417 protein-coding genes, 11 tRNA genes, 3 rRNA genes and 18 pseudogenes (2 of these 449 cut by a window edge) are annotated in these 453,991 nt (G+C 59.3%); 252 read left to right on the plus strand and 197 right to left on the minus strand.

Going from position 1 to position 453,991, the window contains the following annotated elements; translation table 11 throughout:
• Window positions 1–831, minus strand: the 5' portion of a protein-coding gene (locus C4J92_RS07805) for an anthrax toxin-like adenylyl cyclase domain-containing protein (protein WP_124403451.1). It extends 372 nt beyond the left edge of the window; 831 of the gene's 1,203 nt are visible here — the first part of the coding sequence; it begins with the start codon at window positions 829–831; its stop codon lies beyond the left edge, outside the window.
• Between the two features lie 209 nt (window positions 832–1,040).
• Here C4J92_RS07805 and C4J92_RS07810 point away from each other — a divergent pair, with 209 nt between their 5' ends.
• The gene (locus C4J92_RS07810) at window positions 1,041–1,664 is read left to right on the plus strand and encodes an HAD family phosphatase (protein WP_124403452.1); all 624 of its coding nucleotides are present in this window, start codon (window positions 1,041–1,043) and stop codon (window positions 1,662–1,664) included.
• Here C4J92_RS07810 and C4J92_RS07815 read toward each other — a convergent pair.
• Window positions 1,661–2,566: a LysR family transcriptional regulator gene (locus tag C4J92_RS07815; protein ID WP_124372403.1), complete on the minus strand. Its 906-nt coding sequence runs from the start codon at window positions 2,564–2,566 to the stop codon at window positions 1,661–1,663. The two genes, C4J92_RS07810 and C4J92_RS07815, sit on opposite strands and share 4 nt — an antisense overlap.
• 103 nt (window positions 2,567–2,669) lie before the next feature.
• On the opposite strand from C4J92_RS07815, the gene C4J92_RS07820 reads away from it, so the two are divergent.
• Window positions 2,670–3,839 carry an aspartate aminotransferase family protein gene (locus tag C4J92_RS07820; RefSeq protein WP_124403453.1) on the plus strand — a complete coding sequence of 390 codons (1,170 nt, stop codon included), beginning with the start codon at window positions 2,670–2,672 and terminating at the stop codon, window positions 3,837–3,839.
• A 29-nt stretch (window positions 3,840–3,868) separates the two neighbouring features.
• Here C4J92_RS07820 and punR read toward each other — a convergent pair whose 3' ends face one another.
• Window positions 3,869–4,783 carry a DNA-binding transcriptional activator PunR gene (gene punR / locus C4J92_RS07825; protein WP_124403454.1) on the minus strand — a complete coding sequence of 305 codons (915 nt, stop codon included), beginning with the start codon at window positions 4,781–4,783 and terminating at the stop codon, window positions 3,869–3,871.
• A 122-nt stretch (window positions 4,784–4,905) separates the two neighbouring features.
• On the opposite strand from punR, the gene punC reads away from it, so the two are divergent.
• A complete protein-coding gene (gene punC / locus C4J92_RS07830; RefSeq protein WP_124403455.1) occupies window positions 4,906–6,084 on the plus strand; it encodes a purine nucleoside transporter PunC in 1,179 nt (392 codons plus the stop codon).
• Between the two features lie 128 nt (window positions 6,085–6,212).
• Here the strand turns inward: punC and C4J92_RS07835 are convergent, their stop codons facing one another.
• Window positions 6,213–7,046 (minus strand): nucleoside-binding protein, encoded by an 834-nt coding sequence (locus C4J92_RS07835; RefSeq protein WP_124403456.1) that lies wholly within the window; start codon window positions 7,044–7,046, stop codon window positions 6,213–6,215.
• 157 nt (window positions 7,047–7,203) lie between these two features.
• Here C4J92_RS07835 and C4J92_RS07840 point away from each other — a divergent pair, with 157 nt between their 5' ends.
• The gene (locus C4J92_RS07840) at window positions 7,204–8,706 is read left to right on the plus strand and encodes a nucleobase:cation symporter-2 family protein (protein ID WP_124403457.1); all 1,503 of its coding nucleotides are present in this window, start codon (window positions 7,204–7,206) and stop codon (window positions 8,704–8,706) included.
• Between the two features lie 36 nt (window positions 8,707–8,742).
• Here the strand turns inward: C4J92_RS07840 and C4J92_RS07845 are convergent, their stop codons facing one another.
• Together C4J92_RS07845 and C4J92_RS07850 are read right to left on the minus strand one after the other, a co-directional pair.
• Window positions 8,743–9,675: a proline iminopeptidase-family hydrolase gene (locus tag C4J92_RS07845; protein ID WP_124366314.1), complete on the minus strand. Its 933-nt coding sequence runs from the start codon at window positions 9,673–9,675 to the stop codon at window positions 8,743–8,745.
• Between the two features lie 92 nt (window positions 9,676–9,767).
• Window positions 9,768–10,532, minus strand: coding sequence for a LuxR family transcriptional regulator (locus C4J92_RS07850; protein ID WP_124366315.1), 765 nt, complete (start codon window positions 10,530–10,532; stop codon window positions 9,768–9,770).
• A 183-nt stretch (window positions 10,533–10,715) separates the two neighbouring features.
• Between C4J92_RS07850 and C4J92_RS07855 the strand changes: the two genes are divergently transcribed.
• Genes C4J92_RS07855 through C4J92_RS07880 form a run of 6 tightly spaced genes read left to right on the plus strand, consistent with a single transcriptional unit; the run spans window position 10,716 to window position 16,867 of the window.
• On the plus strand, window positions 10,716–11,603 hold the full coding sequence (locus C4J92_RS07855) for a proline iminopeptidase-family hydrolase (protein WP_124403458.1): 888 nt from the start codon (window positions 10,716–10,718) through the stop codon (window positions 11,601–11,603).
• 3 nt (window positions 11,604–11,606) lie between these two features.
• Window positions 11,607–12,554: an ABC transporter permease gene (locus C4J92_RS07860; RefSeq protein WP_124361846.1), complete on the plus strand. Its 948-nt coding sequence runs from the start codon at window positions 11,607–11,609 to the stop codon at window positions 12,552–12,554.
• Window positions 12,551–13,402 carry an ABC transporter permease gene (locus tag C4J92_RS07865; RefSeq protein ID WP_124403459.1) on the plus strand — a complete coding sequence of 284 codons (852 nt, stop codon included), beginning with the start codon at window positions 12,551–12,553 and terminating at the stop codon, window positions 13,400–13,402. Before C4J92_RS07860 ends, C4J92_RS07865 begins: the two co-directional genes overlap by 4 nt.
• Window positions 13,399–14,355 (plus strand): ABC transporter ATP-binding protein, encoded by a 957-nt coding sequence (locus C4J92_RS07870; protein ID WP_124403460.1) that lies wholly within the window; start codon window positions 13,399–13,401, stop codon window positions 14,353–14,355. The genes C4J92_RS07865 and C4J92_RS07870 overlap by 4 nt, the downstream gene beginning before the upstream one ends.
• Window positions 14,352–15,371, plus strand: coding sequence for an ABC transporter ATP-binding protein (locus C4J92_RS07875; RefSeq protein WP_124403461.1), 1,020 nt, complete (start codon window positions 14,352–14,354; stop codon window positions 15,369–15,371). Before C4J92_RS07870 ends, C4J92_RS07875 begins: the two co-directional genes overlap by 4 nt.
• Entirely contained in the window at window positions 15,353–16,867 is a 1,515-nt protein-coding gene (locus tag C4J92_RS07880; RefSeq protein ID WP_124403462.1) for an ABC transporter substrate-binding protein, read from the plus strand. Before C4J92_RS07875 ends, C4J92_RS07880 begins: the two co-directional genes overlap by 19 nt.
• 132 nt (window positions 16,868–16,999) lie before the next feature.
• On the opposite strand, the gene C4J92_RS07885 is transcribed toward C4J92_RS07880, so the two are convergent.
• From C4J92_RS07885 to C4J92_RS07900, 4 genes are all read right to left on the minus strand, one after another.
• Complete coding sequence (locus C4J92_RS07885) at window positions 17,000–17,740, minus strand: YciK family oxidoreductase (protein ID WP_124403463.1); 741 nt, start codon at window positions 17,738–17,740, stop codon at window positions 17,000–17,002.
• Window positions 17,741–17,925: 185 nt separating this feature from the next.
• The gene (gene mupP / locus C4J92_RS07890; protein WP_124361852.1) at window positions 17,926–18,597 is read right to left on the minus strand and encodes an N-acetylmuramic acid 6-phosphate phosphatase MupP; all 672 of its coding nucleotides are present in this window, start codon (window positions 18,595–18,597) and stop codon (window positions 17,926–17,928) included.
• A gap of 4 nt (window positions 18,598–18,601) precedes the next feature.
• Entirely contained in the window at window positions 18,602–19,300 is a 699-nt protein-coding gene (ubiG, locus tag C4J92_RS07895) for a bifunctional 2-polyprenyl-6-hydroxyphenol methylase/3-demethylubiquinol 3-O-methyltransferase UbiG (RefSeq protein ID WP_124361853.1), read from the minus strand.
• 29 nt (window positions 19,301–19,329) lie between these two features.
• Entirely contained in the window at window positions 19,330–20,661 is a 1,332-nt protein-coding gene (locus C4J92_RS07900; RefSeq protein ID WP_124403464.1) for a TRZ/ATZ family hydrolase, read from the minus strand.
• Window positions 20,662–20,770: 109 nt separating this feature from the next.
• Here C4J92_RS07900 and mtnA point away from each other — a divergent pair, with 109 nt between their 5' ends.
• From mtnA to C4J92_RS08035, 28 genes and pseudogenes are all read left to right on the plus strand, one after another.
• Complete coding sequence (gene mtnA / locus C4J92_RS07905) at window positions 20,771–21,841, plus strand: S-methyl-5-thioribose-1-phosphate isomerase (protein WP_124403465.1); 1,071 nt, start codon at window positions 20,771–20,773, stop codon at window positions 21,839–21,841.
• 424 nt (window positions 21,842–22,265) lie between these two features.
• Window positions 22,266–24,920, plus strand: a complete 2,655-nt coding sequence (gene gyrA / locus C4J92_RS07910; protein ID WP_124403466.1) for a DNA gyrase subunit A — start codon at window positions 22,266–22,268, stop codon at window positions 24,918–24,920.
• 231 nt (window positions 24,921–25,151) lie between these two features.
• Complete coding sequence (gene serC / locus C4J92_RS07915) at window positions 25,152–26,237, plus strand: 3-phosphoserine/phosphohydroxythreonine transaminase (protein WP_124403467.1); 1,086 nt, start codon at window positions 25,152–25,154, stop codon at window positions 26,235–26,237.
• Window positions 26,237–27,331 (plus strand): prephenate dehydratase, encoded by a 1,095-nt coding sequence (gene pheA / locus C4J92_RS07920; protein WP_043047445.1) that lies wholly within the window; start codon window positions 26,237–26,239, stop codon window positions 27,329–27,331. The genes serC and pheA overlap by 1 nt, the downstream gene beginning before the upstream one ends.
• Window positions 27,332–27,340: 9 nt before the next feature.
• Window positions 27,341–28,453 carry a histidinol-phosphate transaminase gene (gene hisC, locus C4J92_RS07925; protein ID WP_124403468.1) on the plus strand — a complete coding sequence of 371 codons (1,113 nt, stop codon included), beginning with the start codon at window positions 27,341–27,343 and terminating at the stop codon, window positions 28,451–28,453.
• A 28-nt stretch (window positions 28,454–28,481) separates the two neighbouring features.
• Complete coding sequence (locus tag C4J92_RS07930; protein WP_256657493.1) at window positions 28,482–30,692, plus strand: bifunctional prephenate dehydrogenase/3-phosphoshikimate 1-carboxyvinyltransferase; 2,211 nt, start codon at window positions 28,482–28,484, stop codon at window positions 30,690–30,692.
• Window positions 30,689–31,378 carry a (d)CMP kinase gene (cmk, locus tag C4J92_RS07935; protein WP_124403470.1) on the plus strand — a complete coding sequence of 230 codons (690 nt, stop codon included), beginning with the start codon at window positions 30,689–30,691 and terminating at the stop codon, window positions 31,376–31,378. The genes C4J92_RS07930 and cmk overlap by 4 nt, the downstream gene beginning before the upstream one ends.
• Window positions 31,379–31,497: 119 nt before the next feature.
• Window positions 31,498–33,183: a 30S ribosomal protein S1 gene (rpsA, locus tag C4J92_RS07940; protein WP_124361860.1), complete on the plus strand. Its 1,686-nt coding sequence runs from the start codon at window positions 31,498–31,500 to the stop codon at window positions 33,181–33,183.
• A 158-nt stretch (window positions 33,184–33,341) separates the two neighbouring features.
• Entirely contained in the window at window positions 33,342–33,626 is a 285-nt protein-coding gene (locus C4J92_RS07945; protein WP_124403471.1) for a hypothetical protein, read from the plus strand.
• A 132-nt stretch (window positions 33,627–33,758) separates the two neighbouring features.
• On the plus strand, window positions 33,759–34,055 hold the full coding sequence (gene ihfB, locus C4J92_RS07950) for an integration host factor subunit beta (RefSeq protein ID WP_003189779.1): 297 nt from the start codon (window positions 33,759–33,761) through the stop codon (window positions 34,053–34,055).
• Window positions 34,056–34,079: 24 nt separating this feature from the next.
• Window positions 34,080–34,316 (plus strand): LapA family protein, encoded by a 237-nt coding sequence (locus C4J92_RS07955; RefSeq protein ID WP_124403472.1) that lies wholly within the window; start codon window positions 34,080–34,082, stop codon window positions 34,314–34,316.
• 421 nt (window positions 34,317–34,737) lie between these two features.
• A complete protein-coding gene (locus C4J92_RS07960) occupies window positions 34,738–36,090 on the plus strand; it encodes a Wzz/FepE/Etk N-terminal domain-containing protein (protein WP_124403473.1) in 1,353 nt (450 codons plus the stop codon).
• Between the two features lie 594 nt (window positions 36,091–36,684).
• The gene (gene rfbA, locus C4J92_RS07965; protein ID WP_124403474.1) at window positions 36,685–37,575 is read left to right on the plus strand and encodes a glucose-1-phosphate thymidylyltransferase RfbA; all 891 of its coding nucleotides are present in this window, start codon (window positions 36,685–36,687) and stop codon (window positions 37,573–37,575) included.
• Window positions 37,575–38,132, plus strand: a pseudogene (gene rfbC, locus C4J92_RS27160) (dTDP-4-dehydrorhamnose 3,5-epimerase); the annotation flags it as partial. The gene rfbA and the pseudogene rfbC, both read left to right, overlap by 1 nt.
• A 21-nt stretch (window positions 38,133–38,153) precedes the next feature.
• Window positions 38,154–38,552, plus strand: coding sequence for an FdtA/QdtA family cupin domain-containing protein (locus C4J92_RS27165; protein WP_256657494.1), 399 nt, complete (start codon window positions 38,154–38,156; stop codon window positions 38,550–38,552).
• Between the two features lie 137 nt (window positions 38,553–38,689).
• Window positions 38,690–39,820, plus strand: a complete 1,131-nt coding sequence (locus C4J92_RS07975) for a DegT/DnrJ/EryC1/StrS aminotransferase family protein (protein ID WP_124403476.1) — start codon at window positions 38,690–38,692, stop codon at window positions 39,818–39,820.
• Between the two features lies 1 nt (window position 39,821).
• Window positions 39,822–41,081, plus strand: coding sequence for an O-antigen translocase (locus tag C4J92_RS07980; protein WP_124403477.1), 1,260 nt, complete (start codon window positions 39,822–39,824; stop codon window positions 41,079–41,081).
• A 12-nt stretch (window positions 41,082–41,093) separates the two neighbouring features.
• The gene (locus C4J92_RS07985) at window positions 41,094–41,591 is read left to right on the plus strand and encodes a hypothetical protein (protein WP_124403478.1); all 498 of its coding nucleotides are present in this window, start codon (window positions 41,094–41,096) and stop codon (window positions 41,589–41,591) included.
• Window positions 41,588–42,541, plus strand: coding sequence for a hypothetical protein (locus tag C4J92_RS07990; protein WP_124403479.1), 954 nt, complete (start codon window positions 41,588–41,590; stop codon window positions 42,539–42,541). Before C4J92_RS07985 ends, C4J92_RS07990 begins: the two co-directional genes overlap by 4 nt.
• The gene (locus tag C4J92_RS07995; protein WP_124403480.1) at window positions 42,538–43,773 is read left to right on the plus strand and encodes a hypothetical protein; all 1,236 of its coding nucleotides are present in this window, start codon (window positions 42,538–42,540) and stop codon (window positions 43,771–43,773) included. The genes C4J92_RS07990 and C4J92_RS07995 overlap by 4 nt, the downstream gene beginning before the upstream one ends.
• Window positions 43,748–44,629 carry a hypothetical protein gene (locus tag C4J92_RS08000; protein ID WP_124403481.1) on the plus strand — a complete coding sequence of 294 codons (882 nt, stop codon included), beginning with the start codon at window positions 43,748–43,750 and terminating at the stop codon, window positions 44,627–44,629. The genes C4J92_RS07995 and C4J92_RS08000 overlap by 26 nt, the downstream gene beginning before the upstream one ends.
• A complete protein-coding gene (locus C4J92_RS08005) occupies window positions 44,623–45,312 on the plus strand; it encodes a DapH/DapD/GlmU-related protein (RefSeq protein WP_124403482.1) in 690 nt (229 codons plus the stop codon). Before C4J92_RS08000 ends, C4J92_RS08005 begins: the two co-directional genes overlap by 7 nt.
• A gap of 11 nt (window positions 45,313–45,323) precedes the next feature.
• Window positions 45,324–46,418: a glycosyltransferase family 4 protein gene (locus C4J92_RS08010; RefSeq protein WP_124403483.1), complete on the plus strand. Its 1,095-nt coding sequence runs from the start codon at window positions 45,324–45,326 to the stop codon at window positions 46,416–46,418.
• Window positions 46,408–47,514, plus strand: a complete 1,107-nt coding sequence (locus C4J92_RS08015; protein ID WP_124403484.1) for a DUF1972 domain-containing protein — start codon at window positions 46,408–46,410, stop codon at window positions 47,512–47,514. The genes C4J92_RS08010 and C4J92_RS08015 overlap by 11 nt, the downstream gene beginning before the upstream one ends.
• A gap of 2 nt (window positions 47,515–47,516) precedes the next feature.
• Window positions 47,517–48,527, plus strand: a complete 1,011-nt coding sequence (locus tag C4J92_RS08020) for an NAD-dependent epimerase/dehydratase family protein (RefSeq protein WP_124403485.1) — start codon at window positions 47,517–47,519, stop codon at window positions 48,525–48,527.
• Window positions 48,508–49,626, plus strand: coding sequence for an acyltransferase (locus C4J92_RS08025; protein ID WP_218567083.1), 1,119 nt, complete (start codon window positions 48,508–48,510; stop codon window positions 49,624–49,626). Before C4J92_RS08020 ends, C4J92_RS08025 begins: the two co-directional genes overlap by 20 nt.
• A gap of 28 nt (window positions 49,627–49,654) precedes the next feature.
• Window positions 49,655–50,215 carry a sugar transferase gene (locus C4J92_RS08030; protein ID WP_124403487.1) on the plus strand — a complete coding sequence of 187 codons (561 nt, stop codon included), beginning with the start codon at window positions 49,655–49,657 and terminating at the stop codon, window positions 50,213–50,215.
• Between the two features lie 118 nt (window positions 50,216–50,333).
• Complete coding sequence (locus C4J92_RS08035) at window positions 50,334–52,331, plus strand: nucleoside-diphosphate sugar epimerase/dehydratase (RefSeq protein WP_164487520.1); 1,998 nt, start codon at window positions 50,334–50,336, stop codon at window positions 52,329–52,331.
• A gap of 112 nt (window positions 52,332–52,443) precedes the next feature.
• Here C4J92_RS08035 and C4J92_RS08040 read toward each other — a convergent pair whose 3' ends face one another.
• Window positions 52,444–52,932 carry an acyltransferase gene (locus tag C4J92_RS08040; protein ID WP_124405778.1) on the minus strand — a complete coding sequence of 163 codons (489 nt, stop codon included), beginning with the start codon at window positions 52,930–52,932 and terminating at the stop codon, window positions 52,444–52,446.
• Between the two features lie 363 nt (window positions 52,933–53,295).
• Here C4J92_RS08040 and C4J92_RS08045 point away from each other — a divergent pair, with 363 nt between their 5' ends.
• Both C4J92_RS08045 and C4J92_RS08050 read left to right on the plus strand, forming a co-directional pair.
• Window positions 53,296–53,628 carry a ComEA family DNA-binding protein gene (locus C4J92_RS08045; protein WP_124370098.1) on the plus strand — a complete coding sequence of 111 codons (333 nt, stop codon included), beginning with the start codon at window positions 53,296–53,298 and terminating at the stop codon, window positions 53,626–53,628.
• A gap of 129 nt (window positions 53,629–53,757) precedes the next feature.
• Window positions 53,758–54,606: a DUF1989 domain-containing protein gene (locus C4J92_RS08050; RefSeq protein WP_124403488.1), complete on the plus strand. Its 849-nt coding sequence runs from the start codon at window positions 53,758–53,760 to the stop codon at window positions 54,604–54,606.
• A gap of 36 nt (window positions 54,607–54,642) precedes the next feature.
• Here the strand turns inward: C4J92_RS08050 and C4J92_RS08055 are convergent, their stop codons facing one another.
• Window positions 54,643–54,810, minus strand: a complete 168-nt coding sequence (locus C4J92_RS08055; RefSeq protein ID WP_124403489.1) for a DUF2897 family protein — start codon at window positions 54,808–54,810, stop codon at window positions 54,643–54,645.
• A gap of 110 nt (window positions 54,811–54,920) precedes the next feature.
• On the minus strand, window positions 54,921–56,285 hold the full coding sequence (gene eat, locus C4J92_RS08060) for an ethanolamine permease (protein WP_124403490.1): 1,365 nt from the start codon (window positions 56,283–56,285) through the stop codon (window positions 54,921–54,923).
• A 383-nt stretch (window positions 56,286–56,668) separates the two neighbouring features.
• Here eat and kdpF point away from each other — a divergent pair, with 383 nt between their 5' ends.
• The 6 genes from kdpF (at window position 56,669) to C4J92_RS08090 (ending at window position 64,844) form a co-directional block, all read left to right on the plus strand.
• Entirely contained in the window at window positions 56,669–56,758 is a 90-nt protein-coding gene (gene kdpF, locus C4J92_RS08065; protein WP_003218754.1) for a K(+)-transporting ATPase subunit F, read from the plus strand.
• A gap of 9 nt (window positions 56,759–56,767) precedes the next feature.
• Complete coding sequence (gene kdpA / locus C4J92_RS08070) at window positions 56,768–58,462, plus strand: potassium-transporting ATPase subunit KdpA (protein ID WP_124403491.1); 1,695 nt, start codon at window positions 56,768–56,770, stop codon at window positions 58,460–58,462.
• A 9-nt stretch (window positions 58,463–58,471) separates the two neighbouring features.
• Complete coding sequence (gene kdpB, locus C4J92_RS08075) at window positions 58,472–60,535, plus strand: potassium-transporting ATPase subunit KdpB (protein WP_124403492.1); 2,064 nt, start codon at window positions 58,472–58,474, stop codon at window positions 60,533–60,535.
• 43 nt (window positions 60,536–60,578) lie between these two features.
• Window positions 60,579–61,124, plus strand: coding sequence for a potassium-transporting ATPase subunit KdpC (kdpC, locus tag C4J92_RS08080; protein WP_124403493.1), 546 nt, complete (start codon window positions 60,579–60,581; stop codon window positions 61,122–61,124).
• Between the two features lie 249 nt (window positions 61,125–61,373).
• Complete coding sequence (locus C4J92_RS08085; protein ID WP_124403494.1) at window positions 61,374–64,025, plus strand: sensor histidine kinase KdpD; 2,652 nt, start codon at window positions 61,374–61,376, stop codon at window positions 64,023–64,025.
• A 129-nt stretch (window positions 64,026–64,154) separates the two neighbouring features.
• On the plus strand, window positions 64,155–64,844 hold the full coding sequence (locus tag C4J92_RS08090) for a response regulator (protein ID WP_124405779.1): 690 nt from the start codon (window positions 64,155–64,157) through the stop codon (window positions 64,842–64,844).
• Between the two features lie 41 nt (window positions 64,845–64,885).
• Here C4J92_RS08090 and C4J92_RS08095 read toward each other — a convergent pair whose 3' ends face one another.
• A complete protein-coding gene (locus tag C4J92_RS08095) occupies window positions 64,886–65,923 on the minus strand; it encodes a patatin-like phospholipase family protein (RefSeq protein WP_124361881.1) in 1,038 nt (345 codons plus the stop codon).
• 217 nt (window positions 65,924–66,140) lie between these two features.
• Here C4J92_RS08095 and C4J92_RS08100 point away from each other — a divergent pair, with 217 nt between their 5' ends.
• The 3 genes from C4J92_RS08100 to C4J92_RS08110 all read left to right on the plus strand — a co-directional run bounded on the left by C4J92_RS08100 (window position 66,141) and on the right by C4J92_RS08110 (window position 68,114).
• The gene (locus tag C4J92_RS08100; RefSeq protein WP_003238638.1) at window positions 66,141–66,419 is read left to right on the plus strand and encodes a hypothetical protein; all 279 of its coding nucleotides are present in this window, start codon (window positions 66,141–66,143) and stop codon (window positions 66,417–66,419) included.
• 45 nt (window positions 66,420–66,464) lie between these two features.
• Window positions 66,465–67,226 (plus strand): CHAD domain-containing protein, encoded by a 762-nt coding sequence (locus C4J92_RS08105; RefSeq protein WP_124403495.1) that lies wholly within the window; start codon window positions 66,465–66,467, stop codon window positions 67,224–67,226.
• A 90-nt stretch (window positions 67,227–67,316) separates the two neighbouring features.
• On the plus strand, window positions 67,317–68,114 hold the full coding sequence (locus C4J92_RS08110) for an acyl-CoA thioesterase II (RefSeq protein WP_124403496.1): 798 nt from the start codon (window positions 67,317–67,319) through the stop codon (window positions 68,112–68,114).
• A gap of 3 nt (window positions 68,115–68,117) precedes the next feature.
• Here C4J92_RS08110 and C4J92_RS08115 read toward each other — a convergent pair whose 3' ends face one another.
• The 5 genes from C4J92_RS08115 to C4J92_RS08135 form a co-directional block, all read right to left on the minus strand.
• Window positions 68,118–68,480, minus strand: a complete 363-nt coding sequence (locus tag C4J92_RS08115) for an Mpo1-like protein (RefSeq protein ID WP_124403497.1) — start codon at window positions 68,478–68,480, stop codon at window positions 68,118–68,120.
• Window positions 68,481–68,662: 182 nt separating this feature from the next.
• Complete coding sequence (locus tag C4J92_RS08120; protein WP_124403498.1) at window positions 68,663–69,070, minus strand: Imm50 family immunity protein; 408 nt, start codon at window positions 69,068–69,070, stop codon at window positions 68,663–68,665.
• A 2-nt stretch (window positions 69,071–69,072) separates the two neighbouring features.
• Window positions 69,073–73,782, minus strand: coding sequence for an RHS repeat-associated core domain-containing protein (locus C4J92_RS08125; RefSeq protein ID WP_124403499.1), 4,710 nt, complete (start codon window positions 73,780–73,782; stop codon window positions 69,073–69,075).
• Between the two features lie 198 nt (window positions 73,783–73,980).
• Complete coding sequence (locus tag C4J92_RS08130; protein WP_124403500.1) at window positions 73,981–75,462, minus strand: methyl-accepting chemotaxis protein; 1,482 nt, start codon at window positions 75,460–75,462, stop codon at window positions 73,981–73,983.
• A gap of 96 nt (window positions 75,463–75,558) precedes the next feature.
• Window positions 75,559–76,365 carry a TatD family hydrolase gene (locus C4J92_RS08135; RefSeq protein ID WP_124403501.1) on the minus strand — a complete coding sequence of 269 codons (807 nt, stop codon included), beginning with the start codon at window positions 76,363–76,365 and terminating at the stop codon, window positions 75,559–75,561.
• A gap of 236 nt (window positions 76,366–76,601) precedes the next feature.
• Between C4J92_RS08135 and C4J92_RS08140 the strand changes: the two genes are divergently transcribed.
• Entirely contained in the window at window positions 76,602–78,023 is a 1,422-nt protein-coding gene (locus tag C4J92_RS08140) for a transglycosylase SLT domain-containing protein (protein WP_124403502.1), read from the plus strand.
• Between the two features lie 103 nt (window positions 78,024–78,126).
• On the plus strand, window positions 78,127–78,561 hold the full coding sequence (locus C4J92_RS08145; RefSeq protein WP_124357637.1) for a DoxX family protein: 435 nt from the start codon (window positions 78,127–78,129) through the stop codon (window positions 78,559–78,561).
• Window positions 78,562–78,606: 45 nt separating this feature from the next.
• Here C4J92_RS08145 and C4J92_RS08150 read toward each other — a convergent pair whose 3' ends face one another.
• A complete protein-coding gene (locus tag C4J92_RS08150) occupies window positions 78,607–79,938 on the minus strand; it encodes an IS4 family transposase (protein ID WP_372238380.1) in 1,332 nt (443 codons plus the stop codon).
• Window positions 79,939–80,253: 315 nt separating this feature from the next.
• Here C4J92_RS08150 and C4J92_RS08155 point away from each other — a divergent pair, with 315 nt between their 5' ends.
• Window positions 80,254–80,562: a class I SAM-dependent methyltransferase gene (locus C4J92_RS08155; RefSeq protein ID WP_124366363.1), complete on the plus strand. Its 309-nt coding sequence runs from the start codon at window positions 80,254–80,256 to the stop codon at window positions 80,560–80,562.
• A gap of 17 nt (window positions 80,563–80,579) precedes the next feature.
• Here C4J92_RS08155 and C4J92_RS08160 read toward each other — a convergent pair whose 3' ends face one another.
• From C4J92_RS08160 to C4J92_RS08170, 3 genes are read right to left on the minus strand one after another with little or no spacing between them, the layout of a single operon-like run.
• Complete coding sequence (locus C4J92_RS08160) at window positions 80,580–82,319, minus strand: Gldg family protein (protein WP_124403503.1); 1,740 nt, start codon at window positions 82,317–82,319, stop codon at window positions 80,580–80,582.
• 15 nt (window positions 82,320–82,334) lie between these two features.
• A complete protein-coding gene (locus C4J92_RS08165; RefSeq protein ID WP_124403504.1) occupies window positions 82,335–83,060 on the minus strand; it encodes an ABC transporter permease in 726 nt (241 codons plus the stop codon).
• Complete coding sequence (locus C4J92_RS08170) at window positions 83,057–83,983, minus strand: ABC transporter ATP-binding protein (protein ID WP_124403505.1); 927 nt, start codon at window positions 83,981–83,983, stop codon at window positions 83,057–83,059. Before C4J92_RS08170 ends, C4J92_RS08165 begins: the two co-directional genes overlap by 4 nt.
• Window positions 83,984–84,222: 239 nt before the next feature.
• Between C4J92_RS08170 and C4J92_RS08175 the strand changes: the two genes are divergently transcribed.
• Window positions 84,223–85,236 carry a hypothetical protein gene (locus C4J92_RS08175; protein ID WP_124403506.1) on the plus strand — a complete coding sequence of 338 codons (1,014 nt, stop codon included), beginning with the start codon at window positions 84,223–84,225 and terminating at the stop codon, window positions 85,234–85,236.
• A gap of 125 nt (window positions 85,237–85,361) precedes the next feature.
• Window positions 85,362–85,835 carry a transcription elongation factor GreB gene (gene greB, locus C4J92_RS08180; protein WP_065892558.1) on the plus strand — a complete coding sequence of 158 codons (474 nt, stop codon included), beginning with the start codon at window positions 85,362–85,364 and terminating at the stop codon, window positions 85,833–85,835.
• Between the two features lie 45 nt (window positions 85,836–85,880).
• On the opposite strand, the gene C4J92_RS08185 is transcribed toward greB, so the two are convergent.
• The gene (locus C4J92_RS08185; RefSeq protein ID WP_124403507.1) at window positions 85,881–88,391 is read right to left on the minus strand and encodes an ABC transporter permease; all 2,511 of its coding nucleotides are present in this window, start codon (window positions 88,389–88,391) and stop codon (window positions 85,881–85,883) included.
• Window positions 88,391–89,074, minus strand: coding sequence for an ABC transporter ATP-binding protein (locus tag C4J92_RS08190; protein WP_124403508.1), 684 nt, complete (start codon window positions 89,072–89,074; stop codon window positions 88,391–88,393). Before C4J92_RS08190 ends, C4J92_RS08185 begins: the two co-directional genes overlap by 1 nt.
• 10 nt (window positions 89,075–89,084) lie before the next feature.
• Between C4J92_RS08190 and C4J92_RS08195 the strand changes: the two genes are divergently transcribed.
• The 3 genes from C4J92_RS08195 to C4J92_RS08205 all read left to right on the plus strand — a co-directional run bounded on the left by C4J92_RS08195 (window position 89,085) and on the right by C4J92_RS08205 (window position 91,088).
• A complete protein-coding gene (locus tag C4J92_RS08195) occupies window positions 89,085–89,690 on the plus strand; it encodes an arylesterase (RefSeq protein WP_124366369.1) in 606 nt (201 codons plus the stop codon).
• Between the two features lie 58 nt (window positions 89,691–89,748).
• The gene (locus C4J92_RS08200) at window positions 89,749–90,042 is read left to right on the plus strand and encodes a hypothetical protein (protein ID WP_057722836.1); all 294 of its coding nucleotides are present in this window, start codon (window positions 89,749–89,751) and stop codon (window positions 90,040–90,042) included.
• Window positions 90,043–90,122: 80 nt separating this feature from the next.
• Entirely contained in the window at window positions 90,123–91,088 is a 966-nt protein-coding gene (locus tag C4J92_RS08205) for a L,D-transpeptidase family protein (RefSeq protein WP_124370118.1), read from the plus strand.
• Window positions 91,089–91,350: 262 nt separating this feature from the next.
• Here C4J92_RS08205 and oprI read toward each other — a convergent pair whose 3' ends face one another.
• Window positions 91,351–91,602 (minus strand): outer membrane lipoprotei OprI, encoded by a 252-nt coding sequence (oprI, locus tag C4J92_RS08210; protein WP_003172710.1) that lies wholly within the window; start codon window positions 91,600–91,602, stop codon window positions 91,351–91,353.
• Between the two features lie 612 nt (window positions 91,603–92,214).
• Between oprI and C4J92_RS08215 the strand changes: the two genes are divergently transcribed.
• On the plus strand, window positions 92,215–92,496 hold the full coding sequence (locus tag C4J92_RS08215; RefSeq protein WP_003233387.1) for a GNAT family N-acetyltransferase: 282 nt from the start codon (window positions 92,215–92,217) through the stop codon (window positions 92,494–92,496).
• A 62-nt stretch (window positions 92,497–92,558) separates the two neighbouring features.
• Here C4J92_RS08215 and C4J92_RS08220 read toward each other — a convergent pair whose 3' ends face one another.
• Together C4J92_RS08220 and C4J92_RS08225 are read right to left on the minus strand one after the other, a co-directional pair.
• Window positions 92,559–93,635, minus strand: coding sequence for a 3-deoxy-7-phosphoheptulonate synthase (locus tag C4J92_RS08220; protein ID WP_124361897.1), 1,077 nt, complete (start codon window positions 93,633–93,635; stop codon window positions 92,559–92,561).
• 131 nt (window positions 93,636–93,766) lie between these two features.
• Complete coding sequence (locus C4J92_RS08225) at window positions 93,767–94,201, minus strand: PilZ domain-containing protein (RefSeq protein WP_124403509.1); 435 nt, start codon at window positions 94,199–94,201, stop codon at window positions 93,767–93,769.
• Here C4J92_RS08225 and C4J92_RS08230 point away from each other — a divergent pair.
• The 5 genes from C4J92_RS08230 to cysB all read left to right on the plus strand — a co-directional run bounded on the left by C4J92_RS08230 (window position 94,200) and on the right by cysB (window position 98,123).
• Window positions 94,200–94,586 (plus strand): thioredoxin, encoded by a 387-nt coding sequence (locus C4J92_RS08230; protein ID WP_124403510.1) that lies wholly within the window; start codon window positions 94,200–94,202, stop codon window positions 94,584–94,586. The genes C4J92_RS08225 and C4J92_RS08230 overlap by 2 nt on opposite strands.
• Window positions 94,583–95,545 (plus strand): putative 2-dehydropantoate 2-reductase, encoded by a 963-nt coding sequence (locus C4J92_RS08235; protein ID WP_124403511.1) that lies wholly within the window; start codon window positions 94,583–94,585, stop codon window positions 95,543–95,545. Before C4J92_RS08230 ends, C4J92_RS08235 begins: the two co-directional genes overlap by 4 nt.
• Window positions 95,546–95,560: 15 nt before the next feature.
• Window positions 95,561–96,478: a 5'-nucleotidase gene (locus C4J92_RS08240; RefSeq protein WP_124361901.1), complete on the plus strand. Its 918-nt coding sequence runs from the start codon at window positions 95,561–95,563 to the stop codon at window positions 96,476–96,478.
• Between the two features lie 65 nt (window positions 96,479–96,543).
• A complete protein-coding gene (locus tag C4J92_RS08245; protein ID WP_124403512.1) occupies window positions 96,544–97,050 on the plus strand; it encodes a universal stress protein in 507 nt (168 codons plus the stop codon).
• Window positions 97,051–97,148: 98 nt separating this feature from the next.
• The gene (gene cysB / locus C4J92_RS08250) at window positions 97,149–98,123 is read left to right on the plus strand and encodes an HTH-type transcriptional regulator CysB (protein WP_124370121.1); all 975 of its coding nucleotides are present in this window, start codon (window positions 97,149–97,151) and stop codon (window positions 98,121–98,123) included.
• Window positions 98,124–98,162: 39 nt separating this feature from the next.
• Here cysB and C4J92_RS08255 read toward each other — a convergent pair whose 3' ends face one another.
• Together C4J92_RS08255 and C4J92_RS08260 are read right to left on the minus strand one after the other, a co-directional pair.
• Window positions 98,163–98,645 carry a GreA/GreB family elongation factor gene (locus C4J92_RS08255; protein ID WP_124403513.1) on the minus strand — a complete coding sequence of 161 codons (483 nt, stop codon included), beginning with the start codon at window positions 98,643–98,645 and terminating at the stop codon, window positions 98,163–98,165.
• Between the two features lie 5 nt (window positions 98,646–98,650).
• Window positions 98,651–99,019 (minus strand): hypothetical protein, encoded by a 369-nt coding sequence (locus tag C4J92_RS08260; RefSeq protein WP_124366375.1) that lies wholly within the window; start codon window positions 99,017–99,019, stop codon window positions 98,651–98,653.
• 132 nt (window positions 99,020–99,151) lie between these two features.
• On the opposite strand from C4J92_RS08260, the gene earP reads away from it, so the two are divergent.
• A complete protein-coding gene (gene earP, locus C4J92_RS08265; RefSeq protein WP_124403514.1) occupies window positions 99,152–100,285 on the plus strand; it encodes an elongation factor P maturation arginine rhamnosyltransferase EarP in 1,134 nt (377 codons plus the stop codon).
• 49 nt (window positions 100,286–100,334) lie between these two features.
• Window positions 100,335–100,907, plus strand: a complete 573-nt coding sequence (locus C4J92_RS08270) for an elongation factor P (RefSeq protein ID WP_003172723.1) — start codon at window positions 100,335–100,337, stop codon at window positions 100,905–100,907.
• A 65-nt stretch (window positions 100,908–100,972) separates the two neighbouring features.
• Here C4J92_RS08270 and C4J92_RS08275 read toward each other — a convergent pair whose 3' ends face one another.
• From C4J92_RS08275 to C4J92_RS08295, 4 genes are all read right to left on the minus strand, one after another.
• Window positions 100,973–101,989 (minus strand): alpha/beta hydrolase, encoded by a 1,017-nt coding sequence (locus C4J92_RS08275; RefSeq protein ID WP_124403515.1) that lies wholly within the window; start codon window positions 101,987–101,989, stop codon window positions 100,973–100,975.
• Window positions 101,990–102,014: 25 nt separating this feature from the next.
• Complete coding sequence (locus C4J92_RS08280; protein WP_010176159.1) at window positions 102,015–102,434, minus strand: organic hydroperoxide resistance protein; 420 nt, start codon at window positions 102,432–102,434, stop codon at window positions 102,015–102,017.
• A gap of 348 nt (window positions 102,435–102,782) precedes the next feature.
• Entirely contained in the window at window positions 102,783–103,235 is a 453-nt protein-coding gene (locus tag C4J92_RS08290; RefSeq protein WP_124403517.1) for a MarR family winged helix-turn-helix transcriptional regulator, read from the minus strand.
• 81 nt (window positions 103,236–103,316) lie between these two features.
• Window positions 103,317–104,267 (minus strand): LysR family transcriptional regulator, encoded by a 951-nt coding sequence (locus tag C4J92_RS08295; protein WP_124403518.1) that lies wholly within the window; start codon window positions 104,265–104,267, stop codon window positions 103,317–103,319.
• 108 nt (window positions 104,268–104,375) lie between these two features.
• Between C4J92_RS08295 and C4J92_RS08300 the strand changes: the two genes are divergently transcribed.
• Window positions 104,376–105,125 (plus strand): sulfite exporter TauE/SafE family protein, encoded by a 750-nt coding sequence (locus C4J92_RS08300; RefSeq protein WP_124403519.1) that lies wholly within the window; start codon window positions 104,376–104,378, stop codon window positions 105,123–105,125.
• Here the strand turns inward: C4J92_RS08300 and C4J92_RS08305 are convergent.
• The gene (locus C4J92_RS08305) at window positions 105,115–105,996 is read right to left on the minus strand and encodes a LysR family transcriptional regulator (RefSeq protein ID WP_124403520.1); all 882 of its coding nucleotides are present in this window, start codon (window positions 105,994–105,996) and stop codon (window positions 105,115–105,117) included. The genes C4J92_RS08300 and C4J92_RS08305 overlap by 11 nt on opposite strands.
• Before the next feature lie 70 nt (window positions 105,997–106,066).
• On the opposite strand from C4J92_RS08305, the gene C4J92_RS08310 reads away from it, so the two are divergent.
• Both C4J92_RS08310 and C4J92_RS08315 read left to right on the plus strand, forming a co-directional pair.
• Entirely contained in the window at window positions 106,067–106,273 is a 207-nt protein-coding gene (locus C4J92_RS08310; RefSeq protein ID WP_164487521.1) for a DUF1127 domain-containing protein, read from the plus strand.
• Window positions 106,274–106,318: 45 nt separating this feature from the next.
• Window positions 106,319–107,548, plus strand: a complete 1,230-nt coding sequence (locus tag C4J92_RS08315; protein WP_124403521.1) for a winged helix-turn-helix domain-containing protein — start codon at window positions 106,319–106,321, stop codon at window positions 107,546–107,548.
• A 94-nt stretch (window positions 107,549–107,642) separates the two neighbouring features.
• On the opposite strand, the gene C4J92_RS08320 is transcribed toward C4J92_RS08315, so the two are convergent.
• A complete protein-coding gene (locus tag C4J92_RS08320; RefSeq protein WP_124403522.1) occupies window positions 107,643–108,989 on the minus strand; it encodes a class II 3-deoxy-7-phosphoheptulonate synthase in 1,347 nt (448 codons plus the stop codon).
• A gap of 125 nt (window positions 108,990–109,114) precedes the next feature.
• Between C4J92_RS08320 and C4J92_RS08325 the strand changes: the two genes are divergently transcribed.
• Window positions 109,115–109,870 (plus strand): spermidine synthase, encoded by a 756-nt coding sequence (locus C4J92_RS08325; RefSeq protein ID WP_124366385.1) that lies wholly within the window; start codon window positions 109,115–109,117, stop codon window positions 109,868–109,870.
• A gap of 99 nt (window positions 109,871–109,969) precedes the next feature.
• On the opposite strand, the gene C4J92_RS08330 is transcribed toward C4J92_RS08325, so the two are convergent.
• Window positions 109,970–110,761: a crotonase/enoyl-CoA hydratase family protein gene (locus tag C4J92_RS08330; RefSeq protein ID WP_124403523.1), complete on the minus strand. Its 792-nt coding sequence runs from the start codon at window positions 110,759–110,761 to the stop codon at window positions 109,970–109,972.
• A 424-nt stretch (window positions 110,762–111,185) separates the two neighbouring features.
• Between C4J92_RS08330 and C4J92_RS08340 the strand changes: the two genes are divergently transcribed.
• A complete protein-coding gene (locus C4J92_RS08340; RefSeq protein WP_124366387.1) occupies window positions 111,186–112,859 on the plus strand; it encodes a DEAD/DEAH box helicase in 1,674 nt (557 codons plus the stop codon).
• 88 nt (window positions 112,860–112,947) lie between these two features.
• Here C4J92_RS08340 and C4J92_RS08345 read toward each other — a convergent pair whose 3' ends face one another.
• Complete coding sequence (locus tag C4J92_RS08345) at window positions 112,948–113,715, minus strand: class III extradiol ring-cleavage dioxygenase (protein ID WP_124403524.1); 768 nt, start codon at window positions 113,713–113,715, stop codon at window positions 112,948–112,950.
• Window positions 113,716–113,818: 103 nt separating this feature from the next.
• On the opposite strand from C4J92_RS08345, the gene C4J92_RS08350 reads away from it, so the two are divergent.
• Window positions 113,819–114,475: a thiopurine S-methyltransferase gene (locus tag C4J92_RS08350; protein ID WP_124403525.1), complete on the plus strand. Its 657-nt coding sequence runs from the start codon at window positions 113,819–113,821 to the stop codon at window positions 114,473–114,475.
• Between the two features lie 57 nt (window positions 114,476–114,532).
• Here the strand turns inward: C4J92_RS08350 and htpX are convergent, their stop codons facing one another.
• Both htpX and C4J92_RS08360 read right to left on the minus strand, forming a co-directional pair.
• Window positions 114,533–115,420: a protease HtpX gene (gene htpX, locus C4J92_RS08355; protein ID WP_124361920.1), complete on the minus strand. Its 888-nt coding sequence runs from the start codon at window positions 115,418–115,420 to the stop codon at window positions 114,533–114,535.
• Between the two features lie 304 nt (window positions 115,421–115,724).
• Window positions 115,725–116,936, minus strand: a complete 1,212-nt coding sequence (locus tag C4J92_RS08360) for a pyridoxal phosphate-dependent aminotransferase (protein WP_124403526.1) — start codon at window positions 116,934–116,936, stop codon at window positions 115,725–115,727.
• Window positions 116,937–117,138: 202 nt separating this feature from the next.
• Between C4J92_RS08360 and msrB the strand changes: the two genes are divergently transcribed.
• Window positions 117,139–117,531: a peptide-methionine (R)-S-oxide reductase MsrB gene (msrB, locus tag C4J92_RS08365; protein WP_124403527.1), complete on the plus strand. Its 393-nt coding sequence runs from the start codon at window positions 117,139–117,141 to the stop codon at window positions 117,529–117,531.
• 152 nt (window positions 117,532–117,683) lie between these two features.
• Window positions 117,684–118,169, plus strand: coding sequence for a glutathione peroxidase (locus C4J92_RS08370; protein WP_124403528.1), 486 nt, complete (start codon window positions 117,684–117,686; stop codon window positions 118,167–118,169).
• On the opposite strand, the gene C4J92_RS08375 is transcribed toward C4J92_RS08370, so the two are convergent.
• Complete coding sequence (locus C4J92_RS08375) at window positions 118,162–120,474, minus strand: response regulator (RefSeq protein WP_124403529.1); 2,313 nt, start codon at window positions 120,472–120,474, stop codon at window positions 118,162–118,164. The genes C4J92_RS08370 and C4J92_RS08375 overlap by 8 nt on opposite strands.
• A 167-nt stretch (window positions 120,475–120,641) precedes the next feature.
• On the opposite strand from C4J92_RS08375, the gene C4J92_RS08380 reads away from it, so the two are divergent.
• Window positions 120,642–121,532, plus strand: coding sequence for an ATP-binding protein (locus C4J92_RS08380; RefSeq protein WP_124370138.1), 891 nt, complete (start codon window positions 120,642–120,644; stop codon window positions 121,530–121,532).
• The gene (locus tag C4J92_RS08385) at window positions 121,529–122,011 is read left to right on the plus strand and encodes a GAF domain-containing protein (RefSeq protein WP_124361924.1); all 483 of its coding nucleotides are present in this window, start codon (window positions 121,529–121,531) and stop codon (window positions 122,009–122,011) included. Before C4J92_RS08380 ends, C4J92_RS08385 begins: the two co-directional genes overlap by 4 nt.
• Before the next feature lie 208 nt (window positions 122,012–122,219).
• On the opposite strand, the gene C4J92_RS08390 is transcribed toward C4J92_RS08385, so the two are convergent.
• From C4J92_RS08390 to C4J92_RS08420, 7 genes are all read right to left on the minus strand, one after another.
• On the minus strand, window positions 122,220–125,855 hold the full coding sequence (locus C4J92_RS08390; protein WP_124403530.1) for a transporter substrate-binding domain-containing protein: 3,636 nt from the start codon (window positions 125,853–125,855) through the stop codon (window positions 122,220–122,222).
• 8 nt (window positions 125,856–125,863) lie between these two features.
• Window positions 125,864–126,490 carry a response regulator transcription factor gene (locus C4J92_RS08395; protein WP_124366395.1) on the minus strand — a complete coding sequence of 209 codons (627 nt, stop codon included), beginning with the start codon at window positions 126,488–126,490 and terminating at the stop codon, window positions 125,864–125,866.
• Between the two features lie 255 nt (window positions 126,491–126,745).
• Window positions 126,746–127,141: a response regulator gene (locus C4J92_RS08400; RefSeq protein ID WP_124403531.1), complete on the minus strand. Its 396-nt coding sequence runs from the start codon at window positions 127,139–127,141 to the stop codon at window positions 126,746–126,748.
• A gap of 167 nt (window positions 127,142–127,308) precedes the next feature.
• A complete protein-coding gene (locus C4J92_RS08405; protein WP_124361928.1) occupies window positions 127,309–128,640 on the minus strand; it encodes a deoxyguanosinetriphosphate triphosphohydrolase in 1,332 nt (443 codons plus the stop codon).
• A gap of 162 nt (window positions 128,641–128,802) precedes the next feature.
• A complete protein-coding gene (locus C4J92_RS08410) occupies window positions 128,803–129,141 on the minus strand; it encodes a hypothetical protein (RefSeq protein WP_124403532.1) in 339 nt (112 codons plus the stop codon).
• Complete coding sequence (locus C4J92_RS08415; protein WP_124366397.1) at window positions 129,138–129,527, minus strand: phage holin family protein; 390 nt, start codon at window positions 129,525–129,527, stop codon at window positions 129,138–129,140. The genes C4J92_RS08410 and C4J92_RS08415 overlap by 4 nt, the downstream gene beginning before the upstream one ends.
• Before the next feature lie 4 nt (window positions 129,528–129,531).
• On the minus strand, window positions 129,532–129,846 hold the full coding sequence (locus C4J92_RS08420; protein ID WP_124361931.1) for a YqjD family protein: 315 nt from the start codon (window positions 129,844–129,846) through the stop codon (window positions 129,532–129,534).
• A gap of 345 nt (window positions 129,847–130,191) precedes the next feature.
• On the opposite strand from C4J92_RS08420, the gene C4J92_RS08425 reads away from it, so the two are divergent.
• From C4J92_RS08425 to C4J92_RS08440, 4 genes are all read left to right on the plus strand, one after another.
• A complete protein-coding gene (locus tag C4J92_RS08425; protein WP_124403533.1) occupies window positions 130,192–131,400 on the plus strand; it encodes an ammonium transporter in 1,209 nt (402 codons plus the stop codon).
• Between the two features lie 67 nt (window positions 131,401–131,467).
• Window positions 131,468–131,704: a glutaredoxin family protein gene (locus C4J92_RS08430; protein WP_124370142.1), complete on the plus strand. Its 237-nt coding sequence runs from the start codon at window positions 131,468–131,470 to the stop codon at window positions 131,702–131,704.
• 73 nt (window positions 131,705–131,777) lie between these two features.
• Window positions 131,778–132,113: a transcriptional regulator gene (locus C4J92_RS08435; RefSeq protein ID WP_124403534.1), complete on the plus strand. Its 336-nt coding sequence runs from the start codon at window positions 131,778–131,780 to the stop codon at window positions 132,111–132,113.
• A 73-nt stretch (window positions 132,114–132,186) separates the two neighbouring features.
• Window positions 132,187–133,077, plus strand: a complete 891-nt coding sequence (locus C4J92_RS08440) for a pseudouridine synthase (protein WP_124403535.1) — start codon at window positions 132,187–132,189, stop codon at window positions 133,075–133,077.
• A gap of 53 nt (window positions 133,078–133,130) precedes the next feature.
• Here the strand turns inward: C4J92_RS08440 and C4J92_RS08445 are convergent, their stop codons facing one another.
• Window positions 133,131–133,352, minus strand: coding sequence for a YgdI/YgdR family lipoprotein (locus C4J92_RS08445; RefSeq protein WP_124361936.1), 222 nt, complete (start codon window positions 133,350–133,352; stop codon window positions 133,131–133,133).
• A 79-nt stretch (window positions 133,353–133,431) separates the two neighbouring features.
• Complete coding sequence (gene mobA / locus C4J92_RS08450; protein ID WP_124403536.1) at window positions 133,432–134,034, minus strand: molybdenum cofactor guanylyltransferase MobA; 603 nt, start codon at window positions 134,032–134,034, stop codon at window positions 133,432–133,434.
• Between the two features lie 76 nt (window positions 134,035–134,110).
• On the opposite strand from mobA, the gene moaB reads away from it, so the two are divergent.
• The gene (gene moaB, locus C4J92_RS08455; RefSeq protein ID WP_048729884.1) at window positions 134,111–134,650 is read left to right on the plus strand and encodes a molybdenum cofactor biosynthesis protein B; all 540 of its coding nucleotides are present in this window, start codon (window positions 134,111–134,113) and stop codon (window positions 134,648–134,650) included.
• Window positions 134,634–135,860 carry a gephyrin-like molybdotransferase Glp gene (gene glp, locus C4J92_RS08460; RefSeq protein WP_124403537.1) on the plus strand — a complete coding sequence of 409 codons (1,227 nt, stop codon included), beginning with the start codon at window positions 134,634–134,636 and terminating at the stop codon, window positions 135,858–135,860. Before moaB ends, glp begins: the two co-directional genes overlap by 17 nt.
• A gap of 239 nt (window positions 135,861–136,099) precedes the next feature.
• On the opposite strand, the pseudogene C4J92_RS27170 reads toward glp, so the two are convergent.
• A pseudogene (locus tag C4J92_RS27170) lies at window positions 136,100–136,393 on the minus strand (short-chain dehydrogenase); the annotation flags it as partial.
• Between the two features lie 203 nt (window positions 136,394–136,596).
• Here C4J92_RS27170 and C4J92_RS08470 point away from each other — a divergent pair.
• Window positions 136,597–136,866, plus strand: a complete 270-nt coding sequence (locus C4J92_RS08470; protein WP_164487522.1) for a hypothetical protein — start codon at window positions 136,597–136,599, stop codon at window positions 136,864–136,866.
• Window positions 136,867–137,034: 168 nt separating this feature from the next.
• Window positions 137,035–137,283 (plus strand): CsbD family protein, encoded by a 249-nt coding sequence (locus tag C4J92_RS08475; protein ID WP_124366405.1) that lies wholly within the window; start codon window positions 137,035–137,037, stop codon window positions 137,281–137,283.
• A gap of 242 nt (window positions 137,284–137,525) precedes the next feature.
• Here the strand turns inward: C4J92_RS08475 and C4J92_RS08480 are convergent, their stop codons facing one another.
• Complete coding sequence (locus C4J92_RS08480) at window positions 137,526–137,855, minus strand: EscU/YscU/HrcU family type III secretion system export apparatus switch protein (RefSeq protein ID WP_124366406.1); 330 nt, start codon at window positions 137,853–137,855, stop codon at window positions 137,526–137,528.
• A complete protein-coding gene (locus C4J92_RS08485) occupies window positions 137,852–139,429 on the minus strand; it encodes a flagellar hook-length control protein FliK (RefSeq protein WP_124403540.1) in 1,578 nt (525 codons plus the stop codon). The genes C4J92_RS08480 and C4J92_RS08485 overlap by 4 nt, the downstream gene beginning before the upstream one ends.
• A gap of 200 nt (window positions 139,430–139,629) precedes the next feature.
• Between C4J92_RS08485 and ccmA the strand changes: the two genes are divergently transcribed.
• The 10 genes and pseudogenes from ccmA (at window position 139,630) to C4J92_RS08535 (ending at window position 146,986) form a co-directional block, all read left to right on the plus strand.
• The gene (gene ccmA, locus C4J92_RS08490; protein ID WP_124403541.1) at window positions 139,630–140,265 is read left to right on the plus strand and encodes a cytochrome c biogenesis heme-transporting ATPase CcmA; all 636 of its coding nucleotides are present in this window, start codon (window positions 139,630–139,632) and stop codon (window positions 140,263–140,265) included.
• Complete coding sequence (gene ccmB / locus C4J92_RS08495) at window positions 140,262–140,930, plus strand: heme exporter protein CcmB (protein ID WP_124361944.1); 669 nt, start codon at window positions 140,262–140,264, stop codon at window positions 140,928–140,930. Before ccmA ends, ccmB begins: the two co-directional genes overlap by 4 nt.
• A gap of 84 nt (window positions 140,931–141,014) precedes the next feature.
• The gene (locus tag C4J92_RS08500) at window positions 141,015–141,770 is read left to right on the plus strand and encodes a heme ABC transporter permease (RefSeq protein WP_124403542.1); all 756 of its coding nucleotides are present in this window, start codon (window positions 141,015–141,017) and stop codon (window positions 141,768–141,770) included.
• Window positions 141,767–141,943 carry a heme exporter protein CcmD gene (gene ccmD, locus C4J92_RS08505; protein ID WP_057722744.1) on the plus strand — a complete coding sequence of 59 codons (177 nt, stop codon included), beginning with the start codon at window positions 141,767–141,769 and terminating at the stop codon, window positions 141,941–141,943. Before C4J92_RS08500 ends, ccmD begins: the two co-directional genes overlap by 4 nt.
• On the plus strand, window positions 141,940–142,407 hold the full coding sequence (gene ccmE, locus C4J92_RS08510; RefSeq protein ID WP_124370152.1) for a cytochrome c maturation protein CcmE: 468 nt from the start codon (window positions 141,940–141,942) through the stop codon (window positions 142,405–142,407). The genes ccmD and ccmE overlap by 4 nt, the downstream gene beginning before the upstream one ends.
• A 3-nt stretch (window positions 142,408–142,410) precedes the next feature.
• Window positions 142,411–144,396 carry a heme lyase CcmF/NrfE family subunit gene (locus tag C4J92_RS08515; protein WP_124366411.1) on the plus strand — a complete coding sequence of 662 codons (1,986 nt, stop codon included), beginning with the start codon at window positions 142,411–142,413 and terminating at the stop codon, window positions 144,394–144,396.
• A complete protein-coding gene (locus C4J92_RS08520) occupies window positions 144,393–144,929 on the plus strand; it encodes a DsbE family thiol:disulfide interchange protein (RefSeq protein WP_124403543.1) in 537 nt (178 codons plus the stop codon). The genes C4J92_RS08515 and C4J92_RS08520 overlap by 4 nt, the downstream gene beginning before the upstream one ends.
• Window positions 144,926–145,399: a cytochrome c-type biogenesis protein gene (locus C4J92_RS08525; protein WP_124403544.1), complete on the plus strand. Its 474-nt coding sequence runs from the start codon at window positions 144,926–144,928 to the stop codon at window positions 145,397–145,399. Before C4J92_RS08520 ends, C4J92_RS08525 begins: the two co-directional genes overlap by 4 nt.
• A pseudogene (gene ccmI, locus C4J92_RS08530) lies at window positions 145,392–146,575 on the plus strand (c-type cytochrome biogenesis protein CcmI). The gene C4J92_RS08525 and the pseudogene ccmI overlap by 8 nt, the downstream one beginning before the upstream one ends.
• Window positions 146,576–146,590: 15 nt before the next feature.
• A complete protein-coding gene (locus tag C4J92_RS08535) occupies window positions 146,591–146,986 on the plus strand; it encodes a hypothetical protein (RefSeq protein WP_124403545.1) in 396 nt (131 codons plus the stop codon).
• A gap of 165 nt (window positions 146,987–147,151) precedes the next feature.
• On the opposite strand, the gene C4J92_RS08540 is transcribed toward C4J92_RS08535, so the two are convergent.
• Window positions 147,152–147,427 carry a DUF6124 family protein gene (locus tag C4J92_RS08540; RefSeq protein WP_124361953.1) on the minus strand — a complete coding sequence of 92 codons (276 nt, stop codon included), beginning with the start codon at window positions 147,425–147,427 and terminating at the stop codon, window positions 147,152–147,154.
• Window positions 147,428–147,904: 477 nt separating this feature from the next.
• On the opposite strand from C4J92_RS08540, the gene phnN reads away from it, so the two are divergent.
• From phnN to C4J92_RS08555, 3 genes are all read left to right on the plus strand, one after another.
• Window positions 147,905–148,471, plus strand: coding sequence for a phosphonate metabolism protein/1,5-bisphosphokinase (PRPP-forming) PhnN (gene phnN / locus C4J92_RS08545; RefSeq protein ID WP_124361954.1), 567 nt, complete (start codon window positions 147,905–147,907; stop codon window positions 148,469–148,471).
• 180 nt (window positions 148,472–148,651) lie between these two features.
• Window positions 148,652–148,840, plus strand: coding sequence for a type II toxin-antitoxin system HicA family toxin (locus C4J92_RS08550; protein ID WP_065901605.1), 189 nt, complete (start codon window positions 148,652–148,654; stop codon window positions 148,838–148,840).
• Window positions 148,841–148,851: 11 nt separating this feature from the next.
• On the plus strand, window positions 148,852–149,256 hold the full coding sequence (locus tag C4J92_RS08555; RefSeq protein WP_124403546.1) for a type II toxin-antitoxin system HicB family antitoxin: 405 nt from the start codon (window positions 148,852–148,854) through the stop codon (window positions 149,254–149,256).
• On the opposite strand, the gene C4J92_RS08560 is transcribed toward C4J92_RS08555, so the two are convergent.
• The 9 genes from C4J92_RS08560 to gcl form a co-directional block, all read right to left on the minus strand.
• Window positions 149,253–150,449, minus strand: a complete 1,197-nt coding sequence (locus tag C4J92_RS08560; protein ID WP_124403547.1) for an MFS transporter — start codon at window positions 150,447–150,449, stop codon at window positions 149,253–149,255. The genes C4J92_RS08555 and C4J92_RS08560 overlap by 4 nt on opposite strands.
• Before the next feature lie 240 nt (window positions 150,450–150,689).
• The gene (locus C4J92_RS08565) at window positions 150,690–151,694 is read right to left on the minus strand and encodes a sulfate ABC transporter substrate-binding protein (RefSeq protein WP_124403548.1); all 1,005 of its coding nucleotides are present in this window, start codon (window positions 151,692–151,694) and stop codon (window positions 150,690–150,692) included.
• Between the two features lie 96 nt (window positions 151,695–151,790).
• Entirely contained in the window at window positions 151,791–152,615 is an 825-nt protein-coding gene (locus C4J92_RS08570) for an ion transporter (protein ID WP_124361959.1), read from the minus strand.
• Between the two features lie 31 nt (window positions 152,616–152,646).
• The gene (locus C4J92_RS08575) at window positions 152,647–153,522 is read right to left on the minus strand and encodes an urea transporter (protein WP_124403549.1); all 876 of its coding nucleotides are present in this window, start codon (window positions 153,520–153,522) and stop codon (window positions 152,647–152,649) included.
• 105 nt (window positions 153,523–153,627) lie between these two features.
• A complete protein-coding gene (gene pyk, locus C4J92_RS08580) occupies window positions 153,628–155,043 on the minus strand; it encodes a pyruvate kinase (RefSeq protein WP_124366419.1) in 1,416 nt (471 codons plus the stop codon).
• On the minus strand, window positions 155,033–156,313 hold the full coding sequence (locus tag C4J92_RS08585) for a glycerate kinase (RefSeq protein WP_124403550.1): 1,281 nt from the start codon (window positions 156,311–156,313) through the stop codon (window positions 155,033–155,035). The genes pyk and C4J92_RS08585 overlap by 11 nt, the downstream gene beginning before the upstream one ends.
• A 114-nt stretch (window positions 156,314–156,427) precedes the next feature.
• Window positions 156,428–157,318, minus strand: coding sequence for a 2-hydroxy-3-oxopropionate reductase (locus C4J92_RS08590; RefSeq protein WP_124361963.1), 891 nt, complete (start codon window positions 157,316–157,318; stop codon window positions 156,428–156,430).
• Window positions 157,319–157,493: 175 nt separating this feature from the next.
• Window positions 157,494–158,276, minus strand: coding sequence for a hydroxypyruvate isomerase (hyi, locus tag C4J92_RS08595; protein ID WP_124403551.1), 783 nt, complete (start codon window positions 158,274–158,276; stop codon window positions 157,494–157,496).
• Between the two features lie 10 nt (window positions 158,277–158,286).
• Window positions 158,287–160,062, minus strand: coding sequence for a glyoxylate carboligase (gene gcl, locus C4J92_RS08600; protein WP_124403552.1), 1,776 nt, complete (start codon window positions 160,060–160,062; stop codon window positions 158,287–158,289).
• A 254-nt stretch (window positions 160,063–160,316) separates the two neighbouring features.
• Here gcl and C4J92_RS08605 point away from each other — a divergent pair, with 254 nt between their 5' ends.
• Window positions 160,317–160,757 (plus strand): heme-binding protein, encoded by a 441-nt coding sequence (locus C4J92_RS08605; RefSeq protein WP_124403553.1) that lies wholly within the window; start codon window positions 160,317–160,319, stop codon window positions 160,755–160,757.
• Between the two features lie 63 nt (window positions 160,758–160,820).
• On the opposite strand, the gene C4J92_RS08610 is transcribed toward C4J92_RS08605, so the two are convergent.
• The gene (locus tag C4J92_RS08610; protein WP_124366423.1) at window positions 160,821–161,426 is read right to left on the minus strand and encodes a TetR/AcrR family transcriptional regulator; all 606 of its coding nucleotides are present in this window, start codon (window positions 161,424–161,426) and stop codon (window positions 160,821–160,823) included.
• Window positions 161,427–161,561: 135 nt separating this feature from the next.
• Between C4J92_RS08610 and C4J92_RS08615 the strand changes: the two genes are divergently transcribed.
• Entirely contained in the window at window positions 161,562–162,476 is a 915-nt protein-coding gene (locus tag C4J92_RS08615) for a DUF808 domain-containing protein (protein WP_124403554.1), read from the plus strand.
• Window positions 162,477–162,682: 206 nt separating this feature from the next.
• On the opposite strand, the gene C4J92_RS08620 is transcribed toward C4J92_RS08615, so the two are convergent.
• Together C4J92_RS08620 and C4J92_RS08625 are read right to left on the minus strand one after the other, a co-directional pair.
• Complete coding sequence (locus C4J92_RS08620; protein WP_124366425.1) at window positions 162,683–163,471, minus strand: VacJ family lipoprotein; 789 nt, start codon at window positions 163,469–163,471, stop codon at window positions 162,683–162,685.
• Window positions 163,464–164,762, minus strand: coding sequence for a serine/threonine protein kinase (locus C4J92_RS08625; RefSeq protein WP_057722697.1), 1,299 nt, complete (start codon window positions 164,760–164,762; stop codon window positions 163,464–163,466). The genes C4J92_RS08620 and C4J92_RS08625 overlap by 8 nt, the downstream gene beginning before the upstream one ends.
• Window positions 164,763–164,997: 235 nt before the next feature.
• On the opposite strand from C4J92_RS08625, the gene C4J92_RS08630 reads away from it, so the two are divergent.
• Complete coding sequence (locus tag C4J92_RS08630; RefSeq protein WP_124403555.1) at window positions 164,998–165,366, plus strand: hypothetical protein; 369 nt, start codon at window positions 164,998–165,000, stop codon at window positions 165,364–165,366.
• A 105-nt stretch (window positions 165,367–165,471) separates the two neighbouring features.
• On the opposite strand, the gene C4J92_RS08635 is transcribed toward C4J92_RS08630, so the two are convergent.
• Entirely contained in the window at window positions 165,472–167,025 is a 1,554-nt protein-coding gene (locus C4J92_RS08635; RefSeq protein WP_124403556.1) for a glycosyl hydrolase family 17 protein, read from the minus strand.
• Window positions 167,026–167,358: 333 nt separating this feature from the next.
• On the opposite strand from C4J92_RS08635, the gene C4J92_RS08640 reads away from it, so the two are divergent.
• The 3 genes from C4J92_RS08640 to C4J92_RS08650 all read left to right on the plus strand — a co-directional run bounded on the left by C4J92_RS08640 (window position 167,359) and on the right by C4J92_RS08650 (window position 170,438).
• On the plus strand, window positions 167,359–168,210 hold the full coding sequence (locus C4J92_RS08640; protein ID WP_003233255.1) for a glycine betaine ABC transporter substrate-binding protein: 852 nt from the start codon (window positions 167,359–167,361) through the stop codon (window positions 168,208–168,210).
• 261 nt (window positions 168,211–168,471) lie between these two features.
• Window positions 168,472–168,783 carry a DUF485 domain-containing protein gene (locus C4J92_RS08645; RefSeq protein WP_124361973.1) on the plus strand — a complete coding sequence of 104 codons (312 nt, stop codon included), beginning with the start codon at window positions 168,472–168,474 and terminating at the stop codon, window positions 168,781–168,783.
• Window positions 168,780–170,438, plus strand: coding sequence for a cation acetate symporter (locus C4J92_RS08650; RefSeq protein ID WP_124403557.1), 1,659 nt, complete (start codon window positions 168,780–168,782; stop codon window positions 170,436–170,438). Before C4J92_RS08645 ends, C4J92_RS08650 begins: the two co-directional genes overlap by 4 nt.
• Window positions 170,439–170,677: 239 nt before the next feature.
• On the opposite strand, the gene gltA is transcribed toward C4J92_RS08650, so the two are convergent.
• On the minus strand, window positions 170,678–171,967 hold the full coding sequence (gene gltA, locus C4J92_RS08655; protein WP_124361975.1) for a citrate synthase: 1,290 nt from the start codon (window positions 171,965–171,967) through the stop codon (window positions 170,678–170,680).
• A gap of 365 nt (window positions 171,968–172,332) precedes the next feature.
• Here gltA and sdhC point away from each other — a divergent pair, with 365 nt between their 5' ends.
• The 11 genes from sdhC (at window position 172,333) to C4J92_RS08710 (ending at window position 186,345) form a co-directional block, all read left to right on the plus strand.
• Window positions 172,333–172,707, plus strand: a complete 375-nt coding sequence (sdhC, locus tag C4J92_RS08660) for a succinate dehydrogenase, cytochrome b556 subunit (RefSeq protein WP_124361976.1) — start codon at window positions 172,333–172,335, stop codon at window positions 172,705–172,707.
• Entirely contained in the window at window positions 172,701–173,069 is a 369-nt protein-coding gene (gene sdhD, locus C4J92_RS08665; RefSeq protein ID WP_003233245.1) for a succinate dehydrogenase, hydrophobic membrane anchor protein, read from the plus strand. The genes sdhC and sdhD overlap by 7 nt, the downstream gene beginning before the upstream one ends.
• A 3-nt stretch (window positions 173,070–173,072) precedes the next feature.
• Entirely contained in the window at window positions 173,073–174,845 is a 1,773-nt protein-coding gene (gene sdhA / locus C4J92_RS08670) for a succinate dehydrogenase flavoprotein subunit (protein WP_124370170.1), read from the plus strand.
• Window positions 174,846–174,856: 11 nt separating this feature from the next.
• Window positions 174,857–175,561 (plus strand): succinate dehydrogenase iron-sulfur subunit, encoded by a 705-nt coding sequence (locus tag C4J92_RS08675; protein ID WP_003172807.1) that lies wholly within the window; start codon window positions 174,857–174,859, stop codon window positions 175,559–175,561.
• 256 nt (window positions 175,562–175,817) lie between these two features.
• Window positions 175,818–178,649, plus strand: a complete 2,832-nt coding sequence (locus tag C4J92_RS08680) for a 2-oxoglutarate dehydrogenase E1 component (protein ID WP_124361978.1) — start codon at window positions 175,818–175,820, stop codon at window positions 178,647–178,649.
• Between the two features lie 44 nt (window positions 178,650–178,693).
• On the plus strand, window positions 178,694–179,920 hold the full coding sequence (odhB, locus tag C4J92_RS08685; RefSeq protein ID WP_124366429.1) for a 2-oxoglutarate dehydrogenase complex dihydrolipoyllysine-residue succinyltransferase: 1,227 nt from the start codon (window positions 178,694–178,696) through the stop codon (window positions 179,918–179,920).
• A gap of 108 nt (window positions 179,921–180,028) precedes the next feature.
• Window positions 180,029–181,465: a dihydrolipoyl dehydrogenase gene (lpdA, locus tag C4J92_RS08690; RefSeq protein ID WP_065949127.1), complete on the plus strand. Its 1,437-nt coding sequence runs from the start codon at window positions 180,029–180,031 to the stop codon at window positions 181,463–181,465.
• A 204-nt stretch (window positions 181,466–181,669) separates the two neighbouring features.
• Window positions 181,670–182,836: an ADP-forming succinate--CoA ligase subunit beta gene (gene sucC / locus C4J92_RS08695; RefSeq protein WP_003190011.1), complete on the plus strand. Its 1,167-nt coding sequence runs from the start codon at window positions 181,670–181,672 to the stop codon at window positions 182,834–182,836.
• Window positions 182,836–183,717 carry a succinate--CoA ligase subunit alpha gene (sucD, locus tag C4J92_RS08700; RefSeq protein ID WP_048729999.1) on the plus strand — a complete coding sequence of 294 codons (882 nt, stop codon included), beginning with the start codon at window positions 182,836–182,838 and terminating at the stop codon, window positions 183,715–183,717. Before sucC ends, sucD begins: the two co-directional genes overlap by 1 nt.
• A gap of 430 nt (window positions 183,718–184,147) precedes the next feature.
• The gene (brnQ, locus tag C4J92_RS08705; RefSeq protein ID WP_124403558.1) at window positions 184,148–185,461 is read left to right on the plus strand and encodes a branched-chain amino acid transport system II carrier protein; all 1,314 of its coding nucleotides are present in this window, start codon (window positions 184,148–184,150) and stop codon (window positions 185,459–185,461) included.
• 143 nt (window positions 185,462–185,604) lie between these two features.
• On the plus strand, window positions 185,605–186,345 hold the full coding sequence (locus tag C4J92_RS08710; RefSeq protein WP_124403559.1) for a DUF599 domain-containing protein: 741 nt from the start codon (window positions 185,605–185,607) through the stop codon (window positions 186,343–186,345).
• 83 nt (window positions 186,346–186,428) lie between these two features.
• Here C4J92_RS08710 and C4J92_RS08715 read toward each other — a convergent pair whose 3' ends face one another.
• On the minus strand, window positions 186,429–186,686 hold the full coding sequence (locus C4J92_RS08715) for a hypothetical protein (protein WP_124370173.1): 258 nt from the start codon (window positions 186,684–186,686) through the stop codon (window positions 186,429–186,431).
• A gap of 154 nt (window positions 186,687–186,840) precedes the next feature.
• Between C4J92_RS08715 and C4J92_RS08720 the strand changes: the two genes are divergently transcribed.
• From C4J92_RS08720 to C4J92_RS08735, 4 genes are all read left to right on the plus strand, one after another.
• The gene (locus C4J92_RS08720; protein ID WP_124403560.1) at window positions 186,841–187,287 is read left to right on the plus strand and encodes a PaaI family thioesterase; all 447 of its coding nucleotides are present in this window, start codon (window positions 186,841–186,843) and stop codon (window positions 187,285–187,287) included.
• A complete protein-coding gene (locus C4J92_RS08725) occupies window positions 187,284–187,736 on the plus strand; it encodes a PaaI family thioesterase (RefSeq protein WP_124370175.1) in 453 nt (150 codons plus the stop codon). The genes C4J92_RS08720 and C4J92_RS08725 overlap by 4 nt, the downstream gene beginning before the upstream one ends.
• An 89-nt stretch (window positions 187,737–187,825) precedes the next feature.
• A complete protein-coding gene (htpG, locus tag C4J92_RS08730) occupies window positions 187,826–189,730 on the plus strand; it encodes a molecular chaperone HtpG (RefSeq protein ID WP_124366434.1) in 1,905 nt (634 codons plus the stop codon).
• A 66-nt stretch (window positions 189,731–189,796) separates the two neighbouring features.
• On the plus strand, window positions 189,797–190,525 hold the full coding sequence (locus C4J92_RS08735) for a dienelactone hydrolase family protein (RefSeq protein ID WP_124403561.1): 729 nt from the start codon (window positions 189,797–189,799) through the stop codon (window positions 190,523–190,525).
• Window positions 190,526–190,623: 98 nt separating this feature from the next.
• Here C4J92_RS08735 and C4J92_RS08740 read toward each other — a convergent pair whose 3' ends face one another.
• Together C4J92_RS08740 and C4J92_RS08745 are read right to left on the minus strand one after the other, a co-directional pair.
• Complete coding sequence (locus tag C4J92_RS08740) at window positions 190,624–191,490, minus strand: pirin family protein (protein WP_124403562.1); 867 nt, start codon at window positions 191,488–191,490, stop codon at window positions 190,624–190,626.
• Between the two features lie 65 nt (window positions 191,491–191,555).
• The gene (locus tag C4J92_RS08745; RefSeq protein WP_124361989.1) at window positions 191,556–191,972 is read right to left on the minus strand and encodes an OsmC family protein; all 417 of its coding nucleotides are present in this window, start codon (window positions 191,970–191,972) and stop codon (window positions 191,556–191,558) included.
• Between the two features lie 170 nt (window positions 191,973–192,142).
• On the opposite strand from C4J92_RS08745, the gene C4J92_RS08750 reads away from it, so the two are divergent.
• Window positions 192,143–193,135, plus strand: coding sequence for an amidohydrolase family protein (locus tag C4J92_RS08750; RefSeq protein WP_372238388.1), 993 nt, complete (start codon window positions 192,143–192,145; stop codon window positions 193,133–193,135).
• Between the two features lie 554 nt (window positions 193,136–193,689).
• Here C4J92_RS08750 and fabB read toward each other — a convergent pair.
• The 5 genes from fabB to C4J92_RS08785 form a co-directional block, all read right to left on the minus strand.
• The gene (gene fabB / locus C4J92_RS08765) at window positions 193,690–194,910 is read right to left on the minus strand and encodes a beta-ketoacyl-ACP synthase I (RefSeq protein ID WP_124366438.1); all 1,221 of its coding nucleotides are present in this window, start codon (window positions 194,908–194,910) and stop codon (window positions 193,690–193,692) included.
• An 11-nt stretch (window positions 194,911–194,921) separates the two neighbouring features.
• On the minus strand, window positions 194,922–195,437 hold the full coding sequence (fabA, locus tag C4J92_RS08770) for a 3-hydroxyacyl-[acyl-carrier-protein] dehydratase FabA (RefSeq protein ID WP_003210552.1): 516 nt from the start codon (window positions 195,435–195,437) through the stop codon (window positions 194,922–194,924).
• 249 nt (window positions 195,438–195,686) lie between these two features.
• Complete coding sequence (locus C4J92_RS08775; RefSeq protein WP_124370179.1) at window positions 195,687–197,588, minus strand: ATP-binding protein; 1,902 nt, start codon at window positions 197,586–197,588, stop codon at window positions 195,687–195,689.
• The gene (locus tag C4J92_RS08780; protein WP_124403565.1) at window positions 197,585–198,514 is read right to left on the minus strand and encodes an ABC transporter substrate-binding protein; all 930 of its coding nucleotides are present in this window, start codon (window positions 198,512–198,514) and stop codon (window positions 197,585–197,587) included. The genes C4J92_RS08775 and C4J92_RS08780 overlap by 4 nt, the downstream gene beginning before the upstream one ends.
• 1 nt (window position 198,515) lies before the next feature.
• On the minus strand, window positions 198,516–200,648 hold the full coding sequence (locus C4J92_RS08785) for a TonB-dependent siderophore receptor (protein ID WP_124403566.1): 2,133 nt from the start codon (window positions 200,646–200,648) through the stop codon (window positions 198,516–198,518).
• Window positions 200,649–200,843: 195 nt separating this feature from the next.
• On the opposite strand from C4J92_RS08785, the gene C4J92_RS08790 reads away from it, so the two are divergent.
• The 8 genes from C4J92_RS08790 (at window position 200,844) to C4J92_RS08825 (ending at window position 206,996) form a co-directional block, all read left to right on the plus strand.
• Window positions 200,844–201,869: an NAD(P)H-dependent glycerol-3-phosphate dehydrogenase gene (locus C4J92_RS08790; RefSeq protein WP_124403567.1), complete on the plus strand. Its 1,026-nt coding sequence runs from the start codon at window positions 200,844–200,846 to the stop codon at window positions 201,867–201,869.
• Between the two features lie 10 nt (window positions 201,870–201,879).
• On the plus strand, window positions 201,880–202,227 hold the full coding sequence (locus C4J92_RS08795) for a DUF4389 domain-containing protein (RefSeq protein ID WP_124403568.1): 348 nt from the start codon (window positions 201,880–201,882) through the stop codon (window positions 202,225–202,227).
• Window positions 202,224–202,673, plus strand: a complete 450-nt coding sequence (gene sixA, locus C4J92_RS08800; protein WP_124403569.1) for a phosphohistidine phosphatase SixA — start codon at window positions 202,224–202,226, stop codon at window positions 202,671–202,673. Before C4J92_RS08795 ends, sixA begins: the two co-directional genes overlap by 4 nt.
• Window positions 202,674–202,745: 72 nt before the next feature.
• Window positions 202,746–203,189 carry a hotdog fold thioesterase gene (locus C4J92_RS08805; RefSeq protein WP_124403570.1) on the plus strand — a complete coding sequence of 148 codons (444 nt, stop codon included), beginning with the start codon at window positions 202,746–202,748 and terminating at the stop codon, window positions 203,187–203,189.
• Between the two features lie 97 nt (window positions 203,190–203,286).
• Window positions 203,287–204,090, plus strand: a complete 804-nt coding sequence (locus tag C4J92_RS08810) for an alpha/beta fold hydrolase (RefSeq protein WP_124403571.1) — start codon at window positions 203,287–203,289, stop codon at window positions 204,088–204,090.
• Window positions 204,087–204,941: an alpha/beta hydrolase gene (locus C4J92_RS08815; RefSeq protein ID WP_124362001.1), complete on the plus strand. Its 855-nt coding sequence runs from the start codon at window positions 204,087–204,089 to the stop codon at window positions 204,939–204,941. The genes C4J92_RS08810 and C4J92_RS08815 overlap by 4 nt, the downstream gene beginning before the upstream one ends.
• 102 nt (window positions 204,942–205,043) lie before the next feature.
• Window positions 205,044–205,862: a DUF4892 domain-containing protein gene (locus C4J92_RS08820; protein WP_124403572.1), complete on the plus strand. Its 819-nt coding sequence runs from the start codon at window positions 205,044–205,046 to the stop codon at window positions 205,860–205,862.
• 72 nt (window positions 205,863–205,934) lie between these two features.
• Window positions 205,935–206,996: an AI-2E family transporter gene (locus C4J92_RS08825; RefSeq protein ID WP_124362003.1), complete on the plus strand. Its 1,062-nt coding sequence runs from the start codon at window positions 205,935–205,937 to the stop codon at window positions 206,994–206,996.
• Here the strand turns inward: C4J92_RS08825 and C4J92_RS08830 are convergent.
• Both C4J92_RS08830 and C4J92_RS08835 read right to left on the minus strand, forming a co-directional pair.
• Entirely contained in the window at window positions 206,993–208,027 is a 1,035-nt protein-coding gene (locus tag C4J92_RS08830; protein WP_124403573.1) for a HAMP domain-containing sensor histidine kinase, read from the minus strand. The two genes, C4J92_RS08825 and C4J92_RS08830, sit on opposite strands and share 4 nt — an antisense overlap.
• Window positions 208,027–208,791, minus strand: a complete 765-nt coding sequence (locus C4J92_RS08835) for a response regulator (protein WP_124370186.1) — start codon at window positions 208,789–208,791, stop codon at window positions 208,027–208,029. Before C4J92_RS08835 ends, C4J92_RS08830 begins: the two co-directional genes overlap by 1 nt.
• A gap of 259 nt (window positions 208,792–209,050) precedes the next feature.
• On the opposite strand from C4J92_RS08835, the gene pyrF reads away from it, so the two are divergent.
• On the plus strand, window positions 209,051–209,749 hold the full coding sequence (pyrF, locus tag C4J92_RS08840) for an orotidine-5'-phosphate decarboxylase (protein WP_124366448.1): 699 nt from the start codon (window positions 209,051–209,053) through the stop codon (window positions 209,747–209,749).
• A 179-nt stretch (window positions 209,750–209,928) separates the two neighbouring features.
• Here the strand turns inward: pyrF and C4J92_RS08845 are convergent, their stop codons facing one another.
• Window positions 209,929–210,936, minus strand: a complete 1,008-nt coding sequence (locus C4J92_RS08845) for an NADP-dependent oxidoreductase (protein WP_124403574.1) — start codon at window positions 210,934–210,936, stop codon at window positions 209,929–209,931.
• Between the two features lie 228 nt (window positions 210,937–211,164).
• On the opposite strand from C4J92_RS08845, the gene C4J92_RS08850 reads away from it, so the two are divergent.
• The 4 genes and pseudogenes from C4J92_RS08850 to C4J92_RS27410 all read left to right on the plus strand — a co-directional run bounded on the left by C4J92_RS08850 (window position 211,165) and on the right by C4J92_RS27410 (window position 215,622).
• Window positions 211,165–211,926 (plus strand): SDR family oxidoreductase, encoded by a 762-nt coding sequence (locus tag C4J92_RS08850; RefSeq protein ID WP_124362008.1) that lies wholly within the window; start codon window positions 211,165–211,167, stop codon window positions 211,924–211,926.
• A 202-nt stretch (window positions 211,927–212,128) separates the two neighbouring features.
• The gene (locus C4J92_RS08855; protein WP_124403575.1) at window positions 212,129–213,541 is read left to right on the plus strand and encodes a PLP-dependent aminotransferase family protein; all 1,413 of its coding nucleotides are present in this window, start codon (window positions 212,129–212,131) and stop codon (window positions 213,539–213,541) included.
• A gap of 995 nt (window positions 213,542–214,536) precedes the next feature.
• Window positions 214,537–214,761, plus strand: a pseudogene (locus C4J92_RS27405) (HAMP domain-containing protein); the annotation flags it as partial.
• Between the two features lie 18 nt (window positions 214,762–214,779).
• Window positions 214,780–215,622: a methyl-accepting chemotaxis protein gene (locus tag C4J92_RS27410; RefSeq protein ID WP_372237493.1), complete on the plus strand. Its 843-nt coding sequence runs from the start codon at window positions 214,780–214,782 to the stop codon at window positions 215,620–215,622.
• 36 nt (window positions 215,623–215,658) lie between these two features.
• Here the strand turns inward: C4J92_RS27410 and C4J92_RS08865 are convergent, their stop codons facing one another.
• Entirely contained in the window at window positions 215,659–216,471 is an 813-nt protein-coding gene (locus tag C4J92_RS08865) for an alpha/beta fold hydrolase (RefSeq protein ID WP_124403577.1), read from the minus strand.
• Window positions 216,472–216,608: 137 nt separating this feature from the next.
• Window positions 216,609–217,379, minus strand: a complete 771-nt coding sequence (locus C4J92_RS08870) for a hypothetical protein (RefSeq protein ID WP_164487523.1) — start codon at window positions 217,377–217,379, stop codon at window positions 216,609–216,611.
• Between the two features lie 358 nt (window positions 217,380–217,737).
• Between C4J92_RS08870 and C4J92_RS08875 the strand changes: the two genes are divergently transcribed.
• The 4 genes from C4J92_RS08875 to C4J92_RS08890 all read left to right on the plus strand — a co-directional run bounded on the left by C4J92_RS08875 (window position 217,738) and on the right by C4J92_RS08890 (window position 218,152).
• Window positions 217,738–217,813: transfer RNA gene (locus C4J92_RS08875), tRNA-Glu, on the plus strand.
• A 3-nt stretch (window positions 217,814–217,816) separates the two neighbouring features.
• Window positions 217,817–217,892 (plus strand) — tRNA-Gly (locus C4J92_RS08880).
• A 105-nt stretch (window positions 217,893–217,997) separates the two neighbouring features.
• Window positions 217,998–218,073 (plus strand) — tRNA-Glu (locus tag C4J92_RS08885).
• A gap of 3 nt (window positions 218,074–218,076) precedes the next feature.
• Window positions 218,077–218,152: transfer RNA gene (locus tag C4J92_RS08890), tRNA-Gly, on the plus strand.
• A 331-nt stretch (window positions 218,153–218,483) separates the two neighbouring features.
• Here the strand turns inward: C4J92_RS08890 and C4J92_RS08895 are convergent.
• Window positions 218,484–220,223: a dipeptidase gene (locus C4J92_RS08895; RefSeq protein ID WP_124403579.1), complete on the minus strand. Its 1,740-nt coding sequence runs from the start codon at window positions 220,221–220,223 to the stop codon at window positions 218,484–218,486.
• Between the two features lie 765 nt (window positions 220,224–220,988).
• Between C4J92_RS08895 and C4J92_RS08900 the strand changes: the two genes are divergently transcribed.
• From C4J92_RS08900 to C4J92_RS08910, 3 genes and pseudogenes are all read left to right on the plus strand, one after another.
• Window positions 220,989–221,315, plus strand: coding sequence for a hypothetical protein (locus C4J92_RS08900; protein WP_164487524.1), 327 nt, complete (start codon window positions 220,989–220,991; stop codon window positions 221,313–221,315).
• Window positions 221,316–221,317: 2 nt separating this feature from the next.
• Window positions 221,318–221,743 (plus strand): hypothetical protein, encoded by a 426-nt coding sequence (locus C4J92_RS08905; protein WP_256657496.1) that lies wholly within the window; start codon window positions 221,318–221,320, stop codon window positions 221,741–221,743.
• A gap of 36 nt (window positions 221,744–221,779) precedes the next feature.
• Window positions 221,780–222,522: pseudogene (locus tag C4J92_RS08910) on the plus strand (sulfite exporter TauE/SafE family protein).
• Between the two features lie 238 nt (window positions 222,523–222,760).
• Here the strand turns inward: C4J92_RS08910 and C4J92_RS08920 are convergent.
• A complete protein-coding gene (locus C4J92_RS08920) occupies window positions 222,761–223,387 on the minus strand; it encodes an alanyl-tRNA editing protein (protein WP_124403582.1) in 627 nt (208 codons plus the stop codon).
• Between the two features lie 92 nt (window positions 223,388–223,479).
• Here C4J92_RS08920 and C4J92_RS08925 point away from each other — a divergent pair, with 92 nt between their 5' ends.
• On the plus strand, window positions 223,480–224,412 hold the full coding sequence (locus C4J92_RS08925) for a LysR family transcriptional regulator (protein WP_124403583.1): 933 nt from the start codon (window positions 223,480–223,482) through the stop codon (window positions 224,410–224,412).
• Between the two features lie 53 nt (window positions 224,413–224,465).
• On the opposite strand, the gene C4J92_RS08930 is transcribed toward C4J92_RS08925, so the two are convergent.
• Together C4J92_RS08930 and C4J92_RS08935 are read right to left on the minus strand one after the other, a co-directional pair.
• Window positions 224,466–224,873, minus strand: coding sequence for a PA2817 family protein (locus C4J92_RS08930; RefSeq protein ID WP_124362017.1), 408 nt, complete (start codon window positions 224,871–224,873; stop codon window positions 224,466–224,468).
• 75 nt (window positions 224,874–224,948) lie between these two features.
• Window positions 224,949–227,396, minus strand: a complete 2,448-nt coding sequence (locus C4J92_RS08935) for an acyl-CoA dehydrogenase (protein WP_124403584.1) — start codon at window positions 227,394–227,396, stop codon at window positions 224,949–224,951.
• An 85-nt stretch (window positions 227,397–227,481) separates the two neighbouring features.
• On the opposite strand from C4J92_RS08935, the pseudogene C4J92_RS27175 reads away from it, so the two are divergent.
• The 4 genes and pseudogenes from C4J92_RS27175 to C4J92_RS08955 form a co-directional block, all read left to right on the plus strand.
• Window positions 227,482–227,637 (plus strand): annotated as a pseudogene (locus tag C4J92_RS27175) (cysteine protease); the annotation flags it as partial.
• A 116-nt stretch (window positions 227,638–227,753) separates the two neighbouring features.
• Window positions 227,754–228,371, plus strand: coding sequence for a glutathione S-transferase family protein (locus C4J92_RS08945; RefSeq protein WP_124403585.1), 618 nt, complete (start codon window positions 227,754–227,756; stop codon window positions 228,369–228,371).
• Window positions 228,372–228,505: 134 nt separating this feature from the next.
• Window positions 228,506–229,438: an ABC transporter ATP-binding protein gene (locus C4J92_RS08950; RefSeq protein WP_124403586.1), complete on the plus strand. Its 933-nt coding sequence runs from the start codon at window positions 228,506–228,508 to the stop codon at window positions 229,436–229,438.
• Window positions 229,435–230,214 (plus strand): ABC transporter permease, encoded by a 780-nt coding sequence (locus C4J92_RS08955; RefSeq protein ID WP_124403587.1) that lies wholly within the window; start codon window positions 229,435–229,437, stop codon window positions 230,212–230,214. Before C4J92_RS08950 ends, C4J92_RS08955 begins: the two co-directional genes overlap by 4 nt.
• A gap of 132 nt (window positions 230,215–230,346) precedes the next feature.
• On the opposite strand, the gene C4J92_RS08960 is transcribed toward C4J92_RS08955, so the two are convergent.
• Window positions 230,347–230,886, minus strand: a complete 540-nt coding sequence (locus C4J92_RS08960) for a TetR/AcrR family transcriptional regulator (protein WP_124403588.1) — start codon at window positions 230,884–230,886, stop codon at window positions 230,347–230,349.
• Between the two features lie 91 nt (window positions 230,887–230,977).
• Here C4J92_RS08960 and C4J92_RS08965 point away from each other — a divergent pair, with 91 nt between their 5' ends.
• The 3 genes from C4J92_RS08965 (at window position 230,978) to C4J92_RS08975 (ending at window position 235,327) form a co-directional block, all read left to right on the plus strand.
• The gene (locus tag C4J92_RS08965) at window positions 230,978–232,162 is read left to right on the plus strand and encodes an MFS transporter (protein WP_124403589.1); all 1,185 of its coding nucleotides are present in this window, start codon (window positions 230,978–230,980) and stop codon (window positions 232,160–232,162) included.
• A gap of 84 nt (window positions 232,163–232,246) precedes the next feature.
• On the plus strand, window positions 232,247–233,395 hold the full coding sequence (locus C4J92_RS08970; RefSeq protein WP_124403590.1) for a TDT family transporter: 1,149 nt from the start codon (window positions 232,247–232,249) through the stop codon (window positions 233,393–233,395).
• A gap of 57 nt (window positions 233,396–233,452) precedes the next feature.
• Window positions 233,453–235,327, plus strand: a complete 1,875-nt coding sequence (locus C4J92_RS08975) for an MFS transporter (protein ID WP_124403591.1) — start codon at window positions 233,453–233,455, stop codon at window positions 235,325–235,327.
• A 107-nt stretch (window positions 235,328–235,434) separates the two neighbouring features.
• Here the strand turns inward: C4J92_RS08975 and sugE are convergent, their stop codons facing one another.
• From sugE to rdgC, 3 genes and pseudogenes are all read right to left on the minus strand, one after another.
• Complete coding sequence (sugE, locus tag C4J92_RS08980) at window positions 235,435–235,749, minus strand: quaternary ammonium compound efflux SMR transporter SugE (protein WP_124362026.1); 315 nt, start codon at window positions 235,747–235,749, stop codon at window positions 235,435–235,437.
• A 105-nt stretch (window positions 235,750–235,854) separates the two neighbouring features.
• Window positions 235,855–236,819: pseudogene (locus C4J92_RS08985) on the minus strand (bile acid:sodium symporter family protein).
• Window positions 236,820–236,966: 147 nt separating this feature from the next.
• The gene (gene rdgC, locus C4J92_RS08990) at window positions 236,967–237,887 is read right to left on the minus strand and encodes a recombination-associated protein RdgC (protein ID WP_124357762.1); all 921 of its coding nucleotides are present in this window, start codon (window positions 237,885–237,887) and stop codon (window positions 236,967–236,969) included.
• A gap of 159 nt (window positions 237,888–238,046) precedes the next feature.
• Between rdgC and C4J92_RS08995 the strand changes: the two genes are divergently transcribed.
• From C4J92_RS08995 to C4J92_RS09035, 9 genes are all read left to right on the plus strand, one after another.
• Window positions 238,047–238,122, plus strand: a tRNA-Val gene (locus C4J92_RS08995).
• Window positions 238,123–238,141: 19 nt separating this feature from the next.
• Window positions 238,142–238,218 (plus strand) — tRNA-Asp (locus C4J92_RS09000).
• A 177-nt stretch (window positions 238,219–238,395) separates the two neighbouring features.
• A tRNA-Val gene (locus C4J92_RS09005) sits at window positions 238,396–238,471 on the plus strand.
• Between the two features lie 19 nt (window positions 238,472–238,490).
• Window positions 238,491–238,567, plus strand: a tRNA-Asp gene (locus C4J92_RS09010).
• Window positions 238,568–238,726: 159 nt separating this feature from the next.
• Window positions 238,727–239,638, plus strand: a complete 912-nt coding sequence (locus tag C4J92_RS09015) for a LysR family transcriptional regulator (protein ID WP_124403592.1) — start codon at window positions 238,727–238,729, stop codon at window positions 239,636–239,638.
• Window positions 239,639–239,745: 107 nt separating this feature from the next.
• Window positions 239,746–240,675: a hydroxymethylglutaryl-CoA lyase gene (locus C4J92_RS09020; protein ID WP_124403593.1), complete on the plus strand. Its 930-nt coding sequence runs from the start codon at window positions 239,746–239,748 to the stop codon at window positions 240,673–240,675.
• Between the two features lie 25 nt (window positions 240,676–240,700).
• Window positions 240,701–241,891, plus strand: a complete 1,191-nt coding sequence (locus tag C4J92_RS09025) for a CaiB/BaiF CoA-transferase family protein (protein WP_124403594.1) — start codon at window positions 240,701–240,703, stop codon at window positions 241,889–241,891.
• Window positions 241,892–241,903: 12 nt separating this feature from the next.
• The gene (locus tag C4J92_RS09030) at window positions 241,904–242,428 is read left to right on the plus strand and encodes a gamma carbonic anhydrase family protein (protein ID WP_124370209.1); all 525 of its coding nucleotides are present in this window, start codon (window positions 241,904–241,906) and stop codon (window positions 242,426–242,428) included.
• Window positions 242,429–242,494: 66 nt separating this feature from the next.
• Window positions 242,495–243,811, plus strand: a complete 1,317-nt coding sequence (locus C4J92_RS09035) for an MFS transporter (protein WP_124403595.1) — start codon at window positions 242,495–242,497, stop codon at window positions 243,809–243,811.
• Window positions 243,812–243,870: 59 nt separating this feature from the next.
• Here the strand turns inward: C4J92_RS09035 and C4J92_RS09040 are convergent, their stop codons facing one another.
• From C4J92_RS09040 to C4J92_RS09050, 3 genes are all read right to left on the minus strand, one after another.
• Window positions 243,871–244,674: a GNAT family N-acetyltransferase gene (locus C4J92_RS09040; RefSeq protein ID WP_177413198.1), complete on the minus strand. Its 804-nt coding sequence runs from the start codon at window positions 244,672–244,674 to the stop codon at window positions 243,871–243,873.
• Window positions 244,675–244,750: 76 nt separating this feature from the next.
• Window positions 244,751–245,884, minus strand: coding sequence for a catalase family protein (locus tag C4J92_RS09045; protein ID WP_124403597.1), 1,134 nt, complete (start codon window positions 245,882–245,884; stop codon window positions 244,751–244,753).
• A 29-nt stretch (window positions 245,885–245,913) separates the two neighbouring features.
• A complete protein-coding gene (locus tag C4J92_RS09050; protein WP_124403598.1) occupies window positions 245,914–247,722 on the minus strand; it encodes a di-heme-cytochrome C peroxidase in 1,809 nt (602 codons plus the stop codon).
• Window positions 247,723–247,968: 246 nt separating this feature from the next.
• Between C4J92_RS09050 and C4J92_RS09055 the strand changes: the two genes are divergently transcribed.
• From C4J92_RS09055 to C4J92_RS09070, 4 genes are all read left to right on the plus strand, one after another.
• Complete coding sequence (locus tag C4J92_RS09055; RefSeq protein WP_124362036.1) at window positions 247,969–248,709, plus strand: FKBP-type peptidyl-prolyl cis-trans isomerase; 741 nt, start codon at window positions 247,969–247,971, stop codon at window positions 248,707–248,709.
• A gap of 346 nt (window positions 248,710–249,055) precedes the next feature.
• Window positions 249,056–249,511 (plus strand): YkvA family protein, encoded by a 456-nt coding sequence (locus tag C4J92_RS09060; protein WP_124362037.1) that lies wholly within the window; start codon window positions 249,056–249,058, stop codon window positions 249,509–249,511.
• A 97-nt stretch (window positions 249,512–249,608) separates the two neighbouring features.
• Window positions 249,609–249,947: a helix-turn-helix transcriptional regulator gene (locus tag C4J92_RS09065; protein WP_124403599.1), complete on the plus strand. Its 339-nt coding sequence runs from the start codon at window positions 249,609–249,611 to the stop codon at window positions 249,945–249,947.
• Window positions 249,944–250,315 (plus strand): hypothetical protein, encoded by a 372-nt coding sequence (locus C4J92_RS09070; protein WP_005786715.1) that lies wholly within the window; start codon window positions 249,944–249,946, stop codon window positions 250,313–250,315. Before C4J92_RS09065 ends, C4J92_RS09070 begins: the two co-directional genes overlap by 4 nt.
• Here the strand turns inward: C4J92_RS09070 and C4J92_RS09075 are convergent.
• From C4J92_RS09075 to C4J92_RS09110, 8 genes are all read right to left on the minus strand, one after another.
• Complete coding sequence (locus C4J92_RS09075; protein WP_124366473.1) at window positions 250,312–252,075, minus strand: bifunctional diguanylate cyclase/phosphodiesterase; 1,764 nt, start codon at window positions 252,073–252,075, stop codon at window positions 250,312–250,314. The genes C4J92_RS09070 and C4J92_RS09075 overlap by 4 nt on opposite strands.
• A gap of 118 nt (window positions 252,076–252,193) precedes the next feature.
• On the minus strand, window positions 252,194–254,275 hold the full coding sequence (locus tag C4J92_RS09080; RefSeq protein ID WP_177413180.1) for a carboxy terminal-processing peptidase: 2,082 nt from the start codon (window positions 254,273–254,275) through the stop codon (window positions 252,194–252,196).
• Window positions 254,276–254,640: 365 nt separating this feature from the next.
• Complete coding sequence (locus C4J92_RS09085) at window positions 254,641–255,294, minus strand: HAD family phosphatase (protein WP_124403601.1); 654 nt, start codon at window positions 255,292–255,294, stop codon at window positions 254,641–254,643.
• 30 nt (window positions 255,295–255,324) lie between these two features.
• Window positions 255,325–256,314: an ABC transporter ATP-binding protein gene (locus C4J92_RS09090; RefSeq protein WP_124403602.1), complete on the minus strand. Its 990-nt coding sequence runs from the start codon at window positions 256,312–256,314 to the stop codon at window positions 255,325–255,327.
• Window positions 256,311–257,111 carry an ABC transporter permease gene (locus C4J92_RS09095; RefSeq protein WP_124366477.1) on the minus strand — a complete coding sequence of 267 codons (801 nt, stop codon included), beginning with the start codon at window positions 257,109–257,111 and terminating at the stop codon, window positions 256,311–256,313. The genes C4J92_RS09090 and C4J92_RS09095 overlap by 4 nt, the downstream gene beginning before the upstream one ends.
• Window positions 257,098–257,934 carry an ABC transporter permease subunit gene (locus C4J92_RS09100; protein WP_164485241.1) on the minus strand — a complete coding sequence of 279 codons (837 nt, stop codon included), beginning with the start codon at window positions 257,932–257,934 and terminating at the stop codon, window positions 257,098–257,100. Before C4J92_RS09100 ends, C4J92_RS09095 begins: the two co-directional genes overlap by 14 nt.
• A 5-nt stretch (window positions 257,935–257,939) precedes the next feature.
• Window positions 257,940–258,746 (minus strand): alkaline phosphatase family protein, encoded by an 807-nt coding sequence (locus C4J92_RS09105; RefSeq protein ID WP_124403603.1) that lies wholly within the window; start codon window positions 258,744–258,746, stop codon window positions 257,940–257,942.
• A gap of 192 nt (window positions 258,747–258,938) precedes the next feature.
• Window positions 258,939–260,015 (minus strand): ABC transporter substrate-binding protein, encoded by a 1,077-nt coding sequence (locus tag C4J92_RS09110; protein WP_124366480.1) that lies wholly within the window; start codon window positions 260,013–260,015, stop codon window positions 258,939–258,941.
• Between the two features lie 347 nt (window positions 260,016–260,362).
• On the opposite strand from C4J92_RS09110, the gene C4J92_RS09115 reads away from it, so the two are divergent.
• Entirely contained in the window at window positions 260,363–261,076 is a 714-nt protein-coding gene (locus tag C4J92_RS09115) for a UTRA domain-containing protein (protein ID WP_124362047.1), read from the plus strand.
• 2 nt (window positions 261,077–261,078) lie between these two features.
• Here C4J92_RS09115 and C4J92_RS09120 read toward each other — a convergent pair whose 3' ends face one another.
• The 8 genes and pseudogenes from C4J92_RS09120 to C4J92_RS09155 form a co-directional block, all read right to left on the minus strand.
• Complete coding sequence (locus C4J92_RS09120; RefSeq protein WP_124403604.1) at window positions 261,079–262,047, minus strand: metal ABC transporter solute-binding protein, Zn/Mn family; 969 nt, start codon at window positions 262,045–262,047, stop codon at window positions 261,079–261,081.
• The gene (locus C4J92_RS09125; RefSeq protein ID WP_124362049.1) at window positions 262,047–262,946 is read right to left on the minus strand and encodes a metal ABC transporter permease; all 900 of its coding nucleotides are present in this window, start codon (window positions 262,944–262,946) and stop codon (window positions 262,047–262,049) included. The genes C4J92_RS09120 and C4J92_RS09125 overlap by 1 nt, the downstream gene beginning before the upstream one ends.
• Window positions 262,943–263,686: a metal ABC transporter ATP-binding protein gene (locus C4J92_RS09130; protein ID WP_124403605.1), complete on the minus strand. Its 744-nt coding sequence runs from the start codon at window positions 263,684–263,686 to the stop codon at window positions 262,943–262,945. Before C4J92_RS09130 ends, C4J92_RS09125 begins: the two co-directional genes overlap by 4 nt.
• Window positions 263,683–264,603, minus strand: coding sequence for a metal ABC transporter substrate-binding protein (locus tag C4J92_RS09135; RefSeq protein WP_124370224.1), 921 nt, complete (start codon window positions 264,601–264,603; stop codon window positions 263,683–263,685). The genes C4J92_RS09130 and C4J92_RS09135 overlap by 4 nt, the downstream gene beginning before the upstream one ends.
• Before the next feature lie 19 nt (window positions 264,604–264,622).
• Window positions 264,623–265,183, minus strand: coding sequence for a DUF6162 family protein (locus C4J92_RS09140; protein ID WP_124403606.1), 561 nt, complete (start codon window positions 265,181–265,183; stop codon window positions 264,623–264,625).
• A pseudogene (locus C4J92_RS09145) lies at window positions 265,180–265,508 on the minus strand (hypothetical protein). The gene C4J92_RS09140 and the pseudogene C4J92_RS09145 overlap by 4 nt, the downstream one beginning before the upstream one ends.
• Window positions 265,505–266,041, minus strand: a complete 537-nt coding sequence (locus tag C4J92_RS09150; protein ID WP_124403607.1) for a thiamine pyrophosphate-binding protein — start codon at window positions 266,039–266,041, stop codon at window positions 265,505–265,507. Before C4J92_RS09150 ends, C4J92_RS09145 begins: the two are co-directional and overlap by 4 nt.
• Entirely contained in the window at window positions 266,041–267,240 is a 1,200-nt protein-coding gene (locus C4J92_RS09155) for a PepSY domain-containing protein (protein ID WP_124403608.1), read from the minus strand. Before C4J92_RS09155 ends, C4J92_RS09150 begins: the two co-directional genes overlap by 1 nt.
• A 654-nt stretch (window positions 267,241–267,894) precedes the next feature.
• On the opposite strand from C4J92_RS09155, the gene C4J92_RS09160 reads away from it, so the two are divergent.
• From C4J92_RS09160 to C4J92_RS09175, 4 genes are read left to right on the plus strand one after another with little or no spacing between them, the layout of a single operon-like run.
• A complete protein-coding gene (locus C4J92_RS09160) occupies window positions 267,895–269,049 on the plus strand; it encodes a KamA family radical SAM protein (RefSeq protein WP_124403609.1) in 1,155 nt (384 codons plus the stop codon).
• 30 nt (window positions 269,050–269,079) lie between these two features.
• Window positions 269,080–270,447 (plus strand): acetyl-CoA carboxylase biotin carboxylase subunit family protein, encoded by a 1,368-nt coding sequence (locus tag C4J92_RS09165; protein WP_124403610.1) that lies wholly within the window; start codon window positions 269,080–269,082, stop codon window positions 270,445–270,447.
• Window positions 270,448–270,451: 4 nt separating this feature from the next.
• Complete coding sequence (locus C4J92_RS09170; protein WP_124403611.1) at window positions 270,452–271,177, plus strand: 2OG-Fe dioxygenase family protein; 726 nt, start codon at window positions 270,452–270,454, stop codon at window positions 271,175–271,177.
• A complete protein-coding gene (locus C4J92_RS09175) occupies window positions 271,174–272,421 on the plus strand; it encodes an MFS transporter (RefSeq protein ID WP_124403612.1) in 1,248 nt (415 codons plus the stop codon). Before C4J92_RS09170 ends, C4J92_RS09175 begins: the two co-directional genes overlap by 4 nt.
• A 47-nt stretch (window positions 272,422–272,468) precedes the next feature.
• Here C4J92_RS09175 and soxR read toward each other — a convergent pair whose 3' ends face one another.
• The gene (gene soxR / locus C4J92_RS09180) at window positions 272,469–272,909 is read right to left on the minus strand and encodes a redox-sensitive transcriptional activator SoxR (protein WP_124403613.1); all 441 of its coding nucleotides are present in this window, start codon (window positions 272,907–272,909) and stop codon (window positions 272,469–272,471) included.
• A gap of 99 nt (window positions 272,910–273,008) precedes the next feature.
• Between soxR and C4J92_RS09185 the strand changes: the two genes are divergently transcribed.
• On the plus strand, window positions 273,009–273,374 hold the full coding sequence (locus C4J92_RS09185) for an antibiotic biosynthesis monooxygenase (RefSeq protein WP_124403614.1): 366 nt from the start codon (window positions 273,009–273,011) through the stop codon (window positions 273,372–273,374).
• On the opposite strand, the gene C4J92_RS09190 is transcribed toward C4J92_RS09185, so the two are convergent.
• Window positions 273,363–274,466 (minus strand): sigma-54-dependent Fis family transcriptional regulator, encoded by a 1,104-nt coding sequence (locus C4J92_RS09190; RefSeq protein WP_124403615.1) that lies wholly within the window; start codon window positions 274,464–274,466, stop codon window positions 273,363–273,365. The two genes, C4J92_RS09185 and C4J92_RS09190, sit on opposite strands and share 12 nt — an antisense overlap.
• A 338-nt stretch (window positions 274,467–274,804) precedes the next feature.
• Between C4J92_RS09190 and C4J92_RS09195 the strand changes: the two genes are divergently transcribed.
• The 3 genes from C4J92_RS09195 to C4J92_RS09205 all read left to right on the plus strand — a co-directional run bounded on the left by C4J92_RS09195 (window position 274,805) and on the right by C4J92_RS09205 (window position 278,327).
• Window positions 274,805–275,074 (plus strand): hypothetical protein, encoded by a 270-nt coding sequence (locus C4J92_RS09195; protein WP_124403616.1) that lies wholly within the window; start codon window positions 274,805–274,807, stop codon window positions 275,072–275,074.
• Window positions 275,075–275,308: 234 nt separating this feature from the next.
• Entirely contained in the window at window positions 275,309–276,469 is a 1,161-nt protein-coding gene (locus C4J92_RS09200) for a cysteine desulfurase family protein (protein ID WP_124403617.1), read from the plus strand.
• Window positions 276,470–276,518: 49 nt separating this feature from the next.
• Window positions 276,519–278,327, plus strand: coding sequence for an aminopeptidase P family protein (locus C4J92_RS09205; RefSeq protein ID WP_124403618.1), 1,809 nt, complete (start codon window positions 276,519–276,521; stop codon window positions 278,325–278,327).
• Between the two features lie 69 nt (window positions 278,328–278,396).
• Here C4J92_RS09205 and C4J92_RS09210 read toward each other — a convergent pair whose 3' ends face one another.
• Window positions 278,397–278,678 carry a hypothetical protein gene (locus C4J92_RS09210; RefSeq protein ID WP_124366501.1) on the minus strand — a complete coding sequence of 94 codons (282 nt, stop codon included), beginning with the start codon at window positions 278,676–278,678 and terminating at the stop codon, window positions 278,397–278,399.
• Between the two features lie 167 nt (window positions 278,679–278,845).
• Window positions 278,846–279,733: a threonine/homoserine exporter RhtA gene (gene rhtA, locus C4J92_RS09215; protein ID WP_124403619.1), complete on the minus strand. Its 888-nt coding sequence runs from the start codon at window positions 279,731–279,733 to the stop codon at window positions 278,846–278,848.
• A 621-nt stretch (window positions 279,734–280,354) separates the two neighbouring features.
• Between rhtA and C4J92_RS09225 the strand changes: the two genes are divergently transcribed.
• The 6 genes from C4J92_RS09225 (at window position 280,355) to mrdA (ending at window position 287,730) form a co-directional block, all read left to right on the plus strand.
• A 16S ribosomal RNA gene (locus C4J92_RS09225) occupies window positions 280,355–281,891 on the plus strand.
• An 82-nt stretch (window positions 281,892–281,973) separates the two neighbouring features.
• A tRNA-Ile gene (locus tag C4J92_RS09230) sits at window positions 281,974–282,050 on the plus strand.
• Between the two features lie 30 nt (window positions 282,051–282,080).
• A tRNA-Ala gene (locus tag C4J92_RS09235) sits at window positions 282,081–282,156 on the plus strand.
• A gap of 249 nt (window positions 282,157–282,405) precedes the next feature.
• Window positions 282,406–285,297 (plus strand): 23S ribosomal RNA (locus C4J92_RS09240).
• A gap of 165 nt (window positions 285,298–285,462) precedes the next feature.
• Window positions 285,463–285,578: ribosomal RNA gene (gene rrf, locus C4J92_RS09245) — 5S ribosomal RNA — on the plus strand.
• The 16S, 23S and 5S rRNA genes sit together here with 2 tRNA genes alongside, the layout of an rRNA operon.
• A 259-nt stretch (window positions 285,579–285,837) precedes the next feature.
• Window positions 285,838–287,730: a penicillin-binding protein 2 gene (gene mrdA, locus C4J92_RS09250; protein WP_124362069.1), complete on the plus strand. Its 1,893-nt coding sequence runs from the start codon at window positions 285,838–285,840 to the stop codon at window positions 287,728–287,730.
• A gap of 1 nt (window position 287,731) precedes the next feature.
• Here the strand turns inward: mrdA and C4J92_RS09255 are convergent, their stop codons facing one another.
• Complete coding sequence (locus C4J92_RS09255; RefSeq protein WP_124403620.1) at window positions 287,732–288,133, minus strand: GFA family protein; 402 nt, start codon at window positions 288,131–288,133, stop codon at window positions 287,732–287,734.
• A 100-nt stretch (window positions 288,134–288,233) separates the two neighbouring features.
• On the opposite strand from C4J92_RS09255, the gene C4J92_RS09260 reads away from it, so the two are divergent.
• On the plus strand, window positions 288,234–288,701 hold the full coding sequence (locus C4J92_RS09260) for an SRPBCC family protein (RefSeq protein ID WP_124403621.1): 468 nt from the start codon (window positions 288,234–288,236) through the stop codon (window positions 288,699–288,701).
• Between the two features lie 43 nt (window positions 288,702–288,744).
• On the opposite strand, the gene C4J92_RS09265 is transcribed toward C4J92_RS09260, so the two are convergent.
• Entirely contained in the window at window positions 288,745–290,946 is a 2,202-nt protein-coding gene (locus C4J92_RS09265) for a TonB-dependent siderophore receptor (protein ID WP_124403622.1), read from the minus strand.
• Between the two features lie 207 nt (window positions 290,947–291,153).
• On the opposite strand from C4J92_RS09265, the gene C4J92_RS09270 reads away from it, so the two are divergent.
• The 3 genes from C4J92_RS09270 to C4J92_RS09280 all read left to right on the plus strand — a co-directional run bounded on the left by C4J92_RS09270 (window position 291,154) and on the right by C4J92_RS09280 (window position 294,917).
• Complete coding sequence (locus C4J92_RS09270; protein ID WP_124403623.1) at window positions 291,154–293,511, plus strand: DNA polymerase II; 2,358 nt, start codon at window positions 291,154–291,156, stop codon at window positions 293,509–293,511.
• Window positions 293,512–293,559: 48 nt separating this feature from the next.
• Window positions 293,560–294,192, plus strand: a complete 633-nt coding sequence (locus C4J92_RS09275) for a glutathione S-transferase N-terminal domain-containing protein (RefSeq protein WP_124403624.1) — start codon at window positions 293,560–293,562, stop codon at window positions 294,190–294,192.
• A 152-nt stretch (window positions 294,193–294,344) separates the two neighbouring features.
• Window positions 294,345–294,917 (plus strand): DUF4174 domain-containing protein, encoded by a 573-nt coding sequence (locus tag C4J92_RS09280; RefSeq protein WP_124366507.1) that lies wholly within the window; start codon window positions 294,345–294,347, stop codon window positions 294,915–294,917.
• Window positions 294,918–295,064: 147 nt separating this feature from the next.
• Here the strand turns inward: C4J92_RS09280 and C4J92_RS09285 are convergent, their stop codons facing one another.
• The 13 genes from C4J92_RS09285 to C4J92_RS09345 form a co-directional block, all read right to left on the minus strand.
• On the minus strand, window positions 295,065–296,108 hold the full coding sequence (locus C4J92_RS09285; RefSeq protein WP_124403625.1) for an acyltransferase family protein: 1,044 nt from the start codon (window positions 296,106–296,108) through the stop codon (window positions 295,065–295,067).
• Between the two features lie 22 nt (window positions 296,109–296,130).
• Window positions 296,131–297,540: a lipid II flippase MurJ gene (locus C4J92_RS09290; protein WP_124403626.1), complete on the minus strand. Its 1,410-nt coding sequence runs from the start codon at window positions 297,538–297,540 to the stop codon at window positions 296,131–296,133.
• Window positions 297,540–298,973, minus strand: a complete 1,434-nt coding sequence (locus C4J92_RS09295) for an O-antigen ligase (protein ID WP_124403627.1) — start codon at window positions 298,971–298,973, stop codon at window positions 297,540–297,542. The genes C4J92_RS09290 and C4J92_RS09295 overlap by 1 nt, the downstream gene beginning before the upstream one ends.
• Window positions 298,970–300,073, minus strand: coding sequence for a glycosyltransferase family 1 protein (locus C4J92_RS09300; protein WP_124403628.1), 1,104 nt, complete (start codon window positions 300,071–300,073; stop codon window positions 298,970–298,972). Before C4J92_RS09300 ends, C4J92_RS09295 begins: the two co-directional genes overlap by 4 nt.
• Window positions 300,064–301,281: a glycosyltransferase family 4 protein gene (locus C4J92_RS09305; RefSeq protein ID WP_124403629.1), complete on the minus strand. Its 1,218-nt coding sequence runs from the start codon at window positions 301,279–301,281 to the stop codon at window positions 300,064–300,066. Before C4J92_RS09305 ends, C4J92_RS09300 begins: the two co-directional genes overlap by 10 nt.
• 8 nt (window positions 301,282–301,289) lie before the next feature.
• Window positions 301,290–302,618, minus strand: coding sequence for a cellulase family glycosylhydrolase (locus C4J92_RS09310; RefSeq protein ID WP_124403630.1), 1,329 nt, complete (start codon window positions 302,616–302,618; stop codon window positions 301,290–301,292).
• Window positions 302,608–303,798, minus strand: a complete 1,191-nt coding sequence (locus C4J92_RS09315) for a glycosyltransferase (protein WP_124403631.1) — start codon at window positions 303,796–303,798, stop codon at window positions 302,608–302,610. The genes C4J92_RS09310 and C4J92_RS09315 overlap by 11 nt, the downstream gene beginning before the upstream one ends.
• Complete coding sequence (locus tag C4J92_RS09320) at window positions 303,798–305,789, minus strand: exopolysaccharide transport family protein (protein ID WP_124403632.1); 1,992 nt, start codon at window positions 305,787–305,789, stop codon at window positions 303,798–303,800. Before C4J92_RS09320 ends, C4J92_RS09315 begins: the two co-directional genes overlap by 1 nt.
• A gap of 14 nt (window positions 305,790–305,803) precedes the next feature.
• Window positions 305,804–306,580 carry a polysaccharide biosynthesis/export family protein gene (locus tag C4J92_RS09325; RefSeq protein ID WP_124403633.1) on the minus strand — a complete coding sequence of 259 codons (777 nt, stop codon included), beginning with the start codon at window positions 306,578–306,580 and terminating at the stop codon, window positions 305,804–305,806.
• 29 nt (window positions 306,581–306,609) lie between these two features.
• The gene (locus tag C4J92_RS09330; protein WP_124403634.1) at window positions 306,610–307,521 is read right to left on the minus strand and encodes a glycosyltransferase family 2 protein; all 912 of its coding nucleotides are present in this window, start codon (window positions 307,519–307,521) and stop codon (window positions 306,610–306,612) included.
• A gap of 1 nt (window position 307,522) precedes the next feature.
• Complete coding sequence (locus C4J92_RS09335) at window positions 307,523–308,983, minus strand: mannose-1-phosphate guanylyltransferase/mannose-6-phosphate isomerase (protein ID WP_124403635.1); 1,461 nt, start codon at window positions 308,981–308,983, stop codon at window positions 307,523–307,525.
• The gene (locus tag C4J92_RS09340; RefSeq protein WP_124403636.1) at window positions 308,983–310,422 is read right to left on the minus strand and encodes an undecaprenyl-phosphate glucose phosphotransferase; all 1,440 of its coding nucleotides are present in this window, start codon (window positions 310,420–310,422) and stop codon (window positions 308,983–308,985) included. Before C4J92_RS09340 ends, C4J92_RS09335 begins: the two co-directional genes overlap by 1 nt.
• 412 nt (window positions 310,423–310,834) lie before the next feature.
• A complete protein-coding gene (locus tag C4J92_RS09345) occupies window positions 310,835–311,515 on the minus strand; it encodes a DJ-1/PfpI family protein (RefSeq protein ID WP_124403637.1) in 681 nt (226 codons plus the stop codon).
• Between the two features lie 91 nt (window positions 311,516–311,606).
• Between C4J92_RS09345 and C4J92_RS09350 the strand changes: the two genes are divergently transcribed.
• The gene (locus tag C4J92_RS09350) at window positions 311,607–312,572 is read left to right on the plus strand and encodes a GlxA family transcriptional regulator (RefSeq protein WP_124403638.1); all 966 of its coding nucleotides are present in this window, start codon (window positions 311,607–311,609) and stop codon (window positions 312,570–312,572) included.
• Here C4J92_RS09350 and C4J92_RS09355 read toward each other — a convergent pair.
• The 3 genes from C4J92_RS09355 to C4J92_RS09365 are packed head-to-tail and all read right to left on the minus strand — an operon-like array spanning window position 312,561 to window position 316,079.
• Complete coding sequence (locus C4J92_RS09355; protein WP_124403639.1) at window positions 312,561–313,472, minus strand: alpha/beta fold hydrolase; 912 nt, start codon at window positions 313,470–313,472, stop codon at window positions 312,561–312,563. The two genes, C4J92_RS09350 and C4J92_RS09355, sit on opposite strands and share 12 nt — an antisense overlap.
• Window positions 313,460–315,286 carry a glycoside hydrolase family 15 protein gene (locus tag C4J92_RS09360; RefSeq protein ID WP_124403640.1) on the minus strand — a complete coding sequence of 609 codons (1,827 nt, stop codon included), beginning with the start codon at window positions 315,284–315,286 and terminating at the stop codon, window positions 313,460–313,462. Before C4J92_RS09360 ends, C4J92_RS09355 begins: the two co-directional genes overlap by 13 nt.
• Window positions 315,279–316,079, minus strand: coding sequence for a glucose 1-dehydrogenase (locus tag C4J92_RS09365; RefSeq protein ID WP_124403641.1), 801 nt, complete (start codon window positions 316,077–316,079; stop codon window positions 315,279–315,281). Before C4J92_RS09365 ends, C4J92_RS09360 begins: the two co-directional genes overlap by 8 nt.
• A 411-nt stretch (window positions 316,080–316,490) precedes the next feature.
• Between C4J92_RS09365 and C4J92_RS27180 the strand changes: the two genes are divergently transcribed.
• Complete coding sequence (locus tag C4J92_RS27180; protein WP_256657461.1) at window positions 316,491–317,288, plus strand: hypothetical protein; 798 nt, start codon at window positions 316,491–316,493, stop codon at window positions 317,286–317,288.
• A 609-nt stretch (window positions 317,289–317,897) separates the two neighbouring features.
• Window positions 317,898–318,842, plus strand: a complete 945-nt coding sequence (locus C4J92_RS09380; RefSeq protein ID WP_256657462.1) for a hypothetical protein — start codon at window positions 317,898–317,900, stop codon at window positions 318,840–318,842.
• Between the two features lie 55 nt (window positions 318,843–318,897).
• On the opposite strand, the gene C4J92_RS09385 is transcribed toward C4J92_RS09380, so the two are convergent.
• Window positions 318,898–320,049, minus strand: a complete 1,152-nt coding sequence (locus C4J92_RS09385; protein WP_124403642.1) for an MFS transporter — start codon at window positions 320,047–320,049, stop codon at window positions 318,898–318,900.
• Between the two features lie 228 nt (window positions 320,050–320,277).
• Between C4J92_RS09385 and C4J92_RS09390 the strand changes: the two genes are divergently transcribed.
• The 5 genes from C4J92_RS09390 to C4J92_RS09410 all read left to right on the plus strand — a co-directional run bounded on the left by C4J92_RS09390 (window position 320,278) and on the right by C4J92_RS09410 (window position 327,333).
• A complete protein-coding gene (locus tag C4J92_RS09390) occupies window positions 320,278–321,261 on the plus strand; it encodes a diaminopimelate epimerase (protein WP_124403643.1) in 984 nt (327 codons plus the stop codon).
• A gap of 291 nt (window positions 321,262–321,552) precedes the next feature.
• A complete protein-coding gene (gene tssI / locus C4J92_RS09395; RefSeq protein WP_124403644.1) occupies window positions 321,553–323,571 on the plus strand; it encodes a type VI secretion system tip protein TssI/VgrG in 2,019 nt (672 codons plus the stop codon).
• Window positions 323,571–324,407, plus strand: coding sequence for a DUF4123 domain-containing protein (locus C4J92_RS09400; protein WP_124405781.1), 837 nt, complete (start codon window positions 323,571–323,573; stop codon window positions 324,405–324,407). The genes tssI and C4J92_RS09400 overlap by 1 nt, the downstream gene beginning before the upstream one ends.
• Window positions 324,400–325,179: a hypothetical protein gene (locus tag C4J92_RS09405; RefSeq protein ID WP_124403645.1), complete on the plus strand. Its 780-nt coding sequence runs from the start codon at window positions 324,400–324,402 to the stop codon at window positions 325,177–325,179. The genes C4J92_RS09400 and C4J92_RS09405 overlap by 8 nt, the downstream gene beginning before the upstream one ends.
• Window positions 325,180–325,194: 15 nt before the next feature.
• Window positions 325,195–327,333, plus strand: coding sequence for a lipase family protein (locus tag C4J92_RS09410; RefSeq protein ID WP_124403646.1), 2,139 nt, complete (start codon window positions 325,195–325,197; stop codon window positions 327,331–327,333).
• 9 nt (window positions 327,334–327,342) lie between these two features.
• Here C4J92_RS09410 and codA read toward each other — a convergent pair whose 3' ends face one another.
• The 4 genes from codA to C4J92_RS09430 form a co-directional block, all read right to left on the minus strand.
• The gene (gene codA / locus C4J92_RS09415; RefSeq protein ID WP_124403647.1) at window positions 327,343–328,578 is read right to left on the minus strand and encodes a cytosine deaminase; all 1,236 of its coding nucleotides are present in this window, start codon (window positions 328,576–328,578) and stop codon (window positions 327,343–327,345) included.
• Window positions 328,579–328,643: 65 nt separating this feature from the next.
• Window positions 328,644–329,912 carry a cytosine permease gene (gene codB, locus C4J92_RS09420; RefSeq protein ID WP_124370262.1) on the minus strand — a complete coding sequence of 423 codons (1,269 nt, stop codon included), beginning with the start codon at window positions 329,910–329,912 and terminating at the stop codon, window positions 328,644–328,646.
• Window positions 329,913–330,150: 238 nt separating this feature from the next.
• Window positions 330,151–330,507: a 6-carboxytetrahydropterin synthase QueD gene (queD, locus tag C4J92_RS09425; protein WP_017736453.1), complete on the minus strand. Its 357-nt coding sequence runs from the start codon at window positions 330,505–330,507 to the stop codon at window positions 330,151–330,153.
• A gap of 76 nt (window positions 330,508–330,583) precedes the next feature.
• Window positions 330,584–331,663 (minus strand): patatin-like phospholipase family protein, encoded by a 1,080-nt coding sequence (locus C4J92_RS09430; protein WP_124403648.1) that lies wholly within the window; start codon window positions 331,661–331,663, stop codon window positions 330,584–330,586.
• A gap of 183 nt (window positions 331,664–331,846) precedes the next feature.
• On the opposite strand from C4J92_RS09430, the gene C4J92_RS09435 reads away from it, so the two are divergent.
• Genes C4J92_RS09435 through C4J92_RS09450 form a run of 4 tightly spaced genes read left to right on the plus strand, consistent with a single transcriptional unit; the run spans window position 331,847 to window position 334,438 of the window.
• A complete protein-coding gene (locus tag C4J92_RS09435; RefSeq protein ID WP_124403649.1) occupies window positions 331,847–332,149 on the plus strand; it encodes a PepSY domain-containing protein in 303 nt (100 codons plus the stop codon).
• Window positions 332,149–332,460 carry a PepSY domain-containing protein gene (locus tag C4J92_RS09440; RefSeq protein WP_124362103.1) on the plus strand — a complete coding sequence of 104 codons (312 nt, stop codon included), beginning with the start codon at window positions 332,149–332,151 and terminating at the stop codon, window positions 332,458–332,460. Before C4J92_RS09435 ends, C4J92_RS09440 begins: the two co-directional genes overlap by 1 nt.
• Window positions 332,460–333,128: a response regulator transcription factor gene (locus C4J92_RS09445; protein ID WP_124403650.1), complete on the plus strand. Its 669-nt coding sequence runs from the start codon at window positions 332,460–332,462 to the stop codon at window positions 333,126–333,128. Before C4J92_RS09440 ends, C4J92_RS09445 begins: the two co-directional genes overlap by 1 nt.
• A complete protein-coding gene (locus C4J92_RS09450) occupies window positions 333,125–334,438 on the plus strand; it encodes a sensor histidine kinase (RefSeq protein ID WP_124403651.1) in 1,314 nt (437 codons plus the stop codon). Before C4J92_RS09445 ends, C4J92_RS09450 begins: the two co-directional genes overlap by 4 nt.
• A 62-nt stretch (window positions 334,439–334,500) precedes the next feature.
• Here the strand turns inward: C4J92_RS09450 and C4J92_RS27415 are convergent.
• A pseudogene (locus C4J92_RS27415) lies at window positions 334,501–334,596 on the minus strand (N-acetyltransferase); the annotation flags it as partial.
• A gap of 751 nt (window positions 334,597–335,347) precedes the next feature.
• Here C4J92_RS27415 and C4J92_RS09455 point away from each other — a divergent pair.
• The 3 genes and pseudogenes from C4J92_RS09455 (at window position 335,348) to C4J92_RS27425 (ending at window position 338,524) form a co-directional block, all read left to right on the plus strand.
• On the plus strand, window positions 335,348–336,667 hold the full coding sequence (locus C4J92_RS09455; protein ID WP_164487561.1) for a Na+/H+ antiporter family protein: 1,320 nt from the start codon (window positions 335,348–335,350) through the stop codon (window positions 336,665–336,667).
• A gap of 177 nt (window positions 336,668–336,844) precedes the next feature.
• Window positions 336,845–337,666 (plus strand): annotated as a pseudogene (locus C4J92_RS27420) (cache domain-containing protein); the annotation flags it as partial.
• A 102-nt stretch (window positions 337,667–337,768) separates the two neighbouring features.
• On the plus strand, window positions 337,769–338,524 hold the full coding sequence (locus C4J92_RS27425; RefSeq protein ID WP_370004746.1) for a methyl-accepting chemotaxis protein: 756 nt from the start codon (window positions 337,769–337,771) through the stop codon (window positions 338,522–338,524).
• A 1-nt stretch (window position 338,525) separates the two neighbouring features.
• Here the strand turns inward: C4J92_RS27425 and yegQ are convergent.
• Window positions 338,526–339,838 (minus strand): annotated as a pseudogene (yegQ, locus tag C4J92_RS09465) (tRNA 5-hydroxyuridine modification protein YegQ).
• Between the two features lie 175 nt (window positions 339,839–340,013).
• On the opposite strand from yegQ, the pseudogene C4J92_RS09470 reads away from it, so the two are divergent.
• Window positions 340,014–341,080 (plus strand): annotated as a pseudogene (locus tag C4J92_RS09470) (AI-2E family transporter).
• Here C4J92_RS09470 and C4J92_RS26950 read toward each other — a convergent pair.
• From C4J92_RS26950 to C4J92_RS09480, 3 genes are all read right to left on the minus strand, one after another.
• Window positions 341,077–341,253 carry a hypothetical protein gene (locus C4J92_RS26950; protein ID WP_164487525.1) on the minus strand — a complete coding sequence of 59 codons (177 nt, stop codon included), beginning with the start codon at window positions 341,251–341,253 and terminating at the stop codon, window positions 341,077–341,079. The pseudogene C4J92_RS09470 and the gene C4J92_RS26950 overlap by 4 nt on opposite strands.
• 91 nt (window positions 341,254–341,344) lie before the next feature.
• The gene (locus tag C4J92_RS09475; RefSeq protein ID WP_033899765.1) at window positions 341,345–341,539 is read right to left on the minus strand and encodes a hypothetical protein; all 195 of its coding nucleotides are present in this window, start codon (window positions 341,537–341,539) and stop codon (window positions 341,345–341,347) included.
• 231 nt (window positions 341,540–341,770) lie between these two features.
• The gene (locus C4J92_RS09480; RefSeq protein ID WP_124362110.1) at window positions 341,771–342,130 is read right to left on the minus strand and encodes a hypothetical protein; all 360 of its coding nucleotides are present in this window, start codon (window positions 342,128–342,130) and stop codon (window positions 341,771–341,773) included.
• Between the two features lie 156 nt (window positions 342,131–342,286).
• Here C4J92_RS09480 and C4J92_RS09485 point away from each other — a divergent pair, with 156 nt between their 5' ends.
• Window positions 342,287–343,105 (plus strand): shikimate 5-dehydrogenase, encoded by an 819-nt coding sequence (locus C4J92_RS09485; protein ID WP_124403653.1) that lies wholly within the window; start codon window positions 342,287–342,289, stop codon window positions 343,103–343,105.
• 58 nt (window positions 343,106–343,163) lie between these two features.
• On the opposite strand, the gene C4J92_RS09490 is transcribed toward C4J92_RS09485, so the two are convergent.
• Window positions 343,164–343,814 (minus strand): YceH family protein, encoded by a 651-nt coding sequence (locus C4J92_RS09490; RefSeq protein ID WP_124366536.1) that lies wholly within the window; start codon window positions 343,812–343,814, stop codon window positions 343,164–343,166.
• A 115-nt stretch (window positions 343,815–343,929) separates the two neighbouring features.
• Between C4J92_RS09490 and C4J92_RS09495 the strand changes: the two genes are divergently transcribed.
• Window positions 343,930–344,439, plus strand: coding sequence for a DUF1993 family protein (locus C4J92_RS09495; protein WP_124362113.1), 510 nt, complete (start codon window positions 343,930–343,932; stop codon window positions 344,437–344,439).
• A gap of 64 nt (window positions 344,440–344,503) precedes the next feature.
• Here the strand turns inward: C4J92_RS09495 and sstT are convergent, their stop codons facing one another.
• Together sstT and nhaR are read right to left on the minus strand one after the other, a co-directional pair.
• Window positions 344,504–345,724, minus strand: a complete 1,221-nt coding sequence (gene sstT, locus C4J92_RS09500; RefSeq protein ID WP_124366537.1) for a serine/threonine transporter SstT — start codon at window positions 345,722–345,724, stop codon at window positions 344,504–344,506.
• Window positions 345,725–345,885: 161 nt separating this feature from the next.
• On the minus strand, window positions 345,886–346,788 hold the full coding sequence (gene nhaR, locus C4J92_RS09505; protein WP_124403654.1) for a transcriptional activator NhaR: 903 nt from the start codon (window positions 346,786–346,788) through the stop codon (window positions 345,886–345,888).
• A gap of 134 nt (window positions 346,789–346,922) precedes the next feature.
• Here nhaR and C4J92_RS09510 point away from each other — a divergent pair, with 134 nt between their 5' ends.
• From C4J92_RS09510 to mnmH, 4 genes are all read left to right on the plus strand, one after another.
• Window positions 346,923–347,174: a hypothetical protein gene (locus C4J92_RS09510; RefSeq protein WP_124366539.1), complete on the plus strand. Its 252-nt coding sequence runs from the start codon at window positions 346,923–346,925 to the stop codon at window positions 347,172–347,174.
• A 28-nt stretch (window positions 347,175–347,202) separates the two neighbouring features.
• Window positions 347,203–347,952: a TerC family protein gene (locus tag C4J92_RS09515; protein WP_124403655.1), complete on the plus strand. Its 750-nt coding sequence runs from the start codon at window positions 347,203–347,205 to the stop codon at window positions 347,950–347,952.
• Window positions 347,953–348,045: 93 nt separating this feature from the next.
• Entirely contained in the window at window positions 348,046–349,080 is a 1,035-nt protein-coding gene (selD, locus tag C4J92_RS09520; protein ID WP_124403656.1) for a selenide, water dikinase SelD, read from the plus strand.
• Window positions 349,080–350,183, plus strand: a complete 1,104-nt coding sequence (gene mnmH, locus C4J92_RS09525; RefSeq protein WP_124403657.1) for a tRNA 2-selenouridine(34) synthase MnmH — start codon at window positions 349,080–349,082, stop codon at window positions 350,181–350,183. The genes selD and mnmH overlap by 1 nt, the downstream gene beginning before the upstream one ends.
• Before the next feature lie 235 nt (window positions 350,184–350,418).
• Here mnmH and C4J92_RS09530 read toward each other — a convergent pair whose 3' ends face one another.
• Together C4J92_RS09530 and C4J92_RS09535 are read right to left on the minus strand one after the other, a co-directional pair.
• Window positions 350,419–351,474: a permease gene (locus tag C4J92_RS09530; RefSeq protein WP_124403658.1), complete on the minus strand. Its 1,056-nt coding sequence runs from the start codon at window positions 351,472–351,474 to the stop codon at window positions 350,419–350,421.
• Window positions 351,475–351,531: 57 nt separating this feature from the next.
• Window positions 351,532–352,233, minus strand: a complete 702-nt coding sequence (locus C4J92_RS09535) for a histidine phosphatase family protein (protein WP_124362121.1) — start codon at window positions 352,231–352,233, stop codon at window positions 351,532–351,534.
• A gap of 254 nt (window positions 352,234–352,487) precedes the next feature.
• Here C4J92_RS09535 and C4J92_RS09540 point away from each other — a divergent pair, with 254 nt between their 5' ends.
• From C4J92_RS09540 to hemB, 3 genes and pseudogenes are all read left to right on the plus strand, one after another.
• A complete protein-coding gene (locus C4J92_RS09540; RefSeq protein WP_124403659.1) occupies window positions 352,488–353,186 on the plus strand; it encodes a glutathione S-transferase N-terminal domain-containing protein in 699 nt (232 codons plus the stop codon).
• A 3-nt stretch (window positions 353,187–353,189) separates the two neighbouring features.
• Window positions 353,190–353,659: pseudogene (locus tag C4J92_RS09545) on the plus strand (PhzF family phenazine biosynthesis protein).
• Window positions 353,660–353,775: 116 nt separating this feature from the next.
• Complete coding sequence (hemB, locus tag C4J92_RS09550) at window positions 353,776–354,750, plus strand: porphobilinogen synthase (protein ID WP_124403660.1); 975 nt, start codon at window positions 353,776–353,778, stop codon at window positions 354,748–354,750.
• An 88-nt stretch (window positions 354,751–354,838) separates the two neighbouring features.
• Here the strand turns inward: hemB and C4J92_RS09555 are convergent, their stop codons facing one another.
• From C4J92_RS09555 to C4J92_RS09580, 6 genes are all read right to left on the minus strand, one after another.
• Window positions 354,839–355,192, minus strand: coding sequence for a contact-dependent growth inhibition system immunity protein (locus tag C4J92_RS09555; protein ID WP_124403661.1), 354 nt, complete (start codon window positions 355,190–355,192; stop codon window positions 354,839–354,841).
• Window positions 355,193–355,414: 222 nt separating this feature from the next.
• Window positions 355,415–355,723 (minus strand): contact-dependent growth inhibition system immunity protein, encoded by a 309-nt coding sequence (locus tag C4J92_RS09560; RefSeq protein WP_124403662.1) that lies wholly within the window; start codon window positions 355,721–355,723, stop codon window positions 355,415–355,417.
• A 144-nt stretch (window positions 355,724–355,867) separates the two neighbouring features.
• On the minus strand, window positions 355,868–356,254 hold the full coding sequence (locus tag C4J92_RS09565; protein ID WP_124403663.1) for a hypothetical protein: 387 nt from the start codon (window positions 356,252–356,254) through the stop codon (window positions 355,868–355,870).
• Window positions 356,255–356,579: 325 nt separating this feature from the next.
• Entirely contained in the window at window positions 356,580–357,092 is a 513-nt protein-coding gene (locus C4J92_RS09570; protein ID WP_305955737.1) for a hypothetical protein, read from the minus strand.
• A gap of 244 nt (window positions 357,093–357,336) precedes the next feature.
• On the minus strand, window positions 357,337–357,744 hold the full coding sequence (locus C4J92_RS09575; protein ID WP_124403664.1) for a hypothetical protein: 408 nt from the start codon (window positions 357,742–357,744) through the stop codon (window positions 357,337–357,339).
• Window positions 357,741–362,531 carry an RHS repeat-associated core domain-containing protein gene (locus C4J92_RS09580; protein WP_124403665.1) on the minus strand — a complete coding sequence of 1,597 codons (4,791 nt, stop codon included), beginning with the start codon at window positions 362,529–362,531 and terminating at the stop codon, window positions 357,741–357,743. The genes C4J92_RS09575 and C4J92_RS09580 overlap by 4 nt, the downstream gene beginning before the upstream one ends.
• A 235-nt stretch (window positions 362,532–362,766) precedes the next feature.
• Between C4J92_RS09580 and C4J92_RS09585 the strand changes: the two genes are divergently transcribed.
• Entirely contained in the window at window positions 362,767–363,852 is a 1,086-nt protein-coding gene (locus tag C4J92_RS09585) for a DUF1615 domain-containing protein (protein ID WP_124403666.1), read from the plus strand.
• A 738-nt stretch (window positions 363,853–364,590) separates the two neighbouring features.
• Here C4J92_RS09585 and C4J92_RS09590 read toward each other — a convergent pair.
• From C4J92_RS09590 to C4J92_RS09600, 3 genes are read right to left on the minus strand one after another with little or no spacing between them, the layout of a single operon-like run.
• Window positions 364,591–365,772 (minus strand): acetyl-CoA C-acetyltransferase, encoded by a 1,182-nt coding sequence (locus C4J92_RS09590; protein WP_124403667.1) that lies wholly within the window; start codon window positions 365,770–365,772, stop codon window positions 364,591–364,593.
• An 11-nt stretch (window positions 365,773–365,783) separates the two neighbouring features.
• Window positions 365,784–366,443, minus strand: a complete 660-nt coding sequence (locus tag C4J92_RS09595; RefSeq protein WP_003211625.1) for a CoA transferase subunit B — start codon at window positions 366,441–366,443, stop codon at window positions 365,784–365,786.
• A 33-nt stretch (window positions 366,444–366,476) separates the two neighbouring features.
• Window positions 366,477–367,175: a CoA transferase subunit A gene (locus C4J92_RS09600; protein WP_124362130.1), complete on the minus strand. Its 699-nt coding sequence runs from the start codon at window positions 367,173–367,175 to the stop codon at window positions 366,477–366,479.
• 132 nt (window positions 367,176–367,307) lie between these two features.
• Between C4J92_RS09600 and C4J92_RS09605 the strand changes: the two genes are divergently transcribed.
• Window positions 367,308–368,210, plus strand: coding sequence for a LysR family transcriptional regulator (locus C4J92_RS09605; RefSeq protein ID WP_124403668.1), 903 nt, complete (start codon window positions 367,308–367,310; stop codon window positions 368,208–368,210).
• A gap of 59 nt (window positions 368,211–368,269) precedes the next feature.
• Here C4J92_RS09605 and C4J92_RS09610 read toward each other — a convergent pair whose 3' ends face one another.
• The 6 genes from C4J92_RS09610 to C4J92_RS09635 form a co-directional block, all read right to left on the minus strand.
• Entirely contained in the window at window positions 368,270–368,599 is a 330-nt protein-coding gene (locus tag C4J92_RS09610) for a hypothetical protein (RefSeq protein WP_057725643.1), read from the minus strand.
• A 527-nt stretch (window positions 368,600–369,126) separates the two neighbouring features.
• Window positions 369,127–369,969, minus strand: coding sequence for an NAD-dependent protein deacetylase (locus C4J92_RS09615; RefSeq protein ID WP_124403669.1), 843 nt, complete (start codon window positions 369,967–369,969; stop codon window positions 369,127–369,129).
• An 8-nt stretch (window positions 369,970–369,977) separates the two neighbouring features.
• A complete protein-coding gene (locus tag C4J92_RS09620; protein ID WP_124403670.1) occupies window positions 369,978–370,418 on the minus strand; it encodes a CBS domain-containing protein in 441 nt (146 codons plus the stop codon).
• Window positions 370,419–370,550: 132 nt separating this feature from the next.
• Window positions 370,551–372,500: a DNA topoisomerase III gene (locus C4J92_RS09625; protein ID WP_124405783.1), complete on the minus strand. Its 1,950-nt coding sequence runs from the start codon at window positions 372,498–372,500 to the stop codon at window positions 370,551–370,553.
• A gap of 172 nt (window positions 372,501–372,672) precedes the next feature.
• Window positions 372,673–374,295, minus strand: coding sequence for an MFS transporter (locus C4J92_RS09630; protein WP_124403671.1), 1,623 nt, complete (start codon window positions 374,293–374,295; stop codon window positions 372,673–372,675).
• A 65-nt stretch (window positions 374,296–374,360) separates the two neighbouring features.
• The gene (locus C4J92_RS09635) at window positions 374,361–376,007 is read right to left on the minus strand and encodes a GMC family oxidoreductase (RefSeq protein ID WP_124403672.1); all 1,647 of its coding nucleotides are present in this window, start codon (window positions 376,005–376,007) and stop codon (window positions 374,361–374,363) included.
• A 129-nt stretch (window positions 376,008–376,136) separates the two neighbouring features.
• Between C4J92_RS09635 and C4J92_RS09640 the strand changes: the two genes are divergently transcribed.
• Complete coding sequence (locus C4J92_RS09640; protein WP_124403673.1) at window positions 376,137–377,030, plus strand: LysR family transcriptional regulator; 894 nt, start codon at window positions 376,137–376,139, stop codon at window positions 377,028–377,030.
• 137 nt (window positions 377,031–377,167) lie between these two features.
• Here the strand turns inward: C4J92_RS09640 and C4J92_RS09645 are convergent, their stop codons facing one another.
• The gene (locus C4J92_RS09645; protein WP_124403674.1) at window positions 377,168–378,514 is read right to left on the minus strand and encodes a glutamine synthetase family protein; all 1,347 of its coding nucleotides are present in this window, start codon (window positions 378,512–378,514) and stop codon (window positions 377,168–377,170) included.
• Window positions 378,515–378,525: 11 nt separating this feature from the next.
• Complete coding sequence (locus C4J92_RS09650; protein ID WP_124403675.1) at window positions 378,526–379,083, minus strand: helix-turn-helix domain-containing protein; 558 nt, start codon at window positions 379,081–379,083, stop codon at window positions 378,526–378,528.
• A 298-nt stretch (window positions 379,084–379,381) separates the two neighbouring features.
• On the opposite strand from C4J92_RS09650, the gene C4J92_RS09655 reads away from it, so the two are divergent.
• The 3 genes from C4J92_RS09655 to C4J92_RS09670 all read left to right on the plus strand — a co-directional run bounded on the left by C4J92_RS09655 (window position 379,382) and on the right by C4J92_RS09670 (window position 381,672).
• Complete coding sequence (locus C4J92_RS09655; protein ID WP_124405784.1) at window positions 379,382–379,840, plus strand: transposase; 459 nt, start codon at window positions 379,382–379,384, stop codon at window positions 379,838–379,840.
• 240 nt (window positions 379,841–380,080) lie between these two features.
• Window positions 380,081–380,389, plus strand: coding sequence for an RcnB family protein (locus C4J92_RS09665; RefSeq protein WP_124370291.1), 309 nt, complete (start codon window positions 380,081–380,083; stop codon window positions 380,387–380,389).
• An 89-nt stretch (window positions 380,390–380,478) separates the two neighbouring features.
• On the plus strand, window positions 380,479–381,672 hold the full coding sequence (locus tag C4J92_RS09670; RefSeq protein ID WP_124403677.1) for an MFS transporter: 1,194 nt from the start codon (window positions 380,479–380,481) through the stop codon (window positions 381,670–381,672).
• On the opposite strand, the gene C4J92_RS09675 is transcribed toward C4J92_RS09670, so the two are convergent.
• Together C4J92_RS09675 and C4J92_RS09680 are read right to left on the minus strand one after the other, a co-directional pair.
• Window positions 381,635–381,907 carry a DUF1652 domain-containing protein gene (locus C4J92_RS09675; RefSeq protein WP_124362141.1) on the minus strand — a complete coding sequence of 91 codons (273 nt, stop codon included), beginning with the start codon at window positions 381,905–381,907 and terminating at the stop codon, window positions 381,635–381,637. The genes C4J92_RS09670 and C4J92_RS09675 overlap by 38 nt on opposite strands.
• A gap of 102 nt (window positions 381,908–382,009) precedes the next feature.
• Entirely contained in the window at window positions 382,010–383,506 is a 1,497-nt protein-coding gene (locus C4J92_RS09680) for a helix-turn-helix transcriptional regulator (RefSeq protein WP_124403678.1), read from the minus strand.
• Between the two features lie 214 nt (window positions 383,507–383,720).
• On the opposite strand from C4J92_RS09680, the gene C4J92_RS09685 reads away from it, so the two are divergent.
• The 7 genes from C4J92_RS09685 to C4J92_RS09715 all read left to right on the plus strand — a co-directional run bounded on the left by C4J92_RS09685 (window position 383,721) and on the right by C4J92_RS09715 (window position 393,951).
• A complete protein-coding gene (locus C4J92_RS09685) occupies window positions 383,721–384,344 on the plus strand; it encodes a hypothetical protein (protein WP_124403679.1) in 624 nt (207 codons plus the stop codon).
• Window positions 384,345–384,546: 202 nt separating this feature from the next.
• Window positions 384,547–384,891 (plus strand): FKBP-type peptidyl-prolyl cis-trans isomerase, encoded by a 345-nt coding sequence (locus C4J92_RS09690; protein WP_124403680.1) that lies wholly within the window; start codon window positions 384,547–384,549, stop codon window positions 384,889–384,891.
• Window positions 384,892–385,394: 503 nt separating this feature from the next.
• Window positions 385,395–388,100, plus strand: a complete 2,706-nt coding sequence (gene mgtA / locus C4J92_RS09695) for a magnesium-translocating P-type ATPase (protein WP_124403681.1) — start codon at window positions 385,395–385,397, stop codon at window positions 388,098–388,100.
• A 28-nt stretch (window positions 388,101–388,128) separates the two neighbouring features.
• Window positions 388,129–388,845 carry an MgtC/SapB family protein gene (locus C4J92_RS09700; protein ID WP_124403682.1) on the plus strand — a complete coding sequence of 239 codons (717 nt, stop codon included), beginning with the start codon at window positions 388,129–388,131 and terminating at the stop codon, window positions 388,843–388,845.
• Window positions 388,846–389,147: 302 nt separating this feature from the next.
• On the plus strand, window positions 389,148–389,774 hold the full coding sequence (locus C4J92_RS09705; protein ID WP_124362148.1) for a response regulator transcription factor: 627 nt from the start codon (window positions 389,148–389,150) through the stop codon (window positions 389,772–389,774).
• A 6-nt stretch (window positions 389,775–389,780) separates the two neighbouring features.
• The gene (locus tag C4J92_RS09710; protein ID WP_124403683.1) at window positions 389,781–393,395 is read left to right on the plus strand and encodes a transporter substrate-binding domain-containing protein; all 3,615 of its coding nucleotides are present in this window, start codon (window positions 389,781–389,783) and stop codon (window positions 393,393–393,395) included.
• A 133-nt stretch (window positions 393,396–393,528) separates the two neighbouring features.
• Window positions 393,529–393,951 (plus strand): chemotaxis protein CheY, encoded by a 423-nt coding sequence (locus C4J92_RS09715; protein ID WP_124403684.1) that lies wholly within the window; start codon window positions 393,529–393,531, stop codon window positions 393,949–393,951.
• Between the two features lie 43 nt (window positions 393,952–393,994).
• Here the strand turns inward: C4J92_RS09715 and C4J92_RS09720 are convergent, their stop codons facing one another.
• Entirely contained in the window at window positions 393,995–395,074 is a 1,080-nt protein-coding gene (locus C4J92_RS09720; RefSeq protein ID WP_124403685.1) for a 3-deoxy-7-phosphoheptulonate synthase, read from the minus strand.
• A gap of 630 nt (window positions 395,075–395,704) precedes the next feature.
• Here C4J92_RS09720 and C4J92_RS09725 point away from each other — a divergent pair.
• The 8 genes from C4J92_RS09725 (at window position 395,705) to C4J92_RS09760 (ending at window position 402,816) form a co-directional block, all read left to right on the plus strand.
• Entirely contained in the window at window positions 395,705–396,454 is a 750-nt protein-coding gene (locus tag C4J92_RS09725) for a carbon-nitrogen hydrolase family protein (protein ID WP_124405785.1), read from the plus strand.
• A complete protein-coding gene (locus tag C4J92_RS09730) occupies window positions 396,455–396,892 on the plus strand; it encodes a GNAT family N-acetyltransferase (protein WP_124403686.1) in 438 nt (145 codons plus the stop codon).
• A 141-nt stretch (window positions 396,893–397,033) separates the two neighbouring features.
• Window positions 397,034–397,399 (plus strand): helix-turn-helix domain-containing protein, encoded by a 366-nt coding sequence (locus C4J92_RS09735; RefSeq protein WP_124366573.1) that lies wholly within the window; start codon window positions 397,034–397,036, stop codon window positions 397,397–397,399.
• A gap of 151 nt (window positions 397,400–397,550) precedes the next feature.
• Window positions 397,551–398,192, plus strand: a complete 642-nt coding sequence (uvrY, locus tag C4J92_RS09740) for a UvrY/SirA/GacA family response regulator transcription factor (protein ID WP_017530522.1) — start codon at window positions 397,551–397,553, stop codon at window positions 398,190–398,192.
• Window position 398,193: 1 nt separating this feature from the next.
• On the plus strand, window positions 398,194–400,017 hold the full coding sequence (uvrC, locus tag C4J92_RS09745) for an excinuclease ABC subunit UvrC (protein ID WP_124403687.1): 1,824 nt from the start codon (window positions 398,194–398,196) through the stop codon (window positions 400,015–400,017).
• A 32-nt stretch (window positions 400,018–400,049) separates the two neighbouring features.
• Window positions 400,050–400,610, plus strand: coding sequence for a CDP-diacylglycerol--glycerol-3-phosphate 3-phosphatidyltransferase (pgsA, locus tag C4J92_RS09750; protein ID WP_034119069.1), 561 nt, complete (start codon window positions 400,050–400,052; stop codon window positions 400,608–400,610).
• A 59-nt stretch (window positions 400,611–400,669) separates the two neighbouring features.
• Window positions 400,670–400,745: transfer RNA gene (locus C4J92_RS09755), tRNA-Gly, on the plus strand.
• A 235-nt stretch (window positions 400,746–400,980) separates the two neighbouring features.
• A complete protein-coding gene (locus C4J92_RS09760; RefSeq protein ID WP_124362156.1) occupies window positions 400,981–402,816 on the plus strand; it encodes an integrase arm-type DNA-binding domain-containing protein in 1,836 nt (611 codons plus the stop codon).
• An 82-nt stretch (window positions 402,817–402,898) separates the two neighbouring features.
• Here the strand turns inward: C4J92_RS09760 and C4J92_RS09765 are convergent, their stop codons facing one another.
• The 5 genes from C4J92_RS09765 to mobH form a co-directional block, all read right to left on the minus strand.
• Window positions 402,899–403,570 carry a hypothetical protein gene (locus C4J92_RS09765; protein ID WP_124403688.1) on the minus strand — a complete coding sequence of 224 codons (672 nt, stop codon included), beginning with the start codon at window positions 403,568–403,570 and terminating at the stop codon, window positions 402,899–402,901.
• Window positions 403,567–403,944 (minus strand): hypothetical protein, encoded by a 378-nt coding sequence (locus C4J92_RS09770; protein ID WP_124403689.1) that lies wholly within the window; start codon window positions 403,942–403,944, stop codon window positions 403,567–403,569. Before C4J92_RS09770 ends, C4J92_RS09765 begins: the two co-directional genes overlap by 4 nt.
• Window positions 403,945–404,132: 188 nt before the next feature.
• The gene (locus C4J92_RS09775) at window positions 404,133–404,702 is read right to left on the minus strand and encodes a hypothetical protein (protein ID WP_124403690.1); all 570 of its coding nucleotides are present in this window, start codon (window positions 404,700–404,702) and stop codon (window positions 404,133–404,135) included.
• Window positions 404,695–405,672: a hypothetical protein gene (locus tag C4J92_RS09780; protein ID WP_124362159.1), complete on the minus strand. Its 978-nt coding sequence runs from the start codon at window positions 405,670–405,672 to the stop codon at window positions 404,695–404,697. Before C4J92_RS09780 ends, C4J92_RS09775 begins: the two co-directional genes overlap by 8 nt.
• A gap of 223 nt (window positions 405,673–405,895) precedes the next feature.
• Window positions 405,896–407,623, minus strand: coding sequence for a MobH family relaxase (gene mobH / locus C4J92_RS09785; protein ID WP_124403691.1), 1,728 nt, complete (start codon window positions 407,621–407,623; stop codon window positions 405,896–405,898).
• Window positions 407,624–407,844: 221 nt separating this feature from the next.
• Between mobH and C4J92_RS09790 the strand changes: the two genes are divergently transcribed.
• Window positions 407,845–408,042, plus strand: coding sequence for a hypothetical protein (locus tag C4J92_RS09790; RefSeq protein WP_007901093.1), 198 nt, complete (start codon window positions 407,845–407,847; stop codon window positions 408,040–408,042).
• Between the two features lie 131 nt (window positions 408,043–408,173).
• Here C4J92_RS09790 and C4J92_RS09795 read toward each other — a convergent pair whose 3' ends face one another.
• Window positions 408,174–409,136: an ArdC family protein gene (locus C4J92_RS09795; RefSeq protein WP_124403692.1), complete on the minus strand. Its 963-nt coding sequence runs from the start codon at window positions 409,134–409,136 to the stop codon at window positions 408,174–408,176.
• A 132-nt stretch (window positions 409,137–409,268) separates the two neighbouring features.
• Window positions 409,269–409,597 (minus strand): annotated as a pseudogene (locus C4J92_RS09800) (hypothetical protein).
• A 437-nt stretch (window positions 409,598–410,034) separates the two neighbouring features.
• On the opposite strand from C4J92_RS09800, the gene C4J92_RS09805 reads away from it, so the two are divergent.
• The 3 genes from C4J92_RS09805 to C4J92_RS09815 all read left to right on the plus strand — a co-directional run bounded on the left by C4J92_RS09805 (window position 410,035) and on the right by C4J92_RS09815 (window position 411,922).
• Window positions 410,035–410,766, plus strand: a complete 732-nt coding sequence (locus C4J92_RS09805) for a hypothetical protein (RefSeq protein ID WP_011334428.1) — start codon at window positions 410,035–410,037, stop codon at window positions 410,764–410,766.
• Complete coding sequence (locus C4J92_RS09810) at window positions 410,766–411,359, plus strand: hypothetical protein (RefSeq protein WP_124403693.1); 594 nt, start codon at window positions 410,766–410,768, stop codon at window positions 411,357–411,359. The genes C4J92_RS09805 and C4J92_RS09810 overlap by 1 nt, the downstream gene beginning before the upstream one ends.
• A 179-nt stretch (window positions 411,360–411,538) precedes the next feature.
• Window positions 411,539–411,922: a DUF3742 family protein gene (locus C4J92_RS09815; protein WP_124403694.1), complete on the plus strand. Its 384-nt coding sequence runs from the start codon at window positions 411,539–411,541 to the stop codon at window positions 411,920–411,922.
• Between the two features lie 9 nt (window positions 411,923–411,931).
• Here C4J92_RS09815 and C4J92_RS09820 read toward each other — a convergent pair whose 3' ends face one another.
• The 5 genes from C4J92_RS09820 to C4J92_RS09840 all read right to left on the minus strand — a co-directional run bounded on the left by C4J92_RS09820 (window position 411,932) and on the right by C4J92_RS09840 (window position 416,494).
• The gene (locus tag C4J92_RS09820; protein ID WP_124403695.1) at window positions 411,932–413,476 is read right to left on the minus strand and encodes a conjugal transfer protein TraG N-terminal domain-containing protein; all 1,545 of its coding nucleotides are present in this window, start codon (window positions 413,474–413,476) and stop codon (window positions 411,932–411,934) included.
• A 10-nt stretch (window positions 413,477–413,486) separates the two neighbouring features.
• The gene (locus C4J92_RS09825) at window positions 413,487–413,795 is read right to left on the minus strand and encodes a hypothetical protein (protein ID WP_124403696.1); all 309 of its coding nucleotides are present in this window, start codon (window positions 413,793–413,795) and stop codon (window positions 413,487–413,489) included.
• 3 nt (window positions 413,796–413,798) lie between these two features.
• Window positions 413,799–415,181 carry an integrating conjugative element protein gene (locus C4J92_RS09830; RefSeq protein WP_124403697.1) on the minus strand — a complete coding sequence of 461 codons (1,383 nt, stop codon included), beginning with the start codon at window positions 415,179–415,181 and terminating at the stop codon, window positions 413,799–413,801.
• Entirely contained in the window at window positions 415,178–416,134 is a 957-nt protein-coding gene (locus C4J92_RS09835; RefSeq protein ID WP_124403698.1) for a TIGR03756 family integrating conjugative element protein, read from the minus strand. Before C4J92_RS09835 ends, C4J92_RS09830 begins: the two co-directional genes overlap by 4 nt.
• Window positions 416,135–416,239: 105 nt before the next feature.
• A complete protein-coding gene (locus C4J92_RS09840; RefSeq protein WP_093432220.1) occupies window positions 416,240–416,494 on the minus strand; it encodes a helix-turn-helix domain-containing protein in 255 nt (84 codons plus the stop codon).
• 169 nt (window positions 416,495–416,663) lie between these two features.
• On the opposite strand from C4J92_RS09840, the gene C4J92_RS09845 reads away from it, so the two are divergent.
• The 3 genes from C4J92_RS09845 (at window position 416,664) to C4J92_RS09855 (ending at window position 418,473) form a co-directional block, all read left to right on the plus strand.
• A complete protein-coding gene (locus tag C4J92_RS09845) occupies window positions 416,664–416,936 on the plus strand; it encodes a LasR-specific antiactivator QslA (protein ID WP_124403699.1) in 273 nt (90 codons plus the stop codon).
• Between the two features lie 248 nt (window positions 416,937–417,184).
• Window positions 417,185–417,754: a hypothetical protein gene (locus tag C4J92_RS09850; RefSeq protein ID WP_124403700.1), complete on the plus strand. Its 570-nt coding sequence runs from the start codon at window positions 417,185–417,187 to the stop codon at window positions 417,752–417,754.
• Entirely contained in the window at window positions 417,748–418,473 is a 726-nt protein-coding gene (locus C4J92_RS09855) for a hypothetical protein (protein ID WP_124403701.1), read from the plus strand. The genes C4J92_RS09850 and C4J92_RS09855 overlap by 7 nt, the downstream gene beginning before the upstream one ends.
• Window positions 418,474–418,673: 200 nt before the next feature.
• On the opposite strand, the gene C4J92_RS09860 is transcribed toward C4J92_RS09855, so the two are convergent.
• The 9 genes from C4J92_RS09860 to C4J92_RS09900 are packed head-to-tail and all read right to left on the minus strand — an operon-like array spanning window position 418,674 to window position 426,141.
• Entirely contained in the window at window positions 418,674–421,427 is a 2,754-nt protein-coding gene (locus C4J92_RS09860; protein ID WP_124403702.1) for a conjugative transfer ATPase, read from the minus strand.
• Window positions 421,427–421,843: a TIGR03751 family conjugal transfer lipoprotein gene (locus C4J92_RS09865; protein WP_124403703.1), complete on the minus strand. Its 417-nt coding sequence runs from the start codon at window positions 421,841–421,843 to the stop codon at window positions 421,427–421,429. The genes C4J92_RS09860 and C4J92_RS09865 overlap by 1 nt, the downstream gene beginning before the upstream one ends.
• Entirely contained in the window at window positions 421,806–423,323 is a 1,518-nt protein-coding gene (locus tag C4J92_RS09870) for a TIGR03752 family integrating conjugative element protein (protein ID WP_124403704.1), read from the minus strand. Before C4J92_RS09870 ends, C4J92_RS09865 begins: the two co-directional genes overlap by 38 nt.
• Window positions 423,313–424,125, minus strand: a complete 813-nt coding sequence (locus tag C4J92_RS09875) for a TIGR03749 family integrating conjugative element protein (RefSeq protein ID WP_124362172.1) — start codon at window positions 424,123–424,125, stop codon at window positions 423,313–423,315. Before C4J92_RS09875 ends, C4J92_RS09870 begins: the two co-directional genes overlap by 11 nt.
• Window positions 424,122–424,763 (minus strand): PFL_4703 family integrating conjugative element protein, encoded by a 642-nt coding sequence (locus tag C4J92_RS09880; RefSeq protein WP_124362173.1) that lies wholly within the window; start codon window positions 424,761–424,763, stop codon window positions 424,122–424,124. Before C4J92_RS09880 ends, C4J92_RS09875 begins: the two co-directional genes overlap by 4 nt.
• Complete coding sequence (locus tag C4J92_RS09885; RefSeq protein WP_124362174.1) at window positions 424,760–425,173, minus strand: TIGR03750 family conjugal transfer protein; 414 nt, start codon at window positions 425,171–425,173, stop codon at window positions 424,760–424,762. Before C4J92_RS09885 ends, C4J92_RS09880 begins: the two co-directional genes overlap by 4 nt.
• A gap of 7 nt (window positions 425,174–425,180) precedes the next feature.
• The gene (locus C4J92_RS09890; RefSeq protein WP_124362175.1) at window positions 425,181–425,552 is read right to left on the minus strand and encodes a TIGR03745 family integrating conjugative element membrane protein; all 372 of its coding nucleotides are present in this window, start codon (window positions 425,550–425,552) and stop codon (window positions 425,181–425,183) included.
• 17 nt (window positions 425,553–425,569) lie between these two features.
• The gene (locus C4J92_RS09895; protein WP_124362176.1) at window positions 425,570–425,809 is read right to left on the minus strand and encodes a TIGR03758 family integrating conjugative element protein; all 240 of its coding nucleotides are present in this window, start codon (window positions 425,807–425,809) and stop codon (window positions 425,570–425,572) included.
• A complete protein-coding gene (locus C4J92_RS09900; protein ID WP_124365133.1) occupies window positions 425,806–426,141 on the minus strand; it encodes an RAQPRD family integrative conjugative element protein in 336 nt (111 codons plus the stop codon). The genes C4J92_RS09895 and C4J92_RS09900 overlap by 4 nt, the downstream gene beginning before the upstream one ends.
• Window positions 426,142–426,470: 329 nt before the next feature.
• Here C4J92_RS09900 and C4J92_RS09905 point away from each other — a divergent pair, with 329 nt between their 5' ends.
• The 4 genes and pseudogenes from C4J92_RS09905 to C4J92_RS09920 all read left to right on the plus strand — a co-directional run bounded on the left by C4J92_RS09905 (window position 426,471) and on the right by C4J92_RS09920 (window position 428,970).
• Window positions 426,471–426,689, plus strand: coding sequence for a hypothetical protein (locus tag C4J92_RS09905; RefSeq protein WP_124403705.1), 219 nt, complete (start codon window positions 426,471–426,473; stop codon window positions 426,687–426,689).
• 244 nt (window positions 426,690–426,933) lie between these two features.
• Window positions 426,934–427,263, plus strand: a complete 330-nt coding sequence (locus C4J92_RS09910; protein ID WP_124362178.1) for a hypothetical protein — start codon at window positions 426,934–426,936, stop codon at window positions 427,261–427,263.
• 107 nt (window positions 427,264–427,370) lie between these two features.
• Window positions 427,371–428,011: pseudogene (locus C4J92_RS09915) on the plus strand (transposase); the annotation flags it as partial.
• Between the two features lie 62 nt (window positions 428,012–428,073).
• Window positions 428,074–428,970: an MFS transporter gene (locus C4J92_RS09920; protein ID WP_256681671.1), complete on the plus strand. Its 897-nt coding sequence runs from the start codon at window positions 428,074–428,076 to the stop codon at window positions 428,968–428,970.
• Here the strand turns inward: C4J92_RS09920 and C4J92_RS09925 are convergent.
• On the minus strand, window positions 428,883–429,794 hold the full coding sequence (locus tag C4J92_RS09925; RefSeq protein ID WP_124403706.1) for a LysR family transcriptional regulator: 912 nt from the start codon (window positions 429,792–429,794) through the stop codon (window positions 428,883–428,885). The genes C4J92_RS09920 and C4J92_RS09925 overlap by 88 nt on opposite strands.
• A 143-nt stretch (window positions 429,795–429,937) precedes the next feature.
• On the opposite strand from C4J92_RS09925, the gene C4J92_RS09930 reads away from it, so the two are divergent.
• Genes C4J92_RS09930 through C4J92_RS09940 form a run of 3 tightly spaced genes read left to right on the plus strand, consistent with a single transcriptional unit; the run spans window position 429,938 to window position 432,675 of the window.
• Window positions 429,938–431,335: an amidohydrolase family protein gene (locus C4J92_RS09930; protein WP_124403707.1), complete on the plus strand. Its 1,398-nt coding sequence runs from the start codon at window positions 429,938–429,940 to the stop codon at window positions 431,333–431,335.
• An 11-nt stretch (window positions 431,336–431,346) separates the two neighbouring features.
• Entirely contained in the window at window positions 431,347–431,820 is a 474-nt protein-coding gene (locus C4J92_RS09935) for a DMT family transporter (RefSeq protein ID WP_124362181.1), read from the plus strand.
• A gap of 39 nt (window positions 431,821–431,859) precedes the next feature.
• On the plus strand, window positions 431,860–432,675 hold the full coding sequence (locus C4J92_RS09940; protein ID WP_256657465.1) for an SMP-30/gluconolactonase/LRE family protein: 816 nt from the start codon (window positions 431,860–431,862) through the stop codon (window positions 432,673–432,675).
• A 413-nt stretch (window positions 432,676–433,088) separates the two neighbouring features.
• On the opposite strand, the gene C4J92_RS09945 is transcribed toward C4J92_RS09940, so the two are convergent.
• Window positions 433,089–433,277 carry a hypothetical protein gene (locus tag C4J92_RS09945; RefSeq protein WP_124403708.1) on the minus strand — a complete coding sequence of 63 codons (189 nt, stop codon included), beginning with the start codon at window positions 433,275–433,277 and terminating at the stop codon, window positions 433,089–433,091.
• Between C4J92_RS09945 and C4J92_RS26955 the strand changes: the two genes are divergently transcribed.
• Window positions 433,276–433,539, plus strand: coding sequence for a hypothetical protein (locus C4J92_RS26955; RefSeq protein ID WP_164484523.1), 264 nt, complete (start codon window positions 433,276–433,278; stop codon window positions 433,537–433,539). The genes C4J92_RS09945 and C4J92_RS26955 overlap by 2 nt on opposite strands.
• A 519-nt stretch (window positions 433,540–434,058) precedes the next feature.
• On the opposite strand, the gene pip is transcribed toward C4J92_RS26955, so the two are convergent.
• Both pip and C4J92_RS09960 read right to left on the minus strand, forming a co-directional pair.
• Window positions 434,059–435,039, minus strand: a complete 981-nt coding sequence (gene pip, locus C4J92_RS09955) for a prolyl aminopeptidase (RefSeq protein ID WP_124362182.1) — start codon at window positions 435,037–435,039, stop codon at window positions 434,059–434,061.
• A 120-nt stretch (window positions 435,040–435,159) separates the two neighbouring features.
• The gene (locus C4J92_RS09960; protein WP_124362183.1) at window positions 435,160–435,834 is read right to left on the minus strand and encodes an SOS response-associated peptidase family protein; all 675 of its coding nucleotides are present in this window, start codon (window positions 435,832–435,834) and stop codon (window positions 435,160–435,162) included.
• Window positions 435,835–436,108: 274 nt separating this feature from the next.
• Between C4J92_RS09960 and C4J92_RS09965 the strand changes: the two genes are divergently transcribed.
• On the plus strand, window positions 436,109–437,107 hold the full coding sequence (locus tag C4J92_RS09965; protein ID WP_124403709.1) for an NAD(P)/FAD-dependent oxidoreductase: 999 nt from the start codon (window positions 436,109–436,111) through the stop codon (window positions 437,105–437,107).
• A gap of 147 nt (window positions 437,108–437,254) precedes the next feature.
• Here the strand turns inward: C4J92_RS09965 and C4J92_RS27185 are convergent, their stop codons facing one another.
• Both C4J92_RS27185 and C4J92_RS27190 read right to left on the minus strand, forming a co-directional pair.
• Window positions 437,255–437,563, minus strand: coding sequence for a hypothetical protein (locus C4J92_RS27185; RefSeq protein WP_256657467.1), 309 nt, complete (start codon window positions 437,561–437,563; stop codon window positions 437,255–437,257).
• A gap of 157 nt (window positions 437,564–437,720) precedes the next feature.
• The gene (locus C4J92_RS27190; RefSeq protein WP_256657469.1) at window positions 437,721–438,026 is read right to left on the minus strand and encodes an alpha/beta fold hydrolase; all 306 of its coding nucleotides are present in this window, start codon (window positions 438,024–438,026) and stop codon (window positions 437,721–437,723) included.
• A gap of 294 nt (window positions 438,027–438,320) precedes the next feature.
• On the opposite strand from C4J92_RS27190, the gene C4J92_RS09975 reads away from it, so the two are divergent.
• Window positions 438,321–439,496, plus strand: a complete 1,176-nt coding sequence (locus C4J92_RS09975; protein ID WP_124403710.1) for a hypothetical protein — start codon at window positions 438,321–438,323, stop codon at window positions 439,494–439,496.
• Window positions 439,493–440,218 (plus strand): ferritin-like domain-containing protein, encoded by a 726-nt coding sequence (locus C4J92_RS09980; RefSeq protein WP_124362185.1) that lies wholly within the window; start codon window positions 439,493–439,495, stop codon window positions 440,216–440,218. Before C4J92_RS09975 ends, C4J92_RS09980 begins: the two co-directional genes overlap by 4 nt.
• Window positions 440,219–440,577: 359 nt before the next feature.
• On the opposite strand, the gene galE is transcribed toward C4J92_RS09980, so the two are convergent.
• Window positions 440,578–441,603 (minus strand): UDP-glucose 4-epimerase GalE, encoded by a 1,026-nt coding sequence (galE, locus tag C4J92_RS09985; protein ID WP_124362186.1) that lies wholly within the window; start codon window positions 441,601–441,603, stop codon window positions 440,578–440,580.
• 310 nt (window positions 441,604–441,913) lie between these two features.
• Here galE and C4J92_RS09990 point away from each other — a divergent pair, with 310 nt between their 5' ends.
• The 8 genes and pseudogenes from C4J92_RS09990 to C4J92_RS10025 all read left to right on the plus strand — a co-directional run.
• Entirely contained in the window at window positions 441,914–443,083 is a 1,170-nt protein-coding gene (locus C4J92_RS09990; protein WP_124362187.1) for a glycosyltransferase family 1 protein, read from the plus strand.
• Window positions 443,071–444,264, plus strand: a complete 1,194-nt coding sequence (gene glf / locus C4J92_RS09995; RefSeq protein WP_124362188.1) for a UDP-galactopyranose mutase — start codon at window positions 443,071–443,073, stop codon at window positions 444,262–444,264. Before C4J92_RS09990 ends, glf begins: the two co-directional genes overlap by 13 nt.
• Complete coding sequence (locus C4J92_RS10000; protein ID WP_124362189.1) at window positions 444,261–445,463, plus strand: beta-glucosidase; 1,203 nt, start codon at window positions 444,261–444,263, stop codon at window positions 445,461–445,463. The genes glf and C4J92_RS10000 overlap by 4 nt, the downstream gene beginning before the upstream one ends.
• Window positions 445,460–447,220 carry an ABC transporter ATP-binding protein gene (locus C4J92_RS10005; RefSeq protein WP_124362190.1) on the plus strand — a complete coding sequence of 587 codons (1,761 nt, stop codon included), beginning with the start codon at window positions 445,460–445,462 and terminating at the stop codon, window positions 447,218–447,220. The genes C4J92_RS10000 and C4J92_RS10005 overlap by 4 nt, the downstream gene beginning before the upstream one ends.
• A gap of 148 nt (window positions 447,221–447,368) precedes the next feature.
• Window positions 447,369–447,794 (plus strand): HPF/RaiA family ribosome-associated protein, encoded by a 426-nt coding sequence (locus C4J92_RS10010; RefSeq protein ID WP_124403711.1) that lies wholly within the window; start codon window positions 447,369–447,371, stop codon window positions 447,792–447,794.
• Between the two features lie 11 nt (window positions 447,795–447,805).
• Window positions 447,806–448,933, plus strand: a complete 1,128-nt coding sequence (locus C4J92_RS10015) for a hypothetical protein (protein WP_124403712.1) — start codon at window positions 447,806–447,808, stop codon at window positions 448,931–448,933.
• 35 nt (window positions 448,934–448,968) lie between these two features.
• Window positions 448,969–449,262 (plus strand): hypothetical protein, encoded by a 294-nt coding sequence (locus tag C4J92_RS10020; protein WP_124362193.1) that lies wholly within the window; start codon window positions 448,969–448,971, stop codon window positions 449,260–449,262.
• Window positions 449,263–449,289: 27 nt separating this feature from the next.
• Window positions 449,290–449,984 (plus strand): annotated as a pseudogene (locus C4J92_RS10025) (malate:quinone oxidoreductase); the annotation flags it as partial.
• A gap of 365 nt (window positions 449,985–450,349) precedes the next feature.
• Here C4J92_RS10025 and C4J92_RS10030 read toward each other — a convergent pair.
• Entirely contained in the window at window positions 450,350–450,652 is a 303-nt protein-coding gene (locus C4J92_RS10030; protein WP_124362194.1) for a DUF6555 family protein, read from the minus strand.
• 631 nt (window positions 450,653–451,283) lie between these two features.
• Here C4J92_RS10030 and C4J92_RS10035 point away from each other — a divergent pair.
• Entirely contained in the window at window positions 451,284–451,574 is a 291-nt protein-coding gene (locus C4J92_RS10035) for a hypothetical protein (RefSeq protein ID WP_124362195.1), read from the plus strand.
• A gap of 40 nt (window positions 451,575–451,614) precedes the next feature.
• Window positions 451,615–451,814: pseudogene (locus C4J92_RS10040) on the plus strand (hypothetical protein).
• On the opposite strand, the pseudogene C4J92_RS27195 reads toward C4J92_RS10040, so the two are convergent.
• From C4J92_RS27195 to traD, 3 genes and pseudogenes are all read right to left on the minus strand, one after another.
• Window positions 451,798–451,992, minus strand: a pseudogene (locus C4J92_RS27195) (site-specific integrase); the annotation flags it as partial. The pseudogenes C4J92_RS10040 and C4J92_RS27195 sit on opposite strands and share 17 nt — an antisense overlap.
• A gap of 232 nt (window positions 451,993–452,224) precedes the next feature.
• On the minus strand, window positions 452,225–452,956 hold the full coding sequence (locus tag C4J92_RS10050) for a TIGR03747 family integrating conjugative element membrane protein (RefSeq protein WP_124362196.1): 732 nt from the start codon (window positions 452,954–452,956) through the stop codon (window positions 452,225–452,227).
• A gap of 88 nt (window positions 452,957–453,044) precedes the next feature.
• Window positions 453,045–453,991 carry the end of a type IV conjugative transfer system coupling protein TraD gene (gene traD, locus C4J92_RS10055; RefSeq protein ID WP_124403713.1) on the minus strand. It continues 1,159 nt past the right edge of the window, so only the last 947 of its 2,106 coding nucleotides appear in the window; its start codon lies off the right edge, out of view; the stop codon is at window positions 453,045–453,047.

A 453,991-nucleotide genomic window follows, 5' to 3' on the forward strand; every position in this document is an offset into this window, starting at 1 on the left:
AGCGGCATTTTCAAAGTCCGCCGATAATTCCCGTGGAACTTGCTGGTAGTGGCTAACCCGATCCCTGAAGACACTGTGGGCGATGTCGGGTACCGGCAGCTTATCCTGAGCGCCAAAGTCACTTAGGTGAGGCGCGATCATGTGCAGGTCATAGTCGGCGGTCAAGGCCTTGCCCTCTGGCTGCTTGGCCAGCACGTGCAGCACCTTGCCGTTGTGCGTGATCAGATAGTTGTCGCCGCCAGGCGAGGCGGGATGGGCTTGGAATGCATAATGCTGCTGACTTGGCCCGCGAGCGCTCAATTGCAGAGTGCCATCACCTCCGCGAGCTGCCCGCCCAGTGATTTGGCCAAGTTTTACCAGCTCGTCAATGCGATGACGCGAGAGTTTCAAGGGGATCGAGACTGCATGGCCTTGCTCGATGCAGTCCAGGATCTGCGCGTTGGCGTTAGCCACCGTTTCCGGTGATTTGTGCGCGAACTGTTCGAGCTTGCTAAATGCCTGGTCCGTACAGATCAAGCCGGACTGTGGCCCCCAATTGGCACTTTTGCCTTTGATATGAAAGTCCTTGGTGGGGTGCCCAGCTTCTATCAGCCCTGTGGCCACGGATTCGACCGGGCGTATGCCGATGATGGAGTTGGTGGCTGCCGCTATCCGTTGCAAGGGGGCGAGGTGGCTCGACACTATTCCGGTTTGCGCTTTTACCTGGTCGATCAGTGCATGCGGCGCATCGACCTCCGGCGTAGTGCTGGCCTGCACAAGCGCCTGGTTGCGTTGCAGCACTTCCAGACTGAGCGCGGAAGGTGATGTTACAGCGGTAATCATGGCAATCATTGGAATACCTCTACGTCACGTTTTTTGCGACCGCATTGATGATTCCTTTCAGTCATGGATTTCCCTGAGAGCGAAGCTCACCTTAAACGATGCTTTCGGCGATGTGAGTGGGCGTTTCACTTTTCAGAACGGTCCTACCGTGGCTTACCTTTTGCTGTTTGCTCCGGCATGCAAGACTGCGTCATCCATGTGCTCAAACAGGAGGACCCATGACGATTCGTGCAGTCGTGTTTGATTTCGGCGGTGTGTTGTTTGACTGGAACCCGCAACATCTGTACCGCAAGCTCATTGCCGACGAGCAGGAGCGGCAATGGTTTCTCGACAATATCTGCACCCAGGCCTGGAACACTGAACAGGATGCTGGCCGCACCCTCGCCGAAGCCACCCGCCACCTGATTGAGGAACATCCCGAATATCAGAGCCTGATCCAGGCTTATTACGAGCGCTGGCACGAGATGTTGCGTGGCGAATTGCCAGAAGGTGTTGCAATTCTCACTGCATTGCATCAAGCGAATATGCCGTTGTTCGGGTTGACCAACTGGTCGGCGGAAACCTTTCCCTATGCCCGCGAGCACTATCCGTTCCTGCAGTTTTTCCGCGATATCGTCGTCTCGGGCCAGTTGAAACTGATCAAGCCTGACCCTGCGATCTACCATGCCAGCCTCGCTCAGGTGCGCGTTCATTTGCCGGATGTCCAGCCTGGCGAAGTGGTGTTTATCGATGACGTCGCGGGCAATGTCGAAGCGGCTGTGGCCCTTGGCTGGCAGGGTATTCACCATGTGTCGGCCGAGCGTACTGCCGCCCATTTGCGTAAGCTGGGGGTGGGCTTCTAGCGCGCCCACTTCTCCATGGCAAAGTCGACAAAGGCGCGCAGCTTGGGCAAGCGGTAACGGTCTTGACGATACAGCAGATGCATGGGGCGGCTGGATAGTTGATAGCGCGTCAGCAAGGCTACCAACTTGCCGCTCTCCAGGTCCTGCTGCACCAGGGCATCGGCCAGCATGCTGATGCCCATCCCATTGACGGCCGCCTGGCGCAAGCCCTGCGAGCTGTTGATGGTCAATGAGCCGGAGACCGGAACCTCTACCTCGCCGTCCTCGTCGGTCATGCGCCACAGCTTGTCGGTGTCGCGCCAGTTGTCGTTCGCCGGATAGGCGAACGCCAGGCAGTTGTGGTGCCGCAAGTCATCGGGCGTCGACGGCGTGCCGCGTCGCGCCAGGTAATCAGGCGACGCGCAGAGGGTCAGGGTGTAATCCTGCAGTGGCCGGGCGATCAGGCTGGAGGTTCCCAGGTCGCCGAGACGGATTGCCACGTCGAAGCCGCTGTCGACCAAGTCCATCCGCTCATTGCTCAGCACCACGTACAGGTCGATCTGCGGGTAGCGCTGGGAAAATTCGCTCAAGGCCGGCACCAGGCGTTCGCTGCCGAATACCGGTGGCACGGTAATACGCAGGCAGCCTTTGGGCGTTTCGCTGTGGATCTGCTCCGCCAGCAGTTCGGAGTCGGCCACCAGCCCGAGCACCTCCAGGCAGCGCTGGTAGTACTCCCCGCCGAATTCCGTGAGGCTTTGTTTGCGCGTGGTGCGCTTGAGCAGGCTGACCCCCAGGCGCTGCTCCAGCGCGCGCAGGTGATTGCCGACCATTGTGGTCGACATTCCGCATTCATGTGCGGCGGCGGTCATGCTGCCGGTCTCCACGACTTTCACGTACACCGACATTGCCTGGAACACATCCATTATCAAGCCCTGGTTCAAAGTCATTGCAGGAATGCGCAGTTTATCCAGCACGAGTGGCTAACGATACTGCACTCATCCTCACGATGCACTGGAGCTTGCCACCATGACCGCCGCCTGCCTGATGACCACGTATCAACCTTTGGCCCTGAGCTTCACCCGTGGCCTGGGTACGCGCCTGTGGGACCAGCAGGGCCGTGAATACCTCGACGCGGTGGCCGGTGTGGCGGTGACGAATGTGGGCCACTCCCACCCAAGGCTGGTGGCGGCGATCCGTGAGCAAGCGGGCCTGCTGCTGCATACCTCCAACCTCTACAGCATCGATTGGCAGCAGCAATTGGCGCGGCGCCTGACCCAGCTATCCGGCCTGGACTGCGCGTTCTTCAACAACTCCGGCGCCGAAGCCAACGAGACGGCGCTGAAGCTGGCACGCTTGTATGGCTGGAAAAAAGGCATTGAAGAGCCGTTGGTGGTGGTGATGGAGAACGCCTTCCACGGGCGTACCCTCGGCACCATGGCGGCCAGTGACGGGCCCTCGGTGCGCCTGGGTTTCCAGCGTTTGCCGGGGGATTTTCTCAAAGTCGGGTTTGGCGATCTGGCGGCCCTCGAGGCCATTACTGAACAATTCGGCACGCGCATAGCGGCCGTGCTGCTCGAACCGATCCAGGGCGAAAGTGGCGTGTTGCCCGCGCCCCCCGGCTACCTGAAAGCCCTGCGCGATCACTGCACTCGCCACGGCTGGCTGATGATGCTGGATGAAATCCAGACCGGCATCGGCCGCACCGGCGCTTGGTTCGCCTTCCAGCACGAAGGCATTACCCCGGACGTGATGACCCTGGCCAAAGGCCTCGGCAACGGCGTGCCCATCGGCGCCTGCCTGGCCCGGGCCGCCGTCGGCCAGTTGTTTACCCCCGGCAGTCACGGCAGCACCTTTGGCGGCAATCCGTTGGCCTGCCGGGTGGGCTGCACGGTGCTGGACATCATTGAAGAGCAAGGCTTGCTGCAGAACGCTGCGCAACAAGGTGCACGGCTGTTGGCGCGGTTGCGGGTGGAATTGAGCGAGCATCCGCAGGTAGTGGCGATTCGCGGGCAGGGCCTGATGATCGGCATCGAACTGGCGCGCCCGTATCGCGAGCTGGCCCAGCGTGCGGCGCAGGAGCATGGGCTGCTGATCAACGTGACGCGCGGCAAGATCATCCGCCTGCTGCCACCGCTGACGCTGGATGCCAAGGAAGTCGAGATGATCGTAAGGGCGATCACCCGCCTATTGGACTGAAACCTCCCACAGGGGATCTGCGTCATTCTTCAGAGATCATTGCCGTTCAGCCATTCCTGGTTCATGGTTTCGGTATCCCCCAGGTATTCCAACAACCACGTCATCGCCGGCGACAGTTTGTTCTGCGCCCAAGCCACGCATGAGGGGCTGGCAGGGAAGGGCCGGTGCAGTTGCAGCGCCACCAACTCACCGCGCTCGATCCACGGCAGCACCTGATGCGCCGGGGCCATGCCGACGCACAAGCCATCACGCAGACAATCGAGCGCCGAGGACCAGTTGGGCACCACCAGGCGCCGCTGGTTATCCAGGGTCCAGGTATCGCGCTTGGGCAGGTTGCGTGAGGTGTCGGTCATGCACAGGGAGGCATATGGGCGCAGTTGATCGTCACTGAGCAGGCCTTCTATCGCCGCCAAGGGATGCCTGGCGCTGACCACGCACAGCCAGTTCAACAGGCCCATGTCGCGGAATGTGAAGTGGCTGGCCACCGGCACCGCGCTGGTAGCGCCGATCACGATGTCGGTGCGCTCGTCCGCCAGGGCGTCCCACACGCCGTTGTACACCTCGTACTCCAGCAGCAATTCCACTTCGGGAAACTGCCGATAGAAATCCAGCACCAGTTGCCGACAGCGCTGCGGCTTGACTATGGAATCCACTGCCACCTTCAATTGCCCGCTCCAGCCATTGGCCACCTGCTGGCACAAGCGCCGTGTGCCGAGCATTTTTTTCATCACGCCCCGGGCTTCGTCTATAAACAGCCGGCCGGCGGGCGTCAGCTCCACGTCACGGTGGCGCCGTATGAACAGCGGCACCGCCAGCCATTCCTCAAGCTGACGCACCGTATAGCTGATGGCCGACGGTACGCGATGCAGTTCCTGAGCGGCGGCGCTGAAGCTGCCGTGGCGTGCGACGGCATCGACCACATCCAGGGAGTATTCGGACCACATGGCGGCTGCCTTCAAAATTATTGATAAGAGTGTCCAATTATTATCGCTTCACAGGAAAACTGTCAGCTTCATAATGGGCGCCAGTCAGCAAATAGTTTGATGGCAGGATCTACAAGGCTTCAATGAAAAATTCTTTTGGTTTCACTTGGTATCTGGCGGGGCTGAGCATGCTCGGTTATCTCGCCATGGACATGTATTTGCCGGCGTTTGGCGCCATGGGCGCGCAGTTGCAGATTGGCGCCGGGGCCGTGGGCGCCAGCTTGAGTATTTTCCTCGCCGGGTTTGCGCTAGGGCAGTTGCTGTGGGGGCCGTTGTCCGACCGGCTCGGGCGCAAGCCGGTGCTGCTTACCGGACTGAGCCTGTTTGTACTGGGGTGCCTGGGCATGTTCTGGGTGCAGACCGCGCCGCAGTTGTGGGCGCTGCGTTTTATCCAGGCGATCGGTGTGTGTTCCGCCGCCGTGAGTTGGCAGGCGCTGGTGATTGATCGCTACCCGGCCGACAAGGCGCACCGCGTGTTCGCCAGCATCATGCCGCTGATGTCGCTATCGCCGGCCCTGGCGCCGCTGTTGGGCGCGATGGTGTTGAATCACTTTGGCTGGCAGGCGATTTTCGGCGTGTTGCTGGGTGTATCGCTGCTCTTGCTGCTACCGACCGTGTTCCTGCGCAGCGCGCCGAAGCGCCAGACGGACGCACCGGTGCGCCTGGGCTATGCACAGCTGCTCACTTCACGGGTATTTACCGGCAACGTCATGATATTTGCCGCCTGCTCCGCCAGTTTCTTTGCCTGGTTGACTGCTTCGCCATTTATCCTCGGCGGCATGGGTTACAGCCCGAATGACATCGGCCTCAGCTACGTGTTGCCGACCCTGGCGTTTCTGGTCGGCGGCTACAGTTGCCGCAGCGCCTTGCAACGTTTGCCGGGCAAGACCCTGCTGCCGTGGCTGCTCGCGTTCTACTGCCTGAGCATGGTGGCGCTGTATCTGGTTGCAACCCTGACCGTGCCGACCCTTACTACCTTGCTGATTCCGTTCTGCCTGATGGCGCTGTGCAACGGTGCCAGCTACCCGATCGTGGTAGCGAATGCACTGATGCCCTTTGCGGAAAATTCCGGCAAGGCGGCGGCACTGCAAAATACCCTGCAGTTGGGCTTGTGCTTTCTCGCCAGCCTGTTGGTGTCATCGATGATCGAGCAGCCGCTGCTGATTACAGTGATTGTGATGCTGGCGACCGCGCCGCTGGCGGTGCTGGGGTATTGGTTGGCGCGGCCGAAGGCTGGCAGTCCAGAACTGGCAAGCGCTTGAACTGACAATACGGTCAAAATGTGGGAGGGGGCTTGCTCCCGATAGCTGTATATCAGCCACAACAGCAGTGACTGACACACCGCTATCGGGAGCAAGCCCCCTCCCACATTTGTATTGTGTTTCTTCAGTTAGAACGTCACTTCCATATTCACTGTCGGCGTTGAGGTGCGGCTACCTCGGCCACCGTCCACGCCGAACTTGTTATGCCAGTACTCGTAGCCAACGCCCAGGTACAGGTTCGGCTTGACGCTCTTGCCCGGCCGCAGCGCCACCATCAGCGCGGTGCGCATCAGGGCTTCCGGCGCAGTGTCGCGGCCATGATAATCCTCGCCTTTCTCCCCCACGTAATTGATGAAGCCCTGGAATTTCGCCGCGTGGTTGGCGATCTCGAACGGGCGCATCCATGTCAGGTTGAGCATGTAAGTGTCGTCAAAGGTGTGGTTCGATTCCTGCGCGCCGGGAATGCCTGTGTGGTTCTTTTCCTTGTAGTACATCAGGCTCAGGTCCAGCACACCGACGGTATTGAATTTCAAGGTGGGGCCGATGACCAGGGCGCGTTTTTTGGCGGAAGCGACGTTATTGTTGCGGTTGGCATCAAAACCCAGCGTCAGCGCGTAGTCCTTGACCAGCCCGGTGCCCAGCGGCGTGTCGAACACCCGTGAGGCATACAGTTGGTGCCGGTACACCGCGTACACCTCGCTGCCACCGTGGTCGGCGCCCTTGCGCGGGTCCTTGCTGTCGGAAAGGAATACATCGAGATTCAGAAAATTGCTGCCGTACTGGTAGCCGCTGGCGTGGGTGAAACTGTAGATGCGCTTGCTGAAGTCGTCGGGGTTGTTCGGGTTGGTGAAGTGCTGACCGTAGCGAAACCCCAGGCTGTTGTTCATCCATTCCACTGCGACAGCCTCGCCACCGCCGAGGAGGGTCAATGCGACGGTTGCGCCCTGCAATGCCTTTTTCATTCTGTTGGATCCTTTGGCGTTCTGGCTCATGACGGCCGAATTGTTTTTGTAACGCCGCGGCAGGGTATCTTGTGTGAACGATTGTATACAACTCTATGGACATACAGTCTGAACATTGCATACAGTGAGCGCACAACAAAAACAGAGACCCCTCACCATGACTATCCCGAAGGCGTCACCGCAGCGGCCCGAAGATGAAAATCTAGGCATCGCCGCCAACATGGCTTACGGCCTGCAGCATGTGCTCACCATGTACGGCGGCATCGTTGCTGTACCGTTGATCGTCGGCCAGGCGGCCGGGTTGTCACCTGCGGACATTGGCCTGTTGATCGCCGCGTCACTGTTCGCCGGTGGCCTGGCCACGCTGTTGCAAACCCTTGGCCTGCCGTTCTTCGGTTGTCAGCTGCCGCTGGTGCAGGGCGTGTCGTTCGCGGGTGTGGCGACGATGGTGGCGATCGTCGGCAGCGACGGGGCAGGGGGCGTGCCGGCGATTCTCGGCGCGGTGATGGCCGCGTCGTTCATTGGTTTGTTGATCACTCCGGTGTTCTCACGCATCACCCAGTTTTTCCCGCCGCTGGTGACCGGTATCGTGATTACCACCATCGGCCTGACCCTGATGCCCGTGGCGGCGCGCTGGGCCATGGGCGGCAACAGCCGCGCGGCGGATTTCGGCAGCATGTCGAATATCGGCCTGGCTGCACTGACGTTGGTGCTGGTGTTGCTGTTGAGCAAAATCGGCAGCGCAGCCATCTCGCGCTTGTCGATTTTGCTCGCGATGGTGATCGGCACAGTGATCGCGGTGTTGTTGGGTATGGCCGACTTCTCCGCCGTCACCCAGGGGCCGATGTTCGGTTTCCCCACGCCCTTCCATTTCGGCATGCCGACCTTTCATGTGGCGGCGATTATTTCCATGTGCATCGTGGTGATGGTCACGCTGGTGGAAACCTCGGCGGACATCCTGGCGGTGGGCGAGATCATCGACACTAAAGTCGACTCCAAACGCCTCGGCAATGGCCTGCGCGCCGACATGCTGTCGAGCATGTTCGCGCCGATCTTCGGTTCCTTCACGCAAAGCGCATTCGCCCAGAACGTCGGCCTGGTGGCGGTCACCGGGGTGAAGAGTCGGTTCGTGGTGGCAACGGGCGGGGTGTTCCTGGTGGTGCTGGGCCTGCTGCCGTTCATGGGCCGGGTGATTGCCGCCGTGCCCACATCGGTACTTGGCGGGGCCGGCATTGTGCTGTTCGGCACGGTGGCGGCCAGCGGTATTCGCACGCTGTCCAAGGTGGATTATCGCAACAACATGAACCTGATAATCGTGGCCACCAGTATCGGTTTCGGCATGATCCCCATCGCTGCCCCCAGCTTTTATGACCAGTTTCCCAGCTGGTTCGCGACCATTTTCCATTCGGGCATCAGTTCGTCGGCGATCATGGCGATCTTGCTGAACCTGACGTTCAACCATTTCACCGCCGGTAACTCGGACCAGCAATCGGTATTCGTGGCGGGCACTGAGCGCAGTTTGTGCTTTCGCGACGTGGCGGCGCTGCGCGATGGGGATTACTACCGGGGTGGGAAGTTGTTCGATGCCGAGGGTAAGGAGATTCCGCTGGTGGCGGATGCTCCCAGGAAGGCAGTGAAGCCTGAAGCCAGCAAGGTCTGAATGTGGGAGGGGGCAAGCCCCCTCCCACATTGGAATTCAGCCAGCTTTGAGCGCCGTGTGCTGCATTGAGCACACCTCATCCAGAAACTTCACCACAGTCCCCATGCACGCCTGGCGTTCTTCCACATGGGGCATATGGCTGGAGTCTTCGAACAGCGCCCAGCGTACGTCCGGGATTTCATCCAGGAACGGCTTGACCACCAACGGCGTGGCTTCGTCATGGCGACCGGAGATCACCAGGGTCGGCACCTTGATGGCCGACAGTCGGCCAATTACATTCCAATCCTTCAAGCTGCCAATCACATGGAACTCAGTCGGGCCGCTCATGGCGTGGTACACCGTCGGGTCGGCATCGACCTGGGCGAAGGTGCGCGCCACCTCTTCCGGCCATGGGTTGACGCGGCACACGTGCTGGTCGTAGAAAATCCGCGAAGCCGCTTGGTATTCCGGGTCCTGGTAGTTACCGGCGGCCTCATGCTTGAGCAGGGTTTCATGCACACCTTCGGGCAACAATTTGCGCAGCCGATTGGCCTCGCTGACCCAGGTGCGCATGCATGTCGGTGAGTTGGCCGGGATAAAGGCACGCAGGCCCTTGGGTTGCAAAATGGCATGTTCGCTGCCAAGCATGCCGCCCCAGGATTGCCCGAGGATCGCGTAGTTGTCGCTGATTTGCAGGTGGTCGAGCAGGTTGTTCAACTCGTCGAGGAACAAACCGATGGTCCAGAACGAAGAAGGCTTGTCAGGTAAATGCGTCGAGCGGCCGTTGCCCAACTGGTCGTAGTGAATCACCGCATGGCCGCTGGCGGCGACATCCTTGAATGCGTCGACGTAATCGTGGGTGCAGCCGGGGCCGCCATGGATGATCACCAGCGGTGTGCGGCCTGTCGCCAGTTCACCGGTGATGCGATACCACGTCTGATAGGCGCCGAAGGGTGCGTAGCCTTCGCGGACTTTCTCGATGAATTCCATTTCGTACCCTGCTCTGAAAAAAGGATCAGGGCTACGATAGTCTGCACGCAACGTTTAGGTAACTAGCAAAACAGCTAGGTTTTGCCTAAGGATCAATCGTCCAGCAACCGGTAGTGCGTGGCTCGCACCACCGCCTGCACGCGGTTCTTGGCGCCCAATTTGTGCATGGCCGACGCCAGGTGCAGGGTGACCACCGCGAGCGAACGGCTCAATTGCGCGGCGATCTCGGCCGCAGTCAAGCCCTCGGCGGCCCATTTCAGGCACTCGCGCTCGCGTTTGGTCAGATGGATATGCGGGTAGGTGCGCAACGCTTTGTTGAATAAAGGATAAGCCGCCTCCTGCAACGCATGGCTGATCACGCTGAAGTCCGACAAGGTTTGCTGCGCATCCTTCAATACCGTGCTCGCCGTACCGGTGCGCAGGCCGGTCAATGAGGCGAAGCCACCGCGGGGCAGGTGGATCGGTACGCTGACGCCGCAGGTCAACTGCTGTTCGTGCAGGTAGGACGAAACGGGTGCATGGCAGGGGTCGATGATCGTTTGCAGGGCAGTCTCGGCTTTTGCCTCATAAGACCAGACAAAGGGCGACACACTGTTCAAGGCCAGGTGTTGCACCGGGTCGATCTGATAGAACCCTTCGCTGCACCACAAGGCGTGCCAGTCGGTCGGCGTGTTGCGCAGTTGCAGCACCGAGGGCGTGATCAGCGCACCGTTGAGGTCGATAGGCACTGGCGTGTAATCGTACACCAGCGCATCGAAGCCCAACTGTTGGGCGAGGATAAACGTATTGTCCATCTGCTCGTCCAGGCTCCTGCCCGGCATCAGACGACTATTGAAGGCAGTTAGCTTGGCCAGCATCCGTTCTGCTCCCGAATTCATTTGAATCTCGACTTGCTGCAAGTAGAATGCCACGCCCCGGCGAAGGACTGCCAGGCCAAACCTATAAGAAACGCTAGGTTATGGACGCGCGGCATCCTCGGTAGTGTTGACGTGATAAACGGCCACTACCTGCCAGGCCGATACAACACAAGGAATGTATGCATGTGGCGTGAAATAGCCCCCGACCAGCGGTACAACGTGCAAGTCGACGGCCATAATCTCGTGGTCTACAGCTTTGGCGACGGCGATGAGGTGCTGCTGTGCCTCAACGGCGGCCCGGGCCTGCCGTGTGACTATTTGCGCGACGCCCATGGCTGGCTCAAAGAACATAACCTGCGAGTGGTTGCATTCGACCAGCTTGGCACCGGCGCATCAGCCAGACCGAACGACGTTTCCCTGTGGGAAATCCGCCGTTATGTCGAAGAAGTTGAAACCATCCGCCAGGCCCTGGACCTGGGCCGTGTGCACTTGCTCGGGCATTCCTGGGGCGGTTGGCTGGGCATCGAGTACGCCATTCATTATCCCGATGCGCTGAAAAGCCTGATCCTTGAAAACACCGTCGGCGATATTCCGCACCTGTCCCAGGAGCTTGAGCGCCTGCGCGGCGCCCTCGGCAGCGAAACCGTGGCCATGATGCAACGTCATGAAGCCATGGGCACCCTCGACCACCCGCAGTATCAAGCCGCCATCACCTTGCTCAACTATCGCCACGTCTGCCGCCTGGATGAATGGCCGGAGCCGGTCAAACGCTCCCTCGGCGATTGGAACATGGGACCCTACGAAACCATGCAAGGCCCCAACGAATTCCTGTATATCGGCAACCTCAAGGACTGGAACCGCCTTGCCGAAATGGCCGACTTCAGCATGCCGATGCTGATCACCACCGGCCAGCACGACGAACTCACCCCGGCCTGTGCCATGCGTATGAAAATGGCGGCCCGGCACGCCGAATTGCACGTATTTCCCAACAGCAGCCATATGCCGTTCTACGAAGAACCCCAGGCGTATTTTCCGGTGCTGCTGGACTTTCTCGCCCGCCACCGAGGCTGACGGATGAACCTGGCCCGCTACCGTTTCGTGTTGTCCCGGCCCCTGCAGTTGTTGCCGGTGCTGTTGGGCATCAGTTTGATCACCTTTGTGCTGGTGCGCTCGATCCCGGGCGATCCTGCGCGCGCGCTGCTGGGCTCGCGCAGCACGCCGGACGCATTGCTGAAAATCCGCGCCCAGTACGGCCTCGATGAGCCGTTGTGGCTGCAATACTTCTATTTCCTGAAGAACCTGCTCAAGGGCGACCTCGGCCAATCGCTGCTGTACAAGGTCGACGCCCTCAAGCTGATCGTCACCCGCATCGAGCCGACCCTGGTGCTGGTGCTCGGCAGCGTGGTGCTGGCGCTGTTGATCGCGGTGCCGCTGGCGACACTGGCGGCGCGCAATAAAGGCGGCTGGCCCGACACCCTGATTCGCGTGTTCACCACGGTCGGCCTGGGCATGCCGGCATTCTGGCTGGGCCTGATGCTGATCCTGTTGCTGAGTGTGCAATGGGGCCTGTTTCCGGTGTCCGGTTATGGCCGCACCTGGCTGGACAAGGCCCACCATATGCTGCTGCCGTGTCTGACCATTGCGCTGGCGCTGTCGGCGGTGCTGGTGCGTAATCTGCGCGCGAGCATGCTGGTGGAACTGCAGGCCGACCATGTTACCGCGGCACGGGCGCGGGGGCTGTCTGAAGCCGCCGTGTTCCGCCGCCATGTGGTGCCCAACTCGCTGGTGCCGGCGGTCAACCTGCTGGCAGTGAATATCGGCTGGCTGATCAGCGGCACGGTGGTCATCGAAAGCCTGTTCGCCATTCCCGGCATCGGCCAGTTGCTGGTGCGCGGTATTTTTACCCGCGATTACATGGTGGTGCAGGGCGTGGCGATGGTGCTGGCCTGTGCGACGGTGGTGGTCAACTTCGTCGCCGACGTGGTGACGGTGGCCCTCGACCCACGGGTGAAGATGCAATGAACAGCCGCCCATTGGTCGCCCCCTGGCGCCTGCGCCTGGGTTTTGGCAACGGTCGCCTGACTGCCGCGTGGGGCCTGTTGATACTGCTCGCATGGTTGACCCTGGCGCTGTTCGCGCCGTGGATCGCCCCCTACGACCCCATCGCGCAGAACACCGAGATGAGTCTGCTCGCGCCCGGCATTGCGCACCCGTTCGGCACCGACAACTACGGCCGCGACATCCTTTCACGGGTGATCTGGGGCGCGCGCATCGACCTGCAACTGGCGATTGTCGGGGTGATCTTTCCGTTCATGATCGGCACCTTCGTCGGCGCGGTGTCCGGCTATATCGGCGGGCGCTTCGACAGTGTGTGCATGCGCGTGATCGATGTGGTGCTGGCGTTTCCGTTCCTGGTGCTGATGCTGGCGATCATGGCCATTCTCGGGCCTGGGCTGCAGAGCTTTTACATCGCCATGGCGCTGGTGGGCTGGGTGTCGTATGCGCGGTTGATCCGCTCGCAGATTCTGGTGCTCAAGGAAAGCGAGTTCGCCCTGGCCGCCAAGAGCCTGGGGTTTGGCCATGGGCGCATCCTGTTCCGGCATTTGCTGCCCAATGCGCTGTTCGGCTCGATTGTGTTTTCCATGTCCGATGCGGTGCTGGTGCTGCTCAACGGTGCGGCCGTGAGCTACCTGGGCCTGGGCGTGCAACCGCCCACCGCCGAATGGGGGACGATGGTCGCCGAGGGCCAGGCCTTTATCACCACCGCTTGGTGGATCTGCACCTTTCCAGGGGTGGCCATCGTGACCCTGGCCATGGGCTTCAGCCTGCTGGCCGATGGTGTGGCGCAAGTGTTGGGGGATCGTTCATGAGCCTGCTGCAGGTGCGCGACCTCAGCGTGATCGCCAATAACGCCGGGCGCGAGCTGTGCCTGGTCGACCGCGTGTCCTTTGACCTGGCCGAAGGCGAGATCCTGGGCTTGGTCGGTGAAAGCGGTTCGGGCAAGACCCTGGCCTGTCGCGCGATGATGCGCCTGTTGCCGTCGCCCAACCTGCGCGTACAAGGCGGCGCGGTGCAGTTGGCCGGCCAGGACCTGTTGCGCCTGGATGAAGCCGGCATGCGCACCATCCGGGGCGGGCAGTTGGGCATGATTTTCCAGAACCCCAGCAGTCACCTGGACCCGTTGATGCGTATCGGCGAGCAGATCGCCGAGGGCATCCGCCTGCATCAGGGCGCCTCGAAAAAAGACGCGCGGCTGCAGGCTATCGACGTGCTGCGCCAAGTCGGCATTCCCGACCCGCAAGCGCGGGTCGACAACTATCCCCATGAATTTTCCGGCGGCATGCGCCAGCGCGCGATGATTGCGGTAGCCCTGGGGTGCAACCCGAAGGTGCTGATCGCGGACGAACCCACCACCGCCCTCGATGTGACGGTGCAGGCGCAAATCCTGCGGCTGTTGCTCGACCTTCGCGACAAGCGTGGCCTGTCGATCATCATGATTACCCATGACCTCGGCGTGGTAGCGCAAAGCTGCGACTCCATCGCGGTGATGTACGCCGGGCGCCTGTGCGAACACGGCAGCAAATACGAACTGCTCGCCCAGCCCCGGCATCCTTACACCGCCGGGCTGATCGACTGCCAGCCGGCCCACAGCAGCGGTCATGCATTGCTGCGCACTATCCCTGGCCAGCCGCCACTGCTTGACGCATTGCCTGAAGGTTGCCGCTTCAACCCCCGTTGCCCGCAGGTCGGCGCGCTGTGTACCGAGCTGTTACCGGAAGGCGCACAGGTGGCGTGTCACTATCCCCTCGGAGAACGCCCATGAGTCTGCTGCAGATCAAGGACCTGGAGGTGCGCTTTGCCACGTCCGGCACTGGCCTGTTCGGGTTGAACAAGCAGTGGGTGAGGGCGGTGAACGGGGTTTCACTGAACCTGGCGGCCGGTGAAACCCTCGGGCTGGTGGGCGAGTCCGGCAGCGGTAAAAGCACGTTGGGACGGGCGATCTTGCACCTGAACCCGATCAGCGCCGGGCAGGTGCTGTTTGACGGTGTCGACATGGCCCAGGGCAGCGCCATCGATATTGCGCGGTTGCGCCAGGAAACCGCGATGATTTTCCAGGACCCTTACGCCGCCCTGAACCCGCGCCACACCCTCGGCGAAACCCTCGCCGAAGTGTTGCGGGTGCAGCGCAAGGTCGCCCCGGAAAACATCCGCGCCCGGGTCGATGAGCTGCTCGAGCTGGTCGGCCTGCGGCCCGAATTGGCGTCGCGCAAGCCAGGCTCCCTCAGCGGCGGCCAGTGCCAGCGCGTGGGGATCGCACGGGCGCTGGCGGTGGAGCCGCGCTTGATCATCGCCGACGAATGCGTGGCGGCGCTGGACGTGTCGATCCAGGGCCAGATCATCAACTTGCTGCTGCAATTGCAACAGCGCATGAACCTGGCGATCCTGTTCATCGCCCATGACCTGGCCATCGTGCGGCGCCTGTGCGACCGCGTGGCGGTGATGTACCTGGGCAAGATCGTCGAGGAAGGGCCGGTGGAAGCGGTGTTCACTGCTCCGCGTCACCCGTATACGGCGGCGTTGATCGAGGCGATTCCGCAGATTGACCCGTATCGCCCGTTACCGGCGCAGCCGCTGCCCGGCGAACCACCCAGCCCACTGAACCTGCCCACCGGTTGCGCGTTTCACCCGCGTTGCCGGTATGCCCGCGCCATGTGTTCCGTGATGTTGCCGCCCACCCACTCGCTGCATGAGCATCGATACAGTTGCGTGCTTGAACACCCTTTGATCCTTCCTGCCCATCATGAACAAGGAGTTATGACATGCAATCGCGCCATTTGAAATTGCTCGCCGCCGCCACGCTGACCGCCTGGTCCCTCACTGCCGGCCTGGCCCAGGCCGCCGGCGTCCTGACCATCGGCTGCCGTGAAGACAGCACCACTTTTGACCCGATCAAAAGCGCGCAGAACCGCGATACCTGGGTGTTCGCGAACGTCTACGACACCCTGGTGCGCGTGGATAACCTGGGCACCAAAATGGAACCGGGCCTGGCGCAAAGCTGGGAGATTTCCAAGGACGGCCTGACCTACACCTTTAAACTGCGCGAGGCGAAGTTTTCCGACGGTTCGCCGATCACCGCCAGCGATGCGGCGTTCAGCCTGTTGCGCATCCGCGATAACAAGGCGTCGCTGTGGAGTGACCCCTTCAGCCTGATCGACACCGCCAAGGCCAGCGATCCGAAGACGCTGGTGGTCACCCTGAAAACCCCGGCGGTGGCGTTTCTCTCGCAATTGGCCTCGCCAACGGTGTCGATCCTGTCGGAAAAAGCCATGACGGCAATGGGCGAAGACGCCTACTCGGAAAACCCGGTGACCTCCGGCGCGTTCACCGTGGACGAATGGCGCAAGGGCGACCGCGTGGTCCTGAAGAAGAACCCGAACTTCTGGCAGGCCAGTAAGGTCAGCCTGGACGGCGTGGAATGGGTGTCGGTCACCGACGACAACACACGCATGCGCATGGTGCAGAACAACGAGCTGGACACGGCGATCTTCGTACCCTTCTCCCGCGTTGAGGAGCTGAAGAAAGACCCGAACGTGGTAATCCACGCCGATCCGTCCACCCGCGAAGATCACCTGCTGATCAACCACGCGCACGGCCTGCTGGCCAAGCCCCAGGTGCGTGAAGCGCTGGACATGGCCATCGACAAACAATCGTTGGTAAAGACCGCCACTTACGGTCAAGGCACCGTGGCGTATTCCTACATCCCCAAAGGCTCGCTGTATCACTACGCCAATAACCTGCAGCGCCCGTATGACCCGACTGCGGCCAAAAAGCTGCTGGCGGACGCAGGCGCCACGGACTTGAAGTTGAACTATGTGGTCAATGCCGGCAATGAAGCTGACGAGCAGATTGCGGTGATCATCAAGGACCAACTGGCCAAGGTCGGCGTCACCGCCAACCTGCAGAAAGTCGACCCGACCCAAAGCTGGCAGATGCTGGTGGACGGTGAGTACGATATTTCGGTGATGTACTGGACCAACGACATTCTCGACCCGGACCAGAAGACCACCTTCGTACTGGGCCACGACACCAACCAGAACTACATGACCCGCTACCAGAACGACAAGGTCAAGGCGCTGGTGGCACAAGCGCGCATCGAGGCCGACCCGGCCAAGCGTGAGCAGATGTATGTGGAATTGCAGAAACTGGCGAAGCAGGATGTGAACTGGATCGATCTGTATTACAGCCCGTATATCAACATCTCACGCAAGAATGTGAGCAACTTTTTGCAGAACCCGTTGGGGCGCTTCACTCTTGAGGAAGTGGTGAAAAACTGACAAGCGCTGCAATACCAATGTGGGAGGGGGCTTGCTCCCGATAGCGGTGGATCAGCCAATTAATCTGTTGGCTGGCACTCCGCTATCGGGAGCAAGCCCCCTCCCACATTTTGATTTAGGTTGTGTCAGGGGTTATTGCGCATCAAACGCCTGTCCATTGATCTCCGCACTGTCCGGCCCCATCAAATACAGGTACACCGGCATGATCTCTTCCGGCGCCGGCCTTTCCATCGGGTTTTCCCCTGGGTACGCCTGGGCCCGCATACTGGTGCGCGTACCGCCCGGGTTGATGCTGTTGGCGCGCACGGCCGCGACATCCTCCAGCTCATCGGCCAGGGTTTGCATCAAGCCTTCAGTGGCAAACTTCGACACACCGTAGGCGCCCCAATACGCCCGGCCCTTGCGCCCGACGCTGCTGGAGGTGAACACCACCGACGCATCCTGGGACAGTTTGAGCAGCGGCAGCAAGGTGCTGGTCAGCATGAACATCGCGTTGACGTTCACGTGCATCACCCGCATGAAATTCTCGCCGGACAACTGTTCGATCGGTGTGCGCGGGCCGATGATCGAGGCGTTGTGCAGCAGGCCGTCGAGGCGGCCAAATTCCCTTTCGATCATCGCCGCCAGCTCATCGTATTGATGGGGCAGGGCAGTCTCCAGGTTGAACGGGATCACCACCGGCTGCGGCTGGCCCGCCGCTTCGATCTCGTCATACACCTGAGCCAGGTTGGCTTCGGTCTTGCCCAGCAGCAGCACGGTGGCGCCGTGGGCAGCGTAGGTTTTCGCCGCAGCGGCGCCGATCCCACGGCCGGCACCGGTAACCAGGATGATGCGGCCTTTGAGCAGTTCCGGAGGTGCAGCGTAATCAAACATAAATAGCCTCGACAAAATTCAACAGGTTCAGCACAGACTTCAGATCACCGCCGATCCCCTGTGGGAGGGGGCTTGCCCCCGATAGCGGTGTGTCAGTCAACACATGCAGAAACTGACCCACCGCAATCGGGGGCAAGCCCCCTCCCACATTTGGATCTTCATCGGTCAGTAAGAGCGGTGAGTTATCAGCAACTGCAAAGCGCGTTATCCAACACCTTGCGCAGCTCCAGCGGGTGGTCCACCACCACATCCGCGCCCCAGTGACGCGGGTTGTCGTCCGGGTGGATATAGCCGTAGGTCACCGCCGCCGTACGCGTACCGGCATCGCGGCCGGATTCGATATCACGCAAATCATCGCCCACGAACAACACGCTGGCCGGGTCCAGGTTCAGCAGCTTGCACGCCAGAAGCATCGGCTCCGGGTCCGGCTTGCTGTTTTTCACGTGGTCCGGGCAGATCAGCACGGCCGAGCGTTCGGCCAGGCCCAGTCGCTGCATGATCGGCTCGGCAAAGCGCACCGGCTTGTTAGTGACCACGCCCCAGATCAGCTTGGCCTTCTCGATGTCTTCCAGCAGTTCGGCCATACCGTCGAACAGTTTGCTGTGCACCGCGCAGTCCTTGAGGTAGCGCTCGAGGAATTCCTGGCGCAGTGCTTCAAAGCCTGGCGACTCCGGGTCCATCGAGAAGGTCACGGCGACCATGGCCCGCGCGCCACCGGAAATTTCATCGCGAATATGCTGCGGGTTGACCGGTGCCAGGCCACGCTCGGCGCGCATGGCCTGGCAGATGGCGATAAAGTCTGGCGCGGTGTCCAGCAGGGTACCGTCCATGTCGAAGAGAACCGCTCGCAACTTCACAGGCTTACTCCTCGCGCAGGGTCTGGATCATGTAGTTGACGTCAACGTCGCTGGCCAGCTTGTAGTGCTTGGTCAGTGGGTTGTAGGTCAGGCCGATGATGTCTTTTACGCTGAGGCCGGCCTGACGGCTCCAGGCCCCCAGCTCGGACGGACGGATGAATTTCTTGAAGTCATGGGTGCCGCGCGGCAGCAGCTTCATGATGTATTCGGCGCCGATGATCGCGAACAGATAAGCTTTGGGATTGCGGTTGATGGTGGAAAAAAACACCTGGCCGCCGGGCTTGACCATGCGGAAACAGGCGCGGATCACCGAAGACGGGTCGGGCACGTGCTCCAGCATTTCCAGGCAGGTGACCACGTCGAACTGCTCGGGCATTTCCTCGGCCAGGGCTTCGGCGGTGATCTGGCGGTATTCCACGCTCACGCCGGATTCCAGCTGATGCAACTGGGCCACGGCCAGCGGCGCTTCGCCCATGTCGATGCCCATGACGGTAGCGCCGCGCTGGGCCATGGCTTCACTGAGGATGCCACCGCCACAACCCACATCCAGCACCTTCTTGCCGGCCAGGTTGACGCGTTCGTCAATCCAGTTGACCCGCAGCGGATTGATGTCATGCAGCGGCTTGAACTCGCTCTCACGGTCCCACCAGCGGTGGGCCAGGGCTTCGAATTTGGCGATTTCGGCGTGGTCGACGTTGCTCATGGTGAATCCTCTGAATCTGATAAATCGGTTTATTCGCTGTGCCCGCTGATGCGCTGGCCCCAGGCAATGGCCATGGCGGTCAACTGTGCTTCATCCATGCGGGTCAATCGTCGGTCGTCGAGCAACTGCTTGCCGGCGACCCAAAGGTGTTTCACGCAATCGCGACCGGTAGCGTAAATAAGCTGTGAGACCGGATCGTAGATCGGTTGTTGCGCCAGCCCCGAAAGGTCGAAGGCGACGATATCTGCGGCCTTGCCGACTTCCAGCGAGCCGATCTGGCTGTCCAGGCCCATCGCCCGCGCGCCATTGAGGGTCGCCATGCGCAGCGCGCGATGGGCGTCCAGCGCGGTCGCCGAACCGGCGACCGCCTTGGCCAGCATGGCGGCGGTGCGGGTTTCGCCCAGCAGGTCGAGGTCGTTGTTGCTGGCGGCGCCGTCAGTGCCTATAGCCACATTGACGCCAGCCTGCCACAGGCGTTCAACCGGACAGAAGCCGCTGGCCAGTTTCAGGTTCGATTCCGGGCAATGAATGACGCTGGTGTTGCTTTCTACCAGCAAAGCCAGGTCATCCTCGCTGATTTGGGTCATGTGAACGGCCTGGAAGCGCGGGCCCAGCAAGCCGAGGCGACCCAGGCGGGCCAATGGCCGCTCGCCGGTCTGTTCCACGGCCTGCTGCACTTCGAAGGCGGTTTCGTGCACATGCATATGAATTGCGGCGTCCAGCTCTTCGGCGATCACCCGGATTTTCTCCAGGTTGTCATCATTGACGGTGTAAGGCGCGTGGGGGCCGAACGTGATCTTGATGCGGGGATGGTGCTTGAGGTCGCCGAACAGCTCGATACCCTGGCGCATTGCCTCATCGGCGCTGCTGGCGCCGGGAATCGGGAAATCCAGGATCGGAATGGCGATCTGTGCGCGCATGCCGCTGTTGTGCACGCAGTCGCTGGCGACCTTGGGGTAGAAGTACATATCCGAGAAGCAGGTGATGCCGCCCTTGAGCTGCTCGGCGATGGCCAGGTTGGTGCCATCGCGGACGAAGGCTTCATCGACCCACTTGGCCTCGGCGGGCCAGATGTGTTTTTCCAGCCAGGTCATCAACGGCAGGTCATCGGCCAAGCCGCGAAATAGGCTCATGGCCGCATGCCCGTGGGCGTTGATCAGGCCCGGGCTGAGCAGCATGCCGGGCAGCTCGCGCACCTCGCTGGCCTCAAGCTTGAGCGCCGCCGCCCGTGGCCCGATAAACACGATGCAGCCGTCGCGGATCCCCAGGCCATGCTCCTTGAGCACCACGCCAGCGGGTTCGACGGGGACCAGCCAGGTCGGCAGGAGCAATAAGTCGAGCGGGGCGGCAGTGGGCGTCATCGCAGGCTTCTTCCTGGGCAGCTATAAAAGAAGGGCGAAGTATACCCGAGCGTCCTGGCTGGCGGATCGCTATAATCGGCGGCTTTTGTTCATGAGTACGGGGAAAGGGATGCGCGACCGACTGTTGGCTGCAGAGAAGGTGAAGGCCATCGATTGGCGTGATGGCGTGCTGCACCTGCTCGATCAGCGTGCGCTGCCGGCCCGGGAAAGCTGGGTGGCGTGCTCGACCGCCAGCGAAGTGGCCGCCGCCATCCGCTCGATGGTGGTGCGCGGCGCCTCGGCCATCGGCATCAGCGCGGCCTACGGCCTGGTGCTGGCTGCTCGCGAGCGCATGGCCGGAGGCGGCGACTGGCAGGCGGCCTGGGAAGAAGACTACGCACTGCTGGCCGATACCCGACCCACTGCATCGAACCTGTTCTGGGCGCTGAAGTGCATGCGCGACCGCCTCGACCGTCTCAAGCAGCACGCCGACCCATTGGCTGTGCTGGAAGCCGAAGCCATCGCCATCCATGAAAGTGACCGCGAGGCCAATGTCGTCATGGCCCAATTGGGTATGGAGCGGATTCGCAAGCACCAGGGCAACGCCCAGGCGATCCTCACTCATGGCAATGCCGGCGCATTGGCTTCGGGCGGTGTCGGCACGGCCCTCGGGGTGATTCGCGCGGCGTTCCTGGAGGGGCTGGTCGAGCAGGTCTATGCCAACGAAACCCGTCCCTGGCTGCAAGGCTCGCGCCTGACGGCGTGGGAGTTGGCGGGCGCGGGTATCCCGGTGACGGTCAATGCCGACTCCGCCGGGGCGCATATCCTCAAAACCAAAGGCGTGACCTGGGTGGTGGTCGGCGCTGACTGCATCGCGGCCAATGGCGATGTGATCAGTAAGATCGGCACCTATCAGTTGGCCGTGTGCGCCATGCACCACGGCGTGCGCTTTATGGTGGTGGCGTCGAGCTCGACCCTCGACCTGATGATGGCCACTGGCGACGATGTGGCCCTGGAAGAGCGTGATGTGGCTGAGCTGCTGGAGGTGAATGGCCAGCGGTTGGAGGTGCAGGCCTTCAACCCGGTTTTCGATGTCACCCCGGCCGACCTGATTGATGTGATCGTCACCGAGAAAGGGGTGGTGGAGCGGCCGGATGCGGCCAAGCTGGCCAGGTTGATGTGCCGTAAGCGGCTGCATTGAGGGTGGTGGTGTTTGTGAAATTGCTATCGGGGGCAAGCCCCCTCCCACAGTTTGACTGTGTTCACAATTCAAGTGTGGGAGGGGGCTTGCCCCCGATTGGCTCTCAAAGTCAATAAAACCCTCGGATCCGCCCCCAAAAAACAGCACCATCCCACCTCTGAGCCCCTCTCGTCCTCCTCAAGCCTGTCATTCAACAAATTACTAGCCTCCATGCGCATCAGGGGGATAGGTGCGTGGCGGCGATTGTGATAACATCCGGCGGTTTCCAGGGCCGCCCCGAGGGGTTGCCCATAACGTGCAGATCCGTGTCATAACTCGTTGATTTGTCGTAAGTCGTTGTCAGGCACCGTGCCGGCAGCGGCGAGCTTCGTTCGTCCCATCTGGACGTGACGAAGTTTCACCCGAAAAAGGAATCAGGCTTCTCATGGGCGAACTGGCCAAAGAAATCCTCCCGGTCAATATCGAAGACGAGCTGAAACAGTCCTACCTCGACTACGCGATGAGCGTAATTGTCGGTCGGGCACTGCCTGATGCGCGCGATGGCTTGAAGCCCGTGCACCGGCGTGTGCTGTTCGCGATGAGCGAGCTGGGTAACGACTGGAACAAGCCGTACAAGAAATCTGCCCGTGTTGTCGGTGACGTGATCGGTAAGTATCACCCTCACGGCGACACTGCGGTGTACGACACCATCGTTCGGATGGCCCAGCCGTTTTCCCTGCGCTACCTGCTGGTAGACGGCCAGGGCAACTTCGGTTCGGTCGACGGCGACAACGCCGCAGCCATGCGATACACCGAAGTGCGCATGACCAAGCTGGCGCACGAGCTGCTGGCCGACCTGCATAAAGAAACCGTGGACTGGGTGCCGAACTACGACGGCACCGAAATGATCCCGGCCGTGATGCCCACCCGTATTCCCAACCTGCTGGTCAACGGTTCCAGCGGTATCGCCGTGGGCATGGCGACCAACATCCCGCCGCACAACCTCGGTGAAGTGATCGACGGTTGCCTGGCCCTCATCGACAACCCCGAGCTGACCATCGATGAGCTGATGCAATACATCCCCGGCCCGGATTTCCCGACCGCCGCAATCATCAACGGTCGCGCCGGCATCATCGAAGCCTACCGCACCGGCCGTGGCCGCATTTACATGCGCGCCCGCTCGATGATCGAAGACATCGACAAGGTCGGTGGCCGCCAGCAGATCGTCATCACCGAACTTCCGTACCAGCTGAACAAGGCGCGCCTGATCGAAAAGATCGCCGAGCTGGTTAAAGAGAAGAAACTCGAAGGCATCACCGAGCTGCGCGACGAGTCCGACAAAGACGGTATGCGCGTGGTGATCGAGCTGCGTCGTGGCGAAGTGCCTGAGGTGATCCTCAACAACCTCTACGCCCAGACCCAGCTGCAAAGCGTGTTTGGTATCAACGTTGTTGCGCTGATCGATGGCCGCCCGCGCATCCTGAACCTCAAGGACCTGCTGGAAGCCTTCGTGCGTCACCGTCGCGAAGTCGTCACCCGCCGTACCGTGTTCGAACTGCGCAAGGCCCGCGAGCGCGGCCACATCCTGGAAGGCCAGGCAGTTGCGCTGTCGAACATCGACCCGGTGATCGCCCTGATCAAGGCCTCGCCAACCCCGTCGGAAGCCAAGGAAGCGCTGATCAGCACGCCGTGGGAATCCAGCGCTGTGGTCGCGATGGTTGAACGCGCCGGCGCCGACTCGTGCCGTCCGGAAACCCTGGATCCGCAATACGGCCTGCGCGAAGGCAAGTACTTCCTGTCGCCCGAACAGGCCCAGGCCATCCTGGAACTGCGCTTGCACCGCCTGACCGGTCTGGAGCACGAGAAGCTGCTGGCCGAGTACCAGGAAATCCTCAACCAGATCGGCGAGTTGATCCGCATCCTCAACAGCGCCGTGCGCCTGATGGAAGTGATCCGCGAAGAACTCGAAGTGATCCGCGCCGAATACGGCGACGTGCGCCGTACCGAAATCCTCGACGCGCGCCTCGACCTGACCCTGGGTGACATGATCCCGGAAGAAGAGCGCGTGGTGACCATCTCCCACGGCGGCTATGCCAAGACCCAGCCATTGGCGGCCTACCAGGCCCAGCGTCGTGGCGGTAAAGGTAAATCGGCTACCGGCGTTAAGGATGAGGACTACATCGCTCACCTGCTGGTTGCCAACAGCCACACTACGCTGCTGCTGTTCTCCAGCAAGGGCAAGGTGTACTGGTTGAAAACCTACGAAATCCCTGAAGCCTCCCGCGCTGCCCGTGGTCGCCCACTGGTCAACCTGCTGCCGCTGGACAGTGATGAATACATCACCACCATGCTGCCGGTCGATGAATACACCGAGGGTCACTTCATCTTCATGGCCACCGCCAAAGGCACCGTGAAGAAGACCCCGCTGGAATCCTTCAGCCGTCAACGCAGCGTGGGCCTGATCGCCCTGGAACTGGATGAAGGCGACGTGCTGATTTCGGCGGCCATTACCGATGGCGAGCGCGAAGTCATGCTGTTCTCCGACGGCGGCAAGGTCACGCGCTTCAAGGAATCCGACGTTCGCGCCATGGGCCGTACTGCCCGTGGTGTGCGCGGCATGCGCCTGCCGGAAGGGCAGAAGCTGATTTCCATGCTGATCCCGGAAGAAGGCAGCCAGATCCTCACCGCGTCCGAGCGTGGCTACGGCAAGCGCACCGCCATCAGCGAGTTCCCGGAGTACAAGCGTGGCGGCCAGGGCGTGATCGCCATGGTCAGCAACGACCGCAACGGTCGTCTGGTCGGCGCGGTGCAGGTGCTCGATGGCGAGGAAATCATGCTGATTTCCGACCAGGGCACCCTGGTACGTACCCGCGTGGCAGAAGTCTCGAGCCTGGGCCGTAACACTCAGGGCGTGACTTTGATCAAGCTGGCCAAGGACGAAAAACTGGTCGGCCTGGAACGTGTGCAGGAGCCTTCGGAAGTTGAAGATGACGAGCTCGAAGGTGAAGGTTTTGAGGGCGAGGTGATCGCAACCGGCGATGACAGCGTCGACGAGCCGACCCTCGATGCAGCCGCAGACGAAGAAGAACCGCAGGAATAAGCGGACACACAGGGGGCGGATGAAGATTCGCCCCCTTGTTGTTTGTCCGGATGGAAATATCGACAGCGATGAAAATCCAACTGTGGGAGGGGGCTTGCTCCCGATTGCGGAGTATCAGCGGCACATAAGCTGACTGACCCACCGCTTTCGCGAGCAAGCCCGCTCCCACACGGGATCCGGTGTCGGCTGATATGTTTGCGTGACTACCACCAGACCAGAGTGAGATTGGATGTGAGCAAGAGAGCCTATAACTTCTGTGCCGGTCCCGCGGCGCTTCCTGAAGCAGTCCTGCAGCGCGCGCAGGCTGAACTCCTCGACTGGCATGGAAAAGGCCTCTCCGTGATGGAAATGAGCCATCGCAGCGATGAGTTCGTGTCCATCGCCACCAAGGCCGAGCAGGATCTGCGCGACTTGCTGGACATCCCCTCCCACTACAAAGTGCTGTTCCTGCAAGGCGGCGCGAGCCAGCAGTTCGCCCAGATTCCGCTGAACCTGCTACCGGAAGACGGCACGGCGGACTATATCGACACCGGTATCTGGGGGCAGAAGGCCATTGAAGAGGCCTCCCGCTACGGTCACGTCAACGTGGCAGGCACCGCCAAGCCTTATGACTACTTCGCCATTCCGGGTCAGAACGAATGGAAACTGTCGAAGGACGCGGCCTACGTGCACTACGTCGCCAACGAAACCATCGGTGGCCTGGAATTCGATTGGGTGCCGCAGGTGGGCGACGTGCCGCTGGTGTGCGACATGTCTTCGGACATCCTCTCGCGCCCGATCGATGTGTCCAAATACGGCATGATCTACGCCGGCGCGCAGAAAAACATCGGCCCGAGCGGCATCCTGGTCAACATCATCCGTGAAGACCTGCTGGGTCGCGCCCGCTCGCTGTGCCCGACCATGCTCAACTACAAGGTCGCGGCCGATAACGGCTCGATGTACAACACTCCGCCGGCGTTCGCCTGGTACCTGTCCGGCCTGGTCTTCGAATGGCTCAAGGAGCAGGGCGGCGTGGCGGCCATGGGTAAGCTCAACGAAGTGAAGAAGCGCACCCTGTACGACTTCATCGACGCCAGCGGCCTGTACAGCAACCCGATCAACCTCAGCGACCGCTCGTGGATGAACGTGCCGTTCCGCCTGGCTGACGACCGCCTGGACAAGCCCTTCCTGGCCGGCGCCGAAGAACGTGGCCTGTTGAACCTCAAGGGCCACCGTTCGGTCGGCGGCATGCGCGCCTCCATCTATAACGCTGTCGACATCCACGCGATCAACGCGCTGGTTGCCTACATGGCAGAGTTTGAAAAGGAACACGGCTAATGTCTGAGCAAGAACTCAAGGCCCTGCGTGTACGCATCGACAGCCTGGACGAGAAAGTCCTCGAGCTGATCAGTGAGCGCGCACGCTGCGCCCAGGAAGTGGCGCGGGTGAAAATGGCGTCCCTGGCAGAAGGCGAAGTCCCGGTGTTCTACCGGCCCGAGCGAGAAGCCCAGGTGCTCAAACGCGTGATGGAACGCAACAGAGGCCCGCTGGGCAACGAAGAAATGGCGCGGTTGTTCCGTGAAATCATGTCCTCGTGCCTGGCCCTGGAGCAGCCGCTGAAAGTGGCGTACCTCGGTCCGGAAGGCACCTTCACCCAGGCGGCGGCCATGAAGCATTTCGGCCATGCCGTGATCAGCAAGCCGATGGCGGCGATCGACGAAGTGTTCCGCGAAGTGGCAGCCGGTGCGGTGAATTTTGGCGTGGTGCCGGTGGAAAACTCCACCGAAGGCGCGGTCAACCACACGCTGGACAGCTTCCTGGAACACGACATGGTGATCTGTGGTGAGGTCGAGCTGCGTATCCACCATCACCTGTTGGTGGGCGAGAACACCAAGACCGACAGCATCAGCCGGATCTATTCCCACGCCCAGTCCCTGGCCCAGTGCCGCAAGTGGCTGGATGCGCATTACCCGAATGTCGAGCGCGTGGCGGTCTCCAGCAATGCCGAGGCGGCCAAGCGGGTCAAGGGCGAGTGGAACTCGGCGGCGATTGCCGGCGATATGGCGGCGGGCCTGTATGGCTTGACGCGCCTGGCCGAAAAAATCGAGGACCGCCCGGACAACTCCACGCGTTTCCTGATGATCGGTAGCCAGGAAGTGCCGCCCACGGGCGATGACAAGACGTCGATCATCGTCTCCATGAGCAACAAGCCGGGCGCGCTGCATGAGCTGCTGGTGCCGTTCCATGACAACGGTATCGACCTGACGCGCATCGAGACGCGTCCTTCGCGCAGCGGTAAATGGACCTACGTGTTCTTCATCGACTTCATCGGGCATCACCGCGACCCACTGGTCAAAGGCGTGCTGGAGAAAATCAGCCAGGAGGCCGTGGCACTCAAGGTGCTGGGCTCTTACCCGAAAGCGGTTTTGTGAGGCTTTAACATGAGTGGCAACTTCCTCGCCCTGGCGCAGCCGGGCGTGCAACAACTGTCGCCTTACGTTCCGGGCAAGCCTGTGGACGAGCTGGCGCGTGAGTTGAATCTGGACCCGTCCAAGATCGTCAAGCTGGCGAGTAACGAAAACCCGCTGGGCCCGAGCCCCAAGGTGCTGGCGGCGATTCGTGAAGAGCTGGCTGAGCTGACCCGTTACCCCGACGGCAACGGCTTTGCCCTCAAGTCGCTGCTGGCGCAAAAGTGCCGGGTCGAGCTGAATCAGGTGACTTTGGGCAACGGTTCCAACGACATCCTCGAGCTGGTCGGTCGCGCCTATCTGGCGCCGGGCCTGAATGCGGTGTTCAGTGAGCATGCCTTTGCGGTCTACCCGATCGTGACCCAGGCCGTAGGCGCGGATGCCCGCGTTATACCGGCAAAAGACTGGGGCCATGACCTGCCGGCGATGCTGGCGGCCATCGACGTCCAGACCCGCGTGGTGTTCATCGCCAACCCGAACAACCCCACCGGTACCTGGTTCGACACACAGGCGCTGGAGCACTTCCTGCAAGGCGTGCCCGAGCACGTGCTGGTGGTGCTGGACGAGGCTTACATCGAGTACGCCGAAGGCAGCGACCTGCCGGATGGCCTGGACTTCCTGGCGGCCTACCCGAACCTGCTGGTGTCGCGCACGTTCTCCAAAGCCTATGGCTTGGCCTCGCTGCGGGTCGGCTACGGCTTGTCCACGGCGGTGGTTGCCGATGTGCTGAACCGCGTGCGCCAGCCGTTCAACGTCAACAGTCTCGCCCTGGCGGCGGCCTGTGCGGCGATCAAGGATGCCGACTATCTGGCAGAAAGCCGTCGCCTCAACGAAAGCGGGATGCAGCAATTGCAGGCAGGTTTCCGTGAGCTGGGCCTGGGCTGGATTGCGTCCAAGGGCAACTTCATCTGTGTCGACCTCGGCCAGGTAGCCGCCCCGGTCTTCCAGGGGTTGCTGCGCGAAGGCGTGATCGTGCGCCCGGTGGCCAATTACGGCATGCCGAATCACCTGCGTGTCACCATCGGGTTACCGGCTGAGAACAGCCGCTTCCTGGAGGCGTTGGCCAAGGTTCTGGCCCGTGGTTGATGTCACTGCATTGCAACCTGCTGTGCCTATGATCGGTCGCCTGGTGGTGGTCGGTCTTGGGTTGATCGGGGGTTCCTTCGCCAAAGGCCTGCGTGAGAGCGGCCTGTGCGGCGAAGTGGTCGGCGTGGACCTGGACCCGCAATCGCGCCAGTTGGCGGTAGAACTGGGGGTGGTAGACCGTTGTGAGGCGGACCTGGCCATCGCGTGCCAGGGCGCCGACGTGATCCAGCTGGCGGTACCGATCCTGGCCATGGAAAAGCTCTTGGCTATTTTGGCCGGCCTGGACCTGGGCAGCGCGATTCTCACAGATGTCGGCAGTGCCAAGGGCAATGTGGTGCGCGCGGCGCAACTGGCGTTTGGTGAAATGCCGCCGCGCTTCGTGCCGGGCCATCCGATTGCCGGTTCCGAGCAGAGTGGGGTGGAAGCGTCCAATGCGCAGCTGTTTCGACGGCACAAAGTGATCCTGACCCCGCTTGCGCAGACCGACCCAGCGGCGTTGGCCGTGGTGGATCGTCTGTGGCGCGAGCTGGGGGCGGACGTGGAGCATATGCAGGTCGAACGCCACGACGAAGTGCTCGCTGCTACCAGTCATCTGCCCCATCTGCTGGCGTTTGGCCTGGTGGATTCGTTGGCCAAGCGCAACGAAAATCTGGAGATTTTCCGCTATGCCGCCGGAGGCTTTCGCGACTTCACGCGGATTGCCGGCAGCGATCCGGTGATGTGGCACGACATCTTCCTCGCCAATCGCGAAGCGGTGTTGCGCACCCTGGACACCTTCCGCAGCGACCTGGATGCTTTGCGCAATGCGGTGGATGCGGGCGATGGTCACCAATTACTGGGCGTGTTCACCCGTGCGCGGGTGGCGCGTGAGCACTTCAGCAAGATCCTGGCGCGCCGGGCTTACATGGAAACCGCCGTGGACGCCGACGAGCTGACGTTCATCGCCAGCCCCGGTGGCCGCTTGAGCGGGCGCATCCGAGTGCCGGGTGACAAGTCGATTTCCCATCGGTCGATCATGCTGGGCTCATTGGCCGACGGCGTGACCGAAGTTGAAGGTTTCCTGGAGGGCGAGGATGCCCTGGCGACGTTGCAGGCGTTTCGCGACATGGGCGTGGTGATTGAAGGGCCGCACCATGGGCGGGTGACGATTCATGGCGTGGGTTTGCACGGCTTGAAACCGGCGCCAGGGCCGATTTACCTGGGTAACTCCGGAACATCCATGCGCCTGTTGTCCGGGTTGCTGGCGGCGCAGAGCTTCGACAGCGTGCTGACGGGCGATGCATCGCTGTCCAGGCGCCCGATGAGTCGGGTGGCTGAGCCATTGCGGGAAATGGGCGCAGTGATCGAGACCGGGCCGCAAGGGCGTCCGCCGCTGACCATTCGCGGCGGTCAGGCGCTGAAAGGCTTGAACTATGTACTACCGATGGCCAGCGCCCAGGTGAAATCCTGCCTGTTGTTGGCCGGGCTGTATGCCGAAGGTAAAACCTGCGTGACCGAGCCTGCGCCGACCCGCGACCACACCGAGCGCATGTTGCGCGGTTTTGGCTATCCGGTGGGCGTGGAGGGCTCGACGGCGTCGGTTGAATCCGGGCATGCGTTGACCGCTACCCATATAGAAGTGCCGGGGGACATTTCCTCTTCGGCATTTTTCCTGGTTGCGGCCACGATTGCCGAGGGTTCCGAGTTGTTGCTGGAGCATGTCGGTATCAACCCGACTCGCACCGGGGTGATCGATATCCTGCGCCTGATGGGCGCGGACATCACCCTGGAAAACCCGCGTGAAGTGGGCGGTGAGCCGGTCGCCGACCTGCGTGTACGCGCGGCTGTGCTCAAGGGTATCGAGATTCCCGAAGCGCTGGTGCCGCTGGCGATCGACGAGTTTCCCGTGCTGTTCGTTGCCGCCGCCTGCGCGCAGGGGCGAACCGTACTGCGTGGCGCCGAGGAGTTGCGGGTGAAGGAGTCCGACCGTATCCAGGTCATGGCCGACGGTCTGTTGGCGCTGGGTGTGAAGTGTGAACCGACGCCTGATGGGATTATCATCGACGGCGGCCCGATAGACGGTGGGGAAGTGCATGCCCATGGCGATCATCGGATTGCCATGGCGTTCAGCGTGGCGTCCTTACGAGCGGCGGCGCCGATTCGTATCCGTGACTGCGCCAACGTCGCTACATCTTTTCCGAATTTTCTTACACTGTGTGCCCACGTCGGCATGCGTGTTGCCCAAGAGGCTCAATTGTGAATATCAAAGCACCGGTGATTACCATCGACGGGCCAAGTGGCTCGGGCAAAGGCACGATCGCCGGCATCCTGGCCAAGCGCCTGGGCTGGTGCCTGCTGGATTCCGGCGCGCTGTATCGCCTGCTGGCGTTCGCTGCGCGCAACCATGGTGTCGACCTGACCAACGAAGAGTTGCTGACGAAAATCGCCGCCCATCTGGACGTGCAGTTCATCGCGGCGACCGACGGTCAATTGCAGCGCATCATCCTCGAAGGTGATGAAGTCAGTGACGTGATTCGCACCGAGAGTATCGGCGCCGGCGCGTCCCAGGTGGCGGCTCTGCCGGCGGTTCGCGAGGCTTTGCTGCAGCGCCAGCGCGCGTTTCAGGAGCCGCCGGGCCTGGTGGCCGACGGCCGCGACATGGGCACCGTGGTGTTTCCCGAGGCGCCTTTGAAGATTTTCCTGACCGCCAGCGCCGAGGAGCGTGCCCGCCGCCGCTACTTGCAGTTGAAGGGCAAAGTCGATGGTGTTAGTCTGTCGAGTCTGCTAGATGAGATCCGTGCACGCGATGAGCGTGATACCCAGCGTGCGGTAGCCCCGCTCAAGCCGGCGGCTGACGCCATACAGCTGGATTCCACGGAGTTGTCCATCGAGCAGGTGCTGGAACGCATCATGAGCGAGATCGCCATTCGCGATATCGTCGGGTGACCAAGAAGGTTGCAGGGGACCAGTCATAGTCCTGCGGCGCTTCTTTTAATTGAAACTGACCCACACCGTCTGGGGTGTGGAGATGGGCGTATTCTTCGCCCTTATCAACAGGAATTAAAATGAGCGAAAGCTTTGCGGAACTCTTTGAAGAAAGCCTAAAAACCCTGAACCTTCAGGCAGGCTCCATCATCACCGGTGTTATCGTTGATATCGATTACCAAGCTCGCTGGGTAACCGTTCACGCTGGTCTGAAGTCTGAAGCTCTGATCCCGCTGGAACAGTTCTACAACGATGCTGGTGATCTGACAATCAATGTCGGTGACGAAGTTCACGTTGCTCTGGACTCGGTTGAAGACGGTTTCGGTGAAACCAAGCTGTCCCGTGAAAAAGCCAAGCGCGCTGAATGCTGGATTGTTCTCGAAGCAGCCTTCGCAGCTGAAGAAGTGGTCAAGGGCGTTATCAACGGTAAGGTTAAAGGCGGCTTCACTGTCGACGTTAACGGCATCCGTGCGTTCCTGCCAGGTTCTTTGGTCGACGTTCGTCCAGTGCGCGACACCACGCACCTGGAAGGCAAAGAACTCGAATTCAAGGTCATCAAACTCGACCAGAAGCGCAACAACGTTGTCGTTTCCCGTCGCAGCGTGCTGGAAGCAGAGAACTCCGCCGAGCGTGAAGCTCTGCTGGAATCCCTGCAGGAAGGCCAACAAGTCAAAGGTATCGTCAAGAACCTCACCGATTACGGCGCATTCGTCGATCTGGGTGGCGTCGATGGCCTGCTGCACATTACCGACATGGCTTGGAAGCGTATCAAGCATCCATCGGAAATCGTCAACGTTGGCGACGAGATCGATGTCAAGGTTCTGAAATACGATCGCGAACGCAACCGTGTTTCCCTGGGCCTGAAGCAACTGGGTGAAGATCCATGGGTCGCTATCAAAGCCCGTTACCCAGAAGGCACCCGCGTGACCGCGCGCGTTACCAACCTGACCGACTACGGCTGCTTCGCTGAGCTGGAAGAGGGCGTTGAAGGCCTGGTACACGTTTCCGAAATGGACTGGACCAACAAGAACATCCACCCTTCGAAAGTCGTACAAGTCGGCGACGAAGTGGAAGTTATGGTTCTGGACATCGACGAAGAGCGTCGTCGTATCTCCCTGGGCATCAAGCAGTGCAAATCTAACCCATGGGAAGATTTCTCTGGCCAGTTCAACAAGGGCGATAAAATCTCCGGCACCATCAAGTCGATCACCGATTTCGGTATCTTCATTGGTCTGGACGGCGGCATCGACGGCCTGGTTCACCTGTCCGACATCTCCTGGAACGAAGTTGGCGAAGAAGCTGTTCGTCGTTTCAAGAAGGGCGACGAGCTGGACACCGTTATCCTGTCGGTTGACCCAGAGCGCGAGCGCATCTCCCTGGGTATCAAGCAACTGGAAAGCGATCCGTTCTCCGAGTACGTTCAAGAGAACGACAAAGGCGCCATCGTTAAAGGTACAGTGAAAGAAGTTGACGCCAAAGGCGCCATCATCACTCTGGCCGACGATATCGAAGCGACTCTGAAAGCCTCCGAAATCAGCCGTGACCGCGTTGAAGACGCGCGCAACGTTCTGAAAGAAGGCCAGGAAGTAGAAGCCAAGATCATCAGCGTTGACCGCAAGAGCCGCGTAATCCAACTCTCCATCAAGTCCAAAGACGAAGTGGAAGAGAAAGAAGCTATCCAGAGCCTCAAAGAAGCTCCGGCAGCTGCAACTGGCGAGACCACCATGGCCTCCCTGCTGCGCGAAGCAATGGCTAAGCAGAACTAAGTTCTGTAAAGCTGTAGGAAAAGGGCGACTTCGGTCGCCCTTTTTTGTGCCTGAAATTTGATGAATCAACACCGCCGAACCAAGGCATTCAGCCTGCGGTCAGAACTGGCTATAGTCTTTTAAAGATATTCCGTGTTACTGATTCGATAAGGGTTTGAATGAACAGGATTCTCGTAGTGCTTGCGTTAGTCATACTGGCCGGCTGCTCCAGCACCAGCGCCAGGACCCATGCCAAGAGCGGCGTCAGCGGCATCGAGATCGACTGCTCTGGTCTGGGCAACAAATGGGAGAAGTGCGAAAAACGCGCTGCTCGTGAATGCAAAATGCAGGGCTACAAAGTCCTCACCCGTTCCAGTGATGCGGCGGATGAAGAGGGCGACTATCCGTTTGGTTGGAATCCCGCTGGCGCAGTGACGCGCACGATGTTGGTAATCTGCAACTGAGGTTTCGATGTGCTCATTGCGGGCGTTTATTTAAGCGGCAGATAAGTTGATATACGGGCTGTTCAAATTCATCAAGTCATGCTAAAACCTTCGAAGCGCTTTTCCTAGCTGCTTGAAAAAGAAGGGAAAAATATGACGAAGTCGGAGTTGATCGAACGAATTGTCACCCATCAAGGGCTGCTCTCATCCAAGGATGTGGAGCTGGCTATCAAGACCATGCTTGAACAAATGTCCCAATGCCTGGCCACCGGAGATCGCATCGAAATCCGCGGCTTCGGCAGCTTCTCCCTTCACTACCGCGCCCCGCGCGTAGGCCGCAACCCAAAGACCGGCCAATCCGTCAGCCTCGACGGCAAATTCGTACCCCACTTCAAACCGGGCAAGGAATTGCGCGATCGGGTGAACGAAGAAGAGGAAGAGGGCGTCTGAGTGTTTTTGGAGTAGGAGATAGTTATGCGTGGGGTTAAGCGCGTTGTTTCAGTGTTAGCGGTGCTGGTTGCTGCGCTGGTGGTATTGGCGTTTGTGCTCGAGAATCAGCAGGGTGTTGCGCTGTCGTTCCTGGGGTGGAGTACTGCGCAGATGCCGGTGGCGGTGTTTGTAGTGGTGGGGTTGATTGTGGGGATGTTGATTGGGCCGCTGTTGGGGGTTTTTGTGCGCGGCCGGCGTGTTAGGACTGCGACGAGAGAGTAGGAGATCGGGTGCATTTCCACAGCTTCAGAGAGTATTTTATGCGACCGTCTGTCAGATAAAATTTACTCTGTAGCGCCTTTTTTACATTGCTGGATCACATCGATTAGCCACCCTGTTAAGGCTAGGCCCAGCATTTCCGACTGAGTGCTGTCTTACCTATTCAAATCTGCTGCCGTCTGACTCCTGTGGCGCCGAAAAGTGAGCCATTTCCTTGGCTGAATAGGACTTTTCTTACAGACGTGTCAAGTCTTGTAATATGCCAAAGAGATGGCAAAATGGAATCTGTTCTCGATAACGGTCATTTTGTGCGCTCAAAATCTGGCAGAGACGCTGGGTTTTGGCGGTCATCTAATTAGAATAAAAACACGCAAATTGTCTGCATAACGAGCCCGCAGTTTCTCTTTGAAGGCAGGTTTTTGTTGTGAGTAGTAGCTTCCGCGCCCCCTCTACGCCCCCGTACGGTGAAATTGGCATTACCGCAGTTTTTCAGGCCGTGTGGCAGCAGAAAGCCCTTGTTTTATTTGTTACCGTCGGGGTGGCATTGGCTGCGGCGGCCTATGCTTTCACTGCAACTCCTGAATACCAAGTAAGTAGTGTTTTACGTCCGGCTGCTATTAATGAGCTGGATGCATTGAATCGTTCTGAAGTCTATCAATTATCACCAGCGGATGCGCTCGTCAAAGTAGGTGCATCCTTAGAGTCCTATGAAACTCGACTCAATTTTTTCAGGGCTAATCAGGCATTGTTTAAGCCTTTCGAGCGTCCTGGACGTACGCTTGAACAAAGCTTTGACGCCTTTAATCGTGACTCTCTCAAGTTGGTCCTTCCCGATCCGAAAAAATCAGACTCTCTGAGCGCGTACATAGGCTTAGGGCTCAATTATCCAAAGGGTATTGATGGCGTCAGCGTGCTTAATAAATTCGTTGAGTACGCAATTGATGCTGAGCGTGAACAGATTGCTGCTGATCTCAGAGTAATTGTTAAAAATCGTCTAACAGAGCTGGAAGGCAAAATTGAAGCTGCTCGGTCAAGCTACCAGACTAACAAGGACGCGCGAATCGCGACGCTTCTGGAGACTGATAATCTCAAGCGAGCGCAGCTGCAGGACGAGCTAAAAGCGCTGCGTCAGCAAATCAAAACTGCTCGCCAAGACCGCATTGCGCAATTGGGCGAGGCAATCGCGATTGCAAAATCTCTCGGAATTGAGAAACCAACGACACCTTCCGCACTGGGTGAAAAAAGTGCCGGTTCCCGTGAAAATAGCAGCGTGATGCGAACAGAGGTTAACAATCAGCAGATACCGCTTTATTTTATGGGCGTAGAAGCGTTATCGGCTGAACGTACGGCACTGTTGCAGCGCAAGTCTGATGATTTTACTGAAGGCCGAATTGCCCAAATCGCTCGTGAATTGCAGTTGTTGCAGAGTAACCGTGAGATTGAGGTATTGAAACAGCGCCAGAATGAAGATCTTTTTCTTTCAGGGGTTGAGCCCCTGAGAGCCGAGGTTGTGCGCCTGAAAAACCTAGGTAATCTCGACATCAGCAACATGAAGCTGGTAACGATAGATCGCAAAGCGCTTGAGCCATTAAGCCCCGTAAATCCTAAAAAAATCTTGATATTGGCCGTCGGCGTTTTAGCGGGAGGGATGCTGGGCGTTCTAGCTGCATTGATCAGGCATCTTGTCCTCCTAGGTCGACGCGCCAAGGAGCAAGAGGTTACTGCGCTGCTTTCTAACGCCGCAGGCAAGTCGTTGCACGAGAAGGCGACGCTGTAATCCTGTTCTCCAGCGCATCCAGCAGGCCGTGATCGTGCATGGATCATGGCTCATTATTGATCCCGGGTTTTGAGGTTGCCGGGCATCTCTTCAAATATCAACTTGAAGCTCTAAACCCTGGGTGGAGTGGGGCGCCGGTTTTCTTCGTTATGTCGCTATGCGCGGCGCTTGTCGCCCTTGATGTGATTTTTGAGTTCACGGCATTTTGAGGTGAAATTTCGCCACGAAATGGCTTATTGATATCGCTGTGTGCAGCCTCGAATCCGTTGAAGTCTTTTCACGGTTCGTTTTTGAATTGGAGGGTGAGGGCTGTATCATCATCTCCTTTGTAGCTCCCTGGAATGCTGGGTCAGTGCAGAGAGGCAAGGCTTTTATCCAAAGGGCTGCCCGGACAGGAAATAGACACTCGCCTTGGCTAGGTATCAGGCTCAACCGAAGCCGCCACTGCGACGAATATGGGAGACCTGCAGTGGTCCAACGCCCTCTCGAGATGTCAGCGACAGGTTTTGGATGAGTAGGCGTTTTGCCGGTATTAATCAAGTAAACCTCTGTCCGAATGGTGGGGGATGTGAACGTTAAGGACGTGTTTTAGATATGACAATGTTGAAGCGTAAGGGGATCATTCTTGCCGGGGGCACGGGTACCCGCCTCTACCCATTGACGCTGGGGGTGTCTAAACAAATGCTCCCCATCTACGACAAGCCGATGATCTTCTACCCGCTATCGGTGCTGATGCTGGCAGGTATTCGTGAAATTTTGATTATCTCTACCCCTGATGACTTGCCAGGATTTAAGAAATTACTGGGTAGCGGCAGCCAATACGGCGTGCAATTGAGCTATGCGGAACAGCCGACCCCCGATGGCTTGGCGCAGGCATTCATCATCGGTGAGGAGTTTATTGGCAAAGACCCTGTATGCCTGATCCTGGGCGACAACATTTTCTATGGTCAGCACTTTTCCGACAATCTACGATCTGCCATGTCGCAGGCGTCCGGTGCAACTGTGTTTGGTTATCACGTGTCGGATCCAGAACGCTTTGGTGTGGTTGAGTTTGACCATACTGGGCGTGTGCTCAGTATCGAAGAGAAACCCGTCAAACCAAAGTCAAACTATGCCGTCACCGGGCTGTACTTTTATGACAACCAAGTCGTGGAAATTGCAAAAAGCATCCGCCCTTCTTCACGTGGTGAGCTTGAAATTACCGATGTAAACCGTGCTTATCTTGAGCAGCAAAGCTTGAGTGTCGAAATGTTGGGCCGAGGCTTTGCCTGGTTGGACACAGGAACCCATGAGTCGCTGCTAGAGGCGAGCCAGTTTGTACATACCATTGAGCATCGGCAGGGCTTGAAAGTGGCTTGCCTCGAAGAAATCGCTTTTCATGCAGGCTGGATTACACCCGAACAGCTGGCCGTACAAGTGCAGCACTTGAGTAAAACAGGCTATGGGCAATACCTGCGCAATATTTTGATAGAGCATAAGAGCTAATGAAGTTTATAGAGACCCAGTTGGCCGGCGTGGTCATTATTGAACCCAGAGTGTTCACGGATGAGCGTGGATGGTTTATGGAAAGTTTCAATGAGCCGTTGTTTCATGAGCAACTCGCTGCGTTAGGTCACCCGATTCCGCGCCCGTTTGTGCAGGACAATCATTCCTACTCAAAAAAGCATGTGTTGAGGGGGCTTCATTTTCAGGAAGATCCCCATGCCCAGGGCAAGCTTGTGCGAGTTACCGCAGGCAGCGCCTATGATGTGGCGGTTGATATAAGGAAGGGCTCGGAAACATTTGGTCAATGGGTGGGCGTCGAGCTGTCAGCAAGCAATGGCCGGATGCTTTGGATTCCAGAAGGCTTTGCTCATGGTTTCTTAGCCTTGGAAGACAACACTGAGTTCCTCTACAAGACCACGGATACCTACTCCAAGGCCTGCGAGCAATCGATTAACTGGAGCGATCCCGACATTGGTATCCAATGGCCAGTAACAGAAGGGTTGATTATCAGCCAGAAAGATAACGACGCTCCGTTACTCTCTGATGTGATTTCCTTTGTTTCAGCGCTGACAGGCAATGTGACGTCGAGTGAGCTGCAAGTAATTGGAGATGATCGTGGCAGCCTGATTGCCTTGGAGCAAGGGCGTGATATCCCTTTCGATGTCAGGCGAGCCTATTATATTTTCAACACCAAGGCAGGCGTCAGCAGGGGCTCGCATGCACATTTCAGATTGGAACAGTACATTATCTGTTTATCGGGTAAGTGCCGAATCTTGATCGACGATGGTCTGAAGCAGGAATCAATATGGCTGGACGCCCCGAACAAGGCCATTCACATTAAGAAGCTAATTTGGCGCGAGATGCACGATTTTAGCGAAGATTGCGTCCTTCTGGTATTCGCAAGCAATCATTATGATGAGGGCGACTACCTGCGAAACTACGATGATTTCATCCGTGCGGTTAAACGATACACTTGATTTAGCAGCGCGTGCTGCGATCCAGCGAGCGGGCATTTCAGCGCGGTCTGATCGCGGCCCACAGCTTTGCATCGAGTGCAGCAATGGCTGTGCCTGTAAGCACCTAATAACGAAGCACCGACGTCAGGTATTTTTTGATGATTCCATTTCTCGATTTAAAATCATTGAACAAAGCTCATCGTGAAGAGCTCATAGAAGCTGCGACACATGTCATTGATTCAGGTTGGTATATTCAGGGCGAATGCCTTAAACGCTTTGAGGAGGAGTTCTCAGCCTACACAGGCGCGCTTCACACCGTGGGCGTGGCGAACGGTCTGGATGCATTGACCTTGACCATACGCGCCTGGAAAGAGCTGGGAAAGCTCAAGGATCACGATGAAGTAATAGTTCCAGCCAATACTTACATCGCGACGTTACTGGCCGTTACCGAAAATGACCTGACACCGGTTTTGGTTGAGCCTGACCCAGACACCTATAATTTGTGCCCTAAGAACATCGAGCGTGCGTTGACTGACAAGACTCGGTTGATCATGCCTGTTCACCTCTATGGGCAGATGGCTGATATGCCTGCAATTCATGCAATCGCAAAGCGCGAACATTTGCTCGTCCTGGAAGACTCTGCTCAAGCTCACGGCGCACAGGCGGCGGGTAAGAGTGCGGGTAATTGGGGAGATGCATCCGGCTTCAGTTTTTACCCAGGCAAGAACCTCGGGGCGCTTGGAGATGCAGGTGCGATTACCTCCAGTGATGCCGAATTGGTCAATATGATTCAGGCTTTACGAAACTATGGATCCCATGAGAAGTACAAGAACCTCGTGCAGGGCGTGAACAGCCGACTGGACGAAATTCAGGCCGCTATGTTGAGCGTAAAGCTGAAATATCTGCAGGCGCAGACCGATGCTCGTCGACGCGTGGCCGCTATTTACATGGCAGGAATAAAGAATCCTTTAATTAAGTTGCCATTGGATTCCAGCGTTGATGTGATGAATTATACCTCCCACGTGTGGCATCTTTTTGTCGTACGATCCGAGATGCGGGAGGCGCTACAGCGCCACCTAGCGGAATGCGGTGTTCAAACGCTAATTCATTACCCCATCCCGCCTCATCAACAACAAGCTTATTCACAGTCCGACTTTTACAATAAGTCGTTCCCTATTACCGAATGTATCCACCGGGAAGTCTTGAGCTTGCCAATCAGTCCAGTGATGAGCGACGTAGAGGCTCGGCGTGTCGTTGAAGCTTGCAATAGCTTTTCTGTAGACGCCTGACATGACGCTGCTTCGAACAAGCTTCCTTAACGGCATTGCGGTCATTATCAAGATGCTCACTTTGTTGGGTATCAACAAAATGCTGGCCATTTATGTGGGCCCGTCTGGTTATGCCGCGTTAGGCCAGTTTCAGAACGCTGTACAAATGGTTACGACGTTTTCGACAGGCGCCATTAGCAATGGGGTGACCAAATACACTGCTGAATATAAAGACGACGAGGAGGCCCAGCGCCGGGTGTGGCGCACCGCGGGCACGATTGCATTTGTAGGGTCAGTCGTAACATCTGTCTTGATTGTTTGCTTCAGCAAACCATTGGCCATGTGGTGTTTTAATGACGAGTCTTTTTACAGCGTATTTATCTGGTGCGCTGCTACGGTAGTATTTTTCTCGTTTAACACCTTGCTACTCGCGATTCTCAATGGCAGAAAAGAAATCAACCGATATATCTTGGCCAATATCGGGGGGAGCGTCCTCTCCCTGTTGGTCACTATTGTCATGGTTGTGCAGTACGGGCTGTACGGAGCACTGATTTCCTTGGTGCTCTACCAGTCCATTGCCTTTTTCGTGACGTGCCTGCTTTGCTATAGAACGCCGTGGTTTCGGTTTTCTAACTTTCTGGGGCGGTTGGACAAGCAAATTGCCATAAACCTGACAAAATTTACCGCCATGGCGCTTACCACAGCCGCCTGTGTGCCGGTCAGCCATATTTTAGTTCGGAACTATCTTGGTTCGGAATTTGGCTGGGAGACGGCCGGTTATTGGGAGGCTATGTGGCGTTTAAGTACGGCGTATTTGCTGCTCGTGACAACGACGCTGGGTTTGTACTTTTTGCCGAAGTTATCAGAATTGGTCGATCCGCAAGATATCAGGAAGGAGATCGTACAAGGGTATAAGTTAATCCTACCTGTTGCGATGTTCTGTGGTTTGATGATCTATCTCTTGAGAGATTTTATCATCGGGCTGCTATTCACAAACGCATTCAGCCCAATGAGAGACTTTTTCGCGTGGCAGATGTTGGGTGATACGCTGAAAATTGCGAGCTGGATACTCGCCTATCTGATGCTGGGCAAGGCGATGGTTAAGATGTATATCGTCACAGAAGTAGTTTTTGCGTTCAGCTTTTATGTGTTGACGATAGTATTGACGAAGGTCGGTGGGCCAATTGGTGTGACGTGGGCTCATGCCGTAAATTACGGTTTTTATTTGGTTGTCATGTACTTTCTTATTTATAGAAAGCTAAATCAAAATAATGCAGTCTGAGGTTTTTTGCCCATGAGCCGCTTGTTATCCTCGATTCGCGATTTAATTTTAACGCAACAAGATATCAGTAAGAGTATCGAGTTGGCTGAAATCTACGGGGCTATACTCTGGGCGGCTGATAAGGGCGTTTACGATGATCCCGAGTTGGAGGATATATTAACTGAGCGGTGCATGACCGAGGTCCAACAGGGCGAAGCCCCTGTAGCTTTGAAGGACTGCATTCATCTGGTATCTGAGCCCTTTTTGATCGGAGGTCATACCCGGTTGATGGAGCAGCTCTCTACAATGCATTCGGAAAAGCCGGACCTCCTGGTGATCCGCCAAAGTGATGAGAGGGCGGTCGAGCGTACGCGTAGTTATTTTAATGAGTGCACGGTCGTACAACCCGGGACAGCGCTGCAAAAAATAGTTGAAATTATAGAGTGTTTGAAATCATATAAGAGGGTGGTTTTACATATCCATCCTGACGACATGGTCACCATCATTGCCTGCCGTATTATAAAAAAATGACAGGTGCTAAGATTTTCTTTGTAAACCACGCTGATCATGTATTCACCTATGGCAGCACGGTGGCGGATGTGTACTTCGAAATCAGTACATTTGGCATGCATCGGGATAAGAAGAAGAGCATATCAGGGGAAAAATCCTTTCTGGGTATTCCGCTGAGTACACAGCTAGTCCCGAAAAAGCATCGTCTGCCTGGAAAGAATGATGCACTGCATTTCTTCAGTGCAGCGTCGCCGTTTAAGTTTAAACCCGTAAAAGGGTATGATCCACGGCCCACAATTCACAGGATTTTGTCGGAGTTTAAAAACTCTACATTCTGGATAGTTGGAGCTAATCCTTATACAAATATTTGGTGGTGGCCACTAAAACTCAAGTATTGGCGTCGTTTTAAGATTTTGTCGTCCGTGCCGTATGCAAGTTATTTAAAGCTTTTGGAGAAAGCTGACTTTTACGTCGATAGCTATCCGACACCCGGGGGGACTGCATTTGCCGAACAACTTGTCAGTGGTCGTCGCTGTGTGGGGCTCCGTGCGCCGGTACAAGGCTATTCGCCTGCAGATAATCTTAAAAGTAAGAGTGTAGATGATTTAATTGAGAGCATTCTTCAATCTGATAACAATGAATTAGTAATCGAATCAGTTTACGCAGTAAATGGCTATGACGCGGTAAAGTCGCGCTACCTGGCATGCCTGTATGACAATATATTATGTGCGAATGAAATGGAACAGCATGTAGCGTGGACAGGCGATATCGCCGTTTATGAGCAAGCAGGGAAAATAACGTCAGCTGTTCCACCTGCGGTGATCGCTAAGTTGATCGGCTACGATAAACGTTTTCTATTTGCTGTATTGCGAGAGTTGAGCGCCATGCAGAGGACGAAGATGCTAATTAAGCTAGCGCTTTTGAGGCTCAAAAGTTTAGCAGGAAAAGGCGCAGGGTCGGATAAGGTATGAGAGCGCTAGGGCTGCGTTTCTTTATTATTCTGCTCATGCTCTCGGATTACATTATCTTAACGTTCCACGCGCCGTCTGTTTTTGGGGCTTGGCGTGAAGGGATAGTATTGCTCTATATCCTGCTGACAGTGTTGCTCGTGGTGTTTGAGGCCGGAACGCTCCGTTCGATACCGCGGAAGTATAACGAGCAGTTACTGGTGTTCGCATTTTTTATCGCTTTTTATTTGATGTGCGGAGAGCTTTCTGATAGCTCATTTCGGATGTTTCGCTCTTTTGCGATGCCTGTTCTTTTCGCATTGATGGTAAATGCGGTATGCCGGGAGTTAAAACTTGAAGTAAAGCTTCGTGTAATATTTTCCACCTTAGTGATGATGACTTTTATTTCTGGTTGTTACGCCATTTATCAATATCTCACCATCAGTGATGCAGAACAATTTTGGTATTGGCCTTTACTGGCAGAAAAAGGTTTTGAATTAGAGGCGTACAACTCCATGAGGGAAGGCAACGCCCGGATGTCAGGATTCTTTACCGGTACCCTCGAATTCAACGCATTTGTTTTAAATACTGCGCTATTCGCAGTTTGTCTGCTCGTGCAGGCTGTCAGGAAGCGGAAATATAATTTGAGCTTCCTAGCTTATCTTCTGGCGACTTTGTTTTCGGCGGTGCTGATTTGTTATGGTTCCGTCCGTACGGCTGTTATCGGAATGATATCTGCCGTGTTCTTTCTAGCGGTGTTGCAACTGTTCAAGCGCAGAATATTCATTAGCGTGTTGGGCTATAGCTATTTTCTGTTTTTTACCTGCTCGATATTTCTCTATCTTGCGTTAGGATACACCGAAGATTTGTCCGCACTTGATCGGATAAGGCAATGGTATGTGGTACTCGAATCGCTTAGCTCCATGCCTTTGGGTCTGGGGTTTGGTGCTATCGGGCCGGGCCAGGCGCATTGGTATGATTCCTTCTGGTTGAATCTCCTCGCGTCCGCTGGCTATCTAGGGCTCGCCGTCATGATCGGGCTGATCGCGTTTTACGGAAAAATCGTCACGGTCACCCAACAGTTACGTATGGGACGAAGCGCCTTTATGGCAGGCGTTGCCGACTATCTGGTTATCAGCTACCCGTTTTTCCTGAGCAGTTTCTTCTTTCAGTCCTATACCAATAGTGTTGTTTTGTATCTTTTTACGCTGGTTATAGTAGTGGTGATGTATGACTCAAAATATCGCACAAATTAAGCTCTCGGTTTTGGTTGTTCTTTATAAGCGTCATTATGAGGATTCGATCGCTATAAAAACTTTGCTAGCGTGTGTTAAGAGTTTTCAAGAAAAAGGGATTAAGGTTGATGTGTTTGTGTGGAATAACACTCCACAGTGTTCGCCCTCTTTAGTTAGAGAAAACTTAACGTGGTTGGAAGGAAATAACGACGGGCTGCCTCATATTTATAATCGTGTTGCTGCGCAGGCCTTTGAAGCAGGAGCCACGCATTTTGTGATTTCGGATGATGATACTGATTACTCAGCGCCCAATTATGTTGGCGCGATTGTCAGTGCCGTTGAGTTTGAAGCAAAATCGTCGCCTGATGTATTTGGTGTAATGCTGCCGAAAATTTACTCAGGAGAGAAACTGGTCAGTCCAGGCAAGCGTTTCTGGTTTTTTGGCCGCCTGTCAACGACGGTCGACAGTGGTATGAACACCTCGCTTGATAAGTTGGCCATTAACAGTGGGGTCATATTCACAAAAGCTTGTTATGCGCGGATGGCGCCGCTTTTTGATGAGCGGCTTAAATTTTATGCCACGGATACAGCGTTCTTCGTGAGGTATGAGTCTTATTATTCGCACTTCTATGTGCTTGATACTGCACTGCAACATGACCTGTCTGAACACACATCGGACAGTCCCGAGCGGGCGGTCTTTCGTTTTCAGGAAATGATTCGTGGTTTTCGAGTGATTTTCGAACGGAAAAGTTATTTTTTTCGCGGTGTGATGGAAGGCTATTTGATAATTTCCGCATTGCGCAAGAGTATTTCGTACAAGGATTCTGGTTTTTTTCGTTCCTATATTTCGTCTTTTACAGAGAAAAAATCATGTTAATAGGGCTCGTTGAATTTCTTTCTTTAAAAATCAGAAAGCGCGGTATAAAAATTGATAAGCGTATACCTGACGGTTATCTCTTTGACTTCGTTTTGTCTAGAGCTTTCATGATGGTCAATGGTTTCTTAACCTTCAGGCGGCTCTCGGTCATCTTGGTAGGCAAGCGCGTTACCGTGAAGGCTCGATCATTGATCTTTGGGGGGAAGGGACTTGTAGTCGATGATGGATGCTTTATTGATGCCTTGGCGGTCAAAGGCATTACCTTTGGGCAAGGGGTTTCTTTGAAGAAAAATGTTACTATTGAGTGCACGGGCAGCCTGAACAAATTGGGCGAAGGGCTCTCGATTGGTAATAATGTCGGTATCGGCAGTGGCAGCTTTCTGGGCTGTGCTGGCGGTATTACCATAGGCGATGACACGATTATTGGTAACTATGTATCGTTTCATTCGGAGAATCATAATTTTTCTGACCCTGCAACGCCTATTCGTCTGCAAGGAGTAAATAGTTCGGGAATCCAGATTGGTAGTAACTGCTGGATAGGCGCTAAGGTGACCATACTGGATGGTGTCTTCGTTGAGGATGGTTGTGTAATCGCGGCTGGCGCCGTTTTGAAGGCTGGGCGATATGCCGCTAAATCTATTTATGCGGGCGTCCCTGCAAAACGAATAAAAGAACGTTGCTAAAAGGATGTGTAGTGAAAAAAATTATATTTTTTCATTTGCTCAATGACTACAGTGGGAGCCCAAAGGTTCTTTCCCAAGTGATTGATGCTGTATCGAAGAAAGGATTTGACGCTGAGTTGTTTTTGGGAGGAAAAGGCAGTTCCGGCTTTCTTTCGTCTGTGCCTTGTGTTCAACGACGCTATTTTTACAAGCGTTTTGATAATAAGTTTCTGACGTTAATCAGTTATACTTTATCGCAGGTTTTGTTGTTTTTTAAGTTGCTGAAGTATCGAAAATCCTCTGTAATTTTTTACGTTAATACCTTGTTGCCTTTCGGTGCGGCTCTGGCAGGCAAGTTTTTGGGGATTAAGGTTTTTTATCATATTCACGAAACGTCCATTCGCCCGCGGCCTTTGAAGGCCTTTTTGCGTTGGGTAGTTGAGAAATGTTCAAGCAGTAATATATTTGTATCGCATTTTCTTGCGCGGACCGAAGGCTTTTCCAAGGTTGAGAGCCAAGTTGTTTATAATGCTATTCCGCAAGCAATGAGCCGAATCGCTGCCCGTCATATTTATCATCCATTCACGGATGGACAGTTTTGTGTGCTGATGATTTGCTCATTGAAAACCTACAAAGGCGTCAATGAGTTTTTACATATTGCTCGCTCGTTGAATTTGAATCCTAGCTTCAAGTTTAATTTGGTTCTTGGTGCAACGGAGGCTGAAGCTTCTGAATTTTTTTTGGGCACTCCGATTCCCGACAATCTGACTGTTATTTTTAGCTGTGCTGATGTTGTGCCTTATTATCAGCGAGCGAGTGTTTTACTGAGTCTTTCAAAACCGGATGAATGGGTGGAGACGTTTGGTTTGACGATTCTTGAGGGGCTTTCATTTGGAATCCCGTGCATTGTGCCCCCGGTAGGTGGGCCCGTTGAGCTCGTGTCCGACGACTGCGAGGGGTATTTAATGACCTCTAGTAGGGTCGAAGAAATTTCTGCAAGACTGGTAGATCTACAAAAAGACTCGGATACCTGTTATCGCCTGTCTGCAGCAGCAAAGATAAAGTCACTTAGTTTCTCAAGTGAAAAATTTGAAAGTGGTGTGCTTGGGGTGTTTGATGGGATTTAAATTTGCAGTCATAGGTACAGTCGGTCTTCCAGCTCAGTATGGTGGGTGGGAAACGCTGTCAGAGCAACTGGTTACATATCTGAATCGTGATTACGGGATTTCGGTATATTGCAGTTCTAAATCCTATGCGTCTCAACCCAAAAAATATGGCAATGCCGATCTGATTTACATTCCGTTAAAAGCGAACGGCGTGCAAAGTATTCCTTATGACATTGTCAGCATGCTGCATGCCTATCGCAAGAATGATGTGCTCCTGATTCTTGGGGTCTCCGGCTGCATTGCACTTCCATTCATAAAAATGCTTACAAAGAAGAAAATCGTCGTGAATATTGACGGTTATGAATGGAAGCGTGCGAAATGGTCACCTTTGGCCAAGAAGTTCTTGAAATTTTCAGAGGCTGTGGCAGTCAAGTATTCTGACGCAGTGGTGACTGATAACCAGGTTCTTCAGGATTATGTCCGCAGCGAATACGGCCGAGAAAGTACTCTTATTGCCTATGGCGGTGATCAGGCGAAGACGCGCGCACTCGTTGAGTCCGATCGAGGACGCTATCCGTTTTTACGTAGCCCTTACGCGTTTTCTGTCTGTAGGATTGAGCCTGAAAATAATATTCATATTATTGTCGAAGCGTTTCACGCCAGTGAACTCGCTTTGGTCATCGTTGGGAACTGGAAGCAGAGTGATTATGGAAGGGCGCTCCAAGATAAGTACTCAGGTGCGGAAAACCTCCATCTGCTCGATCCTATTTACGACGGCGATGAACTAAGCCCATTACGCAGCAATGCCACTATTTATATTCATGGCCACAGTGCTGGTGGAACCAATCCCTCTCTTGTGGAGGCGATGTGGTTGAGCTTGCCTATCATCGCGTTCGATGTTTCATTCAATCGTGCCTCTACCGAAGACAGTGCCAGATTCTTCGATTCCAGTGAGTCACTTATAGCCCATGCGTCCATGCTTTTTGCCGACGAGGCTGCGCGCGCTGCCTTGAGTGAAAAAATGCATGAAGTCGCGGTGCGTCGATATCGTTGGGAAGGTGTGTCTTCTCAGTACGATAAGCTATTCAAACAACTGCTGTCGTCTGATAGGGCTTGATTATGTCCGATGGTTTGAGTAGCTCGCCCATTTCACCACTACCGAAGATTCTTCTTACCGGTGGTACTGGTTTTGTTGGGCGCCCACTGCTTGAGGCCCTGGTTGCTGCTAGGTATCCGGTTGTCAACGTGACACGCAAGAGCGCTGCAATTGCGCTGCCTGGCGTTCAGAGCTGCGTGATCTCGTCGTTGTCTGGGGACAACAACTGGAGTGGCTCACTACACGGAGTAGAGGTAATAATCTACTCTGCTGGGCGTGCCCACATAATGAACGAGACCCACAGCAATCCGCTGCAGGCCTTTCGGGAGGTGAATGTGGACGCTACGCTTAACCTTGCCCGGCAAGCTGCGGAAGCCGGCGTGAAGCGTTTTATATTTGTCAGCTCTGTTAAGGTCAATGGCGAGGAGACCGAGAGAGATCGTGCGTTCAAGCCTTCGGATGCTCCAGCACCGCTGGATGATTATGGCGTATCTAAGCTGGAAGCGGAGCAGGCGTTGATGGAGCTGGCAAAGCAAACCGCGATGAACGTGGTAATCATCAGACCTGTCTTGGTATACGGCCCCGGTGTAAAAGCAAACTTTGAAAAGATGTTAGCTACTGTTGACAAAGGCCTGCCTCTGCCATTCCGTACGATTGATAACCGCAGGAGCTTGGTGTTCATAGACAACTTGATCGATTTGATCCGCGTGTGCATTCATCACCCCGAGGCAGCAAATCGTGTATTTTTGGTTAGTGACGGGGAAGACTTGTCCATCGGGCAGATTCTAGAAAAGCTGGCTGTGGCAATGAACAAACAGCCCCGTATATTTTCATTTCCGCAATCCCTTTTGGGGCTGTTTGCATCGATAGTAGGGAAGAAAGAATTCTTCCAACGTCTGTGTGGATCGCTTCAAGTCGATATTGCAGATACGAGAGAGCTTTTAGGCTGGACACCTCCTGTCAGCACTGATGAAGCTTTTGCTATTACAGCGCGCTCTTATCAGAAAAAACGAAGTGACACCTCTCATGGTTAATTTGGCGGAGATGCTCAACACTAGGGATAATAATTTTAATTTTATCCGCATGGTGGCAGCCCTTTTCGTTCTGATTTCTCATGCGTATCCGATTTCGCGTGGTGCGATTGAAGTCGAGCCGCTAGTGGCGCAGCTCGGTATCTCGCTTGGCGGCCTAGGTGTATTTACCTTTTTTTGCATTTCTGGATTTTTTATATCGCTGAGTTACCAGCGGTCAAAGAGCAAGGTTGACTTCGTCGTCGCGAGATTTTTAAGACTATACCCGGCCCTGTTGGTCGTTTTGGTGTTAAGTGCATTTGTTGTGGGCCCATTGTTTGCGGCTCTGAGCCTAGACGACTACTTTTCTTCGAGTGAGGTCTATAGTTATGTGACCACTAATTTGAAATTGAAAAATATTCAATTTCAATTACCGGGCTTATTTCAAGATAATCCTTACCCAGGAATCAACGGGTCATTGTGGACGCTATATTATGAGGTTTTACTGTACGCTTTGGTTTTGGCGTTAGGTGTCGTAGGCTTTTTGAAAAGTTTGCCTCGGGTGTCGATTTTTTTTGTAAGCTATTTTTTGTTTTATTTTGCGTTTAGATTTTTGATGGAGGGGGAGCGCATTCATCCCGGATTTCAGACGCGTATGTGGGTGCAGTGGAGTTTCGCTTTTGTTGTCGGCATGTTGCTTTACGCGTACAGGTTCAATATTCGGCTGGACTATCGTATTTTAACGGCGTGTTGGCTGGTTACGTTTATCTTGTACAAGTCACCGGTTTTTGTTGAGGCTTTTGTGGGGGCCTGGAGTTACTCGGTGTTCTGGATTGCGTTCAATACGCAATGGTTTGCTCGTCAGTTTAATAGGTTGGGCGACTATTCTTACGGCCTGTATATCTATGCATTTCCAACGCAAGAGATTTTGGCGCACCTCTGGAAGGGCATATCGCCGGTTACTCTTATTTTGGTGGCTTTACCAATAGCGCTTATTCCCGCTGTACTTTCCTGGCACTTTATTGAAAATCCTTTTATTTTGCGTAAAAAAGCGATTGCCGGGAGACTCTCTCAATTACTCGCTAAGCTTTCGGAAATGTTTACTAAATTCTCAACTAGATAATTATGAATTTTAAGGTTGGTGCTGAAAAATGAAACGTTTTTTTGATCTTTTGTTGAGCCTCTTTGCACTGCTCATACTATTAATCCCGATTGTGCTTGTTACCATTGCGGTAAAATTGACGTCAAAAGGTCCGGCCCTGTATTGGTCTGACCGTGTGGGCGTGAATAATACCGTGTTCAAAATGCCAAAGTTCCGCTCAATGCGCACGGGTACCCCCGCAGTGGCCACGCATCTGCTTCAGGACCCGGCTAAATATCTTACGCCGATTGGAAATTTCCTAAGAAAGTCCAGTCTGGATGAGTTGCCTCAGTTGTGGAGCATCATTGCTGGAGACATGAGCTTCGTCGGGCCCAGGCCAGCGCTTTTTAACCAGGCAGACCTTATTGCATTGCGTACTGAGCAAGGCGTGCACCTTATACGGCCAGGCCTTACAGGCTGGGCGCAGGTAAATGGGCGAGACGAGTTGCCGATACCCGTTAAGGTTGGCTATGATGCCTATTACGCGAAAAATATGAGTTTATTGTTTGATCTGAAAATCCTGTTTTTGACAGCTTTGAAGGTACTCAAACGAGATGGCGTGTCCCATTGACGCGGTGGAGACGTCAATGAATAGCTTGTTCCGGCAGGCGGCATACAGTGTTTTTTGTTCTGCGTTTATTGCGCGGTCGACAAGAATTTTGATCTAACGCAAGGACCGTAGGTGAATCATGATTAACCGGTTGCGCACTTGGCTATTGAAATTGCCTCGTCACCAAAAACGACTGATACAGGTAGTTGCGGACGTTGTTTTGGTATTCTTGGCGCTGTGGATGGCGTTTGTTGTTCGCCTCGGCATCGACGAGATGATAAACCCTGTCAAAATGCATCTGTGGTTGTTTTTAGCCGCGCCGGTGGTCGCTATTCCGCTTTTCATTCGCTTTGGTATGTACCGTGCTGTCATGCGCTATTTTGGCAATGACGCGCTTGTAGCGATTATCAAAGCGGTGAGTCTTTCATCATTGATTCTGGGTGTAGTCGTATATTGGTATAGCAACCATCAAAACGTCGTGCCTCGGTCAATTATCTTCAACTATTGGTGGTTGAGCTTGATCATGGTGGGCGGTTTACGCTTGACTATGCGCCAATATTTTTTGGGTGACTGGTTTGCCGCTGCTCAGCATGTGCCCTTTACCAGCCGTGAAGATGGTCTTCCGCGGGTGGCAATTTATGGTGCCGGCGCTGCTGGTAATCAATTGGTTGCAGCGCTGCGAATGGGGCGCGTCATGCGCCCAGTGGCGTTTATTGATGACGACACCACGATCTCGGATCGTGTCATTTCCGGGCTTCAAGTCTATAAGCCCAAACATATTCAGCGGATGATCGATGAAACGGGAGCTCAGGAAATTCTCTTGGCCATTCCGTCCTCGAGCCGTGGGCGGCGTCGTGAGATTCTCGGCTTTCTGGAAGGCTTCCCACTCCATGTTCGCAGCGTTCCCGGTTTCATGGACCTCGCCAGTGGCCGGGTCAAGGTTGATGATATTCAAGAGGTCGATATTGCCGACTTGCTGGGTCGTGATTCGGTGCCTGCACAAGATGAGCTACTCGAGCACTGTATTAAGGGGCAGAGCGTTCTTGTGACGGGAGCGGGCGGGTCAATCGGTTCTGAATTGTGTCGTCAGATCTTGGAGCTCAGACCTACGACCCTGCTGTTGTTCGAGCACGGTGAGTTCAATCTTTACAGCATTTTTTCCGAACTGGAGCAGCACATTACTCGTAATTCGTTGCCGGTCAAGTTGCTGCCGATATTGGGGTCGGTGCGTGATCAAGCCAAGCTGCTTGATATAATGAAAACCTGGCGTATCGATACGGTTTACCATGCCGCAGCTTATAAACACGTACCCATTGTTGAACACAATATCGCAGAAGGCGTGTTGAATAATGTTATTGGCACGCTGAATACCGCCCAGGCTGCACTTCAGGCAGGCGTGTCGAATTTTGTTCTGATCTCGACAGATAAGGCTGTGCGACCAACTAATGTAATGGGCAGTACCAAGCGCCTTGCTGAGTTGACGCTTCAAGCCTTGAGCCGTGAGCTTGCACCCGTGCTGTTTGGTGATAAGTCGAATGTCTCCCGAGTGAACAAAACTCGCTTCACCATGGTGAGGTTCGGTAATGTATTGGGCTCTTCCGGCTCAGTGATTCCGTTGTTTCACAAACAGATTAAGTCGGGTGGGCCCATAACGGTTACGCACCCGAAAATTACCCGCTATTTCATGACCATTCCCGAAGCGGCTCAACTGGTCATACAAGCTGGTTCCATGGGGCTTGGTGGCGATGTGTTCGTATTGGATATGGGCGAACCTGTCAAGATCGTTGAGTTGGCTGAAAAGATGATTCACCTATCCGGCTTGAGCGTTCGCTCAGACAAAAATCCTCACGGAGACATCGCCATCGAGTTCTCCGGTTTAAGACCGGGAGAAAAACTGTATGAAGAGTTGTTGATTGGTGACAACGTCGTTGCGACACAACATCCGATGATCATGAGTGCTAATGAGGATCATCTGCCGTGGGAGGCGCTCAAGGTTAAATTGTCTGAGTTGCTCACGGCTGTCGAACAGGATGACTATAATCGGGTGCGCCAATTATTGCGTGACACCGTTAGCGGCTATACACCGGACGGTGAAATTGTCGATTGGATTTATCAGCAACGTCGTCTTGAACCCTGAATCAAAAACGATACATAACAGCGCTTATGCAAGAGCTCTTCTAAGGTGTTTTTTTGAAGCTAAATAATTAGCCGGTCTTTGACCGGCTTTTTTTGCATAGCTAAGTAAGTCTCTATACGTTTTTTTTGGTTTGAATGCGCACGATTTTGGCAGGGTTACCTACGACGGTTGCGTTCGCTGGTACTGACCGAGTGACTACCGCCCCTGCGCCTACCATTGCATTTTCGCCAATCTCTAACCCAGGCAAAATAGTGCAGTTGGCACCTAACGATGCGCCTCTGCCTACAACAGTACGGTCGAAGCTTTCAGGATAGACTTTGCTTCTGGGATAAATATCATTGGTGAAGGTAACATTTGGTCCAATAAACACGTCGTCAGAAATAGTGATGCCGTCCCAGATTTGCACACCGCATTTGATCGTGACGCGGTCCCCAATGGTCACATCATTTTCGATGAACACATGGTCGCAGACATTGCAGTCCGCTCCAATTTTTGCGTTAGGCAAAATATGTGTGAATGCCCAGATTCTGGAGCCTTTGCCAACGTCTGTTGATTCGCACAATGCATGAGAGTGCACGAAGTAGTCTTTAGGATCGCTCATTTTTTCTCCACCTGCTTTTGACTCAAAGCGTAATAGTCTCTTGGAAAGGAAATCGATTTCCATTTTTTTCGATGTCTTTTTGTTTGGTGCACCGCTAGTGCTTACGCAGCACCGAGATTGCCCACATGCTGATCCATGAGATTTTCGGCGAGGTTACGCTGCCGATAGGTCACCTCTGAAGCGGTCCTTTTCTGCGAAAGGCCTTGCTGAGGCTCGGCAGTAAATGGTTTCTTGGCATCTTAGAAAACAGTCAAACACACGCTGTTACTCACCCATTTTTGACACCCTCCAATCATCGCCTAAGTTAGAAAAGCAGCTTCGGAAAAGCTGCTTTTCTCTTACCGATGTCATGGAGCGTCACCAATGCATAACACCTACCTTTCCTCCCTCATCTTCGCCTTCCTCACCAGCCTCTCCGTCGCCGCCACCGCGGCCCCATCCGCCAAACCTGAAGCGCCAACCCCCATCTCCGCACAAATGACCAAAACCGAGCAGTCGGCCAAGGTCAACCTCAATGCCGCCGACGCTGAAACCCTGCGACGCGATTTGTTCGGTATTGGGGCCTCCAAGGCGAAAGCGATCGTCGCCTTTCGCGAAAGCAATGGGCCCTTCACCTCGGTGGATGAGTTGTTGGAAGTAAAGGGCATCGGCAAGGCTTTGCTGGAGAAGAATCGCGACAGGCTGGTTATCAACTAAACGACGTCACCCAGGGGCCGATCAATGATCGGCCTTTTATCATGTGTTTTTAGCCCAGCCCTGGCATGAAATGTGGTTACCTCAAGATCATCGATTGTTCAACAGTCACCCTTAATGGAGGTTCGCCCCATGTACAAAGACTATCCAGCCGCTTACCAGGTCAGCAAAGGCTCGGCGTTACAGGTGGATGCGACCTTCTATGAACGTATCCGTGATCGCAAGGATCAGCGCACTCTGATCGAACAGTTCGAGGTGCCGATCCGCACGGGCAGGGCGTGGAAAGTGCCGGCCGGGCATGTGTTCCGGGTGACCACGCCTGTAGGCCCCCAGGTGGGCGACTTCAATGTGTGGAATGCCAACGACCCGCGCGAACGCTTGTGGGCGGCGCGCACTCGGCAACTTCAAGGCGCCCACGTCAGCACTCACGACCGCTTGTGGTCGAACCTTCCATTTCTACGACCGCTAGTCACTATTACGGATGACAGTCTCGCAAGCTACGGCATCGATGAGCACGGCGGGCGCCTGCACGACTTGCTCGGCACACGCTGCGATCCCTATGTAAACCGTATGCTCACTGGCGAGGATTTTCATCACCACTGCCACTCAAATCTGACTCGCGCGGTATTGCCTCACGGGCTGACGGAATTCGATGTGCACGACGTGCTGAATATTTTCCAGTGCACCGGTCTTAATCACGACGACATGTATTTCATGAAAGCCTGCCCGGCGCAGAAGGGCGATTACCTGGAGTTTTTCGCGGAGATTGATTTGCTGTGTGCGCTATCGACATGCCCAGGTGGGGATTTGTCGTTGCCGATGTGGGGGCCGGACGCGCAGGACCCGCTGACGGTGTGTCGCCCGTTGGGGGTTGAAATCTATAGGCTGGAGGACGAATTGCTGAGTGGCTGGAGTCAGCCGGAGCGTGCCGCGTATAAGGGGCAGCACGGGTTACATATTGCCAAGGCGGAATGGGAGTAGGGGGCTGCTTCGCAGCCCGGCGGGAGCTACCACCATCTAGCGATCCTGCGCATCCTTGGCGTCCGCCTGCGCATTGCGCTCGGCCACGCGTTTGCGTTGTTCGTCGGTGAGGTCCACTTTGTTGGCGCTGTCACGCAGCATCATCAACCCACCGACGATCGACCCGATCGCAATTACCATAATCAACCACGCGTACCACGGCATAAGGCTCTCCTTGAGGCAGATAGCCGGGGGAGAATTTCCCACGGTAATAACTGCTTTGAGTTACGGGCTTTCTGAGTAGTTCATTGTAGGCCCGTTCTGCCTCGTAAACCCTATAGCCCGGTCAACATCGCATCTGCCGGCGCATCGGCGCGGTCTTGGGCGGTCAGTTGGAAGTAGATGAAGCCCACGGCCATGAAACCTAGGAAGATCAGCCCGATCAGTGTGTTGAACCAGGCCATCGCTACCAGGCACACCACTGCCAGAGCCAGCGCGATGCCCGGCACGACGGGGTAACCGGGTGCACGGAAGGTGCGTTCCAGCAGCGGTTCGGTTTGGCGCAGTTTGAACAGGCTGAGCATGCTCATGATGTACATGACGATGGCGCCGAATACGGCCATGGTGATCATCGCGGCGGTCAGGGTCATGCCGCCCAGATTGATCAGGCCATCACTGTAGATGGCCGCAATGCCGACCACGCCACCGGCGAGAATGGCTCGGTGGGGCGTCTGAAAACGTGACAGTTTGGCTAGGAAAGACGGCAGGTAACCGGCGCGGGCCAGGGCGAAGAATTGGCGCGAGTAGCCGAGAATGATGCCGTGAAAGCTTGCCACCAGGCCGAACAGGCCAATCCAGACCAGCATGTGCAACCAGCCGGAGCTTTCGCCTACGACGGTTTTCATCGCCTGGGGCAGTGGGTCGTTGATGTTCGACAGGGTGCGCCAGTCGCCGACGCCGCCCGCGAAGAACATCACGCCCATGGCCAGGATTACCAGGGTCAGGATGCCGCTGATGTAGGCCTTTGGAATGGTGCGCTTGGGATCTTTCGCTTCTTCGGCCGCCATGGCTGCGCCCTCGATGGCGAGGAAGAACCAGATGGCGAAGGGGATCGCGGCGAACATGCCGGCAATCGCCGGGGCACCGAAGGTGTCGGAGCCGGCCCAACCGTTCAGGGCGAAGTTGCTGAAGCTGAATGCCGGGGCAACGACGCCCATGAACACCAGCAATTCGGCGACGGCGAGTACGCACACCACCAGTTCGAAGGTAGCAGCGAGTTTCACGCCGAGGATATTCAGGCCCATGAACACGAAGTAGGCGCCGACGGCGGCGTGTTTCGGGTCCAGCGCTGGAAACTGCACGTTGAGGTAGGCACCGATGGCCAAGGCGATGGCGGGTGGGGCGAAGACGAATTCGATCAGGGTCGCCAGGCCGGCAATCAAGCCACCTTTTTCGCCGAAGGCGCGGCGGCTGTAGGCAAAGGGGCCGCCAGCGTGGGGAATCGCGGTGGTCAGCTCGGTGAAGCTGAAAATGAAGCAGGTGTACATCGCGGCGACCATCAGTGAGGTCACCAGGAAACCCAGCGTGCCGGCCACGCCCCAGCCATAGCTCCAGCCGAAGTACTCGCCGGAAATCACCAGCCCGACGGCGATGCCCCAGAGATGGAGGGTGCCCAAGGTGGGTTTGAGGTGTGTGTTCATTGTGTGGTGCTCCCTGAACGGTTTGGAATGATTCAAGGTGTTGCAGTGGACATGCCACTTCCCAAAGTGGTGTCGTAAAGCGCTTCCACTGTCGCCTGGGAGATGGTTTGGCGTTTGAATAGTGGCGACGTCGCACCAGATAAGTGCGAGGGGGTCTTGATTGGCGCCATCGGGAGCAAGCCCCCTCACACAGGTTGATCGGCGCTCGGCATGACAACTCGACAGCACCCGCCCAGGCGCCGAAATTCCCGTGTAAACCCCGCATAAAGCCACTCTTTACGCCATCTTTACGCCCCACGCCCCGCCTCGCTCTCGTTCCTTTACACCGCTCCTGCGGACAATTGCCCCACACGCGGCACTTGCCGTTAAACGGAGAAACTTCCATGAGCGTTCTGGACGGGGTGTCACTGCTATTGGCTGTGGCGCTGTTCATTTATCTGCTGGTTGCGCTGTTACGCGCGGATCGGAACTAGGAGCAGGCTATGCACAGTTATGACTATTGGCTGATCATCGCCTTCTTCGCCGTGGTACTGGTGCCGGCACCGTTTCTGGGGCGGTTCTATTACAAGGTGATGGAAGGCCAACGCACGTGGCTGACGCCGGTGCTGGGGCCTGTGGAAAAAGCCTGTTATCGCCTTTCGGGTGTGGACGATCATCAGGAGCAAAGCTGGCAGAAATACATGCTGGCCTTGCTCGCGTTCAACCTCGCGGGTTTTTTGCTGCTGTTCGCAATCCTGTTGTTTCAGAACTATCTCCCACTCAACCCGCAGAAATTGCCGGGCCAGGAATGGACGCTGGCCTTCAACACCGCGGTCAGTTTCATGACCAACACCAACTGGCAGAACTACAGCGGTGAAGCGTCCCTGAGCTACCTCAGCCAGATGGTCGGCCTCACTGTGCAGAACTTCGTCAGTGCCGCCACCGGCCTGGCAGTCCTGGTCGCGCTTTGCCGTGGGATCGGTCGCAAATCCTCCAAGACATTGGGTAACTTCTGGGTCGACATGACCCGCGCCACCCTCTACGGCTTGCTGCCGTTATGCCTGGTGCTGGCGTTGTTCCTGGTCTGGCAGGGCGTACCGCAAACCTTCGCCCATTACGTTGATGCCGTGACGATGCAAGGCGTGGATCAGGTGATCCCTCTCGGCCCGGCGGCCAGCCAGATTGCGATCAAGCAATTGGGCACCAATGGCGGCGGTTTCTTTGGAGTGAACTCGGCGCATCCGTTCGAAGACCCGACAGCCTGGGCCAACCTCTTCGAAGTGGCCTCGATCATTCTGATCCCGGTGGCCTTGGTGTTTACCTTCGGCCATTACGTCAAAGACCTGCGTCAGAGCCGCGCCATTCTTGCGTGCATGCTGGCCTTATTCCTGATCGGCGGCGCGACCTCGCTGTGGGCCGAATACCAGCCCAACCCAACCTTGAACAACCCGGCCGTTGAGCAAACCGCTCCGTTGGAAGGCAAGGAAACACGTTTCGGCACCACCGGCACGGTGCTCTGGTCGGTGACCACCACCGCAGCGTCCAACGGCTCGGTCAATGGCATGCAGGACAGCCTCAGCCCCCTGAGCGGGATGGTGGCGCTGGTTAACATGATGGTCGGCGAAGTGATCTTCGGCGGGGTCGGTGCCGGTATGTACGGCATGTTGCTCAACGTGTTGATCGCGGTGTTCCTCGCCGGCCTGATGATCGGCCGCACCCCGGAATACCTGGGCAAGAAACTCCAGGCCAAGGAAGTGCAACTGCTGGTGGTGACCCTGCTGGTGATGCCGGTGGGTGTGCTCGTACTGGGTGCCATTGCCGCCAGCCTGCCAGGCCCGGCCGGCGCCATCAGCAACCCTGGCCCCCACGGCTTCAGCCAGTTGCTCTACGCCTACACCTCGGCCAGTGCCAATAACGGCTCGGCGTTCGGTGGGTTCAGCGGCAACACCGCGTTTCACAACCTGATGCTTGGCCTGGGCATGTTGATCGGCCGTTTCGGCTACATCCTCCCGGTACTGGCCCTGGCCGGTAGCCTGGCGATGAAGAAGACCGCACCGATTGGCCAGAACAGTTTCCCGACCCACGGCCCGTTGTTCGTGACCTTGTTGACCGTGACCATCTTGCTGGTGGGCGGCCTGACTTTCCTGCCGACGCTGGCGCTGGGCCCTATTGCTGAACACCTGAGCATGGGCTTCTAACCAAGGGATATGAAAATGAATATGCCTGTAAAAAATGCGGCCTCGGTCAAACCCCAGGAACCTGCCAAAACTGCGATTTCGGCCCTGTGGCGCGCGGCGCTGGTCCAGGCGTTCGTCAAGCTGGATCCACGCCAACTGCAACGCTCGCCGGTCATGTTGGTGGTCGAGCTGACCGCCATCCTCACCACCGTGCTGTGCTTTGTGCCCGACACCGCCGTGCCGACCTTCGTGGCCGTGCAAATCGCGGTGTGGCTGTGGTTCACCGTGTTGTTCGCCAATTTCGCAGAAGCCTTGGCCGAAGGCCGTGGCAAGGCCCGCGCCGACAGCCTCAAGGCCGGCAGTGAAGGCTTGAGCGCTCGTCGCAAGGAGTCCGACGGTAGTTTCAAGGTGGTACCGGCCACCAGCCTGCGCAAAGGTGATGTGGTGCGCGTCGCCGCAGGTGAAATGATTCCTGGCGACGGTGAGGTGATCGAAGGTATCGCCGCCGTCAACGAAGCGGCGATTACCGGCGAATCCGCTCCGGTGATCCGCGAGTCCGGCGGCGACCGCTCGGCTGTCACCGGCAACACCCGCCTGGTGTCGGACTGGCTGCTGATCCGCATCACCGCCAACCCCGGTGAGTCCACCCTGGACCGCATGATCGCCCTGGTGGAAGGCGCCAAACGCCAGAAAACGCCCAACGAAGTCGCGCTGGATATCCTGCTGATCGGCCTCACCCTGATCTTCCTGCTAGTGGTGGTGACCCTGCAGCCGTTCGCTCACTTCGCCAATGGCAGCCTGCCCTTGGTGTTCCTGGTCGCACTGCTGGTGACGCTGATTCCTACGACCATTGGCGGCTTGTTGTCGGCCATCGGCATCGCCGGCATGGACCGCCTTGTGCGGCTCAACGTGATCGCCAAGTCTGGCCGCGCGGTGGAGGCGGCAGGGGATGTGCATGTGTTGCTGCTGGACAAGACCGGCACCATCACCTTCGGTAACCGTCGTTGCTCGGCAGTGGTTGCGGCGCCCGGTGTCAGTGGTCGGGAAGTGGCGGAAGGTGCGCTGTTCGCCTCCTTGGCGGATGACACGGCGGAAGGCAAGTCCATCGTCGAATACCTGCGCGCCTTGCACCCCCAGGCAGAGCCGACGCCGGACGAACTGACTGCGGTCCCCTTCAGCGCCGAAACCCGTTTGTCCGGTGTCGACTATCAGGGCCGCGTATTCCGCAAGGGTGCGGTGGATTCGCTGCTGGCGTTTATCGGCCAGCAACGCAGCGACCTGCAGCCGGCCTTATCACGGGAAATCGACAAGATCGCCCAAAGCGGCGGCACGCCGTTGCTGGTGTGCGCCGATGGCAAATTGCTCGGTGCTATCCATCTGAAAGACGTGGTCAAGCCTGGCATCCGTGAGCGTTTCGCCGAGCTGCGCAAGCTGGGGATTCGTACCGTGATGGTCACTGGCGACAACCCGCTGACTGCCGCCGCGATTGCCGCTGAGGCCGGTGTGGATGACGTGCTGGCTGAAGCTACGCCTGAGAAAAAACTCGCCCGTATTCGCCATGAGCAGAACGACGGCCGTCTGGTCGCCATGTGCGGCGACGGTGCCAACGACGCGCCAGCGCTGGCCCAGGCCGACGTCGGCATGGCGATGAACGATGGCACCCAGGCCGCACGCGAAGCCGCCAACATGGTCGACCTCGACAGCGATCCGACCAAGCTGCTGGACGTGGTGCAGATCGGCAAGGAGTTGCTGGTGACCCGGGGCGCGCTGACCACCTTTTCCATCGCCAACGACGTGGCCAAGTACTTCGCGATCCTGCCGGCGCTGTTCGCCTCGATCTACCCGCAATTGGGCGTGCTGAACGTCATGCACCTGCAGAGCCCGCAGAGCGCAATTCTGTCGGCAATTGTGTTCAACGCGCTGATCATCGTGGTGCTGATCCCGCTGGCCCTGCGCGGTGTGCGCGTGCAGGCGGCGAGTGCGGCAGCCTTGTTGCGACGCAACCTGCTGATCTACGGCCTGGGTGGGCTGCTGGTGCCGTTTGTGGGCATCAAGGCGATCGACATGCTGCTGACGGCGCTGCACCTGGTGTAACCCTGCGGTCTTTTTTGTGGCCCGATTTATTGAGGATTTGACGATGACTAATACAATCCGCCCGGCCCTGAGCCTGCTGGTACTCATGACCCTGATCACCGGCGTCTCCTATCCGCTGGTGGTGACTGGCGTCGCTCAGGTTGCCTTCCCGGATCAGGCCAATGGCAGCCTGGTGCGCGATGCCGGCGGCAAGGTGCGCGGTTCCAGCCTGATCGCCCAGGAATTCAGCGGTGACGGCTGGTTCCATCCACGCCCCTCGGCCGGGGCGTTCGCGACGGTCTCCAGCAGTGCCAGCAACCTTGGTCCGAGCAATCCTGCGCTGGCCACGCGCATCTTCGATGACGCGGATAAACAACAGGTGCCCGGCCAGGGGCCCGTACCGTTGGCCTCGCTGACGACCTCCGGCAGCGGACTTGATCCACACTTGCCACCCGCGGCAATTGCCTATCAACTGGCGCGAGTGGCGGCAGCACGGAATGTGCCGGTGTCGACCTTGCAGCGGATGTTGGATGAACACACCGAAAGCCCGTTGGTGGGACCGCCGGTCGTCAATGTACTGGCACTGAACATGGCCCTGGAAAAACTCTGAACCCCTGTGGGAGAGGGCTTTCCCTAATGCCAGTCAGTTAAGCGGCTTCACTGTAGGAGCGAGCTTGCTCGCGAAAAACGCCCAGACAACGCGTTCATTCTGGATGAACGAGAGGGCCCTGAGTTCTTCGCGAGCAAGCTCGCTCCTACAGGGAACCACTTTTGCTTAACTGACTGCATTAGGACTTGCCCCCTCCCACAGTTGATCGTCATTGAGCCTGATTACCTGAACACCTAAGGAAGCCCTTGCATGAGCGACTCCGGCCGCGCCGATGCCTTGTTAGCCGATCTACCCCGTAACGGCCGTGGCCGGCTCAAGGTCTTCCTCGGCGCCGCGCCCGGCGTGGGCAAGACCTACGCCATGCTCCAGGCGGCCCACACTCAACTGCGCCAGGGCGTCCCGTTGATTGCCGGGGTGGTCGAGACCCACGGCCGCGCCGAGACGGAAGCCTTGCTCAGCGGCCTGCCGCAACAACCGCTGTTGCGCAGCGAATACCGTGGCGTGATGCTCGAAGAAATGGACCTCGACGGCCTGCTCGCGGCCAAGCCCAAGTTGGTGCTGGTCGACGAACTGGCCCATAGCAACGCCCCAGGCAGCCGGCATGAAAAGCGCTGGCAGGACATTCAGGAATTGCTCGCTGCCGGCATCAACGTATTCACCACCGTCAACGTCCAGCACCTGGAAAGCCTCAATGACCAGGTGCGGGGCATTACCGGTGTGCAGGTGCGTGAAACCCTGCCGGACTGGGTGCTGCAAGAGGCCGACGAGTTGCTGCTGATCGACTTGCCGTCCCGCGAATTGCTGGAGCGCCTGCGCGACGGCAAGGTGTATGTGCCGGAACAGGCGCGAGCGGCCATCGATGCGTTTTTCACCCAGACCAACTTGATGGCCCTGCGCGAACTGGCCATGCAGACCGCGGCCGCCCACGTCGACGACGACCTGGCCCAGGGTTACCGCCAACTCGGGCAAGCTGCGCCGGCGGTACGTGGCCGTTTGCTGGTGGGGGTCGATGGCGACGCACAGGCCGAACGCCTGGTGCGCCATGCCAGCCGGGTCGCCCAGCGGCGGCATTTACCCTGGAGCCTGGTGCATATCGACAACGGGCACGCGCGGGATGAACAGTCACGGCTACGCCTGCAAAATGCCCAGCAACTGGCGGAGCGTTTGGGCGGCGAGGTGGTGTTGCTGCGGGCGGGCGAGGTGGCCAGGACGCTGATCCAGCATGCCGCCGAGCGCCGCGCCAGCTTGGTACTGGTCGGGCAGTCGCGCATGCGCTGGCGTCGACGGCTGTTCGGCGGAGGCCTCGCCGCACGCTTGTTGCGCAATGCGCGGGGCCTGGAGATCAACGTGCTCGACAGCGACGACATGCCTGCACCGCCGCGCTTGCCGGATACGCGTGGGCTGCGCTGGTTCGACTATGCCTTGGCCGTGGTGGCGACCGTGGTTGCGGCCGGCTTGGCCTGGGGCGTGTCCAGCGTGTTGCCGTTGCCGAATATCTCGCTGGTGTTTCTCGCGGCGGTGCTGCTGGTGGCGGTGCGCAGCAGTTTGGGGCCTTCGCTGGTGTGTGCGGCGTTGTCGTTCATGACCTATGACTTTCTGTTTATTCCGCCGAATTTCTCCTTTGCCATCCAGCGTGAAGAGGATGTGCTGACCCTGTTGTTCTTCCTGTTGATGGCAGCGCTCACCGGCAACCTGGCTGCGCGCCAGCGTCGCCAGTTGCAGGCGCTGCGCGATACTCAGGAAGAAACCAGTGAGCTGCTCGACCTGTCGCGCAAGCTCACTGCAGCAACGGATCGCCAGGCCGTTATCAGTGCGGCGGCTCACCACCTGCAAGGTTGGAATGACTTGGATGTATGCCTGGTCAATCGCGACGGCGAGGGCGGCTGGACAATCGAGACCGGTGGCCCGTTGACCCTTACCGAAGCCGAACGCGCTGCCGCCGATTGGGCCTGGCAGCACGATCAGCCGGCGGGTGTGGGCACCGGCACCTTGCCGTTTGGACGTTGGTGGTGGTGGCCGTTGTCGGGCGAAGAGGGGCCCTTGGGTTTGCTCGGTGTCAGTGCCAAGCCGGGCTTGGAGTTGAGCGGGCAACGCCGCCGGCTGCTCACCGCCTTGAGCCAGCCGCTGGCCCAGGCGCTGGCGCGGGCGCAGTTGGGACAGGAGTTGGAGTCGGCGCGTTTGCACGGCGAAACCGAACAACTGCGCAGCGCCTTGCTCGCCTCTGTATCCCACGATCTGCGCACGCCGCTGACCTCCATGCGCGGCAGTATCGATAGCCTACTGGCGCTGGGCGAGGCGATCCCTTTGGAGGATCGTCGCGAATTGCTCGAAGGCACCCGCGATGAAGCCGAGCGCCTTGACCGCTATATCCAGAACCTGTTGGATATGACTCGCCTGGGCCACGGCGCGCTGAAGCTGGCGCGCGATTGGGTTTCGCCCGGCGATATCGTCGGCAGCGCCCTTGGGCGTTTGCGCGCGGTGCTGGCGCCGTTGCAAGTGAGCACCCATGTGCCGCCGGAGCTGCCGTTGCTCTACGTGCACGCTGCGTTGATCGAGCAGGCGTTGGTCAATGTCATGGAAAACGCCGCACGTTTTTCACCGCCCCAGGGTCGTTTGCAGTTGAGCGCTGGTGTCGCGGACAACCAGTTGTTTTTCGCCGTGGCCGATGAAGGGCCGGGGATTCCCGAGGATGAGCGTGCGAAGATCTTCGACATGTTCTACACCGCTGCCCGTGGTGATCGGGGCGGGCAAGGCACCGGCCTTGGCTTGGCGATCTGCCAGGGGATGGTTGGCGCACATGGGGGGCATATCAGCGTGGCGGATGGCATTGAGGGGCGCGGCACCTGCATCACCTTGTTTCTGCCATTGCCGACACAACCTGCTTTGGAGCAAAACCTGTAGGAGCGAGCTTGCTCGCGAAGATCGTTAATGAGGATGATGGCATCCTGAATACACGCGGCGTCTATACGTTTTTCGCGAGCAAGCTCGCTCCTACAATGGTTTGTTTTTAATGGATTTTAATTGGACACCATGAGCCAGACCGCGACGATTCTAGTCATTGATGACGAACCGCAGATCCGCAAATTCCTGCGCATCAGCCTGGCCTCCCAAGGCTATAAGGTGATTGAGGCTGGCACGGGTAATGAAGGCCTTGCCCAAGCGGCATTGAGCAAGCCGGACCTGCTGGTGCTGGACCTGGGCTTGCCCGACATGGACGGCCAGCAAGTGCTGCGCGAGTTCCGCGAGTGGTCGACGGTGCCGGTGCTGGTGCTGTCGGTGCGGGCCAGCGAGAGCCAAAAGGTCGATGCCCTCGACGGCGGCGCCAATGACTACGTAACCAAGCCCTTCGGCATCCAGGAATTTCTCGCCCGTGTGCGTGCGTTGTTGCGCCAGGCACCGACGGGCGAGTCTCAGGAAGCCGCCCTGAGTTTCGGCCCGCTGACGGTAGACCTGGCCTACCGCCGCGTTCTGCTGGACGGTGCCGAGGTGGCGTTGACCCGCAAGGAATACGCGGTGCTGGCGCAACTGGCGCGGCATCCCGGGCGGGTGATTACCCAGCAGCAATTGCTCAAGGATATCTGGGGGCCGACCCACACCGAAGACAGCCACTACCTGCGCATTGTGGTGGGGCATTTGCGGCAGAAGCTGGCGGATGACCCGACGCAGCCGAGGTTTATCGTGACTGAGGCGGGGGTGGGTTACAGGTTGCTAGGGGCCTAGATCGTTGGCGCCTGCCCTGGCGTCATCGCAGGCAAGCTCGCTCAAGACTGCTCACTCTCATACCGATCCAACGTATCGCTGGCAATTTCCCGCCCCAACGCGATCAACTCCGGCGCCTTGTAGAATTCGAAAAAACGGCACACCCGCTTGGGCACGTTGATCAGCACATCCGGCGGGTAGCCGGCGATTTTGTACTGTGCCAATGACGTTTGCATTACCTCGAAACTCTGGTTGATCAGGTCCAGCAGCGACGCAGGCCCGACGTTATCGATAATGAACGAGCCTGTGGCCGACTTCGGCGTGCCGGGTTTTTCCGGCGCGGCGGCGGGTTGCTGGGATTCGGGCTCGGCCGACTCCAGCCATGGGTTGATCTCGGCGGCCTGGGCCTGCAACGCTTCCTGCTCAAGCTTCATCAACTGCTCGGCCTGTTTGCGTCGAAACGGCAGGTGCGAACCCAATGATTTTGCCAGGCTGTTAAAGCGGCTCTTGAATGCCGGCGGGCGCTGGATCACCGGCAAATGGTAGTGCTTCTGGTTGGTGGCGTTGAGGTTGACCGCGATGATCAAGTCGCAATGGCTCGACACCACCGGCACGATGGGCAACGGGTTGAGCAAGCCGCCATCCACCAGCATGCGGTTGCCCTGCATCACCGGCGTGAACAGGCTGGGGATCGCGGCCGACGCGCGCATGGCCTGGTGCAGGCAGCCTTCCTGGAACCAGATTTCCTGCTGGTTGGTGAGGTCGGTAGCCACGGCGGTGTAGGGGATGCGCAGCTCTTCGATATTGATCTCGCCGACGATCTTGCGGATCTGCCCGAACACCTTTTCACCGCGAATTGCGCCCAGGCGAAAACTCACATCCACCAGGCGCAACACGTCTAGGTAATCGAGACTTTCGATCCAGTTTCGGTACTCGTCCAGCTTGCCGGCGGCATAGATCCCGCCGACCACGGCACCCATCGAGCAGCCGGCAATACAGGCGATGTCATAGCCGCGTCGTTCGATCTCTTCGATCACCCCGATATGGGCGTAGCCCCTGGCTCCGCCGGAGCCCAGCACTAAGGCAACACGTTTCTTCATGACCAGATCCTTCGTGAAACAGGTGCCCACAATGCACCCATCAAGGGGGCCGCTACAATCCTCGGTAAGCCTTGGCAATATTTTTCCAGAATCGCGTCTAGGCTCGGGTATGCTCTGGCAATGGGTACTACTGATTTCAGGCTAAGGACAAGGCACTTTTCCCTGTAGGCAACGTCTACAGGCTACGACAGATTTTGTATATTTTGAGGTGTCATCGATGAAAGCCTGGATGTGTGTTCCCGTGATCCTGTTGGCCTTGGCTGGCTGTGCCGGGAAAACCGCGTATCGCGACAGCTGCGGGTCGCAGTTGGATGCCGCCTGGAAAGAACTGGACCTGGCCAAGGCCGAGGGCTTCGCGGGCACCGTCAGCTACTCCAAGGCGTTGTCGTTGTTGACCGGGGCCAAGACCCAACAGCAATTCGAAGCGTTCGAAGGGTGCTCCAATAAGGCCGAGAAAGCGCGCTTCTATATCCGTGAGTCACGCGCCGGGCGTTGATTCGCTAGCCTCGAGTAGGCTGTTTCATCACACAGGGAGGGCAGGATGTCAGCGCTGGTCAATCAGTTGGTCGCTCAGGTCATTGGCCTGGAAGTAGGGTTACTGAGCTGTCAGGCGCGTCTTGCCGCCGTCACCGATGATGAAGCCTTGCATGATCTGCGCACTACTGTGCGCCGCTTGCGCAGCCTGCTGCGCCCCTTGCGCGGGTTACCGGGTGTCGAACAGCTTGAATCGGCCGCCCGCGCGGTCGGCCATTTGACCACACCGTTGCGTGATCGTGAGGTGCTGGCGGCGTACTTGCAGCAGCAAGGTCATTATGAGGCGGCTGAGCGGCGTCTGCGCCTGCAGTCTGAGGCCTATCGCCAGGTGGCGCAGAGCTCGCAGGTCGCACACCTGTTGCAGATCCTCGATGCGTTTCCACGGTTTATCCGCGCTTCCCAACGCCAGAAATTGCTCAAGGGCCTGCGCTCGCGCATCCAGAAACGCCTGACCAAGCAATGGAAGGTTCTCGATCATGCGCTGAATGACCCCGAGCATGATCGCCACCGTTTGCGCCTGTTGATCAAACGCGTGCGCTACGCCGCCGAGGCGTATCCCGAACTGGATAAATTGCCCGCCAAGGCCCTGTCCGGTCTGAAAAAAGCCCAGGGCGCCCTGGGTGACTGGCACGACTGCTGGCAGTGGTTGATGCTGGCCGAGCATCAGGCCGATCTTGAGCCCTTCGTCGCCACCTGGCGTCAAACCATGGCCAAGGCCGAGCGGCAGGCGGACCGGGTTCTGGATAAGCTCAGCGCCGATTGTTTCTGAACCGGTCCGGCTTTTGGCCGGAATAGGTGCTGTATCTGGCGGGCTTGGTGGTTAAGATCCCCTCATCGATTTTCTTGATGTGAGGTCGCCATGCGCTTTAGTGATTTGCTCGACGCTGCCCGTCAAAACCCACAGGATGTCACCATCCCTGCCGAATGGGCCCAAGGCCGCGCGACCTTTGGTGGCCTGGTCGCCGCGTTACAATACGAAGCCTTGCGTGCCAAAGTGCCGGCAGACCGGCCGCTGCGCTCACTGGCGATCACCTTCGTTGGCCCGGTAGCAGCGGATGTAGCCGCCAGCTATCAGGTTGAAGTGCTGCGCGAAGGCAAGGCTGTCAGCCAATTGCTGGGCCGTGTGGTGCAGAACGGTGAAGTGGCGACCTTGGTCCAGGCCAGTTTCGGTGCGTCCCGCGCCTCGGAAATTGACGTCGCGAGCGAGCCGCCACCCGTATTCAAACATTGGGACGAATGCCAGGAGCTGCCCTATATCAAGGGCGTCACCCCTGAATTCATGCGGCACCTGGCGATGCGCTGGAGCGTCGGCGGCCTGCCGTTTACCGGCAATAAATCCCGCGACATGGGCGGTTGGGTACGGTTGCGCGGGGACGTGAAAGAAGAGCCCCTGACCGAGGCGCACATCCTCGCACTGGTCGACGCCTGGCCGCCGGCGTTACTTCCGCATTTGAAGAAACCGGCGCCGGGCAGCACCCTGACCTGGACCATCGAATTCATCCAGCCCCTGCAGCACTTGACCACCCTCGACTGGTGCCAATACCACGTCAATATCGAACACGCCCGCGACGGCTACGGCCATGCCGCCGCCGCGCTCTGGAGCCCGACCGGCGAGTTGATCGCCCTCAGTCGCCAGACCGTGGTTGTCTTCGCCTGACCCTCAATGCCGGTGACGCTGGCGCCACGCCCGCCACCAGCCGCCGCTGAGCACAAAGCGCGGAAACGTCACGAACTGCTCGACCACCAGGCGCTGCACCGCGTCGTTACGACCACTGAACGGCTCGCTCGCCTGGGCTTCCAGGCTGTGACCATGACGCTGCAGCGCCAGGCCCGCCAAAATGCCGATCACGCCTACGGCAAAACTGACCAGGCTCAGGCTGAACACACCGGAAAAAATCAACAGAAAGCCGATGATGAACAGCGGCACGGCAATCAGGTGCAAAGCCAGATTGGTCGGGTGTTGATGGTTTTGTGGGTAATTACGCCATTGCCAGGCGGGGAGATTGGGGTGACGTTTGCCCATGGTGGTGAATCCTCTGTCCGTTTAAACAACTTAGAGGGAGTTTAGGTGGGAGAGGATAGGGCGGCGAATTAGGGTTGGCTATGGAGTCCATAGAGCCACCTTTATGTAAAAATAACTTTTCAGGTGACTCAACGGGGTGCCGCGATTTGAGATTGTTTTCAATTTGGGATGGTTATGTTGGGTTATTTGAAGTAGTAGTCGTCCGGTCCGTTGATGTAAACACTAGGGCCTTTAAGTGAAATAAATTTTGCGTTGAATGTTATGGAGGCGCTGTCGCTGATGGCTTCAAATGTAAAATGATTGTTGGCTCTTTTGATGCGTGCAGTAAATACCTCATGGGCAGGAATATTTAAGATTTTCAGGTTGTCAATGTCATTGCAAGTTAGGCCAACTCTACACATGTTATATCCTTTATTTCTCCATTTTTCTGGCAGGTCGTCTGGGAATTCAGGTATGTCAAAACCCATGTCTATTGATGGTTGATCATTTTCTATAGTTATAGAAAACAGAGCTATTTTTCCAATTTCAACTGGAGAGCTGAAAAGTTTACTAAAAAATATGCTTCCATCTAATTCGTTCCAGTGCTTCATGCTTATTTCCTGAATGAATAATGTTTTTTTGCGCCTTCAAGATAGCCTTTTCGAGGCTTTTCGATCGGGCGTAAGTTGAAGTGTGACGAATGGTCCCCAACACCATCTACTCTGCCGAATTTATGTCCTGCTGAGTGGTCTTGGATAAGAACCTTAGAGCCATTTGATCTTGTAAATTGATAAACCTTTGTTTCGATGGATCTCCCTGCATCATCCAGAACTGTTTTTCCGTTTTTGTCCGTCATTTTTTCAGTGACGTATTGTTTAGTTTTCCCTGTGTCTAGATCTACTACCATGTCTGGGTTTTGAACCATCGGTATCCCGGCGTCTCTCTTCGCTTGTCTGAAGGCACCTTTGCGTGAAACATCGGGTGCGTCGGGTTCATTTGGAGTTTTACAGGCTGAATGATGCCTGCCTTTAGGCGGGCAGTTAGCGCTCAGCCCTAACGGGTCCACCCATCCAGTAGGATTGGGCACGTACTGGTATGCGTTGATCCCACCCGCCAGCTTCACCGGATCAGGCGTCAGGTAACGACCAATATCTGGATTGTAGTAGCGATGGCGGTTGTAGTGCAGGCCGCTTTCTTGGTCGAAGTATTGGCCTTGGAAACGCAGCGGGTTGTCGATTTTGCCTACGTCGAGGCGGCTGATTTCGCCGTAGGCGCGGTAGTGGGCGGACCAGACGATTTCGCCTTCAGGCGTGGTGAGTTCCTGCGGGGTGCCGAGATGGTCGAGTTGGTAGTGGTAGGGCTTGGTTTCTTCGGGGCCGAAGCCTGCCAGCAGTGCCAATGGGCGGAAGCTGTCGGGTTCGTAGATGTAACTGCGATGACGATCCGCGTGGTGCTCAGCGACGATTTTGTCGCCTTGCCAGAAGAACTCCGTGGTAATGCCGTCGACGGTTTTGCTGATACGCCGACCGAACGGGTCGTAGCGATAACTGGCGGTTTGGCCGTTGGGCTTGGTGATGCCGATTAGCCGGTGCTGGCAGTCGTAGCGGTATTCGGTAACGAGTTGATGACCCTTGCCACGTCGCTCGCGTATCAGGTTGCCGAAGGCGTCATAGTCGTAGTGGTGATCGCCTTGGATCACCAACCGATTACCCGCAACGATGTCCGGCCCTGGCCTGTCTTGCATAAGCAGGTTGCCGGCCGGGTTGTGGCCGAAGCGTTCCTGGACGTCTTGCGAATGATCGGCGCGGGTCAGGCGGTGGAGCGGGTCGTAGCGGTAAAGGTGTTCGCCTTTGCGGGTGTCGTGCAGGCGGGTGAGGTTGCCGGTTTTGTCGTAGTCGTAGTGGCGTTGGTAGAGGTGGTTTTGCTGTTGGGTGACGGCGTGGGTATGTAGCCGGTTTTGCTCGTCGTAGTGGTAGTGGCTGAGGAGTTGGCCTTGTTGGCGTTGGTGTTCGCGACCGGCTTTGAACAGGTGGGAAGTCAGCAATGCACCGTTCAGCTCGACGGTGGCGAGATGCCCGCCTTTGTCGTGGTTGAAGGTGAGGCGGTTGTTGTCCGGTAGGCGCAGGTTTTTTAACTGACCGCAGGCGTCATAGCCGTAGCGCAGCGTGCCCCAGCCTTGGTGCTCGGCGGTGAGGCGGTTTTGGCGGTCGTATTCGTAGGCCAGGAACCAGAGGCCGTCGTCGACGCTGAGGAGGTTGCCTTGGCGGTCGTAGGTGTATTCAACCGTATTGCCGTCGGGCAGGGTTTTTCCTACGAGGCGACCGGCATGGTCGCGCTGGTATTGAGTGACGAGCTGACTGCCATCGTCGCCGTATTCGGTTTTCTCCAGCAGGTTGCCGTTGAGGTCGTAGGCGTAGGCGGTGCGCTGGCCGTCGAAGCCGGTTTCCTGTTGGATCAGGCCGTTGGGGTGGTAGTCGAGTTGGTAGGTTTCGCCGACTTCGTTTTCGATGGCGGTCAGCAGTAAGCGGGCGTTGTCGTAGCGGTAGTTGACTTGGGTACCGTCGGCATTGATGCGGCGGCTGATCAGGTGCAGGCCGTCGGCGTATTCGTATTGGGTGACGTGGCCGAGTTCATCGCGCTCGGCGATGATTTTTCCGTAGGGGTTGTAGCTGAATTCTCGTGTGGCACCGTCCGGCAATACCAAGCGAGTTAACCGGCTTACGGCGTCCCATTGATACTGGGTCAGCGCGCCCTGTTCATCCTCACGCGCAACCTGCCGGCCCAGGTCGTCATAGCGGTAGCGCTTGATCCCGCCATTAGGCAATTGCTCTTCAACGAGCTGCCCGCGTTCATTCCACACCAAGCGATGGCAGCTGTTGTCGGGATACCAAACCCCGGTCAGTTGTCCCTGCTGGTCGTAGCTGTAGTCGGTCGCGTTGCCATCGGGATCGATCTCGCGAATGACATCGCCCTGGTCATTGCGCTCGTATTTCCAGACCGCTTGGCCACGGCGCATAACCCGTACGAAACCGTTGTCATGCTCGTAGGCCGTTGGTTCGTCGTCCCCCGGAAACAGCGCGACCAAGCGTCCGGCGGCGTCGTACTGATAGGCCGTCACCGCACCCAGCGGGTCCTGCTCGACGGTCAGGCGGCCCTTGTCATCGTAGGATTTGAAATGCTGGGCGCCGTCGGGATCGATGCGCTGTATCAGCCGCGCCCGCTGGTCATGTACGTAAACTTCCTGGCTGCCGTCGGCGTTGTGCACGGTGACGCGACCGTCATCGCCCCAGGCATACCGCGTGTCCATCTGCGAAAAACTGGCCCAATGCCGGACACAGCGCGCTGCCTTGCCAGCGCGTTCCCATTCCCAAAAGAAACTCGCCCCGCCGGCCAGCTGGCGCTCAAGAATGACGTGCTGCTCGTCGTACCGATAAACCTCGCTTTCACCGACAGCGTTGGTCGCTGAAACCAGTCGTCCAGCGTCGTCATAGGCGTAGGAAACGACGTTCTGCTCGGTCACCCAGACGAAGGGTTCATGCCCTGTGGCGCGATGAACCTGGTAGTCCACCGCGACAATGCGATCCAGCTCATAGCGCAAGAGCAAAGAGCGGCCCACGCCGTTATCCAGCCGCTCAATCCGCCCCAACCGATCCCGGACAACCAACAACCGGTTGTCATACGCATCGCTGATTGTCGTCAGTACACCGTCGCGAAAGTGGTAGAAACGCGAACTCTGGGCCAGCACCAACTCGTCAGGAACCGACCCCAAATAAATCGCCGCTTCCGCCAGGCTGTTGGTAATCGCCGGCCGAGCCACCGTCGGCAAGGGCAGGGTGGTCGAGCGATTTTCGTGGTCCGTCCACACCACCGAATCACCTGACACCACAAGCCGCTGCGCCAGCGCATGACTCCAGCCAAACCCCAACCCACAATCCACTTCCACCGCACTGGTGCGATACAAGCGCGTCCACTCGAACGGCAAGACCCCATCCAGCGCGCCATCGGTAAGTGTCAGCAGTTCCTCGCCAGTGACCATCGACACCGGGCAACCGTTCGTAACGGTTTTATCCGCAGAGGCCGCCGCATCACCCTTCGGGTTCGAAGCCACGGCAGGCACATCATCCACCGCTTCCTGCCGCACCAAGGCGGTACGCTGGGTCTCGCTGCGCACCGCCGGCACCGCGTTCGAAACCAGCGTGTCACCCGCCTTCAACGGCGCTACCGGCACCGCCTTGATCGCCGTCGCCGCACTGTTCAGCAGCAACGGCTTGGCCGCCTCCACATGCGCTTCCAGCCCAGGCCCCACAACCTGCTTGGCCAGCAGTTCCAACAACGCCCGCGCCCGCCCGGATTTGACCTGGCTGAGTACCTGAGCCCCCAACCGAAGCTGTACCCCAATCCCCCGCGTCGCCCATATCAGCAGCAGATTGATCAACACTTCGCCGGTAATCTCACCCAGCAGTTCATACATCTCGGGCGGTGGCAGCATGCGCATCCAGGCCACCGCCGCCGAGAGATAAATGAACAACAGCGGCTCATCACTGAGCACCAGCAAACCCTGGGCGAGGGTGTCTTTACCCAGCTTGAGCAACTGATCGAGTTCGGCTTGAGAAAGGTACTGCAGCAACTTCTCGCTGTTGGACTTAAGGTTCGCCAGCAGGTCGTACAGCTCGGTAATGTTGTCCCACAGGTTGTAAAAGGCTTTGCCAATCCCGGTTGCAAAGGCCGCTCCCTGTTTCGCGCTGCGCGTGAAGGGCGGGGCGTTTGCAAAGTCGGTCCACTGAGGCTTGAAGCGCTCGTTCCATTGCTGGCGCAGGTCAGCTTCCAGCCCGGCGATCACCGACTGGTAGGACGCATACAGCGCCTTGACGTGATCCTTGGAAACGTTGGGGTAAAAGGTGACTTGGTACCGCTGGTCACGAGTGCATTCTGGGACTTCAAGAATGCCGCCGGGGCCGATGGTTCGATGCAGCGGCGCGCCAATGGGAGTGCCGTCCTTGGCGATGGCTTGCAGCGTGACCGGCGTGTTGCCGATCGGCACGAACCGCGTGCTTTCGAACAGGTGCACCAGGGTCAGCCCACCCTGGGCTTTGCACATGGCGACGGTGCGACTGGGCATGTCGGAAGAAATCGGCGCAACCAGTGCGACGTCTTCCCCGACCTTGAACACCTGCTCCACTTCCAGTGCCGAGCCACTTAAAAAGCTTTCGGCCCAGTCGTCGAACGTATTCAGGCAGTCGCGGAAATTTCGGAGAACGCTTTCAATATCCGGCGCTTCGGGGTCCATGGGAGCCAGCACAAAGCTGGCAATCACCGGAATCAAAAGACGGCCCCGGCGACCTGGGCCCTAACGAAAAAAACCATCTGCACTCCCTCGCACTGTTTGATCAGGCGAGGGACTTTGCAGAGGTTCGTCGGTAAAAGAAGTCGGCGTTATTCGCGGGAGTGGCGAGGAAGTTTCGTCTTAATCTCAGGTAGGCTGTGGCTTGGTCGTAGGAATCGGATTACGGTCTGAACGGCCCTACAGCTTCAACTGCCCAATCGCTGTGCTCAATTCTCCCGCCAACGCCGCCAGTGCATGGCTGGTGGTCGCCGAATCTACGGTCTGCCGCACGGTGTTCTCGGTTACATCGCGAATACTCACCACTGCGCGGTTCATCTCTTCGGCGACATGGCTTTGCTGTTCAGCGGCCACCGCGATCTGGGTGTTGCTCTCGCGCATCTGCGCCACGGCGCCGGTGATGTCGGCGAGTGCGGCACCGGCTTCCTGGGCCTGTTTTACGCAGTCGTCAGCCTTGAACGAGCTTTCCTGCATGAAGTCCACCGCGTCGCGGGTGCCGGCTTGCAGCGCCGAGACCATGCGGGTGATTTCGTCGGTGGAGCTTTGTACGCGCTTGGCCAGGTTGCGCACTTCGTCGGCGACCACCGCAAAGCCACGGCCCATTTCTCCGGCGCGGGCAGCTTCGATGGCGGCATTGAGGGCGAGCAGGTTGGTTTGTTCAGCGATGCTGTGGATCACCCCGACCACGCTGTTGATTTTCTGGCTGTCTTCGGCGAGTTTCTGGATCATTTCAGCGGTCTGTTGCACGCCGCTGGACAGCCCGGCAATCGAACGCTGCACGCGGATGACCACTTCCTGGCCGCTGCCGGCGAGGGTGTCGGCGGTTTGCGAGAGGTCGCGGGTGGCACCGGCGTGCTGGGCAATGTGGTAGACGGTGGCGGTCATTTCGTTGATCGCCGTGGCGGCCTGGTCGGTCTCGCTTTGCTGGCCGAGCATGCCGCGCTGCACCTCGTTCATGCTGCTGGCCAGCCGCGCGGCGCCCTCGTCCAATTGTTTGGCAGTATGGGCCACGGTGTTGACCACCCGCTGGTAGCCGGCCTGCATGGCGTTGAAGGCGCTGGCCATCTGCCCGACTTCATCCTTGCAGGCCAGGGGCACGCGGGCGGACAAATCGCCGGTCTTCTCCACATGCAGCATCACGTCCTTGAGGGTGTTGAGCTGGCTGAGCAGGAAGCGGATCAGCAGTTGTGAGGCGCCAAGCATCGCGAGCATCAGGATCGCCACCGCCAGCGCATAGTTGACGAAACGTTCGCCGAACACCTGGCGCAGGCTTGGCGCGTAGGCGAGTACGGCGACCTGCTGTCCGTCGGCACGGCGGATGACCTCGGCGCCCACCAGCGGATTGACGCCGAACAATGGCAGGTGACTGAGCTCGATCCAGCCGCTCGCGTCTTGCAAGGCTGAGAGATCCTCGTCTGCACGTTGTGGGATTTGGCCACGGGTGAAGGTCAGCCAGTTCTCGCCGGTGGGCAGTGGCTTGTCAGCCGGCCAGGCACTAAGCAACTGCGCCTGGGCCTGGGCCGACACCTGGGACGCATGGCTGCGCGCCTGTTGTTCGAGCTGGACGGCATACAGTACCAGCAGCAGGGTAGTGATGAAGGCCACCGCGTTGACGGCCCAGAATTTGTATTTAAGCGAGATATTGCTAAGCCAGGCACCCATGGAAGGTTTTCTCTGATAGCGGAAACAGCATTGGCAAGGTGCCATTATTGTGCCGCTACTCAGGAAAGCGTTTTTGACATGGGTCAATGCGCCGCATCACTCCACGGCAGGCAGGCCGAAAAAGGCGCGGGCACAGGCGGTGCTGTGCATCGCCAGCTCTTGCATCGTTTCATTGCGATGCAGGGCAACTTCGCGTAGCACTTCGGTCAGGAAGGCGGGCTCGTTGCGGCCGTTCTTCGGCTTGGGGCGCAGCGTGCGGGGCAGCAGGTAGGGCGCGTCACTTTCCAGCATCAGACGACCACGAGGAATTTCCCTGACCAACGGGTGCAGATGCGTCCCACGGCGCTCGTCGCAGATCCAACCAGTGATGCCAATGTGCAGGTCAAGGTCGAGATAGCTGAAGAGCGCCGCTTGCTCGCCAGTGAAGCAATGCACCACGGCAGCGGGCAGGTGGTCACGGTAGTCCTTGAGAATCTCCAGCAGGCGTTGGTTGGCATCACGCTCGTGGAGGAACACGGGAAGTTTCAGCTCGACGGCCAGGGCCAGGTGTTCCTCGAGGACTTTTTCCTGCTGTGGGCGCGGCGAAAAATCACGGTTGAAATCCAGTCCGCACTCGCCGACGGCGCGCACGCGTGTTTCGCTGAGCAGACCGCGCAAACGTTGGGCGCTGTCGCGGTTCCAAGCGCTGGCGGAGTGGGGATGGATACCGGCGGTGCTGAACAGGCGTTGTGCGCTTTCATCGAGTTTTAAGCACAGTTCCAGGGCCTGTTCGCTGCCTTCGACGCTCGTACCGGTGAGCACCAATTGCTGCACGCCAGCGGCGTAGGCACGCTCGAGAACGGCCGAGTGCCTCTCGTCGAAACTGGGGTTGGTCAGGTTGACGCCGATATCAATGAGTTGCATGGTGCTATCTCCGCCTGCGGCCGGAAAGCATATCAGAGCTGTAGATTTATAAGAAAAACGAAGAACTACAACGCGTTATCGCTGTCTTTGAACGTCGCAAGCGACATTGTGCCGGGCCCGCTGCCTCTCACTGTGTCGCCGTTGCGCGCCTTGCCAGCGCTTAAAGCGCTCTGTTTCTGACGCCCAACACCTCGCTTTTCACGAAGGCGTTGGCCAGTATTCTTTCCGGAGAGCGGATGATCCGACCCTCGGCTTTGCTTGTAGTGTGCGTGACGTTGCTGCTGCCCATGGCGGCGGTCGCGCGTCTGGATGGGCCGCTGGAAGTGACAAAGCCCGGCAAGGTGCGTGACCTGGCAGACATTCGTTCCAGCCGCACCCTGCGTGTACTGGTCAATCAGAGCCGTAACAGCTCCGGTGAAGTGCAGGGCCAGGCCATCGGTGTCGAATACCATCGCCTGCGTGCGTTCGAGCAATACCTCAATGGCCATGCCCGTGATGGCCAGCAAATCAACCTCAAGATCATCCCCAAGGCCAAGGAGCAGTTGCTTGGCGCACTGGCCCGTGGCGAAGGCGACCTGGTTGCCCCTGGCGAATTGCTGGACGTGAAGGCCGCGCACAAGATCAGCGCCAGTGCCCCTATCGCCAGCGATGTGCCGTTGTGGCTGGTCGGCGTCAAGGGGGAACGTCGGTTTACCAGGTTGGAGCAGTTGTCGGGCCGCACCCTGACGCTGACCACCGGCAGCGCGGCGGCGGATGCGATCAGCCAGGTCAACCAGAAGCTGGCCCTGCACAAGCAGCCGCCGATCAAGGTGGAATGGGTCGACCCAAGCCTGGCGGTGGAAGACGTGCTGGAGATGGTGCAGGCCGGGATCTTTCACCTGACCATCGTTGAAAAGCCGATTGCCGAACGCTGGTCGAAAATCCTGCCTAAGTTGCGCTTTGACAAGCAGGTGGCCATCAGTGAGCCGGGTGACGAGTACTGGTTCGTGCGCCAGGATGCGTCGATGCTGCGGGCGAGCATCAATCGCTTCCTCAAGACCTATCACACCCCATCCGACCAGGATGTGGCGTTCCAGCGTATCTATCGACGTCTCTATCAAGTGCGCAACCCGTTGGCCCGCGCCGATCGTCAACGCCTGGAGAAACTGCGCCCGATCCTGCAAAAGCATGCGCGCGAGCAAGGCATGGACTGGTTGAACCTGGCTGCGCTGGCCTTCAAGGAGTCTGCGCTGGACCCTGGCGCACGCAACAGCGGTGGTCCTACCGGGCTGATGCAGATCACGCCTTCGGCGGCGCAGCGGGTGGGCGTCAACAATATCGAGAGTCTGGACAGTAATGTGCAGGCGGGTGCGCGCTACCTGGCGATGATCCGCCGCAAGTTTTTCGCCAGCCCCAAGCTCAATGAGCGTGAACGCATGGCCTTTGTGCTGGCGGCGTATAACATGGGGCCGGAGCGGGTGCAGGGCATGCGCACCGAAGCCAGGCGCCGGGGGCTCAACCCCAATCAGTGGTTTTTTCAGGTTGAACGCATTGCCATGGAGCAGGTGGGGATGGGCGGCGTCAGCTATGTTAATAGTGTCAACAAATACTACCTGGCGTTCGATAGGGAGCGGGAGTCCCTGGAGCCGCAAGCGGCGAAAGTTGCGTCTCGCAAATAATCGATTTTATCGATGTTGATAAGGCAATTTTTCGGCTTTTATCATTGTTTAAACTGATTAATATAGCGGCCAACCAACCCCTACCTGAAAAAGGATTTACCCCATGAGCCCACTGATTACCCGCGTCCTGTCCACCCGTGCCGGCTACGGTCTGACTGTTCTGCGCATCTTCGTCGGCATTATCTTCGCTGCCCACGGCTCGCAAAAACTCTTCGGTTGGTTTGGCGGCGGTGGTCTGGCGGGAACCGCCCAGTGGATGGAAAGCATCGGCCTGGCGCCGGGCACGCTGATGGCCGTGCTGTCGGGTGGCACCGAGTTCTTTGCCGGCCTGGCGCTGATCATCGGCCTGCTTGCACGCCCAGCAGCTTTGGGCCTGACCTTTCTGACCCTGGTGGCGATCTTTTCGGTGCACATTCATAACGGGCTGTTCATGGCAAACAATGGGTATGAATTCGCCCTGGCCCTGCTTGGCGGCTCGCTGGCGGTGCTGTTCGAAGGTGCCGGCAAACTGTCGGCCGACCGCGCCATCGCCAACTGAGCGTTTCGCACCTCATGAGAGGCCCGCCCTGTGCGGTAATGCTGTTCACTTAAGCGGAGCAGCCTTACGGTCCACTGGGTACCGGGTTTTGGAAATCTTCACCGTCCTTGGCCTTCCCGGCCTTGGGCGGTGATCCAGAAACATTCCTCCTACTCCTCCCCTCAGCTCGCTTAGCCTCCTTCCTGTTGCAGATACCGGATTAGCGGCTGCCATCACTATCAACTGCACCGCTATGTACTGGCAGGCAGGCTTGAACCGTATATCCGAAGGTGCGCGGCCGAACGCTACAGCGGCTTGGCTGGCCTCTCGACGAATAATGTTATAAGCCAGCAAAAGCCCCCAGACCTCCTGATAAATCAGCTCGACTTTCTTACTGCGTAGCGTTACCGCGTTCTGTTGCATCGAGCTTTTGATATCCCTGAAGCCCAGCTCAATCTCCCATCGTTCCAGGTACAGCTCAGCCACAGCTGCGGTGTCGTAGTCCTCGACAGGCAAAGAGGTAAGCAGCGATCTGACTTTTCCATGGCTTTCATAGCTAACTTCACGCACTTCCCAACTCAGGGGCAACTCAGGATTTCGTTTACGTGCCTGAGGAGAAACCTTCATCCGGACGAGACGGTCGTGCTCGCCGTAGCGCTCTACTTCCTCCATGACCAAATTCTTGCGAGCAGGTGTCAGCCAGTGTCGGTTCGCGCCGCCGCCCACCACGCTTAGCAGTAGATCCGCGCCCCAGAAGCCTTTGTCGAACAAGGTGATCGAATTGTCCGGAATTTGCCCCAGAAACGTTTCGGCCAACCGCATTTCACTGCCCCGATAAGGGCTGAGCTGCGCATCGAGGATGACATGCGAACGGACATTCATCAGCGCAACGAGCCGCAGCATCGGAAACGGGGTCTGGCGGTCGGTGCCGGTATTACCGGAGCCGAAATGCTCTCTGAGCTCAGGTGAGTCAGCAGTTCGCAGTAGTGCACCGTCCACCGCGAAGACCTGTAGACCGTTCCAGTCATCTCCCTCGTAGCGCTCGTTGCCCCAATGTTTACCGGTCTGACGGAACAGCGATTCAACTGGGTCAGCGCCCAGCCTTTTGCGAGCTTCAGTTACCCCGCTTCGGGCCAGCAACTGATCAGAAGCCAAGCCTTGCGCGCAGATATTCAAACGCCTGGCGACCTCATGAACAGGCTCATCGCGGAACAGAGCCATGCCCAAAACTAGCCAAAGAACTTGATCGCTCGGCAAACGGCGCCGTCGTATCGTGGCTTGCGCCGAGAGGTTCAGCGCACTCGCTACCCACTCGATAGGGATGTTCTGAGTGAAGGTGCTCAGGTCAGAAAAATTGAAGAGATCGCCGAGGTCGAGCAACTGCTGCTGAATGGGCATAAAAAAATCCGATGCCAGGGGTCTGACATCGGATTCTCTAGAAAGCCCGGCTTGGACTCAAATGCTTAAGTGAACAGCATTACGCCCTGTGCGGGCCTTTTTCGTTGCTCGGGATTCTTGACACTGCCCCGCCAGCTTCTCTAGGATGCTGCTCATGCGCCGATTTAAACAGCTAATTGCGGGGCGCCACTGGACTCGATGCAGTCCGACAGAACCATGCACTCGTCAGGAGGCACGGGTCGAAATACCGCTAAAGCGCTGGTTCGGTGTTGCCTCTCACCTGCCCGCAGACTTTTGAGGCAGAGACACGACACGATGAATGCACTACGCCCCCTGATACGCCTGGCCCCGATCACTGCGGACCTGACTCAACGCAACCCGAAAATCCTCCTGGGCGGCAAGCACCAGCCGACGCTGCTGCGTTACCTGGACGGCTGGCCACGTCGCACCGGGCGGCCTTCGGCGTTCTTGATCCAGTTCGTGGAAGATGGCGACTCCCTGGCCCGTTTTGCCAGTAACAGCTTTGACCTCGCGGTGATCCAGGCGCCGAGTGCGGACAACGCCGAAGAAGTGATCCGCCAACTGACGCGGATTGCCCGGCAAGGGCTGATTGCCCGTCGCTGATTACCAATCCCAAATGTTCAGCTGAAGCCCGCGGGCGGCCATCGGCGTCGACACAGCCAGCGATAACGTACCCAGGCGATCAGGCATAAAACCAGCGGTACCGTTACGATCAGCAGCAGCTTTAGGTTCCGCTCGAAGCGGTGCAGCGGCGCGTACGCCTGAGTCTTGAGGGCATGGAGTTCCATGGGCAGGCGCAGGCGCTCTTTGTTGAGCGCTTGCAATTGGGTATTGGTGTCCACGGCCTGGGTGCCCAAGTGTGTGGGCTGTGGATTCAACCGCTGCCACGCTTGCTCGGTGCGCTCAAGGCGACGTTCCAGTTCTGCGGCCGTTTCCCGATAGGTCTGTGCGGCGGCTTCGCGCATGGGTTCCAGGGTACTGAGTGAATGCGAAGTGAGGCGCGGACGAATATTCGCCAGTTCTGCGGGAGCCGCCAGATTATCCAGGGTATTCAATACGAACTGCACGTTGCTGTTGGCCGTTGTCTGGCTGACAGCGTCCGCGAGTAAATCGGTATCGGCAACTACCACCACCTCGATTCGGGCAGCCTTTTGTAAGCCTGGCGGTTGCCCCCTGAGACCGTCAGGAAATGCCGAGTAGGCCGGCCCCTCCAGGCGAGCGGCGATCACATGGCGCTGACCCGAGGTGGAAGCTTCGTCGATGAGTGAATCGAACGCCGTCGCTGAAGCGAAACGCCCGGCGTCCAGCAGCGCAGACTGCCGGGAGCTTTGCAGCAGCGGGGTGAACGTCATCCGGCTTTTTCGAGTGCGCAAGAGTGCGCCACTGCTTGATACGCTCAGCCTGTCGAGTTTCCAGGTGCTGACGTCGTGCGCGGTCATTGCCAGGCGTGGCAGTTTCAACCTGGCTGGGTGCAATACGGTAGGCAAGCCTGGCCCGAGCGAGGCCGAGGAGGCGTAAAGACTGTCAACCAACAGCTTGTTCGCGGGCATCCGTATGCCCCATGTGGTCAACAGGCCATCCAGCTCGGAGTCTACCGCTAAGGTTTCAGCCCCCATCTCGCTCACCGGGTCGATGAAAACCATCAGCTTGCCGCCGCTTAAGGCAAATTGTTCGATGGCGTAAAGCGTTTGTTCGGCTAACGCCCTTGGCTGCACCACCATCAAGCTACCTATTGATGGAGGTACCTGAGTGATGTTCGCTGCCAACTCCACCAAGTTGAAATGCTCGCGCATTTGCTCCAAAAGGTGCCCGGCGGACTCATCCAACGGCAACCCGGACAGGAGGCCGACGCTGGGACGCTGGGGGTGCATCAATTTATGGATCAGCTGGCTGATTTGATACTCGAGCAACGGCTCGTCGTCGGGGTTGAACGCTTCGATACGTTGCGTGCCCTGGCCGGCACGCGTGCCTATAAGGCCGAGGTATCCCTGTGTGTCATCCAGGCCGAATAAGCTGGCTTTGTAGGCGTCTTCTGAAAAAGGAGTGGGGTCAATAACGTGCAAATTGATCATGCCCTCGGCGGCTGCTTCGAATTCCTGAAGCACGTCTTCTACTCGTTGGCCGAAGCGTTTCATAATGCGGCTTTTCTTCGGTGCAGTAAGCGAGTTGAAATAATACAAGTCCAGCGGGCTATCAAGTGTTGCGAGCAGTTGCCGCGTGGATGGCGATAAGGTGTGAATTTTCTGTTGTGAAAAGTCCCAGCGAATATCGGGTAGTTTGTTTATCCAGACCAGATTGAATGCCAGGAACAGTAACGATATGACGATCAATGTCATACCCGTACGAAGAGCGGATCGCATCAGCGACTTTCCTTCTCAGCTGTTTTTATAGTTGAGTGTGACAATGGATGCAGAGAGAAAAGCAAGGATCATGCTGACAAAATATAAACAGTCATGAAGTGTTATTTTGCCGTTGTCCATTGAGCTGAAGCGGGAAATCGGGTCAAGCCTCATCACGCTATCAACTATCCAGATCGGTGCCTGATGTTCAAGTGCATCCAGGATTGAAGAAAGCCCGCTGATGGTCAGCAGCAAGCCCGTCGTCAATAGGAAAATTACAAGGCGCTGGTGCGTGAGTACACAGATAAAACAACCGGCAGCTAGATAACTTCCTGCCAGCAGCCAGCTTGCCAGAAATTGTGATGCGATTACCCCGTTATCAGGCGTTCCAAGATAATGGGCGGCGATCACTATAGGAAAATTCAACAACAGCGCAGCACTGCATACAGCCCAGGCTGCCAGAAATTTTCCGATCACCCGTTCTGCTGAGGTGACGGGCAGGGTTTTGATCATGTTGGAAAATCCGGCGCTGTGTTCATCAGACCACATGTGCATGGATAAGGTGGGTATCAGTAGCAGATAGAGCCAGGGGTGCAGCTCGAAAAAAGCCTGCAAGTCGCTGCTGTCTCGCTCCATCCAGCGGTAGGTGTGCAATCCCAGCGCCGCACATAGCACCAGGAAAAACGCCACGCTCAGGTAAGTGATGGGGGTGCTGGCATAACTGGCGAGTTGGCGTTTGAAAATGAGGGGCAGCAGTTTCAAGGCGATACCTCGTGGCTCAGAGGGTGAACGACATCGTTCAAGCGACCTGGCTCCAGATGCAGTGACGTTATGTTCCAGCCGCGATGGGTAATGAGTGAATTGATGGCGGGGAAGATGGCGTGCCCGGGCATGGCCAGAACCGTCACTTTGCCTGGGTTCAGACGGTCTTCTTCGATGCCTGCAACCCCTGGTAATACCGCAAGCGCGAGTAAATCCAGGGGCGGATCCGCTGCGAGTGTCACCGCCTGGAAGTGCCGGGAACTGCGCTGCAAATCCTCCAGCGAGGCGTCGATAATCAATCGCCCGTTTGCGATGACCAGGGCGCGGGTGCAGATGTCGGACAGCCAGTCGTAATGGCGGGAGGCAATGATGACGCTCATTTCCTCGTTAAGGGACTGAACAAGCGCCCTGAATTTGAGCCGTTGCTCGGCGTTCATCCCTTCCATGGGCTCGTCCAGCAGGAGCACGCTGGGGGAATGCATAATGGCTTGCGCAATCGCGACTCTGCGCTTCAAGTCCTGGCTGAGCACATCGATGGGGCAGTTGAGTACAGGAAGTAGCTCCAGTCGTGTGGCGACCCGGTCCACGTGCCTGCGTTTTTCGGCACCGCTGAACCCTCGAGCGGCGGCAACGAAGTTGAGGATGCTTTTGACCGACAGCGTGTGATGGGTGATTCCCCCTTGAGGCTGGTAGCCAACGGCTTGCCTGGCGAGAACTGAATCGGTCTGGGTACTGAAACCCTGAATACTGATATGCCCACTGGTGGGCTTGATCATGCCGGAAAGCAAATTCAGCAATGTTGTTTTACCGGCGCCATGCTCGCCCAGCAAACCCACGCATTCCTTGCGTTGGGCACAGAACGAAAAGTCGCTGATCACGCTTTTTTTGCCCAGGTGCTTTGTCAGGTTGCTGACCTCGATCATAGGATTACCGAATCTATTGGGCGGTGCCTGAAGAAAGTTTTGTTAGTGTGTGGCGGTGCCTTAAAAAGACTACGTTCAATACCCGTGCTTGGGAACGCTGGGTGCACTTAATAAGTAAAGTCCTACGTTTGAGTTGATTACGTACTGAAACAATTGTTGTGTGTTGAGTACTTAATAATGGTCGGATATTTGTCTGATATTTATATAAGGTTTTCTTTTTATAATGAGGCCTGACTGCCATGATGCTTCTACGTACCCTTGTTCTTGAGCGCAGCGGCGAGAATGCCCCGGTCAACGGCGCACTGCTGTGTGGGTTCGCTGTCGAACAGACTGCTTCCAACTTCCTGGTGTATAGCCTTGATGAAGAAGCCGAGCCTGGTCATTCCAGGGTGTATATCGCGGCCTTGCGCAAAAAACTCGAGCGGTATTTCCTTGGCGGCGTCGAGTCCAAAGAGGATTTGCAAGTAGCGATGCAAGTCTTCAAGCAAATCCTGATGATGGCGGCGGCATCGGGCAATAAGGACAGCGCCCTCAGCGAATCTCAGGTTCCGTTTCATTTCATTGACCTGAAAGGCTGCAGGTTGCCGCCTGCCAGGCCCGAGGACCATCACTCGGTGATCGTCAAGAAAGCGCTGGTGATGAAGGTGATTACATTGGGCATGTCCGCCCCTGCTGCGCCTGCGATCGAAAGCAGCGCAGTCATCGTGCCTTCCATTCGCTTTTCATCGCAAATGGTTGCACCGCCCCGAGGCAAGAGCCAGCCCAAGTCCGCCCCGCCGCCTGTGGAAGAAGCCCTCGTTGAAGAGCCACCTCATTCACAGGTCACGGAACCCGAGGTGCCGGAGGTGCCGCAGGTGCCAGCCGAACCCCGAGCGCAGTCCGTTCAGGCAGAACACCTCGAAACCCCGTCGTCCTCCCTCTCTCCTAGAGAACATACCTCCATGCTCGAGATAGACAGTACGCTGAGCAATCTCGCAAGGGTTGCCCAGGAATTGACGCAGAAAAAACAGGCCGTTACCGAACGCGAAGAGATGCTTGAACAGTGGCAGACTCGACTGCAACAACAGCAGACCCAGCAGGATGAAAAAAGTCAGGCGTTGGACCAACGCCATTCGCGACTGCAGGAGCAAGAACTGGAGGTGAGTCAAAAGACCGAAAAAATGGTGCTGATGATGTCGCAGCTATCGCTGATGCGACAGCGCCTGCAAGGCACGCTCGTTGAACTGGACCAGGTACTCGATGGGCAGGGCTGAGTCGATGAGCCTGTCGATCTGGAAACTTTGCGCCGTTGATTTATCATCGCTCCCCGCCAGCCGACGCCAGGGTATGATGCCGTGGCCTGTCGACACTAATGGACATTGCCTGGGGATGTGCGCGTTTGAGTACCAAGCTGATTACCAAAGAAGGCCATGAAGCGCTGAAAAAGGAGCTGGACTACCTTTGGCGTGAGAAGCGCCCGGACACGACGCGCAAGGTGACGTGGGCGGCTTCTCTGGGAGATCGCAGCGAAAACGCGGATTACCAGTACAACAAGAAGCTGTTGCGTGAGATCGATCGGCGGGTGCGCTACCTGCGCAAACGCCTCGAAGATATGCGCGTGGTGGAATACATGCCCGAGCAGGAGGGCAAGGTGTTTTTTGGGGCGTGGGTCGATGTCGAGAACGAGCAGGGCGAGACCAAGCGTTTTCGCATTGTGGGGTATGACGAGATCTACGACCGAATGGATTACATCTCTATCGACTCTCCCATGGCGCGTGCGCTGCTGCGCAAGGAGGTGGACGATGAAGCCATCGTGCAGACCCCCGGCGGTGAGGTGTGCTGGTGGATTACCCGGATTGAATATGTGAAATAGCAACGAATGGCGCTTGCTCCGAGTGGAGCAATCGCCATTCGTGTTTCAGCCCTCGCGCAGCACCGTCAGCGGGCTGGCGTTCAACGCACGGCGTGTACCGAACACCCCGGCGCCACCGATCAGCACCGCACCGATCACCGGCAGCAGCAACAGCCAGGGGTGAGGGTGCCAGGCCAGATCGAAGGCATAGCGGTACAGCACCCAGGTCACCAGTTCCGTGCCCAGTGCCGCCAGCAAACCACTGACCGCCCCCAGCAGGCCGAACTCGATGCGCCGGGCCTTGATCAGCAGCCTGCGCTCGGCCCCCAGTGCACGCAACAGCGCACCCTGGCGGATTCGCTCGTCCAGGGTGGCCTGCAAACCGGAAAACAGCACGGCCATGCCCGCGGCGAGCACGAACAGCAGCACGTATTCCACCGCCAGGGTCACCTGGGCGAGGATGCTGCGCAGCTGTTCCAGCAGGGCCTCGACCTGCAGGATAGTGACGGCCGGAAAGGCTCGGGACAGGTCGACGATCTGTTGGTCATGCCCAGGCGCCAGGTAGAAGCTGGTCAGGTAGGTGGTCGGCAAATCCTTCAAGGTGCCCGGTTGGAAGATCATGAAGAAGTTGGGCTGGAAGTTGTCCCAGTTGATGGTTCGCAGGCTGGTGACCCGGGCCTCGCGATTCTCCCCGCCGATGGTGAATACCAGATGGTCGTTGAGCTTGAGTTTCAGGCTTTCAGCCACCTTGGCTTCCACCGACACCCCGGGAATGTCATCGCCCGGTTGCGCGGTCCACCAGGCACCCGCCGTCAGTACGTTACCTGGGGGCAAGTCGGCCGCCCAGGTCAGGCTCAGGTCCCGTTGCACAGCGCGATCACCGCTGGAATCCTTGCTGACAATCTCTTGTACGGGTTCGCCGTTGATGCTGATCAGCCGACCGGGCACGACGGGATAGAGCGGTGCCGATTGCGCCTGGACTTCCAGAAGGCGGGCGCCAAAGGCGTCTTTGTCGGCTGGCAGGATATTGAGCGCGAAGTAGTTGGGCGCATCCTTGGGCAATTGGTTCTGCCAGGTGTCGAGCAGTTCACCGCGTAGCAGGGCGATCAACCCCATGGACAACAGGATCAAGCCAAACGCCAGGGACTGGCCGGCGGCGGCCAGTGGATGGCGCAGCAATTGGCCCAGGCCCAGTCGCCACGGCAAGGAGGCGCGCGCAAGTAACCGGCGCAGGCTTTGCAATAACAGCAGCAACAACCCGACGAGGATCAGTGCGGCTACCACGCCGCCGCCCAATAACGCGAAGGTCAACACCAGGTCGAGGCTCAGGCGCCACATGATCAGGCCCAGGGCGAAGAGCGCCGCCCCATAAACCATCCAGGTGCTCGAGGGGATAGGCAGCAGGTCGCGACGCAGTACCCGCAGTGGCGGCACCCGGCCCAGTGCGGCCAGGGGCGGCAGGGCGAAGCCGGCGAGGGCGACCAGCCCGGTGCCGATCCCTGCAACGGCCGGTAGCAGCCCGCCGGGTGGCACGTCTGCGGGCAACAGGTCGTGCAGGAAGTAGAACAGACCAAATTGCGCGAGCCAGCCGAGGAGGGCGCCGGCCAGGCTCGCCAACAGGCCCAGTACGCTCAGTTGCAGGCTGAACAGCAGCATGGTTTCGCGTCGTGACAAGCCCAGGCAGCGCAGCAGGGCGCTGGCGTCGAAGCGGCGGCTGGCAAAGCGGTTGGCCGACAGCGCCACGGCCACGCCGGCCAGTAACACCGCCACCAGGCTGGCCATATTCAGGTAACGCTCGGCCTTGCCCAGGGCACCGCCGATCTGCTGGTTACCATCGCGCGAGTCCTGCAGGCGCTGGTTGGCCGCGAGGCCCGGCTTGACCAGGTCGCGATAGGTTTGCAGCGCCGTGCTGCCGGGCGGTGCGCGCCACAGTTCGCGATAGCTCACGCGGCTGCCAGGCTGGACTACGCCGGTGGCGTCCAGGTCCGCCAGGTTGATCATTACCCTGGGCGTGAGGCTGTAGAAATTGCCGGCGCGGTCGGGCTCGTACGTCAGTATGCGTGCCAGGCGCAGGGTCTTCATGCCCACGTCGATGCTGTCGCCGACCTTCAGGTCCAGCGCTGTCAGCAGCCGCGCCTCCACCCAGGCTTCACCGGGTTTGGGGCCGCCGCCTGGGGTTTCGGCGCCAAAGGGCTCACCCGTACTTTTGAGTTCGCCACGTAGCGGATACTGCTCGTTGACCGCCTTGATACTGGAGAGCTGGATGCCGTTGTCCGCAGCGATAACGCTGGAAAATTCGACGATGCGCGCATGATCCAGGCCCAGTTCGGTGCCGGACCTGACCTGCTCGGGGCGGGCCGGCGAGCTGCCTTCGAGTATCAGGTCCGCGCCCAGGAACTCGGTGGCGCGCAACAGCATGGCGCCGTTGAGACGTGCGCCGAAATAGCCGATAGCGGTGCTGGCGGACACGGCCACCAGCAGGGCGAAGAACAATACACGCAGTTCACCGGCGCGGGCATCGCGCAGTAATTGGCGCATGGCAAGGCTGAACAGACGTAACAACGGCAGGCGTGCCATCAAGGCTCCAGGGGCGCGACCATCAGGCCGGCTTCAAGGCGGATCAGGCGTCGGCAACGATGGGCCAGGCGCTCGTCATGGGTGACCAGTACCAAGGTCGTGCCGCTCTCTTTATTGAGTTCGAACAGCAGGTCGCTGATGCGCTCGCCGGTGTGGCTGTCGAGGTTGCCGGTGGGCTCGTCGGCAAACAGTACGTCCGGCTCGGCGGCAAACGCGCGAGCAATCGCCACACGTTGCTGCTCGCCGCCGGACAGCTGGCGCGGCGAATGGGTCAGGCGCTTGCCAAGGCCGACGCGCTCCAGCAGGTGCGTGGCGCGCTCGCGGGCATCTTTGCGGCCGTCGAGCTCCAGTGGCAGCATGACGTTTTCCAGTGCATTGAGGCTGTCGAGCAACTGAAAGGACTGGAACACGAAGCCCACGTGTTCGGCACGGATCCGCGCGCGCTGGTCTTCGTCCAGGCTGCTCAACGCTTGGCCCGCCAGGGTGACTTCACCCCTGCTGGGCAGGTCAAGGCCGGCCAGCAGGCCGAGGAGGGTGGATTTGCCGGAACCGGAGCTGCCGACGATAGCCAGGCTATCGCCCTTGTTCAGTTCCAGGCTCAGTTCGTGCAGGATAGTCAGTTCACCTTCCGCGCTGGGAACCACTTTGCTGAGGTTTCGCGCGGTGAGAATGCTTGCGCCCATGGAGAATCCGATGCGAATGTGGTTTTTGAGTGCTGGCCTGGCCTTGATGTGCATGGCCCAGAACGCAGCGGCGGGTACAGTCCTGATCGTTGGCGATAGTATCAGTGCCGGTTTCGGCCTGGATACCCGCAAAGGGTGGGTTGCCCTGCTGGAGCAACGGCTCAAGCAGGAGGGTTTTGACGATAAAGTGGTGAATGCTTCGATCAGTGGCGACACCAGTGCCGGAGGCCTCGCGCGGTTGCCTGCGGCGCTTGCAGCGCATAAACCGGATGTGGTGGTGATCGAATTGGGCGGCAACGATGGGCTGCGTGGTCAGCCACCGGCGCAATTGAAACAAAATCTTGCTTCGATGATTCAGGCGTCCCAGGACAGCGGTGCCAAGGTGCTGCTGCTGGGCATGCAGATTCCTCCCAACTATGGCAAGCGTTACGTCGAAGCGTTCGCCAAGGTATTCGGCGAGGTAGCAGAGGAAAAAAAGGTGCCGCTGGTACCGTTTTTCCTGGAGGGGGTGGGCGGTCATCCCGACCTGATGCAAGCGGACGGCCTGCACCCGGCAGTCCCGGCCCAGGGCAAGTTGCTGGAAAATGTCTGGCCAACGCTAAAACCGCTGTTATGACGCTTTTCTACCGGCAGGCTTTCGGCTAAGGTGGCGCCCCCCCGATTTGGAGCCCCTGATGTCGCGTCCTGCCTGGTCCCTGTTTAATTACCAACTGATCGAGCCGGACGAACAGCTGGATCTGTTCGCCTGCCAGGAAGTCCGGGTGCATCTGGTGGCGCGTCAACTGGAGTTGGGCGGCTCGATTGATCGCACGCTCTGCGGCACCTTATTGCCGGCGCAACCGCTCTGGTCCTCGGTGGATCGTTCGATCTTCCAGGACCAGCGGCTGTGCCCGTTGTGCAGGGCGATTCTCGAGTCGCAAAAGCGCGGTACACCGCCGATCTGGCCAGAGCTGCGCTTCGAGCTCTAGCGCGGTCGGCTTGATGCCAGGCGCTCGCTTCACGTATACAATCAGTTTTTTCCTACCGTCGTCTGCGAAGGATTTTCCGGATGTTGTCGCGCCTCTCCGTCGTTACCTGCTGCCTGTCTCTTGCTGCGCTCTGTGCGGCCGGCGCGGCGCAAGCCTTGCAGTTGCCGTTGCCGCCCCCTGGTGAGGACATCGTCGGCCAGGTCCAGGTGATCAAGGCCAAATACGAAGATACGTTTGCCGACCTGGGCACCACGTATGACCTGGGGTATTCGGAAATGGTCGCGGCCAACCCGGGCGTCGATGCCTGGCTGCCAGGCGCGGGAACGGACATCGTGCTGCCGACGCGTTTCATCCTGCCGCCGGGCCCGCGCGAAGGCATTGTGATCAACCTTGCGGAGTATCGGCTCTACTACTACCCCAAGGGCCAGAACGTGGTCTACACCTTTCCGTTGGGGATTGGTCGTGAAGGCTGGGGCTCGCCCATTGCCCATACCAGCATCATCGCGAAGACGCCGAACCCCACCTGGACACCGCCTGCCTCGATCAAGGCCGAACACGCCGCCAACGGTGACCCGCTGCCCAACGTGGTGCCTGCCGGCCCCGACAACCCGTTGGGCCCGTTCAAGTTCACCCTGGGCACGCCGGGTTATCTGATTCATGGCTCCAACATGAAATTTGGTATCGGCACGCGTACCAGCCACGGTTGCTTCCGTATGTTCAACAACAACGTGTTGGAAATGGCCAGCATGGTGCCGGTCGGCACCTCGGTACGCATCATCAACGACGCCTATAAGTTCGGCAGCGCCGGCGGCAAGGTCTACCTGGAAGCCCATACGCCGTTGAACGACGATGGCACGCCGTCAGTGGTCGACAAGCACACGGCGGTGATCAATGCCTTGCTCAAGCGTGAAGACCTGGCCAATAGCCTGCGGGTGAATTGGGATCAGGTGCGTGATGTGGTGGCGGCGGAGGATGGTTTGCCGACAGAAATCGGTGTGCCTGGCGTCGCGCCTGTCGCGTCCAGCGCGCCAGTTGATTTTCAATAGACGCCCCAAGCCCTAATGCCAGTCAGTTAAGGCTTTTGTAGGAGCGAGCTTGCTCGCGAAGAACTCAGGGCCACCGCGTTTATCCAGAATGAACGTGTTGCCTAGACGTTTTTCGCGAGCAAGCTCGCTCCTACAGTGACCCTCTTTCGCTTTACTGACCGGCATTACCCCAAGCCCGCTCCTGCTGCCTGGCGCAGCGGATTTCAGGCAAAAAAAAGCCGACCCATAAATGGATCGGCTTGATAACAACCCCGAGGGATTATTACTTGCGGCTTGCTTTTTCAAGCATGCGCAGAGCGCGCTCGTTAGCTTCGTCAGCAGTCTGTTGTGCTTTTTGAGCAGCAGCCAGCGCTTCATCAGCTTTACGGTAGGCTTCGTCTGCACGAGCCTGGGAGCGAGCTGCTGCGTCTTCCGTTGCAGTCAGACGAGCTTCGGTTTCTTTGGAGACGCTGCTGCAACCGGTAGCCAGAACTGCGGCCAGAGCCAGAGCAGAGAATTTCAGAACGTTGTTCATCGTGTTCCCCTTCAAGGACTTTCTATTAGATGGCTACTGTCTCAGAGTGAGCTAATAGCCGGCGTACATACTACCCATTACTTGTAGTAAGTAAACTGACGTAGCGCAAGAAGCAAAAAAAATTCTTGCACCGAATCTATTTTGGCTAATCTTTTGAAGGTTTGTATAAAAACCCGCCAGATTTTTTCATTCTGCCGAAGATTGGATCCAGGCTGAAAGGGCCGGCCCGCATGCGTCGAGCGGTGTAAATAGATGAAATTTTATATATCCAAGCCGGCACTTTCGTTGCGGTGGGTTGTCTCGCACCGGGCATCTTTCGCTCATCTAGAGGTGACTTTAACGACGCCAGTTCGTCTCACGCTTCAACTGCCGGCAATGTTCAGGCGTTCGATCACCGGGTGATCGAGGCCCTTTCTAATATTGCACCTGTGGCAGGGGATGACGAGTGTGCCTTGAGCAATTGCTGGATTGGTGCCTACTATTCCCTACGTGCAGGTGTGAGCGCTCAGGGTTTTCTCGTTGTCGAAACCGGCACGGGGTGGCGTAGATGTTCCTTCGCCGGAAAAACATCGGTAAGGTAGGGTCAATATTCAAGACCCGCGAGGAGTAGTGATGAGCGAGGCGTTGTCCATCCACCATGACCAGGCTGGTCATCAGTTCGAGACCAATGTGGACGGTCATCGTGCCTATCTGACCTACATGGACCTCGGGAAACAGACCCTGGATATCTATCGTACGTTTGTGCCCAACGCGTTGCGTGGGCGTGGCATTGCGGCCGCGTTGACTGAAGAAGCGTTGAAGTTCGCCGAAGAGTCAGGCTACACGGTCATCCCGTCCTGCTCTTATGTGGAACGCTACATGGAGCGCCACCAGCGCCATGCCGCTAAGCTCTGAACGGGCAGCCATAAAAAAACGCCGGGTTTAGCCCGGCGTTTTTGTGTGTGCCTGATTCAGCTTCAGGTGCGTTTGCGATTGGGCAATACGTCCTTGAGCTTGGCGTGCATGCTGCGCAGGGTGTTCTCGGTTGCGGCCCAGTCGATGCACGCATCGGTGATCGACACGCCGTACTGCAAGTCGGCCAGGTCTTTAGGAATGGCCTGGCAACCCCAGTTCAGGTGGCTCTCGACCATCAAGCCGATGATCGACTGGTTGCCTTCGAGGATCTGGTTGGCGACGTTTTCCATCACCAGCGGCTGCAGGGCCGGGTCCTTGTTGGAGTTGGCGTGGCTGCAATCAACCATGATGTTGGGCTTGATCCCGGCCTTGTTCAGCGCCTGTTCGCACAGTGCGACGCTGACCGAGTCATAGTTGGGCTTGCCATTGCCGCCGCGCAGTACCACGTGACCGTAGGCGTTGCCCTTGGTCGTGACGATGGACACGCCGCCTTCCTGGTTGATGCCCAGGAAGCGGTGAGGGCTGGAGACCGATTGCAGCGCGTTGATCGCCACCGTCAGGCCGCCGTCGGTGCCGTTCTTGAAGCCCACGGCCGAGGACAGGCCGGACGCCATTTCGCGGTGCGTCTGGGACTCGGTGGTGCGAGCGCCGATGGCCGACCAGCTGATCAGGTCCTGCAGGTACTGCGGGGAAATCGGGTCCAGCGCTTCGGTAGCGGTGGGCAGGCCCATTTCCGCCAGGTCCAGCAGCAGTTGACGACCGATGTGCAAGCCGTCCTGGATCTTGAACGAGTCGTCCAGGTACGGGTCGTTGATCAAGCCTTTCCAGCCAACCGTTGTACGCGGCTTCTCGAAATACACGCGCATCACCAGGTACAAGGTGTCGGACACTTCCGCTGCCAGCACCTTGAGGCGTTCGGCGTATTCGTGGGCCGCCTTGAGGTCGTGGATCGAGCAAGGCCCGATCACGACGAAGAGGCGGTGGTCGGTGCCGTCGAGAATGTCACGGATGACTTCGCGGCCCTTGGTGACGGTCTGCAGGGCAGCGTCGCTCAGGGGGATTTCGCGCTTGAGCTGATCGGGCGTGATCAGGGTCTCGTTGGATTCAACGTTAAGGTCATTGATCGGTAAATCAGCCATCGTGTTACTCGTCAGGGTCACGGGTGCCGGCCGCCAGCCATCCCCGTGCGGCGGAGCACAGCATGATTTGGATGCAGGGGGGAGGAACCTTAGCGCGTAACACGGGCCCGCGACAATGGGCAAAGCCCGCTTTAATCCAGCACTGGCTGCACAACCGTCTCATGGGAGAACTCATTGGCGTGGCGCGATACCCAGTCGCGAGCCAGGGCTTCGAGTTGCTGGGGCGTGGCCTCGGCGGCGTCGTGCAGGCGGCAGTAGCGTTCGATCTGGCACACTTGCTCACCCATTCGTGCGCCGAACAGTGCATGTTCGTCGGCAAAACAGATGCCGATGCGATAGCCGGCCTCCGCTTTGCGGCACCACGCGACGTAGCCTGGATAGCGGGCGCTGGCGCCCAGGGAGGGGATATGCAGGTCGACCGCCGTGCCAGGGCGCCAGGCACGCGGCCAGTTGCAGGCAATGCCACCACGGCCGATAGTGCGCAGGCGTTGGGAGGGCAGGGCAGGAGAGGGACGTTGGATCAACTCGACAGCGACATCATCAGGGTGAGGTAGAAAACGACCCATGTACACGGACTCCGAACACCGTCCAATGGACGGCAGTGGCAGCAGTATAGTGAAACAACTGGAATTGACCGACCTGGATATCGACCAGCAATTGCTGGGGTTGCCAGGGTGTTCGCTGGTCGTGTTTACCAGTGTCGGTTGTTCCAGTTGCCGCTGGGCGCGCCAGCAGTTGCCGGGCTGGCGCTTGCCGGTGGGCCGGCTGTGCTGGGTGGACGCCGGGCACAACGGCGGCGCGGTCGAACGTTACCAGATCTTTCATTTGCCCGCGTTGTTCCTCGTGTGCGAGGGTCAATTTCTTGGGCAATTACAGACGCGTCTTACACCGCCCGACCTTGTCGACGCGATAAACCAGGCGCTCACCCGCACACCAGAGGATTTGCCATGACCGCACTTGCACACCCTTCGCCACGCATCGGCATCATTGGCACCGGTGCCATTGGCGGTTTCTACGGCCTGATGCTGGCGCGTGCCGGGTTCGATGTGCATTTCCTGCTGCGCAGCGAATACGCGGCGGTCCGCGAGCATGGCCTGCGCGTCAACAGTAGCGTGCATGGCAACCTGCACCTGCACCCGGTGCAAGCGTATGCCAGCCCTGCCGATATGCCGCCGTGCGATTGGCTGCTGGTGGGTACCAAATCCACCGGCAACCCCGAGCTGGCCCCGACCATCGCCCAGGTTGCGGCGCCGGACGCCAAGGTGGTGCTGCTGCAAAACGGACTGGATGTGGAAGACAGCCTGCGCGAGCACCTGCCGTCGTCGCTGCATTTGCTGGGTGGCCTGTGCTACATCGGCGTGCATCGCGCCGCGCCGGGCGTGGTCGAGCATCAAGCGCTGGGGCGGGTCAATCTGGGCTATCACAGTGGCATGGCAGCCAACGATCAAGCGCGCCAGCAAGCGATTGTCGAAGAAGGAGCCGCTCTGTTTCATCAAGCAGGCATCGAGTCGCAGGCCATGGCCAGCGTGCATCAGGCGCGCTGGCACAAGCTGGTGTGGAATGTGCCGTTCAACGGCCTCTCCGTTTTGCTGGGCACAGGGACCCGCGCAATGATGGCGGATGAGTCCAGCCGCGCGCTGATTCAAGCGCTGATGGCCGAAGTGGTACAGGGCGCTGGCGCCTGCGGCCATGACATTGCGGCAAGTTACGCCGAGCAGATGTTCGCCATGACCGAAACCATGGATGACTACCTGCCCAGCATGTACCACGACCACGCGCACAAGCGCCCGTTGGAACTGGAGGCCATCTACGCCCGACCGCTGGCTGCCGCCAAAGCGGCCGGCTGCGAATTACCGCGCATACAGGCGCTTTACCAGGCCTTGAGTTTTATTGATCGGCACACTCGCTGATTCGGGGGCAAGCACATGGCGACAGGATTGAGCGACAAACTGGTGCTGGCGATTTCATCGCGGGCCTTGTTCGATTTGAGCGAGAGCCACACGGTGTACCTCGCCGAAGGGGTTGAGCCCTATCGCAAATACCAGATCGAGCACGAGGAGGAAATCCTCGAACCCGGCGATGCCTTTCCGCTGGTCAAGAAACTGCTGAGCCTCAATGCCAGCCTCGGGCGTGCCCGTGTCGAGGTGGTCTTGGTGTCACGCAACAGCGCCGATACCGGCTTGCGAGTGTTCAACTCAATCCAGCATTACGGTCTGGATATTTCCCGCGCCGCTTTCGTCGGAGGGCGTAGTCCCTATCCGTATCTGGCCGCCTTTGGTTGCCATTTGTTTCTGTCGACCCATGCCGAGGATGTGCGCAGTGCTCTCGACGCCGGTTTTGCCGCGGCGACTATTTTGTCCGGTGGTGCGCGTCGGGCGTCGAGCGAGGAATTGCGCATCGCCTTCGATGGTGATGCGGTGCTGTTTTCCGACGAGTCCGAGCGCGTCTACCAGGCTGGCGGGTTGGAAGCATTCCAGGCCAGCGAGCGCGAGTCGGCGCGCCAGCCCTTGCATGGTGGACCGTTCAAGGGTTTCCTCGCGGCACTCAATCTGTTGCAGCGTGAGTTCGCCGATGAGGCCTGCCCGATTCGAACGGCGCTGGTCACCGCGCGCTCGGCGCCGTCCCACGAGCGGGTCATTCGGACATTGCGCGAATGGGATATCCGCCTGGATGAATCGCTGTTCCTGGGTGGCCTGGATAAATCCGCGTTCCTGGAAGCCTTCGCCGCCGATGTGTTCTTCGATGACCAGGCCGGCCATTGCGAAAGAGCCAGGCAGGTCGTGGCCACCGGGCATGTGCCGCACGGCATCAGTAATGAGTTGAAAATCCAGGGCGAGCGCTGAGTCGTACCCCCTGGGCGCTGCTAAGCTGATTTAATCTCCGCCATCCTGGCAGTCCAGGGGGTTCTATGATTCGTTCGATACTGTACGCCACGGATCTTGGCCTGTATGCGCCGTACGTCATGCAACATGCCCTGGCGTTGGCGCGAACGTTCAAGGCAGATTTGTATGTGATTCATGTGGTGGAGCCCATCGGGCTGTTCGCAGAGTCGGTGTTGCAGAGCTACCTTGATGAAAAGGCGCTCAGCGAATGGCAGAGCCAGGGGCTGAGCACGGTCATGGCAACGATCGAGCAGCGGGTGCTCGACAGCTTTCGCGAAGAGTTGGGGGACGGGGAGCAGGACCTGGAGTTGATTCGTTCGGTGCGGGTGATCCAGGGCGATCCTTGCGAGGTGATTCTCGACCAACTGCATAAACTTTCCGTGGACCTGTTGATCGTAGGGAGTCATAGCCAAGCCAGCGCGGCGGCGACACCGCTTGGGCGTACCGCCGCACGGTTGCTGCAGTTGGCGAGCGTGCCGGTTTACCTGGTGCCGTCGCTGCAACGTCGACGCAGCGATGATATGGATCGGTAAAAAAACGATAAAAAGTTCTAGATTTATATATCTTACCTTTAATATAGTTATATACCGTCGCTGATACCCGTGGCGTCTATCTGCTTTGAGGGATTCATATGAAGCTTCAACAACTGCGCTACATCTGGGAAGTGGCGCACCACGACCTCAACGTTTCCGCTACCGCTCAAAGCCTTTACACGTCGCAACCTGGTATCAGCAAGCAGATCCGCCTGCTCGAAGACGAGCTTGGCGTTGAAGTGTTCGCGCGCAGCGGCAAGCATCTGACCCGCGTCACCCCGGCCGGTGAGCGCATCATCACCACCGCCGGTGAGATCCTGCGCAAAGTCGAAAGCATCAAGCAGATCGCCCAGGAATTCTCCAACGAGAAGAAGGGCACCCTGTCGATTGCCACCACCCACACCCAGGCACGCTACGCCTTGCCGCCGGTGATCCGTGATTTCATCAAGCAATACCCGGACGTGGCGTTGCACATGCACCAGGGCTCGCCGATGCAGATCGCCGAGATGGCCGCTGATGGCACCGTCGATTTCGCGATCGCCACCGAAGCCCTGGAGCTGTTCGGTGATTTGGTGATGATGCCGTGCTACCGCTGGAATCGTTGCGTGGTCGTGCCCCAGGGCCACCCACTGGCCAAGTTGTCGAAGCTGACCCTGGAAGCCTTGGCGGAATACCCCATCGTCACCTACGTGTTTGGTTTCACTGGTCGTTCGAAGCTCGACGAAGCCTTCAGCCACCGTGGCCTCACGCCGAAAGTGGTGTTCACCGCAGCCGACGCCGACGTGATCAAGACTTACGTGCGCCTGGGCCTGGGCGTGGGCATCGTCGCCAAGATGGCGGTCGACACCCAGCTCGATAAAGACCTGGTGGTGCTCGACGCCAGCGAGCTGTTCGAGTCCAGCGTGACCAAGATCGGCTTCCGTCGTGGCACCTTCCTGCGCGGTTTCATGTGCGATTTCATCGAGAAATTCGCCCCGCACCTGACCCGCGAAGTGATGGCCAAGGCGATCCAGTGCCACAACAAGCAGGAACTCGAAGAGTTGTTCGACGGCGTTGAACTGCCGGTTCACTGATCCCTATGGCGAGGGCGCCAGCGCCCTCGCCACCGCGCTTTATCTGGCCTCGGTAACCGTGAAATGTTGCCGGGTGCCCGCCACCAGAATATCTACTTCATCCTCGACACGCTTGCCCAGCAGGCTTTTGCCCAAAGGCGAGCGCGGGGTGATGACGGTTACCGGCTGGCCGACCACTTCAACCTTCAACCCCGCAGCATCCGGCGCCAGGAACAGCCATTGCTGGCGACCGTGCTCGTCTTCCAGGCCCAGCAGCGTACCGACTTCAATCCCGCGTTGGTCATCGTACGCACGCACCTGCAGGTTCTGGCACAGCGCCAGCGACTGCTTGATCTCTTCGACCCGCTTGGCCTGGCCGGCCGCCAGATACGAAGCCTCCAGCCCCAAGGTGTCGTACTTGTTTTCTGCGATGTTCTCCTCGTGTGTCGCCGTCTCGTAGGCGGTCTGCGCGGCGCGCTGGGCGATGTCGAGGTCGGCGCAGAGTTTTTCCAGGATCAGTTGGAGGACGGCGTGTTTATTCATGATCTCTAATCGCAGAATTGCAGGACATTGGCTTTGGATTTTTCATTTGGAGCGTTCTGATCCTGTTGCAGCCAGAACTGGCATTTGGGGTTGGCCAGGTTGCGCGCATTGCTTCGGGCCTGGTCCAGGGCTTGTTGCTGCTCCTGCTTTTGCAGGTTCTGCTGGTACTGCTCGAACATACGGTTCGGCGGCTCCGGCGCGACCACGGTCGGCTTACCCAGTTGCTGCACCGCCTGGGCCACGGGTGCGAGGCTTTGCGGGAACAGGTAGCGCGATGCCAGCCAGCTGGTCAGTGCGATGGCGATAAACCCCAGCCACACGCCTGCGGCAATGGCGATACACAGCTTGAACAGCGACAGCGGACGGTCAGACATGATGGCCTCCTGGCAGGCATTGACGGCGTGGCAGCGATTGTCGCACAGCCACTGCGCAGAATAATCGCGATCAAGCCTTCTGCATCGGCGCATTTATGCGGACAATCGAGCCTTTGAGTCGTGGAGCCCGGAATGAAAGCCCGCTGGGATATTTTTTGCAGCGTCGTCGATAACTACGGCGACATCGGCGTGACCTGGCGCCTGGCCCGCCAATTGGTCGCGGAGCACGCGTGCGATGTGCGCCTGTGGGTCGATGACCTGCGCGCCTTCGAGCGCATGTGCCCACAGATCGATGTAAACCTGGCGCAGCAATGGCAAGCGGGTGTGGATGTGCGTCACTGGCCGTTTGACTGGTCGACGACGCCTGCGGCCGATGTGGTGATTGCCGCGTTCGCTTGCCAGCTGCCGCCTGACTACATGGAAGCCATGGCTGCACGCGAACGCACGCCGTTGTGGATGAACCTGGATTACCTCAGCGCCGAGGACTGGGTGGTGGGCTGTCACCGCCTGCCGTCGGTGAAGTTCAAGGGGGTGCAGAAGTACTTCTTTTTCCCGGGCTTTCGTCCGGGCACCGGCGGGCTGTTGCGCGAGGCGGGGCTGCTGCAACAGCGTCAGGCTTTTCAGCAAGATGCCGATGCGCAGCGACAATTCCTGCAAAGCCTGGGCGTATTTCCGCTAGCCGATGCGCGCCTGATCTCGCTGTTCGCCTACGAAAACGCCGGGCTCGGCAGTTGGCTGGACGTGTTGTCGACAGACGGGCATGCCACTCATCTGTTGGTGCCGGAAGGGCGCATCCTGGGTGACGTGCAGCGCTGGCTGGGCGAGGAGGGGTTGACAGCAGGGGCTGTTCACCAGCGCGGGGCCTTGACTGTGCAAGTGCTGCCGTTCGTGCGCCAGGCCCAGTACGACCTATTGCTGTGGTGCTGTGACATCAATGCCGTGCGTGGCGAAGATTCGTTCGTGCGCGCCCAGTGGGCCGGGCGCCCGTTGCTGTGGCACATCTATCGTCAGGACGAAGACATCCATCTGGACAAGCTCGATGCGTTCCTCGAGCTGTACACCGCCGCATTGTCGCCGGCGGCCAAGGCGGCGCTGGTTGCACTCTGGCAAGCCTGGAATACCGAGGGCGATATGGCCCAAACCTGGAAAATGCTGCTGGAGCACTGGCCGGAACTCAGCCAGCATGCGCAAGACTGGTGTCTGGAACAGGGCTTGCAGGCCGATCTTGCGACGGCGCTGGTACAGTTTTATGAAAGTTGGATATGATACGCCACCTTGATTTTTGTAAATCCCATCCAAATTTCGGATATATGCAATGAAAACTGGTAAAGAACTGAAACCCGGTACAGTGATCCGTCTCGAAAACGACCCTTGGCTGGTTCAGAAAGCTGAGTTCACCAAGTCTGGTCGTAACAGCGCCATCATGAAGACCAAGCTGAAGAACCTGCTGACCGGTTACAAGACCGAGATCGTCTACAGCGCCGATGACAAACTGGACGACGTGATCCTCGACCGCAAGGAAGCGACCCTGTCCTTCATCAGCGGCGACACCTACACGTTCATGGACACCACCGACTACACCATGTACGAGCTGAACGCTGAAGATATCGAAGCCGTTCTGCCGTTCATCGAAGAAGGCATGGAAGACGTCTGCGAAGCGATCTTCTTCGAAGAGCGCCTGGTTTCCGTAGAGCTGCCGACCACCATCGTGCGTAAAGTGGCCTACACCGAAGGTTCCGCTCGCGGTGACACTTCCGGCAAGGTGATGAAGCCTGCCAAGCTGAGTAACGGTACCGAGCTGCAAGTAGCCGATTTCATCGAAATCGACGACCTGATCGAGATCGACACCCGCGAAGGTGGTTCGTACAAAGGTCGCGCCAAGAAGTAATTCTGGCCCTGCCTTACGAACGGAAAAGCCCGACCATGCGTCGGGCTTTTTTGTGCCTGCGGGGTTTACTTCAGGTGTTGCTTGAGTTCGTCCGACGCTTGCAGCAATGCCGAGCGCACCGCCGGTACCTGGCTGACCACGTTCAGCAAACCGTAGTCGTGGATCATGCCGTTGTAGCGTACGGCAGTCACCGGCACGCCGGCCTGATCCAGCTTGCGGGCGTAGGCTTCACCCTCGTCACGCAGTACATCGGCGCCAGCGGTTTGCACCATCGCAGGTGGCAACCCCTTGAGTTGATCAGGGGTGGCTCGTAGTGGCGATGCGTAGATCTCGGCGCGCTGGTTGGCGTCGGTGGTGTAATTGTCCCAGAACCATTTCATCATGTTCCGGGTCAGGAAGTGTCCTTCGGCGTACTGGTTGTAGGAGCCCGTGTCGAAGTTGGCATCGGTCACCGGCCACAGCAGCAGTTGAAACTTGATCGCCGGCGTACCCTTGTCCTTGGCCATCAGGCTGACCACCGCTGCCATGTTGCCGCCGACGCTGTTGCCCGCGACTGCCAGGCGCTTGCCATCGACGTTGATCTCTTTTCCGTGCTCGGCCACCCATTTTGTTGCGCCATATGCTTGGTTGATCGCCACGGGATAATGCGCTTCCGGTGACGGCGTGTAGTTGACGAACACCGCCACTGCCCCCGAACCCGCCACCAGGTCCCGCACCAGGCGTTCATGGGTGGGGTAATCCCCCAGCACCCAACCACCGCCGTGGAAGAACATGAACACCGGCAAAGTGCCCTTTGCCCCGGCTGGACGCACAATGGTCAGGTCCAGCGGCTGGCCGTCGACCTGAATGGTCTTCTGGCTCACGTCTGCCTTGGGCAGGCTCAACTTCACCCCGGCCTGGGCACCTGTCAGCACCGCACGGGCCTGTTGGGGCGTCAATTGCTCGATGGGCTTGCCGGTGCCGGCGTTCAGCGCATCCAGGAAACCCTGGGTACTGTGCTCCACATCACCGCTAGCGGCGAAGGCGGTGCTGATGGACAGGGCAAGCAGGCTGCCGGTGAGCGCTTTAGCAAAGGTGTTCATGGTTTTCTCCGATCAGGGCGCGTGGTTAAACGGTTACGTGAAGGCGCACATCAACGTTGCCGCGAGTGGCGTTGGAGTACGGGCAGACTTGGTGGGCGGCGTCGACCAGGCTTTGCGCATCGTCTTGCGCCAGTCCTGGCAGGCTGATGTGCAGGTCGATGTCCAAGCCGAAGCCACCAGGGATCTGGCCGATGCCCACATGGGCGGTGATCGAAGCGTCATCCGGGATCTTGCGTTTGGTTTGGCTGGCGACGAATTTCAGCGCGCCGATAAAGCAGGCCGAGTAGCCGGCAGCGAACAGCTGTTCAGGGTTGGTGGCTTGGCCGCCAGCGCCGCCCAATTCCTTGGGGGTGGAGAGTTTGACGTCGAGGATGTTGTCGCTGGAGACAGCGCGACCATCACGGCCGCCGGTGGCGGTGGCTACTGCGGTATAGAGCGTTTGCATGGTGTCGTCCTCTGTGTTGTTAGCGCTAAATGTTTGCGCGCTAAGTAGTTGGTGAGATGAATGTATAGCGCTAATGTTTAGCGCGCAAGATAAATTTATAAATATTTCTCGGGCGATGGGAAAACGCTGTGGGAAGGGCTCGCCCTCATGCCAGTCAGTTAAGAAGTAGGAAGGGTAAAAAATAACCTGTGGCGAGGGAGCTTGCTCCCGCTGGACTGCGCAGCAGTCCCATTGTGGGGGCCGCTTCGCGGCCCAGCGGGAGCAAGCTCCCTCGCCACAGGTACAGTGTTCGCCCTTGACTGACTGGCATTGGGGCTTGCCCCTCCCGCGTTCAGTATTTTTGCTTCTTCAGATTGCGTTCTGCAGGTTGCTGCGCAGGGCAATCAAATCCGCCTGCAGCTTGCGTAACTGCGCCAGTTCCAGTCCGCTGGCCCCCAGGATGCACTGGGGAATGTCCATCGCCCGGTCCTGCAGCGCCCGCCCGGCGTCGGTCAACTCCACTACCACCACGCGTTCGTCTTCGCGGCTGCGGGTGCGGCTCAACAGGCCTTCGGCTTCAAGGCGCTTGAGCAGTGGGGTCAGGGAGCCGGGGTCGGTGAGCAGGCGATTGCTGATTTCACCGACGGTCAAACCATCTTCTTCCCACAGCACCATCATGGCCAGGTACTGCGGATAAGTCAGGCCGAGCGCCTGGAGGAGAGGCTTGTAGACCTTGGTCATCAGCAGCGAGGTGGAATGCAACGCGAAACATAGCTGGTTATCCAGCATCAAGGATTCGCAGGGTGTGGGATTCTTGCTCATGGCTGTGCCTCGAAAAAAGCCTGTATGGGCTGGAATCTAGCGGGCAAATCTTTAATGCACCAGATAATTCTATCCGGACGGTCAGACCATGGTGCTTCGCAGCGCCAGATCCCAGGGTGGCACCGGGCTGAAACGGGACTTCAGGTATTCCAGCAGCAATCGGCTGCGCGCATTGGGTTGTTGTTCCAGGCGTAGCGCGTAAATGCCAGTGGTTTCCGGGCTGGGCAAGCCGTTTTCACAAAACAGGGGCAAGAGTTCACCGCGCACCAGGTATTCGCTGGCCAGCCATGTCGGCAGGTGCGCAATACCCAACCCCGCCAGGGCGCCGCTGAGCAGAGCTTCGGCATTGTTGGCACTCATACGGATACGGCGAGGGCGGTAGATGGCACGGCGCCCGTCCAGTTCGAAGCGCCAGGCGAACATCGGCGCCAACCCGTCCCAATCCAGGCCGTCATGTTCGCTCAGTTCCTGCGGGTGCGTCGGCGTACCGCGGCTTTTCAGGTAGCCCGGACTGGCGCAGGCGATGCGCACGATACTGGCGAGCGGCGTGGCGATCAGCCGGGTGTCGGCAATATGCCCGGCGCGCAGTACCAGGTCGACCTTGCCCAAATGCGCACCCTGCATATCAACAAAGCTGTCGATCAAATGCAGGTGCACATCCAGCCCAGGGTACACCTTCAAAAAATCTGCAATCACCGGCGCCAGGTGTCGTCGCCCGAAAGCCGCCGGTGCATCCATGCGGATCAGGCCTTCCGGCGCATGGCTCAACGACACTGCTTCGGCGCGCGCCAATTGCAATTCACTCACAATCCGTCGCGCCCGCTCGGCAAACGCCAGGCCGGCGGGGGTGGGCACCACGGCATGGGTGCTGCGCTGGAACAGGCGGCTGCCGACTGAGTTTTCCAGGCTGTCGATACGCCGCGCCACGGCCGAAGGGGTCAGCGGATGGCGGCGTGCAGCGGCGGAAAAGCTGCCGGTTTCGAGTACATCGAGAAACAGGCCCAGTTGGTCGGTGAGGGTATTGGGATTCATCGGCTCATGCTTATGCGAGGTTGGCACAACCATTGTGCGTTGCTGTGCGTTTCCGTGCCAGGGCCGACTGCGTAGCATGCAAGGCTTGGGATGACGGAGTAGCGAGCGGTGTTGGATTTAGCGATGTACCTGGTATTGGGCGCAGCCCTTGGCACAGTGGGCGGCTTGTTTGGCATTGGAGGCGGGCTGATTGCCATCCCCGTGCTGGGGGTGCTGTTCGGCCTGGACCAGCAGATCGCCCAAGGCACTGCGCTGGTCATGGTAGTACCCAACGTGATGCTGGCCCTGTGGCGCTATCACCAGCGCAACCGCATCGAGCTGCGCCACGCCTTGCCGCTGGGTGTGATGGGCTTCAGCTTTGCCTGGCTTGGATCGATCTGGGCGGTAGGCCTGGATGCCGGGGCGATGCGGATTGGGTTTATCGTGTTTTTGGTGGTGCTGGCGGCCTACAACCTGTTGCGCATGTTCACCCGTAACGCACCGCCGACCGCGCACATGCGCTATTCCTGGCCCTGGTTGGGGGTACTCGGCGCAGCGTCGGGCGCCATGGGCGGGCTGTTTGGCGTGGGTGGCGCGGTGGTTGCCACGCCGGTGCTGACCAGCGTTTTCGGCACCACCCAAGTCGTCGCCCAAGGCTTGTCCCTTGCGTTGGCGCTGCCCAGCACCGGAGTGACGCTGGTCACCTACGCCTGGCACCACCAGGTGGACTGGCTGATCGGCGTGCCGTTGGCGGTGGGCGGACTGCTCAGTATCAGCTGGGGCGTGAAAGTTGCTCATGCGCTGCCCGAGCGCGTATTGCGTGGCCTGTTCTGCGGCTTCCTGGTGGTATGCGCGGTGATGCTGACCTTTAAAGTCTGAAGCCTTCGAGGATGTAGTCGGCCAGGCATTCGGTGATGGGCGACGTCATCTGCGGATTGCGCAACAAGCGCAGGTGCATCGACGGCAAGGGTGGGAAGCCTTCGTCGCTGCCGAGTACGCGCAGGTCCGGGGGCACCAGGCTTTCCATGCTGATCATCGCCGCCAGGCCGGCACTGACGACTGCCAGGATCGCCGCGCCGTTAGAGCTGTGATAGGCCAGGCGATAATCCCTTCCGGCCGCATCCAGCGCCGCCCGCGCCCACTGCGTGTAAACGCAGTCGTCGCCGGAAACCGCCAGCGGCATGGCGTCATGCTCGTCCACGCAGAAACACGGCGAGGCGGCCCACACCATGCGCTCAGTGCGCAGGAATTCACCGAGATCATTGCCGGGCTCGCGGCTGATCACGGTCAGTGCCAGGTCCCGGCGCTGCATCAGCACCATTGACGACTCGCAGTGCAGTTCGATCTGGATCAGCGGGTAAGCCTTGGAAAACTGCTTGAGGATGCCCGGCAGGAAGCGCATCACGTAATCGTCCGGCGTGCCGATGCGCACCAGGCCCACCATATGCGGCTCGCGCAGGGTGTTGAAAACTTCGCTGTGCAATTTCAGGATGCGCCGCGCATAACCCAGCAACACTTGGCCCTCCGGGGTCAGCCGCACCTGACGGCCATCGCGTTCGAACAGCTTGCGCTGCAGCACGTCTTCTTCCAGGCGTTTCATCTGCATGCTCACCGCCGACTGGGTGCGGTTGACCAGCTCGCCTGCCCGGGTAAAACCGCCCTGATCGGCGATGGCGACGAAGGTGCGCAGCACTTCGGTGTCGATGCTGGGGTACGTGGACAATTGATCAATCTCCGAGATGTGTTTCATAAGAAACATTCGTTGGATTGATCATATGCCCAGGCACACACTGGCGTCATCCCCACTGGAGGGCGAGAAGATGAAAGGTCAAACAGATGTTGTATTGATGGCAAAGTGGCCGCTTTCCGGGCTTCTTCATACGATTTCGCGTTGGCAGGCGCTGCATCGTGAACGCCAGATGCTGGCGGGCATGAGCGACGACGCGCTCAAGGATATCGGTCTTAACCGTATCGATGTCGAGCAGGAAATCCATCGACATTTCTGGGAAGACCCGCTGCGAAAGTAACCGGGAATACAGTAGGGTAGGACGCGCGTATTCAAGGAGCTACCCATGCCCGCCGTCCTGTCCTTTTCCCTCAAGCAAGCACGACGCATGGCGCTGGCAGCCCAGGGGTTTTCCGGGCGCCAGCCGCCAGCACAGATAAAAGCCGCGCACCTCAACCGTGTGATCGAGCGCCTCGGTGTGCTGCAGATCGATTCGGTCAATGCCGTGGTGCGCTCCCATTACCTGCCGCTGTTTTCCCGGTTGGGTCGTTATTCTCCCTTGATGCTCGAACAGGCTGCCTGGAGCCAGGGGCGGCAGCGCTCGCTGTTCGAATATTGGGGGCACGAAGCCTCGTTGCTGCCCATGGCGCTGTACCCAATGATGCGCTGGCGCATGGAGCGGGCCAAACAAGGGCAGGGGATCTACGCGCAAATGGCGCGATTCGGGCGTGAGCAGCAGGGCACTGTCCAGCGCGTACTGCGCGCCGTCGAAGAGCAGGGCGCCTTGGGCGCGGGCAGTTTGTCGACCCGCGAGGTGCGTGCCGGGTCATGGTGGGATTGGAGCGACGAGAAGCACGCGTTGGAATGGCTGTTCGCGGCCGGTCTAGTCACCGTTGCCGGGCGGCGTGGCTTTGAGCGCCTCTATGATTTGCCCGAACGGGTACTCCCCGCCGAAATCCTTCAAGCCAACCTGAGCGAAGCCGAGGCCCAGCGGGGCTTGTTGTTGCACAGCGCAACCGCCCTCGGAGTGGCCACTGAAAAAGACCTGCGCGATTACTTTCGCCTCGACCCCGTCGACAGCCGCCAGCGCCTGGCCGAGCTGATCGAGGATGTGCAGCTGCTGAACTGTCAGGTGCAAGGCTGGAAGCAGCCGGCGTATTGCTTGCCGGCACCCAAAGTGCCACGCAACGTGCCGGCCAGCGCCTTGCTGTCGCCCTTTGATTCGTTGATCTGGGAGCGTGCCCGTACCGAGCGCCTGTTCGATTTCCGTTACCGGCTGGAAATTTACACCCCGCAACACAAGCGGGTGTACGGCTACTACGTACTGCCGTTTTTGCACAACGAGCGGATCGCTGCGCGCGTCGACGTGCGCGCCGAACGAGCCAACGGGTGCCTGGCGGTGCATGCGGTGCACGAGGAAGATCGGGGGCTGGATGAGCAGGGGATGTTGGCGTTGGCGCTGAACCTGCGGCAGATGGCCGATTGGTTGGGGCTGCAACAGGTCGTGCTCAATTGCCAGCGGCCGAGCGCCGCGCGGTTACGGGTGGCAATGCTCGGTCTGGAGGCTGGTCTTTAGGGCGCCATCGGGGGCAAGCCCCTCCCACAGGGAATGCATTTCACATGTGGGAGGGGGCTTGCCCCCGATTGGCGTCAGTCCAGTCGACAACAATCTAACGCTTGACCTGTTTCAAGGTTTCGGCAATCAAAAACGCCAGTTCCAGCGACTGATCAGCATTCATCCGCGGGTCGCAGTGGGTGTGATAGCGGTCCGACAAACCGTCCTCGGTGATCGGCCGTGCGCCGCCAATGCACTCGGTGACGTTCTGCCCGGTCATCTCGATATGAATGCCGCCGGCATAGCTGCCTTCAGCCTGGTGTACCTGGAAGAACTCTTTCACTTCGCCGAGGATCTGCGCAAAGTCGCGGGTCTTGTAGCCGCTGCTGGCCTTGATGGTGTTGCCATGCATCGGGTCGCAGCTCCACAGCACGTGCTTGCCTTCGCGCTGCACCGCGCGAATCAGGTCAGGCAGGTGGTTGCCGACCTTATTGGCGCCCATGCGTGCGATCAGGTTCAAGCGGCCAGGGTCGTTGTCCGGGTTGAGGATGTCGATCAGGCGGATCAGGTCGTCCGGGTTCATGCTCGGGCCGACCTTGACCCCGATCGGGTTGTTCACCCCGCGCAGGAACTCGACGTGGGCGCCATCCAGCTGACGAGTACGGTCGCCGATCCAGAGCATATGGGCAGAGCAGTCGTAGTAGTCGTTGGTCAGGCTGTCACGGCGCACGAAGGCTTCTTCATAGTTGAGCAGCAACGCTTCGTGAGCGGTGAAGAAGCTGGTCTCGCGCAGTTGCGGCGAATCGTCCATGCCGCAGGCGCGCATGAAGGCCAGGGTCTCGTCGATGCGGTCGGCCAGTTGGCTGTACTTTTCGGCCAGCGCGGAGTTGGCAATGAAGTCCAGGTTCCACTTGTGTACCTGGTGCAGGTCAGCGAAGCCACCCTGGGCAAACGCGCGCAGCAGGTTGAGGGTGGCGGTGGACTGGTGGTAGCTCTGCAACAGGCGGTCCGGGTCCGGGACGCGGCTCTTTTCGTCGAAGCCGATACCATTGACGATATCGCCGCGGTAGGCGGGCAGGGTAACGCCGTCGATGGTTTCATCGTTGGACGAGCGCGGCTTGGCGAACTGGCCGGCCATGCGCCCGACCTTCACCACCGGGCAGCCGGCGGCGAAGGTCATGACGATCGCCATCTGCAGCAGCACCTTGAAGGTGTCGCGGATTTTTGCGGCGGAAAACTCGGCAAAGCTCTCGGCGCAGTCACCGCCTTGCAGCAGGAAGGCGCGACCCTGGGTGACTTCGGCAAACTGACGACGCAATTCGCGGGCTTCCCCGGCAAACACCAGCGGCGGGTAACTGGCCAGGCTCTGCTCCACTTGCAGCAGGTGCGCGGCATCCGGGTACCGGGGTTGTTGCTGGATCGGCAGGGCACGCCAGCTGTCGGGGCTCCAGGGTTGGCTCATCATGCACTCGTTGGGTAGGTTGACGTTCGGGCATCAATGTTAGCAGCAATTAGTGCGTGACCTGCTGCCGTCGCTTGGCCGACAATCGCGCACTTTGCCCCGCAGCCAACCCGTTAGGAGTAGTGATGAGCGAGGAGCGTGTCGAGCGCCTGCTGGCCGAAGTCCATGATGATTTCGGCATGATCCGTGTGTTGGAAGTGGCCGATTACCGTTTTCTCGAATTTGGCGATGCCATCGAGCAAAGCTGCGTGTTCACCGCCGACCCGAGCTGGCTGGAGTATGACTACACCCGCGCCATGTTGGTCGGTGCGTTGTGCCATGAGCAGCCGGAGAGCGCGCTGTTCCTTGGCCTTGGCGCCGGCACGCTGACCCAGGCCTGCCTCAAGTTCCTGGCGCTTGAGGACGTCGAAGCCATCGAGCTGCGCCCCGACGTACCGCGCCTGGCGATTGAATATCTGGGCCTGGACGATGATCCACGCCTGTATATCCGTATCGGCGATGCCCTGGAGTTGCTCGACAGCGCCGAATCGGCCGACCTGATCTTCGTCGACCTGTATACCGACGTGGGGCCTGGCGTCGGTCACCTGGCCTGGACGTTCCTGGAGAACTGTCAGAAAAAGCTCAATCCCGGCGGTTGGCTGGTGATCAACCAGTGGGCCACCGATGATGGCAAGCCGCTGGGTGCGGCGTTGTTGCGCGGGTTGTATCACCGGCATTACTGGGAACTGCCGGTGAAGGAGGGCAACGTGATCCTGCTGGTGCCTTCGGAGCTGGATCAGGAGCTGGACCTGGATGCGCTGTCCGCTCGCGCCGAGGCCTTGGCGCCGCGACTGGGGTATTCGTTGCAGGCGTTGATCAAGGTGATTCGGCCGGCGACCTAGGCGTCTGTTCTGGCGCTATCGGGGGCAACCCCCTCCCATAGTTGAAACGCGTTCCAATGTGGGAGGGGGCTTGCTCCCGATGAGGCCGGCACTGCCCACTCAAATACCCTTGAACACCCCAGGCCGCTTCTCGATCATCGCCCGCACACCTTCCTTGGCATCTTCGCTGTTCAGCAGTTTGTTCACCATCGGTGGCAACGCGGCGGCCGCCACGGTCTCGCCTTCCTTGTGCGCCAATCGCGCCGACATCAACGTTGCCTGCACCCCAAGCGGCGCCTGGCGCGCGATGCGATTGGCCAGCTCGATGGCGCGGGGCAGCAGGTCTTCGCTGGCCATCACTTCCTGCACCAGGCCCAGGCGCAGGGCTTCATGGGCGTCGAACTCGTCGCCGGTCAGCAGCCAGCGCATCGCATTGCCCCAGCCGGCGATCTGATGAAAGCGTAATGTCGCACCGCCAAACGGAAAGATCCCACGCTGCACTTCCATCTGCGCAAAGCGCGTGTTGCTCGCGCAAAGATTGATATCCGCCGCCAGCATCAGCTCGATGCCGATGGTCAGGCAGTAGCCATGGGCGGCCACGATCACCGGTTTATTGACCCTGGGGCCTGCGAACACGCCCCAGGGGTCGCAGCCGCCCAGGGGCGGTTGCCAGCCTCCCGCCATGACGCCGCTGACATTGGCCAGGTCGAGCCCGGCGGTGAAGTGGTCGCCATGGGCAAACACCACGGCAACCCGCGCGTCATCGTTTCGATCAAAATCGCCATAGGCCATGCTCAGTTCGTTGAGCAGGTCGAGGTCGAAAGCATTGCGCTTTGCCACTCGGTCCAGCCCCAGCAACAGGACATGGCCCTGGAGTTCACGGGTAACGCGGCTGGTGCTGGCTTGATTCATCGGGGGTGCCCTCGGGGCGCGGATTGAGGTTTCAGACCAAGGGGCAGGCCTGGACAGGTGAACCGTTTAAGCGTGATGACCAACTGGGCCGGGCCTTTGCAAAATAGACCCTGGCGCAGTTATCTGCAAAGGCTGTAACGCAGCACGGTTTATCGGTGCTTTGCGATAAAAAAAGCTCCCTTTTTCAGCTATTTCCGGTATAGTGCGCGCCGGCCTTTAACCGGGCCGCGTTTAGGTAGCGCAATTCCCCGAAGTCAGCTTCGGCTGCACGTCCGCACAGCGGACTCTTCCTTGACGAATCTTTTTCATTCATTCGTTTTCGCAAATCCCCGCCGACAAAGCAGCCAGGGCGACTCTTGAGTCTCAACACGGCATGCGCAGCTTTGGAGCATGGGTCTTTGCGGATGCACTTAGAGGCAGACCCATGACCCAGGAAACCGGCGGCTTCGCCGCTTTTAATCTTAATCCGAACATTCTCGCCGCCGTCATCGCGACTGGCTACGAAGAACCTTCGGCTATTCAGCAGCAATCGATCCCGATCATCATGGCCGGCCAGGACATGATTGGCCAGGCGCAGACCGGTACCGGTAAAACCGCCGCGTTCGCCCTGCCTATCCTGCACTGCATCGATCCTGCCAAGCGCGAACCGCAAGCCCTGATCCTGGCGCCAACCCGTGAGTTGGCGCTGCAAGTAGCAACCGCTTTCGAAACCTACGCCAAGCAAATGCCAGGTGTAACCGTTGTGGCCGTTTACGGCGGCGCGCCTATGGGCCCACAACTGAAAGCCATCCGTAACGGCGCACAGATCGTTGTCGCCACCCCGGGCCGTCTGTGCGACCACTTGCGTCGCGACGAGAAAGTCCTGTCGACCGTGAACCACCTGGTTCTCGACGAAGCCGACGAAATGTTGAAGCTGGGCTTCATGGATGACCTGGAAGTCATCTTCAAGGCCTTGCCACCAACCCGTCAGACCGTACTGTTCTCGGCCACCCTGCCGCAGTCGATCCGTGCCATTGCCGAACGCCACCTGCGCGATCCGCAACACGTGAAGATCCAGACCAAGACCCAGACCGTTACCGCGATCGAACAGGCTCACCTGTTGGTTCACGCTGACCAGAAGACCTCGGCTGTATTGAGCCTGCTGGAAGTCGAAGACTTCGACGCCTTGATCATGTTCGTGCGCACCAAGCAAGCGACCCTGGACCTGGCCAGTGCCCTGGAAGCCAAAGGCTACAAGGCCGCTGCGCTGAACGGTGACATCGCCCAGAACCAGCGTGAGCGCGTGATCGACTCCCTCAAGGATGGCCGCCTGGACATCGTTGTGGCGACCGACGTTGCCGCCCGTGGCCTCGACGTTCCACGCATCACCCACGTGTTCAACGTTGATATGCCGTACGACCCAGAGTCCTATGTTCACCGTATCGGCCGTACCGGCCGTGCCGGTCGCGAAGGTCGTGCCCTGCTGCTGGTAACGCCGCGTGAGCGCCGCATGCTGCAGGTCATCGAGCGTGTCACCGGCCAGAAAGTGGCCGAGGTTCGCCTTCCGGATGCCCAGGCCGTTCTCGATGCCCGCATCAAGAAACTGACCAACAGCCTGGCGCCACTGGTGGCTGACGCTGAATCGACCCACGGCGAACTGCTGGACCGCCTGACCGCCGATATCGGTTGCACCCCGCGTGCCCTGGCTGCAGCGTTGCTGCGCAAGGCTACCAACGGTCAGGCACTGACCCTGGCAGCGATCGAGAAAGAACGCCCGCTGGTACCGAACAACGCGCCACGCGGTGATCGTCCAGAACGTACCGGCGACCGTCCGGACCGTGGTGATCGTGAGCGTCGTGCTCCGGTTCCATTGGCTGAAGGCCGTGCTCGTTGCCGTACTGCGCTGGGCGCGCGTGACGGTATCGCTGCCAAGAACCTGCTGGGCGCTATCCTCAACGAGGGTGGCCTGGCACGTGAAGCCATCGGTCGTATCCAGGTCCGTGACAGCTTCTCCCTGGTGGAGCTGCCGGAAGACGGTCTGGAAAAACTGCTGGCCAAGCTCAAAGACACACGCGTTGCCGGCAAGCAGTTGAAGCTGCGTCGCTACCGCGAAGATTGATCCGCCCTTGGGCTGATTGATCGCACATAAAAAATCCCCGACTGGTTCGGGGATTTTTTTTGCCTGGGATTCAGGCAGTGCACCTGTGTTAGCCAAAGCGATAGATGTCCATGCCCAAGGCGCCGAGGGTGAAGCCCTGATGCGCCACGCTGAAATCACCGCCCGCACCTCGCGCAAAGTAAAGCGGCAACAAATGCTCGTCGCTGGGGTGGCTGCGCACTGCATGGGGCGCCAGGAGGCGATAGTCATGCAAGGCTGTTTCGTCACCGGCAGCGAGTTTTTCGACTACCCAGTCGCGAAAGGCTTGCGCCCATGGCGTGATGGTTTCCGGCCCGGCGCGCCAGTCCAGCTCACCGAGATTATGGGTGATGCTGCCGGAGCCGATCAGTAGCACACCTTGATCGCGCAGACTGCAGAGGGCATTTCCAACCCGGGTTTGAAAAGCCGGACCCATGCGGCTTGGCAGGGAAACTTGCACCACCGGGATATCCGCCGCCGGGTACATCAGCGACAGGGGCACCCAGGTGCCATGGTCGAAGGGCCGTTGGTTGTCGACTTGTGCAGTCAGGCCGTCAGCCTGCAATAACTCGGCAATTTCATTCGCCAGCCGTGGATCACCCGGCGCAGGGTATTGCACCGCAAACAGTTCGCGAGGGAAGCCGCCGAAGTCGTGCCAGGTTTCGGGCGCGGCGCTGCCACTGACCAGCAGTCCGTGGCTTTCCCAATGCGCCGATACCACCACAATCGCCTTTGGCCGTGGCAGCGCGGCAGCCAGAGCCTGCAGCGCCGGGCCGCTGGCGCCGGGTTGCAGAGCCAGCATCGGGGAGCCATGGGAGATAAACAGGCTGGGGAGCATAAGAAGAGTCCTGAAGATTAATATCGGGCTATCTTCATTCAGATCATTAATCGAGATCTAATATAAGATTTAGTGTCTTTTAATCGATTTTTCGGGGTGATGCATGGACGCCAAAATTTGGCAGGAACGCTGGGCAACCAATCAGATCGGTTTTCATCAGACCGACGTTAATCCTTACTTGCAGCGGCATTGGTCAACGTTGGCCCTGGTCGATGGTGCCAGGGTTTTCGTGCCTTTGTGTGGCAAGAGCCTGGACATGAAGTGGTTGGCGGATCGCGGGCATCGCGTGATGGGTGTGGAGGTATCGGATAAAGCCGTTGAGGCATTCTTCAGCGAACAGGGACTTACGCCGCAGATCGATCAGAGAGGCGTGTTCAAGGTGTATCAGGCGGGCCTGATCGAAGTGTGGTGCGGTGACTTCTTCGCCCTTGACGCAAGTGCTGTGGCTGATTGCGTGGCGTTGTATGACCGTGCGGCACTGATCGCCTTGCCGCAGCCAATGCGCTCGCGATACACCAAGCATCTCGATACCCTGCTGACTCCCGTCTGTGAGGGGCTGTTGATCACTGTCGATTACGACCAGGCGCAAAGGGCTGGCCCGCCCTTCGCTGTCCCGGATGAGGAGGTGCAGTCGCTGCTGGGCCCGCACTGGAATGTGGTCACGCTGCAAGAGCGGGACATTTTGAGTGAAAGCAGCAAATTCAGGGCGGATGGCGTTACTCGGCTTGATGAGCGTGTTTATCGCCTGACCAGGCGGTAAATCACGCCCACGAAAAAGGGGCGATCCAATCGCCCCTTTCTGTGTTGCCCTGCGCTATCAGCCGCGACGACGCAATGCGTCAATCCGCTCTTCCAGCGGTGGGTGGCTCATGAACAGGCGAGCCAGGCCCTGCTTGACGCCGCCGTTGATGCCGAAGGCGGTCAGGCTGTCCGGCATATGCACCGGCAGGCCTTGTTCGGAGCGCAGGCGTTGCAGTGCGCCGATCATCGCGCTGGTGCCCGCCAGGCGCGCGCCGGCTTCGTCTGCGCGGAACTCACGTTTACGCGAGAACCACATTACGATGGCGCTTGCCAGGAAGCCCAGGACCAGCTCGGCGAAGATGGTTGCCACGAAGTAGGCGATACCGCGGCCTTCTTCGTTCTTGAAGATCACCTTGTCGACGAAGTTGCCGATGATTCGCGCAAAGAACATCACGAAGGTGTTCACCACGCCCTGGACCAGCGCCAGGGTGACCATGTCGCCGTTGGCCACGTGGCCGATCTCGTGGGCCAGCACCGCCTTGACTTCGTCGGGCGAAAAACGCTCCAGGAGCCCCTGGCTGACAGCGACCAGCGCGTCGTTCTTGTTCCAGCCGGTGGCGAAGGCGTTGGCCTCATAAGCAGGGAAAATCCCCACCTCGGGCATTTTGATGCCTGCTTCTTGAGACAACTGCTCCACGGTTTGCATCAGCCATTGTTCATGGCGAGTGCGTGGTTGAGTGATGATCTGGGTGCTGGTGCTCATTTTCGCCATCCACTTGGAGATGAACAGCGAGAACAGCGAACCGGCAAAACCGAAGACCGCACAGAAAATCAGCAGCTGATTGAGGTTCAGATCAACCCCGTTGGCCGCCATGAACCCGTCGAAGCCAAAAAGGCTCAGGGTGACGCTGGCAATCAGTACGACCGCCAGGTTAGTGGCCAAGAACAGCAGGATGCGCATCATGGTTGTAGAATTCTCCTCATGCTTAATATGTCGCTTACTGCGGGGTATATAAGGTGCGGCATGGGGTGATTCAACCGAGCGACTATTTCAAACTGTGTCCTACAGCGAAAATGTAGCGCCTTGAAGGGATTTTCCCACAACAATTAGCCTTGCCGGTTCGCCGCCAAGCGTGTCGCACCCCCGTTAACGCTAGGGTAGGGCACCTGGCGCGGTGCTATCACCCCGTTCGAGGTCGCCCGCGCCAGAGAAGTGTTGCCAGATAATCGCTGTACGACCAAATGCAGGTCGTACGGCATCATTTGCGTTACTGGCGATAGGACTTCAGGAAGTTGCCGATGCGACCGATCGCCATATCCAGTTCATCCACGCGCGGCAACGTCACCACGCGGAAGTGATCCGGCCACGGCCAGTTGAAGGCGGTGCCTTGCACCACCAGCAGCTTTTCCGACAACAGCAGGTCGAGCACGAACTTTTCGTCGTTGAGGATCGGGCAGACTTTCGGATCGATCCGCGGGAACGCGTACAACGCACCCATGGGCTTTACGCAACTGACGCCCGGGATCGCGTTGAGCAACTCCCAGGTGCGGTTACGTTGCTCCAGCAAACGACCTTGGGGCAGTACCAGGTCGTTGATGCTCTGGTAGCCGCCGAGGGCGGTCTGGATCGCGTGCTGGCTCGGCACGTTGGCGCACAGGCGCATGTTGGCCAGCATGTCGATGCCCTCGATATAGCTCTGGGCGTTGTGCTTGGGCCCGGAAATGGCGATCCAGCCGGAGCGGAATCCCGCCACGCGGTAGGACTTGGACAGGCCGTTGAAGGTCAGGCACAGCAGGTCTGGCGCGAGGGAGGCGGTGCACACGTGGACGGCGTCATCGTAGAGGATCTTGTCGTAGATCTCGTCGGAGAACACCACAAGGTTGTGTTGGCGCGCCAGTTCGAGCATGCCCAGCAGCACTTCCCTGGAGTACACGGCACCGGTGGGGTTGTTCGGGTTGATGATCACCAGGGCTTTGGTGTTGGGGGTGATCTTGGCCTTGATATCGGCCAGGTCCGGGAACCAGTCGGCCCCTTCGTCGCACAGGTAGTGCACCGGGTGGCCACCGGCCAGGGTCACGGCGGCGGTCCACAACGGATAATCCGGCGCCGGCACCAGCACTTCGTCGCCGTTGTTGAGCAAGGCCTGCAGCGACATCACAATCAGCTCGGACACGCCATTGCCCAGGTAGATGTCTTCAATCCCGACACCTTCCACCTGTTTTTGCTGGTAATACTGCATCACCGCCTTGCGCGCGCTGAACAGGCCCTTGGAGTCACTGTAGCCTTGGGCCATGGGCAGGTTGCGGATCACGTCCTGGAGGATTTCGTCTGGCGCTTCGAAACCAAAGGGCGCCGGGTTGCCGATGTTCAGCTTGAGGATGCGATGGCCTTCCTCTTCCAGGCGTTTGGCGTGCTTGAGCACCGGGCCGCGAATGTCATAGCAGACGTTGGCGAGCTTGTTCGATTTGCTGACCTGCATGGTGATGTGATCCTGAAAATGAACGATCCAGACGGCACAGGCACTACCGTACTGTGAATCCCGTGCGGCTCGCACCCATAAATACGTTTGAATGGTGATGGCGCGGGTGCCAGACTGGCGTTTTGAAGAGGCGCAATCATACGTGCCGCCTGATCCACGGAAAAGACACAGATCAGGGTTTTTCAGTTGCCGAGGTGTACCGATGGAAAAGCTGCAGAAAACCATTGAAGAATGGAAAGCGATGCTCGACCCGGAGCAATACAACGTGTGTCGGCTCAAAGGCACCGAGCGGCCGTTCTCCGGCAAGTACAACGAGACCAAGACCGACGGCGTGTACCATTGCATTTGCTGCAATGAACCGTTGTTCGATTCCAAGGCCAAGTTTGACTCGGGCTGCGGCTGGCCCAGCTTCTACGAGCCGATTGCCGATAGCGCGATGGTCGAGATCCGTGACGTCAGCCACGGCATGATCCGCACCGAAGTCACCTGCGCCAAGTGCGACGCGCACCTGGGACATGTGTTCCCGGACGGTCCGCCACCGACCGGGCTGCGCTACTGCATCAACTCGGTGTGCCTGGACCTGGTGCCGCGCTAGGCGAGTACCCGCTCGGTCAAAATGTGGGCGGGGGCTCGCTCCCCCCACGTGCGGCCCTGGGTTGATTGCACATCATCATCGCCGTCAATTGAGTTGACGCTATCGAATGGCGAGCTACCTTTCTGCTTCTTCCCTTAATCAGAGGCACTGCCATGAGCGACAACTTGCTGAGCATTCCTTGCACCACCATCAAGGGTGAGCAAAAGACCTTGGCCGATTTCGCCGGCAAGGCCATTCTGGTGGTCAACACCGCCAGCAAGTGTGGTTTCACCCCGCAATATAAGGGCCTGGAGCAGCTTTGGCAGCAATACAAGGACCAGGGCCTGGTGGTGCTGGGCTTTCCGTGCAATCAGTTCGGCAAGCAGGAGCCGGGCAATGAAGGCGCGATAGCCGAGTTCTGCGAATTGAACTTCGGCGTCAGTTTTCCCTTGTTCAAGAAAATCGACGTCAATGGCAGCGATGCCCACCCGCTGTTTGTGCAGCTCAAAAAGGCTGCGCCCGGGCTGCTGGGCTCGAAGAACATCAAGTGGAACTTCACCAAATTCCTCATCGGGCGTGACGGCAAACAGGTCAAGCGTTTCGCCCCGACCACCAAGCCCCAGGACCTGAGCCAAGAGATCGAAGCCCTGCTCAAATGAGACTTGTCGTCTCAGGCACCCACAGGTCCAGCAGGGCCTTGAGTTCTTCGCGGCGAAACGGCTTGGCCAGGTAATCATTCATCCCCGCGGCACGGCAACGCTCACGTTCTTCGGACAGGGCGTTGGCGGTCAGGGCGACAATCGGCAGGTCCGGCCAGCGACCGCTCTGGCGAATCTGCCGGCTGGCCTCGTAGCCGTCCATCACGGGCATGTTGCAGTCCATCAACACCAGATCGAAACGCTGGTCCTCAAGGAACTTGAGCGCTTCGCCACCATGGGCGGCCACGATGACCTCGCAGCCGAGCTTGCCGAGCATGCCCTTGGCCACCAGTTGGTTGACCGGGTTGTCCTCCACCAGCAGGATGCGCGCGCGATGGCTGAGGGGCGCGGCGTCGATTTGGACCGGGTCCAGAATCGGCTGCGTGTCGCTGCGCAAATTACGCTGCAGGATTTGGTACAGCGCGTTACGGCTCAGCGGGCGGGCTTGTTGCTGCAGTGGCGCCAGGGCCGCGACTTCTTCACTGGGCATGAAATTGCCATAGGCGGTCACCACCAGGATCGGCGCGCTGATGCCCGGCCTCAGGCGGAACAGGCACTCCGGGCAGTCGGTGATCAACAGGTCGGGAGACTGTCCGCTCAGGTCGTCTTCCATGGAGTAGCAACGCGGCGCCAACCCCCAATGGGGCAACAGGGTCGTGAGCAACTCCCCCAGGCCGCTGCTGTGGTGGGTGATGACGATCACATCCCCCGCCAATGGCACTCGGGCTGCCGCCGGCAGGTGGGTGGGCAACGGCAGGTCGGCGCAGAACTGGCTGCCGAAGCCGACCTCCGAACTGATGCTCAAGCGGCCCTGCATGGCTTCGCAGAGGTTATGGGTCAATGCGAGCCCCAGGCCGGTGCCGCCGAATTGGCGCGTAATACCAGCGCCGGCCTGGGTGAACGGCTGGAAAATCTTGACCTGTGCATCCTGGGCAATCCCGATACCGGTATCACAGACTTCAATGCGCACTCCGTCGCCGTGGTGGCTCAGGCGCACATCCACCCGGCCGAAGCGGGTGAACTTCAAGGCATTGGACAGCAGGTTACTGACGATTTGCCGCACCCGCGTCGGGTCGCCAATGACTTGGGCAGCAAACAGCGGGTCGATCAGGCAGGTCAGTTCCACGCTGGGCGCGGCGTTTTGCGACAACAGGTTGGCGGTGTCTTCCACCAGTGAGCCGAGGTCGAACGGGATTCGCTCAAGCTCCAGTTGACCCGCGTCGAACTTGGACAGGTCGAGGATATCGTTGAGCAACTCTACCAGTACCTTGCCGGAGTCATGGGCAATGGACAGTTGCTGGCGCTGCTCGGCGTTGAGCGGGCTGTCCAGCGACAGGGCAATCATGCCCAGCAGGCCATTGAGCGGAGTGCGGATTTCATGGCTCATATTGGCCAGGAACGCCGCCCGAGCCTGGGCCATGCCCAGGGCGGTCATCCGCGCTGCTTCCAATTCGTCGTTGATCTGGCTCAAGCGTTGATTGCTGGTCTTGAGCTCAAGGGTGCGCGCAGAAACAATGTCTTCCAGTTGGCCCAGGTATTCGGTGAGACGATCTTCGGCATGGCGACGCTGCTGAATCTCGGTTTCCATGTTTTCGAATTGCTGGTTGGCAACGTTGACCAGCACGCCGATTTCGTCGTGCTCATGCCCTGGCGGGCAGTCCAGGCGCGCCTGTTTGCGCGTGCTCAACGCGCGAATAATGCGCACCAGCGGCTGGGTGAGCATGACGTAGAACAAGCCCAGCAAGATCCCGGTCAGCAGCAGGCTGCGCACAAAACCATTGAGCAACGTGACCTCGGCGCGGCGCAGGAAACGGCTGCCAAACGCGTAGGTATCGACATCCAGACGCAGCACGCCCAGGGATTCGTTGGGCATATGGCTGAGGTACAAGCGGTCTTCGAATTGACGGTTGGCACCGAACAGAAAATCGCTGACAGGCCGATAATGGCTTTCCTTGCGCGGCCGCTCGACGTCGGCCAGCACCATGCCGTTGTTGTCGACCAGCTGTGCGTGGGCAATGGCAGGAGAGTGCAGCAGGCCCAGGGTCAGTTCCTGGGCAAGTTCGGCATCGATGTTGTAGGCGATACGCGAGGCAGGATTATGGCTGATTTCGATCAGCGAGCGTATTTCACGGTTGATGGATGCGTCTTCACTGGCATAATCAATGCCGATTTGGATAAAACTGAGCAAGGTTCCCAAGACGAAACCGACCAGCACAGTCAATCTGGCTTGTTTATAAGACAAGCGGTGGGCGAACTTGATATCCATCGAGTGTTGAACCACTTCACGTTTCCCTTCGCCCGGCAAGCATAGCTGAACATCCCACCAGCGCTGACTTGCCCGGCATAAATCGATTTTCTTGACGCAGCCTTGTGCGGTCTGCCACAGGGTTGCCAATACGCCATCTTTTACAAGAACTTGCCAGAGGAATAGATGTGGATTCTCGATTGAATGCCTTTCTTGAGCGGGCTGACGCCGTGCTGGCGCGCCTGGAGCCCCTGTTACCCGCACCGCGCCAAGCCATCGACTGGAACCAGTGCCTGGCCGCCCGCTGGCAGCGCGAAGGCCGTACAGGCTTTCTGTTGCCGCTGGAAGTCAGCCTGGACATGCGCCTGTCGGACCTGATCGGCGTCGACAAGCAGCGTGAACAGCTGGCGCGTAACACCCAACAGTTTCTCGACGGCTTGCCTGCCAACCATGCGCTGCTGTGGGGTTCGCGTGGCACCGGGAAATCATCCATGGTACGCGCCTTGCTCGCCCAGCACGCCGAAGCCGGCCTGCGCTTGATCGAAATCGAGCGTGACCACCTGGCCGACCTGCCGCGTGTGGTCGAGCAACTGCTCAAGCTGCCGCAGCGTTTCATCCTGTTCTGCGATGACCTGTCGTTCGATGCCGGGGAAGGTGACTATCGCGTGCTCAAGAGCGTGCTGGATGGCTCCCTGGAGCAGGCGCCGGAAAACGTGTTGCTGTATGCCACCTCCAATCGTCGTCACCTGGTGCCGGAGAACCAGAGCGACAACGACAATTGGAAGCGCGTAGATGGCGAACTGCACCCGAGCGAGGCGGTAGAAGACAAGATTGCCTTGTCCGACCGTTTTGGCTTGTGGCTGTCGTTCTACCCGTTTACCCAGGAGCACTTCCTGAATGTGGTGGAGCACTGGATCGGCGAATTGGCCGGCAAGACCGGCCTGCAGTGGCAGCGTGATGAACAACTCGACATTCTCGCCGTGCGCTGGGCGACCGGGCGCGGCAACCGCAATGGCCGCTGCGCCTATCAGTTCGCTCGTTACTGGGTGGGTCTCAAATTGCTGGAGCGTCAACCATGATCGATTTACAACAGGCCGGCACCGGCCTCGAGGGCTATGCGCTGCTGTGTGCGCAACTGGAGTCGCTGCTGGCGGATGAGCGGGATTTCATCGCCAACAGCGCGCAATTTTCCGCGTTCCTGTTCAATCAGTTGGACGACCTGAACTGGGCGGGTTTCTACCTTAATCGTAATGATGAGCTGGTTCTCGGCCCCTTCCAGGGCCAGATCGCCTGCGTGCGCATCCCTTTTGGGCGTGGCGTGTGTGGTGCCGCCGCGGCGTCCCGGCAAACCCAGCGAGTGGAAGACGTGCATGCGTTTGCCGGGCACATTGCCTGTGACAGCGCCTCCAACAGTGAGTTGGTGGTGCCGCTGGTCAAGAACGGCCAATTGATTGGCGTCCTTGACCTCGACAGCCCGTCGCTGGCGCGTTTTACGCCTCAGGACCAGGCAGGTATCGAACAACTCGCGGCTATTTTCCTGCGCTTGACCGATTGCTGAGCGAGCGAGGCGGGGGGCAAGCCCTAATGCCAGTGAGTTAAGAAGTAGAAAGGGTAAAAAGTAACCTGTGGCGAGGGAGCTTGCTCCCGCTGGACTGCGCAGCAGTCCCATCTTTGGGGCCGCTTCGCGGCCCAGCGGGAGCAAGCTCCCTCGCCACAGGTACAGTGTTCACCCTCAACTGACTGGCATTGGGGCAAGCCCCTGCCTCCTATTGGCCGTCCAGGTCATGCAGTTGAACCTGCAGTGCCCGTTCCAGCTCGAGCATGAGCTTTTCCAGGGATTTGACCCCCGTCTCGATCACTCGCCGATCATCATTGCGCGAGCAGGCCTGCTCCAGTATTTCGCACTGCCCGGCCAAGGCATTGGCTTGGACGATGCGTGCGGCCCCCTTGATCTTGTGGGCCTGTTCGATGATGTCGGTGGATGAAGCCTTGCGATCCAGCAGCGCAATGAGTGCCTGACGATCATCAACGCTGCTGGTCAGCAGTTCTTCGAGCAGGCGTCGACTCAATTGCGAATCCCCTCCGGTCAGCGCGTCCAGGCATCCCAGGTCCAGCTGCGGGCTCGTGGGTTGGGGGATGATCTGTGCCAACTGCCGTTCCAGCACGGTGAGGCTGATAGGTTTGAACAGGCAGTCGTCCATGCCCGCTTCCATGCAGCGTTGTCTTTCCTCCGGTTGTGCATTGGCGGTAAACCCCAGTACCACGCAGTGCGCCAGCTGTTCGCGTTGCTCGTATTCACGGATGGAACGGCTCAACTCGTAGCCATTCATGATGGGCATGTTGCAGTCGGCGATCACCAGGTCGAACTGTTCCTGGCGCCAGGCCTGGAACCCGGCGGCACCATGCTCGGCGGCAGTGAATTGATGGCCCAGGTAGCCCAGTTGCTGGCACATCAGCAGGCGGTTCGCCGGATGGTCGTCTACTACCAGCACATTGAGCACCGGGGTAGAGACCGGCTTCGCAGGCGCGTGCTCACCCTGGGGGGTGATCGGATGCAGGCGCGGCATTTTCAGGTTGACGTGCACTTGGGTGCCGACCATGGGCACGCTGCTCAGGCTCAGCTGGCCGCCCATCATCGCGCAAAGGCTGCGGCAGATCACCAGGCCCAGGCCGGCACCGCTTCTGGCCAGGTGCCCGGAATTGTCGGCCTGGGCGAACGGCTCGAACAGGCGCAGTTGGTCGTCCCGGTTGATGCCGATACCGGTGTCTTCCACGACCAGCTTCACGTCGACCTGTTCCTGGGTCTGGCTCGGTTGCACCTCCACCTTGATTTTCACCTGGCCGTGTTCGGTGAACTTGATGGCGTTGCTCACAAGATTGGACAGCACTTGCTTGAAGCGCAGCGGGTCTATGAGGACTTCGATGTCGTTCAGGTCGGGCTTGAACTCCAGTAGCAGGCTGAGGGTTTTCTGGCGCGCGAGACCGTCAAACACGCGTACCACGGACTCGATCACCTCGCGCAGATTGACGCGTTCCGGCGCCAGGCTGAGACGGCCGGACTCAATGCGCGCGATGTCGAGAATGTCGCCTATCAGCTCCAGGAGATCCTTGGCCGAGTTGTAGGCTACTTCTATCGCCGGACGGTCGAGATGCCCTTGGTCGGCCCGCTTGAGCGTCAGTTCGAGCATGCCGATCACGGCGTTCATGGGGGTGCGGATCTCGTGGCTCATGGTGGCAAGGAACGTGCTTTTGGCGCGGTTGGCCTCGTCGGCGCGCTCTTTGGCGGCGCGCAGTTCATCGAACAACTGACGCCGTTCACTGATGTCGATCCAGCCGCCGATGATGCCCTGGACTTCGCCGGTGGAATCGCGGTAGGGCAGGATCCAGTGGTAGATCGTCAGCTTCCTCTCCTCGATATGCAGGGTGCGGTCCAGAATCAATGGATTGCCCTCAGCCACCACCCGCAGGTAGTCGGCATGGTACTGCGCTGCTTCGGGCGCCAGGGCCATGCTCATCTGGGTCACGCTTTTGCCGATTACATCCTCCCGCTTGACGTCGAAGGCCTGCAGATAACTGTCGTTGCAGGTTTGCAGCAAGCCATTACGGTCGCGTACATAGATGGGGTGCGGTGTTTCATTGACCAGCGCGCGCATGAATTCGAACTGATCGTTGAGGGCGCGCTCGGCCATTTTTCGTTGCCTGATCTGGCGCCGCATGTAGGCATTCCAGGTCAGGGAAATCAGGAGCAGCAAACCGGTACCGATGACGATTTTGGCAATCAGTTGGTTGTAATTGCGCCAGTAGCTATCGGATTCGACTGTGTAGCCACGCCAGCGACTGTTGATCACCCCCATTTCATCCGGGGCGATACTGAGCAGCGCTTTATCGAGGATCGAGCCCAACTCGGTGGCATGGCGAGAGGTGGCCAGGGCGAACGTCGCCGGCGTGGTGCCAATACTCGTGGTGATCTGCAGCTTGTCCCGGAAAACCTTCGAGGACAGGAAATAGTTAGCGATCAACAGTGTGTTCACAGCGCCATCCACTTGCCCTTGTGCAAGCAACTCGGAGGCCCTGAAGGTATCGCCGGTTTCCACCAGATGAATCTGGGGAAAGTCCTTGCGCAGGATTTCGGCCAGCGGAGTGCCCAGGGTCACCGCCAGGCGCTTGCCCGCCATCTGCTCCAGGTTCAGCGGTGCTCCGGGTTCTTTTCGGGTCAATAGCACGTACGAGTTTTCCAGGTAGGGACGGCTGAAATTCAGCTGCGCCTCCCGTTGGTTACTCGGCACGATCGCCCCGATCATATCGACTTTCTGCGTGGCGACCTGCTCGATCATATCGTCGACTTTACGTCCGCGCTGCACCGCAAAACGCAAGCCGGTCCGCAAGCGAATGAGTTCAAGAAGGTCGGCGGTGATGCCGCGAAAATTGCCCTCCGCATCGAAGAAGGTGAGCGGGGCAAAGGTTTCATTCACGATGACCGTTACCACCGGGTGCGCCTTCAACCAGCGTTCTTCGCGCGGGGTCAGTTGCAGTTTCTCGTCGGTCAGCAAGATATCGCTGCCGGCGCTCCAACGCTTGGCGATGCTATCCCGCTCATTGATGGGCACAGCCGCCAGCACCGTGTCGACAATGCTCAGGAGAACGAGGTTGTCGTGGCGCAGGGCAAAGCTGAAGCCATAGGCCTCATGCTTGCCGAAGTTGGCCATGCGAACGTTTTTGAGGTAGCCCTTGTTAATCATGAAGTGGGTGGAAATCGTATCGCCAAGAAACACATCCGCCTGGTCAAACGCCACTGCATTCAGGGCATTTTGATAAGAGGGATAGGTGCGGATATCCGCCTTGGGGTACAGCTTCTCCACTTCATCGAACGGCAGGTAATGATAGACGAGGCTCAAGCGCAGCCCTTCAAGGCCATCGCTGAGGCTGCGGGTTTCCCCCTCGCGAGTGACCAGTACAGGCTGGTCCACGGCGTAAGGTGCCGACAATGTGAGATTGGGGTTCGCGGCCTCAAAGCCGTTGGAGGAACCCAGCAAATCGATGTCGCCAGCTTCGAGGGCTTGAATGGCGGCCACCCGGGTAGGGTAGCGCAGGACCTTCACCGGTATGGCCAGTGCCTTGGCCAGCAGGCCTGCATAATCTGCGGTAAGGCCTTCGTAATCGCGACCACTGGAGGTGAGGTCGAACGGCGGGTAGTCAGGCGCGGCAGTACCCAGCACCAGTTCGCGCTTGTATTGCAGCCACTGGCGCTGGGTCCTGTCCAGTTGAGTGTTCAGTTGAACGATTCCGGCGCGGCTCAATAACGTGAAGTGTTGCGGGTCGGTGGAGTCGTCCGCAAGCACGGTAGTGCTGAAGTACAAACCGGCACTCAATATGATCAAATAGTCCTTGATACGGCTGGGCATCCGTTTTCTCACACTAGCGCGTTTCGTTTTGCCATCTCGATGAGCTCGACTAAAGACTGGGCTTTTAGTTTTTGCATTAGTCGCTTTTTATACGTGCTGACGGTTTTATTACTCAGGAACATGCCCTTGGCTATTTCTTTGTTGGTGCGGCCTTGTGCAAAAAGTTGCAAGACCATGAGTTCCCGGTCGTTAACAGCCCTGAACAAGTCCAGCTCCTGCGTGTCCATGCCTTCCGTTCCATTTGCATTCAATGCCTGGCTGGGGAAGTAGTTGTACCCGGATAGTACGGCGCGGATAGCACTCAGTAGTTCACTCAGGTCGCCTTCCTTGCAGACGTAACCGTCCGCGCCCGAACGCATGCAGCGCGTGGCAAACAGCGTCGGGCATTGGGCGGTAAGCACCAGGGTTTTCATCGAAGTGTTCATGGCGTTGAATCGGCAGAGAACTTCGAGGCCGTCAAGTTTCGGAATGCTGATGTCCAGGATTACCAAGTCCGGCAGGCATTCGCGGACCATTTGTATGGCGTCGCACCCGTTATCCGTTTCTCCAACGACTTTGTAACCTTCATGTTCCAGTAACATTCTGATGGCGAGTCGTATAACGGGGTGGTCGTCGATAATAAAAACGGTGTTCATAATTACATTCCATGCAGGTGCAAATAAAGCGTTCACATTAGCTCAGAAGACGAGGCAGCAGCATGAAGCGTGGGGGTGACAAGCGCAAAACAGGAAGTTTCCTACACAAAGAAAGGCATAGGCCTACGAGTTGCTAGGTAATTGTGACACTAAGTGTGTGTGTTTTCAGGGCGGTTGGCGTAGCTAACGGTCACGGGTATTTTGCGACAGCTCTCTCGTTGTTTTTCGCAATTACTAAGGTATAAATTCCTACACTTATAATGGGTGAGTTGAACTAATTAAACGCTCAAGTTCATCTTTATTTAACGGTTTTGATAAACAACCCAGAAGTGGCAGATTACGCTGCGCAGCTTGTGCGGTCAGTTTGAGTAATTCCGTCGTTGGTAACCCGCTCAATAGAATCGCTCGGGTAATAAACTGACCACGGCTGGCGATTTCTACCAACTCAAGTCCGGGCAGGTCGGGCAGGCATTGGTCGCATAACATCAAGTCGAAGGGGAATTCAGACTGGGTCATGGTGCGTATGGCCTGTTCGGCATTTTCGACGGGGGTGAGCTGGTGGAAGCCGAAGCTTCTAAGCAAGCATTGGGTGGCGAGGAGTTGAAAAGGGTGATCCTCCACCAAAAGAATACGAAGGGGATAGTTGGGCATAGAGAGTACACAGTGAGTCAAGCGTCGATGGGAGCGTAGGAACTGCTCGTCTTGTCTGCGATGGCGTGCGTGATTATTCCTCGGGAATATGTACGAATTCGATCAGGCCGCTCTGTTCCCATCGTAGGGCGATTCGTTTCAGGCAACAGAGCGAGTCGATCGAGTCGTTATTGAGGGCTGGAGCGGCCGGTCATCTCTCGAGCCATCTCGGTGGCATAGCTGTCGGTCATGCCGGCGATGAAGTCGATCATGCGCAGGAACGAGGCGTGCAACGGCCAGGCAGGGTCCGGCGCGCTGTTGCCCAGCAAGTCAAGAATGCGCCGGTGCTTGAACGACGGCGTACGCCCGCCGTGTTGCTCCAACGCCGCACCGCAAAAAGCGTTCAGCAGAATTTCCAGGGTGGTGTAGGCGCCGATTTCATGCAGGGTCTTGCGTTTGTCCTGGAAGATTTTCTTGCGCGCCATGTCTTTGGCATCCAGTACGCAACGCTTTGCCGGACCGTGCATATGCTCAACCAGGTCGCCAGGCAGGGTGCCGGCAAGCAGGGCGTCCTGTTGTTCGACGAATGCGCGCGCCGCTGCGTTGGTCAGGTGCTCGATGGCCTTGCCGCGCAGGATCGCCAGCTTGCGCCGACGGGAATCCTGCGGGCCCAATTGTCGATACGTCTGCGGCAGGTCATCACCCACCAGGTCGAGCAGCAGTGACTCGACTTCGGCGTACTCCAGCAAGTCCATCTCCAGGCCATCTTCCAGGTCAATCAGCGCATAGCAGATGTCGTCGGCGGCCTCCATCAAGTACACCAATGGGTGGCGGGCCCAGCGTTGCTCCTCCAGTTGAGGCAGGCCGAGTTTATGCGCGATCTGTTCCAGAATCGGCAGCTCGCTCTGGTAGCAGCCGAACTTGTGTTTCTTATAGCCCAGCGAGTCCGCGTGGCGGGCAGTCCAGGGGTACTTGAGGTAAGTGCCCAAGGTGGCATAGGTCAGCCGCGTGCCGCCGTCGAATTGATGATATTCAAGCTGGGTCAATACGCGGAAACCCTGGGCGTTGCCTTCAAAGTTGAGGAAGTCATTGCGCTCGGCGTTGCTCATGTCATCCAGCCAGCCGCGCCCGGCGGCCTGTTGGAACCAGTGGCGAATGGCGTCTTCGCCGGAGTGTCCGAAGGGTGGATTACCGATGTCATGGGCCAGGCAGGCCGATTGCACCACCATGCCCAGATCGCTTGGATCGCACCAGTCGGGCAAGGCGCCGCGCAACGTTTCACCGACGCGCATGCCAAGGGAGCGGCCCACACAGCTGACTTCCAGCGAGTGGGTCAGGCGCGTGTGGATGTGGTCATTGCTCGACACCGGGTGCACTTGGGTCTTGCGGCCCAGGCGACGGAACGCGCCGGAAAATATAATGCGGTCATGGTCTTTGTGGAACGGGCTGCGGCCCAGTTCTTCAGGGCTGTGCAGGGGCTTGCCAAGACGTTCGCGGGTCAGCAGGGTAGGCCAATCCAAGGCGGGTACTCTCCGTAGGGTGAATAACACCCGCAGCTTCCCGTTTCCGCGCGGGCGGGGCAAGCGGAAATCTTCAGGTCGACAGCGGCTGATAACAGGCGCTGACCGCCGTGGCGCAATTGTCCGGCGGTCAGGTTGTAGCGTGGGGCCAGCGAGCGGGGCTTATTTTCTGCGCGAGCCTTGCATGGCCAGTTTGATCAGCGGGATCAACCCGGCCCCCAGCCGTACCAGGCGCGTTACGCTGCTGATGCTGCCGCCCTTGGCGCCCTTGCCGGTAAAGAACCCCATCAGTGTCACCGCCGCCACGCCCCACAGCGGCGCGTGCTTGATGCCCAGGCTGTCTTGCCAGTTGTGACGCAGGTCGCGCACTTTGTGCAGCGGCGCCATCAGTTGCTGGGACTCGTGACGGATTTCCTGACGGTGCATTTCCATGCGCAGGCGGATCAACGCCTTGCGCATTTCCCGACGGGACGAATTTTGCGGGATTTCAGGCAGGCTCATGGCAACAGGCGCTCCCGGTCATTGGCCAATTCTTCGAGGGTGGCGTGGAAGGGCGTGGACTCATCGAACACGGCCGCCTTCAAGCGTACCCCGCAGAATGCTGCGGCCAGGCTGTAAAACACGCACAGACAAATGATCCCGGTCAGGCGGTAGCCGGTATCCCATACCAGGATCATCACCAATGTCGATAAGCCCACCAACAACAGCAGGGCAAACACCAAGGCCAAGCCGGCAAACAGCAGCAGGCTGACCGTGCGTGCCTTCTGTTCCTGTAACTCGATGCCAAACAGTTCGACATGGCTGTGCAGTAAGCCGAGCACGGCAGCGCCCAGGCGGCGGGAGGTGGTACCTGCGCCCTTGGACGAGCTGGATTCGTCGATAGCCATGATATTAACGCCTGGTAGCCAACAGACCGATCAAAAAGCCCACGCCCGCCGCGATACCGACAGACTGCCAGGGGTTGGCCTGCACGTAATCTTCTGTCGCAGTAATGGCCGCCTGGCCGCGCTCGCGCAGGGAGTCTTCGGTCAATTGCAGGGTTTCGCGGGCCTTGAGCAGACTTTCGTGGATCTTGGTACGCAGCTCATCGGCCTGGTCACCGGCCAGGATGGCGGTATCGTCCAGCAACCTTTCGGTATCGCTGACGAGAGTCTGAAAATCCGCCATCAGTATTTCTTGAGCAGTCTTTGCTGTTTTGCCGGCCATGGTTATCTCCGTGTGTGGCTGTTCTATACGTGTGGTTTCGAGTCGCGGGGTTTGCCGAAGGTTCACTGCAATTGTCTGGTACAGCTTTTGCTTTGCCTTGGTGCGCATGCCCTGGGGCCTGCGCTGAATCCGGGCGGTCGAGGTGAAAACCTTGAAAAACCTTACCCTAATTAACTGAAACTAGCGCAAATACCCCGTCGGGGAGCGCCGGTTGTGTTGATCGCTGCGCTAAAGCGGTTCACGTCCTCTGAAGAAGGGCGGCGGCCTTGGTGCTAATTTGGTGCGAGCAACCCCGGCCTGAACCGCTTTGGTGCTGTTTGCCTTACCGCAGGCCTGCCAACCTCCATGGAAAATCTGCAAAGTGCGGTGGACACCCTTGTCCATAGCTCCAATACCCTGTTCATCCTGATTGGCGCGGTCATGGTCCTGGCCATGCACGCCGGTTTTGCCTTTCTGGAAGTCGGTACGGTGCGCCAGAAGAATCAGGTCAACGCGTTGTCGAAAATCCTCAGCGACTTCGCGATCTCCACCCTGGCTTATTTCTTTATAGGCTATTGGATCTCCTATGGGGTCAGCTTCATGCAACCGGCGGCGGTGATCAGCGCGGATCATGGCTACGGCCTGGTGAAGTTTTTCTTCCTGCTGACCTTTGCCGCCGCGATCCCGGCGATCATATCCGGGGGAATTGCCGAGCGCGCGAAATTCGCGCCGCAGTTGTGCGCGACGGCATTGCTCGTGGCGTTCATCTACCCGTTCTTCGAAGGCATGATGTGGAATGGCAACTTCGGCCTGCAAGCCTGGCTGCTCGCGACCTTTGGCGCCAGCTTCCATGACTTCGCCGGGTCCGTGGTGGTGCATGCCATGGGCGGCTGGCTGGCGTTGGCGGCGGTGCTGTTGCTCGGCCCGCGCAACGGACGTTACCGCGACGGGCGCCTGGTGGCGTTTGCTCCCTCAAGCATTCCGTTCCTGGCGCTGGGCTCGTGGATCCTGATCGTGGGCTGGTTCGGTTTTAACGTGATGAGCGCGCAAACCCTCAATGGCGTCAGCGGCCTGGTGGCGGTCAACTCGTTGATGGCAATGGTCGGCGGCACCGTCGCTGCGCTGGTGATCGGCCGCAATGACCCCGGCTTCCTGCACAACGGTCCGCTGGCCGGGCTGGTGGCGATCTGTGCCGGTTCCGACCTGATGCATCCGGTGGGCGCATTGGTTACCGGTGTGGTTGCGGGGGGCTTATTCGTGTGGTGCTTCATGGCGGCCCAGGACCGTTGGAAAATCGATGACGTACTGGGCGTATGGCCACTGCATGGCCTGTGTGGGGTATGGGGCGGCATTGCCTGCGGCATCTTCGGGCAGACGGCGCTGGGTGGGTTGGGCGGTGTGAGCCTGGTCAGTCAGTTGATCGGCACCGCCCTCGGCGTCGCCGTGGCGCTGGGCGGCGGTCTGCTGGTGTACGGTGTGATCAAGCGCGTGTGCGGGCTGCGCCTGAGCCAGGAAGAGGAGTATTACGGGGCGGACTTGTCGATCCACAAGATCGGCGCTGTCAGCCAGGACTGATCGGCGCGCCGGTTGCCCAATGTTGGGTTTAGAATGGTGGCGTGTTTTCCATTCGAGTTGATTTGCCATGCTTCCTGAATGCCAGCTGTTCGGCACCCTGGGTTGCCATCTGTGTGAAATTGCCGAAGCCGAAATCATGCCGCTCGTCGAACACGGGTTACTCGTGGAGCTGGTGGATATCACTGATCCCGACGACTTGACCGAGGTGTACGGCCTGCGGATTCCGGTGCTTAGACGGGTGGACACGGGGGCTGAACTGGATTGGCCGTTCGACGCCGAGCAGGTGGTCGCTTTCCTGCGCTGATGTTTAGGCCATGGCGGGGTTTCCAATATTACGTTACTGTATGTTTGTACAGCGATGAATAGAGGGAACGCCCGTGGTGAATGTCGAACAACTGAAAAGCAGCGTCAATCGCATGTCCGCCGACGTCGTGCGCGATGCGGTGAGCGAGCTGCGCCTCGATGGCCTGGTCACGGAAGGCAAGACGCCCTTCAACAAAGTGCATTTCAATACCTGCTTTGCAGAAATCGAGGCGCTGTTCCAGCGTGCCGGTTATCACAAGCAGTTGGATGTGGTGGGTTACCAGGGCTTGCTCTACGCCCTGTACGATCCGGGCCGTTGGGAAGCCGTAGACGTGCTGCGCTGGCTCAAGGAGTTTACCGAGGCGGCGAGCGCTTCGAAGGTTTTGCGCGCGCAATTGGTCAAGGCCTGAGATCTCTCCTAGGCTCAATCCCGCGCCATGCGGGATAATGCCCGCCTGTTTATTCCAGGCTTTGAGCATCTGCATGTCCACTTCCGGTTTTTCCCCGTCACAGCACCAAGCCAGCACCTTATACCTGCCGCCTGGCCCGTGGGCGACGGTGCTCGATTGCCTGTGCGATCATTTCCCGGCAATCGCCCGTGAACACTGGCTGGACCGCATTGCCCGTGGCCGGGTGCTGGATATCAATGGTCGCCCCATCCGCCTGGACCTGGCCTACAAGGAAGGCCTGTGCATTTATTACTTTCGCGAAGTGCCCAACGAGAAAGTGATCCCGGTACAGGAAACCGTCCTGTACGCCGATGAACACTTGGTGGTGGCCGACAAACCGCATTTTCTGCCGGTGACCCCCGCCGGCGAATACGTCGAACAAACGCTGCTGCGCCGTTTGATCCGGCGTCTGGACAATCCCGCCCTGGTGCCCCTGCACCGCATCGACCGGCATACCGCAGGGCTGGTGCTGTTCTCGGCCAATCCCGACAGCCGCGCGGCCTATCAGCAGCTGTTTCCCACGCGGCGCATCGATAAATTCTACGAAGCCATTGCTCCGGCGTTACCTGGCCTGACCTTCCCGCTGGTGCACAAGAGCCGGCTGATGGACGGCGAACCGTTCTTCCGCATGCAGGAAGGCCCCGGTGCCAGCAATACCGAAACGGCAGTGGAAGTGCGCGAGAAGCACGGCGATTTATGGCGCTATGGCCTGTTCCCGGTCACCGGCAAGAAGCACCAGTTGCGCGTCCACATGACTGCGCTCGGGGCGAGCATCTGCAATGACCCGTTCTATCCCAACGTAATCAAGGACGCGGTGGACGACTACGCCAACCCGCTCAAGTTGCTGGCCCAGGGCGTACGTTTCATCGACCCGGTCAGCGGCCAGCAACGCACCTTTCGCAGCGAAATCACCCTGGACTGGTAAACGCCAGAAACAACAAGGCCCGCGCGAGGCGGGCCTTGTGTGCAAGCGATGGCTTACAGGTCTTTAACGGTACGAACCTGATCTTTGTTGATACGGGTGTGTTTGCCGTCCAACTGTTCGAATTCGTAGAAGCCCGAATCTTCATCGAATTTCGGGGTGTCGACGGCCTGGATTTCGCGACCGTCATTCAGGGTGATCACTGTTGGCGAAGCGCAACCGGCGAGGGTGGCGAGGCCCAGTGCAAGCATGAGAGCGGCGATGGTCCGTTGAGTCATGAGTGTGTCTCCGAGAGAATACTTTTGAAATGCTGACCTTGTGACGTGTGCAACGCCGGCAAAGTTCCTGATGCAAGGCTCATTCTGACATGCCAGCCTGTGGGTGCAACAGCTCGGGGGTATTAAGATTGGCCAGGCGCGGGTCATCGGTGGCGCATTCGAGCGCCACGCCACCCAGTTGCAGGAAAATTTTCCGCGGGCTGCGTTCGCCCGCTTGCCAGGCTCGTTCCACTTGTTCTTTCAGGGCGGTGGGGAGGATGCAGAGCAAGGGTTCCCAGAACTCGCCGTGGCGAATCATCACCGGAACCTGCGGGTTGCAGTGCGCTGTGGCACGCAAGTCGGCCAGCAGTCGCGCATCGATGCGCGGCACATCGCAGGGCAGGATCAGCAGATGCCCATGGCGTGCGGCAAACAGTCCCCCGCGGATGCCGGCAAGTGGCCCGGGAAAGTCCGGGCTGTCATCGCTCACCAGTTGGTCGGCATAGGGCGCATACCGCGCGTGGTTGCGATTGCACGAGATGATCAAGTCGTTCGTCAGCGGCCGCGCCAGGCGTTGCAGGTGCGCAATCAAGGGCTCGCCGCGCCATTCCAGCAGCCCCTTGTCCTGGCCGCCCATGCGTTGGCCACGCCCACCGGCCAACAATAAAATCGAGCAAGGCAGGGGTGAAGATTCAACAGACATGGCGGTTCCGCTGCGGCATGGAAATAGGGGCCTGTGATATAACATCGGGCTGTTCCTTCGACAACCGGACCGTGCCATGAACGCCAAGGCCGATGCGCCCTTCGTACCCCTGAATATCGCTGTATTGACCGTCAGCGACACCCGTACCCTGGACACCGACACGTCGGGCCAGGTCTTCGTCGACCGCCTGACCGCCGCCGGCCACACCCTGGCCGAACGGGTGCTGCTCAAGGACGACCTTTACAAAATTCGCGCCCAGGTTGCCCATTGGATCGCCGAGGACGTGGTGCAGGTCGTGCTGATCACCGGCGGCACCGGCTTCACTGGCCGCGACAGCACGCCCGAAGCGGTGAGCTGCCTGTTGGACAAGCAGGTCGATGGTTTCGGCGAGCTGTTTCGCCAGATATCCGTAGCCGACATCGGCACGTCCACGGTGCAGTCCCGCGCCCTGGCCGGCCTGGCCAATGGCACCCTGGTGTGCTGCCTGCCAGGCTCCACCAATGCGGTGCGCACCGGTTGGGACGGCATCCTGGCGGAACAGCTGGATAACCGTCATCGGCCGTGCAACTTCGTCCCCCATCTGAAACAGGCCGAGCCTTGTGAATCGCGTGGATAAGCCCGGCAAGTCCGGTGCCTTGATGCCAGTGGAAGTGGCCTTGCAGCGTTTGTTGGACATGGCCGACGCGTCGCCGATCCGCGAGCACGAAAGCCTGCGCCTGGCCGAGTGCGATGGCCGCGTATTAGCGCAAGATCTGGTCTCCACCCTCGACCTGCCGCCCTGGCCCAACAGCGCCATGGACGGCTACGCGCTGCGCGTGGCGGATTGGGCCGGCGAACCCTTGCCGATCAGCCAACGCATTTTCGCCGGCAATGCGCCAGAGCCTCTGGCGGCCGGCACCTGCGCGCGCATCTTTACCGGCGCGCCGGTGCCCCAGGGTGCGGACTGCGTAGAAATGCAGGAAAACGCCACCCTTCACGGCGATGAGCGCGTGAGTTTCAGCGAGCCGCTGCACGCGGGCCAGAACATCCGACCACAAGGCCAGGAAACCACGGTCGGCGAGTTGGTGTTGCACGCGGGTACGCGCCTGGGCCCGATCGAGTTGGGCCTGGCCGCTTCGCTTGGGCGCGATCACCTGAACGTGGTGCGCCGGGTGCGGGTGGCCGTGCTGTCGACCGGCGATGAGCTGATCGAGCCCGGTTTGCCGCTGGGGCCAGGCCAGATCTACAACAGCAACCGCCGCGTGCTGTGCAGTTGGCTGACGCGAATGGGCTGTGAAGTGATCGATGCCGGCATCTTGCCGGACGATCTGCAACAGACGCGTACGCGATTGGCCGGCTTGGGCAGCGTCGACTTGATCCTGTCCACCGGCGGTGTATCCGTGGGCGAGGCGGATTTCCTCGGTATTGCCTTGCGTGAAGAGGGCGAGCTGGCGCTATGGAAATTGGCGATCAAACCGGGCAAGCCGCTGACCTTTGGGCACTTTCGTGGCGTGCCAGTGATCGGCCTGCCGGGTAACCCCGCGTCGACCCTGGTGACGTTCGCCCTGTTGGCACGGCCTTACCTGCTGCGCCGCCAAGGTGTGCAAGACGTTGCGCCGCTACGTTTCAATGTGCCGGTGGGGTTCGTATGGCCCAAACCAGGCAACCGCCGCGAGTATCTGCGCGGGCGTATCGAGCAGGGCCAGGCGGTCATCTACGGCAACCAGAGCTCCGGCGTGTTGCGCAGTGCAGCGTGGGCGCAAGGGCTGGTGGAGGTGCTGGAAGGGACGACCTTGGCGGTGGGCGATCAGGTCAATTTCATTCCGCTGAGTGAAGTCCTGGATTGATTCCGCCTACTCAATGTGGGCCATCGTAAAAGCCCGGGGTTCCATCTACCTGCAGATGGAACCCAGGCAACCACCCGAAATTATCTGCGCAGTCCACGTGTTTCGCGTTTCTGTCGAGCGAGTGCAAACGCAATAACGCCGAATGCCAAAGCGGTGACGCCTGCGATGAGCAGCGGACGATTTTTCTTGGCGTCTCTCCAGACGCCTTCGATCTTGCTCGTCGATTCAGGGTCGGGCTGTTCCAGCGGTGCGTGAAAGCGAACTTCCTTCAACTTGAGGCGCGCGCCGTCATTGAGCGTCAACGTCAGGTCTTCGATAACGCCAGCGACCCGCTCAGGGAACACCGGGTCTCCCAGCGCGTCGAGTTCGTCGTACAGGAATTTCTGACCTTCAAGCCATCCCACGGCAGTCATAAGTTCGGGGCCCAAGTAGTATTTTCCATCGAGGAAAAACCCCGGGAAATGATGAGTTCGCTCCTGGCTCTCGATTAAATACCGTTCCCCTGGCTTCATGCCGGTTGCTGAGTCGATCATGGTTACATCCTCCATTCACTGGTTATGCGATAGAGGGAGCGTCCAATTGATCGTTCAATCGAAGTGACCGGGCGCCCGACAACTCAATTGGTCAGCCTGTTTCGACGCAGCAAAAATTTGAACCGCCCGTGAACGCGCTTACCTAACGAATAGCTTGTGACGAATCGCACAGGCAATTTGCCAATATCGGCATATTCCGAGAGGTGGGCAACGTGGCTAAAGACGAGAAGAAAAGCAAAGGTGAAGGTTCGAAAGCCAGCAAGGAATTGAAAGACAAAAAGTCTTCACCCGCAAAAAAATCCGCGGCGGCATCGACTCTTTCAAAATCTTCGGAAAAGAAAGACAAGAAAAAAGATGCCGAACCCAAGAAGTCCGTGAAAAAAGCCGACAGCAAGCCAGAAAAGGCGAAGAAGTCAGAGAAGACAGAGAAGAAGTCAGAGAAAGCAGACAAGCCGGCGAAAAAGAAAAAGTGATACCTGCTAGGGCCTCGCGCCCTAGCTTTTTCAAGCTCGGGGCCTTCGAATCCTGAGGTTCATCAACTTTGAACTAATTGTGACGCCTATTCCCCTAACGCTGTGCAGATAACCCCTGGCTTGGGTCGATCCTGAGCTGCTCAATGACACGCAAAGGTGTGGTGAATCATGAAGAGTGAACAAGCAGAAGGTGTTGCACAAAAACTCGCCGGCAAGGCACAAAGTGCGGTCGGGAAGTTGTTGGGTGATTCGAAGATCGAAGCAGAAGGTGTTGGACGACAAGCTGCCGGTCAGCTGACCCAGACCTATGGCGACGCGCTGGACAGCGTATCTACGTTCGTTAAAGAAAAACCAGTCGCCGCGCTCGCGATTGGTGCGGTGGCCCTGCTGGTGCTGGACCGTCTCCTGCGCCGCTGAGGTTTATCGGCTTGGTCCGATAGCGGAGGTTCAGGTGGCTGATACACCGCTATCGGGGCAAGCCTCAACGCCGATCAGTTAAGCGAAAGGGGCTCATTGTAGGAGCGAGCTTGCTCGCGAAAAACGTCCAGGCAACGTGTTCATTCTGGATAAACGCGGGGGCTCTGAGTCTTTCGCGAGCAAGCTCGCTCCTACATAGCAAGCCCCCTCCCACATTTGAATCGGTGTTGGCCTGGCTTTATTCAGTAGTCGTCGCCACGCTCCGTCACATCCCGCTCAACCGGCCCCGCGTCGGGGTCATAGCCCACTGGGAACTTGCCCTTCAAGGTCCAGGCAAACGCGATGATTTCGGCGATCGTGCGGTACAACTCTTCCGGAATGCTGTCCCCCAGTTCCATGCGCGCCAGCAGTTTCACCAATTCGGCGTTTTCATAGATAGGCACTTCATTTTCCCGCGCCAGCTTGAGGATCGCTTCAGCCAGGGCCTCATCGCCCTTGGCGGTCAGGGTGGGGGCTTGCTGGCCATCGTACTTGAGGGCGATCGCCTGACGGGGCGGTGAGGGGTTCTTCATGCGGTCTCATCCACCCAGCGTTGTTCCAGTCCGGTTTTGGGCCCGCGCGGCGGGGTGCCGAGGTGGCAATCCAGGTCGCCAACGTTAAGCCCGGACGCCACCAGGCGTTCGCGCAGGCTGCCCAGGTGGTTTTCGATCAGGCTGGCGGTAAAGGGCCGTGTCGCCCATAACTGGCTTGAGAGTTTGCCCTGAGTCAGTTGCGCCTGCACCTGCAACGGCCCCAATGGCTCCATATCGAACGCCAGTTCCACGCGCCAGAGCATCTGCTTGGGGTCTTTGCGCTCTTTGCGGTCGGGCTGCTCTTTATCCGCGGGCGGCTCCTCGCGCTGGAATTTCACCTGCAGCGGTACGATGTCCTGCAGGTTGCGCATGGGGATTTCCAGTTGCCAGGTGGTTTGCAGGCGGCCATCGGCGGTGGTGCCGGTCTGTTCCAGGCTCGACAATTGATGGCTCTGTAAGCGGGCGATCGCCCCGGCGGCCAGGCGCAGCAGGTTTTCCAGGTCGCCTTCGCCTTCCAGTTTTGCCATCAGCCGCTCGGGCAGCGGGAAACTCGCGGGCGTCTGACGCGCACTGACCTGACCGAGGGTGCCCAACGGGCTGCGCACAAAATTGGGCAATACCTGGGCCAGGGTATTGGCGGCGAGGATGGCATTCAGATTGGTGCTGGCGGGCAGGGCAGGCAGTAGATCCGCGACCAGGCGCAGCAGCGCGCCCTTCATGTCCAGCGGTGGTATTTGCGGGTTCTGCCCGGCAAGCAGCTTGGCCTCCAGAAAGGCTCCGCTGTTCTGCACCAGTTGCGCCAATACCTTGGGGTTACTGACTTGCGCCAGGTCGGGCAATGCCGCCAGTAAACGCTCGGCCGCCCCACGCAGGTCGGCGGAGGTGCTGTCGCCACGGGGCAGGTTTTGCAGGGCGGTAAACACCGCATCCAGCGAGCCTTGGCGACTTTGCTGGGTCGAGAGCTGCTGCGCGACAGCCAGTTGATCCTTCATGCCGCTCAAGGGCACGAAGCTCAGGGTCTGCGCGTCCTGCACGACCGCGCTGAGCAGGCTGCCAACCCTTAACGGCTGCGGGCTTTCCACGGTGAGCGTGGCAGTGGTCATGGCGCTATTGAGCACGCTCACCAGCGAGCGATAGACCGCTGGCTGCGAGCTGCCCTGGGGCAGCAGCTGGGTGGTCAGCACCTTGGCTTGCAGCAGCGTGCCTACCGGCATTTGGGCGGTGTCGATGCGGGTGAGGGCGGCGACATTGGCGCTCAACGCCTGCTGCAGCGAGAGGGTCAGGTTGCCCGCTTGCGTCTGGCCCACGGCCACGTTACTGCCCAACGGTAACGGCTGGGTGCTGCTGGCTTGCACCAGGGTCTGGCGACCGCCATCAAGCGTCAACTTCAACAGCAGCTGAAAGGCTTCGCCGCCTTGTTTAAGCGCGATCACCTCGGCGTTGACGGTTTTTCCAGGTGCGATCAAGCCGGTCTGCGGCTCCAGCAGCTTGAGCAGTTCGCCGGCCGCAGGCAGCGGGGCGGGGCCTGAAGTCGCGGTTGGCGGCAGGCTAGGAAGGTTGATCTCACCGGTCATCGTGCGCATCGTCTCTGGGGAAATTGCCCTCTTTAGAGTAGGGCATCGCATGTATAATGCCGCCCGTCTGCAACGAGAGCGGTAAAAACCTCACAACTATTTGATCCAGCTCTCTAAAATCGGTCGCCAAAGCCGTTATTGTGCATTTCTCTATAACGGCCGCTGCACCGCCGACTTGAACCGTAAAGGCCCGCGATCTCTTGACCAGCCCTCTTCTTGAAGCCGTAGCGCTTGCCTGTGAACGCGACCTGCGCCTGCTGTTCGAACACCTCGAATTGCGCCTGGCGGGTGGCGACATGGTGCAAATCAGCGGCCCCAACGGCAGTGGCAAGACCAGCCTGCTGCGCTTGCTGGCCGGGTTGATGCAGCCGACGGCAGGCGAGGTTCGGCTTAACGGCAAGCCCCTGCATGAACAGCGCACCGAGTTGGCCCGCAACCTGATCTGGATCGGCCACGCCGCCGGGATCAAGGACGTACTCACCGCAGAAGAAAACCTCAGTTGGCTCAGCGCGTTGCATCATCCCGCTGGCCGCGATGCAATCTGGCAGGCGCTGGCCGCTGTCGGTCTCAAGGGCTTCGAAGACGTGCCCTGTCACACCCTCTCCGCCGGCCAGCAGCGTCGTGTCGCGCTGGCGCGCCTGTACTTGCCGGGCCCGCCGCTGTGGATTCTCGACGAGCCGTTCACCGCCCTCGACAAACAAGGCGTGGCCCAATTGGAAGAACACCTGGCCCGCCATTGCGAGCAGGGCGGGTTGGTGGTGCTCACCACCCACCACACCCTGGCGCGCAGGCCCGCCGGTTACCGTGAACTGGATCTGGGGCGGTGGTCGGCATGAGCGTCTTTGCGCTGCTGGTCGCCCGCGAAGCCCGCCTGTTGTGCCGTCGCCCGGCAGAACTGGCCAACCCGCTGGTGTTCTTCGCCATCGTGGTTGCCTTGTTCCCCTTGGCGGTCGGTCCCGAGACTAAACTGTTGCAAACCTTGTCCCCGGGACTGGTATGGGTCGCGGCGCTTTTATCCGTGCTGCTCTCGCTGGACGGGCTGTTTCGCAGTGATTTCGAAGACGGTTCCCTGGAGCAATGGGTCCTTTCGTCGCACCCTTTGCCCCTTCTGGTATTGGCCAAGGTACTGGCACACTGGGCCTTTTCCGGCCTCGCGCTGGTCTTGCTTTCGCCGCTGCTGGCGCTGATGCTGGGTTTGCCGGTTGAATGCTTGCCGGTGTTGCTCCTGTCCTTGTTACTCGGTACGCCAGTGCTCAGCCTGTTGGGGGCGGTGGGCGCAGCGTTGACCGTCGGGTTGAAGCGCGGTGGCCTGTTACTGGCCCTGCTGATTCTGCCGTTGTACATCCCGGTTCTGATCCTCGGCAGCGGTGCTTTGCAGGCTGCGCTGATGGGCATGCCGGCGACCGGTTACCTCCTGTGGCTTGGCAGCCTGGCCGCCCTGGCGGTAACCCTGACACCCTTTGCCATAGCGGCCGGCCTGAAGATCAGCGTCGGCGAATAATGAGGTCTGGTCAGGCGTTACACGCTTGGCCAGTAAAGACCCTAAGCTGCTTGCCACGACAAGCAGCAACCGTGAGAAACAGCAATGAACTGGACCTGGTTTCACAAGCTCGGCTCGCCCAAATGGTTTTATGGTATCAGCGGCAAGCTGCTGCCGTGGTTGAGCGTTGCCGCCGTGCTGCTGATCGGCACCGGCCTGGTCTGGGGCCTGGCCTTCGCGCCGCCGGACTACCAGCAAGGCAACAGCTTTCGCATCATCTATATCCACGTGCCCGCCGCCATGCTGGCGCAGTCCTGCTACGTGATGCTGGCGGTGTGCGGCATCGTCGGCCTGGTCTGGAAGATGAAGCTTGCCGACGTCGCCCTGCAATGCGCCGCGCCGATCGGTGCGTCGATGACCGCCGTGGCGCTGGTCACCGGCGCGATCTGGGGCAAACCCACCTGGGGTTCGTGGTGGGTGTGGGATGCGCGGCTCACGTCCATGTTGATCCTGCTGTTCCTGTACTTCGGCCTGATTGCCCTGGGCAACGCGATCAGCAACCGTGACAGCGCCGCCAAGGCCTGCGCGGTGCTGGCGATTGTCGGCGTGATCAACATCCCGATCATCAAATACTCGGTAGAGTGGTGGAACACCCTGCACCAGGGCGCCACCTTCACCCTCACCGAAAAGCCGGCAATGCCGGTGGAAATGTGGGCGCCGTTGCTACTGATGGTGCTGGGTTTCTACTGTTTCTTCGGCGCGGTGCTGCTGCTGCGCATGCGCCTGGAAGTGCTCAAGCGTGAGGCCCGCACCAGCTGGGTCAAGGCCGAAGTTCAAGCCAGCCTGGGAGCGCCTGCATGAGTTTTGCTTCATTCAGCGATTTTCTCGCCATGGGCCATCACGGCCTGTATGTCTGGACGGCCTATGGCATCTGCCTGGCGGTGCTGGCCCTCAACGTCGCCGCGCCGCTCCTGGCGCGCAAGCGTTACCTGCAACAAGAGGCGCGTCGTCTGCGCCGGGAGACCGATAAGTGAATCCGTTGCGCCGAAAGCGTCTGTTGATCATCCTTGCCATCCTGGCCGGCGTCGCCATTGCCGTGGGCCTGGCCCTGAGTGCCCTGCAGCAGAACATCAACCTGTTCTACACCCCGACCCAGATCGCCAATGGCGAAGCGCCGGTGGACACGCGCATCCGCGCCGGCGGCATGGTGGAGAAGGGTTCGCTGAAACGCTCCGGCGATTCCCTGGACGTGACCTTCGTCGTCACCGACTTCAACAAAGCCGTGACCATCACCTATCGCGGCATCCTCCCGGACCTGTTCCGCGAAGGCCAGGGCATCGTCGCCCTGGGCAAGCTCAACGCCAACGGCGTGGTGGTGGCCGATGAAGTGCTGGCCAAGCACGATGAAAAATACATGCCGCCGGAAGTCACCAAAGCGTTGAAAGACAGCGGCCAGTCCGCGCCTGGCTCAATGCCAACACCTGCCAAGGAGGGCTAAGCGATGACGTCCGCACTGTTTATTCCTGAGCTGGGCCAGTTGGCGATGATCCTCGCCCTGTGCTTCGCCGTCGTCCAGGCCGTGGTGCCGCTGCTCGGTGCCTGGCGCGGCGACCGCCTGTGGATGAGCCTGGCGCAGCCGGCCGCCTGGGGCCAGTTCGCGTTCCTGCTGTTCGCCTTCGGCTGCCTGACCTACGCCTTCATGACCGACGATTTTTCCGTCGCCTATGTGGCCAATAACTCCAACAGCGCGCTGCCCTGGTACTACAAGTTCAGCGCCGTGTGGGGCGCCCACGAAGGGTCGCTGCTGCTGTGGGCGTTGATCCTCGGCGGCTGGACCTTCGCCGTATCGGTGTTCTCGCGCCAATTGCCGCAAGTCATGCTGGCGCGGGTGCTGGCGGTGATGGGCATGATCAGCATCGGGTTCCTGCTGTTCCTGATCATGACGTCCAACCCGTTCAGCCGCATCCTGCCGCAGGTTCCGATGGACGGGCATGACCTCAACCCACTGCTGCAAGACATCGGGCTGATCGTGCACCCACCGATGCTTTACATGGGGTATGTCGGCTTCTCCGTGGCCTTTGCCTTCGCCATCGCCGCGTTGCTCGGCGGGCGCCTGGATGCGGCCTGGGCGCGCTGGTCGCGTCCCTGGACCATCGTCGCCTGGGCCTTCCTGGGTATCGGCATCACCCTGGGGTCGTGGTGGGCTTACTACGAACTCGGCTGGGGCGGCTGGTGGTTCTGGGACCCGGTGGAAAATGCGTCCTTCATGCCCTGGCTGGTCGGCACCGCGCTGATTCACTCCCTGGCCGTCACCGAAAAACGTGGCGTGTTCAAGAGCTGGACCGTGCTGCTGGCCATCGCGGCATTTTCCCTCAGCCTGCTCGGCACCTTCCTCGTGCGTTCGGGCGTGCTGACGTCAGTGCACGCGTTTGCGTCGGACCCTGCGCGCGGCGTGTTCATCCTGATCTTCCTGCTGTTTGTCGTCGGCGGTTCGCTGACGCTGTTCGCCCTGCGTGCACCGGTGGTCAAGAGCCAGGTCGGCTTTAACCTGTGGTCGCGGGAAACCTTGCTGCTCGGTAACAACCTGGTGCTGGTGGTGGCCGCGTCGATGATCCTGCTCGGCACGCTGTACCCGTTGGTGCTGGATGCCTTGAGCGGTGCCAAGCTGTCCGTCGGCCCGCCGTACTTCAACGCCTTGTTCATTCCGTTGATGGGCCTGTTGATGGTGGTGATGGCGGTCGGCATGCTGGTGCGCTGGAAAGATACACCAGTGAAATGGCTGGCCGGCATGCTGATGCCGGTGCTGCTGGGCAGTGTGGCCCTGGCCGTGATCGCTGGGGTGGCCTACGGCGATTTCAACTGGGCGGTGCTTGCCACGTTCCTGCTCGCGGCCTGGGTATTGCTGGCCGGTGTGCGCGACATTGCCGACAAGACCCGCCACAAGGGGCTGATCAAAGGCCTACCGACGTTGACCCGCAGCTACTGGGGCATGCAGATCGCCCACCTCGGCATCGCCGTGTGTGCCCTGGGTGTGGTGCTGTCGAGCCAGAACAGCGCCGAGCGCGACCTGCGTCTGGCGCCGGGTGAGTCCATGGACCTGGCCGGTTATCACTTCATCTTTGAAGGCGCCAAGCATTTCGAAGGGCCGAACTTCACGTCAGACAAAGGCACTGTGCGCGTCGTGCGCAACGGCAAGGAAATCGCCGTGCTGCATCCGGAAAAACGCCTGTACACGGTGCAGAGCTCAATGATGACCGAAGCGGGCATCGATGCGGGTTTCACCCGTGACCTTTATGTGGCGCTCGGTGAACCGCTGGGCGACGGCGCCTGGGCGGTGCGCGTGCATGTGAAACCGTTCGTGCGCTGGATCTGGTTTGGCGGTTTGTTGACCGGTTTCGGTGGCTTGCTTGCCGCGCTGGACCGGCGCTATCGGGTCAAGGTCAAGAGCCGGGTGCGTGAAGCCCTCGGTATGGGAGCAGCGGTATGAAGCGTTGGTTGATGGTGTTGCCGCTGGCAGCGTTCCTGGTGGTGGCGGTGTTCCTTTATCGCGGCCTGTACCTGGACCCGGCCGAGTTGCCGTCGGCAATGATCGGCAAGCCGTTCCCGGAGTTTTCACTGCCCAATGTGCAGGGCGACAAGCACCTGACCCGCGCCGACCTGCTGGGCAAACCGGCGCTGGTCAACGTGTGGGGCACCTGGTGCATCTCCTGCCGCGTCGAACACCCGGTGCTGAATAAACTGGCCGAGCAAGGCGTGGTCATCTACGGCATCAACTACAAGGACGACAATGCCGCGGCCTTGAAGTGGTTGGCCGAATTCCACAACCCCTACCAGCTGGATATTCGCGATGAGGACGGCAACCTCGGCCTGAACCTGGGCGTGTACGGCGCGCCGGAAACCTTCTTTATCGATGCCAGGGGCGTGATCCGCGACAAGTACGTCGGCGTGATCGACGAAGTGGTCTGGCGCGAACAACTGGCCGCCAAATACCAGGCCCTGGTCGATGAGGCAAAACCATGAAGCGCCTGTTGGCTGCCGCTGTCCTGGCGCTGGGGCTGATCGGTGTGGCCCACGCCGCCATCGACACCTATGAATTTGCCAACGACGCCGAGCGTGAGCGTTTTCGCGAGCTGACCAAGGAACTGCGCTGCCCCAAGTGCCAGAACCAGGACATCGCTGACTCCAACGCGCCCATCGCTGCCGACCTGCGCAAAGAGATCTTCCGCATGCTGGGGGAGGGCAAGGACAACCAGCAGATCATCGACTTCATGGTCGACCGCTACGGTGATTTCGTGCGCTATAAACCGGCCCTGACCGGCAAGACCGCGCTGCTCTGGTTCGGCCCTGCCGGGCTGTTGCTGGCCGGCGTGGTGGTGATGGCCATGATCGTGCGCCGCCGCCGGGCCGCGCCTGCCGATGGCTCCGATGCGCTGTCCCCTGAAGAGCGTAAACGTCTCGACCACTTGCTGGACACCAAGACTGATGATTGATTTCTGGCTCGCAGCCGGCCTGCTGCTGTTGATTGCCCTGAGTTTCCTGTTGATCCCTGTTTTGCGCGGCCGCCGCGCCCAGCGTGAAGAGGACCGCACCGCGCTGAACGTGGCGCTGTATCAAGAACGCGTCGCCGAGCTGCAAGTGCAGCAGGACGAAGGCGTATTGAATGCCGCGCAACTCGATACCGGCCGCGCCGAAGCGGCGCGTGAGTTGCTGGCCGACACCGAGGGCCTGGAAAAGCCTCGCGAATCCCGCCTGGGCAAACCGCTGCCATTACTGGCGGCGGTATTGGTACCGGTGCTGGGCTTGGGCATGTATCTGCATTTTGGCGCGAGTGACAAAGTCGAACTGGCCCGTGAGTTCTCCCAGCCGCCAGTGTCCATGGCCGACATGACCCGACGTCTGGAACGCGCCGCCGCCGCGCAACCGGATTCAGCAGAAGGGTTGTACTTCCTGGGGCGCGCCTACATGGCCCAGGATCGTCCCGCCGATGCCGCCAACGTCTTCGAGCGCACCGTGGCCCTGGCCGGGCGCCAGCCCGAACTGCTCGGGCAGTGGGCTCAGGCGCAATATTTTGCTGACAACAAACAGTGGTCACCCAAGGTCCAGGCGCTGACCGACGAAGCCTTGAAGCTCGATCCAAAGGAAGTCACCAGTCTTGGCCTGCTTGGTATCGCCGCCTTCGAAGGCCAGCGCTATCAGGAGGCTATCGATTACTGGAAGCGTCTGCTGGCGCAACTGCCCCCGAAGACAATTCCCGCGTTGCGCTGCAAGGCGGTATCGATCGCGCGGCGCAAAAGCTCAGGGAGAGTGGCGGCACTGTCGCGCAAAAAGCCGTGCTGAAAGTACGCGTGGACCTGTCCGCCGAGGTGAAAGCCAAGGCCCTGCCCGGCGACAGCGTGTTCATCTTTGCCCGCGCCGTCAGCGGCCCGCCGGCGCCCTTGGCGGCCAAGCGTGTCAGCGTTGCCGAACTGCCCGTCACCGTGGAACTGGGCGATGCCGACGCGATGATGCCGCAGTTGAAACTGTCCAACTTCCCTGAAGTCCAACTGGTTGCGCGCATATCCCGGGCAGGTGTTCCAACCGCTGGCGAGTGGATCGGCCGCAGCCAACCCCTGGCCAGCAACACCACTGCACTGCAGCAGCTGACCATCGACAGTCCGGATAAGTAATTCGAGGAAACGCCCATGACCGCATTTGCACGTATCACCCTGCTCAGCCTTGTGCTGGGCCTGAGCGCCTGTGCGGTCCACCGGCCACCTCCCGGGCCCACTGGGCCGACCATTCCACCGTCCGGCCCGTCGACGCAACCGACGACCAAACCCTCCGGCCCGGTCACTCCGCCGCCGAAACCACTGCCAACCAAATCGCCGACCTTCGCCCCACCTCCCGGCGCCGCCAGCCACTGGGACGGCAAGATGCAGGTCTACGTACTCGACGACCAGCCCGACACCTTCTACCGCCAGCGCACCTACTACCGCTGGAGCAACGGCTGGAGCCGCTCCATCAGCCCGAACGGGCCGTGGGAAGAAACCAACGTGCAAGGCGTGCCACCAGGGTTGAGCAAGCAGTACGCGCAATGACGACAGGCGACCTGAGGGTCGCCTTTTTCATGACTGTAAAATGATCGTTCCCTCGCTCCGCGTGGGAATGCATCCCGTGACGCTCCGCGTCACCAGTGCGCAAAAAGCAGGACGCGGAGCGTCCAGGGTGGCATTCCCACGCAGAGCGTGGGAACGATCCTGTTATCAAGCGACAGGACACTCCCGGTTCAACGCTTCATCCACCAATAACTGCGCAATTTCCATCATCTGCACGACCGCCAGCACTTGCTTGCGGCCTGAGCCATCCAAATGCTCGGCGCAGTCGTACGCACATACAGTCGCCGACCCCAGCATCTCGCTGGCATTGCTTAACGCCGCTTCGGTGCTAAGGCCGGGTCGTACGGTGAAGATGAGGTTGGGCGGGGTTTGAGGGATGTCATCCGGACGGGATGGTGGGGGATTTGGCGTAACCTTTTTCATGCAGTCAGTCTCCATTCAGTTGGAGCTCACCACATCCGCGACCAAGCAGAAGGGTGGCGAGCTGTACGCAGGTTGGTCGACCAGGGAATGGAAACCCGGCAGGGCCCTAAGCCCTCCCGCGCACAGCTCGCCATAACGCGAGCAAAAGAATGCCGCTTGCGCGGCACTGTGCGCCATTCTAACCCAGGCGACCAAGCCTGATCGCTGATGAGCAGCGATTGCGAGAGGCTAACGGCGCCTTATAGCAACTGCAAGCCACGCAGATCGTAGGAAAATTCCTGTCTGGATCAAGCGTTGCGCCGTCTGAGTTGTGCCCAGTAAGCACCGCAGCTATCACAGCTGTCATGGCTCACCCTTTCCCGGTAAGGTGACCACCGCTGGCCTGGCTGCCTAGCAACCGCTGGATATACTCTGCTGTACCGGGCAAACCGGTACAGTGGGCCAATCAGTGGGAAAACAAGCAAAGAGGGTGTGGTGATGGCAGGCAGGTTGATCTATCTCATCGGGCCATCGGGTTCGGGCAAGGACAGCCTGCTCGAGGCCGCACGCCCGCGTTTGGCCGAGCGCGGTTGCCGTATTGTGCGCCGCGTCATCACCCGATCTGCGGAAGCGGTGGGTGAAGCGGCGTTGGGCGTGAGCCCGGCGCAGTTTGCGGCGATGCAGGCGCAAGGCGAATTTGCCCTCAGTTGGCAGGCCAATGGGTTGTCCTACGGCATTCCCAAGCAGATCGATGAATGGCTGGCGGCCGGGGAGGACGTGCTGGTCAATGGTTCGCGCGCGCACCTGGCGCAAACCCGTGAGCGTTATCCGACGTTGCTGGTGTTGTTGCTGACGGTCGATCAGGTGGTGTTGCGCCAGCGTTTGATCGCACGCGCACGTGAGTCGTTGGCCGATATTGAGGAACGCCTGGCACGCAACGTGCGGTTCACCGAGGAACTGATCACCGCCAATGGCGAAGGGTTATTCGTGTTGGATAATTCCGGCCCGCTGGAACATACGGTCGAGCGCTTGCTCTGCTGCCTGGCCCACGGGCACTCGGCCTGAGCTCGATACCGCGTCGAAACGCCTACCCTAGATCTCTTTGATATCACCCACCGCGCCACCAGGCGCGCCTTCCGTTGCGCATATTCAGTAAAACAACCGCCAGTCAGTCCAGCCAATTCTGTGCTTGAGTAAAGATAACTCTAGGGTTATTTTTATTCAGTCCAAGCCAAGGAGGCAGGGGTGCAAAGCAGGCTATTGATCAAAGAGCTGCAAGAGGCGGGTTGGGTGCTGGATCGTGTCACCGGCAGCCATCATATTTTCACCCACCGCTATAACCCGTACACGATTCCGGTGCCTCATCCGAAGAAAGATCTTCCCTTGGGCACCGTCAGAAGCATCAGGAAACGCGCCGGGCTGTTTCAGTTTTAAGGAGAGCATGCATGCAATACCCAATCTGTATCGAATGGGGCGATGACTTCACCGCCACCGGTATCCAGATCCCCGATATTCCGGGTGCTGTCACCGCCGGGGACAGTTTCGAAGAGGCGTACAACGCGGCCGTGGAGGTTGCACACATCATGCTGCAGGAGATCGCCGCCGAGGGCGTAGCGATTCCGATGCCAACCTCAGTCGCCAATCATCACGCCCATGAAGACTACGCCGGCATGGGCTGGGGCATGTTGGAGCTGGATATCTCGCCCTATCTGGGCAAGACCGAGAAGGTCAATGTGACCTTGCCCGGCTATGTCATCCAACGCATCGACCGTTACGTGCGCGAGCATAAAGTCAAAAGCCGCTCGTCATTTCTGGCGGACGCGGCTTTGGAGAAGTTGGTGCGGTCTTAAGCGGTTGCGACCGTCACCTGCCGCGACGCACTGAGGAACCGCAACAACGCCACCAGCGGGAACGCACTGCCCACCAGCATCACCCCCAGCCAACCGCCGTGTTCATACACGCTGCTGGCAATCGCCGAGCCGAAGGCGCCGCCAATGAAGATGCTGGTCATGTACAGCGCGTTCAGGCGGCTGCGGCTTTGAGCGTCGAGGGCGTAGACGGCGCGCTGGCCGAGGACCATGTTCATCTGCACGCAGAAGTCCAGCACCACGCCGGTCACCGCCAGGCCGATCACACTGTACAGCGGGTGCACGAAGGCCGGCAGGAAGCTCAACGCGGCAAACAGCATCGCCAGCAGCGACGCACGGTGGGTGTGGCCGGCATCGGCCAGGCGCCCGGCGATGGGCGCCGCGATGGCACCCAGGGCACCGACCAGGGCGAACAGCGCGATTTCGCTCTGGGTCAGGCCATGGTTGCGTGCCAGTTCCAGTGGGGCAGCGGTCCAGAACAGGCTGAAGGTGGCGAACATGCAACCCTGATAAAACGCGCGCTGGCGCAGCACCGGCTGGTGGCGCAACAGGCTGCCCAGCGAGCCCAGCAATTGGCCGTAGCTGGCGCTGTGGTCCGGCTGGCGCTTGGGAATGGTCAGCATCAACACCACGCTGATGAACACCATCAATGCTGCCGCCGCCATGAACATCGCGCGCCAGCCGAAGTGGTCCGCCACCACGCTGGACACCGGCCGCGCCAGCAGAATGCCAAGCAGCAGGCCACCCATGATGCTGCCGACCACCCGGCCACGGGACTCGGCAGGCGCCAGATGCGCGGCCAACGGGATCAGGATCTGCACCGACACCGAGCTGAAGCCGATCAGCAGCGACACCAGCAGGAACAGGTTGGGCTGCTCGGTGAACGCGGCGCCCAGCAGGCTGGCGATGGCCACCACGGTGGTGATGATCATCAGCCTGCGGTTTTCCAGCAGGTCGCCCAGCGGCACCAGGAAGAACAGGCCCAGGGCATAGCCGATCTGCGTCAGCGACACAATCAGGCTGGCCATGGCCGGCGTGAGCCCGATGTCCGGGGCGATCAATTCGATGATCGGTTGCGCGTAATAGATGTTGGCGACGATAGCGCCGCAGCAAAACGCGAACAGCATGACCATGCCGCGGGTCATGGTGCCTGTCGCCTGGGAGGTAGCGTTCATGGTGTTCTCATAAAAGCGAAGGAAGATGGCGTGAGAGGGTAAAGACAATGGCCGGCAGTGAGTAGGTCGCTTGCGGTGATAACTGTCATGCCGCGAAATAATGACGCTACACAAAACCAATGTGGGAGGGGGCTTGCCCCCGATGGCGGTGCATCAGTCAATGCCTGTGCTGACTGACCCACCGCTATCGGGGGCAAGCCCCCTCCCACAGTTTTTAGCGCGTATATCCGACCGAAACGCTTACTGGCCGGAGTAAATCTGGTCAAATACGCCGCCATCATTGAAGTGGGTTTTCTGCACGGTGCGCCAGTCACCAAAGGTTTTCTCTACCGACAGGAATTCGACTTTCGGGAAACGGTCGGTGTACTTGGCCAGCACTGTCGGGTCACGCGGACGCAGGTAGTTGTTGGCGGCGATTTCCTGGCCTTCGGGCGACCACAGGTACTTCAGGTAGTCTTCAGCGGCCTGGCGGGTGCCTTTCTTCTCGACCACTTTGTCCACCACCGACACCGGCGGCTCAGCTTCGGCGGAGACGCTTGGGTAGATCACTTCGAACTGATCACGCCCGAATTCACGGGCGATCATTTCCGCTTCGTTTTCAAAGGTGACCAGCACGTCGCCGATCTGATTGGTCATGAAGGTGGTGGTGGCGGCACGGCCACCGGTGTCGAGTACCGGCGCCTGTTTGAACAGCTTGCCGACGAAGGCCTTGGCTTTTTCTTCATCACCGCCGTTCTTCAGCACATAGCCCCAGGCCGACAGGTAGGTGTAGCGGCCGTTACCCGAGGTCTTTGGGTTGGGCACGATCACCTGTACGCCGTCCTTGAGCAGGTCGGGCCAATCTTTCAGGGCTTTGGGGTTGCCCTTGCGCACGATGAACACCGTGGCCGAGGTGAACGGCGCGCTGTTGTTCGGCAGGCGGGTGACCCAGTTGTCCGGTACCAGTTTGCCGTTGTCGGCCAGGGCGTTGATGTCGGTGGCCATGTTCATGGTGATCACGTCCGCCGGCAGGCCGTCGATCACCGAGCGCGCTTGTTTGCTGGAGCCGCCGAAGGACATCTGCAGGGTCAGTTTGTCATTCGGGTGTTCGGCATCCCAATGTTTCTGGAAGGCGGCGTTGTAGTCCTTGTAGAAATCACGCATCACGTCGTAGGAGACGTTGAGCAGGGTAACCGGTGCCGCCTGGACGGCGCCAGCCAGGGCCAGGCCGGCGGCCAGGAGAGAGGCGCTGAGAATGTTTTTCACTGCTCATTCCTTGTTGTTCGAGAGAAGGGGTGAGGCACAATGCCAGCGACTATAGCCGGGGCCGCATAGTCGCTTAAAGATTAAAAAGAACTTTGCTTATTCCACTTTCTTAAAGAGATTGCTGCCACAGCGTGAGCAAAACGCCGCATTCGGCTCGTGGCTGTTCTTCTTGCACACCGGGCAGTCGGTTTGCAGCTGCTCACCGCGCATGGCGCTCGCCAGCTCTGCGGTGAATATCCCAGTGGGCACGGCAATGATCGAGTAACCGGTGATCATCACCAACGAGGAAATCACCTGGCCCAGCGGTGTCTTGGGCACGATGTCGCCAAAGCCCACGGTGGTGAGCGTCACGATCGCCCAATAGATGCCCTTGGGAATGCTGGTAAACCCGTGTTCCGGGCCCTCGATCACGTACATCAAGGTGCCGAACACCGTCACCAGGGTGCACACGCTCACCAGGAACACCACGATCTTCTGCTTGCTGCCGCGCAGCGCCGCCATCAGGTAGTTGGCCTGCTTGAGGTAGGGGCTGAGCTTGAGTACGCGGAAGATCCGCAGCATGCGGATGATGCGGATAATCAGCAGGTACTGCGCGTCGCTGTAGTACAACGCGAGGATGCCGGGAACGATCGCGAGCAGATCCACCAGCCCATAAAAGCTGAACGCATAGCGCAATGGCTTGGGCGAGCAGTAAAGCCGCAGGCCGTACTCGATCAGGAAGATGAGGGTGAAGCCCCACTCGATATACGCCAGCACGTCGGCGTAGTTCTGGTGGATCTGGTCGATGCTGTCGAGCATCACGATCACCAGGCTGGCGAGGATGATCAACAACAGGATGCCGTCAAAGCGCCGCCCGGCGACGGTGTCGCTTTGAAAAACCATGACGTAGAGCCGTTGGCGCCAGTCGTTGTTGCTGTCCATAAGTCCCGCCTGAAGTGAATATCGGCAAAGCCTAGGGGGATTCGAACGGCCTGTCCATGCGCGGTGTGCGCAGCATTCGCTGGCTGGCGCGCACCAGCCAGCAGCTGAGAATGAACGGCGCGGTCAGCGCCGGCAGGTGCAGCGTGGCAAAACCTGGGGTGAGCAGAATGGCCAGCCCGATGCCGAGCAGCGGCAGCCAGGGTTGGCGCCGTGCCTGGCTCAGCGCCAGGGCGGCGAGCGCCGGGTTGTAGCTGTGCAGGCCGAGCAGGGCACCGCTGGTTTCGCCCAGCAGCGAGGCGACCAGTACGCCGGCGATGGCGCCGAGCAGTGCCCACGAGGCGGCGCGGCGGTCAGCCAGTAGCAGGCCGACGGCGATCAAGGCCCCGGCCAGGGGTTGGTCCAATAGCATCACTTGCGCCAGGCCGGTGAACGGCGCAGCGAGTACCGTCAGGGTATCGGACTCGATCAGGGCCAAGGTAGCGGGCGCCATGCTGCCCAGCAACAACCAGCCCAGGCCGACAAAGGGTGCGGTGTAGGCGGGCAGATCCTGGGGGTGGGCGGCGTATTTCAACCACTGCCGCAGCAGCATCGCGCTCAAGCCGCCACAGGCCAGGATCAGTGGCGGCACCAGGGCCGACCAGGCGAAGTGCTGGCTGATCAACAAGCCCAGCAAGACGCCGTTGTAGCTATACAGCCCGGCCTGGCGTTCGGCCTTGGGGTAACCCCGGCGCTGGGCCGTGAGCAAACCCGCGACGCCGCCCAGCAAGGCGCCGCCGAGCAACGCCGGGGCGCCGATCAAGATCGCCAGCAGGCACAACAGGCCACACAGCGGATGGCGCTGGAGAAAAATCTGGCTGAAGCCGTTGAGCAGGGCTTCGGCCCAGTCGGGGCAGGTGGGGTTGTGCATGGCAGCTCCCTGTAGGAGCGAGCTTGCTCGCGAAAAACCCAAGGGCGCCGCGTGCATTCAGGACGCCTGCGTCATCGTTGACGTTCTTCGCGAGCAAGCTCGCTCCTACAGTAGGGTTTCGATACGCAGCGAGTTGGTCGACCCCAACTGCCCGAACGGCACCCCGGCGGTAATCACCAGCGTATCCCCGCGCTGAGCCATCCCCTGGGCCTGGGCGATCTCCAATGCGGTGGAACACACCTCATCCACCTGGCGCAGCCGATCGTTGACCACCGAGTGCACCCCCCATGCCACGCTCAAACGCCGCGCCGTGGACAGGTTCGGCGTGAGGTTGAGGATCGGCGCCACCGGCCGCTCCCTGGCCGCGCGCAGGCTGGAGGCGCCCGACTCGCTGTAGTTCACCAGCACCGCCACCGGCAGGATGCTGCTGATACGCCGGATCGCACAGCTGATGGCGTCCGACACCGTGGCGTCCGCCCTGGGCCGGCTGACATCCAGCTGGGCCTGATAGTCCGGGCCGTTTTCAACTTGGCGGATAATCTTGCTCATCATCTGCACGGCTTCCAGCGGGTACTCGCCCGACGCGGTTTCCGCCGACAGCATCACCGCGTCCGCGCCTTCTGCCACAGCATTGGCCACGTCGGTGACTTCGGCGCGGGTCGGTGCCGGGGAAAAGCGCATGGACTCAAGCATCTGTGTTGCCACGACCACCGGCTTACCCAGTTGGCGGCAGGTTTTAATGATGTCCTTCTGGATTTGCGGCACGCTTTCGGCCGGCACCTCCACGCCCAGGTCGCCTCGGGCCACCATGATCGCATCGCTCAGTTCGGCGATTTCCCGCAGCCGTTGCACCGCCGAGGGCTTCTCGATCTTGGCCATCAGGAACGCCCTGTCGCCGATCAGCTCGCGGGCTTCGCGGATATCTTCCGGGCGCTGCACGAACGACAGCGCCACCCAGTCCACGCCCAATTCCAGGCCGAACGCCAAGTCGCGACGGTCCTTGGCGGTGAGCGGGCTGAGTTCCAACAGCGCCTGTGGCACGTTCACGCCTTTACGATCGGACAACTCGCCGCCATTGAGCACCGTGGTGTCGATGGCGTCGGCATGCTTGGTGAGCACGCGCAGGCGCAGCTTGCCGTCGTCCAGCAACAGCTCCATGCCCGGCTCCAGTGCCGCGATGATTTCCGGGTGGGGCAGGTTGACCCGACGCTGATCGCCCGGTGTTTCATCCAGGTCCAGGCGCAGCGCCTGGCCGCGCACCAGTTGCACCTTGCCCTCGGCAAAGCGCCCGACGCGCAGCTTGGGCCCTTGCAGGTCCATGAGGATGCCCAGCGGGTAGTTCAACTGGCGCTCCACCTGGCGAATCCACTGGTAACGCTGCGCGTGATCGGCGTGGTCGCCATGGCTGAAGTTGAGGCGAAAGATATTCACCCCGGCTTCCACCAGCTCGCGGATGTCATCGATCCCATCAGTGGCCGGGCCCAGGGTGGCGAGGATTTTGACCTTCTTGTCAGGCGTCATGTTTGGCAGTCTCGAGGATCAGGATGGCGCGGAAGTCGTTGACGTTGGTGCGGGTCGGCTCGGTGACGATCAGCCCGTCGAGCGCGGCGAAATAACCGTAGCCGTTGTTGTTATCCAGCTCGTCGCTGGCGCTCAGGCCCAGGGCTTCGGCGCGGCGGTAGCTGCACGGGGTCATGATCGCGCCGGCGTTGTCTTCCGAGCCGTCGATGCCATCGGTATCGCCGGCCAGGGCATAGACGCCGGGCAGGCCCTTGAGGCTGTCGGTGAGGCTGAGCAGAAACTCCGCGTTGCGCCCGCCACGGCCATTGCCGCGCACGGTGACGGTGGTTTCGCCGCCGGAGAGAATCACGCAGGGTGCCGCCAATGGCTGGCCGTGCTGCACGATTTGCCGGGCGATGCCGGCGTGCACCTTGGCTACATCGCGCGCTTCACCTTCGAGGTCGCCGAGGATCAGCGGGCTGAACCCGGCCTGGCGTACTTTTACCGCCACCGCTTCCAGGGATTGCTGCGGCCGGGCGATCAACTGGAAGTGGCTGCGGGCGAGTAGCGGGTCGCCAGGCTTGACGGTCTCCGACGCGGGGTTCTGCAACCAGTTGCGCACCGAGGCGGGCACGTCGATGCCGTAGCGCTTGAGAATCGCCAGGGCCTGTTGCGAGGTGCTCGGGTCGCCGACCGTGGGGCCGGAGGCGATCACCGTAGCCTGGTCGCCCGGCACATCGGAAATCGCGTAGGTATAGACCGTGGCCGGCCACGCGGCCTTGGCCAACCGCCCGCCCTTGATCGCCGAGAGGTGCTTGCGCACGCAATTCATCTCGCCAATGGTGGCGCCGGACTTGAGCAGGGCTTTGTTGATGCTTTGCTTGTCGGCCAGGGTGATGCCTTCGGCGGGCAGGGCGAGCAACGCGGAACCGCCGCCGGAGAGCAGGAAAATCACGCGGTCGTCTTCGCTCAGATGGCTGATCAGCTCCAGCACGCGCTTGGCCACGGCGAGGCCGGCAGCGTCGGGCACGGGATGGGCGGCCTCGACCACTTCGATTTTCTGGCACGGCGCACCATGGCCGTAGCGGGTGACGACCAGGCCGCGAACCTCGCCCTGCCAGCAGTCCTCCACAACCAGGGCCATGGCGGCGGCGGCCTTGCCGGCGCCGATCACGATCACCCGGCCGCTGCGGTCGGCGGGCAGGTAAGGTTCAAGGACTTGCCGGGGGTGGGCGGCGTCGATGGCTGTGGCAAACAGCTCGCGAAGCAGGTGTTGCGGATCGACCGACATAAGCGGGCTCCGGGGGTTCTTGTTATTAGAGATGCATCAATTTCAGGCTTGAAATGGGGCTAAATGTGGGAGGGGGCTTGCCCCCTCCCATATTTGATTGCAGTTGATCAGCGGTTATTTGTCGCGAATCGAGAAATTCGCCATATGCTCCAGCCCCTTGATCAGTGCCGAATGGTCCCAGTTACCGCCGCCAAGCGCCGCGCAGGTGCTGAACACTTGCTGGGTGCCGGCGGTGTTCGGCAAGTTGATCCCCAACTCTTTCGCCCCGGCCAGGGCCAGGTTCAAGTCCTTCTGGTGCAGGTTGATACGAAAGCCTGGGTCAAAGGTGCCCTTGATCATGCGTTCGCCATGCACTTCCAGGATCTTCGACGAGGCAAAGCCGCCCATCAGCGCTTCACGCACCTTGGCCGGGTCGGCGCCGTTTTTCGAGGCGAACAGCAGCGCTTCGGCCACCGCCTGGATATTCAGGGCCACGATGATCTGGTTGGCGACCTTGGCGGTCTGGCCATCCCCGTTACCGCCCACCAGGGTGATGTTCTTGCCCATTGCCTGGAACAGCGGCAGCGCGCGCTCGAAGGTCTGCGGTTCGCCACCGACCATGATGCTCAGGGTGCCGGCCTTGGCGCCGACTTCACCACCGGACACTGGGGCATCCAGGTACTGCGCGCCGGTCGCATTGATCTTCGCAGCGAACGCCTTGGTGGCGGTGGGGGAGATCGAGCTCATGTCGATCACCACCTTGTTCGGCGACAGGCCGGCGGCCACGCCGTCGGCGCGCAACAGCACGTCCTCGACCTGTGGAGTGTCGGGCACCATGACGATGATGAACTCGGCTTCCTGGGCGACTTGCTGCGGGTTGGCCAAGGCCACCGCGCCGGCGCTGATCAGTTCAGCCGGGGCCTTGCCATGATGTTCGGAGAGGAACAGTTGGTGACCTGCTTTCTGCAGGTTCGCGGCCATGGGTTGGCCCATGATACCGGTGCCGATAAATCCGATTTTAGCCATGATGAAGTCCTCTTTTTTATTCGATAGGCAGACTTGATGAGGTCTGCCAAACACAGCGGGTCCAAATGTGGGAGGGGGCTTGCTCCCGATAGCGGTGCATCAGTCGACACACCTTTCGAATGAAACATTGCTATCGGGAGCAAGCCCCCTCCCACAGTGTTTTGGGTTGTGTCTGTCAGATGGCGTTGTGGCTTTTGAGCCAGCCAAGCCCCGCTTCGGTGGTGGTCAGCGGTTTGTACTCACAGCCGACCCACCCGGTGTAACCGATGCGGTCCAAGTGCTCGAACAGGAAGCGGTAGTTGATCTCACCGGTGCCCGGCTCGTTGCGCCCTGGGTTGTCGGCCAGTTGAATGTGGTTGATCACACCCAGGTGCGTGGCCAGGGTGCGGGCCAGGTCGCCCTCCATGATTTGCATGTGATAGAGGTCGTATTGCAGGAACAGATTGTCACTGCCCACCTGCTCGCGGATCGACAGGGCCTGCGCGGTGGTGTTGAGGTAGAAACCCGGAATATCGCGGGTGTTGATCATCTCCATCACCAGCTTGATGCCCGCTGCCTGCAATTTGTCGGCGGCGTACTTGAGGTTGGCGACGAAGGTTTTCTCAACGGTTTCGTCATCCACGCCGTGCGGCCGGATGCCCGCCAGGCAGTTGACCTGGGTATTGCCCAGCACCTGGGCGTAGGCGATAGCCAGCTTGACCCCGGCGCGGAATTCTTCGACCCGGTCGGGGTGGCAGGCCAGGCCGCGTTCGCCTTTGGCCCAGTCGCCGGCCGGCAGGTTGAACAGCACCTGGGTCAGGCCGTTGGCGTCGAGCTGCGCCTTGATCTCAGCTGAGCTGAATTCGTACGGGAACAGGTACTCCACCCCTTCGAAGCCGGCATCGGCGGCCGCTTTGAAGCGGGCAAGGAACTCCTGCTCGGTAAACAGCATGGACAGGTTGGCGGCAAAGCGCGGCATAGGGTTCTCCTTAATCGAGCAGGGAAATGGCGGTCGGTGCGTCATTGCCGACCAGGGCCAGGTCTTCGAATTCGTTGACGGCGTTGATCTCGGTGCCCATGGAAATATTGGTCACGCGCTCCAGAATAATCTCAACGATCACCGGCACCCTGAATTCTTCGAGCATTTCCTGGGCGCGGCGCAGTGCCGGCTGAATCTGGCTCGGCTCGAACACGCGCAACGCCTTGCAACCCAGGCCTTCGGCAACCGCGACGTGGTCCACGCCATAGCCGTTGAGTTCGGGAGCGTTGAGGTTGTCGAAAGACAGCTGCACGCAGTAGTCCATTTCAAAGCCGCGTTGCGCCTGGCGGATCAAACCCAGGTAGGAATTGTTCACCACCACGTGGATATACGGCAGCTTGAATTGCGCGCCCACGGCCAGCTCTTCGATCATGAACTGGAAGTCGTAGTCGCCCGACAGGGCTACCACTTTGCGGCTCGGGTCGGCCTTGACCACGCCGAGCGCCGCCGGAATCGTCCAGCCCAGGGGCCCGGCCTGGCCGCAATTGATCCAGTGGCGTGGCTTGTATACATGCAGGAACTGCGCGCCGGCGATCTGCGACAGGCCGATAGTGCTCACGTAGCAGGTGTCTTTGTCGAACACCTGGTTCATCTCTTCGTACACCCGTTGCGGCTTGACCGGCACGTTGTCGAAGTGGGTCTTGCGGTGCAGCGTGGCCTTGCGCTGCTGGCAATCATGCAGCCAGGCGCTGCGGTCCTTGAGCTTGCCGGCGGCTTTCCACTCGCGGGCGACTTCAATGAACATCGTCAGCGCGGCGCCGGCGTCGGACACGATGCCCAGGTCTGGGGTGAATACGCGGCCAATCTGGGTCGGCTCGATGTCGACGTGGATGAATTTGCGGCCTTCGGTATACACCTCCACCGAACCGGTGTGGCGGTTGGCCCAGCGGTTGCCGATGCCCAGCACCACGTCGGACTTGAGCATCGTCGCGTTGCCATAGCGGTGGGAGGTTTGCAGGCCGACCATGCCCACCATCAGCGGGTGGTCGTCGGGAATGGTGCCCCAGCCCATCAGGGTCGGGATCACCGGGATGCCGGTCAACTCGGCGAACTCCACCAGCAACTCGCTGGCGTCAGCGTTGATCACGCCGCCACCGCTCACCAGCAATGGGCGCTCGGCCTGATCGAGCAGGGCCAGGGCCTTTTCCACCTGGATGCGTGTCGCCAATGGCTTGGCCAGGGGCAGCGGCTGGTAGGCGTCGATGTCGAATTCGATTTCGGCCATCTGCACGTCGAACGGCAGGTCGATCAGCACCGGGCCAGGACGGCCGGAGCGCATTTCATAGAAGGCTTTCTGAAACGCGTAGGGCACCTGGCCGGGTTCGAGCACGGTGGTCGCCCACTTGGTCACCGGTTTGACGATGCTGGTGATGTCCACGGCCTGGAAATCTTCCTTGTGCATCCGTGCGCGGGGCGCTTGCCCGGTGATGCACAGGATCGGGATCGAGTCGGCCGAGGCGCTGTACAGGCCGGTGACCATATCGGTGCCCGCCGGGCCCGAGGTGCCGATGCACACGCCGATATTACCGGCCTTGGTGCGGGTGTAGCCCTCGGCCATGTGTGAGGCGCCTTCAACGTGGCGAGCAAGGACGTGATCGATGCCACCCACCTTCTGCAAGGCCGAATACAACGGGTTGATCGCGGCGCCTGGGATACCGAAGGCGGTGTCCACCCCTTCACGGCGCATCACCAGGACGGCGGCTTCGATTGCTCTCATTTTGCTCATGGTTTTGGTGCCTCTTGCGTTTTGTAATTGTATACAAGTGGTGTCTGGACAAAGTGTATTCACGGCGAGCTGCGCAGGTCAATGCATTTTATAAACTGACCTTTGCATTCATCGGAACGGCTTTTTTCGACGTATGGACGGTTTGTTTGGAAATATTGTATACAAAAACAAATTCTATTGTGTTCTATTTGTTCGATCAGGTATCTCACCAGACAGACCTCCATCGCATTCCCAATAAAAAGAAGGACGGCACCATGAGCGCTTTAACCTTGAAACTTGCCACCCAACTGGCCAGCCAGGCCCTGGCCGCAGGCCGCACCATTGCCGCCGCGCCACTGACCATCGCGGTGCTCGACAGTGGCGGCCACTTGGTCACCCTGCAACGCGAAGACGGGGCGAGCCTGCTGCGCCCGCAGATCGCCATCGGCAAAGCCTGGGGCGCGATTGCCCTGGGCAAAGGCTCGCGGCTGCTGGCGCTGGATGCGCAGCAGCGTCCGGCATTCATCGCGGCGCTGAACAGCCTGGGGCAGGGCAGCGTAGTGCCGGCGCCGGGTGGGGTATTGATTCGGAATCAGGACGGCGTGGTGCTGGGGGCGATCGGGATCAGCGGGGATACGTCGGATATTGATGAGCAGTGCGCGATCACGGCGATCGAGGGGGTGGGGTTGATGGCGGATGCGGGAGTGTCTGCTTGATTTTTGGGTGATGTTGAAAAGCATCGGGGGCAAGCCCCCGATTAGCCCAGGCACTGCGGTCTTTCAGTCCGGCTCACACCCCTTGAGCACCAACCGAATAATCGTCTGCGCCGCCGCCTCATAATCCGCCTCATCCAGCTTGGCCTTACCCGTCACCGCCGAAATCTGCCAGTCGAAATCGGCATAGGTCTGGGTCGCGGCCCAGATGCTGAACATCAGGTGATTAGGCTCGATCTTCGCGATCAAACCACGGTCCACCCAGTTCTGGATGCAGTCGATATTGTGCTTGGCCTGGGCATTGAGTTGTTCGACCTGCTCGGCACTGAGATGGGGAGCGCCGTGCATGATTTCGCTGGCGAACACCTTGGAGGCGAACGGCAAGTCGCGGGAGATGCGGATTTTCGAGCGGATATAGTTGCTCAACACTTCCTTGGGCTCGCCCTCGGGGTTGAACGGCGTGGAAGCGGCCAGAATCGGCTCGATAATGCTCTCGAGCACCTCGCGGTAGAGGTTGTCCTTGGACTTGAAGTAGTAATAGACGTTGGGCTTGGGCAGCCCCGCCTTGGCGGCGATGTCGCTGGTTTTGGTCGCGGCGAAGCCCTTGTCGGCGAACTCCTCGCTTGCCGCCCGCAGGATCTTTTCTTTGTTGCGCTCGCGAATGGTGCTCATAAACCAGGAACTTCCTTGCCAGGACAGGCGGTTGCGCATGGTAGCACCGGCCATCCGCGAGCCTCAACAATGTGCCCGCAAAGCGTTGCGCCGCGCTATGCTCGCGCCATCTCTCACTTTACGGATACCCGATTCATGGCAGGAAGCAGCTTGTTGGTTTTGCTCGACGATATCGCCGCGGTACTCGATGACGTTGCACTGATGACAAAAATGGCGGCGAAGAAAACCTCGGGTGTGCTCGGTGATGACCTGGCGCTGAATGCCCAGCAAGTTTCCGGAGTGCGCGCCGAGCGGGAAATTCCCGTGGTGTGGGCGGTGGCCAAGGGCTCTTTCGTCAACAAGTTGATCCTGGTGCCGACGGCGCTGCTGATCAGCGCCTTCGCCCCCTGGGCTGTGACCCCGTTATTGATGCTGGGCGGCGCTTACCTGTGCTTCGAAGGTTTTGAAAAACTCGCGCACAAGTTCCTGCACAGCAAGGCAGAAGACCAGGCCGATCACGCGCAGTTAAGCGAAGCGGTGGCCGACCCGGCGACGGACCTGGTGGCCTTCGAAAAGGACAAGATCAAAGGCGCGATCCGCACTGACTTCATCCTGTCGGCCGAAATCATCGCCATCACCCTGGGCATCGTCGCTGACGCCCAGCTTACCCAGCAGGTGATCGTGCTGTCGGGCATCGCCATTGTCATGACCGCAGGCGTCTACGGGTTGGTCGCGGGTATCGTCAAGCTCGACGACCTTGGGCTGTGGCTGACACAGAAACCGGGCCAAGTGGCGCGCAGTATTGGCGGCGCCATTTTGAGTGCTGCGCCGTACATGATGAAAAGCCTATCGGTGATCGGCACGGCGGCGATGTTCATGGTCGGCGGCGGGATCCTGACTCATGGCGTGCCGGTGGTGCATCACTGGATCGAAACCGTGAGCCAGAACACCGGGGCGCTGGCGTGGTTGATGCCGACGCTGCTGAATGCGGTGGCGGGGATTATTGCCGGGGCTTTGGTGCTGGTAGTGGTCAGCGTGGTCGGCAAAGGCTGGAAGGCGCTCAGGGCATGAACTAACAGGCATAAAAAAGGCCATTCAATCGAATGGCCTTTTTTGTGGGCGAGATGATCGTTCCCTCGCTCCGCGTGGGAATGCATCCCGTGACGCTCCGCGTCACTCTTACGCAGGTGCTGGATTTTGCGCTGAAAGCGGGACGCGGAGCGTCCTGGGTGGCATTCCCACGCGGAGCGTGGGAACGATCTTGTAAGGGGCGCTGTTTACTCGGCAATCTGCAATTTGCGCGATTCCGTGTAGATATACCGCACCTTCTCATACTCGAACGGCGAGTTCATCTGGCCGTAGCGGAAGCTGGTCTGGTAGCGCTTGTCGACGGCGCGCAGAGCCCAGATTTCCGGGTGGTTGGAGCTGACCTCGGACACGTTGAGGAAGTTGATCTGCGACTCGGCGGTGTAGTCCACCAGCAAGCCTGCGGTATCGCGCAGGTTCGACGGGCCGAAGATCGGCAGAACGACGTAGGCGCCGCCCGGCACACCGTAGAAACCCAGGGTCTGGCCGAAGTCTTCGCTCTGGCGCGGCAGGCCCATGGCGGTGGCCGGGTCCCACAGGCCGGCGATGCCGATGGTGGTGTTGACCAGCAGGCGTCCGGTGGTCTCCAGGGAGCGATGGCCCTTGAGTTGCAGCAGGCTGTTCAACAGGTTGGGCACGTCGCCCAGGTTGTTGAAGAAATTGCTCACGCCGGTGCGCAGGAAGCTCGGTGTGACGTAGCGGTAACCGTCCACCACAGGCAGGAACACCCATTGGTCGAAGCGATAGTTGAAGTGGTACACGCGGCGGTTCCACGACTCCAGTGGATCGTAGACGTTGAGCGCGGTCAGCGACGAGCGCTCGAATTCACGCTGGTCCAGGCCGGCGTTGAACTTGAGTTTGGTCAACGGTTCCTTGAAACCGTCGGCATCGACCTTGACCGGTTCATGGGCCTTGCTGTTGTCGGCATTGGCCACGCCCGCGCACATCAGTGCGGCAAGCAGCAGAAGATATTTAGCCACGGAAGAACTCCAGCATGGCGTCGGCGTTGACGCGGTAATTGAGGTTGCCGCAGTGGCCGCCCAGCGGGTAGACGGTCAAGCGATCGCCGAAGGTTTTACGCAGGAAACCCAGGTCGCCCGGGCCGAGGATCACGTCGTCGGCGTTGTGCATCACGGCGATCTTCGGGCTGGCGTGCAGGTAGTCCTTGAGCGCGTACAGGCTGACCTGGTCAACCAGTTGCAGCAGGCTGCCGCCGTCGGAGCGGGCGCGCCACATCGGGATCACCTGTTCGGTGAGGTAGCAGTCGAAGTCGCACTGCAGGGCACGCTTGAGGAACGGCGTGAGGCTGGTGCCTTCGGTGATCGGGTATTTCGGCGGGATGATCAGGCCGCGACGGTTGATCAAGTCCGAGGTGAAGGCGATGTCGGCAGCGGAGAAACGAAACGAGGTGCCGATCAGCATGGCCATCTGTTCGTTGGTCAGGTGCTGCTTGGATTGCTGGAAGTCGTAGAGCAGGGCGTCGTTGAGGTCGATGTAGCCCTTTTGCTGGAAGTAGCGGGTCAGCTTGCTCAGCACCAGCTCATAGAAGGTGGTGGTGTTGTTGATGCCCTTGACCTCGGTCTGTACCAGCTTGTCGAGGTTGGTGATCGAGGTGTAGAGGTTGACCGGTGGGTTGAGCAGCAGCACTTTCTTGAAGTTGAAGCTGCGACGGGTTTCGTCGAGCTTGCTGACAAACGCCGCGTCCAGCGCGCCCAGGCTGTAGCCGGTCAGGTAAAAGTCAGTGACTGGCAGCGAGGCGTTCTGCGCGCGCACGGCTTGCATCACGCGGTACATGTCTTCGGCGTCTTCCTGGGTGATGCCCGGGGTGGCGAAGCGCGACGCCGCGCTGATGAAGTCGAAGCTGGTTGGCGACGACAGCTGCACCACGTGGTAGCCGGCCTGGTAATACAGTTTCTTCAGGTATTCATTGATGCTGCTGTCAAACCGCGCACCGGTGCCGGCGATCAGGAAGATCAGCGGCGCGGCGCGGTCCTGCTTGGCAATGCGGTAGGTGAGTTTCTTCACCGCCCAGAAGTTGTCCGGCAGGCTGAACTCGCGCTCGGGGCGCATGTTCAAGGTGTAGTCGGATTGATTGATCTCGTCGTCAGTCGGCAGGGTTGGCCGAAGATCGGGCGGCGTGGTGGCGATGGTCGCTTCGAACGGGTTCGTCAAAGGGTAGCCATAGCTGGCCTGGTCGATATCGACGGCCAGTGCTGACGCACTCAAAAAAAGGCTGCCCAGCAAGGCAGCACAGCGCAAGGAACGGAGCATGACTTAATCCCTAGGAGGAAAGGTGCTGAATGAAATTCGCAGGCTATGACCACCGCGTTGCCACCGAAGTGCCAGCCCTCGGCACGAAAAGTCGGAAAAAAACGTCGGAATCGGAGTAATAGCTGGCAGAAGATACACTTTGCCACGCATTGATGAACAGATATCTGCGCAGACACCTTGCTAACGGCCGCCGTGGGATTAAGCTGAGCGCCGTTTTTGCCTATCGGAGTGCCCCATGTCCCGTCGTTTGCCGTTGATCCTGCTGCTTATCGCCCTGCCGTTATGGTTGGCGGCCAGTTACGCCGCGCGTTATGGCTTTATGGAGGACGGGCAGTGGGTCGGCATCTGTGCGGATGAGGCCAGCCGTTGGGAATGCCAGGTGCGTTCGAACCTGGGCTTGATGATTCATTTCAAGGTACTGGGCTGGGCCGCGCTGGTGACCTCGGTACTGGCGTTTTTCGTGCCGGGCCGGGCGGGATGGGGCCTGGCGGTGCTGGGGCTGGTGTTTGGGTTGCCGGCCCTGGCCTTGTATAACACCACGTTTGCGGTGTTTGCGGTGGTGATTGCGGGGTTGCGGTTGGTCAGGAAGCCTCGCGTCGCCTGATAGGGCCAATCGGGGGCAAGCCCCCTCCCACATTTGACCGCATTCACAAATGGAAATGTGTGAACCCAATCAAGTGTGGGAGGGGGCTTGCCCCCGATGGCATTCTTAAGCCTTGCGCACACGCAAGCAACGCCACAAAGCTGCAACCATGAGCACGCTCACCAGCGCCCAACCCCAGGCCTGCTGGTTCAACAAACCTTCCCGGAACAGCTGCGGCGCAATGCCGGCGCCGATGATGAAGGCCAGCAACGCAATCTCTCGACGCGGCCCGCTCACCGGGCGCACCAGGTACACCAGGGCCGGCAGCACCAGTGCCGCGCTGGGGAAGCTGCGATAACGCGGGTCAAACACCAGCGCCAGCATCATCACCGCACCGGCAAAGCCGGCAATCGCCACCAGCCAGCCCGCACGTTGCTGCAGCCAGTTGAATGCGCGTTCACGCCAGCCGTCCCTGGCGCTGAGTGCCAGGGCGGCGTGGGCCAGTACCAGCAGGTTCAACACCACCAGCAAGCCTGCCCACACCCATTCATCATTAAAGCGCGCGGTGACGCGAGTCAGTTCGGCCCAGGTGCCGATGGAGCATGCGGCAATCGCACCCAGCAGCGGCAGTGCGAGGGCCGCGCGGGTTGTGCGCACGCGCCCGCCTAAAACCAATGTGCCCAGCAGAATCATCCCACCAAAGCCCAACCACAGCGGCCAGTACGGTACGTTGCTGACTGGCCCGGCGAGGGTGCCCTTGTCCTGGCGATCAGCATCGAACAGGCCCCAATAACCGCCTACTGCGCCTTCACTGGCGCGCTTCCAGGGCTGGTCAAAGGCTTCGATCAGGTTGTAACGCCAGCCATTGGCTTCGGCCATGGCGACAAAACCACGCATGAACTTGGCTTCGTTGACCCGGCTCGGCAAGGCGGTTTCGCGCTGGCGGCCTTCACTGGGCCAACCGGTTTCGCCGATCAGGATGTCCTTGGGCGCGAACTTGTGGCCAAAGGTCTGGCGCACATCGCCTACGTGTTTGAGCGCCTGGTCGATGCCGGACGGCTCATCTTCCCAATACGGCAGCAGGTGAATGGTCAGGAAATCCACCGCCGGGGCAATTTCCGGGTGTTGCAGCCAGAACTCCCACACATCGGCGTAGGTGACCGGTTGCTTGATCTGGCGCTTGACCGTTTGGATCAGCGTCACCAGTTGTTTGGCGGTGACTTCCTTGCGCAACAGTGCTTCGTTGCCGACGATCACCGAGGTCACTACGTCCGGGTTGGCATTGGCCGCCGTGATCAACTCGTCGATTTCCTTTTGAGTGGCCACCGGGTCACTGCTGACCCAGGCGCCGGCCATCACCTTCAAGCCATGCTTGCGCGCCATGCCCGGCAAGGCTTCCAGGCCGGTCATGGAATAGGTGCGGATACATTCAAAGCGTGTGGCCAGCAGGCCCAGGTCGGCGTCCATGCGCTCGGGGCGCAGCTGGAATGGCTGGTCGAACGGCGACTGGTCCTTGTCGAACGGCGTATAGGACGCACATTGCAGCTTGTGGCTGGCGCTCGCCACATCCGGCAGCACCACCGGCCGGCCGAGGCCATACCAGTAGCCGACGAGGGCAAGCAAGCCAATGAACAAGGCGAAAACATAGGGCAGGGCAGGGAGGCGGGCAGTCGCGGGCATGGTCGGCTTATCTGGAGGAGCAAAGGCGCGCATCTTACCCGTAATTGTCGCGTTCCAGTGGGGCCGCATACTTTTGACATGCAAAGTTCGGGCGGGAACAGGTGGGCAAGTCCTGCAAAGTGGTCTGCTGGCGATGTGATGTCGTTTCTTGCTCAACCAAGGTCGCTGACAGAGCAGGGCAAAGGCCTACGCAGGTTGATGATAAAACTGTCAGTACTCCACTGATGCCTCAGCAACCGGATCGATGCGCGTGAAGGGGGCGCGGTGCACCGTATAACAACAGGTTGACGTCGCTCGGCATTCGTCGGGCGCAGCACTTTCGGGGAAGTACATATGAAGATGCGACGACTCTTGGGCGCAGCTGCCACTCTGGTAGTTGCGATGGGCTCCACACTGGCCAGCGCCGACAGCAAAACCCTGAGCATCGGTTACGTGGACGGCTGGTCCGACAGCGTTGCCACCACCCATGTGGCGGCAGAAGTGATCAAGCAGAAGCTCGGCTATGACGTGAAACTGCAAGCGGTCGCCACCGGGATCATGTGGCAGGGCGTTGCCACCGGCAAGCTCGACGCCATGCTGTCTGCCTGGTTGCCGGTGACTCACGGTGAATACTGGACCAAGAACAAGGATAAAGTGGTCGACTACGGCCCCAACTTCAAGGATGCGAAAATTGGCTTGATCGTGCCGGAGTACGTCAAGGCCAAGTCCATCGAAGACCTCAAGACCGACACCACGTTTAAAAACAAGATCGTCGGCATCGACGCCGGTTCAGGCGTGATGCTCAAGACCGACGAAGCCATCAAGCAATACGGCCTCGACTACAAACTGCAAGCCAGCTCGGGCGCCGCAATGATCGCCGAACTGACCCGCGCCGAAGACAAGCAGGAATCCATCGCCGTCACCGGTTGGGTGCCGCACTGGATGTTCGCTAAGTGGAAACTGCGTTTCCTGGATGACCCAAAAGGAATTTATGGTGCTGCTGAAACCGTCAACAGCATTGGCAGCAAGGGCCTGGAGAAGAAAGCGCCGGAAGTCGCGGCCTTCCTGAAGAAGTTCCAGTGGGCCTCCAAGGATGAAATCGGTGAAGTCATGCTCGCTATCCAAGAGGGCGCCAAGCCTGATGCGGCGGCCAAGGATTGGGTGGCCAAGCACCCTGAGCGTGTCGCTGAGTGGACCGCTAAATAACCCTGCATCTTGATGCAATCCCTTGTGGGAGGGGGCTTGCTCCCGATAGCGGTGTGTCAGCCAGCCAGTTTTCAGCTGACACACCGCCATCGGGAGCAAGCCCCCTCCCACATTAGTTTTGCACCACCTCAAATTTTTCTGTGCTCCAGCAATCCCTCGCTACACTCGATCTACTACTAAGGTCGTCTGGAACCCTTTCCACAGCCGCATACAGTGGATACGTTCCAATAATAAAAAAGCTGTGCTGCGAGGATAAAAACAATGAACGACAGCATTTACCTCTCGATTCAAAACAGCCCGCGTTTCAAGGAGCTGGTCAGAAAAAGAGAAAAGTTCGCCTGGATTCTCTCGGCGATCATGCTAGGGCTTTACTCCGGTTTCATCCTGTTGATTGCCTACGGGCCACACGTGCTGGGGGCCAAGATCAGCCCCGGTTCGTCGATTACCTGGGGCATTCCCCTGGGCGTCGGACTGATTGTGTCCGCCTTCATCCTGACCGGCATCTACGTACGCCGGGCCAATGGCGAATTTGACGACCTGAACAATGCGATTCTCAAGGAGGCTGCGCAATGATCCGGCGTCTATTGGCGGTACTCGGCGCTTCGCTGTTTGCTCCGGCCCTCTGGGCGGCCGACGCATTGACCGGCGAAGTGCAAAAGCAACCTCTGAATGTCTCGGCCATCGTGATGTTTGTCGCGTTCGTCGGCGCTACCCTTTGCATCACCTACTGGGCGTCCAAGCGCAACAAATCGGCGGCCGACTACTATGCGGCCGGCGGCAAGATCACCGGTTTCCAGAACGGCCTGGCGATTGCCGGCGACTACATGTCGGCGGCGTCCTTCCTGGGGATTTCCGCGCTGGTGTTCACCTCCGGCTACGACGGCCTGATCTACTCGATCGGCTTCCTGGTGGGCTGGCCGATCATTCTGTTCCTGATCGCCGAGCGCCTGCGTAACCTGGGCAAGTACACCTTTGCTGACGTGGCGTCCTATCGCCTCGGGCAAACCCAGATCCGCAGCCTGTCGGCCTGTGGCTCGCTGGTGGTGGTAGCGTTCTACCTGATCGCGCAGATGGTCGGCGCGGGCAAGCTGATCCAGCTGTTGTTCGGCCTCGATTACCACGTTGCGGTGATCCTGGTGGGTATCCTGATGTGCATGTACGTGCTGTTCGGCGGCATGCTGGCGACCACCTGGGTGCAGATCATCAAGGCGGTGCTGCTGCTGTCCGGTGCCTCGTTCATGGCGCTGATGGTGATGAAGCACGTCAACTTCGATTTCAACATGCTGTTTGCCGAGGCGATCAAGGTTCACCCTAAAGGTGAGGCGATCATGAGCCCGGGCGGCCTGGTGAAAGATCCGATCTCGGCGTTCTCCCTGGGCCTGGCGCTGATGTTCGGTACTGCGGGCCTGCCGCACATCCTGATGCGCTTCTTCACCGTGAGTGATGCGAAAGAAGCCCGCAAGAGCGTGCTGTATGCCACCGGCTTTATCGGCTACTTCTATATCCTGACGTTCATCATCGGCTTTGGCGCGATCCTGCTGGTCAGCACCAACCCGGCGTTCAAGGATGCAGCAGGCGCCTTGCTGGGCGGCAACAACATGGCGGCGGTGCACCTGGCCAACGCGGTGGGCGGCAGTATCTTCCTGGGCTTCATCTCGGCCGTGGCCTTCGCCACCATCCTCGCGGTGGTGGCCGGCCTGACTCTGGCCGGTGCCTCGGCGGTGTCCCATGACCTGTATGCCAGCGTGATCAAGAAAGGCAAGGCCAACGACAAAGATGAGATTCGCGTGTCGAAGATCACCACGGTCGCCCTGGCAGTGCTGGCTATCGGTCTGGGTATCCTGTTCGAAAGCCAGAACATCGCGTTCATGGTCGGCCTGGCGTTCTCGATTGCGGCCAGCTGTAACTTCCCTGTGCTGCTGCTTTCCATGTACTGGAAAAACCTCACCACCCGTGGCGCCATGATCGGCGGCTGGCTGGGCTTGATCAGCGCGGTGGGCCTGATGATCCTGGGCCCGACCATCTGGGTGTCGATCCTGCACCACGAGAAGGCGATCTTCCCGTATGAATACCCGGCGTTGTTCTCGATGATCATCGCGTTCGTGGGTATCTGGTTCTTCTCCATCACCGACAAGTCGGCGGCGGCAGAGAAAGAGCGTGCGCTGTACTTCCCGCAGTTCGTGCGTTCGCAGACTGGCCTGGGGGCGAGTGGGGCGGTTAACCACTAAGCCTGTAACTGGATGAGAAATGCCCCGGTCGAAAGGCTGGGGTATTTTTTTGCCTTGGATTTAGTGGTGTCTGGGTGATGGTCATCGGGAGCAAGTCCCCTCCCACAGTTGACCGAGTTCCAACATGAGAATGCGGTCAACTGTGGGAGGGGGCTTGCTCCCGATAGCGGTATGTCAGGCGACCCAAACAAAAACGGCCTCCACTAAGGGAGGCCGTTTTCAATGCAGCTCAGCAATGCTTACTTGCGATCTTCCAGCTTGGTAATGTCACGCGACTCGTAGCCGGTGTACAGCTGGCGCGGGCGGCCAATCTTGTACGGGCTCGAGAGCATTTCCTTCCAGTGGGAGATCCAGCCCACGGTCCGCGCCAGGGCGAAGATCACGGTGAACATGCTGGTTGGAATGCCGATCGCCTTGAGGATGATCCCCGAGTAGAAGTCGACGTTCGGGTACAGCGAGCGTTCGATGAAGTATGGGTCGGTCAGGGCGATCTCTTCCAGGCGCATGGCCAGTTCGAGTTGCGGATCGTTCTTGATGCCCAGTTCCTTCAACACTTCGTCGCAGGTCTGCTTCATTACGGTGGCGCGCGGGTCGCGATTCTTGTAGACCCGGTGACCGAAGCCCATCAACTTGAACGGATCGTTCTTGTCCTTGGCCTTGGCGATGAAGGTGTCGATGTTGGAGACGTCGCCGATTTCATCGAGCATGGTCAAGACGGCTTCGTTCGCACCGCCGTGGGCAGGGCCCCAGAGTGCGGCGATACCGGCGGCGATACAGGCGAACGGGTTGGCACCCGACGAACCTGCCAGGCGCACGGTAGAGGTGGAGGCGTTCTGCTCGTGGTCGGCGTGGAGGATGAAGATCCGGTCCATTGCCTTGGCCAGCACCGGGCTGATCGGTTTGATCTCGCACGGAGTGTTGAACATCATGTGCAGGAAGTTTTCCGCGTACGTCAGGTCGTTGCGCGGGTACATCATGGGTTGGCCCATGGAGTACTTGTAAACCATCGCGGCCAGGGTTGGCATCTTGGCGACCAGGCGGATCGCGGAAATTTCGCGATGCTCGGCGTTATTGATGTCCAGGGAGTCGTGATAGAAGGCCGACAGGGCGCCGACCACGCCGCACATGACGGCCATCGGGTGGGCGTCGCGACGGAAGCCGTTGAAGAAGGTCTTCAACTGCTCGTGAACCATGGTGTGGTTCTTCACGGTGCTGACGAACTGGGCCTTTTGCTCGGCTGTTGGCAGTTCGCCATTTAGCAGCAGGTAGCAGGTTTCCAGGTAGTCCGACTGTTCAGCCAGTTGTTCGATCGGGTAGCCGCGGTGCAGCAGGATGCCATTGTCGCCGTCGATATAGGTGATCTTCGACTCGCAAGAAGCGGTCGACATGAAGCCTGGGTCGAAAGTGAAACGGCCCGTGGCCGTCAGGCCCCGTACGTCGATAACATCGGGACCAACGGTGCCGGTTAAAATGGGCAGCTCGACGGGGGCTGCGCCCTCGATGATCAACTGCGCTTTTTTGTCAGCCATGTGGCCTCCTATTTATGCTTCAAATCATCAGACAGACCCCCCACGCAGGGCCCGCACCACTATAGTGAGATAAATTCAGATGTCAATTTGCCTAAAGTCTTGCTCCAGAAGGCTTTAACCGTACTTTTTCGTCGAAATTGCCTGCCATTTACGCCTTTTATCGCGTCAGCGCAATCAGCTATTAGGGTGAGGTGTGCGCGTTGTCATTAGTAACCTAACTGTCTATACTCGGCCACCGACCGCCAAGGGCTTTTGGGCTTGCTTTCATTGGGGGTCGCACTCCCTGGGTGGTGCTTACCTGACCAGTCGCACTCCCCAACAACTTTGCCCTGATTGTTAGGGGCTCTTCAGTGTGAAAAAAAGCCGTGAATAGCCAACGACCTGTAAACCTAGACCTAAGGACCATCAAACTCCCCATCACCGGCGTTACGTCGTTCCTGCACCGTGTTTCCGGCATCATCCTGTTCCTGGGCCTGGGCATCATGCTTTACGCATTGAGCAAATCCCTGGGTTCCGCGGAAGGTTACGCCGAGGTGAAGGCAACCTTGACCAGCCCACTGGCCAAGTTCGTAGCGTGGGGCCTGCTGTCCGCTCTGCTGTATCACCTGGTAGCCGGTGTGCGCCACTTGATCATGGATGCGGGTATCGGTGAGACGCTGGAAGGCGGCCGCCTGGGCTCGAAAATCATCATCGCCATTTCCGTGGTGCTGATCGTTCTGGCAGGAGTTTGGATATGGTAACCAGCGTAACGAATCTGTCGCGTTCGGGCCTCTATGACTGGATGGCACAGCGTGTGTCTGCGGTCGTTCTCGCGGCTTATTTCATTTTCCTGATCGGATACCTCGTCGCAAACCCGGGCATCGGCTATGAGCAATGGCACGGCCTGTTCGCCCACAATGCGATGCGAATCTTCAGTCTGCTGGCCCTTGTGGCCCTGGGCGCTCACGCCTGGGTCGGCATGTGGACCATCGCGACCGACTACCTGACGCCAATGGCGCTGGGCAAGTCCGCGACCGCAGTCCGTTTCCTCTTCCAGGCAGTATGCGGCATCGCGATGTTCGCTTACTTCGTCTGGGGTGTGCAGATTCTTTGGGGTATCTGATTCATGGCTAACATTCCTACTATTTCATTCGACGCCATCATTATTGGTGGCGGCGGTGCCGGCATGCGCGCTGCGCTGCAGCTGGCCCAGGGTGGGCACAAGACCGCCGTGATCACCAAGGTGTTCCCGACGCGTTCGCACACCGTATCGGCCCAGGGTGGCATTACCTGCGCCATCGCTTCCGCCGACCCGAACGATGACTGGCGCTGGCACATGTACGATACCGTCAAGGGTTCCGACTACATCGGTGACCAGGACGCTATCGAGTACATGTGTCAGGAAGGCCCGGCTGCGGTGTTCGAGCTGGACCACATGGGTCTGCCGTTCTCCCGTACCGAGCAAGGCCGTATCTATCAGCGTCCGTTCGGCGGCCAGTCCAAGGACTACGGTAAAGGTGGCCAGGCTGCCCGTACCTGCGCCGCGTCCGACCGTACCGGTCACGCGCTGCTGCATACCCTTTATCAGGGCAACCTGAAAGCCGGTACCACGTTCCTGAACGAGTACTACGCTGTCGATCTGGTGAAGAACGGCAAGGGCGAGTTCGTCGGCGTGATCGCCATCTGCATCGAAACCGGTGAAACCACCTACATCCGCGCCAAGGCTACCGTGCTGGCGACCGGCGGTGCAGGGCGTATCTACGCGTCGACCACCAATGCCCTGATCAACACCGGTGACGGCGTCGGCATGGCACTGCGTGCAGGCGTACCGGTGCAAGACATCGAAATGTGGCAGTTCCACCCGACCGGCATCGCCGGCGCCGGTGTACTGGTGACCGAAGGTTGCCGTGGTGAAGGTGGCTACCTGATCAACAAGCACGGCGAGCGTTTCATGGAGCGTTATGCGCCGAACGCGAAAGACCTTGCTGGTCGTGACGTCGTGGCCCGTTCGATGGTCAAGGAAATCATCGCTGGCAACGGCTGTGGCCCGAACGGCGACCACGTACTGCTCAAGCTCGATCACCTCGGCGAAGAAGTGCTGCACAGCCGTCTGCCAGGTATCTGCGAGCTGTCCAAGACCTTTGCTCACGTTGACCCGGTGGTTGCGCCGGTGCCAGTGGTTCCGACTTGCCACTATATGATGGGCGGCGTGCCGACCAACATTCATGGCCAGGCGATCACCCAGAACGCCGATGGTGTGGACGAGATCATCCATGGTCTGTTCGCGGTAGGCGAAGTGGCCTGCGTATCGGTTCACGGTGCCAACCGCCTGGGTGGCAACTCGCTGCTCGACCTGGTGGTATTCGGCCGCGCTGCCGGCCTGCACCTGGAAAAAGCCCTGACCGACGGCATCGAATACGATGACGCCACCGACGCCAACATCGAAACCGCCCTGGCGCGCCTGAACGCTCTGAACGAGCGCACTGACGGCGAAGACGTGGCAACCCTGCGTCGCGAGCTGCAAAGCTGCATGCAGAACTACTTCGGTGTGTTCCGTACCGGCGAATACATGCAGAAGGGCATCGCCCAGCTGGCCGACCTGCGCACGCGCATCGCCAACGTCAAGATCAACGATAAGAGCCAGGCGTTCAACACCGCTCGTATCGAAGCCCTTGAGCTGCAGAACCTGCTGGAAGTGGCAGAAGCGACTGCGATCGCCGCCGAGGTTCGTAAGGAATCCCGTGGCGCCCACGCTCGTGAAGACTTTGAAGACCGCGACGACGAGAACTGGTTGTGCCACACCCTGTACTTCCCGGGTGACAAGCGCGTAACCAAGCGTGCCGTGAACTTCTCGCCGAAGACGGTGCCGACGTTTGAACCGAAGATTCGGACTTACTAAGGGTGGCTGCCATGTTGAAAGTCAGTGTTTACCGCTACAACCCTGATCAGGACGCCGCGCCGTTCATGCAGGAGTTCCAGGTCGATACCGGTGGTAAAGACCTGATGGTGCTGGATGTACTGGCACTGATCAAAGAGCAGGACGAAGGTTTCTCCTATCGTCGCTCTTGCCGTGAAGGTGTGTGCGGTTCCGACGGCATGAACATCAACGGCAAAAACGGCCTGGCGTGCATCACGCCGCTGTCCGCCGTGGTCAAGGGCAACAAGCTGATCGTTCGTCCACTGCCAGGTTTGCCGGTTATCCGTGACCTGGTTGTCGATATGAGCATCTTCTACAAGCAATACGAGAAAGTTAAGCCATTCCTGCAGAACGACACGCCGGCTCCGGCCATCGAGCGTCTGCAGTCCCCGGAAGAGCGTGAAAAACTCGACGGCCTGTACGAGTGCATCCTGTGCGCTTGCTGCTCGACGTCCTGCCCGTCCTTCTGGTGGAACCCGGACAAGTTCCTGGGCCCGGCTGCACTGCTGCAAGCCTACCGCTTCCTGGCAGACAGCCGCGACACCAAGACGTCCGAGCGTCTGGCTTCACTGGATGACCCGTTCAGCGTATTCCGCTGCCGCGGGATCATGAACTGCGTCAACGTATGTCCCAAAGGCCTGAACCCGACTAAGGCCATTGGTCACATCCGTAACATGCTGCTGCAAAGCGGCGTGTAACTGACGTAAAAGCAGGACCGTTGTGCCCGTAAATGCTGCGGCGCAGGCTTCAACCGGCGCCGTAGTTTTAACTTGAGCAGCGACTTACAAAGCCGCGGCTCTTATTTTGAAGAAATGAGACAAGCAGGGGCATTCGGGTTGGTACCCGAACTATCAGCGTGATCCTAAGTGGCTTGTTTTGGTCGCTGCACTTGGCCTTTTGCAAGCAAACTCGGTGTTTTCGCCGGTGGTGTCCCCAAATCGAGGGTGACCAAGCATGCAAGAAAGCGTGATGCAGCGCATGTGGAACAGCGGCTATCTTTCAGGTGGTAACGCTGCCTATGTGGAAGAGCTTTATGAGCTCTACCTGCACGACCCTAACGCTGTGCCAGAAGAATGGCGCACCAAATTTCAGACGTTGTCTTCAGACGGCAACGCTGCCACCGATGTATCGCATGCTGCGATTCGCGATCATTTCGTGCTGCTGGCAAAGAACCAGCGCCGCGCCCAACCGGTTTCCGCCGGCAGCGTGAGCAGTGAGCACGAGAAGAAGCAAGTTGAAGTACTGCGACTGATCCAGGCTTACCGTATGCGTGGCCACCAGGCGGCCCAGCTTGACCCGCTGGGGCTCTGGCAGCGTCCTGCACCTGCTGACCTGTCGATCAATCATTACGGCTTGACCAATGCCGATCTTGATACGACCTTCCGTGCCGGCGACCTGTTCATCGGCAAAGAGGAAGCGAGCCTACGCGAAATTCACGAAGCGTTGCAGCAGACATATTGCCGCACCATCGGCGCTGAGTTCACGCACATCACCGATTCCGAGCAACGCCAGTGGTTCCAGCACCGCCTGGAAGGCGTGCGTGGCCGTCCGGTATTGTCCGCCGATGTGCGCAGCCACCTGCTCGAGCGCGTGACTGCCGCTGAAGGTCTCGAAAAATACCTGGGTACCAAATACCCGGGCACCAAGCGTTTCGGCCTGGAAGGCGGCGAAAGCCTGATTCCGATGCTCGACGAGCTGATCCAGCGTTCCGGTTCCTATGGCACCAAGGAAGTCGTGATCGGCATGGCCCACCGTGGTCGCCTGAACGTGTTGGTCAACACCTTCGGCAAGAACCCGCGCGAGCTGTTCGACGAGTTCGAAGGCAAGAAGAAGGTCGAACTGGGTTCCGGTGACGTTAAATACCACCAGGGCTTCTCGTCCAACGTCATGACCACCGGCGGTGAAGTTCACCTGGCCATGGCCTTCAACCCCTCCCACCTGGAAATCGTTTCTCCAGTGGTCGAGGGTTCGGTGCGGGCTCGCCAGGATCGTCGTAACGACACCACCGGTGAAAAGGTGCTGCCGATTTCCATCCACGGTGACGCGGCATTCGCCGGTCAAGGCGTGGTCCTGGAAACGTTCCAGATGTCGCAGACCCGCGGCTTCAAGACCGGCGGTACGGTTCACATCGTCATCAACAACCAGGTTGGCTTCACCATCAGCAACCCGCTGGATGCGCGCTCCACCGAGTACGCCACCGACGTTGCCAAGATGATCCAGGCGCCGATTCTCCATGTGAATGGCGATGATCCGGAAGCCGTACTGTTCGTGACCCAGTTGGCCGTTGACTACCGCATGCAATTCAAGCGTGACGTGGTGATCGACCTGGTTTGCTACCGCCGTCGCGGTCACAACGAAGCGGACGAACCAAGCGGCACCCAGCCGTTGATGTACCAGCAGATCACCAAGCAGCGCACCACCCGTGAGCTGTACGCCGAAAGCCTGACCAAGGCCGGCGTGCTGGATGATGCGCGTGTTCAGGCGAAAATCGATGAATACCGCAACGCGCTGGATAACGGCCTGCATGTAGTGAAGAGTCTGGTCAAAGAGCCGAACAAAGAGCTGTTCGTTGACTGGCGTCCGTACCTGGGGCACACCTGGACCGCGCGCCACGACACCAGCTTCGACTTGAAGACCTTGCAGGAGTTGTCTGCCAAGTTGCTGGAAATCCCTGAAGGCTTCGTGGTTCAGCGCCAGGTTGCGAAGATCTACGAAGACCGTCAGAAGATGCAAGCCGGCGGCCTGCCGATCAACTGGGGTTACGCCGAAACCATGGCGTACGCGACCCTGGCGTTCGAAGGTCACCCGATCCGCATGACCGGCCAGGACATCGGCCGCGGTACGTTCTCGCACCGTCATGCCGTGTTGCACAACCAGAAAGACGCGGGCACCTATATCCCGTTGCAGAACCTGTACGAAGGCCAGCCACGTTTCGACCTGTACGATTCGTTCCTGTCCGAAGAAGCCGTACTGGCGTTCGAATACGGCTACTCCACCACCACGCCGCAGGCGTTGGTGATCTGGGAAGCCCAGTTCGGCGACTTCGCCAACGGTGCCCAGGTGGTTATCGACCAGTTCATCACCAGCGGCGAGCACAAGTGGGGCCGTCTGTGCGGTCTGACCATGCTGTTGCCCCATGGTTATGAAGGGCAGGGTCCGGAGCACTCCTCGGCCCGTCTGGAACGTTACCTGCAGTTGTGCGCCGAGCACAACATCCAGGTGTGCGTGCCGACGACCCCGGCGCAGATCTACCACTTGCTGCGTCGCCAGGTAATCCGCCCGCTGCGCAAGCCGCTGGTCGTGTTGACCCCCAAATCGCTGTTGCGTCACAAATTGGCCGTTTCGACCCTGGAAGACCTGGCCGAAGGTTCGTTCCAGACCGTTATTCCAGAAATCGATACGCTGGACGCCGCCAAGGTCACTCGCCTGATCCTGTGCAGCGGCAAGGTCTACTACGATCTGCTGGAAAAACGCCGTGCCGAAGGCCGCGAAGACATCGCCATCGTGCGTATCGAGCAGCTTTACCCGTTCCCGGAAGATGACCTCATGGAGATCATCGCGCCTTACACCAACCTCACGAATGTCGTGTGGTGTCAGGAAGAACCGATGAACCAGGGCGCCTGGTACAGCAGCCAGCATCACCTGCGTCGCAGCATCGGCAACCACAACAAGGCTTTGGGCCTGGAGTACGCCGGTCGTGATGCATCTGCTGCACCTGCTTGTGGCTATGCGTCGATGCACGCCGAGCAGCAGGAAAAACTGCTGCAAGATGCTTTCACTGTTTAACGCCTTCGCGCTGACTGAAACCGAATTTTAAGGACCTACAGATAATGGCTATCGAAATCAAAGCCCCGTCATTCCCGGAATCGGTTGCCGATGGCACCGTTGCCACCTGGCACAAGAAACCAGGCGAGGCCGTCAAGCGTGACGACCTGATCGTCGACATCGAGACCGACAAGGTTGTGCTGGAAGTGCTGGCCGAAGCCGACGGCGTGCTGGGCGCGATCGTTGCAGAAGAAGGCGCTACCGTTCTGTCGAACCAGGTACTGGGCTCGATCGAAGAGGGCAGTGCTGCTGCCGCGCCTGCTGCTGCCGCACCGGCTGCCGCTGCCTCTGCTGCCCCGGCCGCCGCTCCGGCTGCAGGTGGCGAAGACCCAATCGCTGCACCGGCTGCGCGTCAACTGGCTGAAGAGAACGGTATCAACCTGGCTTCCATCAAAGGCACCGGCAAAGACGGCCGTGTTACCAAGGAAGACGTGGTTGCTGCTATTGAAGCCAAGAAAAACGCTCCGGCTGCCGCACCTGCCAAGGCCGCTGCTCCAGCTGCCGCCGCGCCTGTATTCGCCGCCGGCGACCGCACCGAGAAGCGCGTACCGATGACCCGTGTACGTGCCACCGTGGCCAAGCGCCTGGTTGAAGCTCAGTCGAACATGGCGATGCTGACCACGTTCAACGAAGTCGACATGACTGAAGTCATGGCCCTGCGTTCGAAGTACAAGGATCTGTTCGAGAAGTCCCACAACGGCGTGCGCCTGGGCTTCATGTCGTTCTTCGTGAAAGCGGCCACCGAAGCGCTCAAGCGCTTCCCGGCAGTCAACGCTTCCATCGACGGCGCCGACATCGTTTACCATGGCTATGCAGACATCGGCGTTGCCGTGTCCAGCGACCGTGGCCTGGTGGTTCCGGTTCTGCGTAACGCCGAGCTGATGAGCCTGGCCGAAATCGAAGGCGGCATCGCCGGCTTCGGCAAGAAAGCCCGTGACGGCAAGCTGACCATCGACGAGATGACCGGCGGTACCTTCACCATCACCAACGGTGGTACCTTCGGTTCGATGATGTCGACGCCGATCGTCAACCCACCGCAAGCTGCGATCCTGGGCATGCACAACATCATCCAGCGTCCGATGGCCATCAACGGCCAGGTCGTGATCCGCCCAATGATGTACCTGGCGCTGTCTTACGATCACCGCCTGATCGATGGTAAAGAAGCCGTGACGTTCCTGGTGACCATCAAGAACCTGCTGGAAGACCCGGCTCGCCTGCTTCTGGATATCTAAAAAGCAGCTGCAGGTCGCAAGCTGCAAGCGCCAAGCCCAAAGCGGCGAGCGGTGCTTTCAACTTGCGGCGTGCGGCTTGTAGCTTGCAGCTAAAAAGGGAACCTTTTTATGACACAGAAATTTGACGTTGTAGTGATTGGTGCAGGCCCTGGCGGCTATGTTGCCGCCATCAAGGCCGCACAACTGGGCCTCTCGACTGCATGCATCGAAAAGTACACCGACAAGGAAGGCAAACTGGCGCTGGGCGGTACCTGCCTGAACGTGGGTTGCATTCCGTCCAAGGCGCTGCTGGACAGCTCCTGGAAATTCCACGAAGCCCAGGATGGCTTCGCGATCCACGGTATCAACCATGCTGGCGTGACCATGGACGTGCCAGCGATGGTCGGCCGTAAAGCCAACATCGTCAAAGGCCTGACTTCCGGCGTTGCCACCTTGTTCAAGGCCAACGGCGTTACTTCCCTGCAAGGCCACGGCAAACTGCTGGCCGGCAAGAAAGTTGAAATCACCAAGCCGGACGGCTCGGTTGAAGTCATCGAAGCCGAGAACGTGATCCTGGCACCGGGTTCGCGTCCAATCGACATTCCACCGGCTCCAGTCGATCAGAACGTGATCGTTGATTCGACCGGCGCCCTGGAATTCCAGGCCGTACCTAAGCGCCTGGGCGTGATCGGCGCCGGCGTGATCGGCCTGGAGCTGGGTTCGGTATGGTCGCGCCTGGGTTCCGAAGTGACCGTGCTCGAAGCCCTGGACACGTTCCTGCTGGCTGCCGACACCGCCGTGTCCAAGGAAGCCTACAAGACCCTGACCAAGCAAGGTCTGGACATCAAGCTGGGCGCCCGTGTTACCGGTTCTAAAGTCAACGGCGAAGAAGTGGTCGTGACCTACACCGACAAGGAAGGCGAGCAGACCATCACCTTCGACAAGCTGATCGTAGCCGTTGGTCGCCGTCCAGTGACCACCGACCTGCTGGCCTCCGACAGCGGCGTGAGCATCGATGAGCGTGGTTTCATCCACGTTGACGATCACTGCGCAACCACCGTACCGGGCGTTTACGCGATCGGCGACGTGGTTCGTGGCATGATGCTGGCCCACAAGGCTTCCGAAGAAGGCATCATGGTTGTCGAGCGCATCAAGGGTCACAAGACCCAGATGAACTACGACCTGATTCCATCGGTTATCTACACCCACCCGGAAATTGCATGGGTCGGCAAGAACGAACAGCAGTTGAAAGCTGAAGGCGTTGAAGTTAACGTCGGCACCTTCCCGTTTGCCGCTTCTGGCCGTGCCATGGCAGCCAACGACACCGGTGGTTTTGTCAAAGTCATCGCTGATGCCAAGACTGACCGCGTATTGGGCGTCCACGTGATTGGCCCAAGCGCTGCAGAACTGGTTCAGCAAGGCGCTATCGGTATGGAATTCGGCACCAGCGCCGAAGACCTGGGCATGATGGTCTTCTCCCATCCGACCCTGTCCGAAGCGTTGCATGAAGCAGCGTTGGCTGTGAATGGCGGCGCCATCCACATCGCCAACCGCAAGAAGCGCTAAGCGAGATAATAAGAAACCACGGCGGAGTTGCCCGTCGTGAGCCTTGCGCGCAAGACTCACCGCGGAATATCCGCTGGACGCAGCCTTGCGCAGCTTTACGGGCCTTAAGCCCTGCAAGTTGCGCAAGCAGCAGTCACAGGTGGCGCGGCACTCATAATGAGCGCAGCGCCGAATGCGCAGTACCTAACGAAGACGGTAAAAAGCATGAATCTTCACGAGTATCAGGGTAAGCAGCTGTTCGCTGAATACGGCCTGCCAGTTTCCAAGGGCTACGCAGTAGACACCCCGGAAGCAGCAGCAGAAGCTTGCGACAAAATCGGCGGCAGCGAGTGGGTTGTCAAAGCCCAGGTCCACGCCGGTGGTCGCGGTAAAGCGGGCGGCGTTAAGCTGGTTCGCAGCAAAGAAGACGCCAAGGCCTTCGCACAGCAGTGGCTGGGCAAGCGTCTGGTGACTTACCAGACTGATGCCAATGGCCAGCCAGTCACCAAGATCCTGGTTGAATCGTGCACTGATATCGCTAAAGAGCTGTACCTGGGCGCTGTCGTTGACCGTTCGAGCCGTCGCATCGTGTTCATGGCTTCCACCGAAGGTGGCGTGGATATCGAGAAGATCGCTCACGAAACCCCAGAAAAAATTCTGAAAGCCACTATCGATCCACTGGTTGGCGCTCAGCCATTCCAGGGTCGCGAGCTGGCTTTCCAGCTGGGCCTGGAAGGCAAGCAAGTTGCCCAGTTCGCCAAGATCTTCGTCGGTCTGGCCAAACTGTTCCAGGATCACGATCTGGCCCTGCTGGAAGTGAACCCGCTGGTGATCAAGGCTGACGGCGATCTGCACTGCCTCGACGCCAAGATCAACATCGACGCCAACGCCATGTACCGTCAGCCTAAGCTGAAGACTTTCCATGATCCGTCCCAGGACGATCCGCGCGAAGCGCACGCTGCCAAGTTCGAACTGAACTACGTAGCCCTGGAAGGTAACATCGGCTGCATGGTCAACGGTGCCGGCCTGGCCATGGGTACCATGGACATCGTCAACCTGCATGGCGGCAAACCAGCCAACTTCCTCGACGTAGGTGGTGGCGCTACCAAGGAACGCGTTACCGAAGCGTTCAAGATCATCCTGTCCGACTCCAACGTCGCTGCAGTATTGGTCAACATCTTCGGCGGCATCGTTCGTTGCGACATGATTGCCGAAGGCATCATCGGTGCAGTGAAAGAAGTTGGCGTTAAAATCCCGGTTGTTGTTCGCCTTGAAGGTAACAACGCTGAACTGGGCGCTAAAGTACTGGCAGAAAGCGGTTTGAACATCATCGCGGCTACCAGCCTGACCGACGCTGCTCAACAAGTTGTCAAAGCTGCGGAGGGCAAATAATGAGCGTCCTGATCAATAAAGACACCAAAGTTATCTGCCAGGGTATTACCGGTTCGCAAGGTAGTTTCCACACCCAGCAAGCCATCGAATACGGCACCAAGATGGTTGGCGGCGTAACTCCGGGCAAAGGCGGCACCGAGCACCTGGGCCTGCCAGTGTTCAACACCGTGAAAGAAGCTGTAGAAACCACTGGCGCTACCGCCAGCGTGATCTACGTTCCAGCACCTTTCTGCAAAGATTCCATCCTGGAAGCGGCATTCGGCGGCATCAAGCTGATCGTGTGCATCACCGAAGGCATTCCTACCCTGGACATGCTGGACGCTAAAGTTAAGTGCGACGAGCTGGGCGTTGTCCTGATCGGCCCTAACTGCCCAGGCGTTATCACTCCAGGCGAATGCAAGATCGGCATCATGCCAGGTCACATTCACTTGCCAGGCAAAGTCGGTATCGTTTCCCGTTCCGGCACCCTGACCTACGAAGCTGTGAAGCAGACCACTGACGCCGGTTTCGGTCAGTCGACTTGCGTCGGCATCGGCGGTGACCCGATCCCAGGCTCCAACTTCATCGACATCCTGAAGCTGTTCCAGGAAGACCCGAAGACCGAAGCGATCGTCATGATCGGTGAGATCGGCGGTTCGGCTGAAGAAGAAGCCGCTGCCTACATCAAGGCACACGTGACCAAGCCGGTTGTTTCCTACATCGCTGGTGTGACTGCCCCTGCGGGCAAGCGCATGGGCCATGCTGGCGCAATCATCTCTGGCGGCAAGGGCACTGCAGACGAGAAGTTTGCTGCCCTGGAAGACGCAGGCGTGAAAACCGTGCGTTCGCTGGCAGACATCGGCAAGGCTTTGTCCGAGCTGACCGGTTGGGCTGTCAAGTAAGCCTCGCGCTTAGCTGACGCTTTACCAGCAAAGGCCACCTTCGGGTGGCCTTTGTGCATTTGGGCCCGCCCATTTATTGAAATGTACTCGGTCCCATGTGGGAGGGGGCTTGCTCCCGATGACGGTAAATCAGTCACTGATATATTGACTGGCACACTGCCATCGGGAGCAAGCCCCCTCCCACATTTTTATCTGCATTGCTAAATTAAATATGAAAACACGACATTGAAATGTCGCTTATCGGACAGTTCGCCCTGCAACAGTGCGTTTGTCAGGCTAATTCTGTACCCTAGCCGCCTCTTTATGCGTGCGCCTCCCAAAAGGAAGCCCCGCGCTGGACCGGTCGGTCCCGATCAGGACCGGCAGCCTTTCCCTCATCCATAGGGAAGCCCTCTCTAAATTCCGATTCAGTAGTGTGGTATTTCCTCAAATGAAAGTGTTGAAAAGCCAGGATATCCTGGCGTTGGGCTTTATGACCTTTGCCCTGTTCGTGGGCGCCGGCAACATCATCTTCCCGCCTATCGTGGGCTTGCAGTCCGGGCCACACGTCTGGATGGCCGCCTTGGGGTTCCTGATTACCGCAGTTGGCCTGCCGGTAGTCACTGTGATCGCACTGGCCAAGGTCGGCGGCGGTATGGATGCGCTGAGCAGCCCGATCGGCAAGATCGCCGGCGGCCTGCTCGCGGCGGCGGCGTACCTGGCGGTTGGGCCGCTGTTCGCCACGCCGCGTACCGCCACCGTCTCGTTCGAAGTGGGCCTGGCGCCGCTGACCGGCGAAAGCCCGTTGGCGCTGTTCCTCTACAGCGCGGTGTATTTCCTGGTGGTGTTTTTCGTGTCGCTGTACCCAGGGCGCCTGCTGGACACCGTGGGGCGTTTCCTCGCGCCGTTGAAGATCATCGCACTGGCCATCCTCGGCATCGCCGCGTTTGCCTTGCCGGCCGGTGAAGTCGGTGTCGCCACGCCGGAATACGTCGCCGCGCCATTCTCCCAGGGCTTTATCAATGGCTACCTGACCATGGATACCCTGGGTGCGCTGGTATTTGGCATTGTCATCGTCAATGCGATTCGCTCCCGTGGCGTGGAATCGCCCAAGCTGATCACGCGTTACGCAATCATTGCCGGGCTGATTGCCGGCGTGGGCCTGGCGCTGGTGTACATCAGCCTGTTCCGCCTGGGTTCGGGCAGCCATGCCGTGGCCGCAGGTGCCAGTAACGGCGCTGCGGTGCTGCACGCCTATGTACAACATACCTTCGGCTCACTGGGCAGCGGTTTCCTGGCGGTGCTGATTTCCCTGGCGTGCCTGGTCACCGCCGTGGGCCTGACCTGCGCCTGCGCCGAGTACTTCAGCCGTGTGCTGCCGCTGTCCTACAAGACCCTGGTGGTGATCCTCGCGCTGTTCTCGCTGTTCGTGTCCAACCTGGGCCTGACCAAGCTGATCGCGTTCTCCATCCCGGTGCTCACCGCGATCTACCCGCCGTGCATCGTGTTGGTGGCCCTGAGCTTCTGTAAGGATTTCTGGCAGGAGCAGGGCCGTATCGTTGGCCCGGTCATGCTGGTGTCGTTTATCTTTGGCTGCATCGATGCGCTCAAGGGCGCGGGCCTGGCGGATTGGATGCCGTCGCAACTGATGCACCTGCCGTTGAGCGAGCAGGGCCTGGCGTGGTTGGTGCCATCGGTGATGATCCTGGTGGTGGCGGTGGTGGTGGATCGCATGCTGGGCAAACGCAGCGAAGCCATCGCGTAGTACCGGTTGCAACGCATTGCTGAAATGCCCCGTATCAATCGATACGGGGCATTTTTTATGGGCGTCATGCAGTGTCTTTTTGCTTGAGCTAGCGTCGAACAGGTGACTCATTTCTCAAATGGAAACTGTGAACAAGGGCCCACATGTCGTTTGTCGAAACCAATCAAGTCCACCTGCTTGCTGCCCTATGGTTCATCCTGTGTTGGGGCGGTTATACCCGTTACGCCACCTGGAAGGCCCGCGACACGGCCTGCCTGGCCAGCGTGTTGCATCTGTATCGCGAAGACTGGATGCGCCGCATGTTGCTGCGCGATAACCGCATCGCCGACGCCAGCGTGATCGGTAACCTGGAGCGGAACGCCTCGTTCTTCGCCTCCAGCACCTTGATCATCCTCGCCGGCATCCTCACCGTGCTGGGCGCCTCCGAGCGGGCGGTATCGCTGCTGGCGGATATCCCCATGGTGCAGCAAGCCTCCCAGGGTATGTCGGAGATCAAGTTGCTGTGCCTGGCGCTGGTGTTCGTCTACGCCTTCTTCACCTTCAGCTGGTGCATGCGTCAGTACAACTTTGCCGCAGTGCTGGTGGGCTCGGCGCCGATGATCGGTGAGCGGCATGTGTCGGAGCAGGAGCGCAATGCGTTTGCCTTGCGGGCGGCGCGGGTGATTTCGATGGCGGCCAACCAGTTCAACTTTGGCCTGCGCGCTTATTACTTCGGCATGACCATGCTGGCCTGGTTTGTCAGCCCGTGGTTGTTCATGTTGATGAGCAGCGGGGTGGTATTAGTGCTTTACCGCCGTGAGTTCCATTCCGACGTTTTACAGGTGATGGTGTATACCCCGACGGAGATGCACGTCCCGGATCCGGCAAAAGACAACGTGTCTTGAACGCCGGATAAAACAACAGGCAAAGAAAAGCCCGCTTTATAAGCGGGCTATCTTTTGCAGCACTACAGCTTTACACCGTGCGATTACTGCTTGGCAGGCTCTGCAGGTGCGGCAGGTGCAGCTTCTTTCGCGGCGGCAGCGTTCGATTCGGCCTGAGCTTTGGCAGCATCGGCGTTTTCTTTCGCAGCGTCGTTCACTTTATCCTGTGCTTTCGCCATGTCTTGCTGAGCTTGCTCAGAATGTGCAGCGGCGTCTTGGGCTTTGTCTTCGGATTTCTTGTCGCAGGCAGCCAGGCCGAGGGTAGCGGCCAGCATCATGGAAATAGCTAATGTGTTGCGCATGGTGTTTCTCCTTATTGAAGATATCTACTGGCCTTTCGAACTCAAGGGGCCAGCATTAGTTCCTTTTGTTCCACAGATATATAAAGCTTTTCGCCAGGAACTTTCCAAATTATTACCTATCCGGCCCACCCACACTAATAAGAATTTAAAAACAATGACCGAAACCCCCTTGTTAGACCGCGCCACTCGCTTTGCTTCGGCGCTTCGCCATTGCCAGGTACTGGGGATTACGGTCCACGCTGCGACGGAGGAGGGCATGACGCTGGTGTTGCCCTACGGCGCGCATATCGTCGGTGATCCCCGCACCGGCGTCATCCACGGTGGCGCGCTGACTTCGTTGATGGACACCGCCTGCGGCATGGCCACCCTGTGCGTGCTGCCCGAGTTCGAGGTATGCCCGACCCTGGATTTGCGCATCGACTACATGCATCCCGCCGAGCCGCATAAACCGGTGTATGGCTTCGCCCAATGCTACCGGGTAACCACCGATGTGATCTTCACCCGCGGCGTGGCCTATCAGGACGATCCGCAGCAGCCCATTGCCCATGTAGTAGGCACCTTCATGCGCATGGGCAAGCACCTCAAGGGGCTGCCAGCATGAGTCATCGATTCAAGACCGGCCTGGAGCAAGCGCTTGGGCGCGGCGATTACGCGGCACTGCTCGATCTGGTTCCCTACGCAAAGCTGATTGGCGTCCAATGCTCGCGCTCAGGGGACGAATTGCTGTTTCGCCTGCCAGCCAACAAGGACAACATTGGTAACCCTATATTGCCGGCGCTGCATGGCGGGGTGATCGCCGGCTTCATGGAACTGTCAGCGGCGTTGCACTTGCTCGTATTTACCGGCGCCCCGGGCCTGCCGAAAATCATCGACTTCTCGCTGGATTACCTGCGCGCCGGCCATTTTCGCGACACCTACGCCACCTGTCAGGTGTGGCGCCAGGGCCGGCGTGTCGCCAACGTGGCGATCACCGCCTGGCAAACCACGTCAGCCGAACCAATTGCCACCGCTCGTGCACATTTCAAGATCGAGGAACCGCCGCGCCCTTGAAATCCAGGTTGGAGCCCCCAACTTTGATGACAACCCGCCGCCAACCCTTTCGGGCGCGGCCATTGCCATCCAATTGGAGTTTGATGACCATGAGTGTGGAAACTCAAAAGGAAACCCTGGGCTTCCAGACCGAGGTGAAGCAGCTGCTGCACCTCATGATCCATTCGCTGTATTCCAACAAGGAAATTTTCCTTCGCGAATTGATCTCGAACGCCTCTGACGCTGTCGACAAATTACGTTTCGAAGCCCTGTCCAAGCCTGAGTTGCTGGAAGGTGGCGCCGAACTGAAAATCCGTGTGAGCTACGACAAAGACGCCAAAACCGTCACCCTCGAAGACAACGGTATCGGCATGAGCCGTGACGATGCGATCACGCACCTGGGGACCATCGCCAAATCCGGCACCGCAGACTTCATGAAGAACCTGTCGGGCGACCAGAAAAAAGATTCTCACCTGATCGGCCAATTCGGCGTGGGTTTCTATTCGGCTTTCATCGTTGCCGACAAGGTAGAAGTGTTCAGCCGCCGCGCCGGTCTTGACGCCAGCGAAGGTGTGCACTGGGCTTCCAAAGGTGAGGGCGAGTTTGAAATCGCCACCCTCGACAAGCCTGACCGTGGCACCCGTATCGTGCTGCACCTGAAAGATGGCGAAGACGAATTCGCCGATGGCTGGCGCCTGCGCAACATCATCAAGAAATACTCCGACCACATCGCCCTGCCGATCGAGCTGCCGAAAGAACAGACGGCTGCCGAAGGCGAAGAAACACCTGCCGTCGAATGGGAAACCGTCAACCGCGCCAGCGCGCTGTGGACCCGTCCGCGTACCGAGATCAAGGACGAGGAATACCAGGAGTTCTACAAGCACATCGGCCACGATTACGAGAACCCGCTGAGCTGGAGCCACAACAAGGTCGAAGGCAAGCTGGAATACAGCTCGCTGCTCTACGTGCCGGCCCGTGCGCCGTTCGACCTGTACCAGCGCGAAGCGCCGAAAGGCCTGAAGCTTTACGTCCAGCGTGTGTTCGTGATGGACCAGGCGGAATCGTTCCTGCCGCTGTACCTGCGCTTCATCAAGGGCGTGGTCGACTCCAACGACCTGTCGCTGAACGTGTCGCGTGAGATCCTGCAAAAAGACCCGATCATCGACTCCATGAAGTCGGCGTTGACCAAGCGCGTACTCGACATGCTGGAAAAACTGGCGAAGAACGAGCCTGAGAAATACAAGGGCTTCTGGAAAAACTTCGGCCAGGTCATGAAAGAAGGTCCGGCAGAAGATTTCGCCAACAAGGAAAAAATCGCCGGCCTGCTGCGTTTTGCCTCGACTCAAGGTGAAGACGGTGAACAGGTTGTGTCGCTGGCCGACTACCTGGCACGCGCCAAGGAAGGTCAGGACAAGATCTACTACCTCACCGGTGAAACCTACGCTCAGGTTAAAAACAGCCCGCACCTGGAAGTCTTCCGCAAGAAAGGCATCGAAGTGCTGCTGCTGACCGACCGTATCGATGAGTGGCTGATGAGCTACCTCACCGAATTCGACGGCAAGTCGTTTGTGGACGTGGCGCGTGGCGACCTGGACCTGGGCAACCTGGATTCCGAGGAAGACAAGAAAGCCGCTGAAGAAGTCGCCAAGTCCAAAGAAGGCCTGGTTGAGCGCATCAAGGCGTCCCTGGGTGAAGCCGTCAGCGAAGTGCGGGTTTCCCATCGTCTGACCGATTCGCCGGCGATCCTGGCCATCGGCGAGCAGGACCTGGGCATGCAGATGCGTCAGATCCTCGAAGCCAGCGGTCAGAAGGTTCCGGATTCCAAGCCGATCTTCGAATTCAACCCGGCGCACCCGCTGATCGAGAAGCTCGACGGTGAGCAGAGCGAAGAGCGTTTTGGCGACTTGTCGCACATCCTCTTTGACCAGGCGGCCCTGGCCGCTGGCGACAGCCTGAAAGACCCGGCCGCTTATGTGCGCCGACTGAACAAGCTGTTGGTTGAACTGTCGGTTTAACACCGTTGTAGAAAAACCCGCTTCGGCGGGTTTTTTCGTTTTAGCGCACCTCAACTGGAGTGAATCATGAGCCAAGTCACACTACGTTCCGTGGTCTATCAGATTGATGGCCAGACTTATGAAAGCCGCTTGGCGTTCGATGCCAGCCACAAAGGCCCGCTGCCGGGGCTGTTGATGGCGCCGAACTGGATGGGCGTGAGCGCAGGGGCCGAAGAGATCGCCAAGAGCGTGGCCGGCCAAGGCTATGTGGTGTTGATCGCCGACCTCTATGGGCAAACCGTGCGCCCTTCGAACGGTGATGAGGCGGGTGCGGCGATGATGCCGCTGAAGAACGACCGTGCCTTGCTGAACAAGCGTATGCAAGCCGCCTTCGAACACCTGCAAAGCCAGACTGAAGCGGCTGTGGATACGTCGAAACTGGCGACCTTCGGCTTCTGCTTCGGTGGCTGCTGCTCCCTGGAGCTGGCCCGTACCGGTGCGCCGTTGAAAGCGGCGGTATCGTTCCATGGCACCCTCGACACACCGAACCCCGCAGATGCGAAGAACATCAAGGGTTCAGTGCTGGTGCTGCACGGCGCCTCGGACCCGCTGGTACCGAAAGAACAACTGCCGGCGTTCGAAGATGAAATGAACGCGGCGGGTGTGGATTGGCAATTGCTCAGCTACGGTGGCGCGGTGCATTCCTTTACCGACCCCGATGCCAATGTGCCCGGCAAGATGATGTATGACGCCAAGACAGCAGCGCGGGCGTTCCGGTCGATGCATAACTTGCTGGATGAGGTGTTCAAGGGCTGATTTTTTAGTGTCTGTTCGGACGCTATCGGGAGCAAGCCCCCTCCCACACTTGGATTGTGAATACATTGCAAATGTGGGAGGGGGCTTGCCCCCGATGACTATCTATCAGGCAACTCAATCCTTTCAGACTCCCCCGGCACCGTCGGCCAATCCCCAGCCGCCCAGCGCTGCCGTGCCTGTTCAATCACTGCCGGGTCGCTCGCCACGAAGTTCCAGTTGATCCGCCGTGGCCCATCCAGCGGCGCGCCGCCGAGTATCACCAGGTGGCAGGCACTCTCGGCAGACAGGGTCATCTCCTGCCCAGTCGGTAAGACCACCAGGCTGCGTACCTCCAGAACCTCACCGTCCAACTGCGCGTCACCCTCCAGCACATACACCGCGCGCTCCTCGTGCTCATCCGGAATCAGCAGGGTAGTGGCCGTCTGCATCCGCACGTCGGCGTACAGCGTGGGCGACAGCACCGGTACTGGCGACTTGAGACAGAACCCGCTGCCGGCGATCAGGCGCACCTGCACGCCCAGGTTATCGCTGACCGGCAAACTCGGCGCCGGATGATGGCTGTAGTGGCCAGGCCCGGTTTCGTGGTGCTTGGGCGATGCCAGCCACACTTGTAGCCCATGCAGCGTAAAACCACTGGCCTTGACCGCCTCGGGGGTGCGCTCGACGTGGGCAATCGCGCTGCCGGCAGTCATCCAGCTGACCTCGCCGGCCTGCACCACCTGGTCCGAGCCCAGGCTGTCTTTGTGCAGCAAGGTGCCTTCGAACAGATAGGTGAGGGTCGACAGCCCGATATGTGGATGCTGGCGGATATTCATCCCGCTGCCCGGCGCGTAACGGGTCGGCAGCATATGGTCGAAAAACACGAAAGGCCCGACGCTGCGGCATTCACGCGAGGGCAGTGGGCGCAGGATAGGCTGGCCCTCGACATCTTCGGGGCGAGGGCGGATCACGGTGAGCGTGGTCATGGGGGGCATCCCTGTCTGAGCGGGTTGGATGACGCTGAGCATAACCCGCTCGGACAGAGTTGGCGTTATTGGCTGAAGGCGCCTTCCGAAAGTGTGGTCTCGATGCTGACTTCGGCGGTGGTCATCAGTTTGTGCACCGGGCACTTGTCGGCGACACGGTGCAACTCATCGCGCTGAGCGTCGGTGAGTACGCCCTTGAGGGTCAGCTTGACGTTGAGCCTGTACTTACCTTTTTGCTCTTCGGCGGCGTCGTGGGTAACTTCTACCGTCACGCCGGTGAGCGGAATATCTTTCTTCTGCGCATAGAGCCTGACGGTCAAGGCCTTGCACGATGCCAGCGCAGCATCGAAGTAATCATGGGGAGAGGGCGCTGAATCGTCACCTCCCAGGCTCTTGGGCAGGTCGGTAAACAGCTCGTGGTTGTTGATAGCGACGCTGTGACGGAAATTCTCAGCGTTCAACGTATTGACGGTAACAGGCATGGCGAACCTCACAAGGCTGTGGATGACGGTCATGCAGTAATAGAACATGCCGACGCCGGGGCGTTCCAGGTTTTTGTCCGTGCTGAACCCTGATGTGTGGCGTAGGGTCTACCCGTATCAGCCCCTATCGAGGTATCACCGTGCTCTGGACCCGTGTGAGTTTTGCCCTGATGCTCGCCGCCAGCAGCCTTGCCGCGCAGGCCCGCGAGTATGCCTACAGCGATGCGCACCTGCATTACGTGGATTTTTTCCAGGAAACCGCAGGCATGGACAAGCTGCTCAAGGCCATGGCGGAGAATCGCATCGAACATGTAATGATTTCCGGCATTCCCGTGGCCAAGAAATGGCATGAGGACGAACCCAAGCGCCCGCGCTATTACGCAGGCGATGACGCCGATGCCTATTGGTACAGCGCCACCGATGTCATCGTCGCCGCCGCGGTCAATAAGCTGACCCCTGAACAGCGCCAGCACTTTCATCCGTTCCTGGCCGGTTTCAATCCAAACGACAAGAACTCCGCTGCCCACATCCAGCGCATGCTCGACCTCAACCCGGGGCTGTGGCAGGGCATAGGCGAGGTGTTTACCCGCCACGACGACCTCACCGCGCTGACCTCGGGTGACACACCACGCGCCAACAACGAAGCCATGACGCGCATTTATCACTTGGCGGCGGAGAACGACCTGCCGGTGATGGTGCACTCCAACATCACCTCCAAGCGCGAGCGCAACCCGTTGTACCTGGCCGAAATCGAGCAGCCGCTGCGCAACCATCCGCACACGCGCTTTATCTGGGCCCACGCCGGCACCAGCAAGGAAATCCATCGCCATCAGGTGCAAATGGAGTTCTTGCTGCCCACCTTGAATCGCCTGCTGGAAACCTACCCCAATCTGTATATCGACCTATCGTGGAGCATGCTCACCCCGTATTTGCTGGATGATGTCGGAAAGCCCCGGCCGGAGTGGGTCAAGCTGGTAGAGCGTTTCCCGGATCGCTTTATGCTGGGCTCTGACGTGGTAGGACGCTTCAACAAGCTGGGTAAGGAAATGCGCCGCTTTGATCCCTTCCTTGATGCATTGCCTGAAGACGTTGCCCACAAGGTCGCGCGGGATAACTTTTTGGCCATCCTGCCCAAGTCGCCTCGCGATGAGGGAGCGCATTGATAGCGGGTTTGGTTTTGTGTAATGACGTAAGGCGCCGTTAACGTACAGCGGTGGCGCGGTTTTTGTGTAGGGCTGGGGCTGAGGTGGCCCTATCGGTGCATAGGTATCTACACAACTTTGTAGCAGCAGCCTACGCTAACCACGATGCGAAGCGAGCCGCTCTTGATCTTGCTCTTGATCTAGGCGCCCCGTTAAACCACGCTGGCCGAACGCAGGTTTGAATCCGTGGGTAACCCGGCAGGACGCCGGGTTAGCCGCCCTGCGCCATGGATGGCGCATGGCGGCGGCCCACGGATTCAAGCCTGCGTTCGGGCACACCGAGCCGAAGCGAGGTGCCGAGTGGTGGGGCAAGAGCGTTTTGCTTACTTTTGCGCTTTTCAAAAGTGAGCCGCCGTTGGGCGGAACCCATAGCAGCCGTTACCGCAGCAACGGATATGTACTCGCTCTGATCCAGCATCCTGGTCGGCCCCGATGCAGGTGATCCGGTCTCATTCAATGGCCCATAAAAAAGCCCCGAACCAGTCGGGGCTTTTCATTGGATCAAGCTACAGGCCTTACTTGCCCTGCCAGCGTTTCAGCACCAGGGTGGCGTTGGTGCCACCAAAGCCGAAGCTGTTGCTCATCACGGTGTCGATTTTTACATCTTCAACGGTCTTGGTCAGGATCGGCATATCGGCGACGACCGGGTCGATCTCGTCGATGTTGGCCGAACCGGCCATGAAGTTGCCTTCCATCATCAGCAGGCAGTAGATCGCTTCGTGAACGCCAGCGGCGCCCAGAGAGTGACCCGACAGGCTCTTGGTGGAGCTGATTTTCGGCGCCTTGTCCCCGAATACCGCACGTACGCCTTCCATTTCCTTGGCGTCGCCGACCGGAGTCGAAGTGCCGTGGGTGTTCAGGTAGTCGATCGGGGTGTCCACGGTGGACATCGCCATCTGCATGCAACGGATGGCGCCTTCACCGCTTGGCGCAACCATGTCGTAGCCGTCGGACGTCGCACCGTAGCCGACGATTTCCGCGTAGATCTTGGCGCCACGGGCCAGGGCGTGTTCCAGTTCCTCGACCACGACCATGCCGCCACCGCCGGCGATGACGAAACCGTCACGCTTGGCGTCGTAGGCGCGGGAGGCCTTTTCCGGGGTTTCGTTGTACTGGGTGGATAGCGCACCCATGGCGTCGAACAGGAACGACTGGCTCCAATGTTCTTCTTCACCGCCGCCGGCGAATACGATGTCCTGCTTGCCCAGTTGAATCTGCTCAACGGCAGTGCCGATGCAGTGGGCGCTGGTGGCGCAGGCCGAGGAGATCGAGTAGTTGACACCCTTGATCTGGAACGGTGTGGCCAGGCAAGCCGAAACGGTGCTGCCCATGGTCCGCGTGACGCGGTACGGGCCAACGCGTTTCACGCCTTTTTCGCGCAGGATGTCCAGCGCTTCCATCTGGTTCAGGGTGGATGCGCCGCCGGAGCCGGCGATCAGGCCGGTACGTACGTTCGACACCTGGTCTTCGCTCAGGCCGGAGTCGGCGATCGCGTCTTTCATGGCCAGGTAGGCGTAGGCGGCAGCGTGGCCGACGAAGCGATAGATCTTGCGATCGATCAGTTCTTCGAGGGGCAGGTCGATGGAGCCGGAAACCTGGCTACGCAGACCCATTTCGGCATATTCCGGGTTGAAGCGGATGCCAGGGCGACTTGCACGCAGGTTAGCGGTGACGGTCTCTTTGTCATTGCCCAGGCAAGAAACGATGCCCAGACCAGTGATAACGACGCGGCGCATGCGGATAACCCTTAAAAGTTGTCAGTGGAAGTGAATACGCCGACCCGAAGGCCTTCGGCAGTATAGATCTCGCGACCGTCGACAGTCACCGAACCGTCAGCGATGGCCAGGTTCAGCTTGCCCTTGAGGACGCGCTTGATTTGAATGTTGTAGGTGACTTTCTTGGCGGTCGGCAAGACCTGGCCAAAGAACTTCACCTCGCCCGAACCCAGGGCGCGACCGCGACCCGGCAGGCCCTGCCAGCCAAGGTAAAAGCCGACCAGTTGCCACATGGCATCGAGGCCCAGGCAGCCCGGCATCACCGGGTCTCCTTCGAAGTGGCAGGCGAAGAACCACAGGTCAGGGGTGATATCCAGCTCGGCGACCAATTCACCTTTGCCGTACTTGCCGCCTTCTTCGCTGATATGGGTGATGCGATCCACCATCAGCATGTTCGGGGCGGGCAGTTGCGCGTTACCTGGGCCGAACAGCTCACCGCGACTGCAGCGCAGCAGGTCTTCCCGAGTAAAGGCGTTTTGTTTGGTCATGCGAGCTCCTCAATAATCCCATGCGGCAGGGTAGGGCAAATCTTCCCGAACCGAATGAAGCGTTCATGCCTCATAGCGGTAGCCTACACATAGACTATTGCGTTGTAGTGAAAGTCACAGCGTCAAGGTACTCAATGTACACTTGTTCACTGAAATGTTAAACCGGACCTGTTTATCGGCCCGTTCGGGTGCCTAAGACTGCCGCACTTTCGTCTTCCACGCCAGTCGGACTTGGCTTGAACGCCACAGCTAGTTCACCCAGCGCTGAAGGATTTGCTGCAAATCCGTGCGTTTGAACGGTTTGGCCAGGTAATCGTTCATTCCGGCTGCCAGACAGGCTTCGCGGTCGCCCTGCAAGGCGTTGGCGGTCAGGGCGATAATCGGCAGATCGGCGCAGCCCGGCAGCTGGCGGATGCGCCGGGTGGCCTCATAGCCGTCGATCAATGGCAGGCGGCAATCCATCAGGATGGCCGTGAAAATCAGGCTTTCGGCGCTGCGGATCGCCTCGGCGCCATCGGTGGCCAGGCTGACTTCGAAGCCCAGGCTGCGCAGCATGGCTTCGACCACGGTACGATTAACCGGGTTGTCTTCCACCAGCAGTATATGCCGCCCGTCGCCTGCACTGGTTTTACCCACGGCGTCCGGGGCGATGGCGGGCAGGCTCTGTTGATCGATAGCCAGCGGAATTTCCAGGGTGAACACCGAACCCCGGCCTTCTTCGCTCTGGGCGCGCAGGGTGCCACCCATGCGTTCGGCCAGCGTACGGGCAATCGGCAGGCCGAGGCCGGTGCCGCCGTAACGTCTTGAAATGGAACTGTCGGCTTGCTGGAACGCGTCGAACATTAATTCCAGGCGCTCGGCGGAAATGCCGATACCACTGTCGCGCACGGTGCAGGTGAACCACACCAGTTCATGGTCCAGGGTTTGCCAGTGGGGCTGCACGTGTACCGTGCCGTGCTCGGTGAACTTCAAGGCATTGCCGATCAGGTTCACCAGAATCTGCCGGATACGCGTCGGATCACCGCGCACCCGCAGGGCTTCCATGCCCGATGGAATCGGCAGCTCCAGGGCCAGCCCGCGTTGCTGCGCACTGTGCTGGAACGCCTGGGCGCAACTGCTGATCAGCTCGGCCAGGTTGAAGGAAATATGTTCCAGTTCCAACGCGGCCCGCTCGATACGTGAAAAGTCGAGGATGTCGTTGATCACCTTGAGCAGGTGCTCGGTGGACTCGGAGGCCAGCGCCGCGTACTCGGCCTGCTCTTCGGTCATCTCGGTGGTTTCCAGCAGTTGCAACATGCCCAGCACGCCATTCATGGGCGTGCGCAGCTCATGGCTCATCATCGCCAGGAAGTCCGACTTGGCATTGTTTGCGCGCTCGGCTTCTTCGCGGGTCTGGATCAACTGGGCCATGGCCTGCTGTTGTTCACGGCTGGCCTGGTTGAGGCCGGCGGCCAGGTTGTTGATGTGCCGCGCCAGATCGCCCAGTTCGGAGTCATCGACAATCGGCAGCGGTGTCTTGTAGTCGCCCTGCTGGATGGCCTTCACCGCATTCCCCATGGCGCTGATCGGCTGCGACAGGCTGGCGGCCAGGCGTCGCGCCAGCAGGCAGGTGAACAACAGCGCGAACAGCGCCAGGATGCCGGCCTTGAACAGGATTTCCTGCTGGCGCTGGCTGAACGCATCGTTGGACATCCCGACGATCACTCGGCCCAGGTAATCCGCGCGCGGCGCCGTGGGTTCGTTGAGATTGTCCTGAAAAAAGTCATTGCCCAACTGGATATGTTGCAAGCGGATCGGTGCCTGGAACACCTTCACCGACAGTGAGCGGTCGTGTTTCTCCGACGGCTGCTCGACGTACACCAGAATGTTCTCGGCGCTGTCCTGAATCTCCAGGAAGCGCACGTGGGGGGTGGCCAGCGTCGCGCGCAGCAGGGTGTCGAGCACCTCGTTGTTGCCGGAAATAACGCCGTACTCGGTGGCCGGCGCCAGTTGGTTGGCGATCAACTGGCCGGTGTGGTCCAGTTCCTGGCGCAAGTCCTGGATGCGCACGAAGGTGAAGAAGCTGATCAACAGCAAGGTCAGCAACAGCGCGGGCCCCAGGGTAATGAGCTGGGTGCGGGTGTTGATGTCCCAGCGACGGCGCAAGGTCATGGGCGTCTGTCTCCTTCGGCCAAGCGGGCGGCGACGGCAGCTTCGTCGACCTGTTCGATGCCCAGTGAGCGCGCGACTTGCGGGTTGCCCACCACTTTGAAATGTTCCGGGTAGAGCGTGCGCGGCCAGTTGGCAGGCGGGTGGTCCAGCAGCCGGTCGAGTACCGCGAGCCAGTCAGGCTGGTCGCTGTAAGTGCTGGCCAGGCTCCCAGCGCGGACAAACCCGGCATTGGGCCCCACCAACGGCAATTGCTGGGCATAGCTGCTCAATAACAGGTTCTTGGCGGTTTTAGGGTTGTACAGTTGCGGATCGTCCAGGCCCAGCAGCACGTCACTGTTCTTGAACAGGGCTTGCAGGGGGCGGCTGTCATTGGTGTTGTCCCAGCGTTGCGGCACGATTTCCAGGCCCAGCGGTGCCGCGTACCGGTGTAGCTCGGGCAGCAGGAATTCGCTGTCGGCACCGTAAAGCACACCGATGCGCCGGGCCTGGGGCAAGATGCTGGCGATCAGGCGCAACTGGCGCGTCAGCGGCGGATCGCTCCACAACAGGCTGATTTTTGCCGGGTGAGCGCCGCCCAGGCGTTGCTGGGCTTGCAGACGACTGATGCGCAGCACCAGGGTCGGCGGGCCCTGGCTGTCCTGCAAGCGCCAGTCGAGGCCGGGCAGGTCGAGCAGGATCAGGCGGGTAGTGGCGGGCAACTGGCTCGGCGCCGGCAGGTTTTGCAGCAGGGTGAAGGAGACATGGTCCTCGGGGCGCTGCTGCGCGAGGGCCTGGGTAAAGGCTTGGACGCCGGCACCGTCCTCGGCGGCGGTCAGCAGGATTTCCGCGCTCCACACGGGCCTCGTGAACAGCAGGCACGCCAGCAGCAAGCCTTTGCGCCACAGCCTTGAAACGACAGGGAGGGTCATCCGTGACGGGTCGCCCATGTCAGAACTCTAACTGCGCGCTGAAGTAGAGCACATGGCGATGGTCGTAATGGTTGTCGGGCCAGGTGGTCGGCTGGTTATCGAGGCGTTGTTGCAGCATGCCAGCCAGCTCCACGTTGGTTTTGCCCAGGGCAAGGCGCTTGGCCACCCGCAGGTCGACCCGTTCGAAGCGATACTCGTTGAGTGCGTCGTCACCATAGTAGAACAAGGCGCTGGACCAGCCGTGGCCCCATTCGCGCAACCAGCCGGCCGAGCCGCTGTTACGTGCGGTCTGCGCCTTGTCGAGTGGGTTGCTGGTGCTCGCGTCGACATAAGCGTAGGTCAGGCGCAGGCGGTCGGCGTTGCTCACGCGCCAGTCGAATTGGGATTCGGCACCGGTAAAGCGCGAGCTGTTGGCGTTGCTGGCGATGTATTGGTTGTTGCGCAACGGCGAGCTGATCATGTCGGTGATTTCGTCATAGAACAGCTTCACGTCGACATTCAACCCGAGGTCGGCAAAGAAGCCGTTGTAGCCCAGTTCGCGCGAGCGCATCAACTCTTTATCGAGATTGCCCGGGCCGCGTGTTACCACAAAATATTGCCCGGAATTCTGCCCATACACCGGCGAACTGAGGTTGGTGACGCGGTAGCTCCAGTTGACGTTGTTCTCGAACATGTCCGGTGAACGGATCGCCTCGGAGTACACCGCCCGCAGGCCGTGGCGCGGGTTGATCAGGTAGTTGACCGCCACGCGGGGTGTCAGCGAGTTACCGCTCAAGTGGGTGTCTTCGTACATCGCGCCGCCTTGCAGCAGCCAGTGTTCGCTGGCGCGCCATTCCAGGTGGCCGAACAGTCGCCAGGTGGTGTCGTCCAGCGTTCCGTTGAAGTAGGTGTCGGAGTCGGCGCGGTCGTAGCGGTAATTCATTCCGCTGACCAGGCGCAGGCTGTCGGAGAGGCTGAGGGTGTCTTGCAGCTCCAGGTCGTAGCGGCTTTCCTGGGTGCTTTGGTCGATATCGCCGCACACGCTTTGGCTGGCGCCGTTGCGCCATTGGTCCAGTACCTGGTTGCCCAACGCCTGCTCGGCGGCGCTGCCGGGCGGGGCGCTACCCTGGCTGAACTGATCCATGTGCCGCGCCAGCTTTTCGGCGTAGTTGGGGTTGAGCTGCCACAGCTGGGTCAGTTCGGGGCTGAACGAGACCTTGGCGTCACAGGCTTTCCAGATCTGCCGACGATTCCATTGCTGGGCCGACCCCTGGATATACAGGCTGTGGTCGGGGTTGAAGTCGAAATTCCAGCGCATTGAGCCCGCGTAGTCCTTGGCGGTGACGTCGGAATTGGTGCCGCCCTCGGTAATCCCGGCGAACACCGGAGTGTAGGTATAGGGACGCTGATTGGTGCCTTCCTTGGCATCCAGCTGCCAGTCGATGCTCTGTTGCGTATTCAACGTCTGGCTGACGGCCAGGCTGAAGCGGCTGAGGCGGCGGCTGTCTCGGCGGTCGGCACCGGCGGCATCGCTGTCAAAACCATCGTCCTGTTGCCCTGACAGCGACAGGCGCAGGTCGCCGGTTTCCCAGCCCACGCCCTGGCTGGCATAGACATCGTTGATCCCGCCCTCACCGCGGATGACCTTCACCCGCGTGCCCTGGCTGTTGGCCGGTGAACGGGTGAGGATATTGACCACCGCCATCAGCGCATTGGCGCCGTAGCTGACGGTATTGGGGCCACGAAACACCTCGATGCGCTCGATGTCTTCCATGGCCACTGGAATATCGCTCCAGTCCACCGTGGCCAGGCCGGCGCGGTACACCGAGCGCCCATCGATCAAGACCTGCATGCGCCGTGCATCGCTGGCGCTGGTGCCGTGGTAATTCACCGCCGCCTGGTTGCCGGTGGTGTAGCCGACCATCATCCCGGGCACCAGGCGCAACAGCTCGGCAATGTCACGCGCGCCGCTGGCCTTGATCAACTCGCTGTCGATCACGGTCATGCTGCCGGGTACGGCCGCGGCCGATTGCTTGAGACGGGTGGCGGTCAATACCTGCGGCAGCGGTTGGCTGTTGAGGAACAGATCGTCGGCCGACGCACTGGCGCTGCACGCCAGGGTCAGCGGCAGCATCAACAGCAGGGATGAGCGGGGAGGAGGGCCCAAGTACACGGCGCGGCCTTGATAATTGCGGATAGCCGCCCATGTTAACTGAGGTGAGGCCTTTTGCCAGTCGTGAGACCTGCAATAACTTCATTCAAGTGTGGCATTTTCCGACAAGCGCACGAATTCACACGGGGGCTGGCCGCAAGCAGGTCGCCCCGTATAATGCCGCCATCGCCACTGGTATGGATTAACGGATTGCATATGACTGAACAGCGCCCTATCGCGGTCCTGGGAGGCGGAAGTTTTGGTACCGCCGTGGCTAACCTGCTGGCCGAGAACGGCCACGCCGTGCGCCAGTGGATGCGTGATCCCGAGCAGGCCGAGGCCATTCGCGTGCATCGGGAAAACCCGCGTTACCTTAAAGGCATCAAGATTCATCCGGCGGTCGAACCCGTTACCGATCTGTTGGCAACCCTCGCCGCCTGCGACCTGTGCTTTGTCGCGCTGCCTTCCAGCGCCTTGCGCTCGGTGCTGGCGCCCCACGCCGAACGCCTGGCCGGCAAGCTGCTGGTCAGCCTGACCAAGGGTATCGAGGCGCAGACATTCAAGCTGATGAGCGAAATCCTCCAGGAGATCGCCCCCCAGGCGCGCATTGGTGTGCTGTCCGGGCCGAACCTGGCGCGGGAAGTGGCCGAGCATGCGCTGACCGCCACGGTGGTCGCCAGTGAAGACGAGCAACTGTGCGAGCGCGTCCAGGCGGTGCTGCATGGTCGCACCTTCCGCGTCTACGCCAGTGCCGACCGGTTCGGCGTCGAGCTGGGCGGTGCGCTGAAGAACGTCTACGCCATCATCGCCGGCATGGCCGTGGCCTTGGGGATGGGCGAAAACACCAAGAGCATGCTGATTACCCGTGCTCTGGCGGAGATGACCCGTTTCGCCGTGAATCAGGGCGCCAACCCGATGACGTTCCTGGGCCTGGCGGGCGTCGGCGACCTGATCGTCACCTGCTCGTCGCCGAAAAGCCGTAACTATCAGGTCGGGTTCGCGCTGGGCCAGGGGTTGAGCCTGGAAGAGGCCGTGACCCGTCTTGGCGAAGTGGCCGAAGGGGTCAACACCCTCAAGGTACTCAAGGCCAAGGCTCAGGAAGTCGGAGTGTACATGCCGCTGGTTGCCGGGCTGCACGCGATCCTGTTTGAAGGGCGCACCTTGGACCAGGTGATCGAGCTGCTGATGCGCGCCGAGCCGAAAACCGATGTCGACTTTATTTCCACCAGCGGTTTCAACTGAGGAACGCGGCATGAACGATTCGAAAGCAGCCCCCAAGTATGAGTCCATTGTGCTGCGCATCCTGTGGATGCTGGTATTTGCCCTGGTGTGGCAGGTGGCGCAGTTCCTGCTCGGCGCCTTGGTGGTGGTGCAACTGATTTACCGGTTGATCTACGGCGCGCCGAACCTGAGCCTGATGAACGTTGGCGACAGCCTCAGCCAGTTCCTTGCGCAGATCGGTCGCTTCGGCAGCTTCCACACCGAGCAAAAACCCTGGCCGTTCGCTGATTGGCCAACCCCGCGTGCACCGGAAGGTGAAGCAGCGCATAGCGTGCCGCCAGCACCGCACCCGGTGCGTGATGAAGAGCCCAAGCTATGAAATTGTGGATCCTGCGCCACGGGCAAGCCCAAGCTCATGCGCGCACTGACGCCGAGCGCAACCTGACCGAGCATGGCCGGGCCGAAGTATTGCGCAGTGCCGCGCACCTGATCGGCCAGCCGCTCAGTGCCATCATCGCCAGCCCTTATGCGAGGGCGCAGCAGACGGCGCAGTTGGTTCGCGAGGCGTTGGGGTTCGAGCCGCCGGTCTGCACGGTGCCGTGGCTGACGCCAGAGGACAGCCCGGCGCAGGTGCTGGAAAAACTCGATACCGATGACAACGTGCTGCTGGTCAGCCATCAGCCGCTGGTGGGCAACCTGATCAGCTTTTTGCAGCACGGTCACTCGCGTCAGCCGCAGCCGATGCATACAGCCAGCCTCGCGCTGTTGGAGGGTGACTTCCCATTGGCGGGGTTGATGAGCCTGGTCAGCGTTGAAAATCCATAAGCTATAGCGCTTATCTGGAATGCCGTTGTGTGTCAGGATTAGGATCGTAATAAAACCAATAAGGACAGTCCCATGAGCCTGTGGCGCACGCAACCGAATATCGAACAGCTCAACGCGAGCCAGAAAAACACCATCGGTGAATTGCTGGATATTCGCTTTGAAAGCTTCGACGACGAATCCATCACCGCCAGCATGGTGGTCGATCACCGCACCCATCAGCCCTACGGCCTGTTGCATGGCGGCGCCTCCGTGGTACTGGCCGAAAGCCTGGGCTCCGTGGCGGCCTACCTGTGCGTCGATGCGAGCAAGTTCTATTGCGTGGGCCTGGAGGTCAACGCCAATCACTTGCGCGGTGTGCGCAGCGGGCGCGTAACGGCGGTGGCCAGGGCCATTCATATCGGCCGCACGACCCATGTGTGGGACATCCGCTTGACCAACGACGAGGGCAAGGCCAGTTGCGTATCGCGCCTGACCGTGGCCGTGGTGCCCCTGGGCGAACAGCCTCCGGCGCGATAGACATGGCGTGAGTGTCATCATTCCTGGCGGTTACGGTCATTGCCGTGAACGCCAGGCATGGTGACAATCAACCTCTGTTCCTGGAGAGCGCGCCGCTATGTCGCAGCATGTGTTTTTCGCCCACGCCAATGGCTTCCCGTCGGCCACCTACGGCAAGTTGTTCGCGGCCCTGGCTCCCGAATATACGGTGGGGCATCTGCCGCAGCACGGCCACGACCCCAGATTCCCGGTGGACGATAACTGGCAGAACCTGGTCGATGAACTGATCCATCATCTGCAGCAGCAACCGGAGCCGGTGTGGGGCGTCGGCCATTCCCTGGGCGGGGTCTTGCATTTGCACGCCGCCATGCGCTGCCCGCAGTTGTACCGTGGCGTGGTGATGCTGGACTCGCCAGTGTTGACCCGCGCGGATCGCTGGGTGATTCGCGCCGCCAAACGCTTTGGTTTGATTGATCGCCTGACCCCGGCCGGACGCACCCTGGGCCGCCGTGAAGAATTCACCGACCTGGACGCCGCGCGCGCTTACTTCGCCGGCAAGACCCTGTTTCGCGGTTTCGACCCCGAGTGCTTCGAGGCGTACCTGCAACATGGTCTGCTGCCAGTGGGCGACCGTCTGCGCCTGCGTTTCGACCCCGCGACGGAAATCAGCATCTACCGGGGCGTGCCTCACACCAGCCCCGGCCAGGTGCGCCAGTTGAAAGTGCCGCTGGCGGTGGTGCGCGGCCAGCAGAGCCGTGTGGTAATGCGCCATCATGTCAGCGGCGTAGGTCGCCTGCCTATGGGTGAGATGCTCACCATGCCCGGCGGCCATATGTTTCCCCTTGAGCGACCCGAGGACACCGCGACCTTGATCAAGCACCTGTTTGCCCGCTGGCAGGCCCGTGAGCGCAGCTGCGCATGAGCGCGCCCGTGGAAGAAGTACGCCTGAGCCTGCCGCATATCGAGCTGGCGGCGCATCTGTTCGGGCCTGAAGACGGCTTGCCGGTCATCGCCCTGCATGGTTGGCTGGACAACGCCAACAGCTTTGCGCGCCTGGCGCCGAAGCTGCAGGGGTTGCGCATCGTCGCGCTGGATATGGCCGGGCACGGGCACTCGGCACATCGTCCGGCCGGGGCCGGTTACGCCGTGTGGGATTACGTCCACGATGTGTTGCAAGTGGCCGAGCAACTGGGCTGGCAACGTTTTGCATTACTTGGCCATTCCCTCGGCGCCATCGTTTCCCTGGTGCTGGCCGGAGCGTTACCGGAGCGCGTGACGCACCTGGGGCTGATCGACGGGGTGATCCCGCCGACCGCCCGCGGCGAGAACGCGGCCGAGCGGTTGGGCATGGCATTGCAGGCGCAATTGAGCCTGCAGGGCAAGCGCAAGCCGGTCTATGCGAGCCTGGATCGGGCGGTCGAGGCGCGCATGCACGGCCTCGTCGCGGTCAGCCGCGAAGCCGCCGAACTGCTGGCCCAGCGCGGTTTGATGCCGGTTCCGGGTGGCTATACCTGGCGCAGCGACAGCCGCCTGACCCTGGCATCACCGATGCGTCTGACCGATGAACAAGCCATGGCGTTCGTACGCCGCGTGAGTTGCCCTACGCAGCTGGTGGTCGCGGCTGACGGCCTGTTGGCGAAACATTCCGAATTGCTTTCACAGCTGCCCTTTACCGTGACGACGCTGCCGGGTGGCCATCATTTGCACCTGAATGACGAGCCCGGTGCGGTTCTTGTTGCAGACTGTTTCAATCGGTTCTTCTCCGCGCCTTGACTTGGCGCGGTCAACTGCCGAGGCTGGGCGGATTGAAAGGGAGTCAACCATGAACCATCTTGAAACCGCTGCGACCCTCCATGGCCACGGCTTATTGATCCGATGAGCCTGGGTAAAGGCTGTATCCGTGCCTTTGGGCTGTGCTGTTTCAGCCCGCTGGTGTTCGCCGCCGATGTACCGGGGAGCCAGGACTTACCGGGCATTGCCCGCCAGGTGGACGCGCAGATCGTCGACTATCGCCCTGCTGAAGAAAAGGAACGCATCTACCCCATGGGTGCGATCCGCAAGATCAGCGGTCAATTGCGCTCCGAAGCCCAGGCCACCGCACGCGGTCCAACCACTGCGATCACCTACGAGCTGCCCGCCGAGCACAGCTCCAGCGCCGCTTTTACCGCCACCCGCGAAGCCTTGCAGGCTCAGGGCGCGCAGCTGTTGTTCTGGTGCCAGGCCCGCGATTGTGGCGAAAGCAGCCTGTGGGCCAATGAAGTTTTCGGCAACGCCAAGCTGGTGGGCGCCGATGGCCAGCAGGAATACCTGCTTTTGCGCCTGGCGGCCCCCCAGGACAACTCGCTGGTGGCGCTGTACGGCATCACCCGTGGCAATCGACGCGCCTATCTGCATGTCGAGCAACTGGATGCCAGTACGCCGCTGGGCACTCTTCTGCCCACGTCGGCAACGCTGTTGCGTGAGCTGAAAAGCACCGGCGAGCTGGACTTTCCTGCATTGGGCGCCGAGCCCGACGCCACCTGGTTGACCTTGATTTCCCGTGGGCTGAACCTCGACACCAACCTGCGCGTCAGCCTGACCGGGCCCAGCGCCGAAGCCTGGCGCCAGGGCCTGATCGACAGTGGCGTGCGCGCCGCGCGCCTGGAAACCGGCACAGGCAAGGCTGAAGGCCTGCATGTGCATCTGATACGCTAAGCGCCACAGGGCGAACGGACCCGCGCCGTTCGCCTAAGCTGTCTTCCTACATGACTCTTTTCGAGATACCCGATGCTCAATAACGATCGCCTGCTGGTGCAAATCCTGCTGCTGGTGCTGTTCGGTGCCAGCTTCTGGGTCATGGCGCCGTTCTGGTCGGCGCTGTTCTGGGGCGCGGTGCTGGCGTTTGCCAGTTGGCCGCTGATGGTACTGCTGACCCGTGGGCTGGGCGGTCGCGAATCACTGGCGGCCGGGATCCTGACATTGGGCTGGATGTTGCTGGTCGCGCTGCCGCTGGTGTGGCTGGGGTTCAACCTGGCGGATCATGTGCGCGATGCCGTCGTATTGATCAAGGATATCCAGGTCGACGGCTTGCCCAATGCGCCCACCTGGCTAGGCTCGATCCCGCTTATCGGCGAGCGGCTGGTGGCGACATGGGACAGCATCGACCAACAGGGCGCGGCGCTGATGCTGAGCATCAAGCCTTACCTGGGCCAGGTCGGCAATTGGTTGCTGGCGCGCAGTGCGCAAATCGGCGGCGGCATTCTCGAGCTGACCTTGAGCCTGGTCTTCGTGTTCTTTTTCTACCGCGACGGGCCGCGCCTGGCGATGTTTGTGCACCGTCTGCTGGAGCGCCTGATCGGCGACCGCGCCAGCTATTACATCGAACTGGTGGCCGGTACGGTGCAACGGGTGGTCAATGGCGTGATCGGCACGGCCGCCGCCCAGGCCGTGTTGGCGCTGATCGGCTTCCTGATCGCCGGAGTGCCTGGCGCGCTGCTGCTGGGCGGCGTCACCTTCCTGCTCAGCCTGATCCCGATGGGCCCGCCGCTGGTGTGGATCCCGGCCACGGCCTGGTTGGCGTGGAAGGGTGACTACACCTACGCGGTGTTCCTTGGCGTGTGGGGCACCTTCATCATCAGCGGCGTCGACAACGTGCTCAAGCCTTACCTGATCAGCCGTGGCGGCAACCTGCCGTTGGTGATCGTGCTGCTGGGCGTATTCGGCGGCTTGATCGCGTTCGGCTTTATCGGCCTGTTTATCGGCCCGACCTTGCTCGCGGTTGCCTACAGCTTGTTGACCGACTGGAGCGCCACCCAGGCCCAGGCGCGGCGCGAAGACAAGCCGCTTTAAGCCCTCGGCAGCCACACTACGGCGGTCAAACCGCCGCCTGGCGTATCGTCCAGGCTCAGGTGGCCGCCGAGGCGCTCGACCGCTTCCTTGGCAATCGTCATGCCCAGGCCGACGCCGCCGGAATTTCGGTTGCGCGAGCCCTCCAGGCGAAAGAACGGTTCGAACACCGCTTCGCGCTTATCGGCCGCGATGCCGGGGCCGTGATCGATCACCCGAATCACCAGCGCCCCGCGGCTGTCGGCCAGTTCCACGCGCGCCGAGCCGGCATAGCGCAGGGCATTGTCGATCAGGTTGTTGAGGCACGAACGCAACGCCATCGGCTGCACCTGCAAGGGCGCGCAGGTGCCGCACACCTGCACATCGCTGCCCTGGTCCTGGGCGTTTTCGCTGAGCGATTCCACCAGCGCCTGCACGTCGAGCCAGTGGCGGGTCTCGCTGGTGCGCTGTTCGTGCAGGTAGCTCAAGGTGGCGTCGAGCATGCCGATCATGTCGTTGAGGTCCTGGCGCATCTGGCCTTGCAGCTTGGTGTCTTCGATCTGTTCCAGGCGCAGTTTCAGCCGGGAGAGCGGCGTGCGCAGGTCATGGGAGACTGCCCCGAGCATGCGTGCGCGCTGGCTGACTTGTTCGCGGATGCGCCTTTGCATCAGGTTAAAGGTTGACGCGGCCTGGCGCGCCTCGCGAGGCCCGGATTCGTCCAGCGGCGGGCTGTCGAGGTCGAGGCTCAAACGCTCGGCCGCCGCGCTCAGGCGCTGGATCGGCCGGCTCAACAGCTTGGCGCCGTACCAGGCGGCGATGATCAGCGAGATGAATTGAAACGTCAGCGGCACCAGCGGGCCACCGAACCAGGGGCGCTGATGCTTGACCAGCGGCTTCATCGAGCCATCCGGCTGCTCGACGAAGGTTTCCGGTGGCGGCGGCGGCGGAGGGCCGTAATGATGGAACCAGAAGAACGCCAGCGCATGCGCCAGCACGATGGCCACCAGCAGCACGCCGAACAGCCGCCCGAACAACGTATTGAAGGTGGCGCGCATCAACCGATATCCCGCGCGTCGAACAGATAGCCTTCGCCGCGCACGGTCTTGATCAAGTGAGGGGCCTTGGGGTCGTCGCCGAGTTTCTGGCGCAGGCGCGACACCAGCAGGTCGATGCTGCGATCGAAGGCTTCGATGGAGCGACCGCGTGCGGCATCCAGCAATTGTTCGCGGCTCAACACGCGGCGCGGCCGTTCGATAAACACCCACAGCAGGCGGAACTCGGCGTTGGACAGCGGCACCACCAGGCCATTGTCGGCCACCAATTGGCGCAACACGCTGTTGAGGCGCCAGTTGTCGAAGCGGATGTTGGCGCGCTGCTCGGTACGGTCATCGCGCACCCGGCGCAGGATGGTCTGGATACGCGCCACCAGTTCGCGCGGTTCGAAAGGCTTCGACATATAGTCGTCGGCGCCCAGTTCCAGGCCGATGATACGGTCGGTGGGCTCACAGCGGGCGGTGAGCATCAGGATCGGAATGTCCGATTCAGCCCGCAGCCAGCGGCACAAGGTGAGGCCGTCTTCGCCCGGCAGCATCAGGTCGAGCACCACCACATCGAAGGTCTCGGCTTGCATGGCCAGGCGCATCGCCGCGCCGTCGGTCACGCCCGTGGCGAGAATATTGAAGCGCGCCAGGTAATCGATCAGCAATTCACGAATCGGCGCATCGTCATCGACGATCAGCGCACGGGTGTTCCAGCGCTTGTCGTCGGCGATCACCGCGCCCGGGTGCTCGTCGTTTACCGGGACGGAAGGAGTCTGCATAGTGCGATCATCTACCTGATTGTTACGGCCAGCATAGGCGCCCAGCCCCATGGCTGGAAGTGCTGGACGGTCGGTCATGCGGCGAGGCTAACGGTGGGGCGTGTTGGGCGCATGTCGTGAATGTATCGGCGTTGAAATAATTGCCGTAAACCGGTGCCTTTCAACGCCGAAATCGGTATTTACCGATCATCGGATCCCGCAATGGCGCCGCTTGCGCTACAATCCGCGCCGATTTCGACTTGCCTGAGAGCCCATTCCAATGTCCGTCTGCCAGACTCCTATCATCGTCGCCCTGGATTACCCCACCCGTGACGCCGCACTGAAGCTGGCTGACCAGTTGGACCCCACGCTTTGCCGGGTCAAGGTCGGCAAGGAACTGTTCACCAGTTGCGCGGCGGAAATCGTCGGCACCCTGCGTGACAAGGGCTTCGAAGTGTTTCTTGACCTTAAATTCCACGATATCCCCAATACCACCGCCATGGCGGTCAAGGCAGCGGCCGAGATGGGCGTGTGGATGGTCAACGTGCATTGCTCCGGCGGCCTGCGCATGATGAGCGCCTGCCGGGAAGTGCTGGAACAGCGCAGCGGGCCCAAACCGCTGCTGATCGGCGTGACTGTGCTGACCAGCATGGAGCGCGAGGACCTGGCCGGCATCGGCCTGGACATCGAGCCGCAGGAGCAGGTATTGCGCCTGGCCGCCCTGGCGCAAAAAGCCGGCCTCGACGGCCTGGTCTGCTCGGCCCTCGAGGCCCAGGCGCTCAAGAGCGCTCACCCGACGCTGCAACTGGTGACCCCGGGGATCCGCCCGGCGGGCAGCGCCCAGGATGACCAGCGCCGTATTCTGACGCCGCGCCAGGCGCTCGATGCCGGTTCCGACTACCTGGTGATCGGCCGTCCGATCAGCCAGGCGGCCGATCCGGCGAAAGCGTTGGCAGCCGTCGTTGCCGAAATCGCCTGATACTGGATGTGAAAGTGGTCCACTGTAGGAGCGAGCTTGCTCGCGAAAAACGTCCAGGCAACGCGTTCATTCTGAATAAACGCGGGAGCCCTGAGTTCTTCGCGAGCAAGGGCTAGCCGCCCGCCTCGCTCCTACAAAAAGCCTTAAGGCATGCCCCTCCCACATTTGTCTATCAGGTATCAGCTGACCTTCAGCACCAGCTTGCCGAAGTTCTCTCCGTTGAACAGCTTCATCAACGTCTCGGGGAACGTCTCCAGCCCTTCAACGATATCTTCCTTGCTTTTGAGCTTGCCCTGCGCCATCCAGCCGGCCATTTCCTGCCCGGCAGCGGCAAAGTTCGCTGCGTGATCCATCACCACAAAGCCTTCCATCCGTGCGCGGTTGACCAGCAATGACAGATAGTTGGCCGGGCCTTTCACGGCTTCCTTGTTGTTGTACTGGCTGATGGCCCCACAAATCACCACCCGCGCCTTCAGCGCCAGGCGGCTGAGCACCGCGTCGAGAATGTCGCCGCCAACGTTATCGAAGTACACATCCACGCCTTTGGGACACTCACGCTTGAGGGCGGCGGGTACGTCTTCGTGTTTGTAGTCGATGGCGGCATCGAAGCCCAGTTCGTCCACCAGGAACCTGCACTTGTCGGCGCCCCCGGCGATGCCCACCACGCGGCAGCCTTTGAGTTTGGCAATTTGCCCGGCAATGCTGCCGACCGCACCGGCCGCGCCGGAGATCACCACGGTCTCGCCGGGCTTGGGTGCGCCTGTGTCCAGCAGCGCGAAGTAAGCGGTCATGCCGGTCATGCCCAGCGCAGACAGGTAGCGCGGCAGGGGCGCGAGCGTTGGGTCGACCTTGTAGAAACCGCGCGGCTCGCCCAGGAAGTAATCCTGCACGCCCAAGGCGCCGTTGACGTAGTCGCCCACCGCAAAGTTCGGGTGCTTGGAGGCGATCACCTTGCCTACGCCCAATGCACGCATCACTTCGCCGAGGCCGACAGGTGGAATGTAGGACTTGCCCTCATTCATCCAGCCGCGCATGGCGGGGTCGAGGGACAGGTACTCGTTGTGCACCAGCACTTGCCCGTCCTGCGGCGTGCCTACCGGGACTTCCTGGAAGGTGAAAGTGTCCCGCGTGGCGGCGCCGACCGGGCGTTTGGCAAGCAGGAACTGGCGGTTGGTCTGGGCAGTCATGGCGGCAACTCTTTAGAAGGGGAGTATGAGTGATAGACAAGGAACGGCCCGTGAGCAAGGTTGTTCGAGCCACGCGAATGCTTGCCGATAGACGGGGTTGATAGTCAGCCCGGTGGCCTTATCACCCAGACGCATGCAGCGCCAACCGGCCTTTTGATAGTGCTGACGCGTCGCGCCCCGGATTGACTAGACTCGCTCGACGGCTATCAATCCCAAAGGACATTCCCCATGAGTATGACGTTTTCCGGCCAGGTTGCCCTGGTGACCGGCGCCGCCGCCGGTATTGGCCGCGCGACCGCATTGGCGTTCGCCGCCGAAGGCTTGAAAGTGGTGGTGGCCGACCTCGATGTGGCGGGCGGCGAGGGCACGGTTGCGTTGATTCAGCAAGCGGGTGGCGAAGCGTTGTTTGTGCGCTGCAACGTCACCCTGGAGGCGGATGTGCAGCAATTGATGGCGCAGACCGTCGCCGCCTACGGCCGCCTGGACTATGCCTTCAACAACGCCGGGATCGAGATCGAGAAGGGCAAGCTGGCTGACGGCAGCCTGGATGAGTTCGATGCCATCATGGGGGTCAACGTCAAGGGTGTGTGGTTGTGCATGAAGTATCAACTGCCGCTGTTGCTGGCCCAGGGCGGTGGCGCCATCGTCAACACGGCGTCGGTGGCGGGGCTGGGCGCGGCGCCGAAAATGAGCATCTATGCAGCGTCCAAGCACGCGGTGATCGGCCTGACGAAGTCGGCAGCCATCGAGTACGCGAAAAAGAAAATCCGCGTCAATGCGGTCTGCCCGGCGGTGATCGATACCGACATGTTCCGCCGCGCCTATGAAGCTGACCCGCGCAAGGCCGAATTTGCCGCAGCGATGCACCCGGTCGGGCGCATTGGCAAGGTCGAGGAAATTGCCAGCGCGGTGTTGTACCTGTGCAGTGATGGTGCGGCCTTCACCACCGGTCAGGCCCTGGCGGTGGACGGCGGTGCCACGGCGATTTAAGACTTCACACTGCAACCTGTTCGAAAAGGACTGGGGGTGTTGTGGGGTGTTTCCATAGCTGGCACAAAGCCGCGATCGAATGTGTATCACTAGGTAAAAAACTCAATAAAATCAATACTTTAAAAAAGTTGAGAACAGGTTTTATTGGGCTTCTGTGCTTAACTGTTTGGGTTGAATAACAAACAGTTGAAGTGAGTGGCTCATGGATTTAGGGATTGATCGACAAGCCCCGGTACCGGTGGTGCAGCAAATCATCAGCGCAGTCGCGGGATGGATTCGCAAGCATGGGGTGAGCCCCGGCACACGCTTACCGTCTGTGCGGCAATTGGCCCTCGACAACCTGCTCAGCCAGTCCAGCGTGATCGAGGCATTCGAACGGATGGAGGCCCAAGGCATGCTGGCCTCGAAAAAAGGCTCGGGGTTCGTCGTGGCGCAACCGGCGAGCGTTCAGGAGAACCAGTGGTACGAAGGCGCCGAACAGGGCTGGGGCAGGTTTACCGACAGCCCTTTAGGCGAGCTCAAGCTCAGCTGTGGCTGGCTGCCGGACGCCTGGCGCGAGAGCGATGACATCAGCTATGCGATCCGCGAAGTCAGCCGCACCGACACCGCAGGCCTGTTCAATTACAGCACGCCTCTGGGCCTGCCGGCCCTGCGTGAACAACTGCTCAAGCGCCTGACCCAGATTCATGTGCCCAGCAGTCTCGACTGCATTCTCACCACCCATGGCGCCAGCCATGCCCTGGACCTGCTCATCCGCACGCTGCTCAGGGCCGGCGATACGGTGGTGGTCGAGACCCCCGGGTATGGCAACCTCTACCGGCAACTGGCGTTTCACGGGGTAACGTTGCTGGAAGTGCCCCGCACGCGCAGCGGCCCGGATATCGAGGTGCTGGAGGCGCACCTGCAATGCCATCGGCCCAAATGCCTGTTCATCAACAGCCTCTATCACAACCCTACCGGCACCAGCCTGTGCCGTGCGGTGGCCGAGCGTTTGCTGGCGCTGGCATGCAGCCGGGATTTCCTGATCATCGAGGAAGACGTCTACGGCGATCTGCAGCATGCCAGTTGCACGCGGTTGTCGGCGTTGCCCCATGATGACCGTGTCATCTACGTCTCCAGTTTTTCCAAGACGCTGAGCAGCGCCTTGCGCGTGGGCTACCTGAGCGCCAGTGCGGCGATCATCGCGCAACTGGCGCAACTCAAGACCCTGACGGGCATCGGCACCTCACGCTTTGCCGAAGCGATAGTGGCCACCTTGCTGGTCAACGGCGCCTACCGCAAGTGGGTGCAGCGCCTGCGCAAGCGCCTGAATACGCAGATGGCCGCCACCTTGCAGGTGCTGGAGGATGAAGAATGGCAAGTGTTTGCAGTACCCGCCGGCGGCATGTTCCTGTGGGCGCGGCCTGGCGCGCAAAACCCTTCGCGCGTGCAGGCGTGTGCCCGCAAGCTCGGTGTGCTGCTGGCGCCGGGCATGCTGTTCAACCCGGCGGGTGAGTGCTGCGAGTGGCTGCGCATCAACGTGGCCTACGCAGCTGATCCGCGAGCGCTGGCGCTGTTTCGTGCCCTGGGGCCCGCCAGATCGACCTCGACCATTCTGAAAACGACGGGTGTGTAGCTTTTTGCCATTATTGTGGCGCCCACGACTTGTGTTCAGTGCCCCGTGATTGCGACTCTCGCTGCTGGTAAGCGGGTTTATGGCATCTGCCATTGCAAGAGGACTCAAGTGCAATGATTTCGGGCGCGCAACGACGTTTCGCCAACCTTGGTATGGCGAAAAAACTGGGCTTGGGTTTTACCCTGGTGCTGCTGCTGACGGCAGTGATAGCGGCCATTGGCGTATGGTCGCTGCAAACCGTTGGCCAGCGCTTCGAAGGCCTCAAGCACATGTCTTCGCTCAACAGTGGACTGCAGAAGGTGCGCCTGATCGAACAGGATTACGCCTTGCACGCCGACCCCAAGGCTGTTGACGCCCTGCATGAAAGTGTCGACGCGCTGGCCGCGCTGGCGGCCAGTCTCAAGGCCCAGTCCGCTGCCAACGTGCCGGTCATGACCGATGTCGAGCAAGCCCTGGCGGCCTACCGCAAGGCGTTCGACGAGTTCGTCGAACTGACCCAGGCCAAGGACCTGGCCCTGGAAATGGCCAGTTGGTCGGTGTCCAGCGTGGCCAATAACCTCGATGTGTTGCAGGCCGGCCTGGCGGACGATGGCGCCTATGGCCTGAAGGAAAGCCAGGGCAAGGCGGGTGCCGAGTTTATCGAGCAGGCAGGGCAGGTGAGCCAAGTGTCGCGGTTGATGCTGCAGGCGATGAACGAAGCGCGGCTACGCCTGGATCAGAGCCGCAGGGCCGATGCGGAGGAGTCCGAGCAGGGCAAGATCGAACAGGCCGACCAGGCGCTGGCCCAGGCCGAACAACTGAAGACCTCGGTCAAGGACCCCGGCTACCAGACCGTGCTTAATGAAGTGTCCGGGCATATCGCGGCGTTCAGCGAAAAGCTCGGCGAGTACACCGGTCTGTTGGCCCAGGAAAAACTGGTTTACAAACAACTGCATGATCGCGCCGATCAGGTGGTCAGCCGAGTCAACCTGGCCTATGACGCTGAAGACCAGTCGATGCAGGCGCAGTTGGGCAAAAGCACGCTGCTGATCATCGGTTCATCCGCCCTGGCGCTGCTGGTGGGGCTGATCGCGGCCTGGGTGATTACCCGCTTGATCGTGGCGCCGCTGCGCAGTGTGATCGCAGTGGCGCAGCAGATTGCCTCCGGTGACCTGAGTGGGCGCATGGAAGTCAGCCGCCGCGACGAAATCGGCCAACTGATGCAGGCAATGCAGCAGATGGGCAACGGCCTGAGCCATATGGTCAGCGGGTTGCAGGCCGGTATCGAGCAGCTGGCCAGCTCGGCGCAGACGCTGTCCAGCGTTACCGAGCAGACCAACGTCGAAGTCAGTAGCCAGAAGGAAGAAACCGAACAGGTAGCCACGGCGATGAATCAGATGACCGCCACGGTGCACGATGTGGCGCGCAACGCCGAAGAGGCCGCGCAAGCCGCACAGACGGCGGATGACAAGGTCGACAGCGGCCAACGGGTGGTGCGCCAGAGTTTGCAGCGTATTGAATTGCTGGCCACGTCCAGCAACAGTGCCAGCGCCAGCATCGAAAGCCTCAGCGCAGAGATCCAGAACATCGGCACGGTCCTGGGCGTGATCAAGAGCGTCGCCGAGCAAACCAACTTGCTCGCCCTGAACGCCGCGATCGAAGCGGCCCGCGCAGGGGAGCAAGGGCGCGGCTTTGCGGTGGTCGCCGATGAGGTGCGGGCCCTGGCCAAGCGCACTCAGCAATCGACCGAAGAAATCGAACGCCTGGTCAGCACCTTGCGCAGCGCGGCGCAGTCGTCGGTGCAGCAGATTCAACAAAGCGGCGAACTGGTGAAGCTGGCGGTCAGCGATGCGTTGGAAACCGAGAGCGCCCTGGGCAGCATTGCAGCGGCGGTATCATTGATTCAGCAGATGAACCAGCAGATTGCCGCAGCGGCTGAAGAGCAAAGCTCGGTGGCCGAAGAGATCAACCGCAGCGTCACCAGCATCCGGGCCAGTGCCGATCAATCGGCGTTGAGCATGCAAGGCAATGCCGCCTCGAGCATCCAGCTGGCGCAGCTGGGCGCGGAACTCAAGGGCATGGTGGGGCACTTTCGCCTCTGATCGCGGCCGGGGCGCCGCGATCAGAGGGGAAGGCGATCAGGCGTTGTTGGCGAGGAACGTCAGCAGCGCCTCATTGACGAAGTCCGGATTCTCCCGGCTGGAGATATGCCCGGCGTCGGGAATCAACGTCAAGGCACAGCCGATCAGCTCGGCCATTTCCCGGGCTTCCGCAGGTGGCCGCGGCTTGTCCTGCTCGCCGCACATGACCAGGGTGGTATCGCAATCCAGGCGCGCAAGCTGATCGAGAATGTCTGCGCGGCTGAAAATCAAGCGGCCCAGGGGCACCACGCTGTCCAGCAGGCGTTCCCGGGGGAAATCCTGCAGCGACTGACGAAAGTCCTGATACAGCGCTGATTCGCGGTCGATTTCCGGCCTGAAGAAAATCGGCGCGATCACATCCAATAGCGGCGGCGGGATGGCGCCGGCGTCTTCGATCATCTTGAACAGCGAGAAGTAATACTCGCGCGTGGCGTCCGGCTCGGCGCCGAGGTAGGTGTCCATCAGCACCAGGCTGTTGACGCGTTCAGGTGCCAGCAAGGCGAGGCGGGCGCCCCACATGCCGCCGACCGACAGGCCCACCAGGTTGACCTGTGAGATGTCCAGCTGGTCGAGCAAAGCCAGGTTGTGACGTGCCAGGTCATCAAGGGACAGGGTTTGCGCAGGCAGCGTGCCCGACTCGCCATGGCCCCAAAGTTCTGGGACGATCACACGGTATTGCTGCGACAGCGCTTCGATCTGCGGTGCCCACATGTCGCGGTCCCACAGGTAGCTCGAACCCAACAAGACGACCGGGCCGGTGCCCTGGTCGATATAGTGCAGCGGTTGTCCATCAATCACGGCGACAGGCATAGCAGGCCTCTAACTTCACGGAGTGAGGGGCACTTTTTTACGCTAGTCGGGGCGGGGGGATAGATGCAAACTGATGGCACCGTCATGTGCGGCGCAGGCAGGAGCGAGCAAGCTCGCTCCTGGAGGGCCAGCGGCACTCAATCGTAAATGGCTTTCTTTTTCCACTCGGCATCGGCGTCGACGACTTTCAGGCCTTCGGTCAGTTCGTTGACTTCGTCTTCGGCCGGCGCGCTGTTGGTCAACACCGTGGAGTTGGCGCGGGCCAACTGTGATTCCAGCAATTGCAGCTGTGCGCTGTACAGCACGGGCTCCGGTTGTTTGCGCAGGTACTGCACGCCACGCTCGAACGCCAGGCGCGCCTGCCCCGGCTGACCTTGCTGCAGGGCATGCTGGCCCAGGTTGTTGAAAAACTCGATGTGCAGCAGCACCAGGATATGGCGGATTTCCTTGATCCAGTGCTTGGCCTCGTTGGTCGGCAGAAAGCCGTCCTGGGCTGCCCGGGTGACCTGGCCATGCAGTGCTTCGAGCAGGAAGCGCACATCCTTGGCCTTGGCTTCGGTCTGGATCGGCGCGGGCGGGTTGGCCACCGGAATCGATTCGCCCTGGGCGATCATTGCATTCAGCTCGGCGATCCGCGCCTTGAGCGCGGCGCTGGACTTGTTGAGGTTCAGCAGGCGTTGGTTGACGTTGAGTTCCAGGCGGGTCAGCAACAGCTTGAGCGCCGGCGTCATCAACTGGCCGGGAAAGGTCTCGGTGATTTCACCACAGCGACGCAGCCGATCATTGAGCTCGATCTCGGTACGCTTCTTTTCCAGCTTATTGTTTTCCACCACATGGTTCATGTAGCCAATGGCGATCAGTATTACGATCCCGGCTATTACCAGCAGGGTGATCATGAGTGGTGTCACCGGTGTGACCTCTTTATAGGGTTTGCTGTGGAGTGTAGTGACTGCGCTAACCGGCGGATAGGACTGTTCGACCAGTTGCCCAGGTAGTTTCTTCTATATAGGTAAAGTGATCCTGCGTGGATGCACATTGCCATCATTTGCCTGTGGCAACTATAGCGCCTTGTGGCGCGCCAGAATATAGGCGCCAGGGCTTGGGCGGAGCAGAATGCCCGCGCAGGCCGCGCAACGGGGCGAAGTCATTGATTTAAATAAATTTATCCTTGGGGGTTGACGACCTTTCAATCCATCCATAGAATGCGCGCCACTTACAGCGTAAAGCACACAGCGAAACGCGGTAGGGAGTGAATGTTGTACGTGTGTCCCCTTCGTCTAGTGGCCTAGGACACCGCCCTTTCACGGCGGTAACAGGGGTTCGAGTCCCCTAGGGGACGCCATATGCGGGAATAGCTCAGTTGGTAGAGCACGACCTTGCCAAGGTCGGGGTCGCGAGTTCGAGTCTCGTTTCCCGCTCCAATTTACAAGCAGTGTGGCCCTCGGGCGGCATTGAGTGAAACCAGGACCACGTCTTCGGACGAGGCCTCTGGGCACTGAAATACACACCATGTGTTTCAGTAGCGTGTCCCCTTCGTCTAGTGGCCTAGGACACCGCCCTTTCACGGCGGTAACAGGGGTTCGAGTCCCCTAGGGGACGCCATTTGCGGGAATAGCTCAGTTGGTAGAGCACGACCTTGCCAAGGTCGGGGTCGCGAGTTCGAGTCTCGTTTCCCGCTCCAATTCAAAGAAAAAGCCACTCAAACGAGTGGCTTTTTTTTGTCTGCGAAAAACAGCGCCCACCTCTTGAAGTCATTGGCGCTGAAGGCTGTTGGCCGGCTGAGCCAACCGCAACGCATTTTCCGGCTGGCCCAGCGGCGAGAACTGCTGGCCGCTGCGCACCACTAGTCTGTGGTCCCGAGAGCAAGCAACTGGCCGACCTGGAGATTGCACTGAGTGAAATGGCCTGGGTGCTGGTGATCCAGCTGTGCCATCCCACTCAGCGGTCGGTGGGGTCTTTGAAGATATGCTGATGGTGCAAGCCCTGGGCAAGCCCCCTCCCACATTAGAGACTCAGAGTTTAGGCAACTGGCCGACACGCCCCATCATTTCCGTAACGATCTGCAAATCCAGCAGGAACTGCTCGACGGTCTTGAACTCACCGTCAGTGTGCCCGGTGTATTTCTCTTCCGGGCGGGCCAGGCCGAATTGCACGCCGTTGGGCAGGTCGTGCACGGAGGTGGCGCCGGCGGAGGTGCCAAACGTGTGCGGCATGCCCAGGTTTTCAGTGGCCACCGCCAGCAACGCTTTTACCCATTCGCCCTCGGGGTTGCGGTACATCGGTTTATCCAGCGAATAGGTGAAGTTCACGTTGACCTTGGCGTGCGCGTTCCAGGCGTTCAGTTTCTGCTCGAGCTGCGCCTTGAGTGCCTCCGGGGTTTTACCCTTCGGCGCGCGCAGGTTCACCGCCAGCTTGAAGGCTTTGTCATCCAGGCCGACAAAGGTCGGCGAGGTGGTCAGCGGTCCCATGAAGTCATCGGCAAAGCCCACGCCCAATTTGCCGCCCAGGTAATCCAGGCCCCAGTTGTCCGCCGCATACTTCGCAGCATCGGTGATGTGGTTGTGCTTGAGGGCAATCTTGCCATCGACGCTGTGGATCAACTCCAGCATACGTGCCACCGGGTTGACCCCGGATTCGGGCTCGGAGGAGTGGGCCGACACGCCGGTGACGGTGAGTTTGACGTTCTTGCCGTCGACCTTGGCGGTCACCTGGAAATTGCCGCCATTGCGCTTGGCATAGTCATCCCCGGCCTGCTGCAAGTTGGCCGCCAATTCAGCAGGGTTATCGCTCACCAGCGTGGCGACCGATACCGATGGAATCTGGTTGGTGGCCTTGCCGCCGGTCATTGCGATGATCTCCGCGCCCGTGCCTTCACCCTTGCGCACCGGGAAGGTGGCCATGACGGTGCCCGAGCCTTTCTCGGCAATCACCACCGGATAACCGCCATCCAGCGCGAGGTTGTATTGCGGCACGGGGTTGCGTTCAAAGTAGTAAGGAATGGCGTCACCGGAGGTTTCTTCAGTGGTGTCCACCAGCAGCTTGAACGTGCGTGCCAGCGGCAGTTTTTCCTCCTTGATTACCTTCATGGCATACATCGCCACGACGATCGCGTTCTTGTCATCCTCGGTGCCACGGCCATACATGCGGTCGCCGATCAGCGTGACCTTGAACGGGTCGAGCTTGGTGCCATCCGGCAGCACCCAGTTTTCCGGCGTCACCGGTACCACATCGGCGTGGGCATGCACGCCGACCACTTCTTTACTGCTGCCTTCCAGGGAAATTTCATACACGCGGTTATCGACGTTACGGAAGTTCAGGTTGAAAGACTTGGCCAGGGCCTGGATTTTGTCGGCGATCTTGAGGAATTCCGGGTTTTTATACTGCGGTAGCCCATCTACGTTGAACGTCGGGATTTCCACCAGCTCGCGCAGGGTCTCGAGCGCGGCTTTGCCGTACTTCACGCGGGTGTAAACGCCCAGCAGGCGGTTGATCTCGTTCTGCTGGTCGGCACTCAGGGTTTTGTTATCGAGAAAGGCGCTGATGGCCGGGGCGATGTCACCGGTCTTGCCCAGGTCGCCTTTGGCCAGGGCGCCGAGGAAACTGCGGAAATCGCTGACCGATGTGTCGCTGAAACTCTTCAGAATTGCGGTGTTCTGTCCAGGCGTGATGTTGGCAAGCGCAGCTGGGGTGACGGCTGCAAGGCTGGCAGCGAACAGGGTGGCGGCCGCGAGCTTTTTCAGTGGAAAGTGCATGGTTAGAGGCATTCCTTTGCAGGGCGTGAATAGGGGTGTTTCTGACCGATAAGGCAGAAACATTTCTACACACTACCATTACCCAGATGCCCCAGGTCAATGCTGGCCAGGATGAGGCGCGGGGGACTCATCCGTCACGTTCAAGGCTCTAGCGTAGGGGCTGTCCCGCTGGTGCCTACCCACGCCGGGCGGGTTGTAGCGTTGCGGGCTGGCCACCAGGTAGACCGGATAGCAGACTGTTATTGCGGCTCAAAAACGCAGCATACGATTTTTACCCATCCTTCAGGCTCAGTCACATGCATCCGCAAGAGTAAAAAAGCCAGTTGACCAGACAATTGCTCTCGCTCTTTGCATCCAGATAGCGACCACCGAACTCCATCCAAACTTTTGCTGCTGCCGAAGATTGATCCAGTAAAATTAAAGTGGAGTGAGGGGGGCAGCCTTTAATCAGCGCCAACCTATCTCGGATTTTTAGATTAAATATCTATAATTTAGCGGGTGCGGAGGCGGTAGTGATTATAAAGAGCGGGAAGGACGGATAACAAACCGCCTGGTGTGAAAAAGTGTCATAAATAAAATTGCTTTGAATTCAATAGGGGAAAAAACCAATCAGTGGTTTGAAAAAAATCGATACGCGAAAACATGAAATTTTATTCATGTTGGTGGCCGGCGATACCCGAGCCGCGATGCTTGATATTGCTCCGATCAACCAAGTACATTTCACTTAAGTTCCAGCATCAATGGTCGCCAACAGGAAGTTACTCTATGCTCGTTGCTAAAGCTGAAGTGTTCTTGACAGAAGTGCCCTATAAAAATCCTTATCAAACCGCAACCAATATAACCGCCAAAGGCCGGCATGTAGTGTTAAAGCTTACGACAGACACAGGACTCATTGGGTGGGGAGAATCGGGGATTATATCGAGAGGGTATCCTGCCCAAGGGGATACTCCCGAAACAATGCTTGCAGTATTGAAAGCCTATTTGTGCCCTGCAATAATTGGTAAAAATCCATGTCTGTTTGAAGTGATAATGAGTGATCTGGATCTGTTCAAGCTGCCGGAGCGGACCGAATTTGCTATGCAGACTCATTAGGGATTTGCGAACCTTTCAAGGTTCAGGCGACTATTAAACTAATCAGGACATCATTACCTGACATTGACCTCGAAGTTCACTTCCATGACGATAGAGGTTTGGCGATGGCAAATACCTTGGCCTCCATTGAGGCGGGTGCTACTTTTATTTCCTGCACGGTCAATGGCATTGGCGAACGATGCGGCATCACCGAAACATGCCTCCTGATTACTAATTTGCACTTCAACTCGATAGCTTGCAGCGGCAAAGCCTCAAAAATTCTTAAGCTCAGCAACATCGTTTCGAAAGAGCTGGGCGACGCCTTTGATCGACGGCGCCCGATCATTGGCGAGTACAGCTTCGTACATACCGCAAAGCTTCATGTGACCGCCAATTCCCGAAGCAGAAATTGCTATCACTGGATAGACCCTGCTTACTTGAGCGAGTAAACGGCGCCTTGAATCTTATGCGAGCACCTCAACATGATGAGTCATGAGTGGTTGACAGGCGTCGGTCTGGTTTTTCTCGGAATAATAACGGGATTCGTCGGGACCAATACCGGTGGGAGTGTGTTTTTAACCGTTCCGGTGATGATCTGGCTGGGGATTCCGCCTCAGTCGTCGATCGCCACAGCGCGCTTGGCCTCGGTAGGCACTATGGTTGCAGGACTGCGACACTTTCATAATCAGGGAAAGGTCGATTATGCACTGGCCTTTCCAGCTGCGGCACTGGGGTTGGTTGGGGCTCTGGGAGGAACGAGCGTTCTTCTTCAAATAGATCCTGCGCTGTTGCACAAAGTAATTGGCGGGCTGACATTGCTGCTCGTCGCGTTGTCCCTTATAAAAAAACCTCGTAGCGGCGAAACACCTCCCTCAGCAATCAGGCGTCTGTTTGGTTATATCCTCTTCATCCCAGTAGGCATGATCGGCGGGTTATTCGGTGGACAAGCTAAACTTTCGACGTATTTATTCATTATCTTTTTAGGAAAACCATCAGCGAATCGGTGGGGACCCGCAAAGTCGGCGGGTTAGTACTCTCCGTGGGCTCACTAATCATTTTCGGCGTCAGCGGCATCATTAACTGGCAGTACGGATGTTGTCTGGTTATTGGCACGTTATTGGGTGCAAATGCCGGCGCGAAGTTTGCGATAAAGAAGGGCGACCAGTGGATGGAGTCAGTTTTCAATATAGTCGTGGTTATGTTGGCATTGAGGATGCTGTTCTGGTGAGCGGAAATCACGCAGCCCATTCAGACCTGAAATAGCCATGTCCTGCCTTTCCTAGATTCGACGGTTTCTAGGTAACATCCTATTGACGCTTTGCTTTCCACAGCCTGAGCTCGTGCACCGGCTTTTGGCAGGTTGAAGCGGCTCGCTTCGCTTCGTGGTTAACGTAGGCTGCTACAAAGTTGTGTAGATACTTATGGCCATCGGGGGCAAGCCTCCTTCACATTTTGAGCTCGACATGTCAGTTGATTTCGTAGCGCACCGACAATGCGCCTTTCTTCTCCGAAACGGCCAGGATCGTCACTTGGCCCACTTCCCCCAACGCCTGCACATGGGTGCCGCCACAGGCGTAGGCCGGCAGTTCGCCGAAGCCGACTTCGCGTGTGCCTTCATCCAACCACATCTGCCGTGAGTAGTCAGCGGCGATCCACTGATTGACTTGCTGTTGGATTGCCTCGGCGTCCATGGTTTGTGCGGCTTCGCCGCGGATAAAAGTAATCTTTCCTTCCCCCGGCCAATGGTGAGCCTTGATCGGCATCCAGCCCAGGCGTTCGCCTGCATTGCCAATCAAATGCCCAGCTGAGTGAAGGCGGCTGTGCAGCGCGCGGCGTTGTGCATCGACCCGTGCAGTGATCGGGCCGGGTTCCACAGGTTGATTGACGTAGTGCACCACATGCTCGGCTTCCTGCATGACGCGCAGCACCTGGCTGTCGCCGAGCCACCCGGTGTCGAATGGCTGGCCGCCGCCCTGGGTATGGAAAATCGTCGACTGCACAACAACGGCGAATTGCTCAGCGTGCGGGGTGCAACTGAGCACTTCCAGTTCGGCAGTCAGGTGATCGTGGGTGAAAAACAGGCGCTGGGTCATGGTCGTCTACATCCGCATTCAGGTTCTGCGTGCAGTATAAATACTGCACTGATAGGTGATAATCCATGCAAACATCAATGGACCTGTGCGTCATGAGCATTAATCTTCCTTTGCCGCTGCTGGGTGAAATGGCGATTTTCGTCAAAGTGGTGGAAACCGGCAGCTTCTCCGAGGCGGCGCGGCAGCTGAGCGTTTCACCTTCGGCGGTGAGCCGCAGCATTTCGCGCCTGGAACAGGCCTTGGCAACCCGGTTGTTGCAGCGCACCACGCGCAAGCTGCGCCTTAGCGAGGGCGGCGAAGAGGTGTTCAAGCGGTGCCAGGAGATGGTCAACGCGGCGCGCTCGGTGATGGAAATCAGCGGGCAATTTACCCATGAAGCCGAAGGCTTGGTGCGAGTCAGCGTGCCCAAGGCGGTGGGGCGGTTTGTGGTGCATCCGCATATGCCGGAATTTCTGCGGCGCTATCCCAAGGTGGATGTGCAACTGATCCTTGAGGATCGGCATGTGGATTTGATCGACGACAATGTCGACCTGAGCATCCGCATCACCGACAGCCCGCCACCCGGTCTGATCGGGCGGCAGCTATTGCCGATTGAACATTTGCTGTGTGCAACGCCGCAGTACCTGGCCCAGCATGGCACGCCCAGTCACCCCCATGATCTACTGGAGCACAGCTGTATCTACCTGGGTGAAACCCCAGGGGACTCACGCTGGAAGTTCCGCCAGGCCGGCAAGGCGGTGACGGTCGGTGTACGCGGGCGATATGCGGCGAACCACACGGGCGTGCGGCTGGATGCGGTGTTGCAGCATGTGGGGATTGGCAGCTTGCCGTATTTCACGGCGCGACATGCCTTGGAGGCGGGGCAGTTGGTGCAGGTATTGCCGGGGTGGGATTTTATTGCGTCGTATCATGGCGAAGCGTGGTTGCTGCACTCACCGACGCGATACTTGCCGCCGAAGTTGCGGGTGTTTATTGATTATCTGGTGGAGTGCATGGCGAAGGAACCGAGACTGCGCCGCCGTTAAAAATGTGGGAGGGGGCTTGCCCCCTCCCACATTTGGATTGGGTGTTCTGCAAGTCAGTGCTTGCTCTGGTCGTCCGGCATGGCCAGCAGCTGCTTTTCCTGATTCCAGTCGAACGGTTCGTCGTTCAACTCGGCTTCATGGCGACGTTCTTCCAGGGCCTGGTACAGGTCCAGTTCTTCGTCGGGCATGAAGTGCAGGCAATCGCCGCCAAAGAACCACAGCAGATCGCGCGGTACCAGGTGGGCGATTTGCGGATAGCGCAGGATGACCTGGCTCATCATGTCCTGGCCAAGGTATTGGCTTTCGATCGGATCGATCGGCAGCAGGGCGCGCAGTTCGTCGAAACGTTCCAGAAACAACAAATGGCTTTCCTCGGGTACCTGTTCGGCTTCGCCGACGGCAACCAGGATGCTACGCAGGTGGTCGAGCAAGACGAGATGATCGGCAACGACGTTGGACACGAGATAAGTCCTCTAAAGCAAAAACGGGCGCGAGAGTATAGGCCTCTCGCGCCCGTTTTTATATGACCGCTGGTATCAGCGGACTTTACCTTCAGCCTGCAGCAGCTCTTCCTTGCTGAAATCATCCACATCAATCACCTTGCGGCGAGCCGCTTCGGCGTCACGCAGGGTTTGCGCTTCGGCGGGTTGCAGCACGCCAGCGTGCAGCGCGGCGTCGATGGCATGCTCGCCGGCAGTCGGTTTGACTTGCCCGCTCTTGAGCGCGGCGTGCAGTTTTTTCTGCAGCGGATGGCTGGCACCGAGCAGGTCATAGGCATGTTGCAGTGCGCCCACCGGGTCTTGCGCCGACTGTGGGCGATAGCAGCCAGCCAGCAGCTCTTCCAGGGTCGGGTCGCCCTTGGCACGGCCGATCACGGCGGCAACCTCGGCATCCAGGGCATCGGACGGCCCGGTATGCCGACGCCCGAACGGGAACACGATCACCCGCAGCAGGCAGCCGAGGATTTTATTCGGGAAGTTGCTCAGCAATTCATCCAGTGCACGCTCGGACTGGCCAAGGCTTTCTTCCATGGCCCAAGCGAACAGCGGTTCCAGGTGATCCGGCGAGTCCAGGTCGTGGTAGCGTTTTAGCGCCGCCGACGCCAGGTACATATGGCTCAGCACATCACCCAGGCGCGCCGACAGCCGTTCACGGCGTTTCAATTCGCCGCCCAGCAGCATCATGCTCAGGTCTGCGAGCAGGGCGAACGCGGCGGCCTGACGGTTGAGTGCACGGAAATAACCCTGGCTCAAACGGTTGCCCGGGGCTTTTTCGAAGTGACCGATGCCCAGGTTCAATACCAAGGTACTGGCGGCGTTGCTCACGGCGAATCCGATGTGTTGCATCAACAGTCCATCGAACTCCTTCAATGCCTGGTCATGGTCTTCACGACCGGCCAGGGCCATTTCCTTGAGCACGAACGGATGGCAGCGAATCGCACCCTGGCCGAAGATCATCAGGTTACGCGAAAGGATATTCGCGCCTTCCACGGTGATGAAGATCGGCGCCCCTTGCCAGCTACGGCCCAGGTAGTTGTTCGGGCCCATGATGATGCCCTTGCCGCCATGCACATCCATGGCGTGGCTGATGCACTCGCGGCCGCGTTCGGTGAGGTGGTACTTGAGGATCGCCGACAGCACCGAGGGCTTTTCGCCCATGTCCACGGCATTGGCGGTGAGCATGCGGGCGCTGTCCATCAGCCAGGCGTTGCCGCCGATGCGCGCCAGGGCTTCCTGGATACCTTCGAAGGCCGACAGCGGCACGTTGAACTGTTCACGCACTTGGGCGTATTGGCCGGTCACCAGGCTGGTGAACTTGGCGGCGCCGGTGCCCACCGCAGGCAGAGAGATGGAACGGCCCACGGACAGGCAGTTCATCAGCATCATCCAGCCCTTGCCGAGCATCTCCTGGCCGCCGATGAGGAATTCGAGCGGAATGAAGACGTCCTTGCCCGAGTTGGGGCCATTCATGAACGCGGCGCCCAGGGGCAGGTGGCGGCGGCCGATTTCGACACCGGGGGTGTCGGTGGGAATCAACGCGAGACTGATGCCCAGGTCCTCCTCCTCGCCCAGCAGATGGTCCGGGTCATAGGCCTTGAACGCCAGGCCGAGCAAGGTCGCGACCGGGCCGAGGGTGATGTAGCGCTTTTCCCAGTTCAGGCGCAGGCCGAGGGTTTCCTTGCCTTGCCACTCGCCTTTGCAGATGACGCCGGTGTCGGGCATGGCGCCGGCATCGGAGCCGGCCAGCGGGCCGGTCAGGGCGAAACACGGAATATCGTCGCCTCGCGCCAGGCGCGGCAGGTAGTGGTTGCGTTGCTCGTCGGTGCCGTAGTGCAACAGCAATTCGGCAGGGCCCAGGGAGTTGGGCACCATGACGGTGGAAGCCAGGTCGCCGCTGCGGGTTGCCAGTTTCATCGCGACCTGGGAGTGGGCATAGGCTGAGAAGCCCTTGCCGCCATATTCCTTGGGGATGATCAGGGCGAAGAAACCATGGGTCTTGATGTGCTCCCAGGCAGCGGGGGGCAGGTCCATGGCCTGGCCGATTTCCCAATCACTGACCATGGCGCAGAGTTCTTCGGTGGGGCCGTCGATGAAGGCCTGTTCTTCCTCGGTCAATTGCACCTTGGGGTAGGCCAGCAATTTGTCCCAGTCAGGGCGCCCGCTGAACAGTTCGCCATCCCACCACACAGTGCCCGCGTCGATGGCATCGCGCTCGGTTTCGGACATCGGCGGCAGGACTTTCTGGAACCAGCTGAACAACGGCTTGGTAAAGTATTGGCGGCGCAGGTCGGGCAGCAGCAGGGGCACGGCCACGATCGCGATCAGCACCCAGAAAATCAGCAGCAGCCAACCCGGTGCATGGCTCCAGGCGCCCATCGCCAACAGGTAAACGGCGACCACACCCAGGGCGGGCAGGGGCGCGGTGCGGCGGTGTGCCAGGTAGGCAATGCCGACCACCAGAACCAGTATCCACAACAACAGCATATTCAATCCTCCGTGAAACCAGGGGCGAAACCACCAGGGAGCTTAGACGGCGTCCGGCCAAGCGGGGTGATCAGGGTGTTACAAGTTGTACTGGGGATACCTGAGTCCCAGCCGCTTCTTCGATAGTGACCACCCTGCCGGGGTGGAGTTCGCCGGGAAACATCGCGGAACCCGCGCGGATTTATATGACCAGGCAGTCAATCTCGACGGCGCCGTGCATGAGACGGTGCGTTGCGCCCCCCTGCACCTTGAAGCCCTAGGCCTGCCGGGCGACGGGTAGAGTGATTCAAGGCGCGCGTGAACCGGCGTATGCTGCAACGTTCATCAAGCCATGTTCACCAACGATAAGGCGCGGTCATGCTGAAAATCTGGGGTCGTAAAAACTCATCAAATGTCAGGAAGGCACTCTGGTGCGCCGAGGAACTCGGCCTGGACTATGAGGCGATTGATGCGGGCGGCGCTTTTGGTGTGGTCGACACGCCGCAATACCGAGCCTTGAACCCCAATGGCCGGGTGCCGATGATCGAAGACGGCGACTTCGTGCTGTGGGAATCCAACACCATCGTGCGTTACTTGTGCGCCAAGCACGCGTCAGACTTTTACCCAAGTGACCTGCAAATCCGCGCCAGCGCCGAAAAGTGGATGGACTGGACCACGTCCACGCTCGCCGATCCCTTCAAGGCCGTGTTCTGGGGCATCGTGCGCACACCGCCGGAAAAACAGAACTGGGACAGCATCAATGCCGGGCGCCAAGCCTGCATCGATGCACTCAAAACGGTCGACCAGGCCCTTGCCGAGCAACCTTACCTTTCCGGCAAAGCCTTCGGCATCGGGGATATTCCCCTGGGCTGCTTTATCTATGCCTGGTTCGAGATGCCCATCGAACGCCCGGCAATGCCCAACCTAGAGGCGTGGTACCAGCGCCTGAAGCTACGTCCGGCCTACCGCAAGGCAGTGATGACCGCGTTGACCTGATACACACTATTAACAAGGGTGACTGTACTTGTGCGGCCCGGGCACGCACCATGCTGGAACACATCGCAGGTTGAACTACCTGCGCTGTGCCCTCATCTATTGTTTCTATTCTTTTCCTTGGTGCGTAATCCGATATGAGTTCCGCTCTGTCCATCCGGCAGCTAACCAAAACCTACGGCAACGGTTTCCAGGCCCTGAGTGGTATCGATCTGGACGTCGCCGAAGGTGATTTCTTCGCCTTGCTCGGCCCCAACGGTGCCGGCAAATCCACCACCATCGGTATCCTCTCGACCCTGGTCAACAAGACCAGCGGCACGGTGAATATCTTTGGCCATGACCTGGACAAATCCCCGGCGGCGCTCAAGCGTTCCATCGGCGTGGTGCCTCAGGAATTCAACTTCAACCAGTTCGAAAAGACCTTCGACATTGTCGTGACCCAGGCCGGTTACTACGGCATCCCGCCGAAAATCGCCAAGGAACGCGCCGAGCAGTACCTGACCCAACTGGGCCTGTGGGACAAGCGCGATGTGCCTTCGCGCTCGTTGTCCGGCGGCATGAAACGGCGCCTGATGATTGCCCGCGCACTGGTGCATGAACCGCGCCTGCTGATCCTCGACGAGCCCACCGCTGGCGTGGACATCGAGTTGCGTCGTTCGATGTGGACCTTTCTCACCGAGCTGAACGAGAAGGGCATCACCATCATTCTTACGACCCACTATCTGGAAGAGGCCGAGCAGTTGTGCCGCAACATCGGCATCATCGACCACGGCACCATTGTCGAGAACACCAGCATGCGTAACCTGCTGGGCCAGCTCCACGTGGAAACCTTCCTGCTCGACCTGAAAAACAACCTGTCGGCACCGCCGCAATTGTTGGGCTACCCAAGCAGCCTGGTGGACAGCCACACGCTGGAAGTGCAGGTGGACAAAGCCATGGGCATCACCGCGCTGTTCAGCCAACTGGCGACCCAGAACATCGAAGTGCTGAGCCTGCGTAACAAAACCAATCGCCTTGAGGAGTTGTTCGTGTCCCTGGTGGAGAAAAATCTGGCGAAGGTGGCGGTATGAGTTCCGAACTGCAACCCAACCTCGTCGCGCTGCAGACCATCGTCTACCGCGAAGTGAAGCGCTTTACCCGGATCTGGCCGCAGACCTTGCTGCCGCCGGCGATCACCATGGTCCTGTACTTCGTGATCTTCGGTAACCTGATCGGCCGGCAGATCGGTGACATGGGTGGCTTCACCTATATGGAGTACATCGTGCCGGGCCTGATCATGATGTCGGTGATCACCAACTCCTACGGCAACGTGGTGTCGAGTTTCTTTGGCAGCAAGTTTCAACGCTCCATCGAAGAGTTGATGGTGTCACCGGTGTCGCCGCACACCATCCTGATCGGCTACACCTTGGGCGGCGTGCTGCGTGGCTTGATGGTGGGGGTGATCGTGACCCTGCTGTCGTTGTTCTTCACCCACCTGCAAGTGCATCACCTGGGGGTCACCATTCTGGTCGTGGTGCTCACGGCGACGATCTTCTCGCTGCTGGGGTTTATCAACGCAGTGTTTGCGCGCAACTTCGATGATATTTCGATCATTCCGACGTTCGTGCTGACGCCGCTGACCTACCTGGGCGGGGTGTTCTACTCCATCACGTTGCTGCCGCCGTTCTGGCAGACCGTGTCCCTGGCCAACCCGGTGCTGCACATGGTCAACGCCTTCCGCTACGGTATTCTGGGCGTATCGGATATCAGGATCAGCGTGGCGATCACGTTCATGGTTGTCGCCACCATCGTCTTGTATATCGGTTGTGCGCGGTTGCTGGTAAGCGGGCGTGGGATGCGTACGTAAATACAGCTTCTACTCGGTCAAAATGTGGGAGGGGGCTTGCCCCCGATAGTGGTGTGTCAGCCAGCTCATCTGCAGCTGACACACCGTCATCGGGGGCAAGCCCCCTCCCACATTTGGTTTTGTGTAAGGCCTTCAGACTTGCAGTGCCATGTCGATCAGGGCATGCAGCTCTTCGACGCTCAGGGGCTCTGTCGAGAACAGAATACGAAACACCGTGGGTGCCGCGAGCAGATTGATCAAACGCTCCACGCTGGGGGCTGGCTGGTCCGGATAACGATCAACGATCACCTGCAACTGCCCGCTCAGAATGCTCACGCAATACCCCGGCGTCACGCTGCACTGCACGTCGCGCATCATGTGGCGTCCAGGCTCCGAACTCATTTCATCCAGATATTGTTCCGCCCAGGCTTGCAGGTCGCCGCGCAGGCTGCCGGTAATGGCCGGCTCGCTGTCCGGGCGCATGCGCGCCAGGGCCACGTCGGCCAGCAGCGCAGAGAGGTCACCCCAGCGCCGGTAGATGGTCGAGGGCGTGACGCCTGCGCGTGTCGCAATCATCGGCACGGTGACGCTGGCGCGCTCATGGGTTTCCAGCAGTTCGCGGACGGCCGAATGCACGGATTCTTGTACCCGGGCACTACGGCCCCCCGGGCGAAGGCCTTCTTTGATCGCCATGGGTAAAACCTTAACACAAAGAATTTGCTTTAAGCGCCGACGGGTAGCACACTCCACAAAAGCAAAATATTAGCTTTAGCGGAGCGTGCCTATGCCCAGCAATCTGTCTCAACGGTCCAGCCTGACATTTCTGGTGATCACGGTACTGACCTTTCTCGCCGCCTCCAGCGCGCCGACGCCGTTGTACCAGGTGTACCAGGACAATCTGCATTTCTCCGCAGCGATGCTGACGCTGATCTTTGGCGTGTATGCCGTGAGTCTGCTGGCGGCGCTGCTGACGGTGGGATCGCTGTCGGATTACATCGGGCGCAAGCCGGTGATTTTCGTCGCGCTGCTCCTGAATATCGTGGCGATGCTGTTGTTTATCAACGCCGACAGCACCGCCTGCCTGATTGCCGCGCGGGGGCTGCAAGGCTTCGCCACGGGGACGGCGACGGCGGTGTTAAGTGCGACGCTGCTCGACACCGACCGCCTGCGCGGGCCGATGCTCAATAGCCTCGCGCCGATGCTGGGCATGGCCAGCGGCGGCTTGGGCAGCGGTTTACTGGTGGAATACGCGCCCTGGCCGACCCAGTTGATCTACTTCGCCCTGCTCGGATTGATGGTGCTTCAGGCGCTGTATGTCTGGCGCTTGTCGGAAACCGTCAGCCGCATACCGGGTGCCTTGAAATCCCTGACGCCGACCCTGCATGTGCCGAAGCAGGCGCGCCGGGCCCTGGGCTTGGCGATGCCGTTGAATGTGGCGGTATGGGCGCTGGGTGGTTTCTATTCATCCCTGGCGCCGTCGCTGGTGCGGGCAGCAACGGGTTCGACTTCGCACCTGATCGGCGGCGGACTGGTGGCCGTGATTACCTTGAGTGGCGCAGTGATGATCTACAGCCTGCGCGAGCACCCGGCAGATAAGGTTATGCGCCTGTCTGCGATGTTGCTGGCGGCGGGCGTGGCACTGTTGCTGACGGCTGTGCAAAGCGCCAGCCTGTGGTTGTTCTTTGTCGCCAGTGTGGTGGCCGGCCTGGGTTTTGGCGGCGGGTTCATGGGCAGTGTGCGCAGTATCGTGGGGATGGCATTGCCCCATGAGCGCGCGGGGTTGATGTCGGCGTTCTACGTGTTGAGTTATCTGGCGTTCTGCTTGCCGGCGCTGCTGGCCGGTAACTTGAGCCGGGAGTTTGGTTTGATCGCCACCACCGATGCGTACGGCGCGCTCCTGATTCTGCTGGCCTTGGGGGCTTTGGCCGGAATGCTCTGGCAGCGCCCGCTATATCTGCATAACAGATAATATATAGAGATATTACCCGTTATATAGATATTCGCTCCGCTTCTATGATGGCCTCAACCTCATGCGAGGAAGAGGATTGCCATCATGACCTGCTTGACCCCCATCAGCTATAAACCCTTCAGTCACCTGGCCCGTCCCCGGGAAGTGATTCGCCAGTTCACCCCGAACTGGTTCGCCGCGACCATGGGCACCGGCGTGCTGGCGCTGGCCCTGGCGCAACTGCCGGGGGCACTGCCGGGCATGCTCGCCGTCGCCGAGGGGCTGTGGATGTTTACCATCGGGCTGTTCATCCTGTTCAGCGCGCTGTATGCCGCACGCTGGGTGATGTTTTTCCACGAGGCGCGGCGGATTTTCGGGCACTCCACGGTCTCGATGTTTTTCGGCACCATCCCCATGGGCCTGGCGACTCTGCTGAATGGTTTGCTGCTGTTCGGCCTGCCACGCTGGGGCGATGCTGTGATCCCCCTGGCCGAAGCCCTGTGGTGGCTGGACGTGGCCATGGCGGTGGCCTGCGGCGTGTTGATCCCGTTCATGATGTTCACCCGCCAGGAGCACAGCATCGACCAGATGACCGCAGTGTGGCTGCTCCCGGTGGTGGCCGCCGAAGTCGCCGCCGCCAGCGGGGGCCTGCTGGCGCCGCACCTGGTGGATGCCCATGGGCAACTGGTGATGCTGGTGACCAGCTACGTACTCTGGGCGTTCTCCCTGCCGGTGGCCTTCAGCATCCTGACCATCCTGATGCTGCGCATGGCTTTGCACAAACTGCCCCACGCCAACATGGCGGCCTCGAGCTGGCTGGCGCTGGGGCCCATCGGCACCGGTGCCCTGGGCATGTTGCTGCTCGGCGGCGATGCGCCCGCGATCTTTACAGCCAACGGCCTGCCGGGTGTCGGCGAGATAGCCAACGGGCTCGGCCTGGTGGCGGGCATCACCTTGTGGGGGTTTGGCTTGTGGTGGATGTTGCTGGCGGTGTTGATCACCCTGCGTTACCTGCGCGCCGGTATCCCGTTCAACCTCGGCTGGTGGGGCTTTACCTTTCCGCTGGGGGTGTACGCGCTGTCCACGCTCAAGCTTGCAAGCCTGCTGCACCTGGGGTTCTTCAGCGTATTGGGCAGTGGGCTGGTGGTGGCGCTGGCGCTGATGTGGCTGATCGTGGCAACGCGCACGGTGCAGGGTGCCTATAAAGGCGAGCTTTTTGTTTCACCTTGCATTGCAGGGCTAGCGAATAAGTAAGCCGGATTAGGTAAAGTCGTGGCCTGATCAATAACAGGCCACGCAGGAACACGGACGATGAGCCACCCCTCACAATTCACCTTGCTGCGCACGCGGCGTTTCCTGCCGTTTTTCATCACCCAGCTCCTGGGCGCGTTCAACGACAACATCTTCAAGCAATCGCTGATCCTGGCGATTCTCTACAAGCTCACCCTCGACGGTGACCGTTCCATCTGGGTCAACCTGTGCGCCTTGCTGTTCATCCTGCCGTTCTTCCTGTTCTCGGCGCTGGCCGGGCAGTTTGGCGAGAAATTCAACAAGGACGCGTTGATCCGCGCGATCAAGCTTGGTGAGATCGTGATCATGGCGGTGGGGGCCACCGGCTTTCTGTTCGATCACCTGGAATTGATGCTACTGGCGCTGTTCGCCATGGGCACCCACTCGGCGCTGTTCGGCCCGGTAAAGTACTCGATCATGCCCCAGGCGCTGCACGACGATGAGCTGGTCGGCGGCAACGGCCTGGTGGAAATGGGCACGTTCCTGGCGATCCTCGCCGGCACCATCGGCGCGGGCATCATGATGTCATCCACCCATTACGCGCCGGTGGTGGCCGTGGCGATTGTCGGCGTGGCGCTGCTGGGGTACCTCGCCAGCCGCAGCATTCCACGGGCGGCAGCTTCTACGCCGCAATTGCGCCTGGACTGGAACATCTTCACCCAGTCCTGGGCCACGCTGCGCATGGGCCTGGGACAGACCCCGGCGGTGTCGCGCTCGATCGTCGGCAATTCATGGTTCTGGTTCGTCGGCGCGATCTACCTGACGCAGATTCCGGCCTACGCCAAGGAATGGTTGTATGGCGACGAAACCGTGGTCACCCTGATCCTCACCGTGTTCTCGGTGGGGATCGCGCTTGGTTCGATGCTCTGCGAAAAGCTGTCCGGGCGTAAGGTGGAAATCGGCCTGGTACCGTTCGGCTCGTTCGGCCTGACGGTGTTCGGCCTGCTGCTGTGGTGGCATTCCGGCGGCTTCGCGCAGAATGTCCAGCCCAACGACTGGCTTGCGGTGCTCGGCTACGGGCAAGCCTGGTGGGTGTTGTTCGATATCCTCGGGCTGGGCGTGTTTGGTGGCTTTTACATCGTGCCGCTGTACGCGCTGATCCAGTCGCGCACCGACGAGAACCAGCGTGCGCGCGTGATCGCGGCCAACAACATCCTCAATGCGCTGTTCATGGTGGTGTCGGCAATTGTGTCGATCCTGCTGCTGAGCGTGGCCAAGCTGTCGATCCCCGAGTTGTTCCTGGTGGTGTCGCTGCTCAACATCGCGGTCAATACCTACATCTTCAGGATCGTGCCCGAGTTCACCATGCGCTTCATGATCTGGCTGCTCAGCCATTCCATGTACCGCGTCGAGCACCGCAACCTGGAGCAGATTCCGGATGAAGGCGCGGCCTTGCTGGTTTGCAACCATGTGTCGTTTGTCGATGCGCTGCTGATTGGCGGCGCAGTGCGTCGGCCGATTCGGTTTGTCATGTACTACAAGATCTACCGCTTGCCGGTGCTCAACTTCATCTTCCGCACCGCCGGGGCGATTCCGATTGCCGGGCGTCACGAAGACATCCAGATCTACGAAAAGGCCTTCACGCGGATCGCCGAGTACTTGAAGGACGGTGAGTTGGTGTGCATCTTCCCGGAAGGCAAGTTGACCGGCGATGGCGAGATGAATGAGTTTCGCGGTGGCGTGACGCGGATTCTGGAAGAGACGCCGGTGCCGGTGATTCCGATGGCGTTGCAGGGGCTGTGGGGGAGTTTTTTCAGTCGCGATCCGAACAAGGGGTTGTTCCATCGGATCTGGTCGCGCGTGGTGTTGGCGGCGGGTGCGCCTGTTCCTGTAGAGGAGGCGACACCTGCGCAGTTGCAGGCTGTGGTCGGTGTTCTGCGTGGGAGTGTCAGGTAGTTCTGTGCTGGATGTACTGGCCTCATCGGGGGCAAGCCCCCTCTCACATTTGAATGCGTTCACAAATCAAAAGTGGGAGGGGGCTTGCCCCCGATGGCAGTAGTGGCCTAGGTGGAGATTTTGAGGCCAATAAGCCCGCAGATGATCAACGCCACGCTGGCCAACCGGAACAGCGCCATGGATTCTCCAAACAGGATAATCCCGGCGATCACCGTGCCCACGGCGCCCACCCCGGTCCATACGGCGTAGGCGGTGCCCAGCGGCAGCTCCTTTACCGCCATCCCCAGCAGGCCAAGGCTGATGGCCATGGCGGCAATGGTCAGTGCGGTGGGCAGGGGCTTGCTGAAACCGTCGGTGTACTTCAGGCCGACAGCCCAGCCGACTTCGAACAACCCGGCAAAAAACAGAATGATCCAGGACATGATGACCTCGCTTCTTCAGGCGGGGTCGTCCCCGGATTCAACGCTCGTTGGCGTCGCGGGGTCGTCCCCGCGAAGCGCTTAGAGTGCCGAACATGCACCCCACGATCAAGTTTGCGGGGTGTTCTCCAGCGCGCGGCGGTCTTCCTTCTCGCTCATGCGGCGAAAATAGGTCGAGAGCAACGCCCCGGAAATATTGTGCCAGACGCTGAACAGCGCACTGGGCACCGCCGCCAGCGGCGAGAAGTGCGCGCTGGCCAGCGCGGCGCCGAGCCCGGAGTTCTGCATACCCACTTCCAGCGCCAGTGACTTGCGTTGGGCCAAGGGCAGCTTGAACAGCCGCCCGGTGAAGTAACCGAGCAAGTAGCCGAAGCTGTTGTGCAGCATCACCACGGCCATGATCAACAGGCCCGACTCGGCAATCTTCGCCTGGCTGGCGGCAACCACCGCTGCGACGATGATCACGATGCTGACCACCGAGACCAGCGGCAGCACCTCGACCGCATGCCGTACCCGACTCCCCAGCAGCCGCTGCGCGACCACCCGAGCACGATAGGCAGCAGCACCACTTGCAGGATCGACCAGAACAACTCCATGAACGACACCGGCAGCCAGGCCGAGGCCAGCAACCAGATCAACGCCGGCGTGAGCAGCGGGGCGAGGAGGGTGGTGACGGCGGCGATGGCCACCGACAGCGCCAGATCGCCACGGGCCAGCCAGGTCATCACGTTGGATGAAGTGCCGCTCGGGCAGCAGCCGACCAGAATCACCCCGACGGCAATTTCCGGCGGCAGGTGAAAGACCTGGCACAACAGCCACGCCACGCCCGGCATGATCACAAAGTGCGCGACCACGCCGAGGGCGACGCGCCACGGATGGCGGGCCACCTCAGCGAAGTCTTCAAGTTTCAAGGTCAGGCCCATGCCGAACATCACCAGGCCCAGCAACGGCACAATGGCGCTTTTCAGACCGATGAACCACGCGGGTTCGAGGAAGGCGAGCACCGCGAACATCAGCACCCAGTAGGCGAAGGTATTGCCGACAAAGCGGCTCAGGGCGGCGAGTGCGCGCATGGGGTAGTCCTTGTTATAGAGATTTGTAAATGCGGTCGAATGTGGAAGGGGGCTTGCTCCCGATGGCGGTGGTTCAGTCAAAGATACGTTGGCTGACACTCTGCCATCGGGAGCAAGCCCCCTCCCACATTTCGCTCTTCACCCGGCTTAGATGCCTTGCGGCGTCTCTTCACCGCCGAGTGCTTCGATCAGCGCGGGCAGGAACTCGCCAAAGGTCAGCATCATCAGGGTAAAGCTGGCATCCAGCTGGCCCAGGGCTTCGTCGCCGCCGTCCTGTTCGGCCTGGTCCTGCAGCAGGTCTTCGAACTTCAGGCGCTTGACGGTCATTTTGTCGTCGAGCATGAAGGACAGCTTGTCCTGCCAGGCCAGGGACAATTGGGTCACGACTTTGCCAGTGGTCAGGTGCAGCTGGATTTCTTCGCCGGTCAGATCCTGGCGCTTGCAGCGCACGATGCCGCCGTCTTCGTGGGTGTCGCGCAGTTCGCATTCGTCGAGCACGAAGAAGTCGTCGGCAGGCTTCTGGGTGGTGACCCAGTCGGTCATGATCGCCGTCGGTGCGGTTTTCACGGTCAGTGGGCGAACGGGCAGGGTGCCGATCACTTCGCGCAAGGTAGAAAGCAAGTCTTCGGCGCGTTTCGGGCTGGCCGAGTTCACCAGGATCAGGCCCTGTTTCGGCGCGATGGCGGCGAAGGTCGACGAGCGACGAATAAAGGCGCGCGGCAGGAACGCCTGGATGATTTCATCCTTGATCTGGTCGCGTTCCTTTTTATAGACCTTGCGCATTTGCTCGGCCTCGATTTCCTCGACCTTCTCTTTAACCGCATCGCGCACCACGCTGCCCGGCAGGATGCGTTCTTCCTTGCGTGCGGCGATCAGCAGGAAGTCGCCGCTGACGTGCACCAGGGGCGCGTCTTCACCTTTACCGAAAGGCGCGACGAAACCGTAAGTCGTCAACTCCTGGCTCGCGCACGGGCGCGCCAGTTTGGTGGCCATGGCCGCTTCCAACGCCTCGGCATCAACGGGCAGATCTTGGGTCAGGCGATAGATAAGCAGGTTCTTGAACCACATGGGGTGAGTCTCTCCTCTATACAAAGGGGGGCATTATTCTCTTGATCACGCCCCAGGCCAACCCTGCGTAAGCCATTGGAAGGGCTGAAAAAAAAGATTTAAGAAAGTGCTTGCCAGACCTTAGGTCGCTCCGTAGAATGCGCGCCACACCGAAACGAAGGGTGATTAGCTCAGCTGGGAGAGCATCTGCCTTACAAGCAGAGGGTCGGCGGTTCGATCCCGTCATCACCCACCATTCGCTTCAAGTGTTACGCGCAGCGGTAGTTCAGTCGGTTAGAATACCGGCCTGTCACGCCGGGGGTCGCGGGTTCGAGTCCCGTCCGCTGCGCCATATTCGGTAACCTGGAACGCTGAACACCAGGTCGCCACAAGAAGCCCGCTCACTGAGCGGGCTTTTTATTGTGCGAAATATGGCAAAAAGTCGTTCGGTAAACTTTTTTTAAATAAACTGCATTTAAATCAAGACATTACGATTTTTTGATGTATGATGCGCCCACACCGAAACGAAGGGTGATTAGCTCAGCTGGGAGAGCATCTGCCTTACAAGCAGAGGGTCGGCGGTTCGATCCCGTCATCACCCACCATTCGCTTCATGTGTTACGCGCAGCGGTAGTTCAGTCGGTTAGAATACCGGCCTGTCACGCCGGGGGTCGCGGGTTCGAGTCCCGTCCGCTGCGCCATATTCGGTAACCTGGAACACTGAACGCCAGGTCGCCACAAGAAGCCCGCTCATTGAGCGGGCTTTTTTTCGTCTGCACAATTTCGCTGCAATTGCATCCCCAACCACGGTTTTTAATAAGACGGTTAAGCTGCGTCGTTAGAACAACGGGAGGGGCGTCATGCAGCACCTGGATCACTTATCTTTGCACTTGTTCATTCTGGTCTGTGAAGAGGGCACGATTGCACGCGCCAGCGAGCGGGCATTCATTGCGCCGTCGGCGGTCAGTAAACGTATTTCCGATATTGAGGCGCGGTTTGGTACGCCGCTGCTCAACCGCAGCAAGCGCGGGGTCGAACCGACGCCGGCGGGGTTAGCGCTACTTCGGCACGCTCGGTCCCTGACGCGGGCCATGGAGCGGCTCGATAGCGAGCTTAGCGAATACGCTGAAGGCGCCCGAGGACATGTCCGGGTATTGGCAAACATCTCATCAATCATGGAGTTCCTGCCCGAGGAACTGTCGGACTTCATGATCGAGCACCCAAGAATCCAGGCAGACATCGAAGAGCGTTTCAGTCCCGACGTGGTGCGCGGGGTAGCCGAAGGCAATGCCGATTTAGGTATTTGTCGACGATCAATGGCCGTGGGCGATCTGGAATTTCTGCCCTATCGCCGGGATCACCTGGCGGTTGTCGTAGGGGCGAACCATGCCCTGACCGGTCGTACCCATATTGCGTTCGCAGAGACCCTGGCCTTTGATCACTTGGGGCTGTCGGCTTTCGCCACGTTGAATAACTTCATGCGCAGTGAAGCGACGAAGGAGGGCCATGAGCTGCGGTTTCGCTCCTATGTGTCGTCATTTGATGCAGCTTTTCGGCTGGTGCAATTCGGCTTGGGACTTGCCGTATTCCCCCTGGAAGCAGTGGAGCGGTATGCGCGGTTGTTTGACTTGCGGATTATCCCGCTGACCGACGATTGGGCATTGGGTGAGTTTGTTATCTGTGTCCGTGACCGGGATGCACTTTCGCTGTCGGCCCGGCGATTGCTGGATCATCTGCTTTTGCGCGCGACATCGCTTGCGCCCCGCACCTGACTGTATCCGTCGCCGTTGGCGATGGATCACCGCGTAAATGACGTCTTTTTGCTGACTCCCTGGCTCTCTAATCTGAAGGTGCGCTTCAGCCTGTGAGAGCTTTTTTCATGACAAAAATAACAATCAACGAAGTCGGCATGCGTGATGGTTTGCAAAGCCTTCAAGCCACTATGCCGACATCCGCCAAACGACAATGGATTGATGCCGCCTATGCCGCAGGTGTGCGGTACATGGAGGTCGCGTCCTTTGTTCCCGCCAACCTGTTGCCGCAGATGGCCGATGCCAAAGAAGTCGTCGCCCATGCCTTGAGTTTTCCGGATCTGGTTGTCACGGTCCTGGCGCCTAACCTGCGCGGCTGTCGCGATGCGCTGGAATCCGGCGCGCACCGTATCATTGCGCCCGTGTCCGTCAGCGCAGCCCACAGCCTGGCCAATGTGCGCCGTACTCCGCTGGAAATGGTCGAAGAGCTGGCGCGAATGTGCCAGCTGCGTACTGAATCCGGCTTGCACAACGTTCAAGTGATCGCCGGCATGTCCGTGGCCTTCGGCTGTACCCGGCAAGGTGATGTGCCATTGAGCGATCTCTGCGCGTTGACCGGGCATGTACTGCAAGCCGGCTGCGATCTGGTGTCCCTGGGAGACACCACGGGCTACGCCAATCCCGGCCAGGTGGCGACCACCTTGCAGGCGGTTCGCGCCATCGCAGGTGACAAGCTCAGGGCCGCGCACTTCCACGACACTCGAGGCCTGGCGCTTGCCAATAGCCTGGTCGCCGTTCAGCAAGGTATCACCGAGCTCGACTCGTCACTGGCCGGGTTGGGCGGTTGTCCGTTTGCACCAGGTGCATCCGGCAATACGGTCACAGAAGACTTGGTGTTCATGCTGCAGAGCATGGGCTACGAGACGGGCATCGACCTGGCAGCCCTGATCGCTTCCCGCCATGTGCTCAGCGAAGCACTGCCGCACGAGACGCTCTACGGCTGCATTGCACGAGCTGGCCTGCCACTCAATTACGCATCAGTCGCCGGTCGCGTCTGAACCTGCCCGATCAAGGAGAACCCTAATGTCCAGGCTTCCATTGGACGGCATTCGTGTCGTTGAAATTTCTCACATGGTGATGGGCCCGACCTGCGGAATGATCCTGGGTGACCTCGGTGCCGAGGTGATCAAGATTGAACCGATCCGTGGCGACGGTACACGCCGTCTGCTGGGCGCCGGTGCCGGTTTTTTTCGCACGTTCAACCGTAACAAACAGTGCATCGCCATCGACGTCAATACTCAACAAGGACGAGATGCGGTACTGGAGCTGATCGATACCGCTGATGTATTCATCGAGAACTTCAAGCCCGGCCGCATGAGCGAGCTCGGCTTTGGTTACGCGGCGATTCGAGCGCGTAACCCGCGCATTATCTACGCCTCGCACAAAGGCTTTCTCAACGGCCCCTACGACAATCGCCTGGCCTTGGATGAAGTTGTGCAAATGATGGCAGGCCTGGCCTATATGACCGGCCCGGTAGGCAGGCCTCTGCGTGCCGGCAGTTCGGTGAACGACATCATGGGCGGCATGTTCGGTGCTATCGGTGTGCTTGCTGCGCTCAACGATCGTCATGTCACCGGCGTCGGTCGTGAGGTGCAAAGCGCGCTTTACGAAAACTGCGTATTGCTCGCTGCTCAGCATATGCAGCAATACGCCGTGACCGGCCAAGCGGCTGCACCGATGCCAAACCGTATCAGTGCATGGGCCATTTACGATGTATTCGAGTTTGCCAATGGGGAGCAGATGTTCGTCGCCGCCACGGGTGAAGGTCAGTGGACCGCCCTGTGTCAATTGCTCGGCCAGACCGCATTGCTGGACGACCAGACCCTTGCTACCAACAATGATCGCGTGCTGCAGCGGCCACGTCTGCTGGCTCACTTGGCTGAAGTCTTTGCCAGCATGGACGCTCAAGCGCTGGCCCTGGAGCTTGAGGCCAACAGTATTCCGTTTGCTCCGATTCGACGGCCCGAGGAATTGTTCGAGGATCCTCATCTGCTGCACAGCGGTGGCCTTGCACAGCTTGAACTCGAAGACGGATCGTTCACCGCAATGCCACTGCTGCCGTTGTCCCTGGATGGCGAGCGACTGCAACCCCGTCGATCTATCCCACGCATCGGCGAGCACACCCACAACGTCATGCGTGAACTGGGCTACAGCGACGAACACATTGCCGAGCTGTGTGCCGCCGGTGTCCTGAAAACCGACGCTCAGCCTTGAGGAAGAACTGCCATGGCTATTTATCAATACGACACCCTTATTCCTGTCATTCACGCCGAAACGTTCATCGCGCAAGACGCTACCGTCATCGGCAATGTCACGCTGGCGCAGGGCGTCAGTGTCTGGCCGCAGGCTGTTCTGCGGGGTGACAACGAGCCGATTCACATCGGTCAGCACAGCAATGTGCAGGAGGGGGCGGTGCTGCATGCCGATCCGGGATTTGCGCTGACGGTGGGCGAGGGCGTCACTATCGGCCACCAGGCCATGTTGCACGGTTGCACCATCGGCGACGGAGCGCTGATCGGGATTCAGGCTGTTGTGCTCAATGGCGCGGTCATCGGCAGCAATTGCCTGGTCGGTGCCGGGGCGGTTGTCACCGAAGGCAAGGTGTTCCCGGACAACTCACTTATTCTCGGCGCACCTGCCAAAGTCGTGCGCGAACTGACACCTGAAGCAATTGCCGGCATGCATCGAAACGCCGCTGACTATGTCGTCAAAGGTCAGGCTTACAAGGCCAAACTCATTCTGATCGGCTGAACCCATCGAGCAGGGTTCCTCAAGAGCCTTGCCTCTCTCCAATAATTACAACAATGGAGAAACATCATGGTTGCCATGACTGGCGAAATCGCGCTTGCGCGCAACGCAGAAACAATCAATGAGCTGCTGCTCTACCGGCGTGTGGCCTGGCGAATCATGCCGCTGGCCATTATCTGCTTTCTCTTTTCCTATTTTGACCGGATCAACATCAGCTTCGCCAAGACCCAGATGCAGCAAGAATTGGGTTTGTCCGACGCGGCGTACGGCTTGGCCGCGAGCATGTTCTTTTTCGGCTACGTACTATTTGAGGTCCCCAGCAGCCTGGGGCTCAAGCGCTATGGCGCACCTGCCTGGATCTGCCGGATCATGATCTCCTGGGGGCTGGCAACGGCGGCGTTAATGTTCGCCTACACGCAATACACCCTGTACTTCCTGCGTTTTCTGATCGGCGTCATGGAAGCCGGTTTTGGCCCGGCGATCCTGTTCTACCTGGCGTGCTGGTTTCCCAAGAAGCACCTGGCGAAGATGAATGGCCTCTGGTTCCTTGCTGTACCCCTGGCAGGCGCGGTCGGGGGCCCAGCGGCGGGAATCCTGTTGGGCACGATGGACGGCGTGTTCGGTCTGGCTGGCTGGCACTGGCTGTTCCTGATGTCCGGACTGCCCTGTGTGGTGCTCGGCCTGCTAGTGCTGTGGAAGCTGGACCGAGACATCGAATCGGCCAAATGGTTAAGCCGTAGCGAGAAGGATCTGCTGGCGGCGAACCTGGCGCATGACAAAGTCAACGATAAGCCGGTATTGGGGTCCTTGTGGCGTGTGTTGCTGACCCGGGAAGTCGCGATCATGGCGTTCATCTACTTTGTGATCAAGACAGCTTCTTATGGCCTCAATTTCTGGATGCCACACCTGATCAAATCGTCCGGTGTACAGAGTCTATTCTGGATAGGGATGCTTTCGGCGCTGCCTTACATCGTGGCCTGTATCGGCATGATATGGCTGACCCGGCGTTCCGATCGTACGGGTGAGCGCAAGACTTACCTTGTTCTGTGCCTGTTGGCGGCAGCCGTCGGCTATCTGTTGGCTTGCCTGTTCTCGGATTCATCCTGGGCCATGATGGCAGCGCTCGTACTCGCTACTGCGGGTACCTTTATTGCGATCCCGATTTTCTGGACCATCCCGCAATCGACCTTTTCGGGACTGGCGATCGCCACGGGGACTGCGGCGATCAACTCCATCGGTCAACTGAGCGGTATGGTTGCCCCGGTGATGGTGGGGAAAATCAACGATCTGACCGGCTCTACCTACATGGGCATGCTCTCCATCGCACCGCTGATTCTGGTCGCTGGTTTCGTGGTCATGCGCTACGTCAAGAATCCCAGGTCCTGACCCCGTTATTCAACCCGGCAAAGGCTCATCTGCTGAATTCGCCCGGCAGCCTTTGTGCCTCAGCCGATCGCCTGGGTCACCAGCGCAAACTCGGTGACCCCGGCGCTTGATCGGGGCGGCACACCGCGCACCATCCGTGGCGAGTTATCCACGCAGGGCAGCCCCAGGTTTTCCAGCCAGTCGGCCAACCCGCATGCGGTGGGAATATCGAAACGCACGAACGCACCCGGGATCAACCGAAGAAGGTGAGTGATCAAGTGTCGGGCCTGCTCCGGGTGTTGCGCGACGACGGGGCCAATGAGGTGGCCGCGACCAAACTGGCGGAGCAGGGCCCACCCTTGCAGGTGCCCCTCTACCTCGATGCCCACCACGTGCTCGGCCGTCGGCAGCAGGTCGTTGAGTACACCGGTGCGGTCCAGGCCACTGGCGGCATTGGCCAGTTCGATTACCTTGGGGTAGTCGGCCCGGTTCAGTACGCGACATTGCGCGTGGCGGGTCTCGGGTAGGAGCTCCGGCGTCTGCGGCACGCCCTGATGTTGCTGAATCCGTGCAAATTCAACGAATCCCATGCTGGCGTACAGCGGCGCGCCTGACTCGGTGGCAGTGAGGATTGGCGTGCGCGGGCCCACGCTGTCCAGGCACAGATTCATCAGGCGACGCCCGATGCCTTTGCGCTGGTGCTGATGACTGACGATCACCAGGCCGATGGACGAATAGGCCCCCTGATGGCAGGCGAATGCGACGCCTGCCAAGACACCGTCCTGTTCGGCGACGAAGCCTTCGGATGTGCGCTGCACCATCGCCCAGTCTTCCTCGCGGTGCGGCCATTTGAGGTGCACGGACAGTGCATGGGCGGCGGGCATGTCGGCGGCGGTTGCCGGGCGATACAGGTAAGCGCAATTCACATCGGTTTCCTCTGCTGGCAAGCAGGCACCGAGCCTACGGTGCGTTGCGGCTGTGGCGGTAATCGCTGACGGCCTCGTACACCGCCTTGCGCAGGCGGTTGATGCCGCCGATGGGGCGGTGTTCTTCCACGCCGAACCAGGGGTTGAACGACTGGTTGTCGCACGCCAGATTCAGCGCGGGCGTGTCGAAGTCCTGCGCCGGAACCCGCACCTTGGCCACGGTTTCAAAAGGTGCGTCGCTTTCCTTCCATTCGATGCTGGTGTCTTCGATGGGCATGAATGTCTGCGGGTTCTGTCGCTGGATCTGCAACACGAAGCACGCCGATACGCGGTCGGTGGAGAGCTGCTGGTTCAGGGCGCTGCGCAGGAAGTTCGGCAGGTCCAGGTTCTGTTTGGGCAACGTATATTCCGGGCAGCTTTGCGGGTCGGGAGCGACGCGGAACTTGGCGTTGGCCGCACCGAACTTGTAAGGCGAAACCGAAAAGTAGGTGGTCTGCGTCGGGCTGGCCGGGGCGGGGGCGAGGGTTGCCAGGGCGATGAACAGGTGGCGTATCTGCCAGGTGCGTGGGTCGGCCTTGGGGAAGAACGCCAGCACTTTCTTGCCATCCGCCTGGGCCCCGATGTTCTGCGCATATTCGGCCACATCGCTGACAAAGAAGTTCGGGTGGCTGAACATCACGAAGTCCTGTTCCGTGCGCGCTTGCTGGTCGGCCATCAGCTGTTTGCCCGGTACATCCAGCAACTTGAGGGCCATGCCGCGGGCATCCCGGATGCTGTCGAATTGCGGGTACGCGTTGCCGTTGGACAAGCGCATCGTCGCCTGCCAGGTCTTGCCCGGCTCGGCGAATACACCCTGGCGCAAGGCCGGTTCGAGGTCGGCCAGCACGCTGACTTCGGCTTTCACACAGCCGTGGGCCTTGGCATGGGCATCGCGCAGGTAGCGCGTGCCTTCGCGGTGCTGGTCGACGATGCGTACCGCCGTCTGAATGATGCCCTGGGTCATGGCGGCTTCACCTGGAGGGATCTGTTCGTCCGGCGACACCGGGCCGCTGTGCTGCCAGGCGAACCACAGGCTCGCGGCCAGCCATACCAGCAAGCCCAGGCCCACCAGCCACAGCAATGTTTTGCCAACGAAGGCGCCGAGACGCAGCCAGATACGCGCGAGCATGGAGGGTTCCTTGTGGGGTGATCGGATCATCATGGCAACTGTTGCTCCAGGGGGCCGCCCAACACTTTGAGGTATTCCAGCAGCGCCCAGCGTTCTGCGGGTAACAAGCCCCGGCCGATCACGCCGTTGCCACGCTGGCCGGCCCGGAATTCGTGGCCGCTGTTGTGGTTGCCGGTAATCCTGGTGTCGAACAGGAAGGCGTTCTTGAAGGCAGTGGTTTCAAAGCCCAGGTGACGCGGGTCGTAGTTGAACGTGCCTTTATAGAAGGTGCTGCTGCGTTCATCCTGGGGTGAAAGCAACTGGTAAATCGTCGGCACGGAACCGTTATGCAGGAACGGTGGGGTGGCCCACACGCCCGCCAGCGGCCGGGCTTTGTAAGCACGTAATTCCCTGACCCCGATGGGCAGGCCAAACCCATCCAGGCCGGGGCGTTCGGCGGGAGTCACGCCTGCGGCGCGGTAGGCGTGTTCTTCAACGAACGCGGTGACATATGCCAGGCCCTGGGCCACGGACAGGTGTTTGGGGTCCAGTGGCGTGGTTGGCGCGGGGTGCAGCTGCACATTGAGCGTGGCCAGTTCCGCTGGATCCCATTGCAGGGCGCTGAGGTCGTAGCGCTGGTCGGCAATGTTGTTGGCGGTGTTGGGGTCGGTGCCGATGTAGTCCACCGCCAGCATCTTCAATTGTTGCACCGGGCGACCTTTGTCCTGGGTGACGCTGGGCACGTGGCAACCGGCGCAGTTTTCCGCGAACAGTGCGCGGCCTCGAGCGGCGAGCGGTTTGTCGATGGCGCCGAACAGGTCTTCGGGCCAGGTGGGCGGCTTGAGACGCTGCAAGGTTTCTTCGATCAGGTTCAGATCGCGCACGCGTACGCTGGACGGGTAGCGCGCGTCGCCCTGCAAAGGCTGGCCGGCAGCGTCGAAGAAATCCAGGGTCGCGCCGACACCGAGGGCTTCACCGATATTGCGTGCCATGGGCTGCTGGGCCGAACCGTTCCATTGCACCCAGTCGAAGGTCCAGATATCCCACAGCTGCGGGTAGTCCACCGGGGCGTTGGCGATGCGGTAGTTCTCTGGGGAAATGGCATCGCCGAAGCTGGCATTGGCGATGCGGCCGAAGGCGTCGGTGCGCCCCGACCCTTCTTCGGTGGGGTAGAGGCCCCGGTGGGTATCGTTCCAGGCGACCTTGAGGAACCTGTTCAGCGACTGTTTGAAGTCCCGGCGCAGTTGGCTGTGCTCGGCTTCGTAGCGGTCGCCCAGAACCTGGCGGGCGAAGCGCTCGAACTTCCACGGGTTGTAATAAGTCGCCGCAAGGCTGGCGACCAGGGCCTGGCCGAAACTGCCGCCGCGCAAGGTCGGCACGCTCGACGGCAGCACATGCTGGGCTGAGCCACCGTCAATGCGCAGGGCCTGGCCCTTGAAGTGCAACTCGCCGGTGTGGCAGGCGGCGCAAGTGATATCCAGGTATTCAACGTTGCTGCCAGCATTTTGATGCCGGGCGAAACCTACAGGCAGGTTGCCGGGGTTTTGCGTGGTGGGCACTTGCTTGGGGTCGACCAGGAAACCGAAACGGGCCAGGTATTCAGGCGTGGCAAAACGGCGCTCGGAAAACGGCAGCTCCAGGGCGGTGAACCAGTCGTAGTGCAGGCCTTTGACCTGGGTGCCCTGGGGTGTGAAGTAATAGGTCTGGCGGTCGGCGGCGCTCCATTGATTCTGGTAGTGCACCTGCTCCACGGGCACGTAATCCGGCAGCTTGGGGTTGACGATGTAGTAGAGCACCACGGCCAGAAGCAGGCCCAGGGCTATGAGGATCACGAGGAAAACACGGGAAAAAATGCGCAAGTTAACTATCCTTGTCGAGTTGTCACGTTGTTATGCCACTACGCCAAGGGTGCGGCAAGTGGCCATGAGCCTGGTAGTGGCCGTCCCACGATCCGTCGCGGGCCTTCATCATGGATGAAATTGCTTTTAAACACGTGAACTTATCAGACGTTTCCTGCTCACATGCCGGTAGCCATTGGTCGTGGCCGCCTGATAAGCTCGCGACTTTATTCGAATGCCCTTTTGGCGCATGAACAAGGAAATAGCATGAAACAGCATCGGTTGGCGGCGGCGGTGGCCCTGGTTAGCCTGGTACTTGCGGGTTGTGATTCGCAGACCAGCGTAGAGCTGAAAACCCCGGCGCAAAAAGCTTCCTACGGCATCGGCCTGAACATGGGCAAAAGCCTTGCCCAGGAAGGCATGGATGACCTGGACTCCAAAGCGGTAGCCCAGGGCATTGAAGATGCGGTCGGCAAGAAAGAGCAGAAGCTCAAGGACGACGAACTGGTTGAAGCCTTTGCCGCGCTGCAAAAGCGCGCTGAAGAGCGCATGACCAAAATGAGCGAAGAGTCGGCGGCCGCCGGCAAGAAATTCCTTGAAGACAACGCCAAGAAAGACGGCGTCGTCACCACCGCTTCCGGTCTGCAGTACAAGATCGTCAAGAAAGCCGACGGCGCCCAGCCCAAGCCAACCGACGTGGTGACTGTTCACTACACCGGCAAGCTCACCAACGGCACCACCTTTGACAGCTCCGTGGACCGTGGCAGCCCGATTGACCTGCCGGTCAGCGGCGTGATCCCAGGTTGGGTCGAAGGCCTGCAACTGATGCACGTAGGCGAGAAGGTCGAGCTGTACATCCCGTCCGACCTGGCTTACGGCGCCCAGAGCCCGAGCCCGACGATTCCAGCCAACTCCGTGCTGGTATTCGACCTGGAGCTGCTGGCCATCAAGGACCCAGCCAAGGCTGACGCCGCTGCCGCACCTGCTGCACCTGCCGCCAAGAAGTAATCGGCGCTTGAACAGACAACGCCCCGTTTCGACGGGGCGTTGTCGTTTATGGGGTTTGAGGCGCTGCAAACCCCCTGTGAGGCTCGCCGGCCGCCGCACGACGCCCCGGCAAATCCAAACGAACGTCCGCAACCTGAAGCAGTCTGATATAAAACTCGAGCACGGGTAGCCGCACACGCCTGCCAAGTCAATGAAATCTTGGGTTTTTTTGATGTGCGCAAAAAACGCCCGATCTGACTGCAAGCCTTGTAGTCCGTGGCTTTCAGCCATGAAAAAAGGCTCTGTTCACAAGGTTATCCACAATTTGTGTGGATAACCTTTCTGTCGTATGGAACTGGAGTGACCCATGAAACCACCCTTCAATTTCACCCGCTTCCTGCCCATGGCCGCACGTCTGCTCGGGCGTGGCCGTTTGCCAACGCTGCTGTTCGCTGTCGCTGCCAAGGGCTCAAGCCAGGGCAATCGCCTGGGCCAGCTCAAGGATGATCTCAAGTTGCTCCAGGCCCTGTGCCTGGCTTACTGGCGCGGCGAGTATCGGGCGATCAGCCCCAAGGCGTTGATCTCGGTGGTGGCGGGGCTGATGTACTTCCTCAGTCCGATTGACGCGATCCCGGACTTTATCCCAATGTTCGGCATGCTCGACGACATTGCCGTGCTGGCATGGGTCATGAAGACCCTGAGCGGCGAGCTGAGCGCGTTTCGTGCCTGGCGTGATGCGCAGCGCCCGGAAAAGCTGGCCGTGGTCGAGCGCCTGCCTGCCACACCCGAACTGCTCGCCCGGGAAAATCCGCAAAAAAACTAATGCTATGGACTATCCCCCTGCGACCTCTGTGGCTGTTAGGATTACACTTCTAAGGAAAGAACTTACTTAGTAAGTGTTTTTATCCTACGGGGCAGTCATGGATATCCAGATCATTTCACGCAATGGCGAACCCGAATATGCGGTGTTGCCATGGGACCAGTACCAGGCGCTGCTAAAAGCGGCCGGTCAGCAACCCCCCACATACGCTTCTTCCCCTGCCGCACCCACTCTCACCGACCAGGACCTGCATCCGCTCGCAGCCCTGCGCGGCCTGCGTGAAGCCAAGGGCCTGGCCATCGAAACCCTGGCGCGCACGGTGGGTATCAGCCCCTCGTACCTGGGTTTGATTGAAACGGGTGAACGCCAGCCGGATGCCGCTATTCGCCGCAGCCTGGCCTGGGAATTGGGCGTTGCAGGTTGGAGGGAAGAATCGTGAGCCTACGTATCAGCCGTCAACATTGGGATGGGTTACTCAACGAACTGGACCAGGCACGTCGCCAGCGCCATCTGCTGACCTACCGTGCGCTGCTCGAGCGTCTGCAGTTCCCGACGCCGGCGATGCAGACCCTGGCCGCCGCCCTGGAGCACCTGGCGGCGCTGGACGCCAAGGCCGAGCAGCCGCTGCGCAGCTCGCTGGTGATCAGCCAGGGCGCCAGCCGCCTGCCGCGTACGGGGTTCTTTGAATGTGTGGAGCGCCTGGGGCGTTTCAGCGGGCCTTCCGACGGCGTGGCCGCCGCCTCCTGGCACGCTTCGGAGGTGGTGCGGGTGTTCGAGTACGAATACCCGGAATCCGCCGAAGCCTAAGCGGGCAGCAGGTCCAGGCTGTCGATCACATGGATGCTGTAGCCGGCCACTGCTTTGGCATGGTGCTTGGCCTGCGACGCCAGTTCCGCCAACTGGCTGGCATCGAGTTGCGCACAGGCCTGTGGATACAAATGCACCACCCCAATCGACAGTGAAAGCAATGCGAACTCCTGGCGTACGCCCTGGCGGTTTAGTGCGACGAAGCAGCCGGCATCGAGGTGCTCGGCGCGGTAGAAGCGCCGGCATTGGGTGTGAAAGTCATCCAGCAGTTGATTGAGGCGTTTGCGCCAGTCCTGTGGGCCCAGCACCAGTAAAAAGTCATCGCCACCGATATGCCCGACAAAGTCGCGGCTGGGGTCGACCCGGTCGTTCAGGCACTGCGCCAGGCACAACAGCACCTCATCCCCGCGACCATAACCGTAGATATCGTTGAACGGCTTGAAGCTGTCGATATCCACGTAGCAGATCACCGATTCACGCTGCTGCTGCAACAGACGCGTCAGGCATTGCTGGATCGGCACGTTGCCCGGTAGCAGGGTGAGCGGGTTGGCGTAACGCGCCTGCTGGATTTTCAGCTCGGTGATCAGCTTGAGCACATCGATGACCCGGCCCAGCCCCAGATAATCACCGTTCAAGGTAATGATGAAATCTTCTTCAATGCGTTGCCGCGCGCGGCTGGTCAGCAAGCGGCTGACCTGCTGCAGGGACTGGCTCAACTCCACGGCCAGGAAGTCGTCGCTCATCAGGCGGCTGATCGGCTTGCGGGCGAACAGGTCGGTAGCGAACGGTTTGAGCAGCGCGTCCGACAGCGAGTGTCGATGCACAATGCCGACCGGGTGGCCGCGGCTATCGAGCACCGCCAGTGAGTTGAGATTGGCCTGGCGGCGGAAGGATTCGAGCACCTGGGCGGTTGCGGTGTTTTGGTCCACCGCCGGCTGTTCATTGAGCAGGGCGCTCAAGTCACTGCCTTCTTCACTGAGGGCGATATTGGCGTTATCCGGCTTGGGCAGCATCAAGCGTGCCTCTTGCGGCGGCTGTTCCTGGGGCCGGCAAAGCAGGTAGCCCTGGACCAGATCGACGCCCATGTCCGTCAACACCGCCAACTCTTCCGGCAGTTCGATCCCTTCGGCGATCACTTGGGCGCGGGATGCCTTGGCGATCTGCATGATCGAGCCGACGAATTCGCGCTTGAGGGCGTCCTGGTGAATGCCGTCGATAAAATGCCGATCGATCTTCACATAATCCGGGCGCAGCTCCGACCACAACCGCAGGCTGGAGTAACCGGCGCCCAGGTCATCCAGGGCGATGGCAAAACCCATGTCGCGATAATGATGTAACGCGGTCTGCAACAGCTGGAAATCATCGGTGGGGGTCTGCTCGGTGAGTTCGATCACCACTTGGCTGGGGGCAATCCCGAAGTCGCGTAGCAGCTGCAGCGTACGTCCCGGTTGGTGCGCCGTCTCCATCAGGGATTCCGGCGAGATATTGAGAAACAGCTTGCCCGGCAGCTTTTGTTCGCTGAAGCGTCGGCAGGCGCTCGCACGGCAGGCCATTTCCAGTTCGCTCAGGCGCCCGGCATGGCTGGCGATGGAGAACAGCGCGACGGGGGAATGCAGCGGGCTGTTGGACGGGCCGCGACTGAGGGCCTCGTAGCCGAGAACGCGCCGTTCAGACAAGCAGATGATGGGTTGGAACAGGCTGTGCAAACTGCCTTGAGCCAGGATAGAGCCCAGTGCATCCAGCTGTTCGGTCATGGTCATGGCGATCTCGAGCGAAAAAAAAGGACCGCAGGCGTGAAGCCTGCGGTCCTTTATTTCACGACAGAATGATGTCTATATGATGACACTCCGAGGAGCGATCACATTAAATTGCCATCATTTACTGCTTGGCCACCTGCTTGGTGATTTTCAGGTAGTCCAGCAGGATGCGACCGGTCTCGGCCAGATAGGCGTCGTCTTCCGGCTTGGTTTTATCTGCCTCGGTGGGCAGCGCATCTTCATCTTCTTTCTTCAGCTCTTTGAGCGGCTCTTCGCCCTTGGCCTTGCGGCGCACGTTTTCCAGGACAAGCTGTTGATTTTCAATGTCGGCGTGCTGCTTGCGACGATCCGCCTCGTTGAGGCTGACGGTTTTCTCTTCCATCAACTTCTTGGCCAGGGCCAGCTTGTCGCGGATGAAGACGAACTCGGCGTCCTTGGCGGAGCGCGTGTCGTGGTCAGCTTTGAGCTGGGTCAGGAACGGTTTGAACGGGTCCGACGCCGGCTTGATCGCAGGACGGATGGTGTCCCACGGCATGGCTTCGGGCAGGGCGCTCTCGCCGATTTCCTTGGTGTCGATGATCGACGGGAAGTCGATGTCCGGCAGTACGCCCTGATGCTGGGTGCTCTGCCCGGAAACCCGGTAGAACTTGGCCAGCGTCAGCTTGAGCTCGCCATGGTTCAGCGGCTGGATGGTCTGCACGGTGCCTTTGCCGAAGGTCTGGCCACCGATGATCAACGCGCGGTGGTAGTCCTGCATGGCGCCGGCGAAAATCTCCGAAGCCGAGGCCGAGAGACGGTTGACCAGCAATGCCATCGGCCCTTTGTAGAAGGCGCCCGGGTTCTCGTCTTCCAGCACGTCGACACGGCCGTCAGCGTTGCGCACCAACACGGTCGGGCCCTTGTCGATGAACAGGCTGGTCAGCTCGGTGGCTTCCTGCAGGGAACCGCCGCCGTTGTTGCGCAGGTCGATGACCACGCCGTCGACTTTTTCCTTCTGCAGTTCCGTGAGGATTTTCTTCACGTCGCGGGTGGTGGACTTGTAGTCCGGATCACCGGCGCGGAAGGCCTTGAAGTCCAGGTAGAAGGCCGGGATTTCAATCACGCCCAGCTTGTAGTCCTTGCCATCCTGCTTGAGGTTGAGGACTTTCTTCTGCACGGCCTGGTCTTCGAGCTTCACCGCTTCACGGGTGATCGACACGATCTTGCTGGTCTGGTCGTTCGGTGCATTGGTGTGCGGAATCACTTCCAGGCGCACCACGCTGCCTTTAGGGCCACGGATCAGCTTGACCACTTCGTCCAGACGCCAGCCGACCACATCGACCATCTCTTTGTCGGCCTGGGCCACACCGATGATCTTGTCGGCCGGGGCGACCTGCTTGGTCTTGTCCGCCGGGCCTGCCGGTACCAGGCGCACGATCTTGACCTGGTCGTTGTCGCTTTGCAGGACGGCACCGATGCCTTCCAGGGACAGACTCATGTTGATATCAAAATTTTCCGCGTTATCTGGCGACAGATAATTGGTGTGCGGGTCGTAGGACATCGCGAATGTGTTGATGTAAGCCTGGAAGATGTCTTCGGCACGGGTCTGGTCCAGGCGCGCCAGTTGATTCTTGTAGCGCTTGGTCAACAGTTCCTGGATGGCCTTGGGCTCTTTGCCGGCGATCTTCAGGCGCAGCACCTCGTCCTTGACGCGTTTGCGCCACAGGTCGTCGAGTGCGGCGGTGCTGGTCAGCCAAGGGGCGTCCTTGCGATCCACCAGAAGGGTTTCCTTCTCGGTGAAGTCGAGCTTGTCGATGCCTTTGTTCAGCTCACCCAAGGCGAAGTCCAGGCGCGCTTTGACGCGGTCCAGGTAACGCTTGTAGATGGTGAAACCTGGCTGCAGGTCGCCGCTCTTGAGCAAATCGTCGAACTGGGTCTTCCATTTGTCGAACTCAGTGATATCACTGGCCAGGAAGTAGCTGCGCGACGGATCCAGCAGCTTGAGGTAGCTGTTGTAGATGATCACCGAGCGCGCGTCGTCCAGCGGCGGCTTGCTGTAGTGATGGCGCTTGAGCAACTCGACGACGTTAAGGCTGGCAATCACCTCATCGCGATCAGGCTGAAGGTTGTCCCAGCTATTGGCTGCGAACGTATTGGTCGACATCGACGCGAAGCCGAGACCAATGAAAAGAGCGAGGGCGGTGCTGGGGAACAGATGCTTCATGCTGATTCGACGCGGGGGCAATTGATAACGCATATTAGGCCGTCTTTGAGGGAGCCGGTTCCATATGGTCCGGTCGCATAATGCAAAAAGCCCGGCGCTACTGCTACGGGCTCAGTCCGGACTCACTATGGAGGCACTGTGAAAGCATTGCAAGGCGTTGAGGGTGATGTCGAGCGGTGGAATAGCTCGCTCCTACGTGCGATGTAGGCCAAGTTCGCATTTGTGAGGTGGTAGCGAACTCTCATCGCGCTGAATTCCAGAGTGGGAGGGGGCTCGCCCCCGATGGCGGTGTATCAGTGAAGAATGTTTCATCTGATACACCGCCATCGGGGGCAAGTCCCCTCCCACATGGGACCCCGGTTGGTTCAGACCCAGTGGTGGATCGGCCAGCCGGCGTTTTCTGCGTGTTCGCGCAGTACCGGGTCCGGGTTGACCACCTGCGGGTGGTCCACCTTGAGCAATAAGGGCAGGTCATTGCGCGAATCCGAATAGAAATACGCGCCCTCCAGGCTTTCACCTTCCTGCTCCAACCACGCCAGCAGCCGTGTGATCTTGCCTTCGCGGTACGTCAGCACGCCTACCGTACCGCCGCTGTACACGCCATGGCTGACATCCAGCTCGATGCCGAGCACTTCGTCGATACCGATGCGCGCCGCAATCGGTGTGACCAGGTGCGTACCCGAGGCGGAAATCACCAGGATCCGGTCGCCATTGGCGCGGTGCCGGGCGATGGTCTTGGTCGCGTCGCTGTAGATCAGCGGCTCGATCACGTCCTCGACCCAGGGTTCCACCAAGTGTTCGATTTCTTCCGGGGTGCGGCCGATCATCGGCTCCAGGCTGAAATCCATGAAATCTTCCATGCGCAGCTCGCCCCGGCTGTAGGCCGCCATCAGTTCGTCGTTCCTGCGCATGAAGGATTCAGGGTCGACCCAGCCCAGGCGGCCCATCTGTGCGCTCCATAACGTGGCGCAGTCGCCGTGGATCAGGGTGTCGTCCAGATCAAAAATTACCAATGCCATCCGTCTGCTCTCTCAGTCAATCGTCGCCCTTCAGGCTACTTCACACAGGGCGCTGGGGTCGATGGAAAGTGCCAGGCGCTGGCCGTCCGGATGCAGATCATCGGCGCTGCGGTTGAGCACATCCACCACCAACTCCACGCCACGCGCTTCGATGCGGTAGCGAATCACGTTGCCCAACAGGCTGTGGCTGCGCACCAGCGCATCGAGTTCGCCGCTGCGGCTCAGTTCGATGGCTTCGGGGCGGATCGCGATGCGCCCGCTGATTGGACGTTGCAGCAGTTGGCTGGCCTTGTCGGCATCCAATAGGTTGTAGTTGCCGATAAAACCGGCTGCGAAGACATCCACCGGCGCGGTGTAGAGGGTCTCGGCATCGCCGCTCTGCACGATCTTGCCCTGGTTCATCAGGAAGATGCGGTCCGACATGGTCAGGGCTTCTTCCTGGTCGTGGGTGACGAAAATGGTGGTCAGCCCCAATTCGCGCTGGATCTGGCGGATCTGCTCGCGCAGGTGCTTGCGAATCCGCGCATCCAGCGCCGACAGCGGTTCATCCAGCAGCAACAGGCGCGGGCGGGTCACCAGGGAACGGGCGAGGGCGACGCGCTGGCATTGGCCGCCGGACATCTGATGCGGGTAGCGGCCGGCGAGGTCCTTGAGTTCCACCAATTGCAGGACGTCCTGCACGCGCTTGTGGCTGTCATCGGCGTTCACCTTCTGCATGCGCAGGCCGAAGGCGACGTTCTGCTCCACGGTCATGTTGGGGAACAGCGCATAGCTCTGGAACACCATGCCAATGTGGCGTTTCTGCGGGCTCAGCGGGACGATGTCCTGGCCGTCCAGCAGGATTTTGCCACTGTCCACCGAGGTCAGCCCGGCGATGCAGCGCAGCAGGGTCGACTTGCCGCAACCGGACGGACCGAGCAGGGTGACGAACTCGCCCTTGGCGATTTCGCAGTTGATATCACTGAATACCGGCGTGCCGGCGTAGCCTTTTTGCAGGTGTTGGACGCTGACGAAGCTCATTGGCTTTTGTCCTTGTTCAAGATATTGGCGGCCCAGGTCAGCACCAGCACAAAGAAGAAGTAGGAGATCACGACGGCGCTGGTGAAGTGGCCGCTGCTGTTGCGCATGTTGTTCAGGTACACCTGCAGGGTTTCATAGCGGGTGCCGACCAGGATGTTGGCGAACACGAACTCACCGAACAGGAAGGAGAACGACAGCAGCAGCGCCACCATCAGGCCTTTGCGCAGATTGGGCAGGACCACGAAGATCGCGGCTTGCCAGGTGCTGGCACCGAGCAGTTGCGACGCGTCCATCAAGTCGCGCAGGTTGATCGCCTGCAGGTTATTGGTGATCGCGCGGTACATGAACGGCAGCGCCACGGTGAAGTAGCAGCCGATCAGAATCCACGGGGTGCCCACCATCGCCAAGGGGCCGGAACCGTACAACTGCAGCAGGCCCACCGACGACACCACCGGTGGCACGGCGAACGGCAGCAGGATCAGGATGTTCATCAGCGCATCCAGCTTGGGGAAGTGGTAATGCACCACGAACAGCAGCGGCAGGATCAACACCACCGAGAGGATCAGCGCGCCCACGCACACCAGCAACGATTGCGCAAAAGCCATCAGAAAGCGCGGGTCGCTCCATAGCTGCGTGTACCATTTCAGGCTGAAACCGGCGGGCAGGATGGTGGCCGACCAGCTGCTGGAGATGGAATAGACAAAGGTGCCCACCAGCGGCAGCACCAGGATCAGGAACAGTATGTAAACCACCACCCGGTGGTAGAGCGATGCCGGGCCGGCTTCAGCGCGAGACATGGTAGCTCCTCTTGAGCAGCAGTTGATGGACCACCGTGACCACGGTCATCAGCGCCACCAGCACCACGGCCAGGGCACTGGCCAGGTTCGGGTCCAGCGACACGTCGCCGGAGACCAGCCCCGCGATGCGGATCGGCAGCACGTTGAAGTTGCCGGTGGTGAGGGCGTACACGGTGGCGTAGGCACCCAGGGCGTTGGCCAGCAGAATCACGAAGGTGCCGAGCAGCGCGGGCGTCAGGACCGGCAAGCCGATATGCCGCCAGAAGTGCCAGCCATTGGCGCCGAGCAGGGCGGCCGACTCACGCCAGTCTTCGCGCAATGCATCGAAGGCCGGGTACAGCAGCAGCACGCCGAGGGGAATCTGGAAATACGTATAGAGAATGATCAAGCCGGTTTTCGAGTACAGGTTGAAGTCCTCAATGATCCCCGCCTGCTTGAGCATGATGGTGATGCTGCCGTTGAACCCCAGCAGGATGATGAACGCGAAGGCCAGGGGCACGCCGGCAAAGTTGCTGGTCATGTTGGCGAAGGCGGTGACGAAGTTGCGCAGCGGCGAATCGACCCGGCGCAGGGAGTAACTGCCCAGGGTGGCGATGATGATGCCGAAGACGCTGGAGTAGAAACTGATCTCGAGGCTGAACTGGATCGCCTGCAGGTAGAACTTCGAGCTGAAGATGCGTGTGAAGTTTTCCAGGCTCCAACCGCTGTCTTCGGTTTGCAGGCTGTTGATCAGCACCCAGGCCAACGGCGCGATTTCGAACACGATAAAGAACAGCGCGAAGGGCACCAGGCACAGCAAGGCCAGCCATTTGCCGCGATTCATGGCATTCACTTGAGCAACTCCCGGCAGACAGGCTTGTCGTGGGGCACGCCGAGCAGCGCGCAGACGGTACCGCACAGCTCGGTCTGTTTCGGCGCGGCGTTGGCATCCAGGCTGAAGGCGTCGCCCAGCACAAACAGTGGCACTTCGCGCTCTTCCGGCAGCAGGCCGTTGTGGGAGCGGTCGTTGTTCATGCCGTGGTCGGCGGTGACCAGCACCTGGTAACCGGCGTCGAGCCAGCCCTGCAGGTAGTCGGCGAGAATGATGTCGGCCGAGCGTGCGCTGTTGCGGTACTGCGCGCTGTCGAGGCCGTGCCTGTGGCCGGCGTCGTCGATGTTCATCGGGTGCACCAGCAGAAAGTCCGGCGCGTGCGCAAGGCGCAGGCTTTCGGCGTCGGCCAGCAGGTGGGAATCCGGGTAGTGGTCATTCCAGTAAAAATGCCCATGCTGGATCGCCAGCGCCTGATCGTCGGTATGACGATCACGGGCGGCGAGAAAGGGTGTGCGGTTATACAGTTCGCTCACCCAGTGGTAAGCCGCCGCCGCGGTGGTCAAGCCGGCATCGCGGGCGTAATGAAAAATGCTGCGCTGGTTGGACATGCGCGAGACGTTGTTGTGGACGATGCCGCTCTGGATCGGCGCAACGCCGGTCAGGATGCATTCATACAGCGGGCGGGACAGGGCGGGCAGTTCACATTCCAGTGTGTAGAGGGCTGCGCGTCCTGCGCCGACATAGGCCTGCAAATGCCCCATGGCGTGCCGGGCAACCGCAAAGTTCAGGCCGTCGAGCACGACAAGGATGACAGGGTGCTTCATGGGGGCTGGGGCTCCGCGACAGTTAGGGCTTGACTCGATTTCTCGGTAACAACACCGGGCTCTACTGTGGGAGGGGGCTTGCTCCCGATAGCAGTGGATCAGCCAATGAATCTGTTGAATGACACACCGCTATCGGGAGCAAGCCCCCTCCCACATTGGATCTCCAGTGGATTTCCAATGTGGGCGACAGGCTTACTTCATTTCTACGATGACCTGCTCGTTCCACAGCTGCGGCAGCTTTTTGGACGTGGCTTCCCAGGCATCGGCATCCTTGATCGGCTGCGGGTTAGCCTTGGTGTACTGCTCACCCGGGATCAGGTTCTTGGCGATGTCAGCCGGCAGTTTCAAGTCGGTTTCGGCACGGATTGGGCGTGCATTGCCTTTGGCCAGGTTGATCTGGCCGGCATCGCTGAAAATGTATTCGCGCGTCAGCTTGGCGGCGTTCGGGTGTTTGGCGTACTTGTTGATGATGGTGGTGTAGCCGGATTTCACCGAACCATCCGACGGGATCAGCACCACGTAGTCATCCGGGTTGGCCATCTTGGCTTTATAGCTCAGGCCGTTGAAGTCCCAGACGATACCCACTTCGACTTCGCCTTTTTCCATGGTGGCGATGGTCGGGTTGGACAGGGAGAGGCGACCTTGCTGGGCGATCTTGGTGAAGAATTGCAGGCCCGGCGCGATGTTCTTCTCGTCGCCTTTATTGGCGATGGCGGCTGCCAGCACAGCGTTGGAAGCCTGGGCCGCGGTGCTTACGTCACCCACCGAGACCTTGTACTTGCCGGTTTGCAGGTCGGCCCAGCTGGTAGGCACTTCGGAACCGTGCAGCAGCTTCTTGTTGACGATAAACGCGATGGTGCCGGTGTAGGCCAGCGCCCAGTGGCCGTCCTTGTCTTTCGCCCAATCCGGCACCTGGGCCCAGGTGGACGGTTTGTAAGGCTGGGTCACTTCCTGTTTCACCGCGATGGGGCCGAAGGCCGCGCCCACGTCGCCGATATCAGCGCTGGCATTGTCTTTTTCGGCTTTGAACTTGGCGATTTCCTGGGCCGAACTCATGTCGGTGTCGATGTGCTTGAGGCCATAGGTCTTGGCCAGGTCTTCCCAGGTGCCTTTCCAGTTGGCCCAGTCATCGGGCATGCCGACGCTGTTCACGGCGCCCTCGGACTTGGCGGCGGCTTCCAGGGTTTTTAGATCGGTATCAGCGGCCATGGCTGCGGTGCACATGGCAATGGTCGAGCCTAACAGTGATGCCAGGAAAAGCTGTTTCATCCGAAGCTCCTTTGGGCGTTTTCAACGCGGCGTTTTATGCAGGCGGTGTGGTTGGTCTAGGTCAGAGCAATACCTGAGCCAATCTAGACGCGATGGATGACAGTTTCATGTCGATGTCGTTTTTGAGGCGCCGATGTCGTTCGGCGCAGACTTAGCGTAGACCATGACCAAGTGCCCGTAGCGCCTGGACTTGGCCGATGTATTGCAGGGTGTGGTGCACGCGGGTGATGCGGCTGTCATCTGTCGGTCATCTGCAATGCCTAGGCTGGCGCAACATTGAGGTGGGACGTTTATGCAGCTTTATGTGCACTCGAATGGTGCTGGTCTAGTCCAGATAGGTAACGTTAATGCGTGACGAGGCAATCAAAGCGGTAACCTCCATCGGGCTGGCACTGCAGGAGCAGATCGACCACGGCCTGTTGCCGCCCGCCAGCAAACTGCCCGCCGAGCGCAAGCTCAGCGAGTTGTTTGGTACCACGCGCATTACCGTGCGGGAAGCCTTGTTACAGCTTGAAGCTCAAGGGCAGATCTATCGCGAGGAGCGCCGAGGCTGGTTCGTCTCGCCGCCTCGATTGGCCTACAACCTGATGCAGCGCAGCCACTTTCACGCGATGGTCAACGACCAGGGCCGGGTGGCATCGACCCAGGTGATTTCTGCCCGCCTGCAACCGGCATCGGCGGCGGTCTGCGCCTGGTTACAGTTGCCGGCGCTTTCCAGCGTGATCCAGATCTGCCGGGGACGGCGGATCGACGGGCGGCTGGTGCTGTACGTCGAGCACTACCTGAACCCGCAGTATTTTCCTGGGATCCTGGCGTGCGACCTGAATCAGTCGATGACCGAACTGTATGCGCGCAAGTACGACCTGCACTATGGCCGGGTGCGTTTCGAGATCGTACCGACCTCACTGCCGGTGGAGGCCGCCGCTGCGTTGCGCGTATCGGTGGGCAGCCCGGGCTTGCGGATCGCCCGGGTCAACTATGACCAGCACCAGCGCTTGATCGACTGCGACCTGGAGTTCTGGCGGCATGATGCGATTCATGTGGGTGTGGACGTGGTTTGAGGCTATGGCGAGGGTGTGAGTGCCTTGATCACCTGATCCACATTGGTTTGCAGCTCCGTCACCGGGTCGGCACCGTCCACATTCAACACCAGCAGGGTGGCGCCGCCAGCCGTGACCGCCGTTTTCACCGCCTCACTCGGCTGGCGGTGGTGCAGCACCGTCGCCACATCATTGGTTTTCAACTGCGCACTGAGCTGTTGCAGCGCTTCAGGCGTCCAGTCCGCATCCGGCCGTGCATCGGTACTGACCAGTTCCAGATTCAGGCTGCTGACCAGATAGGCAAAGTGATCGCTCAAGCTGACCACACTCAGGTTATCGGCCTGGGCCAGGCGCGCCTCGCTGTCGGCGGCGAGCTTGAGCAGGCGCTGCTTGAGCGCGGCCAGGTTCGCGTCGATCTGCGGTTTGGCGCCCGGCGCCAGGCGGCTCAGGTCGGCCGCCAATACATCGGCCATGCGCCCCATGTTGTTGCCCGACTGCCACGGTTGGCTGTTCAAGCCATCGCTGACGCCCGGCTGCACGGCGATGCCCGGTAAGCCGCCATCCACCGGGCGCGCAGCGTCGACTTCGACAATGCGGATATTGCTGCGCCGCGCCACGGGGTAGAGCGGGTCGTCCGCCCACAGCGAGCGCAGACCGATGGCGGCATCGGCATCCTGGGCCAGTTGGCTCAGCGCTGGCGCACCGCGCCCGGTGAAGTACGACACTTGCCGCGAACCGGGCAGGTTGGCGGGGGCGGCGCGGTCGAGCTGCACAGCGGTGCCTTTGAGCAGCACGTCGGCAAGGCCGTAGGTGATCGGCAACGAGGCCAGCACCTTGACCGGTTTTACTGTGTTGGGCTTGGTCAGCACGGCATGGCCAAGGCCATGGTTGGCGACGAAGTCCCTGGTTTGAAAGCCATCCACGACGGCGAACGCCGAGGTGCTGATCAGGCAAGTCATGGCCAGGGCCAGTGGGCGAAAGTCAGGGCGCATTATCCAAGATTCCCTTTGAGGCTGGGCACCGTACCGCGCGCGATCGCGGCGAGGGCGAAGGCGATACCGGCGACCAGGATGATTGCGGCGCCGGAAGGCACCGGCAGGTCGAAGATGATCGGCAGCAGGATGCCGCACAGGGTGCTGACGGTCGCAATCGCCACCGACACCCAGAAGAACCCTTTGAGCGACTGGCTCAGCAGCCGCGCCGCCGCCGCCGGGATCACCAGCAGGGCACCGACCAGGATGGCGCCGATCACTTTGACCGCCGCGACGGTGATCAGCGTCACCAGGATTACGAACAGATAGTCCAGGGTCTTCACCGCCACTCCGCGTACTGCCGCCAATTGCGGGTTGAAGCTGGCGAGCATGATGCGGTTGTACAGCGGCAACGCCAGGGCCATCACCAGCGAACCGACGACCGCCAGCACCAGCAGGTCGTTGCCGTTGACCGTCAGCACCGAACCGAACAGCACGTTTTCCAGAATGTGCACATTGATCTTGCCGGCCAGGATCAGCAGCAGGCTTGCGCCCAGCGCCAGGGACACCGACAGGAACACGCCGATCAGCGTATCCGGCGCCAGGCCGGTACGGTTGCGCAGGTAGTTGAGCAGGATGCCGAACAGCAGGCAGTAGCCGAACAGGCTGCCGTAGGGCCCGGTATAGGGTTCCCCCAGCAGAATGCCCACAGCCACGCCGGTCAGCGCGGCATGCCCGACCGCTTCGGAGAAAAACGCAAAGCGCTTGACCACCACCAGCGTGCCCAGGCCGCCCAGCACCGGGCCGATCAGCAGACCGGCGAGCAGGGCGTTGACCACAAAGCCGTAGGCCAGTGCCTCGGGCAGATAACCGGCAGAGGCCCAGCCCTGGACCATCAGGCGAAACGCTTCATAACTCATTGCGCCAGGCTCCGAGGGTGGGTGGAGAACAGGGTCAACAGGCGATCGGGGGTGAGCGCCTGTTTCGGCGTGGCGTCGAACAGTACGCGGCGGTTCAAGCCGGTCACGCGGTCGGCCAGGCGCCCGACTGCCTCCAGGTCGTGTTCGATCCACAGCACGGTAATCCCTGCCAGTCGCCAGTCATTCAACAGCCGCTCGAACACCTGGATACCGGCCTCATCGAGGGCCGACATCGGCTCATCCAGCACCAGCAATTGCGGCGCCGGAATCAGCCCCTGAGCCAGCAATACCCGCTGGCGTTCACCGCCGGACAAGGCGCCCATGCGCCGCTTGCGCTTGTCCTGCATGCCAACCCGTTCCAGCGCCTCGCCAATCGCGCCAGCGTAGTGCCGGGACAGGCCGAGAAACGCCGGCCGCCGCTGGCACATGGCGGCCATGAAATCATCCACGGTCATCGGCAAACCCCGATCGAATTCCAAAGCCTGGGGCACATATCCAATGGTGCCGGGGGTGCCCGGCCACTCCAGGCTCAAGCGGCCCTGGTGCGGCGTTTGCCCGAGCAGGGTCTTGATCAGCGAGCTTTTGCCGCCGCCATTCGGGCCGACCAACGCATGGATGCTGCCGGGCCGTACCTGAAAGCTCACCTCATCGAGAATCACGGTGCGGCCCAGGGTCAGCGACACCTGGTTAAAATCGAGGGTCGGGCCACAGGCCAGGTTCAGCGGTTGCGCCGCCGTCATGTTCCCGACTCCTGGATCGCGCGGACCACGGTGTCGAGGTTGCCGGTCATTTCCACCTCATACTTTTGCGCGCTGTATTCGCCGTAGGAAATATGCGACAGCGGATACAGCTTGACCCCGGATTCCCGTTGGATTGTGTCGACATAGGAAGACGGGAAATCCATTTCCGAGAAAATCACTTTCACGTCCAGGGCGCGCAGTTCATCGATGGTTTTTTTCAACTGGCTGGGGCTGGGCTCGATGCCGTGGGCCGGTTCGACCACGGCGGTGACTTCCAGGCCGAACTCGCGCAGCAGGTAGTCGTAGGCCGCGTGTACCGTGGCCACGCGCAGGTCCGGGTTGGGCGCACTGGTCAGCTTGGCCAGGGCATCGGCGCGCATCTGGCGCAGGCGTTTGCCGTAGGCGCGGGCGTTCTGGGTGTAGGTCTTGGCGTTATCCGGGTCGAGCTTGCCCAGCTCGCGGGCGATGTTGTTGACCTGGGCAATCGACGCACTGATCGACAGGAACGTGTGCGGGTTGACCACCTTGCCCGCACCGCGCGCGGCATTGCCGGTGGCGGCCAGCAGGGGCACATTGGCGTTGGCTTCGATCACCGGGATGTCCGGGCGCTCGCTGGTGGCGATCATGCGGTCGGCGAAGTCATCATGCCCCACGCCATTGAGCACGATCACGTCCAGGGTGCCGATGCGCTTGATGTCTTCGGCGCGCGGCTCGTAGGCATGGGGGTTGAACCCCGCCGGAATCAGTGGCACCACCTCGGCCTTGTCGCCGACGATGTTGGCCACGTAGCTGTAGTAAGGATGCAAGGTGATGCCGATGCGCAGGCGTTTACCCGCCTCGGCGTTCGCCAGGGGCGCGAGCACCAGGCTGAACAGGCCAACCAGCAACAGGCGCAACAGGGGAGATGAAATGGACATGGGCAATCGGTCTTCTCGTTCAGTGGCGGTGCTGGCGGGTCACGCCAGCATCGAATTGCGCGACCACTTGCCGCCAGCCGGCAGCGATCAGCGCCTGGTCAGTGAGGTCGGAGGGGGCAGCCAGGTCGTTGCCACGGTTGAGCCAGATATCCGGCTCGGTGCCCTGCACGCGCATCAACAGCGAACCGCTGGTGCCCGGTGCCTGGCTCAAGCCCAGGTAAGCCGAGGGGGCGAGCAGCTGCCAGCGATGATCGCCACGGCTGACGGAACTGGCGTCCTGGGCAAACGGCGCAAAGCCTTCCTGGGCCAACTGGGCCGGTGCCGGCAGGGCGTTTTGCTCCTGCCGCAGCAAATGGATTTCATCCAGGGTCACCCGCAGGTCGGCGTAGATGCCCTGTTCGGCGGCGCTCAGGTCGCGTCGGGCATCCAGTTGGTGGCTTGGCACCGCTGCGAGCTCCTGGGTCTCACCGTGCAAGGCCACCACCGTTCCCGACACCGCCAGGATGATCAGGCACAGCAACAGCACGTAAAGGGTTTCATGACCCGCGCCGGCCGGGCGCACTACCTGTACGGTACTCATGGCGCCTGAATATCCGCTTGGTCGATTTCCACCACGTGACCGGGGCCGGCATCGAACAGCACATAGAATTCGGCCGCGGGTTTCTTGAAGGTCAGGGTCGAATCCTCACCGAGCTTGCCCGGCACCAGGATGGTCTCGTCGTAGCCGATCACATCCAGGGTCACGCCCGGAGCGCCGCTGCCATCGGAGAACCCCCTTTGCACTGGATCTGCTCACCGGGAATTTCCTTGCATTCGCACATCGGGTTGTGGGCGAAGGCCACGTCAGTGAAGCCGGCGCTCAGCACTAGCACGCAAGCGGCGCGCATCAGGCGCTTGAACATCATGGTTTGACTCCTTGCTTGTTCAGCCAGGCAACAGTGGCGGGCGAGGCCTGGCTCAGTGGAATGGAACCCTGGTGCATGCTGCCGTCCCAGCCTTCCATGGTGACCCACAGTTCAGCGTCGACCGGCGTGCGTTCCGGCACCGGCAGGAGGGCGCCCATGCGGTAGGGCGTGCCAAAGAAGATCACCCCGGCGGCCCGCAGGCTGCGCGGTTTGCCGATGCGCAGATAAGTCGCCTTGACCTGCTCGGCGCAGGTGGCGCACAGGGCGGCGTTAAAGGTTTTCATCGGGCCGGCCGGGTCCGGGCGCGGGCCTTCGTTGCGAAATTCCGCGAGGGTCAGGCTCCAGGGGCCGACTTGAACGTCCCCGGCGACCCGCTCGCCGATGCCGGCATCGCCGCGAAACAGCGCGGCATCGGCAAAATACTTGGGCATGAACCCCAGCGGCACCAGCAACAGCAGGATGTTTATATGAAAACGCCACTTCAGCCAGCATGCGCGCAGCGGTGAAGAGGGTTTGGCCGCGACCTTGCTCATCAGTGCGTCTCCGAGGTTTCAGCCTGCAGGGCAGGGATGGGCACAGGCGGGCGCTGGGTCTTGGCCTCGCGTTTGAGGGCGTGGAGGGTGGCCAGGGCGGTGCGCTTGGTCCAGATCAGCAAGCCGCTCAGCACCATCATGCTCAGCACCAGGCCGAAGACGGCCCAGATCAGCTTGATCCACAGGCCACCGAAGTCACCGGTGTGCAGCGGGCGCATGGACTCAGTGACGAACTCCAGCGTGGTGCGGTCGGACAGCAGGTGCGAGACCGCGATTTCGCCGCTGTAGGGATTCAGTTGTGCGGTCTGGAACATCAGCGGGTACCAGCCGCGCCCGCCGATCTGCAGGTGGCTGTAGGCATTGAGCGGCAGGAAGGCAAACGTGGCTTCCAGCCCAGGAATGCGCTGGGTGGCGATCTTGATCGCTTCGTCCAGGGCAATCATCGGGGCCGGCACGCCGGGGGCGGACAGCGGTACCTTCTCCCGGGCAATCACCGGCACGATGGGCTCGCTGGAGATGGAAATCTGATTGTCGGCCAGGGTCGCCTCGATCAGGAACCAGGTGCCGGTAATGGAAATGACGGCAATGAACCAGATCGACCAGATACCGCTCAGGCGGTGAAAGTCACCCCAGAAGATGCGCGCGCCGTGGCGGATGCGCAGGGTCGGGCGCAAAAAGCCTTTCCAGAAACGCTTGTACACCACAAGCCCGGTGATCAATGAGGCCAGCAAGGGCAGGCCGAGCAGCGACACCAGGTACCAGCCCCAGCTGTAGCCATTGGTGAACGGCACCAGCCACCAGCCGTGCAGGGCGCGGGTAAATTGCTTGAAGTCGAACGACGGGCTGATGCCCTGGATGGCGCCCGTGTAGGGGTTGGCATAGGCCTCGACGGAACGCCCGTCCGGGTAGCTGAGGCCGACGGTCAACGCGAAGTGTGATTCGTCGGGGCGGATGATCGAGCGCACGATGACCTGAGGCTCGTCGCGCTTGATGGCGGCGATTACCTGGTCGAAGCTCAGCGGCTGGGCATCATCCGACGGCTTGGTCGCACGGATATCCGGGTTGGCCAGCCAGACGATTTCCTGGCTGACCACCGCCAGGGTGCCGGTGACGCAGACGATCAGTACAAAGAACCAGATGGGCAGCGCCAGCCAGCTGTGTACGAGAAACCAGAGTTTTGAGCGTGACTTCTTCGACATGTGAATGAGGGTCTTGATCGGAGGGGCGATGGAAGCCCGGAAAAGGCCAGTCGTAGCTTTTGCTGACGCGACGGGCTGTATCTAAGTTAAGACGGATGAGAATGAGAAATCCCCAAGGGGGAAATGAAAGAAAATGTTTCAAGGGCCCAAGGGCCTCGCATGCGCGGGCGATGGCACCGAGGTTCCTGGGGCATGCGAAGCGCACACTGAAGGCTAAGTTGAATTCGCAGGAGTACGTAGTTGTATAAGTATAAAAATGCACCGGCAAACACCGGAGGATTATTTGTCAGTATTATTTAGTTTTTAAATTAACCCATTTTAACCATGAGATACCCCTGTTTACAGGTAGATGAGCGCAGGGCTGGTATAAGTCGGAAAAAAAGCAAAGATATTGTATTGACGGCGTAGAGACCTTCCGCTTAAGTAGGTGTCGGCTTGGAAGTCAAATAACGCTAAAAAGGAAGTTTATTACATGGCGGTATCAGTCGTTCATCCGCACCCTGGAATAATAAACTTATACCGTCCCCGCGCGGCTGATTGAATCACCCCTTTTGAGCGCGGCCCGTCGCCCGAGTCGATTGTCATTGTTGCGAATATCGCTGTTCCCGCCAGGGAAAGCGCGCATTCATATGCCTGAACAGAGAGTACGCACTCATGTCAATTTACGATCAAGACATTCATCGCTCAGTACAGTGGCACGACTGGCGCTGGCAGCAGAAGAATGCGTTGCGTGATGAACCGACACTTCGCGATGCCTGTGGGGGGTGGGGCGAGGACACCACCGCGCATATCGAACACAACCTGCAAGGGCGCAAGATGCAGATCACGCCCTACTACATCGAGCTGATCAAGCGTTCTCTTACCACCGGCGCGGTCACGGACCACCCGCTATGGCGGCAAGTGGTGCCGTATTGGAGCGAGCAGGTCGAGGGTGATTACGATGGCACCTCCGAAAATTGGGAGTTGGGCCATGAAATGAAGACGCCCATCTGCCAGCACAAGTACGACAATCGCGTCATCCTGCGCACCACCAATACGTGCAACGCCTATTGCCAGTTTTGCTTCGAAGCGCTGCGCACGCTGCAGGTGGGCACTGAAAAGGCCAACGCCAGCAAGGATTCCTTCATGGAATCGGTCGAGTACATCCGCGGCAACCCGGCCATCGAGGAAGTGATTCTCAGCGGTGGCGACCCGTTGATGCTGGCCGACCGCAAGCTCGACGAGTACCTGGCCGCCCTGCGCGGGATCAGTGATGACTTGCTGATCCGTATTCACTCCCGGGCCCTGAGCTTCAACCCGTATCGCGTGACCGATGAATTGCTCGCGATGTTGGAAAAGTACAAGGTCAATGCCTTTGGCGTGCACGTGTGCCATCCGCTCGAACTCAGCCCTGACTTTGCGGTGGCGGTCAAACGCATTCAGAGCGTCGTGCCGATTGTCTTTTCCAATATGCCGTTGTTACGCGGCGTCAACGACGATGAAGCAACGCTGCATAAACTGTTTATCGATCTTTATCGTCTGGGCGTAAAGCCATATTACTTATATCACTTCATGCCGTTTTCACCCGGTGCTTCGGAATATAAGGCATCGATCAGCCAGGCCATCGCGATCATGGATCGCCTCAAACGGCGAGTGTCTAATATCGCCCTGCCTGAATATGTTCTACCCCACGCACAAGGCAAGTTCACGGTGCCGCTGTTGGACTTTGAAAAACCTGAGAATTTGCCGTACTTCGAAGTTCGCGATGGGCAGCGCCATTATCGTTTCCGTAACTGGGAAGGGCAGTGGTGCAGTTGGCAGGATGCCTGAATCAACGTATGGACTGAGGCGGTATAAGTGATGAAACAAGACGCCATTCTTTTTATTGATGTCGATGACAGTACTGCTGTCCGTTATAACTACCGAGAGCCGCATTTTGCGGTTGCCCGCGCCCAGGGCCTGGTGTGCCTGACGGCGGGGGTGACTGGGCGCAGGCATCTGCAACGGCTCAGGGATGATAGTGATGCGGTGTTCCTGCTCGACGCACTCAACGAGGAGGCCATCCTCGACCTGGTTGGCCAGCTCGATGAGCAGTATCAGATTCGCGCAATTTTCTGCCAGGCCGGTCATCCGTCTGCGCAAGGCGAAGTCGGCTGCATCGTGGCGCGGGCGTCCCGGCGCCTGGGCCTGGTGCACAGCTGTCCCGAGGCAATTGCCGCGTGCAACAACAAGTTCCTGATGCGCAGGGTACTGAAACAGCACGCCATTCGTTCCGTGCCGTTTGCGCTGTGCAATGACGAACAACAACTCCAGCAGAATGCCGAGCGGGTGGGTTACCCGCTGATCGCCAAGCCGCCGTTTGGCGGGGCTTCGGCGTTTATCAAGAAGTGCGCCAATTGGGCCGAGCTGCGCAGCCACTACGCGCTGTTCGTCAGGGATCACGCTGGCGCCGCGTATGCGGATTTCTACGGCTGTGTGCACACCCTGCCGGAAGACGACTGCCAACGGCACGACTACATCCCCGGGCGCAGTCTGTTGCTGGAGGGCTACATCCCCGGTATCGAAGGCAGCGTAGAATGCGTGGTGGCCGGCGAGCGCGTTCATCCGTTGCTGATCAACGAAAAGCTGCTGTTGACCGAGCGCAGTGGCACGGTCCTGGAAAACCTGCTGATTTCCCCACCGACCTCCTTCACCGACAGCCAGTGTGAGCAGATCCGCGAGTACGCCGTGGCGTGCCTGCACGCGGTCGGCCTGACCAACGCCGTGGTGCATTTCGAGTTCCGCATGACGGAGCAGGGGCCGGTGGTGATCGAGATCAACCCACGCGTGGGCGGGCTCTATGTGAACGCGGCGTTGCGTGACCTGGCCGGTATCGATCCCTACCAACTGTATCTCTCGTTGTTGACGGGCGGGCAGGATGTCACTGCGCAGTTGGAGGCGGGGGCACGCAAGGTTGCCGAGACGGGGCAGCATTACGCGATGCTGGCGATTTACCCGCAGCACAGCGGCCGGTTCGAGGGCATCGAAGGCATGGAGTACCTGGACCGTAACGCTGCGGTGCTGGAGTACGCCCAGCAGGAGTCGGGCCATATGATCGATGCGGACATCGAGGAGCACTATCTGCTCAAGTGCTGGGCCAAGGTCGACGACGCTGCCGACGCGCACGCGCTGCATGACGCGGTCAGTCAGCATCTGCGCGTTATCATCGACAACCCAGTGGCAGGCTAGCGATATGGACATCCCACGAATCAGCGCGCAGTTGCGCGAGCAGCATTACTGCCATCGCCGTGACTTTGGCGAATTGCTCAATGTCGAGCCCGCAGAAGAGCAAAGTTTCCGGGCCTACTGGGCCAACCTGGTGCGGGACGAGGCGTTCAAGGCGTACACCCATCGTGAACGGCGGATCCTGCGCTATCGTTTATCACCTTCACGGCAGTTGCAGATCGACAGGAGCACCGCGTTCAAGTCGCCGGTCACCTACGCCGTCAACTATCGACAGGGGGTGAACCACTTGAGCTATAGCGAGGAAGGCTTTATCGAGCATCCACTGATGCGCAAGCTGCTGGCCACCGACCTGGCGGTGATCGCACCGCACCTGGGCGAACAGAGCTACACCATCGACATCCACCAGTTCCGCGTGCGTGCGGATGCGCAAGCGAGCAGCCCCACCACGTCGGGGATTCATCAGGATGGCCTGGATTGGGTGTTCATGCATTTTATCGGCGAGCACAACACCGTGCCGGTGGTGTCTGAAGTGTTCACCACTGAAGCGGAGCACAATCGGGTGTTGAATGTGCCCATGGAGCACTTCCTGGAAACCCTCGTGGTCAACGACCGCAAGCTCTACCATCGCGCCGGGGATGTACGGCCCAAGGTCGATTCGACACCCGCGTGGCGCGATATGCTGTTGGTCAGCCTGCGCAGCGTGCCCGCCGATCAAGAGGCGCCGCCCGCATGAGCCTCGATCAACAGTTGCGTCTGTCGACCCGCAACGCGCGGCTGATTATTTTTGCTCGCGGCGTTTCGGACTTTGGCGCCTTTCTCAACCTGGTGGCCTTGTCCACCTATGTCTACTGGCTCAGCCAGAGCGTGGTGTTCGTCAGCATCTTCCTGGCGTGCCGCGTCACCGGTGGCATTGTCGCCAGCCTGTTTGGCATCCCGTTTTTCCGGCGCTTTGCCGGGCGCGGCACGTTGGCGGGGCTGGACCTGGCGCGAGCGTTGTTGCTGACGCCGCTGTTGCTGCTGATCCCCACCCATCAACTCAGCCTGTTGCCGTTCATTGCCTTTGGTATCGGCCTGTGCAATTCGCTGTTTGCCATTGGCCTCAACAGTCAGTTGCCCACCTGGGTTGCCCTTGAACAGCGGGTGAACACCAATGCCTGGATCACCTCGGCGGCCGCCACCGGCGCGGTGTTCGGCAGTCTGCTGTCGGGGTTGCTGATTGCCACCGGGGGATTCGAGGCGGTGTTCGCGGTGAATATCGGCACCTATGTGATTGCCGCTTGCCTGGTCATGCCACTGCGTGCGTTGTACAGCGTTGCCATCGCCGCCCATCGCGGGCTCTCGGCCGAATGGCGCGAGTTGACCAAGGGACTGCGCGGCGCGCCGGTATTGGCCGCGATGTTGTTGATCAGCATGCTCGACACCCTTGGCAGCGCGGCGCATAACGTCGGTTGGCCGGTGCTGTCCCAGTACATTTCCCCGGACACGGCCAAAACGGTGATGGGGTATCTGCTGGCGGTCTGGGCCTGCGGCAAGTTTATCGGGGCGCGTATCGCCAGTGCGCTGTTGAAAGGCCGTGGCACGCCGAGCATGGAGCGGTTGTTCATGTTCGGCGTGGCGCTGATGTCCAGCGGCTTTATCTTCACGTTCCAGCAAACCGAATTGTGGCTGGCGTTGCTGTTGGTGGTGTGGGCGGGGTTGGGAGACGGGCTGTCTGAAGTGGCGTTGGTCTCCCGTGCGCAAAGTGAACCGGATAGCCTGCGCCTGCCGCTGTTCAGTTTATTGACCCTGATTCAAATGGCGGGCTTCGGCGTGGGCATGCTGGTGGTCGGGCCGTTCTACCTGACGTGGACGCCGGCCCAGGTGATTGTGCTGTTCCATGGGCTGCCGCTGACGGCGCTGGCGGTAATGACCCTGTGGCTGGGGTGCACGGCTTACCGAAGCCGGCCGGACGTGTCGCGCACACCGCCCACGCGTTGATAGCGATCGGTGGGAGGGGGTGAGCCCATTCCCACCTGGGTAGCGCCTCAACTGGGTTCAAGCAACTGCGCTCCCGGCCCGCGCTCACCGAGTTGGTCACCCTGGTTGCGCAACGGGCAGGCGTCCATCGACAAGCACCCGCAGCCGATGCAACCATTGAGCTTGTCGCGCAGTTGCACCAGCTTGTTGATCCGCTCATCCAGGTCTTCCCGCCAGCGTGCCGACAGGCGTGCCCAATCCTTGGCCGTCGGTGTGCGGCCTTCAGGTAATGCCTGCAGCGCCTCGCCGATGGTCGCCAATGGAATGCCCAGGCGCTGGGCAACCTTGATCACCCCCACCCGCCGTAACACATCCCGCGTGTAGCGCCGTTGGTTGCCGGCGTTACGATGGCTTTTGATCAGCCCCTTGGTTTCGTAGAAATGCAGCGCGGTGACGGCCACACCGCTACGGGCAGCCAACTGGCCAACGGTGAGTTGCTTGTCGAGCATAAAAACTCCGATTCATCACTTGACCTTGACTTAACTAGAGGTTTTACCCTGCCGAGCACTGGATCGCAAGATTCTGCCTACGGAGAAAGGGGAGTGTTCATGCAGGTATCAGAGAAGAATCGCAGCTTCACGCAATTGATCGAGTTTCAGATCGACCCCCGCCAGCAGTCTGCCCTGGTGGCGGCCCTGACCCTCCAGAGCGAGCGACTGGCCGAGAACCATGGCGGCTTTTTGAGTGCGAGCGTGCAGGTCAGCGATGATGGGCGGCGGGTGCTCAACTGCCTGCAATGGCAATCCCGCGAGGATGGCGAGGCGGCATTCCGGCGCTTCGAGCAGGGCGGCGAAGACCTCTGGACGCTGATCCGGGCGCACCAGGCCAGGGCGGTGACCTTTGATTCGTTCCAGGTGCTGCGCAGTTTTGAGCGCAGCCATGACGACGCCTTGCACTGCCGCCTAAATGGATAGGTGCAGCATCCGCTCGCCCTGCAGGTTTTCCCCTGGTCGGCGCTTGTTGACCGCCAGCTCGCCAATCTTGATCAGGCGCGTGCGCGTGACGTTGCGGCTCAAGCCCAGCAGGCTGGCGGTGTGCACCTGGTTGTAATGGCTGAAGCGGTAAGCGGCGCGTAACAGTGCATCCTCGACTTTTTCGTGCAGGGCGCCGGCCTGTTCCTCGAACAGCTTTTGAAAGGCGCGCGCCAGCAACGCTTCGGCGCTGTTGTCGGTGCCGTGCTGGCTGTCGTCCTGGCGCTCGATGCGCAGGTTCGACAGGCGCAGATCGTCGCGTTCGATCACGCTGTTGCGGCAGATCAGCAGGGTGTGGTGAATCACGTTTTCCAGCTCGCGGATATTGCCCGGCCAACTGTAGCTGCGCAGTTTTTGCTCGGCCTCACGGCTGATGGTGATCGGCCCGTAGCCCAGGCGTTGGCTGTAGGCTTCGATGAAGTGTCGGGTCAGTGGCAGGATATCGCCGGGACGCTCGCGCAGCGGGCTCAGCTCCAGGCTGACCACGTCGAGACGGTAGTAGAGATCTTCGCGGAAGTGCCCGGCATTGATGGCCTTTTCCAGTTGCACGTTGGTTGCCGCCAGTACCCGGACGTTGATCGGAATGCTCTTGCGCGAGCCCAGGCGCACCACTTCGCGCTCCTGCAGCACGCGCAGCAGCTTGACCTGAATGGCCATGGGCAGATCGCCGATTTCGTCGAGGAACAAGGTGCCGCCGTCCGCCTCTTCGAACCAGCCCGCCTTGGCGCTGAGGGCGCCGGTAAAGGCACCTTTTTCGTGGCCGAACAGCTCGGCTTCGACGAGGGATTCAGAGAACGCCCCGCAGTTCACCGCCACGAAGGGTCGGTTGCGCCGCGCGCTGAGGTTGTGGATATGCCGTGCCACCAGTTCTTTTCCGGTGCCGGTTTCGCCGATGATCAGCACGCTGGCTTCGCTGGGCGCCACTTGCTGGATATGGTCGAGCAGGGCCCGGGATTTCGGGTCTTCGAACACCTGAGCCGTGGCACGGATCGAGGTCGCGAGGGCAGGCGAGGGTGGGAGGGTCAACAGCTGCATGGGCACCTCTCTTAGGAATAGAACGTGGGAATCGGCAGGGCCGGGTTCAGCGCCCGGTCATGCAATGCGTGGAGTTTGTAATCCAGCGGGCTTTGAGCAGTGCTGTGGCCTGCACGCTGGGGCGTGGGCGGGCAGCATTGCGGTGTTATAGAGGGATTCTTATATTCCGTAAATTAATAGATTTACATATTTATAGATCTTAAAAGAATATATGACTGTGCCTATTGAGACTGCCGCAACGGTTGATAGCCACTATCGAGGACGGTGATTTTTCCCTGGGCAGGGGCGGGAGTAGCCTGTGTTCATTGACTCGACACCTCCTTCGCAGGGCTACCGCCATGAACCGTTCACTCGCTGTTTCGCTGATGCTTGTCACCGCTGTCCTCGCTGGATGTGCAACCCATCCGGCGCCTGAATTGCGTCCTTACACGGAACAGGAAACCAGACAGCTGGCGTTGGAAGCGCTGAGCCGCCGCGGATTGTCCTTCGATGACTATCAACAGCAGCGGGCGGCATTGACCGGCCAGCCACAAAAAACCTTTGGTTTTGATCATCAGGGCGAGATGAACGCCGAGCGCAACGTAGCCCTGAAGGATCGCCCCAGTTGAGCGGCGCTGTTGCGGTGAAGAACCCGAGTGTTCCCTTAAGGAAACTCGGGTTTTTTGTTTTCCATGGCGTGACTTCAGCCTGTTAAGCTGAATTTCAGGAGCGTTCCTACGCACATTTTCATAAAGTGGTCCTTCTATAACGGCATCTGATCAGTTAAACCTGACGACCTCTGTTCTGTTCGATGCCCCCCGCGACACTGTTCTCGGGAACACGCTCTGCGAGTTTTTAACATCATGAATAAACGTCCGTTGTATTTCGACTATGCCGCCACCACACCGGTGGATGAGCGGGTCATCCAGGTGATGGTTGAGTGTCTGGGTTTCAATGCCAATTTCGGTAACCCGGCGTCCAGTTCCCACGCGTTTGGCCAAGCGGCCCGGCAAACGGTCGAGCAGGCGCGTCACCAGGTGGCCGAACTGGTCGGCGCCCAGCCCGAGCAGATCGTCTGGACCTCCGGCGCCACCGAGTCCAACAACCTTGCACTCAAGGGTGTAGCCCAGGCGCGTGGCGTGGCGGGCGGGCATATCATCACCAGCCAGATCGAGCACAAGGCCACACTCGACACTGCGCGGCAGTTGCAGGAAGCCGGTGTGGCGGTGACGTATCTGGTGCCTGATGCCGATGGCTTGATCAGTGTCGAGGCGGTCAGTGAGGCACTGCGTGAAGACACCTTTCTGGTGTCGCTGATGCTGGTCAATAACGAGCTGGGCACGTTGAACGACATCCCGGCTATCGGCGCACGGGTGCGCGAACAAGGGGCGTTGTTTCACGTGGACGCGGCGCAAGGGGCGGGCAAGGTGGCCATCGACTTGGCGCAGTGGCCGGTGGATTTGATGTCGTTTTCCGCGCACAAGCTTTACGGTCCGAAGGGCATCGGCGCGTTGTACGTAGGACCGCGGGCGCAACAGAAGGTGTTGGCGCAGATTCATGGTGGTGGGCATGAGGGGGGCTTGCGTTCGGGTACCCTGGCCACTCACCAGATTGCGGGCATGGGCACGGCGTTCGCCCTGGCAGCAGCGTCTTTCGCCGAGGAGAAGGCACAGATCGTAGCCTTGCGTCAGCGTCTGCTGGATCAATTGGCGTCGATCGCGGGTGTGCGCCTCAACGGCAGCCCCACACAGCGAATCCCTCATACCCTTAGCCTTACGTTCAATGAAGGCGAGTTCAACGCGGGGGCGTTGAGTGCAGGGATTGCCTTTTCGGCGACTTCAGCGTGCAATTCGGCCAGCAACGCGCCGTCCCATGTGCTACTGGCCCTGGGGCATGACGCTCGCAGCGCCGGGCGTACCATTCGCCTGAGCCTGGGCCGGTTTACCACCGAGCGGGATATCGACGAAGCGGTACAACTGATCAAGTCGACACTGGCCAGCGCACCGGCGTTCTGGGCCGTCTGACATTTCCTTCGCAGTGCATAACAATTATTAGCGGTTAGCAGGAGACACAATGACTACGCAGCCTTTGACCCATGGAACGGTTTCCCAGCGCCTGGCGCAAACCCGTGAGCTGATGAGCCGAGAGGGGATTCATGCCCTGCTGGTACCGTCTGCGGACCCGCATTTGTCCGAGTACCTGCCCGGATACTGGCAGGGCCGTCAATGGTTGTCCGGGTTCCATGGTTCGGTGGGGACGCTGATCGTCACTGCGGAGTTTGCCGGGGTGTGGGCCGACAGCCGCTATTGGGAACAGGCGACCAAGGAGCTCAAGGGCAGCGGCATCGAACTGGTGAAACTGCAACCGGGCCAGCCCGGACCGCTTGAATGGCTGGCTGAACAAACCCCGGAAGGCGGCGTTGTGGCGGTGGATGGTGCGGTAATGGCCGTGGCCTCGGCGCGCACCCTGGGTGACAAGCTGGCGCAGCGTGGCGCGCGCTTGCGTACGGACATCGATCTGCTCAATGCCGTCTGGCACGACCGCCCGGCGCTGCCGAACCAGCCGATCTATCAGCACCTGCCGCCGCAGGCTACCCTCAGCCGCAGCGAAAAACTCGCGGCCCTGCGCGCCAGCCTGAAAGAAAAAGGCGCTGACTGGCATTTCATCGCGACCCTGGATGACATCGCCTGGTTGTTCAACCTGCGCGGTGGCGATGTATCGTTCAACCCAGTGTTCGTATCCTTTGCCCTGATCAATCAACAGCAGGCCACCTTGTTCGTGGCGCTGAGCAAGGTCGATACCGAGTTGCGCGCTGCGCTTGAGCGCGATGGCGTGAGCGTGCGCGACTACAGTGATGTGGCTGATGCGCTGCGAGCCGTACCGTCCGGAGCAAGCCTGCAGATTGATCCGGCCCGCGTGACGGCCGGTTTACTGGAGCACCTCGACGCCGGCGTGAAGCGGGTGGAAGGCTTGAACCCCACCACGCTGGCCAAGTCGCGCAAAAGCCTGGCCGATGCCGAACATATCCGTCAGGCCATGGAACAGGATGGCGCCGCCTTGTGCGAATTTTTCGCCTGGCTGGAATCGGCCCTGGGACGTGAACGCATCACTGAACTGACTATCGATGAGCATCTGACGGCAGCGCGTGCCCGCCGTCCGGGGTATGTGTCGCTGAGTTTCAATACCATTGCGGCCTTCAATGCCAATGGCGCGATGCCGCACTACCACGCCACGCCAGAAGAACATGCCGTGATCGAAGGCGATGGCTTATTGCTGATCGATTCCGGCGGCCAGTACCTGGGCGGTACCACGGATATCACGCGGATGGTGCCCATCGGTACGCCGAGTGCAGAGCAGAAACTCGATTGCACGCGGGTGCTCAAGGGCGTGATTGCCTTGTCCCGCGCTCATTTCCCCAAGGGCATCCTGTCGCCGTTGCTGGACGCCATCGCGCGTGCGCCGATCTGGGCCGAGGGCGTGGATTACGGCCACGGTACGGGTCACGGTGTAGGGTATTTCCTCAACGTGCACGAAGGTCCGCAGGTGATCGCCTACCAGGCTGCAGCTGCGCCGCAAACGGCGATGCAGCCGGGCATGATCACGTCGATTGAGCCGGGCACCTACCGCCCTGGGCGTTGGGGCGTGCGCATCGAAAACCTGGTGTTGAACCGTGAAGCGGGGACCACCGAATTTGGTGAGTTCCTCAGATTCGAAACCCTGACCTTGTGCCCGATCGACACCCGTTGCCTGGAGCCTTCCTTGCTCACAGCGGATGAGCGCGAGTGGTTCAACGCTTATCACGCCCAGGTGCGTGAGCGCCTGAGCCCGTTACTCAGTGGCGAGGCGCTCACGTGGTTGCAGGTGCGCACAGCGGCGATTTGATCGCGGGCTGACTGACGGCTTCGCGCTGTGCTGTTTTGATCGCGAGCGATCAAGACAGCACTCAGGCGTCTACTTGCAAATGACGATCATGCTGCGACTGGTGTAGCCGGCAGGGTTGAGGCCGAAGGGGTAATCGCCGGGTTCTTCGGCGTTATCGCCGGATTTGGCGATAACCCGATAGCCCTTGGTACCGCAGGAATCGGCCGCACTGGTGTAGCACTTATCCCAGGAGGAGGACAGGCCCGAGCAGTTGATATGCAGCCCTTTCTTGCCTCGTTTCACTTCTGTTTTCGTGGTCGCGGCACAGCCGGCAATGCCTACGACCAGCAACAGTATCAAAATTCGTTTCATTCCCATCCTTAAATAGCCGCTTCGCAAAAGAAACGAAGCCGGCCTTTACTCGCTCTCGAGCGTAGCGTTCATGCTGTCCGTGTCGAGTTTCTCCATGAAAGACCTTCGTTTACGGCCTAAACATGGCCTAAATGAGCGGTAAATACCAGAGCTGCCTTTTAAAGAGGTCAGTCGGCGGGCACCAGCGGTTTGGATTCGTTGCGCATTGTCAGTGTGGCCCCAACGGAGGCCAGAATGATGCAGGTGATCGCCAGCCATTGCGCGAGCGTCAGGTGTTCATGCAGGAAGAACAGTCCGGAGAGGGCGCCGAACGCCGGCTCGACACTCATCAGGGTGCCGAAAGTACGTGCGGGCAGGCGAGTGAGCGCAACCATTTCCAGTGTGTAAGGCAGCGCTGTCGATAAAATGGCGACACCGATGGCGATGGGGATCAAGGCGGGAGTCAGCAGCGCGGTCCCCGCGTGCACGATGCCGATTGGCGCGACGAACAAAGCGGCAATCATGACGCCGAGCGCGGCGGTCTGCACACCGTTATCGTTACCTGCTTTTTGGCCGAACAGAATATAAAGCGCCCAGCAGACACCAGCGCCGAGAGCATAGGCGGCACCGGTCGCGTCGATGCCACTGCTGGTTTCGCCCGACGGTATCAGCAGGAGTAAACCGACGACTGCGAGCGCGATCCACAAGAAGTCCACTGCCCGGCGCGATGCATACAGGGCGACTGCGAGCGGGCCGGTGAATTCCAGCGCTACCGCAATACCCAGGGGCACGGTGCGCAACGACATATAGAAGAGAAAATTCATGCCGCCCAGCGCCATGCCGTAGACAACTACAGTGCGTAAGGACTTGGCCGTCAGCTTGGCGCGCCATGGGCGTAATAGAAGCAACATGATCACGCTGGCGAAAATCAAGCGCAGGGTGGTGGTACCTTGCGCGCCGATGACAGGGAACATGCTTTTCGCCAGCGAGGCGCCGGACTGGATGGATGCCATTGCTATTAACAGCAGGCCAACAGGGAACAGTATGGAGGCCAGGCTGCGGGGTGGGGTGGTCATTGAAGGTTTTCGTCCGAAGTCTTTCATATAAAGGGCAGAGCGCTGATGCGCCTAACGGGCACGCAATGCGCAATATACTGCTCAAGTGCAGAGGATTTAAAGAGTTTCGGGCTGTTTGATAGGAAATTCAAATTAAACGTTGACGGCAGATTCTGTGCGCCTATAATTCGCCCCACTTCCGGCGCAGTCGAAACGGAAAACTCCTTGGTAAACAATGAGTTAAGTAGTTTTCGACAGCAGGTTGCTTCAGTCCATCGAAGCCAAAAGGAAGTTGAAAAAGAGGTGTTGACAGCAGCGTGTAACGCTGTAGAATTCGCCTCCCGCTTACGAGAGATCGCAAGCGCAAGTGGTTGAAGTTGTTGAAGAAATCTTCGAAAACTTCTGAAAATAACCGCTTGACAGCAAATGAGGCTGCTGTAGAATGCGCGCCTCGGTTGAGACGAATAGCTCTTAACCAACCGCTCTTTAACAACTGAATCAAGCAATTCGTGTGGGTGCTTGTGGAGTCAGACTGATAGTCAGCAAGATTATCAGCATCACAAGTTACTCCGCGAGAAATCAAAGATGTAACCAACGATTGCTGAGCCAAGTTTAGGGTTTCTTAAAAACCCAAAGATGTTTGAACTGAAGAGTTTGATCATGGCTCAGATTGAACGCTGGCGGCAGGCCTAACACATGCAAGTCGAGCGGTAGAGAGAAGCTTGCTTCTCTTGAGAGCGGCGGACGGGTGAGTAATGCCTAGGAATCTGCCTGGTAGTGGGGGATAACGTTCGGAAACGGACGCTAATACCGCATACGTCCTACGGGAGAAAGCAGGGGACCTTCGGGCCTTGCGCTATCAGATGAGCCTAGGTCGGATTAGCTAGTTGGTGAGGTAATGGCTCACCAAGGCGACGATCCGTAACTGGTCTGAGAGGATGATCAGTCACACTGGAACTGAGACACGGTCCAGACTCCTACGGGAGGCAGCAGTGGGGAATATTGGACAATGGGCGAAAGCCTGATCCAGCCATGCCGCGTGTGTGAAGAAGGTCTTCGGATTGTAAAGCACTTTAAGTTGGGAGGAAGGGCAGTTACCTAATACGTGATTGTTTTGACGTTACCGACAGAATAAGCACCGGCTAACTCTGTGCCAGCAGCCGCGGTAATACAGAGGGTGCAAGCGTTAATCGGAATTACTGGGCGTAAAGCGCGCGTAGGTGGTTTGTTAAGTTGGATGTGAAATCCCCGGGCTCAACCTGGGAACTGCATTCAAAACTGACTGACTAGAGTGTGGTAGAGGGTGGTGGAATTTCCTGTGTAGCGGTGAAATGCGTAGATATAGGAAGGAACACCAGTGGCGAAGGCGACCACCTGGACCAACACTGACACTGAGGTGCGAAAGCGTGGGGAGCAAACAGGATTAGATACCCTGGTAGTCCACGCCGTAAACGATGTCAACTAGCCGTTGGGAGCCTTGAGCTCTTAGTGGCGCAGCTAACGCATTAAGTTGACCGCCTGGGGAGTACGGCCGCAAGGTTAAAACTCAAATGAATTGACGGGGGCCCGCACAAGCGGTGGAGCATGTGGTTTAATTCGAAGCAACGCGAAGAACCTTACCAGGCCTTGACATCCAATGAACTTTCCAGAGATGGATTGGTGCCTTCGGGAACATTGAGACAGGTGCTGCATGGCTGTCGTCAGCTCGTGTCGTGAGATGTTGGGTTAAGTCCCGTAACGAGCGCAACCCTTGTCCTTAGTTACCAGCACGTTATGGTGGGCACTCTAAGGAGACTGCCGGTGACAAACCGGAGGAAGGTGGGGATGACGTCAAGTCATCATGGCCCTTACGGCCTGGGCTACACACGTGCTACAATGGTCGGTACAGAGGGTTGCCAAGCCGCGAGGTGGAGCTAATCCCAGAAAACCGATCGTAGTCCGGATCGCAGTCTGCAACTCGACTGCGTGAAGTCGGAATCGCTAGTAATCGCGAATCAGAATGTCGCGGTGAATACGTTCCCGGGCCTTGTACACACCGCCCGTCACACCATGGGAGTGGGTTGCACCAGAAGTAGCTAGTCTAACCTTCGGGAGGACGGTTACCACGGTGTGATTCATGACTGGGGTGAAGTCGTAACAAGGTAGCCGTAGGGGAACCTGCGGCTGGATCACCTCCTTAATCGACGACATCAGCTGCTCCATAAGTTCCCACACGAATTGCTTGATTCATTGAAGAAGACGAAAAGAAGCAGCCCGAAATTGGGTCTGTAGCTCAGTTGGTTAGAGCGCACCCCTGATAAGGGTGAGGTCGGCAGTTCGAATCTGCCCAGACCCACCAATTTTGTGTGGGAAACGCCTGTAGAAATACGGGGCCATAGCTCAGCTGGGAGAGCGCCTGCCTTGCACGCAGGAGGTCAACGGTTCGATCCCGTTTGGCTCCACCACTACTGCTTCTGTTTGTAGAAAGCTTAGAAATGAGCATTCCATTGTTGTGATGGTGAATGTTGATTTCTAGTCTTTGACTAGTTCGTTCTTTAAAAATTTGGGTATGTGATAGAAAGATAGACTGGACGTTACTTTCACTGGTAACGGATCAGGCTAAGGTAAAATTTGTGAGTCGCTCTTAATTGAGTATGATCGAATTTTCGGCGAATGTTGTCTTCACAGTATAACCAGATTGCTTGGGGTTATATGGTCAAGTGAAGAAGCGCATACGGTGGATGCCTTGGCAGTCAGAGGCGATGAAAGACGTGGTAGCCTGCGAAAAGCTTCGGGGAGTCGGCAAACAGACTTTGATCCGGAGATGTCTGAATGGGGGAACCCAGCCATCATAAGATGGTTACCTTACACTGAATACATAGGTGTATGGAGCGAACCAGGGGAACTGAAACATCTAAGTACCCTGAGGAAAAGAAATCAACCGAGATTCCCTTAGTAGTGGCGAGCGAACGGGGACTAGCCCTTAAGTGGCTTTGAGATTAGCGGAACGCTCTGGAAAGTGCGGCCATAGTGGGTGATAGCCCTGTACGCGAAAATCTCTTAGTCATGAAATCGAGTAGGACGGAGCACGAGAAACTTTGTCTGAATATGGGGGGACCATCCTCCAAGGCTAAATACTACTGACTGACCGATAGTGAACTAGTACCGTGAGGGAAAGGCGAAAAGAACCCCGGAGAGGGGAGTGAAATAGATCCTGAAACCGTATGCGTACAAGCAGTGGGAGCCCACTTTGTTGGGTGACTGCGTACCTTTTGTATAATGGGTCAGCGACTTATTTTCAGTGGCGAGCTTAACCGAATAGGGGAGGCGTAGCGAAAGCGAGTCTTAATAGGGCGTCTAGTCGCTGGGAATAGACCCGAAACCGGGCGATCTATCCATGGGCAGGTTGAAGGTTGGGTAACACTAACTGGAGGACCGAACCGACTACCGTTGAAAAGTTAGCGGATGACCTGTGGATCGGAGTGAAAGGCTAATCAAGCTCGGAGATAGCTGGTTCTCCTCGAAAGCTATTTAGGTAGCGCCTCATGTATCACTGTAGGGGGTAGAGCACTGTTTCGGCTAGGGGGTCATCCCGACTTACCAAACCGATGCAAACTCCGAATACCTACAAGTGCCGAGCATGGGAGACACACGGCGGGTGCTAACGTCCGTCGTGAAAAGGGAAACAACCCAGACCGTCAGCTAAGGTCCCAAAGTTATGGTTAAGTGGGAAACGATGTGGGAAGGCTTAGACAGCTAGGAGGTTGGCTTAGAAGCAGCCACCCTTTAAAGAAAGCGTAATAGCTCACTAGTCGAGTCGGCCTGCGCGGAAGATGTAACGGGGCTCAAACCATACACCGAAGCTACGGGTATCACGTAAGTGATGCGGTAGAGGAGCGTTCTGTAAGCCTGTGAAGGTGAGTTGAGAAGCTTGCTGGAGGTATCAGAAGTGCGAATGCTGACATGAGTAACGACAATGGGTGTGAAAAACACCCACGCCGAAAGACCAAGGTTTCCTGCGCAACGTTAATCGACGCAGGGTTAGTCGGTCCCTAAGGCGAGGCTGAAAAGCGTAGTCGATGGAAAACAGGTTAATATTCCTGTACTTCTGGTTATTGCGATGGAGGGACGGAGAAGGCTAGGCCAGCTTGGCGTTGGTTGTCCAAGTTTAAGGTGGTAGGCTGGAATCTTAGGTAAATCCGGGATTCTAAGGCCGAGAGCTGATGACGAGTCGTCTTTTAGACGACGAAGTGGTTGATGCCATGCTTCCAAGAAAAGCTTCTAAGCTTCAGGTAACCAGGAACCGTACCCCAAACCGACACAGGTGGTTGGGTAGAGAATACCAAGGCGCTTGAGAGAACTCGGGTGAAGGAACTAGGCAAAATGGCACCGTAACTTCGGGAGAAGGTGCGCCGGTGAGGGTGAAGGACTTGCTCCGTAAGCTCATGCCGGTCGAAGATACCAGGCCGCTGCGACTGTTTATTAAAAACACAGCACTCTGCAAACACGAAAGTGGACGTATAGGGTGTGACGCCTGCCCGGTGCCGGAAGGTTAATTGATGGGGTTAGCTAACGCGAAGCTCTTGATCGAAGCCCCGGTAAACGGCGGCCGTAACTATAACGGTCCTAAGGTAGCGAAATTCCTTGTCGGGTAAGTTCCGACCTGCACGAATGGCGTAACGATGGCGGCGCTGTCTCCACCCGAGACTCAGTGAAATTGAAATCGCTGTGAAGATGCAGTGTATCCGCGGCTAGACGGAAAGACCCCGTGAACCTTTACTATAGCTTTGCACTGGACTTTGAATTTGCTTGTGTAGGATAGGTGGGAGGCTTTGAAGCGTGGACGCCAGTTCGCGTGGAGCCAACCTTGAAATACCACCCTGGCAACTTTGAGGTTCTAACTCAGGTCCGTTATCCGGATCGAGGACAGTGTATGGTGGGTAGTTTGACTGGGGCGGTCTCCTCCTAAAGAGTAACGGAGGAGTACGAAGGTGCGCTCAGACCGGTCGGAAATCGGTCGTAGAGTATAAAGGCAAAAGCGCGCTTGACTGCGAGACAGACACGTCGAGCAGGTACGAAAGTAGGTCTTAGTGATCCGGTGGTTCTGTATGGAAGGGCCATCGCTCAACGGATAAAAGGTACTCCGGGGATAACAGGCTGATACCGCCCAAGAGTTCATATCGACGGCGGTGTTTGGCACCTCGATGTCGGCTCATCACATCCTGGGGCTGAAGCCGGTCCCAAGGGTATGGCTGTTCGCCATTTAAAGTGGTACGCGAGCTGGGTTTAGAACGTCGTGAGACAGTTCGGTCCCTATCTGCCGTGGACGTTTGAGATTTGAGAGGGGCTGCTCCTAGTACGAGAGGACCGGAGTGGACGAACCTCTGGTGTTCCGGTTGTCACGCCAGTGGCATTGCCGGGTAGCTATGTTCGGAATAGATAACCGCTGAAAGCATCTAAGCGGGAAACTAGCCTCAAGATGAGATCTCACTGGGACCTTGAGTCCCCTGAAGGGCCGTCGAAGACTACGACGTTGATAGGTTGGGTGTGTAAGCGCTGTGAGGCGTTGAGCTAACCAATACTAATTGCCCGTGAGGCTTGACCATATAACACCCAAGCAATTTGCGTCGGCTCTTTAATCCAGAGCAACCAGATTGCGGTGTGTGAAGACGCAATGAACCGAAAGTTCGATACTCACAAAACACCGACTTCTATCCCATACCCAATTTGCTGAAGCGAGGCCATCTGGCCACGACTCAGTACCCGAATTTCTTGACGACCATAGAGCATTGGAACCACCTGATCCCATCCCGAACTCAGTAGTGAAACGATGCATCGCCGATGGTAGTGTGGGGTTTCCCCATGTGAGAGTAGGTCATCGTCAAGATTAAATTCCGAAACCCCATTTGCGAAAGCAGATGGGGTTTTGTTTTGGGCGGTTGAAAATACGACGGCTCTCCCAATGCGCACCATCACAGCGCGTTCGCCGCCCTTGCCTCACTTTCTCAATGATGAAATAACCCGCCGTTAAGGGAAATCGATACAAAGTGTTTCTGCATTTTTGGTATGGTGCAGCACATTTTCACAAGGATTGGCCCTTATCCGCAGGATGCGGCGTCGACCTTTTTCAACGAGATGCTGTAGAAATGCCTGAACCGATACCCATCAAGGACCACGAAAAAGAACACCGTCTGGTCAACAAACGTTTGCTCGCCTGTGCACTCCTGGTGATTGGCATCACCTGCGCCTTGGTGGGGCGCATGTACTTCCTGCAGGTCGTGCAATACGACTATCACGCCACCATTTCTGAAAACAATCGCGTTCACGTGCTGCCCATCACCCCTACGCGCGGTTTGATCTATGACCGCAACGGCGTGGTCCTGGCTGACAACCGACCCAGCTATAACCTGACCATTACCCGCGAACGCACCACCGACCTCAAGGGAGAGTTGGACGCGATCGTCAGTCTGTTGCACCTGCCCGCCGAAGATCGTGCCGTGTTCGATAAAGCGCTCAAGCAGGCTCGCCATCCGTTCGTCCCTGTCACGCTGTTCTACGAGCTGACCGAAGAGCAGATTGCCGTTCTGGCCGTCAACGAGTTCCGTCTACCGGGTGTAGACGTTGAACCTCAGTTCGTCCGCCACTACCCGTTGGGTGCGCACTTCGCTCACTCCATCGGCTACGTTGGACGAATCAATGAGAAAGAATCCAAGGCCCTCGATTCGGTGGAATACCGCGGCACCCAGTCTATTGGCAAAACCGGTATCGAACGCTTCTACGAGTCTGAACTGCATGGTCACGTGGGTTATGAAGAAGTCGAAACCAACGCCCAAGGACGGGTATTGCGCGTGCTCAAGCACACTGATCCTATCCCCGGCAAAAACATTGTCCTGAGCCTCGACGTCAAGCTCCAGGAAGCCGCCGAAGAAGCCCTGGGTGACCGCCGTGGCTCGGTGGTTGCCCTGGACCCGCAAACCGGTGAAGTGCTGGCCATGGTCAGCAAGCCGAGTTTCGACCCGAACCTGTTCGTCACCGGTATCAGCTTCAAGGAATATGCCGCGCTGCATGATTCCATTGATCGCCCGCTGTTCAACCGCGTGCTGCGCGGGCTGTATGCGCCCGGTTCAACCATCAAGCCTGAAGTGGCCATCGCAGGGCTCGACAGCGGCGTTGTCACCCCGCAAACCCGCGTGTTTGATCCCGGTTACTACCAGTTGCCGGACTTCGATCACAAATACCGCAACTGGAACCACAGTGGCGACGGCTGGGTAGACATGGACGCCGCCATCATGCGTTCCAATGACACCTACTTCTATGACCTGGCCCACAAGCTCGGCATCGATCGGCTGCATGATTACCTGGCCGAATTCGGCCTGGGTCAGAAGGTGTCCCTGGACATGTTCGAAGAATCCGCCGGCCTGATGCCGTCCCAGGCCTGGAAGCGCGCGACGCGTCGCCAGCCCTGGTTCCCGGGCGAAACCGTGATCCTGGGTATCGGCCAGGGTTATATGCAAGTCACGCCGCTGCAACTGGCCCAAGCCACTGCGCTGATCGCCAATAAGGGTGTATGGAACCGCCCGCACCTGGCCAAGACCATCAACGGCGTGCCTCCGGTGGATGAGAATCCGATGCCCAACGTAGTGCTCAAGGATCCGCGTGATTGGGAACAGGTCAACCACGGCATGCAATTGGTAATGCACGACCCGCGCGGTATCGCTCGGGCCGCCGCGCAGGGTGCCCAATATCGCATCGCCGGCAAGAGCGGTACCGCGCAGGTGGTGGCGATCAAGCAGGGGGAGCGTTACAACCGCAACAAGACCCTGGAGCGTCACCGCGACAACGCCTTGTTTGTTGGCTTTGCGCCAGCCGAACACCCGAAGATCGTGATTTCAGTGATGATTGAAAACGGTGAGGCCGGTGGCCGTGTAGCCGGCCCGGTGGTGCGACAGATCATGGACGCCTGGCTGCTCGACCAGGAGGGTCACCTGAAGCCCCAATATGCGACGCCGGCCAAAGCGCCCGGCGATCCGCACGTTTAAATCACACCTGCCATTCGCCCCAGCGCTCTATGTCGTCATAAGCGAGCCAGGGCACATCATGGGCTGTCCAGATATGCGCGGTGGGCCTGGCGCCCGGATCATCGTCCAGCGTCGCCACCCGCACGATGACGTGGGGCTGGTGCGCGCGCTCGGCGATCAAATGCGAGCCACAGCGCGAACAGAAATGGCGCCGTTTGCCTGGCGATGACTCAAACGACGACAGCAATTCTTCACCGTGCGTCCAGCGAAAGTGCTCGCGCATCACCCCGGCCGTGGCGACAAAGGCTGCCGCATGCGCCTTGCGACAGCTGCCGCAATGGCAGTGACTGATGGGCATGTCCAAACGCTCCACCCGATAGCACACACCTTTACACAAGCAACTTCCATTCAACGGTTCAGTCATAACTTATGGCCAGGTCAAGGATGGGGGTCATCATCATTGCGCATAACCAAAGGTTGCGCATTGGTCGATGTCGCCTAGTGTTCAATGGAGGAGGTGACTTATGCACGTATTAGATCGCATCGAACGGAAAGTTCTGCTCAACGCATCGCGTAAACACGTCTGGGAAGCACTCACGAATGCCGAGCAATTTGGCGAGTGGTTCGGTATTGCCCTCAAGGAAAAAACCTTTGTTGCCGGAGAAACCATCGAAGCGCCGATCACGTACCCAGGCTACGAACATGTGGTGTGGAAGGCCAGGATCGAACGTATTCTGCCGCAAACCCTGTTTTCCTTCTGGTGGCATCCCTTTGCGGTAGAGAAAGACGTCGACTATGATCAGGAAACCCCGACGCTGGTGGAGTTCACCATCGAGGATCGCGCGCCGGGCATTTTGTTGCGGGTGGTCGAGTCCGGTTTCGACAAGGTGCCACAGGCCAGGCGCCTGAAAGCGTTCAAGATGAACTCCCGTGGCTGGGACGAGCAGATGGGCAATATCGAAAACTATCTGGACAAGGCCCGGCGAGCCTGACGCTGGGCATCATGATGGATGCCCAGCGTCAGCCACCGTGACGTTAGAAATCGATCGTCGCCGACAGCTTCGCCACCCGCGGATCACCCTGGCTGAGGAAACCGCCCTGGGCCGATTCCCAGTATTTTTCGTTGGCAACGTTCTCCAGCGTAGCGCCGAGTGTCACCTCACGCTTGTCCAGCGCAAAGGTGTAGCGCGCGCCCACGTCGAAGCGGTTCCAGGCCGGCAGGCTCAGGTTGTTCGCCGCGTCGGCATATTGGCCGCCGGTGCGCAGCATGCGACCATTGAGGCTCACGCCTTGCAGGCCGGGCACGTCCCAATCCACGCCGGCGTTGAGTTGGAATGAAGGGACACCAATGGCGCGGTTGCCGTCGTTGGCACCGTTGAGGGTGCCCTTGAGTTCCGTCTTCATCAGCGTCACCCCACCCAACAGGCGCAGGCCGCTCATCGGTTCGCCGAACACGTTCAGCTCAACGCCCTTGTTGATCTGCTGGCCTTCACGCACATAGCGCGCCGTGGTTGCATCGATCACTTCGGCATAACCCGCGCCAGGCTGCTCGATCCGGTACACACCGAGGGTTGCGCCATAGCTACCCATGTCGACTTTGACGCCCGCTTCGATCTGCTTGGAGCGTGCGGGGGCATAGGCCTGCCCGCCGCCGATGATCGTCCGATCGCCTGATGTGAGCGGCGAGGTCGGGCCCTGGGCCAGGCCCTCGATGCGGTTTGCGTACAGAGACACATGCTCCCACGGCTTGAACACGATGCCGTAGACCGGCGTGGTGATCGATTCGTCATAGTTGGCCGTGCGCGTACCGCTCATGTAGTTGTAACCCTGCACCACCATTTGCTGACGACGCGCGCCCAGCGTCACCAACAAACGGTCATCGAAGAAGCCAAACGTGTCGGATACTGCAGCGCTGCGCACAAAGGTCTTGCCGGTAATGGACGGGTCGCTGAAGTCGGTGCCAGGGGTGTTGCGCGGCGTGTTGAGCGTGGGCGGTGCGCCGGTCACCGGGCTGTAAATATTGGTCGCGCTGGGTGAGCCGTTGAACACATAAGCGTTGCGCGCCTGGGTCCAAATGCCGGCGAGGCCGACGTTGAGTCGATGGCTCACGGGGCCGGTCTGGAATGTGCCGTTCAAGCCGGCCATCACACTGGCGTTGTCTTCCTCGTGCGCGATGGTCGAGCGGCTGGAGGTGGCATTGCCCAGATTATCGGTCAGGGTAATCGAAGAATATCGGCCCATTTCTCGGCTGTGTTTGGCGCCGCCTGCGGCGTAAGCTGTCCAGTTTTCATTCAGGTCGTACTCGGCGCGCAGCATGCCCAAGGTGTCCTCAAGGTTGGTGCTGCTCCAGCTGGGTGCGTAGTTGGTATCCGCCGAAGGTGCATCCGGGACGTGGGTCGCAGTGCCCAGGAACACCGAGTTTCGTCCGCCATTGATGCGCTGCTTTTGATACACAAAATCCCCCGACAGGCGCAACGCCTCACCACGGTAATCCAGGCCGACCGCGAACAGTTTTGAACGCTGGTTTTCGTCGTCGATGCCGGTATTGCCTTCGCGCTGGGACAGGTTGACCCGAGCGCCAAACCGCTCGTCTTCACCAAACCGCTGGCCGATGTCCAGATGCTCGCCCACCCGGCCATCGCTGCTGATGTCGGTGCTGAACCGCCGCAGCGGCACCTCACCGGCGCGCTTGGGTTGCAGGTTCACACCGCCGCCGATCCCCGAACCGCCTGGCGTTACGCCGTTGATGAACGCGTTGGGCCCCTTGAACACTTCCACGCGTTCCAGCGCGTCAGTAGACATGATCTGCCGTGGCAGGATGCCGTACAAACCGTTGTAGGAAATGTCGTCGCCGTTCAACGGTAAGCCACGGATCATGAACGTCTGGGCCTGGTTGGCAAACCCCGAGGCCTGGCGCACGGACGAGTCATTGAGCAGCACGTCGGCGAGGGTTTCCGCCTGCTGGTCGCGAATCAATTGCTCGGTGTAGGAGGACATGCTGAATGGCACGTCCATGATGTCCTGGTTACCCAGTACCCCCAGTTGGCCACCGCGCGCCACTTGTCCGCCGGCATACACCGCAGGCAACGCATCGGGCGCGGGGGCTTGGGCATCGATGCGCGTCGCATCCAGTTCCAGCGTGTTACCCGTATCTGCATGCGCAGCAACGCTCAGCGAGCAGCAAAGGGCGAGCAGAGTGGGGCGAAAGGGCGCAGCAAGTCGGGCACAGAGGGGCATGATCGATCCTGACGGCGAACCGTCAACTATGAGCAAGGGGGGCAACAACGATGCGCTTCCTTCTTGCGCGGATACGACTCCGGTGCAAATGATAGTGATTGTTATTAATGTAGTGCAACAAATTTGTGAGATCACAGTTAACCTGCCGCGTTTGCCCGGATGCCGAGTAGAATCACTCCCTGAAAGCGATTCCTGAGGTGCGGTACGGTGGATTTACAGCAGGGGTTTGTCCTGACCCGGCATTGGCGCGACACCCCGGCGGGTACGGAGGTCAGCTTCTGGTTGGCGACCGACCAAGGGCCACGGTGTATTCGCCTACCCGTGCAAACCTCGGTGGTGTTCATTCCCGAGGCCCATCGCAAGCCGCTGGACTGGCTGCTCAAGGGCGAGCGCGATATCGAACTGCGTGGGTTGCAGTTGTGCGACTTCCATCATCGACCGGTCCTGGGGCTCTACGCCCGGCAGCACCGCCAGATAATGGATATCGAAAAGCGCCTGCGCGCCGCCGGGGTGGATGTCTACGAAGGCGATGTGCGCCCACCCGAGCGTTACATGATGGAGCGATTCATCACTGCGCCGGTGTGGTTCGGCGGCACGCCGGATGCCAGCGGCACGCTGCTCGATGCGCAGATGAAACCCGCTGCCGATTACCGACCGACCCTGAAGCTGGCGTCCCTCGATATCGAAACCACCGCCCAGGGCGATCTTTATTCCATCGCGCTCGAAGGGTGTGGCGAGCGCCAGGTGTACATGCTCGGTCCGCCCAACAAAGCCTGCGCGGTGGATTTCAAGCTCGACTATTGCGACACCCGCGCCCAACTGCTCGAACGCCTCAACCAATGGCTGGCCACCCACGATCCGGATGCGATCATCGGCTGGAATGTGGTGCAGTTCGACCTGCGCGTACTCCACGAACATGCCCAACGCCTGAACGTGCCACTGCTGCTGGGGCGTGGCGGTGAAGCCATGGCCTGGCGCGAACATGGCAGCCGCAATCATTACTTCGCTGCGGCAGCCGGCCGGTTGATCATCGACGGCATCGAAGCCCTGCGTTCAGCTACGTGGAGTTTCGAGTCGTTCAGCCTGGAGAATGTCGCGCAAACCCTGCTGGGTGAAGGCAAGGACATCTCCACGCCGTACCAGCGCATGGACGAGATCAACCGCATGTTCGCCGAGGACAAGCCCGCCCTGGCGCGCTACAACCTCAAGGACTGCGAGTTGGTCACGCGGATTTTCGAGAAGACCGAACTGCTCAAGTTCCTGCTCGAGCGCGCCAGCGTCACCGGGCTGCCTGCCGACCGCAATGGCGGTTCCGTCGCGGCGTTCACCCATCTCTACATGCCGTTGATGCACCGCCAGGGCTTTGTCGCGCCGAACCTCGGCGACAAGCCGCCCCAGGCCAGCCCCGGCGGGTTTGTCATGGACTCGCGCCCAGGCCTCTACGAGTCGGTGCTGGTGCTGGACTACAAGAGCCTGTACCCGTCGATCATCCGCAGTTTTCTGATCGACCCGGTGGGCTTGATCGAAGGCCTCAAGCACCCCGACGACAGCGACTCGGTGGAAGGCTTTCGTGGTGCGCGTTTCTCCCGCACCCGGCATTGCCTGCCGTCTATCGTCACGCGGGTGTCCGAGGGCCGCGAAGTGGCCAAGCGCGAACACAATGCACCGCTGTCCCAAGCCCTGAAGATCATCATGAACGCCTTCTACGGCGTGCTCGGTTCCAGCGGTTGCCGGTTCTTCGATACCCGGCTGGCGTCCTCGATCACAATGCGCGGGCACCAGATCATGCGCCAGACCCGCGAGCTGGTGGAGGCCCAGGGTTATGAAGTGATCTACGGCGACACCGACTCCACTTTCGTCTGGCTCGGCGGCGCCCACTCTCTTGAGGACGCCAGCCGCATCGGCCAGGCGCTGGTGCAGCACGTCAACGACTGGTGGCGCAGCCATCTGCACACGGAATACGGTTTGCAAAGCGCCTTGGAGCTGCAATACGAAACCCATTTCAGCCGCTTCCTGATGCCGACCATTCGCGGCGCGGAGGAGGGCAGCAAGAAGCGCTACGCCGGCCTGGTGGTGCGCGCCGATGGCAGCGAAGAGATGGTCTACAAGGGCCTGGAAACCGTGCGCAGTGACTGGTCGCCTTTGGCCCGGCAATTCCAGCAGGAACTCTACCGGCGCATCTTCCATCGCCAGCCCCATCAGGATTATGTACGCGACTATGTGCGCCGTACCTTGAGCGGCGAACTCGACGAGCTGTTGATCTACCGCAAGCGCCTGCGCCGACCCTTGCATGACTACGAACGCAACGTCCCGCCCCATGTGCGCGCCGCACGCCTGGCCGACGAATACAACGACCGCCTCGGACGCCCGCGCCAGTACCAGCGCGGCGGCTGGATCCGCTATGTGATCAGCGTCAATGGCCCGCAGCCGCTGGAAGTGCAGCAAGCGCCTATCGACTACGATCATTATGTGATGCGCCAATTGCAGCCCGTGGCTGACGCCATCCTGCCGTTCGTGAACGATGATTTTGCCACCCTGGTGGGCGGGCAGATGGGCCTGTTCTAGGCAATCGGCCACAATCCCCGTTACACCTGAAGCTTAGGAGGAACGCCCATGTACACACTCTATGGTACCGACGAATCCGGCTCCTGCATGATCGAGATTGCGCTGCAGCGCTGTGGCGTGCCGTGGCATCGCGTGGATGCCAGCTCCTGGCATGAAGGCGAGGGCAGCGAAGCCCTCGCGCGCATCAACCCGCTCAAACAGATCCCCACTCTGGTCACCCCCGATGGCCAGGTGCTGACCGAGAGCGCTGCCATCCTGATCCACCTGGGCCTGGAGTTTCCCGAAGCGAACCTGCTGGCCGGCAACCGCGCGCAGATCCTGCGCGGCCTGTTGTACATCGCGGCCAATTGCTATTCGGCCATCGGCATCATCGACTATCCGCAACGCTGGCTGGGCGACGCCGGTGAAAGCCTGCAAACGCAACTGACCACCGGCACGCGGCGTTATCTGCATCAGGCCTGGGTGGTGTTCGCCGATCAGTTTGCCGACCAGCTGTTTACGCCCGACAACGTACCCAATGCACTGGGCATCATGGCGGCGGCGGTGTCGCGCTGGGATGAAGGACGCGAGGTGCTCCGCAGTCTGGCGCCGGGCTTTGCCCACGCCCTGGAGCGCGTGGATGCCGACCCGGTCGTGGCGCCCGTGTTCGCCCGGCATTGGCCGCAGTGGCAGGTCTCGTAATCAGAAGAAACAATGCCCCCGCCGCCCGCCAATCCCTTGCGGCGCGGGCATCCTGACCTACGCTTCTCAATGTGGCGTAGGAATCATCCTTGAATTTGACTGTCGCAGACATGAAACTCAAGAACCCTGCATGGAATTCAAAGGAGGTGCGCATGCTCATCCGGTCGCTGACCCTGGCTACCTTGATGGCTTTTACGGGGCCGTTGTTGGCTGCTGATGATAATCCGCTCAAGCTGGAGATGGGCAAAACCCGCCCTCTGGTGGTGGTGGAACTCGATGCGGGTAACCCGACGTTGGCCACGCTCAGGAAACAACTGGAAGAGCCTGCCACCAAGCAGTCCTTCGAAGAGCGCAGCATGGTGTTCTACACCGTGAAGTTCGGCAGCATCGGCGCCGAGGGCGAGAAGTTCGCCAAGGATCCCAAGGACAGTAAAAAGCTCACCCCGCCTGAAACCAATGCACTGATCCGCGCGCTCAAGCTCGGTGTCGGCAGCGGCACCAAGGTGATCCTGATCGGCAAGGATGGCGAGAAGAAACTCGAGAAGACCGTGCCGCCCGATAGCCTTGATCTCAAAGAGTTCTTCAGTGCCATCGACCAGATGCCGATGGCCGAGAAAGAAGCGGCGGCGGCGCCGGAGCCTGCGCCCGTTGCACCTGCACCGGCCAAGGGCGCCAAACCGGTCAAACCCGGCAGCAAGCCGGCGCCGCAACCCCTCGACGATTAAAATTCATAGCCCTGTAGGAGCGAGCTTGCTCGCGAAGAACTCAGGGCCACCACGTTTATCCAGAATGAGCGCGGTGCCTGGGGGTTTTTCGCGAGCAAGCTCGCTCCTACATCAGGGCTAGCCGCTGCACGTCAGCTAGACGCGCAATCAAGGCTTTGGCGCTTTACGCACCGGAAACGGAAAGTAGAAAAACCGCAGGAATGCCACCCGCTTGATCACTTCCCCGATCAGCAACGGCACCACCACCGCCACCACGAAACCCACGCACGCGGCCATGAACGGATGCAAACCCAGGCGCTCCATCAGGTCGAACGTCTTGTGCTGGATCTCGCCGTGGAAGATCAACAGGATCAAGGTGGATTGGCCGATGTAGGTCATCGCCCGCGTCAACAGGGGCGACACCATCAACACCCGCGCCAGCGCCCAGCACAGGTACACACCGATCACCGCCAGCAGGCTGGTCCACAACCAGTGGTCGTAGCGACGCTGCGCCAGGTCCATGGTGTCGTGGCTGTAGAGGAACACGGCGGCGAACAGCGCCAGCGAAATCAGCAGGGTCAGCAGCGAGCCTTCGTGCCGGCGCAGCCAATCGCGCAGCAGGTAGCCGTAGATGAAGTAGGTGCTGCTGATCAGGGTCACGTCGAGGCTGAAGGGCAGGCCGGGCAACGTCCATGTTTGTTCGCCGAGGGTAACCGGCACTTGCCAGAACCACTTCAACATCCAGGTGCCGAGTAACAGTTGCGCGCCGATCAGCAGGCAAGCGGCCAGCAATGGCAGCTTCAGGCGCTGAATCAGCCGCAGCATCAACCAACTGAACAGGATCGCCACCCAGAAGTGCGGCAAGAACCACAACGCCTGCCACGGGATGGTGTCCACGGAGGCATACAGCACGCCGCCGATATCCCCCAGCAACGGTTGCCCGCGCAGCACATCGCGCACGATCACATACACCAGCATGGTGAAGAAGAACGGCTTGAGCAGGCCATCGGCCTTGCGCACCGCCATTTCCACGAATGGCTGCTCGGGCTTGAAGAACACCCCGGACAAAAAGAAGAACAACGGCAGCACGAACGACGCCAGGATCGGGTACATCAAGTCCAGCGAGGTGGCGACAAACCAGCTGTGGCCATACACGATAATCAGGATGCCAATGCCCTTGGCGATGTCCATTTGAATCCAACGATGCTTCATGTGAGTCTTCCCGAACGATCATTCACGCCTTGCGCCACGGCGTCAGCCACAGCCCCATACCCAGCAACACCACGGCGCCAGCCAGGGTGCTCAGCCCCACTTGCAGCCACACGTCTTCGATTCGAAACAACACCAGCGCCGCCAGCCCCAACAGCGCCGCACTGAGCAGCCATTGCCGCGCCCAGGGCAGGGCGCCGAGCAACGCCTGGCGCTGCATCAGCAGCAGCGCGGTGCAGATCACCCCCGCCAGCGCCGCCAGTGGAATGCCGGCCAGGCCAAACGCAAACGGCAATACGCCCAGCAGCAGCACATTGACCAGGCTGCCGAGCAGCTCGCAGCGCAGCGGCTGGCGCGTGTCGCCGGCGGCGTAGGCGTAGCGCGCGAGCAGGGCGTTCCAGGCACCGAATACCAGGGGCACGGCAAACCAGGCGAGCAACAGCGGCAGCGGCGAGTCTGCCGATTGTGCGGGCAGCAGCAGCGCGACCAGGCTCGGCGCCGCCGCCACCAGGCCAACGCCGGCGGGCAAGGTCAGCACGCTGGCGGTTTCCAGGCCGCGCTTGAGCAGGGCCAGGCGTTCATCGCCCTGGCGCCGGCTCATCATGCCCAGCAGCACTTGATTGAGGCTCATCAGCGCAATCAAGGGCAGGTTCATCAGCTTGCGTGCCAGGTTGACCCAGGTCACCGCGCCTTCCCCCAGCAGCGACGCCACCAGGCGCTCGATCAATGCCAGGCCCTGGCTGGCACCATTACTGAGTAACAAGGGGCCGATGCGTTGGCCCAACTCCCGCAAAGGCGCGAGCGACAGTTGCACGCGCCAGGGTCGCCAGCCCAGGCGCCAGAGCGACGGCAGCAGCGCCAGCGGCATCAAGCCACTGCCGACCAGGCACGCCAGCGCGAGGCTGTGCGGCTGGCTGGCGGTGCCTGCCATGGCGAGATACGCCACCGGCGGCAGGTTGAACAGCAGCGAGCCCAAGCCCGCCAGCACAAAGCGCTCGCTGGCCTGCAAAGGCACACTGAACAGCGCATGCAGCAGCAGGCCCGGCACGCACCACGCCACGATCTGCAGATTGCCGCCGGCCAGGGCCGTGGCGCTGGCCGCCAATCCCGGGCCGAGCAGTTTTACCAGCCAAGGCGCCAATAGCATCAGCAGCAGGCTGGTGACCAGCGCAATCACCAGCAACGCCGGGAACACCACGGCCAGCCAGTCCAGGCGTTCGCTGTCCTTTCTTTGCAGATACAGCGGCAACGCGGCGGCGCTCAACACGCCGCCGGCCAGTGACATGCGCAGCGCCTCGGGCAAGAACAACGCGATCAGGAACGCATCACTGCGCTCCCCCGCGCCCCAGGCCGCCACCAGCAACCACTCGCGCGCAAACCCCAGGCACAGGCCCAGCAGGGTCGCCACGGTCAGCCATACGGCAGAACCCAGCATCAGGGCTGCGCGCCATCAAGCATCGGCTTGCGAAACGCCAACGCCTTGACCTGGGGCAGGCGCGCCGGGAACAAGCGCCGCGCCTCCAGTACGTTAATCCCCACCATCAGCCAGAACAGCGCCACCATCACCACGGCAAAGCTGAAGTAGTGGTCAAACAAACCGCTGACCAGCGCCGACAGAATCCCGGCGGTGCTGCCCAGCCACAGCGCGTTGTCCTTGGTCAGGCGGATCGGGCCCTTTTCCGGTCGGGCTTCACGCCACCAGCGCATGGTGACTGCGATAAACAACAGCATGCCGACAACGCCGGTCTTGTAGATGAAGTTCAGCCACAGGTTGGAGATCCCCAGCAAGTGCGTGCCCGGTACTGGCGGGTCGACCTTGAAACCGATGCCGAACGGGTACGCTGCCACAGCCTGCGGGAACATGCGGTACTCGTCGAAACGCACTTCGGTACTGGCGTTGCTCGTGGAGAAGATGGTCGCCAGGCGTTCCTGCAACGGCGGATAAGCCATCACCAACGCCACGGTCAGCGCCGCGCCGATCATCAATAAACGTCCGGTGTAAGGCACACGTCGCGTGGCCAGCCACATCAGCACCAGCGCCAGGCTGACCATCGCCCCGCGGCTACTGGCCAACAGCAACGCCGCCGCGCCCAGGCAGGCTACGCTCAGGCCCAGTGCGCGTTTCCAACCTTGTTCGGTCATGCCGTAGCAGAACGCCAACGGCAGCAGCAGTGCCATGATTCCGCCAATGGCATTCGGGTGCATCCACGGCGAGCCCATGCGTGACGACATGGCTTCCAGGCCGAATTTCAACGTGTCGAAGTTGCCGTAGTTGAGCAGCGCCAGGATCGGCGCAATCCCCGCCCCGGAGCGTGTGCGCACGAACACCGCAATCGACATCACCAGCATCGCCAGGGTGCCCAGCAGCAGGGCGATCACCAGGCTTTCACGGTGTTTGTAGTCCACCAGCAGCTTGGCCGTGAGAAATACTCCCGAGAGGTTCAGCAACCAGCGCAGCCAGTTGGCCACGCCGCTGCTTTCGGCGTGGATGCTGACCTGGCCGACGATAAACGGGAACACGCTGAACAGCATCAGCCACAGCAGCATCTGGTCGGTGGGGCGAAGCGCCAAGCGCGGCGCGTCCGGCAGGCGCGACAGAAAACCGTGCCACAGCACCGCGCCCCAGGTCAGCGCAAGAATGGCTTCGCTCACCGTACTGCGGATGCCCAGATTAAGCGTGGAGTAGGGCATGAAGGTCGCGACCAGGGCGAACAGCAGCAAGCCCCAGAAGGGAAAGCGCAGGATGGTCACGGCCGCCGCCAGGCCGATCACGGCGAGAAACGCCTTGGCCGGTGACAGCGCCAGCGCGACCACACCAAACAGCACGCCGAAGAGGATCGCGACGAGGCTTGCCAGGGAGAGTCTCATTTCAGTTCCTCGATCAGTTCGGCCAGGCGCCGGCGATAGGCGTGTTGGTTAAAGCGTTCGGCCCATCGGCGGTGGTGTTCGGGCGTGGTTTCATCGGCGCGCTCACCCAGGTTCAGCATCAACTGGACCAACGCGGGGCCATCGGTGGGTGAAAAGCGCGGCGCCGACGGCGGGGTGATTTCGTCCAGTGAGGTGCCGCTGGCCACGGCGACCGGGGTGCCGACGCTCAGCGCTTCAATCACCGGCAAACCGAAACCTTCAGCGTAGGACGGTTGCCACACGCGTGACGCCTGGCGGTACAGCGCCTGCAACTCGGCATCGGATACGCCACTCAACGCATGAATCCCCGGCAGTTGGCGCTGGGCTTCGGGCAAATGCTCAAGGCTGCCCACCAGGACCAGTTCCGGCACGCTGGGGGAGTCGCGCCGCGCCTGTTGCCAGGCATCCACCAGGAACGGCACGTTCTTGCGCAGTTCACGGGTGCCGACCAGCAGCCAGAAGCCTGTGGGCAATTGGCGCGCGGACAGGTCCGCCGGTGGTTCATTGAAGCCCTCCACCTGATTGGGCAGGACGCGAACCTTGCCCGCCGCCTGGGGAAATAACCGCACGGTTTCGTCGGCACTGTACTGGGAAGGCGTCCACACCCGGTCGGCGCTGCGCACCGCGTAGGCAATCGACAGGCGATCGGTGGTCTTGTACACCAGCGCCTTCAGGCGGCTGGCGTGGTAGTTGTCCAGGGTGATCTGAAACAGGTCGTGCAGCACCACCACGGTACGCAACCCTTGAGGCTTGGGCGGTAACGGCAGGCCCATATTGAAGGTGCTGATGTACAGATCGATGTGCTGTTCGCGCAGCGCGCGGGGTAAAAAACCAGCTTCGAAGCGCAGGCGATTCTGCGGCTGGTGCATCGCCGTTTTCGCGCAGCCCCAGGCCGGGCAGTGTGCCTGCAAGCGGGTTTGATCGCCCAGGGGCGCGACGGTAAATCGCTCCAGTTCGATGTCCGGCAGGCTGCGCAGAGCGCTTTCCAGCGCATACACCTGGCGGCTGATGCCTGACTGCGGTGAGGTGCCGACGGTGCGGTAATCCAGGCCTACACGCATGCGGGCTCCTTTTGATTGAGCGGCGAAAGGGTGGCGTACACCTGCTCCAGTTGGCTGGCGGCAACGCTCCAGTCGTGGGCTCGCCGCGCATAGGCGCGGCCGGCTTCACCCATGGGCGCGGCGGCTTCGGGAGCGTGCAGCAGGCGCACCACGGCGTCGGCCAGGCCGACGGCGGTTTGCCCGCCCAGATAATCCAGGCCCTCGACCAGGTCCAGGCCCGACACGCCTTGCTCGGTACTGGCCAGCGGCAGGCCGGCGGCCAACGCTTCGAGCACTTTGAGCTTGGAACCGCCGCCATGGCGCAACGGCGCGAGAAACACCGAACAGCTCGATTGCAGGTTCAACAGGTTTGGCACAAAGCCCTGCCACTCGATGCGCGGGTCCGGCCAGCGTTCGCGCCAACCGTCGGGCATGCCGAAGCCGCACACGCTCATGCGCGCTTCGGGGCAGCGCTCCCAGACTTTCGGCAGGATTTCATCCAGGGCCCATTCGATGGCATCCACATTGGGGGCGTATTCATAGTTGCCGAGGAACAACACGCGACGGGTCGAGGGGTCAGGGCGGGCGCCGGCGAAGTGATCGCAGTCAACGCCGTTGACCACCACCGGCACCGGTTTGCCGGCGATTTTTTCCAGCACCTGCGCATCGCTGTCGGTGACGGCCACCACTTGGCTGGCCTGCCGCATCACGCGACGCTCCCAGCGCGTGTAGCGCCATTGGTCGTAGCGAATGAACGGCAGCGCCCAACGCGGCAAACGGTCGTACGTCGCTGCGCCGAGCGCCGACTCAACGTTATGTTCAGTCAACACGAAGGGTTGGGATTTGCGCGCCAGGGCATCTTCGTAAGGTTGGAAGGTATAGGTGTGCTCGATCTGCACCACGTCCCAATGTTCGTTGAGCAGTTGGTTGAACCTGTCTTGCAAGGCCCCCGACAGGCCATTCACGCTGGCCAGCAGCGGGTAGGGCGCAAACAGCCCGGCCAGCAGGGTTTTCAGGCTGCGCAGTGGCCGACGCGGCAGGATGATCAACTGCTCGAGAAAGCCTTCCAGCACCTGGCGATCGCTCAGCGACACCGGGTGCTTGTCATGCAGCAGCAGCGTGATCCGGTGCCCACGCGCCGCCAGGCTGCGCAGCAGGTGGAACTGGCGCGTCTTGCCGCCGCTGGTGGCAGGCCAGGGCGAATAAGGCAGGATCCATAAAATGCGCATGGCGGGCTTCAATCCCATAACAGAATTTGCAGGTTCGACTTGACCGGGACAGTCAACCCATTGGTGCCGCTCACCGGTGTCTGTGTGCCGCGCAACGGGTCGTACAGCGTCGCGCTGGCAAGGCCGGGCAAGTGCGCGTTACCGCCACGGGCCGACCAGAAAAACCACAGTTTGCGCCCGTCGGCGCGGGTCCAGCCGATGCTGAACAGGCCGTCGGGCAACTGGTCGGCGGTGGGCGGGTCGCCGGGGGTCAGCTGCGGCCCACTGACGTCGAGGAAGTTCTTCAACGCGGTGTAGACCGGCTTGGGCTTGGCGTCGATATCGAGCAGGCCGTAGGCACGGTCGCGCACGCTGGCGCGCTGGTCGAGGTCGCTCAGGGTAAACAGGAAGATCTTGTCGAAATCCAGCGCGCTCATCAGCGCCAGGCGGCGTATCACATAATCGGCCTGGCCCTGCTGGGTGATGATGTCCTGGGCTTCCTTGGGCCCGACGTAGTTCGACCAGCCCCACTCGGTGCTCCACAGGGTTTTGACGCCGTTGCTGCGCAGTTTCTGGTTAAGCGCGGTGGTCTTGGCCACGAAGTCGAGGTTGGCCGGGTCGTTGCCCTCGGGCAGTTGCGTATAAGGGTGGTAGGACATGACGGTGTTCAGCTTGGGCACACCGAGGGCGTCGAGGGCGTCGAGCATGGTCTGGCCGTTGGGCATTTCGCTGAAAAACGCCATGCCGGCGGCCACCACCGGTTTGTTCGGGGCGACGGCGCGCAGTGCGGCGGCGCTGGCCCTGAGCAACCTGGCGTAACCGGCCGGGTCCGCCACGGGGCGCCAGAAGCCCAGCAGGTTCGGTTCGTTCCACACCTGCCAGGCGTCGACGCTGGGGTAGCGTTGGGCCAACAGGGCCATGCGGATCGCAAATACATTCGGGTCCTGCGGCGGGTACTGGTCCTGATAGGGCGCACCCGCTGGCGCGGTGGTGATAAAGGGCGCCGAGCCGACCAGGTAAAACACCGACTTGAGCTGGTTGTCCTTGAGCTTGGTCACCAACTCATCGAGGGTCGCCACCTGGTACCGGTCGGCGGCTGGCTCCAGCCGGTCCCAATGCAAGTCCAGGCGCACCCATTCCAGGCCCAGGTCCTTGAGGCGGTCGATCTGCAGTTGGTAGCGCTCGGGGCTGAACCACAGGAACTGCGCGTTCACCCCGAGGAAATCCTTCCACACCACCACCTTGTTACCCTTGAGCACATGGTTCTCGGCGTCGGCCGGGCGCCCCCAGATAAAGGCGGTCAGGCCCAGGGCCGCGACCAGCGCAAGGGTGGCGAAGTAAGTCCGTTTACGCGTCATACGGGGCCCCCGCGATCGCCTGTTCGAAAAGCTGCTTGAAGCGCTGCGCCGTCAGCGGCCACAAGCGTTCGCGGCCGATTGCGCCGGCGCGTTCGGCCCAGTCCTGGGCCAATGTGGGTGTACGGGCCAGGCGCAACAATTGCTCGCCCAGCGCGGCCACATCGCCTTCGGGGTAGATCGCGCCGTTACCGCTGGCGACTTCCTCGGCGAACGCCCGGGCATCCGAGGTAATCGCCCCACGCCCGCACGCGGCGGCCCAGGACAGCGCGCCACTGGTGCCGCGCTGACGGCCGAGCAGGCCGAGTTTTTTCGATTCGCGATAGGGCAGCACCATCACATGGTGGGCCTGGATCGTTTGTGCAATCTCGTCGGCCGGCAGGTTCAGCCGCCAATCGATGGAGCCTGCCAGGCCGAGGTCGGCGATCTGGCGGTTCAACTGCTCCAGGTAATTACCGCCCGCGCCAAACGCCATTTCGGCGGCAGTACCACCGGCCAGGGTCAGGCGCACACGGTCACGCAATTCGGGGGCTTGCTTGAACACGGCGGCCAGGGCCTGCAACAGGTCTTCAATGCCTTTGCCACGGTAGATAAAACCGAAATACAGCAGGTGCAGCGTGTCCAGCGGCGGCAGCGCTACGGCTGCAATCGCCAGGTTGGCGTGGTGGATCACCGCCACTTTGCCGGCGGGCAATTGCATCCGCTGGCTGAGGCAGTCGGCGCCCAGGCGGGTGAGGGTGATCAGCCTTGTCAGGCCACGGGCGACATGGCGTTCTTCGCGCAGGGTCAACGGGTCTGCCAGCACCACCGCCGCCTGCGGCAATGGGCTGGGCAGGCGCTGCAGCAGGTTGAGCGGGAAGGGCAGGTGCTCGCGCCGCCACACGATGCGCTCGGGGTCATGCACGGTGGCCGTCAGCGGCAGGTTCGGGTAGGCGCTGCGCAACGCGCGCAACGCCAGAAACTCCCCCAGGCGCCCGCCGCCCAGCTCGGCGTGGACCAGGTCCACGCTGTGCCAGTCGAACGCGGCGACGGCCTGCTTGATCGCCGCGCTCGTGCCCTCCACGCCGCTCAACGGTGTCAGCACCGTCACGCCCAGCTGCTCCAATGCCGTCTTGAAATGGTTCGCGTAGTCGGCGATCCCATTCTTTTCCGGTGGCAAAGGCGCGAGCAGGGCAATGCGCATCAGAACGCCCCCCGGTATTTGGCGATGGTGTGCAGCACTTTGGCCGGCACTTCGAATTTACGCCGGTTGATGATGATGCCATCGACTTTGCCGAACGCGGTATTGAGGATCGACAGCGCGTGTTCCACCACCGGCACCGTGCTCTTCTGCGCTTCCACCACCAGCGCGATCAGGTCGGCGCGCCGCAGGTTGACGAACGCATCGCGGTTGTCCAGCAGCGCCGAGGCGTCCAGCAACACCACTTCGCCCGGTGCCGCGGGCGCCGCCCCGCCGACGCGCACGGTAATGCCATTTTCCTGGAGCAGTTGGCGCAGTTGCTCCACTACGAAGGTCACCCCTTCACCGTGGCGCGCCGAGGTCAGCCCGAGGGTCAGGCCGCGTTCGGCGACGCGGTCCAACTGCAGCAGACCGTACAGCCGGTAGATGCTCGCATTGAACGCATTGGTGCCTTGCGCGGTGCTGGTGTCCAACTCCGGCAGGGTCGTCCACAGCGGCAGGCCGAACTTGCGTTCCACCAGGCCGCCATCGTGAATGCGCTGGTCGAGCAGGTAGCACAGGTAGATCACCAGCAGGCCGACGACGATGGCAAACGGGATCGCCAGCAACAGCATCAGCAGGGTTTTGGGGAAGATGCGACCTGGGTTCAGGGTCGCTTCCTCGATCACCGCGATGTTGCTGATCTGGCTGTTGTCCAGTTCACGGTCGATGCGTGATTTTTCCAGGTTGTCCACGTACAGCGCGTAGTTACGCTCGGTGGCACTCAGCTCGCGGGACAGGCGCGCCAGCTCCGGTTCAATCTCCAGGGCTTCCTTGCGTTGCGCTTCGAGGTTGACCAGTTGCTTCTGCTGCTGCACCAGTTGTGTGCGCAACGCCAGGTTATTGCTGGACTCATCGAGCAGCACGCGCTGCAAGTGGATTTCCAGGGTATTCGGCGCGCGGTTTTCCGAGCTTTGTACAGTGTTGCTTTCGGCGGCGACCTGGGCCTGCATTGCCCGAATCGACGCATCCAGGGCTTTGACCGGCGGCGCGTTATCGGTGTAGGTGCGCATCATGTCGGCTTTTTCCAGCAGCTTCTGGTTAAGCAAGCGACGCAAGTCCTGCTGCTGCGGGTTCAGCGCAATCTGGCGAACCGTGGTCACCTCCTTGGGCTGAGTCTTGAGCTGGGTGCGTGTGCTCTCAAGGGCGCTGTCCGACGAGGCAATCAAGCGCGTGGTGTTGAAGGTTTCGCCGCGCAGCACGTTGATGCGCTCGGACAAATCTTCCAGGCGATCGGTGATGCTCGCCGCGCCGATCTGGTTCAAGTGGGTCAGGATCTGCTGCTTGTAGCTCTTGATCTCGGTGGCGCTGTTGGACACCTGGCCTTCATAGAAGGCATACAGGCTCTTGCGCCCCAGGGCCTGGGTGCGTTCGTTGATGTAGGTTTCGACCCAACTCTTGACCACCGCCTGGGCGATCTCGGGGTCGCTCCACTTGAAGCTGATGTCCATCACCGTGGACCCGGCCGCATGGCTGACTTCGAAGTTCTTTTCCAGGCTCGCGGCGAGGCGTTCCACCGGCGTGGTCTGTTCAATCACGCCCACGGTTTCCAGCACCACGCGCACGCCGTCGAACACCGCGCCGATAGCGTTTTTGACGTAGTACTTGGTGCGCTTCCAGACACCTTCCGGCGGCGGCATTTTGTCGATGACTTCCAGGTAATGCTCGGCCACCGCACGCACGATCGGGCGGCCGGTCAGCAGGCGCTCCTCGTCGACAATCGGGTCGCGCTGGGTGCTGGGCATGACCAGCGCCTGGCGGTTGCTGATTTCGATCGGCAGTGTCGAATCACGCCCCGGCTTGACCAGCAGGCGCGCGGTGGATTCGAACTTGGCGGGCAGCAGGAAGGCGCCCAGCAAAATGATCACCAGCGCCGCGATGGCCGCCAGCTTGAACTCATGCCGGAAGATGAAGAACAGGCGCAGAAGATCGCGAAAAGAACGGATCTCGATCATGGGATGTCGCTCCTTTAGTTACTGCCGCCGCTGGTTCGGGTGTAGTTGTAGCCAACCCCGATCGACTTGGTGAATGGGATCAACTGGTTCAGGTAGGTATCCACGCCCTGGATGCGCTCGCCCACATTGGATTTGGGTACGAACACCACATCACCGCGTTGCAGGGGCACTTGTTTGCGCCCGTTGGGCCCGGTCTTGAGGTATTGGCTGAAGTCCAGGAAGTAGGCGCGATAGACGCCTTGGGTATCTTCGCGCAGCAGCGCAACCATGCTGGCATTGCCTGCCGGATTGACGCCGCCGGCGCCGACAATGGCTTGCTCCAGGGTATTGGCCGAGGCGATCGCCACTGTGGTCGGGTTGTTCACCGCGCCGCCGACGATGATCGAATTGCCCGGCGCCTGGTTGATGTTCACCGTCACCCGCGGCTCGCGATACACCGGCGCAAGCTTGCTGCTCAGCTCGTTCGCCACCTCGGACGGCGTGCGCCGGGCCACCTGGATCGGGCCCAGGAACGGGTAGTTGATCTTGCCGTCGCTTTGCACCGTGTACAGCGTCAGCTCATAGATGGTGCTGACATTGAACGCCGACAGGGTCGGCATTTCCCCGGCATCGCGCACGATGCGCAACTGATCGCCGATGCGGATGCGTTCCACCGCCGGCGGCAGTTGGGCCAGTTGGTCGAGGGCGCGCTTGCCGTCCTCGACGGTCTTGCCGTCAGGCGCGACGATGCGCGCGGGGGTATTGCAGGCGGCCAGGGCCATCATGGCCAGGACGAGCAGGGTTCGTTTCATCAAATAGGACTTCCTGTAGGTCATGATGCTCACCTCCAATAACCGGGGAACATGCTGATGCGCCGCTTGAGGGCGAGGGGTAGCCGGCGTTCCTGCTGGCCCAGCCGATAGCCGAGCAACTTGAACGCGCTGCGCACCAGTACTTCGGGTACGCGATGCAATGCACCGGCTGCGCGCAATGCCGCGAGTTCAGCCAGTACATAGCGTTTACCTTCACCGCCGGCATCGCCAAAGGCCTGGCGTATCCAGGGTTCGCGGCCGTAGAACACGCCAATGTCGAAGTAGCGGTGAAACTCATCCATGAGTCGGTAATCGTGGGAGTGGTACACCTGCGCGGAGGCGGCGTAGCGCACGGTGTAGCCTTCGATCAGCATGCGCGCCGCGACGTAGGCGTCTTCGCTGCCGATGACATCGGCGGGGAAACCACCTACGGCTTGCAGGGCGCTGCGTCGGTAAACGGAAAACGAGTCGGAGCTGAAACAGGTCTTGATCCCCAGCTGCGGCGCATCGGCCAGGCGCTTGCTGCGGCTGTGGGCCGGGTAATTGAAGTGGCGCGACTGCGCCCCCAGCACACCGGCATCCGGGTGCGGCAGTTGGCGACCATAGGCCACGCCGTTGAGCGGGTCCTGCTGCAGTTCAGCGAGCAGGTTGGCGAAGGTCTCGGGCGCGGCGGGAATGGCGTCCTGGGTCATGACGATCAGGGCATCGCCGCTTACCTGTTCGCTGGCCCAACGCCGCGTGCCGCCGTGGTTGAAGGCGCGGGCGTCGATCACCTCGACCCGCGCGCCGTATTCGCGAAAGCGCGCCACGGTGTCATCGCTGGACGCGCTGTCAACCACCAGCATCTCGTCCGGTTGCAGGGTTTGCATTTTCAGCGCGGGCAGCAGCCGCGCCAGGTGGCTTGCGGCGTTACGGGTCGGGATGATCAGCGAGGTGCGCATGTCACGGCTTCACTTCGGCAGGCGCACGCCCATAGATGTCATCGAAGCGCACGATGTCGTCTTCGCCCAGGTACTCGCCGCTCTGCACCTCGATCATCACCAGGTCGATGATGCCGGGATTGGTCAGGCGGTGTTTGTGCCCCGCCGGGATGTAGGTGGATTCGTTGGCGTTGATCAGAAATTCGCGCTCGCCATTGGTGATCTGCGCCGCGCCGCTGACCACCACCCAGTGTTCGCTGCGGTGATGGTGCATTTGCAGCGACAACGACGCCTGCGGCTTGACCACAATGCGCTTGATCTTGAAGCGGGTGCTTTCCTCCAGCACGGTGTAGGTGCCCCACGGCCGGGTGACGGTGCGGTGCAGGCTGAAGGCCGGGTGGTTCTGGCGCTTGAGCTCGGCCACGATGTGGCGCACGTCCTGACTGCGGTGGGCGTCGGCGATCAGCAGGGCGTCGGGGGTGTCGACGATGATCAGGTCACGCACGCCGACCGCACCGAGCACGCGCTTGGGCGAGTCGATATAGCAGTTGTGCACGTCATGCAAAATCGCTTCGCCATTGACCTGGTTGCCCTGGGCATCGCTGGGGGTGAGCTGGCGCAGGGCTTCCCAGGAACCGATATCGCTCCAGCCGATGTCGCACGGCACCACGGCCACTTGCGTGGACTTTTCCATCAGCGCCACGTCAATGGAAATGTCCGGCGCGCTGCCGAAGGCGTCACTGTCCAGTTCGCGCTGGCGCGAGGTTTTGTTTTGCAGGTGCTGGCTGTGCTCAAGGGCGGCACGCGCAGCGATCAGCACGTCGGGCGCGTGGGTGTTCAGTTCATCCACCAGGGTGCTGGCCTTGAAGCAGAACATGCCGGCATTCCACAGGTGTTTGCCGCCGTCGAGGTAGGCTTGGGCGGTGGCCAGGTCGGGTTTTTCGACAAAGCGTTTGACAAGGTTGCCCTGGCTCAGCGCTGCGCCTTTTTCGATATAGCCGAAACCGGTCTCCGGGTGGTCGGGTTGAATGCCGAAGGTCACCAGGTAGCCGGCATCGGCCAGCTCGCGGGCCTGGGCCACGGCGTCGGCGAATGCGGTCTCGTTGAGCACCAGATGGTCGGCGGGCATTACCAGAAGTTGTGCGTCGCCGCCGAAATGTTCCTGCACATGCAGCGCCGCCACGGCGATCGCCGCTGCGGTGTTGCGCCCGAAGGGCTCGAGCAGCAGGTCCAGGGGCAGGTGGGCCTTGTTGACCCCACGGTAGTCATCCAGGGTGCGAAACAGCAGGTCGCGGTTGGTCACCGTGAGCACGCTCTCCACGCCGGGCAGGCGGGCGGCGCGCTGGAAGGTTTTCTGCAGCAGGCTCTGGCCGTCGCGCATGCGCATGAACGGCTTGGGCATGTTCTGCCGGGAGACCGGCCACAAGCGCGTGCCCGAACCACCGGAAATGATGCAGGGAATTAATCCGTTGAGGGTATTCATCAATAGACTTCCTTGGTGGAAAGGACGGCCGGGACCGTCATGAAAACGATGTACAAGTCAAACCACACCGACCATTTGGAGATGTACTCCAGGTCGTACTCGACGCGTTTCTGGATTTTGAACAGGGTGTCGGTTTCGCCCCGGTAGCCGTTGATTTGCGCCCACCCGGTGATGCCTGGCTTGACCCGGTGCCGTGAGCTGTATTCGCTGACCGCCACTTCGAAAGGAATGCCCGCCGCCTTGGTGGCGGTGGCGTGGGGCCGGGGGCCGACCATGGACATGTTGCCCTGCAGGACGTTGAACAACTGCGGCAGCTCGTCGATGCTGGTTTTGCGGATGATGCGCCCGACTCGGGTGATGCGCGGATCCTCGCGGGTGGTCTGGCGTTCGGCGGTGAAATCGCTCTGGTCGGTGAACATCGAACGGAACTTGAACACGCGGATTTCATTATCGTTATAGCCATAGCGGTTCTGGCGAAACAGCACCGGGCCCTTGGAATCGAGCTTGATCGCGATCGCCGTCAACAGCATCACCGGCGACAGCACCACCAGGGTGATGCTCGCCAGCAGCAGGTCTTCGCAGCGCTTGATAAAGGGCGACCAGCCGCGCAGCGGCAACTGCGAGGTGTTGAACATCAGGATGCCGCCCACGTCGGTAATGCGGCTGTGGCCGTAGCGCAGGGCGGCCATGTCCGGCACCAGCATCACGTTCACCGACATCTGCCGCAGGCGATTGACCAGCCCATGGATACGCTGCTCGGCGGCCCACGGCAGGCAGATCATCACTTGGTTGACCTGCTCGGCGCGGATGAGTTTTTCCAGGTCGCGGGTGTTGCCCAACAGCGGCAGGCTGCTCAGCTCCTTGGGAATGCGTTCGGTGCGGTCGTCGATAAAACCGATCAGGCCGGAGCGGATATCGCCATTGCGCTGCAGGTGGTCGGCGACATGCACGGCGGTGTCGGTAAAGCCCAGGATCACCGTGCGTTGCAGGAATTTGCCCTTGCGCATCAGGTTGCGGTACAGGCGCAGCATCACCAGGCGCTCCAGGCAGAACAGCCCGAGGCTGGCGAAGTACCACACCACCAGGTTGCGCGGGTTCAATTGCGGGAACACCTGCAGGATCTGGTACATGAACAGCAGGATGCAGAACGCCGACGACCAGGCCACGATATTGGCGCGCAGGCGCAAGCGGTTGCTGAACAGCTCTTCGGAATAGATGCCCAGGGCCTGGAACAAAATAACCGTCAACACCGCAAAAAACAGCAGCAGCCCCAGGAAATGCGAGCGCATCTCGGCGTCCATCGGGTCGAGGAAAATAGCCAGGACCAGCGGTGGCAAAATGGCGGTCAGGCCATGCACCAACTTGACAAAAACAACAAAAAACTCAACGAAGCCGGCCCGGGTCAGAAACAAACTGACCACTGATGATTTCTCGCGCATACAACCATCCCTCATTGCACACCAAGTTTGCGCCGCAGCTGTTCAACGGAGCAGTCAACGGGCCACATCTGGTTAAAACGCAACCATTCATCCAAGTGAAACCATCCAAATGAAGGAAGTTTTGCGGAGCTAGTGGCTAAAGGAGTTCCTTTTTACGGCATAGTCAATAAGTTGACCATTCTGCGAAGTTCGCATTATAGGCATGTTAACTGAAGTTTTGTGTGCCATTTTTATGACGGTCGTAGTGCTGGCACTTGGGCATCTGGGTGTGATTTTGAGTGTAGGAACAAATGTCAGAATTTTCCTGTTTGGCGGGAAAAGGTTTTTTTGGCGGGGGGTCAGAAAGAGGGCAGTTGGCGGCACGCGGAGCGTCCCCGGAGGCGTTCCCACGCAGAGCGTGGGAACCATCCATTTAACCCAGGCGTGCCGCCGCCCGCGCCACAATCTCCCCGCGCACCCTGCGCGATTCTGCCGTGCGCTTGTTGGCCTCCGCCACCACATGCCCCGGCGCCGTCTCCGGCCGGCCCGCGTCGAACGGCGGGGCCGGCGCATATTCGATTTGCAGTTGCACCAATTGCGCCGCCGCTTCGCTGTACAACTCCGCCGCCAGGGTCAGCGCAAAGTCGATCCCCGCCGTAATTCCACCCCCGGTAAACAGGTTGCCGTCACGTACCACGCGCGCCTGTACCGGGATGGCGCCCAATGGCGCGAGCAAGTCGTGGTAGGCCCAGTGCGTGGTGGCCTTGCGACCGCGCAGCAAACCCGCCGCGCCCAGCACTAGCGAACCGGTACACACTGAGGTCATGTAGCGCACGGTTTGCGCCTGGGCCTTGAGGAAGTTCAGCGTGGAGGGATCCTCCATCAGTGCGCCGACACCGGCACCGCCGGGCACGCACAGCACGTCCAGCTTCGGGCAGTCGGCATAGGTGATGGTCGGCGTGAACACCAGGCCGGTGCTGGAGGTGATCGGCGCCAGGTCTTGCCAGACCAGGTGCAGTTTCACGTCCGGCAGCGAACCGAGCACGTCATAGGGGCCGGTAAGGTCCAGTTGCTGGATGCCGGGGAATAGCAGGAAGCCGATGTGCAAGGTCATGAATGAAACTCCAATCAAGGGGGTGGACGGCTTCACTGTAGAGGCCTAGGCTTTGGCGTATACGCCATTGAGCCCACAGATCACGCCAATCATGCCCCGACTCATTCATGTGCTCGCTTTTGATAATGCCCAGGTGCTCGACGTCACCGGCCCTCTGCAGGTGTTCGCTTCGGCCAACGACCTGGCTCGCCAGCGCGGTTTGCCTGCGCCCTATGTGGTGAATGTGATCGCTGACCAGGCCAAACCGGTGATGACCTCGGCAGGCCTGGCGCTGGTGGCCGAGCCGCTGCCCGCCGTCGATCAGCCATGTGACACCTTGGTGATCGCCGGTGGCTGGGGCGTCTACGGTGCCGCCGAAGACCCGGCGCTGGTGCACTGGGTACGCGAGAAATCCCGGCACACCCGGCGCATGGCCTCGGTCTGCACCGGTGCTTTTCTGCTGGCGGCCAGTGGCCTGCTCGACGGATGCCGCGTGGCTACGCACTGGACGCGCTGTGAGGAACTGGCGCGCAAGTTTCCGGCGCTGACGGTGGAGGCCAATCCGATTTTTATCCAGCAAGGCGCGCTGTGGACCTCGGCCGGCGTGACTGCCGGTATCGACCTGTGCCTGGCCCTGGTGGAGGAGGACCTGGGCCGCGCCGTCGCCCTGGACGTGGCGCGCCAATTGGTGGTGTTTCTCAAGCGTCCCGGCGGGCAATCGCAATTCAGCGTGACCTTGTCCCTGCAAAAAAGCGACAGCCGCTTTGCCGAGTTACACGCCTGGATCGCCGACAACCTGACGTTGGACCTGAGTATTTCCACCCTGGCCGCCCAGGCTGGCATGAGCGAGCGCAGCTTTGTGCGCCACTACCGAGCCGAAACCGGCCAGACCCCGGCGCGGGCCGTGGAGCTGATTCGGGTCGAAAGCGCACGCCGGCAACTGGCGGACAGCAGCATTGCGATCAAACGCATCGCCGTGCACTGCGGATTTGGCTGTGAGGAGACCTTGCGACGCAGTTTCCTGCGGGCCCTGTCGGTAACGCCGCAGGCCTATCGCGAGCGGTTTTCACCGGTGTAGCAACTCCAGCAGCGCTGCGAGGGTAACCTGGGGCGCTTCCTGGGGAATATTGTGACCCACGCCGGGCAACACCTGGCGTCGATAAAAACCGCTGAAGTGCTCGACATCGTCGTCCTCTTCCGGGGGCGGCCCCACGCCGTCATCGGCGCCGCACAGGGAAATGCTCGGCACCGAAATCGGCGGTTGCAGCGCCAATGCCTGCTCGATGAATTCCAGCCCAGGGTCCCCCGGCGCATACCCGAAGCGGTGGCGGTAGGAGTGGATCACCACCGCGACGAAATCCGGGTTATCGAACGATGGCGCGGTGTGCCCATACAGGCTCGGCCCGTGCGCCCACGACGGTGACCACAACGCCCACAACAGCCGGCACAGTTCGCGCCGGTTGGCGGTCAGGCCGTCCACGCCGCGCTGGGTATGAAAGTAATACTGGTACCACAACCGATGCTCTGTAGCAGGTGCCCGTGGCTTGGCCGACTCGGCGATGTCCTGGATGTTGTAGCCCTCTGCGGTCACCAGACCACGCACCCGTTCCGGCCACAGCGCCGCGACGATACACGCGGCGCGACCACCCCAGTCATAACCGGCCAGCGTGGCGCAGGGAATGGACAGCGCATCCATGAAATCCAGCAGGTCTTTGCCCAGTGCTGCCTGCTGACCGGAACGCATGACTTGATCGTTGATAAAACGCGTAGGCCCATAGCCGCGCAGGTACGGCACCAGCACCCGGTAGCCACGCTGCGCCAGTACTGGCGCGATTTCGTCGTAGCTGCGCGGGTCGTAGGGAAAGCCATGCAACAGGATGACGGGCTCGCCATCGACAGGGCCGTGGGTTTCGTAAGCCACATCGAGCATGGACGTGCGCACATACAGCAGCGGGGCAGGTGGTATCAGGGTTGCCATACGGTTTTCTCCCCACTGAGCTTACGGTCCAGAAACGTCGCCGCACTGATCAGCGCCAAATGGCTCAAGGCCTGGGGCGTATTGCCCAGGTGCCGGGCCTGGCTGTCGAACTCTTCGGCGTACAACCCCAGCGGGTTGGCGTAGCGCAGCAACTGTTCGAACTCCAGGTGGGCTTTTTCCACTTGCCCGGCGCGGGCCAGGCATTCGACGTACCAGAACGAACATGCGGTAAACGCGCCTTCGGTGCCTTGCAGCCCATCGATCTGGCTGTCGTCGTTGCGGTAACGGTAGACCATGCCGTCGCGTACCAGGCTTTTCTCGATCGCCTCCAGTGTCGACAGCCAGCGTGGATCAGTCGCGGCAACGAAGCGCACCAGCGGCATCAACAGCATCGAGCCGTCAAGGGCAGTGCTGTCGATGTGCTGCACGAAATGCCCACGTTCCTCGTTCCAGAAGTTGCTCCAGATGTCTGCATAGATGGCCTGGCGCGTCTGGTCCCACCGCGCGAACTGCGCCGGTAGTGAGCGCTTGGAGGCCAGGCGGATCGCACGGTCCAGGGCCACCCAGCACATCAGGCGCGAGTGCAGGAAGTGATGCTGCTCGCCGCGCATCTCCCAGATGCCGACGTCTTTCTGGTTCCAGATTTCGCAGACCTGGTCGACCACTTCCACGGTGTGTTTCCAACCTTGGTGGGAAATCGCTTCGCCGTATTTATTGACCAGGTAAACCGCGTCCATCAGTTCGCCGTAGATATCCAGCTGGATCTGGTCGAACGCTTCATTGCCCACGCGCACCGGCTGGGCGCCACCATGACCACGCAAGTGGTCCAGTGTGGTTTCCGGCAGTTCCTGGCGACCATCAATGCCGTACAGGATGTTGATCTTGGTGGTTTGGCCGCAGCAGTCGCTGACCCGGCCTCTGAGCCAGCGCATATAGGCATTGGCTTCCTCGATGAACCCCAGGCGCATGAAGGCGTAGACGGTGAAGGAGGCGTCGCGGATCCAGGTGTAGCGGTAGTCCCAGTTGCGCTCGCCGCCAGGGCTTTCCGGCAGGCCGAAGGTAGCGGCGGCGATGATTGCGCCCTGTTTGCGCGAGGTCAGCAGCTTCAGCGCCAAGGCCGAGCGGTTGACCATTTCACGCCAGCGCCCACGGTAGTTTGATTGGCTGATCCAGCCGCGCCAGAACTTCAAGGTGCGTTGCAGGTAGAGGTCGGTGCAGGCGTTCGTTACGCGTGGATCGTCCTGGCCGCCGAGGACGAATTCGGCGCTTTCGTCCTGGGCCAGGCTGAAGCGGGCCACCGCCACATTCTCGTCCAGCGTCAGCGCGTGGCTGCCGACCAGGCGCAGGCCAGGCTGGCCGTCAGCGCTGAACAGTATGCCAGTGTCGCAGGCTGTGGCGTGCGTGTGGGCGCGGGCATAGTCATGGCGCACGGCGCAGCGCAGGTGGAATGTCGCCGTGCCGCTGACCACCCGCACGCGGCGGATCAATAGCGGCAGGTCGTCGACCTCTTCACTGACGGCCAGCAAATCGGTGACTTCCACCACCGCCGCATCGCTCAGCCAACGGGTCTGCAGCACATTGGTGTCGGGCAGGTAAATCTGCTCGCGGCGCGCATTGGGTATGTCCGGGGTGAGCTGGAAGGTGCCGGCGTCGGGTGTGTCGAGCAACGCACAGAAAATCGACGGGCTGTCGAATTCCGGCCAGCAGAAAAAATCGATGCTGCCCTGGTCATTCACCAACGCGGCGCTGCGCATGTCGCCAATGATGCCGTGGGCACCGATGGGGCTTTGTGGCTCGTTCTTCAAATCAACCATTGCCACGAAACTCCGGATAAAGGCTCATGCCGCCATCGATGAACAGCGTGCTGCCGACCACGTAATCGGACGCGTCGCTGGCCAGCCACACCACCGCGTTCGCTACGTCCTCCACATCGCCGACCCGGCCATAGGGAATCAACTTGAGCAGCTCTTTTTCCGCTGCGCCTTCGGTGGCTGCACGGTTGATTGCGGTGCGAATCGCGCCCGGCGCAATCCCGTTGATTCGGATGCGCTGCTCGCTGACTTCCTGGGCGAGGGTGCGCATCAGCATCTCCACGCCGCCCTTGGACGCCGCGTAATTCGCATGCCCGGCCCAGGGAATCAATTGGTGCACCGAGCTCATATGAATGATCTTGCCGGCCGCGCGGGACACCCCAGCGCGCACGCCTTGCCGGTTGAAAATACGCACGGCGGCGCGTGCGCAGAGAAATTGGCCGGTGAGGTTGACGCCGATCACGGTGTTCCAGTCGTCGAGGCTCATGTCGACCAGGTTGGCGTCTTTTTGCAGGCCGGAGTTGGCCACGAGGATATCCAGATGGCCGAAGGCATCGAGGGTCTGGGCGAACAGGCGTTCGACGTCGGCTTCTTTCGACACATCGCCACCGATGGCAATCGCCCGGCCGCCGTTGGCGTTGATCTGCGCGGCGAGGGCTTCGGCCGGTGCCGCCTGGGAGTTGTAGTTAAGTACGACGGCCGCGCCGGCTTCGGCCAACGCCTCGGCGGCGCCCGCGCCGATGCCGGAGCTGGCACCGGTGACCAGGGCCACTTGTTGCTGCAAGGAAATCTGCATCGCCCACCCGCTGTTTAATGAGAGTCTTTTGTGCTGACTGATGCGCGGTGATGGAAGTTCAGCACGGCGCTGTGCATTTGAAAGGGTCGCGGACCAATGCAACTGTAATTTCTGACAGTAGACGCGTCTTTATCCTCAAGTGAACTTAGGAGCGTTGACGTGCCCGGGGATGGATGTCGTGGACATAGGCGATTTGCGTTGCCGTGTGCAGGGAAATTTCCCGATTCGCTCTTCGTTACGCAAGACCTCCTTCCTACCCCTAGTTGGATGTTTTCAACACGTCGAGGAACCTATTGCTATCGCTCTGCCACACAGCAAAGGCCTGCTGGTGCAGACCTGCGCCACGATTCATCCATCGTTGGCAAGGCTGCGGCAGCAAGGTATCGCCCTAACTCAGCACTGGAGTACCCCATGTCGGTATCCGCATCCAATCAAGCGTTCGCCTCATCAACTGACAACCTGGCGCAGACTCGCGCAGACGCACAACCCAGCGCGGTGGCCAAGGCTGCGGGCGCGGCGGGCCCGAGTTTCGAGCAGTCGGCGAGTCAGTCCGGCCCGGTTTTCGACAGCGCAGCGCAGTCGCACAAACCAGGCTTCAATCCAGGCCCGCCCCCACGTCCCAACCCCACACTGCCGGATCCTCTTTACGGAAAACAGAGCAACGAGCTGTTGGCCCAGGGGCTATTGAATAAATACGACAAGTTCAAACCCTGGTACGCACCGACCGTCACGCCTGAGCATATAAATAATATGGCAGGTCGACCCTTGACCGGGTTTTCGAAGGTGGACGAGAACATCAGGCTTGCCAGGGAATTGCTCAAGCGCCCGGGCCTGATGCAGGCCCTCGATCGAAATGATGGGACGGGGGCCCTGGACAAATCCCTGTCTAAACAAGACATCAGCAAATTCATTCTTTCGTCGAACCCACTCAAGCTTCAAGACGACAGGCAACTTGCCCAGAATGTCTTGAATAACTTCAACGCGTTGAAAGGGCCGTGGTGGAGCGCCGATAGAAACGCCATCGACGTCAACACCTTCGCAAAGTTTGCGTCGCGTCCGCTTTATGGTCATGGACCCACCGACAGCATTACCCAGCTATCGCGAGAAGTCATGGCGCGTTCGGAGTTGAAGGGCTCGATGGATAACGTCTTCGGGTTCCTGCGCGATGGCAAGATCACCCGGGACGACCTGTATCGGCTCTTGCGCTAATACCTGGCCCAATGCGTCGCATCGGTTGGTAGACACTTGGCCAGGAAATCGCTCCGCAGTGATGCTGGAACCATTTGCAAGTATTTACCACGAAGAAAGCATCCATTGGTGTGACCATGGATGCCTTCGTTTACTGGAACAGGTAATGGCCTATGAATTCGACATCATTTGAACCTCGCCAATCTCACTCCCAGTACGCTGTTGCAAACCTGCCCGCTCCGGCAACTACGCTACACGGCCTGGGCTCATCTCAAGCAAAGGGGCTCAATCTCACGTCGTCACCCAAGTTCAGTTTCAAGGCGCCTACGACTGAAGACTTCGATAGGGGCTCGCGAGCCGTAGAGGACGGGCCGGCGCCTCGGTCAGCAGTGTCATTGCTCGAAGCGCTGTGGAGCAAATTGTCACGCCGTCAATGACAGTCAACCCACTGACGTCGCTGGCTGGTCACAAATGTTCAAGGTTTACCGGGAGCAGGCTGGCGGCTTGCCGGAACCATTATTTTTAGGTTGCCACATATTCGATACTTGCCTCGCGCTGACCGTCACAGCGCTTTTGAAGACGGAGCACTCGAGGTCCAAGTAATGCAATCTAAATAAGGTGGGAATCAACATGACTAACGGGATAAATACTTCAGGCTCTGGATTACCGCATCTGCAGAATTGGACTGCCGGTGCGAATCAGGCGCCTGCTCCAGCCGGTGGTGGTTACGCGCGGCTCAGCGTCGTGGACAAGGCGTTGGGAACCCAGCAGCCGCTCGGAACGACCTCGAGTTTTGCCCCCGACAGCTTGATGGTCAATGGCGCCAGCCGGCATTTTGACGGCCAAGGGCTGTATGGCGGAATGTCAAATGTGGGAAATCCCTATATCAGTTCGGACGACCGCCTGCTGGCGACAGATCTGAATAACAACTTTTCCATGCTGGATAAGTTCAAGAAAGATGGCCACCTGACCCAGAGCGGGCTGCAACAAATTGCCGCTGAAGACGTGCACAAAAGCAGCGTCTCTGAACGCACCATCATGTTGGCCAGGGAGATACTCAATCGCCCCAGGCTCAACGAGGCGATTCTAGTCGATGGCGGTAAAATCACGCCTGAAAGCCTGGCCAATGCATCTGACCTGGTCGTTGGCAACACCAACCCCAATACCCAAAGTGTGGATCCATTCCATTCGAAAACCAATGCACAAGTCGTGCAGGCGTTCAGGGGCATGTTTGATCAACTGCGGGATAAATCCGAAGACTACACCTTCTTTTTCGAGAAGCACCGATACGTCAAGACAGACACACTGATCGAAATGAGCAAAGATCCTGACGAGACCGACAAGAACGGTAATGTCGTACGGGATCCGGCGACTGGGTTCCCCAAGAAAAAATACAGCGAGCAGCAGGTATACGTCGCCAAGAACATTGTTGAGCGACCAGGATTACTCGACTCCCTGGACAGCAACAAAGCGAACGGCACCAACATTTTTGGGAGCCACAACATTGATGGCTGGCTGAAGAACTACAGCATCGATCGATGGCTGGAAAACGATAAGAAAGAAAAGGGTAACTGAAGGCGTCGCAGGTATGAGCGGGGCGCATAATCAGGCCGCTCATACCGGCGAGCGTTTATACACGCACTATCCTGCCGCTGATCGCCACCGCTGCCAGCAACCCACCGATCAGCAGGAACGCGGTTGCCACGCTGCTGGCATGGGCAATGAACCCGATCACTGCCGGCCCGGCCAATATGCCCGCATAGCCCAGCGTGGTGATGGCGGGCACGGCAATATGTTCCGGCATCACCTTCTGTTTGCCCACGGCGGTATACAGCACCGGGACGATATTGGAGCAGCCGGCGCCTACCAGCGCATACCCAAGCAGCGCCATTTCCCAGGCGGGGGACAGCGTGGCCAGGAATACACCGGCCGCTGCCAACGCGCCACCGGCCACGATCACCCAGGTAGCGCCCAGGCGTCGCACAATCACGTCACCGGTCAAGCGCCCTGCGGTCATGGTCAGGGCGAATGCCGCGTAGCCGAGGCCTGCATAAGCTTCGTCCAGGCCGCGTTCGGCACTGAGGAACACCGCGCTCCAGTCCAGTACTGCGCCTTCGGCCAGGAAAACGATGAAACACAAGCAGCCGATAAACAGCACCACGCCATGAGGAATGGCAAACGCCGGCCCTGAGCTTTCACTGCCATAGGGGAGCAGATGCGGCCTGGCCTTGAGCAGTGCCACTGCCATGATGACGATCACCACCAGGGTTGCCTGCAGCGGCGACAAGCCCAGCCCCAGCAAGCCGGAGACCCCCGCCGCACCGACGATCCCACCCAGGCTGAACAACCCGTGGAAGCCCGACATCATGGTTTTCCCGCTGGCGCGTTCAACGATCACCGCTTGCAGGTTGACCGTCGAATCCACCGTGCCCAGCCCTGCGCCAAACAGGAACAACCCCGCCATCAGCAGCGGAATCGAACTGACGGTGGCCAGCATCGGCAACGCCAGGCAAATCAAGACCGTGCCGGCGGTCAACACGCGCCGGCAGCCAAAGCGTGACGCCAACACCCCGGCCACGGGCATGGCGAGGATCGATCCTACCCCCAGGCACAATAGCAAGAGGCCCAGTGTGCCTTCGTTGAGTTGCGCGCGCGCCTTGGCGTACGGCACCAGCGGTGCCCAGGCTGCGATGCCGAAGCCGGCGATGAAAAAAGCGATACGGGTCGACATTTGCTCCAGCCGCCCGGGAACCACGGGGGCGGAAGTGGGGATGGCAGTCATGAATAATCCTTGGTGTTGCGTTCAACGAACGATGTCCGGCGTGACATCCTTGCACATCAGGCTTCGTCGAGCGAGCCGGGTTCCCTTGGGATTAGCGAGCGGCCCGTGACGGTATTTCCAACCTGAAGGTGTCGCGTGTGTAGAAGTGGGCGTTCTGTAATACGCTGTTGCTCTCTCTTTCAGGCTACCGACGAACAGACCGATGACTTTTTTCAAGCAGCTAACAGCGTGACTCGGTTCTATGACGCGCGCGGCAATATCTATGGGGTAGTCAGCCCCGATTATTTACGTCGCCGGGGTGTTGATCTGCCCGACGGCGCCGACCTCGCCGCGAGTGCGCGCCAGGCATGGAGCGCATCGGCCATCGCTGCCGAATGCGGGTGGGGAGCGGTGTCGCCGGCGCCCGGTGCCAAGGCTCATCGCTGCGACGGGTTGCTGGTTGGGCCGTTTCAGGCTGCGCCACCTTTCGATCTATTGATCGTCAATACTGACGGTAGCCTCGCCGAGCGCAGTGGCAACGGGTTAACCATCTTTGCCCAGGCATTGACCGACCAAGGCGTTATGTCAGAAGGCTGCGAGTTGCGGGTGCATCACGATAAAGCGGATGCAGTTTCACCGGTGGTCACGCGGGTGGAGCCTGCGGTGTACCAGCAAGTCGAGGGCTTTTGGCTGGACCTGGGGCAACCGGGTTTCGGCCCATCGGCAGCCGGTGCGGGAGTGGATAGCGGTGTGGCGCAGCAGGGTGAGTTCAGTAACGTGGCCGCGTTGGCGGCGATAGACCCGCAATGGGATAGAAGCCAGTTCGTGCGGGTGGGCAATCCCCATTGCGTAACACTTGTCGAGCAGATGGCGGCATTGCCCACCTATCTCGCCATGCATCAACCGGCACTGTTTGAGCGATTGCAAGCGATCGCCTTCGCTCCGCCTGTGGGCAGCGGTCGTCCCTGTGTCGCGGGGGTCAATTTACAATGGGCCGCGCGTGCGTCGGGTAATCAGGTAATCGCGCGGGTGTTCGAGCGCGGCGAAGGGCCTACTGCGTCTTCGGGTACCAGCGCCAGCGCGGTGGCCTGTGCGGCATGGCGAGCAGGCTGGGTCGGCGCCGGGGAAGTGGCGGTGGTGATGCCGGGCGGCACGGCGCCAGTACGTCTGCGGGTTGAAGCTGAAACGTTGTCGAGCGTCAGTCTTTTCGGGACCGCGCATTCACTGACGTAAGCAATTGCCATGGTGATGTGGGTCAGCTATTTCCTTAATGGATAGTTCTATTTGGAAGTGTCGAAGTAAGAATTTTCTTATTGTTGATAATTTGTTTATTAAACGAATTTCTTATTTTGTAAAAGACACTTCCAACCTCATCGTACGAAACTTCTTTTTTATTTTCCAAGGGCCGAATTTTCCCTGAGATCGCTAAGCTTCAGGGCGTTCAGGCGCTTTTTCTCGGCCGGTATTCGGCAGTCACGAGGAGAGCTTTTAATCAGCGGGTTATTGATTGGCGGGTAACAACGGATGGTTGACGCGTTTGTTTCGTCACGTTTCAAATTAATGATTCAAGGCGTCACTGCCCACTTGCAGGTACTCGCCTTCAACGGCAATGAGTGTCTTGATCAACCGTATTTCATCCAGGTGCAATTCGTCAGCGAAAGCCCTGACCTTGATCTGGAGGCGTTGCTTCATCAGCCGGTCTATCTGTACTTGGGCGAAACGGCGCAAGGCCTGCACGGGTTGGTCTATACCATCGGCCGCGATGCTCCGGGTGCCCGGCTCACCCGTTACCACCTTACCCTCGCGCCTCGTCTGGCCTGCCTTGCCCATCGCCGCGACCAGCGGGTTTTCCAGCAGCGTAGCGTGCCGCAGATGATTGCCAGCGTTCTTGAGCAGCACGGCATCCTGGCAGATGCCTACGCCTTCGAGCTCGGCCCGGTGGTTTATCCGCCTCGGCTCTTTTGCGTGCAGTATGCGGAAACGGATCTGCACTTCATCCAGCGCCTGTGCGAAGAGGAGGGTATCCATTACCACTTCCGCCATAGTGTCGACGCTCATCTGCTGGTGTTTGGGGATGATCAAACCGTATTTCAGCGCCTGCCGATGCAGCGATACTGCTCGACGATCGATCCGCTGGCCGCAACGAAGGGTATTCACCGCTTCGATGTACGCCTGCAAACCCGCAGCCGGCGAACGGTGCGCCGTGACCATGACTTCGAACACCCGTCGCTGCGGTTGCAGGATACCGCCGGCGGTGTACCGGGCGCGGCGCTTGAAGACTACCGTTACCCTGCCGGTTTCACCGGCCATGCACGGGGGGCGCAACTGGCGCGTCGCAGCCTGGAGCGACATCAATCCGACCGCCATTGTGCGTCAGGCAAGAGCGGCCAGCCCCTGTTGCGCAGTGGCCATTTTCTTGAGTTGCAAGGCCATCCGGATTCGGTCTGCAACGACCTGTGGTTGCTCACCTCGGTGCGTCACGAAGGCTATCAGCCACAGGTGCTGGAGGAAGCGGTAGCCGATACGGACACCTTCGTCGGGTATCGCAACCGCTTCATTGCGACCCCCTGGCGTGCGGTGCATCGACCCCCGCTCAAACATCCCAAGCCGTCCATCAACGGCAGCCAGACGGCGACTGTTACAGGGCCTGCGGATGAAGAGGTACACTGCGATGCCTATGGTCGAGTGAAGGTGCGGTTTCACTGGGACCGCTTGGACCAGACGGATGACAAGAGCAGTTGTTGGGTAAGGGTTGCCTCCGGGTGGGCCGGTGCCGGGTTTGGCGCCATGATGATTCCACGGGTGGGAGTGGAGGTGTTGGTGACCTTCCTGGAGGGCGACCCGGACCAGCCATTGATCAACGGTTGCCTGCCCAATGCATCGCACATGCCGGCTTATTCCTTGCCGCAGCACAAGACCCGCAGCGTGTTGCGCAGTCGCAGCGTCCCCGGGGGCGCGGGCAGCAATGAGCTGCATCTTGAAGACCGCCGTGGCGAAGAGCTGATCTACCTGCGAGCCCAGCGTGACCTGGAGCAGCAGGTGGGCCATGACAGCCGTTTGGAAGTGTTCGGCGAGCGCAGTGAAATCATCCGAGGCTTGAGCACGGTGCGTCTTGAGAGCGGAGAGCAGCGTCACATCACGGGAGATCGCAGTGTTGCGCTGACGGCAAACGACCACCTGGCCGTGCAAGGCGACAGCCACACCCAGGTGACACAGGTGATGGTGATCGAAGCCGGTCAACAGATTCACCTGAAGGCGGGTGCCAGCCTTGTCATCGATGCAGGCGCGCAGTTGAGTTTCAAGGCCGGCGGCGAGCATTTGCAGATTCAGGCCGGCGGGATTTTCAGCAGCCGGCCCATCACCGTCGGTGGCGCGCCATCCGCTGCACGGTCGGCCAGCCCTTCCTCTGTTGCGGGCGCTCCCGAGGCTTCCGTTGTGCAAGGCCTCATCATGGACATGGCCCGCCAACTGGACGCGGATTTTTGCCCGATCTGCGAGCGTTGTCGCGAAGGCCAATGCGATTTCGCCGGGAGGGCCGCATGATGCAAGACGTGGCTTACCAATGGATGGCGCAGCAGCAACAGGCGGGGCGTCGTTTATGCCTCATGCTCGAAGCAAATAATGAGAACTGCCAGTCGCTGATGGCGGCTCGCAACCCCTCGCAGTATTGCCCGCTCTATGGAGAAACAGCGGCAGCCGAACTGGCGAGCAAGGGCCCCGTGATCCTGTTATTGGACCGGATGGGGGAGCCTGCGCTGGCCAATCATCTGCAAAACCCGGAGGCAAACCGAGGGTGGCTGGGCAGTTTACCCAGCGACGACCTGGTCGCTGTGACCCGACATTGGCGTGATCGACTGCTGGTCGGGCCAGAAGGCAAAAAGGCCCTGTACCGTTTCCACGACAACCGCACCCTGGCCCGTGCCCTTGCATATCTGCCGGCAGAGCAATGGCCCATCTACCTGGGCCCGCTGACCAGCGTGTGTTACTGGCATGAGGGCCGTTGGTGCAGCCACGACAATCCCGCGCCGGGCGAGTATGCGGTCCCCGATCCCGCGCCCTGGTTGCAGGCGCCCAACCCTCAGGCCGCGACCATTCTGCAGGCCAATATCCTGCGCTACCTGCTGGCCGAGCACAGTGAAGACCTGGCTGCTCTGGTGGAGTTTCACGACCCCAGGATCTGGCTGGCCCAAGTATTGGAGCAGGCCCGAAGCTGGCAATGGCGTTCGCCTGAGCAACTTGAGTTTCTGGTGGTGGGCCGGTTGGAAGAGGCGACTCGGGGCAGTGTCATTCGGTGGCAGCCGTTAGAGGGGGAGGCACCGGGACAGCATTTTGAGCGGGTGCTGGAGCAATGGCGCAAGGAGGGGCTCAAGGATGAGTAGGTGGATAGGACGTGCATTGCTGGCTGTTGGAATGATGTGGCTTACGGGGTGTGCGGGGAAGGCGGCGGATAGCTTTACGCTGGAGGTGGATTTGCCGGCGGGGTTTGCCGTGGTAGGGGACGCTTCATATGCACCCGCATCAGGCGAAGTCTGCAAACTGCCTAGAAGAAATGGCAGGCGTCCTGAGCTCAAAATATTCAAGGCTGCCAGCAAACCCGTCGCCAACAGGGTCAGTTTTGAAGTGCCATTCACGGAGCAAGTAAATGGCTGCCCTTTAGTATTGCGCCGCCTCGTTTTCGCAATTAATGCCAGTTGGGGGCAGCGTTGGTCGGACATCGGAAGGGATTATGCCGTCATCTATTTCCACGATAGCTGGGAACCTGGAATGCCTTTGATGCCTGATACCGGAGTCCAGGAGCTTCCTGGGCGATGCCAGTGGTTGTTTCGTACCGCTGGCCCTAAGCACGCCATTCTTAAAATCCTTTGGTGCAAATCACTGGATGCTGCTGGAAAACTCAAGAGGGCCCGGCCTGGCGGGCATGTGCACCGTGACGGACTGTCCGGGAAGACGTTAAGAATGGTGTTGGCATTTACAGAGGAAGAAGAACCGGCTGTGGCTGATAACTGGGTAAAGGTTGCCGGTGGCTGGAAGCGCTGCAGGGGCAAAAGCGAGGAGGACCTATTCGCGTTTTGTCGCGGGAATGTAGTCGACTTCAAGGCTTTCAAAATGCCAGATGGCCGCCTATGCAACGTTTATCCAACGTGTAATTAATAATGGAGAAAGCTCATGAAACAGAATGCATGGAAGCAACAGTTTTTTATCGACAAGATGCCTGCCTGCCCGTTGCACGGCGATTGGTTGTCCTTTTGCCTGGTAGATGAAACGGGGAATGGTAAGGCCTATGGCGGCCTGCCTTACACTCTCCAAGACAGTGCAGGGCAGCAATATAAAGGGCGTTTGGACGGGAACGGGTTTGCCAAGCTAGAGGGTATTTATTGTGGCCCGGTAATCCTTTTGATGGATGAGCCTTATTCGGGAGGAGAAGAGTCTTACCGCCGCCTTATGTCGCGGCGTAATTACGCGTTACCCATTACGGAGCTTCAAGTACGCGCAGAACTAACATGTTTTCAGAACAATAATGGTCAGCGTGTCGAAAATAACCCGGCACGGCAAAAAGCAGATCGTTTTTATCAGGTGGAGGTAAGCGACCTGGTTCGGTACAAAGCCCACTTACCTCCACCGTCGTCTGAAGCTCGCCGTCCAACGCGCAATACGCTCAGGCTGATGGCGGACCTGGGGTTCGGTCCTCCGGAGTCCTTATTCAAGGGGTTGGCGCTATTGCCAAACCAATTTACGGCATTGGAGGTACGTCCTCTACGAGCGCTACGGCCGATCATTTCCACGGATGATCAGTTTTGTGCATTGAACCTTTACCAGCTGGCGCTTATGGCTACATTGAGTTACTGCGAATTTGGCCAGGATCCTCCAACGGGAGATGGGGATACGGTCAGTTTCCCGCTGAATCCTAGTATAGGAAACGTGTTTGTAGAGCAATTGTCGTGTTATCGGGAGGCTTGGAAGTTCGACTCAGAACAAGTGCAGCGGTTTTATCCATTGTATGAAGACGTCGCCTACTCTCGTCGCTTTGAGATTTTGCCTTTTGATCCTGACTTGTATGAGCGCAATCACTTGCAGGGCGAGCATCCGGAGCGCATACATTTTTTTAACGACGTTGAATTAGGCACTGACACTCAAGCTTTCATCTGTCATCACGACGAGGTTGTACTTATAGCTGTGCGTGGTACGGCCAGTGGCGCAGATGCTTTGCGGGATGCAGATGCTCATCAAGTCCCTTTCGTTGAAGGTGCAGGCAAAGCTCATCGAGGTTTTTACCAAGGATTTAAGGCCCTGTATCATTTTGTTCTGGAGTACCTTTCGCGATATCACGTTGATCAACGCGTGGTTATCTGCGGCCACAGCCTCGGCGGGGCGATTGCCTTGCTACTCGCTGAAGGGCTGCGCCGCATCCCGGACGCCGACTACAACATCCTGCTCTACACCTACGGTGCGCCCCGCGCCGCCGATTCCGAGTTCACCGCAGGCGCCCGCGCCCTGGTCCATCACCGAATCGTCAACCACAATGATCCCGTCCCCAGTGTGCCGGCGCCGTGGATGAACACCACTGCCAAACTCTGGGTGCCAGGTGCCGTCACCTTATTCAGTGCCCCCACCGCCGGCGGCTTGTTGTTTGCCGCTGGCCTGGTACGCGTCGGTGGGAGTGCCTACCAGCACCATGGTGAACAGCAGCACTTCATGCCGATTAGGCTTGCCGATGGCACGCACGCCTCGGTGTTGTGGAAACCTGGCTGTGAGTCGATCCAGGAGGCTGGTTGTAATCGAGCTCTGCAGTTACACGGCGACATGCCCGACCGCGACAACCTGTTGCGGCAACTGTTCCAGGCCAACCAGCACTTCATGACCGCCAGCTACATTCCCGCGGCCTGGGCAACATTGCGGCGCTGGCAGCAAACCCTGGAGAGCCAGGGGCCTCTGGTGACCGCGAGGGAATTCGAGCTGCTGGATCGCGCCCTCGAAGACATGCGCGAGCAGTTGAGGACCAAACGCCGCGAGCTTGCCCGATTGCGCCCGGCCAATGACCGTAGCCATGAGCACAACGACGCTTTGAACGCCGAGATCGACCGCTTGCACACCAGCCGCGAGCGCCTGGCCAGCCTGCGCTGGCGCCGCCTCGATGCGCGCGATGTGTACGGTAGCCATGCCCACAGTGCCAATCTGCAACTGGGTCTCAAACGCTGGTTCACTCACCGGGAAAACCGCGCCTTGTCCCAGGTGGCCAGTGTTCCGTCAGCCCTCCACAGCGATCGGGGAAAAGCGCAAATACTGGACATCGACGCGATCGTCTAGCTCAGTGCATTACACAAATTCCACCTGCGCCGGCTGACGTTTCATCAGCACCTTGCCGTTGCGGATCGAATACAACGGCAGGCCCTGGCTGCGAATCACCTCATAGTCACTGTCTGCCGAGAGCACCAGCAGGTTGGCCGGTCGACCGGGTTCCAGGCCGTATCGGTCGCCGAGGGCCATGGCCTTGGCGCTGTTGTCGGTGACCAGGTCCAGGGCGTTCTGCAGGTTGCGGTAGCCGAGCATATGGCAGATGTGCAAACCGGCTTCCAATACACGCAGGATGTTGCCGTTGCCCAACGGATACCAGGGGTCGACGATGGAGTCCTGGCCGAAACATACGTTCATGCCAGCTTCGAGCAGTTCGTTGACGCGTGTGACCCCCCGGCGTTTGGGGAAACTGTCAAAGCGGCCTTGTAAGTGGATACTTTCGGTGGGGCAGGAGACGAAGCTGATGCCGGAGTGACCCAGCAGGCGAAACAGTTTGGCGCAGTAGGCGTTGTCGTAGGAGCCCATGGCGGTGGTGTGGCTGGCGGTGACGCGAGCACCCATGTCGCGGCTGCGTGCTTCCTCGGCCAGCACTTCGAGAAAGCGTGAGTGCGGGTCGTCGGTTTCGTCGCAGTGGACATCCACCAGGCAGCCGGTGCGTTCGGCCAGGTCCATGAGGAACTTCACCGAGCTCACCCCTTGATCGCGGGTGTACTCGAAGTGGGGGATGCCGCCGATGACGTCGGCGCCCAAGCGAATGGCTTCTTCCATCAACTCACGGCCATTGCGGAAAGACTCGATGCCTTCCTGGGGAAAGGCAACGATTTGCAGGTCGATCAGGTGCGAGCTTTCTTCGCGCACTTGCAGCATGGCTTTGAGCGCGGTGAGGTCCGGGTCGGTCACGTCGACGTGGGTGCGCACATGCTGGATACCGTGGGCGGCGAGGGCCTGGATGGTTTTTTTGGCGCGGGTTTTGGTGTCTTCCTCCGTGATGGTGGCTTTGCGTTCTCCCCAGCATTCGATGCCTTCGAACAGGGTGCCACTCATGTTCCAGCGTGGTTCGCCGGCGGTGAGGGTGGCGTCCAGGTGAATGTGCGGTTCGACGAAGGGTGGGATCACCAGATTGCCGGCGGCATCCAGGTCGCCGGTCATTAAGGCCGGTATGCTTGTTTGTGCAGTGATGCTGGCGATCCGGCCATGTTCCAGGTGCAGATCATGCAGGCCTTCACGGTTGCGCAGGCGGGCATTGATGATGTGCATGGGCAAGTTCCTCTTGGCTAAATTCAATCAGGCGGCCATCAGGTTACCATTGGCGGTGGTCAGGCTCATGCCGGGGCGTCGGCCAGAGGTTCGCGCACGCGCAGTAAAGCAATGAGCAGCATGTAGGTGAGCGACGCGGCAGCGATCCCCACCAGCGGTGCAACCCAGGGTGAGTTGAACGCCAACAGCGTGCCCACCGCGTAGGCCGCCAGCCCGGGCCAGTTGAACGCGGGCAGGCGGGCATCCGCCAGGCGTGGGTACTGGCCGCGATAACGGTAGAAGAAGTCCGCCATGATCACGCCGCCAATCGGCGGGATCACCGTGCCCAACAGAATCAGGTACGGCACGAGCATGTCGTACATGCCCAGCAAGGCGAGCAGGGTGCCGATCACTGCACCGGCCAGGGTCACGGTTTTGCGCCGCCGGGTGCGCAGCAGGTTGCAGCCGGCCACGGCGAAGTTGTAGATGGTGTTGTCCTGAGTGCTCCAGATATTGAGCAGCAGCATGGCCATCGCCGCCATGGCGAAACCCTGTAGCAGCAAGACTTCCACTACGTCCGGCTGCTGATAAACGATTGCGCCGTAGGCTCCGATCAACACCATCAAGCCGTTGCCGATAAAAAAGCCGATCAGGCTGGCCAGTACCGCGACCTTGGCCGAGCGAGAAAACCGCGTCCAGTTGGTGGCCTGGGTCGCGCCGCTGACGAAGGTGCCGAACACCAGGGTGATCGCGGTGGACAGGTCCAGCTCGGCGGTCGGCACCACCGCCAGCAGGCCGTCCAGCCCGCCAACCTTTACAGTCGCGACCCACATCGACAGCACCAGCAAAATGCCCATGGCGGGCACCGCGATGTAAGACAGGATTTCCAGCCCGCGATACCCCACGTATGCCGTGGCACAGAACACCAGGCCAAACACCACCATCAATGCCAGCACGCTGCCCTGGCTCAGCTCGAAATACTTGCCCAGTACTACGGCGGCCGTGGCGGTGCCCCAGGCATACCAGCCAATCTGGGTGAAACCGAGGATCAGGTCACTGAGCTTGCTGCCGATTTCACCAAAGCAGAAACGCCCCATCAATACCGAGTTCAAACCACTCCTGAAGGCGATGTAGCCCAGGCCCGCGGCGTAGATCCCCAGCAGCAGGTTACCCAGGGCCACAACGCCGAGCATGTCGGTAAAGCTGAACGCCACTCCCAACTTGCCGCCGGCAAACATGGTCGCCGTAAAAAACGTGAACCCCAGCAGCACCATGGCCGTGGAGGCCAGTCCCTTGCGCGCATGCAGGGGCACTTCGCTGAGCGGATAATCGTTACCGGATTCTTGCTGGGTCATGTGCCTTGCTCCCTGGATAATGACGCAGGCCTGTTGCACCGTGCGTGCCAAAACGGCGGCGCGGGTGCATGCGCCCTGGGGCGCCCGGTAGTTATAGCCAAACGCAGGGAAGTCGTCGGCGCAAGGGGAACTGCTGGCCCATCAAGCGCGAAAGCGGTGCAGCCGTGATACAAATTGGATCAGTTGACGGCAGGCGTAAAAAAACCACCCGCAGGTGGTTTTTTCAACAGTCCAGGACTTACTCGCCGCGATAGATACATCCGCTGGTGCACGTCTCATGGATGCGAATCGCGCTGAGTTCCGGCAGCAAGGGTTTCAATTCAGTCCAGATCCACTTGGCCAGCACTTCGCTGGTGGGGTTTTCCAGGCCGGGGATGTCGTTGAGGTAGTTGTGGTCGAGACGCTCGTAGAGCGGCTTGAAAATCGCCTTGATTTCCGAGAAGTCGCGAATCCAGCCGGTATGGGGGTCCAGGTCGCCGCTCAAGTGGATCGCCACCTTGAACGAATGCCCGTGCAGGCGCCCGCATTTATGGCCGTCGGGGACGTGGGGCAGGCGGTGGGCGGATTCGAACGTAAACTCTTTGAAGATTTCCACGGTATTTTCAGCTCGGTCAGGTATCTGGCAGGCGGCGAGTTTAACAGCTTGACCCGTCGCCGCGCATACCGCTGGGTCAAAGTGCTTGCAAACGCTCGCCCAGTCCACCGTTGTCCGCCAGCTGCAGAAACTCGTCGCCCAACCGCCGACTCTCGCTCATTGCCGTCTGCCAGTATTTGTTGCGACTTTTGTCGTCGCCCATGAAGCGCTTGAAGTCGCTACGGTCCGGCAATTTGCCGTGAGGCAGACGTGCCAGGTAGTCCCTGGACGGTGCCAGCAGCAAGACATCCTGCAAACCCTGTGGATTGCTGCGCCGCCAGGGCAGGCCTTTGTCGAACCAGCCGGGAATGACCCGGTCGGTAAAGTGCGGGTACAACACGATATCGTCGCCGCAGTAGGGCAGGTCGAGGTGGTAGTCCAACAAGCCGCCGTCGCGGTAGGTTCCGGCGCCCGCACCGGGCAGGTCGCGTACGCCCTGCATCACCATGGGAATCGAGCCGGACGCCAGCAGCGCCTGGCGCAGGTTGCCCATTTCCAGTGCAAGGAAGCGCGACGGAAAATCCTTCAGCGGGTGCACCGGAGGCGCCTGGCGGGGGTCGTGGACGATCAGGCGTTCGAAATGCCGCGACAACCGTGCGCGGCCGCGCAGGTTATCGGCGATCACCGAGGACAGGCCCAGGCCCAGCCGGCCTCGGTGGTCATCGGCGAGCAAGCCGTGGCTTTTCACCACCATGATGTTCAGGCGGTAGTCGGGGTTGTCCAGCACCTGTGCATCGCGGCCGGCCAGCAGATCGTCGAGCATACGCTCGCAGCTCTGGCTGACTTCGGTCATGGTCACGCCTTTGGCAAAACGCTGTTCGTTATACAGGCGGCCCAGGTCGAGCAAGCCTTGCACCGGGTCGGGCAGGCAAGCGCTGGCAAATCGCCAGGAACCGATGGACGCACCGATCAGCGCGCGCTCCCGAGGCGCACGCGCCAGCCAGTCGCCGAACAACGCCAGGTCAAGGCCCTGAATGCCCAGGGCCTTGGGGCCGCCGGCCGCGCCGGGAAGGATGCCCACGTCAGCAGGCTTAAGGCCTTGCTCGCGAATACGGGCGAAGGCGCGCGTGCCGGCCTTGAGCGTCAGGGCGGGGAATTTGATGTGAATGGCGGTCATACACGTCTCGGGCAGGGGCGAGGGTGCTCGCGAAAAACGTTAACGATAACGGTTGTATCCAGAGTAAACAGTATGGCGTGGGAGATCGAAGCGAAATTGCCATGGTGGCAATTCAGTTTCAGTTAAGTTGCCGCGCGTACCGTGATCAGGTGTAGGAAAAACATCCTGAAACGGAGACTCATCATGAAGCGCCTTACAGCGCTGGTCGCCGCCGGTATCATTGCATCCTCGGTCACGCAGGGCTGGGCAATGGACCCCGACAAACCGCTGAAATTGCCTGGCACTGTTACCATTGTCGCCTTCGATCAGCTTGAAGCCACGGCCCTGGCCTTACATCCGGGTTCCACCTTGCTGGGCACTGACCTGGACGAGGAGTACGGCAAGTACGTCTACCAGGTCGAACTGGAAGATGCCCATGGCCTTGAGTGGGACGTTGAATTGGATGCGCTCACCGGGCACGTTCTCAAGAATCATCAGGACACGTAATGACGCTATATCGACGCGCCGGTAGTCTGGTGCTGCTGGCGCTCCTGGCTTTTTGCTCAAGCCTGGCTGCTCGCGATCTCAATCAGGATGAAGCCTTGGCGCTGCGCCAGCAGGGGGTGATCCTGCCGCTGGAGGACCTGTTGCATACGGCCATGTCACGCTACCCTGGAGCCCGGCTGCTGGAGGCGGAGCTGGAGAAAAAGCACGGCGAATATGCCTATGAAGTGGAACTGGTGACCACCGAAGGCGTGGTGCGCGAAATCAAGCTCGACGCAACCAACGGTACATTGATCAAAGATAAGGAAGACTGATGCGCCTGCTCCTGGTGGAAGACAACGTCCCGCTGGCCGATGAGCTGCTGGCCGGCCTGCAGCGCCAAGGCTATGCGGTCGACTGGCTGGCCGATGGGCGCGACGCGGCGTACCAGGGCCGCAGCGAACCCTATGACCTGATTATCCTCGACCTTGGCCTGCCGGGTTTGCCGGGGCTGGAGGTGCTGGCGCAATGGCGCGCGGCAGCCCTGGCCACGCCGGTGCTGGTGCTGACGGCGCGTGATTCCTGGGCCGAACGTATCGAAGGGCTCAAGGCCGGCGCCGATGATTACCTGAGCAAGCCGTTTCACCCCGAAGAACTGCACCTGCGCATTCAGGCGCTGTTACGAAGGTCTCACGGGCATGCCAACCAACCGACCCTGCAAGCCGCCGGCCTGCACTTGGACGAAGGCCGCCAGTGCGTGCTGCGCGACGGTGACGAGATCCAGCTCACGGCCGCCGAGTTCCGCCTGTTGCGTTATTTCATGCTGCACCCCGAACAGATCCTGTCGAAAAGCCATCTGGCCGAGCATCTTTATGACGGCGAGACCGAGCGCGACTCCAACGTGCTGGAAGTCCACGTCAATCATCTGCGCCGCAAGCTGGGGCGCAACGTGATCGAAACCCGGCGCGGCCAGGGCTACCGGTTTGGCGCCAGCCCTGCATGAAATCGATCCAGCGGCGCTTGAGCCTGGGGTTGATCAGCGTGCTGGTGATCGTCGGCGTGGTGCTGGCGCAAACCAGCCTGTGGCTGTTCGAAGCCGGTTTGCAGCGTTATCTGGAGGCCGGCCTGCGTAACGACAGCGAAAACCTGCTGGTGGCGCTGGTGCGTGGGCCCAACGGCGTACAGTTGGACGAGCATCGCCTGTCGCCCGCCTATCAACGCCCCTTCTCGGGGCATTACTTCCGCATCGATTTTGCCGACACTCACTGGCGCTCCCGCTCCTTGTGGGACCAGGAACTGCCGACGCTCCCCGAGGCCGGGCTCAAGGGCAACCTGCAATTGGGGCCTGAAGGCCAGAAACTGCTGGTATTGCGCTCCGACTACAAACGCTTCGGCCTGCCGATCTCCATCAGCGTGGCGCAGGACTACACGCCGGTACGGGAAAGCTTTCGCCTGATGCGCCAGATCGGCCTGGTACTGGGGCTGGCGGCATTGCTGGTGGTGCTGGTATTGCAACGGATCACCGTGCGCCGCGCCTTGCGCCCGTTGGAAACTGCGCGCAATCAGATTGCTCAGTTGCAACAGGGCCAGCGGTCGCAACTGGACACCCAGGTGCCGCTGGAGCTGGAGCCGCTGGTGGCGCAGATCAACCATTTGCTGGCACACACCGAAGACAGCCTCAAGCGCTCGCGCAATGCCCTGGGCAACCTGGGGCACGCGCTGAAGACCCCATTGGCGGTGATGTTGAGTGCGGCGTCGAGCGAGGCGCTCAGGGATCAGCCGCAGTTGAGCAAGTTGTTGCGCGACCAGCTTGAGCAGGTGCAGCAGCGCCTCAACCGCGAGCTCAATCGCGCGCGCCTGGCTGGCGAAACCCTGCCGGGGGCGTTGTTCGACTGTGAAAAAGAACTGCCGGGGCTGTTAGCCACCCTGAACATGATCCACGGCGAACACCTGGACCTGCGCTACCACGTCGCCCCCGGCCTGCAACTGCCCTGGGACCGTGAAGATTTGCTCGAGTTGCTCGGCAACCTGCTGGACAACGCCTGCAAATGGGCGGATGCCGAAGTACGACTGAGCGTGAGTGAGACGCCGCACAGCTACCTGCTGGCCGTCGAAGACGATGGCCCCGGCATTCCCGAGACCCAGCGTGACCAAGTGTTCAGCCGTGGCGCACGCCTGGATGAGCAGGTCGACGGCCACGGTCTGGGGCTGGGCATCGTGCGCGATATCGTCGATGTGTGGGGCGGGACGTTGCAGTTGCAGGAAAGTGAGTTGGGCGGGCTCAAAGCGTTGATCGAATTGCCCCGGCGGTAATGCCGATTTAAAAATGTGGGAGGGGGCTTGCCCTAATGCCAGTCAGTTAAGGCGACACCGAACCTGTGGCGAGGGAGCTTGCTCCCGCTGGACTGCGCAGCAGTCCCATTGTTTGGGGCCGCTTCGCGCCCCAGCGGGAGCAAGCTCCCTCGCCACAAGTTAGTTCTCGCTCCTGCTACTTCTTAACTGACTGGCATTAGGGCTTGCCCCCGATGAGCATGGGTATCTACACAACTTTGTAGCAGTCTAAGTAACCACGATGCGAAGCGAGCCGCTCTTGCTTGTGATCTTGCTTTTGATCTAGGCGCCCCGTTAAACCACGCTGGCCGGAATTCGACAGTGATTTGGGGGGTAAACCGGCAGGGATGCCGGTTTAGCCGCCCCGCGCCATGGATGGCGCGTGGCGGCGGCCCCCCAAATCGCTGTCGGATTACGGGCACACCGAGCCTAAGCGAGGTGCCGAGTGGTGGGGCAAGAGCGTTTTGCTTACTTTTGCGCTTTTCAAAAGTGAGACGCCGTAAGGGCGGAACCCATAGCAGCCGTTACCGCAGCAACGGATATGTACTCGCTCTGATCCAACATCCTGGTCGGCTGTCAGGCCGCCATCGGGAGCAAGTCGAATCGTCGCACCGCCCCTCCCACATTGGATCTGCGCCAGGATCAGAGTCGTTACACCCTGAACTGGCCCATCAGCCCCTGCTGCTGATTCGCCAGTTTGTGTGCTGCTGGCCAGGGCACCATTCAATTTAACCCTCAAAACGGCGTCGCTTTTTGACATGGCCGCCCGGCTGCTGCAAAGTGCGCGGCCTCTAATAAGACCTCTTTGAGTCCGTACGCCGGCAGCACCTTCAATGGCCGCTGAGGCGCGGGCATGCCTGTCTTTTATGTTTCTGTCTTGAGGTAACCATGATTAACGCTGTTATCGCCGCGGTCGGCACCATGCTGGTGCTCAGCCTGTCCCGCGTGCATGTGGTCATCGCCATCATCGTGGGCGCCCTGGTGGGCGGCTTGAGCGGTGGCCTGGGTATCGACGCCACGCTTAAAGCGTTTAACAGCGGTTTGGGCGGCGGTGCGACGGTGGCGTTGTCCTACGCCTTACTTGGCGCTTTCGCGGTGGCGATTGCCAAATCCGGCCTGGCCCATGCCCTGGCGGACAAAGCGCTGTTGCTGGTCGATCGCCAGGAAGCCAGCGGCGGCAATCACGTCAAATGGCTGTTGATCGGCCTGTTGTGGGCGGTGGCGATTGCTTCGCAGAACATCCTGCCGATCCACATCGCGTTCATCCCGCTGCTGGTGCCGCCGCTGTTATATGTATTGACCAAACTGCAACTGGATCGCCGCCTGATCGCTTGCGTCATGACGTTCGGCTTGATCACGCCCTACATGTTCCTGCCGGTGGGCTTCGGCAATATCTTCCTCAACCAGATCCTGCTGGCCAACGTGGCCAAGAGCGGCGTGGACATCAGCCAGGTCAACGTGACCCACGCCATGAGCCTGCCCGCGCTGGGCATGGTGGTCGGGCTGCTGGTGGCGGTGTTTATCAGCTACCGCAAAAAGCGCGTGTACGACCTTGAGAAAATCGAGCGTGTCGAGCAGGTGGCGGTGCAGTACAACCCGTTGACCCTGCTGGTCGCCGGCCTGGCGATTGCCTCGGCGTTCATCATTCAGTTGTGGCTGGACTCGATGATCATCGGCGCGCTGGCCGGGTTCCTGATTTTCTCGGTGTCGGGCATCGTGCGCTGGCGCGACACCGATGACCTGTTCACCGAAGGCATGAAGATGATGGCGATGATCGGCTTCATCATGATCGCCTCGTCGGGCTTTGCCGAAGTGCTCAAGGCCACCGGTGATGTGCGCTCGCTGGTGGAGGCCTCGGCGGCGTTCATCGGCCATAGCCGTGGGGTAGGGGCGCTGTTGATGCTGCTGGTGGGGCTGTTGGTGACCATGGGCATCGGTTCGTCGTTTTCCACGGTGCCGATCCTGGCCGCGATTTTTGTGCCGTTGTGCGTGCAACTGGGTTTCAGCCCGCTGGCGATCGTGTGTATCGTCGGCACCGCCGGGGCCTTGGGCGACGCCGGTTCACCGGCGTCGGACTCCACCCTCGGGCCGACCTCCGGCCTGAATATCGACGGCCAGCACCATCATATCTGGGACACCGTGGTGCCGACCTTCCTGCACTACAACCTGCCGCTGCTGGCGTTTGGCTGGCTGGCTGCGATGACGCTCTGACAGCCGGGCCCATACCTTACTGTAGGAGCGAGCTTGCTCGCGAAAAACGTCCAGATAATGCGTTCATCCAGAATGCACGTGTTAGGGGCGCAGACCTTCGCGAGCAAGCTCGCTCCTACAGAAATCTTGCGTTTGGCCGCTAACCTCTCAAGTCGCCCCTAATAAGAGAGAAAAGCCATGCGTCTGAGCCTCAAGGCCAAAGTCCTGACCCTTGCCATAGTGCCGGTGTTGCTGTTCGCCCTGGTGATCAGCCTGACCACCGTGTGGATACTTCAGGGCCAGGCGCGCAACGAAGTGGATGAAACCCGCCAACGTCTGCTCAATGACGCCAAGGCCACGCTGCACAGTTATGTCGAGGTGGCCCTGACCACCATCAAGCCGTTCTACGACGCGGCCGCCCCCGGTGATACGGCAGCGCGGGCGCAGGTGGTCAAGTTGCTGTCCAACACCAGCTACGGCAAGGACGGTTATTTCTTCGGCTACGATTCCGAGACCATTCGCCTGTTCAAGGGCAACAGCCCGGACGGCGTGGGCAAGAGTTTCAAGGACAACCGCGACCCCAACGGCGTCTACGTCAACCGCGACCTGGTCAAAGTCGGCAAGGACGGTACCCACTACCTGCAATACAGCTCGACCCAGCCCGGCCAGACCGAGCTGGTGCCCAAGCTCGGCTATACCGAATACCTGCCCAAGTGGGACATGGTCATCGGTACCTCGGTCAACCTGGATGGCATCGATGCTCAGGTTGCGGTGGTCGAGGCCAAGGTAGAGAAACGCATGGAAGGCGTACTGTTGAGCATTCTCGGTCTGGCGGTCGTGGTATTGCTGGTGATTGCCGCCGTCGGCCTGCTGGTGGCCAACACGATCCTGCGCCCACTGAGCCTGATGAAGGCCAACCTGGACGATATCGCCGCCGGTGAAGGTGACCTGACACGCCGCCTGGCCATTACCAGCCAGGATGAGCTCGGCGACCTGGCCGGCGCGTTCAATCGGTTTGTCGACAAGATCCACGGCCTGGTCCGCCAGATCACCGAAATGACCGCGCAACTCACCGGCCTGGTGAGCCAGGTGTCCGAGCAAGCCCAGCGCTCGGAAACCGCCATGGAACGCCAGCGTCACGAAACCGACCAGGTCGCCACCGCGATCAACCAGATGTCGTCCGCCGCCCATGAAGTGGCGCGCAGTGCCCAGGGTGCCGCCGTCGCCGCGCAGCAGACCGATGCCGAGGGCCAGGCCGCCAAGCGTGTGGTGGACGGCAGCATCGCGCAGATTCACGCGCTGGTGAACGATATCCGCAGCAGCGGTGTGTCCCTCGACAGCCTGCAGCAGGACGTGTCGTCGATTGTCAGTGTGCTTGGGGTGATTCGCTCGATTGCTGAACAAACCAACCTGCTGGCGCTCAACGCGGCAATTGAAGCTGCGCGCGCAGGGGAGGCCGGACGTGGGTTTGCGGTGGTCGCCGATGAAGTGCGCGCCCTGGCCAGCCGCACCCAGACCAGCACTCAGGAAATCCAGGGCATGATCGACCGCCTGCAAAAAGGCACCGAAGCCGCCGTGGATGCCATGCGCCGCTCCAGCGATGCCGGGGACGGCACGTCGGCCCAGGCCAACCAGGCCGGCGCGTCGCTCGACACCATGGCCCAGCTGATCGGCACCATCAACTCGATGAACGCGCAGATTGCCAGCGCCGCCGAAGAGCAAACCGCCGTGGCGGAAGAGATCAACCGCAGCGTGCACCAGATTGCCGTGGCGGTGGACAGCGTGGCCGATGAAACCCAGCTCGGCGCCCAGACTTCCCGCAGCCTGGCGGACCTGGGCCAGCGCCTCGGGCAGTTGGTGGGCCAGTTCAGGATCTGACCTACACGTCGCGCATCAGCAAACCAAACGCCAGGTCCAGCTCGGCCGGCAGGGGCACATACACCGTGTGCCCATCCCCCGGTGCTACGTCAATGGCGTCGCCCTTGGCGTTATGCAAGGTGGCCAGGGCAAAGTGAAAGTTGCCGGCCGGCGTCATCAGTTCCAGCTGATTGCCCACGGCAAAGCGGTTCTTCACCTTGACCTCAGCCAGCTCGCCCCGGCGTTCGCCGGTCAACTCACCGACAAACTGCTGGCGCTCGGAGACCGAGCTGCCGTTCTGGTAGTTCTGGTATTCGTCGTGCACATGGCGGCGCAGGAAACCTTCGGTGTAGCCGCGCTGGGCCAGGGATTCGAGGTCGGTCATCAAGTGGCGGTCGAAGGCGCGACCGGCCATGGCATCATCAATTGCGCGGCGATACACCTGGGTGGTGCGCGCGCAATAGAAGTGCGATTTGGTGCGGCCTTCGATCTTCAGTGAATGCACGCCCATGTGGGTCAGGCGCTCCACGTGCTGCACGGCGCGCAGATCCTTGGCGTTCATGATGTAGGTGCCGTGTTCGTCTTCGAACGCCGGCATCTGCTCAGTGGGGCGATTGGCTTCCTGCAACAGGAATACCTGGTCGGTCGGCGTGCCGATGCCCAGCGTCGGTTCGAATGCCTGGACGATGTCACCCGTGGCATTTTCCACCGCGGGGTGGCCTGGTATTTCCATCGACATGCATTGGTGCAGGTGCCCTGGTTGGCGTCGCGCTTGTTCATGTAGCCCGATAGCAGGCAACGCCCGGAATAGGCCATGCACAGGGCGCCATGGACGAACACCTCCAGTTCCATGGTCGGCACGTGTTGGCGAATCTCGCCGATCTCTTCCAGGGACAACTCCCGTGACAGGATCACCCGGCAGATGCCTTGTTGTTGCCAGAACGCCACACTGGCCCAGTTGACGGTATTGGCTTGAACCGACAAGTGAACCGGCATCTGCGCAAAATGCTGGCGCACCAGCATGATCAGTCCTGGGTCAGACATGATCAGCGCGTCCGGGCCCATGGCGACCACGGGGGCCAGATCCTTGAGAAAGGTTTTCAGCTTGGCGTTGTGCGGCGCGATGTTCACCACCACGTAGAAACGCTTGCCCTGTGCATGGGCTTCCTGGATCCCGAGGGCCAGGTTGGCGTGGTCGAATTCATTGTTGCGCACGCGCAGGCTATAGCGCGGCTGGCCGGCGTACACCGCATCGGCGCCATAGGCAAAGGCGTAACGCATGTTCTTCAACGTGCCGGCGGGCGCGAGCAGTTCGGGGGCGATCAGTGGGAGCATGGAGGTGTGAGCCGCAAAAGGCGCGAGGGTAGTGCAGGCCTTGGCGGGGTGCATTGACCCACGTCTAGATAAGCCGATCTATGCTTGTTCGAACAACCAGGGCACTCCCAGGTTTCGCTGCGGACTAAGCAACAGGGCCGACACCGGCCCTGTGCTTTTTTGACATGGATCGGACATGAATCAAACCAACCTGCAATTCAAGACCCTGCTGTTACTGCTGGCCCTGGTGACCGTCGCCTTCATCTGGATATTGCTGCCGTTCTACGGCGCGGTGTTCTGGGCGGTGATCCTCGGCATCATCTTCGCGCCCATGCAGCGCCGCCTGCAGCAGCGCTTTGGCTGGAACCGCAACCTGACCTCCCTGACCACCTTGACGGTGTGCCTGGTGATCGCGATTTTGCCAGTGATCATTACCAGCGCCTTGCTGGTGCAAGAGGGCGCCACCCTTTACAAGAACGTCGAAAGCGGCCAGTTGGATGTGGCCGGTTATATCGAGCAGTTCAAGCATTTCCTGCCGCCGTACTTCCAGCACCTGCTGGACCGCTTCGGCATGGGCAACCTGGAAGGGTTGCGGGAAAAGGTGGTGAAAGGCGCGATGCAGGGCAGCCAGTTCTTCGCCACACAGGCGTTCAGCTTCGGCCAGGGCACGTTCGATTTCCTGGTGAGCTTTTTCATCATGCTCTACCTGCTGTTCTTCCTGCTGCGCGACGGCCCGGAACTGGTGCGCAAGGTGCGCACGGCGGTGCCATTGGCCGAGCCGCAAAAGCGTCGCCTGCAGCTCAAGTTCAATCGGGTGGTGCGGGCTACGGTCAAGGGCAACGTGCTGGTGGCCGTCACTCAAGGTGCGCTGGGGGCTTGATTTTCTGGTTCCTGGATATTCCCAGTGCGTTGCTCTGGGCGGTATTGATGGCGTTTCTGTCCCTGCTGCCTGCGGTGGGTGCCGGGATTGTATGGGGTCCGGTGGCCGCCTACTTCCTGTTGAGCGGTTCGATCTGGCAGGGCGTGGTGCTGGCGCTGTTCGGCGTGTTCGTGATCGGCCTGGTAGACAACGTACTGCGCCCGATTCTGGTGGGCAAGGACACCAAGATGCCGGACTACCTGATCCTGATCTCGACCCTGGGCGGCCTGTCGGTGTTCGGCTTGAACGGCTTCGTGATCGGGCCGCTGGTCGCGGCGCTGTTCATCTCCTGCTGGGCGTTGTTTGTGGAAACCAAGCCGCCCGTCAAGTTGCCGTTGCCCTAGGCGTCAAGCCTGTAGTTGGCGGCCAGTTGCAGTTGGGCGTCGGATAACGAAGTGAGCGGGCCGCTGATAGGCTCGCCATCGCGTACTACGTACCAGCAGGCGAGCAAGCCCAGCTTGCGAAGAGGGGCGGGAACGGCGCTGCCGATGACGGACATGATCTGAACAGTGGGCATAAGTACCTCCAAACGTTATGGAGGTCACCTTACGGTGCGATCGCGCCCGGGAAAAATCACCTGGCTCGATAGTCAACATCAACGGCAGGCGTCAATCCACCACCTGATCGAGCATATGCACCACTTCCTGTTCGCTGAGCAGGCCCTTGCGCACCAGGTTCTCTGCCAGCAATGCCAGGAACTTCGCGCTGCGGTGGCCTTCCAGGTGCTTGAGTTCGGTCAGGGCGCTATAGACCTTGCTGGAAGTGCAGAGGCCAGCGGTGCGATGCGGATTTTGTGTGGGCATGGTCAATCGTCCGTAATTGTTATTGGGTGGACAGGGTCGATAGTGAAACGGGCTCGTGACACAAACATGACAGCGTTCGTACCGGTCGAGCAATAGGAGATCCCAACCGGATCATGTGGGATTACCGCCCGAGCATTGTCCTCACAACGACCTTGGCAAGATAAATCCAGACGTTCCAGGCAAAAAAAGGCCCCGCGTGTGGGCGAGGCCTGTTGCATGTACAGCAATGTGTTACCAGCCGTGGCGGTAGTAGCCGTGGGGCGGGCCATAGTAGCCATAACCCCGTGGCGGGCCGTAATAGACCGGCGCCGGGCGGTAATAAACCTGTTGCTGCACGTACACAGGTGGTGGCGGTGCGTAGTAGACCGGCGGCGGCGCGGCATACACCGGCTGCGGCTGGACGTACACCGGTTGCTGCACATAAACCTCACGAGGCTGGCTGGCAACCACGGAGCCGACAACGGCTGCACCGACAAGAGCACCCAATACGGCCGGGCCGCCCCAACCACCACCGTGGGCGGAGGCTTGGCCTGCCATCGCGAGTGCGCCAATAAGCAAGGCGATCCTGGGGACTTTACGCATCATGGTCATTCCTCGGTTAGCCCCTGCGCTTGTGGTCTGCAATCAATAGACTCAAGGATTGTCGCGGGGATACTTTTAAGACAACGTATTTCTGAAAAACAGCACAGCCGGTAGGTAAAGGTTGTGTAAGGTCTGTACCGATTTGCTTACTTCAAGGAGCTACCCATGCAGATGCACCCCAACAAGGACACCCAACTGTGCATGTCACTGTCGGCGCGTCCCGGGAATTTCGGCCTGCGCTTTCATAACCATCTGTATGAGCAGTTGGGCCTGAATTTTTACTATAAAGCCTTCAGCAGCCAGGATCTGCCCGGCGCGATCGGTGGCATACGGGCGCTGGGCATCCGGGGTTGCGGCGTGTCGATGCCGTTCAAGGAGGCTGCCATCGCTTTAGTGGACGAACTGGACGATTCGGTTCAAGCCATCGATTCTCTGAACACCATCGTCAACACCGGCGGCCGTCTCAAGGCGTACAACACCGACTACATTGCCGTCGAGCAACTGCTGAAAAAACACCAGGTACCGAAGGACTCAAGCTTCGCCCTGCGCGGCAGCGGCGGCATGGCCAAGGCCGTGGCCAGCGCCTTGCGTGACGGCGGTTACGCCAATGGGGTGATCGTGGCGCGCAATGAGGTGGCGGGCAGGGCGCTGGCACGTAACCTGGGGTATGAGTGGCAGGCTGAACTGGGCGGGTTGCGCCCGCGCATGCTGGTTAACGTGACACCGATTGGCATGACCGGCGGGGCAGAGGCGGATCAGTTGGCGTTCGAGGCCGATGCCGTTGATCAAGCCGAGACGGTGTTCGATGTCGTGGCGATCCCCGCTGAAACCCCGTTGATCGTGCGCGGGCGTGCCCAGAGCAAGCGGGTGATTACCGGCCTTGAAGTGATTGCGATCCAGGCATTGGAGCAGTTTGTGCTGTATACCGGTGTGCGTCCTACACCGGAGCAATTTCAGGCGGCCGTGGCGTTCGCCCGAAGCTGATACGCTGCGCAGCGCCAACCGGGAGAGCGGGCAACCCCGCTCTCCGGTGGGACCCTCGTCAGGCCTGCTCCAACTGCGCCAGGCGTTCTTCCAGCGCCGCAATTCGCGCTTCCAGCTCTTCGATACGCTCGACGCAGACGCCCCCGCCGCCGCGCTCCACCGGGTTGCCGCGCGCGGCAATAATCGTTTCGATATCCGCCGGGTCCCCCAGCGCATGGGTATACCGGTCCTCGCGCTGCCCCGCCTGGCGCGGCACCAATAGCGCCAGGCCCCGTGCAATCAGGCGTTCGAGTTGGTGCACCACCTGCTCGGCGTCCTCAAAGTCATGCATGCGCCCGCTGCGCGTCAGCAACTCATTGACTGTCTGCGGGCCGCGCAGGAACAGCAGCCCGATCAGGATCATTTGCGCGGGCACCAGTTCCAGCGCCTTGTCCACGCGGTGTTCCCAGCGGTCGGCGCGGCTGCCCATGACCAGCCGGGTATAACCCTGGCCTTCCAGCACGCGCAAGCTCTGGCCGACCTGGCCCTGGCTGAGATTGGTCACCGGTTCCCGGCTGGTTTTCTGGTTGCACGCCAGCACCAGGGCGTTGAGGGTCAGGGGGTAGGTTTCCGGGTTGGTCGCCTGTTTTTCGATCAGGCAGCCCAGGATGCGGATTTCCGTGCTATTCAGGCGCGGCTCAGGCGTGTCGGTGTCGTGCTCGGCGGTCATCGCGCTTTCCCTATGCAGTGAATCCACTAGCCTAAGCCGGAAAAAATAAAAGACAAGCAGCAGGCATGGCTATAATCGTCGCTGGTTCCAACCCTGCCATTACCACGAGACTGACATGACCATTTCCCTGTATGCCGCTTCTATCCCAGTCTTCAAGCAAATGCTCAACGCCCTCAGCGATGTGCTGAACAAAGCCGAAGCCCACGCCACCGCCAAGAACATCGAGCCGAACGCTCTGCTGCAAGCGCGCTTGTTCCCGGATATGTTCGCGCTGGTGCGCCAGGTGCAGATCGCCGTCGACTTCGCCAAGGGCGTTTCCGCGCGCCTGGCCGAGATCGAAGTGCCGAAGTACGAAGACAGCGAAGTCACCTTCGCCGACCTGCAAGCGCTGATCGCCAAGGTGCTGGCCTTCGTCGATACCATCAAGCCCGAGCAGATCGACGGCAAGGAAGGCATCGAAATCGTCACCCGCCCAGGCACCCCGAAAGAGAAGCGCTTCAGCGGCCAGTCCTACCTGCTGACCTACGGCCTGCCGCAGTTCTTCTTCCACGTCACTACCGCTTACGCCTTGCTGCGCCATAACGGCGTTGAAGTGGGCAAGCGTGATTACATGGGCGCTTTCTAAGCACCCACTAAAAAGCCCGGGTGCGTTCTTCAATGAACGGCCCGGGCTTTTTTACAGCTGGCGTTCAAGCCAGCCGTTCATCCTTGTCCAGGCACGCCGCCGCAGTGAACAGCACATCGGTGGACGAGTTGAGCGCGGTTTCCGCCGAATCCTGCAGCACACCGATGATGAAACCTACAGCCACCACCTGCATGGCGATCTCGCTAGGAATGCCGAACAGGCTGCACGCCAGCGGAATCAACAGCAGCGAACCACCGGCCACGCCCGAAGCCCCGCAGGCGCAAATGGCCGCGACCACACTGAGCAGCACGGCGGTGGGCAGGTCTACGGCAATGCCCAGCGTATGCACGGCCGCCAGGGTCAGCACCGTAATGGTGATCGCGGCGCCGGCCATATTGATCGTGGCGCCGAGCGGGATCGATACCGAGTAGGTGTCTTCATGCAGGCCCAGGCGTTTGCTCAGCGCCAGGTTCACCGGAATATTCGCCGCCGAACTGCGGGTGAAGAACGCGGTAATACCGCTTTCGCGCAGGCACAGCAGCACCAGCGGATACGGGTTACGGCGCAGTTTCCAGAATACGATGGCCGGGTTGACCACCAGCGCCACGAACAGCATGCAGCCGATCAGCACCACCAGCAGGTGGGCATAGCCGAGCAGGGCGCCGAAGCCGGAGGTGGCCAGGGTCGAGGCGACCAGGCCGAAGATCCCCAGCGGGGCAAAGCGGATCACCACGCGCACGATCAGCGTCACACCGTTGGACAGGTCATCGAGCACCGTGCGGGTGGTTTCGCCGGCATGGCGAATGGCAATGCCCATGCCGATGGCCCAGGCCAGGATGCCGATGAAATTGGCATTCATCAGTGCGCTGACCGGGTTATCGACCACGCTCAGCAGCAGGCTTTGCAGCACCTCGCCGATACCGCCGGGAGCGCTCACGGTGGCGTCATGGGTGGCCAGGACCAGGGACGACGGAAACAGCATGCTGGCAACCACCGCAACCACGGCAGCGGCAAAGGTACCCAGCAGATACAGGAACAGGATCGGCCGGATATGGGTTTCCTGGCCGTGTTTATGATTGGCGATAGACGCCATCACCAGCACGAACACCAGGATCGGCGCGACGGCCTTCAACGCCGTGACAAACACTTTGCCGATAAACCCGGTGGCCTTGGCGGCCTCAGGCAGCAACAGGGCCAGCAGAATCCCGGCGATCAGGCCGATGATAATTTGGGTGACCAGGCTGACGCGCATTAAACGTTGCAGCAGAGAAGGGGCAGCAGTCATAAACAGTTGTCTCTGATTTTTTTAGTAGGGCACAGCATTGCAAGGAGAAAGTACTGTAGGCAGCAGGCGCGAAGTCTAACATGCTGTAGGACGAGTCCCGTTCGCTGCGTCATTCCGTCACCCGCACTGTCGGATTTGAATTCATCGGCGCGGGCGTGTCATCAGGGCAGGGTGGTAAACAGCTCGCGTCGGGCGCCCTCGGTAATCGCCACGATGCCAGGGTGCTTGACCTTGCGCTCCACCGAGATGGCATAAAACGACTCGGTCACCGCGTCGGTCTGGCCGATCAGCGCCACGCCGTATTGGCGCACCACTTCATCGGCGATCACGCTGGGGGCGATAAAGATGCCGCTGCCCGATTGCCCGAAGGCCTGCATCAACGCGCTGTCGTCGAACTCGCCGATGATCCTGGGTTGAATCTGCTGATCGGCAAACCAGCGTTGCAAACGGCTGCGCACCACGGTCTCTGCGCCGGGGATCAGCAACGGTGCGCCGTGCAAACACCCTGGGAAATCGCCGCTATGTTGGTCAGCCAACGCCTGGGTGGCGAAAAAACTGATGCCACATTCCCCCAGCTTCTGGCTGTAGCCCTTGATGTCCAGGTGCGTGGGCATCGGGCTGTCGGAGATCACCAGGTCCAGGCGCTGGATGGCCAGGTCGGCCAATAACCGTTCGAGCTTGTCTTCACGGCAGGTGATGCGGATCGGTTCGCTCAGCTCCATGGTGGGGGCAATCAGCCGGTACACGATGGACTTGGGCACCACATCCGCCACGCCGACGCGAAATACAATCTGCTGCTCGTTGGGTTGTGCGCGCAGCATCGCCTCCAATTCATTGCCGGTCTGGAACATTTGCTCGGCATAGGGCAGCGCCTGGCGTCCGGCTTCGGTCAGCTCCAACTGGCGGCCGACGCGCTGAAACAGGGCGATGCCAAAGGTGTGTTCCAACAGGCTGATCTGCCCGCTGATGGTCTGGGGCGTGAGGTTCAGTTGCTCGCAGGCGCGCACGATGCTGCCGGCCTTTGCCACCACCCAGAAGTAATGCAATTGACGATAGTTGAGCATTGCTTTCTACACTTCGTAAAAATCGAAGTATACGCGAGAAAAATACGAATTTTCCTGAACTGTTTGCCTGCATAGAATGCGTCGCTATCGCGGGGCTACTATTTGGACCCAAGCGTTCTAACGAGGAATACATCATGAAACTCAATTCCCTGGGCGCAGCTGCACTGCTTGCGCTTTCATTGGTGATGATCGGCGGGTGTGATCAAGTCGAGAAAAGCGCGCAGCAGGTACTGGGCAAAGCCACCGAAACGGCCAAGCAAGCAATCGATGACACCCAGAAAGCCGCCGAGCAGGCATTGAGTGAAGCGACCCAGGGCCTGATTAATCCGCAGAAGAAGGATGATCAGCCAGAAAAAGATGCAGAATCCCATACCCAAGAAACCTAATTTCCCAGCACAACGTCAGGACTGACCTATGGATTATCTTTTACAACTGGCCGCCAGCCCCACCGCCTGGATCGCACTGGCGACCTTGATCGTCATGGAAATCGTGCTGGGCATCGATAACCTGATCTTCATCTCGATCCTCACCAATAAATTACCCGAGCAGCACCGGGCCAAGGCGCGACGCATTGGCATAAGCATGGCGTTGGTGTTGCGCCTGGGCCTGTTGAGCACCATCGCGTTTATCGTGCAATTGACGACGCCGGTATTCGAAGTGTTCGGCCAGGCGTTCTCGTGGAAGGACATGATCCTGATTGCCGGTGGCCTGTTTCTGGTATGGAAGGCAACCACCGAGATCCATCACAGCATGGACCCGGAGCCGGAGGAAACGACCACGCTCGGCAATACCGTCGCCATCGGTTTTGCTGCGGCGATCGGACAGATCCTGCTGCTCGACCTGGTGTTTTCCATCGACAGCATCATCACGGCAGTCGGCATGACCGAACACTTGCCGATCATGATCATCGCCGTGGTGACCTCGGTGATCGTGATGCTGGTGGCGGCAGAACCGTTGGCCAAGTTCATCAACGACAACCCGACCGTGGTGATGCTGGCCCTGGGCTTTTTGATCATGATCGGCATGACGCTGATCGCCGAAGGCTTCGGCGCCCATGTGCCCAAAGGTTACGTGTATGCGGCCATGGCGTTCTCGGCGGCTATCGAGTGCCTGAATATCGCACGGCGTAACCGCCACAAGCGTTTGCTCGCTGCCCGCCAGTAAGCGCTGCACCAAAAGGCCGGCTGGGTTCATATGAGCCCAGCCGGCCTTTTGCTGTCTGCTAGAATCGGCGCACTTGATAGCTTGAGGTCCACCATGAACGAGCCGATTCGCCTTACCCAGTACAGCCACGGTGCGGGTTGCGGCTGCAAGATCTCGCCCCAGGTGCTGGAAGTGATCCTTGCCGGCAGCGGCGCACAGAACCTCGATCCCAATCTGTGGGTAGGCAACGCCTCCCGTGACGATGCGGCGGTGTACGCCATCGACGACGAGCGCGGCGTGGTCTCCACCACCGATTTTTTCATGCCGATCGTCGACGACCCCTTTGACTTCGGCCGTATTGCCGCCACCAATGCCATCAGCGACATCTACGCCATGGGCGGCGACCCGTTGATGGCCATCGCCATTCTCGGTTGGCCGGTGAATGTGCTGGCGCCGGAGATTGCCCGCGAAGTCATTCGTGGCGGCCGCGCGGTCTGCGACGCTGCCGGCATCCCGCTGGCCGGTGGGCACTCCATCGATGCCCCGGAGCCGATCTTCGGCCTGGCCGTGACCGGCATCGTGCAAAAACGCCATATGAAGCGCAACGACACCGCCACCGCCGGGTGCAAGCTGTACCTGACCAAACCCTTGGGCATCGGCATCCTCACGACCGCCGAAAAGAAAGGCAAGTTGCGCGAGGAGGATATCGGCCTGGCCCGCGACTGGATGTGCACCCTCAACAAACCCGGTAGCCGTTTCGGCAAATTGGCCGGGGTGACGGCGATGACCGATGTCACCGGTTTCGGTCTGCTTGGTCACCTGGTAGAGATGGCCGACGGCAGCGGCCTCACGGCTCGCATCGAGTATGCAAAAGTGCCCCGTCTGCCGGGCGTCGAGTACTACCTGGAGCAGGGTTGCGTACCGGGGGGGACCTTGCGCAACTTCGACAGCTACGCCAGCAAGCTCGGGCGTGTGCAGGAGCTGCACAAGCGCGTGCTGTGCGATCCGCAAACCAGCGGCGGCCTGCTGATCGCCGTCACGCCCGAAGGCGACGCCGAGTTCCACGCGGTGGCCGCTGAACTGGGCCTTACCCTCGAGCCGATCGGCGAACTGCTTGAGCGACAGAGCAACGCGGTAGAGGTGGTTTGATGGCGACTGATATCACCGATTACCGCGACATCTTCCTCAACGACCGGCCGATGATGGATACCCGTGCGCCGGTCGAATTCACCAAAGGCGCGTTTCCCGGGGTGGTCAACCTGCCGTTGATGACCGACCAGGAGCGCCAACGTGTAGGCACCTGCTACAAGCAGCAAGGCCAGCAAGCTGCAATCGTGCTGGGCCATGAGTTGGTGTCGGGGCCGATCAAGTCCGAACGCATCGCGCAGTGGGCGCAGTTCGCCCAGGCCAATCCAGACGGCTACCTGTATTGCTTTCGCGGCGGGCTGCGTTCACAGATCGTGCAGCAATGGTTGAAAACCGAGGCGGGTATCGAATACCCCCGCGTCGGCGGCGGCTACAAGGCCATGCGCACCTTCCTGCTGGACACGCTCGAGCAGGCCACCGTCCAATTTGATTTCGTCTTACTCGGCGGCATGACCGGCACCGGCAAAACCGAAGTGCTCGGCCAACTCCGCAACGCCCTGGACCTGGAAGGCCACGCCAACCACCGCGGCTCCAGCTTCGGCAAGCGCGCCACGGCGCAACCGTCCACTATCGACTTCGAAAACCGCCTCGCGGTAGACCTGCTGAAAAAGCGCGCGGCAGGCATCGAGCAGTTCGTGGTCGAGGATGAGAGCCGCATGATCGGCAGTTGCGCGCTGCCGCTGCCGTTGCACAAAGGTATGCAGGCGTTTCCAATGGTGTGGCTGGAAGACAGCGTTGAAGGCCGCGTGGAACGCATCCTGCGCGATTACGTGGTCGACCTGTGCGCCGAGTTCATCGACGTATGGGGTGAAAATGGCCAGGCGATGTTTGCCGAACGGCTTACCCAGAGCCTGGCCAATATCCACAAGCGCCTGGGTGGCGAACGCTTCCAGCGGCTGCAGGCGATTTTGCAGGACGCCCTGGCGGAGCAAGCGCGCAGTGGCGGCGTGGATTTGCACCGGGTGTGGATTGAAGGGTTGTTGCGTGAGTATTACGACCCGATGTATGCGTTTCAGCGTGAGAGCAAAGGCGCGCGCATCGAATTTGCCGGGGAGCAGGGCGCGGTGGTGGAGTATCTGCGCGAGCGGGCTGCTCGGGTGGGGTGAGTTTTTGGATGCCATTGAGATCACGCAGCTTTATACATCCTGGTTGGCTGTCAGGCCGCCATCGGGAGCAAGCCCCCTCCCACATCGGGTCTGCGGCGTTCTTAACCTGTGGGAGGGGGCTTGCCCCCGATTGCGGTGCAGCAGTCACCCATTTTTTAACTGACAGACCGCTATCGGGAGCAAGCCCCCTCCCACACTTGGGTCGCGGGGGTGCACTGAAGCCTTCACGCAAAACCTAAAGAATCACCGCCCCGATCAACCCGCACACCACTCCCATCAGCATGGTCAGCCCGGCCACCGTCACCAGCACCCGCGCATCGAAATCCTTACGCAGCATCAGCAGCGACGGCAGGCTCACGCTCGGCAGGGTCATCAGCAAGGCGACGGCCGGGCCGGTGCCCATGCCCAGGGTCATCATGGTTTGTACGATGGGAATCTCCGCCGCCGTAGGAATCACGAACAACGTGCCGACAATCGCCAGCGGTACCAGCCACACCAGGCTGTCGGCCATCGCCCCGTCCACATGGGGGAACAGCCAGACCCGCGCCGCGCCAAGGATCAGCACCGCGAGGATATACACCGGGATGGTGCTCCAGAACAGCTGCCACAAGGTCCGTAACCAGCGCCCCAGGAAAGCTTCGGACTCAACAGTGCTGACTTCGGCCACAGCCTGCAGCGCCGCTTCCGGCACTTGCTCCGGACGTGCAATGCGCTGCGCCACCAACGACACACCCACCACCAGCACAATCCCTGCCACCAGCCGCAGCGCGGTAAAGCCCCAGCCCAGCACAAACCCCATGAACACCAAGGTGGCCGGGTTCAAGACCGGGTTGGCGATCCAGAACGCCAGCGCCGCACCGACCGATACTTTCTGGCGCCGCATACCCGCTGCGACAGGCGCTGCGCAGCAGCTGCACATCATGCCCGGCAAGGCGAACAGCCCGCCACGCAGGGTCGAGCCCAGGCCCGCGCGGCCAAACAGGCGCAACAGCCAGTCGCGAGGGATCAACACCTGCAGCAGCGAACCGAGGATTACCGCCAGTACGGCGGCCTTCCAGATCGCCAGGAAATACACCTGGGCATAGGCCAGCGCCGCCGCGAGGGGCGAGCTTTGCTGGTCATTGAGAATCGACGCGCCGATGCTGTGGTTATCGGCCGCTACAAAAGCCTTGAGGTAGTAGGGCGACCATTTCACATAGTAGAGGCCGATGCAGGCCACCAGCAGAAACAGCGCAGGTTTGCACCAGAACGACCAGCCCCGGTTGGGCTGGGCAGAAGCGAGGTTGGGCATGGAGATGATCCGCAGATGAGTCAATAGCGGCCATCATACGCGCCTGACGCTCAACCTTCAGGTATCTGCGCTGACCTGGGTCGGATCCGGGCAGGTTTCCTCACCATTATTGAGCCCCTGCTTGTAGTTGCGGCTGAGCAGCGAGGCCTTGCCGTTGTGCCAGGTCAGTGTCAGCACGTAGAGCGAGTCATAGTCATTGCCGGACCAGTCTTCGGTGATGGTGTGCTTCTCGCCGGCCGCTTCACTGGCGACTTTGTTGATCAACTCCGGCAGGTAACCGTGGGACCAGGCGGTGTAGATCGTCGCGTTATGGTACTTGTCCTCGACCAGCTCATCGGCCAGGGCACTGGTGTCGTTCGCGGAGAACTTGATGTTGACCGGCAAACCCAGCTTGATTGCGCTGGGACTGATGGTCATCAGTGGGCGGATATAGCTGTAGGAGTTATCCAGCTCACCTTCCTCGACATTGCGCGTGGGGTTGGCGGCGAATACGAAATCGGCCTTGCCGAATTTTTCCGGTAATACACTGGCCAGGTTCATGGCGCGGTTCAGGCCCTGGCAATTGAGTTGGCCCAGGCCGCCGGCCGGTTTTTCGCCGTGGCGCAGGAAGACCAGGGTTTGCACGCCGTCCACCGGTTGTGCGCGGCTTTCGCGGGCATCCAATGCCGTGACAATGCCGGCAGTGACCAGCAGCAGCGGTAACATCATGTATGAATGGCGTTTGAATTGTTGCACAAGGCGCAGAGGCTTGATCTTCATTATGGGTTCGAGTCTTCGTGCGTCGGGTTAAGGCGGACAGGCCCGGCCCAATGGCGCAGTGTGCGTCCTGGGGGTGTTCCTTGTCGGTATAGCCAGGTGCCTCCATTCACCCTGCGAGCGCATTTAAGAGTGCGCTTGGGCGTTTTGGTTCGCCCATGTGGGATTCTAGCCGGGCAATGTTGCTTAATGATGACCCATGCAGGGTGGCGAACAGATGACTATCATGGGGGCTTTCCGCCCAGGGATGTCTCCCGATGAATGCACTTGCCGCTTTCCCGATCAACAGTAAATGGCCCGCCCAGCACCCGGAGCGCCTGCAACTGTACTCGTTGCCTACGCCCAACGGTGTAAAAGTATCAATCATGCTTGAAGAGCTGGGCCTGCCCTACGAGGCACACAAGGTCAGTTTCGACACCCAGGACCAGTTGTCTCCCGAGTTCATGTCCCTGAACCCCAACAACAAGATCCCTGCGATCATCGACCCCAATGGCCCAAGCGGGCAGCCGCTGGCGTTGTTCGAGTCCGGCGCGATCCTGATTTATCTGGCGGAAAAAACCAGCCGGTTGCTTTCCGAAGATCCGGCCACCCGCTATGAAACCCTTCAATGGTTGATGTTCCAGATGGCCGGGATCGGCCCGATGTTCGGTCAGGTGGGGTTCTTCAACAAATTCGCTGGCAAGGCTTACGAAGACAAACGCCCGCGTGACCGCTACGTCGCCGAGTCCCGCCGCTTGCTCCAGGTACTGGAAAAACGCCTGCTAGGCCGCACCTGGATCATGGGCGATGACTACAGCATCGCTGACATCGCCACCTTCCCCTGGATTCGCAACCTGATCGGCTTCTATGAATCGGGCGACCTGGTGGGTATCGCCGACTTCCCCAATGTACTGCGCGCCTTGGACGGCTTTGTCGCACGCCCAGCGGTGATCCGTGGCCTGAGCATTCCGAGCTGAAGCATGCCGACTTTCGATTTCAAGCAACTGGATGTATTCAGCAGCGTGCCCCTCAAAGGCAACCCGCTGGCCGTGGTGCTAGAGGCCGACAGCCTGACGGACCCGCAGATGGAACTGCCATTTGCCGGGCATCCAACGTTGGGCAGTTGCAGGCGTGGTTGCACGCAGGCGGAGTTCCGCGTGGGCAAGAGGTCATTCAGGAGTGCGAAATCGGTTTGGTCCGCATCCGACGTGAACGCGACGAGTTGGCGTTTATCGCCAGCGACGGTGCCCAGGAAGACCCGGCCACCGGCAGCTTGAATGCCGGCCTGGCCCAATGGTTGCTCAGCGAGGGCCTGGCGCCGGAGCGCTATGTGGTCAGCCAGGGCACGGCCATAGGACGCGCCGGGCGTATTCGTATCGGGCGCCAGGGTGATGAAGTCTGGGTCGGCGGTGCCGTTGCGGTATGCATCGAAGGCCGTCTACAGCTCTAGATCAATGTAATTGTTACGTGCCGCGCAATACACTGTTGGGCCCTCGGCATTTGTGCTGCGGGTGTTTGGGGCATAAGCTTTCGCCCCAAAGATTTCAGCCATTTTTCAGGAAAGCCATGACCAGCCAGTTCCCCCAAGCCCGCCCCCGTCGCCTGCGCCGCTCCCCGGAGCTGCGTGGCTTGTTCCAGGAAAGCGAATTCACGCTCAACGACCTGGTGCTGCCGATTTTTGTCGAAGAAGAAATCGACGACTTCGTGCCGATCACCAGCATGCCTGGCGTATTGCGTATTCCTGAGAAAAAACTGGCCGGCGAGATCGAGCGTTATGCCCGAGCCGGCATCAAGTCGGTGATGACCTTTGGCGTATCCCACCACCTGGACGCCAGCGGCAGCGACACCTGGAAAGAACGCGGGCTGGTCTCGCGCATGTCATCAATCATCAAGGACGCCGTGCCGGAAATGATCGTGATGTCCGACACCTGCTTTTGCGAATACACCGACCACGGCCACTGCGGCGTGATGCATGGCGCCCACGTCGACAATGACGCGACCCTGGTCAACTTGGGCAAACAAGCCGTGGCCGCCGCCCGCGCCGGCGCCGACGTGATCGCCCCTTCGGCGGCGATGGACGGCCAGGTCCAGGCCATCCGCCGCGCCATGGACGACGCCGGTTTCACCCACATTCCGATCATGGCCTACTCCACCAAATTCGCCTCGGCCCTCTACGGCCCGTTCCGCGAAGCCGGCGGCAGCGCCCTCAAGGGCGACCGCAAAAGCTACCAGATGAACCCGATGAACCGCCGCGAAGCCGTCCGCGAATCGCTGCTCGACGAGCAGGAAGGCGCCGACGCGCTGATGGTCAAACCGGCCGGCGCCTACCTCGACATCATCCGCGACATCCGCGAAGCCTCACGCCTGCCAGTGGCGGCGTACCAGGTGAGTGGTGAGTACGCCATGATCAAATTCGGCGCCCAGGCGGGTGCGATCGATGAGGCACGCGTAGTGCGCGAGACCTTGGGCTCGATCAAGCGGGCGGGGGCGGATTTGATTTTTACCTACTTTGCGATGGATTTGGCGTTGGCGGGGATTTAAGGGCGCTGCTTCTCAACCTACCTGTGGCGAGCGAGCTTGCTCGCGCGGGGCTGCGTAGCAGCCCCATAACTCAGTAATAGAGGTTGATTTACTTTGAAAGGTCGAGAGTGTCGACTGGGATTCTGTTTTTATCTGTTATTTGAGGTTTGGCCGTTTTTAATGCGGAAGCAACATGTCTTAACCAAGTTTTGCCATCGTTCCACTCGTTAGGATAATAGTAGTAGCATCCGATATCGGAAAGCAGAAAATCTTGAAGTTCTTGCTCGGTTTTTGGGGTGGAAATTAATTTCTCTAGTTCGAGCTGCACTGTGGTCAGTGTTTCATTAGAAGATTCGGATATAAAGAAAGCTATTACGTCGTTTGCGCTGTTGTGGTCATCAACCCAGTCTTGATTGAAATATCCAGCAAGGAATTGTCGTAATTCAGAATAGTCTTGGTTCATGGGTTTGGAAATCCTGTGTGCGGGAAAGGGACGGGTTTGTTTGTCGATTAGATGCCTCCTGCCGACTTATGTGCGGCTAAAGCTCACCCCGGAACTAGATTAGGTGTTGGCGGAAATTTAAGGGCGTTAGTTAACGCTATAGCGAGCGAGCTTGTTCGCGTGGGGCTGCGCCACATACCTGGCTACACGGATCTAATTGACTGAGCGAGCCGTAGATTATTTTTATTCCTTGAGTAAGTAACTGTCGAATTTTTCTATTATGTGGTGAAGCCATAACGGCCCTGATGCCCATTCATTGGGGTAGTAATAGTAGCAGTATTGTTCGTGCAGTAAGTTTTCTAGGAGTTCTGATTCGTTTGTGTAGGCGTTAATTAGTTCTAAAATTTCTTTTCTTACAGTGCAAATTATGTCTGTGGACGAGTCCATTAGAAAAGTGTCTATGACGTCGTCGGCGCAGGCGTGATCGTCTACCCAGTCTTGATTGAAGTAGGCGCCAAAAAATTGCTGTAGTTCAGTTGGTGTTGTGTCCATTTTCCTATTGGATATCCCGTAAATAATAGGTGGTCATTTAGGTTTTGGCTTCTTTTATTCGGTCCAAAATAACTTTACGTGTATGAAGTGGGCAAAAATTTATTGTTCTCCGTCTCGGGGTTTGCTTGTTGCATGGCCGCCGAGCTAAATTTGCAATGATTCGGCCCATTTTTTGCGGTAAGAAATCTGTTCGTTGATGTCATTTGTGAGTTCGTGTTCTTCATAGTCGAATATACGGACGAGTTTTGCATCGGTATCACCTATTTTGGTTTCATAAGCTACGATGCCGCTAGACATTTGTGATGCCATGGCTGAAGGATAGACATTTATTTTTGAACCTTTACATAGAAATTTAATATCACTAAATTCTTTTCTCAATGAGCCAAAGCATAGATAGATATCTGCTTCGCTATACGTTTTTTTCAGTCCGCTGGCAAAAGTTATTGAAAGTGCTGCTGTTCTTCCGTCGCATTCTATTGTGGCTGTTTCTCGAGTTGAATTTTTGATTACAAATATCTCTAGCTCTTTCATTTTTTAGCTTCTATTTGAGTTGATTACTGGGTAGACCGACGCTGGGGTTGGCGCCGTGCCAGAAAGCCGCGCCATTTCCAAAAGGTGAGCTGAATTTCACATATAAAATTTCTCGTTCGGAAAAAAACATCGATAGTTCATATTTTCATTTCACTTCTTCGTTAATGGGGCTCATACAACAGTATTATCTACATTCGTTGTGTTGGTCTTTAGCTCAAACGTCCATGTTTCCTCATGGGAATGATGCTTGCTCGGCTTGCTGTTCATTTCATGAAGGCCGTAACGGATGCTTCTTTTTGCATCGCCGGAAACAATTCTGTCGCGATCAGGTCCGCCGGTTCGTGGATTGTTGTTCGTTTGTGACGACTTCTAGGTCGTAATGTTTTAAGCAGCTTAGTAATACCCTCATGAATTCTTGCTGGTCGAGTACTTCGGCGCCGAAATAAGTTGTCATTTTCTTGAATACATCATCAAAGCTATCACCAGTCATTAAGAAGTGCTCAATTGAATCAATAAACCAATTTTGCTCGAATTTGGTGTATTCTAGAAATTCTGGTTTTGTCAGTTCGTTAAAAAGCTCGACGAGTTCTTTTTTGCTATTTACGTCTTTTGATGCGATGAATTCTTCTCTTTTGGGGTCGTCGGTATTCTCGATGTCATACGTAAATAGCAGTCCGCGAATTATTGACATGCTGGGTGCTCTTTTATTCATAATCATAATTCCGCATAGGCTGTTGGGATTGCCGTCTCTATTCAGTATTACTCGAGCTTCAGGTTGTTGGCTATATTTCATCTCGTCGCCAGAGTATCCTTCGCCTACAATTTTTCCCATATTCATGGGTTCTAATGATTGGGCAAGTCCGTTCCTTCTGAAATTGAGTTGTGCTCGATATATTGCATTCAATTGATCCCTATGGCTAAGAAATTGGGTTGCGGCAGGTGGGTATTTAGGCTCCCTGATTTTTGGTCCTGAGGTGAAATATTCAACTACTCCTGTTGTTGGATTCTTTGCTGTTTGTAATCTTTCCAGTTGAGACGCGAGTGTTGTCAGCCAGCAGGCGCTGGCCTATTCGGGTCATGGCCTAGGGCTCGCTTCGTTCGGCACCTATAGATGCTATCCATCTTTTGTAGAAGCGGTGCTGTTCATGTGGATCATTCGTCAAATTTTGATCTTCAAAATCAAATATGTGAACCAAGTTTTCTCGTGTCGTACGTTTTCCGAGGGTCAATTCATAGGCGACCATCCCGCCACTCATTTGTGAAGACATGCTTGAGGGGCGGACATTTATTTTCGCGCCTTTACAAAGAAACTGTATGTGTGGGAAGTCAGTCATAACTTTTCCTAAACATATATACATATCTTCTGCCGTATACACTTTTTCAAAGTTGTCTGCTTCGGAGAACATTAATTTTGTATGGGCTGAGTCGTACTTAAAAGTGACGTACGTTTTCATATTGCCTATTATGGCTTTGATTTTTTTTGTTTTCATTGGATCTCCCGGTTTGGATTCGGAATTGAATAACCTACGTAGCTACCATCACGCTTAACTGGAGTTACCCCTAAAATGTCTGCTGTATTGATTTTACTTTGTATAGCGATTTCTGCCTCGTTGTCAAAAGGAGCCAATTTCCCAAGCTCTTTGTTGACGTCGCGTCCGGGGATTTTCCGCAAAACGTAGAGAAATCCTTTTCGAGTTCCGTATCTAGTCGCAAAATCGATTCCTATGAGCGTTGATGGAGAAGTACTGATAAAGTTACTTGGTGGGTTGTTACTATCCAAAGCGTGCAGATACAAGTCATTGCTTTCACCTTTGCTTTTGAAACCATTTTTAAATACATGGTCTGGTGTCTTTTTATCACCCCGATAAAGGTATTTTCCGCCGCTATTGATTGGCTGCTTAGGATCCGCTTTAACTGGTGGCGTAACTGTTGCAGGGTCCTTTACCTCAGACTTCGATCGGCAGCCATCCCCTCCGGGGCAATTATTTAATCCTAGCGGATCCACCCAACCTGTCGGATTGGGCACGTACTGGTATGGATTGATCCCACCCGCCAGCTTCACCGGATCAGGCGTCAGGTAGCGACCAATATCAGGATTGTAGTAGCGATGGCGGTTGTAGTGGAGGCCGCTTTCCTGGTCGAAGTATTGGCCTTGAAAGCGCAGCGGGTTGTCGATTTTGCCTACGTCGAGTCGGCTGATTTCACCGTAGGCGCGGTAGTGGGCGGACCAGACGATTTCGCCGTCGGGAGTGGTGAGTTCCTGCGGCGTGCCGAGGTGGTCGAGTTGGTAGTGGTAAGGCTGTGTATCTGCTGGGCCGAAACCTTCCAGTAGTGCTAATGGGCGGAAGCTGTCGGGTTCGTAGAGGTAGCTGCGATGACGATCGGCATGGTGTTCGGCGATCAGCTTGTCGCCTTGCCAGAAGAATTCCGTGGTGATGCCGTCGACGGTTTTGCTGATACGCCGACCGAACGGGTCATAGCGATAACTGGCGGTTTGGCCATTGGGCTTGGTGATGCCGATCAACCGGTGCTGGCAGTCGTAGCGGTATTCGGTGACGAGTGAGTGACCCTTGCCACGCCGCTCGCGGATGAGGTTGCCGAAGGCGTCATAGTCGTAGTGGTGATCGCCTTGGATCACCAGCCGATTACCCGCAACGATGTCCGGGCCAGGACGATCTTGCATGAGCAGGTTGCCCGCCGGGTTGTGGCCGAAGCGTTCCTGGGCGTCTTGCGAGTGATCGGCGCGGGTCAGGCGGTGGAGCGGGTCGTAGCGGTAAAGGTGTTCGCCTTTGCGGGTGTCGTGCAGGCGGGTGAGGTTGCCGGTTTTGTCGTAGTCGTAGTGGCGTTGGTAGAGGTGGTTTTCCTGTTGGGTGACGGCGTGGGTGTGCAGGCGGTTTTGGTCGTCGTAGTGGTAGTGGCTGAGCAGTTGGCCTTGTTGGCGTTGGTGTTCGCGACCGGCTTTGAACAGGTGGGAAGTCAGCAACGCACCGTTCAGTTCGACGGTGGCGAGGTGGCCGCCTTTGTCGTGGTTGAAGGTGAGGCGGTTGTTGTCCGGTAGGCGTAAATGCTGAAGTTGGCCGCAGGCGTCGTAGCCGTAGCGCAAAGTGCCCCAGCCCTGGTGTTCGGCGGTGAGGCGGTTTTGGCGGTCGTATTCGTAGGCCAGGAACCAGTGGCCGTCGTCGACGCTGAGGAGGTTGCCTTGGCGGTCGTAGGCATAGTCAACAACGCTGCCGTCGGGCAGGGTTTTTCTTACGAGGCGCCCGGCGTGGTCGCGCTGGTATTGAGTGACGAGCTGACTGCCGTCGTCGCCGTATTCGGTTTTCTCCAGCAGGTTGCCGTTGAGGTCGTAGGCGTAGGCGGTGCGTTGTCCGTCGAAGCCGGTTTCCTGTTGGATCAGGCCGTTGGGGTGGTAGTCGAGCTGGTAGGTTTCGCCGACTTCGTTTTCGATGGCGGTTAGCAGTAAGCGGGCGTTGTCGTAGCAGTACTTGACCTGGGTACCGTCGGCATTGATGCGGCGGCTGATCAGGTGCAGGCCGTCGGCGTATTCGTAGCGGGTGAGGTGGCCGAGTTCGTCGCGTTCGGCGGTGATTTTTCCGTAGGGGTTGTAGCTGAATTCCCGGCAAGTACCGCCGGGCTGGGTCAGCTTTAGCAGGCGGCCTATGGCGTCCCACTGATACTGAGTCAGCGCGCCCTGTTCATCCTCACGCGCAACCTGCCGGCCCAGGTCGTCATAGCGATAGCGCTTGATCCCGCCATTCGGTAACTGCTCTTCAACGAGCTGCCCGCGTTCGTTCCACACCAGCCGATGACAACTGTGATCCGGATACCAAACACCGGTCAGTTGTCCCTGTTTGTCGTAGCTGTAGTCGGTCGCGTTGCCATCCGGATCGATCTGGCGAACGACATCGCCCTGGTCATTACGCTCGTATTTCCAGACCGCTTGGCCACGGCGCATAACCCGTACGAAACCGTTGTCATACTCGTAGGACGTCGGCTCATCATCCCCCGGAAACAGCGCGACCAAGCGTCCGGCGTCGTCGTATTGATAGGCCGTCACTGCACCCAGCGGGTCCTGCTCGACGGTCAGGCGGCCCTTGTCATCGTAGGATTTGAAGTGTTGAGCGCCGTCGGGATCGATGCGCTGTACCAGCCGCGCCCGCTGGTCATGTACGTAAACTTCCTGGCTGCCGTCGGCGTTATGCACGGTGACGCGACCGTCATCGCCCCAGACATACCGCGTGTCCATCTGCGAAAAACTGGCCCAATGCCGGACACAGCGCGCTGCCTTGCCAGCGCGTTCCCATTCCCAAAAGAAACTCGCCCCGCCGGCCAGCTGGCGCTCAAGAATGACGTGCTGCTCGTCGTACCGATAACGCTCACATTCACCGACAGCGTTGGTCGCCGACACTAGTCGTCCAGCGCCGTCATAGGCGTAGGCAACGATGTTCTGCTCGGTCACCCAGACGAAGGGTTCATGCCCTGTGGCGCGATGAACCTGATAGTCCACTGCGACGATGCGATCAAGTTCGTAACGCAAGAGCAAAGAGCGGCCCACGCCGTTATCCAGCCGCTCAATCCGTCCCAACCGATCCCGGACAACCAACAACCGGTTGTCATACGCATCGCTGATCGCCGTCAGCACACCGTCGCGAAAATGGTAGAAACGCGAACCCTGGGCCAGCACCAGTTCACCAGGCAACGACCCCAAATAAATCGCCGCTTCGGCCAGGCTGTTGGTAATCGCCGGCCGAGAAACCGTCGGCAAGGGCAGGGTGGTCGAGCGATTCTCATGATCGGTCCACACCACCGAATCGCCCACAACCACAAGCCGCTGCGCCAGCGCATGGCTCCAGCCAAACCCCAACCCACAATCCACTTCCACCGCACTGCTGCGATACGCGCGCGTCCACTCGAACGGCAAGACCCCATCCAGCGCGCCATCGGTAAGGGTCAGCAGTTCCTCGCCAGTGACCATCGACACCGGGCAGCCGTTCGTAACGGTTTTATCCGCAGAGGCCGCCGCATCACCCTTCGGGTTCGAAGCCACGGCAGGCACATCATCCACCGCCTCCTGCCGCACCAACGCGGTACGCTGGGTCTTGCTGCGCACCGCTGGCACCGGGTTCGAAACCAGCGTGTCACCCGCCTTCAACGGCGCCACCGGCACCGCCTTGACCGGAATTGGGGCACTGCCCAGCAGCACCGGCTTAAGCGCTTCGGTGTGCCCCTCCAAGCGAGCTGTGCCGAACTGCGCGGCTATCTGCTCCAGCCACCTGCGCACCCGGCGTGACTTGATGCCGGCCAGCACTTTGGTGCTGATGCGCACCACAACACCCATGCCGGCCGACGCCAGTCCCAATAACAGGGTGATGACGATCTCGGCGCCAATCGCCCCGAGCATTTCGTTCATATATGGCGGTGGCAGCATGCGCATCCAGCTGACCAGGGCCGCCAGGTGAACGAACAGCAAAGGCTCATCGCTGAGCACCAGCAAACCCTTGGCGAGGGTCTCGGCACTTAACGCCAGTAGTTTTTCGAGCTCGTCCTGGGAAAGGTAATGCAGCAGCTTTTCAGCGTTGGCCAGCGGGTCGGACAACCACTGGAGCAACTGCGTGATGTTGTCCCAAACCGAGTAGAGGACTTCGCCGAAGCCTTGGGCATAAGCGCGGTGCAGCGAGAGGTAGCGCTGGAGAAAATTCGCTTCGGAATAGTTTTTCCATAGCGGTTCGAAGGTGGTTTCCCATTCGCTGCGCAGCCAGCCTTCCAGTGGCGTGATGACCGACTGATAAGAGGCATACAGCGCCTTGAAATGCGCCGAGGAAACGTCGGGGTAGAAACTGATCCGGTACCGCTGGTTGCGGTCGCACTCGGTGACTTCGAGGATGCCGCTTGGGCCGATGGTTTTATGGATCGGCTCGCCCAGCGGCCCACCGTCTGGATCGATGCGCTGCAACATCACCGGCGTGTTGCCGATCGGCACGAAGCGCGAGCTCTGGAACATATGCACCAGTGTCAACGTGCCGTTGGCCTGGCATGTAGCGACGGTGCTGCTGGGGAAGATCGAACGGTTGATCGGGGCGACCAGCGCCACCTCGTTCCCAACCTTGAACACCTGCTCCACATCCAGTGCCGACGCGCTGAAAAAGCCCTGTGCCCAGGTATCGTAGTGGTTGAGGCAGCCGCGGAAATCGCTGAGCACGGATTCGACGTCCCGCGTCTTTGAATCCATCGCGGCCAGCACCAGAAAGCCAATGGCTCGGCCGGTTGCTTCGATCATGGGTGAGCCCCATCGATCAGGGCTCTCACTGGAAAAACCATCTGCACTCCCTCGCACTGTTTGATCAGGCGAAGGACTTTGCAGAGGTTTTCAGGGCAGGGGAGTAGAGCTTATCCGGCGGTTACGTGGGAAGTTTCAGCCAGTGCCGCACCAGGTTCGGCATAGCAACGAACCCCGGTTAGACTTGCCTGTCGATATCCCCATTGCCCGGCCCGCCGTCCACCAAGGAAGCCTCATGTATTCAAGCCGCCTGATCCTCTGCCTCGCCACCTTGCTGCTGCTGGCCGGTTGTTCTACTTCGCGGGGGCCGCAACAACCCGAGCGCAGCGAGGCCGAGGTGAAGGCGCAGATCGTGCGCCTGCTCCCCGCCAAGGTCGCGGACCGCGACGGTTGGGCCCAGGACATCTACACCGCGTTCGACGCCCAGAAGATCTACCCCAGCACCGAAAATATCTGCGCCGTGCTGGCGGTGACCGAGCAGGAGTCCACCTTTCAGGTCGACCCACCGGTGCCAGGCATGGGCAAGATCGCCCAGGATGAAATCCTGCGGCGTGCCGGGAAAGTTCATGTACCAGCGTTTGTCGTACGCAGCGCCTTGCAAGTGCGCTCGCCCACCGGCAAAACCTACGCCGAGCGTTTGAACGCCGCACGCACGGAAAAGGATCTAAGCGCGATCTTCGACGACTTCATCAGCATGGTGCCCCTGGGCAACACGCTGTTTGGCGGCTTCAACCCGGTGCACACCGCCGGCCCGATGCAGGTCAGCATCGACTTCGCGCAAAAACAGGCACGGGGTTATCCCTACACGGTGGACGGCACGATTCGCCGTGAAGTATTCACGCGTCGTGGCGGCATGTACTTCGGCATCGCCCATTTACTCGGCTACCCGGTGAGCTATGACCAGCCGCTGTACCGCTTCGCCGATTTCAACGCGGGTTGGTACGCCAGCCGCAATGCCGCGTTCCAGGCCGCAGTCAGCCGTGTCTCAGGCACCGAATTGACGCTGGATGGGGATTTGATTCGCTATGGTTCGCTGCTGCCCGGTACCACCGAACTGGCGGTGCGTTCACTGGGAGCGAAATTGGATATGCGCAATCCCAGTATCCGCAGCCAACTGGAGCAGGGCGATCAATTGGATTTTGAGGACACCACGCTCTACAAGCGCGTATTCGCCCTGGCCGACAACGCCGCCGGCAAGCCGCTGCCGCGAGCCATCCTGCCGGGTATCGTGCTCAAAAGCCCGAAGATCACCCGCAACCTGACCACGGCCTGGTTCGCCAAGCGCGTGGATGAGCGGTATCAGCGCTGTATGAAACGTTGATCAGGTGCGGCGCGTCTGGCTGAAGCGTTGCCGTCGCAGCATAGGTATCTACACAACTTTGTAGCAGCTACTGTAACCACGATGCGAAGCGAGTCGCTCTTGCTTGTGATCTTGCTTGTGATCTTGCTTGTGATCTTGCTTGTGATCTTGCTTGTGATCTTGCTTGTGATCTTGCTTGTGATCTTGCTTTTGATCTAGGCGCCCCGTTAAACCACGCTGGCCGGAATTCGACAGTGATTTGGGGGGTAAACCGGCAGGGATGCCGGTTTAGCCGCCCCGCGCCATGGATGGCGCGTGGCGGCGGCCCCCCAAATCAATGTCGGATTACGGGCACACCGAGCCTAGGCGAGGTGCCGAGTGGTGGGGCAAGAGCGTTTTGCTTACTTTTGCGCTTTTCAAAAGTGAGACGCCGTAAGGGCGGAACCTATAGCAGCCGTTACCGCAGCAACGGATATGTACTCGCTCTGATCCAGCATCCTGGTCGGCCCTGAGGCCGCCATCGGGAGCAAGTCGAATCGTCGCACCGCCCCTCCCACATTTGGATCGCGGGGCGTCAGTTAGAGAGGCTTCGGCTCCCGAGCAGTCACAGATTCAGGGCCGCGCCCAAAGTTGTGTAGATACCCATGGCCATCGCAGCCAAGCCAGCTCCCATATGTTGACCGAGTTTTTTCAGGGGGATCGATAAAGAAAAGGCCCGGCTTTTCGTGGAGCCAGGCCCTTTCCATGTTGCTCGTTGAATCAGTTGCGTTCGAGGGCCAGCGCCACACCCTGGCCGCCGCCGATGCACAGTGTCGCCAAGCCTTTCTTGGCGTCGCGCTTGATCATTTCATGCAGCAGGGTCACCAGAACGCGGCAGCCTGAAGCTCCAATAGGGTGGCCGATGGCGATGGCGCCGCCGTTGACATTGACCTTGTCAGCGTCCCATTCCAGCTCTTTGCCCACCGCCAGGGATTGCGCGGCGAAGGCTTCGTTGGCTTCGATCAGATCCAAATCGCTCAATTGCCAGCCGGCCTTTTCCAGACAGCGGCGAGTGGCCGAAACCGGGCCGATGCCCATGATTGCCGGGTCGACCCCAGCGTTGGCATAGCTGGCGATACGTGCCAGCACCGGCAGGCCAAGGGCCTTGGCTTTGTCGGCACTCATCAGCAGCACCGCAGCGGCACCGTCGTTGAGGCTGGAGGCGTTGCCGGCGGTGACGCTGCCGTCTTTCTTGAAGGCGGGCTTGAGCTTGGCCAGGGACTCGGCGGTGGTACCGGCACGCGGTTGTTCGTCCACTGCAAAGGCCAGCGGGTCGCCCTTACGCTGGGGAATCAGGATCGGCGTGATTTCATCGGCAAACCGTCCGGCTTCGATGGCGGCGGCGGCTTTTTGCTGGGAAGCGGCGGCAAAGGCGTCCTGCGCCTCGCGGCTGATGCCGTACTTGTCCACCAGGTTTTCGGCGGTGATGCCCATGTGGTAGTCGTTGAACGCATCCCACAGGCCGTCGGTGATCATGCTGTCGATCATCTTGGCGTGGCCCATGCGCAAACCGGTGCGCGCGGCGGGCAGCACGTACGGCGCGAGGCTCATGTTTTCCATGCCGCCGGCGATGATGACGTCGGCGTCGCCGCAACGGATCGCCTGTGCGCCCAGGTGCAGGGCCTTGAGGCCCGAGCCACAGACCTTGTTCAACGTCAGGGCGGGAACGGCGTGGGGCAGGCCGGCGAGAATCGAGGCCTGGCGCGCCGGGTTCTGGCCGCTGCCGGCGGTGAGCACCTGGCCGAGGATCACTTCATCCACTTGCGCCGGGTCGAGGCCGGTCTGCTCCAGCAGGCGACGAATCACCGCAGCGCCCAGTTCAGGGGCCGGGATACTGGCCAGCGAACCTTGAAAACTGCCCACGGCGGTGCGGGTGGCAGCAACAATCACGACGTCTTGCATGGAATCTGTCCTCACTGGAAATGCATTTCTGGAACATGGTCCGGGACGATCAGTTTACCGGCGGTCTTGCTCACAATCTCTTCAACGCTGACGCCAGGTGCGCGTTCCTTGAGGACAAAAGCGCCATTTTCGATTTCCAGGTAGGCCAGGTCCGTGAGCACGCGCTTGATGCAGTTGGCGCCGGTCAGCGGCAGGCTGCACTGGCTGAGCAATTTCGACTCACCGTCCTTGGACGCATGGGTCATGATCACGATGATATTTTCCGCACCGGCCACCAGGTCCATCGCGCCGCCCATGCCCTTGACCAGCTTGCCGGGGATCATCCACGAGGCGATGTTGCCCTGTACGTCCACTTCGAACGCGCCGAGTACGGTGAGGTCCACGTGGCCACCGCGAATCATCGCGAAGGACTCGGCGGAGGAGAAAATCGAGGCGCCGATGCGTGCGGTCACGGTTTGTTTGCCGGCGTTGATCATGTCGGCATCAATGGTTTCTTCGGTCGGGAACGGGCCCATGCCGAGCAGGCCATTTTCCGACTGCAGCATCACTTCCATGCCTTCGGGAATGTAGTTGGCCACCAGGGTTGGAATGCCGATGCCGAGGTTGACGTAGAAACCGTCCTGCATTTCGCGGGCGACGCGTTGAGCCATTTGTTCGCGGGTAAGAGCCATGTCATGAGTCCTTATTGTTCGGGCCGGGGCGGATTACTTGCGCACGGTGCGCTGTTCGATGCGCTTCTCGAAGGTGCCGCAGATGATCCGGTCGACGTAGATACCAGGGGTGTGGATCTGCGCGGGGTCCAGCTCGCCCGGTTCGACGATTTCCTCGACTTCGACCACGGTGATCTTGCCGGCGGTGGCGGCCAGTGGGTTGAAGTTCTGGGCGGTGTGCCGATAGATGACATTGCCGAAGTGGTCGGCTTTCCAGCCTTTGACGATGGCGAAGTCGCCGGTGATGGACTCTTCCATCAGATAGGGGCGGCCCTTGAATTCGCGGGTTTCCTTGCCTTCGGCAACCGGGGTGCCGACGCCGGTGGCGGTGAAGAAGGCCGGGATGCCAGCACCGCCTGCACGCATTTTTTCCGCCAGGGTGCCTTGGGGGGTCAGCACCACCTCTATTTCGCCGCTGAGCAGTTGCTTCTCGAACAGGGCGTTTTCACCGACGTAGGAGGCGATCACTTTGCTGATCTGCTTTTCTTCCAGCAGGATGCCCAGGCCGAAACCGTCGACGCCGCAGTTGTTGGAAACCACGGTCAGATCACGGGTGCCTTTGCGCTTGATCTCGGCGATGAGGTTTTCTGGAATGCCACACAGGCCAAAACCGCCGGAGAGTACGGTCATGCCATCTTCCAGGCCTGCCAGCGCCTCTTCATAGGACGCCACGCGCTTATCGAAACCTGCCATATGCACCTCGTTATTATTAGTGGGCCAGCCAATGGATCGAGTGTTGCGCCGTCTGATTGATTTGTTAAGTTGTTTTTTTAGGTTGATTGATTTAGAAAACAGCATAGTCGAACCACCGTGCGGAGTCGTGTCATGACCGTTAAACAGATGCGTGCCTTCCTGGCCGTGGCCCAGAGCCTGAGTTTTGCCGCTGCCTGTGAGCGCCTGCACCTATCCCAGTCGGCGCTGAGCCTGACTATCAAAGGCCTCGAGGAAGGGCTGGGTGGACGCCTGTTCAGTCGCAATACGCGCAATGTAGCGCTCACGCCTGAAGGTGAATCGCTGCTCCCGCTGGCTCGCCGTTTGATTGCCGACTGGGACAACGCGGAGGACGAACTGCGTCAACGCTTCACTTTGCAACGTGGGCGTGTGACGGTGGCGGCAATGCCGTCATTTGCCGGTAACCTGCTGCCGCCGATCCTGAAGATATTCCGCGCCCGTTACCCGCAGGTGAACGTGACGGTGCATGACCTGATCAACGAGCAGGTGCTGGAGATGGTGCGCGACCGCCAGGTGGAATTGGGCGTAGCGTTCGAACCGTCCGACGGTTCGTCATTGGCATTCACCCCGCTGTACCTGGACCGATTCATTGCCGTGGTACCGGGAGATTCGCAGTTGGCGCAATTGAACGAGATCGACTGGAAAAGCCTGTTGGAACAACCCTTTATTACCCTCCAGCGCCCATCGACCGTGCGGGTAATGCTCGAAGAGCACCTGGGTGCCTTGCAGATGAAACTGCCGGTTGCGCTGGAAAGTCATCAACTGGCCACAGTGGGCAAGATGGTTGCCAGCGGCTTGGGCGTCAGCGCTGTGCCAGCGTTGTGCGCGCGGCAGATGGAGGAGGCGGGCGCCCATTGCATCACCTTGACCGGCCCGGTGATCGAGCGGCCCATTGGGGTACTGACCAAACCAGGGCATGAACTGTCGGCGGCGGCGCAGGTGTTGTTTGATATCTTTCAGGATGAAGCGAAGAAGGGGCGGTTTCCGACGTTCTGAAGTTCACACAACAAAAGTGGGAGCTGGCAAGCCAGCTCCCACAATAGATCAAGTACTACTTAGTAGTAACGGTCGATCACTTTAACTTGCGAGCTGTCTTTGAAAGAGGCCCAGGCATTATTAAGTGTGTCGAACACTTGCTCGATAAAGTTGCGGTCGGCCGCGGCTTTCTTGCCGACATAGCCCTGGCCACGACGGTACATCTTCAGGCGCGCCGCCAGTTCGCGGTGATTGCGGTCGAACTCGGCTTCTTCGGTGTGGGGCGCCAGGCAGTCAAGTTGAACTTCGCCCGATTTGCCAATCCACAGGATATGGTCGTCGAGTGTGTCTTTCTGCGCTGCGAACATCTCAGCCAATTCATCGATAGTTGGTTGGTTGTTCAGATTCATGTGTAAGCCCCTTGACCAGTTGGCGATCTATCAATTGATTCATTGAAACTTCAAGTTGTCTCCGGCTCAGAAAACCGGGCGTCAGTGACGGTCTGCCGAATACGGGCAGGGTCTTGAACCTGATGCATGTAGTCTTGCTGATGAACTGCTACGCAATGCTTTCATAACGAAGACAAGCAGCGCTTTAGCTCCTTGTACCGAGCCCCTTAGGGGCCAGTCAGCTTCATCAATCTGCCTTGTGGGCAGTGCACATCCGGAAAAACAGCTCGGCGGTCAGACGAGCCTGTTCAAAACGCGTGTTACCAACACTCCCGATCCGGGAGACGTCTCGATAATGCAAGGACAAAAAGCTTACGTCAACGATTATGTAGTGATTATTTTCAGTTACTACATAAATCGCTGTGAGGGCGGGAAGATGCGGGAAATCGTGACTTGAGCGTCATTTTTTGGGTCGGCTGGTCTCAGGAGTAACTAGTGTTTCCTGGGTGCATATTGCGACTGTAAGTTTTTCGCGAGCAAGCTCGCTCCTACAGTCGTTCGGCGAGCAAGGGCAGTAATTGCTCGCATGACGCTTCGATTTTCACCTGCAGCAGTTCATCCCCACGGGTCTTGCCCAGGTTGATCGCAATCACCGGCTTACCCTGTTCCACTGCCGCCTTGCACAGGCGAAACGCCGAGTAAGCCATCAGCGATGACCCCACGACCAGCAGCCCCTCGGCATCGTGCACCGCAGCCATGGCCCTGGCGGCGGTAGCGGGGGCTACGTTTTCGCCAAAAAACACCACGTCCGGCTTCAGCCGTTGGCCTTCGCAATGGGGGCAGCGTGGCACCTGGAAGTGCTCCTCAAGCACAGGGTCGAGCAAGGTGTCACCGTCAGGCGCTTGCACCGCATGGACGTGCGCAAAGTGCGGGTTGTCGACTTCCATCTGCCGCTGGATCACATCGCGCTCGCTGCGCTGCTGGCAATCCAGGCACAGCACTCGGTGCAAACTGCCATGCAACTCGATCACACCATGGCTGCCGGCTTGATCGTGCAGCGCGTCGACGTTTTGCGTGATCAGGCCGCTGATGAGCTGACGTTGCTGCAAGGTCGCCAGCGCCTGATGGGCCTTGTTCGGCCGGGCCAGGCGCACCCGTGGCCAACCCAGCATTGCCCTGGCCCAATAACGGCGCCGTGCTTGCGCGGTGGCGAGGAACTCCTGGTACATCATCGGCGCCTTGCCCCGGCGCACCCCTTCGCTGTCACGGTAGTCGGGGATGCCCGATGAGGTGCTGATCCCCGCACCGGTCAGCACCAGGAAGCGTTTTTCGGCCATCGCCCGGTGGAGTGTGTCGAGGTGGTCTGCTTGATGGTCCAGCGTGTCGAGCATGGGGCCTCCTATTCGCCGCGAATGTACTGCTCCAGCTGTTTGATCAAGGCCGCTTGTTCAGCAATGGCCTCTTTGACCAGGTCACCGATGGACAAAAGCCCCAGCAATTTGCCTTCTTCCACCACGGGCAAGTGGCGCAGGTGACTGTCGGTCATGATGTTCATGCACGCTTCGACCGTTTTGTGGGGATCTACGGTGATCACCGGCGAACTCATCACTTCATGAACCCTGGTGTTCACCGACGACAGACCCTTGAGGATGAGTTTACGTGCGTAATCGCGCTCGCTGATGATCCCGACCACGGCGCCGTCCTTTACCACCGGCAACGCCCCGACGTTTTTCTCGGACATCCGCACCAGCGCCTCGAATACGGTGTGGTCCCACTGGATAGTGTGGACGTCCTGGTTCTTCTGGTCCTTGGCTTTGAGTAATTCTGCGACGGTTTTCATGGCGGCCACTCCGGTGTTGTTGTTAGTAGTCAGCGATTGCCCCTACAGAATCCTAGACGGGCCACGTTGCAGCAAGGTCCAAAGCGGCGTTAAACCCGTCGAAAAGCGTCATTCGCCGGTTTTTTTTGCGTTTTATCCGGCTTTTACCGGCTTTTTCGCCCGTTTGGGGTTGGCCGTCGTCTTGCGTGGCGCGCTCTTGCGCTTGTTTTTCCATGGTGTGGCGCCTTTGCCTGCCGGGCTGGCGGGACCGGTAATGGTCATGCGCATGCCATGACAGCGAGCCACCTGCTTGCTCATCCACGCCGCTTGTTTGGCGACAAACTCTTCCAGGCTCATTTCGCCGCTTTGCACCATATCCAGCGCCTGCTCCCAGATGGCGGTGGTGCCGGGGTCGGCGATGGCGCGAGGCACAGCGTCAATCAGGCTGAAAGCCGCTGCGGTGGCCGACAGCGCCTTGCCGTTTTTCACCAGGTAACCTCGGTCCAGCAGGCCCTGAATGATCCCGGCGCGGGTGGCCTCGGTGCCGATGCCGGTGGTGTCCTTGAGCTTCTGCTTGAGCAGCGGGTCTTCGACCAGCTTGGCGACGTTTTTCATCGCTTTGATCAGGTCGCCTTCGGTAAAGGGCTTCGGCGGTTGGGTCCACAGGTCCTTGAGATTGACCTTGGCCACAGCACAGTCCTGGCCTTGCACCAGCATTGGCAAGGCTTGCGGTGCAGGCGTTTCCCTGCCTTTGGCGGGAGCAAGGGCTTCGGGCAGCGCGCGTTTCCAGCCCGGTTCGATGACAACTTTGCCCACCGCGCGCAACGCCTGGCCGGCACAATCGAAATCCGCCTGGGTACGGTCGTATTCATGGTTGGGCAGGAATTGCGCCAGGTAGCGCGCGCGTATCAGCGTGTAGACCGCACGGTGCTTTCCGGTGAGTTGGCTGACGTCCTTGCCGGCCCCTGTCGGAATAATGCCGTGGTGGGCGCTGACCTTGGCGTCGTTCCAGGCGCGTGAGCGACGATTGGGGTCCATGTAGGCCATCAGCTCGGCCACGGCCGCATCCGCGCGGCCGAGAGCGGCGAGGATCTTCGGCGCTTCGCTGTGCTGGCTCAACGGCAGGTAGCCGCAATCGCTGCGCGGGTAGGTGATGACCTTGTGGGTTTCGTAGAGGGATTGGGCGATATCCAGGGTTTCCTGGGCGCCGAGGCCGAGCTTCTTGGAGCAGATTTCCTGCAGGGTGCCGAGATCGAAGGGCAGGGGCGCGACCTCGCGCATGCGCTCGGTGCGCAGCTTAACCAATCGCGCACTGGCAGCGCGGGACATGGCGTCAGCGGCGTCCCGGGCCAGTTGCGGGTTGAGGCAACGGCCCTGGTCATCGCAGGCATCGTCGACGGCGCGCCATTGGGCAGTGAAGGTCATGCGCTCGTGGAGCAGGTCCACGTCGATGGCCCAATACGCCACGGGTACGAAATCGGCGATGCTGCGGTCACGGTCGACCACCAGGCGCAAGGTGGGGGTTTGCACCCGGCCCACCGGCAATACGCCCTGATAGCCGGATTGTCGCCCGAGCAAGGTAAACAAGCGGCTCATGTTCATGCCGATCAGCCAGTCGGCGCGGGAGCGGCCCAGGGCCGAGTGATACAGGCTGAAGGTTTGCGCACCGGGCTTGAGGGCGGCCAGGGCCTTGCGGATGGAGGCCTCGTCCAGTGCCGACAACCACAACCGCTGGATCGGCCCGCGATAACGGCAATGTTCCACCAGTTCCCGGGCGATCATTTCACCCTCACGGTCGGCGTCGGTTGCGATCACCAGTTCCCGGGCTTCCCCCAGCAAGCGCTTGACCACCTTGAACTGGCTGGCGGTCTTGGGCTTGACCTGCATTTTCCAGGTTTGCGGGACGATCGGCAGGTCGGCGAGCACCCAGCGTTTGTATTTGGCGTCATAGGCGTCAGGCGGGGCGGTTTCCAACAGGTGGCCGATGCACCAGGTGACTGTGACCCCGTTGCCGAGCCAGCATCCATCGCCCCGGCGGCCGGCGCCGAGCACGACCGCGATGTCCTTGGCCTGGGAGGGTTTTTCACAGAGGTACAGCTGCATGGTCATCACATCAGATCGGGTTGATGCCTGGCAGGATGCTTAGTCAGAGAGATTTGAGCAACCATTATCTGTATGTATGTACAGCTTAAAGTTTCAAGCTACAAGCTACAAGCTACAAGAAAGAGCCGAGTGGCTTTTACTTGCCGCTTGCAGCTTGCCCCTTAAAGCTCATTCAGTTGTTATCGATATCCACATGCCGGGTTTCCTTGAGGCAGAACAAGCCGACCACCAGGCTGACCCCGGTCACCACCACCGGGTACCACAAGCCGTAGAAGATATCGCCGGTGTACACCACCAAGGCAAACGACACGGTTGGCAGGAACCCGCCAAACCAGCCGTTACCAATATGGTAGGGCAGCGACATCGAGGTGTAGCGGATGCGTGTCGGGAACAGCTCCACCATCAGCGCCGCCAGGGGACCGTAGCACATGGCGGCGATCAGGATCAGGGCCACGATCAGCACCACCACCATGACCTTGTTGACCTGGGCCATGTCCGCCGAGCTTGGGTAGCCGGCCAGGGTCACCGCGCCGCGCAGTGCCGCTTCATCAAAGCCATCGATACGCACGTCACCGACGCTGACCTGCACCGGCGCGCCGGCTGGGGCGGCGACGCTGCTGTACGGCAGGCCTTGCTTGACCAGGAAGGTCTTGACCTTGTCGCACTGGCTGTCAAAGCGCGCCTTGCCCACCGGGTCGAACTGGAAGGTGCAGGTGGCCGGGTCGGCCAGCACGGTAATCGGTGCCTGGTGACTGGCCTGGTCCATCGCCGGGTTGGTGTAGTGCGCCAGGCTCTTGAAGATCGGGAAATACAGCACGGTCGCCAGCAGCAGGCCGAGCATCAGCACCGGTTTGCGCCCGACCTTGTCCGACAGCCAGCCAAACAGGATGAAGAACGGCGCGCCAATCACCACACTGATGATCAGCAGCATGTTGGCCAGGGCCGGGTCCATCTTCAGGAACTGGGTGAGGAAGAACAGCACATAAAACTGCGCCGCATAGAACGTCACCGCCTGCCCGCCGTTGATGCTGAACAGCGCGATCAATACGACCTTGAGGTTTTCCCATTTACCGAACGACTCGCGGATCGGCGCCTTGCTGGCCTTGCCTTCCTCTTTCATTTTCAGGAACGCTGGCGACTCGTGCAGGCTCATGCGAATCCAGGTGGAGATGCCCAGCAACACGATGGAAAACAGGAACGGAATACGCCAGCCCCACACCTCGAACTGGTCACCGGTGAAATAACGGCAGGCCAGCACCACCAGCAACGACAGCAACAGGCCGAGGGTGGCGGTGGATTGAATCCAACTGGTGTGCAAGCCGCGTTTGCCGGGGGGCGCATGTTCGGCGACATAGGTGGCGGCGCCACCGTATTCACCGCCCAGAGCCAGGCCTTGCAGCATGCGCAGCACGATCAGAATGATCGGCGCCGCGATGCCGATGCTGGCATAGGTCGGCAGCAGCCCCACGCAAAAGGTTGCCACGCCCATCAGGATGATCGTGACGAGGAAGGTGTATTTGCGCCCGATCATGTCGCCCAGGCGGCCGAATACCAGCGCGCCGAAGGGTCGCACCACGAAGCCTGCGGCGAACGCCATCAATGCGAAGATGAACGCCGTGGTGTCGTTGACCCCGGCAAAGAACTGCTTGCTGATCACCGCCGCGAGGGCGCCGTAGAGGAAGAAGTCATACCATTCGAACACCGTCCCGAGGGACGAGGCGAAAATGACTTTCTTCGAGTCGTTGCGGGTGCTCGCATGTATCGCCGAGCCCAGGGGTTGAGCATGTTCTGACATCGGGTAGCCCTCACAGTGATTATTTATTGTTGTTCCACTGTCGGCGCCAGGTGCGGCGCCGCTATTCAGATTGCGTGAACCGTTTCTCTCTGCGGGGCGAGGCTCCTTGTGTTCGGTGAAAGGATCAGTTGCGCGGCCTTCTCGGCGATCATCAGCGTCGGTGAGCAGGTGTTGCCTGAGGTAATGCGCGGCATGATCGAGGCATCGGCGATGCGCAAGCCCGGTACGCCATGCACGCGCAACTGCGCGTCGACCACGGCGTCCTGGTCATTGCCCATGCGGCAAGTACCCACCGGATGGAAGATCGTCGTGCCGATACGCGCCGCCGCTTCGTGCAGTTGTTCTTCGGTTTGCAGGGCGTCACCGGGCAAATATTCAACCGGCTTGAACTGGCTCAGGGCCGGGGCGGCCACGATCCGCCGTGTCAGGCGAATGGCGTCGGCGGCTACGCGCAGGTCTTCGGGATGGCTGAGGTAGTTGGGCCGGATCAGCGGTGCGTCCGCCGGGTTGGCCGAGCGTATGTCGATGCGCCCGCGACTGTGCGGGCGCAGGTCGCAGACCGACGCGGTAAACGCGGGGAATGCATGCAGCGGCTCGCCAAAACGCTCCAGGGACAGCGGCTGCACATGGTATTCAAGGTTGGCCGAGGTCTGCTCCGGCCCGGAGCGGGCAAACGCGCCAAGCTGGCTGGGCGCCATCGACAGCGGCCCGCTGCGGTCGTACAGGTAGCGCAAGCCCATGCCCATCTTGCCCCATAGGGTACCGGCGATCTGGTTCAGGGTGCGGGCGTTTTCCAGTTTATAGATCAGGCGCAGTTGCAGGTGGTCCTGCAGGTTGCCACCCACGCCCGGCAGTTCATGAACCACGTCGATGCCCAACGGCTTGAGCACATGGGCGGGGCCGATACCAGAGCGTTGCAGGATGCCCGGCGAGCCGACGGCGCCGGCGCACAGTACGATTTCCCGGCGCGCTTTCCAGCTTAACTGCTGGCCGAGCTGGCGCCCGACGACCTGAGAAGCGCGGCCGTTTTCCAGCACCACGCGATCGACCTCCACCTCAGTCAGTACGGTCAGGTTGGGCCGTTTGCGCACCGGTTTGAGAAACGCCTTGGCCGCATTCCAGCGCACCCCGGCCTTTTGGTTGACCTGGAAATAGCCGCAGCCTTCGTTATCGCCCTGATTGAAATCGCTGATGTTGGCGATGCCGCTTTGCTTTGCGGCCTCGCGAAACGCATCCAGGATCGGCCACGACAGACGCTGCTGCTCGACGCGCCACTCGCCGCCGTCGCTGTGGAATGGCGAGGCGCCGGCAAAATGGTTTTCGCTGTGCTTGAACAGCGGCAAGACGTCATTCCAGGCCCATCCCGGATTGCCTTGCGCCGCCCAGCCGTCATAGTCCTGGGCCTGGCCGCGCATGTAGATCATGCCGTTGATGGAGGAACAGCCCCCCAGCACTTTGCCGCGCGGGTAACTCAAGGCACGACCTTGCAGGCCTGCCTGGGCTTCGGTCTTGAAGCACCAGTCGGTGCGCGGGTTGCCGATGCAGAACAGGTAACCGACTGGAATATGGATCCAGGGGTAGTTGTCGCGACCACCGGCCTCCAGCAGCAGCACGCGATGGGCCGGGTTGGCGGACAGCCGATTGGCCAGCAAGCAGCCGGCGGGGCCGGCGCCGACGATCACGTAATCGTATTCAGCAGGTGCAATGGGCATTGGGGGTCTCGCTTGTTTTTCTTATTGGCTCCATCCTAGTTGTTAGTTTTCGTCTTAAAAATGTTAGTTTTTGCCCAGCTGCTGTGCGTTTTTAAACAGCGCTGCCCACGCGTGCGCAATGGAGGCGATATGTTCGACTGGAATGACCTGCGGTTTTTTCTCGAGTTGCAGCGCAGCGGCCGTTTGCTCACCGCCGCGCAACGGTTGAAAACCACGCACGCCACGGTGGCCCGGCACATTGAGGCCATCGAAAAAAGCCTCGGCACCGCGCTGTTCGTGCAGCACGCCCAGGGTTATGAGCTGACGCCGGCCGGCGAAGCTTTGCTCAAACATGCCGAAGCCATGGAAAACGTGGCCCTGCTGGCGGAAGACGAACTTACCCATTCTGCAGCGCCCCTGGGCAAGATTCGTCTCGGGGTGGCGGAGGGCCTGGGGGTGATGTTCCTCGCCAGTCGCATGGGGGGCTTGTTTGAACGGTATCCAGGCTTGGAAGTGGAATTGGTCGCGGTGCCGCGCTTTGTCAGCATTCTCAACCGCGAAGCGGAAATCAGCATTCACCTGGAACGCCCCAGCGTCGATCAGTTGGTCACCCGCAAACTCACCGATTACCGCCTGGCGCTGTATGCCAGCCGCGCTTATCTGCAGCGTCATCCGCCGATTGAAAAACGCGAAGACCTCGCGGCCCATTCATGGATCGATTATGTCGATGATCTGCTGTTCAGCCAGGAACTGAAATTTCTCAGCAGCTTCTGTCGCAACCCCAAGGTGGTCTTCCACAGCACCAGCGTGATTGCGCAACACCAGGCCGCGCGGTCGGGCTTGGGCATTGCGGTATTACCCTGTTTCATGGCGGCGGGCGATGCGGACCTGGTGCCGTTGTTGCCGGGGGAGAGCATCCAGCGCAGCTATTGGATCAGCTCGCGTCGGGAGTTGCACAAGTCGGTGCGGTTGCGGGTGTTGTGGGATTACGTGGTGGAGTTGTGCGCGCGCGAGCAGAAACTGTTGCTTGGTGAAGCTGACTGACGAAACCGAATCAACACTGTGGGAGCGGGCTTGCTCCCGATGGCGGTGGTTCAGTCACAGCTGCATTTGCTGATATACCGCTATCGGGAGCAAGCCCCCTCCCACATTGGATCTCCACACGCAGGATGTGGCGGTTTTTAGAGAAACCAGCGGTATTCCCGCGCAGAAATCTCCTGCTGAAACGCCAGATGATCCTGGCGTTTGTTCTCGCAATACACATCGACGAATTCCGCGCCCAGCTTGTCGCGCACCACCGACTGATGTTGCATGGCGCGCACGGCGTCGAGCATGTCCACGGGGAAATCGGTGCCACTGCTGCGGTCTTCGTTCAGCGGCGCGATGGGCTCCTGCCTGGTTTCAAGGCCATGCTCCAAACCGGCGAGGATCGCCGCCAGCACCAGGTATGGGTTGGCGTCGGCGCTGGCCAGGCGATGCTCGATTCGCAGGTTACGTGGGTCGGACTCGGGGATGCGCACGCACGCATCACGGTCTTCGAAGCCCCAGCTGGCGCGGGTAGCGGCGTTGACCGTACCGCCGAGGCGGCGGAACGCGTTGTGGTTGGGCGAGAAGATCGGCATGCAGTGGGGCAGCAACTCCAGGCAACCGGCCACGGCGTGGCGCAGCGGTTGCTGCTGGTGCGCCGCCAGCACGTTATTGCCCGCGCCGTCATACAGGCTGACATGCACATGCATGCCACTGCCGGGAAACTGCAGGTAAGGCTTGGCCATGAAGCTGGCGCGGTAACCGTGTTTGAGTGCCACGCCGCGGGTGCTGCGGCAGAACAGGGCGGCCCAGTCGGCGGCGCGCAGGCCGTCATCGCAATGGCCAAAATTGATTTCGAATTGGCCCGGGCCGATTTCGGCGGTGATCACCGTGATATCGATGCCCTGGGCCTTGGCGGTTTGTGCCATGTCGTCCAGCACGTCGCTGAAGTGCGACAGCCGCTCGATATGCAAGTTGGGCTGGTCATCGACATCGTCGCTCAGCGGGTCGCGGGGGAATTGCGGCAGACCATTGTCGAGCTTTTTGTCGAACAGATAGAACTCCAGTTCAAACGCCACCACCGGGTGAATGCCTTTGTGGTGCAGGCGTTCCAGCACCCTGGTCAACACTTCGCGGGGTTCGAATTCGATGGGCGCTTCGGTGCCGTCGGAAGTGATCAGCATCTGCCCCAGCGGCTGCGACTCCCAGCTCACCGGCTTCAGCGTACCCGGCACCAAGCGCCGATTGGCATCCGGGTCACCGTCGTTGAAGCAGTAGTCGCCGATCTTGAACAACCCGCCCTGTGCCCCCAGCAACACGGCGTTCTGCGGCAGCTTCAACGGGCTGCCGGCGGCGATTTTCTCGAGCATCTCCACCGGGTAGCGCTTGCCATAGAAATGCCCCGGAATGTCCAGGGCGATCAGGTCGACGTAGCGCACCTCGGGATGGTTCTGGCGGAAGGTCCGTACTTCGGCCAGCAAGGTTGCAGATGGGCTTTTCACGGGTGCAGCTCCTAGTTGTAAACCCACAGCACGCGGGCGGGCAGGTCGGTCAGGTTGGCATAGCGACAGTGGGCGAAACTGGCCAGATGAAAGCTGTCGCCAGGGCCGAGGGTGACCGCATCCGCCTCGCCTTCAACCCACAGCGTCAACTCACCCTCCAGCACAAAACCGGCCTGTTCGGCACGGTCACTCATGGCCTGCTCACCACTGTTGGCGCCGGGTGCCAACAGGCTGTCGAGCATCGAGAACGCACCGTTCATGCTCGGCGAGACGAGGATGTCGGTGATGCCATTGGCGTAATACAGCGTGCGCCGCTCATTGGGCCGCGTGACCCAGTCCACCGCCTTGGGTTTGGGCAGGCTGTAGAAGTAAGTAGTAGGCACGTCGAGGGCGTGGCTGATGGCGGTCAGGTCGGCCACGGTCGGGCGCGACAGGCCACGTTCCACTTGGGACAGGAAACCCACCGAACGTTCGATCTTTTGCGCCAATTGCGCCAGGGTGAGTTTCTTGTGCTTGCGCAGGTCGTGGATCAGGGCGGCGAGGGTGGCGAGTTCATCTTGAGGTGTCATGAAATTTAATTCGAATAATTTCATGAAAAATTACAGGATTAATTTCACGTAAGCAATGACCATGGAGATTGGTTGTGGCGAGGGAGCTTGCTCCCGCTGGGCCGCGAAGCGGCCCTAATTCGCCCACCGCATTTGTTCAGGTGTGTCTCGGCCGGCCTTTTTGGGGCTGCTGCGCAGCCCAGCGGGAGCAAGCTCCCTCGCCACGGGGAGTGGGGAAACATAATGAAATTGAGTCGCGGAGCGACCCTTCTCGGGCCTGCTAGGTTGAATGAGTCATTCAATCAAAGGGAGCGACGGATTGCTTCAAAGGCCCAACTCTCATTTGCTACGGCGAGGTCGTTATTCAGAAGCAGGGCGTGTGTATCTGGTGACGGCAGTGGTTTATCAGCGGTATCCGGTTTTTGCTGAATTGTCTCTGGCCCGGTTATTGGTTGCAGAGCTCAAACGCGCCCATGATTGCGGTCTGGTCGGTTCGTTGGCCTGGGTCATCATGCCCGATCATCTTCACTGGATGTTTGAGCTGCGTGACGCAACGTTGCCGCAGGTGATGCGACAAGTGAAGTCACGCAGCACGTTGACCATCAATCAAGCCTGTCGTACGAAGGGCGCGTTTTGGCAGAGCGGATACCATGATCGCGCGGTGCGAGCCGAGGAAGATCTTATAAAAATCGCGCGTTACATCATTGCCAACCCCTTGCGGGCTGGGTTGGTCGAGCATATCGGCGATTATTCGCTCTGGGACGCAATCTGGTTATGAGTTTGAGTTCCCCGATGTGGCGAGGGAGCTTGCTCCCGCTGGGCCGCGAAGCGGCCCCAATCCATCCACCACGTTCGTTCAGGTATATCTCGGTCGGGCTGTTTGGGGCTGCTGCGCAGCCAGCGGGAGCAAGCTCCCTCGCCACAGGGGTTATCGGCGACCGGGTAGTGTTTTGACCTGAATGTTTTCACGCCCCTGCGGTCGGAACCTGGGTACGCACTCAAAATTGAAGGAGCATCCATGAAGTCCAGATCCCTCGTTGCCTGTGTTCTCGTTGCGGCAGGCCTGTCTACCGCCAGTTTTGTGGTGCAGGCCGGCGATACGCCCCAGGAAACCGTGCAGCCTTCCAACATCAATACCCGTGATTTGAAGGAAGGTGACCGCGCCCCGGATATCCTCATGCGTAAGGAGTCGGCCCTCAGCGACTGGAAAAAACGTGGCCTCAAGCAGCCCGAGGAAGAGAGCCAGTGGGCGCGGGTCGGCGATAAATATGTGCTGCTCAAGACCACCAACGGCACCATCCTTGAGATCACTCCGGTCAAGAAATAATCCTGCCGCACCACCTGCTCGTTTCACCTTTCTTGCGTTAAGGTAACCGACCGCAATGGTCGCGTTACCTTCAAAGAAAAGAGAGCAGGATGCTTGCCACCATCAAAAACTACCCCCGCACGGTGAATCTGTTGCTGTCCGCCACGTTGCTGCTGACGTTGGCCAAGGCGATTACCTTTCCGTACCTGGTGATCTACCTCACCCGCCACTTTGCCCTCGACATCAGCCAGGTCGGCCTGGTGATCGGCAGCTCGCTGATTGTCGGCTCGTTGCTCAGCGTCTATGGCGGGTTTCTTGTCGACCGCGTCAACAGTTACCGTTTGCTGCTCGGTCTGAGCCTGGTGTTTGTGCTGGGCTTTATCGGTACGGTTGTGGCGCAGAATATCTGGGCGTTCTACAGCTGCCTGATCCTGATCAACTTGGCCTATGCGGTCATCGATATCGCGATCAAGGCCGGCTTCGCCAGCTTGCTGCCCGAGGAGGGGCGCAGCGAAGTGTTCTCGATCAAATATACATTGACCAATATCGGCTACGCGGTGGGGCCGTTTTTTGGCGCGATGGTGGCGAAGCTGGATATCAGCCTGCCGTTTATACTGTCGGCGCTGTTGGGCGTGGGATTTTTCCTGCTGTACTGGCGTTTGGGCGACCGCACATTGACCTCCGTGGACGCCACGCAAAAACCGGTGCCGTTCCTCGCCGTGGGCCGTGTGCTGCTCAAGGATCATCGCCTGGTGTGCTTCACCCTCGGTGGCCTGCTCAGTGCGGTAGTATTCGGCCAATTTACGGCCTACCTATCGCAATACCTGGTGACTACCACCACTGCCGAATACACCTACACCGTGATCAGCGCCGTGCTCACCACCAACGCCGTGCTGGTGATTGCCTTGCAGTACCTGATTGGCCGGCGCATCTCGCACCGTTATCTGAGCCAGTGGCTGATCGCAGGTTTGGGCATGTTCATGCTGGGGCTGATTGGCTTTGCGTTGGCCACCAGCGTGGTGTGGTGGGTGGTCGCGATGGCGGTGTTTACCGTGGGGGAAATCATCGTGTTCCCGGCCGAGTACATGTTTATCGACCGGATTGCGCCTGACGCCCTGCGCGGCATGTATTACGGTGCGCAGAATCTGTCCAATCTCGGCGCCGCCTTGGGGCCGGTGTTATGCGGGATGGTGCTGGCCAGCCTGCCGGCGCATTACATGTTTTATATGCTCGGAATGTTTATTGTCGGCGGCGGGGTGTTCTATTTCATTGGGGCGAAGATGAAGGCAAGTCATCCAGCGTGAGCTTGCCGACGTTGTTGCTTTGCAGCTCATAGCGCAATTCATCCACCATTTTCGCCACTTCCTCCGGGGTCTGCAGCCGATTGGTGCTGATCCCGGTGACTACCAGATCGACCCGTCCGGTTTCGGCGTCGAATACTTTGAGGGTCAAAGATGCATCCCGGCACAGGGTGAATTCGCAGGTCAGCGGCGACAAGCCTTCTTCGATGCAATTTCGCAGTTGAGAGAGGGTGAACATGCAGGTTCCTTCAAGGCACAGAGACGATGCCTTAAAGGTTATTGATTAGCCTGCTGCGTCATAAGGCGAATTAGCACTAGCTGCACTAGTGCATTTGCACCCTTAACGCTTGTTCTTTATCCGTACTTCACCGGCAAACAGCCCGCGTTCGCGGGCCCAGACGATGGCCGTACTGCGGCTGTGCACGCCCAGCTTGGAGTACACCGTCGCCACGTGGTTGCGCACGGTGTTGGGTGCCAGCTTCAGGCGCGAGGCGATCTCCTTGTCGGCCAGGCCCTCGCAGATCAACCCCAACACGTCGCGCTCACGGGCGGTGAGGTCGGTGAAGGAAACGTTGGGCAGGTTAGGGCTGTTGACGCTTTTGGCATTGGCGAGTTTTTCGATCAGGGTCTGGCTGAACCAGGACGCGTCCTGCATGACTTCCTCGATGGCGGCCACCAGTTCCAGCTCCGAGCGTTTACGTTCGGTGATGTTCATGAATACCAGCAGGTAGCACGGCATGTCCTGGATGATCACGGTGTCGGCCGACACCACGCAGTCGATCACTTCATCGCCTTTCTTGCGCACCTTGAGGTCATGACCTTCCAGGTTTCCGGCTTTCTCCAGGGTCGCGAACAACTGTGCGCCGGCCTGGGGGCTGTCGATGAAGTCGATGTCTTCGATGGATTTGCCGATCAGTTCTTCGCTGATATAGCCGGTGATACTCATGAACGCTTCGTTGATATCCACCACCTGGCGATTGGCGGCGTTGCACACCAGGGTTGGCACGGGCGTCAGGCGAAAGGACTTGGCGAAGCGTTCTTCACTCTGGCGCAGGGCGATTTCCGCTTTGCGTCGCGGCTCCAGGTCCATGAACGAAAACAGCATGCAGTCCTCTTCGTTCATGTCCAGGGGCTGGCCGGCGACGATCACCAGCTTGCTGCCGCCTTCGGGCAGTCGCAGCTCTGCCTGCATCTGCGGAATGGTCGAGCCTTGCCCCAGCCGCTCGATGGCCAAGTCCTTGCGTTCGGCCTGTTCGAGCACGTCCAGTTCATACACGGATTTGCCGATGACCTGGTCGCGGTTGTAGCCGGTCATCTCCAGGAAGCCCTGATTGACCTTGATATAGCGCAGGTCGCTGAGGCGGCAGATCACGGCGGGCGCGGGGTTGGCGTTGAAGGTTTTCTCGAAACGTTGCTCGGCGCTGGCCCATTCGGTGGCGTCACTGAGGATCAGCACCAACAGTTCCGGCTCGCCGCGCGAGTCGGTGATCACCAGGCTGCGCAGGCGGTGAACCCAGGTCTTTTCTTCATCGGCCGTAGGAATGACCTCCACGATCACGTCGCTGAACTCATCACCCGCCGCCGCGCGGGCCAGAGGGTAGTTATCCAGTTGCAACGGGTGGTAATTGCGATAACGCAAGGTGAAGCGCTCGGCGTATTCCTGCCCATTGGCGCCCAGCCCCATGACGTCAGTGACGCCGTGCATGGTCAATGCGGCTTCGTTGGCCCAGAGAATGGTCTGGTCGACCTCGGCCAGGATCACGCCGTCGGACAACCCGGAGATGATTTGCTGCAGTTGGCGGCGGTTGGTTTCTTTGGCAAGAACATCCTGTGTCATAGGTTCTCCAAGGTGTGGACGCATGGGTTTTACGACATCCCCGGTTCAGGATAGTGCAGAGAAGTTGTCTGGGGGGGAGTGCGAATGGACCAGGCGGGGGAGTGCATATGGGCCCCGTCGCGTGCCATTGGCTTGATATGGTTTGCGGTAAGGACGCCACCTGTGTGAACGCGTAAAATGCCGGCATTTCACGCGTTTCACGCAAGGGTGCCCTTTGAGCGCAAGCAAAACCGTCGGACTGTTACTACTACTCACTTCCCTGCTGGCGGCGTGCGGCACCTCGCCGCCACGCACGCCCAATGATATCTGCGGCATCTTTCGCGAAAAGGATGACTGGTACGACGCGGCCAAGGTCACACAAAAACGCTGGGGCGTGCCGATCCAGGTGCCTTTCGCGATCATGTATCAGGAGTCGGGCTTTCGCTACGACGCCAAGACGCCGCGTAAATACCTGTTGTGGATCATTCCCTGGGGGCGCGTGTCCACCGCTTCCGGCTATGCCCAGGCCAAGGACGAAGTGTGGAATGACTACCGCAAAAGCACCGGCCGCAGCGGCGCCGATCGCGAGGACTTCGACGACGCCATCGACTTTATCGGTTGGTACATGGACAAGACCTACAGCATCAACGGTGTCTATAAATACGACGCCTACGGCCAATACCTGAACTACCACGAAGGCTGGGGTGGTTATCGCCAGCGCACCTATGCCAGCAAAGCCTGGCTACTGCCGGTGGCGAGCAAGGTGCAGGCCCGTTCGCAGATGTATGCGCGGCAATATGCCGGGTGCAAAGATGAATTGGGGCGAGGGTTTTGGAGTCGGTTCTGGCATTGGTTATAAACGCCGATTACTGGATGCATGCAAATCGAAATGTGGGAGGGGGCTTGCTCCCGATAGCAGGCTGTCAGTCAATGATGGGGTGACTGATGCACCGGTATCGGGAGCAAGCCCCCTCCCACATTGGATCGCGTGGTCATGACACTTGCCAAACCCACCCGGTTCTGGGAAAACCGCAGCCTTTCACGCCTTCAATGAGAGCCCCATGAGCAACGACGAATTGCAGATCACCGACATCCGCCTGGGCACAGGCAAAGCTGTGGTCAAGGGCGCGCTGATCACCACTCAATACACCGGCACCTTGGAAGATGGCACCGTGTTCGATTCGTCCTGGGAGCGAGGCAAGCCGTTCCAGTGCGTGATCGGTACCGGTCGGGTGATCAAGGGCTGGGACCAGGGATTGATGGGCATGCAGGTTGGCGGTATACGCACGTTGTATGTACCGGCGCACCTGGCCTACGGCGAGCGCTCGGTGGGCGCGCATATCAGGCCCAACAGCAACCTGCGTTTCGAGATTGAATTGCTGGAAGTGCTGACGCGGGATGATTGAAGAGGTTGAGCATGGACGTTGATCTGCATGTGTTGCCCAGCCACATTTCTGATCCTCGGTGGTTCCAGTGAGCGCGTTCCTGAACCCATCCTGAAGAAACTTCTTATTCACCATGCGGAAACTTTCCTACGGTTTACTCTGCATAAATCGCGGCGTAAGCTTCGCGCGTTTTCATCAATAGCGGAGACCCTCAGTGGGTACTTGTTCGAGTGACAGTAGTCGGCCGGTTTCAGTAACCGGCACATACTTGGCAAGGTAACGCGCATTTTTTCGATGCCGTTGTCTCGCCAGAAAAGCGAGAAGCGGCATCTCGGCAGCAGCCATTCCTGGCGCCTGCCTGATCCCTCTCATCGACGCTGACCAGCACCCGAGTTGCCTCGGGAGGCTACGGACGCGCCTGCCTTTTACGGTGGGCGGGCCAGGTTCGGCTGCGCCTGTTCGGCAGGCGCAGTGCGGATGGGCGGTACCTGCACGAGGGTTTTTCATCGCGCAGGAGTAACACCATGAACCTCACGCTGCTCAAAGAGTTCTTCGCCGGTTTTCTGCGGACCCGGCATATCGCCCGGCATTTTCGGCGCCTGACGATGCTGGAGACCGTGACCGACGCCAGCGTCAGCCGCGAAGTACCGCCTAGCCTCGCGCAAACCCTGGTGGCCGCAGCCAACGGCAGTGCCGTGCAGCTGCTGGGCATGCTGGGCAGCCACGCCGAGGGTTTGAACACCCAGGAGGCCGACGCGTTGCGCGGGCAGTACGGGCTCAATGAAGTCGAGCACGAGCAGCCGCTGCCTTGGTGGGTGCACGTGTGGCACTGCTATAAAAACCCGTTCAACCTGCTGCTGACGTTGCTGGCGGTGATCTCCTGGCTGACCGACGACATGAAGGCCGCTTTGGTGATTTTCTCCATGGTGGTGCTGTCGACCCTGTTGCGTTTCTGGCAGGAGGCCAAATCGAACAAGGCCGCCGACGCCTTGAAGGCCATGGTCAGCAACACGGCGACAGTGTTGCGCCGGGACGCGGCCAAGCGTCTTGAGCTGCCGATCAAGCAACTGGTACCGGGCGATCTGATCGTGCTGTCGGCCGGCGACATGATTCCCGCTGATTGCCGCGTGCTCAGTGCCAAGGACCTGTTCGTCAGCCAGGCAGCAATGACCGGTGAATCGATGCCGGTGGAGAAGTTCGTCCAGCAGCAGGATGCCCAGGTTCGCAACCCGCTGGACTTGGAAAACATCCTGTTCATGGGCACCAACGTGGTGTCCGGCGCCGCCACGGCGGTGATTCTCGCCACCGGCAACCACACTTACTTCGGTGCCCTGGCGCAACGCGTCACGGCGACCGACCGTGCCACCACCTCGTTCCAGCAGGGAGTCAACAAGGTCAGCTGGCTGCTGATCCGCTTCATGTTCGTGATGGCCCCGCTGGTGTTGTTCATCAACGGGTTCACCAAGGGTGACTGGACTGAAGCCTTGCTGTTCGCGCTGTCGATTGCCGTGGGCCTTACCCCGGAAATGCTGCCGATGATCGTCACCTCGACGTTGGCCAAGGGCGCGGTGTTCCTGTCGCGCAAGAAGGTCATCGTCAAGCGCCTCGACGCGATCCAGAATTTCGGCGCCATGGATGTATTGTGCACCGACAAGACCGGCACGCTGACCCAGGACAGGATTTTCCTGGCGCGCCATGTGGATGTGTGGGGCCAGGAATCCGAGGATGTACTGGAAATGGCCTACCTCAACAGCTACTACCAGACCGGTTTGAAAAACCTGCTGGATGTGGCCGTGCTCGAGCACGTCGAAATCCATCGTGACTTAAAAGTCGGTACCGCGTTCCAGAAGGTCGATGAGATTCCATTCGACTTCAATCGGCGTCGCATGTCGGTAGTGGTGGCAGAGCAGGACCAGCCGCATCTGCTGATCTGCAAAGGCGCGGTGGAGGAGATTTTGGCAGTGTGCAGCACCGTGCGCCACGGCGAGGTCAACGAAGCATTGACGGATGAACTGCTGGCGCGTATTCGCCAGGTGACCGCAGCGTTCAATGACGAGGGCCTGCGGGTGGTGGCCGTGGCCGCACAACCGATGGCGCCAGGTCGCGACACCTACAGCCTGGCGGATGAAAACAACCTGACCCTGATCGGCTATGTGGCCTTCCTCGACCCACCCAAGGAAAGCACCGCGCCTGCGCTCAAGGCCCTGAAGGCCCATGGCGTAGCGGTCAAAGTGCTGACGGGCGATAACGAACGAGTCACCGCAAAGATCTGCCGTGAAGTCGGCCTGGAGCAGCAAGGGCTGCTGATGGGCAACGACATCGAGGACATGACTGACGCCGAGCTGGCCCGGGCCGTGGAAACCACCAATGTGTTCGCCAAGCTCACGCCCAGCCACAAGGAGCGCATCGTGCGCCTGCTCAAGGCCAACGGGCATGTGGTCGGGTTCATGGGGGACGGCATCAACGATGCACCGGCACTGCGTACGGCCGATATCGGCATTTCGGTGGACAGCGCGGTAGACATCGCCAAGGAAGCCGCCGACATCATCCTGCTGGAAAAGAGCCTGATGATCCTGGAGGAGGGCGTGCTGGAGGGCCGCCGCACCTTCGCCAACATGCTCAAGTACATCAAGATGACCGCCAGCTCCAACTTCGGCAACGTGTTCTCGGTGCTGGTGGCGAGTGCGTTTATCCCGTTTCTGCCAATGCTGCCGATGCACCTGCTGGTGCAGAACCTGCTGTATGACATCTCGCAGATCGCGATTCCGTTCGACAACGTCGACGAGGAGATGCTCGCCAAACCGCAGCGCTGGCAGCCGGCAGATGTGGGCCGCTTCATGCTGTTCTTCGGGCCGATCAGCTCGATCTTTGACATCACCACGTTCGCACTCATGTGGTACGTGTTCGATGCCAATACCCCGGACCACCAGACCCTGTTCCAGTCGGGCTGGTTCGTGGTGGGGCTGCTCACCCAAACGTTGATCGTGCACATGATCCGCACCCCGAAAATCCCGTTCCTGCAAAGCCGTGCGGCGATGCCGTTGATGGTCATGACGGGCGTGATCATGGCCGTCGGGATCTTCCTGCCGATGGGGCCACTGGCGCATTACTTCAAACTGCAGGCGCTGCCGTCGCTGTACTTCGTGTTCCTGCCAGTGATCTTGCTGGCGTACATGGCGCTGACCCAGGCGGTGAAGGGCTACTACATCCGCAAGTTTGGCTGGCAGTAGTTGCCGCAGCAGTCATGGAGGTTTTTTTATGCAGGCAATCAACAACATCAACCTCGACTCTCTGGTGGATACCGTCGTCAGCCTCACGGCGGCGTTCCTCCTCGGCGGCTTGATCGGCTTCGAGCGCCAGTACCGCCAACGCACCGCAGGCTTGCGCACCAATGTGCTGGTGGCGGTCGGCGCAGCGATCTTTGTCGACATGGCCAATCGCCTGGGCGGTGCGGAAGGCGCGGTGCGCGTGGTCGCGTATGTGGTTTCGGGCATCGGCTTCCTGGGGGCCGGGGTGATCATGCGCGAAGAAGGCAATGTGCGCGGGCTCAACACAGCCGCCACCCTCTGGGCGTCGGCCGCAGTGGGAGCCTGTGCGGGGGCCGACCTGATCCTCGAGGCGTTGCTGGGTACGCTGTTCGTATTGGCCGCCAATACTTTGCTGCGACCGATCGTCAACAACATCAACCGCCAGCCTTTGGACGTGGTCTCGGCCGAGGTCACCAACATCCTCTATGTCATCGCGCGGCGCAGCCAGCAACAGGCGGTCATGGTGCTGCTGGAAGCCGAGCTGGCGCAATGCAACTACCCGGCCAGTGATGTCGACGTAAGGCCGTTCGGCAGCGAAGAAGTTGAAATCGAGGCCACCCTGGCCGCGACGTCGGTCGACGGTGACGAGCTGGATGCATTGGTGGCGCGTATTTCCACCTCCAGCCTGGTGGTGCAGGCGTTCTGGAGCCCAAGTACCACCGACTGACCCGCCCGCCTGAAACCCCGTCGAGCCAATATCAGCTAAGCTTTTTTGCGAGGAAAAATCCTACAAGTAGTCAGGACTATCCCTTCAATCAAAACGTCATTGCATTGTTAAGGTTGGGCACTTACGGCTGGGCGCTCGTTCTCGTCCAGCCGTGATTGCTCGTGATGTTCAATGGAAGGGGCCAGGCTGCGAGCGGTTATCGTCCTGAGCGGGTGCAGTACCGTTTGTCGGAACTGTCATTTCTCACAGGTACCTAGGTCCCGGTTGATGTGTAAGGGTACTTTGACAGCCTAGGGGTGTGTATGAGCAAAGCATTAATCGTGGATGACCATCCGTTTATACGTGCGACCGTCAAGCATTTGCTGAAGTTGGAAGGATTCGATGACATTTATCAGGCGGGTGACGGTGCAGATGCAATGCAATTGGCGCGGGAGCAACGTCCCGAACTGATCATCCTCGACCTGGCGATGCCCAAGCTGGGTGGGTTGGAAGTTATCTGTCGGATCAAGTCCCTGGGCCTGCCGTGCAGGATCCTGGTGCTGACCTCCTACCTGGCCGTGTTTTTTTCCACCCGTTGCATGCGAGCCGGGGCCATGGGGTTTGTGGCCAAGACCGGCGAGCTGGACGAACTGCAAAAGGCCATCAGAGCGATCCAGTCCGGCTACAGCTGTTTCCCGAGCCTGCCTACCAGCTCGGTACGCCGTGACGATCTGCAAGAAACGGAGCGGCAGATGATCGAGTGCTTGTCGGACCGTGAACTGACTGTGTTGCAGAAACTGGCCCTGGGGCTGGGCAACAAGGAAATTGCTGAAGACATGCTGCTGAGCCACAAGACGATCAGCACCTACAAGACCCGCCTCAAGGAAAAGTTACGTATGTCCTCAGTGGTGCACCTGTCCAAATTTGCCCAGCGCAATCATCTGATCTGATTTGAAATGACCGCCATCGCGTTCAAGCGGTTCGCCACGATCCTCTGGTTGAGCCTGTTGCCCATGGCCGCGATGGCCTTTGACGAGCCCACGGTTTTGCGGCTGTTGGGCCACTCTCGTATTGACCCTCCCGTCGTCACGCTGCAAGAGGCCGACTGGCGCTGGTTGCGCGAACGGCGCACCTTGCTGATGGGGGTGTCCGCTCCCGATTACGCCCCGTTTGACCTGACCAATAACCGTGAGGAGCTCGAAGGCATTACCGCCGATTTTGCAGCGCTGGTCAGCCAGGCCCTGAATATCTCCATTGAAGTTCGGTGTTACGAAACGCGCGATGAAGTGATCGAAGCCCTCAAGCGAGGCGATGTGGATTTCCTCGGCTCGGCCAATGGTTATGAGGCGGCCGACCCGCAACTGATCCTGTCCCGCTCCTACGCCAATGACCAGCCCACCCTTGTGACCCGCACCCACGATAGCCAGGCGCTGACCGAAGACCTGGCGGGCAAGCGCGTGGCGATGCTCTATCACTATCTGCAACCTGAGGTGGTACGGGCGTTTTACCCCCATGCCCAGGTGGAGTTGTTTTCTTCGGCCTTCGAGGCGATTGGTGCAGTAGCGTTTGGCCGCGCCGATGTGTATCTGGGCGATGCTATCAGCACCAATTACCTGATTCACCGAAACCAGCTCAATATTGTGCGCATGGCGGATTTTTCCACCCTTGAAGTCAACCCGTTCGCCTTTGCATTCACCCGGCAGAATACGCGGCTGCCGCCGATCATCAATGCGGCGCTGGAGGCGATTCCTGCCGGGGAGCAAATGGAAATATTGCGCCGCTGGAGCGGCGGCAACCTCGGTATTGTCGGTGCCGGTCGGTTGCACTTGAGTGCCAGTGAACAACGCTGGCTCCTCAAGCATCCACGGGTCAAGGTCGCGGTGCTGGACAAGCTCCTGCCGCTGTCGGTCATCGATGATCGGGGCCAGTTCGAGGGGCTGAGTGCCGAGGTGCTGTCACGTATCAGCCTGCGCACCGGTTTGAAGTTCGACGTGGTACGGGGTAGCTCGATACCCCAACAGATCGACCAGGTCAGTGCGGGCGCGGCGGATATGCTGGCGGTCGTGACCCCCAGTGTCGAACGCGCCGAAAAGGTGCGGTTCACCCGGCCCTACCTGACCAACGCCTTGGTGCTGATAACCCGAGGTGATGAACACAGCCCGGTCACATTGGAAGATATGGTGGGTAAACGCCTGGCGATGATCAGCGGCAACGGACTGCGCGATACGATCATGCGGGATTTTCCCGGCGTCGTGTTTATCGATGTGGACAGCGCGGAGCAGGCGATGGCGATGGTAGCCAGAGGCGAAGCGGAGGGGGCGGTCAATTCGCTGATCAGTGCGCGCTATATGATCGCCCGGTATTACCGCGACCGGTTGCGCATCACCAGTACGGTCGGCTCCGAACCTGCACGCATCACGTTCGGGGTCAACCGCAGTCAGTTGGAGCTTTATTCGATCCTCGACAAAGCACTCCTGAGCATCACCCCGCAGGAAATGGATGAAATGATCACCCAATGGCGCAGCGAGGTGATCATCGAAGACAGCTATTGGCTACGGCACCGCAACATGATCATTCAGGGGTTCGGGCTGGCCGCGTTGCTGCTGATCGTCACGTTGAGCTGGGCCATCTACCTGCGCCGCCTGATTCGCAAGCGCGTCCAGGCCGAACGCGCCTTGAGCGACCAAATGCGCTTCATGAGCGTCTTGATCGACGGCACGCCGCACCCGATTTATGTGCGTGACCGGCAGGGGCGATTGATGGCCTGCAATAACGCTTACCTGGACGTATTCGGTTATAAGCTCGAAGACGTGATTGGTAAAACCGTGGTCGAAACCGACGCCGGCAACCTGCCCCAGGCTCAGTCGTTTCATCAGGATTACCTGCGCCTGATGGCAGAAGGCGAGCCGCAGATTCATGATCGAATACTCAAATTGCCCAACGGCGATGCCCTGACCATCTACCAGTGGATGCTGCCCTATCGCGACGGTGACGAGAAAGTGGTGGGCATGATTGCCGGTTGGGTGGACGTCAGCGAGCGCCAACAGTTGTTGGGTCAGCTGCAAGAAGCCAAGGACGAGGCTGACGCTGCCAACCGGGCCAAGACCACCTTCCTGGCGACCATGAGTCACGAGATCCGTACGCCGATGAACGCGGTGATCGGCATGATCGAGCTGGCCCTGAAGAATGCCGAGCGGGGCGTGGCCGACCGGGATGCCCTGGAAGTGGCGTCGGAGGCTTCGCGTGGCATGCTGGAATTGATCGGCGATATTCTCGACATCGCACGGATCGAGTCCGGTCATCTGTCGTTGGCCCTGGAACCGGCCAATCTGTACGAGTTACTGACCTCGGTGGTGCGGGTGTTCGAAGGTCTGGCGCGGGCCAAGGGGCTGGCGCTGCAGGTTGAACTCGATCCGTTGATCGACCGCGTGGTCCTGATTGACCCACTGCGTTTCAAGCAGGTGGTGTCGAATTTGCTGAGCAATGCCATAAAGTTTACCCACGAGGGCGAGGTCAGGCTCGGTGCTCTTGCGGCGTTCGAAGGGGAGCATCTGGAGCTGAAATTCTGGGTGCAGGACACCGGAATTGGCATCAGCGCCCACGACCAGCTGCGCCTATTCAGCCCCTTTATCCAGGGCAGCAATGGCGAACAGTCGGCACGTAGCGGCTCCGGCCTGGGGTTGGTGATCAGCCGCAACCTGTGCGAAATGATGGGGGGGCGACTGCACTTGAGCAGTGTGCTGGGGCAGGGCTCGCGGGTAGATGTAACGTTGGCCTTGGTCATGACCGCTGTATTGGCGCAGGAGGGGGCGTCGGCAAACCCTCCGGCAGAGCCGCCCGATGCCCTGAGTATCCTGGTGGTGGACGACTACCCGGCCAACCGCTTGCTGCTGGCTCGGCAGTTGAGTTTCCTGGGCCACCGTATCACCACGGCCGAGGACGGGATTCAGGGGCTCGAGCAGTGGCGTGCCGGGCAGTTCGATGGCGTCATCACCGATTGCAACATGCCGTTCAAGAATGGCTACCAGTTGGCACGGGACATCCGCGTATTGGAGCGTGAGCGAGGCCTGGTGCCGTGCCTGCTGCTGGGGTTTACCGCCAATGCACAACCCGAAGAGGCCGAGCGCTGTCGGCAAGCCGGTATGGATGGGTGCCTGTTCAAACCCACCGGGCTTGACGATTTGCGCGTGGCGCTGGCGTCGCGCTCCACTTACGCCCTGAGCCCAGAGGCGGCAGCGTTTGATTTGAGCACCTTGATCGCGTTGACAGGCGAGGACCATCACGCGCTTACCGAATTGTTGACCCCCTTGCTCGACAGCCTCGAGGCGGACCGGGCGCTATTGCCGACGCTGCAGCGCAAGGCTGACTTCGCCAGGCTGCACGACCTCGCCCATCGCGCCAAGGGCGGTGCTCGCATGGTCAAGGCACAGGTGTTGATCGCTCGCTGTGAAGCGCTGGAGGCAGCCTGTGAAAGCCAGGACCGCAACGCGCTGGGGGGGGCGATCGGTGAGGTGACGCAGGCGATGATCGCTTTGCATGAGGGGTTGAGTCTCCATTGCAATCAGTCTTGATCCCGATGACGACCATTCGGAGCTTTTGGGAGAAGTCCTACGTGATGGGGGAACATGCCTGATTTTGTCGTCGGGATTTGTCTGGAAAATGGGCCACGCTCACTGACGAGCGCTGCCTGCCCAGGGGCTTGCCATGCCGAACAAAGCACTGACCATACTGATTGCCGATGATCTGCACTTGCAGCGGCTCTACATCGAAAAGATGCTTAACCAGTTGGGGTATTACCGGATCGTGCCGGTGCAAACCTTCGAAGAAGTCCAGATTCTCACCGCCATTCCGGCCGAACCTTTCGATGTGCTGATCATCAATGCGGGGCTGGCGGCCCATGCGCGTGGGCCCCACCCTCAGGCACGCCATGTATTGATCTACGACAACCTTGACCTGGGTGATCCCGCCGGCGCAATGCCGACGGTAGCGGTACGCCTGCCGGGCGTACCGGATAACGTCAATCTCGAACATTTCATGGACATCATCGACCCTCCCGAGGCCATGACCGGCTTGCGGGTTTTGCCGTGGCTAAGGGCGCTGTCCCGCCAACCGGTGGTCGGCGTCTAGGCCCACGTAACTGCCCAAGTGGCTTGTGCCCGATGACGGCCAATCACTGGGTATGGCTGTGTTCACGAAGGCGCTCGGCGGCACTGCGCAGCAACTGCTCGGTGCCCGCCCAACCCAGGCAGCCATCGGTTACCGACACGCCGTATTTCATTGACGGGCTCAGAGGCTGGCAACCTTCGAACAGGTGGCTTTCGAGCATCATGCCGATCAGCGACGTATCGCCTTGCAAGCGTTGCTCCAGCACCTCGCTGAACACCGCCGGCTGGCGCAACGGGTCTTTGCCGCTGTTGGCGTGGCTGCAATCGACCATGATGCGTGCCGCAACGTTGGATTTGGCCAGGTCATGTTTGACTTGGGACACGCTCTGCGCATCGTAGTTTGGCCCGCGGTGACCGCCGCGCAGCACCAGGTGGGTGTCGGGATTGCCCGACGTCCGGATGATCGCCGGATGGCCCTGGCTGTCGACGCCGAAGTGGCGGTGCGGGTGCGAGGCCGAGCGCATCGCGTCACAGGCAATCGCGACGCCGCTGTCGGTGCCGTTTTTAAAGCCAACGGGCATGCCCAGGCCGCTGGCCATTTCGCGGTGGATCTGCGATTCGGTGGTGCGCGCACCAATCGCGACCCAACTGAGCAGGTCATCGAAGTAGCCGGCGGCCATGGGTTGCAACAGCTCGGTGGCGACCGGTAAGCCCAGCCGCAGCATTTCGCGCATCAGTTCCCGAGAGAGGGCCAGGCCTGCGGCCATGTCGTCGCTGCCATCGAGGTGCGGATCGTAAGCCAGGCCTTTCCAGCCAATAGTCGTGCGCGGTTTTTCGACGTAGGCGCGAATGACCAGCAGCATCTGGTCGCTGACTTCAAGCGCGAGCTTCTTCAGGTTACGCGCGTATTCCAGGGCCGATTGCGGGTCGTGTATCGAGCACGGGCCGACAATCACCAGCAAGCGTGGATCATGACCATTGAGGATGGCGCGCACGGCTTGGCGGTGGGCGTGTACCTGTTCATTGAGGAACGGGCTGAGGGGTAGTTGATGCTTGAGCTCAAGGGCGCTGGGCAGGCGCTGGGTCAGGGCTTCATTGGCGCTGTCCAGGGTGGAGACGGGCAAAGCGGCGACAGAGACGTTCATATTCTAGATTTCCTGGGCAAGCGGCGGGCAATTCCCGCACGCCTGGCCTACTGGGGTGTTCGACAATTGGCCGTATCGGCTACGTGTGTTGGCTTGCCACCAAGAAGTGACCGGTCGGAGGCGGCAGGCTGTCCCGAACGGGGCTGGCTAAATCGCCATGCAGCGCAAGTGTCGTGGCGGTAATAGGTGATGGTGTTCATGGCGTGATTCCTTTATTTAAGTGTGCGGATCAAAAAAATTCAGGGCCTGAAAAAAACAAAACCCCCGGTCGGGGAGCCGACCGGGGGGTTAGATTTCTCTGGCAGGCGACCCCTTGAGTAGTGGGCGCCGATTTCAGGTATCAGGCGCGCCAGCGGCTAAACCAATACCCAAAATAAAAGCTGACCAGTGCGCTCGAACCGTTCACACGGGTAGCCGACACCGAGCGCGATGCGCTGGCAGCGGGGCAAACCTGAGTGTGGGTGAGTTGCAACATGGCATGTCTCCAAATGATGTGGGGAGCTTACTAGAGCGGCGCAGGTGGATTCAATCAGTAATTTCTATCGCATGGGGGGGGCTTACGGCTATGGGGGGAGTGTCGATATGCTGTTCGCACCTAACTATTGCCAGCACGATTGCCAGGACGCGACCATGACTGCCTTGACCCTTGCTGCGGCGCAAACCCTTTCCATCGCAGGCGATGTAGCAGCCAACATCGCGCGACATCTCGAGTTCATGCAGGCTGCAGCCGCAGAGGGCGTGCAATTGCTGGTGTTCCCAGAGCTGTCGCTGACCGGCTATGAGCCCGCGCTGGCAGCCGACCTGGCCATTGCGCCTGAAGACCCACTGCTGGCGCCATTACGTGAGATGGCGCGGGAGCTGCAGTTGACGGCGGTGGTGGGTATGCCGATCCGCCTGGCGCCAGAGGCGGATGTACTGATTGGCGCCTTGGTTCTAGGGGCTGACGGCTCGGTGGCGGTCTACACCAAACAGCATCTGCATCCGGGCGAAGAACTCGCGTTTGCGGCCGGGCAGGGCGGTGCGGCGCTTGAGTGGGGGAAGGATCGTATTGCGCTGGCTGTGTGCGCTGACTTTTCCCACGCCAGTCATCCGCGCCAGGCGGCGCTGGCGGGCGCCACGGTCTATGCCGCAGGCGTATTGATCAGCGAGAGCGGCTACGCCACGGACAGCGCGCTGCTTCAGGGGTATGCGGCCGAGCATCGCCTTCTGGTGTTGATGGCTAACCATGGTGGCCCGTCGGGCGGCTGGGCTTGTGCCGGCCGCAGTGCGATATGGGCGGATGATGGTCGTTTGCTGGCGGCGGTGCCTGGCGTCGGCGAAGCGCTGGCGATTGCCCGTCGCGATGGCGAGCGCTGGGTTGGGCACGTGGTGGCTGTGTAAATGCCTTTCTGCCTGCGCGCTGCGACGGACCACGACCTGCCATTTGCACGATCCCTGACTCACCGGGCGATGGACCCTTATTACGTGCAAAACCAGTTGCTGTGGTCCGACGATGGCTTTGATAGGGCCTGGGCTGCTCGGGAAAACTGGCTGATTTACGCGGATGACTGCGTTGTCGGGTTTATCAGCCTGAGCCGTGATAGCAACGCGCTCTATATCCGCGAACTGCATATGCTCGAGGCCTATCGCGGGCTCGGCGCGGGCACTTGGGTGCTGGAGCAGATGGCGCTCAAGGCCCAAGTGCCGGGCCTGTTGCGTTTAACCGTGTTCAAGACCAACCCGGCCAAAAGGCTTTATCAGCGCACGGGGTTCAGCGTTGTCGGTGAAGAGGCCGGATTCTGGCGGATGGAACGCGTTTGTCGCTCAACATCCTGTTGACGGTGCCGTTCCTTGATGTTTCAGCCTGGCCTTGTGCAGGGGTACGCATTGCGGGCATAGTTCAAAAAAACGTTTAATTTGTTTAACGAAGTGATGAGCCTGTCACCTCTTGCGGTGTGCCAAATAGGATCATGCATCCAGATGAGTGGAATCGGTTCGCGTTTAAGGCAAGAAAGAGAGCGACTTGGCCTGTCGCAAAAAGTGTTTGGTGAAATCGGAGGCGTCGAAGCCAACGCCCAGGGCAAATATGAAAGCGGTGGGCGCGCGCCCAAGGCCGACTACTTGTCTCGCGTGGCCAGCAGAGGCGTGGATGTGCTGTACGTGTTGACGGGGACAGCGACGCCGACTCCACTGGAAAATCTGAGCCAGCTTGAAGAAAAAGTGCTGGTTGATTACCGGGCCTTGTTCAAGGAAGACCAAGAGGCAATCCGCCGCCTGACGTCGACCCTGGCCGAGCATTCCCTTTCTCGCCATGGAAAAACCAAGCCTGCGCCGCAGGATTCCTGACCTTTTGCCCAGCAAATCCGGCCGTTCGCCGCTCGATAGAGGCGTGCCAAGCGCTCAAACTCCACATATATGACGCTTGCAGCTAGGTCTGCGCCCTGGTTTTTTGCTAAGGTGTTCAGCAACCTATAAGACCATATCGCGAGGTGTCTGCTTGATTAGGGTGCTAGTAGTCGATGACCATGATCTCGTTCGTACAGGCATTACACGAATGCTGGCTGACATCGACGGCCTGCAAGTAGTCGGCCAGGCCGAGTCGGGGGAGGAATCTCTGATCAAGGCCCGGGAATTGAAACCCGATGTGGTGTTGATGGACGTCAAGATGCCGGGGATCGGCGGTCTGGGCGCCACTACCAAATTATTGCGCAGCCATCCGGATATCAAGGTTGTGGTGGTAACGGTGTGCGAGGAAGACCCATTTCCTACGCGTCTGCTGCAGGCGGGAGCCGCGGGTTACCTCACCAAAGGCGCCGGCCTGGCGGAAATGGTGCAAGCCATTCGCCTGGTATTTGCCGGCCAGCGCTATATCAGCCCGCAGATTGCCCAGCAGTTGGCCATCAAATCCTTCCAGCCCACCAGCGACTCGCCGTTTGACGCGCTGTCGGAGCGGGAAATCCAGATCGCCTTGATGATCGTCGGTTGCCAGAAGGTGCAGTCGATCTCCGATAAGCTGTGCCTCTCGCCCAAGACCGTCAACACCTACCGCTATCGCATCTTCGAGAAACTCGCCATCAGCAGTGATGTTGAATTGACCCTGCTCGCGGTGCGTCACGGCATGGTGGACGCTAGCGCCTGACATGACCACGCCGTTTGATCCAAGTGCCTTCCTCTCGACCTGCAGCGGCCGCCCCGGCGTGTACCGTATGTTCGACAGCGAGGCGCGCCTGCTCTACGTGGGCAAGGCCAAGAACCTGAAAAACCGTCTGGCGAGCTATTTTCGCAAGACCGGTCTCGCGCCGAAAACCGCCGCCCTGGTTGCGCGTATCGCCCAGGTCGAAACCACCATTACCGCCAATGAAACTGAAGCGCTGCTGCTTGAGCAGACGCTGATCAAGGAATGGCGGCCGCCGTATAACATCCTGCTGCGTGACGATAAATCCTACCCCTACGTGTTTTTGTCGGATGGCGCCTTCCCGCGCCTGAGCATCCACCGGGGTGCGAAGAAGCAGAAGGGCAAGTATTTCGGGCCTTACCCCAGCGCCGGCGCCATTCGCGAGAGCTTGAGCCTGCTGCAGAAGACGTTTTTTGTGCGCCAGTGTGAAGACAGCTTCTACAAGAACCGTACGCGCCCGTGCCTGCAGTACCAGATCAAGCGCTGCAAGGCGCCCTGTGTGGGCCTGGTGGAGCCGGCGGAGTACGCCGAGGATGTGCGTCACTCGGTGATGTTCCTCGAGGGGCGCAGCAACGCGCTGACCGATGAACTGTCCGGGGCCATGGAGCAGGCGGCCAGCACCCTGGATTTCGAGAAGGCTGCCGAGCTGCGCGACCAGATATCGCTGCTGCGCCGCGTCCAGGACCAGCAGAGCATGGAAGGCGGCACCGGCGACGTCGACGTGATCGCGGCATTCGTCAACCCGGGTGGCGCCTGTGTTCACCTGATCAGCGTGCGTGGCGGGCGGGTGTTGGGCAGCAAGAACTTCTTCCCGCAAACCGGGATCGATGAAGACGTCTCCGAGGTGATGGCCGCGTTCCTCGGCCAATATTATGTGAGCAGTCCTGAGCGCGACTTGCCGTCGGAGCTGATCGTCAACGTGGTCCACGAAGATTTCCCGACCCTGATCGAGGCGATCCATGAACTGCGCGGTCGCGAGCTGGACATCAGCCACCGCGTTCGCGGCACCCGTGCCCGCTGGCAGCAGCTGGCCGTGACCAACGCCGAACAGGCCCTCGGCGCGCGCCTGGCCAATCGACAGCACGTTGCCGCACGCTTCGAAGCCTTGGCCGAAGTGCTCAACCTGGACGAGCCACCCCAGCGCCTGGAGTGCTACGACATCAGCCACTCCAGCGGCGAAGCCACCGTGGCCTCCTGCGTGGTGTTCGGCCCTGAAGGCCCGATCAAGGCCGACTACCGGCGTTACAACATCGAAGGCGTTACCGCCGGCGATGACTACGCCGCCATGCACCAGGCCCTCACGCGGCGCTTCAGCAGATTGAAGGAAGGCGAGGGCAAGTTGCCCGATATCCTCTTGGTCGACGGCGGCAAGGGCCAGTTATCCATGGCCCGCGACGTCCTCAATGAACTGGCCGTACCCGACCTGATCCTGCTCGGCGTGGCCAAGGGCGCCACGCGCAAGGCCGGTTTCGAGACGTTGTACTTGAATGATGCCGCGCATGAGTTCACTTTGAAGGGCGACTCCCCGGCGTTGCACCTGATTCAACAGATTCGTGACGAAGCCCACCGCTTCGCCATTACCGGCCACCGTGCACGACGCGGCAAAACCCGCCGAACCTCAACCCTGGAAGGGGTCGCGGGGGTCGGCCCGACGCGGCGTCGCGACTTGCTTAAACATTTTGGTGGCTTGCAGGAGCTCTCCCGTGCCAGCATTGACGAAATAGCCAAAGCACCCGGTATCAGTAAAAAGCTCGCTGAATTGATTTATGCCAATCTGCACAGCGAATAGAATGCCTTCTCACCTCGTAGCCAGTTGTGCCGATGAATATCCCTAATCTGATCACCGTTCTACGCGTCTTGCTTATCCCGATTTTTATCCTGCTGTTCTATTTGCCGTATGAATGGAGCTATGTCGCCTCCAGTTCGGTATTCGCATTTGCCGCCGCCACCGACTGGCTCGACGGCTACCTGGCGCGCCGCCTGGAGCAAAGCACCCCGTTTGGTGCGTTCCTTGACCCGGTGGCCGACAAACTCATGGTCGCCGTGGCCCTGGTGCTCCTGGTGCAGGAACACGGCAACCTGTGGCTGACCCTGCCGGCTGCCGTGATCATCGGTCGCGAGATCGTTGTCTCGGCCCTGCGCGAATGGATGGCCGAAATCGGCGCCCGCGCCCACGTCGCCGTATCGAACATGGGCAAATGGAAAACCGCCGCGCAAATGCTCGCGCTGGTCATCCTGCTGGCCAATCCGTCGGACTTCTCGTTCTGGGTCCTCACCGGCTACGCCTTGTTGCTCATCGCTGCAGGCCTGACGCTGTGGTCCATGCTGCAATACCTGCGCGCCGCCTGGCCCCACCTGCGCACCACCGTTGAAAAGAAATAAACTTTTTTGAATCAAAGGGTTGACGGGTGCTGGGGATTCTATAGAATGCGCATCACCAAGCGGGAATAGCTCAGTTGGTAGAGCACGACCTTGCCAAGGTCGGGGTCGCGAGTTCGAGTCTCGTTTCCCGCTCCAAATATTGCGCTGCAGAGTTCCACTGAATTCTGTAAGTGATTGAAATCAGGGCCTTTAGGCCCTTTTTTCGTTCCAGCGGGAACCACTGAAATCCAGCTCCATCCAGTGCTTTTAAGTCCCGATTTAAGTCCCGAATGAGGATCTTGGATTTGGATGTGCACTGAATCGGTTTTTTGCTGGAGCAGCTTGGATAGCGAGACGAGCATCTGGCCCTGACTCTGTTCAGGAGCTCGCTATGGCACTCTCGGATACTACCGTTCGGCAAGCCCGAATCACCGGCAATGACTACACGATAGGCGACACGGATGGGCTTGCGCTCAACGTGACGGCTCGCGGCGGAAAAATCTGGCGTTTCAGATACTACTGGGCGGGCGTGCAGAAGCGCATGTCTCTGGGTAGCTATCCGCAAATCAGCCTCAAAGAAGCCCGCGTCCGACGTGACGAGGCGCGAGCCTTGGTCGCCCAAGGCATCAATCCCTATGAGCACCGTAAGCAGCAGCGTCGTGCTGTTCGTTTTGCGGCAGAGCACACCTTTGAGGCTGTGTTCAATCAGTGGGTGGAGTTCCGTAGGCTGAGCCTGAAGGAAGGGCGCCAGAGTACGCTCTCGCAAATCCTGCGAATCTTCAATAAGGACGTTCTGCCCACGCTCGGTGTGCGGTCTATCTACGATATCAGTCGTCATGATTTGCTGGATTTGCTGAGCAGGATCGAACAGCGCAAAGCCTTAACGACCGCCGAAAAATGCCGGACCTGGTTCAACCAATTGTTCCGCTATGCGCTGGTGAAGATCGAGGGGCTGGAACACAACCCAGCTTCAGACCTTGATGTGGTTGCACTCCCCAAACCTCCGGTTACGCATAATCCATTTCTTCGTATGGACGAGCTCCCGGCATTGATGGCTGCTCTTCGAAACTACGGTGGCGCCAACCAAACTCGGCTTGGCCTTCGGTTGTTGCTGCTGACCGGTGTCCGCACGGGCGAATTGCGGTTGGCAACACCCGACCAGTTCGATCTGGAGAAACGGTTGTGGGTGATACCCGCGGAGGTGGTGAAACAGCTCCAGCTAGCCATGCGAAAGCCAGGTAAGCAGACCCAAAGTGTACCGCCTTATATCGTGCCGTTGTCGGTTCAGGCTCTGGAGATTGTGCGTCACTTGCTGGAACAGGTTGTCCCCGCACAACGCTACTTGTTTGCGCATCGAAGCGATCTGAGCAAGCGTATCAGTGAGAACACGCTGAATGGCGCGTTACGCCGGATGGGGTACGCCGATCAACTCACCGGTCATGGCATGAGAGCGACGATCTCGACGGCGCTGAACGAGATCGGATACCCGAAGGTGTGGGTGGATGCCCAGCTTTCTCATGCCGATCCAGACAAGGTGAGTGCGGCCTACAATCACGCGGAGTATGTCGAGCAACGCCGGACGATGATGCAGGACTGGGCGAATCGTCTCGATCTTTGGGGGCAGGGCCAGCTGAAAGCGGCAAGCTCTCCGCTTACCATCCGATTGGAGGGGGCCGCTTCGCTGCCGTCGCTGGAAAACGTGAAAACGAATTCCATTCAATTCAACGGCGCCTTTCCGATGACAACCGTCTCGGCGCCCAAGGCTTCGGTTAGCAACGAACCAGCTCTGATTGTGTCGCACCAGCCGCCTGTCGTACCTCTTTCGGCCCCGACTGAAACGCCGCATAAATCTCACGTGTCTGACATCCAGCGCGAACGCGCCGAGATGCTTGCCATTTATGAGGCCGCTAGTAATTTGCCGTTACTGGTTTTCGCGAAATTGGCTGGCAAATCCCGAGATCAGATCAACCGTGATATCAAGGCTCGCCGTCTGCTGTCCCTGAGCCTGGGGAATCGCGGTCAGCGCATTCCGGATTGGCAGCTTGATCCGTTGCGGCATAAGTTGGTACTCGTATTGCTTGAGCGGTTTCCAGATGTAAATGCTTGGACGCTTTATCGGATGCTCTGTGAGCCCCATGAGCGACTAAAAGGCTTTTCACCTATTGATGCTCTTACTCCCGAAAATTTCAATCAAACTACAAGAAAAGTGGTCCAATGCTTAAGCTAAAAACTGTGGTGCTATATCAACGCGGTGACAAGGACTGCGTCGCGTGCTTGAGTGATGAGCGCTCTTGCTATTAGAGCGCTTGTCAAATAATAAAAATTTCAGATTTTAGAAACTCTATAAGCCGGTTGGAATCTTTTCCTGCGGTTTTGAGCCCTCCATCTCTTGTTATAACAAAGCTCGCAACAAAATCCCGAGTGGTTGATTTAAATGTCAATGCCGATATGTAGTAGGCTCTTCCGGCGATCAACTGCTCAACCGTTTCTTTGATGTTCAATCCGCCAGTTGCAGTGATTTTTGCAGAGGTACCCTCGCCAAGGTCTATCTGCGAGATACTTATTGAGGTGTTTTGGAAATTCGAAGCTAAGAAATTATTGGTATAAGTGAGTTTTCTAATGTCCAAAGAGATGGGTTCGATGGAAAAATTAAAACCACTAGCTTCGCCAAGTTTCATTATAAATGTGTTTAAGTTTCTTCCTGGATTGATGATTTCCAAAGTGTTACTGCTAAAAAATATCTTAAACTGTGTGTCCCTATATACGATTCTGCGGGTGGTTATGGTTTCGCCAAATGGATCTTTTTGGGATTCGTCATATTCAATTCTTTCGATATATCTTGCCTCGATTCTATCCTTGCGAAAACTTGAGATTTGAAAACCATCGGAAGAATATTGATTGAACTTTATCTTGTTGATTTTTGAGTTCAAAGTTTCGGCGTCTAAACTAGAGGAAAACTTGTACCATTTTATTCTGGTCATTGCTCGTCTTCCTTTTGGCTGCCATTGGTGTACGAGGTTTGCTCTGTCTTTAAGTTATGGATCACAATTTGAGCTGTCTGCTCAATTAGTGCAATATACTCTCGTTTTTCATCGTCTTTGAATGATCTAATGCTTTTTGTGTATTCAAGGCTGCTAAAGTTGTAATACCCTTTGATACTGAATTTAAAACCTTCCCCAGTTTCAGGTTTCTCAAATCCAGCAAAAAATTCTACTCGCTCTCTTTTTCCTGAAGTTTTATCGGACCTCCATACGATAGAGGCTATGTAGAATCCTCCGTTTTTGAGATCTTGGTATTGTTTAGAGCTGAGAAGGCTTTCTCCACGTAGTGCTGCGTTTTTTACTACGCCTAACATCTCATCCCGGGCTTCATCACTAATGTCCGCTTCCTCCTCGTCATCGCTAGGCAGATTGTTCTTTGTGTGGCTGGACTCAACTTTTATATTGGTAACATTGCTAAGTCTAAATCCGGGTAGTGATGTGATAAGTCGTGTGAAAAATTCAGTTTTTGCGAGATGTCCCGAAATGTCAATTAGCTCAATTTTTAAGATAGGAATGATTTCTTTCTTTTTTCTTCTATCCTGTTTGTTAGTTTTTTTGCTATAGATTCTCCTTTGCTGTTTGCTGGGAATCTCAAGATTGTATTTTTTGAATTAACCTCAAACTCAATGTCGGCTTCTTTTTTGATGCGTTGCATCAGTCTGCTTTTGGCGTAGTTCAAGTCGGAATATTCTATCTTTACGGTGATCTTGTTTCCGTCTTGAACTATCTTTACTTTCTCATCCTCCTCAGGACTCTCTTGGAACTCCTTGGCAATTTCCTTGATCTCTTCAATAGTCAGACTTCCATTAAGCGTTTCACTCTTGATTTTGTCACTTCTATTGTTTTGCTCACGCCTAGAGAGCAAAACATTCAGGTCGTAATAATCATGCGGGAGAAGTGAGATTTTTTCTGCAAGATCATCTCTATCTTCATTTGCAGAGTAGAAAATCCCTTTGTCTTTTGCGAGCTCTAAAAGAACGTGTTCAGTTAATCGTTGCTTGGCTGATTTTAGAACGTCAAAAATTTCTTTATCAGTAGCACAATAATAGAGTGGATTTTTTTTATCAGTCATCACGCATACCTATTTCGACCTCTGAAAATGTTTGGGTGGTAGTCGTCATTTGGGAGAATTCTATGCTGTTCAATATTTTTCCGATTTCTCCACCGCCGCAACGTTCCGCATATTCGTCGACAGCTAGCTTGAATTTAGCGTTTGCTGATTGATGGGGGTCAAGAATTTTTATTGTCACTTTGTTTCCGCTGACTAGAACCTGATAATGCATAAGGCAGTCGATCAGGTATAAAAACTCGGCTTGTTCAAAGCCTCGTTTCCTATAAAAGATTACAAAATCATTTTTGGGAGCGTCGGGAACCATAGAGTACTGCATGATGATCCAAGAAGAGGTAAGCATTTCAAGTGTGGCAGCTGGGGCCTTTTCAAGCTTAACGTTTTTTTTGTTTGATAGATGAGGGTAGAAAAATTTGCATTGATTGCGAGATGGTAAGTCTTCACTGCCTCGCATTCTAAGTATTTCATCCTTGACATTGTTAAGCCAGAATATATCCGCAGGGCTTAGTACGACGAGCTTAGAACCTTTGGGGATGTTGAGCTCTTCGCTTTTTATATTTTCAATTCTTTTGGAGAAATCCGCATCGAACTTCCCATCATGGTTGTAAATAAAAAGCAATCCGCAGATATTTTTTGCGACATGTTCGTGAGTGTATTCAGATTGCCACGGTTGGCTTTTTTCTGCACACTCCAAGCTGTTGGCCAAACTCTTTACGGCCACTTTAACTTTTTCAGTCGTAATTGTTTCTTTCTTGTAGCTTTTTAGGTCGCAGTTGATATAGGTTCGAGCTTGTGAATACGGCTCTTCGTACCAAAAAACAATATCGGTTGGGTGGGTCGAAACGCTATGTTTTTCAGGTTCTTCGCAAGTCCAGTTCCTATCGTGCGGGCCAACTCTGTTCCATAAAAACTCTCCGAATATACCTTTCGAGAGTATTTCCGCCATTTTTGCAATATTAGCTGTCTCAGCCATGTCATTCCTTGATTATTGATTTTAAAATATCACTGTACTGTCTCATTGCTATTGCGTCCATCGTAGTTAAGTCGATTCTAAAGCTCTAGGCAAGTCCGGAGGCGCACGCCTATGAAGTTTCAGGAGTGTGCCGCACGACGGTTCAGGAGGAGGCACTGGAGGCCTATCGGGAGGAGTCTGGAGGGCGCCAATTTTTATGGTGACGTTGTCGAAATCTCTACATTTAGGTACTGCCGGTTATTTCTAGGAACGGGTTATCCTCTGGTAGTTTCTCGAATAGGTAGTCGGGGCTTTGTAAGATATATCCTTGTATTTTCGAGGTTTTTCGTGGCCCCCTCACCGTACATACCCAGATATTCATACCGTTGCCACGCTTTCTATGAACCCTCAGTTTCTCAAACTGCTTCTGCACCCAACGCCATTCTTCGATCTCTTGGCAGGCGCCCAGAGAGATGCCGGGGAACTCCTGCGTATAGCGTTGAAAGAGACCAGGGGTGACCAGAAATACGTTCCCACCCACCGTGTGGATTTTGGCCTTGCTGTCATTGATGATCAGCCTGTGACTCCGGATGCCTTCTTTGACCCAATTCAGGAATGCCTGGCCAGGGTCATCCGACGAGGGATTTGAGATTTCGAGAATGTGTGCTGACGATTCGTCGCTGACCTCAGGCTCTTCCAGCTCGAACATATCCAACAGCGTGCCGAGAGAGTCAGCGTCTTCCATCGCCATGGGATTTGTCAGCGAAGAGCTTTGACGCGATCCATTACTGACAGTCTTAGGCGCTGGAGGTGATGCCGAAGCGTCAGACGGATGGTCATCGGTTACCACGCTCACTGTTCCGCTGAAAGTCTCAGGCCGGTCTTCGTTCCCCCAAATCAGTGCCGGTTGAAGGCGCAGAAAGGTGAAATGCTGCTGCCAATTTCCCTGTGCCACAAGCGCGGTCCAGATGGCTTTTCCTTCCGGCGTGGACTCAACCAATCCGTGCGACTGCAGCTCATCGAACACTGCGAGGTTGGACGAGGGAATGCCCTCAATCGATTGCGACAGTAGATAGGCTCGCAGCTTGTCCGTGACCGTCTTGTTGACGAGCCAGAGCGCGTCCTGGGTCAGCCATCCCGCGGCACCTGGCTGGTTGAGTTTCAGTTCGTGCTGAACCAGATGACGCAATCCGCTGATCAAGTGATGTTGCAGCGAATGAATCGGTGCTTGCAGCGCCTTGCTCGGGTTACCACCGATGTTCTGTGCGGTGGAAACGCGGTCGGCCTGCATCACCAACTCACCGAGCACGCCGGCACGTTCGTACTGGCCCGCCAGGACATACAGCAGATTGGCCCACAGAGGCGGAAATCCACTGAGCCAATCGAGAATTGGCCGGTCGATAATCTGGTTGTAGAGCAAGCCTGCGGCCGCGCCGTGCAAGTGGTAGTCGCGCCCCTTGAGATAGCGGAAACGATACGGCTGATCCAGGGAACCCTGCCAAGGATGCCAAACACGGCCATCCTGGCGTTCGACAAACAGGTCCACGGCAATCTTGCCGATGTCATGGAGCAACGCGCCATAGGCGATGCCAGCGGACCAAGCGTCAGTCTGGGCGGCCTGGTCTTCGGGCGCCGCACCAGTGGGAAGCAGATAGGATTGGCGCAGTTTCAAACTGCAGGCGACCAGTTCCAGTCCATGGTCGAGCATGCCGCCGAGATACGCATGGTGGTGCGTCTCGCTGGCCGGGAGTTGCTGGACCTGTTCGGCGTAGCGATGGATCGGATTTAAATAGAGCTGGATGAACTGCGCGTGGGAGAGGGCGGTGTACTGCCAGATGCGATCGAGCAGCTGGCGGCGGTGCTCCGCGGCTAACAAGTTGTGAGCCGACTCGATGGACAGGTAACCTTCGGCGACGTTGACGGTCGGTGGCAGAGGGGGCTTCTGCCTTTTGCGGCGAAACAGGCTGAGCATCGTGACCTCCGGAAAGTGGCTGGGTCAGTGGCCTTTTAGCCTTTTCGGATAGCGCTCTTACCCTTGAGTCCCCATTCCCTTCCAACCCTTACCCGTCCTTTTGGCTCGTGTCCCTTTGCATGGCAATCGGAATATGGATACGGCTAGGCATCGTTTTGTTGGGGCTAGTACGGCAAAGACAAGAGTCGGTACACTGCGGTGCATATTTTTTGGGTCTAGCCATGAACCTCACTGACGCCACGCTCGTGCTGCTGCTCGCGGCACGTATCCATGGGACCGACGAAGCCGTCCGGGCCTCGGCGAAGAGCGTGGTCAAGAAGTTACCGCGCAGTAAACGCGATCTGATCTACAAGGTGATCGATAGCCGGAGTCCGCTCGAGCTGGTGGATTTTCTGGCGCAGAACCTGGATGCGGAATGACAGGCTGCGGGTGTGTGCCCATCCCTGACTCTTTGCGTCAGTGCCGGCGGCAAAAGTTTTTTTCTGGGCGCAGAAAAAAGGGTCCAACTCGTGTTGGACCCTGTGAGGCGTTTGCAGCGGAGAGGTAACGATCAAGCTCCATCGTTCATGCAGAGTGAGTCGTCCAAGACCGCTCGCTTCAGTTGCTGCTCCAGGTTGAGTACATATTCCGAGGCGCTTCGGGCCTGACCACTGGCGCGAAAGATCGCGCGTTTGTCAGCCTTGAGCAGGCCGAGCCAGGAGTCGATATAGCCCTCGTGCCGCACCTCTCCCTGAATGCCGGCGTAAGCACATAAAAAAGCAGCGCCCATTTCGGCGATCAACTCCTCAAACGCGTAGCCTGGCGAGCCGAACGGACAGGATGAAGTCACCCCCTCGCGCTGCAACCGAGCGTGATGCCCGGTCCAGTGCGTCAGCTCGTGAAGTGCGGTGGCGTAGTACCCACCTTCATCGTGAAATTGCGCTTTTGTCGGTAGTTGGATGAGATCCCTGATCGGGTGGTAAAAGGCTTCGTCGGCAGATCGATGAACGATGTGTGCACCCGAACTTAACAGCAGATTCTCCGCGGCGCCGTTGGGCTGGAAGGGATCACTCTGTTCCGTCTCGATCAGGGTGTCATTGAGCATTTCGAGCCCTTCCGTTTGCTCGATGTTGAACAGAAAATGTGTCCTGAGAATGCCGAAGTGAGCGACCTTGGGCTGACCGTTTTCATCGAGTACGGGTTGGCCTGACTCGGTCTGTTCCTCGCGCTCCATCGGCTTGTAGAGTACCGCCAGGGCGCTGTGCTCACCCTTACGGATGTGCCCGCCGGCCTTTTTGGCTTGATTGAAGGTCAGCCAACGATCTTGAGTGAATCCCCGCAACCTGGCCTCGGCCCAGAGCAGCGGTAAATTGATGCCCGAATACGGACGTCGCGTGATGGCGTTGATGGGGTAGGGTTGATGATGACCGACGTCAGCGGAGCCACTTGAGGACCAGGGTTTGATCCAGGGAGCAACGCCTTGGACTAACGCGGTAACGATCTTGTCAGTTACGTCTTGGTAGATATCGCGCATGGCAATTTCCTCGAGAGAAAAACGGAGGAACGCCTTGCCCGTCGGGGGAGGGTTCCCCGGTTGGGTGATGGGTTGGATTGATGCAGGTCTTGCATGCCGTCCAAATGTGGAGGTGGGCGCCGCCAATTGCGCTTAGAGCAGGTGTTCTCCTGCAAGCGCTATCAACAAGGCGTCAGGCTGGTCCGGCTCTTGGAGCAGACTGAGGCTCAGTTGCAGCAGCGGGTCATGGTGTGGATGACCCGTTGGCGCGATGTGGGCTACCTCGAACAGCACATAGGGCTCGTGTGGATAGGCCAGGTGAGCCTCGAAAGCTGCGCGCAATACGTGGCTCAGCCGATCGACCTGCAGCCTCTCAGGACGACCTGAACGCTCGAGCAGTACTGCGCATTGCCACGCGCCAGCGTGAACACAATGGGCAACCGAAGGGTGTTCAGTGTTTCCGGTGTAAGTGAGTCGGGCATGGAATGTCTCCGTTGAAACGCGAAGAAACCTGTCCCGTGGGGGAAAGAATTTCCCCGCTGTGGGTTGAAGAAAAACAAGAAGGTTTGCCTGGCGAGCAGAGCTCGAAAGGCGCTCAGGAGAGCAGTAGGCGTTCATCACCGTAGAAACGGTCACCGTGCGAGCCACCGAACGCTAATCGCACTTGGGGAGAACCATCACCGAAGTGACGTAGCCTTGAAGGTTCTGGCTACCTGGGAAAATGCTGTCGATAACAGCGATCCGTACCCGGGTTTAGCCGAGCTGTTCGCGAATAGCAACGAGATAAACCAACGCTTTAGACGAACTGAGTCTACTGAAAGCCAGCCTTGTTTTTCGACCGGATTGACTGACAAACGGTTAGGCTTGGAGCGCTACCGGCAAGCTTCTAAAGGGCGTGATACTAGGGTGATGATGTTCAATGAAGTTGTATGAAAATGTGGTTATCGGAAATTTTCTCTACGGGCTGGGGTTCGCTCTTGGTTCACAGCTGAGATCCGGTCAGTTACCAAGTATGGTGAACTTGCTTCAACAAACGCCAGACGATAAACGATTGGGGGATTTGCTGATGGCATTCCCTGGCACAGTACGTTTGATCGAGTTTAAGACTGAGGCTAACAAGTCAAAAAAAGAGGCTGGTCGTCACCAGTTTCTATCTCGAATTTTTTCCGAAAAATTGGACGAATTGCCTGACCTGCCAGGTACTTCGCGGCGGGTGCATTGGTACATCGAAACGGCGCCTCTTCCCAGCGCTGCACTGTCGGCACGCATTGAGCCCTATCTCGATGCATTTGGCGAAGGCGCCAGGCAACGGCCTAAGTCAAGCGAGAGGTTCCAAAATTTTATCGAGGAGCTGGCTGCTGGCATTCTGCAACGCAGATCGGCTGAGATTACAAGGGCTGAGCGCGACTACATCGATCTGGTGCGGCTTGCTCAAGGGCCAGAGGAGACCGGAACAGGCGGATTGGTGCTGGTGGCCGGCAGCGGTGGAGGTCTGCATTTCGCCGCCTTACAGGATTTGATGGATTTGAACCTGTCCCACAAACAATGGATCGAGTACAGCCAGGAGCGATATCTTTCCCTTCAGAGAGAGATGAAGCAACCAGATCACGAGATGCCCGATCTAAAAGGTCCAACTTTAGGAAGATATTGATGGCCGGAACAAGTCAAGAGCAAGCGCACGATCGAAATTTTCAGGCCCTCTTTGGCGCGGCTCGCAAAGTTCTCGAAGCTGTAGAGATCGATGAGAGCAAGTCTCGACGGGCTACTGAGGCGTTGCGTGAGCTGCAGGATAGCGTCGAAAAGAAGCTGGTTCGACTGGAGGCGGGCGTCAAACAGAGCATCGAGAGTTCTGCACAGTCAACTGCGAATCAAGCCGCTGAGCTGTTGAGCAAGAGATTCACGGAGGCAGATGCTGCCGCTCAGCGGGCTGCTGAACTGTACAACATGGCAGCAAAGAAATTGAATAGCAGGCGTTGGCTCTACTTCCTGTCGGCGCAGGCTACGATCCTTACATTGGTAGTAGTGTCTCTCTATCTGTGGGTGCCGTCGTTAGACGAAATAAAAGCGCGTCGAGGCGAGGTGGCGAGGCTGGACGAATTACGCAGTCGGGTTGAGTGGTCGAAATGCAACGTTGGGAATGGTCAGACGCGCGATTGCATACGCACGGACGAATCGGAGCATGCGGACTTTTTCGAAGACCGCACAAAAAAGGGCAAGACCTATCGCATACCGAAAGGTTACTAGCCGTTTACGGGTCCTATTCTTGGCGGACTAGGATATGGGGGCTGTTTTCAACGCGCAGCCCATATCAACGCTCGCGGCGCCGTCTGAGCAAACTGATAAACGGTCAGATATCGACCGCTTTCAGTAGTAGGCTAATACTCTTGCCTCAACCATGAAAACGCTCAGAAGAGGGCGAGACCATGCCGACTCAGCAACCTGTTCAAAGTTTACGTGCCCACCGCTGGGCGTACGCCTGTGGTCTGTCGGTGAAGCGTGGTTATCGTAAGGTGAAAGCGTTTGAATCCCGCGTGGTTGAGAGTGCGGAGACGGCAGGAATGCCCGCAGGTAAATTACTTGTTCGCGGGAGTTTTCTAGTTATCAAGTTGGCAATAGCCGCCGGACTCCTTCTAGTTAGCTTATGGTTCACAGTGTCGGTGATGATCCTTATTGTCTTGTGTTGGGCCATCGCCAATGGAACGCCTATCAAACCTAAGGATGCTCTCCGGTACAAGGCATATGGCGACCCATATGGTGAGTATGAGTATGGCCGCGCACCCGGTCAGCCTGATTTAAAAGACCTGTAGTGGAGTTCTTCACCCCTTCCTTAAGGCTTTTCCAGCAGATATCAGAGCTCCAGCGCCCCTTGCACCGGCGTCCTGCGCTTGAGCTGCTCCTTTGCTAAGCATGCCGTCGGCAATTGAGCCAACGCTATATCCTGCCCAGCTCATTGCAGCCAAAAACAACATCGGAAGCACGACGAACATTGCCCCCATCACGTACTCGATCACCTGCGCGGTGACCGTCCCATCCATAAGTCCGGATGTGGGCAGCGACAACAGCACCTGATTTGAAGCCGAAACCTGGTTGTACAAGGTATCGAGCATACTGGAGTCGACCCAACGCGCCAGTTCCCACCAGAAGCTCAGCATGTGTAAGGTGAACAGCGCGAACGTCACGGTCATGACGGTCTTCAACTGGTAGGTACTGACCAACAGAATCAGCGGCAAGCTGATGATGACGCCCATGATCAGGAAAGCCTGCACCATCGGTAGGGCGGCGCGTAGCGCATTCATCGCCGGAAAGTTGCTGAAGGAGCCGAGGGCCAGCCCGGTGTTGGTAGCCAGGTTATTGAGACTCTGATTGATTGAGCCCCCGCGGGCGCTGGAGCCATAGTCCTGGTACACCTGTCCGGGCGACATGGACATCGTTTGCTGGCGCGGGCTGACCAGTTCGCGCAGGGTGGCATCTTCGATCTCGTTGCTCGAGCGGCCAGTCAACCAACCTTTCAGCTGAGTCAGCAGCGATGGATCGACCTGCTCGATCAAGCGCTCGCGCAACCCGACACCGCTGTCGCTCCACCACTGCTTGCAGGTGGGGTAGCCCGCACCATTTTCTAACCGCGGCAAGGATACATCGCGGTTGTCGTCATACGGCCAATTGACGCGCGGTGTGCGTGAACGATCCGTATCGTAGTAGCCGGGCGTATCGAGCAAATAGCTTGAGCCGATCCAGGAGGCGTCATGACTTTGTGCCTTGTCCAACTGCGGACGGTTGGTGAACAGCCGAGAACGGGAATAGCCGTAGCAGTCGCGGGTGAAATCGGCGACCTCTTGCAGCAGCACCTGGCTGTCGATGCGCGAGCTGTCGATCTCCATGCGCATTTGCCGGATATCCGGTGCGCAGGGGATGGAAGCGGTGGCCGCCGCGGTCACGCCTTTGCTCAAGGCATGCACCAGAAACCACCAGATCGGTACGTTGGCGGAGCGTTCGCCGATAGTATTGAAGGTCATCCCCCAGGCGGTTTCCGTCGGTTGGGCCACACTGACGCCGCAGCGCTGGCTTGCCGCATCATTGAACGCCATTGATGAGAGGCTCAACGGAAACACAGGCGCGCAACCGAACAAGACGACGATGTAGGCCAGCCACAAACGGTTCTCTATCCGTGGCACCGAGAGCAGCCCCTTGTTACCTTCGTCCGCGCCTTGCTGACGGGCCGACAACCATTCCTGGAGGATGATTGCACCAAAGGGCGCGGCGAACAGCCCGGTGTCGGACAGGACACTCCAGAGGCCGTTGTTGATGATCCAGGCCAGCAGAGAGAGGTAAAACTCCAGGTAGCTGTTGGTGCTCATAAGCATGGTGCTGACCTCACAGTCGGGTGAGTTCGACGCAGGTAAAGAGCACGAGCCCTATTGTCCCGATGCGTTTCAGGCGCAGTCGATCCTGTGGTCGATGTCGGTAGCGCCGAAGCAGGTCCCACCAGAGCGCAAAGAGGGCGGCGTAGAGCAGGGCGCGCCACCACCGCAGATAAGGTCGTGCGGATTCGAATGTCTGCTGCCAGACCTCGAAACTACCCAGCGCAGTGCGGCCAATCCAGGCGACCAGTGCGGCGGTCAGGATCATCGCCGCGGCAATCCCCAGACTCGAAAGCAAAGTGAATAGCGGTGAGCGTTTCATGGCTCACTTGCGCCTGGCGTCAGCATCATTGAGTCGACCGGGCTCGGGGTCGCCTTGCTCGACGGTGCGCGAAGCATCGGCACCACCGGCATGCCGATCGAGCACCAGGCTGGCGGTATTGGTCGTCAGCATCTGCCTGACCTGCAACTCGGTCTGCAGCAGGCGAATTTCGCGCTCCAGGGTTTCGATATTTTTCGTCAAGGCGGTTTGGGCTGGCTCGGCGGAGGCGATGTTCGGTTCGTGACTGCCTGCCAGCAGCGTGCGCAGTAGCAGCAGTGCTTTGTCGAGCACACTGGACAAGGCCGTCTCGCTGGCCAAGCGCCGTGTCAACAGATCCTGGTCGGGATCGTCGCGCAGGGCTTCAATCACGCCACGGGTCACCGGCAGCATTGGGCTGGAGGCTTTAGTCAGATTGTCAGAAGTAGGCGGCAGCGCGCCAGACAACAGCCCTTGCAGGGCCTTGAGGCGCTCGTTATAGGCCTCCTGGATCAGCGGCGTCAGTCCGCTGCCAGCGGTCGCACGCAGAGTTTCGCAGCTGTCGCAGGTCGCGACTTCGTTCTCGCCCAACACCCGAACGGCCCAGTCGGACTCCTCCTGGGGCGAAGCCCATGTCTGACAAATAGCCCCTCCCAGGCAATCACTGCTACTGATCGAGGCACTGTCATCCACCGACCGGTTATGCAGCAGGTTATAGCCTGCGCGGACCACGTCGGCGGTCACCCGAATGGGTGTCTGTCCGTTACCTCCGGCTTTCGAACCGCCGACCCAGGACACCCCATTGTTGCCGTTATGGGCCTCGGTGTTTTTCACCGCTGCCACCGCATCACCGCCGGTTTGCTCCAGATTGCCCTGCATCTCCTGGTTTTTGGCCAGCGCACCCCAACCGGCTTGACCGACCTTATCCGCCATCTTTTCGGCCATGGCCTGGCAGGTTAGCTTGGAGCGGTCGAAGTCGATCCGACCTTGCATCACCCCGTTACTGAGCAACTCATAGAGACCGGGGTTGGCGCGTTGGATGATCAACGCCGGCAGCGACATCACCGCTTGGGTCGCGTTCTGCACGATGCTGCCCATGATCTGCTGGAAACCTTCGGTGACGCCGTTCAGCTGGTTTTGCAGGGTGTTGGTGAGGCTCATGTTTCCGCACATCATGTTCGCTCGCCAGGAGCCGCCGACACCGAGACCACTGGGTCGGTAGAGCGAACTCGGTGAGCCGACTGCCGAGCCGCCACCAATGGTGTACATCACTCGGTCATCGAGCACTTCGCCTTGAGTGCCCAGGCGGTAATCGCCTTCGGCGGCGTGGGCATGCGTGGCCATGGCGAGCAGTCCACAGAGCAACAGACTTATCATGCCCAACCAGGATCGTACGAGAAACCGACTCATGAAGCACCTCCTTCGAAGTCAATGCTGAACAGGAAGGTCTGCCCCTCACGCTTGCAGCAGCTATAGGGGCGCCACAACGACCAGGCGTAGCCGCCATCCGTGCTCTGGACCGGATCGCTGGGGAAGATGGCGCACGTGGGCTGAACCTGGGGGTAGAGCAACTGCCATTTGTGGGTTGAGGCGTCGTTTTCGACGATCGGGCCAGGCGGCCAGTAGCCGTCGCGTGGTATGGGTGTGAGCGGTACATACACATGCGGCTGCCAGCTGCGGGTCATCACATCGCCGGCCCGTTGCGCCATGACCGCGGCAGCCTTGAAGTCGTCGGGCTGTACCAGAAAACCCTGCCGGGGATAAACGTTACCCCACATGTTTCCCGTGGCCTGACGTCCGATTTCACGGATCCCCGGCACGAGCGACTCGGGGTAGAAACTTTCCGGGATGCCATGGCGCCAGGCCAGTGAGTCCAGGGTACTCAGGTAGTAAGGCATGAGTGCAGTTGCACCGCTGGCGCAGGCATAGCCGGATTGCGAAGCCAGTTGCGTTGCGATCCAGCCACCGGGGTGGCCGATCCCGTCGACGTTCTTAAAGCGGGGCAGGTTGTCGCGGTGGGTGTTCGGGGTGATCAGGTTGCCGCCACCTTCCGCACCGCTGATGGGAGATGAGAGGGCAGCCATCTCGGCCCAGGGATTGTTGCCGGTGGTGGTATAGCTCGAAACCACCAGTTCAGGAATGAAATGACGAACCTTGGTTGAGGTTTTGACCTTGCAGCCGAAGGGTGTGCAGAGGAGCCAGAAACAAATGCCTACGACCTTGTATGCGAGGCAATTTGGCGAAAGCACAGAGGCGGTGATGCTGCCGGTATCCAGCGCCATGCTTGGGCCGCACGCCAGCAGGACGCCCAGCGCCAAGGGCCGTAGCTTTGTGGGCGTGATTGACGAGCAGGCAACAGGCATGATCCAGGCTCTCAGTGTATGGCCTGGGCAGGTTCGGTTAGGAACCGAAGACTGTCAGTGGAAATTATGAAGGCGGATGTATCGGGTTTGTGAGACGTGAGACTATTATTTGACGTGAAGGGAGCTGCGCAGGATATCGGGTTCCACAAGTAACTGATCTGCGGTAATTTCGAAAATATTGGCGAGTTTGCACAGGACCAACAGCGACGGATTGCCCGTGCATCGTTCGATTTGACTGACGTAGGTGCGATCCACCTCGGCCATGAGCGCGAGCTGCTCTTGGGTAAGGTTTTTTACGCGTCGCATCCAGCGGATGTTTTCCGCCAGCTGCAGACGAAGCTGTTCGTAGTCTTGAGTCATGCGCGCAAATTGCGCCTTGAGGGACTCTCAATCCACGGGATATAGTCTACATTGGTATTGATCTAGGCCATTTGAGGCTTATGCCTGTTATCGAGCGTTCATTTGGTGTCGTTAAGATTTCGAGGCTGGGTCCAGCGTCTAACAATAAAATCAGACATCTAGGGTGTGTATGGACGAAAACTACATTTCAATTCCCGCGGCGGATGGTTGCCCAAGTCTTCTGACACCTTGGGGTAGCGAATTTTCGCCGATGATCGAGCTTGGTGTGCAATGTGCCCAGGCTTGGCTTGAGGCAACGACCGATACTCCTTTGTGGTGGGAACTGGTTCAAACCCGCAAGACCTTTCCTGTCGGTGACTGCCAAGATGCTTTTGAAGCAGGATTCTTGTTGAGGATTCAGCAGCGGCTTCAGCGCGGTACACGGATACCTGTATCGACTTGACCACCCGTTTGCATTTAGCCTGGCCTATCGCATTGGCACAGTCCAGCAGGTTGCGGTCCTAAATTACTTTTGGTTTTTAGGTGCGGCGTTTTGTCCCGATGTTTGCTCTGCGACTCGCGCTGCCCTCGACGAAAGCGAGCGGGCATCAGGTTGCGCAAGGAGTCCAGATATGTGGCAGCAACCCACCGATCTCTCTCATTCTCCGCGTCGGTAACAGCACCAGCATATCTTCAAGAGGGCACATCACTATGGCAAACAAACTCGATCTGCATCACGAAATGAAAAAGATGCTACGCGTAAAGACTGCCATTCTACGTCGCTCACCAGGTGATTCCCTCGCAGACATCGTCGCTTCTGATCGTGAAGCGTTCTCGGGCATTCGTGTGTTGTTCGCGAGCGATGAGGGAGGGGTTCCATTGCAAGCTTTGGGCCGGTCAGATAATCCAAATGTGCCCGTGGTTCCTCTATTTGCTGGAAAGGGCATTTTTGCGTTTTCCGATGCAATCGAGAGGCAGATGAGGAGCGGTAGTGCGCCTTTGGAGTTTCCCTTTTTCTCACTACTCGATACAAACTTTCTTACTGAGTTACCTGGTTTTTTTCGTCATGAAGATTCGAGTCACCGCGAAAAGGTGCGGGCGACCTTGCAGTTCATTGAAGATCAAGGCGGGCGTGGTTTTGATTGGATGTTTGCGGCACTGGAAAACCTACGTGAGGTTGTAAAACCTAATAACCCTTGGCCGTACCAGAAAGTTGCGGCGGCAAAGATGTTTGATGCCATGATGCATATCCCCGAAGTTAGGGGAAGGGAAGGGTGCTGAACGGGCATGCCGAACAGATTCAGGACTACATACCGGCAGCTGAGGAAATGTGGGATGCATTCTTGACCAATCGGGAGGTATGGGCCTGTATCCAGCGGCGAGATATGATGCAGTCGATAATTTTACGCGCGATGCTAGAGTGCTGGAGTGGCCAAAGCGTAGATGATGGTATTCGCTGCTTGGTGGATTTTTGTCTTGATAATTTTGACGTCATACCCCTAAAGGAACTTTACTTCGGATGGAAGGCCCTGAGCGGATTCGCTGATAAGCAGAATAGAATGCCTATCTTTGACGAGCCAGCATTGCGGAACCCGAACGGAGATTCGAATAATAGGATTTCCGCGCTTGCGTGGGACCTTTATATGTTTCGACATTGCGAAACGCTTATGACAGAAAAGAAGGGTAATCAATTCATGATTCCTGTTGTAACTACGCTTGATGATGGTTTGTTAAAAGCCATTAAGAGCTGTCCACTGAGGGCGCTTTTGATTCATGATGAGGCTCGAAAAGTAGAAGCTATATTTGATGATGAGATGGAATTTTCCACTTGTCTAGATCGCGCGCTTTCGGATAAAACAAAGGTGCGAATAAATGACCCAGTACGTATGGCCAGACCGAAGCGTATTTCGAAGCATGATTTGAGTTATCTGATAAACAGCTTGGAATCAGAAGTGAAGAAGGCTGCTAAAGCAAGGTCACAACCAGGGTCGCATCATTAATCATAGAAAGTGGTGTTGCATTTTGCGGATATAAAAAATATTTGAAGTGGCCCCGCGCGGGCGATGGCCAGCAACAGACCGCCCGGTTAAGTGTGGAATACGAATGCAATCAACTGTTCAGTTGCCGTGCAAACGTCTGGTCAGTTGCGATGCAATTTCATAGTTCACTCTCTGGAAGAGCAATGCCTGAATAGCTATTCCTATGTTGATTCTATTCCTCGCGCTCTATCGATCCGTTCAGCTACCCGGTAAGCCGCTTCCAACTCTGAGCAAACGTTCTCCTGCATCAGTGTCCAGCGCTCGGCTTTTTCCTCGGGCTCCGTCATGGCCAGGGCGAGATAGAGGCTGGGTGGCACGGCCCGAAACAGCGTTTCGAGCTTCTTCGATAGCACGACCCCCTCAGTGTATTTACCCGGCTCCTTACTGGCGGAGAGCAGCAAGGCTTTCTGTGCCGGCGTGAGTTTCTTGAACCGTGCGATCTCTTCGATTTCCGCGGGCGGCATGTTCAAACAAATCCACCATTCGATCATGTTGAGCATGGTCTGCGCGGCAGCGGGAAAGTCGGCAAGGTTTTGCGTCGCCAGCCAGAACCAAGCGCCGAGCTTGCGCCACATCTTCGTCCCCTTGACCACGAATGGCGCCAGCAGCGGGTTTTTGGTGATGATATGGCCTTCGTCGGTGACCATGATGATCGGCCTCCCCAGGTACTGGTCGCGTTCGGCGAGGTTGTTCACGGTGTTCATCAGGCTGAAGTAGCTGATGGACATCTGTGCCTCGTAGCCTTCGCGAGCGTAAGTGGCCAGATCGACAATGGTCACATCGCTCTCAGGCCAAGGCGTCCCCTCGCGATCGAACAGTTCACCCTCGAAGCCCTGGCAAAACAGGTCGATGGACTCGCCCATTTCCTGGGCACGCTCACGACGTTTCTCCGGCAAGTGCGGGTCAGCGGCGACGCGCAGCAAGGCATTGCGCACGTCGCGGGTCAGCACCTGGCGATCCGCAGCGACACAGGTATGCGCCGCATCCAAGATGCACTCGCGAATCAGACTGCGATCGGCCCGGCTCAGGCGCGCTTCTTCCTTGGCCTCACCGCCGGTGATCATCAGCCGGGCGGTGATTTCCAGTTCGCCGAGGACATCGCGCTGGTCTTCGCGATTGGTTACCACCTCATCGTCCAGCTCATCGATCGACAGACTCGCCACCTGATCCGGCTGCTCGACCAGGCGCCAAGCATCGGCAAAGGGGGCGAGACTGACCGAAGCGCCAGGTTTCAATTGGACCTTATTGACCGAGAGGCCCTGTGTCGCGAAGTAGTCACCCTGCAAACCGAATGAGTTACCGGCCTCGACGATAAACAGGCGAGGGCGGTACACCGCCATGACCTGCATCAGCAGGGTGACCAGGGTGGCCGACTTGCCGGCACCGGTGGGGCCGAACAACAGTAGATGGCCGTTCATGGCCCGGTCTAGACGTGACAACGGATCAAAACTCAACGGCGAGCCACCACGATTGAACAGGGTGATGCCCGGGTGGCCGGTGCCGGTACTGCGGCCCCACACCGGAACCAGGTTAGCCAGGTGCTGGGCAAACATCAGGCGGGTGTACCAGTTTCGCGTGTCGCGGGCCGGGTTGTAAGCCATCGGCAACCAACGCAGGTAACTGTTGCAGGCGGCGACTTCATCGCCTTCGCGTACCGGCTGTAGGCCCGCACCCAGTAGTGTGTTAGCCAGGCTGACCGAACGCTGGTGCAATTGCTGCTCATTGTGACCGCGCGCGTAGAACGCCAGGGTGCCGCGGTACAGCTTGTGCTGGCGACCGATGATCGCGCGAGCCTCTTCAACATCTTGGCGGGTCTGGGTCGAGGCCAGGTTTTCACCGATGGCTTTGCGCGCCAGGCGGTTCAACTGGTCCTCGAGCACATCCTGGGGTTTGACCACCAGGGTCAGGCTCATCACCGTACCTTCGGGTAACTGGTCGAACAGTGCATTCACCGCGTCTCCCTTGCGGATTTCGCCAGTGAGTTGACCAATCAATGGCGCCCGGCGCAGCTTGTCCACCACCATGACCCGGTGGGGCTGACCATCAAAAAACCAGAGTCCCTGCTGCACGTCCGAACGCGGTTCGTTGAAGAACAGGCGTTCGGCAAAGTCATGATCGAAGGGCAGTTCCAGCGACTCGCTCTCGCCAGACTCCGGATAGGCCACACGGCGGTAGAAATCTTCGGGCGATTCGTCTGTGAGCTTGGGGGCTGGATTGAACCAGGGCAACAACCAGGCATACAAACCTCGGCCATCGACGCGCGTCGATTGCACCCCGCACGCCTGCAACGAAACAGCGACACGTTCGCAAGTTTGTCGCAGCGATTGCACTGGCTTGAGTCCCGCTTCCTCACCGTCAGACTCAAGCCAGCGATAGATCACCAATCGCACCCGACGGTTGTTTCCTCGCCAGGGCAGGCGCGTGACTGCCTTGTCCTCGAACAGGCCGCCAGGCTTGGAGATGGCTTTCAGATGTCGGCGAATGAGTTCCAGGTACGCTTCGGTGAAAACCGTGCCTCGGGCGCTGTCATGAATATAGTCGGTGAGCCGGGTGAGGTAGGGGGTGAAGTCGTTGTCGTCCTGGCAGAAAAACTGCGCCACCCAAGGTGCTTGGTCCAGCTCGTCAAAGCTATCCTGCAGGGCATCCTCAAGGGCATCGCGGGCTGCCGTTAGCCAATCGGGTTCACGCCCTTCGGTGCCGATGGGCAGTAACTCGAACACCGCACCCACAGAGCGATTGTCATCTAGTAGAAAACACTGCTCGGTTTCGAGGTATTCGACCCACGGCAGGTGATCGGCGAAGCTGGGATTGTGCGCATAGAGCGCAGCTTCATCGGCCAGTGTCGCGCGGGGGCGCGATGGGTTGCGCCAGTCTTTCCATGCAGACGTGCGGTCGCCCGTATCGTCGCTACACATTACAGATCTTCCTGACGTTCACCCGGCAGTGCGTACTGCACCCGCTGGTAGAATGGAAAGACGGTCGAGTACCCCGGCACTGGTGCCTGCTCGGTACCACTCAGATGCGGATACACGTACATCACCAAATCAGGATTGGGCAGGCGAGGGAACAGGTTGCGAATTTCATTCGCTGCTGTACGCGTATACGGTTCCTGGAGCGCAGTGGAGAGATCTGTTTGAGCCAACGGGCGACGCAACTGTCGCCGAGCATCCAACAGTTGCTGTTGAATACCCTGTGAGCCGGCGCCGTTCCAGATATCCAGCATGGTTTGCTCGCCATGGGGCAAAAGTGTGTCCTTGTCGGTGGAACACCCCGTCAGGACCCCGCAGATCAAGCTAATCCAGGTTAGGCAGAGAAGCATGGTCTTTTTCATGGCGAACACTCCGGCCCTTGGGCTCGTAGTCGATGGTGATCTCATGGTCGAGGTGAAGGGCGACTTCTGCTGCCGGTGGTACGTACACGGCAGCAAAGGCTTCGCCATACAGTTTGTTGACCCACTCTCGAATGTCGCTGGCCCCACTACTGAGAATTGAGGTCAGTGCGCTATTACCACTGTTGTTAGTGACCCCGAAGGCACTGCCGCCCGAACTGATGACGCTGCTGTTGTTCTGTTCATTCCCGAGCAGGGCGGCGACGCCAGCACCGGCGGCAGTGATCAGAGTCTGACTGCCCAAGTACTGCTGAGCATTCGAGCGACGCTCGCCGGCAATGCAAGGAATGCCATACGGATCGGAGAGGTAACCGAGTCCACCGCGGATCTTGTCGGTATTTGAGCTCTGGGTGGTGGAGGCATTGCGGCTGGAGACCGTCTTTGGCTGAGGCACCGTGCGGATGGTGCCATCCGTAAACACAAAGGTGATCGACTCGACCTGTCCGCGTACGCAAGACAAGGTCCAGTCACCGGAGGCTGTGCCGCTCATCACGGCCCCTGCGACGTCCGGCAGGTCGATGCCGTTGGCCGTTAGGTTCTCGGGGCCGACCAGCACCTTGAAGGGATAGGGATCATTCACGGTGCCGTCCACAGGGACTCGGCCGATCAGCGCGGTCATGGCGACCGAGCCCATCAATGTCGCATTTTCGGGAATGGTGTAGACCGGCTGCGCACCTTCGGTACGATCACCGGATCGCGTCAGGTCACGCTCACCCTTGGTGACCTCGCGTAACTGCTTTTGGCTGCGGTTGATGGCATTGTCCTTCAAGCCCTCGAGCGAGTTGAAGGCATTAGGCAGACTCGGTGCGGAAGAGGTCTTGGTTTTACCTCGGGCTTCGGTGGAGGGAGCATCCGAGGGTTCAATCCACTGCAGCGCATCGTTGGCAGTATGCCGCCCTTCGAACTGGTCCCCATCGCCCGGTTCAAGACCCAGTCCGATCGGCATATCCTTGCCTTTGCCGGTCAGCCCCGACAACTGTTCCTGCAATTGCGTCAGCAGACCGCTAGCCTGACGACTGTCTTGTTCCGCTTTGATGCGTGCTTCATTGGCTTGCCGGCGGCCTTCGTCTACCTGCTGGGTCACACTGCCAAGTGCCGTCTGAATACGCGAGTCGACGCTGTTTTCCCGCTCGCGCAGGCGGTTGTTCTCCGTCTGCAGCGAATCGTTGTGTTTCTTCAAACCTAGCATGTCGCTGCGCATGGCCTTCACTTGGCCTACCAAGGTGGCGACCGTGTCGCGTGGGGTATCGCCCGCAATGCCGAGCGACTTGGCTTGCTCGGCAGATAATTGAATATCGCCCTGATGAACTGGGTGCTCTGGAGACGGCTTGCTGCCTCCCGCGACCCAGCTTTTCATGATGATCAGTACCACGGCCAGCAGCGCAGCCGGTACCAGCCATTTGAGCAAGGCGTTAGCCTTCATCGTCAGCACCCCGCGCAACGGGCGGAAGCATCAGGGCGTGTTCGAGGCCGGCACCGCGAGTGATGAGGTAGGCAATCGTGGTGTCTTCCGCGCTGCCGACCGGCCCGAGGAAAGCATGCTGGAAGGTCGCGGCGAACAGCTTTGCCTGCAGTCCACGTGGATCTAGTTGCACCGTAGCTGTACCTCGATTGCGCAACTTCACGGTCGTCACCCAATAGTCACCAAGCCGCCAGGCGGCGATAGGTGTGCTGGAAACGTTTTCGCTCGGCAGCAGGGTCGGCAGTTCGGTGCGCAGCTTGAGCGGGACGCGGCGTACACCGGGCAGGGACTCCACGGTGCGCAGCGGCGCGTACAGGCTTTGCGCGGCGTAGCGCGTCAACGCGTCCGGGATCGGTGTACGTTCGGGAACGGGGACGGTGCTCGATTCAGACTCGATAGCTTGCATCGGAGCATTCTTGAGAATACGCACGGGCTCCAGGGGTTGATCGCCAGGCGTGGCCGCGATATCCAAGAGGATGATCTCGCCCGTCTTAACCGATTGCAGCTGCAGTCGTGTCGGTGCAATGGCTTCCGACGCGCGCAGGTACAGCGTGCCTCCGGTTGATTGCACGCGCAGTTTATCCTTCAGAGCGGAAGGCACGCCGACACGAACAGCTTCATCGATAAAGACCACTCGTTCCTGATTGATCACCAGTGGGACCGCGAGCGGTAGGCGTTCCCAGTGCATCAGTTCGATGGCCTGCGCGGCTGCGCCCGATAGCATCAGTGTGAGGCTGAGTCCCAGGGTAGAAATCCGCTTCATGGTTCACCTCCAGGCGGGGAGATTTTTTGCGGCGTGCCCTGATAGCAATCCAGTGCAAGGCCCCACTTATTGCGTTCGGGGTCCAGATCGAACCGCACCACCCGTAACGGATAACGCACGACCACCCGTTTCACCGGTTCGGCGGCGTAATACTCATCAGCGTTGAGGTCGAGTGTGACCAACCAGCTGTCGCGATCAAGTTGCTTGACCCGCAGTTCCGGATCTTCACTGTAGCCTCGGCCTAGAATTTCGTAGACGCCACGCACCCGTTGACGCAGTTCGCCTGCGGCCTTGCGATACTCGTAGTCGCCATCGAGGAAGGCCTTGCAGGCGGGTGTCAGGTAGGACTGCAAGCCATAGATCGCGCGGCGATAATCCTGTTCGCCATCCGAGGGCCAGCGGTTGAGTTGGCCAAAGATGTACAGGGCAAAGGCATACACATTCTCTGGGGGAACATCCCACCACTTGCGCGTGCTGCCCGCGCGCAGATCAGGGGGGACATGCACGGTCAGATCGGTTGGTGCTGAGCGCCAGCCATACCATAGTCCGGCGCTGAGCAGGGCGAGCGTCACTATCGCCAGACGTAGGCTGAAGATATGGGCCTGTTGGGCATCGACCTTGTTTCGAAATCGACTCATGGCTGCCACCGAGACAGGGCAGGGCGCAGTCGACGCGAACGGCGAACTGTCCAGGCACCGGAGTGGAGAATCAAACTTCCACGCCCCAGGCGCCAACGGCTGGCGAGTATCCATTCGAGCTTGCGGTACAACCAGGTCTCCGGTCGAGCCCGTTTGGCCCGACGCAGTAGCGTGCCCCCAACCAACAACACCACTGTCATGCCTGCGATCATGCTGGTCGGCGCCATGGCAATCGAGGCGGTGGCGATTGCCAGAGGAACGCCCACCAGCAGGCCAATGACGGCGCCGGTGCCTAGGGCCACCCACATTTCATCATTGGTTAAACCGCGCAATACGGCGGGATCACGATTGAGTCGCTCCGGCAGAAAGACCAAAGTGCCGTCGGCAAGGCGTTCGATAGTGTCGTTCATGCCAACCTCAGAGAATCGCGGAAGCTTTGGTGAGGAACCAGATGATGATCACCACCAACAGGGCGCCGATACCAACTACCGCGCCGAGGTCTTTCCAGGTCTTGCGCTGGTTTTGGACGTCGGCAAATACGGTCAGGGAATGCCAAGCCACGCCGAGAAACGCGAGCAGGGCAATCAGCAGACCTAGTAGAATGCCGGCGTCGTAGGCGTAGTTTTTGATCGTCTCGATCAATCCCGAACCTTCGCCTCGGGAAGGCGCCTCCATGGTCGGTAGCTCGGCAAAGGCTAGGCCTGGCCCAAGGACCAGCAGCAGACCGATCAGGCGTTGGCTTGCACGATCACGCAGGTTGTTTTTAAGGGGGACAAGGCACTTGAGCATGATGGCGATCTCCGGTGTTAGGACAGGGTGAAGAACATCAAAATCAGCAAGGTAAGCAGTACGCGCGCAGCGTTTCCGCCGAAGGCTCCAAAACGCACATTGCCGGTGGCCCAACCTCGGTAAGCGGTCCACATCACCCAGGCACACCACAGCAACGCCAGGACCATAACCATGGAAATCCAAAGCGCCGAACTGCTCTGTGCCGAGAAGCCGGAAGCGTTTTGAAAGGCGGCGGTCTGAGCGTCAGTCATGCTCATGGCGAAGGCTCCGCAGACGGGGTATCAAGTCGGTAATCACCGACCATTTCACGGGGATCGCGAGGTTGAGCGCGGGAGGGGGAGAGATAGTCCTGCACACCCTGGCGGATGCGCTGGATGTCTCGAGTTAGGTGGGGATAGTCGAAGCGATAACGCTCGGTTGATTCATCCTGGCTAGCTGTCTGGGCTCTTGTCGCAAGATGTTCGATAGCGTCGAGTTGCTGCAAAATCAGACTCAACTGCTCCTGTTCATGAGCAGATGCGGCATAGCTGCCACTATTGAACGTGGTCAGTACGAGCAGGCAGCAGATTCGGCAAAATACAGTTGGCATGTGCATAGCCCATTTGGTTATGGGGCTAGCATCCAACTGACGAATAGGGCTCAGCAGTAAAAAATACGAAGTGCGCGACGTCATTTTATTTCGATACCGGCGCTGACGATGTAGCGAGCTTGTTCCCTGTGTCGAGGTTATGTCGCGGAGAAAGGAAGTGAATTGGAGCGCAAATACGAGCTCGATTTATGAGGGCTTACTGAGGTCGTGCAAATGAGTCGTTAAGTCAGTGCAAATACCTCCAGGTGTCAGCGGGTCTGGGAGAAATAGCTCCAGCCAATGGTGTGTTTAACTAGTCTTCCAATACCACTTACTCAAGGATGATCCCCATGTCAGATAACTCTGAAGCCAACATAGCCACAGCGGACGCTCTCACACTGCTCCTGCACAACCAGCACGCCCTAGCAGCCGCCCTTGAAGAGGTGACCAAATGGATCTCAGAGAATGGAGTGGAAAGTGTCGCCGTTAACGCAATCGGGACCATGGAAACGCTCGACCAAAATGCCCGAGCCATCACTGATGCGATTATGCGGCTACGTCAGTTATAGGCATCCTCTAACGCCCGCTACACGCTTGCAAGTACCGAAGTGATTCTGTTGAATTAACCTGTAACCTGTCGCTTTATTCGTTGGATCTGATCATTTGAGATGTGGGGAGTCCGATGCGAATTGACCAGCCTTGTTCCCCACCGGAGAGTAGTGTTCAGGAAACATTCCGGTAGCTGGAAACTGCCTCGCCAAGATTAGCTGTTAGAATTACACTGGTTTAGTGATCAGGCGCTTGAGAACCAGCATGAACAAAAAATTGACCGAAGAAGAGATGCGCCAAGCATTGTTCGGCAACGCTGAAATAGCTGCGCCGATGAGCACCGTTCCCGTGGAAAAAATCCAGCCGGACTTCGTTGCCGCACCCGTATCAAAAATGGCGAAAAAGAAAGCCCCCAAAGCCTTTACCCCAAGGCTTCGGGTAACTCTTCGTGTGAGCAATGAGTTTGAAGGAAAGACGCTTGAGATCGCCCATGAAGCCGATACTCTCAGTACGTTGCTGGCAGAGCAGGAAGCCACCAAAGCAGCCAGAAAAAAATTCCGGTATGTAGAAGTGGCGTCGGTCCAGTCGATGTAAACCATATTTCCGAGTATGCGGTAAGTCAGTCTGCTTCTGGCCCAGAGTGTGTAAAAACGCCTTCGCGAACACTCGCTATGATTTCAGAATTCATCGCAAGGATCGCCATGACTTTTATCCAAGGGGAATATCGAGGCCAAGGCACGTTACTTCCCGAAAGCCTTGACGATTACGTCAGCGATACAAATCCGGTGCGCATAGCCGACGCCTTCGTCGATGAACTCGACGTGGCCAGTCTGGGTTTTGACGGTGCTATTCCTGTTGATACAGGCCGGCCTGGTTACTACCTCGCAATCCTGCTGAAGATCTATATCCACGGTTATCTCAACCGCATCCAGTCGAGCCGACGTTTGGAACGAGGAGCCCAGCGCAACGTCGAGCTGATGTGGCTGCCCTGGCGTTTGATGCCAGATTTCAAAACCATCGCTAACTTCCGGAACGACAACAGCAAGGCCATCCGAGGCGTCTGTCGCCAGTTCGTTGTGCTGTGTCAGCAGTTGGGACTGTTCGGAGAAAATTTGATCGCCATCGATGGCGGTAAATTCAAAGCAGTCAACAACCGCGACCGCAATTTTACCAGCGCCAAGCTGAAGCGGCGAATAGAAGAAATTGAATCGAGTATCAATCGTTAGCTGGCGGCACTCGACTCTGCCGACCAGCAAGAACCCACAGCTTCCGAGCCCAGCGCCGTGCGGCTGGAAGAGAAAATCGCCAAGCTTAAATGCAAATGAAGGAGCTTCAAGCGATGGCAGCGCGTGGGCGTTGTACGCCAGTACGATATTGATAGGCACTGGGGTCGCCCTGGGCAACGTGCTGCTGCCCGGCCTGATCAAACGCGACTTCCCGACAAAAATGGCGTCCATGACCGGCCCTTATTCCATAACGATGGGCGCAGCGGGCGCTGTCGGTTCAGCCGTAATAGTGCCGCTGACCCAATCATGGGGATGGCCGATGGCCCTGAGTTTGTTGGTCGCAGCCCCATTATTGGCGCTGGTGGTGTGGCTGCCGCAGTTGAAAAAACACGGACACGTAAATCTGTCCGGTCCGAAACAAGCGCCAACCGTGGCCGTCTGGCGTTCGCCGCTGGCATGGCAGGTCACACTCTTCATGGGACTGAACGCGATGCCTTTTTATGTCGCCGTCGGCTGGCTGCTGACGATTCTGATAGACCATGGCATATCCCCGGAGCCAGCAGCCACCGTACACGGCACGCTTCAACTGACCACGGCCATTCCCGGCCTGATTCTAACGGCCACGCTTCGCCGTCTCAAAGACCAGAAACTGGCAGCCGCTACCGTCAGCCTGTTAACCGCCTCATCCCTGATCGGGCTCATTTACGCGCCAGACTACGCCATGTTGTGGGCCGCGTTCCTGGGCTTGGGCTCTGGTGCCATCATGATGCTCGGTCTGACCTTCATCGGCTTGCGCACAAAAAATGCCGGTGACACGGCGGCACTTTCAGGAATGGCGCAGTGCGTCGGCTACCTGATGGCAGCTGCAGGCCCCTTGCTGCTGGGCCAACTGCACGATTGGACCGGTGGCTGGACAGCACCGCTGCTGATCACAGCCGCAATCTCCGTAGCCGGCGCATTCACTGGCATGCTGGCCGGGCGCAACGTTCAACTTGAACATGCTGAATCATCGTCGCGAACAAGCCCGGCAATCCAGTCAGCGAATGCACTCACGGCTGGCGAAAGAAAGCGCTGATGAGGGTATAGCAGGTGCACAGGAACCGATGCAGGCTGCCAGTCAGCAAGCACTTCGACCAGCCGCCCTTCTCGCAGATGCTCGCTGACCACGTTCTCGGCGAGCTGCACCAACCCAAAACCTTCAAGGCACATTTTGATGTAGAGCCCAGTCTCGTTGACGGCCGCTGTGCCGTTGACCGGGACTGAGACCTTTTCAGTGCCACGGGCAAAGCGCATTTCACCTGCTTGCCTTGCGCGGCCTGATAAGTAATGAATGGATCGATGGTGAGACAAATCTTGCGGGGTTTGCGGAGTACCGTTCTCTTCGAGATAGGCGGCAGACGCACAGGTCACCCAGCGAAACCGTCCGAGTGGGCGCGCAACGAGCGTTGAGTCATCGAGCTCGCCTGTACGAATGACGCAATCGACACCCTCCTGAATCAGATCAACCTGCCGGTCATTGACGCCTATCATCAGATAGATATCCGGGTAGCGCCGGTAAAAGTCTTGCAGATTTGGCATGACGATGAAGTGTGCAATGCCACCCGGCATATCGACACGCAAACGCCCCTGTGGCCGTTTTACGGAATCCGTCAGGCTGTTCTCTGTGTGTTCGATCAGCTCCAATATTTCCCTGCATTGCGCCAGATATTGAGCGCCCTCAGGCGTCAGGCTGACTCGCCGCGTTGTTCTGTTCAGCAGGCGCACCTGCAAGTACTTCTCAAGATTTTTAACGCTGCTGGTAACTGTCGAGGCCGGCAGAGAGAGCGTCTGCGCCGCCTGGATAAAGCTTCCTGCTTCAGCCACACGGACGAAAACCTGCATCGCTTGAATACGGTCCATGACTGTTAGCAGCCTCAAAGCAGTGATCGGGAAAGGTCTTATTATTCGTAGAAATTGAATAACTAAAACAGTTTTACACCTTTTTCCCGCAGTATCGCCTTGCGTACATTGCTTCCAACGAAATTTGAAGAGGTGTACAGAAAATGGCTGAATATAACCGCAGCATCGTGCAAGGCCCAGCCGCTCCGGCCGGCCGCACACTTATCCGTGGCGCCACTGTGCTGAGCATGGATGGCGATATCGGCAATCTGGCGCGCGGCGATATCCTTATCGAAGGCAGCACCATCACGGCCATTGGTGAAAACCTCGAGGCAGGCGATGCTGTTGTTATCGAAGCATCCGGCATGATCGCCATGCCGGGCATGGTCGATACGCACCGTCACTCCTGGGAAGGGCAACTGCGTCGAATCAATCCAAATGCCGAAACCCTTGAAGACTACTGCAACGCCACGCACTTCTCGTTCGCTAAATACTATCGCCCGGCTGACATGTATATCGGCAACCTGCTGACTGCATTGGGCTGCATCGATGCCGGCATCACCACCGTGGTCGATAACTCGCACAACAGCCGTACCGGCGCGCATTCTGACGCCGCAGTCGAGGCATTGCTCGATGCTGGTATCCGCTCTGTACACGCCTCCGGTGCGCCAGTTTCCGGTGAGTGGGACAAAGCCCACTGGCCCGGCAACCTGGAGCGCCTGCAGGAAAAATACGTCAAGAACGGCGACAACCCACTGCTCTCGCTGGCGGTGATGGCGCAGCTGGAGCTTGAGCTGTGGGCTGAAGCCCGGCGTCTGGGGCTGCCGATCATTACCGAATTTTTCGGTGGGGACATGGCAGCTGAGCTGGAGGGTTTGCATCGCGAGGGTCTGCTGCGCCCCGATAACATCTTCAACCACTGCACCTCGCTGCCGGACGCCGGCTGGAAAATCCTTCGCGAGGCTGGCGTGCGGGTCAACGTATGCCCGCGTTCAGATGCCCACTACGGCATTGAAGATGGAATGTTCGCCATGCAGTCGGCCCAGCGTCACGGCATCAGTCCGGGGCTGAGTGTCGATAACGAAACCTCCTACAGCGGTGACATGTTCATGGAGATGCGGGTGGCGTTCTACCTGCAGCGCGTCATGGGCATGCACCAGCAGCGCTGCTGCGGCGCAGAACATCATCCGGTGACCCTACCTGCTCATGGCCTACTGAAAGCCGCCACTCTCGACGGCGCTACCTGTGCCGGATTGCAGGACAAAGTCGGCAGCCTGGCCCCCGGCAAACAGGCCGACCTGATCCTTATAAACGCGCAGGACATCAACCTTTACCCGTCAGGCAACGCATTCGGCACCGTTGTACACGCGGCCGAACGCAGTAATGTCGATACCGTCATTATTGGCGGGCGCATCGTCAAGCAGGGCGGCAAGGTGCTGGGCGTGGACAGCGAAAGGCTGCGTGCGGCGATCGACGAATCCCGTGAGCATCTGTTTGCTGCTGCAGGCTATCAGCCGGATATGTTTGCCGAGAAATTCCTGCCGCTTGAGTCAGCCAAGTAAGGAGGCGTGAGATGAACGCAGCCTACTACCTGCTGGCCGTCTGCGCAGGGCTTGGCATCACCCTGCAGACCACGCTGAATGGCCAACTCGCTAAAGGCGTGGGTGGAGATTCGGTCGCGGCGGCGCTGTTCTCTTTTACTGCCGGTGCGTTATGCCTGAGTATCTTTTCATTGATGCGCGGCGGGATAGTGGTCTCACTGGCGGCTATACCTGCCCAGCCCTGGTGGAGCCTGCTGGGCGGTCTGCTGGGTGCCGGCGCGTTGCTTAGTTATGTGGTGCTTGCGCCAAAAATCGGTCTGTCAGCCCTGCTGGGCCTCGCTATCGCCGGGCAGATTATTTCGTCACTGGTTATCGATCACTTCGGCTTGATGGGGGCATTGGAAAGGCCGGTGTCTCTCGTCAAGTTGGCCGGGGCAATGGTGATGCTCGCAGGCCTGGCCATCGCTCTGTTCGGTGACAGGTGGTTAGCGCTTTTCTCCAACTGACTGCCTTGTTTATCCCATCCTGTTTCGTAGGACGCAACCATGTTTAAAGCCCTAACCGACACGACCAGTCTTCTTGGCGAGTGTCCTGTCTGGTGTGAAAGAACCGAACGCCTGTTCTCGACCGACATCCCCGGCCGCGAGTTGCGTGCTCTGGACCCCGAAAACGGCGAAGTGCAGCGATGGTCCCTGCCAGAGCCGCTAGGGTCATTTGCCCTCACGGCAGACGAAGACATATTGCTGATGGGACTGGCATCCTGCTTGGGCTACTACAACCTGAGCTCCGGTCGTTTCAGCAAAGTCACAGCCACCCCTGGCGTGGCAGGAACCCGGATCAATGATGGCCGCTGCGACCGTATGGGAAACTTCGTATTCAGCACGATGGACACCGGCGAGCCGGTGCAAACCATAGGCAGATTTCACCGGCTCAATGCCGCGACGCTCGAGACAGAAACGCTGGACCTTCCCGAAGTGGCGATCCCGAACAGCATCTGTTTTAGCCCGGACGGTTTCACCATGTATTACGCGGACTCCCTGCAAGGATGCATTTTCTGCTGCGATTACCCATCGCTAGAAAACCAGCGTGTATTCACTACAGTCAACGGTCAGGGTGCTCCAGACGGTTCTTGTATTGATGCGCATGGTTTTCTCTGGAGTGCGGAATGGGGCGGTAGCAGAGTCGTGCGTTACGCGGCAGACGGCAAAGTTGACAGCGTGATCGGCTCCCCGTGTATTCAGACCACTTGCCCGGTCTTAGCGGGACCTGGTTATGAAACGCTTTACTGCACCAGCGCAAGGATAGGGCTGGATAAGCCGGCAGATTTCGATGGCACGCTGATAAAGCCGAAGCCGTTTTAGCTGCCGGATTGCCTGAAGAGCGATTTGCAGGACGACTGCACTGAATAGTGGGTTCTAGCCTGTCGCGCCGTTCTGAATGCCAATTGGTAGACGCGTATGAATGACCGCTTCTGGCCGAGGCTGTGTAAAAACGTTTTTGAGCGCGCCATGTGCCCAAAACCGGACTGAAAATCGCGTTTCTACGCAAAATCCACATCTTCAGACGTGCCGATAAATTTCAGATTTAACGTAGACGCGCACACTTCAATTTTGGCGAAGCGTTTTTACACACTCTGGGCCGAAAGCTGCCTTTCCTGACCGGCAGAAATCGGCGAGCAGCGGCCGTAATTCTCCTATAGTCAGAGAGCCCCCGTTGCCCAAACGCCTCACGTGCGAACTCCAAAAAGCTGCTCAGCTTTGGGGGCAGTCTTTGGTCAGGGGCGTAGAGCATATGCGTCCTTCACTGTCTCGATGCCGAAGGCGAAGCCCTCGGCCCGGTCGGCGGCGTGCAACGTATCGGCCACGGTGCTCGCTTGGGCAATACTGTTCAGCAACTTAAGGGCTCGGACATGCACCGCTTGCGGGAAGTCCAACGCCACGAAGGGGTCGATCACGCTGTTCATGCCCATTTCCAGCATTGAAGCTCGCGGGCTGCTCGACCGCAAGGTCGTATTGTTCTGCCTGGATCAACAGCCAGCCACCCGGCTCGTTGCGCCCGTCGGTGATCGGTCCTTGCAGCAACAAGCCACCCGGCAGGATCACGCGCAAGGCGTTCGCTTCATTCGGGCCCTGCAGGTAACGGTCGAACTCGTGCGAAACCGTCCGGTACCGACATTACGCACGCGGGCGTTCAATTCCAGCATGGTGAGGTCCTTCGACGGCTGACCCAAGTACAGTGACAGCACGGTGGCGGTCGCCAGGCCTTCATAGGCGTATGACATGGGGCAGCGTCCGACGCATTGACCAGAAAGTTAGCGTGGCAGACCAGCACCGGGAGAGTGGTTGCCGCCAGCGCAAAAAAAGGCCCCCACGCCTGAGTCAGGTGTTGGGGGCCTGTTGAACATAAACGGCGCATCAAAAAAGCCATCAATCGCGCTAAAAGGCTAACGCGACTCCTTGGCGTTGAGCATCCCAGCCGGCGGCGTACGGCGACGTTCGAGATCGTCCCACTGCTCAGGCCTGCGCTGCTCTCCACAATACGTGCAGACATATTCCTCCGGATTTAAGTCCAGGTAGTAACCCTTGCGTATATAGGGATGACCACACTTTTTTTGAAGTCTTCACTCCGCTTTTCGAGTTCTTCAGAGACATTCCGAATTCCCTCTCAGACACGATGTTCCGCGCGTCTACTCACTACATATTTCACTGTTCAGTCAACCCGTATGAGCGGACCACGCCTTCGCTTCAATAGAACTTCCCCATTTCCTTGAACTGCTCGGTCGCCTCGATCAGCGCGCTGATAATCCCTGGTTCAGACGGCGCATGGCCTGCGTCGTTTATGATCTTCAGCACCGAGTCTGGCCAAGCTTTGTGCAAGCGGAAAGCGGAATTGGGCGTGGCAATCATGTCGTGTCCACCCTGGATGATTTTGCACGGGAGATGCTTGATCGCCTCAATGTTGGCTATCAGTTGGTCTTCTTCAAGAAACAGACGGTTTTTAAAATACCAAACGTCAAGGCGCCCCATGCCGGTACTGGTTGTTTGATCGGCGGCTTGTTCTTCAACCCCGTCCGGATCGTGGCGTAACAACGAACAACTTGCCGAGTAGCGAACCCAAGCGCGAATGGCTTCTCCGCTTGATTTCTCGTCGTCGCTCGTCATTCGATCGAGATAAGCCTGCAGCAGATCCTGGCGCTCCTCCTCGGGAATGAAGTTCACGAAATCCTCGTGTGCTTGTGGGAAAAACCGACGCATGCCATGGATGAACCAGTCGATCTCATCTTCGGTGCCAAGGAATACGCCCCGTAAGATGAAACCCAGACAGCGCTGCGGATGAGCCTCACCATAAGCCAGAGCGAGCGTGGTGCCCCACGAGCCACCGGTTATCAGCCAGCTTTCGATATCCAGATGCTTGCGAAGTGTTTCCAAGTCGTCGACCAGCGCCTGTGTCGTGTTGTTGCGCAATTCTCCCAGTGGCGTCGAACGGAGGGCGCCACGTTGATCGAACAGCACGATGCGGTAGTGATCGGGATCCCAGAACTGGCGCTTGCCGGGTGGCGCACCTTCACCGGGGCCACCGTGCAGGTACACCACTGGGACTCCGCCAGGGTTGCCGCTTTCCTCCCAATAGAGGGTATGAGGTTCATCGACTTGCAACGTACCGCTGCGTCGCGCTTCTTCGATGGCAGGGAACAAGTTGTAGGTGACTTCACAAGGAGCTTGCATTATTCATCCTCTCGGCAAACTGCTGGTGCCTCATAGATTCCTGACTTCGGCACCGAGTCGATGGCGGGCCGCTCGGAGTGGCCTTGTGAGGTTCCAAGCGGCCCAAGGTCATGTCGGTACTCATCGGCCACGCAGGCTGCGCGTGGAGGTCAGAACATGCTCCAGTTGCGGTTCTGCCAGCGCCATGTGCATGGCCAGGTCCTGCGCCTGTTCCCATTGCAGATCGGGGCGTAACCATACCTGCGCATCCTCGGCAGTGAACGCCAGCAGGCGCTGCTGTCTTGTGGAACTGTCGTTGTGCATGACCAATACGAGCCCGTCACAGCCATTGAAGTGTTCACTGACCTGCGCCAGCGCCGCGAGGAAGATCGGCCCGTTCTCGCGTGACGTGGTGTAGCTGAGGCGGTGGCTGTTTTTCAATTGCTCGGGTTCGCAGGCTTCATACCAACCGTCAACCGCTACTAGCATGCGTCCGTCGCGCTTCACCCGGTCGAATACCCTCGAACGCATTACAAGATGGAGTGGCAGATGAGTCATCGGCGGCATTGTTCCCATCGACCAGAACGGTTTCCAGCCCCAACGAACCTTGATGCATTCTAGGACGCCGTTGCGGCTGTGTATGGCATTGACCTGCATGTTCGGTTTGATCACGTTTCGGCTGTCCTGCGGTTCAAAGGTTCGGTGCAGGCTACTATCCGCAATGCCAGTTGCATTCCCCACGCCTTGGTTTTGCACCTTGGCAAACAGCGCTTCGAAACCCTCGGCTACATCATATTGAACAATGTATTCACACATCGCGAAATTCCTGGCAGTGGCACTTCTAAAGAGTCTGCCGCGTCGCGTCTTATCAATTTTTACGGATTGAATGCGGCAGATTATGTAAATGCGAACCAAGGTGTTGCCTGGCGGTTCGAAACTCCTTTTGTTGAGCAGACGAACGGCAAAAAGAATTTGCGTTTCATCGGCTTAGGTGACCACTCATCGGATGCTGCCGTTTAAAAACTGAGGTGATAGCTCGATCTTTTTGTCGTCATTCAATCGGCTTCCAAGCAAACCAGGAGGGCAGCGGATGTCAGTTAAGTCAGACAAATACCGGGACGTTCCAGAGCGCCCCGAATCACCGTCAGCAGGTCATATCGAGGTCGATTGCTTGATTGTCGGCGCCGGCCCTGCAGGGTTAACGGCGGCGGTTTATTTGAGTCGTTTCCATCGGCGAGTCGTGGTCGCCGACGGGGGGCAAAGCCGTGCAAGCCTAATTCCGCTTTCGCACAATTATCCCGGCTTTGCGCCAGGCATATCGGGCAACGATTTGCTCGATCGATTGCGCGAGCAGGCCGTGTCTTACGGGGCGACGATTGAAGCCGGAAGCGTGGAATGTCTGCGCAAAGACCACACTGGTTTCGTTGCGCAACTCAACGGACGAGCGCTGAGCGCGCGGCGTGTGGTGCTGGCAACTGGAATGGTCGATACCTTGCCGCAGATGGATCGACCCTACGATGGCATTGCACACTCGGTGATTCGGCTGTGCGCCATATGTGATGGCTACGAAGTCAACGGTGACAACGTGGCGGTATATGGCGAAGCACACTGTGCTGTTGAGCACGGGCTATTTTTGCGCAACTTCACCGACCACGTGACGGTGCTGGCCGAGGGTGATAGCGAAGCTGGTGAGGACGTGAGCGCGAGAGCGCGGTGCGCCGGTATACGTTTGATTAGGGACCGGGTCGAGTACATCGAAGTGAGGGGCGGCAAAGTCTACGTAAAAGCGGGGAAAGGTGAAGATTACTGCTTCGATATCGTCTATCCATCGCTGGGCTCACGGTATCGCTCGGAGCTAGCGGTGCAACTGGGCGCGCAGGTGGACGAGGAGGGCGCTTTGTGCGTTGACAACCATCAGCGCACATCGATTGACGGGCTTTACGCTGTCGGGGATGTCGTGGACTCGCTCAAGCAAATTAGCGTCGCTACAGGCCAGGCGGCGGTCTGCGCGACTGCTGTGCATAACAGCCTGGAACTACGTCTTTGGGATCGGTTACGGGACGAAAGAACCGTTCGGGGTACCGCTTGAGTACATAAGCGGAATAGCGTCTTCGGTCAAAATAGTTTCAGCCTAACCAGCGTAACACCGCGAGCTCCACGGTAGAGATCATCGGACACTTCAATTCACCGTTTCGATCTCTAAATCCTGATAGCACGTATTTATTCGACGTGGAAGTCAGGCAACCCGCGATGGGGGGCTTGCTATGATGATTTTCAGCACCGAGTCTGTCCAGGCTTTATGCAAGCGAAAAGCGGAGTTGGGCGTGGCAATCATGTCGTGCCCCCCTTGAATGATCTTGCACAGTAGGTATTTGACTGCCTCAATGTTATTTATCAGTTGGTCTTTTCCAAGAAACATCCAGTTCTTGAAATACCAAACATCAAGAAGTCCCATGCTGGTGCTGGTCTTTTGATCGGCGGCTTGCTCTTCAATGCCGTCCGGATCGTGGCGCAATAATGAACACTGGCCGAGTAACGAACCCAAGCGCGAATGGCTCCGCCGCTTGAAACCTCGTCATCGCCTGTCATTCGATCAAGATATACCTGCAGCAGATCGTGCCGCTCCTCCTTGGGAATGAAGTTAATGAAATCCTCAAGTGCAAGGGGAAAACCGGCGCATACCGTGGATGTACCAGTTGATTTCATCTTCGGTGCCCATGAATACGCCCCGGCAAGATGAAACCCAGACAGCGCTGCGGATGAGTCTCGCCATAAGCCAGAGCGAGCGTGGTGCCCCACGAGCCACCGGTGATCAGCCTGCTTTGATGCTCGCGAAGTTTTTCCAAGTCCCCGACCAGCGCCTGCGTCGTGTTGTTGCGCAGTTCTCCAAGTGGCGTTGAGCGAAGGGCGCCGCGTCGATCGAACAGCACGATGCGGTAGTGATCCGGATCCCAGAACTGACGTTTGCCGAGCGGCGCTCCTTCACCACGGCAGCCGTGCAAGTACACGACTGGAACGCCGCCAGGGTTGCCGCTTTCTTCCCAGTAAAGGGAATACTTGGGTATGCGGCGGTGCGCTGATGCTGCTGGGAATTGCCCTTTACGGGTGCAACCGCTTGGCGACTACAGTTGCGGAGTCTGGTTGCATGTGCGACTAGCCGTCGTAGCTAACCGTTCGTCTGAGGATGATCAAAAAATTTCGATGCCCTCCTCAGATCTCTTTGTCATCAATTAGAGCGGAGAATTCAGGTGCCGGCTCGTTGAAACATTCACTTGGTGATGACTGATGAAGGAGATCGACCAATGTCCAAAATCGATAATCTGCTGGACAACAAGGGCACGCCCTTGGACAAGCAGAGCTTTACCTGGCGCGATCTGGCCGGCAAGCCGATCAGTAAGCTGGACGATGATGCATTCACCCGGGTACGGGTGATTTTGATGAACGGCGTTGAATCCGACGCCTTACGACTCAAGCACTTCGGCTCGCGGTTTCACAAAGAGTTGCAGCTGCCGCTGGCACAGATCCGCCGTGTCGAGCAGCACCAGATGACGGCGGTCAACTGGCTGCTGTCCGCGGATCATTCTCCCTTGGAAACCACCGTTGCCTACGAGCAGGTAGCGATCGAGGTGACCGCCGCCGTCGCCCAGAATGAGCCCGACCCCTACCAGGCCCAAACCTATCGCTTTGGCTTGCTGGAAGACTTCGACCACCTCTACCGCTACGCCGCTATGCTCGACCGGCTAGAGGGAAAGGACGCCAACAATATTCTGCAGGGCTACACCGACCTCGTACCCGGCAGGCCTACCAGCGAACATCACCGCGCCCCCGGCGATGACCTGCGAGACAACTATCAGAAAGACAGTGCCGCACTGATCACCAAGATTCACGCCGCACTGATCACCGGGGCCGAATACCAGACACACGACTATTACATGAACATCGGTCCGCTGTTCGCCGACCCGGTGGCTCGCGCGCTGTACGCCGAAATCGCCTCGGTCGAGGAGCAACATGTGACCCAGTACGGTTCGTTGCAGGACCCCAGCGAAACCTTCATGGAAAAGTGGCTGGTGCATGAGGCGATGGAGGTCTACACCTACGCCAGTTGCGCCGAGCAGGAAGAAAATCCGCGCATCAAGGCGCTCTGGGAACGCTTCGTCGACTATGAATTGGGACACCTGAACCTGGCCTGCGAGTTATTCAAGCAATATGAACGCCGCGATCCCGCCGAGGTATTGGCCGGCCCGCTGCCGCGCATGATCGAGTTCAAGAGCCAGCGCGATTTCGTGCGCGAGACCTTGTCTCGCGAGGTCGACCTGCGCGCCCATGGTATCAATTACTTACCAAAGGAAAGGGAAGGGCAGGCGTCTCTGGATCAACGCGCACGCCTTAACAGTGAGGGCGTTCCAGCCAACGTGGTGTCAGCTGGCTACGCCTTCAAACCGGGCACCGAACTCAACCCAGCGGGAGAACAGCAATGAGCGAACGTCAAGTGATCATCGGCACCAACCGCACCGGCGCGCAGATGTCGCCTGAAGGCACTGCACGCCAATTGGAAGCTACGCGCATGTTTCCCGCCGATGTCCCGGGCGACATGGGCGCCTACACCGCCGCGCGCGAGAGTGCTATTCGCGAAGCCGACCTGATCGGTTCGGTGCCGTCTCCAGGTAGCGCTAAGGGTGTGGTCAAGACTGCGCTGGACAAAACTATAGGCAAGGCGCCTGAAGTGCTGCTCGACAAGCTCGGCGAGCGCCTGGCTTTCGAGCGCACTGGCGTACGTTTATATGAAGCGATGGTGGCCAAGGCCATGTCCGCACCGGGCGCCAACCCCGCATTGGTGGGCACCCTGCGCCAGATCCAGGCCGAAGAACTAGAGCACATGGACCTGGTGCGCGAAGCCATCGAAACCCTGGGCGCCGACCCCACCGCCATGACGCCGTGCGCGGACGTGGCCGGGGTCAAGGCCATGGGTGTTCTGCAGGTACTGACTGACCCACGCACGACTGTGTCGCAGTCGATGAGTGCGATCCTGACCATTGAATTGGAGGACAACGCGGCGTGGGATTTGTTGATTGAGCTCGCCCGCGCAGGTGGCCATCCGCTGATTGCGAAGCGCTTCGAGCATGCGTTGCAGCAGGAGGAAACACACTTAGCGACGGTTAGCCAATTCATTCGCGACGACCTGCTTGCCCAAGTGAGCTGACGGTTTGCGCGATGCGTAGTTTCGCGCCGGACATGGGCGTGAAACTACGCGCACTGCCTCAGGGTTCATCGGATAGGTCAGTAGAAACGACGGGTCGAGCTCGCCTTTCTGGATGTGCTCAAACAGCATGGGTGCGCAACGCTGCCCTTGGTTGCTGCCCGTCTTCAGGGTTTATATCTTATTTGGAGCAGGAGGGCCGCATTTGACTCCCAGTTCACGAACGGCGCTACATTTGCAGGGAAATTGCGGAACCCAGTCCCACGCGCTTCGAGCCAAAAGATGACTTCTTGAGACATCTCCTCCATTCCAGCGCTGACTCCGGTGTGTCTGAATCAATGTTCCCTGCCAATGTGTGCGCTTCACTTTGTCTGCCAAATCGCCTTATGCTCACGCTGGTTGATTTGCCAGCGCCACGCGTCGTAGAGCATTTGCTCCAGTGAAAAGCGCGCTTGCCAGCCCAGCTCGTCGATGGACTTTTGGGGGTCGGCCCAGCAGCAGGCTATGTCGCCTGGGCGACGCGCTTCGAAATTCAGCGGGATCCTGACGCCGCTCACCTTTTCAAAGGCGTTGATCACATCCAGCACCGAATACCCGCGCCCCGTTCCCAGGTTCCAAATACTGACGCCACAGCGTTCGCGCAACGCTTCTAGCGCGCTGATATGCCCCAACGCTAGATCGACGACATGGATGTAATCGCGAACGCCGGTGCCGTCCGGGGTCGGGTAGTCCTTGCCGTACACTGACAACGCTTGCCGCTCGCCACTGGCAACCTGAAGCAGATAGGGCAATAGATTGTTCGGTGTGCTGGTCGGCGCTTCGCCCAGCAGGCCGGAGGCATGGGCACCGATTGGGTTAAAGTAGCGCAGCAGGCCTATCGACCAGCGCGGGTCAGAGCTAGCCACGCTTTTCATAACGTTTTCACACATCAGCTTCGACATCCCGTACGGGTTGGTCGGTTGCCCGGTGGCGCACGCTTCGTTGATTGGCATGCGGGTGCAATCCCCATACACCGTTGCGGATGAGCTGAACACCAACCGGAATACGCCGGCCTTTGCCATGGCCTGGCAAAGCACCACGCTGCCGCCGACATTGGTGTCGTAGTAGCGCAATGGCTCGCGCACGCTCTCGCCGACGGCTTTCAACCCCGCGCAATGCACTACGGCGTCGATGGGGTAGTCACGCAGCAGCCTGTCGAGCAACCGTCGATTACGCACGTCGCCATAAATGAACTCCGGCCGCTTGCCCGCCAAGGCGCTTACCCGGTCGATCGTCGAGCGACGGCTATTGCACAAATTATCCAGTATCAACACTTCTTCGCCTCGGACCATCAATTCCAATGCGACGTGCGCACCGATGTATCCCGCACCGCCCGTAATCAAAATCATGCGCTCGCCCTCGTTCGCCTGGCATCTACCCGATGCCTGTTTCCTCAGTTCGGTCAGCGCTGTTTGTGCAGCTGACTGTTCAAGGTAGGGGTCGCTTTCTAGGAGGAGTTCAAGCCGTTTGACTGATCGGTATATGCAGTTCATCGGCTGCGCTGATTCTTGCACTGAACGACCTGCGACGACCGTGCTTCCAACTTTCAAGAGCCGAATAGCCTGGATAAAGACTGTTGTGCACTTGCCGTATCGACACGGTATGGCCAAAGGGCTCGATGCATGAGCCGTCATCTTTTCGCTTGATAAGGACGTTGATATGAACCTTTCGGAACAGCCCGTGCCGTTTGCCCAAGTAAGTGGGCTAAGTCCTGTTGAATCCGCCAGCCAGGCCCGTCCTACGCTGGTGTGCCTATCCCATTTGCGCTGGGAGTTCGTCTACCAGCGTCCGCAGCATGTGATGTCGCGCCTGGCGAAAGACTACGACGTGATCTTCTTCGAAGAACCGGTGGTAGGCGGTGGCGAGCCTCCTCGCCTGGAAACGTCGAGCCCGGCGGCGGGCATCCGGGTGGTCGTCCCGCACCTGCCTGAGGGCCTGGGTGAGCAGGCGATGATCGAGGCGCAGCGACGGTTGCTGGATGAGCGTCTTGCCAAGGCCGTGCAAGGTGATCTTCTGCTCTGGTATTTCACGCCCATGAGCCTGGCGTTTACCGACCACCTCCAGGCGCGGGTCACGGTGTTCGACTGCATGGATGAGCTGTCTGCGTTCAAGGGCGCGCCGGCCCAACTGGTGCACATGGAGCGGCTGCTCATGGACAAGGCCGACGTGGTGTTCACTGGCGGTTTCAGCATCTGGGAGGTCAAGCAGCACCAGCACGGCAATGCGCACCCTGTGCCTAGCAGCGTCGACATTGGCCATTTTGCGCAGGCACGAAACGCGTTGGCGGACCCTGCCGACCAGGCGCCGGTCGCGCGGCCACGCCTAGGCTTTTTCGGTGTGATCGATGAGCGCTTCGACATCGAGCTGGTTGACCATGTGGCGGCGTTGCGTCCCGACTGGCAGATCGTATTGGTTGGGCCAGTGGTCAAGATCGATCCGCAGACCCTGCCGCGACGCCCCAATATTCATTATCTGGGCGGGCGGCAATACGCCGAGCTGCCAGCTTACCTGAACGGCTGGGACGCGGCCCTGATGCCGTTCGCGCTCAATGCGTCCACCCGTTTCATCAGCCCAACCAAGACCCCCGAGTACCTAGCCGGCGGCTGCCCCGTGGTCTCGACGCCGATACGCGATGTAGTCAATGGCTACGGCCAAAGCGGTGCCGTATTTATCGCCGACACTGCCGACGCGTTTGTCAGCGCCATCGAAGGCGCTCTGCGCCTGAAAGGCACGCCCGATTTCCTAAAACGTGCCGATGCGGCGCTTGAGGGGATGTCTTGGGACAACACGTGCCGCTTTATGAAGGAGCAGATCGAATGCCTCAGATAAACCTTGAAACCGCCAAGTCCGGACCGTCCTGCCAACCCGGGCGCGGGGTCTATGACTACCTGGTCGTCGGTGCCGGGTTTGCCGGCAGCGTCATCGCCGAACGGCTGGCCCAGGGGCTGGGGCGCAACGTGCTGTTGATCGACCGACGCGCGCATATCGCCGGCAACGCATACGATCACCCGGATGCGGCGGGGGTACTGGTGCATCGTTACGGTCCGCACATCTTTCACACCAACGCGCAGCGGATCGTCGACTACCTGTCGCGCTTTACCGAGTGGCGGCCCTATGAGCACCGTGTGCTGGCGCAGGTCGATGGGCAACTGGTGCCGATCCCCATCAATCTCACCACGCTTAACAAACTGTACGGTTTGTCGATGACGTCCGAGCAAGCCGAAGTGTTCTTGGCCGAGCGCGCGGAGCCGGTGGCCACGATTCGCACGTCGGAGGACGTGGTGGTCAATCAGATCGGGCGCACGCTCTACGAGAAATTCTTCCGTGGCTACACCCGCAAGCAATGGGGCCTGGACCCTTCCGCGCTGGACAAGTCGGTGACCTCGCGGATCCCCACGCGCACCAATGAAGACGACCGCTATTTCACCGACACCTTCCAGATGATGCCCCGCGATGGCTACACGCGCATGTTCGAGCAGATGCTCGATCACCCCCGGATCGACGTGCTGCTGGATACCGACTTCAAGGACGTGCGCGATGAGGTGAAATTCAACCACGTGATCTATTGCGGCCCGATCGACGAGTACTTTGATTTCCAGTTGGGACGCTTGCCCTACCGTTCGTTGCGGTTCGAGCACCAGACGCTCGAGCAGGAGCGCTATCAGCCGGTGGCGGTGGTCAACTTCCCGGACCCGGAGGTGCCCTACACGCGCATCACCGAGTACAAGCACCTGACCGGTCAGGTCCACCCCTGCACCAGCATTACTCGCGAGTTTCCCTGCGATGAGGGCGACCCTTATTACCCGGTTCCACGCGCCGAAAACGTCGAGCTGTACAAGCGGTACAAGGCCCTCGCGGAGCAGACGCCGAATGTGACGTTTCTCGGGCGCCTGGGTACTTACAAGTACTACAACATGGACCAAGTGGTGGGCCAGGCGCTTGCGTTGTACCGCGACATTGAAGCCGCGAGCAGCGAAGCCACCGTTGCAGCCGGGCTCGATGTGTTATGAGCGCGCCGCCGGAGCAGAGCCAGAGGGAGCCCCGCGAGCGCGGTCATCACGCGCTCTTCAACAGCTTCGTGATGGCGGGCTATGAGTGCTCCAGCCAGCGCCGCCAGGATGGTCGGCGCCTGGACTTGCTGGCCGCCACCGGGCACGCGCGCTGGGCACACAAGGACTACGCGCAACTGGCGGGCCTGAATGTGCGTTGCGCCCGTGACGGCCTGCGTTGGCACCTGATCGAGCGCAGCTCCGGTCGCTACGACTGGAGCAGTTTCCTGCCGATGCTCAGGGCTGCGCGCGATCACCAGGTGCAAGTGATCTGGGACCTTTGCCATTACGGGTATCCGGATGACCTGGACGTCTGGCGCCCGTCGTTTGTCGACCGGTTCGCACGTTTTGCCGGCGCGGTGGCAGGGCTGATGGCGGATGAAGGTATCAGCGTTCCGATCTATTCGCCGGTCAACGAGATATCGTTCTGGAGCTGGGCGGGGGGCGACGTCGGTTATTTCAACCCCAATGCCCACGGGCGCGGCCAGGAGCTCAAGCACCAGTTGGTGCGCGCCAGCATCGCCGCGATCGAGGCGATTCGCGAGCGCGCGCCGGCTGCGCGTTTCGTGCAGTGCGACCCGCTGATCAACGTGGTCTCCGAGTCGCAGCGCAGCGAGGACATTGAAAACGCCGAACGCTACCGGGTGGCCCAATTCGAGGCCTGGGACATGCTGATCGGGCGCCAGTGGCCGGGCCTGGGCGGGCAGGAGGATTACCTGGATATCATCGGCGCGAATTTCTATCCGCATAATCAGTGGTATTTCCACGGCGGGCGCATTGCGCTGGGTGAGTCGGATTACCGCCCACTCGCCGGTATGCTCAAAGAGTTGCACCAACGCTATCAGCGGCCGCTGCTGATCTCCGAAACCGGGGCGGAGGACCAGGAGCGTTTGCCCTGGTTGAGCTATGTCGTGGACCAGGTGCTGATGTCGCTGGAACGGGGGGTGCCGGTGCAAGGCATTTGTTGGTACCCGTTTCTCGATTACCCCGGCTGGGATGATGGCCGTTATTGCCCCACCGGCGTGTTTGGCTACGCCGACGGAGAGGGCGAACGCGCGCCTTTCCACCCGTTGCACCTGCAGCTCAAAGCCCTGCCCGAGCGTATCGAGGCACGCTTGCGCGAGCTTGATGCAAGGCGGGCGCAGAGGCTGCGCACATGATCTTCCAGCGCTTGCGCGACGAGCCTTTGCCGACGACAGCCAGCGCGTTTTTATGGCGCTACGTGAGGGTGCGCCCGCTGCATTTCAGCGCGATGTTGTCACTGGTGATCGGCGCGGCCTGCTGCGCGGTGGCGGTGCAGTACGGCATGAAGTTGCTGGTGGACGCCATGGCCGGAGAGTCGCAGGCCGACCAGGTGTGGCATGCGTTCAGTCTGTTCATTGGGTTGATCGTGTTGGAAAACGTGCTGTGGCGGTTGGGCGGTTGGGTCGGCTGCCATACCGTGGTGGGCAGTTGCGCCGACCTGCGCGTTGACCTTTTTCATCACCTGACCGGTCATCCGATGCGCTATTTCAACCGGCATTTCGCCGGCTCGCTGGCTAATCGAGTGTCGGCGGCCGGTGCCGCCGCCAACACGGTATACGGCGGCCTGGCCTGGCGCATCGTACCGCCGTGCGTGGATTTTATCGGTGCCGTAGTGGTGTTGTTCGCCGTGCGCGGCTCAATGGCATTGGCCCTGATCGCGTGTGTGGTGCTGGTGGCCGCGTTGATCACTGTGGTCGGCGTGCGTGGCAGGAACCGGCATATCGCCTTCGCCTCGCAGTCGGCGCAGGTCGGGGGCGAGATTGTCGACCTGGTGTCCAATGTCTGGACGATCAAGGCGTTCTCCGGGCGCGAGCGCGAGCGCGTCAGGCTGGAGCGGGAGATAGGCGTCGAGGCGGGCGCGCATCGGCGCAGTTGGATCTACCTGGAAAAGGCACGCGTGCTCCACGATATCTGCCTGTCCATCATGGCCGGGTCAATGCTGGGCTGGGCGATCCTGCTGTGGCGCCAGGGCCAGGTTACGGCGGGCGATGTGGTCATGGTCAGCGCGTTGACGTTTCGTATCCTCCACGGCTCGCGCGAATTGGCGCTGGCGCTGGTGGAAGCCAGCCAGCAGATGGGCGTCATCACCGAAACGCTCGGCATCATCGCGCAGCCGCACGAACTCAGCGATGCGCCGGAAGAACTCGCGCCGACCCGGGGCAGCATCAAATTGCTGGACGTCAGCTATGCATACCCCGGCGGGCGCCAGGTGTTCAACCATTTATTCCTGGACATTCCTGCGGGCCAGAGCGTCGGGATTGCCGGTACCTCGGGTTCGGGAAAATCCACGCTGCTCAGCTTGCTCCAGCGTCTGGACGATGTGCACAACGGCGCGATCCTGATCGACGACCGGGACATCCGCTCGGTCAGCCAGGACAGCCTGCGCCGGCAAATCGCCGTGGTACCCCAGGAGCCGGCGCTGTTCAATCGCAGCATCCTGGAAAACATCGGCTACGGCCAGCCGCGCGCGACTGAGCAACAGATTATTGATGCCGCCCGGCGAGCCTACTGCGATGAGTTCGTGCAGGCGCTGCCTGATGGTTATCACACGCTTGTGGGGGAACGTGGCGTGACGCTTTCCGGCGGGCAACGCCAGCGCCTGGGGCTGGCGCGGGCGTTCCTGAAGAACGCGCCAATCTTGATCCTCGACGAGGCGACCTCCGCACTGGATTCCGATTCCGAGGCCATCATCCAGTGCGCGCTGATGGACCTGATGCGCGGCAGGACGGTACTTGCGGTGGCTCACCGACTCTCGACCATCGCCAGCTTCGACCGGGTGCTGGTGCTGGAAGAGGGGAAGGTGGTTCAGGACGGTGCACCCGATGAACTGCGTCGCCGCCAGGGACGTTTCCGCACGCTCTGGCAGATGCAGACGATGGTCCAGGACCACTGATGCCTGAGCGTGCTCGGAGCGGAGTACGCCGTTGATCGGCCTGCGCCGTTTGCCGAACGAACGCGTGAGAATAGCCTCGGTTCGAACCTTACATGGCCGTTGACGCCCTTGGGCGAGCCTACTTTTCAGGACAGAAGAGGAATTGACCATGCTGGTACAGGTAGACAGTAATCATATTGAAGGCAGTGCCGATCTTCAGGCGTGGGTAGGCAGTACAGTGGTTGACGAGGTCGAGCGCTACAGCTCGATGCTGACGCGCGTGGAAATCCACGTGGGCGACGTGAATGCGCAGAAGTCCGGTCCGCAAGACAAACGTTGCCAGATCGAAGTGCGCCCCAAGGGCCACAGCTCGTTGTCCGTTACGCATCAGGCGGAAAGCCTGGAGCTGGCCGTCGCTGGCGCCGCGCGCAAAATCCACCACGCGCTGGAACATCTGATGGGACGCTTGTCGCCCAAAGTCGAATCCACCGGGCATCTGACGGCGCCTCCGGTCCAGGAAGAATCGCCGGCGCAAATCGACGCGCTGCTCGAAGACGATTTCCTGGCCAGGCAGGCTGATCTGGACAAACACTGAGGAGGCTCCCCATGGTCCACGTTCAAACCTTTACCCGCGACACTCTGGACACGCTTCTGGCCCTGGCGGATCGCACCAACCTGAGTGTCTACATGCCCGCCCAGCAGACGTTTCCCGAGCGCACGCAAAACCCGATTCGTTTGAAGAACCTCATCAAAGACCTCGAAGGCCTGCTGGCTGATCAGGCGCGGGCCGAGACGCTGCTTGCACCGTTTCATGACCTGGTGGCCGACACCGAATTCTGGAATAGCTGCCCGCCTTCGATCGCGATCTTTGGCGGCGCCGAGTATTTTCTGGTGGTGGGGTTGCATCGGATGGTCCAAGAAACCGCCATCGTCAACCGCCACCCCTATCTCAGGCCGCTGCTGCGCCAGGCGCCAATGACCGAACGCTACCAGGCGCTGTGCCTGACGCGGGACAGCGTGCGGGTTTACGAGGGTGCCGCGCAGACACTGCAGCAAGTCGAATTGCCGGAGGCGGTGCCCACTTCCCAGGCCGATGCCTTGGGCGATCAACTGACCTCCCGTGACCAGCAAGGCCACCCCGACGGGTTCAGCGGCGCGGGTGAGCGCGGCGATCCGATGATGCATGAGTCGGGCGGTGGCGGTAAGCAGGACGAAGTGAACCTGGACCGCGAGCGGTTCTTCCGTGCCGTCGACAAAGCGATCACCGAGCACTGTTCGCGCGTCTGCAAACTGCCGTTGGTGCTGGTGGCGCTGCCCGAGAACCAGGCCGTGTTCAGGGCGCTCAGTCACAACCCCTTCCTGCTGGCGGACGGCGTGCGTAAAGACCCCGCCACGCTCTCATCAACCGAGTTGGCGCAGGCCTGCACCGCCGTGATGAGCAAGCGCTACGAGGATTCGCTGAACACCGCGTTTGATCGATTTGGCGTGGCCGTAGGGCAGCGGCTTTATGCCTCGCGGCTGGTGGACATTGAGCATGCGACGCTGGAAGGCCGGGTGGCGTTGTTGCTGGTGGAGGCTGACGGCAGCGAGCCAGGCGCCCAGGTCGCCGAGGAAGACGCTGCGCTGGACGAGCTGATCCTGGCCGTTATCCGCCAGGGCGGCGAAGTGGTGGTGGTGCCTGCCGAGCGCTCGATGCCCACCGACACCCGCGCGGCGGCTGTATTGCGTTACTGAGGCGCACGGGCTTTTTACTCAGCAGGAGCGCGAGCATGGAAAAAAGCGAAAAAGCGATGGAGATTCGGGCCTGGCACCTTTTGCTTGAAGACGATAGCTACCGCCTGGATCAGCTTGACGACTTTTATCGGACCCTCATCAACCGCGCCGACGAGCTGGTGCTGCGCGAGATCATCAGCCTGGAGGAGTGGCAGCGGCTCAAGGACGCCGCAGACGCGGTCTACGCAAAAACGCTGCAAAGCCTTGCAGCCCAGGAACGTGATCGACTCGACACCGTGGCCATCGACCTGTGCATCGATGCGGCGCAGTCGACGTCCTCCCCGAAATAAACCGACCGTCGTGTCTTGGAGGCAACCATGAACAACCCGACACTCAAAGGGGCACTGACTGCCCTGGCCCTGTCGCTGGGCATCCCGCACGCGTATGCCGCCGAAACCAAGCGCGTCGATGTGATGCTGGTGGGGGGCGGGATCATGAGTTCGACCCTGGCGGTGTGGCTCAGTGAATTGGAGCCGGGTTGGTCAATGGAGATGGTCGAGCGCCTGGACAAGGTCGCCGAGGAGAGCTCCAACGGCTGGAACAATGCCGGCACCGGCCACTCGGCGCTCGCCGAGCTGAACTACACCCCGGAAAAAGACGGCAAGATCGACATCACCAAGGCCGTGGAAATTAACGAAGCGTTCCAGATCACCCGGCAGTTCCGGGCCTGGCAAGTCAAAACCGGCGTGCTGCACAACCCGCGCTCGTTCATCAACTCCATGCCGCACATGAGTTTCGTGTGGGGCGACGACAACATCCGCTTCCTGAAAAAACGCTACGAGGCGTTGCAGGCCAGCCCGCTGTTCCGGCCGATGCAGTATTCCGAAGACCCGACTCAGATCAAACAATGGGTGCCGTTGATGATGGAGGGCCGCGATCCCTCGCAAAAATCGCCGCGACCTGGACGCCCATCGGCACTGACGTCAACTTCGGCGAGATCACCCGGCAATTCGTCAGCCACCTGCAAACCCGCCAGAACTCCGCCCTCAGGCTGTCGACGGAAGTGCGCGACAGCTAGCTAACTAATCTCCGAATGCTGGCATTAGGGTGGCAAGTAAGCGCTTGTTTGAATCTTCATCAGCGTTTTCATTGAATACATGGCGTTTATGGTCGATGGTATATGTTCGACTATTCATGGACGACCCGATATGTTTGCTAACTACGACGATCACAAGTGCATCAAATGTGATGCACCGCTCGAACTTGGCGAGAGCGAGGTCACCTACATGGTTCCATCCGCATCTGAACAGCGCTGCCCAAAGTGCCGACGCAAGTACTCCGTGCGGGTCATGAACACCGCACTTAGCCAAAGCGTTAAAAGGATGTACATCATGGTGGACAACCGAAAAAATTAGAACGCGTTATAGCTAAGCGCCATCAGTCATCGTGTAGTTGGGTCGCTTTCTCGCTCAAATCTGGTGGGGGCGGTACATATGCTTGGGCGATAAACGGGATATCACCCGACGGACGCCACCTCACGTTTGTAAGGCCGTACCGCTCACCCATTGGCTTGCTGATCCGTTTTATTTTTTCGTTCCGAAACCTAGGGATGATCCCTATCCCTACATCGCACGCTGCCCAGTGCCAAGCTTCCGCATTGTTCATGACCTCCGCTCTTACGATGAAAGATTTAGGTACGTCATGGATTTCGTATTCGATGATATATAAAGAATTTTTCATATCGCTTCTCCCTGAACTTTTTTGTTACTTCATCAGAAAGAAGGTTCAGAATTTTTGTGTTGTACAAAATAGTTCGGGTTGTACAATTCCGTCTCGCTTGTTATTCGCCGTTCGTCGACAGCGACAAATAAAAACTAAACTGACTCTGCATCCTTTGGCTCTCAATACTGAGCCTGTTCGCTCAATCAGTCTCAAGGTATTACTCCTGTTTTGCCCGCACTAAGTGCGGGCTTTTTTTAGGTTTTTATATGATGACTGAATCGTATGAAGTTAATGGCGGGTATCCATCAAGCCAATGCCCCCATCCCTATATCAGAAAGGGCTACTACCTAGGGTTGAGCCCGGATGTATACGTGTGCATGCGCTGCGGAGAACAGCGCAGGCGCGAACACTGGGAAGCTTTCGAACGTCGGCGCATGCCCCCTGCGGGATTACTCAACGTATCGGACGCAACGGTATCCCGCGGCTAACAACGCGAAGTATTCTGATATCGCCGCTTATGTTCAAAAGGCCCCCACACTTTGACCAGGTGCGCGGGCCTTTTTGTTTGCCTGCGTAAACCAGGCCCCGGCAGGCTGGTCTACCATTACCGCTGCGCTTGGTCGAAGCGTGCTTACTAAGGAAGAGCGACGTGTCGCTACCCATCACTGCGCGGCAGATGAATGCGCTAAAGGCGCTTCAGCGGCAGGACCCGGACCTGGGCGAACTGGCCATCGCTATCGCACAGGCCTTCGATGCCGCGAGGGTCGAAAACCCGGAGCTGGCCGTGTTGATCCTGGACAAGACCTGCCGGCGCATGGTCGCCCGTGAACCCGGCAGTCAAGAAGCAATGATCCAGCACCTGGCGACCTTCGGTAAGTTGAATTGCCTGATACCCACCCAGGTCAGCGACTTTACCGATCGAGTCAGGAGGCACGCTTAATCATGAACAACGGATTCAGGAAGAAGCACTGCGCGCCCTGATGGAGGCGGCGCGGTGCGCGATACGCTGGTCAGCCGACAAGAGGAAAAGTGGACGCTGGCTATCCGCCTAGGCGGCTCTGGCAGTAGCTGGTTGGCGGTACGCTCGCGCCGTGAGGCGTTGCGCATTTGGACCAGCCTGACGGCTGTAGGGCGCTTTGCCGATGGGATTGAGTTGCGTAGCTTTAATGTTGAGCTGTGACGGGCGAAAGCTTCAAGGCCAGTTGCAGCATACCCACCACGTCCGGGCCGTCCTCGTTGATCCATGTGCATAGTGCTGGCGGATCATGTGCTATTGGTGTGTCCCATCTGTTCGGCAATCCAGTCGATATAGGAATTGGCCGTGGTCGGCATTGACTGGCGTATGTGTACCGGCATTGGATAAGCCCTTGTGTAGTATCCTTTTGGCCGATTACTGCCGAAAAGTGGTCTATTACAGCCCGCTGCAGGACTTTCTCACACGCCGAGGATGGCTTGGAATGCCTAAACCTACAGGCCTGACAAAACGGAGCCATCAAGCATCCTTACCGCCACAATCCCACGCACCGAAGCCCGGTTCCTTTCTCTCTGGCTATAGCAACCTCGTGCATTACATTCAAGCAGTACGTTCTATCAAAGGTGTTTTTTGAACGTTGCCGCGGTGATAGCAGTTGCTATTCCGACCATCACCGCGCAAGGCAAGTAAATCGCCATGGGATTGAGCGAAAACGGTAGGAATAGGTAGATAATCCAGGGCACGATTAGCAGTGGTAACACTGCTCGCTTAGCACGGTGATAGACAAAACTGCTTTCTTGCCCAGCGCCAAATTTGCGCAGATCACGGCGCATTAATCCATCAACAAAACCAGTGAGCATGCTCAGTAAGAACAGCGGCGTGGCTAAGACCAGAATGGTCAGGCGCACTACGAAGGTGAAGGTAACGTACACCGCGGCCAGCACGAAATCCTCAATACTCACGTAGAGCTGATTGGTCCAGTGCCAGAACCCGTGTCCCTGGCTCGACACCCGGGCCTGATGAGCGAAGTCCGCAAATCCAGTTTTGACCAAAAGCCACTGGGTGAGGATATCCAGTATCTGGACAATCATCTGCCCGGGTTGTTGAAGAATGAGTGAAGATTTGAAGTGCGCGCTAAGCCACCCCAGTTCATTAGTCAGCATGCCTTGGCTGTGCCTCCAGCCTTGATCCCCCCAAAAGAAAAGCAGGCCAGCCCACTCGATCAAGATCGAGAACAGCAATGAGGCAATTAACAAACTGATAGTGCGCAGTACTAAGCCGATCGCCGAGATGAGCAATCCTGAGCGCTGGGTCTGTTGTGGCGGCGTGTTCCGGACGGAAGTCGCCATCGTTCACTCCATTGTGCTTTGCATTTGGTATCGTCACGAAACTTTCTGAATAGCTTGCTGCTGCATCGACTCCTGTGGTGAGACCGGGCTAGCCCACCTGATCCAAATCGAAGTTTGTAGTCGGGCCACCACCGCTAGCCCTCCACCATTGACCCGCCTGCTGGTTGTAAGTCGCCCGCATCATCTGAGTGAGCTCCTGCAGGTCCTTGGGCATGGCGTCGTCGTTAGAAGGTTTCGGTAACGGCATACGAACTTTCCAGAGCTGGCCACCGGCCTGGAAGGAGAACATCTGCCCTTTGGGCAAACTAACGATGTGTGCTGGCTCGATCAGCGGCACACTGGTGCTGCTGACACGGTCCTGTGAGGACCAGGTGAAGTCCGTGTTGGCCCCCGGATCGGAGGTGTCGGTCGCACCCGAGACCAGGGTCTTGGTCAGCACATTAACCTTGGGCAACTGCTGGGTGAGCAGTTCCGCGGTCGCGGTTTCGCGTACCCGTAGCATCTGTAGGGTGTTGAAATTGCCGACCACCTGGCCGGCCTTGGCGCGGTTGCCGATACGTGCTTCGATGTCGCTGAGGGTTTGGGTGTAGGCGGTTACCTGGATACCGGCACCGCCCCCCTTGTTGATCAGCGGAATGAACTCATCGCCCATCAACTCGTTGAACTCATCGGCATGCAGGTTGATTGGCAGTTTGTCACCAGCGTTGCCAGATTGAGGCAGCCCATGGTCAATGCCATGTTTGTAGATATGTCCCGCGACCGAGACCAAGTCGGCGAACATTGAATTGCCCACGGCGGCGGCCACTTCGGCATCAGTCAGCGCATCCAGGCCAACGTAGACGATGCCGCGTTTTCGGATGATCTGCATCCAGTCGAAGATCGGCCGCGGGTCATCCAGGTCGGTGTAGTTGGGAGCCAGTAACTGAGCGGTCTTGCCGGTGGTGAGTTTCTCCAGCAGCGGCAGTAGCGAGGCCACGATTTTGTCGAAGTAAGTGCGGTCGTAGCGCACCGCCGAACGCAGTCCGTCCATTACCG

The sequence above is a fragment of the Pseudomonas sp. R3-18-08 genome (genome assembly GCF_003852065.1).
Lineage (GTDB): Bacteria > Pseudomonadota > Gammaproteobacteria > Pseudomonadales > Pseudomonadaceae > Aquipseudomonas.

Bases quoted from the DNA above. Each gene is read 5' to 3' on its own strand.
- C4J92_RS07810 (WP_124403452.1), top strand. From the start codon at position 1,041: ATGACGATTCGTGCAGTCGTGTTTGATTTCGGCGGTGTGTTGTTTGAC.
- C4J92_RS07815 (WP_124372403.1), bottom strand. From the start codon at position 2,566: ATGGATGTGTTCCAGGCAATGTCGGTGTACGTGAAAGTCGTGGAGACC.
- C4J92_RS07820 (WP_124403453.1), top strand. From the start codon at position 2,670: ATGACCGCCGCCTGCCTGATGACCACGTATCAACCTTTGGCCCTGAGC.
- punR (WP_124403454.1), bottom strand. From the start codon at position 4,783: ATGTGGTCCGAATACTCCCTGGATGTGGTCGATGCCGTCGCACGCCAC.
- punC (WP_124403455.1), top strand. From the start codon at position 4,906: ATGAAAAATTCTTTTGGTTTCACTTGGTATCTGGCGGGGCTGAGCATG.
- C4J92_RS07835 (WP_124403456.1), bottom strand. From the start codon at position 7,046: ATGAAAAAGGCATTGCAGGGCGCAACCGTCGCATTGACCCTCCTCGGC.
- C4J92_RS07840 (WP_124403457.1), top strand. From the start codon at position 7,204: ATGACTATCCCGAAGGCGTCACCGCAGCGGCCCGAAGATGAAAATCTA.
- C4J92_RS07845 (WP_124366314.1), bottom strand. From the start codon at position 9,675: ATGGAATTCATCGAGAAAGTCCGCGAAGGCTACGCACCCTTCGGCGCC.
- C4J92_RS07850 (WP_124366315.1), bottom strand. From the start codon at position 10,532: ATGCTGGCCAAGCTAACTGCCTTCAATAGTCGTCTGATGCCGGGCAGG.
- C4J92_RS07855 (WP_124403458.1), top strand. From the start codon at position 10,716: ATGTGGCGTGAAATAGCCCCCGACCAGCGGTACAACGTGCAAGTCGAC.
- C4J92_RS07860 (WP_124361846.1), top strand. From the start codon at position 11,607: ATGAACCTGGCCCGCTACCGTTTCGTGTTGTCCCGGCCCCTGCAGTTG.
- C4J92_RS07865 (WP_124403459.1), top strand. From the start codon at position 12,551: ATGAACAGCCGCCCATTGGTCGCCCCCTGGCGCCTGCGCCTGGGTTTT.
- C4J92_RS07870 (WP_124403460.1), top strand. From the start codon at position 13,399: ATGAGCCTGCTGCAGGTGCGCGACCTCAGCGTGATCGCCAATAACGCC.
- C4J92_RS07875 (WP_124403461.1), top strand. From the start codon at position 14,352: ATGAGTCTGCTGCAGATCAAGGACCTGGAGGTGCGCTTTGCCACGTCC.
- C4J92_RS07880 (WP_124403462.1), top strand. From the start codon at position 15,353: ATGCAATCGCGCCATTTGAAATTGCTCGCCGCCGCCACGCTGACCGCC.
- C4J92_RS07885 (WP_124403463.1), bottom strand. From the start codon at position 17,740: ATGTTTGATTACGCTGCACCTCCGGAACTGCTCAAAGGCCGCATCATC.
- ubiG (WP_124361853.1), bottom strand. From the start codon at position 19,300: ATGAGCAACGTCGACCACGCCGAAATCGCCAAATTCGAAGCCCTGGCC.
- C4J92_RS07900 (WP_124403464.1), bottom strand. From the start codon at position 20,661: ATGACGCCCACTGCCGCCCCGCTCGACTTATTGCTCCTGCCGACCTGG.
- mtnA (WP_124403465.1), top strand. From the start codon at position 20,771: ATGCGCGACCGACTGTTGGCTGCAGAGAAGGTGAAGGCCATCGATTGG.
- gyrA (WP_124403466.1), top strand. From the start codon at position 22,266: ATGGGCGAACTGGCCAAAGAAATCCTCCCGGTCAATATCGAAGACGAG.
- pheA (WP_043047445.1), top strand. From the start codon at position 26,237: ATGTCTGAGCAAGAACTCAAGGCCCTGCGTGTACGCATCGACAGCCTG.
- hisC (WP_124403468.1), top strand. From the start codon at position 27,341: ATGAGTGGCAACTTCCTCGCCCTGGCGCAGCCGGGCGTGCAACAACTG.
- C4J92_RS07930 (WP_256657493.1), top strand. From the start codon at position 28,482: ATGATCGGTCGCCTGGTGGTGGTCGGTCTTGGGTTGATCGGGGGTTCC.
- rpsA (WP_124361860.1), top strand. From the start codon at position 31,498: ATGAGCGAAAGCTTTGCGGAACTCTTTGAAGAAAGCCTAAAAACCCTG.
- C4J92_RS07945 (WP_124403471.1), top strand. From the start codon at position 33,342: ATGAACAGGATTCTCGTAGTGCTTGCGTTAGTCATACTGGCCGGCTGC.
- ihfB (WP_003189779.1), top strand. From the start codon at position 33,759: ATGACGAAGTCGGAGTTGATCGAACGAATTGTCACCCATCAAGGGCTG.
- C4J92_RS07955 (WP_124403472.1), top strand. From the start codon at position 34,080: ATGCGTGGGGTTAAGCGCGTTGTTTCAGTGTTAGCGGTGCTGGTTGCT.
- rfbA (WP_124403474.1), top strand. From the start codon at position 36,685: ATGACAATGTTGAAGCGTAAGGGGATCATTCTTGCCGGGGGCACGGGT.
- C4J92_RS07975 (WP_124403476.1), top strand. From the start codon at position 38,690: ATGATTCCATTTCTCGATTTAAAATCATTGAACAAAGCTCATCGTGAA.
- C4J92_RS07980 (WP_124403477.1), top strand. From the start codon at position 39,822: ATGACGCTGCTTCGAACAAGCTTCCTTAACGGCATTGCGGTCATTATC.
- C4J92_RS07985 (WP_124403478.1), top strand. From the start codon at position 41,094: ATGAGCCGCTTGTTATCCTCGATTCGCGATTTAATTTTAACGCAACAA.
- C4J92_RS07990 (WP_124403479.1), top strand. From the start codon at position 41,588: ATGACAGGTGCTAAGATTTTCTTTGTAAACCACGCTGATCATGTATTC.
- C4J92_RS07995 (WP_124403480.1), top strand. From the start codon at position 42,538: ATGAGAGCGCTAGGGCTGCGTTTCTTTATTATTCTGCTCATGCTCTCG.
- C4J92_RS08000 (WP_124403481.1), top strand. From the start codon at position 43,748: ATGACTCAAAATATCGCACAAATTAAGCTCTCGGTTTTGGTTGTTCTT.
- C4J92_RS08005 (WP_124403482.1), top strand. From the start codon at position 44,623: ATGTTAATAGGGCTCGTTGAATTTCTTTCTTTAAAAATCAGAAAGCGC.
- C4J92_RS08015 (WP_124403484.1), top strand. From the start codon at position 46,408: ATGGGATTTAAATTTGCAGTCATAGGTACAGTCGGTCTTCCAGCTCAG.
- C4J92_RS08020 (WP_124403485.1), top strand. From the start codon at position 47,517: ATGTCCGATGGTTTGAGTAGCTCGCCCATTTCACCACTACCGAAGATT.
- C4J92_RS08030 (WP_124403487.1), top strand. From the start codon at position 49,655: ATGAAACGTTTTTTTGATCTTTTGTTGAGCCTCTTTGCACTGCTCATA.
- C4J92_RS08035 (WP_164487520.1), top strand. From the start codon at position 50,334: ATGATTAACCGGTTGCGCACTTGGCTATTGAAATTGCCTCGTCACCAA.
- C4J92_RS08040 (WP_124405778.1), bottom strand. From the start codon at position 52,932: ATGAGCGATCCTAAAGACTACTTCGTGCACTCTCATGCATTGTGCGAA.
- C4J92_RS08045 (WP_124370098.1), top strand. From the start codon at position 53,296: ATGCATAACACCTACCTTTCCTCCCTCATCTTCGCCTTCCTCACCAGC.
- C4J92_RS08050 (WP_124403488.1), top strand. From the start codon at position 53,758: ATGTACAAAGACTATCCAGCCGCTTACCAGGTCAGCAAAGGCTCGGCG.
- C4J92_RS08055 (WP_124403489.1), bottom strand. From the start codon at position 54,810: ATGCCGTGGTACGCGTGGTTGATTATGGTAATTGCGATCGGGTCGATC.
- eat (WP_124403490.1), bottom strand. From the start codon at position 56,285: ATGAACACACACCTCAAACCCACCTTGGGCACCCTCCATCTCTGGGGC.
- kdpF (WP_003218754.1), top strand. From the start codon at position 56,669: ATGAGCGTTCTGGACGGGGTGTCACTGCTATTGGCTGTGGCGCTGTTC.
- kdpA (WP_124403491.1), top strand. From the start codon at position 56,768: ATGCACAGTTATGACTATTGGCTGATCATCGCCTTCTTCGCCGTGGTA.
- kdpB (WP_124403492.1), top strand. From the start codon at position 58,472: ATGAAAATGAATATGCCTGTAAAAAATGCGGCCTCGGTCAAACCCCAG.
- kdpC (WP_124403493.1), top strand. From the start codon at position 60,579: ATGACTAATACAATCCGCCCGGCCCTGAGCCTGCTGGTACTCATGACC.
- C4J92_RS08085 (WP_124403494.1), top strand. From the start codon at position 61,374: ATGAGCGACTCCGGCCGCGCCGATGCCTTGTTAGCCGATCTACCCCGT.
- C4J92_RS08090 (WP_124405779.1), top strand. From the start codon at position 64,155: ATGAGCCAGACCGCGACGATTCTAGTCATTGATGACGAACCGCAGATC.
- C4J92_RS08095 (WP_124361881.1), bottom strand. From the start codon at position 65,923: ATGAAGAAACGTGTTGCCTTAGTGCTGGGCTCCGGCGGAGCCAGGGGC.
- C4J92_RS08100 (WP_003238638.1), top strand. From the start codon at position 66,141: ATGAAAGCCTGGATGTGTGTTCCCGTGATCCTGTTGGCCTTGGCTGGC.
- C4J92_RS08105 (WP_124403495.1), top strand. From the start codon at position 66,465: ATGTCAGCGCTGGTCAATCAGTTGGTCGCTCAGGTCATTGGCCTGGAA.
- C4J92_RS08110 (WP_124403496.1), top strand. From the start codon at position 67,317: ATGCGCTTTAGTGATTTGCTCGACGCTGCCCGTCAAAACCCACAGGAT.
- C4J92_RS08115 (WP_124403497.1), bottom strand. From the start codon at position 68,480: ATGGGCAAACGTCACCCCAATCTCCCCGCCTGGCAATGGCGTAATTAC.
- C4J92_RS08120 (WP_124403498.1), bottom strand. From the start codon at position 69,070: ATGAAGCACTGGAACGAATTAGATGGAAGCATATTTTTTAGTAAACTT.
- C4J92_RS08130 (WP_124403500.1), bottom strand. From the start codon at position 75,462: ATGGGTGCCTGGCTTAGCAATATCTCGCTTAAATACAAATTCTGGGCC.
- C4J92_RS08135 (WP_124403501.1), bottom strand. From the start codon at position 76,365: ATGCAACTCATTGATATCGGCGTCAACCTGACCAACCCCAGTTTCGAC.
- C4J92_RS08140 (WP_124403502.1), top strand. From the start codon at position 76,602: ATGATCCGACCCTCGGCTTTGCTTGTAGTGTGCGTGACGTTGCTGCTG.
- C4J92_RS08145 (WP_124357637.1), top strand. From the start codon at position 78,127: ATGAGCCCACTGATTACCCGCGTCCTGTCCACCCGTGCCGGCTACGGT.
- C4J92_RS08150 (WP_372238380.1), bottom strand. From the start codon at position 79,938: ATGCCCATTCAGCAGCAGTTGCTCGACCTCGGCGATCTCTTCAATTTT.
- C4J92_RS08155 (WP_124366363.1), top strand. From the start codon at position 80,254: ATGAATGCACTACGCCCCCTGATACGCCTGGCCCCGATCACTGCGGAC.
- C4J92_RS08160 (WP_124403503.1), bottom strand. From the start codon at position 82,319: ATGCGATCCGCTCTTCGTACGGGTATGACATTGATCGTCATATCGTTA.
- C4J92_RS08170 (WP_124403505.1), bottom strand. From the start codon at position 83,983: ATGATCGAGGTCAGCAACCTGACAAAGCACCTGGGCAAAAAAAGCGTG.
- C4J92_RS08175 (WP_124403506.1), top strand. From the start codon at position 84,223: ATGATGCTTCTACGTACCCTTGTTCTTGAGCGCAGCGGCGAGAATGCC.
- C4J92_RS08185 (WP_124403507.1), bottom strand. From the start codon at position 88,391: ATGGCACGCCTGCCGTTGTTACGTCTGTTCAGCCTTGCCATGCGCCAA.
- C4J92_RS08190 (WP_124403508.1), bottom strand. From the start codon at position 89,074: ATGGGCGCAAGCATTCTCACCGCGCGAAACCTCAGCAAAGTGGTTCCC.
- C4J92_RS08195 (WP_124366369.1), top strand. From the start codon at position 89,085: ATGCGAATGTGGTTTTTGAGTGCTGGCCTGGCCTTGATGTGCATGGCC.
- C4J92_RS08200 (WP_057722836.1), top strand. From the start codon at position 89,749: ATGTCGCGTCCTGCCTGGTCCCTGTTTAATTACCAACTGATCGAGCCG.
- C4J92_RS08205 (WP_124370118.1), top strand. From the start codon at position 90,123: ATGTTGTCGCGCCTCTCCGTCGTTACCTGCTGCCTGTCTCTTGCTGCG.
- oprI (WP_003172710.1), bottom strand. From the start codon at position 91,602: ATGAACAACGTTCTGAAATTCTCTGCTCTGGCTCTGGCCGCAGTTCTG.
- C4J92_RS08215 (WP_003233387.1), top strand. From the start codon at position 92,215: ATGAGCGAGGCGTTGTCCATCCACCATGACCAGGCTGGTCATCAGTTC.
- C4J92_RS08220 (WP_124361897.1), bottom strand. From the start codon at position 93,635: ATGGCTGATTTACCGATCAATGACCTTAACGTTGAATCCAACGAGACC.
- C4J92_RS08230 (WP_124403510.1), top strand. From the start codon at position 94,200: ATGTACACGGACTCCGAACACCGTCCAATGGACGGCAGTGGCAGCAGT.
- C4J92_RS08225 (WP_124403509.1), bottom strand. From the start codon at position 94,201: ATGGGTCGTTTTCTACCTCACCCTGATGATGTCGCTGTCGAGTTGATC.
- C4J92_RS08235 (WP_124403511.1), top strand. From the start codon at position 94,583: ATGACCGCACTTGCACACCCTTCGCCACGCATCGGCATCATTGGCACC.
- C4J92_RS08240 (WP_124361901.1), top strand. From the start codon at position 95,561: ATGGCGACAGGATTGAGCGACAAACTGGTGCTGGCGATTTCATCGCGG.
- C4J92_RS08245 (WP_124403512.1), top strand. From the start codon at position 96,544: ATGATTCGTTCGATACTGTACGCCACGGATCTTGGCCTGTATGCGCCG.
- cysB (WP_124370121.1), top strand. From the start codon at position 97,149: ATGAAGCTTCAACAACTGCGCTACATCTGGGAAGTGGCGCACCACGAC.
- C4J92_RS08255 (WP_124403513.1), bottom strand. From the start codon at position 98,645: ATGAATAAACACGCCGTCCTCCAACTGATCCTGGAAAAACTCTGCGCC.
- C4J92_RS08260 (WP_124366375.1), bottom strand. From the start codon at position 99,019: ATGTCTGACCGTCCGCTGTCGCTGTTCAAGCTGTGTATCGCCATTGCC.
- earP (WP_124403514.1), top strand. From the start codon at position 99,152: ATGAAAGCCCGCTGGGATATTTTTTGCAGCGTCGTCGATAACTACGGC.
- C4J92_RS08270 (WP_003172723.1), top strand. From the start codon at position 100,335: ATGAAAACTGGTAAAGAACTGAAACCCGGTACAGTGATCCGTCTCGAA.
- C4J92_RS08275 (WP_124403515.1), bottom strand. From the start codon at position 101,989: ATGAACACCTTTGCTAAAGCGCTCACCGGCAGCCTGCTTGCCCTGTCC.
- C4J92_RS08280 (WP_010176159.1), bottom strand. From the start codon at position 102,434: ATGCAAACGCTCTATACCGCAGTAGCCACCGCCACCGGCGGCCGTGAT.
- C4J92_RS08290 (WP_124403517.1), bottom strand. From the start codon at position 103,235: ATGAGCAAGAATCCCACACCCTGCGAATCCTTGATGCTGGATAACCAG.
- C4J92_RS08295 (WP_124403518.1), bottom strand. From the start codon at position 104,267: ATGAATCCCAATACCCTCACCGACCAACTGGGCCTGTTTCTCGATGTA.
- C4J92_RS08305 (WP_124403520.1), bottom strand. From the start codon at position 105,996: ATGAAACACATCTCGGAGATTGATCAATTGTCCACGTACCCCAGCATC.
- C4J92_RS08310 (WP_164487521.1), top strand. From the start codon at position 106,067: ATGAAAGGTCAAACAGATGTTGTATTGATGGCAAAGTGGCCGCTTTCC.
- C4J92_RS08315 (WP_124403521.1), top strand. From the start codon at position 106,319: ATGCCCGCCGTCCTGTCCTTTTCCCTCAAGCAAGCACGACGCATGGCG.
- C4J92_RS08320 (WP_124403522.1), bottom strand. From the start codon at position 108,989: ATGAGCCAACCCTGGAGCCCCGACAGCTGGCGTGCCCTGCCGATCCAG.
- C4J92_RS08325 (WP_124366385.1), top strand. From the start codon at position 109,115: ATGAGCGAGGAGCGTGTCGAGCGCCTGCTGGCCGAAGTCCATGATGAT.
- C4J92_RS08330 (WP_124403523.1), bottom strand. From the start codon at position 110,761: ATGAATCAAGCCAGCACCAGCCGCGTTACCCGTGAACTCCAGGGCCAT.
- C4J92_RS08340 (WP_124366387.1), top strand. From the start codon at position 111,186: ATGACCCAGGAAACCGGCGGCTTCGCCGCTTTTAATCTTAATCCGAAC.
- C4J92_RS08345 (WP_124403524.1), bottom strand. From the start codon at position 113,715: ATGCTCCCCAGCCTGTTTATCTCCCATGGCTCCCCGATGCTGGCTCTG.
- C4J92_RS08350 (WP_124403525.1), top strand. From the start codon at position 113,819: ATGGACGCCAAAATTTGGCAGGAACGCTGGGCAACCAATCAGATCGGT.
- htpX (WP_124361920.1), bottom strand. From the start codon at position 115,420: ATGATGCGCATCCTGCTGTTCTTGGCCACTAACCTGGCGGTCGTACTG.
- C4J92_RS08360 (WP_124403526.1), bottom strand. From the start codon at position 116,936: ATGCAGGTCAGCAAATCGAACAAGCTCGCCAACGTCTGCTATGACATT.
- msrB (WP_124403527.1), top strand. From the start codon at position 117,139: ATGGAAAAGCTGCAGAAAACCATTGAAGAATGGAAAGCGATGCTCGAC.
- C4J92_RS08370 (WP_124403528.1), top strand. From the start codon at position 117,684: ATGAGCGACAACTTGCTGAGCATTCCTTGCACCACCATCAAGGGTGAG.
- C4J92_RS08375 (WP_124403529.1), bottom strand. From the start codon at position 120,474: ATGGATATCAAGTTCGCCCACCGCTTGTCTTATAAACAAGCCAGATTG.
- C4J92_RS08385 (WP_124361924.1), top strand. From the start codon at position 121,529: ATGATCGATTTACAACAGGCCGGCACCGGCCTCGAGGGCTATGCGCTG.
- C4J92_RS08390 (WP_124403530.1), bottom strand. From the start codon at position 125,855: ATGCCCAGCCGTATCAAGGACTATTTGATCATATTGAGTGCCGGTTTG.
- C4J92_RS08395 (WP_124366395.1), bottom strand. From the start codon at position 126,490: ATGAACACCGTTTTTATTATCGACGACCACCCCGTTATACGACTCGCC.
- C4J92_RS08400 (WP_124403531.1), bottom strand. From the start codon at position 127,141: ATGCCCAACTATCCCCTTCGTATTCTTTTGGTGGAGGATCACCCTTTT.
- C4J92_RS08410 (WP_124403532.1), bottom strand. From the start codon at position 129,141: ATGAGCCTGCCTGAAATCCCGCAAAATTCGTCCCGTCGGGAAATGCGC.
- C4J92_RS08415 (WP_124366397.1), bottom strand. From the start codon at position 129,527: ATGGCTATCGACGAATCCAGCTCGTCCAAGGGCGCAGGTACCACCTCC.
- C4J92_RS08420 (WP_124361931.1), bottom strand. From the start codon at position 129,846: ATGGCCGGCAAAACAGCAAAGACTGCTCAAGAAATACTGATGGCGGAT.
- C4J92_RS08425 (WP_124403533.1), top strand. From the start codon at position 130,192: ATGGAAAATCTGCAAAGTGCGGTGGACACCCTTGTCCATAGCTCCAAT.
- C4J92_RS08430 (WP_124370142.1), top strand. From the start codon at position 131,468: ATGCTTCCTGAATGCCAGCTGTTCGGCACCCTGGGTTGCCATCTGTGT.
- C4J92_RS08440 (WP_124403535.1), top strand. From the start codon at position 132,187: ATGTCCACTTCCGGTTTTTCCCCGTCACAGCACCAAGCCAGCACCTTA.
- C4J92_RS08445 (WP_124361936.1), bottom strand. From the start codon at position 133,352: ATGACTCAACGGACCATCGCCGCTCTCATGCTTGCACTGGGCCTCGCC.
- mobA (WP_124403536.1), bottom strand. From the start codon at position 134,034: ATGTCTGTTGAATCTTCACCCCTGCCTTGCTCGATTTTATTGTTGGCC.
- moaB (WP_048729884.1), top strand. From the start codon at position 134,111: ATGAACGCCAAGGCCGATGCGCCCTTCGTACCCCTGAATATCGCTGTA.
- C4J92_RS08475 (WP_124366405.1), top strand. From the start codon at position 137,035: ATGAAGAGTGAACAAGCAGAAGGTGTTGCACAAAAACTCGCCGGCAAG.
- C4J92_RS08480 (WP_124366406.1), bottom strand. From the start codon at position 137,855: ATGAAGAACCCCTCACCGCCCCGTCAGGCGATCGCCCTCAAGTACGAT.
- C4J92_RS08485 (WP_124403540.1), bottom strand. From the start codon at position 139,429: ATGACCGGTGAGATCAACCTTCCTAGCCTGCCGCCAACCGCGACTTCA.
- ccmB (WP_124361944.1), top strand. From the start codon at position 140,262: ATGAGCGTCTTTGCGCTGCTGGTCGCCCGCGAAGCCCGCCTGTTGTGC.
- C4J92_RS08500 (WP_124403542.1), top strand. From the start codon at position 141,015: ATGAACTGGACCTGGTTTCACAAGCTCGGCTCGCCCAAATGGTTTTAT.
- ccmD (WP_057722744.1), top strand. From the start codon at position 141,767: ATGAGTTTTGCTTCATTCAGCGATTTTCTCGCCATGGGCCATCACGGC.
- C4J92_RS08515 (WP_124366411.1), top strand. From the start codon at position 142,411: ATGACGTCCGCACTGTTTATTCCTGAGCTGGGCCAGTTGGCGATGATC.
- C4J92_RS08520 (WP_124403543.1), top strand. From the start codon at position 144,393: ATGAAGCGTTGGTTGATGGTGTTGCCGCTGGCAGCGTTCCTGGTGGTG.
- C4J92_RS08525 (WP_124403544.1), top strand. From the start codon at position 144,926: ATGAAGCGCCTGTTGGCTGCCGCTGTCCTGGCGCTGGGGCTGATCGGT.
- C4J92_RS08535 (WP_124403545.1), top strand. From the start codon at position 146,591: ATGACCGCATTTGCACGTATCACCCTGCTCAGCCTTGTGCTGGGCCTG.
- C4J92_RS08540 (WP_124361953.1), bottom strand. From the start codon at position 147,427: ATGAAAAAGGTTACGCCAAATCCCCCACCATCCCGTCCGGATGACATC.
- phnN (WP_124361954.1), top strand. From the start codon at position 147,905: ATGGCAGGCAGGTTGATCTATCTCATCGGGCCATCGGGTTCGGGCAAG.
- C4J92_RS08555 (WP_124403546.1), top strand. From the start codon at position 148,852: ATGCAATACCCAATCTGTATCGAATGGGGCGATGACTTCACCGCCACC.
- C4J92_RS08560 (WP_124403547.1), bottom strand. From the start codon at position 150,449: ATGAACGCTACCTCCCAGGCGACAGGCACCATGACCCGCGGCATGGTC.
- C4J92_RS08570 (WP_124361959.1), bottom strand. From the start codon at position 152,615: ATGGACAGCAACAACGACTGGCGCCAACGGCTCTACGTCATGGTTTTT.
- C4J92_RS08575 (WP_124403549.1), bottom strand. From the start codon at position 153,522: ATGCACAACCCCACCTGCCCCGACTGGGCCGAAGCCCTGCTCAACGGC.
- pyk (WP_124366419.1), bottom strand. From the start codon at position 155,043: ATGACGCCTGACAAGAAGGTCAAAATCCTCGCCACCCTGGGCCCGGCC.
- C4J92_RS08585 (WP_124403550.1), bottom strand. From the start codon at position 156,313: ATGTCGGTCGATCCGCAACACCTGCTTCGCGAGCTGTTTGCCACAGCC.
- C4J92_RS08590 (WP_124361963.1), bottom strand. From the start codon at position 157,318: ATGGCTAAAATCGGATTTATCGGCACCGGTATCATGGGCCAACCCATG.
- hyi (WP_124403551.1), bottom strand. From the start codon at position 158,276: ATGCCGCGCTTTGCCGCCAACCTGTCCATGCTGTTTACCGAGCAGGAG.
- gcl (WP_124403552.1), bottom strand. From the start codon at position 160,062: ATGAGCAAAATGAGAGCAATCGAAGCCGCCGTCCTGGTGATGCGCCGT.
- C4J92_RS08605 (WP_124403553.1), top strand. From the start codon at position 160,317: ATGAGCGCTTTAACCTTGAAACTTGCCACCCAACTGGCCAGCCAGGCC.
- C4J92_RS08610 (WP_124366423.1), bottom strand. From the start codon at position 161,426: ATGAGCACCATTCGCGAGCGCAACAAAGAAAAGATCCTGCGGGCGGCA.
- C4J92_RS08615 (WP_124403554.1), top strand. From the start codon at position 161,562: ATGGCAGGAAGCAGCTTGTTGGTTTTGCTCGACGATATCGCCGCGGTA.
- C4J92_RS08625 (WP_057722697.1), bottom strand. From the start codon at position 164,762: ATGCTCCGTTCCTTGCGCTGTGCTGCCTTGCTGGGCAGCCTTTTTTTG.
- C4J92_RS08630 (WP_124403555.1), top strand. From the start codon at position 164,998: ATGTCCCGTCGTTTGCCGTTGATCCTGCTGCTTATCGCCCTGCCGTTA.
- C4J92_RS08635 (WP_124403556.1), bottom strand. From the start codon at position 167,025: ATGCCCGCGACTGCCCGCCTCCCTGCCCTGCCCTATGTTTTCGCCTTG.
- C4J92_RS08640 (WP_003233255.1), top strand. From the start codon at position 167,359: ATGAAGATGCGACGACTCTTGGGCGCAGCTGCCACTCTGGTAGTTGCG.
- C4J92_RS08645 (WP_124361973.1), top strand. From the start codon at position 168,472: ATGAACGACAGCATTTACCTCTCGATTCAAAACAGCCCGCGTTTCAAG.
- C4J92_RS08650 (WP_124403557.1), top strand. From the start codon at position 168,780: ATGATCCGGCGTCTATTGGCGGTACTCGGCGCTTCGCTGTTTGCTCCG.
- gltA (WP_124361975.1), bottom strand. From the start codon at position 171,967: ATGGCTGACAAAAAAGCGCAGTTGATCATCGAGGGCGCAGCCCCCGTC.
- sdhD (WP_003233245.1), top strand. From the start codon at position 172,701: ATGGTAACCAGCGTAACGAATCTGTCGCGTTCGGGCCTCTATGACTGG.
- sdhA (WP_124370170.1), top strand. From the start codon at position 173,073: ATGGCTAACATTCCTACTATTTCATTCGACGCCATCATTATTGGTGGC.
- C4J92_RS08675 (WP_003172807.1), top strand. From the start codon at position 174,857: ATGTTGAAAGTCAGTGTTTACCGCTACAACCCTGATCAGGACGCCGCG.
- C4J92_RS08680 (WP_124361978.1), top strand. From the start codon at position 175,818: ATGCAAGAAAGCGTGATGCAGCGCATGTGGAACAGCGGCTATCTTTCA.
- odhB (WP_124366429.1), top strand. From the start codon at position 178,694: ATGGCTATCGAAATCAAAGCCCCGTCATTCCCGGAATCGGTTGCCGAT.
- lpdA (WP_065949127.1), top strand. From the start codon at position 180,029: ATGACACAGAAATTTGACGTTGTAGTGATTGGTGCAGGCCCTGGCGGC.
- sucC (WP_003190011.1), top strand. From the start codon at position 181,670: ATGAATCTTCACGAGTATCAGGGTAAGCAGCTGTTCGCTGAATACGGC.
- sucD (WP_048729999.1), top strand. From the start codon at position 182,836: ATGAGCGTCCTGATCAATAAAGACACCAAAGTTATCTGCCAGGGTATT.
- brnQ (WP_124403558.1), top strand. From the start codon at position 184,148: ATGAAAGTGTTGAAAAGCCAGGATATCCTGGCGTTGGGCTTTATGACC.
- C4J92_RS08710 (WP_124403559.1), top strand. From the start codon at position 185,605: ATGTCGTTTGTCGAAACCAATCAAGTCCACCTGCTTGCTGCCCTATGG.
- C4J92_RS08715 (WP_124370173.1), bottom strand. From the start codon at position 186,686: ATGCGCAACACATTAGCTATTTCCATGATGCTGGCCGCTACCCTCGGC.
- C4J92_RS08720 (WP_124403560.1), top strand. From the start codon at position 186,841: ATGACCGAAACCCCCTTGTTAGACCGCGCCACTCGCTTTGCTTCGGCG.
- C4J92_RS08725 (WP_124370175.1), top strand. From the start codon at position 187,284: ATGAGTCATCGATTCAAGACCGGCCTGGAGCAAGCGCTTGGGCGCGGC.
- htpG (WP_124366434.1), top strand. From the start codon at position 187,826: ATGAGTGTGGAAACTCAAAAGGAAACCCTGGGCTTCCAGACCGAGGTG.
- C4J92_RS08735 (WP_124403561.1), top strand. From the start codon at position 189,797: ATGAGCCAAGTCACACTACGTTCCGTGGTCTATCAGATTGATGGCCAG.
- C4J92_RS08740 (WP_124403562.1), bottom strand. From the start codon at position 191,490: ATGACCACGCTCACCGTGATCCGCCCTCGCCCCGAAGATGTCGAGGGC.
- C4J92_RS08745 (WP_124361989.1), bottom strand. From the start codon at position 191,972: ATGCCTGTTACCGTCAATACGTTGAACGCTGAGAATTTCCGTCACAGC.
- C4J92_RS08750 (WP_372238388.1), top strand. From the start codon at position 192,143: ATGCTCGCCGCCAGCAGCCTTGCCGCGCAGGCCCGCGAGTATGCCTAC.
- fabB (WP_124366438.1), bottom strand. From the start codon at position 194,910: ATGCGCCGCGTCGTTATCACTGGTCTGGGCATCGTTTCTTGCCTGGGC.
- fabA (WP_003210552.1), bottom strand. From the start codon at position 195,437: ATGACCAAACAAAACGCCTTTACTCGGGAAGACCTGCTGCGCTGCAGT.
- C4J92_RS08775 (WP_124370179.1), bottom strand. From the start codon at position 197,588: ATGACCTTGCGCCGTCGCTGGGACATCAACACCCGCACCCAGCTCATT.
- C4J92_RS08780 (WP_124403565.1), bottom strand. From the start codon at position 198,514: ATGGGCGACCCGTCACGGATGACCCTCCCTGTCGTTTCAAGGCTGTGG.
- C4J92_RS08790 (WP_124403567.1), top strand. From the start codon at position 200,844: ATGACTGAACAGCGCCCTATCGCGGTCCTGGGAGGCGGAAGTTTTGGT.
- C4J92_RS08795 (WP_124403568.1), top strand. From the start codon at position 201,880: ATGAACGATTCGAAAGCAGCCCCCAAGTATGAGTCCATTGTGCTGCGC.
- sixA (WP_124403569.1), top strand. From the start codon at position 202,224: ATGAAATTGTGGATCCTGCGCCACGGGCAAGCCCAAGCTCATGCGCGC.
- C4J92_RS08805 (WP_124403570.1), top strand. From the start codon at position 202,746: ATGAGCCTGTGGCGCACGCAACCGAATATCGAACAGCTCAACGCGAGC.
- C4J92_RS08810 (WP_124403571.1), top strand. From the start codon at position 203,287: ATGTCGCAGCATGTGTTTTTCGCCCACGCCAATGGCTTCCCGTCGGCC.
- C4J92_RS08815 (WP_124362001.1), top strand. From the start codon at position 204,087: ATGAGCGCGCCCGTGGAAGAAGTACGCCTGAGCCTGCCGCATATCGAG.
- C4J92_RS08820 (WP_124403572.1), top strand. From the start codon at position 205,044: ATGAGCCTGGGTAAAGGCTGTATCCGTGCCTTTGGGCTGTGCTGTTTC.
- C4J92_RS08825 (WP_124362003.1), top strand. From the start codon at position 205,935: ATGCTCAATAACGATCGCCTGCTGGTGCAAATCCTGCTGCTGGTGCTG.
- C4J92_RS08830 (WP_124403573.1), bottom strand. From the start codon at position 208,027: ATGCGCGCCACCTTCAATACGTTGTTCGGGCGGCTGTTCGGCGTGCTG.
- C4J92_RS08835 (WP_124370186.1), bottom strand. From the start codon at position 208,791: ATGCAGACTCCTTCCGTCCCGGTAAACGACGAGCACCCGGGCGCGGTG.
- pyrF (WP_124366448.1), top strand. From the start codon at position 209,051: ATGTCCGTCTGCCAGACTCCTATCATCGTCGCCCTGGATTACCCCACC.
- C4J92_RS08845 (WP_124403574.1), bottom strand. From the start codon at position 210,936: ATGACTGCCCAGACCAACCGCCAGTTCCTGCTTGCCAAACGCCCGGTC.
- C4J92_RS08850 (WP_124362008.1), top strand. From the start codon at position 211,165: ATGAGTATGACGTTTTCCGGCCAGGTTGCCCTGGTGACCGGCGCCGCC.
- C4J92_RS08855 (WP_124403575.1), top strand. From the start codon at position 212,129: ATGGATTTAGGGATTGATCGACAAGCCCCGGTACCGGTGGTGCAGCAA.
- C4J92_RS27410 (WP_372237493.1), top strand. From the start codon at position 214,780: ATGGTCAGCGGGTTGCAGGCCGGTATCGAGCAGCTGGCCAGCTCGGCG.
- C4J92_RS08865 (WP_124403577.1), bottom strand. From the start codon at position 216,471: ATGCCTGTCGCCGTGATTGATGGACAACCGCTGCACTATATCGACCAG.
- C4J92_RS08895 (WP_124403579.1), bottom strand. From the start codon at position 220,223: ATGCACTTTCCACTGAAAAAGCTCGCGGCCGCCACCCTGTTCGCTGCC.
- C4J92_RS08900 (WP_164487524.1), top strand. From the start codon at position 220,989: ATGCTCGTTGCTAAAGCTGAAGTGTTCTTGACAGAAGTGCCCTATAAA.
- C4J92_RS08920 (WP_124403582.1), bottom strand. From the start codon at position 223,387: ATGACCCAGCGCCTGTTTTTCACCCACGATCACCTGACTGCCGAACTG.
- C4J92_RS08925 (WP_124403583.1), top strand. From the start codon at position 223,480: ATGAGCATTAATCTTCCTTTGCCGCTGCTGGGTGAAATGGCGATTTTC.
- C4J92_RS08935 (WP_124403584.1), bottom strand. From the start codon at position 227,396: ATGCTGTTGTTGTGGATACTGGTTCTGGTGGTCGGCATTGCCTACCTG.
- C4J92_RS08945 (WP_124403585.1), top strand. From the start codon at position 227,754: ATGCTGAAAATCTGGGGTCGTAAAAACTCATCAAATGTCAGGAAGGCA.
- C4J92_RS08950 (WP_124403586.1), top strand. From the start codon at position 228,506: ATGAGTTCCGCTCTGTCCATCCGGCAGCTAACCAAAACCTACGGCAAC.
- C4J92_RS08955 (WP_124403587.1), top strand. From the start codon at position 229,435: ATGAGTTCCGAACTGCAACCCAACCTCGTCGCGCTGCAGACCATCGTC.
- C4J92_RS08960 (WP_124403588.1), bottom strand. From the start codon at position 230,886: ATGGCGATCAAAGAAGGCCTTCGCCCGGGGGGCCGTAGTGCCCGGGTA.
- C4J92_RS08965 (WP_124403589.1), top strand. From the start codon at position 230,978: ATGCCCAGCAATCTGTCTCAACGGTCCAGCCTGACATTTCTGGTGATC.
- C4J92_RS08970 (WP_124403590.1), top strand. From the start codon at position 232,247: ATGACCTGCTTGACCCCCATCAGCTATAAACCCTTCAGTCACCTGGCC.
- C4J92_RS08975 (WP_124403591.1), top strand. From the start codon at position 233,453: ATGAGCCACCCCTCACAATTCACCTTGCTGCGCACGCGGCGTTTCCTG.
- sugE (WP_124362026.1), bottom strand. From the start codon at position 235,749: ATGTCCTGGATCATTCTGTTTTTTGCCGGGTTGTTCGAAGTCGGCTGG.
- rdgC (WP_124357762.1), bottom strand. From the start codon at position 237,887: ATGTGGTTCAAGAACCTGCTTATCTATCGCCTGACCCAAGATCTGCCC.
- C4J92_RS09015 (WP_124403592.1), top strand. From the start codon at position 238,727: ATGCAGCACCTGGATCACTTATCTTTGCACTTGTTCATTCTGGTCTGT.
- C4J92_RS09020 (WP_124403593.1), top strand. From the start codon at position 239,746: ATGACAAAAATAACAATCAACGAAGTCGGCATGCGTGATGGTTTGCAA.
- C4J92_RS09025 (WP_124403594.1), top strand. From the start codon at position 240,701: ATGTCCAGGCTTCCATTGGACGGCATTCGTGTCGTTGAAATTTCTCAC.
- C4J92_RS09030 (WP_124370209.1), top strand. From the start codon at position 241,904: ATGGCTATTTATCAATACGACACCCTTATTCCTGTCATTCACGCCGAA.
- C4J92_RS09035 (WP_124403595.1), top strand. From the start codon at position 242,495: ATGGTTGCCATGACTGGCGAAATCGCGCTTGCGCGCAACGCAGAAACA.
- C4J92_RS09040 (WP_177413198.1), bottom strand. From the start codon at position 244,674: ATGCCCGCCGCCCATGCACTGTCCGTGCACCTCAAATGGCCGCACCGC.
- C4J92_RS09045 (WP_124403597.1), bottom strand. From the start codon at position 245,884: ATGCTCGCGCGTATCTGGCTGCGTCTCGGCGCCTTCGTTGGCAAAACA.
- C4J92_RS09055 (WP_124362036.1), top strand. From the start codon at position 247,969: ATGAAACAGCATCGGTTGGCGGCGGCGGTGGCCCTGGTTAGCCTGGTA.
- C4J92_RS09060 (WP_124362037.1), top strand. From the start codon at position 249,056: ATGAAACCACCCTTCAATTTCACCCGCTTCCTGCCCATGGCCGCACGT.
- C4J92_RS09065 (WP_124403599.1), top strand. From the start codon at position 249,609: ATGGATATCCAGATCATTTCACGCAATGGCGAACCCGAATATGCGGTG.
- C4J92_RS09075 (WP_124366473.1), bottom strand. From the start codon at position 252,075: ATGACCATGACCGAACAGCTGGATGCACTGGGCTCTATCCTGGCTCAA.
- C4J92_RS09080 (WP_177413180.1), bottom strand. From the start codon at position 254,275: ATGAAGCATCTGTTCCCCAGCACCGCCCTCGCTCTTTTCATTGGTCTC.
- C4J92_RS09085 (WP_124403601.1), bottom strand. From the start codon at position 255,294: ATGGCATTGGTAATTTTTGATCTGGACGACACCCTGATCCACGGCGAC.
- C4J92_RS09090 (WP_124403602.1), bottom strand. From the start codon at position 256,314: ATGAGCTTCGTCAGCGTCCAACACCTGCAAAAAGGCTACGCCGGCACG.
- C4J92_RS09095 (WP_124366477.1), bottom strand. From the start codon at position 257,111: ATGTCTCGCGCTGAAGCCGGCCCGGCATCGCTCTACCACCGGGTGGTG.
- C4J92_RS09100 (WP_164485241.1), bottom strand. From the start codon at position 257,934: ATGAATCGCGGCAAATGGCTGGCCTTGCTGTGCCTGGTGCCCTTCGCG.
- C4J92_RS09105 (WP_124403603.1), bottom strand. From the start codon at position 258,746: ATGAAGCACCCTGTCATCCTTGTCGTGCTCGACGGCCTGAACTTTGCG.
- C4J92_RS09110 (WP_124366480.1), bottom strand. From the start codon at position 260,015: ATGAAACAGCTTTTCCTGGCATCACTGTTAGGCTCGACCATTGCCATG.
- C4J92_RS09115 (WP_124362047.1), top strand. From the start codon at position 260,363: ATGCGTGACGAGGCAATCAAAGCGGTAACCTCCATCGGGCTGGCACTG.
- C4J92_RS09120 (WP_124403604.1), bottom strand. From the start codon at position 262,047: ATGCGCCCTGACTTTCGCCCACTGGCCCTGGCCATGACTTGCCTGATC.
- C4J92_RS09125 (WP_124362049.1), bottom strand. From the start codon at position 262,946: ATGAGTTATGAAGCGTTTCGCCTGATGGTCCAGGGCTGGGCCTCTGCC.
- C4J92_RS09130 (WP_124403605.1), bottom strand. From the start codon at position 263,686: ATGACGGCGGCGCAACCGCTGAACCTGGCCTGTGGCCCGACCCTCGAT.
- C4J92_RS09135 (WP_124370224.1), bottom strand. From the start codon at position 264,603: ATGTCCATTTCATCTCCCCTGTTGCGCCTGTTGCTGGTTGGCCTGTTC.
- C4J92_RS09140 (WP_124403606.1), bottom strand. From the start codon at position 265,183: ATGAGTACCGTACAGGTAGTGCGCCCGGCCGGCGCGGGTCATGAAACC.
- C4J92_RS09150 (WP_124403607.1), bottom strand. From the start codon at position 266,041: ATGAGCAAGGTCGCGGCCAAACCCTCTTCACCGCTGCGCGCATGCTGG.
- C4J92_RS09155 (WP_124403608.1), bottom strand. From the start codon at position 267,240: ATGTCGAAGAAGTCACGCTCAAAACTCTGGTTTCTCGTACACAGCTGG.
- C4J92_RS09160 (WP_124403609.1), top strand. From the start codon at position 267,895: ATGTCAATTTACGATCAAGACATTCATCGCTCAGTACAGTGGCACGAC.
- C4J92_RS09165 (WP_124403610.1), top strand. From the start codon at position 269,080: ATGAAACAAGACGCCATTCTTTTTATTGATGTCGATGACAGTACTGCT.
- C4J92_RS09170 (WP_124403611.1), top strand. From the start codon at position 270,452: ATGGACATCCCACGAATCAGCGCGCAGTTGCGCGAGCAGCATTACTGC.
- C4J92_RS09175 (WP_124403612.1), top strand. From the start codon at position 271,174: ATGAGCCTCGATCAACAGTTGCGTCTGTCGACCCGCAACGCGCGGCTG.
- soxR (WP_124403613.1), bottom strand. From the start codon at position 272,909: ATGCTCGACAAGCAACTCACCGTTGGCCAGTTGGCTGCCCGTAGCGGT.
- C4J92_RS09185 (WP_124403614.1), top strand. From the start codon at position 273,009: ATGCAGGTATCAGAGAAGAATCGCAGCTTCACGCAATTGATCGAGTTT.
- C4J92_RS09190 (WP_124403615.1), bottom strand. From the start codon at position 274,466: ATGCAGCTGTTGACCCTCCCACCCTCGCCTGCCCTCGCGACCTCGATC.
- C4J92_RS09195 (WP_124403616.1), top strand. From the start codon at position 274,805: ATGAACCGTTCACTCGCTGTTTCGCTGATGCTTGTCACCGCTGTCCTC.
- C4J92_RS09200 (WP_124403617.1), top strand. From the start codon at position 275,309: ATGAATAAACGTCCGTTGTATTTCGACTATGCCGCCACCACACCGGTG.
- C4J92_RS09205 (WP_124403618.1), top strand. From the start codon at position 276,519: ATGACTACGCAGCCTTTGACCCATGGAACGGTTTCCCAGCGCCTGGCG.
- C4J92_RS09210 (WP_124366501.1), bottom strand. From the start codon at position 278,678: ATGAAACGAATTTTGATACTGTTGCTGGTCGTAGGCATTGCCGGCTGT.
- rhtA (WP_124403619.1), bottom strand. From the start codon at position 279,733: ATGACCACCCCACCCCGCAGCCTGGCCTCCATACTGTTCCCTGTTGGC.
- mrdA (WP_124362069.1), top strand. From the start codon at position 285,838: ATGCCTGAACCGATACCCATCAAGGACCACGAAAAAGAACACCGTCTG.
- C4J92_RS09255 (WP_124403620.1), bottom strand. From the start codon at position 288,133: ATGACTGAACCGTTGAATGGAAGTTGCTTGTGTAAAGGTGTGTGCTAT.
- C4J92_RS09260 (WP_124403621.1), top strand. From the start codon at position 288,234: ATGCACGTATTAGATCGCATCGAACGGAAAGTTCTGCTCAACGCATCG.
- C4J92_RS09265 (WP_124403622.1), bottom strand. From the start codon at position 290,946: ATGCCCCTCTGTGCCCGACTTGCTGCGCCCTTTCGCCCCACTCTGCTC.
- C4J92_RS09275 (WP_124403624.1), top strand. From the start codon at position 293,560: ATGTACACACTCTATGGTACCGACGAATCCGGCTCCTGCATGATCGAG.
- C4J92_RS09280 (WP_124366507.1), top strand. From the start codon at position 294,345: ATGCTCATCCGGTCGCTGACCCTGGCTACCTTGATGGCTTTTACGGGG.
- C4J92_RS09285 (WP_124403625.1), bottom strand. From the start codon at position 296,108: ATGAAGCATCGTTGGATTCAAATGGACATCGCCAAGGGCATTGGCATC.
- C4J92_RS09290 (WP_124403626.1), bottom strand. From the start codon at position 297,540: ATGCTGGGTTCTGCCGTATGGCTGACCGTGGCGACCCTGCTGGGCCTG.
- C4J92_RS09295 (WP_124403627.1), bottom strand. From the start codon at position 298,973: ATGAGACTCTCCCTGGCAAGCCTCGTCGCGATCCTCTTCGGCGTGCTG.
- C4J92_RS09300 (WP_124403628.1), bottom strand. From the start codon at position 300,073: ATGCGTGTAGGCCTGGATTACCGCACCGTCGGCACCTCACCGCAGTCA.
- C4J92_RS09305 (WP_124403629.1), bottom strand. From the start codon at position 301,281: ATGCGCATTTTATGGATCCTGCCTTATTCGCCCTGGCCTGCCACCAGC.
- C4J92_RS09310 (WP_124403630.1), bottom strand. From the start codon at position 302,618: ATGACGCGTAAACGGACTTACTTCGCCACCCTTGCGCTGGTCGCGGCC.
- C4J92_RS09315 (WP_124403631.1), bottom strand. From the start codon at position 303,798: ATGCGCATTGCCCTGCTCGCGCCTTTGCCACCGGAAAAGAATGGGATC.
- C4J92_RS09320 (WP_124403632.1), bottom strand. From the start codon at position 305,789: ATGATCGAGATCCGTTCTTTTCGCGATCTTCTGCGCCTGTTCTTCATC.
- C4J92_RS09325 (WP_124403633.1), bottom strand. From the start codon at position 306,580: ATGAAACGAACCCTGCTCGTCCTGGCCATGATGGCCCTGGCCGCCTGC.
- C4J92_RS09330 (WP_124403634.1), bottom strand. From the start codon at position 307,521: ATGCGCACCTCGCTGATCATCCCGACCCGTAACGCCGCAAGCCACCTG.
- C4J92_RS09335 (WP_124403635.1), bottom strand. From the start codon at position 308,983: ATGAATACCCTCAACGGATTAATTCCCTGCATCATTTCCGGTGGTTCG.
- C4J92_RS09340 (WP_124403636.1), bottom strand. From the start codon at position 310,422: ATGCGCGAGAAATCATCAGTGGTCAGTTTGTTTCTGACCCGGGCCGGC.
- C4J92_RS09345 (WP_124403637.1), bottom strand. From the start codon at position 311,515: ATGACCTTGCACATCGGCTTCCTGCTATTCCCCGGCATCCAGCAACTG.
- C4J92_RS09350 (WP_124403638.1), top strand. From the start codon at position 311,607: ATGCCCCGACTCATTCATGTGCTCGCTTTTGATAATGCCCAGGTGCTC.
- C4J92_RS09355 (WP_124403639.1), bottom strand. From the start codon at position 313,472: ATGGCAACCCTGATACCACCTGCCCCGCTGCTGTATGTGCGCACGTCC.
- C4J92_RS09360 (WP_124403640.1), bottom strand. From the start codon at position 315,286: ATGGTTGATTTGAAGAACGAGCCACAAAGCCCCATCGGTGCCCACGGC.
- C4J92_RS09365 (WP_124403641.1), bottom strand. From the start codon at position 316,079: ATGCAGATTTCCTTGCAGCAACAAGTGGCCCTGGTCACCGGTGCCAGC.
- C4J92_RS27180 (WP_256657461.1), top strand. From the start codon at position 316,491: ATGTCGGTATCCGCATCCAATCAAGCGTTCGCCTCATCAACTGACAAC.
- C4J92_RS09380 (WP_256657462.1), top strand. From the start codon at position 317,898: ATGACTAACGGGATAAATACTTCAGGCTCTGGATTACCGCATCTGCAG.
- C4J92_RS09385 (WP_124403642.1), bottom strand. From the start codon at position 320,049: ATGACTGCCATCCCCACTTCCGCCCCCGTGGTTCCCGGGCGGCTGGAG.
- tssI (WP_124403644.1), top strand. From the start codon at position 321,553: ATGGTTGACGCGTTTGTTTCGTCACGTTTCAAATTAATGATTCAAGGC.
- C4J92_RS09400 (WP_124405781.1), top strand. From the start codon at position 323,571: ATGCAAGACGTGGCTTACCAATGGATGGCGCAGCAGCAACAGGCGGGG.
- C4J92_RS09405 (WP_124403645.1), top strand. From the start codon at position 324,400: ATGAGTAGGTGGATAGGACGTGCATTGCTGGCTGTTGGAATGATGTGG.
- C4J92_RS09410 (WP_124403646.1), top strand. From the start codon at position 325,195: ATGAAACAGAATGCATGGAAGCAACAGTTTTTTATCGACAAGATGCCT.
- codA (WP_124403647.1), bottom strand. From the start codon at position 328,578: ATGCACATCATCAATGCCCGCCTGCGCAACCGTGAAGGCCTGCATGAT.
- codB (WP_124370262.1), bottom strand. From the start codon at position 329,912: ATGACCCAGCAAGAATCCGGTAACGATTATCCGCTCAGCGAAGTGCCC.
- C4J92_RS09430 (WP_124403648.1), bottom strand. From the start codon at position 331,663: ATGACCGCCATTCACATCAAATTCCCCGCCCTGACGCTCAAGGCCGGC.
- C4J92_RS09435 (WP_124403649.1), top strand. From the start codon at position 331,847: ATGAAGCGCCTTACAGCGCTGGTCGCCGCCGGTATCATTGCATCCTCG.
- C4J92_RS09440 (WP_124362103.1), top strand. From the start codon at position 332,149: ATGACGCTATATCGACGCGCCGGTAGTCTGGTGCTGCTGGCGCTCCTG.
- C4J92_RS09445 (WP_124403650.1), top strand. From the start codon at position 332,460: ATGCGCCTGCTCCTGGTGGAAGACAACGTCCCGCTGGCCGATGAGCTG.
- C4J92_RS09450 (WP_124403651.1), top strand. From the start codon at position 333,125: ATGAAATCGATCCAGCGGCGCTTGAGCCTGGGGTTGATCAGCGTGCTG.
- C4J92_RS27425 (WP_370004746.1), top strand. From the start codon at position 337,769: ATGGAACGCCAGCGTCACGAAACCGACCAGGTCGCCACCGCGATCAAC.
- C4J92_RS26950 (WP_164487525.1), bottom strand. From the start codon at position 341,253: ATGCCCACTGTTCAGATCATGTCCGTCATCGGCAGCGCCGTTCCCGCC.
- C4J92_RS09475 (WP_033899765.1), bottom strand. From the start codon at position 341,539: ATGCCCACACAAAATCCGCATCGCACCGCTGGCCTCTGCACTTCCAGC.
- C4J92_RS09480 (WP_124362110.1), bottom strand. From the start codon at position 342,130: ATGACCATGATGCGTAAAGTCCCCAGGATCGCCTTGCTTATTGGCGCA.
- C4J92_RS09485 (WP_124403653.1), top strand. From the start codon at position 342,287: ATGCAGATGCACCCCAACAAGGACACCCAACTGTGCATGTCACTGTCG.
- C4J92_RS09490 (WP_124366536.1), bottom strand. From the start codon at position 343,814: ATGACCGCCGAGCACGACACCGACACGCCTGAGCCGCGCCTGAATAGC.
- C4J92_RS09495 (WP_124362113.1), top strand. From the start codon at position 343,930: ATGACCATTTCCCTGTATGCCGCTTCTATCCCAGTCTTCAAGCAAATG.
- sstT (WP_124366537.1), bottom strand. From the start codon at position 345,724: ATGACTGCTGCCCCTTCTCTGCTGCAACGTTTAATGCGCGTCAGCCTG.
- nhaR (WP_124403654.1), bottom strand. From the start codon at position 346,788: ATGCTCAACTATCGTCAATTGCATTACTTCTGGGTGGTGGCAAAGGCC.
- C4J92_RS09510 (WP_124366539.1), top strand. From the start codon at position 346,923: ATGAAACTCAATTCCCTGGGCGCAGCTGCACTGCTTGCGCTTTCATTG.
- C4J92_RS09515 (WP_124403655.1), top strand. From the start codon at position 347,203: ATGGATTATCTTTTACAACTGGCCGCCAGCCCCACCGCCTGGATCGCA.
- selD (WP_124403656.1), top strand. From the start codon at position 348,046: ATGAACGAGCCGATTCGCCTTACCCAGTACAGCCACGGTGCGGGTTGC.
- mnmH (WP_124403657.1), top strand. From the start codon at position 349,080: ATGGCGACTGATATCACCGATTACCGCGACATCTTCCTCAACGACCGG.
- C4J92_RS09530 (WP_124403658.1), bottom strand. From the start codon at position 351,474: ATGCCCAACCTCGCTTCTGCCCAGCCCAACCGGGGCTGGTCGTTCTGG.
- C4J92_RS09535 (WP_124362121.1), bottom strand. From the start codon at position 352,233: ATGAAGATCAAGCCTCTGCGCCTTGTGCAACAATTCAAACGCCATTCA.
- C4J92_RS09540 (WP_124403659.1), top strand. From the start codon at position 352,488: ATGAATGCACTTGCCGCTTTCCCGATCAACAGTAAATGGCCCGCCCAG.
- hemB (WP_124403660.1), top strand. From the start codon at position 353,776: ATGACCAGCCAGTTCCCCCAAGCCCGCCCCCGTCGCCTGCGCCGCTCC.
- C4J92_RS09555 (WP_124403661.1), bottom strand. From the start codon at position 355,192: ATGAACCAAGACTATTCTGAATTACGACAATTCCTTGCTGGATATTTC.
- C4J92_RS09560 (WP_124403662.1), bottom strand. From the start codon at position 355,723: ATGGACACAACACCAACTGAACTACAGCAATTTTTTGGCGCCTACTTC.
- C4J92_RS09565 (WP_124403663.1), bottom strand. From the start codon at position 356,254: ATGAAAGAGCTAGAGATATTTGTAATCAAAAATTCAACTCGAGAAACA.
- C4J92_RS09570 (WP_305955737.1), bottom strand. From the start codon at position 357,092: ATGAATATGGGAAAAATTGTAGGCGAAGGATACTCTGGCGACGAGATG.
- C4J92_RS09575 (WP_124403664.1), bottom strand. From the start codon at position 357,744: ATGAAAACAAAAAAAATCAAAGCCATAATAGGCAATATGAAAACGTAC.
- C4J92_RS09580 (WP_124403665.1), bottom strand. From the start codon at position 362,531: ATGATCGAAGCAACCGGCCGAGCCATTGGCTTTCTGGTGCTGGCCGCG.
- C4J92_RS09585 (WP_124403666.1), top strand. From the start codon at position 362,767: ATGTATTCAAGCCGCCTGATCCTCTGCCTCGCCACCTTGCTGCTGCTG.
- C4J92_RS09590 (WP_124403667.1), bottom strand. From the start codon at position 365,772: ATGCAAGACGTCGTGATTGTTGCTGCCACCCGCACCGCCGTGGGCAGT.
- C4J92_RS09595 (WP_003211625.1), bottom strand. From the start codon at position 366,443: ATGGCTCTTACCCGCGAACAAATGGCTCAACGCGTCGCCCGCGAAATG.
- C4J92_RS09600 (WP_124362130.1), bottom strand. From the start codon at position 367,175: ATGGCAGGTTTCGATAAGCGCGTGGCGTCCTATGAAGAGGCGCTGGCA.
- C4J92_RS09605 (WP_124403668.1), top strand. From the start codon at position 367,308: ATGACCGTTAAACAGATGCGTGCCTTCCTGGCCGTGGCCCAGAGCCTG.
- C4J92_RS09610 (WP_057725643.1), bottom strand. From the start codon at position 368,599: ATGAATCTGAACAACCAACCAACTATCGATGAATTGGCTGAGATGTTC.
- C4J92_RS09615 (WP_124403669.1), bottom strand. From the start codon at position 369,969: ATGCTCGACACGCTGGACCATCAAGCAGACCACCTCGACACACTCCAC.
- C4J92_RS09620 (WP_124403670.1), bottom strand. From the start codon at position 370,418: ATGAAAACCGTCGCAGAATTACTCAAAGCCAAGGACCAGAAGAACCAG.
- C4J92_RS09625 (WP_124405783.1), bottom strand. From the start codon at position 372,500: ATGCAGCTGTACCTCTGTGAAAAACCCTCCCAGGCCAAGGACATCGCG.
- C4J92_RS09630 (WP_124403671.1), bottom strand. From the start codon at position 374,295: ATGTCAGAACATGCTCAACCCCTGGGCTCGGCGATACATGCGAGCACC.
- C4J92_RS09635 (WP_124403672.1), bottom strand. From the start codon at position 376,007: ATGCCCATTGCACCTGCTGAATACGATTACGTGATCGTCGGCGCCGGC.
- C4J92_RS09640 (WP_124403673.1), top strand. From the start codon at position 376,137: ATGTTCGACTGGAATGACCTGCGGTTTTTTCTCGAGTTGCAGCGCAGC.
- C4J92_RS09650 (WP_124403675.1), bottom strand. From the start codon at position 379,083: ATGACACCTCAAGATGAACTCGCCACCCTCGCCGCCCTGATCCACGAC.
- C4J92_RS09665 (WP_124370291.1), top strand. From the start codon at position 380,081: ATGAAGTCCAGATCCCTCGTTGCCTGTGTTCTCGTTGCGGCAGGCCTG.
- C4J92_RS09670 (WP_124403677.1), top strand. From the start codon at position 380,479: ATGCTTGCCACCATCAAAAACTACCCCCGCACGGTGAATCTGTTGCTG.
- C4J92_RS09675 (WP_124362141.1), bottom strand. From the start codon at position 381,907: ATGTTCACCCTCTCTCAACTGCGAAATTGCATCGAAGAAGGCTTGTCG.
- C4J92_RS09680 (WP_124403678.1), bottom strand. From the start codon at position 383,506: ATGACACAGGATGTTCTTGCCAAAGAAACCAACCGCCGCCAACTGCAG.
- C4J92_RS09690 (WP_124403680.1), top strand. From the start codon at position 384,547: ATGAGCAACGACGAATTGCAGATCACCGACATCCGCCTGGGCACAGGC.
- mgtA (WP_124403681.1), top strand. From the start codon at position 385,395: ATGAACCTCACGCTGCTCAAAGAGTTCTTCGCCGGTTTTCTGCGGACC.
- C4J92_RS09700 (WP_124403682.1), top strand. From the start codon at position 388,129: ATGCAGGCAATCAACAACATCAACCTCGACTCTCTGGTGGATACCGTC.
- C4J92_RS09705 (WP_124362148.1), top strand. From the start codon at position 389,148: ATGAGCAAAGCATTAATCGTGGATGACCATCCGTTTATACGTGCGACC.
- C4J92_RS09710 (WP_124403683.1), top strand. From the start codon at position 389,781: ATGACCGCCATCGCGTTCAAGCGGTTCGCCACGATCCTCTGGTTGAGC.
- C4J92_RS09715 (WP_124403684.1), top strand. From the start codon at position 393,529: ATGCCGAACAAAGCACTGACCATACTGATTGCCGATGATCTGCACTTG.
- C4J92_RS09720 (WP_124403685.1), bottom strand. From the start codon at position 395,074: ATGAACGTCTCTGTCGCCGCTTTGCCCGTCTCCACCCTGGACAGCGCC.
- C4J92_RS09725 (WP_124405785.1), top strand. From the start codon at position 395,705: ATGACTGCCTTGACCCTTGCTGCGGCGCAAACCCTTTCCATCGCAGGC.
- C4J92_RS09730 (WP_124403686.1), top strand. From the start codon at position 396,455: ATGCCTTTCTGCCTGCGCGCTGCGACGGACCACGACCTGCCATTTGCA.
- C4J92_RS09735 (WP_124366573.1), top strand. From the start codon at position 397,034: ATGAGTGGAATCGGTTCGCGTTTAAGGCAAGAAAGAGAGCGACTTGGC.
- uvrC (WP_124403687.1), top strand. From the start codon at position 398,194: ATGACCACGCCGTTTGATCCAAGTGCCTTCCTCTCGACCTGCAGCGGC.
- pgsA (WP_034119069.1), top strand. From the start codon at position 400,050: ATGAATATCCCTAATCTGATCACCGTTCTACGCGTCTTGCTTATCCCG.
- C4J92_RS09760 (WP_124362156.1), top strand. From the start codon at position 400,981: ATGGCACTCTCGGATACTACCGTTCGGCAAGCCCGAATCACCGGCAAT.
- C4J92_RS09765 (WP_124403688.1), bottom strand. From the start codon at position 403,570: ATGACCAGAATAAAATGGTACAAGTTTTCCTCTAGTTTAGACGCCGAA.
- C4J92_RS09770 (WP_124403689.1), bottom strand. From the start codon at position 403,944: ATGTTAGGCGTAGTAAAAAACGCAGCACTACGTGGAGAAAGCCTTCTC.
- C4J92_RS09775 (WP_124403690.1), bottom strand. From the start codon at position 404,702: ATGACTGATAAAAAAAATCCACTCTATTATTGTGCTACTGATAAAGAA.
- C4J92_RS09780 (WP_124362159.1), bottom strand. From the start codon at position 405,672: ATGGCTGAGACAGCTAATATTGCAAAAATGGCGGAAATACTCTCGAAA.
- mobH (WP_124403691.1), bottom strand. From the start codon at position 407,623: ATGCTCAGCCTGTTTCGCCGCAAAAGGCAGAAGCCCCCTCTGCCACCG.
- C4J92_RS09790 (WP_007901093.1), top strand. From the start codon at position 407,845: ATGAACCTCACTGACGCCACGCTCGTGCTGCTGCTCGCGGCACGTATC.
- C4J92_RS09795 (WP_124403692.1), bottom strand. From the start codon at position 409,136: ATGCGCGATATCTACCAAGACGTAACTGACAAGATCGTTACCGCGTTA.
- C4J92_RS09805 (WP_011334428.1), top strand. From the start codon at position 410,035: ATGAAGTTGTATGAAAATGTGGTTATCGGAAATTTTCTCTACGGGCTG.
- C4J92_RS09810 (WP_124403693.1), top strand. From the start codon at position 410,766: ATGGCCGGAACAAGTCAAGAGCAAGCGCACGATCGAAATTTTCAGGCC.
- C4J92_RS09815 (WP_124403694.1), top strand. From the start codon at position 411,539: ATGCCGACTCAGCAACCTGTTCAAAGTTTACGTGCCCACCGCTGGGCG.
- C4J92_RS09820 (WP_124403695.1), bottom strand. From the start codon at position 413,476: ATGCTTATGAGCACCAACAGCTACCTGGAGTTTTACCTCTCTCTGCTG.
- C4J92_RS09825 (WP_124403696.1), bottom strand. From the start codon at position 413,795: ATGAAACGCTCACCGCTATTCACTTTGCTTTCGAGTCTGGGGATTGCC.
- C4J92_RS09830 (WP_124403697.1), bottom strand. From the start codon at position 415,181: ATGAGTCGGTTTCTCGTACGATCCTGGTTGGGCATGATAAGTCTGTTG.
- C4J92_RS09835 (WP_124403698.1), bottom strand. From the start codon at position 416,134: ATGCCTGTTGCCTGCTCGTCAATCACGCCCACAAAGCTACGGCCCTTG.
- C4J92_RS09840 (WP_093432220.1), bottom strand. From the start codon at position 416,494: ATGACTCAAGACTACGAACAGCTTCGTCTGCAGCTGGCGGAAAACATC.
- C4J92_RS09845 (WP_124403699.1), top strand. From the start codon at position 416,664: ATGGACGAAAACTACATTTCAATTCCCGCGGCGGATGGTTGCCCAAGT.
- C4J92_RS09850 (WP_124403700.1), top strand. From the start codon at position 417,185: ATGGCAAACAAACTCGATCTGCATCACGAAATGAAAAAGATGCTACGC.
- C4J92_RS09860 (WP_124403702.1), bottom strand. From the start codon at position 421,427: ATGTGTAGCGACGATACGGGCGACCGCACGTCTGCATGGAAAGACTGG.
- C4J92_RS09865 (WP_124403703.1), bottom strand. From the start codon at position 421,843: ATGAAAAAGACCATGCTTCTCTGCCTAACCTGGATTAGCTTGATCTGC.
- C4J92_RS09870 (WP_124403704.1), bottom strand. From the start codon at position 423,323: ATGAAGGCTAACGCCTTGCTCAAATGGCTGGTACCGGCTGCGCTGCTG.
- C4J92_RS09875 (WP_124362172.1), bottom strand. From the start codon at position 424,125: ATGAAGCGGATTTCTACCCTGGGACTCAGCCTCACACTGATGCTATCG.
- C4J92_RS09880 (WP_124362173.1), bottom strand. From the start codon at position 424,763: ATGAGTCGATTTCGAAACAAGGTCGATGCCCAACAGGCCCATATCTTC.
- C4J92_RS09885 (WP_124362174.1), bottom strand. From the start codon at position 425,173: ATGAACGACACTATCGAACGCCTTGCCGACGGCACTTTGGTCTTTCTG.
- C4J92_RS09890 (WP_124362175.1), bottom strand. From the start codon at position 425,552: ATGCTCAAGTGCCTTGTCCCCCTTAAAAACAACCTGCGTGATCGTGCA.
- C4J92_RS09895 (WP_124362176.1), bottom strand. From the start codon at position 425,809: ATGAGCATGACTGACGCTCAGACCGCCGCCTTTCAAAACGCTTCCGGC.
- C4J92_RS09900 (WP_124365133.1), bottom strand. From the start codon at position 426,141: ATGCCAACTGTATTTTGCCGAATCTGCTGCCTGCTCGTACTGACCACG.
- C4J92_RS09905 (WP_124403705.1), top strand. From the start codon at position 426,471: ATGTCAGATAACTCTGAAGCCAACATAGCCACAGCGGACGCTCTCACA.
- C4J92_RS09910 (WP_124362178.1), top strand. From the start codon at position 426,934: ATGAACAAAAAATTGACCGAAGAAGAGATGCGCCAAGCATTGTTCGGC.
- C4J92_RS09925 (WP_124403706.1), bottom strand. From the start codon at position 429,794: ATGGACCGTATTCAAGCGATGCAGGTTTTCGTCCGTGTGGCTGAAGCA.
- C4J92_RS09930 (WP_124403707.1), top strand. From the start codon at position 429,938: ATGGCTGAATATAACCGCAGCATCGTGCAAGGCCCAGCCGCTCCGGCC.
- C4J92_RS09935 (WP_124362181.1), top strand. From the start codon at position 431,347: ATGAACGCAGCCTACTACCTGCTGGCCGTCTGCGCAGGGCTTGGCATC.
- C4J92_RS09940 (WP_256657465.1), top strand. From the start codon at position 431,860: ATGTTTAAAGCCCTAACCGACACGACCAGTCTTCTTGGCGAGTGTCCT.
- C4J92_RS26955 (WP_164484523.1), top strand. From the start codon at position 433,276: ATGCCCATTTCCAGCATTGAAGCTCGCGGGCTGCTCGACCGCAAGGTC.
- C4J92_RS09945 (WP_124403708.1), bottom strand. From the start codon at position 433,277: ATGAACAGCGTGATCGACCCCTTCGTGGCGTTGGACTTCCCGCAAGCG.
- pip (WP_124362182.1), bottom strand. From the start codon at position 435,039: ATGCAAGCTCCTTGTGAAGTCACCTACAACTTGTTCCCTGCCATCGAA.
- C4J92_RS09960 (WP_124362183.1), bottom strand. From the start codon at position 435,834: ATGTGTGAATACATTGTTCAATATGATGTAGCCGAGGGTTTCGAAGCG.
- C4J92_RS09965 (WP_124403709.1), top strand. From the start codon at position 436,109: ATGTCAGTTAAGTCAGACAAATACCGGGACGTTCCAGAGCGCCCCGAA.
- C4J92_RS09975 (WP_124403710.1), top strand. From the start codon at position 438,321: ATGTCCAAAATCGATAATCTGCTGGACAACAAGGGCACGCCCTTGGAC.
- C4J92_RS09980 (WP_124362185.1), top strand. From the start codon at position 439,493: ATGAGCGAACGTCAAGTGATCATCGGCACCAACCGCACCGGCGCGCAG.
- galE (WP_124362186.1), bottom strand. From the start codon at position 441,603: ATGATTTTGATTACGGGCGGTGCGGGATACATCGGTGCGCACGTCGCA.
- C4J92_RS09990 (WP_124362187.1), top strand. From the start codon at position 441,914: ATGAACCTTTCGGAACAGCCCGTGCCGTTTGCCCAAGTAAGTGGGCTA.
- glf (WP_124362188.1), top strand. From the start codon at position 443,071: ATGCCTCAGATAAACCTTGAAACCGCCAAGTCCGGACCGTCCTGCCAA.
- C4J92_RS10000 (WP_124362189.1), top strand. From the start codon at position 444,261: ATGAGCGCGCCGCCGGAGCAGAGCCAGAGGGAGCCCCGCGAGCGCGGT.
- C4J92_RS10005 (WP_124362190.1), top strand. From the start codon at position 445,460: ATGATCTTCCAGCGCTTGCGCGACGAGCCTTTGCCGACGACAGCCAGC.
- C4J92_RS10010 (WP_124403711.1), top strand. From the start codon at position 447,369: ATGCTGGTACAGGTAGACAGTAATCATATTGAAGGCAGTGCCGATCTT.
- C4J92_RS10015 (WP_124403712.1), top strand. From the start codon at position 447,806: ATGGTCCACGTTCAAACCTTTACCCGCGACACTCTGGACACGCTTCTG.
- C4J92_RS10020 (WP_124362193.1), top strand. From the start codon at position 448,969: ATGGAAAAAAGCGAAAAAGCGATGGAGATTCGGGCCTGGCACCTTTTG.
- C4J92_RS10030 (WP_124362194.1), bottom strand. From the start codon at position 450,652: ATGAAAAATTCTTTATATATCATCGAATACGAAATCCATGACGTACCT.
- C4J92_RS10050 (WP_124362196.1), bottom strand. From the start codon at position 452,956: ATGGCGACTTCCGTCCGGAACACGCCGCCACAACAGACCCAGCGCTCA.